This is a genomic window from Microbacterium sp. OR16, from assembly GCF_047306725.1.
GTDB lineage: Bacteria > Actinomycetota > Actinomycetes > Actinomycetales > Microbacteriaceae > Microbacterium.
Genome location: NZ_JAZEXK010000001.1, coordinates 1,134,888 through 1,586,952, shown reverse-complemented (window position 1 = coordinate 1,586,952; position 452,065 = coordinate 1,134,888). Strand labels below are relative to the sequence as shown.

The following is a 452,065-nucleotide window of genomic DNA, read 5'->3' as shown; positions in this document are numbered from 1 at the left end:
TGTGGCACGAGACGCGCATCCCCATGTTCGAGCAGGCCACCGACACGCGCTCGCAGGAGCTGAAGAACCAGGGCGTGCGTCCGCGCGTGTGGTTCGGGGAGCGCTGGATCACGTCGATCTTCGACCTCTTCGAGGAGAACTCGCGCTACTTCCCCGCGCTGCTGCCGGAGAGCAGCGACCAGGATCCGCTCGAGACGCTGAGATCGGGCACCGCCCCCGATCTCAGCGAGCTGCGGATGCACAACGGAACCGTCTACCGCTGGAACCGCCCGATCTACGACACGCAGGACGGCGGCTGCCACCTGCGGCTCGAGAACCGGGTGCTGCCCGCCTCGCCGTCGATGGCGGATGCCATGGCCGACACCGCGTTCTACTACGGGCTGCTGCATTCGCTCGCGCACAGCGAGCGTCCGCTGTGGAGCCAGATGACCTTCGACGCCGCCCACGAGAACCTGCACGCTGCGGCGCGGCACGGTATCGAGTCGCAGCTGTACTGGCCAGAGCTCGGCTGGGTCGGGCCGCGGGAGCTGGTGCTTCGCCGCCTGCTGCCGCTCGCCGCGGAGGGGCTGGAGGCCTACGACGTCTCGACGGAGGCGCGCGAGCGCTATCTGGGCATCATCGAGCAGCGCTGCGTCACCGGGCGCAACGGCGCCACCTGGCAGCGGGCGAACGTCGCCGCCAGGGAGGCGGCGGGCGAATCGCGACCACAGGCGCTGCACGGCATGCTCGACGACTACCTGCAGCGGATGCACTCCGGCGAGCCGGTACACACCTGGCGGCCCTGACTGGTCAGCCGAGGATCTCGGCTGTCGTCGCGAGCGTGATCTGCGGCGGATACAGGCTCATCACGTGCAGTGCTGCGGCGTGGTTCCCTGCCGTCGATCCGGCGCACGCGTCGGTCGCCACAGTGAGGCGCGCGCCGGCGTCCGCCCCTGCCAGAGCCGTCGAGAGCACACAGCAGTCGGTCGAGACGCCGGCGAGCACGACGTGCGCGCCGCGCCCGACGATCGTCTCGAGCTCGCCGCCCCACTTGCCGAAGGTCGGCAGGTCGAGCGTCGGCAGCGGTGAGAGACCGCGCGCCGTGGGGACGAGGTCGAACAGGGGGTCGGTGGGAGGCTGGTCGGCGAAGGGCCACGTCGCGAAGTAGTCGCCCCACGACGTGGAGCGATCGGCGGTCGGCATCCATCTGGTCACCAGCACCCGCTCGCCGAATCGATCGGCGAGCCGGGCGATGTTGTGCATCGCCTCCTCGAAGAACGGCGACCGCCACTCGGAGTCGGGCGAGGCGAAGATGTTCTGCGGATCGATGACGATCAGCCAGCCGTCCGTCATGCCTGCTCCTGCCGACGGATCCGCGCCGCGCGGGCGAACCACGTGATGGCGAACGAGAGAACCAGGGCGAAGAAGACCCCGAGGTTCGCGTAGGCCCAGTCGCCGTCCTTGCCGCCGATGAGGGGAAGGAGGTAGCCCTGCCAGTTGTTCCACGCCGCGTCGTCGGCGAACAGGTTGACCACGAAGCCCCAGCCGATGATCGAGGCGACGGCCATCGTGACGATCGAGGTCCAGTCCCAGGCACCGTATCGGCCGTTCGGATCGAACAGTGCCGCCTCGTCGTAGTCGCGACGGCGCCGCAGGATGTCCGCGATCAGGATGCCCGCCCACGAGGCCAGCGGCACGCCCAGCGTGATGAGGAACGACTGGAACGGACCCAGGAAGTCGGCGGCGAAGAACACCACGTAGATCGTGCCGAGGGTGAGGATGATGCCGTCGATCCCGGCGGCCGCCGGGCGGGGGATGCGGATGCCGAGGCTGATCAGCGTGAGGCCCGACGAGTAGATGCCGAGCACCGCCCCCGAGACGAGGGCGAGCACGGCGGTCAGCAGGAACGGCACGAGAACCCAGATCGGCAGGATGCCGGCGAGTGCGCCGATCGGATCGGCGCCGACGGCGTCCATCAGCTGCGGGTCGGAGCCGCCGAGCAGCAGCCCGAAGACGACCAGGATCACCGGGGCGATCGCGCCGCCGAAGGTGTTCCAGAAGACGATCGCGCCGTCTGAGGCGGTGCGCTTCTGGTACCGGGACCAGTCGGCGGCGATGTTGATCCAGCCCAGTCCGAACCCGGTCATGACCATCACCAGCGCGCCGATGACCGCACCGATGCTCCCATCGGGGATCGACAGGACCGCGCCCATGTCAATCCGGCTGCTCGCGAGGATCACGTAGAGGATCGTGACGGCGCCGGTGATCCAGGTGAGCACCGACTGCATCTTCATGATGGTGTGGTACCCGAGCACCGAGGCGGCGACGATGAGCGCCGCGACGACGACGGTGGCGATGATCTTCAGGGCGACGCTGTCACCCGGGCCGCCCAGCTGGGTGATGACGGTGGCCGTGGCGAGCACCGCCATGATCGCCAGGAACGTCTCCCAGCCGATCGAGGTGAGCCACGAGACGATGCCGGGCACCTTCTGCCCGTGCACCCCGAAGGCGGCGCGCGAGAGCACCATAGTGGGCGCCGAGCCCCGCTTGCCGGCGATCGCGATGAGCCCGCACAGCAGGAACGAGACCACGATGCCGACGATCGAAACGAGCGTCGCCTGCGAGAACGAGATGCCGAAGCCGAGCACGAACGACCCGTACGACATCCCGAACACCGAGACGTTGGCGGCGAACCAGGGCCAGAACAGATCGCGGGGCTTCGCGGTGCGCTGCGACTCGGGGATGATCTCGATGCCCGCTCGCTCGATCAGCGCGGGCGACGTGATGTCGGTCATGCCCTCATCCTGGCACCGCTGCCGCCGTCTCGGGGGGAAGCGCGGGGTTCAGCGGCCGAGCAGCTGCGTGACGGCGTCGATGGCTCCGTCGGCGAGCCGGAAGTACGCCCAGGTGCCCCGCTTCTCGCGCTCGAGGAATCCCGCCGAGACGAGCACCCGGAGATGGTGGGAGACCGTCGGCTGACTCAGGCCGAGAGGCTCGGTCAGATCGCACACGCACGCCTCGCCGTCGGCGTGGGCGGCGATCATCGAGATCAGGCGGAGGCGGGCGGGGTCGGCGAGAGCCTTGAGCGAGGAGGCCAGTGATTCTGCGTTCTCGACCGAGATCGGCACGCGGGTGAGCGGCGCGCAGCAGGAGCGGAGGTCGCGCAGCGGGATCAGCTCTGAGGTGGGCACGAATCGATTGTGATCTACATATTGACGAACGTCAATATCTGCGCGACCATCGTCACACACACATTGATGAGCATCGATGAATGGAGGTGCGAGATGGACGACTGCTGCGAGATCCTCGATGACGGAACCTGCGTCGCGGGGTGCTGCTGACGAGCTCTGTCGATGCGTCGCCGCGGGCCTGCCGTCCCGGTGGGTCTGCGGCGACGGTCACGTAGGCTGGCCCCGCAATCCGCAATCCGCAATCCGCAATCCGCAACCCGCAACCCGCGACCGCTCACAGGAGCTCCTATGCCAGACAGCTCGACCAAGCCCTCCGTCCTCTTCGTCTGCGTGCACAACGCGGGGCGGTCGCAGATGGCCGCGGGGTTCCTGCGCGACATCGCCGGCGATCGCATAGAGGTGCGCTCCGCCGGATCCATGCCGGCGGATCAGATCAATCCGATCGCCGTCGAGGCGATGGGAGAACTCGGGATCGACATCACGGGCGAGCAGCCCAAAGTGCTCACGACAGAGGCCGTGCAGGCGTCTGACGTCGTGATCACGATGGGCTGCGGCGACGCCTGCCCGTTCTTCCCCGGCAAGCGCTACGAGGACTGGAAGCTCGACGACCCGGCCGGTCAGGGTATCGACGCGGTGCGTCCGATCCGCGACGAGATCCGCTCGCGCATCGAGAAGCTGATCGGGGAGCTTCTCTGAACGCCGGCGGCGTTCTTCGGCCTCAGCCGGCGAAGAACGCGCGCGCCACGCGCGACAGGTCGTAGAGGTCGCTCACGCCGGCGAGCTCGCGGGCGGAGTGCATCGACAGGATCGGGATGCCCACATCGATCGTCCTGATGCCGAGCCGGGTCGCCGTGATCGGGCCGATCGTCGATCCGCAGGGAACGGCGTTGTTCGACACGAACTCCTGCGAGTGCACGCCGGCCGTCTCGCACCATGCCGCCCACGCGGCGGCGCCCACCGCGTCTGTGGCGTAGCGCTGGTTCGCGTTGATCTTCAGGATCGGGCCCGAGCCGAGCACCGGCTGCACGATCGGGTCATGCCGGTGCGCGTAGTTCGGGTGCACGGAATGGCCGACATCGCTCGACAGATGCCACGACGCGGCGAACGCGCGACGCTGCTCGGTGGCATCCGCCCCGAGCGAGGCGTACATGCGCATGAGCACGTCCTCGAGGAAGGGGCCCGCAGCGCCCGAGCGCGACTGCGAGCCGAGCTCCTCGTGGTCGAAGGCGGCGAGCACGGGGATCACACTCTGCGGCCAGGGGTCGGTCGACGCGGACGTCGCTTCGATCAGCGCGACCACTCCCGCGTGCACCGAGGCGAGGTCGTCCAGGCGGCCCGACGCGAAGAACGCGCCGTCCTTGCCGAAGACGGCACCCCGCGCGGCATCCGCGACGACGGCGTCGAACCCGCGGATGTCGGCCGCATCGACACCCGCGGAGGCCGCGAGCTCGGCGAGGATGTCGGCCGATTCGGCGTCGCCGAGGCCCCACACCGGCTGCGTGCCGGTCTGCTTGTCGAGCGCGAGACCGTCGTTCACGCCGCGGTCGAGGTGGATCGCGAGCTGCGGCAGGCGAAGCAGTGGGCCGGTCGCGGCCAGCACGACGCCACCGTCGGCGAGTGCGAGGCGCCCGGCGAGGCGCAGCTCGCGGTCGAGCCACGAGTTCAGCAGCGGTCCGCCGTACACCTCGACCGCGGCCTGCAGCCATCCGCGCGACCCGGTGGTCGGCTTCGGCTTGAGCTTGAAGCCGGGGGAGTCGGTGTGCGCGCCGAGCACGTTCACGGGCGTCGTGGGCACGGCATCCGCTGGCACGGCCCACGCGATCGCTGCGCCGTCGCGAACGACGACGAAGCGTCCGCCGGCCTGAGTCGGCCATTCCGCGGTCTCGTCGAGTCGCGTGAATCCGGCCTCCTCTAGTCGTCGGGCGACCTCTTCGGCGGCGTGGTAGCTCGACGGCGAGGCGGCGACGAAGTCGGCGAGATCGGCGGCATGCGTGTGGGCGGCGGAGACAGCGGGCATGGGGACGAGCCTAACCGGCCGCGCCGACGAGAGGCGCGGGCTGTCCGTCACGCGACGGGCAGCGGGTATCTTCGTCGCAGCAGCCACCGCTGTGCGAGCGTCCAGGTCACGGTGACGACGAGGTACAGGGCCGCGGCGAGCGGCACGAAGACCGCGAAGACCGCGGTGAGGTAGTGCATCGCGTTCATCATGCCGAGCATGGCTGGACTTGCCAGCGGCCCCTCGGTCGGCACCTGCGGCCGGAAGACCCGGCGGGTGATGTCGGCCACGATCACGATCACCGTCAGCACCACCGCCCACACGATGGCCGTCCGCGCATCCAGGCCCGCTCCGGCCGCCGCGACCAGCGAGCTGCCGAGAGGGGCTCCGAGCAGGTCGTGCGCGAGCAGATCGTTCGGTTGCCCGGCGATCTCGGGGCGCAGGAACAGGGTGTACAGCACCCCGACGACCGCCGCCTGCACGACCAGCGGCAGGCATCCGGCCAGCGGCGACGCCTGCTCGTCGCGGTACAGAGCCATCGTCTCGCGCTGCAGTCGGTCGCGGTCGCGGCCGTGACGTTGATGCAGAGAGCGCAGACGGGGAGCGAGGCGAGCGCGCATCTGCTCGGCTCTGGCCTGGGAGACGCCGACGGGGATGAGGGCGGCGCGCACCCCGACGGTGACCAGGATCACCGCCAGCGCGGCCGAGGCGGAACCACCGACGGGTTCCAGAGCGGTCGAGAGCGAGAGCAGCGCGGAGTATGCGGCGTCGAGAAGAAGGGTCAGCGGAGGAAGGGCGAAGATGTCCATGAACGTCCGTTCGCAGAGGGGGTGGATGTCGGCCGGAGGCCACGCGATCCACTCCTCGAAGGCGAGGACGGATCAGGTGGCGGGCACGACCCCCGGCGCTCGCGGACGCGGATGACCGTCGGCATCCGGATCGCTCTGCGCGAGCAGCACGGACGCGGCGATGGCGCGTCGCGGGTGCGATGTCGGTCGGACGCCGAACCTCGGCGTGAGCAGCGCGAGCGCGACCGCGAGCACGGTGGCGGCCACGAGGATCGCGGCGATGCCGAGCATCCCGCCGGCCGTCAGCCCTTCGGGGAGGGGAACAGCGCCGAGTGCTGCGAGCAGCGTTCGCAGCAGCATCCCGATCGCGTCGATCATCGCCCCTCCTTCCCGGCCGACGCTACCACTCGCCCCGGACGCGCACATGAGAAGGGCGAGGGGATCGTCGTCCCCTCGCCCTTCGCACCCTCCGGGGCTTCAGCCGTCCTTGACCTCGAGATCGCCGTGCTGTCCGTCGTCCTCGGCGCCGGCGTAGTCGGGACGGGCCGGCTGCGGCGGCTGGTCGTCGAGTTCGCCGCCCTCGCGGCCGCCGAACGGACGACCGTGGTCGGCGAACTCCTCGCGGCCGAAGACGAGGATCCAGTCCGCGACGGTGAATCGCGCACCCGTGCGGAGGATCTCGCTGCGGTCTCCAGCCACACCGTCGGCTGGATTGGCGTTCATCAGCCCGTCGCCGTGCAGGGTCAGCACGTACTCGTCGCGCTCGTCGTGAATGATCGTCGCGTGAACCGGGTCGGCGCCGGCGATGACGAGCGCGCATTCCGCGCCCGACCCGATCGTGGTGCGCTCTTCGGTCAGCTCCAGACGACTGCGATCGCCGTCCGGACTCGTGATGCGCAGGTGCGGTTCGCCGGCACCCCACTCGGCATGGGTGGTGGTGGGCTGCTCACCGTCCGCCGTCGCGAGCTGCTCGAGCTGGTCGTCGACATCGGGTGCGCTGTGCGCGGGCGTCGAACCGGTGGTCTGATCGGTCATGGGGGCCTCCTCTGTGGGGGTGGTCGTTGAGTTCGAGCGGTGCGGATGCCGGCGCGCAGCGTCAGCGCGAGATGACTCCCACCGTCTCGCCGGTGGTCGACGGCGTGAGATGGCGGGCGACGTCGGCTTGGCTGATCATGCCGACCAGACGGTGGTCCTCCAGCACCGGGATGCGGCGGATCCGATGCTCGCGCATCAGCGCGAGCGCACGATCGATGTCATCGTCGGGCGAGACCATGACGGGCACCCCGGTCGCAAGGCGTCCGGCGTTCGTCGTCTCCGGATCCAGTCCCGTCGCTATCGCCTTCACGACGATGTCCCGGTCGGTGAGCATGCCCTTCAGCCGCCCGTCCTCTCCGCAGATCGGAAGGGCGCCGACGTCCAGCTCGAGCATCCGCTCTGCCGCGATCGAGAGTGCATCGTTCTCGCCGATGCACTGTGCGTTCGGTGTCATGATGTCTCGCGTGCGGGTCATCGTCCCGTCCTCTCCGCTTCGCATTCACCTGTCTCGATCACGTGCATCCGACGCTAGACAGCCGGACCTGCGGGGGTAATGGGGTTGACAGCCCGCCGCCTGCTCGTCAACCCCGTCAGATGACAGGGCTGGAGCACACCATCGCGGCGCAGGAGTCGGAGTGACGATCCGAGCAGGCTCCTCAGTCCTCGAGATCCTCGGGCAGCAGACACAGCCCGCCGCTGGTGCTGGCGGAGTTGGCCAGTGCTGCTATCCACTCCGCGCTGAGCTGAGGAGTCACCGGCTCGTCGAAGACGAACCGCAGCGGGATCGACGGGTGCAGCCAGATGGTCGAACGGCCGGTCGGGTTCACGTGCGGGTGCTGCCAGGACAGGGTGAAGGACTCGTTGCGTCGCAGCTTCGTGGCGATCACGACTTTGAGGTGAGCGAGCGCACGATCCTCTATCTCGATGGGATCCGGACTGGCGCCGTAGAAGAGCATGCCCATCTGACTAAGCTATCCCCAGGCGTTCGGCGGACGCCAGAGCAGTTCGGAACGGTTGAGAGGTGCACTTCCTTGGGAAAGTTCGTTTATGAAGGCTCGGTCAAGACCGAGATCGAGGACCGTGCCCTGACCCACCTGCAGCTCGTGATCACGGCGAAGCTGCGCCGCGGCGAGCCGTTCCCGTTCAGCTGGCGCGAAGACGCCAGCGTCGGCGGCGGGCGCACGACCGTGTGGGTGCAGCCCAGCAGCTCGCTGGTGTTCAAGTACTTCGGCAGCCGCCAGCCCGCGATCAACAGGGCGTGGATCGAGGCGCTCGCCTACACGGCCAACACCCCGACCGGCCTGCACATGGTGCCCGAGCCGCCGGACGACCCGAACGCCGGCCTCGAGGGCTGACACGAGGCATTCGCACGGCGCCGGTGGCGGGGTCAACCCCGTGCCCGAGCATCCGCGACCTGCCTAGTCTGCTGTCCTCCGACGAGAGGACCGCAGACCATGACGCGCATCGGGTTCCACGCCTCCCACGAGCAGCACGCCCCGAGCAGCCTCCTCGAAGACATCGCGCATGCCGAGCGGGTCGGGTTCGACGAGGCGATGTGCTCCGACCATCTCGCCCCATGGCTGACGGCACAGGGGCAGTCCGGTCATGCCTGGTCGTGGTTGGGGGCGGCCCTGGCGCTCACGCGCTTCCCGATCGGCGTGGTCACCGCTCCGGGGCAGCGTTACCATCCGGTCATCATCGCTCAGGCGCTTGCGACGCTTGCCGACATGTTCCCGGGGCGCGCCTGGGCGGCGCTCGGCAGCGGAGAAGCGCTCAACGAGCACATCACCGGCGATGAATGGCCGCCGAAAGAGCAGCGCGACGAGCGGCTGCTCGCCGTCGCCGACGTGATGCGGCGCCTGCTGGCCGGCGAGCGAGTCGACGAGCACGGCCCCGTGCGAGTGCATGAGGCGAAGCTCTGGTCGCTGCCCGAGACGCCGCCGCCTTTGCTGGCTGCGGGCATCAGCGTCCGAACGGCGGCCATGGTCGCGCCATGGGCGGACGGACTGATCACCGTCGGTGCCGATCCGCGGGCGACGGCGCAGACGCGAACGGCGTATCGGGATGCCGGCGGCCGGGGCGACGCGCTGCTGCAGATCCACATCAGCCTCGAGGAGACCGACGATCGGGCATTGTCCGCTGCGCGGGAGCAATGGGCGCAGGCGACGGTGGCGCCTCAGCTGATGTGGGAGCTGAGCAGCCCCGACGAGTTCGAGGCGCACGCCGATCCCACCGACGAGAAGCTGCGGGCAGCCGTGGTGGTCGGATCGGACGCCGCAGACGTCGCCGACCGGATCGCTGCCGCCGCGGTCGGGTACGACCGGGTGTTCCTGCATCAGGTCGGGCGCGATCAGCGCAGATTCCTCGACCGCTGCGAACGCGAGCTGCTGCCGCTGCTGAGGGAGCGGCTGTGATCGCGCCTGCCGTCCGCACACCCTCATCGTGTCGGTGACCGCGAACCTCGAGCCTGTCGGCGCGAGGCCCGCGGCCACCGAGCCGCTCCGCTGACGATGGTTGCCGCCTGAGGCGGTTCTCGTCAGTGCGTCGTGCCCTCGTGCACATCGCCGGAGGGGGCTTCTGTGCGCAGGTCGGTCGGCGCGTCGCCCGAGTGGAGCTGTTCGTCGCCCTCCGCCAGGTCACCCTGGCCGTCCTCACCCAGTTCGGCGTCGAGAGGGTCGTCGCCCTGGGAGTCGGGCTGCAGATCCGGCCGCCCCGCGACCGCGGCGTCTGCGGCCGGGACCTCGGTGGTGGAGTCGTCTTCCGGGTTCAGGGAGTCGCTGCTCATCATGCAGTCCTTTCGTCGTGGACGTTCAGCCTGCGTGATGCAGATGCTCGAGGCACGCCCCTTGACAGCATCCCGGCAGTCCGGCCTCGCGCGTGCGCCGGGCTTCTCGAACTGTCAACCCCCTGGCCGGACCACGCCCGCTGAGGGAGGGTGAGCAGACTGGCACAGGTGCCGGCACTCCCCATCCAACTTCAGAGAGGCGCACGATGAGCGACAACACCCCAGATCCTCGCCACCAGCACCACGATGAGAAGTTCCCCCCTCAGCAGCAGACCCAGCCGGGCCTGACGGAGGAGACCGGGCCAAAGCCCGATCACGGCGAGTCGTCGTACCAGGGTCACGATCGGCTCGCCGGGCGTCGCGCGCTCATCACCGGGGGCGACTCCGGCATCGGCAGGGCGGTCGCCATCGCGTTCGCCCGCGAGGGCGCGGACGTCGCGATCGTGCATCTGCCGGAGGAGCAGAAGGATGCCGATGACACGGTCGCGCTGATCACCGAGGCCGGACGCCAGGGTGTGAGCATCGCCGGTGACCTGCGCGAAGAGTCGTTCGCCGAGGAGGCCGTCGCCCGCGCTCGCGAGACGCTGGGCGGACTCGACATCGTGGTGCTCAACGCGGCGTACCAGCACGACATCGACGACTTCGGATCGCTGAAGACCGATGAGATGCGTCGCGTGTTCGACACGAACATCCTCGGCACGCTGTTCACCGCGCGGGCGGCGTATCCGCACCTCGAGGACGGTGCGAGCATCATCGTGACCTCCTCGATCCAGGCGTACGACCCGTCGCCTGGACTCATCGACTACGCCATGACGAAGGCCGCGCAGGTGGCTTTCGTGAAGGCGCTCGCAGCAGAGGCGGGGGAGCGCGGGATCCGCGTGAACGCCGTCGCACCGGGGCCCATCTGGACCCCGCTCATTCCGGCCACCGGCTGGGACGACACGAAGGTCGAGCAGTTCGGCAGCGACACCCCGCTGGGCAGGGCCGGCCAGCCGGCCGAGCTCGCCGGTGCGTACGTGTACCTCGCCGCAGCCGAGTCTTCGTACACCTCGGGCACGGTGCTCGCGGTGACAGGAGGTAAGGCGCTGTGACTGTCATGCTCGACGACCCCATACCAGGCACCCCGCACGGGGACTGGGAGCTCACGCCGCTCGGCCGCAACAGCTGGCGAATCTGCGACCCGGCACGACGTCACGCCGACGCGGACTGCCTGATCGCCTACGTCGACCGCTCGCCGACGGGCGTTCTCGACGTGCTGTGGCTGCGCACGCCGTGCCCGCGCACCACGCGGTTCCGCGGCTTCAAGCAGCTGTTCGAGGCGCTCGATCTGGCGGTCGCGAACGCGTCGAACCGGGCGCAGAAGCCGTCGCCGATCCCCGGACGCCCGCCGCTGTGAACCGTGCCGAAGCGCGCTGAAACACGGGACCGACGGAAGCGTAGCCTCGAAACATGAGCGATCTGCGTGAACTCCTGGGCATCCGTCATCCCGTCGTCCTCGCGCCGTTCGGGGGACTGTCATCGGTGGCGCTGACCGCCGCGGTGAGCGACGCGGGCGGTCTCGGCTCGTACGGTCTCTACGGGTACGACGGCGCCCGCATCACCGAGACCGCCGCAGCGCTGCGCGCCGCCACCTCGGCGCCGTTCGCGCTGAACATCTGGCTTCCGACGGGCGACGAGGTCGTGCCCGGCGCCGAGCACGACGGATATGCCGCCGCCCTGAGCGACTTCTTCGATGAGGTCGGCATCGCGCCGCCCGCGCGCCCCGAGCGATACCTCCCCAGCCTCGACGAGCAGCTTGACGCGATCTGGCAGGCGTGCCCGGCCGCGCTGAGCGTCGTCTTCGGCGCACCGTCGAGCGTGCTCATCGACGAGGCGCACAGCCGCGGCATCCGCGTCATCGGCACCGCCACGACGGTCGCCGAAGCCCGCGCCCTCGAGGCCGCAGGCGTCGACGCCATCGTCGCCACCGGCGCCGAGGCGGCCGGACACCGGGTGTCGTTCCTGAAGTCCGCGGAGGAGTCGCTGGTCGGACTGGTCTCACTCGTGCCGCAGGTGGCGGATGCCGTGCGCGTGCCCGTCATCGCCGCCGGCGGCATCGCCGACCGTCGCGGCGTCGCGGCGGCATTCGCGCTCGGAGCGTCGGGCGTGCAGGTCGGCACCGCCTTCCTCGCCACCGCCGAGTCCGCGGCGAACGACGCGCACCGCGCGGCGATCCGCTCGACCGCTGCTGACGAGAGCGTGCTCACCCGCGCGATGAGCGGACGGCTGTCGCGCGGGGCCACCAATCGCGTGGTGCGCGAGATCGAGGCATCCGGAGCCGTCGCTCCCTTTCCGGCCCAGAACTGGCTGACCGGGCGCTTCCGGGCGATCGCCGGTCAGCGCGGGATGGGCGAGCTGCAGTCGCTGTGGCTCGGGCAATCGGCGCCCCTGTCGCGCGGACGCACGGCGGCCGCGGTCTTCGACGAGCTGGTCGCCGGCCTGCCCGGCTGACGAACGGCGCCTCGTCCGCGCGATCGTCAGAGGATGACGGTCGAGCGCCCGTGCACGATCACGCGGTCCTCGGCATGCCACTTCACGGCGCGGGCGAGCACGAACCGCTCCACATCGGCTCCGCGCCGCTGCAGCTCCGCCGCAGACTCCGCGTGCGTGACGCGGGTGACGTCCTGCTCGATGATCGGGCCCTCGTCGAGATCGGCGGTCGCGTAGTGGGCGGTCGCGCCGATAAGCTTCACGCCGCGCTCCTTGGCGCGGGCGTAGGGATTCGCGCCGATGAACGCGGGAAGGAACGAGTGGTGGATGTTGATCACCGGCGCTCCGAGCCGCTCGATGAATCCGTCGGTGAGGATCTGCATGTAGCGGGCGAGCACGACCAGGTCGACGTTGCCCTGCAGCAGCTCGAGCTGGCGGGCCTCCATCGCGGCCTTGTCCCCGGACGGGATGTGCATGAACGGCACCCCGAAGGAGCGCACCGATTCGGCGAGGTCGGGATGGTTGGAGATCACCATGGTCACATCGATGTCGAGCTCGCCGCGCTGTGTGCGCCAGAGCAGCTCCATCAGGCAGTGGTCGTACTTCGACACGAAGATCGCCACGCGCTTGCGCTTAGCGGTGTCGTGCAGCGACCACTCCATCCCGAACCGGTCGGCGACCTCGGCGATCGACGCCTCGAGCTCCGGGCGCTTGGCAGAGAGCCCGTCGAGGTGGATGACGGTGCGCTGGAAGAACCGTCCGCCTTCCTCGTCGGTCGAGTGCTGGTCGAGCGAGATGATGTTCGCCCCGTGCGCGGCCAGCACTCCCGCGACGGCCGCGACGATCCCGGGCTTGTCGTCGCAGGCGATGAGAAGGCGTGCGGTGTCGGTGTGCGGCATGGATGCTCCTGAACTGGGGTGTCTGTCGATTCTGCCCGCATCCGGAGGGCGGCGCCGAATCGTTACCCTTGACCCATGGGGCCGACCGAGGAGCTGCTGCGCGATGCCCGCGCGCGCCTCGCCGCGGCACCGCGCGAGTCGCTGGGCCGCGAGCGCACCTCGCGGTGGCGTGCCGATCGGATCGTCCCCGCGGGTGCCGCCTGGCACCTCGGCGTGCTGCTGCTCACAGATGAAGGCGTGCTGTCGACCGCCGAGATCCTGCGCGCCGCCGAGCCCGTGCGGCGCGGCTACACGGCCGAGTCGGCGCGGGCGAGAGCAGAGCGGAGGGCGCAGGCGCGTCGAGGGGGTTTCGCCGAGGGCGAGGTCGTGCACGTCGGATGGCAGGTGCTCGACGCAGCTGCGGTCGACGCGGGCGGAGTGTCGGGCCCTCTGGCCCTGGTCGAGGGGGTGCCGAGCGTGCGGTGGTCGCCGGGTGGCCTGCTCGTGCCGCTGCAGGGCTATCTCGACGAGCGCATCGCGCTCGCCCTCGGAGCCTGACCCCCAGGCCCCACCCTGGCTCCCTGGGCCTGTCGAAGGGCGACCTCAGCCGCGCAGAAGCTCAGGGAAGCGCGCCAGCAGGTCGTGGCCGTCGACGGACGCATCGAGGATCGCGCGCTCGGTGCGCTCGTAGTCGCGCGGGTCGAAATAGCCGGATGCCCGGTACACCGCCATCCGATCGGCGAAGTCCTGGGGCGACGCCTCAGGGTGGAACTGCGTGGCGTACAGCCGCTCGCCGACCCGATACGCCTGCACGGTGCAGGCGTCGTTGGTGGCGAGCAGCACGGCTCCCGGCGGCGTCTCGCGCGCTGACTCCTTGTGCGCGGTGAAGACCGACATCGTGGGCGCGCCGGGGCCGAACAGCGGATCGCCGATGCCCGCATCGGTCAGCTGCACACTGGTCGCGCTGGCCTGCTCGGGCTGACCGGTGTGCACCTCGCCACCCAGCATCCGTGTCACGACGCCGATGCCGTAGCAAGTGAACAGCGCGGTCGCGTCGCCGTCGAGCGCACGCCGGGCGATCCGCTCGAGGTCGTGCTCCACCGCCCGCTGATACTCGTCCTTCTCGGCATCCGTCACGTTGAACGGCGATCCGCCGATGACGAAGCCCTCGTACTGCTGCCACTCCACCGTCTCGAGCGAGGCGTGCAGCAGGTCAAGGCGGTCCAGGGAGCCGAGGCCCAGTCCGCGCCGGAACGAGCGGTGCTCGGCGTCGGCCGCGCTCCGCTCCGGTCGGACGCACACGTACAGCACCGAGGACATGCGCCGAGTCTATTGGGCGATTCGGCCTGAGCCGGGAATACGGGCCGCGGGCCGATGTTGAAGTTGACAGCACTACGCTCAACTTTGAGAGGAAAGGTAATGCCCAACGACTTCAACGAAGCGGGTTCAGGATCTTTCGACGAGTTCCTGGCCCGTTATCTCGCGGGGGAGCGCAACCGGCAGGCTCGCTCGATCGACCTCGCTCGGTTCCTCACCGCGCGCACCCAGCAGGTCCTGCAGCGCGCCGGCCGTTTCGCGCTCGAGCGCGGGCAGACGGATCTCGACTCGCTGCACGTGCTGCGGGTGATCGTCGAGGACGACGCGGTGTCGCAGGCGATCCGGCACATCGGCGTCGACCCGCAGGCGATCGTGGCGGCCGTCGACGCGGGTCTGCCCGTTCCTGCCGAACGCGCGGCCCTGAGCGCCGCGACGATCACGCCGGGCGCCAGCCGTGCGCTGTTCCACTCGTACCAGGTGGCTCGTTCGTCCGGCGCGACCTACATCGACCCCGAGCACCTGTTCTTCGCGCTCGTTCTGGCGCAGGACGTGCCGGCCGGTCAGATCCTCGCCCGCGTCGGCGTCACGCCGGAGGCCCTCACGCAGGGTCTTCGCGAGTCGGTCACCGCGGGAGCCGCCACCGATGAGGGCACGGCGGAGCAGCCATCCGCCACTCCCATGCTCGACCAGTACGGGCTCGACCTCACCGCTCGCGCTCGCGCAGGCGAGCTGGACCCCGTCATCGGGCGCGCCGAAGAGATCGAGCAGGCCATCGAGATCCTCAGCCGCCGTACGAAGAACAACCCCGTGCTGATCGGCGAAGCGGGCGTCGGCAAGACGGCGATCGTCGAAGGGCTCGCTCGTGCGATCGTCGAGAACGCCGTGCCCGCCCAGCTCGCAGACCGCCGTGTCATCGCTCTCGATCTGCCGACGATGCTCTCGGGCACCCGCTACCGCGGTGACTTCGAGGAGCGCCTGACGAAGACGATGGATGAGATCGCCGCGCACAAGGGCGAGATCATCGTGTTCATCGATGAGGTGCACACCGTCGTCGGCGCCGGCGGATCGGGCGACGGCGGCATGGACGCCGGGAACATCCTCAAGCCCCGCCTCGCCCGTGGTGATCTGCACCTCGTGGGTGCAACCACGCTGAGCGAGTACCGACGCATCGAGAAGGATCCGGCGCTCGAGCGTCGTTTCCAGCCTGTGAAAGTCTCGGAGCCGTCGACCGACGACGCCGTGCTGATCCTCGAGGGCCTGCTGCCCGCCTACCAGCAGCACCACTCCGTGACGTACACCGCCGACGCCGTGCGTGCCGCCGTCGAGCTGAGTGCGCGCTATCTGCCCGACAGGGTGCTGCCCGATAAGGCCATCGACCTGATCGATCAGGCCGGCGCGCGGCTGAGGCTGCGCCTCGGCGTGGTGCCCGACGTCGAGAAGATGGTGGCCCGGCTCGACGAGCTCGAGTCGCGGAAGGACGCCGCGGTGAACGCGGAGCACTACGAGGAGGCCTCGCGCATCCGTGACGAGATCGCGGAGCTTCAGGGCCGGATCGATGCCGCGGGCGCGCCTGCGACGACTGCGCCGGCTGCCGAGGCCGTCGTCGACGAGTCGCAGATCGCCGCCGTGGTGTCGCGGGCGACGGGCATCCCCGTGAGCCGTCTCACCGAGACTGAGCGCGAGCGGCTCGGCGAGCTCGAAGCAGACCTGCACGCGCGCGTGATCGGGCAGGACGACGCGGTGGCCGCGGTGGCTCGGGCCGTGCGGCGCAGCCGCACCGGCATGGGCGACGCTCGTCGTCCCGTCGGATCGTTCCTGTTCCTCGGTCCGACCGGTGTGGGCAAGACCGAGCTGGCGAAGGCTCTCGCCGACCGCCTGTTCCCCTCGACAGGCTCAGGGCAGGCGGACACGGCGAACGTGATCCGCTTCGACATGAGCGAGTTCGGCGAGCGGCACACCGTGTCTCGCCTGGTCGGGGCCCCTCCCGGCTACGTGGGGTACGACGAGGCCGGTCAGCTCACCGAGCGGGTGCGGCGCAACCCCTACTCGATCGTGCTGTTCGATGAGATCGAGAAGGCGCACCCCGACGTGTTCAACCTGCTGCTGCAGGTGCTCGACGACGGACGCCTCACCGACGGGCAGGGCCGCACGGTCGACTTCCGCAACACGGTGATCGTGATGACCTCGAACATCGGCTCGGAGTTCCTGGCCTCGCGCTCTGGGGCCCTCGGTTTCGTGGCGTCGCAGGATGCCTCGGCGAACGGCTTCGCGTCGGCGGAGGACCTGCGGGCTCGAGTGATGGGCAGGCTGCGCGAGGCGATGCGGCCGGAGTTCCTGAATCGCATCGACGAGATCGTGCTGTTCCAGAAGCTCGGTCGCCAGGAGCTGGGCCGGATCGTCCGGCTCATGCTGCAGGCGACCTCGCAGCGCCTGTCCGCTCGCGGCGTCTCACTCGAGGTGTCGGATGCCGCTGTCGAGTGGCTGGGCGAGCACGGCTACGAGCCGGAGTACGGCGCGCGTCCGCTGCGCCGCCTCATCCAGCGTGAGGTCGACGACCGCATCGCAGACCTGTTCGTGACCGGTGAGCTCGCTGACGGCGGCGACGTGCGGGTCGAATCCGCAGGAGGCGGGCTGTCGGTCACCGCGGGCGCGGTCCACCGCGCGGCTGCCTGACGGCCGGCGGCGCTGACCTCTGCCCTCATCTGCGGGGCAGAGGTCAGCGTGACGAGTTCGCGGTGCGTCCGCGCACGATGCCGACGAACGTCTCGACGTCCGGCGTGGTCGCGTCACGCAGCCACGCCAGTGCGACGGTCGAGGCCCGCCCGCCGAGGAGCGGACGGTAGTCGACGTCTCGGCGGTGGTGCAGCCGGGCGAGCGACATCGGCACGATGAGGATGCCGACGCCGGAGGCCACGGTCGCGACGGAGTCTTTCGTGGTCTCTATCGTCGGGAACGACGGTGTCTGCGTGGGCAGATCGAGCGGCCCGAGCACGTCATCGCCGGGGGTGATCAGCACCTGTCCGGTGAGATCGTCGGCCGTGAGGCTGTCCGTCGCCATCAGGAACGAGTCGATGGGCGCCACGACGACGGGAACCTCGTCGTACAGCGGGATCACGTGCAGGGCGTCGCGGTCGTCGAGGGGCAGACGCACCAGTGCGGCATCGAGATCGTCGAGGGCTGCACGCTGACCGGCGACCGTGATGGGCACGACGTCCATGCCGACGTGCGGCATGCGCTCCTTCCAGGCGTCCACCCACTTGCCCGGGGTGGCGCCCGGGATGACGCCGAGCCGGAACCGGCGCGGCGTCTGGTCTGCCGGGGGCGCAGGCTGCGCCGCAGGGCGAGGCGTGCGCTTCTGCGCCGGTTTCTGTGCCGGCTTCTGTGTCTTCGCCGGGCGCGGACGCCCACCCTTCGGAGCGCGGCGCCGGTCGTTCTTCACCGGTTCAGCGTACCGGCCGTGGATGCAGAAGAGCCCGCCGGCCGAATCGACCAGGCGGGCTCCGGTGGACGGGATCAGGCGGCGAGCCAGAGTCCCTTGCGGTCGGTGATGACGGTGAGACCGGGGGCGACGCTCTCGTCGTGGCCGATGCGCGTTCCCCGTGCGACCCGCGCTCCCGCGCCGATCTCGGTGCGGACGCCGATCCACGCGCCGTCGCCGACGGCCGCTCCGACGCCGATGTGCGCGTGCGCGTCGATTCGCGCGTTCTCGCCGATCACGGCATCCGGCTCCACCCAGGCGCCGCGCGCGACCCGCGCACCGGCGCCGACACGAGCGCCCGGTTCGACATAGGCGCCGGCTTCGATGAGGGCCTTCGGATGCACCTTCGCGCCGTGTGCGACGAGTCCGCGGCCATTGACGTGCTTGCGGTAGCGCAGCGTGGCGCCCTGGTCGTCCTCGATATCGATGTAGTTCTTGCCCACGTTTCCTCCCGTGTTCCGGAGTCTTCCGGATATATGTACAACCGGGAGGGGGCTTGATTCATTCCCCGTTTGGGATTAGCTCACCGCTGACAGTTCGGACACCAGAATGTGATGCGCTCGCGGGTCGGATCGGCGCCCAGCTCGCCCTTGCGGATGCGGGTGCCGCAGCGTCGGCACGAGCGGCCCGCGCGCCCGTAGACCCAGTCGGTGAAGCCCCGCCTGGCGTCTCCCGTGAAAGTGCGATCCATTCGGTCGCGGTTCGCCCTGATGGTGCGCACGCCGAGGTCGAGCAGGGCGGGAACATCCACGTCCGGCGTCGGCGTCTCGGGCCGGACACCGCGCAGGAACAGCAGTTCCGCCGCGTACTCGTTGCCGAAGCCTGCGACGTTGCGCTGGTCGAGCAGGGCGACGTGGATGGGACGAGTGTCTGCGCTGAGGCGCCGGATCGCCTCGTCCAGATCCCAGTTCTCGGAGAGCGGGTCGGGTCCGAGGTAGTCGACCAGCTGGCCCTCGTCGCGGGTGGGCACCAGCTTCACCTCGGCGATGTCGACGCCGACTGCTTCGTGTTCGGCGGTGCCCACGATCGCGCGCACCTTGAATGCGGGATGACGCCACTTCTCGCCCGGGCGATAGGTGAACCATGCTCCGTCCATGCGCAGATGGGAATGCAGGGTGAACTCGCCGATCCGCATCAGCAGGTGCTTGCCGCGAGGAACGACGTCGTGCACCGTCCGCCCTCTGAGGTCGGCGGTGGCCAGACGCGGCACGCGCAGGTCGAAGCGGGTCACCTCCTGCTCGCGCAGCGCGGCGTCGAGGCGCTTCGCGGCGCGGTAGATCGTGTCGCCCTCAGGCACGGTGCGCCGCTGTCGACGAGCGCTGGTGCAGCAGGTCGCGCGCCAGCACGGTGGCTCCGGCGACCGCGGTCGGCATGGTGAACACCGCGCCGAGGGGCACCATGAAGCACAGCTGGGTGGCCGCGCCGAATCCGAGCAGGCGGGCCCGCCGCCCCGAGAAGAGCCGCGAACGCTCGACGGTCGGGATGTCGCGCGCGTTCAGCGCACGGCCGGTCAGCTCGCGCGCGAGCAGGCGGCCGGTCAGCAGCACGCTCATGACGGCGGCGAGCGGAGCACCGATGAGCGGCACGAACCCCGATGCCAGCGCCAGCAGGGCGACGAGCGCACCGAGCGCGATAAGCCGGATGCTCTCGCCGAGCGCCACGAGGAATCCGCCGTCTCCCTCGGGCACATCGCCGCCGAGGTCGGTCTCGACAGCACGCCAGATCCGCTGGTAGAACGGGTCGCCGATCAGCAGCGTGAGCGCGGTGAACGTCACGCTCGCCAGCGCCAGGATCGCGATCACCGCGACCACGCCGACGGCGGCACGCAGGGCGTTGCGCCAGAACGGATCCCACCCGTCGGCGAACGGTGTCGCCCAAGCCGTGATGCCACCGAGGTTCAGCAGCAGCGGAATGATCGCGGCGGCAAGCAGCGCGAGGGCGATGAGGCCGGGCACGAGACCGAGCGCCATCAGCCCGGGGCGCCGCCGCCAGTACCCGAAGCCGCGCCCGAGGTAGCGGACGCCGGTGAAGAACTCGCTGAGCATGTGTGCAGTCAATCAGACGGTCTTGCGCAGGGCGTAGCCGCGCGGGGTCGCCACGAAGCCCGCCTCCTGCAGGGCGAATGCGAACGGGGTGCCGTACACGCCCTCGCCGTTGATCTTCTCGACGGTGAGGGTCTCGAGCCGGCGCGCCCTGGACGTGGCGACCAGGTCGGCGGCGGCGGCCTTCAGCACCTCGGGGTCGTCATCGAAGGCGAGCACCGTGCGGCCGCCGCGTTCGAGATAGAGCACGAGCTCGCCGTCGACGAGCACGACCAGCCCGCCGGCCTTCCGGCCGGGACGATGCGACACCGCCTCCAGCCGCGGCCAGCCGAGAGCGGCGCCATAGGGGTTGGCGGGGTCGGTCGCCGCGAGCGTCACGGCGTTCAGTGGAGGCGGATCGGCGAGTCCGGCGAAGGTGCGCAGTCGGTCGACCGTCGTGGACGCCGCGAACTGGGCGGCTCCGAGCTTCTCGATCACATAGCCGCGCCGGCAGTGCCCGGCCTCTTCGAAGCCGGCGAGCACGCGGTACACCTGTGCGAAGCCGCCCGGCACGCCCTCCGCCTGCACGGCGCCCCGGGTGACGACGCCGTAGCGGTCGAGCAGCAGCCCTGCGGTCACCGTGGCGCGGCGCGCGGCATCCGGATCGGTCTCGGGCAGCACCGCCCACCGGCCACCCGCGCCCGCGGCGGACGGCTGTGCGGTCGGTCGTGCGAGCGAGATGCCGCGGTAGGTGCGCGTGCGGGGCGCCCGGCGCGCGGTCTTGTGCGCCTGCGACCCTCCGGCGATGAGCGCGCGGACGGGCGCGAAGGTGTCGTTGGTGATGTGCCCCTGCCAGGCCAGCGACCAGAGGGCCTCGAGCACGGACTGCTGGTTATCGGCGCCGGTCATGGTCTTCAGCGCGCCGGCGAACGAGGCGCCGCTGAGTTGCAGCGCATCGAGCACCTTCTCTTCGAGGGAGCCTGCCGCCGGTGCCTCCTCGGGTACGGGAAGGGTGAAGGGCGCGAGATCGGCGGGATGCAGCGACACCCACCCATCGCGACCCGGCAGCGACCCGTGGCCCGCCCAGACCACCTCGCCGGCGGCGGTGAGCTCGTCGAGGAGGGCAGGGGAGTAGTCGCGCACCCGGCCGGGCAGAACGAGCGACTCCCAGGCGCTGGCGGGGATCGGCACGCCGGCGAACTGCTCGATCACGCTGAGCACGCCATCGACGCCTTCGGTCGGCCGCGTCAGGTGCTGCCAGTCGGGCAGGAAACGCGCGTACGCCTGCGGGCTGACCGGCTCCACACTGCCGCGGATCGCGGCGAGCGAGCGCATCCGCAGACGGCGCAGCACCTCGGCGTCGCACCATTCCTTCGATCCGTCGGCGGCGGCGGATGCGGCGGGCAGGAAGAACCCGCTGGTGAGCCGGCCCGCCGACTCCAGCCGCTGGAGCGTGTGCCTGGCGACAGCCGCGCCGATGCCGAACCGGGCTGCGACGTCTTCGGTCGTGAACGGGCTGTGTGTGCGCGCGTGTCGCGACACGAGATCGCCGAGTGGATCAGCGACAGGCTCGAGGAAGGCCACCGGGATGCCCGTGGGCAGCGCGACGCCGAGCGCATCGCGCAGCCGGCCCGCGTCTTCGATCACCGTGAACCGGGAGCGGCCCGCGATCGTGACCGCGATGGCGCGGCGAGCGGTGACGAGCTCGGCGAGCAGTGCGGCGGCTTGGTCCGCGGTCGCCGCACCGGGTTCCCTGGTCGCTTCAACCGCGGCATCCGCCCCCGGGACAGCCGCGGGATCCGCACCCGTGGCGGTCCGGGCTGCCTCGTCGGCGGCAGAGCTCGTCGACGTGCTGTCGAGCCGCAGAGCCACCTCTTCCGCGTCCAGCGGGCCGAGCATCCGCAGCAGGTCCGCGACGCCTTCCACCCCCCGCACCCGGCGCTGCGGATCGAGTCGCTGCGCCTCGCGCTCGAACTGCGCGATCACGTCGGGGTCGAGCAGCTCGCGCATCTCGACCGTGCCGAGCAGTTCCCCGAGCAGGGCAGGGTCGACGGCGAGGGCCGCGGCCCGCCGCTCGGCGAGCGGCGAGTCGCCCTCATACATGAACGCGCCGACGTAGCCGAACAGCAGGTCGCGCGCGTAGGGGGAGGGCTGGCCGGGCTCGGTCTCGACGAGACGGATGCGGCGCTCGGCGATGTCGGTGATGAGCCGGCGCAGCGACGGCAGGTCGTAGACGTCCTGCAGCACCTCGCGCAGGGTCTCGAGGATCACCGGGAAAGTCGGATGGCGCCTCGCGACCTCAAGCAGCTGCGCCGAGCGCTGCCGCTGCTGCCACAGCGGCGTGCGCTTGTTGGGGTTCATCCGCGGCATCAGCAGGGCACGGGCCGCGCACTCGCGGAATCGCGAGGCGAACAGCGCCGATCCGCCCACCTCGGCGGTGACGATCTGCTCGAGCTCGTCGGCGTCGAAGACGAACAGGTCAGCTCCGGGCGGCTGCGCGTCGGCATCCGGGATGCGGACGATGATGCCGTCGTCGCTCGCCACCGCCGAGCCTTCGACACCGAGCCGCTCGCGGATCCGAGCGTTCAGTGCGAGAGCCCACGGAGCATGCACCTTCATGCCATAGGGGGAATGCAGGATGAGCCGCCAGTCGCCGACCTCGTCGCGACCTCGCTCGACGGTCAGCGTGCGGTCGGTCGGCAGGGTTCCCGTGGCCTCGCGCTGCTCGGTCAGGTACCCCATGAGATTGTCGCGCGCGCGCTCGTCGAGGCCCGCGTCGATCAGTCGCTGCTGGGCTTTGGCGGGAGTCGCCGTCGACACCTCGCGCGAGAACCGCCCGAGGGCCTCACCGAGCTCGAACGGACGGCCGATGCCGTCGCCGTGCCAGAACGGCACCTTGCCGGGCTGCCCGTACGCCGGCAGCACGTTGACCCGGTCGTGGGTGATCTCGGCGATGCGCCAGCTGGTGGTGCCGAGGGTGAAGACGTCGCCTACCCGTGATTCGTAGACCATCTCCTCGTCGAGCTCGCCGACGCGCGCACCGCTGGTCTCGCCCGCGACGAACACGCCGAACAGCCCGCGGTCGGGGATGGTGCCGCCGCTAGTGACCGCGATGCGCTGCGCTCCCGGCCGGCCGGTCAGGGTTCCGGCATCCCGATCCCACACCACGCGCGGGCGCAGCTCGGCGAACTCGTCCGACGGGTACTTGCCGGCGAGCAGATCGAGTGTCGCCTCGTATGCCGAACGCGGCAGCGTCTGGAACGGCGCGCTGCGCCGCACGGTCTCGAACCATTCCTCGACCGAGATCGAATCGAGCGCGCATGCGGCGACGGTCTGCTGCGCGAGGATGTCGAGCGGGTTGCGCGGCACGGCGATCGCCTCGATCTGTCCCGCCAGCATCCGCTCGGTGACGATCGCGGTGTGCAGCACGTCGCCGCGGTGCTTGGGGAACAGGGACGCCCGGCTGATCTCGCCCACCTGGTGGCCCGCGCGGCCGACGCGCTGCAGACCGGATGCCGCCGACGGCGGCGCCTCGACCTGGATGACCATGTCGACCGCGCCCATGTCGATGCCGAGCTCGAGACTGCTCGTCGCCACCACACAGCGCAGCACGCCCGACTTCAGCTCGTCTTCGACGATCGCCCGCTGCTCCTTCGACACCGACCCGTGGTGGGCCTTGGCGAGCACCGGATCGGCGCCGGCGGTGGCGCCCGCCTGCGCCGCCCCGTCCGCCCCTCCAGCCGGCGCATGCGCGCCGCCCGGAGCCTCTGCTCCGTGGGCCCTGGCGGCCGGCGGTCCCGCCGGTTCGGCAACGGCCACCCCGATGCGCTCGGCGTAGATCTCGTTCAGCCGACCGGTGAGCCGCTCGGCGAGTCGCCGGGAGTTGGCGAACACGATGGTCGAGCGGTTCTCGAGCACCTTGTCGACGATCGCCTCCTCGACGTGCGGCCACACCGATCCGGTGACCTCGGTGTACTCGGCCGGTTCACCAGCCGAAGCCGATGCCCCGGGCGGCGGAGGAGGGTTGCGCATGTCGTCGATGGGCACGACCACGCCGAGCTCGAATGTCTTCATCGCGCGCGGGGCGACGATGTCGACCGGCGCCGATCCGCCCAGGAATCGCGCCACCTCATCGATGGGGCGCACGGTCGCCGACAGACCGATCCGCTGAGCGGGCTTCTCCGCTCCCCGTGCAGTGCGCAGCGCGTCGAGCCGCTCGAGGCTGACCGCCAGATGTGCGCCGCGCTTGGTGGCGGCCACCGCGTGCACCTCGTCGATGATCACGGTGTGCACGTTCTGCAGCGTCTCGCCGGCTCGGCTGGTGAGCATGAGGTACAGCGATTCGGGCGTCGTGATGAGGATGTCGGGCGGGTCGCTGACGAGCTTTCGCCGGTCGCTCGAGGTGGTGTCACCCGAGCGCACGCCGACGGTGATATCCGGTGCCGCGACGCCGAGGCGCCGCGCCGACTGCCCGATCCCGATCAGGGGTGAGCGCAGGTTGCGCTCGACGTCGACGCCCAGAGCCTTCAGGGGAGAGATGTAGAGCACGCGCGTGCGCGCAGCGCGCTCCTCGGCATCCGCTGTCGCCGCCGAATCGGCCGTCCGCTCGCGGAACACGCTGTCGATCGCCCAGAGAAACGCCGACAACGTCTTGCCCGACCCGGTCGGCGCGACGACGAGGGCGTTGCGCCCGGCGGAGATCGCGTCCCACGCGCCCGCCTGGGCTGGCGTGGGCGCGTCGAACGCCCCACGGAACCAATCCTGGGTGGCGGGGGTGAACCTGTCGAGCACGTCCGGCACCCCTCCATCATGGGACAGACCACGGACATCGCCTCGGTGCTTGCTCTCGACAACGGAAGAGGGGTAGGGGATGCTGGCGACATGGCGCACACGACGAACCACACCGACACGTTCATCGAGGTCAGGGACTCCGAGGAGTACGCCGCGCTCGCCGCCGACCCGGCGCTCAAGCACCGCCGCGCCATGCGGTCGAGGGGTCTGCGCGAGAAGGACGGCGCCGACTTCGACGCGACCCTGCCCTTCCTCGATGAGCGGCGCCGTCGATGGCTCGCGGACGCGCTGCAGCGGACCCTCCCGCAGCATCCCTGGCTCTCCCGGCTCGGCTGAGACGGGCGGCCTGACATCACCCCGGCCGCCCGTCTGCGTCAGCCCAGCTCGACCAGCCGACCCTCGGCATCCAGCTCGAGGGTGAGATCCAGCTTCAGCCGGGCGAGGAACGCGTCGTCGTGGCTCACGACCAGCACGGCTCCGCGGTAGGCGCGCAGCGCCTCGACCAGCTGATCGACCGTGTCGAGATCGAGGTTGTTCGTCGGCTCATCGAGCACCACCAGGTGCGGCGCTGGATCGGCGAGCAGCAGCTTCGCCAGCGCGGCACGGAACCTCTCGCCGCCTGAGAGCGCGCCGACAGCCCGGTCCATGGTCGCCCCTCGGATCAGGAACCGCGCCAGCCGGTTCCGCAGCTCCCTGTCCGGCACGTGCGGTGCGACCGCCGCGATGTTCTGCACCACCGATGCCTGCTCGTCGAGCCCGTCGATCCGCTGGGAGAGATACCCGATGCGGTCGGTGTGCGCGTCAGAACTTCGGAGAATCGGCCGGATCTGCCCCGGAACAGCTGAGTCCTGGCCAGATCCGTCCCGATCTCCGGAGCCGTCAGCTGCGGATGCCACCAGCCGGCGCAGCAGCGTGGTCTTGCCGACCCCGTTGCGACCGACCAGGGCCACCCGCTCCGGCCCCTGCACGACCCACGACCGCTCCCCGTCGCCGATGGTGGCTATGCGCCGCGACGCCGACAGCTCGGGATCAGGCAGGTCGATCTTCATGGTGTCGTCGTCGCGCACGCGACGACCGGCCGCGTCGAGGGCCCGGTGAGCGGCGTCCTCCTTGCCGCGCACCTCGGTGCGCAGCCTGCCGGCCGACACCTGAGCGGCCATCTTGCGCCCGTTCGCGATGATCTTCGGCACGCGCTTCTCGTCGAACGCCTTGCGCCCCATCTGCGCACGGGTGGCGAGCTTCGCCTCGGCCTCGATGCGCTGCCGCTTCTCCTTCCGATACGCCTGCGCGGCGTCGCGCTCGGCCTGGCGTGCCGCGTCCTGCTCGGCATCCAGCCACGCTCGCCACTGCGAATACGGTCCGCCGAACACGCTCAGCTCGCTGCCGTAGATCTCCGCGGTGTCATCCATCAGCTCGAGCAGCGACACGTCGTGGCTGACCACGATCAGCGCACCGCGCCAGGTGCGCACCATCTGCGCGAGGCGGGCCCGCGCCTCGCGGTCGAGATTGTTCGTCGGTTCGTCGAGCAGCGTGATCGGCGCTCGTCGCAGCCGGATGCCTGCGACGGCGGCGAGCACGGCTTCCCCACCCGACAGCTCGCCGACCGTGCGGTCGAGGAACGACGGGTCGAGGCCGGCTTCTGCGAGGGACGCCTCGGCGCGCGCCTCGATGTCCCAGTCGTCGCCGACGGCGTCGAAGTGCACCGGATCGACGTCTCCCGCGGTGATCGCGCGCACCGCGTCGAGCGGAGCGGCGATGCCGAGCAGGTCGGCCACCCGTCGATCGGTCTCGAGGGTGAGACGCTGCGGCAGGTGGGCGACCTGGTCGGAGCGCAGGATCTGCCCGGATGTCGGCGTCAGCTCGCCCGCGATCAGGCGCAGCAGCGTCGACTTGCCGGCGCCGTTGCGCCCGACGAGCCCGGTGCGACCCGATCCGAACGAGCCGCTGACGGCATCGAGCGCGGTCGTGCCGTCGGGCCAGGCGAACGAGACCCGGTCGAGCGTGACGGCGGCGGAGGTGAAGATGTTCGGTGATGACATGAGCGACTCCCGGAAGTGGGGGTGCGCGGATGCCGACGAAGGGGGCTCGCAAGAGACGTCGGACGACGTCGGATCGAAGAGCCCGAAGAGGGGCTCGAATTCGGAGCGTGTCCTGCCGGAAGGCGGGTTCGTCGGATCAGCGCGCGGATGATTTGCGCGGAGAGGCGACGAATCAGATCAATGGACTTCCAGACACGGCGGACAGGACTCTGCGACTTTACTCCCGCCTCGCGAAGACGCGCAACCCGGGTGTGTCGTGCTCACGCGGTCTTCTTCTCGACCGAGTCCTTCCACTGCGACAGGAAGACGCGGACGTCGGCGAGCTCCTGCTCCGAGATGGAGTGCGTGAGTCCCTGGTAGACGCGTCCGGAGAGCTCGGAGTGCGCCGGCAGCCACTGGGCGGTGTGCTCGACGAGGCCGGCGGGGATCACATCGTCATGTGTTCCGCGGCCCCAGAACACCGGTGGACGCTGCTCCTGCAGCACGCCGTCGTTCGGCAGCTCGCCCGGGGCGGCGTACCCGCTCAACGCCACGACCGCGTCGATCCGCGACGGCTGCAGGCGCAGGGCCTGCAGCGAGACGGCCGCGCCCTGAGAGAACCCGAGCAGCGCCACCGAACTCACGTCGGCCGCAGCCTCGTCGAGCCATGCGAGCAGCGCCTCGGCCGCCGTGGTGATGCCCACGGCATCCCGAGTGGTCAGCGAATCGATCGCGTACCACGAGCGGCCAGGCATCGGCCAGGGCGGGGTGAGCGGAGCGCCGACGGCCGCGACCGCGAGGCCCTCGGGCAGATAGGGGATCAGCCCGAACAGGTCGCGTTCGTCGGCCCCGTAGCCGTGCAGCAGCACGAGAAGAGGCTTGCCCTCGCGCGGTTCGGGCGACCACAGGGTCACCGACGGATCGATCGAGACTGTCACGAGGCCATCCTGCCAGCCGCCTCGGACGCCGGGGGAATCGATCGCGTCGACGTGGGGTCAGCCGCCCCGACGCCGGCGGAATCGATCGCGTCGACGTGGGGCAAGCCGCCCCGACGCTGGTAGAAAAGAGCCATGGCGGTGCGCACTCCTGATCCCGGCCCCGAGCCCGACGACGACTTCGGCTTCGACGGCGCGCGTAACGTCGACGCGAACCCGGGCTGGCTCTCCGACATCGAGCTCGAGGAGGCGCGTCGGCGCCTGCCGATGCTGTACGTCGAGGCGATCCCCGTCATCACCGACGGGTCGGGACAGGTCACCTCGATCGGCGTGCTGCTGCGCTCCACGCCGCTCGGTGAGATCACTCGCACCATCGTCTCCGGTCGGGTGCGGTACGGGGAGACCATCCGCGACGCGCTGTTCCGGCACGTCGAGAACGATCTCGGCCCGATGGCGTTCCCGCTGCTGCCCGCATCGCCTGCGCCCTTCGCCGTGGCCGAGTACTTCCCGATCCCGGGCGTGAGCGCCTTCCACGACGACCGCCAGCACGCCGTCTCGCTCGCCTTCGTGGTGCCGGTCACCGGCACATGCGAACCGCGGCAGGATGCCCTCGAGGTGACCTGGTTCTCGCCTGAGGAAGCCGCCTCCGATGCGCTCGCGGCGGATCTGGAGGGCGGTCGCGGCACGCTGATCCGCCAGGCGCTCGCGCACCTCGGTCTGCTGCGCTGACGCGGCCGGGCGGTCAGGCAGAGGTCAGGCGCGACAGCTCGGCGACGAACGCGTCGACGTCGGACTCCTGGGTGTCGAACGAGCACATCCAGCGCACCTCGTTGCGCGCGGCATCCCAGTCGTAGAAGCGGAACTTCTCGCGCAGGCGGTCGGCGACGCCGTCGGGCAGCGTCGCGAACACGCCGTTCGACTGCGTGGGCTGCGTGAAGCCGACGCCGTCGATGCTGCCGTCGGCGATGCCCTGCTCGACCTCGGTGCGCAGGCGCTGAGCCATCGCGTTCGAGTGCCGGGCGTTGCGCAGCCACAGGTCGCCCTCGAGCAGGGCGATCAGCTGCGCTGACACGAAGCGCATCTTCGACGACAGCTGCATGTTGAACTTGCGGCTGTACAGCAGCCCCTCGGCGGCATCCGGGTTCAGCACGACGATCGCCTCGCCGAGCATCGCCCCGTTCTTCGTGCCGCCGAAGCTGAGCACGTCGACGCCGGCGTCGGTGGTGAAGGCGCCGAGCGGCACGTCCAGGGCCGCCGCCGCATTCGAGATGCGTGCGCCGTCGAGGTGCAGCTTCATGCCGCGATCGTGCGCGTGGTCGGCGAGCGCCGTGATCTCGTCGACCGAGTAAAGCGTGCCGAGCTCGGTCGACTGTGTGATCGAGACCACCAGCGGCTGCGCCCGATGCTCATCGCCCCAACCCCAGGCCTCGCGGTCGACGAGCTCGGGGGTGAGCTTGCCGTCGTCGGTGGGGACGGTGAGCAGCTTGAAACCGCCGATGCGCTCCGGGGCACCACCCTCGTCGACGTTGATGTGGGCCGTGGATGCCGCGATCACCGCGCCCCAGCGGGGGAGCATGGCCTGCAGGCCGGTGACGTTCGCTCCGGTGCCGTTGAAGACGGGGAACGCCTGCGCGCGCTCGCCGAAGTGCGAGCGGAACACCTCTTGCAGCCGCTCGGTGTACTGGTCTTCGCCGTAGGCGACCTGGTGGCCTTCGTTCGCGTCGGCGATCGCGGCCAGAACCTCGGGATGGATGCCGGAGTAGTTGTCGGATGCGAAGCCGCGCACAGCGGTGTCATGCAGAGTGCTCACCATCCGATTTTAGTGCGCGGCGTGTGCGCCGATCCTCGATCGGCCCTGTCGGATGTCGGTGGCCGGGATTACCCTCTACCCGTGACCTCAGCAACGAAGACGAGGGCTTTCGCGAACGTGCTCGTGAACACGCTGATCGCCAACGTGACGACCAGCTTCCTGTGGTTCGCGCTCACGTTCTGGGTGTACATCGAGACGCAGTCGGTTCTGGCGACGGGCGTCATCGGCGGCGCGTACATGCTGCTCATCGCGTTCTTCTCGATGGTGTTCGGCACGATCGTCGATCGCTACCGCAAGCACACCGTGATGCTCATCTCGAGCGTCGTCTCAGCCGTCGCTTTCGGCGCGGCGGGCGTGCTCTACCTCTGGCAGCCCGAATCGGCGCTGCTCGACATCGGCGGTCCGTGGTTCTGGGCGTTCGCGCTGATCATCCTCGTCGGCGGGGTCATCGAGCAGCTGCGCAACATCGCACTGTCGACGACCGTCACGCTGCTGATCCCGGAAGAGAGGCACGCGAACGCGAACGGCCTGATCGGTACCGTGCAGGGCATCGCCTTCCTCGTCACCAGCGTGTTCTCGGGGCTGTCGATCGGCTTCCTCGGCATGGGGTGGACGCTGATCATCGCGATCGTGGCGATGGTGCTCACCTTCGTGCACCTGCTGTTCGTCCGCATTCCCGAAGAGCAGCCGCAGCGTGACCCCGACGCTCCGAGCGCGCTGGACTTCCACGGCAGCGTGAAGGCGATTCGCGAGGCGCCGGGGCTGTTCGCTCTGATCGTCTTCTCGACGTTCAACAACCTCATCGGCGGCGTCTACATGGCGCTGATGGACCCGTACGGGTTGACGCTGTTCTCGGCTCAGATGTGGGGGATCGCCCTCGCGTTCGCCTCGACCGGATTCCTCATCGGCGGCGGACTCGTCGCGAAGTTCGGACTCGGCAAGCGCCCCGTGCGCACCATGCTGCTCGTCGTCGTCGCCATGGGCGTGCTCGGCGCCGTGTTCATGCTGCGCGAATGGTGGCCTCTGTTCGTCGTCGGCATGTGGCTGTACATGATGATGGTGCCGCCGGTCGAGGCGGCCGAGCAGACCGTGATCCAGAAGGTGGTGCCGTACGCCAGGCAGGGTCGTGTCTTCGGCATGGCGCAGGCCGTCGAGGCGGCGGCTGCTCCGGTGACCGCGTTCCTGATCGCGCCGCTCGCCGAGTTCCTGATCATCCCGTTCATGCGCAGTGATGCCGGTCGGATGCAGTGGGGCTGGCTGCTGGGTGAGGGCGAGGCGCGTGGTATCGCCCTGATCTGCCTGTTCGCCGGTCTGATCATGGTCGTCGCGGCCGGGCTCGCGTTCTTCACTCGTTCGTACCGGCTGCTCACCGACCTCTACGCCCGAGCGCCCGAGGCTGGGCCCGAGCCGGCGCCGGTCGATGCTGAAGAACCGGCGTGACCGGCAGGGCGCGCCGAGACCGCCCGTTCAGCTCAGCGCGATGACCGTGTCGTTCAGCTCCGCGGCATCCTCATCCCACAGCGCAACTACTGCCCGCGACAGGGCGTCGGCCTGCAGGGCGCCTTCAGCGCGGAACACGACGGATGCCGCGCGCAGATCGTCACCGGCATCCCGTGCCGCCTTGGCGTACCCCTGCGCGACCGCCCGCGCCCACGCCTCGCTCGCGGCCTTCATCGCCGCGTAGTTCGCCCCGCCCGCAAGGGGGCGGGTGACCACGGTCGATGACACGATCGCGAAGCGACCGGCATCCGACGCCTTGATCGTCGGATCGAAGGCGCGGCTCGTCGCGCGCACCGCCTGCAGAGCGGGCAGCAGCGCGTCGAAGTCGGCGTCGCTCTGACCGGCGAGCCCGCCTCCGCCGCGCCAGCCGCCGACGAGCGGGATCACCGCATCGACCGGGCCGAGCATCTCAGCCAGGGCGGTCATCTCGTCGAACGAGGTCGCATCGGCGATCTCGGTCTGCGCCCCGGCCTCCTGAAGCGCGGCGAGTCGCTCCTCCGAGCGGCCGGTGGCGATCACCCGGGCGCCCGCTGCGATCAGCGCCGTGGCGGCGGCGAGTCCCGCCTCGCTGGTGGCCCCGGCGAGGACGACGGTGCGGTGGATGCTCATGAGTCGCTCCTCGGTACGAGAGTTGGCGGGAGACGATGATCTCCCGCCCACTCCGATGAGTGTCAGTCGTCGGTGCCGCGGATGCCCACGGTCGACTCGATGACCGGCTTCATCTTCTTGTCGAGCGTCTCGAAGAACATCGACAGCGGGAACTCATCGTCCATCACGGCGTCGGTGTAGCCCTTGGGGGCACCGGCGAGGATCTCGTCCGACAGGCCGCGAGCCCACTGCGAGGCGGGGTGCGGGGTGAGCGTGCCGCGGACCAGCTCGTACGCGGCCAGCCAGTGCGCCACCTTCGGGCGGTCGATGGAGTGCCAGTACAGGTCGTCGATCGCGTCTCCGAGGGCGACGACCGCGTCAGGCACGTTGTCCCAGTCGAAGGCGAGAGCCGTGTCGGTCCAGTGCAGCACGCCGCGCTGGTGCAGCCAGGCGAACAGCAGCTGACCGCCGACCGCGTCGTAGTTGCGCACCCGGGTGCCGGTGATGGCGAAGCGGAAGATGCGGTCGAAGATCACCGCGTACTGCACGAGGTGCGCGTAGTCGTGCATCTCCTGCTCGGTCTCGGTGAGCGTCTCACCGGCGGCGATGCGGGCGTCGAACGCGCGCTCGATCTTCACCGACTCGCGGAACGCGGTCATGTCGCAGCGCATCTCCTCGAGCGAGTAGAGGAAGAACGGCATCCGCTGCTTGATCATGAACGGATCGAACGGCAGGTCACCGCGCATGTGGGTGCGGTCGTGGATGATGTCCCACATCACGAACGTCTTCTCGGTCATCTGCTGGTCGCCGAGCATCGCCTTCGCGCGCTCGGGCAGGTCGAGGTTGGTGATCTCGGATGCCGCGCGCACGACGCGGCGGTACCGCGCGGCCTCACGGTCCTGGAAGATCGCGCCCCAGGTGAATGAGGGGATTTCGCGCATCGCGACGGTCTCGGGGAACAGCACGGCCGAGTTGGTGTCGTAGCCGGGGGTGAAGTCGACCAGTCGCAACGAGACGAACAGCTTGTTGCCGTAGTCGCCGGCCTCGAGCTCGGCGATGAACTCCGGCCAGATCGTCTCGACGATGAGCGCCTCGACGAGGCGGTCGCTCGACCCGTTCTGCGTGTACATCGGGAAGACGACGAGGTGACGGATGCCGTCGATGCGGTGCTGCTGGGGCTGGAAGGCGACCAGGGAGTCGAGGAAGTCGGGCACGCCGAAGCCGTCGTCGGCCCAGCGCTGGAAGTCGACGACGAGGGCGTCGAGGTAGGCCGCGTCGTGCGGGAAGGCAGGGGCGAGGGCCCGGATGCCCGAGATGATCGTAGCCACGTGACCGGCCGCAGCCTCGCGGTCGTCGGCGTTCGGGATCGAGCCGTCCTTGATCTGCAGCGGGCGCATCGCGATCGCGGCGTCCTTCAGCAGCGTCCAGGCGGCGCTGCGCTCGGCGGTCGATGCGTCCTCCACGACCTCGGGCTCGCCGATGATGCTCTGGGTGGCGCTGGTGATGGTGGACATCGAACCCTCCGATCAGGGGACAGGCCGGAAATTTTCCGGCGACGGGCGTGCTTCACCTCTATTATTCCACCTATGGATGACACTGTCGATCACGCGATCCTCGCCGCCGTCTCCCGCGACGGGCGAGCCACTCTGGCCCAGCTCTCGGAGACGGTGGGGCTGTCGACGTCTGCGGTGCAGTCGAGGCTCAAGCGACTCGAGTCGCGCGGGGTGATCGCCGGCTACCAGGCGGTGCTCGACCCCGAGCAGGTGGGGGCGCCGCTGTCGGCCTTCATCGAGATCACCCCGCTCGATCCCGCGCAGCCCGACAACGCCCCCGAGCTGCTCGAGCACCTCAGCGCGATCGAGGCGTGCCATTCGATCGCGGGCGATGCGGCCTACATGCTGTTCGTGCGTGTGGCCTCTCCGCGCTCTCTCGAGCAGCTCGTCCGAGACATCCGCATCGCGGCCAACGTCCGCACCCGCACCACGGTCGTGCTGCAGACCTTCTACGAGCGCCGGCCGATCGTCAGCCCCGCCTGATCGCGGACGAGCGGCGGCGGGCAGAGACGCGGACAGTAGGATCTCTGCCGTGGCAGGATCCTCCAAGAAGACGAAGAAGCGCGCTCCGCAGCAGCGACGCCGCGCCGGCGGCAACCCGGCGAAGCGCCCGGCGCTCGCCCTCGAGCCGGTGACCGCCAAGGACTGGATCGGCGCCGCCCGTCTGCGCACCCTGCCGCTGGCCGTGGCCCCGGTCGTGCTCGGCACCGGTGCGGCGCAGACCGTCGACCACCTCTTCCACTGGGTCATCGCGCTCGCCTGCCTGGCCGTCGCGGTGCTGCTGCAGATCGGCGTGAACTTCGCCAACGACTACAGCGACGGCATCCGCGGCACCGACGCCGAGCGCGTCGGTCCCGCCCGCCTGACCGCCTCCGGACGCGTCCCGGCGAAGCGGGTGCTGCTGGTCGCGCTCGTCTTCTTCGCGCTCGCCGCCGTGGTCGGCCTCGCCATCGTCATCCGATCGCAGCAGTGGTGGATGCTCGTGGTCGGCGCGCTGTGCATCGTCGCCGCGTGGTTCTACACGGGAGGCAAGCGCCCCTACGGCTACAACGCGATGGGCGAGCTGTTCGTCTTCGTGTTCTTCGGGCTCGTCGCCACACTCGGCACCACGTGGGTGCAGGTGCAGTACCTGCCGACCGTCGCGTGGGTGGTCGCGGTCGCGGCCGGACTTTTCGCGTGCGCGGTGCTGCTCGCCAACAACCTGCGCGACATCGATCAGGATCGCGCCGTCGGCAAGCGCACCCTCTCTGTGCTGATCGGGCGACGCGCCACCCAGGTGCTGTTCACGCTGTTCGTGCTCATCCCGTTCGCGCTCGCCGCGTGGATCGCCCTGCTCTACCCGATCGCGTGGTTGGCCATGCTCGCCCTGCTGGCGGGGCTCGTGGCGATCGTCATCGTCTGGACGTACCGGCAGCCGCGCGAGCTGGTCACCGCGCTCGCGCTCACCTCGCTGACGGCGCTCGCGTACGCGGGCCTGGTGTACTGGGCTCTCGTCGGCTGAGGTCGGGACTCGACCTCGGCGGCGGAAGAGTGATGCGCACACACCCGACGTCGCAGAAGGAGCAGCATGTCGTTTCAGGCATACCTCGACAACATCGAGACGAAGACGGGCCTCACCCCGCGGCAGTTCATCGAACTGGCATCCGAGAAGGGCTTCGGGCCCGGCACCAAGGCCACTCCGATCCTCGAATGGCTGAACGCCGACTACGAGCTCTCGCGCGGCTACGGCATGGCACTCGTGCACGTGATCACGAAGGGCTCTCAGATCAGCGCGAAGCACGTCGGCACCGACAGCGCGCACGCGGACCCGTCGGACAGCCTCTGGCTCGACGGCAAGGCCACCAACCCCGCATCCGCGGGAACCTGAACGTGCTGCTCGCGCGGGAGAGACTCGACTGCGGTCACTCGCCCGCGAGGCGGTCCTCAGCATCCTCATCAGAGGGACGCCTGTCGCGGTTGCGCTTGGCGTAAATGTCGCGGGACGCCTGCGACAGCGGTGCACGCAGGAACAGCAGCGAGATGCTCATGCCGATCAGCGCGGCGAACAGGGCGGCGAGCCACCAGTACTCGCGGAACACGGGGAACAGCCACAGGATGCCCAGCGGCACGATGAACGCCAGCAACCGCAGCACGGTGTAGACGAGGAGGGGTGGCAGCTTCACCCCGACAGTCTACGAGCGGGGGTTAGGCAGCTGCTGTGCGTCGCCGCTCTCCGAGGCCGGGCACGAGTCGGCGAACTACACTGGAGGCATGGCTCGTGTCCTGATCGTCGGCGGTTTTCTGGCTGTCATCTTCTGGGTGTTCAGCATCGTCGACGTGGCCGTGCAGCCTGCCGACCGGCACCGCGGGGTGTCGAAGGGCACCTGGATCCTCATCGTCGTGCTGCTGCCGGTCATCGGCGGCATCCTGTGGTTCTGGATCGGGCGACGGCGCCGCGGCGAGCGGGTCAGTGACTTCGTGACGGGTCCGGACGACGATCCGGCCGCCCTGCGCCGCATGAGCACGGCCGAGCAGGATGCCCGGATCCGACAGCTGGAAGAGGAGCTCGCGCGCCTCGACGACGAGACCGACGGCACGGATCCGCGCTCGTGAGCAGCGCCCCCGCAAGCGACGCGGCGGCCGAGCTGCTCGTCGAGCTGGTCGCCCACGGCGTCCGCGATCTCGTCCTCTCGCCGGGCTCGCGCTCCCAGGCACTTGGGCTCGCTGCGACTTCGCTGGCGCGCACGGGCGCCATGCGAGTGCACGTGCGCATCGACGAGCGGGTGGCCGGATTCACCGCGCTGGGTATCGCTCGCGAGAGCCGGGTTCCCGTGGCAGTGCTCTGCACGTCGGGAACCGCAGCGGGCAACCTGCTTCCCGCGACCATGGAGGCCTTCCACTCCGGCATCCCGCTGCTGCTGCTGACCGCCGACCGTCCGCCAGAGCTGCGCGGGGTCGGGGCGAACCAGGCCACCATGCAGCCGGGGATCTTCGGACCGTTCGTGCGGTTGCACGTCGATGCCGAGGTGCCCGGCGCGTCGGACATCTCGGACGAGACGTGCTCGGAGCAGCGTGTCGCCCATGAACATGCCGGGCAAGAGCCGGATGGTCTGAGGATCCCGACCGGCTGCACGGCGTGGGCCGGCCTCGCGGAGCGCGCCGTGCGCGCCGCGCTGGGACTCGACGGCGACGGGCTGGCCGGTATCGCCGGCCCCGTGCACCTGAACCTGCCCACGCGCGAGCCGCTTTCTGCCGCGGCCGAGGTCGTCGCGACGCCCGGTGATGCGCCGACGGCACCGCCGGCCGAGCCCGTGCTGCTGCCCCGGGGTCCACGCACGATCGTGGTCGCGGGAGCGGACGCCGGACCGGATGCCGAGGAGCTGTCTCATGCGGGCAGCTGGCCGCTCATCGCCGAGGTCGTCAGCGGCGCGCGCTTCGGCCGGCTTCTCGTGCACGGCTACCGTGCCCTGCTGCGGGAGGAGCCGCTCGGCGGGCGCATCGAGCGGGCCGTGGTCTTCGGGCATCCCACCCTCAGCCGCGAGGTCGCGGCTCTGCTGGCCCGCCGCGACGTCGAGGTCATCGCGGTGCGTGCGGGCGGTGAAGCGCTGAACCTGAACGGTCGCACGCGAGCGGTCGCCGCCGTAGCCGTCGAGTCGGGCGCGGCCGACCGTCAGTGGCTGGGGGAGTGGATGACCGCCTCGCAGGAGAGCGCGATCGACCTCAGCGCCCCCGCGCCGGATCAGAAGGGGCTGTATTCCGACGACAGCGCCGAACGGCTGGGTGCGGTGCGCGCCGAGCTCGACGCCGTGCGCCGGCGGGTGGATCGTCAGATTCTGACGGATGCCGTGTGGCGCGCCACCTGGCCGCACGATCGGCTCGTGTTCGGGTCGTCGCGTCTGGTGCGAGTCGCCGACCAGGTGCTCGGCGGCAAGAAGGTGCCTGTTCACGCGAACCGAGGGCTCGCGGGCATCGACGGCACGGTGGCGACCGGCATCGGCATCGCCCTGGCCAGCCAGGGCGATGGCGCACCCGGCGTGACCCGCGTGCTGCTCGGCGACTTGGCCTTCCTGCACGACGTCGGCGCGCTGCTGCTGCCCGGCGACGAACCCGCCCCGCGCATCCAGGTGATCGTCGGCAATGACGGCGGAGGCACCATCTTCGACGGACTGGAGGTCGCCTCCTCCGCCCAGCAGGTCGACCTCGACCGAGCGTTCTACACTCCGCACGCCGCGCAGCTGGCCGACCTCGCCGCCGCCTACGGGTGGGACTTCCTGCAGGTGAGCACCCGCTCGGCGCTCGACCAGGCGCTGACCTCTGCGATCTCGGGCCCGCAGATCATCGAGGTTCCGCTCGAGCGCTGAGCCGCGCTCGCCCACAGCGCGCGGTCAGTCGAGGCGCTGGGCGATCTCGCCCAGATCTGCGCTCGCATAGCGGTCTTCGGAAGCCGTCGCGTCCGGACCGCCGGCCTCGAGTTCGTACAGGTCGCTCTTCTGCGGGGCGACGGCCTGCGCCTCCACGGGCTGCGTCTCGGTGAGCACGTCGTCGAGCCCCTGCAGCGCACTGAACCTGCGGGCCTGCGTGACGACGTTGCGGTCGAGTGACCCGGCGAACCTGTTGTAGGCGTCGACGGTCGAGTTGAGACTGCGCCCGAGCTTGGCCAGGTGCTGTCCGAGCGTGCCGAGGCGCTTGTGCAGCTCTTTGCCCACGGTGAAGATCTGCTGAGCCTCCTGAGCCAGCTGGTCCTGCCGCCACGCGTGTCCCACGGTGCGCAGCAGCGCGATGAGCGTCGAGGGCGTCGCGATCACGACGTTGCGCTCGAAGGCGTACTCGTAGAGCGTCGCGTCCTGATCGAGCGCCGCCGCGAGAAACGGCTCTGCGGGCACGAACATCACCACGAACTCGGGTGATCCCGCGACGACATCCCAGTACTCCTTGGCGCCGAGGTCGTCGATGTGCTTCCTCAGATGGCGCGCGTGCGCCGCCAGCCGCTGCGCGCGGACTGCCTCGTCGGTGGCCTCCATCGCCTCGAGATACCCGCTGAACGCGACCTTCGAGTCGACGACGACGCGCTTGTCGCCGGCGAGGTGCACGACCAGGTCGGGCCGCAGCGCGCCGTCGTCGGTGCTGTGATGCATCTGCTCGTCGAAGTCGACGTGATTGACCATGCCCGACGCCTCGACCACACGCCGCAGCTGCAGCTCGCCCCAGCGCCCGCGCACCTGGGGCGCCCGCAGGGCGTTGACGAGGTTGCGGGTCTCCGAACCGAGCGTCTCCGACGACTGGCGCATGATCTGCAGCTGCTCGGCGAGCGCCGCATGGGCCTCGAGACGCGCCTTCTCAGCGGTCGTCATCTCCGACTTCACGGTGTCGAGGGTCTTCTGGATCGGTTCGATGAGCTGCTGCACCGCATCCTGCCGCTTCTGCAGCTCGGCGGCCCCCTCGCTCTGGCTGCGCTTGAGCCGCTCCTCTGCCTGCTGCAGGAACGCCTTCGTGTTCGCCTCCAGCGCCCGCCGGCTCAGCGCATCGAACTCGTCGGCGAGGCGCTTCTGATCGGCCTTCAGCTCTTCCAGTCGCTCGGCCGCCCGCCGGCGCTCCGCCAGCACATCGGCATCGGCCTCCTCACGCACCTCGGCGAGCCGGCGCGCATGCTCCACGCGCTCGTGCTCCCGTCGCTCCTCGGCCTCGCGCCGGGCATCCGCCACCGCCCGCTCGCCCAGCTGCCGCACCTCGGCGACTCGCCGATCGGCCAGCGTCCGCTCCTCCTGTACTCGCGCGGAGTTCTCGGCGCGCAGCGCCTCGGCATCCCGTTCGAGTGCGGCGACGCGCAGCAGTGCCGCACCGGCCTCGGCCTGCCGGCCCGCATGGGCTGAGTGGACGCGCTGCGCGCCGAGCACGAAGCCGAGCGCTCCGGCGAGAGCGGCGGCGATCACCGCGATGACGACGAGAACGATGGTGTCCATGTCTCCGATTGTGGATGAGGCCACCGACACTTCGACTCGCGGGCTCGCTCAGTGCGGCGCATGGCCCGCTCAGGCTCGCAGGGGGCATGATGTCTGCATGGCGACGCACGCATGGACCACCGATCCGGCCGAGCTGCTCAGAGTCGGCGAGGGCTTCTCGCTCGACGCGGTCGATGCGGACGCGCACCCCGGCTTCGACGGCGACAAGGATGCCGGCACCGCCCTGCTCGAGCAGCGCGAGCGGCGTCTCGACGAGCTCCAGGAGCGGCTGTTCGCCGCCAGCCATGTGGGCGAAGGGCACGACGCGGTGCTGCTCGTGCTGCAGGCGATGGACACCGCAGGCAAGGGCGGAATCGTGCGGCACGTCGTCGGTGGCGTCGACCCGCAGGGCGTCGACTTCGCGGCGTTCAAGGCGCCAACCGAAGAAGAGCTCGCGCACGACTTCCTCTGGCGCGTCGAGAAGCGCCTGCCCCGCGCCGGCATGATCGGCGTCTTCGACCGCTCGCATTACGAGGACGTGCTGATCGGCCGGGTGCGCGGCCTGGCCGACGAGGCCGAGATCGAGCGCCGGTACGGCGCGATCGTCGACTTCGAACGCCGCATCGCGGCATCCGGAACCCGCATCGTCAAGGTCATGCTGCACATCTCACGCGACGAGCAGAAGGACCGGCTGATGGAGCGGCTGGACCGCCCCGACAAGCACTGGAAGTACAACCCCGGCGATGTCGACGAGCGGATGCTGTGGAGCGATTACATGGCCGCCTATCAGACCGTGTTCGAGCGCACCTCGACACCGGATGCACCCTGGTACGTCGTGCCCGCGAACCGCAAATGGTACGCGCGCCTCGCGGTGCAGGAGCTGCTCATCGACGCTCTGGAGGGCATCGATCCGCGATGGCCGGTCGCCGACTTCGACGTCGAGGCGGAGAAGAAGCGCCTCGCTGCCAGCTGAGCGGAAGGTCAGCCCAGCGGCTTGCGCGCGCGATGCAGTGCGACGATTCCGAACGAGAGGTTGCGGTACTCGACATCCGTCCAGCCCGCCTCGCGGATCCACGCGGCCAGCGTGCGCTGGTCGGGCCAGTCGCGGATCGACTCGTTCAGATAGTCGTACGCGTCGCCGTTGGTGCCGGCGAGGCGCGCGACCCGCGGCAGCACCTGTGCGTTGTAGAAGTCGTAGAACCCGCGGAAGAAGCGCCCTGGAGGCGTCGAGAACTCGTTGATCACCATGCGGCCACCGGGCTTGGTGACCCGCAGCAGCTCGCGCAGCGCCTTCTTCGGGTCCTGCACGTTGCGCAGGCCGTACGACATGGTGACCGCGTCGAACTCGGCGTCGCCGAAAGGCAGGTCCGTGGCATCCGCCTCGACGAAGGTGATGTTGTGCAGGTGGCCGTGCCTGCGCCGACCCTCTGCGAGCATCCCGGGGGAGAAGTCGGCGGCGACGATCTGTGCTCCGCTCGCGGCGAGGGAGGCGGAGGAGGATGCCGTGCCCGCAGCCAGATCGAGGATCCGCTCGCCGCGCTTCGGTGCGACCGCGCGCGTCGTGGCCGCGCGCCACAGCGCGTCGTTGCCGAGCGTCATGACGGTGTTCGTGCGGTCATAGCCTTTCGCGACCTGGTCGAACATGCCGCTGACGCGGGAGGGGTTCTTGCCGAGATCGGCGCGGTTCGGCTGCATGCTTCGATCCTAGAGCGACCGGATGCCGTGCGCTCCGCCCGGACGGACGCCCGGGGCGTGCCTAGCCGCGCACGACCGACTCCGAAGGGGCCGGTGCAGCCCGGGCATAGACTCGCCGGGTGAATGCGACGCGCCCCGAACCCGGCACACCGATGGCCATGACCTGGCGCAAATGGGACGGCTCGCCGCACTGGAACAACGACGTCGTCTACCTGGGCGCCGACGACTGGGGCGACTGGATCGGACAGCCGATCGGCTGGCGCAGCCACCGCCCCGGCGCGGACTTCGTCGCCGAGTCGCCGAACGTCACCCTGGTGCCCCGCGGCCACACGGACTTCGCGCTCACCGTGCACCGCGGGCACCCGCGCCACATGCGGGTGTACATCGATCTCGCGTGGGACGTGCGCTGGACCCGGGATCCGCGGCTGGCCACGGCGATCGACATGGACCTCGACGTGGTGCGGCGCCTCACCGAGCAGGGCACGTACGTCGACGACCGCGACGAGTGGGCCGAGCACAGCATCCGCTACGGCTACCCGGCCGAGGTCATGACCCACCTCGAGGCACGCGCGGTCGAACTCGAGCAGCAGGTGCGCGCCCAGCTCGCCCCGTTCGACGATGCCACCGCAGACCCGTGGCTCGACCGCCTCGTCGCGCTCGGTCTGCACCGCTGACGCCCGCCCGCGGGCATCCGACCGGGCGTCGCCGCTTACGAACCGGGGGCCGACACGCCAGATGTCGGACCGGACCCGCGAATCGGTCCGACATCTGGAGTGTCGGCCCCCGAAGTGTCACGCCGCCCGGCGCATCCGCCCCGCCCGGGGCATGCCGCCCCGCCCGGCGCCCGCCGAGCCCTGCCGGCGCATCCCCGGCCCCGCCCGGCGGATAGGCTGTACGGGTGAGCAGCATCCGCCTGGTCGCCGAGACCCGCGAGATCCCACCCGTCGGGGATCTGCTGGCACACACCTCCGCCGCCCGGCCTCTGGCCTGGCTGCGTCGCGGCGAGGGGATCGTGGCCGCCGGCGACGGCATGGCCGCGGTGGTCCGCGTGCCAGCGGGCTCCGGATGCCTGCGCAGCGCCGTCATCGCCGACGCATGGCGGGAGATCACGGCCGTCGCCGACATCGACGACGAGGTGGGACTCGCAGGCACCGGGCTCGTCGGCTTCGGCGCGCTGGCGTTCGACGAGGACTCGTCGTTCGACAGCGTGCTGCTCGTGCCGCAGACGGTCATCGGGCTGCGTGACGGTCGCAGCTGGATCACCCGCATCCGTCAGGCTTCCGATGCGGACTTCGCCCCGACTCCCGAACCGGCCGCCCTCGGGCCGCACTGGGCGGGCCGCGTCGGGCCCGGCGCACAGACCCCGCAGGGGTACCAGGATGCCGTCCGCCGCGCCCTCGACGAGATCGCGGAGGGCGCGTACAGCAAGGTCGTGCTCGCCAGGGACCTGACCGGCACGGTGCCGGGCGACGCCGACCTGCGCCGCCTCGTGCGCGCACTGGCAACGGGCTACCCCGACACGTGGACCTTCGCCGTCGACGGACTCGTCGGCGCGAGCCCCGAGACACTGGTCACCGCGCATGAGCGGGTGGTCACCGCCCGTGTGCTGGCGGGAACGGCCGGGCGGGGAGCAGACCCGTCCGAGGATCACGCGGCATCCGCAGCGCTCGCCGCGAGCGGCAAAGACCTCGACGAGCACCGCTACGCCGTGCAGAGCGTCCTGACGGCACTCGCACCGCACACCAGCGCTCTCGAGGCCGACGCCGCGCCCTTCGTGCTCGAGCTGCCCAATCTCTTCCACCTCGCCACCGACGTGGCTGGTCGACTCACCGACGGCGCGTCATCGCTCGACCTGGTCGGGGCGATGCACCCGACCGCGGCTGTCGCCGGCGCGCCCACAGATGCCGCGATCGCCGCGATCCGGCGCATCGAGCCCTTCGACAGGGGGCGCTACGCCGGGCCGGTCGGGTGGATCGACGCCGCCGGCGACGGCGAATGGGCCATCGCGCTGCGCTGTGCGCAGTTCGGCGACGCGCCGCGGGAGGCATCCGGTGCGAGACGCGTCACGGCATACGCCGGGGCGGGCATCGTCGCCGGCAGCGAGCCCGAGTCGGAGCTGCTCGAGACGCGCGTGAAATTCCGCCCTCTCGTCGACGCTCTCGCGTGAACGGTTCCCGCGTGCCCGTCGTGCCGTCACCCTCCGTCGCGAAGGTAGGGTTGAGTACGTGACTTCAGGCCCCGCGACCCCGGGCACGCGACTGGCGAGCCGACTCGGCTTCAGTGACCGCATCTTCCTCGGCCCGGCCGCGCGTCGCGTCGCCTCGCGCATCGAGGCCGGACTCGACCTGGTCGAGGCGGGCATCGCCGAAGAGGTCAAGGTCGCCGACTCGATCGCGGATGCCGCCGCCCGCTACCTGTACGAGGCCGGCGGCAAGCGCATCCGGCCCGTGCTCACCCTGCTCACCGCGCAGCTCGGCGACGGCGGCACCGCAGCGGTGATCGATGTGGCCAAGGCGCTCGAGCTCACCCACCTCGGCTCGCTGTACCACGACGATGTCATGGACGGCGCCGACACCCGTCGCGGAGTGCCTGCGGCACACGCGGTGTGGGGCAACAACGTCGCCATTCTCACCGGCGACATCCTGTTCTCGCGTGCGAGCCAGATCATGTCGCGCTACGGCGACCGCGCGATGCGCCTGCAGGCCGACACGTTCGAGCGACTCGTGCTCGGCCAGCTTCGCGAGACCGTCGGCGCGCAGCCCGGCGATGACCCGATCGACTTCTACATCCAGGTGCTCGCCGACAAGACCGGCTCTCTGATCGCCGCAGCGACCCAGGGCGGAGCGATCTTCTCGAATGCCCCCGCCGAGTTCGAAGAGCCGCTGCGCGTCTACGGCGAGAAGGTGGGCGTGGCCTTCCAGCTGCTCGACGATGTGATCGACCTCTCGGCCGACGCTGAAGAGACCGGCAAGGTTCCGGGCACCGATCTGCGCGCGGGAGTGCCGACGATGCCGTCGCTGCTGCTGAAGACGAGCGAGGCACCCGAAGACGTCGATCTCGCGCGGAGGATAGACGAGGGCGTCGCCCGCATCGCCGAAGGCGCCGATCCCTCGGTGCTCGACGGGCCGCTCGCCGAGCTGCGTGACAATGACGCCACCGCCCGCACCCTGACTCTCGCCCGCACCTGGACGGCCGACGCCGTCGCCGCGCTCGCACCGCTGCCCAAGGGCACCGTGCGCGATGCGCTGACCCGGTTCGCGGAGACTCTCGCTGATCGCAGCAGCTGACGGAAGGAACCCCATGACGAAGCTCAAGCTGGCCATCGTCGGGGCGGGACCGGCAGGCATCTACGCCGCCGACCTCCTGCTCAAGGCCGAGCGCAAGTTCGATGTCTCCATCGACCTCTTCGAGCAGCTGCCCGCGCCCTACGGTCTGGTCCGCTACGGCGTGGCTCCCGACCACCCGCGCATCAAGGGCATCATCTCGGCGCTGCGCGACGTGCTCGACCGCGGTGACATCCGCCTGTTCGGCAACGTGCGCTTCGGCACCGACATCACCATCGACGACCTCAAGCGCCACTACAACGCGGTGATCTTCGCCACCGGCGCGGTGCGCGACTCGTCGCTCGACATCCCCGGCATCGACGCCGACCACTCGTTCGGGGCGGCCGAATACGTGAGCTGGTTCGACGGGCATCCGGATGTGCCGCGCGAGTGGAGCCTGGACGCCGAGTCGGTCGGCGTGATCGGCAACGGCAACGTGGCGCTCGACGTCGCCCGCATGCTCGCCAAGCACGCCGATGACCTGCTGGTCACCGAGGTGCCCGAGAACGTCTATCAGGGCCTGAAGGCCAGCCGCATCACGGACGTGCACGTGTTCGGCCGCCGCGGCCCCGCGCAGGTGAAGTTCACCCCGCTCGAGCTGCGCGAGCTGGGCGAGCTGCGCGACGTCGACATGGTCGTGTACGACGAGGACTTCGACTACGACGAGGCGTCGCGCCAGGCCGTCACCAGCAACAAGCAGGTGATGGTGATGGACCGCATCATGCAGTCGTGGCGCAAGCTCGACTCGGTGAACAACGCCGGCGGCACGGCATCCCGACGCCTGCACCTGCACTTCTGGGCACGCCCGGTCGAGGTGAAGAAGGATGAGAACGGCCGCGTCGCGGCGCTCGTCTACGAGCGCACCACATCCGACGGCGCCGGGGGCGCTGTCGGCACCGGCGAGCTGCGCGAGGTGCCCATGCAGGCGCTGTACCGCGCGATCGGCTACTTCGGATCGCCGCTGCCCGGCGTGCCGTTCGACAAGAAGCACGGCGTGATCCCCAACCGCGAGGGGCAGGTGCTCGAGACGAAGTCGAACCAGCGCGTGCCCGGCATCTACGCCACCGGCTGGATCAAGCGCGGGCCGGTCGGCCTGATCGGTCACACCAAGTCGGATGCCATGGAGACCGTGCGGCACCTGATCAACGATCAGGGTTCGTGGTGGCAGCCCGAGGACCCGTCCGAGGATGCGATCCCGGCGCTCCTCGCCGAGCGCGGCGTCGCGTGGACGGATCTCGACGGCTGGCACCGTCTGGACGCGCACGAGATCGAGCTCGGCGCGCCGCATGAGCGCGCCCGGGTCAAGCTCGTGCCGCGCGAGGAGATGGTCCGCGTATCGCGCGGGGAGTGAGCTCTCGCGCCCGCTAGGTTGAGTGCATGGCCGAGTGGGTTCCCGATGTCCTCGGTGAGGGCTTCCAGCAGCTCACTCTGCCGTTGGGGGAGGACGTCGAGGGCGACATCGTCGCGACTCTCGTGCGCGCGCTGCCCGATCCCGTGCCGTGGTGGCGCCTCCGCGGCGATCGCCGCCCGCTGGCGGACGTCGACGTGCTCTACGTGCACGGCTGGTCGGACTACTTCTTCCAGAAGCGACTGGCCCGGTTCTGGACCGATCGAGGTGCGCGGTTCTTCGCCCTCGACCTGCGCAAGTACGGCCGCAGCCTGCGACCGGGCCAGACACCCGGGTACATCACCGATCTCGCCGAGTACGATGCCGACATCGCCGCTGCGCTGGAGGCCAGGGGCGATGCCGCGGGACGGCGTCTCGTGCTGCTCGGCCATTCCACCGGCGGGCTCATCCTCAGTCTCTGGGCGTCGCGGCATCCGCGTCAGGTAGACGCGGTGATCCTCAACGCGCCCTGGCTGGAGTTCCAGCTGGGAGCGGCGCGTGCGGCGATCACCCCGATGGTCGAGCTGCAGGCGAGGCTGCGCCCGATGGAGCCGGCGCCGCAGGTCGACCTCGGCTTCTACACCCGCGCGCAGCGCGAGGTCGCCGATCCCGACGATCCGGTCGAGGTGAACCCGCTGTGGCGGCCCGAGCAGGCGATGACCGTGCACGCCGCCTGGCTGCGAGCGGTTCTCGCCGGGCACGCCGCCGTCTCGCGCGGCCTCGACATCGAGGTGCCGGTCTGCGTGCTGCTGTCGGCGCGATCGGCGCTGCCCACTCGGTGGTCCGATGAGCTGACGTCGGCCGACAGCGTGCTGGTCGTCGACGACATCGCCCGCGCCGCGCTCAAGCTCGGTCGCTCGGTCACCGTCGAGCGGATCGACGGCGCGCTGCATGACGTCTTCCTGTCGCGCCGCGACGTGCGCACCGAGGCGTACGAGCGCCTCGACAACTGGGCGCGGGGGTGGGCGCACACCCACGCCTCCGTCAGATGATCCAGTACATCCGCCGGCAGGCCTGCTCGGCGGCGTCCGCATCGCGGCGCAGGAACGCGTCCTCCAGATCGGCGCACGCGCTCTCGACGTGCGGATGCCTGTCAGCGGGCACATCGTGCGTCTTCAACGCACGCGCGAGCGCGAGGCTCACGTCGTCGATCAACGCCACCTGCAGCGCGTTGCCCGAGCGCGGGGCGAGGTATTCGATCAGAGCGCGTCGGGCGCTCGCGGTCGCGGCGGTGTCGGAGATGTCTGCGCTGACGGCGCGGATGAGCCGGCACACCGCCTCCAGCTCGGCGGCCGTGAGCCGAGGGCACGCGAGGCGGACGACGATGCTCGCCTGCAGACCCGCGAAGACGTGCGCCGTCTCGACCTGATCGGGCGTGACCGACGAGACCTCGGTGTACCTGCTCGGATACATCGTGACCATGCCGATGCGCTCGAGCCGCTGCAGCGCCTCGCGCACCGGTGTGCGCGACACCGACAGCTCGACGGCGAGTTCGCTGTCGCGGATCCGTGCGCCCGGAGCGAGTTCGCCGCTCACGATCCGTTCGCCGATCAGGTGGAACAGCCCCTCGGCCAGCAGCTGCTTCCTCGCCCCGATATCCGCTCTCGGCGGTCGTTCGACGTCGACCATGTGTCTCTCCCCAATGCGCCTGACAGCGCCCCCCAGGTTGCCCCATACAACCCATACACCGGCATTCTACCCAGGGCGTGCGACACGGCGCCCTCGCCACCGCCCGCCGAGCGGCAGAAGGTCGTCGAAGGTCGGTTATCGGGCCGACGGATGCCGGGCAGCGCCCTCATCGGGCGAGCGCGGCGTAGGCAGAGACGGTGGCGCGTCAGCGGTAGTTGATGAACTGCAGGTCGATGTCGAGATCGCTGCCCTTGAGCAGCGCGATCACCGACTGCAGGTCGTCGCGGCTCTTCGACTGCACGCGCAGCTCGTCGCCCTGGATCTGGCTCTTCACGCCCTTGGGGCCCTCGTCGCGGATGATCTTGCCGATTTTCTTCGCGTTCTCGCTCGAGATCCCGTCCTTCAGGCTCAAGGTGAGGCGGTACTCCTTGCCGCTCGCGACCGGCTCACCCGACTCGAGGCTCTTCAGCGAGATGCCGCGCTTGATCAGCTTCGACTGGAACACGTCGAGCACGGCGTTCACGCGCTCCTCCGAGTTCGCCACGATCACGATCTGCTCGCCGCTCCACGAGATCGAGGCGCCGGTGCCCTTGAAGTCGTAGCGCTGCTCGATCTCCTTGCGCGCCTGGTTGAGAGCGTTGTCCGCCTCCTGGTGGTCAACCTTGGAGACGATGTCGAACGATGAGTCAGCCATGACTACCACCATAGAGCGTCAGCCCCGCCCACTGGAGGCGGTGCATCACTTGTCGTTCCTGCCGTTGCCGTTCCCCTTGCCCTGTGGGGAGCCGCTCTTGCCGGCGGCCTTCCCGGAGTTCGTCGCGGGCGAGCTTCCCGAGTTGCTGCCCGGCCCGGCGTTCGGGTTCCCGCTGGCCTTCTCCGCCGTCGAGGTGCCTGCGGTCTGCACGTCGGTCTGCACCTCGGTCTGCACCTCGGACTGGTCGGGCTGGGCGGGCTGCACCGGCTCGGCGGGTTCGACCGGTGTCTCGGCGATCGGAGTGGTGACCGGCTGGTCAGCATCCGGCGTCGTAGGAGTCTCTGCGACCTCCGCCGGCGTGACGGTCGGCGTCGGAGACGTACCGGCCGGCCACGCCATCCACCCACCGGCGAGAACGGCGGCCGCCGCTGCAGCGGCCGCGAATGCGCCCATCGTCCGACGACGCATGGGGCGGCGCTTCTGCACGTCGGGCGTCGTCGCCGACGCGATCTTCGGCGCCACGGGCGTGGCGATCGAGACCGCAGGCAGTGCTGCCGTCGTTCCGGTGGTGTCGTCCGGCACGCCGGTGGTGTCGTCACGGGCATCCGTCGACATGATCGACACCTCGTGCACGACCTCGGCCGCCGTCGGACGCTGGTCGGGCTCGCTGTGGGTCATCCGTCGCAGCAGGTGAACCCACTCGGCGCCGAGACCGTCGGGGATGCCCGGTTCGCTGACCAGCCGTGCGAGCGCGGTCTGCACGTCGCGGGTGCGCGGGAAGGCCGGCTCGCCGGTGAGGGATTCGAGCAGCACGAGGCCGAGAGAGTAGATGTCTGCGGCCGGGGTGATCGGATCGGCCCGCACCTGCTCGGGTGCCATGTATGCGGCCGTGCCGATCGCGATTCCCGGCGACGTGCGCCGAGCCTCGTCGGGATGGAAGGCGATGCCGAAGTCGGTGAGCTTGGCGTTCCAGCCGTCGTTCCCGTCGGTGCGGGCGAGCAGGACGTTCGACGGCTTCACGTCGCGGTGCACTATGCCGCGGGCGTGGACGACGCGCAGCGCGTCAGCCAGATCGCGACCGATAGCGGCAGCCTCGCCGCGAGTGAGGGTGCCCCGGGTGAGGTGCGTGGCGAGCGTGGGCCCGTCGACGAACTCCATCACCAGGTATCGCGGGTGCGGAAGATCGAGACTCGCGTCGTACAGGGCGACGAGAGAGGGGTGGGAAAGGGATGCCAGAAGCGCCGTCTCACTGTGGACGCGCTCGGATTCCAGAGGCGTCTCGTCGTCCGCGCGGAGCAGCTTGATGGCGACCGTACGGCGCAGCAGCGAGTCGTGTGCGCGGTAGACCATGGATGTCGCGCCTCGGCCGACACAGCCGTCGAGCCGGTACCGTCCGTCGAGAAGAGGGGCCGTCGCCTCGTCGTCGATCGTGTCCATCGGAACTCCGCAATCCGGCACGGCTCGGGCGCCGTGACCCTGCCCAAGCTAGGGGCGCCGGCCCGCATCGTCTTCCACCTTGACGTCGACGTCAGGACGTGCAATAGGCCGGGAGGGTGCAGGAGGATCTCGATTTGGAAACGCTTTCAGTCGACCCTACCGAAAAGCGCCCGACGGAGTGCATACTGTAAGCGCTTGCAGTTTCCTGCAGGCCATTCGCATCCAGAGAGGTAAGCACCAATGAAGGTGACCAAGAGAAGCATCCTCGCGTTCGGCGCACTCGCCGTCACGTCCGCAATCGCTCTGAGCGGCTGCGCATCATCCACCCCCTCCGCCGACGAGGACTCGTCAGGCAAGGGCGCGGCCAGCAAGCTCACCGTCTGGCTCGACGCGGAGCGCGTCGACGCGCTCAAGGGCGCGGCAGACGCCTATGAGGAGAAGACCGGCGTCACCGTCGACCTCGTCGGCAAGTCGGTCGACGACATCAAGGACGACTTCATCCAGCAGGCGCCGACCGGCAAGGGCCCCGACGTGGTCATGGGTGCTCACGACTGGCTCGGCGAGCTGTCGACCAACGGTGTCGTCGCCCCGATCGAGCTCGGCGACTCGGCCGACGGCTACCTGCCCGTCGCGACTCAGGCGGCCACCTACGAGGGCACCGTCTACATGCTCCCGTACGCGGTCGAGAACATCGCCATGCTGCGCAACACGAAGCTCGTCCCCGAGGCTCCGAAGAGCTTCGACGACATGGTCTCGAAGGGCACCTTCGTGGTCGAGTTGGGCGCCGAGGGCAACCCGTACAACATGTACCCGTTCCAGACTGCCTTCGGCGCCCCGGTGTTCGGCACCGACGCATCGGGCAGCTACGACCCGGCCGACCTGCAGCTGGGCAGCGAGGGCGGCTTCGCCTTCGCCGACTGGCTGGCCGCTCAGGGCCAGTCCGGCACGCTGAACACCGACATCGACGGTGAGATCGCCAAGCAGCAGTTCCTCGACGGCACCGCAGCCTTCTGGCTGACCGGGCCGTGGAACGTCGCCGCGGCCGTCGACGCCGGCATCGACGTCGCGATCGACCCGATCCCCAGCCCCACCGCAGAGGCGGCCTCGCCGTTCGCCGGTGTCAAGGGCTTCTTCGTCAGCTCGGAGTCGAAGAACAAGGTCGCCGCGAACGACTTCCTCGTCAATTACATCGGCACCGAAGACGTGCAGCTTGAACTGTTCAAGGCCGGCAACGTGCTGCCCGCACTGACCGCCGCCGCCGACACAGCGGCATCCGACCCGATCATCGCCGGGTTCCAGACCGTCGGCGCCGACGCGGTGCCGATGCCCGCGATCCCCGCGATGGGATCGGTCTGGCAGTACTGGGGCATCGCCGAGGCGGCCGTGATCAACGGCGCCGACCCTAAGGCGACCTGGCAGAAGCTCACGGACGACGTCTCCGCAGCGATCAAGTGATCGCCCGGGCGTGCTCGGGGCGGGGAATACCGTCCCGCCTCGAGCGCGCCTCCATCATCGAGCCTGCGAGACGACAACGGGAACAGAGATGACCGAGACCATGGAGCAGACCGCTCCTCCTACCAAGCGCCAGCGACAGGCCGCGCAGATCGCCGAGGCGGCCGCGACGCCGGTCGGCTGGATGCTGCTGAAGATCCTCCTGCTGGGGATCGTCGACGCGGTCGCCGTGTACGCGGCGTTCGTGCTCTTCGCCAACCAGGAGTGGTTGGTGCTCGCGGTGGTCATCGCCGTCACCGCCGTGGTGAACTACATCTACTTCTCGCGTCGACGCGTGCCCGCGAAGTACCTCACGCCCGGAATCATCTTCCTGGTCGTCTTCCAGGTCTTCGCGCTGGTCTACACGGGCTACATCGGCTTCACCAACTACGGCACCGGGCACAACGGCTCGAAGCCTCAGGCGGTCTCCGCGCTTCTCGCCTCTGCGCAGGAGCGCGTCGAGGACTCGCCCGTCTACCCGGTGCAGATCGTCGAGCAGGCAGGCGTCTACGGCCTGCTCGTGACCGATCCCGACACCGGCGACGCGCTGCTCGGAACCAATGACGAGCCGCTGCGCGAGGTCGACGCGCAGTTCGACGGCGGCAGCGCCACTGCGACCGACGGCTGGCGCACCCTCCCGCTCGCCGAGGTCTTCAGCCTGTCATCCGAGCTCGAAAAGCTCTCGGTGCCGTTCAGCGACGATCCCAACGACGGCAGCCTGCGCACTCCCGACGGGCAGAGCGGCTACCTCTACATCTCGCAGCTCGAGTACGACGCGGCCGCCGACACGATCACCGACACGCGCAACGGCGTCATCTACTCCGACACCGGCATCGGCGCCTTCACCGCCGACGACGGCGAGCAGCTGCTGCCCGGATGGCAGGTCAATGTCGGGTTCGACAACTTCGTCCGGGCCGTCACCGACGCCTCGATCCGCGGGCCGCTGATCTCGGTCACCGTATGGACGTTCGTCTTCGCGATCGTCTCGGTGGCATCCACCTTCTTCCTGGGGCTGCTGATGGCGCTGGTGTTCAACAACACCCGCATGCGGTTCCGCAACACCTACCGGATCATCATGATCCTGCCGTACGCCTTCCCCGCGTTCCTGTCGGCGCTGGTGTGGGCCGGGATGATGAACGAGAGCTTCGGCTTCATCAACCAGGTGCTCCTCGGCGGAGCCGAGATCCCATGGCTGACCGATCCGACGCTGGCGAAGGTGTCGATCCTCATCGTGAACCTGTGGCTCGGATTCCCTTACATGTTCCTGGTCTGCATGGGCGCGCTGCAGGGCATCCCGGAGGACGTCAACGAGGCGGCCGTGATGGACGGCGCCAACCCCTGGCAGATCTTCCGGCGCATCAAGCTGCCGCTTCTGCTGGTGACCGTGGCGCCGCTGCTGATCTCGTCGTTCGCGTTCAACTTCAACAACTTCAACCTGATCTACATGCTGACCAGGGGCGGGCCGCGGTTCACCGACGTCTCGATCCCGGTCGGGCACACCGACATCCTGATCTCGATGGTGTACAAGGTGGCGTTCACCGGGCAGACGCGCGACTACGGTCTCGCCTCGGCGTTCACGATCCTCATCTTCATCGTGGTGGCGACGATCTCGATCGTCAGCTTCCGCAAGACCAAGGCCCTCGAGGAGCTGAACTGATGAGCACCCAGACCCTCGCACCGTCCAAGCGCTCCTTCGGCGCATGGTTCGCCGACACCGGATGGCGCCACCTCGTCGCGATCGTGGTGAGCGTGTTCGCGCTCTTCCCACTGCTGTACGTGCTGTCGGCATCGCTCAACCCCAAGGGCACGCTGACCGGCTCGAACCAGCTCTTCTCGGCCATCGGCATCGACAGCTACGTGCGCATCCTCACCGATCCGCAGAACCCCTACGCGCTGTGGTTCCTGAACACCCTGATCATCGCCACGGTCACCGGGCTGCTCACGGTGTTCATCGGCGCCTGCGCCGCCTACGCGTTCTCGCGCATGCGGTTCGCCGGACGGCGGGTCGGACTGATCACCGTCGTCGTCGTGCAGATGTTCCCGCAGCTGCTCGCGGTCGTCGCGCTGTTCATGCTCATGTCGACTCTCGGAGACTGGTTCCCGGCGATCGGCCTGAACACGCACACCGGCCTGATCCTCGTCTACCTCGGCGGCGCGCTGGGCGTGAACACCTACCTCATGTACGGCTTCTTCAACACGATTCCTAAGGAGATCGACGAGGCGGCCCGCATCGACGGCGCAGGGCACGCCCGGATCTTCTTCACGATCATCCTGCGGCTGGTGGCGCCCATCCTCTCGGTGGTCGGGCTTCTCTCGTTCATCGGCATCGTCAACGAGTACGTGATCGCCAGCGTCATCCTCATCGACCCCGAGAAGCAGACGCTCGTCGTGGGCCTCACCAAGCTCGTCGCGAACCCGCGCTACGCCGACTGGTCGGCCTTCTCGGCGGGGGCCGTGATGGCCGCGATCCCGGTGATGATCCTGTTCCTCTGCCTGCAGAAGTACATCGTCGGCGGTCTCACCGCGGGCGCGGTCAAGTAGGCCGCGACCCGGGTCGCGCCGTCGGGCGAAGGGTGTCGGGGAGACACGACGTCCGGATGCTATGGCGCGGCGCTCGAGAGGCATACGGTGAGAGCATGGCCGCACGCGTGGGAGGTCGCAATCTGGCGACCAGCTGGATCGTCGGGCTGCTGTGCGCGGGCGTGGTCGGCGCGCTGCTCTGGATGTCGCTGCCGGCCGGGCCCGGATTGCTCTACATGATCGGTCAGCTGATCGACGGCACCGTGCCGCGATGATCGGCGCTCTGCCCAGCTGACAGCGGCATCCCCGCTGACGGGTCGGCGACCGCCGGGCGCCGCGCTGCGCGAGCCGACATCGCGGACACTTCGGCACGCCTTCGCGGCGCGAAACGTGCGGGGAGTTAGCCTCGGTGTGCATCTACGACGAGAGGCGATCCCATGAGTGACCCCGAGGTTCCGAAGAACGAGCAGCACCGCGACGTCGACGACGTCGTCGGCAGCGCCAACGAGGGACTCGACGCCGCCGCCGCTGCACGCGCGGATGTGCCGAGCAGGGATGCCGCGGCGAAGCCCGTCGATCCCGACATGGAGGCGTTCGCCGCAGCTGAGCGCGACCACCCGGGCACGTTCGGTGCCGCTGAGCCCGCGGATTCCCGTCCCGGCGTCGACCGCCCTTCCGAGGGGCGCCGCTACGACGCCGCCCGCCGTGAGGACGACTCCATCGCCTCTGGTGCTGGTGCTGGTGCTGGTGCCGGTGCTGGTGCCGCGGACCCCGGCCGTGTGGATGCTCCTGCCGTCGACGAGCACCGCATCGATGAGAGCCGTGTCGACGACAACCATGTCGACGCCAGCCGTGACGACAACCGCGGCGACGCCAGCCGTGGCGACGAGCGCGTGGTCGACGGGCACCGCATCGATGAGACCCGTGTCGACGAGCGTCATGCAGACGAGAACCGTGTCGACGAGCGCAGCGCCGCGGCCGCGCAGCACGACGAGCGCGACACCTCCGCATCCGCCTCGCCGACCGGCGCGTACGACGCCGATGCGACCCGCGTGATCGACCAGGACCGCCCGCACCACCACACTGTCGCCGACACCGCGTACGCCGCGCCCTCGGCATCGGCAGCCGAGACGCAGGTCGTCCCCGCCGAGCCCGTCGCGCCGCCCGCAGCGCCGCAGCCGATCTTCGTGCAGGCGCCTGAGCCGCCTCGCGAGCTCGGCAACCGCGGCACGGCAGGCGCCATCGGCCTGGTCGCCACAGTCGCGTTCGCGATCCTCTACCTCGCCGCGATCCTCGGCTTCGGCGCCGTGCGCGGCGACGTGACCGTCGAGAACATCGGCACCGCCGCCCTCGAGCCCCTCTCGACCTGGTCGTTCTGGGTGCCGGTCGTCGTGTTCTTCCTCTCGTTCTGGCTGCTCGGCGCGTTCATCAACCGCGCGCGCTGGGGCAAGTGGGTGATCTTCGGGGTGTTCGTGGCCATCGCGACCTACGGCGGTCACATCCTCGGGCAGCTCTTCCAGGAGCCGTTCTGGCGTGTGACGGCCACAGAGTCGATCGAGCTGGTGAACGAGCAGCTGCTCGCTCCGCTCGCCATCGCATCGTTCATCTTCGCCCGCGAGCTCACGATCTGGTTCGGCGCGTGGGTCGCCCGCAGCGGTGCCAGGAAGAAGGCGCTCAACGCCGAGGCGCAGGCCGAGTACGAGCGCACTCTCGAAGCCGGTCCCGCCGCACTGCGATGAGCGTAGTCTGACGGCATGACCATCAGAGACCCCCACGGTCCCGCGCCGGAGGGGGTCTCTGCGTCTCTCGCCGGTGTGGTCGGCGTGGTCTGCTTCGGCGCGTTCGCCATCCTCGGCCTCGGGATGCTGTCGTTCTTCGCCGACGTCGACATCATCTCCGTCGAGGGGCTGACCCTCTGGCCGGGAGTGACGGGGGTGGCCGTCGCGATCGCGGTGTTCGCGCTTCTGCTCGCGCCCGTGCTGCGCAGGCGGCTTCCCCCGTACGGCGCGACCGTGCTCGTGGCGGTGGCCACGGCGCTCGCGCATCTCGCCGCAGTGTGGCTCGCGAGCCTGATCGGAGGCGCCGGCCTCGCGCACGCGTCGGCGGCCGCCTCGCAGATCGTCGTCAGAGGATCCAGCGTCGTCATCATCGTCGTCGCCCTCATCGCGGGGTGGATCGCGGTGGCGCTGCGCCGTTCGCGGTCCGGCACACCGCGATGGCCATGGGAGCGCGACGACGCGGAGTGACGACGGACGCGCCGCCTCCCGCGGGAAAGCGCCCCTGCACGGCATCCCGGCCCTACTCTGTATTCGTGGAGAGGTCGCTGGAATCCCTCGTCGACCAGGCCGTCGAGGCCTGGTTGCGCTGGGTGCCGCGATGGGCGCCGGCCACGCACCGCGGTCGGGTGGCGCCGTGCCGTCGCTGCCTCGGCTCACCCGTGCTCTCTGCCGTCGGTATCGGCGGCAACGTTCCGCACGGGGTGCAGCACGGGCTCTCGACGCGGATCAAGTCGATCGTCGATCAGGCCGTCGCCGAGTACACCGCGCGCAACCTGCCGCTGCTGCAGTCCGAGCTCGACCACCAGGCGGCCCGCAACAGGTCGCGGGCATACCGGCCGGGCGAGGGCCTCGATCCCGAGTACGAGGGGATGCCGCTCGACCCCGACCCCGTACCTGGCGCTCCGTTCCTCTTCACCGTAGCGGGCATGGCCGACGAGGCGGCTGCTCAACTGCCGCCTCTGCCGCCGCTCTCCGAAGACGCCAAGGCGGCCCTGCGCCAGGAGGTCGCGCTCGCCGACGAGTACGCGAACATGATCGGGCGCGAGATCTGCGGGCTGCTGCTGCGGCACCGCCTGCACGTGCAGGCCGCGATCTCGCAGTACGTCGAGCCGCAGATAGAGGCGATGCTGGCCGAGCTGAGCGAAGCGCTCGACTCGCCGTTCGACCCGGATACGCCGTAGCACGGCATCCGGACCTCATTTGACCGCCATGGCACGTGGCGCTTACACTTGATCGGGTGTGTGCACGACTGTGCGCGCACGCAGGGCGCCGGCACCGTCGGTTCGCCCCCACGGCATACCCATCACACCAAAAGCCCGACTCCTCTGTCGAGCCGGTGGGTCATGATGTGAAACCCATCACGCTGTCACCGTGCAGCACTATGAGGAGAGAACGTGCCAACTATTCAGCAGTTGGTTCGCAAGGGACGCTCGCCCAAGGTCACCAAGACCAAGGCGCCCGCCCTGAAGGCGAACCCGCAGCAGGCCGGCGTGTGCACCCGCGTGTACACCACCACCCCGAAGAAGCCGAACTCGGCGATGCGCAAGGTCGCTCGTGTGAAGCTGCGCAACGGCACCGAGGTGACCGCCTACATCCCCGGTGAGGGCCACAACCTGCAGGAGCACTCGCTGGTGCTCGTCCGCGGTGGTCGTGTGAAGGACCTCCCCGGTGTCCGCTACAAGATCGTCCGTGGTGCGCTCGACACCCAGGCAGTGAAGAACCGTAAGCAGGCTCGTTCCCGCTACGGCGCGAAGAAGGGCTGAGTCAGATGCCTCGTAAGGGACCCGCACCCAAGCGCCCCGTCGTCAACGACCCGGTCTACGGCGCCCCGATCGTCACCTCGCTGGTGAACAAGATCCTCGTCGACGGCAAGAAGTCGCTCGCCGAGTCGATCGTCTACGGCGCCCTCCGCGGCGTCGAGGCGAAGAACGGCCAGGACGCCGTCGCCACCCTCAAGAAGGCGCTCGACAACGTGCGCCCCACCCTCGAGGTCCGCAGCCGCCGTGTCGGTGGCTCGACCTACCAGGTTCCCGTCGAGGTCAAGCCGCACCGCGCGAACACCCTCGCGCTGCGCTGGCTGGTCAGCTACGCGAAGGGCCGTCGTGAGAAGACGATGACCGAGCGTCTGCAGAACGAGATCCTCGACGCGTCGAACGGTCTGGGTGCCGCGGTCAAGCGCCGCGAGGACACCCACAAGATGGCCGAGTCGAACCGCGCCTTCGCCCACTACCGCTGGTAATGGGCTGAGCGGATGCCGCCACCGCGGCATCCGCTCCCACTCTCTGTTCGTTCCTGAACCATCCCGGAGGAACCCCCGTGGCACAAGAAGTGCTCACCGACCTGAGCAAGGTCCGCAACATCGGCATCATGGCGCACATCGATGCCGGCAAGACCACCACGACCGAGCGCATCCTGTTCTACACGGGTGTCAACCACAAGCTCGGCGAGACCCACGACGGCGCGTCGACGACGGACTGGATGGAGCAGGAGAAGGAGCGCGGCATCACGATCACGTCGGCCGCCGTGACCTGCTTCTGGAACAAGAACCAGATCAACATCATCGACACCCCCGGTCACGTGGACTTCACCGTCGAGGTCGAGCGCTCGCTTCGCGTGCTCGACGGCGCGGTCGCCGTCTTCGACGGCAAGGAGGGCGTCGAGCCCCAGTCCGAGACGGTCTGGCGTCAGGCCGACAAGTACGACGTCCCCCGCATCTGCTTCGTCAACAAGATGGACAAGCTGGGCGCCGACTTCTACTACACCGTCGACACCATCGTGAACCGCCTGGGCGCCAAGCCGCTCGTGCTGCAGCTCCCGATCGGTTCCGAGAGCGACTTCATCGGCGTCGTCGACCTCATCGAGATGCGCGCGCTGGTGTGGCCCGGTGACTCCAAGGGTGACGTGACCATGGGCGCCTCGTACGAGGTGCAGGAGATCCCCGCCGACCTTCAGGAGAAGGCCGAGGAGTACCGTCAGCAGCTGCTCGAGACCGTCGCCGAGTCCGACGACGCGCTGCTCGAGAAGTTCTTCGGCGGCGAAGAGCTCACGATCGCCGAGATCAAGGGCGCCATCCGCAAGATGGTCGTCGCGAACGAGATCTACCCGGTGCTCTGCGGCTCGGCGTTCAAGAACCGCGGTGTGCAGCCGATGCTCGACGCCGTCATCGACTACCTCCCCAACCCCCTCGACGTCGGCGCCATCGAGGCGCACGACCCGAAGGACGAGGAGAAGGTCATCGAGCGTCACCCCGACGCGAACGACCCGTTCTCGGCCCTGGCCTTCAAGGTCGCGGTGCACCCGTTCTTCGGTCGTCTGACCTACGTGCGCGTGTACTCGGGTCACCTCGACTCGGGATCCGCCGTGGTCAACTCGACCAAGGGCAAGAAGGAGCGCATCGGAAAGATCTTCCAGATGCACGCCAACAAGGAGAACCCGGTCGACTCGCTCACCGCGGGCAACATCTACGCCGTCATCGGCCTGAAGGACACCACCACCGGTGACACCCTCGCCGACCCGGCCGCTCCGGTCGTGCTCGAGTCGATGACGTTCCCGGAGCCGGTGATCGAGGTCGCCATCGAGCCGAAGACGAAGGCCGACCAGGAGAAGCTGGGTCTCGCGATCCAGAAGCTCGCTGAAGAGGACCCGACCTTCCGCACCGAGCTCAACCCCGAGACCGGTCAGACGACCATCAAGGGCATGGGCGAGCTGCACCTCGACATCCTCGTCGACCGCATGAAGCGCGAGTTCAAGGTCGAGGCGAACGTCGGCAAGCCGCAGGTGGCGTACCGCGAGACGCTGCGCAAGGCCGTCGAGAAGCACGACTACACGCACAAGAAGCAGACCGGTGGTTCGGGTCAGTTCGCGAAGATCCAGTTCAACCTCGAGCCGCTCGAGGTCGAGGGCGACAAGACGTACGAGTTCGTCAACGCCGTCACCGGCGGACGCATCCCGCGCGAGTACATCCCCTCGGTCGACGCGGGCTTCCAGGACGCGATGAACGTCGGTGTGCTGGCCGGCTACCCGATGGTGGGCGTCAAGGCGACCCTCGTCGACGGCGCCTCGCACGACGTCGACTCCTCGGAGATGGCGTTCAAGATCGCGGGCTCCATGGGATTCAAGGAGGCCGCTCGGCGCGCCAACCCCGTGCTGCTCGAGCCGCTGATGGCCGTCGAGGTCCGTACTCCTGAGGAGTACATGGGCGACGTCATCGGCGACCTGAACTCGCGTCGCGGGCAGATCCAGTCGATGGAGGATGCGCAGGGCGTCAAGGTGGTGCGTGCTTCGGTGCCGCTGTCCGAGATGTTCGGCTACATCGGCGACCTGCGCTCGAAGACCTCTGGCCGCGCTGTGTACTCGATGGAGTTCGACAGCTACTCTGAGGTTCCGCGCGCCGTCGCCGACGAGATCGTCCAGAAGGCCAAGGGCGAGTAAGCCCTTCCCCGGTTCCCCTGGGTCACTGAGCCTGTCGAAGGGCCCAGGGGCGCCGGCACCCCACAACTTCACATTCACTCTCTACTAAACTGAGAAACCGAAATCCGTAGGGAGCCGGTCACAATCCAGTGCCCGGCCATCTCTACACGAACGTCCTGAGGAGGACCCAGTGGCCAAGGCCAAGTTCGAGCGGACCAAGCCGCACGTCAACATCGGAACGATCGGTCACGTCGACCACGGCAAGACCACGCTGTCTGCCGCGATCTCGAAGGTGCTCGCCGACAAGTACCCGTCGGACACCAACGTCCAGCGTGACTTCGCCTCGATCGACTCGGCTCCCGAGGAGCGTCAGCGCGGTATCACCATCAACATCTCGCACATCGAGTACGAGACCCCGAAGCGCCACTACGCGCACGTCGACGCCCCCGGCCACGCCGACTACGTCAAGAACATGATCACCGGTGCTGCTCAGATGGACGGCGCGATCCTCGTGGTCGCCGCCACCGACGGCCCGATGGCTCAGACCCGCGAGCACGTGCTGCTCGCCAAGCAGGTCGGCGTGCCGTACCTGATGGTCGCACTGAACAAGTCCGACATGGTCGATGACGAGGAGATCCTGGAGCTCGTCGAGCTCGAGGTTCGCGAGCTGCTCTCTTCGCAGGGCTTCCCCGGCGACGACGCTCCGGTCATCAAGGTCTCGGCTCTCGGCGCGCTCAACGGCGAAGAGAAGTGGGTCGACTCGATCCTCGAGCTCATGCAGGCCGCTGACGACGCCATCCCGGACCCCGAGCGTGACCGCGACAAGCCGTTCCTCATGCCGATCGAGGACGTCTTCACGATCACCGGTCGTGGAACGGTCGTCACGGGCCGCGCCGAGCGTGGCACCCTGGCGATCAACTCCGAGGTCGAGATCGTCGGCATCCGCCCGACGCAGAAGACCACGGTCACCGGTATCGAGATGTTCCACAAGCAGCTCGACGAGGCATGGGCCGGCGAGAACTGTGGTCTGCTGCTCCGCGGCACCAAGCGCGAGGACGTCGAGCGCGGCCAGGTCGTCGTGAAGCCGGGCTCGATCACCCCGCACACGGAGTTCGAGGGCACCGCGTACATCCTGTCCAAGGACGAGGGTGGCCGCCACAACCCCTTCTACACGAACTACCGTCCGCAGTTCTACTTCCGCACCACCGACGTGACCGGCGTCATCACGCTGCCCGAGGGCACCGAGATGGTCATGCCCGGTGACACCACCGACATGAAGGTGGACCTCATCCAGCCCATCGCCATGGAAGAGGGCCTCGGCTTCGCGATCCGTGAGGGTGGCCGCACCGTCGGCGCCGGCACGGTGACCAAGGTCGTCGCGTAAGCATCTGCTTCTCGAAAGAGGGGTCGGGCCTTCGGGTCCGGCCTCTCTTTCTGTGTGCCGCGACTGTCGACACGACGCGCTCGATCGCGTAGAACAGTGACTGGGTGCAGGATGCTGCGCCGACACCGCACAGGGGAGGAGAACCATGGGCATCGATGACCTGGTGAACAAGGGCAAGGACGCGTTCGAGCAGAACAAGGACAGGATCGCCGAGGCGGTCCGCAGCGAGCAGGCGGAGGACATCAGCGACCGGGTGCTCGACGAGATCGCCGACTTCGCGAAGAAGGTCGCTCCCGGCGCGGCGGAACAGATCGACGACATCCGGGACAAGGCCGACGGAGCCGTCGGCGATCAGTGATCCTCACGGGTCGTCCCGTGTCGGAGAGGGGTGCTGCGCTCACAGCGCAGCACCCCTTCTCGAGTCCGGATGTGGCGTTCGGAAGCCGCGGAATCGCGCGCGACACGCCCGGGTTTGCAGTACGGGAATCGGCCGTGGCAGAATAGACAGGTTCCACATTTCTGCGCTCTTAGTGATGCGCGGAATCACTGCCACGACAGTGCATAGACGGCGGCCCCTGATCAGGGTGCAGCAGGGTTCTAGGCCGCGGGCAGCAGAACACGATCCCACTCGAAGACGCGAGCATCAGATGCTGGCGTCTTCATGGTGAAAAGAGAACAGCGGTGCGCAAGTGCCGAAGGCGCGAACAGCGCCATCGAGCGTCCAATGCCCCAGGGTCACCCGGCCCCGGTCGGTACGACGCCTATAGAGAGAGAGAGCAGACAATGGCGGGACAGAAGATCCGCATTCGCCTGAAGTCGTATGACCACGAGGTCATCGACACGTCGGCACGAAAGATCGTCGACACCGTGACCCGTGCGGGCGCGACCGTCGTCGGCCCCGTGCCGCTTCCGACCGAGAAGAACGTCGTGTGCGTCATCCGGTCGCCCCACAAGTACAAGGACAGCCGCGAGCACTTCGAGATGCGCACCCACAAGCGTCTGATCGACATCGTCGACCCGACGCCGAAGGCCGTCGACTCGCTGATGCGTCTCGACCTGCCCGCCGATGTCAACATCGAGATCAAGCTCTGAGGTCCGCCATGGTTGACATCAACGCAAAGATTTCCAAGGGCATGCTCGGCACGAAGCTCGGCATGACCCAGGTCTGGAACGAGAACGGGAAGCTCATCCCCGTGACCGTCATCGAGCTGGCTCCGAACGTGGTCACCCAGGTTCGCACTCCCGAGAAGGACGGCTACAACGCCGTTCAGATCGCCTACGGCCAGATCGACCCCCGCAAGGTCAACAAGCCGCTGACCGCCCACTTCGAGGCTGCCGGCGTGACCCCGCGTCGCCACGTCACCGAGATCCGCACCGCGGACGCCGCTGACTACTCGCTCGGCCAGGAGCTCACGCTCGACGGCGTGTTCGAGGCAGGCCAGCTGGTCGACGTCGTCGGCACCAGCAAGGGCAAGGGCACCGCCGGTGTCATGAAGCGTCACAACTTCGCCGGTGTCTCGGCCTCCCACGGTGCGCACCGCAACCACCGCAAGCCCGGCTCGATCGGCGCCTCGTCGACCCCCAGCCGCGTGTTCAAGGGCATGCGCATGGCCGGCCGCATGGGTGGCGAGCGCGTGACCGTCCTCAACCTCACGGTGCACGCCATCGACGCCGAGAAGGGACTCATGCTCGTCAAGGGCGCCGTCCCCGGCGCACGTGGTCGTATCGTGTACGTCCGCAACGCAGTGAAGGGTGCCTGATCCCATGGCTGACTCCACTCTGGCAATCGACGTCCTGTCGGTCGACGGCAAGAAGGCAGGCTCGGTCGAGCTGCCCGCCTCGATCTTCGACGTCGAGACCAATGTCCCGCTGATCCACCAGGTCGTCGTCGCGCAGCTCGCAGCCGCGCGTCAGGGCACCCACGCCACGAAGACTCGTGGCGACGTGTCCGGCTCGGGCAGCAAGCCCTTCAAGCAGAAGGGCACGGGTAACGCCCGTCAGGGCTCGATCCGCATGCCGCAGCACCGCGGTGGTGGCACGGTCCACGGCCCGCAGCCGCGCGACTACTCGCAGCGCACCCCCAAGAAGATGATCGCCGCCGCCCTCCGTGGCGCGCTGAGCGACCGTCTGCGCGGCGAGCGTCTGCACGCCGTCGAGGGCTTCGTCGCCGACAGCACCCCCTCGACCAAGGCTGCGGCCGGCCTGCTGGCATCCGTCGCCCCGTCGAAGAACGTGCTGGTCGTCATCGAGCGCTCCGACGAGCTGACCACGAAGAGCGTCCGCAACCTTGCGAACGTCCACCTGATCAGCTTCGACCAGCTGAACGCCTACGACGTCGTCGTCTCCGACGACATCGTCTTCACCAAGGCCGCACTCGAGGGCTTCATCGCCTCGAAGACGGGTGCGACCGCAGAGGAGGTCTCGGCATGACCGAGCAGAACGTTCTCGCCACGGCCCTGAACAAGGACCCGCGCGACATCATCCTCGGACCGGTCGTGTCCGAGAAGAGCTACGGCCTGATCGATGAGGGCAAGTACACCTTCCTCGTCGACCCGCGCGCCTCCAAGACCGAGATCAAGCTCGCCATCGAGAAGATCTTCGGCGTGAAGGTGGCCTCGGTCAACACGATCAACCGCGTCGGCAAGGCCCGCCGCACCCGCTTCGGCACCGGTAAGCGCAAGGACACCAAGCGCGCCATCGTGTCTCTCAAGTCGGGTTCCATCGACATCTTCACGGCAGTCGGCTGACCGGGGGATAAGGACAGATAATGGCTATTCGCAAGTACAAGCCCACGACCCCGGGTCGCCGCGGTTCGTCGGTGGCCGACTTCGCCGAGATCACCCGATCGACGCCTGAGAAGTCGCTGCTGCGCCCGCTCTCGAAGACCGGTGGTCGCAACAACCAGGGCCGCATCACGACCCGTCACATCGGTGGGGGCCACAAGCGCCAGTACCGCGTCATCGACTTCCGTCGCAATGACAAGGACGGCGTCAACGCCAAGGTCGCTCACATCGAGTACGACCCCAACCGCACCGCGCGCATCGCGCTGCTGCACTACTTCGACGGCGAGAAGCGCTACATCCTCGCCCCGAACAAGCTGAAGCAGGGCGACGTCGTCGAGTCGGGTGCCGGCGCTGACATCAAGCCGGGCAACAACCTGCCGCTGAAGAACATCCCCACCGGTACCGTGATCCACGCGATCGAGCTGCGTCCCGGCGGCGGAGCGAAGATGGCCCGTTCGGCCGGCGCCTCGGTGCGTCTGGTCGCGAAGGACGGCCCCTACGCACAGCTGCGTCTGCCCTCGGGCGAGATCCGCAACGTCGATGCGCGCTGCCGCGCGACCATCGGCGAGGTCGGCAACGCCGAGCAGTCGAACATCAACTGGGGCAAGGCCGGCCGCAAGCGCTGGAAGGGCGTCCGCCCGACCGTCCGCGGTGTCGCCATGAACCCGGTCGACCACCCGCACGGTGGTGGTGAGGGCAAGACGTCCGGTGGTCGTCACCCCGTCTCCCCGTGGGGTCAGGCTGAGGGTCGTACCCGTCACGCCAACAAGGAAAGTGACAAGTACATCGTCCGCCGCCGCAACGCCGGCAAGAAGCGCAAGTAGGAGTAGAGGAAGATGCCACGCAGTCTCAAGAAGGGCCCCTTCGTCGACGAGCACCTGCTTCGCAAGGTGGTCGGACAGAACGAGTCCGGTACGAAGAACGTCATCAAGACCTGGTCGCGTCGCTCGATGATCATCCCGGCAATGCTGGGACACACCATCGCCGTGCACGACGGTCGCAAGCACATCCCCGTGTTCGTGACCGAGACCATGGTCGGCCACAAGCTGGGCGAGTTCGCGCCCACCCGCACCTTCCGCGGCCACGAGAAGGACGACAAGAAGGGCCGTCGCCGCTGACGCGGTGACGCTCTGGACAGAAACAGAGGAGGAGAACAATGGTGGAATCCATCGCACGCGTCAAGCACATCCGCGTGACCCCTCAGAAGGCTCGTCGTGTCGTCGCGCTCATCAAGGGCAAGCAGGCGCAGGAAGCACTGGCCATTCTGAAGTTCGCACCGCAGGGTGCCAGCGAGCCGATCTACAAGCTCGTGCACTCCGCGATCGCCAACGCGTCGGTCAAGGCCGACCGTGACGGCGAGTTCCTGGACGAGCAGGACCTGTACGTGAAGAACGCGTACGTCGACGAGGGTACGACGCTCAAGCGTTTCCGCCCCCGTGCTCAGGGTCGTGCATCGCAGATCAAGAAGCGCACGAGCCACATCACGGTCGTGCTGGCCACCCCGGAGGTCGCTGACGCGGCCGCACCGGCGGCCAAGACGAAGAAGGCGAGCAAGTAATGGGCCAGAAGGTCAACCCGTACGGCTTCCGCCTCGGCATCACCACGGACCACGTGTCGCGTTGGTTCTCGGACTCGACCAAGCCGGGCCAGCGTTACGCCGACTACGTTGCCGAGGACATCAAGATCCGTCGTCTGCTGCAGACGCAGCTCGACCGCGCCGGCGTCTCGAACATCGAGATCGAGCGCACCCGCGACCGCGTGCGTGTGGACATCCACACCGCACGTCCGGGCATCGTCATCGGCCGCCGCGGCGCCGAGGCCGAGCGCATCCGCGGCGACCTCGAGAAGCTCACCGGCAAGCAGATCCAGCTGAACATCCTCGAGGTCAAGAACCCCGAGGCCGACGCTCAGCTCGTCGCGCAGGGCATCGCCGAGCAGCTCTCCGCTCGCGTGGCGTTCCGTCGCGCGATGCGCAAGGGTCTGCAGGGCGCGCAGCGCGCCGGCGCCAAGGGCATCCGCATCCAGGTCTCCGGCCGCCTCGGCGGCGCGGAGATGAGCCGGTCGGAGTTCTACCGCGAGGGTCGTGTGCCGCTGCACACGCTGCGCGCGAACATCGACTACGGCTTCTACGAGGCGAAGACCACCTTCGGCCGCATCGGCGTGAAGGTCTGGATCTACAAGGGCGACCTCACCAACAAGGAGCTTGCTCGCGAGCAGGCCAACCAGAAGCCTTCGCGCGAGCGTGGCGACCGTCGTGGCCCCCGTGGCGACCGCGGTGACCGTCGCAACGAGGCTCCCGTCGCAGAAGGAGCGTCTGCCTGATGCTTATCCCTCGCAAGGTCAAGTACCGCAAGCAGCATCACCCGAAGCGTTCGGGGCAGGCCACCGGTGGCACCAAGGTGTCGTTCGGTGAGTTCGGCATCCAGGCGCTGACCCCCGCCTACGTGACCAACCGTCAGATCGAGTCCGCTCGTATCGCGATGACCCGTCACATCAAGCGTGGTGGAAAGGTGTGGATCAACATCTACCCCGACCGCCCGCTCACCAAGAAGCCCGCTGAGACCCGCATGGGTTCGGGTAAGGGCTCGCCCGAGTGGTGGGTCGCCAACGTCAAGCCGGGCCGCGTCCTCTTCGAGGTCGCGGGCGTGAACGAGGAACTCGCTCGCGAGGCACTCACCCGGGCCATTCACAAGCTGCCGCTCAAGGCACGCATCATCAAGCGCGAGGAGGGCGACGCGTAATGGCGATCGGCACCAAGGAGCTCGCACCGAGCGAGCTCGACACGTTCGAAGACCAGCGCCTCGTCGAGGAGCTGCGCAAGGCCAAGGAGGAGCTGTTCAACCTCCGTTTCCAGTCGGCCACCGGTCAGCTGGAGAGCCACGGCCGCATCCGCGCCGTCAAGCGCGACATCGCGCGCCTTTACACCGTGATCCGCGAGCGCGAGCTGGGCATCCGTGCGACGCCCGCTCCGGTCGAGGCTCCGGCCAAGAAGGCGTCCAAGGCGAAGGCGAAGAAGGCCGATGAGGCTGAGGCGCCGAAGGAGGAGGCCGAGTAATGGCTGAGAAGAAGGCTGCTGACGCCGTCGAGCACGGCGAGCACGACGTCCGCGAGGCGGGCGCCCGCGGCTACCGCAAGTCGCGCCGCGGCTACGTCGTCAGCGACAAGATGGACAAGACCATCGTCGTCGAGGTCGAGGACCGCGTGAAGCACCCGCTGTACGGCAAGGTCATCCGCGTCACCTCGAAGGTCAAGGCGCACGACGAGAACAACACCGCCGGCATCGGCGACCTCGTTCTCATCAACGAGACCCGCCCGCTGAGCGCCACCAAGCGCTGGCGTCTGGTGGAGATCCTGGAGAAGGCAAAGTGATCCAGACCGAGTCCCGCGTCAAGGTCGCCGACAACACCGGCGCCAAGGAGCTGCTCACGATCCGCGTTCTCGGTGGTTCCAGCCGCCGTTACGCCGGTCTGGGCGACACCATCGTCGCGACCGTCAAGGACGCGATCCCCGGCGGCAACGTCAAGAAGGGCGATGTGGTCAAGGCCGTCATCGTCCGCACCGTCAAGTCGACGCGTCGTGCCGACGGTTCGTACATCAAGTTCGACGAGAACGCCGCCGTGATCCTGAAGAACGACGGGGAGCCCCGCGGCACCCGCATCTTCGGACCGGTCGGTCGTGAGCTTCGCGACAAGAAGTTCATGAAGATCGTCTCGCTCGCCCCGGAGGTCATCTGATCATGGCGAAAATCAAGAAGGGTGACCTGGTTCAGGTCATCAGCGGCCGCAAGCAGGACAAGGGCGGCGACCGCGGCAAGCAGGGCAAGGTCCTCGAGGTCCTCGTCGAGCAGAACCGCGTCGTCGTGGAGGGTGTCAACTTCGTCACCCGCCACACCCGTGTCGGCCAGACCCAGCGCGGCACCAAGACCGGTGGCATCGAGACCGTCGAGGCCCCGATCCACATCTCCAACGTCGCTCTCGTCGACCCCTCGACCAAGAAGCCGACCCGCGTCGGCCACCGCGTCGAGGAGCAGGTCAAGGACGGCGTGAAGCGCACGGTCCGCGTGCGCTACGCGAAGAAGTCAGGTAAGGACCTCTGATGGCAACGGCAACTGCTGCTGAGACTGGCAAGACCCAGCCTCGCCTGAAGCAGAAGTACAACACCGAGATCAAGAAGGCTCTGCAGGAGCAGTTCGGCTACGCGAACGTCATGCAGATCCCCGGCCTGGTCAAGGTCGTCGTCAACACCGGTGTCGGTGAGGCGGCTCGTGACTCCAAGGTGATCGAGGGCGCGATCGACGACCTCACCAAGATCACCGGTCAGAAGCCGATCGTCACCAAGGCCCGTAAGTCCATCGCGCAGTTCAAGCTGCGCGAGGGCCAGGCCATCGGTGCGCACGTCACCCTCCGTGGCGACCGTGCGTGGGAGTTCGTCGACCGCCTCGTCAACCTGGCGCTGCCGCGCATCCGCGACTTCCGCGGTCTGTCGGCCGACCAGTTCGACGGCAACGGCAACTACACCTTCGGTCTTCAGGAGCAGAGCGTGTTCCACGAGATCGACCAGGACAAGATCGACCGCGTCCGCGGCTTCGACATCACCGTGGTCACGACGGCCAAGACGGACGACGAGGGTCGCGCACTCCTGCGCGCGCTCGGCTTCCCGTTCAAGGCCGCCGACGCCCCGGCGTAAGCGAAGAGCGCCGCACATCGGGATCGGGGAGGGATGCCGCACAGCATCCCTCCCCGCATCCCGTACAATTGAAGATTGTGCGTCCGCTCGGGCGCGACTCTCATCGAAGGCCGTCTGTCGTGTAACGGCAGCCGGAACCTCATGATCGAAGGAAACCAGATATGACGATGACAGACCCGGTCGCAGACATGCTGACCCGTCTGCGCAACGCGAACTCGGCGCACCACGACTCCGTGACCATGCCGTCGAGCAAGCTCAAGACGAACATCGCCGAGATCCTCCAGCAGGAGGGCTACATCGCCGGCTTCGAGGTCACCGACGCCCGCGTCGGCAGCAACCTCACCCTCTCGCTCAAGTACGGTCCCAACCGTGAGCGCTCCATCGCCGGCATCAAGCGCGTGTCGAAGCCCGGTCTGCGCGTGTACGCGAAGTCGACCGAGCTGCCCAAGGTCCTCGGTGGCCTCGGCGTTGCCATCCTGTCCACCTCCTCCGGTCTCCTCACCGACCGTCAGGCTGAGCAGAAGGGCGTGGGCGGAGAAGTTCTCGCCTACGTGTGGTGATCTGACATGTCGCGAATCGGACGACTCCCCATCGACATCCCCTCCGGCGTCACCGTCTCGGTCGACGGCCGCGAGGTCGCAGTCAAGGGCCCCAAGGGCGAGCTGTCGCTCACCCTGGCCAGCCCCATCGAGGTCACGGTCGAGGAGAACCAGGTTCTCGTCACCCGCCCGGACGACGAGCGCGAGTCGCGCTCGCTGCACGGCCTGACCCGAACCCTCATCAACAACAACATCATCGGCGTCACCCAGGGCTACACCAAGGGCCTCGAGGTCGTCGGCACCGGTTACCGCGTGCAGCAGAAGGGCAACTCGATCGAGTTCGCGCTCGGCTTCTCGCACCCGGTCCTGGTCGACCCGCCCGCAGGCATCACCCTGACGGTCGAGGGCACCAACAAGGTGACCGTGAGTGGCATCGACAAGCAGGCTGTCGGCGAGGCCGCTGCCAACATCCGCAAGATCCGCAAGCCCGAGCCGTACAAGGGCAAGGGTGTGCGCTACGCCGGCGAGGTCGTGCGTCGCAAGGCCGGAAAGGCTGGTAAGTAACCATGGCTGTGAAGTCCAAGTCCGCCGCCCGCGCGCGTCGCCACGCACGTCTTCGCAAGAAGATCGTCGGCTCCGACGTCCGCCCGCGTCTCGTCGTCAACCGCTCCGCGCGCCACGTGTTCGTGCAGCTCGTCGACGATGCCAAGGGCCACACGGTGGCATCCGCTTCCACGCTCGAGACCGAACTGCGCTCCTTCGACGGTGACAAGACCGCCAAGGCCCGCAAGGTCGGCGAGCTCGTCGCTGAGCGCGCGAAGGCCGCCGGCGTTTCCGAGGCAGTGTTCGACCGTGGCGGCAACCGCTACGCCGGTCGTGTCGCCGCCATCGCCGAAGGCGCCCGTGAAGGGGGGCTGGCACTGTGAGTGACATCAAGGAGAACGAAGTGACCGAAACCGCTCCTGCCGAGGCTCAGGCCGAGCCGCAGCGCGAGCAGCGCGACAACCGCCGTGGCGGTCGCGACCGCGGCCAGAGCCGCGACCGCAACTCGCGCGACCGCGGGGACAACCAGTTCCTCGAGCGCGTCGTCACCATCAACCGCGTCTCGAAGGTCGTGAAGGGTGGTCGTCGCTTCAGCTTCACCGCTCTCGTGGTCGTCGGCGACGGCAACGGTCTGGTGGGCGTCGGCTACGGCAAGGCACGCGAGGTCCCCCTGGCGATCTCGAAGGGTGTCGAAGAGGCCAAGCGCAACTTCTTCCGCGTACCGCGCGTCGGCTCGACCATCCCGCACCCCGTGCAGGGTGAGGCCGCTGCAGGTGTCGTCCTGCTTCGTCCGGCCGCTGCCGGTACCGGTGTCATCGCCGGTGGTCCGGTTCGCGCCGTGCTGGAGTGCGCCGGCATCCACGACGTCCTGTCGAAGTCGCTCGGCTCGTCGAACACGATCAACATCGTGCACGCGACCGTCGAGGCGCTGCAGGGTCTCGAGGAGCCGCGCGCCGTCGCCGCTCGTCGTGGTCTCGACTACGACGCCGTCGTGCCGGAGATCATCATCCGCAACGAGGCGAAGGCCGCTGCCGCCGCCGCGCAGAAGGTAGGTGCCTGATGGCTGAGCGCCTCAAGGTCACGCAGATCAAGTCCAAGGTGAGCGAGAAGCAGAACCAGCGCGACACGCTGCGTTCGCTCGGTCTCAAGCGGATCGGCGACTCGGTCGTTCGTCCCGACGACGCTCAGACCCGCGGCTACGTCCGCGCCGTCGCGCACCTCGTCAAGGTTGAGGAGATCGACTAATGGCTGAGAAGAACGAAACCGTCGAGGCTGAGAAGGCCCCGAAGACCGCTGCCAAGCGTCCGGCTGCTGCCAAGGCTGCTCCGGCCAAGGCCGCTCCGGCCAAGGCCGCCGACAAGAAGGCTCCGGCCAAGAAGGACGCCGACGCTCCGGCTTCGCGTCCGTCGGTGCTGAAGGTGCACCACCTGCGTCCCGTCCCGGGCGCTCACACCGCGAAGACCCGTGTCGGTCGCGGTGAGGGCTCGAAGGGCAAGACCGCCGGTCGTGGAACCAAGGGCACGAAGGCGCGCAACACCGTGCGCGCCGGCTTCGAGGGTGGGCAGATGCCGCTGCACATGCGCACCCCGAAGCTGCGCGGCTTCAAGAACCCGTTCCGCGTCGAGTACCAGGTCGTGAACCTGGCCAAGCTGGCGGAGCTCTACCCCCAGGGTGGCGACGTCACCGTCAGCGACCTTGTCGCCAAGGGTGCCGTGCGCAAGAACGAGAAGGTCAAGGTCCTCGGCGACGGCGACATCTCGGTCAAGCTGACCGTGTCGGTCGACAAGGTCTCCGGCAGCGCCGAGCAGAAGATCGTCGCCGCCGGCGGTTCGGTCAACTGATCAGGCCGCGGTGAACGCTGGGAGGGGTCGGAGATTATCCGGCCCCTCCTTTGCGTTACCCTGGACTTTCGGCCGTCCTTCCACGTTCGGCAATCCCTTCAGGAGGAACGCCCTTGTTTAGCGCCATCGCGCGAATCTTCCGCACGCCCGACCTGCGGCAGAAGATCCTTTTCACCATCGGCATCATCGCTCTGTATCGCCTGGGCTCGAATGTGCCGGCTCCGTTCGTGAACTTCCCGAACGTCGAGCAGTGCCTCGCGGCCAACGCCGGCACCGATGGGCTGCTCGGACTGGTCAACCTCTTCTCGGGCGGCGCACTGCTGCAGCTGTCGATCTTCGCACTCGGCGTGATGCCGTACATCACCGCGACGATCATCACCCAGCTGCTCCGCGTCGTCATCCCGCACTTCGAGAGCCTCCACCAGGAGGGCCAGGCGGGCCAGAGCAAGCTGACCCAGTACACCCGCTACCTCACGATCGCACTCGCACTGCTGCAGTCCGCGACCGTGGTCACCGTGGCGCGCAGCGGTCAGCTGTTCGGTCAGACCGACGTCGCAGCCTGCAACAACCTGCTGACCAACGACGTGTGGTGGGCACAGGCGCTCATCATCATCGCGATGACCGCGGGCACGGGACTCATCATGTGGATGGCCGAGCTCGTCACCGAGCGCGGCATCGGCAACGGCATGTCGCTGCTCATCTTCACCTCGATCGCCGCCACCTTCCCGTCGTCGATGTGGGCGATCTGGGAGGCGAAGGGCTTCGAGACCTTCCTGCTGGTGATGATCATCGGCATCGTGGTGATGTCGCTGATCGTGTACGTCGAGCAGTCGCAGCGACGCGTGCCCGTGCAGTACGCCAAGCGCATGGTCGGCCGCCGCACCTATGGCGGCACGAACACGTACATCCCGATCAAGGTCAATATGGCGGGTGTGATCCCGATCATCTTCGCCTCGTCGCTGCTGTACGTGCCGATGCTCATCGCGCAGTTCAACACCCCTGCAGACGGCAGCGAGCCGCCGGCCTGGGTGGCCTGGATCCTGGCGAACATGGCATCCGGCGACCAGCCGCTGTACATGGCCGCGTACTTCCTGCTGATCATCGGCTTCACCTACTTCTATGTCGCGATCACGTTCAACCCTGTCGAGGTCGCCGACAACATGAAGAAGTACGGCGGGTTCATCCCGGGCATCCGCGCCGGCCGACCGACGGCGGAGTACCTCGACTACGTCATCACCCGCATCACCTTCCCCGGCTCGCTCTACCTGGGCCTCGTCGCGCTGATCCCGCTGATCGCGCTGGCGACGGTGCAGGCCAACCAGAACTTCCCGTTCGGTGGCGCCTCGATCCTGATCATCGTGGGTGTCGGTCTCGAGACGGTGAAGCAGATCGACGCGCAGCTGCAGCAGCGCCACTACGAAGGACTCCTCCGATGACCGCTTCCGCACGTCTTCTGATCGTCGGCCCGCAGGGCTCCGGCAAGGGCACCCAGGGCATCCGCGTCGCCGAGGCGCTGAACATCCCCGTCGTCTCGACGGGCGACATGTTCCGCGCCAACATCAAGGAGGGCACCGAGCTGGGCCAGAAGGTCACCGCGATCCTCGACGCCGGCGACCTGGTGCCCGACGAGCTGACCAGCGAGATCGTGCGCGACCGGCTCTCGCAGGACGACGCGCAGAGCGGCTTCCTGCTCGACGGCTACCCGCGCAACACCGCGCAGGTGCACCACCTCGACGCGTTCCTCGGTGAGCACGACGCGTCTCTCGACGCGGTCATCCTGCTCGACGTGCCGCGTGAGGAGAGCATCGCGCGCCTCAGCCTGCGCGCTGTGGAGCAGGGTCGCTCGGATGACACGGACGAGGCCATCGCGCACCGTCTCGACATCTACGAGCACGAGACCGCGCCGATCATCTCGGTCTACGAGGAGCGCGGCATCGTCGACCGCATCGACGGCGTCGGGTCACTCGACGAGATCACCGAGCGCATCTCGGCCGCCCTCGCCGCTCGCGGCATCGGGCAGCTGGTCTGATCCCTCGATGTTCCGCAAGTCGATCTACAAGACACCGGCTCAGCTGCGATCGATGATCGAGCCCGGCCTGATCACAGCCGCGGCTCTCGACGCGGTGCGACCGCTGGTGCGTGCCGGGGTCACGACCGCGGAACTGGATGCCGTCGCCGAGCGCACCATCGTGGATCGCGGCGCCGAGTCGAACTTCCAGCTCGTGCGCGGGTACCGGCACACGACGTGCATCTCGGTCAACGAACAGGTCGTGCACGGCATCCCGGGCGACCGAGTGCTCGAGCCGGGCGACATCGTCTCGATCGACTGCGGGGCGCAGTACAAGGGCTGGAACGGCGACAGCGCGGTGACCTTCGTGGTGCCGGACGACTCGCGCCCCGCGCTGGTGGCGCGGCGCGAGGAGCTCTCGCGCGTCACCGAGGGCTCGATGTGGGCGGGGATCGCGGCTATGGCATCCGCCACGCACATCGGCGAACTCGGGGCCGCGATCCAGGACTACATCGAGGAGCAGGGTGTTTCGGAGGTGTCCGGTGAGTCCTACGGCATCCTCCGTGAGTACGTCGGGCACGGCATCGGCCGAAAGATGCACGAGGCGCCGAGCGTGTTCAACTACCGCACGCCCGACGCGGGCGCCGAGATCCGCCCCGGGCTGGTGCTCGCCATCGAGCCGATGGTGACCGCCGGGGGAGAGGCGACCTTCATCGAGGACGACGACTGGACGGTGTCGACCGTCGACGGCTCTGACGGATCGCACTGGGAGCACAGCGTCGCACGTCACGAGGGCGGTATCTGGGTGCTCACCGCCCCCGACGGCGGTGCGGCAGGCCTCGCGCCGTTCGGCGTGACCCCCGTCCCGATCGCGTAGCGCGACTTCCGGTTCGCTCCCTCCCCCCCCGGCACCCCCCGCCCCCCCCCGCGCGCCCTGCGCCCCGCGAGACTTCTCTTCCAGCACGAGACGGCGTTCAATGAACTCCGTCTCGTGCCCGAACGGAAGTCTCGCGCGGTGAACTGGGGTGCGATGGGAGGCGGTCACGACGGCGGTCCGAGAGCGAGGCGAGCATCTCCGGCTGCACCGGATGCTGCGGGCGCAGCCCTGCTGCGCGCAGCGCGCCGACGAGCGGATCGACCTTCCAGGCGTCCGCCAGCTCCCACCGTGCGACCGGATGCCCGTGCCGCCGTAGCCTGTTCTCGCGGCGCTTCTCGGCTCTGAGCCGCTCAGCCGCCTCGTCGGCGTCGTCAAGGTGGTACTTGCCCCAGCCGTCGGCCTCTCCGACCACCCCGGTGGAAGGGAAGTGAAAGTCGACTCGGTCGTCGCTTCCGTCGTAGTGGAATTCACGCTGCAGCTCCGGCTCCTCGAATCCGCTCCACTCGATGATCGCCCGGCTCACACTCTCAGACGGGGATTCTGCTCGAGGCTCTGCTCGCTCGCATACCCAGCGGAGCATGGCTCGGCCCCGCGAACCGTTCTGGCTCCTGCTGCGAGCCATGATGTCGCTGACCGATAGCGATCCACCCTGCGCGGGTGAGATCGCACTGTCTACGACGGCGAGAGCTCGCGCCGGCTGCAGCGCCCGGGCGAGGTCGGCGGCGGTGTCGAGCAGCGACGTGACCCGCACGCCGGCGACCACGGCGATCTCGCGCGGATCGGCGCTGGTGTGCACGCACACGTCTCCGCTGCGCTGCGAGGTCTTGAGATCGGGGTCGAACACATGAATGTCGCGCGGATGCCCGAACACCGGCATCCCGTGCAGCACAGCTGCCGACTCGAGGCACAGTACGGCATCCGGCCTGCTGCGGGCGAAGGCATGCACCCGAGCCGCGTAGCGCTGCCACGCCTTCAACCTCAGGAACGCCTGCTTCGGCGCGTAGATGCCCCGCCGCAGTCGCACGTGGGTCGAGGCGCGCAGCGTGATCCCCAGCATCCGCGCCTCCGATCGCGTGATCAGCGGAACAGGGGAGGCGACGATGGCACGTTCGATCAACAGCAGCATCGGCCCATCCAACGCAGTGCCCGAGCCGAGCATCCGTCTCATTCCCGCTTTCGGTGGAAAACCAGCCGCGAACCTCCCCATGTGGAAAGCCGTGAGACTTCCGCTCCAGCATCAGACGGCGCTCATTGACACCTGTCTCATGCTGGAAGGTAAGTCTCGCGGGAAAGCCACGCCGCGGCGAGCTCACATGGCAGGCATAGCGTGCGCCGGGCAGAATGGGTGCGACAATTTTGTGCTGAAGATCGGACTGTCATGGCCCACGCCCAGAGCAAGCCCAACTGGTTCGCCATAGGAATCTCCGCCGCCGTCGTCGTCGTGCTGGTCGCGCTCGGTGCGGTCGTCGTCTGGCTCAACAACCAGGCCACCGATGCGGGCCCGGCGCCGAAGGGCGACATCGTCAACTCCGAGACGGGCGCCATCACGTTCGGCGAAGGCGAAGACGTCGTCTCGACCTACGTCGACTTCATGTGCCCGGCGTGCAACTCGTTCGAGCAGGCCTACGGCCAGCAGCTGCAGGAGGCGGCAGCCTCCGACGAGCTCACTCTCGAGATCCACCCCATCGCGATCCTCGACCACCTCTCGCAGGGCACGGACTACTCGTCGCGCTCGGCCGCGGCCATGTACTGCGTGGCCGAGAACAACTCCGACAAGGCGCTCGACTTCATGAACGCGCTGTTCGCGAATCAGCCCCAAGAGAACTCGACCGGGCTGACCGACGATCAGCTCAAGGAGATCGCCGACCAGGTGGGCGCCGACAAGGCCGCTGGCTGCATCGATGAGGGCACGTACCTGAAGTACGGTACTGCTCAGGCCAAGGCGCACGAGATCAAGGGCACCCCGACGATCGAGATCAACGGCAAGCGCCTCGACATCAACGAGATCAACACCGAGCTGCCGAAGGTGCTTTCCTGATCGGGCTGCGCTCCATTTGCCGCAGGGCCGCCAAGGGTATATCTTAGTTCCTTGGTGCCTTGTGCCTCGTTCCGGCGTGTCCGAACAGGCCGCACCACACTCATCACCCACCCACCGCAGATCGGCCGATCTGCAGAAGCGTCAGCGAGGCTATGGCTAAGAAAGACGGTGTCATCGAGATCGAGGGCGTCATTTCCGAGGCGCTGCCCAACGCGATGTTCCGCGTTGAGCTCAGCAACGGACACAAGGTGCTCGCCACGATCTCCGGAAAGATGCGGCAGAACTACATCCGCATCATCCCCGAGGACCGCGTGGTCGTGGAGCTCTCGCCCTACGACCTGACCCGCGGTCGGATCGTCTACCGCTACCGCTGATCGGTCGAGAAGTAACGGCCTGCCCCGCGGGGCGGTACGAAGACAGCGAACAGGAAACATCATGAAGGTCAACCCCAGCGTCAAGCCCATCTGCGACCACTGCCGCGTGATCCGTCGTCACGGTCGCGTCATGGTCATCTGCAAGTCGAACCCGCGTCACAAGCAGCGCCAGGGCTGAGCAGGGTCGCACCCCGCAGAATCCACAACTGAACACTCACCGTCGTATGCGAGACGTCTCGATTCGTCGCTTCGCTCAACGGCCGGGTGGGACCACATAAGGCGGCATCGGATGCTTCGGCAGGCTCAGCAACCCAACGGGTCGAGCCTGAAGAGGCGGACACCTCGGGGCGGAGGCCCGGGACCGGATGCTGCTCCACACCTCCACAACACTCCAGGAGAACCGCATGGCACGTCTTGCCGGCGTTGACATCCCGCGCGACAAGCGCGTGGTGATCGCCCTCACCTACATCTACGGCATCGGCCGCACCCGCTCCGTCGAGATCCTCAAGGCGACCGAGATCGACGAGTCGATCCGCGTCAAGGACCTGACCGACGAGCAGCTCGTCGCCCTGCGCGACCACATCGAAGGCAACTACAAGGTGGAGGGTGACCTGCGCCGCGAGGTCGCCGCCGACATCCGCCGCAAGGTCGAGATCGGCTCCTACGAGGGCCTGCGTCACCGCCGCGGCCTTCCGGTCCGCGGTCAGCGCACCAAGACCAACGCGCGTACCCGCAAGGGCCCGAAGCGCACCGTCGCCGGCAAGAAGAAGGCCCGCTAAGCGGCCAGGGAATAGGAGAACACTTTCATGGCTGCACCCAAGGCCGCCGCGCGCAAGCCGCGCCGCAAGGAGAAGAAGAACATCGCGCTGGGCCAGGCCCACATCAAGTCGACGTTCAACAACACCATCGTCTCGATCACCGACCCGTCCGGCGCTGTCATCAGCTGGGCCTCGTCGGGTGGCGTGGGCTTCAAGGGCTCGCGCAAGTCGACGCCGTACGCCGCCGGCATGGCAGCGGAGTCCGCTGCCCGCCAGGCAGCTGAGCACGGCGTCAAGAAGGTCGACGTCTTCGTGAAGGGTCCGGGCTCGGGCCGCGAGACCGCGATCCGGTCGCTGCAGGCCGCCGGCCTCGAGGTGGGATCCATTCAGGATGTCACCCCGCAGGCGCACAACGGCTGCCGCCCGCCGAAGCGCCGCCGCGTCTGATCTCGCGCATTCGCCTCACTGGGACCCTTCGACAAGCTCAGGGACCCGGTGAGGCGGACTCGCCCCCAGATTCCCCACAACTTCAGACCTCACCCCACACATGTCATATAGCGGGCATGTGATCGAAAGGAACACATAGTGCTCATTGCACAGCGTCCCACTCTCAACGAGGAAAAGATCTCCGAGAACCGCAGCCGGTTCATCATCGAGCCCCTGGAGCCCGGTTTCGGATACACGATCGGCAACGCTCTGCGTCGCAGCCTTCTCTCGTCGATCCCCGGCGCATCGGTCACCACCATTCGCATCGACGGCGTGCTGCACGAGTTCAGCACGATCCCCGGTGTGAAGGAGGACGTCACCGAGATCATCCTCAACATCAAGCAGCTGGTCGTCTCCAGCGAGCGCGACGAGCCCATCACCGCGTACCTGCGCAAGACGGGCGCCGGCGAGGTCACCGCAGCCGACATCTCCGCTCCGGCGGGCGTCGAGGTGCACAACCCCGACCTGGTCATCGCGACGCTCAACGACACCGCTCGCTTCGAGCTCGAGCTGACCATCGAGCGCGGCCGCGGCTACGTCTCGGCAGCACAGAACCGCAACGAGTACGCAGAGGCCGGTCAGATCCCGGTCGACTCGATCTACTCGCCGGTCCTCAAGGTCAGCTACCGCGTCGACGCCACCCGTGCCGGTGAGCGCACCGACTTCGACAAGCTCGTGCTGGACGTCGAGACCAAGTCGTCGATCCTCCCGCGCGACGCCGTCGCATCCGCAGCCAAGACCCTCACCGAGCTGTTCGGCCTCGCCCGCGAGCTGAACGTCGAGGCCGAGGGCATCGAGATCGGCCCGGCGCCGGTCGAGGCTGTGCTCTCCAGCGAGCTCTCCATGCCGATCGAGGACCTCGATCTGTCGGTGCGCTCGTACAACTGCCTCAAGCGCGAGGGCATCAACACCGTCTCGGAGCTGGTCGCCCTCTCGGAGACGCAGCTGATGAACATCCGCAATTTCGGACAGAAGTCGGTCGACGAGGTGCGCGACAAGCTCGTCTCGCTCGGTCTGTCGCTGAAGGATTCGGTGCCCGGTTTCGACGGCGCCCACTTCTACAGCGCAGGCGAAGACGAGTCCTTCTGAAACCCGACATCTTTCTGACCAGGAGCTAGACGATTATGCCCAAGCCCACCAAGGGTCCCCGCCTCGGAGGCGGCCCCGCACACGAGCGCCTTCTTCTCGCGAACCTCGCGGCAGCGCTGTTCACCCACAAGTCGATCAAGACGACCGAGACCAAGGCGAAGCGCCTGCGTCCGCTCGCCGAGCGCCTGATCACGCTCGGCAAGCGCGGCGACCTGCACGCGCGTCGTCGTGCGCTCACCGTGCTGCGCTCGAACAAGGACGCCGCGCACGTGCTGTTCAACGAGATCGCTCCGCTGGTCGCCGACCGTCAGGGTGGCTACACCCGCATCACGAAGGTCGGCAACCGCAAGGGTGACAACGCCCCCATGGCCGTGATCGAGCTCGTCCTCGAGCCCGTCACCCCGAAGCGCAAGGCTGCGAAGCCCGCCGCCAAGGCCGAGGCGCCCAAGGCCGAGAAGGTCGAGGAGGCTCCCGTCGAGGAGACCACCGAGGCTCCGGTCGAGACCGCCGAGGAGACCACCGAGGCTCCCGCCGAGGAGAAGGCCGAGTAAGTCCTTCCCTCCGCATGAAGAAGCCCGCCGCCCCTTCCGGGGTGGCGGGCTTCTTCATGCGGCACGCAGGTCAACCGGCCTGTCGTGCGCGCAGATCCTTCCGCAGGATCTTGCCGGATGCCGACTTCGGGATGCCGTCGATGAACTCCACCTGCCGCACCTTCTCGTGCGGTGCGACCTTCGACGCCACGAACGTCATGACATCCTCCGCAGTGAGCGTCGCATCCTGCTGCGCGACGACGAACGCCTTCGGCACCTCCTGGCCGTCCTCGTCCTGAGCGCCGATCACGGCCGCGTCCGCGACCAGCGGATGCTCGAGCAGCACCGCCTCGAGCACCGCCGGCGCCACCTGGTAGCCCTTGTACTTGATCAGCTCCTTGAGGCGGTCGACGATCCGGAACGTGCCGTCGGAAGCAGCGGTCGCGATGTCTCCGGTGTGCAGCCATCCATCGGCATCGAGCATCTCGGCCGTGGCATCCGGTCGGTTGAGGTAGCCGACCATGACCTGCGGCCCGCGCACCCACAGCTCGCCGGGGGCGCTGTGGCCGTCGGCGGGAACCTGCACGTCCGCACCCGTGTCGGGATCGACGAGTCGTGCCTCGGTGTTCGGCACGAGCGGCCCGATCGACGACTTGTCGATCTCAGGACGCCCTGCCGGGATCAGGTTGACGGCCGGGCTGGTCTCGGTCATTCCGTAGCCCTGCACCACCTCGCAGCCGAGGCGGGCCGCGACGGCGGCGGCGAGTCCGCCGTCGAGCGGAGCCGCGCCCGAGAAGATCACCTTGACCGCCGACAGATCGTACTGATCGACGACGGGATGCTTGGCCAGGGCGACGGCGATCGGCGGCGCGACGAACACCCATGTCGTGCGATGCTCGGAGATGATGCGCAGGAACTCGAGAAGGTCGAACTTCGGCATGGTGACGAGCCCCGCGCGCTGACGCAGCGCGAAGTTCAGCAGCACGGTCATGCCGTAGATGTGGAAGAACGGCAGCACGGCGAGCACGCGATCGGTGTCGTCGACGCTCAGCATCGCCCGGGCCTGGGCGACGTTGGCGATGAGGTTGCGGTGGGTGAGCATGACGCCCTTGGGTCGCCCCGTCGTGCCCGACGAGTAGGGCAGCACAGCGAGATGGGTCGCCGGGTCGAACGACACGTCGGGGGCGGCGTGTCCCTCGCCGAGCAGATCGCGCAGACCCGGATGCCCGGCCGCGCCGTCGAGCACGATCAGGTGGTCGTCGGCGATGCCGCGCTGCGTCGCCGCAGCCCTCGCGCCGGCGAGCAGGGGCGACACCGTCACCAGCCACTCCGCGCCGGCATCGGCCAGCTGGTTCGCGATCTCGTCTGCTGTGTAGAGGGAGTTGATCGTGGTGGCCGTGGCTCCGGCACGCAGGATGCCGTGGAACACCGTGGCGAATGCGGGGACGTTCGGGCAGAGCACCCCCACCCGGTCGCCGACGGCGATGCCACGGGCGGCCAGGGCGCCCGCGAACAGCCCGATCTGCGCGATCAGCTGGCGATAGGTGGTCTCGCCGCCGGTCGTGCCGTCGACGATCGCGACGGTGTCGAGCGTCGACTCGTCGAGGTCGGAGAACAGGTAATCGTAGATCGACACCGCCGGGATCTCGACGTCGGGCAGAGGGCTGCGAAGCATGTGATCTCCTTCGATCAGAGCGGGCGGCTTGCTGGGCGTCAGTCTCGCACGGTCTGAGACACCGTCTCAATGATCCGATAGCGGGTGCCGGGGCGCCCCTTGGTCGAATAGTCCAGCGTGCGCACGGCACGGCCGGTGCTCGCGAGGTGCTCGAGATAGCGCCGCGCGCTCACCCTCGACATCCCGAGCACCTCGCCGAGCTCGGCGGCTGACGTGTCGGGGTGCTCGTCCAGAGCGGTGACGACGCGGTCGAGGGTCTCGGCGCTGAGGCCCTTGGGAAGGCCGGCACGGCGTCGGAAGGCGATGATGGCGTCGGCCGCCTCGACCCGGCGCACGACATCGTGCAGCTCGGTGTGATCGCGAAGCAGCAGAGTGGCATCCACCGCCTCGCCGCCCTGCCGCGCACCGGTGCCGCGGGCGACCAGCACGTGACTGCCGACGATCACCGGACGACCCGCGTCCTCACCGTCACGGAGCACGGCGCGCAGCTCGTCGTCGAGCACATCGGCCGCACGAGCGCCGGTGAGCTCGCTCGCCTCCGCTCCCAGCAGCCGGGCCGCGGCATCGTTCGCCAGGGTGATGGTGCCTGAGGCGTCGACCGTGATGACACCCTCGCTGAGGCCGTGCAGCGTCGTCTCCTGATTGCGCACGAGCGCGGTGATCTCGTGTGGCTCGAGCAGGTGGATACGCCGTCTGATCACTGAGGTCACCCACGCCGAGCCGAAGAGCCCAAGCACGACTGCGGCCAGCATCGCGCCGATGATCCAGGTGAGATTCCCGACGAACTCGCCTGTGCCCTGCGACTCGAGGATGCCGACCGAGACCGTGCCGATCACATCGGAGCCGTCGAACACCGGCACCTTCACACGCCATGACGGGCCGAGCGTGCCGGTCTGCGTGCCCATGTAGATCTCGCCCGAGAGCGGCACCGAGGCATCGGTCGAGACCTTCTGCCCGATCCGCTCCGGATTCGGATGAGAGAAACGGATGCCGTTCGCGTCGGCGACGACGACATACGTGAGATCGGATGCCCGGCGGATGGTCTCGGCCAGCGGCTGCACGGTCGCCGACGGGTTCGCGTCGTCGAACGCATCGAGCACCACGGGCATCGACGCGATCGACTGCGCCACCGCGAGCATGCGGTCTTCGTATGCGTCGCGAACCGTGTGCGCCTGGATGATGCCGGCCGTCACGCCGGCGATGAGCGTCACGACCGAGACGATCAGCGCCTGCAGCAGGATCAGCTGCACCCGCAGCGTCATCCCGCTGTGCGTCATCTGCGACGCGCGCATCATCCTCGAGGCCACCAGACCATTCTCGCCGAGCCGGGGAGCGGGGCAACGGCCGGTCGCGGGGCATGCGAGACCAATAGTTTCGAAAGCCCGACCAATGATTTCAGAAGCAGATCCGGTGTCCCTCCGGTGCATACGGTTGCCAGCATCCCTACACCGCTCAAGGAGGAGCGCATGAAGAAGTCACGCTCAGCTCTGGTCGCCATCGCCGCAGTCGCGGCACTGGCTCTCGCCGGATGCTCGTCGCAGAATGCCGCACCCGCATCGGATTCCGACGCGAAGGGCGACGCATCGTCGTTCACGGACGTCTCGCTCATCGTCCCCGCAGATCCGGGTGGCGGATGGGATCAGACGGGTCGGGCGATGGCGAAGGTGCTCACCGACGGCGACATCGTCGGATCGGCTCCGGTCACGAACGTCGGCGGCGCCGGCGGCACCGTCGGCCTCGCGCAGCTCGCGAACCAGAAGGATCCGGCAACGCTCATGGTCATGGGGCTGGTGATGGTCGGCGCGATCGAGACGAATGCCTCGAAGGCGCGCCTCGAGGACACCACGCCCATCGCCCGCCTCACCGACGAACCTCTCGTGGTCGTCGTGCCCGAGAGCTCGAAGTACGACACCCTCGAGGATCTCGTCGACGACATCGTCGAAAAGGGCCAGGAGATCACGGTCACCGGCGGCTCCGCGGGTGGCGCCGACCACATCCTCGCCGGTCTGCTGCTCGAAGAGGCGGGGGTCGACGGGGCCGACATCCCGGCGAAGCTGAACTACACGCCGAACTCCGGCGGTGGCGAGGCCGTCTCGCTGCTCGTCGGCAACAAGGTGGCCGCAGGCATCTCGGGAGTGGGAGAGTTCCTGCAGTACATCGAGGACGGCTCGATGCGCGCGCTCGCCGTCTCGTCGGCGGAACCCGTCGAATCGCTGCCCGACGTGCCCACCATCACCGACGCCGGGTACGACCTCGTGCTGACGAACTGGCGAGGCGTGGTCGCCCCCGGCGACATCTCCGACGCCGACCGTGACGAACTCGAGCGCATCGTGACCGAGATGCACGAGTCGAAGGCGTGGACGTCGGAGCTCGAGACGAAGGGGTGGGCGGATGCCTTCCTCGCGGGCGACGAGTTCGACGCTTTCCTCGAAGAGAGCATCGCCGACGTCACCGGGACGCTCGAGAACATCGGATTGATCTGACATGAACGCCCCGCACCCCGGGGCGACCGAGCGGGCCGAGGAGACTCGGCCCGCTCAGCGGGTTCCCGTCGGAGAACTCGTCTTCGCCCTGCTCATGCTCGCCCTCGGCGCGTTCGCGCTCATCGGGGCCTTCTCGATCCACGTTCCCGTCGGCGTGAAAGTCGGTCCGACGATCTTCCCGATCTTCGTGTCGATCGTGCTGCTCGGCTCTGCGGTCGCTGTGCTCGTCTCGGTGCTGCGTGGAAACCGCGCCGAGCTCGAAGAGGGAGAGGACATCGACCCCGATGCGAAGACCGACTGGCTCACCCTCGCCAAGATCGTGGGGGCCGTCGTCGCGCATCTGCTGCTCATCGACCTCATCGGGTGGGCGCCGGCGGCGGCGCTGCTCTTCGGCATCGTCGCCTGGTCGCTGGGCGCCAGGCGCTGGTGGCTCGCCTTCATCATCGGCCTGGCGCTGAGCCTCGTCGTGCAGGTCGTCTTCGGCGGACTGATGGGGCTCTCGCTGCCCTGGGGACCGGCGCTCGGATGGCTCGGAGGGATGTTCTGATGGACAGCTGGACTCTTCTTCTCGAGGGCTTCGCGACCGCGCTGCAGCCGCAGTACCTCGTCTTCGCCTTCTTCGGTGTGCTGGTCGGCACGGCCGTCGGGGTGCTGCCCGGGATCGGACCGGCCATGACGGTGGCGCTGCTGCTGCCGCTGACCTACACCCTCGACCCGACGGCCGCTCTCATCACCTTCGCCGGCATCTACTACGGCGGGATGTACGGCGGCTCGACCACCAGCATCCTGCTCAACACCCCGGGAGAGTCCGCCTCGATCGTGACGGCGATCGAGGGCAACAGGATGGCCAAGCTCGGCCGCGGCGCGGCCGCGCTCGCGACAGCGGCGATCGGCTCGTTCATCGCCGGCACGATCGCGACGGTGGGGCTCACGCTGCTCGCACCGGTGCTCGCGCAGTTCGCCGTGAACCTCGGCCCCGCGGATTATGTGGCGCTCATCGTCATCGCCTTCGTCACCGTGGGTGCCCTGATCGGCAGCTCCGTGCCGCGCGGCATGACGTCGCTCGGCGTCGGCCTCTTCCTGGGCCTGGTCGGCACCGACACGCTGACCGCTCAGCAGCGCTACACGCTGGGGCTGCTGCCCCTGTCGGACGGCATCGACATCGTGCTCGTCGCCGTCGGCCTGTTCGCAGTGGGGGAGACGCTGTACATCGCCGCGCGTCTGCGGCACGGCGGGATCGACGTCATCCCGGTCACCGGCGGGTGGCGCAGCTGGATGAGCAGGGACGACTGGAAGCGCTCGTGGAAGCCGTGGCTGCGCGGCACCGCGATCGGCTTCCCGATCGGCACCATCCCGGCGGGCGGCGCCGACGTCGCGACCTTCCTCTCGTACGCCACCGAACGCAAGCTGTCGAAGCACAAGAAGGAGTTCGGACACGGCGCCATCGAGGGCGTCGCCGGACCCGAATCGGCCAACAACGCCGCAGCGGCCGGGGTCCTCGTGCCGCTGCTGACGCTGGGGCTGCCGACCACGGCGACCGCGGCGATCATCCTGGTCGCCTTCCAGGCGTACGGTCTGCAGCCCGGGCCGCAGCTGTTCCAGACCCAGCCCGCTCTCGTGTGGGCGCTGGTGGCGAGCCTGTACCTCGGCAACGTCATCCTCATCGTGCTGAACCTGCCGCTGGTGGGGATGTGGGTGAAGCTGCTGCAGATCCCGCGCCCCTATCTCTACGCGGGCATCCTGCTGTTCGCCGCCTTCGGCGCCTACGCGCTGAACTTCGCGGTCGTCGACATCCTCATCCTCGCGGTGATCGGCGTGCTCGGGTACTTCATGCGCCGCTTCGGGTACCCCGTGGCTCCGCTGGTCGTCGGCATGATCCTGGGCCCGATGGGGGAGGAGTATCTGCGCAAGGCGCTGCAGCTGAGCCAGGGCGACCTGTCGACGCTGGTCGCGCAGCCGTTCGCGGCCACCGCGTACGCGGTGCTCGCGGTGCTGGTCGCGGGCGGACTCTGGCTGCGGCGGCGACAGCGCCGCTACGAGCGGGCGCTGACCGAGTCGATCGCCGTTCCGATCAAGGCCGACCAGGAGGTCTGAGCCGAGAGGGCCGGATGCCGAGCGGGCTCGGCTCAGGAGCGCGGGGCCGCCGGCGATAGTCTGAACTGCGTGAACGCAGAGCACCAGGCCATCACCCGGGGGCCCCGCGCCTACCTCTCCTTCATCGGCATCGGGCTTGCAGCGGGCCTGCTCTCGGGGCTGTTCGGGGTGGGAGGCGGCACGGTGATCGTGCCGCTGCTGGTGCTGCTGCTCAGCTTCGGTCAGCGGATCTCAGCCGGCACGTCGCTGGCGGCGATCGTCCCGACCGCGAGCGTCGGCGTCATCTCGTACGCGATGTCGGGCTCGGTGGCATGGCTCCCCGCGCTGATCCTCGCCGCCGGCGCGGTGGTGGGTGCGCAGATCGGCTCGCGGCTGCTTCCCCGCGTCTCGCAGACAGCCCTGCGCTGGGGCTTCGTCGCCTTCCTGCTCGTCGTCATCGTGAGCCTCTTCATCGTGATCCCCTCACGGGCCGCCGAATTCGAGCTCGGCTGGCTCAACGGCATCGCGCTCGTGGCGGTCGGCGTGGTCACCGGCGTCATCGCGGGACTGATCGGCGTGGGCGGCGGGGTGGTCGTCGTCCCCGTTCTCATGCTCGGCTTCGGCACGAGCGACCTCGTCGCCAAGGGCACCTCCCTGCTGATGATGATCCCGACAGCCGTCTCTGGGACCATCGGCAATCTGCGTCACCACAACGTCGACCTGGTGGCGGCCGCCCTGATCGGCGTCTCCGCCTGCACGACGACCGCGCTCGGCGCCTGGCTCGCGACGATGATCGACCCGTTCGCCGGCAACATCCTCTTCGCGGCGTATCTCGTCGTGATCGCCGTGCAGATGGCGCTGAAGGCACTGCGGTCGCGCACCCGCTGAGGCATTCGCACGGCCCGCCAGGCAGAGCGCGTTCAGGGCTCCCCGGTAGGATCGTGGGGTGCCCGTGAACAGTGAACTGGTCGGCAGGGAGTTCCCGCCGACGGCCCCGTACCTCGTCGGCCGTGAGAAGGTGCGCGAGTTCGCCCGCGCCGTCTTCGCCGACGCCCCGCAGCACATCGATGTCGACGCGGCTCGTGCCGCAGGCTATTCCGATGTCGTGGCGCCGCCCACATTCCCGATGGTGATCCAGGACCTCACTCTGCAGCAGCTGCTCAGCGAGCCCGACTCGGGCATCGTCCTCGCGCGCACGATCCATGCCGAGCAGCGCTTCCGGTACACGCGACCGATCGTCGCCGGAGACGAGCTCACCGCGCAGCTGGCCGTCACGGGCATCCGATCGATGAGCGGCAACGCGATGATCACGAGCGAGGCGAGCATCACCGATGCCGCGGGCGCGCACGTCGTCACGGCCGTCAGCGTGCTGCTGGTCGGCTCCGACAGCGAAGGGGAGGCCGCGTGATGGCCGAGTTCACCGTCGGTGACGTCATCGCCGAGCGCATCGTGCACCTCACCCGCGAATCGCTCGTGCGCTACGCCGGCGCCTCCGGCGACTTCAACCCGATCCATTACCGCGATGACGTGGCCGCCGCGGTGGGCCTCCCCGGCGTACTCGCGCACGGGATGCTGACCATGGGCATCGCCTCGTCGGTCGTGCTCTCCGCTCTGCCCGCCGACACGCGCGTGGTCGACTACGGCGTCCGCTTCACCAAGCCGGTCGTGGTCGACGCCGAGGCGGGCGCCGACGTGCAGATCGTCGCGAAGGTCGGCGCCGTCGACGAGGTCGCTGCGCGCATCGATCTCACCGTGAAGGCGGCCGAGACGACCGTGCTCGTGAAGGCCCAGCTGCGGGTCGCGCTCTGACATGGCATCCGCCGACGTGATCGAGGTCACCCCCGTCGCCCTGCGCGAGCTCACCACGCTGCGCACCGGCGCGGCCCCGCAGCGGATGCTCGAGGCGCGCACCCGCGAACAGCTGCTTGCCGCGCTGCAGGATGTCTGGGCAGCCGGTGAGGACTGGTTCGTGCTGGGAGGCGGATCGAACCTGTTCGTCGGCGATGCGCCCTTCGAGGGCACGGTGATCCGTGTGCTCACCGAGGGCATCGAAGAGCTGCCGTCGCCGCACGAGGGCCGCGTCCGGCTGCGCGTGCAGGCCGGACACAACTGGGATGCCCTGGTCGCCTACACCGTCGAGCGCGGTTACGCCGGCATCGAGGCGATGAGCGGAATCCCCGGCACCGTCGGCGCCGCTCCGGTGCAGAACGTGGGGGCGTACGGGCAGGAGATCCAGGAGACGCTCGTCGAGGTCGAGCTGATCGACGAGCACGAAGACACCCCCGTCGTGCTGCCGGCGGCCGATCTCGGCCTGGGCTTTCGCACCTCCGTGCTCAAGCACCACTACGGCGAGGCCGAGGGCCGACGCGCCGTGATCGTCTCGGTGACCCTCGACCTCGCCGTCACGGGCGATGCGGGGCGCGTGGTGCGCGGCGAGCAGCTGCGCCGAGCCCTGGGACTGGAGGACTACGAGGCCGTTCCGCTCGCCTGGGTGCGCTCCCGGATCCTCGAGACGCGCGCCGCGAAGGGCATGCTGCTCGACGCCGACGACCCCGACACGTGGAGCGCCGGCTCGTTCTTCCAGAATGCGATCGTGCCCGAGCCCGTGGCGCGGACCCTCCCGCCGGAGTGCCCGCGGTGGCCTGTCGAGCCGGATCTCGACTCGGTGACCGTCATCCCGCTGGACTCGTACTACGGACTCGCACCGCGGGAGGAGAAGCCCGTCGCCTCGGTGAAGGTCAGCGCCGCATGGCTGATCGAGAACACCGGCATCCGCAAGGGATTCCGTCTGCCGCAGTCCCGCGCGGGGCTGTCGACCAAGCACGCGCTCGCGCTCAGCAACAGGGGCGGCGCGACCGCGGCCGAGCTGAGCGAGCTGGCCAGGTTCATCCAGAGCCGCGTGCACGCCGAGTTCGGCCTGCTGCTGCAGCCCGAGCCGGTGCTCGTCGGCGTCGACCTGTAGATCGAACGGGGCACCGCGCGTACACTCGCCGGATGGCCGGACTGATCCCGTATCTGCTCTTCCCCGGCAGCGCCGCAGAGGCGCTGTCGTTCTACGCATCGGTGTTCGGCGGTGAGACGCGGCTGTTCACCTATGCCGAGGCGGGGCGCGCCGACGGTCCCGGCGACGCGATCGCGCATGGCATGCTCGACGGCCCGATCGAGCTGGCGGCGGCGGATGCCGCGGCCGGCGAGAGCACGGTGTCGATGAACGGCATGTTCTTCTCGCTTCTGGGTGCCGCGGAGCCTGAGACGCCCGCGGCGTGGTTCGACGCGCTCGCCGAGGGCGGCAGCATCATCGACCCGCTGCAGAAGCGCCCGTGGGGCGACCACGACGGCACGCTCGTCGACCGCTTCGGCGTGCCCTGGCTCATCGGATACCAGGGCTGACGGCAGACCCCGGTATCGAGTGTCGAGCAGCCGGTGACCGACCTCAGGCCGAGAAGAGGCGCTGCAGGCGCTGCACGCCCTCGAGCAGCTGGTCATCTCCCAGTGCGTACGACAGGCGCAGGTAGCCCGAGGGGCCGAAGGCCTCGCCCGGCACGACGGCTACCTCGGCCTCGTCGAGGATGAAGTCGGCGAGCTCAAGCGAGGTGGTCGGCGTCACGGTGCTGCCGTCGCGCCGAGTCCAGGTGCGGCCGAGCAGACCCTGCACGTCGGGGTAGACGTAGAAGGCGCCGGTCGGGGTGGGCACGACCATCCCCTCGATCTTCGACAGCTCCGCCACGATCAGCTTGCGACGGCGATCGAACGCCTCGCGCATCTTCTCGGCTTCGTCCTGCGGGCCGTTCAGAGCCGCGATCGCGCCGCGCTGGGCGACGTTGTTGACGTTGCTCGACAGGTGCGACTGCAGATTGGCGGCGACCTTGATGGCATCCGCCGGCCCCACCATCCAGCCGACCCGCCAGCCGGTCATCGCGTACGTCTTCGCGACGCCGTTGACGAGGATGGTCTGGTTCGCGATCGCGGGCAGCGCCTCGACGATCGAGGTGGCCTTCGCACCCTCATACGTCAGGTTCTGGTAGATCTCGTCGCTGATGACCCAGATGCCGTGCTCGAGTGCCCACTCGGCGATCGCCTTCGTCTCGTCGGCGGTGTAGACCGAGCCCGTCGGGTTCGACGGCGAGACGAACACGAGCACGGTGGTGCGCTCGGTGCGCGCGGCCTCGAGCTGCTCGACGGTGACCTTGTACTCCTGGTCTGCGCCCGCGAACACCTCGACGGGCACGCCGTCGGCGAGCTGGATCGCCTCGGGATAGGTCGTCCAGTACGGTGCGGGCAGCAGCACCTCGTCGCCGGGGTTCACGACCGCCTGGAACGCCTGATACACCGACTGCTTGCCGCCGTTGGTGACGATGATCTGCGACGGCGAGACCTCCAGGCCCGAGTCGCGCAGCGTCTTCGCGGCGATCGCCTCGCGCAGCTCGGGAAGACCCGCGGCGGGGGTGTAGCGGTAGTTCGCCGGGTCGGCGAGGGCCTTCGCCGCCGCATCCACGATGAACTGCGGCGTCGCGAAGTCGGGCTCGCCGGCGGCATACGAGATGACGGGCTTGCCCTCGGCCTTGAGGGCCTTGGCCTTGGCATCCACCTTCAGAGTGGCGGATTCGGCGATGGCGGACAGTTTGCGGGAGAGAGGGGCGCGTTCGGTCACGACTCCGATCGTACTCGCGGCGGCGGGCGCCGCACCGGTCGGATTCGCAGGCGAGAAACCGCGAAACCGCGCGATCCGGAGAAATCGGGATTCTTGCTGGGTCGGGTGCGCGATGCCGGATGCCGTGCTCAGTGCTCGACGAGCACGCCGTCCTCGTCGGCGTACACTCGCGCACCCGGGCGGAAGGTGACGCCGCCGAACTCGACGGTGACGTCGGCCTCGCCGGTGCCCTGCTTGCCGCTCTTGCGCGGATTGGTGCCGAGCGCCTTCACGCCGAGTGGCATGGCCGATATCGCGACGCTGTCGCGGATGCAGCCGTGGATGACGACGCCGGCCCAGCCGTTGTCGATCGCGAGCTGCGCGATCATGTCGCCCATCAGCGCCGTGCCGTACGACCCGTCGCCGTCGACGACGAGCACCGCGCCCTCGCCGGGGGACGAGAGCAGCGACTTCAGCAGCGCGTTGTCCTGGAAGCACCGCACCGTGCGGATCGGGCCTTCGAATGAGCTGCGCCCGCCGAACGAGCGCAGCTGAAGGGACAGGGACTGCAGGTCGTCGCCGTGCACGTCGTAGAGGTCAGCGGTGGATGTCATGACTCACTCCTATCAGGGACCCTCGTCGGGCTCACATATGGGGCCCCTGAGCCTGCCGAAGGGCGGTTTCGACATTCTCAGAGGCCCAAGGCGTGCGCTTCGACAGGCTCAGCGTCCCAGGATGGGTCCCTGAGCCCGCCGAAGGGCGGGTCAGCTGAACTGGTTCATGGTGTTGTGCTGGCCGCCCGCCTTCAGCGCGGCCTCGCCGGCAAAGTACTCCTTGTGGTTGTCGCCGAGGTCGGAGCCCGCCATGTTCTGGTGCTTGACGGTGGCGATGCCCTCGCGGATCTCGCGGCGCTGCACGCCCTTCACGTACGCCAGCATGCCCTCGTCGCCGAAGTACCCCTTCGCGAGGTCATCGGTCGACAGTGCGGCCGTGTGGTACGTCGGCAGGGTGATGAGGTGGTGGAAGATGCCGGCCCTTGCCGACCCGTCGCTCTGGAACGTGCGGATCTTCTCGTCGGCCAGCGCCGCGAGCTCGGTGTCGTCGTACTCGACGCTCATGAGCTTGTCGCGGTCGTATGCCGAGACGTCGTCTCCGCGCTCGGCGAGCAGATCGTACGCCTGCTGCCGGAAGTTCAGCGTCCAGTTGAACGACGGGCTGTTGTTGTAGACCAGCTTCGCGTTCGGAACCACCTCGCGGATGCGATCGACCATGCCGGCGATCTGCTCGACGTGCGGCTTCTCGGTCTCGATCCACAGCAGATCGGCGCCGTGCTGCAGCGAGGTGATGCAGTCCAGCACCACGCGGTCCTCGCCGGTTCCGGGTCGGAACCGGTACAGGTTGCTCGGCAGGCGCTTCGGGCGCACCAGCCGGCCGTCGCGCTTGATCACCACATCGCCGTCGCCGAGGTCGTCGGCGGCGATGTCGTCGACGTCGAGGAACGAGTTGTACAGATCTCCCAGATCGCCCGGCTGGCGTGAGACGGCGATCTTCTGCGTGAGCCCGGCGCCGAGGGAGTCGGTGCGGGCGACGATGACACCGTTGTCGATGCCGAGCTCGAGGAAGGCGTAGCGCACCGCGTTGATCTTCGCGAGGAAGTCCTCGTGGGGGACGGTCACCTTGCCGTCCTGGTGACCGCACTGCTTCTCGTCCGACACCTGGTTCTCGATCTGGATGGCGCAGGCGCCTGCCTCGATCATCTTCTTCGCGAGCAGGTACGTCGCCTCCGGGTTCCCGAAGCCGGCGTCGATGTCGGCGATGATCGGCACGACGTGGGTCTCGAAGCCGTCGATCTGCGACTGGATGAACTCGGCAGCGGTCTCATCGCCGGCAGCCCGGGCGGCGTCGAGCTGAGTGAACAGGAGGTCGAGCTCACGGGCATCCGCCTGCCGGAGGAAGGTGTAGAGCTCTTCGATCAGCGCGGGAACCGCGGTCTTCTCGTGCATCGACTGATCGGGAAGGGGTCCGAACTCCGAGCGCAGGGCCGCGACCATCCAGCCTGACAGGTACAGGTAGCGCTTGTTCGTCGACTTCATGTGCTTCTTGATCGAGATCATCTTCTGCTGGCCGATGAAGCCGTGCCAGACGCCGAGCGACTGGGTGAAGACCGAGGAGTCGGCGTCGTACTCCTGCATGTCGCGGCGCATGATGTCGGCGGTGTACTGCGCGATCTCGAGTCCCGTGCGGAAGCGGTTCTGCGCGCGCATGCGCGCGGCCGATTCGGGGTCGATGGCACTCCAGCCGGCGCCCTGCGCGGCCTTCAGCTGCTGGATGGCGTCGATGTCGTCCTGGTAGCGGGTCATGGCGAATCCTTCGTGTTGGGTGGGGACGGGTCAGTCGTTGTCGGTCAGATAGCGCGAGTACGCCGGCAGGGTGAGGAAGGCCGGGAACTCGGGCTGAAGGGTGACCTCGCGGAAGATCTCGGCGGCGTCATCGAAGCGGTCGCCGGCGCTGCGGGGGGCTTCGGCGAGCACCTCGCGGATCAGGCCTTCGACGTGCTCGACCGTGATCGCCGTCCCCGCCTCGGTGCGGCGGTCCTGGTGGATCCACTGCCACACCTGCGAGCGGCTGATCTCCGCGGTGGCCGCGTCTTCCATGAGGCCGTCGATCGCCACGGCGCCCTGACCGCGCAGCCACGCCTCGAGGTAGCGGATGGCCACCGAGACGTTCTCGCGCACGCCGGCATCGGTCACCGGACGGCCGATGCGCAGGTCGAGCAGCTGCGATGCCGTCACCTCCACGTCATCGCGCCTGCGGTCGAGCTGGTTCGGGCGCTCGCCGAGCACGGCGTCGAACTCGGCCCTCGCGGTGGCGATGAGGTCGGGATGGGCGACCCAGGTGCCGTCGAAGCCGTCACCCGCCTCGCGACGCTTGTCGGCGGCCACCTTCTCGAGCGCACGGGCGGTGGCCTCGGCGTCGTGGCGGCTGGGGATGAACGCGCTCATGCCGCCGATCGCGTGCGCTCCGCGCCGGTGGCAGGTCTTCACCAGCAGCTCGGTGTACGCCCGCATGAACGGGACGGTCATCGTGACCTCGCTGCGGTCGGGCAGCACGAACCGCGCGCCGCGGCCACGGTAGTTCTTGATGATCGAGAAGATGTAGTCCCAGCGGCCGGCGTTGAGGCCGGCGCAGTGGTCGCGCAGCTCGTAGAGGATCTCGTCCATCTCGAAGGCGGCCGGGAGGGTCTCGATCAGCACCGTCGCGCGGATGGTGCCGTGTCGCAGGCCGAGGTACTCCTCGCTGAACGAGAAGATGTCGTTCCAGAGACGGGCCTCTTCGCTGGACTCGAGCTTGGCGAGGTAGAAGTACGGTCCGCGGCCCGCGTCGATGAGGGCCTGCGCGTTGTGGAAGAAGTACAGCCCGAAGTCGACCAGCGACCCGGATGCGGCGAGCCGGCGACCCGTGCGGTCGGTGAAGTCGATGTGCTTCTCGCTCAGGTGCCAGCCGCGCGGGCGCATCACGATGGTGGGCGTCCGCTCGGCGGTGACCCGGTACTCCCTGCCGTCGCCCGAGGTGTGGGTGAGCTCGCCGCGGATCGCGTCGCGCAGCGACAGCTGACCGCCGATGATGTTGCGCCAGGTCGGGCTGGTGGCGTCCTCGAGGTCGGCGAGCCACACGTTGGCTCCGGAGTTCAGGGCGTTGATGGTCATCTTCGGGTCGGTCGGGCCGGTGATCTCCACGCGACGGTCCTCGAGGCCGGGACCGGCTCCGGCGACCCGCCAGTCGGTGTCGTCGCGGATGTGCGCGGTGTCGTCGCGGAAGCGCGGGTCGTGCCCGTTGCCGATCTCGAAGCGGCGGCGCATCCGGTCGGCGAGCCGGTCGTGACGACGTCCGCCGAAGCGGTGATGCAGCTCGGTGAGATACGCGATCGCCGGCGCGGTGAGGATCTCGTCCTGGCGCTCGAGCACCGGTCCGGTGATGTGCAGCGTCGGGCCGAGTCCGGCGGAGACGGCTGCGTCGACGACGGTGCGAGTCGGTGCGGTCGCAGTGGGAATGCTCATGATCTGTCTCCTCCGTGAGATGTGCGGTCGGCCCGGGAAACCGGGCTTTGAGACCACTGTGGGTGAAGAACGCCGGAGCGCTTGACCATTCCGGGGGAGAAGTTCGGCCAGATTTCTGTTTCTGTGACAGACTGCTTCCCATGACCCCGGATCAGGATCACGACGGCTCCGATGCGCTGACCATCGGCCGGCGCATCCGCCAGCTGCGCACCGCGCAGGGCATGACGCTGGAAGAGCTCGCGACACGCATCGACCGTGCGCCCAGTCAGGTGTCGATGTTCGAGACCGGCAAGCGGGAACCGAAGCTCACCCTGCTGCAGACGATCGCGAAGGTGCTCGGCACCAGCCTCGATGGCCTGCTCGAGGGCGAGCCGCTCGACGAGAGGGCTACGAAGGAGATCGCCCTCGAGCGCGCCATGAAGGGGCAGACGTTCCGCGCCCTTGGCATCCCCGCATTCCGGATCGGGAAGTCCCTGTCGGATGACGCGATCGATGCGATGCTCGCGCTGCACGGCGAGATCGAGCGACTGCGCGACGAGCGCGCGGCGACCCCGGAGGAGGCGCGTCGCGCCAACCTCGAGCTGCGTCACCTGATGCGCACACAGGACAACTACTTCGCCGATCTCGAGGCGCAGGCCCGCGAGATCCTCGACGCCGTCGACCACCCAGGGGGGCCGCTCACGCAGCGCACCGCGTCTGAGATCGCCGCGCACCTCGGCTTCACCCTGCACTACGCGTCCGACCTGCCGCAGTCGACCCGCAGCGTCGCCGACCTCGCGCACGGCCGGCTGTATCTCTCGAGCAGCATTCCCGCCAAGGGCGACGCGCGCACGGCCGTGCTGCAGGCGCTGTCGAGCCGCATCCTCGGTCACTCGGAGCCGCGCAGCTACGCCGAGTTCCTGCGCCAGCGCGTCGAGACGAACTACCTCACCGGCGCCCTGCTCGTGCCCGAATCCCACGTCGTGCCGGTGCTGCAGGACGCCAAGGAGCGACGCGCCATCTCCATCGAAGACGTCCGCGACGCGTACTCGGTCTCGTACGAGACCGCCGCCCACCGCTTCACCAACCTGGCGACCCGGCACCTCGGCATCCCGGTTCATTTCCTCAAGGTGCACGAGTCGGGAACCATCACCAAGGCGTACGAGAACGACGACGTGAACTTCCCGACCGACCGCCTCGGCTCGATCGAGGGGCAGATGTGCTGCCGCCGGTGGACGAGCCGCGAGGTGTTCGACGTCGACGACCGGTTCAACCCGTACTACCAGTACACCGACACGGGCAACGGCACCTACTGGTGCACGGCGCGCGTCGAGCCGTCGAGCGAGGGCCTGCACTCGGTGAGCGTGGGTGTGCGCTTCGACGACACGAAATGGTTCGTCGGCCGCGACACGCCCAACCGCGGCGTGTCGAAGCACTCCGTCGAGACGTGCTGCCGGCGCGCGCCCGCCGAGCTCGAGCAGCGCTGGCGCGACCAGGCCTGGCCGAACGTGCGCACCCCGCGCACCCTGCTCGCGACGCTGCCGACCGGATCGTTCCCGGGCGTCGACACGACGGATGTGTACGAGTTCCTCGAGGCGCACGCACCGCGCTGAGTTCGCGCAGTCACCCGGCCGCACGCAGCGTCGCCCACAGCTCCGCGCGAGCGGGGAAGGACGACAGATCGCTGCCGAGCAGCGTCGCGGCCTGCGCGATGCGGCTGCGAAGAGTGTGCCGGTGGATGCCGAGAGCCGCCGCGGTCTGCTCGCCGCGGGCGTCGTGCTCGAGCCAGGTACGCAGGGTCCGCTCGAGCTCGGCGCCCGTAGTGGCGTCGTGCGCGCGCAGCGGTGCGAGCCTGGTGCGGGCCAGCGTGCGCATCTCGGCCGAGACGAGGGCGTCGAGCACCCCGCCGGATTCGACGTCGTGGTAGCCGATCACCCCTCCGCCGCCGGCACGCTGCAGAGCGGTCGTGGCCTGCGCATGCGCGTGCGAGAATGCGGCGTACTCTGCGGGCTCGGATACGCCGATCCGGATGCCGAAGCGCTCCGCCACCTGATCGAGCAGCCCTCGCGACGATGCGCCGAGGCATATCGTCAGTCCGTCGGCATCCTCCCCGACGAATGAGACGGTGCCGCCTACCGACCGCTGCCGCTCGAACCAGCCGACGATCGCATCGACCGGCGCGTCGGCGGCGGTCGCCACGACCATCGGCGCGGGAGGCAGCGCGCCGAGGGTGCGCCGGGCGAGGGTGGGATCATCCGCACGCAGCGAGGCGAGCAGCTGGGTGTGCATCCTGCGGCGGCCGCGGGCGAGCTGCTCGCTCTGCTCGAGCGCCAGGCCTGCCATGGCGATCGCCGTGGTGATGACGGCGCGCGCCTCGGCATCGATGGGGCTGAGGTCGACGGCGATCACCCCCTTCAGCTGCGAGCTGCGGCCGAGGGTGAAGAGCGTCACGGTGCCGTCGGCCACGTCGAGCGAGCGCGTCGCGGTCGTTCCCCTGCCCAGCAGGTCGGCGACGGCGTCCGCGACGGCTTCCGCACCGCGGACGAGAGCGGACGGATGCTCCTGAGCGATCGTCCCGCTCGAATCGAACAGCCCCACCCAGCAGCCGAGCCGCCGAGCGAGCTCCGCGAGCGTGGCCTCCAGCCCCCGCGGACGCAGGGCCGCCACGGCCAGAGCCCGTTGCACCTCCAGCGCCCAGGTGCGTCGCGCATACGCGTGCGAGGCCATCGCCTCCGCGTGCGCGCGGGCGACCGCGATGAAGGGGATGTCGTAGGGCACATCGAACAGGGCGAGTCCCGCCGTCGCACACGCGACGACGAGCTCGTCGGGCGGTCCCACCCGGTGCACACCCGAGCCGAAACCCAGCGCTCGCACGCCGCGGCGCACGAGACGGGCGACGTAGTCGGCGACCCCACGCTCGTCGTGCTCGGCGAACTGGCTGCCCGCGGTCATCAGCACCAGATCGTCGGCGAGGAACGGCGTGGGATCGACGAGGTCGGAGCTGTGCACACCGCGAACGGGCAGGTCGAGCGATCCGAGGGCGAGGGAGTCCTCGGCGGATACCAGGCTCAATCGCAGATCCGCGCGCCCGAGCAGTGTGCGCAGCGTGGGCGGGGCGGCGATCTCCACCGATGTCTCCTCGTTCTTGTACGGTACGGCGAAAGCGTATTCAGAAGTGTACGCTCCGGCGAGTGCATCCGGCCGAACCGAGTCGTAGCCTCGCCTCATGACCCTCATCGACGAGACCTCCACGATTCCCGCAGGCGGACCGACCCTCGAGCAGGTCCGTCGCATCGTCACAGAACTCCCCGGGCCGCGCTCGGCGGCGATCCTCGCCCGCAAGGCCGACGCGGTCGCGTCGGGGGTCGCGCACTCCATGCCCGTCTCGGTCGTCGCCGCGGGCGGCGGCGTCGTCGTCGACGCCGACGGCAACTCGCTCATCGACCTCGGCTCGGGAATCGCCGTGACCAGTGTCGGCAACGCGCACCCGAAGGTCGCGGCCGCCGTCGCGGCGCAGGCCGCGCAGTTCACCCACACCTGCTTCATGGTCTCGCCGTACGAGTCGTACGTCGACGTCGCCGAGGCGCTCAACCGCCTCACGCCGGGCGACTTCGCCAAGAAGACCGCCCTGTTCAACTCCGGCGCGGAGGCCGTCGAGAACGCCATCAAGATCGCCCGCAAGCACACCGGCCGCCAGGCGGTGGTCGCCTTCGACCACGGCTATCACGGCCGCACCAACCTCACCATGGCGCTCACCGCAAAGGCGATGCCGTACAAGGCCGGCTTCGGTCCGTTCGCGCCCGAGGTCTACCGCGTGCCCGGCTCGTACCCGTACCGTGACGGCCTGACCGGCGCCGAGGCGGCCGAGCGCGCCATCACCCTCATCGAGAAGCAGATCGGGGCAGACAGCCTGGCCGCCGTGATCATCGAGCCGATCCAGGGTGAGGGCGGGTTCATCGTCCCCGCCGACGGGTTCCTCGATGCCGTCGTCGCCTGGTGCCGCGACAACGGCGTGGTCTTCATCGCCGATGAGGTGCAGACGGGCTTCGCCCGCACCGGCGCGATGTTCGCCAGCGAGATCTTCGGCATCGAGCCCGACCTGGTCACCACCGCCAAGGGCATCGCCGCCGGTCTCCCGCTCGCCGGCGTCACCGGCCGCGCCGAGATCATGGACGCGGCGCATGCGGGCGGCCTCGGCGGCACCTACGGCGGCAACCCGATCGCCTGCGCCGCAGCGCTCGCCGCGATCGACGCCTTCGAGAACGACGGCCTCATCGAACGCGCCCGCCAGATCGGCGAGGTGCTCACCACGCGCCTGGGGGCGATGCGCGACAGCGACGCCCGACTGGGCGACATCCGCGGGCACGGCGCCATGATCGCCGTCGAGTTCGTCGACGCCGAGACGGGCGCTCCCGATGCCGCGCTGACCGCAGCGGTCGCCAAGGCCTGCGTCGCCGAGGGCGTCATCATCCTCACCTGCGGCACGTTCGGCAATGTCATCCGCTTCCTGCCGCCGCTGTCGATCGGCGACGACCTGCTGAACGAGGGCCTCGACGTCCTCGCCACCGCACTCGAGCGCGCCTGAGACGGTCGGCCGCGACCCTGGTCGGGGGATCAGGGGTCGCGGCCGACACATTCCCGACGAACATTCCGCATCAAAGGAGATCACCCATGGCAGAGCATGAGATCACGCGCGACGTCGTCATCGTCGGCGCGGGAGCCGCCGGCACCACCGCGGCGAACGAGCTGCGCAGGGCCGGCCTGTCGGTGGCCGTGCTCGAGGCGCGGGACCGCGTGGGCGGGCGCCTGTGGACCGACACGATCGAGGGCGCGATGCTCGAGATCGGCGGGCAGTGGGTCTCGCCCGATCAGGATGCCCTGAAGGAGACGATCGTCGAGCTCGGCCTCGAGACCTTCGACCGCTACCGCGAGGGCGACAGCGTCTACGTCGGCCCCGACGGCACGCTGCACCGCTTCACCGGTGAGATGTTCCCCGTCTCTGAAGAGACCGAGGCGACGATCGCGGAGATCACCGAGCGCCTCGACGCGATGGTCGCCGAGATCGATCCCGACCGTCCGTGGGAGCACCCGAACGCCGCCGAGTGGGACGCGATCACCTGGGATGCCTGGCTGCGCCAGCAGACCGACGACGACGAGGCCGTGCGCAACCTCGCGTTCGCCACCGGATCCGCCATGCTCACCAAGCCGACCCACGCGTTCTCCCTGCTGCAGTCGCTGCTGATGGCCGCCTCGGCCGGCTCGTACTCGAACCTCGTCGACGCCGATTTCATCCTCGACAAGCGGGTCGTGGGAGGCCTCCAGCAGGTTCCGCTGCTGCTCGCCGAGCGGCTCGGCGACGACGTGTTCCTGAACCAGCCGGTGCGCACCCTGGAGTGGTCGGAGGGGGGAGTCGTCGCGCACGCCGACGGCATGATCGTCCGCGCCAGGCACGCGATCCTCGCGCACGCACCCGTGCTGTACGACCGCATCTCGTTCGTGCCACCGCTGCCTCGCCGCCAGCACCAGCTGCACCAGCACCTCTCGATGGGCTTCGTGATCAAGGTGCACGCCGTCTACGACCGCCCGTTCTGGCGCGAGCAGGGCCTCAGCGGCACCGCGTTCAGCCCGTACGAGCTCTCTCACGAGGCGTACGACAACACCAACCACGGCGATGAGCGCGGCACGCTGGTCGGCTTCGTCAGCGACCAGAACGCCGACGACCTGTTCACCCTGAGCGCCGAGGAGCGCAAGGAGCGCATCCTCGAGTCGCTGTCGCACTACTACGGCCCCGAGGCGAAGAACCCGGTGGTGTACTACGAGAGCGACTGGGGCAGCGAGGAGTGGACACGCGGCGCCTACGCCGCGAGTTTCGACATGGGCGGTCTGCACCGCTACGGCGCCGATCTGCGCGCCGCCGTCGGTCCGATCCACTTCGCCTGCAGCGACATGGCGGGCGCCGGGTACCAGCACGTCGACGGCGCGATCCGGATGGGTCGGCTCGCCGCCGCGCAGATCCTCGAGAAGGCCGGCGCCGAGGTCGTTGAGGCATGACCGGGTCGATCGTCGTCGGCTACACGGCGACGGATGCCGGGGCCGACGCCCTCGCTCTCGGGGCGAGGCTGGCGCGCAGCATCGACGCGCACCTCGAACTCGTCATCGTTCTTCCGCCGGAAGGCACCCGCAGCTCGGGGGTGGTCCCGCCGGAGCGTGCCTTCGAGGCGCACGTGCGCGGCCAGGCCGAGGAATGGCTGCGAGCGGCCGTCGCCCAGGTGCCCGCCGACATCCGCTGCCTCGGACACGTGCGCTTCAACGAGTCCTTCGCCGAGGGCATCATCGCCGCCGGTGAGGAATTCGACGCGCGCCTCATCGTCGTGGGCGCCGGAAACGGCTCCACCCTCGGCCGACACCGGCTCGGTTCGGTGGCATCCGAGCTCGTGCACTCCTCGCCCATCCCCGTCGCCCTGGCACCTGCCGGCTCGCACCGCGACACCGACGCCGGAATGCCGATCCCTCGGGTGACCGCGGCGGTCGGCACCCGCGCCGGCGCCGATGCCCTGCTCGACGCCGCCGTCGAGCTCGCCACCGCAGCCCGCGGCACCCTGCGCCTCGTCTCGCTCGTGCCCTTCGACGTGCCCACCGGCCTCGACACCGGGGCGATCACCCTGGCGCAGGACGCGCACGGAGAGGACGTGCTCGCCCAGGTGCGGGCATCCCTTCCCGAGGGCGTCGCCGTCGAGGTCGAGCGCGCCGCAGGAGACAGCGTCGAAGATGCCGTTGCGCACCTGCGCTGGCATCCGGGAGAGGTCGTCATGGTCGGCTCCAGCCGTCTCGCCCAGCCCCGTCGTCTCTTCCTCGGCTCGACAGCGGCGAAGATGCTGCACGAGCTGCCCGTCCCCATGATCGTCGTCCCGCGCACCCGCGCCGAAGCAGGAGAACGTTGATGTCCAGCACCGATCGGGCGATGGCGCCCGACTCCGGAGTAACGACCGGAATCTCCCGCAAGGGCCTGAGCGTCGGCACCGTCGGCGTTCTCGGCGCCCTCGTGATGGGCATATCGTGCATCGCCCCGGCCTACACCTACACCGCCGGCATCGGCGGCGCGGTGGGCGCCGTCGGGTTCCAGGTGCCCGCGATCCTGCTGCTCGGATTCATCCCGATGCTGCTCGTCGCCTTCGGATACCGCGAGCTCAACAAGGCCATGCCCGATTCGGGCACGAGCTTCACCTGGGCCACCCGTGCGTTCGGTCCGTACGTCGGATGGATGGCAGGGTGGGGCCTGATCGTCGCGACGATCCTCGTGCTGTCGAATCTCGCCGGCATCGCCGTGGACTTCCTCTTCCTGCTGATCGCGCAGATCTCAGGCAACGACGAGATCGCGTCGATCACGCGCAACCCGTTCGTGAACGTCGCGGTGTGCCTGATCTTCGTCGCCCTCGCCACCTGGGTGTCGTATCGCGACGTGTCGACCTCGCAGAAGCTTCAGTACGGCCTCGTCGCGTTCCAGGTCGCGATCCTCGTGCTCTTCGCCGTGATGGCGATCGTCGAGACCGTGCAGGGCGGCGCGTTCGAGGCGAACCTGCCCGAGCTCGCGTGGTTCAACCCGTTCGAGATCCAGGGCGGGCTCTCGATGATCGTGATGGGTCTGTCGGCATCCGTCTTCATGTTCTGGGGCTGGGACGTCACCCTCACGATGAACGAGGAGGCGAAGGACCCCGAGCGCACGCCCGGCCGCGCCGCGATGCTCACGGTGGTCTCGATCATCGCCATCTACCTGATGCTCACCATCAGCAGCCTGATGTACTCGGGCATCGGCGACGAGGGCCTGGGCCTGACGAACGAGGACATCGGGGGCAACGTGTTCTTCGCGCTGTCGGGACCGGTGATGGGCGGCCTCGCCTTCCTGCTCTCCCTCGCCGTGCTCACCTCGTCGGCGTCGTCGCTGCAGTCGACGTTCATCTCGCCCGCACGCACCCTGCTCGCGATGGGCCACTATGGCGCGATGCCGAAGAAGTTCGCGCGCGTCAACCCGCGCTTCTTCACCCCGGGCTACGCCACGATAGCGTCGGCGTTCGTCGCGGGCGGGTTCTACGCCGTGATGCGCTTCCTCAGCGAGGACGCCCTGTGGGACACGATCCTCGCGCTCGGCATGATGATCTGCTTCTACTACGGCATCACGGCGCTGTCGTGCGTGTGGTACTTCCGTCGTCAGTGGTTCGACTCGGGCAAGGACTTCTTCTTCAAGTTCGCCAGTCCGCTCGTCGGCGGCATCATCCTGCTGGTCCTCTTCGTGATCACGGCGATCGACAGCCTCGCGCCCGACTACGGGTCGATCGCGATCGGCGTCGATGCGAACGGCGAGGGCGGCATCGGCATCGTGTTCTTCATCGGCGTCGGCCTGCTGGTCTTCGGCGCGGTGCTGATGCTCGTGCAGCGGATCTTCGCCCCCGCCTTCTTCCGCGGTGAGACGCTGGGTGTGGATGCCCCGCCCAGCGCCCGCCGGCGCTGACCATCCCTTCCTACAGAATCGAGATGAATATGACACTCGCATCGAACGAGCAGGAACTCCTCTCCCGCGTACCCGGCGGCCTCTTCATCGGCGGGCAGTGGACGGATGCCGAAGAGGGGCGCACCTTCGACGTGCGCGACCCCGCGACCAACGAGGTGATCGCCTCGATCGCCGACGCGACGCCGGCCGACGGCATCCGTGCCCTGGACGCGGCCGTCGGGGCTCAGGATGCCTGGGCCGCGACAGCGCCGCGCACCCGGAGCGACATCCTGCGTCGCGCCTTCGACCTCGTGCAGCAGCACAAGGAGGACCTCGCGCTGCTGATGACCCTCGAGATGGGCAAGCCGCTCGCCGAGGCGCGCGGCGAGGTGGTCTACGGCGGTGAGTTCCTGCGCTGGTTCAGCGAGGAGGCCGTGCGCATCTCCGGCCGCTACGGCAGCAATCCCGAGGGCACCGGACAGATGATCGTCTCGCAGCGCCCGGTGGGCCCGTCGTTCTTCGTCACGCCGTGGAACTTCCCGTTCGCGATGGCGACTCGCAAGATCGCGCCCGCGCTCGCCGCCGGCTGCACGGTCGTCATCAAGCCCCCGGCGCTGACCCCGCTGACCACCATCTTCTTCACGAAGCTGCTGGAAGAGGCGGGTCTGCCCGCCGGTGTCGTCAACGTCGTGCAGACCTCGCGCTCGGGCGCGCTGTCCGGTCCGATCATCGCCGACCCGCGCCTGCGCAAGCTGTCGTTCACCGGATCGACCGAGGTGGGTCGCAAGCTCATCGCGCAGGCTGCCGACGGCATCCTGCGCGTGTCGATGGAGCTGGGCGGCAACGCGCCGTTCGTCGTCTTCGAGGACGCGGATCTCGATAAGGCGGTCGACGGCGCGATGGCGGCGAAGTTCCGCAACATCGGCCAGGCGTGCACCGCAGCCAACCGCTTCATCGTGCACCAGGACGTCGCCGAGGAGTTCGGCCGCCGGGTCGCCGAGCGTGTGCAGGCGATGAAGATCGGTCGCGGCACCGAAGACGGCGTGGCCATCGGCCCGCTGATCGACGAGGACGCCGTCGCCAAGGCGGAGGAGCTGGTGGGCGACGCCGTCGATCGCGGCGCCCGCGTGCTGGCCGGCGGCAAGGCGCTGGAGGGCACCGGCACCTTCTACGAGCCCACCGTGCTCACCGAGGTGGTCGCGGGCAGCGCGATCCTGCGCGAGGAGATCTTCGGACCCGTGCTCGCCATCGCGACCTTCGCCGATGAGGCCGAGGCCGTGCGTCTGGCGAACGACACCGAGTACGGCCTGGTGTCGTACGTGTTCACCGAGGATCTCGCCCGCGGGCACCGGATGATCGATGCGCTGGAGACGGGCATGATGGGCTTGAACGTGGGCGTGGTCTCCAACGCCGCGGCTCCCTTCGGCGGCGTGAAGCAGTCCGGCGTCGGCCGTGAGGGCGGCGCCGAGGGCATCCACGAGTACCTGTCGACCAAGTACACACTGATTCCCAACAGCTGACCCGCGTGGTGGGCCCTCGGCATCGTCGAGGGCCCACCAGCGCATTACGAGAGGAACCGACATGACCGACTACGCCGTCGTCAATCCGGCCACCGGCGAGACCGTCGCCGGCTACGACACCGCCACCGACGAGCAGATCGAGCAGGCGATCGCCGCCGCGGCCTCGGCCGCGAAGGTGTGGGGCGCGACCGCTCCGGCCGACCGCGCCGCGGTGATCCGCCGCATCGCCGAGCTGCACCGTGAGCGCAAGGACGAGCTGGGCGCGATCATCGTCCGCGAGATGGGCAAGCCGATCGCCGCCGCCGTCGGCGAGGTCGAGTTCGCCGCCGACATCATCGAGTACTACGCCGACAACATCGACGTGATCACGGCCGATCAGCCGCTCGACATCGTCGGCGAGGGGACCGCCGTCGTGCGCCGCGCCCCGCTCGGTGCGCTGCTCGGCATCATGCCGTGGAACTTCCCGGCGTACCAGGTGGCCCGCTTCGCGGCTCCGAACCTGGCGATCGGCAACACGATCATCCTCAAGCACGCTCCGCAGTGCCCGGAGTCGGCTGCGGCGATCGAGGCCATCTATCGCGATGCGGGTCTTCCCGAAGGGGCGTACGTGAACGTGTACGCCACCAATGAGCAGGCGGCGAAGATCATCGCCGACCCGCGCGTGCACGGCGTCTCGGTCACCGGCTCCGAGCGCGCCGGCGCTGCCGTCGCCGAGGTCGCCGGTCGCAACCTCAAGAAGGTCGCGCTCGAGCTGGGAGGGTCTGACCCGTTCATCGTGCTCTCGACCGACGACCTCGACTCCGTCGTGCAGCTCGCCGTCGACGCCCGCCTCGACAACAACGGACAGTCCTGCAACGGCGCGAAGCGCTTCGTGATCGTCGACGAGCTGTACGACGAGTTCACCTCGAAGTTCGTGGCGTCGCTCGCCGCCGTCTCCGCCGAGGACCCGACGCAGGAGGACACGGTGCTCGGCCCGCTGTCGTCCCTCGCGGCCGCGGAGCGTCTGCAGGAGCAGATCGACACGGCGATCGCGCAGGGGGCGACCCTGCTGACCGGCGGCACCCGGGAGGGCGCCTTCTTCGCACCGACGGTGCTCGCCGATGTGACGCCCGAGATGGATGTCTACGGCGAAGAGCTCTTCGGCCCGGCCGCGGTCGTGTACCGCGTCGCCGACGAGGACGCCGCCGTCGAGCTCGCCAATGACACGACCTTCGGTCTCGGCTCGTACGTGTTCACGACCGATCCCGAGCAGGCGGATCGAGTCGCGAACCGCATCGAGGCCGGCATGGTCTACGTGAACATCGCGCTCGCCGACAGCCCCGAGCTGCCCTTCGGCGGTGTGAAGCGCAGCGGCACCTCGCGCGAGCTCGGGCTGCTCGCAGCCGACGAGTTCGTCAACAAGAAGCTCATCCGCACGGCCTGAGCGTCCCCTGCACTCCTTCCGACGCGGTACGGGCAGCATTCGCCCGTACCGCGTCGCCGTCTTCAGGGATACTCTCGAAACAGGCGGAAGGAGCGCGTCATGAGCACCGAGGATCCGGTCATCCGGCTGAGCGAAGAGGAATGCTGGCAGCGGCTCAGAGGCGCCGAGCTGGGTCGTCTGGTGACCCGGGTCGGCGACGTGATCGACATCTTCCCGATCAACTTCGTCACCGACGGCGCCTCGATCGTCTTCCGCACCGCCGAGGGCAGCAAGCTCGTCGAGCTGACCGTCAACGACGAGGTGCTCTTCGAGGTCGACGATCACACGGATGCCGACGCCTGGAGCGTCGTCGTGCGAGGCAGCGCGCACACGCTGGACACCCTGGATGAGCGCGAAGCGGCCGAGCAGCTCGGGCTGAAGCCGTGGGTGCCTACCCTCAAGTACATCTACGTGCGCATCCGGCCGACGTCGGTGAGCGGACGCGCCTTCTCGCGCACGGGAGAGCCGGAGCGCTACGGGGTCGCCGAGTACTAATCCGCGGGCGGGCGTAGGGTCGAGGCATGACGACCGTCGCTGAGAACATGGTCCGCACGCTTCGCGCCAACGGCATCGACCGGGTCTACGGCATCCCGGGCGACTCGCTCAACGGCTTCACCGACGCGCTCCGCAAGGACGGCGCCATCCGCTGGGTGCATGTGAGACACGAGGAGTCTGCGGCGTTCGCCGCGGCTGCCGATGCCGCGCTCACAGGTGACCTCGCCGTGGTCGCCGGATCCTGCGGCCCGGGCAACCTGCACCTCATCAACGGACTCTACGACGCGAACCGGTCTCGGGTGCCCGTGCTCGCGATCGCCGCCCACATCCCCACGGTCGAGATCGGCACCGGGTACTTCCAGGAGACCCACCCGCAGGAGCTGTTCCGCGAGTCGAGCGTGTACGTGGAGTACGTCGCCGACCCGACGCAGATGCCGCGCCTGATGGAGATCGCGATGCGCGCGGCGATCGAGCAGCGCGGCGTGGCGGTGCTGGTGATCCCGGGAGACGTCGCCCTCGCCGAGATCGCCGACGACCGCGCCGTCGTCATCCCGCGCACGAATCCCGTGATCACCCCGAGCCCGGCAGAGCTCGAGCAGGCGGCCACGCTGCTCAACGGCACGCGGAAGGTGACCATCCTCGCCGGAGCCGGAGTCGAGGGTGCGCACGACGAGGTCGTCGCTCTGGCAGACCGGCTCGCCGCGCCGATCGTGCACGCGCTGCGGGGCAAGGAGCACATCGAGTACGACAATCCGTTCGACGTCGGGATGACCGGCCTGCTCGGCTTCGCGTCCGGGTTCCGTGCGATGGAGGCGGCCGACGTCCTCCTCGTGCTCGGGTCGGACTTTCCGTACACGCAGTTCTACCCCGAGCGCGCGACGACGATCCAGGTCGACATCCGCGGCTCGCAGCTCGGGCGCAGGCATCCGCTCGATCTCGGCCTCGTCGGCGATGTGAAGGCCACCGTCGGTGCGCTGCTGCCGCGGCTGGCCGAGAAGAGCGATCGCTCGCACCTCGACGACGCCGTCGCGCACTACCGCAAGACGCGGGCGAAGCTGGATGAGCTGGCCGTGCCGGCTCGCGGCAAGGCGCCGATCCACCCGCAGTACCTCGCCCGGCTGATCGATGAGGCTGCGGCGTCGGATGCCATCTTCACGGCGGATGTCGGCTCGCCGACGGTCTGGGCGGCGCGCTACTTCTCGATGACGGAGCGTCGGCGGCTGATCGGCTCGTTCACCCACGGCTCGATGGCGAACGCGATCATGCACGCGATCGGTGCGCAGACCGCGAGGCCCGATCAGCAGGTGATCGCCCTCGCCGGAGACGGGGGACTCGCGATGATGCTCGGCGAGCTGATCACGATCACCCAGAACCGGCTGCCCGTGAAGGTGGTCGTGGTGAACAACTCGTCACTGAACTTCGTCGAGCTCGAGATGAAGGCAGCCGGGTTCGTCACCTACGGCACCGACCTGGACAACCCCGACTTCGCGGCGGTCGCGTCGGCGCTGGGCATCTTCGCGCGCCGGGTCGAGCGGTCGGAGGATCTGCTGGATGCGGTGGCCGAGGTGCTCGCACACGACGGGCCGGCCCTGCTGGACGTGGTCACCGAGCGGCAGGAGCTTTCGATGCCGCCGTCGGTCAGCGCCGAGCAGGTGAAGGGCTTCGCCCTGTACGCGATCCGGACAGTCATGTCGGGACGTGGCGATGAGCTGCTCGACCTCGCCAAGGCCAACTGGCGTCAGCTGTTCTGAGCCGCTCCGCCGTCTGGCGCACCTTGTCGTTCGCTGCGGGGCGTCGGCTGTGCGCCTGGTCCGGCTGTTCTTCCTGCCCGGTCCGCCTGTACGCCCGGATGCCGGATGCCGGTAGCCGGATGCCCCGCGACCTACTCGTCCAGCAGCGCGCGCACCTGCGCGGCGTCTCCGGTGCGGCCGAGCTTCTCGAGCACGTCGCCGAGCTCAAGGGCGGCGACCTGACGCATCGGAGGCATGTCCGAGGCACGGTCGAGCACGCTGCGGTAGAGCGGCACGGCGTCGTCGAGGCGATCAGCCTCGGCGAGCGTGCGGGCGGCGAACAGCTCCGAACCGCCGGCTGATGCGGGATCCCCTACAGCGGCGAAGCCGTCGGCCGCGGTCAGCAGCGCAGCGATCGCCTCGTCGATGCGGTCGAACTCGAGCAGCGCGCGCCCGCGCGAGTCGGTGACGTCGGCGATCAGCCAGTCCGCCTCGTGCTCGACCGCCAGGGCCCGCACCTCGTCGAACAGCGCGAACGCCCGCTCGTCCCGAGCACCGCCGTACGACTGCCCGAGGTTGTGCAGCACTTCGACGATCGCACCGATCGCGTCGGTGGGACGCACCAGCTCGGCCGCCTGCTCGAGAAGCTCGCGGGCGTCGGAGTGCTCGCCGAAGCGCGCGAGGATCTTGGCCTGCTCGGTGAGCACGAGCGCCTGCTCGGCGGGCTCCTCCGCCTCGGCGTGCAGCTCGGCCGCGTACCCGTACGCGCCCATCGCCTGGCCGTACTCCTCCGCGGCGGCGAGGGCGCGGCCCAGCACGCCCGCGGTCATCGCGCGCGACGCCGCGGACGCTCCACTGCTCTCCTCGCGCTGCAGCACATCGCCGAGCAGCTCGGCGGCCTCGGCGGCGAGACCGGCCCCGAGCATCGCCCGCCCGAGGCGGAACTCGGCACCGCTGACGTCGGCGCCGCGCCCGCTCATCAGACGGATCACCGCACGGTAGCGCGGCATGGCCCGATCGGGGTGCCCGGCGTCATCCCACAGCGCGCCGGCGAGCATCTGCGCCTCCGCCAAGGCGGAGGCCGCTCCCAGGGTGGTGAGGATGCCGGCCGCGGCGTCCGCGTCGGCGGCGCCCTCCTCGAGCCGCCCGGCACCGCCGTGCAGTCGCGCCCGCACCTCGAGCAGGCGCGCGCGCTGCCCGGGGTTCAGATCGTCATCGGCCAGCAGCGACTGCAGCAGCTCGTCCGCCTGCTCGATCTCGCCCTGACCCACGAACGCCATCGCGCGCAGCATCCGGCTCGCCGCGACCAGACGCCCGTCCCCGGCTTCGGCGAAGCAGACGGCGGCGTGCTCGGTGAGCTCGACGGCACCGTCGGGGTCGTCACCTCTCAACCGCAGCGCCGCCAGCGTCAGCGCGACGTCGCCGCGCGACCAGGAGGGCAGCCGTCCGGCATCCGCCCACTCCTGCTCGAGGCCGGCGTGGTCGCCGACCTCGGTGCGTCCGTACAGCGCGAGCCCGCGGCGTCCCTCCAACTCGGCCTGCTCAGAGTGCCCGGCTTCCCGCAGCGTCGCCGCACGCAGCGGCATCAGCGCCTCGGCCGCGTCCCACTCCGCCAGCGACACGTGCGCGCCGATCCGCAGCCCGAGCAGGCGCGCCCGCTGCTCGGCGTCCACGAGCTCGCCGACGCGATCGGCAGCGGCCAGCGCATCGCGCTCCGAGCCGTACGCGGCCAGCGCCAGCGCTCGTTCGTACCATCCCTCGGCATCCTGCGGTTCGGGCGACGGCGTCTCGACCGCGAACACGTCCGACCGGATCGGCACGTCCCAGCGCGCATCCGCCAGCATCCGCATCCGGGCACGGCGCTGCGCGTGCCAGTCCGAGCCGTCCCGCGCGTCGAACTCGGCGCCGATGCGGTCGGCGGCCGCGCCGGCGGCGCGCGCCAGGGCGGATGCCGTCCATGCACCCTCTCGCGCGCCGAAGAACGGCTCGAGCGCGGCGGCCTCGGCCGCGCGCACGGTCGCCGTGCCATGACCGACCGCCGTCACGCGGTCAAGGGCGAAGGCGATCGCCGACAGCATCGCGAAATGACCGTCGACGTTCAGCTGGTCGTGAGCGAGCCAGTGCAGGTGCCGTTCGACCAGCGACAGGGCGCGCGCCTCGTTGCCCGTGACCGCGGCGAACACGATGTGGTTCGCGACGATGCCGAGGTTGTCGGGATTGTCCTTCGCGAGCCGGTAACTGCGCAGATGCGCCGCCCTGGCCTCGTCGAGACGGCCGGTGCGCAGATACGGCAGCAGCACGCGCGACAGGGCGTGCTCGGGCTCCTCGCCGCACGAGAAGCCGCCCTCGATCATCTCCTCGACCAGACGGATCGCCTGCTCGTCGCGATCGGTGGCGGCGAAGAACCCGGCGTTCTGACTGCGTCCGCACGCATCGCAGTGGCTGTAGTCGTCGCGCGGAGTCGTCTCGAGCAGGCCGCGCAGTCGTTCGGCGTCTTCGATCCGGCCCGACGCCCAGGCATCCTCGAAGCGGGCGGTCAGCACCCCGCTCATGCCGATCCCGGCGCGACGGTAGTGCGCCTCCATGTCGTCGAGCACGGCAGCGATCTGCTCGCTCGAGAAGGCCGGCGAGGCGCGCAGCGTGGCGGCCATCCACTTGAACTGCCACATCAGGTCGGCGGCGCCGTTGTCGATGTCGAGGGGGAACCGCTGCGAATCAGCGTCATGGTGCGCGAGGCACCACGCGAACGAATTCAGCATCACGTCGGTCAGGCCGCCCATGTTCGCCGAGGCCGTCTGGCGCATGCGCGCCTGGTACTCGAGATGCTCGTCGCCGATCTCCTGCGCGAGGGCCACGGCCTCGGCGGTGAGGGCCTGCTCGTGCCTGCCCCAGGGCGTGCTGTCGATCTCGTCGAGCAGCTGCTGGAATCGCGTCGTCGGGTCGGTCATCAGGGCTCCTCGGTGAGAGGACCCGGCAGGTCGAGTCCGTCGAAGGGGAAGTCGTCGCGCACCCCGGCCGACAGCGCGACGAGGTCGGTCAGCGCCGTGGTCATCAAGGCTCGATCCGCGTCGGACAGCGGGTGGTGACCGGCGAGCAGCGCCTGGATGTACAGCAGCTGCACCGTGCGCGCGAACACCGCGTCGTCGTCGACCCCGACGAGGGTGCGCACCACCCGATTCGACCAGTTCAGGCACAGCCGCGCGCGCATGTCGTCGTCGCTCGCACCGCCGACCGTGTCGTCGACCCTCGACAGCACGCCGCCCCACAGTCCGCCGGCGATGCCCTTCGTGCGGCCGCGATCGATCGCGCGCAGCACGCGCGGATCGGCGACGTACAGTCCGGTGAGGTCTGCGCGGTCGATCGCGCGCACGGTCACCGCGCATCCGGATCCGGCGAGCACCGCTCCCGCTCGCGCCTCCAGCGTGATCGCCGCGTCCCGGTCGTCGAGCGGGGGCGGATCGAGTCGCTCGAGCTCACCTGTGACGTCGATCTGCTCGACCGTGACATCGGGGAACAGCGTGGGCAGGTCGGCGATGAGATCAGCGTCGTACAGATAGCCGCCGTTGACCAGCACCTCGGATGCCGGGATGATGCCCGCCACCTGGCGGAACTCGTCCACCGTGCGCGCATAGCGGATGTGGCGGTGCCGCTCGACGAGATCGCCGATGCGAACGCTGCCGTGGGCGGTCTCGACGGTCAGCCAGCGCGTGATGAAACGGGCGAGCTCCTCGTCATGGCGCACGAGCGACTTCAGCCCGAGCTCATGAACCGCGACGAACTGGGTGAGCAGGTGCGGGGCGGTGAGCCCCAGCTCGAGCACCCAGCGGCGGATGCCCGCACCCAGCTGCTCGCGGACGTGCTCGAGGGCGGCATCCTCGACCAGCGACTCGCGGCTGGCCGTGGGGGAGAGACCTGTCGAGTCCACGACGGCGCGCACGAAGAACGCCCAGTCGGGCAGAACCTCCGCAGAGCGCTCGGCGAGCAGCATCCGGCCGAGATAGGTCCGCGTCGCCTGGCGCAGATTGGGCGGCGGTGCGAACGGGAGCACGTAGGCGAGGCCGCGGGTGCCGGTGGCAGGCTCCGAGATCTCGATGACGTCCATCGGGGTCGCGCCGATCAGGTCGCGACCGTAGGCGAGAGCCTCGTCCGCGTCGCCCTCGCCGAGGAACGGCGCGGGGCGGGTCACGTCGACGTCGCCACCCGGCATCCCGATCGTGACCCGCACCGGCAGGAACTCGCCGAAGTCCCGCGCGAGCTGCGCGACCGCGGCGGGGCGCAGCAGATCGGCGTGCTCGAATCGCGGGGTCAGGTGCACGCTGGTGCCGATCGGCACCTCCTCCTCGAGTTCGACGACCTGGAACGTGCCGTCGGAGCTGCCCGTCCACTCCACGCCCGCGCCGCCGCGCGCACTGCGTGAGCGGATCACGATGCGATCCGAGACCATGAAGCAGCTCAGCAGCCCGATGCCGAACTGCCCGAGATAGTCGCTGCGGGGCATGTCGAAGATGTCGCGCTTGGAGCTGCGGCCCACGGTCGCGAGCAGATCGGCGACCTCGGTCGCGGTCAGGCCCACCCCGTCGTCACGCAGCACGAACTCGCCTCCGTCGTCGGTGAGCGGCGTGATCCGGATGCCGGTGCCGCCGCCGTCCACCTCGGAGCGGGCGGCGATGGCATCCCGCGCGTTCTGCAGCAGCTCGCGCAGGTACACGCGCGGGCCGGAGTAGATGTGCCGGCTCAGCAGATCGACGACTCCGCGAAGATCCACCTGGAACTGCTGCACATCCGCGCCCACTGCGCCCCTCTCGTCGCCTGCCTGCGCCGGTCGGGACCGGCTGCATCCAGTCTGCCCGACGCTCGCGACTCACGCGGGCGTCGAGGCCGGTTCGGCCGACGGTTCCGGATGCCGTACACTTGAGGGGCAGTTGTCTGCATCCTTCACCGTGCCCCAGGGTCGCGGCGGGGAGGCGGACCCAGAGGCCGACCGGTCTCTAGGGCGGTAGCTCAATTGGCAGAGCAGCGGTCTCCAAAACCGCAGGTTGCAGGTTCGATTCCTGTCCGCCCTGCGCGTCAGCGCATGCTGGCTCACGAAAGGTACGTGCATGGACCAGGACGACGTTCGCGGCGACATCGCCGCCTCGGGCACCTACGCCCTGCGCGACAGCAAGCTCGGCTTCTTCGGACGCATCGCCCTGTTCTTCCGCCAGGTCATCAGCGAACTTCGCAAGGTCGTCACGCCGACCCGCAAGGAACTCGCCAAGTTCACCACCGTGGTGTTCGTTTTCGTGCTGATCGTCATGGGACTGGTCTACGGACTCGACTGGGTCTTCGGAACGGGAGCGCACTACGTCTTCGGAGTTCCGCTGAGCTGATCAACCCACTTCGACGGCCCCGTCCACGGGCCATCGCAGCGATTGGAAAGAAGCAGAGTGTCTGACAAGTATTCCGACGACGCCGACTGGGCGACCGCCGCTGAGCAGTCCAGCGAAGAGGACGAGGCCCAGGAGGGCAACATCCTCGCCGAGCAGGAGCAGTCGTCCTCGGCAGCCGAGCACACCGCTCTGCACATCGAGGGTGAGAACGGCGCGGAGTACGACGACACCGACGACATCGAGATCCAAGACCCGGAGGCGGACGCGATCGTGAACGACGCTCTGAACCTGGACGAAGCGGCTGAGTCTGAAGCAGCCGCCGAGGTCCTCAACGACGCTGTGGCGGAGGAGTCCGCCGAGGCCGAGTCGGCTGCCGCCGAAGAGGTCACCCCGTACGACGGACCCGAGGTCGACGAGGCCGACAGCGCCGTCGAGGAGGACCCGTACGAGGCGTTCCGCATGGACCTGCGGATGCTGCCGGGCAAGTGGTACGTCATCCACTCCTATGCCGGCTTCGAGCGCAAGGTGAAGGCCAACATCGAGCAGCGCAAGTCGACGCTCGAGGTCGAGGACGACATCTACCAGATCGAGGTCCCCATGGAGGACGTCGTCGAGATCAAGAACGGCCAGCGCAAGATGGTCAACCGCGTGCGCATCCCCGGCTACGTGCTGGTGCGCATGGAGCTCAACGAGGACACCTGGTCGGTCGTGCGCCACACGCCGGGTGTGACCGGCTTCGTGGGCAACGCTCACAACCCCACCCCGCTGCGCTTCGAAGAGGCGTTCAACATGCTGAAGTCGCTGGTCGAGGTGAAGGACGTCCCCACCGCGAAGTCCATCGCAGCCAAGGGCGGCGTCGCCGTCGCCCGTCCGATGGCGGCCGAGGTCGACTTCGAGGTCGGCGAGACCATCACCATCAAGGAGGGCTCGTTCGCGGGTCTTCCCGGAACGATCAGCGAGATCAACGCCGCCAGCGGCAAGCTCACCGTCCTCGTGTCGCTCTTCGAGCGCGAGACCCCGGTGGAGCTGTCGTTCGAGCAGGTCACCAAGATGCTCTGACATCTTCGAATGGGCCGCTGAGCCCATCGAGCACAGCGCCCCGCCGGCTGGTCCGGCGGGGCGCTCTGCGTACGGTAGAATGTTGTGGTTTGTGCACTTCTTCGATGGGCTCCTGAGCCTGTCGAAGGACACCGCGCCCCGGAGATGCCGGGGAAGCGGGAGAGAGCGCTGGGTCCCTGAGCCCGTCGAAGGCAGCCAGCGCAGCTCGATGAAAGGAAAATCATGGCACCCAAGAAGAAGGTGACCGGCCTGATCAAGCTTCAGATCAACGCCGGTGCAGCCAACCCGGCGCCGCCGATCGGCCCCGCGCTCGGTCAGCACGGCGTGAACATCATGGAGTTCTGCAAGGCGTACAACGCCGCGACCGAGTCGCAGCGCGGCAACGTCATCCCCGTGGAGATCACCGTCTACGAGGACCGCAGCTTCACGTTCGTCCTGAAGACCCCGCCGGCAGCCGAGCTGATCAAGAAGGCCGCAGGCGTGGCGAAGGCCTCGGCCACCCCGCACACCGTCAAGGTCGGCAAGATCACCAAGGACCAGGTCCGTCAGATCGCCGAGCAGAAGCAGGCCGACCTGAACGCGAACGACATCGACGCCGCATCGAAGATCATCGAGGGCACTGCGCGCTCGATGGGCATCACGGTCGAGGGCTGAGGGAGATAACAATGGCTACCAAGTCCAAGGCATACCAGGCGGCACTCGCGAAGATCGAGGAAGACCGCTTCTACACCCCGACCGAGGCCGTCGCCCTCGCAAAGGAGACCGGGTCGGCGAAGTTCGACTCGACCGTCGAGGTCGCGCTGAAGCTCGCGGTCGACCCCCGCAAGGCAGACCAGATGGTGCGCGGCACCGTCATGCTCCCGCACGGCACCGGCAAGACCGCCCGCGTCATCGTGTTCGCGAACGGTGCAGCCGCTGAGGCCGCCATCGCCGCAGGCGCAGACGAGGTCGGCGGCGCCGAGCTCATCGAGAAGGTCGCCGGCGGCTGGACCGACTTCGACGCCGCGGTCTCGACCCCTGAGCTCATGGGCCAGGTCGGTCGTCTGGGTAAGGTGCTCGGCCCCCGCGGCCTGATGCCGAACCCCAAGACCGGCACCGTGACCCCCAACCCGGCCAAGGCCGTCGAGGAGATCAAGGGCGGAAAGATCGAGTTCCGCGTCGACAAGCACGCCAACGTGCACTTCATCGTCGGCAAGGCATCGTTCACCGCTGAGCAGCTGAACGAGAACATCGGCGCAGCGCTCGAGGAGATCGTCCGCCTCAAGCCGTCGAGCTCGAAGGGCCGCTACATCCAGAAGGGTGCCGTGTCGACCACGTTCGGCCCCGGCATCCCGCTGGACGTCAACGCCATCTGACGCTGATCGGGCGGGCCGCTGAGCCCGCCGACGCAAGACCCTCGCCGGTTCTCCGGCGGGGGTCTTCCTCGTCTCAGCCGGAGAAGACGGGCAGCACCAGCAGGATGCCCATGAGCACGAGCAGCGCGGCGATCACCGTGTCGAGCATCCGCCATGCGCGGGGCGTGCGCAGCCAGCGGCCCAGGTGCCTGGCGCCGAACCCGAGGGCGAAGAACCACGTGACGCTGCCCAGGATCGCCCCGGCGGCGAAGAGCCACCGCGCTTCGCCATGCGTCGCGGCGATCGACCCGATGAGCAGCACGGTGTCGAGGTAGACGTTCGGGTTGAGGAACGTGAAGGCGAGGGTCGCGATGAGCACCGGCGCCAGACGGGTGAGGGTCGCGGTCGGGGTGCCGCCGCCGGCCGCGGAGGGCGATCCGGATGCTGGTGGCGCGTCCGCCACCAGGGCCTCGCCCTCTGCTCGCCATGCGCGCCGCGCGGCGAGGACGCCGTACACGACGAGCGACAGCCCGCCCAGCCAGCGGGCGACGACGATGAGCCAGGGCAGCTCCGCGATCAGGAAGCCGAGTCCCGCGGTGCCCACCAACACCAGCGCCGCATCGGATGCCGCGCAGATGAGCACCACCGGGAGGACGTGCTCACGACGAAGCCCCTGGCGCAGGACGAACACGTTCTGCGCGCCGACGGCGATGATCAGGGAGTACATCAGGCCGAGGCCGGCGACGAAGGTGAGCACGAGTCAAAGCTAGGGCGCCGGAGTGGATCAGTGCCAGCGAAGATGGCTGCACGAGCATTAGCATCACTTATGTGAAGATCGATGCCCAGCTGGCAGCCACCGTCGCCATGGTGGTCGACGAGGGAAGTTTCGAGGCCGCCGCGCGGCGGATGAACCTCACGCAGTCTGCGATCAGCCAGCGCATCAAGTCGATCGAACAGCAGATCGGCAGAACCGTGGTGGTGCGCTCGCGCCCGGTCCGCGCGACCGAGGCGGGTGAGGCGCTCGTGCGGCTGGCCAGGCAGGTCGCGCTGCTCGAGCACGACGCCGTGACGGCGTTCGGCCTCGGTGACGCCGCGCCCGACTCGCCTCGGGTGCGCATCCCGCTGGCCGTGAACGCCGACTCCATGGCGACGTGGTTCCTCGCTCCGCTCGCACGCGTGGCGCGCCGGCATCCGATCGACGTCGATCTGCACCGCGACGACCAGGACTACACGGCCCGCATGCTCGAGTCAGGTGAGGTGATGGCGGCCGTCACGAGCGAAGCCGAGCCGGTGGGCGGCAGCGCAGTCACGCCGCTCGGCGTGCTCGAGTACCGTGCGATGGCGACCGCCGCCTACATCGAGGACTGGTTCGCGGATGGCGTCACCGCCGAGACGCTGGCCCGCGCGCCGTTCGTCGACTTCGACCGGCGCGACACCCTGCAGCAGGGGTGGCTGCGGGCGAGAGGGGTGGATCCGTGGCAGGTGCCGAGACACTACGTGCCGGCGTCGCACGACTTCTCCGAGGCGGTTCGGCTCGGACTCGGCTGGGGGCTGATCCCCGCGCCGCACGTGACCGACGGGCTTGTCGAGCTGGGCGAGCCGCGCATCCGGGTGCCACTGTACTGGCAGCAGTGGAACCTGCGCTCCCCGCTGCTCGACGCGATCGCCGCGGAGGTGGCGGCTGAGGCCGCCCTGGTGCTCGCTCCGCTCTGAGCGGCGCGGACAGCGTCAGCGCCGCGGTCACTCCGAGAGGGCCAGAGCGCGGAACATGTCGCGCTCGCGAAGCGCCGAGCGGCGGCTCGGAGCAAGCGGCGCGCGGGTCGGCGGCGCCTGACCCGTGGTGCGACGGTAGAGCTCGTCGATCAAGCGCGTCGCAAGGGCGATGAGCTGACCGATCTCCTTCTCGTCGCGGTCGATCCACACGGAGCGCGGTTCGTCGTGGATCGGATTGAAGTCGTCATGCTCCTCCCACACGAACAGCGTGCGCTCGGCGCCGAGCACGTGCTGCTGCCACCAGACCTGCCGCAGGTAGGTGCGGGGGATGGTGCGCCACGACTTGTTCGTGGTCTTGATCTCGGCGAGCAGCACGCGCCCGTCGCCGTCCACGCAGATGCCGTCCGGCGTCGCCAGGTGGCGCTTCTCGATCTCCGCGTGGAACAGGGCCGACGAGGGCAGGATGCCGTGGGTCGCCGCCACCCACGCCGCGATCTCCGGTTCCCGACGGCGTCCGTGATCGGTGTACGCGTTGCCGCCGAACCGAGGGCCGGCGCCGAGCTTGGCATCCGCAGCGCGCGCGATCGACGCCTCCCCGGAGAGACCGGCCACGTCGGTGGCGGTGATCCCGCGGGCCCGCGCGCGAAGCCATGCGACCCGGTCGCGAGAATCCGCGAGCATGCGCGCTTGGAGTTCGGGAGTCACCTTATGAGAGTACCCGCGGCGCGGTGGTCCGTCGGGCCCCACACGCCGTGCACGCCGGCGGGCCCGATCGCGAGGAGGACGCGGACGACACCGAATCGCAACGCGTCAGCGCAATGCGGTGTCGCGCACGGTGCGCCATACTCGGTCGGCCTCGGCGCGGCCGCTGATCAGCCGGATGCTGCCGGAGAACAGCACGACGGACGAGACGAACCCGATGATCGCCCAGAGTCCGTACATCACGAGGTTGGCTGAGGGCGCCGCGACGGTCTCGAAGAACGCGTAGGTCGCGTACGCCCCGAACAGTGCCGCGCACGAGGCGGCGGCGATGCGGACGAAGGCGCCAGGCCGGAACATGAGAAGTCGTGTGTGCAGCCAGCCGGCCCACGACGGCGCGAGCCGGCCGGAGCGGTAAGGGCCCGCCAGCCACGCCGCGAGCGATCGGACGAGCCGACGACCGGAGAGGCCCAGTGCGATCAGCATCCACAGGCTCAGGCCGAGCACGGCGAGAAGAGCGAGGCCGGTGACGCCGGCGAACGCGCTGACCACCGGCGACCGGTCGCCGCTAAAGGCGTCGATGACGGCACTCGAGCCCGACGCGCCGACGACAGAGCCGACGAACGCGAGCAGCCCGAACCCGATGCGGGACCAGCGCAGGTAGTCGGCTCCCAGCACCTCCACTGCGCGCTGGGCCCTGGATCGCTCTCCCGCAGCCTCTGGGTCGGGGCTCAGATAGGGGCGGGACTCTGCGCGGATGAGGTGGAACGCCATGGCCCTATTCTGTCGCCTCGGGTTCAGGCGGGGTCTGCCCAGGGGGCAGCAGCAGCGTGGTGTCGAGCGCGTACGCCACCCGGATCAGCAGATCCTGATGACGGTGAGGATCGGAGGTCATCCCGGTCACCAGAGCGATGCCGCGATCGCCGGGGAGCGACAGCTCTCCCACTGCGACGATGCCCTGCGTCGGCGTGCCGACGGTGCCGAAGGCGATCAGCCCGGTGCGCCCGTCGGATGCCGTGAACGAGGTGCTCGAGCCTGCTGCACCCAGCTTGGCCGCGGCCAGATAGGCGAGCGAGCGATCGGCGTCGCGCACGACGTCTTTCTCGGCCCGGACGACCTGAGTCGACAGGAACCATACGGCGGGACGGTCGCCCACGTCGAGGTGCATGCCTGCGAAGTCGAACGACGAACCGGAGAACATGGCCACGCCGCGGTGGAACCCGGCGGTGAGAGCGTCGCGTGCCTCCTCCGTCAGCCACCCTTCTCCGGATGCGAGGTAGCGCTGCCACCACTGCGCCGGCGTCTGATCGCCGAACGCCCGCAGCTCGATCCAACCCTGTGGGAGGCGCTGCCATACGACATCGCGCTCGGGGGCACTGGTGTGGGTCGTCACCATCGCTCCTCATCCGTGCGCGGTCCTTCGCCCGCAACCAGGTTCCTTCCGCGTTCGACGAGATTCGTCCATGGGCCGCTGATGCTCTCGAGGAAGTCCTTGCCACCCGAGTACATGTCGTTCGCGGTCGTCGCCGCCCAGTAGGTGTTGCCGGCGAGCGCGCCCGTGCTGATGGACAGCGACGCGACCGTCACCACGCCGCCGGTCATAGCCCCGCCGCCGGCGGTGGCGAGGCCAGGTCCGATCGTGGGGATGTTGATCCGCAGCACACTGGCGCCGTTCCCGAGCACACCGCTCAGGCCCGACGCGGCGAATCCCAGTGCCAGTCCGGCCACCCCGACGGCGAAATCGCCCCAGGTGCCGCGGCCCGTCAGGGCCTGCAGGCCGTCGATGACGACCAGGGCGACGGAGATGCCCAGCGCGATCGGTGCGAGCGCCGGGAACACGAACGACAGCAGGCTGATGATCGGCAGCGCAGCTCGGAGGATGTCCTCGAGAATCGGGACGACGTACTCCATGAACTTGTCGGCGAGATCCACCGCGTCGTCCCAGGTGTTGGAGAACCAGTTGCCCGCATACTGGCCGATCTCGTCGCGTGCGGATTCGAGCAGGCGCGCGATCTCTGCGGCGCGCTGCGACACAGCCTCCTGCAGGCGGCGGGCTTCCGCGAGGATCGACGCCAGATCGCCCTGGGCCAGCGAGAGGGCACGCTCGGCGTCGCGGACGGCGTCCGGATCCGGCGTGGCGCCGTCGGCGGTGGAGTCGGCGTCCTCACGGGCGCCTTCGCTCCGGTTCACCGCAGCGCGCGCCTCGGCGGCGTCGTCTTCCAGGACCCGCGCCCGGCGCTGGAACTCGGCCAGCTCGCTCACCCAGGTCGACAGCGTCGTGTGGGACGAGCGCAAGGCGCGTCCTGAGTCGACGAGCCGGGGACGGAACTCCTCGGACTGGTTCGCACGGAACGCGTCGGCGGCGAGACCGCTCCACGTCGTCTCATCCGCGCCATCCAGCACAGTGAGCGCATCGTCCACGCCATCGGCGCCGGAGCTGAGATTGTCGACGAAGCCTTCGAGCAGAGACAGATCCCCGGGGGCCGGGTCGAATCCGAGTGCGGGGAACGCGCTCATCACCGCTTCCCCTCATCCATGTTGGCCGCGACCTCCGCGTCGAAGCTGCGGAACGCCTCGAGAACCGAGCTGAGCCCCCCGTGCGCGTCTTCCGAGAAGCGGGCGAGTTTGTCGAGCCCGCCGCCCCACGCATCGTGCAGCTCGTGCAGTCGCTCGCGCAGCTCATCCTGCGGCACAGCGCCGCTCGACGCCGAGCCGAGTGCGCTCGTGGCTCCGTCGAGCATCGATCGCATGCTCTTGTAGGCGCGGATGCTGGCTTCCATGGCGGTGTAATCCAGGCTGACGTCTGCCACGATGTGTCCTCTCTCGGCCCGTGCCCCTCGCGGGTGCGTGTCGCCTGTTCACGCTAGCGAAGGCGATCGGACCCGTCGATGGGGAGAACTGCCCGCGTGCACCGATTTGGGGGAGATGCGCGGATGCCGTAGAGTGAGTGATAACCGAAGACCGCCGGTCATCGTCGTGTGCGAACGTGACGATCGAAGCACTGCTCAGCAGGGGCCCGCGCAGGTGTGCGAATACTTCTCGAAGCTCCGTGCGCTTGCGCCGGGGCTTTTCTCATGTCGTGGGGCGGTCGAGGTCGACGTCCCGCATCCGCGTGGCGTCCGTACACGTAAGGAGTGACCATGGCGCAGAAGGATGCAACGGTTGCCGAGCTCACGAAGTCTTTCGAGAACTCGAACGCCGTCCTGCTGACCGAGTACCGCGGTCTGACGGTTGCCCAGCTCAAGGAGCTGCGCGGCAACATCCGTCAGGACGCGGAGTACGCCGTGGTGAAGAACACGCTGACCAAGATCGCCGCGAACAACGCGGGGATCACGTCGCTCGACGAGGACCTCAAGGGTCCCTCGGCTGTGGCGTTCGTGCACGGTGACTTCGTCGCCACTGCCAAGGCTCTGCGGGACTTCGCCAAGGCCAACCCGCTTCTCGTGATCAAGGGTGGCGTCTTCGAGGGCAAGGCCCTCGACGCCGACGAGGTCAACAAGTACGCCTCGCTCGAGAGCCGTGAGGTTCTGCTGGCGAAGGCAGCGGGCATGATGAAGGCGACGATGGGCAAGGCTGCCGCCACCATCGACGCGCTTCGCGAAAAGCTGGAGACCGCAGAGGCCGCGTGAGCGTCCGGCGATCTCCCCACCCAAACCACACCTTTATCTAGGAGAAAACATCATGGCGAAGCTTTCCACTGAGGAGCTGCTGGAGCAGTTCGCAGGCCTCACCCTCGTCGAGCTCAGCGATTTCGTGAAGGCGTTCGAGGAGAAGTTCGACGTCACCGCGGCCGCTCCGGTCGCCGTTGCCGGCGCAGCCGGTGGCGCTGGCGCTGCTGAGGCCGAGGAGGAGAAGGACTCGTTCGACGTCATCCTCGAGGCTGCCGGCGACAAGAAGATCCAGGTCATCAAGACCGTCCGCGAGCTCACCTCGCTGGGCCTCGGCGAGGCCAAGGCCGTCGTCGACGGTGCTCCGAAGGCCGTCCTCGAGGGCGCCAACAAGGAGACCGCCGAGAAGGCGAAGGAGGCCCTGGAGGCCGCCGGCGCCACGGTCACCCTCAAGTAATCACGCCTCACCGCGTACAGAAGGCCCTCGGCTCGCGCCGGGGGCCTTCCTGCATGCCGGCGAGCAGCACCTGCCGCCGCCGGCCCGCGCCGACGCCGGGTCAGGGGCGCGGCACCGCGGTCGACGAGCGCACGACCAGCTCCGACGGCACGGCGAGCTGCTCGGCCGGCGCGTCGGGGGCATCCATCCTGCGCAGCAGCAGCTCGACCGCGGCGAGCCCCTGCATCCGGGGCTGCTGTCGCACAGTCGTCAGCGAGAACATCTCGGCGTGCGCGTGGTCGTCGATGCCTACCACGCTCAGTTCCGCCGGCACAGAGAGCCCGAGACGTCTGGCGGCGATGATGCCGCCGATCGCGGCTTCATCGCACACCGCGACGAACGCGGTCGGGCGGCTCTGGCGGTCGCCCAGCATGCGCACGCCCGCTTCGTAGCCGCCAGGCGTCGTCGAGTCGCCGGGCGCGTGCCGCACGGCCGACTGCAGCGATGCGGCGGTCATGGCCGCCCGGTAGCCGCGCAGGCGCTGCTCGTCGCCGTAGGCGTGGTCTGCGGCATCCACACGGCCGCCGAGGAAAGCGATGTCGCGGTGTCCGAGGTCGATGAGGTGCTCCGTCGCGATGCGCGCGGCGGCCTCGTCGTCGATCGAGACCGAGCTGTTCTCCTCGTGATAGGCCCCGACGCTCACCAGCGGCGACCCGACCCGCACCAGCCGCGACAGCTCGTGGGTGCTCGGCTGGATGCCCACGGCGATGATCCCGTCGAGTCGGCGGCGGGGGAGCACATCCGAGAAGAGGCGCGCGCGCTCGTCCGAGCCGTCCCGTGTTCCGTAGAGCACCAGGTCCTGCCCGGCTTCCAGCAGCCCCTCCTGGATGCCCGAGAGCAGCTCCGCGAAGAACCAGCGGTCCAGGGCAGGCATGATCACGCCGACCGACAGCGACCGCCCGGTGGCGAGAGTGGTCGCCGAGGAGTGGGCGACGTAGTGCAGCTCGCGCGCGGCATCCCGCACACGCTCACGCGTACCGGCCGAGACGTATCCGCCGCCGCTCAGCGCACGACTGGCCGTGGCCTTGGAGACGCCGGCTCGTGCGGCGACGTCGGCGATCGTGCTCATGGGGCTCCTCGAGTCGGCCACGTCAGAATACCGGCGGCCGGGCGTGGGAGGGAACCGGTTCCACGCGCTATGCTCTGGGAGCGCTCCCAAACGAGTGATCACGTCTGCACAACGGTTGTGCGATCAGCTCAGCGTGGCATTGTGCCGGGGCGCTCAGGGCAAGTAGGTTGTCCTGGAATCGGTTCCTCAACGCTGCGGGCTCTCCGCCGACCGAGGGCCGGAACACCCTGGAAGAGGAGAAAACACATGGCTCTGTCACAGCGATACCGCCTGCTTGCTCCCCTCGCCCTGGTCGGCGCGACCGCACTTGCGCTGACCGGATGCGCGGAGCCTTCATCGGGAGGCGGCGACGACGGCAACGTGGAAGGCAAGACAGTCCGCATCTCCGGTGGCATCACCGGAACCGAGGCCGACGACCTCAACGAGAGCTTCGCGGCCTTCGAGAAGGACACCGGGATCAAGGTCGAATACACCGGCGACAAGAGCTTCGAGGGCAACATCGTCACCAAGGTGGCCGGTGGCGATGCACCCGACATCGCCATCGTCCCGCAGCCGGGTCTGCTCAAGACCCTCGTCGAGACCGGCAAGGTCGCCGAGGCGCCCGAGAGCGTCTCGAAGGCCGTGGACGAGAACTGGTCGAAGGACTGGAAGGCCTACGGCACGTTCGACGACACGTTCTACGCGGCGCCGATGCTCGCGAATCTGAAGGGCTACATCTGGTACTCGCCCGCGAAGTTCAAGGAGTGGGGCGTCGAGATCCCCAAGACCTGGGACGAGCTGATCGCCCTTACCGACACCATCAAGGAGAAGTCGGGACAGGCGCCCTGGTGTGCCGGATTCGCCTCGGGTGAAGCCTCCGGCTGGCCTGGCACCGACTGGATCGAGGACCTCGTCCTTCGTCAGTCCGGTCCTGAGGTCTACGACGACTGGGTGGCGGGAGATGTGAAGTTCACCGACCCGGAGATCAAGGAGGCGTTCGACGCCGTCGGCTCGATCATCCTCAACCCCGACTACGTGAACGCTGGCTTCGGTGAGGTCAAGAGCATCAACTCGACCGCGTTCGCCGACGTCGCGGCCAAGGTCGCCGACGGCAGCTGCGCGCTGACGCACCAGGCCTCGTTCCTCTCGGCCAACTTCCTCGATGTGAAGAACGCCGCCGGTGAGACCCCCGAGGTCGGCCCGGAGGGCGACGTCTACGCCTTCATCACCCCCGGCATCACCGAGGGCGAGCTGCAGGTCGAGGGTGGCGGCGAGTTCGTCGCGGCCTTCAACGACGACGCCGCGACGGTGAAGGTGCTCGAGTTCATGGCATCGCCCGAGTTCGCTGACGCACGCGTCGAGCTGGGCGGCGTGATCTCGGCGAACAAGAACGCCGACGCGAGCCTCGCGAGCAGCGAGTTCCTTCAGGAGGCCATGGGCATCCTGCAGGATGACTCCACCGTCTTCCGCTTCGACGCGTCCGACCTCATGCCGTCGACGGTCGGCTCGGGCTCGTTCTGGAAGGGCATGGTCGACTGGGTGGACGGCAAGGACACCGAGCAGGTGCTGAGCGACATCCAGGCAGGTTACGAGAACTAGTCGCTCGCGCCGGTCTGAGCGCAAGTCCGCTGGTCAAAGCGGGGTCGGGCAGCGATGCCCGACCCCGCATCCTTACTCAGAAGGGGATCCCATGTCACTGCTGACAGTCGACGACAAAGACACGGCGGAGCTGCCGAAGACCACGCATGGGGTGGATGCCAAGGGGCGTCGACTCACGCGGATCGCGGTCGTCGCAGGTTTCGTCGCCATCGCCGCGGTGCTGTTCCTGCTCATCATTTCGGCACCGGTCGAAGACCCGGCCCGCATCGCCCTCGGCCCGGTCTCGCTGAACAACTTCTTCCTCTGGCTGGGCGGACTGCACCCGCTCGTCCAGATCCCCGCCGTGCTGCTCGTCTTCGGGCTCGTCGTGGGCATCGTGCTCGTGCTGATCGAGTTCGCGCCGCGTCCCGGCAAGGGGTACTTCATCATGCGGCTGGTGGCGTGCCTCGTCATCCCCGTGCTGGCGCTGCTGCTGCTGCGCCCCTACTCGAACGCGGTGCTCTACGTCGTCGCGATCGCGCTGCTCTCGGGCGCCCTGCTGTTCTTCGCCGACTACCGTTCGCGCCAGGGCGCGGGCTACCTCTTCCAGCTCGTCCTGTTCATGGCCCCCGCGGCGATCATGCTGCTGCTCGGCCTGATCTACCCCGCGATCGCGACCTTCGTGAAGTCGTTCTTCGACAAGAGGGGCGAGGAGTTCGTGGGGCTCGAGAACTACATCTGGGTGTTCACCAACCCGGTCGGAACGTGGTCGGTGATCAACACCCTGATCTGGGCGCTTCTGGCCCCCACGATCTCGGTGGCCTTCGGACTCGCCTACGCGGTCTTCATCGACCGCGCCCGCGGTGAGAAGGTGCTGAAGGTCCTGGTCTTCATGCCGGTCGCCATCTCGTTCGTCGGCGCGGGCATCATCTGGAAGTTCATGTACGACTACCGGCAGGGCGACCAGCTCGGCCTGCTGAACGCGATCGTCACGATGTTCGGCGGCGACCCGGTGAACTGGCTGGCCGTCGAGCCGCTGATCAACACGTTCATGCTGCTGATCGTGTTCATCTGGACGCAGACCGGCTTTGCGATGGTGATCCTCTCGGCCGCGATCAAGGCCGTCCCTGCCGAGCAGCTCGAGGCGGCCGAGCTCGACGGCACGAACGCCTGGCAGCGGTTCTGGAACGTCACCGTTCCCGGCATCCGCTCCTCGCTGATCGTCGTGCTCACGACGATCACGATCATGTCGCTGAAGGTCTACGACATCGTCGCCGTCATGACCGGCGGTCGTGACAACACCACCGTGCTCGGCTTCGAGATGGTCAACCAGCAGCAGCGCTTCCAGAGCTACGGGCACTCGTCGGCACTCGCCGTGGTGCTGTTCATCTTCGTGCTGCCCCTGATCATCTACAACGCCCGGTCGCTGACCAAGCAGAGGGAGATCCGCTGATGACCGTCACAGAAGCCGTCGTCCGCGACACGCGCACCAAGCGGCAGGTCGCCCGCGACACTCGCCGCAACGAGGCGATCGCCCACAAGAAGCTGACGTCGAAGGGCGCCACGATCGCCGCGGTGATCATCGCGGTGTTCTGGACCATCCCGACCTTCGGTCTCTTCGTCACCTCGTTCCGCCCTGGCGCCGACACCCAGTCCACCGGGTGGTGGACCGCCTTCACCAACCCCGAGTTCACGCTCGAGAACTACGCGGAGGCGCTCACGGCCGGCGGCACGTCGACCACGCTCGCCACGGCGTTCATCAACTCGCTGGCGATCACCATCCCCGCGACCGTGTTCCCGATCGTGATCGCCGCGCTCGCGGCCTATGCGTTCGCCTGGATCGACTTCAAGGGCCGCAACCTGCTGTTCGTGTTCGTCTTCGCGCTGCAGATCGTGCCGTTGCAGATGGCCCTCGTGCCGCTGCTGAGCCTGTTCTCGGAGGGGCTCACCATCAACGACGTGATGGTCTTCCCCGGGCTCACGCTCAACGACGTCGAGTTCAGCTTCGCTCGCGTGTGGATCGCGCACGCGATCTTCGCTCTGCCGCTCGCGACGTTCATGCTGCACAACTTCATCGCCGAGATCCCGGGTGACATCGTCGAGGCCGCACGCGTCGACGGGGCGGGTCACGGACAGGTGTTCTTCCGGATCATCCTGCCCCTGGCGATGCCCGCCATCGCCTCGTTCGGCATCTTCCAGTTCCTCTGGGTGTGGAACGACCTGCTGGTCGCGACGATCTTCGCGTCGCCCGGCGCGCTGCCGATCACCCAGGCGCTGAACTCGCTGTCCGGCACCTGGGGCAACCGCTGGTTCCTGCAGTCGGCCGGAACGTTCATCTCGATCATCGTGCCGCTGATCGTGTTCTTCGCCCTGCAGCGGTTCTTCGTGCGCGGCCTGCTGGCCGGCGCGACGAAGGGCTGATCGCCAGGCGGTCTCAGCCGAGCAGCACCAGCAGGACGTGCGACGGCTGCTCGGCCTCGAGCTCGTGCAGCACCCCGGCGGTGACGGTGATCGTACCGCCGGGGGAGAGCACGTGCTCCGTCTCCGCCACCCGGAATCGGATGGCACCCGCGACGACCTGCACGAGGATCGGTACGGGCGCGCGATGCTCGCGCATGGTCGTGCCGGCGTCCATCGTCAGCATCCGGATCTTGAACCCGTCGCCGTCGAGCACGCGGTGCGGGCGCACCCGGCCGGGTTCGACGGCATGCGCGTGGACGAGATCGGCGGCCGAACCGCCGAGAAGCATGAAGGGATCGGCGCTCATAGCCGAAGATTAGCGCGCTCTCGGGGCAGAATGGGCTGATGAGAAGACGAACGCTGCTGATCGCCGGAAGCGCGACACTCACCCTGGCCGCGCTTCTCGGAGTGCTCGTCGTTCTGCTTCCTCGAGGTGCGACCATCGGGCTCGACGTGTTCTGGAACGACCTCATGTCGCAGGTGCGTCAGGAGTGGATGCTGTCGGCCGCCTATCTGCTGAACTGGATCGGTGGGGGATGGGTGGCCATCATCCTCGTGCCGCTGCTGGTCGTGCTGCTGCTCGTGCTGCTGCGCCGATGGCGGGGAGCGGTCTTCGCGGCGATCGCGTTCGTGGTGAGTGCCGGGCTCACTCAGCTGCTCAAGGAGATCTTCGCCAGAGCGCGCCCGGACGACATGCTGGTCACTTCGGACTTCGGATCATTCCCCTCCGGGCATACCTCCAACGCCGCGACCATCGCCATGGTCCTCTGGCTCGTCTTCCCGCGCGTGTGGGTGGCGATCGTGGGAGCGGCGTGGGTCGTGGCGATGGCGCTCTCGCGCACGCTCCTGGCCGTGCACTGGATCACAGACACCCTCGGCGGAGCCCTGGTCGGTGCGTCCGCCGCGCTGCTCGTGGGGGCGTTCGTGCTGAGCTGGGCGTCGCTAGGCTGGGCGCCGACCACAGCGCCCATGACGAGGAGCCACCGTGACGAGGATCCGTCCGTACCGTGATGCCGATCGCGACGCGCTCTACGACATCTGCGTGAAGACGGCGGATGCCGGGGGCGACGCGACCGGCATCTTCGCCGACGACCGCCTGTGGGGCGATGTCTTCGCCGTGCCGTACGTGGTGCGGCATCCGGACCTCGCCTGGGTCGTCGAGTCGGCCGACGGCCGCACCGTCGGGTACATCGTCGCGACCGACGACACGGATGCGTTCGAGCGGTGGTTCCGTGAGGAGTGGTGGCCGTCGAGGCAGGGCTCGTACCCGCTCTCGGGTGCCGCCGAGCCCACCCGGGAGGACGGGATCATCGGCTACGCCAGCCGTCGCGCCCCCGGCAACGAGAAGCACGCAGCGGAATACCCCGCCCACCTCCACATCGACCTGCTGCCCGAGACGCAGGGTCAGGGGCTCGGACGCCGGCTGATCGAGACCCTCTTCGTCGAGCTGAAGAACCGGGGAGTGCCCGGGCTGCACCTCGGCATGAACCCCGCCAACACGGGGGCCGGCGCCTTCTATGAGCGTCTCGGCATGCACAGGCTGGAGTCGGCCGCCGACACCACCATGTACGGCGTGCGCTTCGACTGATCGGTTCCACGCTGGTCCGAGGCGGCGCGCGCGATCGGATAGGATGGACAAGTTGTTTCCTGGTGACGTGTCCGAGCGGCCGAAGGAGCACGCTTGGAAAGCGTGTGTTGTGCAAGCAACCGCGGGTTCGAATCCCGCCGTCACCGCCAGAGCCCCGAGGGTCCGCACGAAGTGCGGGCCGTCGGGGCTTTTCCGTAGAATCTCCTGGTGCCCACTCCGAAGATCGTGCTGTTCTACGCGTTCGCGCCCCTGGCGGACCCGCAGGCGATCCGCCTCTGGCAGCGCGACCTCTGCGAGTCGCTCGCGCTGCGCGGACGCATCATCATCTCCGAGCACGGCATAAACGGCACTCTGGGGGGCGATCTGCCCGCGGTGAAGAAATGGGTTCGCCGCTTCCGCGAGCATCCGGCGTTCGCCGACGCCGACGTCAAGTGGAGCGAGGGCACGGCGATCGACGCCGACGGCTTCAGCACCGACTTCCCCAAGCTGAGCGTGAAGGTGCGCGGCGAGATCGTCTCGTTCGGCGCACCCGACGAGCTGCGGGTCGATCAGCGCGGAGTGGTGGGCGGCGGTGCCAGACTCGACCCCGAGCAGCTGCACACGCTGGTCGCCGAGCGCGGCGACGAGGTCGTCTTCTTCGACGGTCGCAACGCGCTCGAGGCCGAGATCGGCAGGTTCAGGAACGCCGTCGTGCCCGACACCGACACCACTCGCGACTTCGTCCGCCTGCTCGACGAGGGAGCCTACGACGACCTCAAGGGCAGACCGGTCGTCACCTACTGCACCGGCGGGATCCGCTGCGAGGTGCTGTCGAGCCTGATGGTCTCGCGCGGTTTCGGCGAGGTGTATCAGCTCGACGGCGGCATCGTCCGCTACGGCGAGAGGTTCGGCGACGATGGCCTGTGGGAGGGGTCGCTCTACGTCTTCGACAAGCGCGGATCCGTCGACTTCAGCGACCACGCCGCCGTCATCGGCACGTGCGCCGGGTGCGGCGCGGCGACCAGCCGCACCGCGAACTGCCCGGACAGGTCGTGTCGTCGCCAGTTCGTCGTCTGCGCCGACTGCGACGCCGTGCCGTGTGCGGAGCACGCGCCGGCGTTCACCTCCTGAACCCGTTCACGTCTGCACCCGTTCACCGTCGCAGCAGAGATGCGGGCAGCAGCCGGGCGAGCAGTCGGCGCCGTCCGCCGACGCTGACCTCCAGGTCGCCGATCACCCGGCGCAGCGACGCATCGAGCTCCCCGCCCGCAGGGGCGCGCTCGGCGTAGCTGCGGCGCTCGACGGCAGCCACCAGGTCGCTGAGCGCGGCAGCGTCCACGCTGCGCGACGCGACGAGGGACTGCGCGCGGACGCGCGCGGTCTCGGCCGCATGCAGCGGCAGCCGCAGGTCGGCCATGGTGTCGGCGACCTCCCGCCACGCCGCGATGGCGTCGCCTGCCGCCGCCGCGCGCATCCGCCGCATCCGGCGCAGCGCGCGAGCGATGCCCGGCAGCAGCAGCACCATCAGGATGCCGGCGACGATCAGCAGCACCGGCGTCGGGTCGAGCTGCCGCAGCGCACCGTCGGCGCCGGACCCGGGGTCTTCGTCGCTCCGGTCGGGCCCGCCCGTGGGGGCGACCGACGGCGCCGCCGTCGGTGCGGCGGACGCGGTCGGCACCTCCGCGTCGCCGTCACCGCCCGCTGCGGCCCCGGGGACGAAGTCGGTCGGCGTCCCGAGCGTCGCGGTCGGCTCGAACGGCACCCAGCCGATGCCGCGGAAGTGCACCTCGGGCCACGAGTGCAGCTTGTCGCTCGTGACGGAGTACACGCGCTGCTCGCCCCGTTTCTCATCGGTCGCTGTTCCCGGCAGGTAGCCGACGACGATGCGCACGGGCATGTCGAGCGTCTGCGCCATCAGGGCGAAGGCGCCGGCGAAGTGGATGCAGTACCCGCTGCGCACGTCGAGGAAGGTCGCCACGGCATCGGCGCCCGTGCCGTCGAAGCCGTCTTCGACGGGGGCGTCGAGGGAGTACTCGAACTCCGAGCGGAACCAGCTCTGCAGAGCGAGCAGCCGGTCGTAATCGGTGTCGGCGCCGCTCGTGACCTCTCGTGCGAGCTCGCCGATGCTCTCGGGGAGATCGTCGGCGGGCATCGAGACGAGCTCTGCGCCGCCGGCGGAACTCGCCCGGATCTGCTCGAGGCTCGGTGCGGGGGTGGCCATCTGCACGGTGTAGTCGGCGCCTGCGGCATCCTGCGTCGCGCTGATCACGGTGCGGTTCAGCGGCATCGCCTGCCATCCGCGCGGCAGTCCGCTGACCTCTTCGGCGGCGTACGGCACGGGCAGCCGGGAGCTCGAGATCCCGACGACCCGGATCGAGACCTCATGCTCGACCGTCTCGATGTCATCGGTCCACGGGCGCGCGCCGAAACCGTCTTCCACGGGGTTCCGGTCGGAGCGGTCAGGACGCCACACCTCGCCGTCGAACCTCGACAGGGTCGCCAGTCGCAGGTACGGCGGCGCCGCGGCCGAGGTCACGACCGTCAGCGCCCTGGTCTCATTCGGGCGACGCAGGTCGTCGCCCAGGCGCAGATCGGCGTTCACCGTCGACACCTGCCCGTTCCCGCCGGCGGCGACGCTCAGCGGCAGAGCGGGGGAGACGAGAAGGGTGGCTGCGATCGCCGCTGCGCCGATGAGCCCGGCGGCGACGAACGGCGAGTGGCGGGTCGCGCCGCGATCGTGACGGGCGCCGAAGCGCAGCACCACCAGGATCATGACCGCCTGCACCACGAACCACACCGGATCGACCGAGCCGAAGGTCACCAGCGAGGGCACCGTGCCGACGATCGATGTGAACAGCGCGGTGAGCACGACCAGCCGGTGCGCCAGCAGGTGGTCGACGAACAGGGCGACCAGGGCGAACGCCAGGCCCATCGCCGTGGTCATCGAGACCGTCGAGTCGATCGGGGCGACGCCGTTCGCTATCTCGTCCACCGCGCGCTGCAGGCGCAGCCCGGTCAGTTCGACGCTCGCGGCGGTGGGCACGATCCCGAATTCGGCCGCCTCGCTCGCCAGCAGGCTGGTGAGCACCAGGGCGAGCGCGATCAGCTGCAGCAGCAGAGCAGCCAGAGACCGGATGCCCTCGCGCAGTCGTCGGAACAGGAGTCTTCCCGCCATCCCAGACGCGGCGGTCGCGGCGATGGTCATCACGACCGCGAACGTCCACGCTCCCGGGGCGATCACCCCGGTATACGGCCACATCGCGACGAGGGTGGACACCGCGGCGAGCACGCCGGGCCCGGCGATCCCCGGCCGGGCGATCGCGGGTGCGGGCGGGGTGTCGGTGGGCTCAGCCACGGGGCGCCTTCACTCGGGGCATGGCGGCCTCCCACGCATCCGCCGGGTCCGCCGACGCGTGCAGCGCGGCGACGTTCCAGCCCCGGTCGGCGGCGACGGTCAAGGCCTCGGGACGCGCGCCCGCGGCTATCAGCATCGGCGCCGAGGCGCCCGCCGTGCTCAGGTGCGCCGCGTCCTCCGCATCGATGATCCCGGTGATCAGCACCAGAGGGCCCGGTGGCGTGCCGCCCACGATGGCGCGCAGATCCCGTGCCTCGCCCCGCGGCGTCACGGTCGCCAGCGCCACCATCAGACCGTCGCGGTCGTCCTCGTGGCCGCGCAGAGCGCCCAGCAGCGACCCCGCGCTGTCGAACACGTCGACGCTGTAGCCGTCCTGCACGAAGCGCAGCGCGACCGATGCGCACAGCGATACCGCCGCCTCGAAGTCGGGATCGACCGCATCGCCGCGGTGCGCCCAGCGCGACGCCGCGCGGTCGAGCACCACGACGGCATCCGGACTCGCCTCTTCCTCCTCCTGGCGCACCATCAGCGTTCCGCGGTGCGCGGTGGCACGCCAGTGGATGCGCCGCCGGGAATCGCCCGAGAGGTACGCGCGCGGAATCAGGTTGTCGGCTCCCTGCCCCAGCCGCGTCGAGCGGGTCTGCGCGGCGCCGCCCGCGGCTCCGACCTTGGTCGGCAGCGGGGCGAGCGCGAGCACCTGCGGCACGACCGTGATCATCCGCGTGTCGCCGAAAGCCTGCACGCGCTGCGCGAGACCGAACGGATCGACGGTGCGCAGCAGCAGCGGGCCGAGGGTCGCCGTGCCCCGGCGCACCCCCTCGAGGTCGTAGTGCAGCAGCCGCGTCTCGTCGGGATACTCGCCGGATGCGTCGCCGCGCACGGCCTCGGGGAGCGTGTCGGCCCAGCGCCCGTGCGGGATGCCGGGAGAGTACAGCTCGAAGCGCACGGTGACCTTCGACGTCTCGCCCACGGCGAGCAGATCGGTGGAGATCTGCCGCCACACCTCGCCGCGCCGCCGCGGTGCGCGCACGGCGAGCAGCGCGATGAGAGGCAGCACGATGAGCAGCACCCCGACGTACAGCAGGGCGCGGGCGGCGAGCACGCTCGCGGCGATGCACAGCATCACCCCCAGCAGCAGGCACGCTGCTCCTCGCGCGGTGAGCGGACGGGTGCGCATGGGGTGCTCAGACGCGTGCGGCGAACGGCACCGGCACCCGCGAGACGATCTGGCGCAGAGCCGCCTCGACCGGCTGCGCACCCGCGCGGTGCACTCCGCGCGCGGCCAGCAGGCGGTGCGCGAAGACGGGGATCACCAGATCGGCCAGATCGTCGGGCACGACGTATTCGCGGCCGTCGAGTGCGGCCACGACCTTGGCGGCACGCACCAGCTGCAGGGTCGCCCTGGGGCTCGCCCCCAGATGCAGACTCGGATCCTGCCGCGTGGCCTGCGCCAGCGCGACGGCGTACTCCTCGAGCGACTCGGCGACGTGCACGCGGCGCGCCCAGGCGATCAGCCCGCGCACCGTCGCGGCGTCCGCGACGGGGGCGATCGCCGAGAGCGGGTTGGCGGTGTCGCGCTGGCGCAGCATGAGCGTCTCGGCCGCGGCATCCGGATACCCCATCGAGATGCGCATCATGAACCGGTCGCGCTGCGCCTCGGGCAGCGGGTAGGTGCCCTCCATCTCGAGCGGGTTCTGCGTGGCCACCACGAGGAAAGGGTTCGGCAGCGGATGAGTGGCACCGTCGACGGTGACCTGATGCTCCTCCATCGCCTCGAGCAGCGCCGACTGGGTCTTCGGTGAGGCGCGGTTGATCTCGTCGGCGATGACGATGTGCGCGAAGATCGCCCCGCGCTTGAACTCGAACTCCCGCTCCACCGGGTCGTACACCGCCACGCCGGTGACGTCGCCGGGCAGCAGGTCGGGGGTGAACTGGATGCGGCGCACGGTCGCGTCCACGCTGGCGGCCAGTGCGCGCGCGAGCATCGTCTTGCCCACGCCCGGCACGTCCTCGATGAGCAGATGCCCCTCGGCCAGCAGGCAGACGAGAGCGTTGCGCACGGCATCCGCCTTGCCGTCGATGACCGACGAGACCGAGGCGACGATGCGCGATGTGTGCTGGGTGAACTGCTCAGCAGTCAGCGATGCGTTCTCGTGCATGCGGGCCCTCTCGTGCGCGGCGGTGCGTGTGATGATCGTAACGCCGTCCGAGGGTGCGGACGCAGCCTCGGAGCGCGCATGCCCGGTCACGCGACGATCGTGCATCGATGCGAGCCTAGGCATGCGGCCGTGCTGTCCGAGCATCGGCCGACGTTCGGGTAGACTGATGGACGGCTCTCCGCGTGACGGCATCCAGGCCAATTCCCCCAGGACGGAAACGTAGCAAGGGCAACCGGGCTCTGTCGGGTGCGCGGAGAGTCTTCTCTTTCCTCGAGCGATGCCCTGGGGGCGTCGGCTTCGGCCGGATCCTCGGCTCTCTCACCGGATGCCCTGCGAGGATCGACCTGTGACCGCTCCCGCCGCTCCCGCCCCGCGCCCCTCTTCAGCTGGTCGCTTTCTCGCGCCGGCGGCGCTGCTCGCGGTGATGTGGGCGATCCAGCTGCTCGATGCCGTGCTGCCGGGGTCGTTCACCGGATGGGGACTGCGCTCCTGGGATCCCGCGAGTCTTCCCGGGCTCGTGCTCGGCCCGCTGCTGCACGCCGGCTGGGCGCATCTGACCAGCAATTCGCTGCCGCTGCTCGTTCTCGGCTGTCTGGTGGCGGTGGAGGGCGCGAGACGCTTCTGGGCCGTGACGGGGATCATCGCCGTGGTGGGCGGGGCGGGCACCTGGCTGCTCAACGCCCCGGGCACGCTCACCGTCGGCGCATCCGTGCTCGTGTTCGGATACTTCGGATACACCGTGCTGCGCGTATTCGCCCCCGGCCGTGTGTCGCACCGCATCGCCTACGCCGCGATAGCACTCATCGTCATCGTGCTGTACGGCACCACGGTGCTCACCGGCATCTTCGGCGCCGGTGCAGGGGTGTCGTGGCAGGCGCACCTGTTCGGGGCTGTCGGCGGCGGCATCGCCGCGCTGGCCGCGCGACGCCCCGCGCGCGCCCCGCGCCCGCGCGTGCGATCGTGAGCGCTCGCCGCGGCCGCCGGGCGGCCGGGTCGAGGGCGCGGGCACGGCGTCGGCAGCGGATCAGGGTCGCCGCGGTCACCGCCGCAGTCGCGCTCGTGGCATCCGGGGTGCTGGCCCTGATCGCCCTCATCACCGCACCCCGCGCCGAGGGCTACTGCCTCGATCAGCCGGAGGCGTACCCCGCCTTCGGAGTGAACGGGTGGCGCGGCGAGCAGCTCGAGAACGCGGCGACCGTCGTGCGCACCGCGCGCGAACTCGGATTCGCCCGCGACGGTCAGATCATCGGCGTCATGGCGGCGATGGGCGAGAGCTCGTTGCGCAACCTCGAGCACGGCGACTGGGAGACCTCGGGGGTCGTCAATCCCGACGGCAGCCGCACGACGAGCATCGGGCTGTTCCAGCAGCAGGAATGGTGGGGCAGCACCGCCGAGCGGATGGATCCGGTCACGGCCTCGTCGATGTTCTTCACGCGCCTGAGACGCGTGCCCGACTGGCAGAGCCTCGAGCCGTCGAGGGCCATCAACCGGGTGCAGATCAACTCCGACCCCGAGCACTACGCCCGGTTCGCCGACGACGCTGCGGCGGTGGTGGATGCCCTGTCCGGGCCGTGCCCTTCGACAGGCCGCTGAGCCGGCAGGCCGGCGGCCGGCCGTCGCGCCCCCGCCCGATCACTAGGCTGGTCACGTGGCACGCAGCATCTACATCACGTCTGCCGAAGGACACACGGGCAAGTCGACGATCGCGCTCGGCGTGCTCGACGCGGTGATGCGCGTCTCGCCGCGCGTCGGCGTCTTCCGCCCGATCATCCGCTCAGCCGAGGAGCGCGACGCCGTGCTCGAGCTGCTGCTGGCGCATGACGGCGTGCACCTCGAGCACGACGACTGCGTCGGCGTCACCTACGACGATGTGCGCCACGACCCCGACGCCGCTCTCGGCACGATCGTCGCCCGCTTCAAGGCCGTCGAAGCGCAGTGCGACGCGGTCATCGTCGTCGGCAGCGACTACACCGACGTGGCAGGACCGGCCGAACTCGGCTACAACGCCAGGATCGCCGCCAACCTCGGCGTCCCGGTGATGCTCGTGCTCTCGGGGCGCGACAGCCAGAACCAGGCCGAGCAGCTGGGCACCACCACCGCCCGCACACCCGCTCAGGTGCAGCAGCTCGCCGCTCTCGCGATCGCCGAGCTCACCGCCGAGCGCGCCGAGCTGTTCGCCCTCGTCGTCAACCGCGCCGAACCCGACCAGCTCGCCGAGATCATCGAGCTGGTCGGCGACGGGCGCACCCCGGTCTGGGCCATCCCCGAGGAGCGCTCCCTCGTCGCCCCCTCGATGCGGGGGATCATGCGCGCCGTCGACGGGCGGCTCGTGCGCGGTGGCGAGGAGCTGCTCGAGCGCGAGGCGTACAGCATCGTGATCGCGGGCATGTCCATGGTCAACGTGCTGCCGCGCCTGACCGAAGGTGCGGTCGTCGTGATCGCAGCCGACCGCAGCGAGACGCTGCTCGCCACGGTGCTCGCCGCGGCCTCCGGCACGTTCCCCGACCTCGCCGGCATCGTGCTGAACGGGCCGTTCGAGCTGCCCGAGCAGATCCTGCAGCTCATCGACGGATTCGAGCTGCTCGTGCCGATCATCGCAACCGACCTCGGCACCTTCGACACGGCGGTGCGCATCATGGGCTCACGCGGCCGGATGAGCCCCGAGTCCGCGCAGCGCTACCAGACCGCGCTCGAGCTGTTCCAGAAGCACGTCGACATCTCCGAGCTGACCGAGCAGATGGGGCTCGCGGAGTCGACCGTCGTCACGCCGCTGATGTTCCAGTACGGGCTGATCGAGCGCGCGCGCAGCGAGCGCAAGCGGATCGTCCTGCCCGAGGGCTCCGACGACCGGATCCTGCGGGCTGCATCCCTCCTCCTCGCGCGTGAGGTGGCCGATCTCACCATCCTCGGTGATGAGGCTGGCATCCGCGCCCGCGCCGGCGCGCTCGGACTCGACATCTCGGCCGCGCAGGTGCTCAGCCCGACCGACCCGACGCTCGTGCAGCGCTTCGCCGAAGAGTACGCGCGCCTGCGCGCGCACAAGGGCGTCACGCAGCAGCAGGCCGCAGACACCGTCACCGATGTGTCGTACTTCGGAACCATGATGGTGCACCTCGGACTCGCCGACGGGATGGTCTCAGGAGCGGCTCACACGACGGCGCACACCATCCGTCCCTCCTTCGAGATCATCAAGACCAAGCCCGGTGTCGAGGTCGTCTCGAGCGTCTTCCTGATGGCGCTCGCCGACCGGGTGCTCGTGTACGGCGACTGCGCGGTGATCCCGGATCCCACGAGCGCCCAGCTGGCGGACATCGCGATCTCGTCCGCGGCGACCGCACGGCGCTTCGGCATAGATCCGCGTGTCGCGATGCTGTCGTACTCGACGGGCGAGTCCGGCTCGGGCGCCGACGTCGAGAAGGTGCGCGCGGCGACCGCGCTGGTGCGCGAGCGCGAGCCCTCGCTGCCGGTCGAGGGGCCGATCCAGTACGACGCCGCCGCCGATGCGGCCGTGGCCAAGGCCAAGCTGCCGGGCTCGGAGGTCGCCGGACGCGCCACGGTGTTCATCTTCCCCGACCTCAACACCGGCAACAACACGTACAAGGCTGTGCAGCGCTCAGCCGGCGCCGTCGCGATCGGCCCGGTGCTGCAGGGCCTCAACAAGCCGATCAACGATTTGTCGCGCGGCGCGCTCGTCGACGACATCGTGAACACGGTCGCGATCACGGCGATCCAGGCGCAGGGAGATCGGGCATGAGCACTGCCGCCGCACGCGCAGCACGGGACGGGGCGTCCCGGGGATCCGTGCTCGTCATCAACAGCGGCTCCTCGTCGCTGAAGTACAGCCTCATCGATCCGTCTCGCGAGGTCGAGCTGGGCAGTGGACTCATCGAGCGCATCGGTCAGGACGCGGGCATCGTCAGCCATACGGCGCGCGTCGTCGCCGAACCAGGTGAGCCGGTCCCGACGATCCTCGACGTGCGCCACTCGGAGGAGCGGCCCATCGCGGATCACCACGAGGCGTTCGCCGTCATGCTCGCCCAGTTCGCCGAGCACGGGCCAGACCTCGCAGACCACCCGCCGATGGCGGTCGGCCATCGTGTCGTGCACGGGGGAGCGCGGTTCTTCGAGCCGACAGTGATCACCTCGCTCGTCGAGATCAACATCGAAGACCTCAGCGTCCTCGCGCCGCTGCACAACCAGGCGAACCTGGCCGGTATCAGGGCCGCGCGCGCGGCGTTCCGCGACGTGCCCCACGTGGCGGTGTTCGACACCGCGTTCCACCAGACCCTCTCTCCCGCCGCGTACACCTACGCGCTCGATGCAGCCGTCGCGCGCGAGCACCGCATCCGCCGGTACGGGTTCCACGGCACCAGCCACAAGTACGTCTCCGAGGCCGCCGCGTCGTTCCTCGGGCGCGACCTCGCGCGGCTGCGTCAGATCGTGCTCCACCTCGGCAACGGGGCATCCATGACGGCCGTCGACGGCGGCCGCTCGGTCGAGACCTCGATGGGCTTCACCCCGCTCGAGGGCCTGGTGATGGGCACCCGCACGGGCGACATCGACCCGGCAGCGCTGTTCCACCTGTCCCGCCGGGCCGGACTCGACACGGACGAGCTGGACGAGCTGCTCAACAAGCGCAGCGGCCTGCTGGGTCTCGCCGGACGCAGCGACATGCGCGACATCCTCGCCGGACGCGCGGCAGGCGAGGAAGCGGCGACGCTGGCCTACGACGTGTACGTGCACCGCCTGCGCGCCTACCTGGGCGCGTACGTCGCGCAGCTGGGTGGGGTCGATGTCATCGTCTTCACCGCCGGCGTCGGCGAGAACGCCGTCGACGTGCGTGCCGACGCGCTGGCCACGTTCGGATTCCTCGGCGTGAAGCTCGACGCGGAGCGCAACGGGACCCGCGGACGCGGTATCCGTCGCATCTCGTCGGACGACTCGGCCGTGGAGGTGCTCGTCATCCCCACCGACGAGGAACTCGAGATCGCCCGCCAGACCCTGGCCGTCATCTGAGGCCGTGCTCTCGGGATCCGCTCTCTCACTAGGCTGGACGAGCCCGTCCGACCAAGGAGGTTCCATGTCTGACGCTCTCCCCGATCTGCATCGCACCACCGGCGTGCTCTTCGACCTCGACGGTGTGCTCACGCCGACCGCCGAGGTGCACATGCGCGCCTGGCAGAAGGTCTTCGACGAGGTGTTCGCCCGTTGGGGAATCGAGCCGGCCTACACCGACGACGACTACTTCGCGTACGTCGACGGCAAGAAGCGCTACGACGGGGTCGCCAGCCTGCTGCGCAGCCGCAACGTCGAGCTGCCCTGGGGAGAGGTGACCGACCCGCCCGCGGCCGAGACGGTGTGCGGCGTCGGCAACCGCAAGAACGACGCGTTCATCGCCGTGCTGCGCAGCGAGGGGATCGCCCCGTATCCGGGTTCGCTCGCGCTGCTCGAGAGCCTGCGCGACGCCGGTGTGCCGATGGGGGTCGTGTCGAGCTCGAAGAACGCGGAGGAGGTGCTCGCGAGCGCCGGCATCCGCGATTTCTTCCGCGTCGTCGTCGACGGGCTCGTCGCCGAGCGCGACCACCTCGCATCCAAGCCCGCGCCCGACATGTTCCTCGACGGCGCCCGGATGCTCGGGGTCGACCCCGCCGCGGCCATCGCCGTCGAGGATGCCGTGTCCGGCGTCTCCTCGGCGGCCGCCGCAGGATATGGCGACGTGGTCGGCGTCGACCGCGGCGCGGGCGCCGCGGCTCTGCGCGCGGCGGGTGCGACCTGTATCGTCGATGATCTTGCCCGTCTGCTCGACGACGCGCAGAACTGACCCCCTCACACGCTTTCGGAGAGAGCATGATCGATCGCGACCGCTACCCCGTCGACCCCTGGCGTCTCATCGAGACCCGATACGACGAGGAGGGGGTGTCGGAGACCGTGTTCACCGTCGGAAACGGCTACCTGGGGCTGCGCGGCAACCACATCGAGGGGCGCGGGGCGCACGAGCACGGCACCTTCATCAACGGCCTGCACGAGACCTGGCCGATCCGCCACGCCGAGCAGGCGTACGGGTTCGCGGAGGTCGGGCAGACGATCGTCAACGCGCCCGACGCCAAGATCATGCGCGTCTACATCGACGACGAGCCGCTCTCATTCGACGAGATGGAGGTGCACGAGTACTCGCGAGCGCTCGACATGCGCACCGGGGTGCTGCAGCGCGACGTCGTCTGGGTGACGCCGTCGGGCAAGCGCGTGCGCATGCGCGACGAGCGGATGGTCAGCTTCGAAGAGCGCCACCTCGCCGTGCTCCGTCTCGAGCTGACGGTCGAGAACGCCGATGCGCCGGTCACGGTCAGCTGCCAGATGATCAACCGGCAGGATGGCGCGGGGATCTACGCCGGCGATCCGATGGCGCCGAAGGGCGACGGCGGGGCCGGCTTCGACCCGCGCAAGAGCAACAGGATCACCGAGCGCGTGCTGCAGCCGGTGGAGTACTGGCAGGACGGGCTGCGCTCGGCTCTGTCGTACCGGGTCTCGGACTCGGGGATGACGGTCGCCGTCGTCGCCGATCACCTCATCGAGACCGAGAACGAGTACAGCGCGCGCACGCTCGTCGAGCCCGATATCGCGAAGAACGTGTTCCGGATCCAGGCGAAGGCCGGGGTGCCGATCCGGATCGACAAGATCGTCAGCTACCACAGCTCGCGCGGCGTCCCGCCCCGCGAGCTCGTGGACCGCTGCCGCCGTTCCCTCGACCGTGTCGGGGTGGAGGGGGTGGATGCCCTGTTCGCCGCGCAGCGCGCATGGCTCGACGCGTTCTGGGAGCGCTCCGACGTGCGCATCGCCGGCCATGACGACCTGCAGCAGGCCACCCGCTGGTGCCTGTTCCAGCTCGCGCAGGCCGCCTCGAGGGCCGATGGCAACGGCGTGGCTGCGAAGGGCCTGACCGGCTCTGGCTACAGCGGACACTACTTCTGGGACACCGAGATCTACGTGCTGCCCTTCCTCACCTACACCTCGCCGCAGTGGGCCAAGAACGCGCTGCGCTCGCGGGTCATGATGCTTCCGGCCGCCCGCCGGCGCGCCGCTCAGCTGAACGAGGCGGGTGCGCTGTTCCCGTGGCGCACGATCAACGGCGAAGAGGCTTCGGCGTATTACGCTGCCGGCACGGCGCAGTACCACATCAACGCCGACGTCAGCTTCGCGCTGGGCAAGTACGTGCGCGCCACCGGCGACCTCGACTTCCTGCGCCGGGAGGGCGCCGACATCGCCGTCGAGACCGCGCGCCTGTGGGCGACGCTCGGCTTCTGGCGCGGCACGAACGGCGACTCGACGTTCCACATCCACGGGGTGACCGGGCCGGACGAGTACACCACGGTCGTCAACGACAACCTGTTCACGAACGTGATGGCCCGCTACAACCTGCGCTTCGCGGCGCGCATCGTCGGCGAGATGGCCGCGAACGCCCCTGCCGCGTACGCGGCGCTGGTCGAGCGCACCGGTCTCGACGACGGTGAGCGGGATGCCTGGATGCGCGCGGCCGAGGCGATCCACATCCCGTACAGCGAGGCGCTGGGCATCCACCCGCAGGACGCGTTCTTCCTGGAGCGCGAGGTATGGGACCTCGAGGGGACGCCGGCCGAGATGCGCCCGCTGCTGCTGCACTACCACCCACTGGTGATCTACCGCTTCCAGGTGCTCAAGCAGGCCGATGTGGTGCTGGCGCTGTTCCTTCAGGGCAACCACTTCACCCAAGAGGAGAAGCTGGCCGACTTCGACTACTACGACCCGCTGACCACGGGCGATTCGACCCTGTCGGCGGTCGTCCAGTCGATCATGGCGGCCGAGGTGGGCTATCAGGATCTCGCCCGCGAGTACTTCGAGCAGGCGCTGTACGTCGACCTGGCTGACCTGCACAACAATGCCTCCGACGGGGTGCACGTCGCGTCGGCGGGCGGGATCTGGACCGCGCTCGTCAGCGGCTTCGGCGGCATGCGCGATCACGACGGCGAGCTGAGCTTCGACCCCCGTCTGCCGGTCGACTGGCCCGAGCTGTCGTACCCGCTGCAATGGCGTGGCTCGCAGCTGCAGGTCACCATCACGCGCAACCAGCTCGACCTCGAGGTGCGCGACGGCGATGCCGTCGAGTTCACCGTGCGCGGCGCGGCGCATCGCGCGGCGGTGGGGGAGCCCGCGTCGGTGCTGCTCGCGGGCCAGGGCCCGGTGCGGCCGGGGCGGCCGACGCTGCGCGGCATCGAGGATGCCCGCCGCGACGACGGCACCCGTCTGTCGGTCTCGCTCCCGGTGACCACGACGACCATCCCCATCATCGACGCGTTCGAGGCCTGACCTCCGTTCGGCGCCTTCGCGCCCTCCCGCCTCCGCGCCGCCCAGGGGGGATCGGACCGGGAGGGCTGATGTCGGCGGCACGCCGTAGGCTGGTCGAGTGACGACAGCCCTGTACCGCCGCTACCGGCCCGAGACCTTCGGCGAGATGATCGGGCAGTCCCAGGTGACCGATCCGCTCATGACCGCCCTGCGCGGCGACCGTGTCGGTCACGCGTATCTGTTCTCGGGTCCGCGCGGCTGCGGCAAGACCACCTCGGCGCGCATCCTCGCACGGTGCCTGAACTGCGCCGAGGGCCCGACCGACACGCCCTGCGGCGTATGCCCGAGCTGCGTCGAGCTGTCGCGCGCGGGCGGCGGCTCGCTCGACGTGGTCGAGATCGACGCCGCGAGCCACAACGGCGTCGATGACGCGCGCGATCTGCGCGAGCGCGCGACCTTCGCTCCCAGTCGCGACCGGTTCAAGATCTTCATCCTCGATGAGGCGCACATGGTCACCCCGCAGGGCTTCAACGCCCTGCTGAAGCTGGTCGAGGAGCCGCCCGCTCACGTGAAGTTCATCTTCGCGACCACCGAGCCCGAGAAGGTGCTCGGCACGATCCGCTCGCGCACGCACCACTACCCGTTCCGGCTGGTGCCGCCGGCGGCGATGCTGGAGTACGTCGAGAAGCTCTGCGGCGAGGAGGGTGTGCAGGTCGAGCCTGGCGTGCTCACGCTCGTCGTGCGGGCGGGCGGCGGATCGCCGCGCGACACGCTCTCGCTGCTCGATCAGCTGATCGCAGGGTCGGATGAGGGGAACGTGACCTACGAGCGCGCCGTCGCGCTGCTCGGCTACACGCACGCCGCGCTGCTCGATGAGATCGTCGACGCGCTCGCCGCCGGCGACGCGGCGGCGGCGTTCCCCGCGGTCGATCGCGTCGTGCAGACGGGGCAGGACCCGCGCCGTTTCGTGGATGACCTGCTCGAGCGCCTCCGCGACCTCATCGTGATCGAGGCGGTGGGAGACGGTGCGTCGGCGGTGCTGCGCGGCATCCCCGCCGACGAGATGGAGCGCATGCAGGGGCAGGCGGCCTCTTTCGGCGCGGCGCGCCTGTCTCGCACCGCTGACCTGGTCAGCCAGGCGCTCGACGACATGAGCGGCGCGACGTCGCCGCGGCTGCACCTCGAGCTGATGGTCGCGCGTGTGCTCGCCGGTTCGTCGCAGGATGTCGGCACCGTGGCGCCGCAGAGTGCGTCTGCGCAGGCGGCGCCTGCGCAGGGCGCGCCTGCGCAGACTCCCGCCCCGCAGAGCATGCCGGCGCGGCAGGCGTCGGTGCAGAACCCTGCCGCGCAGACTCACGTTGCGCAGAGCGCGCCCGCGCAGAAGCCGGTGGCAGGGGAGGCCGCGTCGTCCGCCGATGCGCCCAGCGTGTCGCCGGTGATCGTCGAGAACCTCACCGGGTCGGTCCCCGTCGAGCCCGACTCGACGCACGCCGCCCCCTCCGGCTCGGCTCCCATGACAGATCGTGCGGTCGCCGCACCGCAGCCCGCCCATGCGGCGGGTGATCCGGCATCCGGCACCGCGACGCCGAGGATCGAGAACGCGTCCGAGGGTGCGGCTGACACCGCTGCGGAGACGGCTGCTCCCGCGCCGAGTGGACCGGTGACATTCGAGCGCATCGCCGCAGCCTGGCCGGCCGTGCTCACCCGCCTCGAGTCCATCAGTCGGCCCTCATGGCTGATCGTGACGGGCATACAGCCTCTCGCGTTCGACGCGCGCAGCGAGGTGCTCACGCTCGGGTTCTCGAGCCCGAGCGATGTGCCTCGGTTCAAGGGCACCACACCCGGCAGGAGCACGTCCGACCACCTTCGCGCGGCCATCGAGCAGGAGCTGGGTGTGACGGTCAAGTACCGTCCGGCCCCGCTGCCGCCCGGCGGCGGGGGAGCAGCCGCGCCCACCGCGCCCGCAGGATCAGGCCCCGCAGGGTCAGGGGCGGCGTCGACCGGACCCGCCTCTTCCGGATCGGGCTCGGTCGCCGCACCCGCGCGAGATGATGACGCCCCGGCCTCCGGCTGGGCGAATCCGATGAGCGGCCCGCAGAATCTCGGCGGGGCAGGCGGCGCCGCGGTGCCGCCGCGACCGGGCACCGGGGGGCCAGCGTCGAACGCCACCCGCCCCGCGTCGGCGGCGGTCACCGACTGGGCAGTCGCTCCGATCCCATCATCTGCTCCGGTGGCCGTGGCCCCCGCCGCGGTCGAGGAGGCGGAGCATCGCTCGCCGAGCCCGAGCCCGAGCGCACCGGCGACCGCGTCGAGCGCTCCGCAGCCGCAGTTCCCGGTCGACGACGAACCGGCCGAGGTCGAGGCGGCCGGTTCCGCGCCGCGGCCCCCGCACGACGGCGACATCGACGCACCTCCGCCGCAGGACGATTACCCGCCGTTCGACGACGAGCCGCCGTACGACCCCGAATACGACGAACCACGTCGCCAGGCTGCGACGCCCGCGAGCCCTGCGGCACGCGCGGCGGATCCTGCGCAGGCGCCCGCTCGCCCGTCTCTTCGTGAGGTGCCCCCGCCCGCGAATCGTCCCCAGGCCTCCGACGGCGTCGAGCGTCGCGGCGAGGCTGTGATCAGGCAGGTGCTCGGGGCGAAGTTCCTGCGTGAAGAGCCCTACCAGCCGCCCTCGAGGTTCAACTGATGTACGACGGAATCGTCCAGGAGCTGATCGACGAGTTCGGCCGCCTCCCCGGCATCGGGCCGAAATCCGCGCAGCGCATCGCGTTCCACATCCTGCAGACGCCGTCGTTCGACGTCGCGCGGCTCTCCGAGCTGCTCACCGAAGTGCGTGCACGAGTGCGCTTCTGCGAGGTGTGCGGCAACGTCTCCGAGCAGGATCGCTGCGCCATCTGCCGCGACCCCCGCCGCAACCCGGAGCTGATCTGCGTCGTGGAGGACGCCAAGGACGTCGCCGCCATCGAGCGCACCCGCGAGTTCCGCGGTCTGTACCACGTGCTCGGCGGCGCGATCAGCCCGATAGCCGGCATCGGTCCCGACGACCTGCGGATCGCGCAGCTGATCGCGCGGCTGGCCGACGGCACCGTGCAGGAGGTGATCCTCGCCACGAATCCCAATCTCGAGGGCGAGGCGACCGCCAGCTACCTGAGCCGCCTGCTGACCAGCATGTCGATCACCGTGTCACGACTGGCATCCGGCTTGCCCGTCGGCGGTGACCTCGAATACGCCGACGAGGTGACGCTGGGGCGGGCCTTCGAGGGTCGTCGCCGGCTATGAGCGCGCAGCACGCAGGATTCACTCGCCGCGGCTGGATCCTGTTCGCGATCATGGCGCTCGTCTGGGGCATCACCTACCTCTTCATCAAAGAGGCGGTGCACTCGTTCTCGCCGCCGGCGGTGGTCGCCGGTCGCACGCTGCTCGGCGGCATCATCCTGTTGCCCTTCGCGCTGCGTGCCGGCGCGCTCGCCGCGGCCTGGCGGCACTGGCCCTGGGTGCTCGCCTTCGGTCTGGTCGAGATGGCGGGGCCCTTCCTGCTGCTCAGCCATGCCGAGACGCAGCTGCCGTCCGGTCTGACCGGCCTGCTCGTTTCGACCGTTCCGCTGTTCGCCGTCATCATCGCGCTGCTGCGAGGAGACCGATCCGCTCTCGCGCCGGCCCGGCTCGGCGGCCTGCTGCTCGGCTTCGCCGGCGTCGCGGTGGTCGTCGCCGGCCCCGGCCTCTTCCCGCACGGCCCGAGCAGCACGTTCGCGATCGGGGAGATCCTGCTGACCGCGGTGCTCTACGCGATCGCGCCGTTCATCATCGCCCTCAAGCTGAAGGACGTGCCGTCGCTCGGCACCATCACACTCGCGCTGTTCGCCATCGGGATCGGATACCTTCCAGCCGCGCTGCTCACGCAGCACGAGGTGCCCACCGTCCGCGCCACGGTGTCGCTGCTGCTGCTCGGCATCGTCTGCACGGCGCTCGCCTTCGTCGCTTTCTTCGCACTGATCCGCGAGGTCGGTCCGGTGCGCGCCCCGCTGTTCACCTACGTCAATCCGATCGTCGCCATCGTGCTCGGTGCGATCGTGCTCGCCGAGCCGCTCACGCCCGGCCTGCTGATCGGCTTCCCGGTCGTGCTGATCGGATGCTGGCTCGCGGCGACCGGCGGACGCCTTCGGCCGCGGGCATCCGCTCCCGATCTGACCACGGGACCGATCACCACGACCGAGACCGCGGAGGTGATTGTCTCGGAACCGCGCCCCGACTCCGGCGACCGGCCCGACCTCGCTGAACGGCCGGGCGCCGGCGACGGATCCGATTCCGGCGACCGGCCCGACTCCGGCGGCCGCAGCTGACGCCGACGTCCCGTGCACGCGTCACATGTGTGAGGCGGCATGAGGGTGATTTGTAGAATGTGCCTGGGCGGATCCGCCCTTCGTCCCCGGGAGTGATCGTGGCCCTGATCGTGCAGAAGTACGGCGGTTCGTCCGTCGCCGACGCGGAGAGCATCAAGCGCGTCGCCAAGCGCATCGTCGACACCCGTCGTGCCGGTCACGACGTCGTCGTCGCCGTCAGCGCCATGGGCGACACGACTGACGAGATGCTCGACCTCGCGCATGAGGTGGCGCCCATCCCGGCACCGCGGGAACTCGACATGCTGCTGTCGAGCGGTGAGCGCATCTCGATGGCGCTGCTCGCCATGGCGATCCACTCGATGGGCTTCGAGGCGCGATCGTTCACGGGCAGCCAGGCCGGCATGATCACCGACTCGCACCACGGCAAGGCGCGCATCGTGGATGTCACCCCCGTTCGCCTCCGTGAGGCGCTCGACGAGGGCGCGATCGTCATCGTCGCCGGCTTCCAGGGATTCAACCGCGACACCCGCGACATCACCACGCTAGGGCGCGGCGGATCCGACACCACCGCCGTCGCCCTGGCCGCCGCGCTCAACGCCGACGTCTGCGAGATCTATAGCGACGTCGACGGCATCTTCACCGCGGACCCGCGAGTCATTCCGCGCGCTCGCAAGCTCGAGCAGGTCTCCAGCGAGGAGATGCTCGAGCTCGCCGCCAACGGCGCGAAGGTGCTCTACATCCGCGCCGTCGAGTACGCCCGCCGTCACGGCGTGCTCATCCACGCCCGCTCGACCTTCTCGTCGTCGGAGGGCACGTACGTTCTGGGCGAGGGCATGAAGAACCCGCGCGCCATCGAGGGAGAAGCCATGGAAGAACCGATCGTCGCCGGAGTCGCCACCGACCTCAGCCAGGCCAAGATCACCGTCGCCGGTGTGCCCGATGTGCCGGGTAAGGCAGCCGAGATCTTCAAGATCGTCTCGAAGGCCGGGGCGAACGTCGACATGATCGTGCAGAACGTCTCCGCGGCATCCACCGGTCGCACCGACATCTCCTTCACGCTGCCCAAGGCAGATGCGGCGACGACGCTCAAGGCGCTCGCCGCCGAGCAGCGCGAGGTGGGCTTCGAGAACCTGCTGCACGACGATCAGATCGGCAAGCTCTCGGTCGTGGGCGCCGGGATGCGCACCCACTCCGGCGTCTCGGCGATCCTCTTCGAGGCGCTCAGCGCCGGCGGCATCAACATCGAGATGATCTCCACGTCGGAGATCCGCATCTCGGTGGTGCTCCGCGGCGACGACGTCGCCGCGGCGGCGCGCACGGTGCACAGCGCATACGGTCTCGACAGCGAGATCGAAGCTGTCGTGCACGCGGGCACCGGCCGCTGACCCTCTGAAATCCCGGACCCGCACTCGACGGCGACGGGATAGACTCACCGCAACCCTGACATCGGTGCCAGGCGCAGCGTCCGCACCCCGGGGCTGAGCCTGGCGCATCGCCTGCACGCCAAGGATCCCCCATGACCCGTATCTCCGATTCCGGATTCTCGATCGCCATCGTCGGCGCGACCGGCCAGGTCGGCACCGTGATGCGCGACATCCTCATCGAGCGCTCCTTCCCGGTCCGCGAGCTGCGCCTGTTCGCCTCCGCCCGGTCGGCCGGCACCGCCATCGACTTCGGCGGCGTCGACGTGATCGTCGAGGACGTCGAGACGGCGGATGCCTCGGGCATCGACATCGCCCTGTTCTCCGCGGGCGCGACCGCGAGCCGCGCGTATGCCGCGAAGTTCGCCGCAGCGGGAGCGGTGGTCGTCGACAACTCCAGCGCCTGGCGGATGGATCCCGAGGTTCCGCTCGTGGTGAGCGAGGTGAACCCGGATGCCATCGACGAGCGTCCCAAGGGCATCATCGCCAACCCGAACTGCACCACCATGGCGGCCATGCCCGTGCTGAAGGCGCTGCACGCCGAGGCCGGTCTCGAGCGGCTGATCGTAAGCACCTACCAGGCTGTGTCCGGCTCGGGCATCGCCGGTGCGGAGGAGCTGCTCGGCCAGGTCGAGGGAGTCCTCGCGCAGGGCGACACCCTGCGGCTCGTGCACGACGGATCGGCGGTCGACTTCCCCGCGCCGCAGAAGTACGTCGCGCCGATCGCGTTCGATGTCATCCCGCTCGCGGGCTCGGTCGTCGACGACGGCGACAACGAGACCGATGAGGAGAAGAAGCTCCGCAACGAGAGCCGCAAGATCCTCGGCCTTCCGGACCTGCGCGTCGCCGGCACCTGCGTGCGCGTGCCCGTCTTCACCGGGCACTCGCTGTCGATCCATGCCGAGTTCGCGCACGACATCACGCCGGATCGTGCGCGTGAAGTGCTGGCATCCGCCCCCGGCGTGGTGCTCGACGAGGTGCCGACGCCGCTGCAGGCCGCCGGCAAGGACCCGAGCTTCGTCGGTCGCATCCGCGCCGACCAGTCCGCCCCCGAGGGGAAGGGCCTGGTGCTGTTCATCAGCAACGACAATCTGCGCAAGGGCGCCGCGCTCAACGCCGTGCAGATCGCCGAAGAGCTCACCAGGCGCCTCGAGCCCGCGGCGGTCTGACGCACGCTCCGAGGCGCCCTGGTCGGTCTTCCTGGTGTGCCGGAGGGGATCGACGGGGTCGCCGGCGGCCGCGTCGGTGGCGCTCCGCGGCCGGAAAGCCGCACCGCCACGGACGACTAGACTGTTCTGGTGACCGAAACCGTCGATGTCGTTCTGATCGGTGGGGGCATCATGTCCGCCACGCTGGGTACCCTGCTGCACGAGCTGCAGCCGGACTGGAAGATCGTCGCCTACGAGCGACTCGGTGGCGTCGCGCAGGAGAGCTCGAACCCGTGGAACAACGCCGGCACCGGTCACGCCGCTCTGTGCGAACTGAACTACATGCCGCAGGGCAAGGACGGCTCGCTCGATCCCGCCAAGGCGATCTCGATCAACGAGCAGTTCCAGCAGAGCCGTGAGTTCTGGTCGACGCTGGTCGAGCGCGGCACCCTCGATGGTCCGTCGACGTTCATCAACTCGGTGCCGCACATGACCTTCGTGCGCGGCGAGAAGGATGTCGCGTTCCTCAAGGCGCGCTACGAGGTGCTGAAGGATCAGCCCCTCTTCGAGGGCATCGAGTACAGCGAGGATTCGCGCGTCATCAACAAGTGGGCCCCGTTGCTCATGCAGAAGCGTCGCAAGGGTGAGCCGTTCGCGGCGACCAAAGTGCCCTCGGGCACCGACGTCGACTTCGGCTCGCTCACCCACCAGCTCTTCGATCACCTGGCCAAGTCGGGCGTGCAGGTGCGCACCGACCACGAGGTGCGCAGCCTCAAGCGCCAGAGCGACGGCAGCTGGCTCGTCAAGTACCGTCACGTCATCGGCCGCACTCCGGGTCAGGTCAAGGCGCGCTTCGTCTTCGTCGGCGCCGGCGGCTGGGCGCTCAAGCTGCTGCAGAAGAGCGGTATCCCTGAGATCAAGGGATACGGCGTCTTCCCGATCGGCGGTCAGTGGCTGAAGACGACCGATCCGGCGCTCGTCTCGCAGCACCAGGCGAAGGTCTACTCGCAGGCCGCGATCGGTGCCCCGCCGATGTCGGTGCCCCACCTCGACACCCGCGTCGTCGACGGGGAGAAGTCGCTGATGTTCGGGCCCTTCGCGACCTTCAGTCCGAAGTTCCTCAAGCACGGCTCGATGCTCGACATCATCACCCAGGTGCGCCCGCACAATCTGTGGCCGATGCTCCGCGTCGCGTTCGCCAACCCCGATCTCATCACGTATCTGATCAGTGAGCTGGTCAAGAGCCACGGCAAGAAGGTCGACAACCTGCGCACGTTCGTGCCGACCGCACGCGATGAGGACTGGGAACTGATCCAGGCAGGGCAGCGCGCCCAGGTGATGAAGAAGGACCCGCAGAAGGGCGGCATCCTGCAGTTCGGCACCGAGGTCGTAGCGGCCGAGGACGGCACCATCGCGGGGCTGCTCGGTGCCTCGCCCGGTGCATCGACCGCGGTGCCGATCATGCTCGGACTGCTCAAGCGCTGCTTCCCCGAGCAGTACGTCGGCTGGGAGCCGAAGCTGAAGGATCTCATCCCGACGATGGGCCGCCGGCTCAACGACGACGCGGACGCCGCGGAGAAGTCGATGAGCGCGACCGCATCCGTTCTGTCCCTCTCGGCCTGACGACCCGACCGTGGCGAAGCTGTACTTCCGCTACGGCGCGATGAACTCGGGCAAGTCCACCGCCCTGTTGCAAGCCGCCTTCAACTACGAGGAGCGTGGTCATCGAGTGCTGCTGGCCAAGCCCGCGATCGACACGAAGGGCGCGTCGCAGATCGAGAGCAGACTCGGCATGACGCGCGACGTCGACTTCCTCATCGGACCGCACGACGAGGCCCGTGCGCTGTTCACCAGCGTGCGCGAGCGCGTGCTCGAAGAGGGCATGCACTCGGCCGAGCCGCATGACGTGGCGTGCCTGCTGGTCGACGAGGCGCAGTTCCTGACGCCAGAGCAGATCGACGACCTCTTCCGCATCGCCGTGCTCGACGGCATCCCGGTGATGGCGTACGGCATCCGCAACGACTTCCGCACCCACGCCTTCCCGGGCTCGGCTCGTCTGCTCGCGATCGCCCACTCGCTCGAGGAACTCAAGACCATCTGCCGGTGCGGCCGCAAAGCGGTCTTCAACGGCCGCATGGTCGACGGCCGCTTCGTGTTCGCCGGCGACCAGGTCGCGATCGACGGCGCCGAGGTGGCGTACGAGTCGCTGTGCGGAAACTGCTACCTCGACGAATCCGGCGGCGTCCTCGACTGACGATCGGCCGGTCGCCGCTCAGCGGGCGACCGGATCGGGCAGGGTGGCGATCAGGGCGTCGAGTTTGTCAGCGGTGTCCTGCCAGCCCTCGACCGCGATGGAACGCACGCCGATCGCCCGCACCGGATAGTCGTTGCCGCCCTCGTCGAGGCGGTCGCCGTAGAAGAGCATCTCATCGAGGCGGAGGCCGGTGTGCTCGACGAGCTTCTGCATGCCGTACGCCTTGTCGATGCCGGCGCGAGTGATGTCGATCGACGTCGAACCTCCCGAGCGCACCTCGAGACCGGGCAGGCGCGGTGCCACCGCGTCACGAAGCGCCGCTCGCCGCTCGCCGCTCGGGTCCCACGCGTGCTTGGCGTCGCGCGGAGCGCGCTGACCGAGCGCCGAGAAGGTGATCTGCGAGCCACGGTCCTCGAGGATGTCACCCCACGGCTCCGCCTCCCACAGGCCGAGCCGCTCGGCCTCCTCGCGCAGGGCGGTGAGAGCGGCGGTCTTCTCGTCGTCGCTCAGATCGTGCGCGTACACGGCCGTGAAGGTCGAGCCGTCGTGACGGAGGTAGCGCGTACCGCAGGTCGGCAGCAGGTGCAGACGCGAGTACTCGTCGGGATGCAGTTCGCTGAGGCGGGCGATCACCTGGGTGCGGAACTGCTGCTCGTTGCCGCCGGAGATGATCGCGACATCCACACGCCGCAGCAGCTCGCGAAGCAGGTGGGCGATGCGGTCATCGATCTCGCCCTTCGAGGGCGCGAGGGTGTCATCGAGGTCGAAGGCGACCAGGCGGGGGTGCGTCATGATGAACCAGCTTATTCGAGTCCCCTGTGCAACGGCGGGGCGCGGAGCCTCCTGCGCCGTGGGGCCCCACTGACACTCTCGAGCATGCAGAAAGGGACCCACCTTCGGCGGGTCCCTTTCTGCATGCTGTCGGGGTGACAGGATTTGAACCTGCGGCCTCTTCGTCCCGAACGAAGCGCGCTACCAAGCTGCGCCACACCCCGTGATTGCAACCGTTCAAGTCTACATGTCCGACGGTGCAACCACGAATCCGACGGTGCGTCCGGGCGCGTCAGAGCCGGGCGGTCAGCGTCAGCAGGGTCGCCTCGGGGCGACAGGCGAACCGCACCGGGGCGTAGATCGAATGACCGCACCCTGCCGAGACGTTCAGCGGCACCGTGCGACCGCGGTGCGACCAACTGCTCAGACCCTTCGCCTGCTTCAGCGGGATGTCGCAGTTCGCCACCAGCGCGCCGAAGCCGGGCAGACACACCTGCCCGCCGTGGGTGTGACCGGCGAACAGCGCGTCGGCGCCCAGATCGACGAACCTGTCGAGCACACGCCGGTACGGCGCGTGGGCGACGGCGATGCGTGAGGTGGCCGTGGTGGGGGCGGTGTCGGTCGATGAGGTCGCGGCGGTGAGCGCGCCGAAATCGTCCCACCCGCGGTGGGGGTCGTCGACGCCGAAGAGATCGATGCTGTTGCCGGCGACGTCCATCCGCGCGGCCGTGTTGTTCAGATCGACCCAGCCGAGCTCGTCGATGAAGAACGCATCCATCGCTGCGGTGTCGAGCGGCTGCGGCTTGTGATGCACACGGGAAGGGCCCCGGAAGTAGTTCAGCGGATTGCGCGGCGCGGGCGCCTGCACATCGTTCGACCCGTGCACGAAGACACCGGGGATGCCGGCGAACGGGGCGAACGCGCGACGGATTCCGGTCAGCCCTTCCGTGTGCCCGAGGTTGTCGCCCGTGTTCACGATCAGGTCGGGAGCGAGCTCGGCCAGCGACGCGAGCCACTGCTGCTTGCGGCGTTGCCAGGGCGCCATGTGCGCGTCGGAGATGTGCAGCACGCGAACAGGTGCGCTGCCCGGTGCCAGAGCGGCTGCACTGGCTTCACGCACGGTGAACAGATAGCGCTCGATGCCGATTCCCCAGACCGCGGCGCCGACGCCGACGGCCCCCATCGCGCCGAGCGCGACGAGGGCCGGATGCGCGGCAGTGCGACGGCTCACCCGTCACCCGCGCACGTGAGCGTGATGACGGTGCCGGCGGGCGCGGCCGTGTCGGCGGGAGGATTCTGGCCGTTCACGGTCGACCCGTTCTTGCATCCGTCTGCCGAGACGCCGAAACCGGCGCCTTCGAGCGCGGTCTTGGCCTGGTTGAACTTCGCGCCCGTCACCTTCGGCACCGTCGCCTGCGCCGCGGGCTGATTGCCCGTGCTCGGTCGCAGCGTCACCGTGGTGCCACTGGCCACCCGGCCGGCGCCGGGAGTCTGCTCTGCGACGAGGCCGGCACCGATCTGACTGTCGACGGGCTCTCCGACCTGCACGCTGAATCCTGCCGCGTCCAGAATCTGAGTGGCCTCCTCGACAGACTTGCCGACAACGTCGGGCAGATCCTTCGGGACCGTGCGGGTCAGACTGCGGTCGGGCTCGGGGAACCGGTCGCCGCCGTACACGGCGTTCGCGGCCCGCTGGATGTCTCTCGCGAGGGGGTAGCGGATGTCGTTGAGACGTGTTCCGTGAGCACGGAAGTTTCTCAGATCTTCGCGGCCGTTTACGTTTCCGACCCATACGGCCGTCGTGACCTTGGTGCTTGATTCGACAAGCATGGTGTGCGACTTCTCCGCAGTACCGGTCTTGCCGATGACCTGGATCCCGTCGTTGGGCTTGGCGCCGGAGCCGGTGCCGCCCTCCATCACGCCCCGCAGCGCGTATGCGGCGGTCGCCGCCACCTCAGGGGAAATCACCTGCGTGCAGCTGGTCTTCGGGAGGGGGATCTCCTTACCGTCCTGGGCGACGATCTTGTCGATCACGCGAGGTTCGCAGAAGATGCCCTTGTTGGCGACGGTGGCGTAGGCGCCCGCCATCTGAATCGGGGCGACGGACTTCGAGCCGAGCACGGTGGGGAACGGGTCGTTGACCGCGGCGCCGTCAGTGGTGACATCTCCCATGTTGCCGTAGTGCACGCCGAGCCGCTTCGCCATCTTGTTGATGTCGCACAGGTCGAGCTTCTGAGCCATGGCCAAGAAGCCGGTGTTCAGCGAGGCCGCGGTGAAGCTCCGCACGCTGCTGACCGATCCCCGTCCTCCTCCGAAGTTCTCCGACGAATTCTCTCGCGTGAGGGTGTAGGTGCCCCCGCACTGCGCGAACTTGCCCACGACCGGATAGCGCCCGTCGAGCACCTCGTTGACCGAATGCCCGCGCTCAAGCCACTCCAGCAGGGTGAAGAGCTTCCATGTCGATCCGGTCTCGAAACCGTTCGTGGAGCCGTTGTGCTTCTTATCGGCGGCGAACACCTGCGAGGACTGTCCGTTGGCGAGGCTCGCATTCGACGACTCGCTGAACTCCGTGTTCTGCGCGATCGCGAGAATGCGGCCGGTCGACGCTTCGATCGAGACGCCGGCGCCGCCGACGAGAATGCCCGGCATCGCGGCAGGGACCCTCTCGCGCACGGCCTGCACCGCGGGACCCTGCACCCGCATGTCGAGCGAGGTGTAGATCTGCATGCCGCCGCGTCGCATGTTCTCGACGCGCTTCTCCGGCGTGGCGCCGAATGCCTCGTCCGACTCGACGACCGACTTCACATACTGACAGAAATACGCATTGGCGCCCGCAGCCGCACAGCCTTGCGTGGTCTGCGTGAGATTCGGCTCGATCGGCGCCTCGACTGCGGCAGCGTGCTGCTCCTCGGTGATCTGTCCGTTCTTCAGCATCTGACCGAGAACGTAGTCACGGCGGTCGCGCGTCGTCGCGTAGCCGTCCGCAGCATTGTTGTGCGCGACGCCGTCCTTATCGGTCCACGTGCCCTCCTCCGGGCGGTCGATGCGCAGCAGGTTGGGCTCCTGAACCATGCCCGCCAGCGTTGCCGCCTGCACGAGCGTCACGTTCGCCGCGCTCGTGCCGAAATAACGGTTGGCCGCAGCCTCGATACCGTAGGTGGTGCCGCCGAAATTGGACACGTTCAGGTATCCCAGCAGGATCTCGTTCTTCGAGTAGTCCTTCTCGATCTGCACCGCGTAGCGCATCTCCTGCAGTTTGCGCTCGATGCCCTCGGCGCCCTTCGACTGCGCGGCACCTTCGAAGCACTGCCGGATCTTGCCGTCGTAGTCCTCGTCGCCCGGGCTGACGCCCTGCTCGCACTCCTGGATCAGAGCGTTCTTCACATACTGCTGGGTGATCGTCGACGCGCCTCGGGAAGACGAGCCCGTGAAGTTCTCGACCGCGGCCTTCATGGTCTGAAGGAGGTTGACGCCGCCGTGCTCGTAGAAGTTCTTGTCCTCGCTCGAGAGGATCGCGTCGTACAGCAACGGCGACACCTGCTCGAACGTCACGGGCACCCGGTTCTGGTCGAAGAACTTCGCCAGCTGGAAGGGCTGACCGTCCTCGCCGGTTCCGTAGAACTCCGTCGGCTCCATGGGAGGGTTGGGTGTCAGGCTGTTCGGCAGGTTGTCGAAGATCGTCAGTGCCTGCGACCCCGTCACTCCGGCGACGGCGATGGCGGGGGTGACGGCTGCGGTGACCAGCACCCCGGCGACCGCGCTCAGACCCACCAGGCCGAGCAGACCGCCGAGCACACCAGACAGCGTGCGTTTCTTTTGAGGCATACGCTGATGTTAAGGGAATTCCCTGAATAAGAGCCTCGACGCTTCGGCATCCCGTGCCGTACGTCGCCGACGCACAGGAGTGCCATGATCACGTGGGAGTATCTGACCACGCCGCTGCTGATCCACAACACGGCGGCGATCCTCAACAACTGGGGCAAGCAGGGCTGGGAGCTCGTGCAGGTCGTCCAGGGTCCGGAGGGCGGCCTGGTCGCCTACCTGAAGCGCCCGATCACGCAGGACTCGACTGCCAACGCCGGCCTCGCCGCCGCGGCCGAGGCATCCCGTCAGTTCGACGGAGCTCAGCAGTGAGCGTCTCCGCGCGTCTGACAGAGCTCGGCATCGAGCTGCCCGCCGTCGCCGCCCCCGTCGCCGCGTACGTCCCGGCGGTGGTGCACGGTGGTCTCGTCTACACATCGGGGCAGCTGCCCTTCGTCGACGGCGCGCTGCCGGCGACCGGGAAGGTCGGCGCAGAGATCGATGCGGCGGATGCACAGCGCTACGCGCGCACGTGCGCGCTGAACGCGCTGGCGGCCGCCGCTCAGGCAGCGGGAGGCGTCGACCGGATCGCCGGCGTGCTGCGGGTGGGGGGCTTCGTGGCATCCGACCCCGCCTTCACCGGTCAGCCGGCCGTCGTCAACGGCGCCAGCGACGTGCTCGGCGAGATCTTCGGCGACGCAGGGCAGCACGCCCGCGCGGCCGTCGGGGTGGCGAGCCTGCCGCTCGACACCCCCGTCGAGGTCGAGGTCACCTTCACCCTCGCTTGAGCCGGGCATCGCATACGGAGGCCGCCGGCGCCCCTGGCGCCGGCGGCCTCCGTACTTGTCGCCGGATCAGACGCGCGCGCGGCGCCGCGCCCGGAGAGATGAGCTGAGCAGCGCCCCCGCTCCAAGCACGAGCAGCGCTGACCCGGCCCAGAGCGCCGCACTCGAGTCGCCGCCGGTCGCGGCCAGTTCGTTGCGCTGCACGGTCACCGCGGCGATCACGGTGAGGCCGATCTTGTCGAAGCTGATGATGAGGTGATGCTCGCCGTCGGCGACCCTGGCGAGGTCGAAGTCGCCGGTGATGGCTGTGCTGTCCCACTGGACAGTGCCGATCGATACCGGAGTCGATCGCATACTGCCGGTGATCGATGACCGCGAGTTCTGCATCTTCTGGAGGAACGAGGACATCACGCCGACCGCTTCATTGCGCTTGTCGGTCAGGCCGGCCAGCCGCAGCATGTTCATCTGCTGAGCGTTGGTGAGGGTGTCGAGTTCGAGACGCAGCGATGCGATGAGCGCAGCCGCGGCCGTTCTCGCCTCGGCGGAGTCCGAGGTGGCTGAAAGGAGAGTGTGCGACTCCACGGCGATGTCTGCGGCTGCGATCGCGGCCGCCAGCGATTCATCAGTCGGCGCGGCGACGTACGCATGCAAGGCCGAGACTGCCGCATTGAGCACGGCTATGCGGCCGTTGCGTCCTTGCACATCCGTGACCTGAGAGCCCAGCTCCTGGTCGAGCAGCTGGGCACGCTGATCCTGGACAGCGAGCAGAGCCCCTTCGAGATCGAACGCAGTGAGCGAGAGCTGGTTCACGGTCACGCCCGGCAGGCTGGAGATCACCGGCGACAGCAACCGGGATGCGGCGGCCGCTCTGTCCGGAGTCGGCTGCTGCGCAAGACCGAGCGCCTGCCCCGAGTCGTTGTAAAGAGGGAACGTGCTGTTCGGTGCGCCTGCTGCTGCGTCGAGCAGAGTGGCAAGTTCGGACTCGGATATGCCGCTGAGAACGTCGGCGAGATCAGTGTCGTCAGGGCGCTGATAGAACGCGATGTGGACTTGCTGAACCGGATCGAAAGAGGGTTCGGTCGGAGTCGGAGTCGGAGTCGGAGTCGGAGTCGTCGGGGATGGGGTCGGGGACGGGGCGTCCGTCGGCGTCGGTGTCGGTGTCGGTGTCGGGGTAGGCGTCGGCGTCGCGCTGTCTGAAATGAGCGCGAACGAGCGGGTCACATCGGTGAGGCTGGGGCTCTCGTTGCCCCGAGGAAGCGCGAAGGCGGGGTTGGTCGACGGCTGGGCATCCGCGAGCGTGAGGCCCGGTGCCGGCTCGAACGAGATGCGGTAATCGTCGGTGGATGTCGTCGGCAGCGAGCCGGATCGGAAGGTGCCGTCGGCGGCGACGGCGACGCGCTGCACTTCCGTGCCCCCGCTGAGGATGGTGACGCTCGAGCCCGAGAGATCGGCGAGAGGGTAGGCATCCGCGGTTGCGGTTACCGCACCGCGGATCGCACCGAACGAACCCTCCAGCGCAATGGTGACCCGATCGCTCAGAGTGGGATTGAACTCCGTCCTCACAGTCGAGTCGACGAGGTCGCCGACACTGCCGGGCCAGGATGCCTCGGCGATGAAGCTGGTGTCCGTTGCGGGCACGCGGAGGGACACGGTCCCGTCTGCCGAGGTGGTGCCGGTGGCGATCAACTGGTCGAGGCCGTCGGTCGAGAGCACGGTCACAGCAGCGCCGCCGAGCGGTGAGGATGCCGTCCCGTGGGAGAGCGTCGTCGTGATGAGTATGTGTTCTGCTCCGAGCTCCGCGGCGCTTGCGGTCACAGGCAGCCCCATGAGGATGACTCCGGTGACAGTGGACAGCACTCCTGCAACGCGTAGCGGTGAGATCAGATCTCGACGTCGTTCCTTGGTGGCGCGTGGCATATCGACCCCTTCTGATCGCTTCAACGCTAACTATGGACTGAATCCAATCTTGGATGCAACCCAGGAAATATGGCGTAGTCTCGGAGGGACATCGAGGAGGTGGAGTTGGCGGAAGGACTCCGAGAGAAGAAGATGCGCGTCGCGCGTCGGGCCATGGAGGACGCTGCGGTCGGGCTCGCCTACGACGAAGGCGTTCAAGCAGTGACGGTCGACCGCATATGCGAGACGGCGATGGTCTCGCGCAGCACGTTCTTCAACTACTTTCCCTCGCTCGAGCACGCAATCTTCGGGCCCGCCCTGGTCTACGACCCGGTACTCACCGAGCGCATCCTGAGGGCGAACCGAGACGACCTTGTGATCGCCGCCTCGCGGATTGTGATGGAGTCCGTGCGCGGGCAGGGGGACGACGAAATCCTGCGCAAGCGGTTCGCGCTGTTCGCCCGGGAGCCGGGCACGACGACGACGGTGTCGTGGGGAGCGGAGGCGAGCCGCGCAGGTCTGCAGGACGTGATCGAGAACTGGCTTGATGCGCATCCGGCATCGGCTCGCCTGGTGGATGCCGATCACGCCACCGAGGCGCGGATGATCGTGAACTTCTCCATCACGCTCGGTGACGAGGTCATGCGGCTGGTGGCTGAGGACGGCGAGGACTTCCCGTTCGACCCCGCAGTGTTCCGGACGGTACGCGAGCGGATGCAGGCGCTGAGCGCACCCGCACGGTGAAGGCCCGCACCGAGGATCGCGGGACGGTGCCTTCGAGACCGCCGCTACTTCACCTGACTGGTGATCGTGCTCATCACCATGGTGTCGGCGAGCGTCGTCGTGTCGCCGACCTCGCGGCCCTCGGCGACGTCGCGCAGCAGACGACGCATGATCTTGCCCGAGCGGGTCTTCGGCAGCTCGTTCACGATGTAGACGTCGCGGGGGCGCGCGATCGGGCCGATCTGCTCGCCGACCCAGCCGCGCAGCAGCGTCGCGAGGCCCTCGGGGGAGTGCGCCTCGAAGTAGCTCTGCTTGATGATCACGAAGGCGACCACCGCCTGACCGGTGGTCTCATCCGAGGCGCCGACCACGGCTGCCTCGGCAGTCGCCTCGTGCGCGACGAGCGACGACTCGATCTCTGTCGTGGACAGGCGGTGACCCGACACGTTCATCACGTCGTCGACGCGACCCAGCAGCCACAGATCGCCGTCCTCGTCGAGACGCGCACCGTCGCCCGCGAAGTAGTAGCCCTTGTCCTGGAACTTCTCCCAGTACGTCTCCTTGAACCGTTCCGGGTCGCCCCAGATGCCGCGCAGCATCGACGGCCACGGCTCGGTGATGACCAGCAGCCCGCCGTTGCCGTTCCCGACCTCGATGCCCTCGTCGTCGACCACGTCGATGGAGATGCCGGGGATCGGAACCTGCGCGGAGCCCGGCTTGGTCGCGGTGATGCCTGGCAGCGGGGAGACCATGATCGCGCCCGTCTCGGTCTGCCACCAGGTGTCGACGATCGGGGCCGCGCCGCCGCCGATCACCTCCCGGTACCACATCCAGGCCTCGGGGTTGATGGGCTCGCCCACCGAGCCGAGCAGGCGCAGGCTCGACAGGTCGAACTTCTGCGGGATCTGGCGGCCGAGCTTCATGAACGAGCGGATCGCGGTCGGCGCCGTGTAGAAGATGGTCACGCCGTACTTCTCGATCAGCTCCCACCAGCGGCCGGGGTGCGGCGAGTCCGGTGTGCCCTCGAAGAGCACCTGGGTCGCGCCGTTGGCGAGCGGACCATAGGTGACGTAGCTGTGTCCGGTCACCCAGCCGATGTCGGCCGTGCACCAGAAGACGTCGGTCTCGGGATGCAGGTCGAAGACGTACTTGTGCGTGTAGGCGGCCTGCACGAGGTATCCGCCCGAGGTGTGCAGGATGCCCTTCGGCTTACCGGTCGTGCCCGACGTGTACAGGATGAAGAGCGGGTTCTCGGCGGGGAATGGCTGTGCCTCGTGATCGCCGGATGCCTGCGGCACCACGTCGTGCCACCAGATGTCGCGCTCGTCGGTCCAGTCGACCTCGTTCTCGCCGCGCTTCACGACGAGCACGTGCTCGACGGTCTGCTGCTCGCCTTCGCCGTTGCGGTCGCTGAGCGCCTGGTCGACGGCGGGCTTGAGAGCCGACACCTTGCCCTTGCGGTAGCCGCCGTCCGCGGTGATCACGAGCTTCGCGCCGGCGTCGTCGATGCGCGAGCGCAGACTGTCGGCGCTGAACCCGCCGAAGACGACCGAGTGGATCGCGCCGACGCGCGCGACCGCGAGCATCGAGACTACGGCCTCGGGGATCATCGGGAGGTAGATCGCCACCCGGTCGCCGTGGCCGACGCCGAGATCCTGCAGCACGTTCGCCGCGCGCTTGACCTCATCGGTGAGCTCGGCGTACGTGATGCGGCGCTCATCGCCCGGCTCGCCCTCCCACAGGATGGCGACGCGGTCGCCGTTGCCGGCCTCCACGTGCCGGTCGAGGCAGTTGTAGGCGACGTTGAGCTCGCCGTCGTCGAACCACTTCGCGAACGGCGGGTTCGACCAGTCGAGCACCTGCGTGAACGGCTTGTGCCAGTGCACGCTCTCCCGCGCCTGCTCGCCCCAGAAAGCCTCCCGGTCGGCGGCAGCCCGCTCGTACAGGGCGGGGTCGTCGATCGACTGGGCCACGAACTCCTCCGACGGCGGGAATCTGCGGGCCTCGTCGAGGAGGTGGTCGATCTGGCTGCTCATGCACTCGCTCCTTTGCGCGGTCGGGCGATCGTGCAGGGACACGACCGTGACAGGGCGAATCTAGTCCCGCCGCCGGAAGAGGCCTACTGTCGAAAGTCGGTAGTGAGAGCGGTTTGCCGTGGCGCCGGCCCACGCATACACTGACCTCAGCCGATTCGTATACGGCTTCAGCGCGCCCGGGTGCCCCCCTCGTTCCGGGCCAGCGCGTGGGCGGCACCTCATTCCCCCCGTGAGGTGCCGCCCGTCCGTCTACGGGGCGGCGCTCCTACTGCACAGGGCTCTCGTCGCGGCGGTTGTGCACATCGCCTGGGAATCGGGCCTGGCCGCGCGGCGCGACGAGCCTAACGTCGTCGCATGCCCGAACCGTTCGTCTTCCGACCACGGCCGTCCGACACGCACGACGGTGCTCACCGCGCCGTCGATGCGGATCCGGACCTCGGCGCGCTCGCCGAGTACGCGCGTGACGCCGAGGTGACGGACATCTTCGTCAACGGCGCCGACGGCCTCTACGTCGATCGCGGTCGCGGCGCCGAGCGGGTGCCGGCGTGGCGCGCGTCGGAGCGCGAGGTGCGCGACATCGCAGTCACCCTCGTCGCGGCGGGCGGACGGCACCTCGACGACCAGTCGCCCTGCGTCGACGTGCGGCTCGCCTCGGGCATCCGCGTGCATGCCGTCCTCGCCCCCGTCTCGGTGAGCGGCACCGCGCTGTCGGTGCGGATCCCGCGGGTGCTCGGCGCCGACCTCGCGGCGCTCGCCGCGACCGGCACCTTCAGCGACGCCCAGCAGGCGTGGCTGGCGCAGCTCGTACGCGACCGGGCCAACGTGCTGATCACCGGGGGGACGGGCACGGGCAAGACGACGCTGCTCGCTGCGCTGCTGTCGGAGGTGGGGGCGGGCGAGCGCATCGTGACCATCGAGGACGTCGCCGAGCTGCGACCCCGGCACCCGCATCACGTCTCGCTCGAGGCGCGCCAGGCGAATCTCGAGGGCGCCGGATGCATCACCCTCGCGATGCTCGTGCGGGAGTCGCTGCGCATGCGCCCCGACAGACTCGTCGTGGGCGAATGCCGCGGCGAGGAGGTGCGGGAACTGCTGACCGCGCTCAACACCGGTCACGACGGGGGCGCGGGCACGTTGCACGCCTCTGGTCTGGCGGACGTTCCGGCGCGTATGGAGGCGCTCGGCGCCCTCGCGGGGATGGATGCCACGGCGTTGGCGCGCCAGGTGGTCAGCGCGTTCACGATCGTGCTGCATCTGGAGCGCAACGCGGATGGGCGTCGGCGCATCGCGCACGCCGGACGATTCGTGCTGCGGAACGACCGCCTGGCGATGGAGGAGGTGCAGCCGTGGTGAGGTGGCGGCAGCGGCATCCGGACTCGAATGACCCGCCGCGGGCCGCGGCCGCCGTGCGCACCCTCGCCGTGCTGCTGCAGGCCGGTGCCCGACCGCACACGGCCTGGCGGCACCTCGCCGACACCGGCGACATCGTCGCGGGGCGCGTCGTCGCCCGAGCGGACGCCGGGGCAGAGCTCGTGGGCGCCATCGACGCGGAGGGCGGTGCATGGTCGGACGTCGCCGCCGCCTGGGAGATCGCGACGACCGTCGGCGCACCGCTCGCGGACGTGCTGCGGGCGCTGTCGGAATCGCTGCAGGACGCCGCTGCCGCCGCGGACGACGTGCGAGTCGCCCTGGCCGAGCCCACCGGCACCGCCCGCCTGCTGCTCTGGCTGCCGTTCGCCGGCTGCTGCTGGGATTCGCGCTGGGCTTCGACACCATCGGCGTACTGGTCAGCAATCCGTTCGGTGTCGCCTGCGTCGTGCTCGGTGTGGCCCTCGTGCTCGTCGCGCGCTGGTGGACCGCACGCATGGTGCGGGCCGCGCAGCCGGCGGCCGGCACCCCCGGCATGCACGCCGAGCTGGTCGCAGTGGCGCTCGCCGGCGGCATCGGCATCCCGCGGGCGCTGCGGCTCGTCGAGCACAGCCCCGCCGCACTGTCGGGCGATCGCGGCGCCACAGACGCCGTACTGGAGCTGTCGCGCTCAGCCGGGGTGCCGGCCGGCGAGCTGCTGCGCGCGACGGCCGCACAGCAGCGGCACGAGTCGAGGGTGCGAGGGCGCGTGCGGGCCGCGCGGCTCTCGTCGAAGCTGCTGCTGCCGCTCGGCGCCTGCACGCTGCCCGCATTCCTGCTGCTCGGGGTCGCACCGCTCATGCTCAGCGTGCTCGCCTCCACGCCACTGCCCATCTGAGACGTCCGGGGCGAGAGCCGCCCCGCATGAGAGAGAAGGAACACCATGACCGCGCTCCACACCGATCCGCTGCCCCCGCTGACCCGAAGCCGCGCAGCCGAGCTGTTCTCCGACGAGACCGGAGCGGCCACCGCCGAATACGCGATCACGACGATGGCCGCCGTGGCATTCGCGGGCCTGCTCGTCGTGATCATGCGCTCCGACGAGGTGAGGGGCATCCTCACCGACCTCGTCCGACGGGCGTTGACGGTCGCCTGATGCCGGGCTCTTCTCGCGTGCTCGGCGACGACCGCGGGTCGGTCGCCGCTGAGCTCGCCGTCGCGCTGCCGGCGGCGATGATCGCGGTCGCGTTCGGCGTCGGAGCACTCGGCGCCGCCGCGATGCAGGTCTCGCTGCAGGATGCCGCCGCCGATGCCGCTCGCCTGCTGGGACGGGGGGAGACGTCCGCTCGCGCAGCGGCGGTGGTGCGCGATGCTGTGGACGGGGCGTCATCGGCATCCCGCACGGCAGGAGACCTGGTGTGCGTGACGGCGTCGCTGGACATGCGCATCGGACGGCTGATCTCGGTGCCGCTGAGCGCGTCGAGCTGTGCCCTCGCGGGAGGGCTGTGATGGTCTGCGCAGGGGCGGTGCCCGGGAGGGGCGACCGATGAGCGGAACAGCGCTCGCCGCAGGGGTCGTCGCGGTCGCGGCCAGCCTCTCGCTCGGACTCGCGGCCGTCGGGGGCGCGGCCGTCACCGCGCAGCGCGCGGCGGGGGCGGCCGACGCGGCTGCTCTCGCGGCGGCAGACGCCGCGTCGGGAGCCGTCGCCACGGGGGAGGACGCCTGCGCTCTCGCCGCGCGCGTAGCCGAGGCATCCGGATCGGAGCTCGCCTCGTGCACCGTCGACGCTCTCACGGCAACGGTCGAGGTCAGATCCGCGTACTCTGGACTGGTCGCCGTCGCCCGAGCCCGAGCGGGGCCCCCGAAAAGCTGAACGTGCGACGCCCCTCGCACCGCCCGCGTGTCAGCCGATTCGCCGGAGGATCTCTCGGCTCACGCCAGGATCGCGGTGTGTATGGTGTGCTTCGAAGAAAGGACGCCCCTTGGCAGAAGGCAAGAAGCTCGTCATCGTCGAGTCCCCGACGAAGATGCGGTCGATCCAGGGATACCTCGGCGACGGGTACGAGGTGCTCAGTTCGGTCGGTCACATCCGCGACCTCGCCGACAAGAAGGACATCCCCGCCGACGACAAGAAGGCGTATGGAAAGTACTCGATCGACGTCGAGAACGACTTCGATCCCTATTACGTGGTGTCCGATCGCAAGACCAAGACGGTCGCAGAGCTGCGCCGCGCGCTGAAGAGCGCCGACGAGGTCCTGCTCGCCACAGATGAGGACCGCGAGGGCGAGGCCATCGCCTGGCACCTGCTCGAGACGCTCAAGCCCAAGGTGCCCGTCAAGCGCATGGTGTTCCACGAGATCACCAAGGACGCCATCCAGGCAGCCGTGGGCAACACGCGCGAGCTCGACCTCGCCCTCGTCGACGCCCAGGAGACCCGTCGCATCCTCGACCGCCTCTACGGCTGGGACGTCTCGCCGGTGCTCTGGTACAAGGTCAAGTCGGGTCTGTCCGCCGGCCGCGTGCAGTCGGCCGCCACCCGCATGGTCGTCGAGCGCGAGCGCGAGCGGATGGCCTTCGTCTCGGCCGAGTACTGGGACGTCGAGGCTCAGGCATCCGCTTCGGCGGGTTCAGCGACCCAGGGCGCCGCGTTCGGCGTGCGCCTCGTGCGCGTCGACGGCGGGCAGCTCGCCCGCGGAACCGACTTCGACGACGCAGGAAAGCTCAAGAAGGCCGTCGTCGTGCTGTCCGAGGCCGACGCTGAGGCGCTCGCCGCCGCGGTCGACGCGGCCGGCACCGCCACGGTCACGAAGGTCGAGGCGAAGCCGGGAACCCGCAGCCCCTACGCCCCGTTCACCACCTCCACCCTGCAGCAGGAGGCCGGACGCAAGCTCTCGATGAGCGCCAAGCAGGCGATGAGCGTCGCCCAGCGGCTCTACGAGAAGGGATACATCACCTATATGCGCACCGACTCGGTCGCGCTGAGCACGCAGGCGATCCAGGCCGCGCGCAGCCAGGCCGTGGCCCTGTACGGCGACTCGGCCGTGCCGCTGAAGCCGCGGGTGTACAAGTCGAAGAGCAAGAACGCCCAGGAGGCCCACGAGGCGATCCGCCCCTCGGGCGAGACCTTCCGCACTCCCGCGTCTGTCGCCTCCGGCCTCGACCGCGACGAGCAGCGCCTGTACGACCTGATCTGGAAGCGCACCGTCGCCAGCCAGATGTCGGATGCGAAGTACGAGACCACCACGGTCACGCTCGAGACGCAGGCCGCCGACAAGCGGGTCGAGTTCACGGCATCCGGAACCGTCTACACGTTCAAGGGCTTCCTCGAGGCGTACGAGGAGGGCCGCGACGAGAAGCGCAACGCGCAGGACTCCTCGGCCGACCAGTCGCTGCCGGCGGTCGCGGTCGGCGACGAACTCGCCATCGGCGAGTCCGTCGCTAAGGGGCACCGCACCACCCCGAAGCCCCGCTACACCGAGGCTTCACTGGTGAAGGCACTGGAAGAGCACGGCATCGGCCGGCCGTCGACCTTCGCGAGCATCATCGGCACCGTGATCGACCGTGGGTATGCGACCAAGCGCGGGCAGGCCCTCGTGCCCACGTGGCTGGCGTTCAGCGTCGTGCGCCTGCTCGAGCAGCATTTCGCCGACCTCATCGACTACGACTTCACCGCCGCCCTCGAAGACGATCTCGACGCGATCGCCCGCGGCGAGCAGAACCGCGTGGAGTGGCTGAAGTCGTTCTACTACGGCTCCGAGAATCAGGTGGGCCTGCGACAGGTCGTCGACAATCTCGGCGAGATCGACGCGCGAGCGCTGAACTCGACGCGCATCACCGACGACGCCACGCTCCGCTTCGGCAAGTACGGCCCGTACCTCGAAGTCATCGACCCGGCGAACCCCGAGGCCAAGCCGCGCATCGTCAACGTGCCCGAGGATCTCGCGCCCGATGAGCTCACCGCCGACAAGGCGCGCGAGCTGATCGACGCGCCGGTCGCCGGTGACCGCGTGCTGGGCGAGAACCCCGAGAACGGCAAGATCGTCGTCGTGAAGGACGGCCGCTTCGGCCCGTACGTGCAGGAGAACGACCCGGTCTCCGATGACGACGCCGTGGACGAGGCGACCGGCGAGGTCGTCGACAAGCCCAAGAAGAAGACCAAGAAGGATGCTGCGCCCAAGCCGCGCACCGCCTCGCTGTTCCGGTCGATGTCGGTCGACACGATCGACCTCGACACCGCGCTGCAGCTGCTCAGCCTGCCGCGTGTGGTCGGCGCCGATCCTGCCACGGGCGAGGAGATCACCGCGCAGAACGGGCGCTTCGGGCCGTACCTGAAGAAGGGCGCCGACTCGCGCTCGCTGGAGAGCGAGTCGCAGATCTTCGATGTGACCCTCGAGCAGGCGCTCGAGCTGTACGCGCAGCCGAAGTACGGCGGGCGCAAGGCATCCAGCGCGCTCAAGGAGTTCGAGGCCGACCCCGTCAGCGGCAAGCCGATCCGCATCCGCGACGGCCGCTTCGGCGCCTACGTGACCGACGGCGAGACGAACGTGACCATCCCGCGCGGCCAGACACCCGACGACGTGACCTTCGAGATCGCCGTGCAGATGCTCGCCGACAAGCGCGCCAAGGGACCCGCGCCCAAGCGCGGCGCGAAGAAGACGGCGGCGAAGAAGGCGCCGGCAAAGAAGGCTCCGGCCAAGAAGACCGCGGCGAAGAAGACCGCGGCGAAGAAGGCGCCGGCATCGGACGCCGACAAGGCGGCTGCACGCTCCGAGGCGGCGAAGAAGGCGGCGGCCACGCGCAAGGCGAACGCCATCGCGAAGGCCGATGCGGCGCGCGCCGCAGCTCGTGCGCAGTGAGCGGGCTGACTGGAAGTGAAGGCGGGATCGTGACGTCGGCGCCCGGGCTGTGGATCACGCTCGAGGGCGGTGACGGCTCCGGCAAGACCACCCAAGCCGGGCTGCTCGCGCAGTGGATGCAGCAGCGCGGCCGCACCGTGCTGCACACGCGCGAGCCCGGCGGATCCGAGGTCGGCACCCTCATCCGCGACATCGTGCTGCACCATCGCGGCGACATCGCCCCCCGGGCGGAGGCTCTGCTGTACGCCGCCGATCGAGCACACCACGTCGCCACGGTCGTGCGGCCCGCGCTGGCTCGCGGGGAGGTCGTCATCCAGGATCGCTACCTCGACTCGTCCGTCGCCTACCAGGGCGCCGGACGCGTGCTCGACGCCACCGAGGTGCGCGACCTCTCGCTGTGGGCAGCCGAGGGAGCGCTGCCCGACCTGACCGTGCTGCTCGATCTCGACCCGTCGACGGCGCGTCGCCGGCTCGACGCGGATGACAAGCCGTTCGATCGTCTCGAAGCCGAGAAGGAGGACTTCCACGCCCGCGTCCGATCGGCGTACCTCGCGCTCGCCGCCGACGAGCCGCAGCGGTTCCTCGTGGTCGACGCTTCGCTCGACCCCGACGACATCGCCGCGCTGATCCGAGCACGCCTGTCGGTACTCCTCTGAGCCGGATGGGGCGGAGCAGCCGATGTCGACCCCGCGGATAGGCTGGAGCGCATGACAGCCCTCGCCACCGCGCCGTTCCCCTGGACGGACGTGTGGGGACAAGACGCCGCGGTGCAGACCCTTCGCCAGGCCGCTGACGACCCGGCATCGCTCTCGCACGCCTGGCTGATCACCGGCCCACCCGGCTCGGGACGATCGACGCTCGCCTACGCGTTCGCAGCCGCGCTGATCGCTGACGGTCCGCACGACGAGGCCACGATGCGTCAGGTGCTCGCCCGCACGCATCCGGATGTGACGGCGCTGCGCACCGACAAGGTGATCATCACGATCGCCGAGGCGCGAGCCCTGGTCGAGCGATCGTACTTCGCCCCTTCCGCCGGACGCTACCGCGTGATCGTCGTCGAAGACGCCGACCGCATGGTCGAGCGCACGTCGAACGTGCTGCTGAAAGCGCTCGAAGAGCCACCCGAGAAGACCGTCTGGGTGCTGTGCGCGCCGAGCGAGGCCGATCTGCTGCCGACCATCCGTTCACGGGTGCGCCCGCTGCGGCTGCGCGAGCCCGACGTCGACGACGTGGCGCGACTCATCGCCGCGCGCACCGGCGTCGACGCCACCGTCGCCGAGCAGGCCGCCCGCCACGCGCAGCGGCACATCGGCATGGCGCAGCGGCTGGCCACCGATGACGACGCCCGTCGCCGGCGCGACGAGACGCTCCGCGCGGTGCTCGGGGTGCGCGGTGTCAGCACGGCGGTCGAGGTCGCGGGAAAGATCATCCAGGCCGCCACCGACGACGCGAAGGCGCTCACCGCCGCGCGGGACGCCGCCGAGCGAGCCGCCCTGCTGCGCACCGTCGGAATCGCTGAGGGACAGGCGGTGCCGCCCGCGCTGCGCGCGCAGATCAACGCGCTCGAAGACGATCAGCGCAAGCGCGCGACGCGCAGCCTGCGTGACGGCATCGACCGGGTGCTCACCGACCTGCAGTCGCTGTACCGCGACGTGGTCATGCTGCAGTTCGGCCGGGGCGACGAGCTGATCAACCGCGAACTGCGCGATGAGCTCGACCGCGTCGCCGCCGCATGGCCCGTCGAGCGCACCATCCTCGTGCTCGACGCCGTGGCCGCCACCCGCGAGTCGCTGGAGCGCAATGTCGCACCGCTGCTCGCCGTCGAGAGTCTTCTCGTGACCGTCTCCAGCGGAAGGACCCCGTGAACCGTCGAACCTCCGGGCCTCGATCCCTGCGCCCGCTGCGTCGAGCCGCCGCCGTGCTGGCCGGGCTCGTCGCGGCATCACTCGCGCTCTCCGGATGCCTGTACGCGCAGATCCCCGAGACTCCCACCTCGATCTCCCGAGATCCGGACGGATCCGGCGTCTCGGCGGAGCTGAAGCCGTACTACTCGCAGAAGCTCGAGTGGGAGGCGTGCGGTGCCCGGTTCGACTGCACGGAGGTCACGGCTCCGCGCGACTGGGAGGACCCGCCCGCGGGCGATCTGACCCTCGCGCTCATCCGGCACCAGGCGACCGGGCAGTTCCAGGGATCGCTGCTGATCAACCCGGGCGGCCCGGGATCGAGCGGCTACGACTTCGTCGCGCAGAGCCTGGAGTACGCGGTCGGGGCCGAACTCATCGAGCGCTTCGACGTGATCGGCTTCGACCCGCGCGGGGTCGGCCGATCGAGCGCAGTCGCCTGCCTCGACGCCGAGCAGATGGACGAGTACAACTACGGCGTGCTCGACGCCCCGCGCGACACCCCCGAGTGGGAGGCCGAGATCACCGCGCGCAACCAGCAGTACGCAGATGCGTGCGAGGCGAACAGCGACGGGCTGCTTCCGCACATCACCACCGTCAACTCGGCGCGCGACATGGATCTGATCCGGGCCGTGCTGGGCGACAAGACGCTGAACTACCTCGGCTACTCGTACGGGACGTTCCTCGGCGCCACGTATGCGAAGCTGTTCCCGCAGCGCGCGCAGCGGCTGGTGCTCGACGGGGCGATCGACCCGGCCGTCCCCGGGCTCGAGGTCGGCACGACGCAGGCGATCGGCTTCGAGTCGGCGCTGCGCGCGTATCTCTCCGGCTGCCTCTCCGGTGGTGACTGCCCGTTCAACGGCTCGACCGACGACGCCGTAGCCGACGTCCAAGCGCTGCTCGCCACTGTCGCCCGCACCCCGATCGAGAACGGCGACGGGCGGATGCTGACCGTCGACACCATGATCACGGGCATCATCACCGCGATGTACAGCGAGCAGAGCTGGCCGTATCTCACCCAGGGTTTCACGGCCGTGCTGCAGGGTGACCCGTCGGTGCTCTTCGCGCTCGCCGACAGCTACAACGGACGCGAGCCCGACGGCACCTACGCCGACAACTCCTCCGAGGCGTTCCGGGCGTACAACTGCATGGACTATCCCGTCGAGGACGACCCGGCCGCGGAAGCTGCGGCGATCGCGAAGATCGAGAAGCTCGCGCCCACGTTCGCCCCGTACTGGCAGGGGCCCGACCCGTGCGAGGTATGGCCCTACCCGCCGGTCGGCGTGCGCGAGCCGATCACCGCCTCGGGCTCTGGCCCGATCGTCGTCGTCGGCACGACCAACGACCCTGCCACGCCGTACGAGTGGTCGGAGTCCCTCGCGCAGCAGCTCGAGAACGGCGTGCTCGTGACCCGGGTGGGCGAGGGGCACACCGGCTACAACAAGGGCAGCGGCTGCGTCGACGATGCTGTCGAGAGCTTCCTCATCGACGGCACGGTTCCCGACGACGGGCTGCGATGCGAGTGATCCGAGGACGGGGCCGGCTCGGTTTCGCGCCCGCCCGATCGTCGTAGTAGGATCATTGCTTGTGCCGCAGTCCGCTGCGCACGCCACCTTAGCTCAGTGGTAGAGCATCCCACTCGTAATGGGAAGGCCGTCAGTTCGATCCTGACAGGTGGCTCAGCTCGGGCCCGGGATGCACAGCATCCCGGGCCCGAAGTGGTCTCAGCGGCCGCGGCGATCAGATGATCGAGCGGTCCTCGGCCTTGGCCTGCTTCGCCTCCTCGACGAAGGCGCGCACGATGACCGTGAGCGTTCCCGCCACGATCACGGGCCACACCAGTACATAGGCGGTCAGGGCGATGGTCGACATGTCCATCATTTCCTCTCGTTCTCAGCCGACAGCGGCTTTTCGGTCTCGGTGAGCTGGGCGAACTCGGTGTTCAGCTCATCGGTGTCGACGGAGTCGAAGTCGCCCGTGCGCTGCTTGATCAGATCGAAGTCGAAGTCCGCCTTCCTGCTCGGCAGCGTGAGGGCGACGCACACGATCGTCGACACGGCATACGCGATCAGCGATCCCGACAGCACCGGGTAGGTGTGCAGGAAGCCGATCGTGAACGGAGCCGATGCCAGCGTCGCCACCGTCGCGACGATCAGGGCGACGCGCTTGCCGAAGAAGCCGAAGGCCATCAGGCCCAGCACGACGCCGATGCCGATCGTCGAGAGCACGTCCGACACGATCCCGATCGGACCGTCGAGCTTGACCCATTCGAAGCGCACCGGCAGGAACGCCGCGAGGGCGACGATCACCGAGACGGAGAAGGCCAGGTTGGTGACGCGGTTCCAGTAGAAGCTGGCGATCACGGGGAACACGAGGGCGCCCCAGAGCGCGCCGACGAACACCAGCAGATCGAGGATGTTGAACTGGCTTCCCGCGAAGAACAGCCCGGCGACCATCGCCACGATCATCGTGATGCGTCCGATCAGCACCATGGTGCGGGGGTTCGCCTTCTTCTTGCCTGCGACGTTCTGGCCGTAGACGTCGGCCATCACGATCGACGAGAGCGCGGTCAGATCCGCGTCGGCCGTCGATGAGAGCGAGCCGATGATCATGACGAAGAACACGCACAGCAGCAGCGGCGACAGATAGGTGGCCGCCATCTGCGGGATGAGGTTGTTCACGTCGCCGTCCACCGGGGCGACCCCGGCGTACAGCGCGATGACGCCGAGCATGCCGATGCCGATGATCGTGGCACCGTATCCGAAGGTCGCCGTCACGAAGGTCTTCTTGATGAGATCCTCGCGCACCGCGAACAGACGCTGCGCGATGGTCTGGTTGCCGATGGCGTATGCGAGCACCGCCGCGATGTAGGGAGCGCCCTGGTTGAAGAATGCGTCGGACGAGAAGAAGTCCGCCTGCTGCGGGGTGAGATTCGACGCCCCCGTCTCGAACAGACTCGGGCCGCCGGCGGCGAAGAACACCACGGGGATGATGACGATCACGGCGCCCAGCATCGCGCAGACCTGCGCGAAATCGGTGAGCACCGACGCACGGAACCCCGACCACAGCGTGTACAGCAGCACTCCCGCGCCGATCGCGAGGATGCCCTGCGAGAACGTGAACGGCGAGAGCATGTCGATCAGCGCGCCGCCCGCGATGAGGTTCGAGGTGAGGCTGATGAGGCTGCCCAGCACGTTGGACCCGGCCAGCATGAGCTGGCTGGAGCGGCCGTGTCGGGCGAACATCACCTCGGCGATCGTGTGCGCGCGCGGTGCGACCTGACGGATGCGCCGCCCGAACGGGTAGATGAGCAGGATCATCAGCGCGCCCCACAGCCCGTAGTGGATGGGCCCGGAGATGCCGTAGGTGTAGCCGGAAGTGGCGGAGGCGTACATCGACGCCGCCCAGATCCAGGTGGCGGTCATGGACGCGGCTGAGATGCCGAATCCGATCTTCCCCCCGCCGGTCATGTACCCGTCGGCGTTCTCGGTGCGCTTGCGGATGCGCAGCGACATGTACAGGCTGCCGCCGAAGAACAGCAGCATGAGCAGGACCACGACGGGTCCGGCGAGTGTTTGCAGGTTTTCCACGTTTCTCTCTCTTGTCGAAGGGCCGGCGGCACTGCCGGTGGACGGGACGAGAGAGCGCTAACGCGAGGGGAGGGTGGCTTTGAGAGGGCCGGTGCGCAGAACGGCGGGGCTGGGGACGAAACGGGCACTGGCCGGCATACGGTTCCTTCTCTCGGCGAGCACGCGCGCGGATGTCGCCTCCGCCGAGAAGCGACGCGCACGTGCGCGGAGGCCGGAAGCCTCCGTGCGAGCCGGAGAGAACGGGCGCTGCTCACGACGCAGGCGGTTCGTCGTGGCGCACCCAGGGCCGGACCTCAGGTCCTCATCGGGGCGGGCGCTCGTGACCGGGCGGCAGCGCTGCGAGCATGTCCGGCCCGCCTCTCCACGGTAGCAACCGGCCGGGGCAAGTCAAATGCGGGGGGCGATCGCCCGGCGGGCGCACACCGCCTGCTCCTCTGCGCGTACGCTCAGTGGATGACCAGGGCTCTTCTCATCGTCGACGTGCAGAACGACTTCACCGAGGGCGGTGCGCTCGCCGTCGCAGGGGGTGACGCTGTGGCGTCCGCGGTGTCTGAGCTGCTGGCCGAGCATGCGGCCGACTACGACGTGATCGTCGCGTCGCGTGACTGGCATGATCCCGAGAGCGACAACGGCGGTCACATCGCGGCAGAGCCCGACTACGTCGACACTTGGCCTTCGCACTGCATCGCCGGGACGGAGGGTGCTGAGTACGACCCGCTGCTCGAGACGGCGGCGATCACCCACCATGTGCGCAAGGGGCAGGGTGTGCCGGCGTACTCGATGTTCGAGGGCGTGACCGAGAGCGGCGAGCGCACCGCTGAGATCCTCACGGCGCACGGGGTGACCGATGCCGATGTGGTCGGCATCGCCACCGACCACTGCGTGCGCGCGTCGGCGCTGGACGCCATCGCGCACGGCATCCGGGTGCGCGTGCTGACCGATCTCGTCGCAGGCGTGGCCGAGAAGCCGAGCGAGGCGGCACTCGCCGAGCTCGCGCATGCCGGCGCCGAGCTCGCTGTGGCACGCCCGTGACCGGGCGCTGCGCGCTGCTGCTGCGGGCGGTGAACGTGTCGGGCGCGAACCGGGTGCCGATGGCCGAGCTGAGGGCGCTGCTGTCGGACTGCGGCGGCCTGCAGAACGTGTCGACCTACATCGCGAGCGGCAACATCATCTGCGACACGCCCAAGGACCTCGCGCGCGCCCGCGCCGATGTGAGAGCGCTCGTCGCGGAGGAGTTCGGGGTCGACACCCCGGTCATCGCCAGGACGCACGCCGAGCTCGCGCGGGCCGAGCGCGAGGATCCGTTCCCGGATGCGGAGCTCGACAAGATGGTGCATGCGATGTTCCTCGAGGGTGAGGCCGCTGCGGGCGCGATGGAGCAGCTCACGGCGCGGCTGCAGCCGGGTGAGCGCGTCGCGCTCGTCGGCCGCGAGCTGTGGATCGACTACGGCCGGGGCGGGGTCGCCTCGACCAAGCTCACCCGAGCTGTGCTCGACCGCGCGCTGGGCACGGCGGGGACGGGCCGCAACCGAAACACCGTGCGCACGCTGGTGAGGCTGACCGCGCCTGCCTGACCGCGCCCGTCGTCGCAGAGCACGGCATGCCAGAGCCGGGGACGGCCCTGCCGTCCCCGGCTCTCGGATGTGCGGGGCTCAGCTGTCCATGTCGACCCGGACCACGCCGAGATCGGCATCGAGCTCGACCTCGACCTCGCTGCGGTCGCCGCCTCGCAACTCGATCTCGTAGACCGCGCCCGAGCCGCTCGTCGACAGGGCGTGGAACGCGCTCTCGGCCGCGCCTGCGTCGTCGGCTGCGGACTGGGCCGCCGCGAGGATGTCGCCCAGCCGGCCGAGGTCGATCAGCGGATCGGCCGCGTCGTCGTCATCCGCATCGTCGTCTCCGCGCTCGCGCACCTCGCCCTCCGCGGTGACGAACAGGTCGACCTCGGTGCCGTCGGCCAGGCGGGCGTCGATCTCGTAGCCTCCGCGCTCGACCTCGATCGAGGTGATGCCCTCGGCCGACGCGCTCTCGATCGCAGCCTCGGCGGCGGAGCGCAGCGAGGCTTCATCGACCGGCGCGGATGCCGCAGCGCCGTCACCGTCGCGGTCGTCCCGGTCATCGTCGCCGCGGCCCTGTCCCGGCTGGCCGTCATGGTCGCCGTCGTGAGAGCCGACCATGTGGATGCCCGGCCGCTCGTCTTCGTCGTCATCGGCCACGGCAGCGCCGATGGCGAATGCGCCGCCGCCGAAGGCGAGCAGCGCCGCGGCGGCACCGGCGCCGACCAGGATCCTGCGTTTGCGGCTCCGGCCACGGGCAGGGTTCTCCGTGTCGGCGACCGGGGCGCCGGAAGCGGGCGTCGAGGGCCCGTCGAAACGCTCGGTCGGGGCGTCGGAGTCGGTGCGGTCGTGGGGCGCCGCATCCCGACCGGCGCGGTCATCGGAGGATGCGGGGGTCTTCTCGTCGTTGTCCATGATTCCACTGTGCTCCGCAGGCGGTGAAGCGCTCCTGAAGATGCCTGAAGACCTCTTCAGGCATCGGCGGAGCGCCGCAGCGAGAGGGTCATCAGCGCCCCTCCCGAAGCTCCTTCGGATGCCGTGACGCTTCCGCCGTGGGCGATCGCGATCTCCCGCACGATGGCGAGTCCGAGGCCGCTGCCTCCGGCATCCCGAGCCCTCGCCTCGTCGAGCCGTACGAACCGGTCGAAGATGCGCTCGCGCTCCGCGATCGGGACGCCCGTGCCGTCGTCCTCCACCTGCACCAGCACTCTGTCTCCCTGCTCCATGACGCGGAGGATGACTCGTGCATGCGCATGGCGCGCGGCGTTGTCGGCGAGGTTGCGCACCGCCCGAGCGAGCAGCGCCGCGTTGCCCAGGACGCGGCCGGGGCCGATCCCGCTCGCATCGACGGCGATCCCCAGACCGCGCAGCCGGTGCGCCTCGGCGAGGGCGATGTCGTCGAGGTCCGTCGGCGCCATCGGCGCTTCGCGACCCTCGTCGAGCCGGGCCAGCAGCAGCAGACCCTCGACGAGCTCCTGCATCCGCTCGCCCTCATCGAGCACGACGCGGCTCAGAGCGGCCAGCGAACTCGCCTCGGGATGCGCTGTCGCCAGCTCGGCATGCTGCCGGATGGTGGCCAGGGGCGAGCGCAGCTCGTGCGACGCGTCGCTGACGAACCGGCGCTGCGTGATCTGCGACTGCTCGAGGCGGTCCAGCATCCGGTTCATCGTGCGCGCGAGCGCACCCAGCTCGTCATCGCCGGCGGAGTCCACCCGTCGATCGAGGCCCGTCGCGTCGATGGCATCCACCTGTCGGCGCAGCCGCTCGACAGGCGCGAGGGCGCGGGTCGCCACCACCCACATCACCAGCCCCACGAGGCCCAGCACGAGCGGCACGGCGACCGCCAGCAGGGTGGCCGATGCCGACACCGCCTCGTCGACTCCGGACAGGGATCGCGCCACGGTCAGCGTGCCCCGATCGGTCTCCTCGCTCGCGGCGAGGTAGGGATCGCCGTCGACCTCGATGCGCTGCGCCTGGTCGTCCGGTACGACGGGAAGAGCTCGGGCATCGTCGTCGTTCACCTGGTCGGAGTCAGCTGCAGCCCCGTCGTCATCGCGCTCGCCGTCGTGATCGTGTCCAGGGCCGTGCAGACGCACGAGGACGTCGTCGTCGATGGCATCCACCCGCCCCGGGCCGCGATCCAGCTGCGCCGAGATCGTGTCGACGTCCTGCTGCACGGCCGCGGCGACACCCTCGGTCAGCGTGGCCCGCAGCACCTGCACGGCGGCGAACGATCCGGCTATCAGGGCCGCGGCGACGATAAGCAGCGCACCGATCGTCAGACGCGAGCGGATGGAGCGCAGCGGGGTGGTCATGCCCTGCCATCCCGCCCCGCCAGGCGATAGCCGGCGCCGCGCACGGTCTGGATGCTCTCCCTGCCGAAGGGGCGGTCGACCTTCGCGCGCAGGTGCCCGATGTACACCTCGACGATGTTCGCGTCGCCGTCGAAGTCGGCGCCCCACACGTTCGCGATGATCTCGGACCTGGTGACCACCTCGTCACGGCGACGCATCAGGAAGTCGAGCACCGCCAGTTCCCGGGCGGTGAGCGAGACCTCGCTGTCGCCGCGGAAGACGCGTCGTGCTGCCGGGTCGAGACGCAGGTCGCCGGCCTCGAGCACAGCCGGGCGCTCGCGCGCACCGCGGCGCACCAGTGCCCGGAGCCGCGCGACGAGAACGGGGTACGAGAACGGCTTCGTGAGCCAGTCGTCGCCGCCGGTGTCGAGCCCCTCGACCTCGTCCCACTCGCCGTCCTTCGCGGTGAGGAAGAGCACGGGCGTCCAGTCGCCTTCGGCGCGCAGCGCCTGGCACACCCGGTATCCGCTCATGCCCGGCATCATGACGTCGAGCACGATCGCGTCGTAGTCGTCGTCGCGAGCCCGGGCGAGGCCGTCGACGCCGTTGTGCACGACGTCGACGACCATGCCCTCGGCCTCGAGCCCACGACGGATGCCGTCGGCGAGGCGCACTTCGTCATCGACGAGCAGGATCCGCATGCTCACAGTCTGGCGGCTGGACCCTGAAGCGCAGCTGAAGCTCGAAACAGCGGATCAGGCGTGCTGTTCGCGGTGCTTGCCCTCGCCGATCTCCTCGACCACCTTCGCGCAGAAGGCCGGCAGGTCATCGGGTGTGCGGCTGGAGACCAGGCCCGCGTCGACGACGACCTCCTCGTCGACCCAGTTCGCGCCCGCGTTGCGCAGATCGGTCGTGAGGCTGGGGTAGCTGGTGAGGGTGCGGCCGTCGACGACTCCCGCTTCGATCAGGATCCACGCGCCGTGGCAGATCACGCCGACAGGCTTGTGCTGCTCGAAGAATGCGCGGGCGAGATCGATGGAGTCGCGGTCCATGCGCAGGTGGTCGGAGTTGACGACGCCGCCGGGCAGCACCAGGGCGTCGAAGTCGTCGGCTGACGCGGAGGAGGCGGCGAGGTCCACGGCCTGGGCGTGTCCGTTCTTGCCCGTGATCTCGCCTGACTCCGGCGACACCATGGTCGCGGCGGCGCCTGCCTCGGTCACCGCCCGCCACGGCTCGGTCAGCTCGCTGTCTTCGAAGCCGTTCGTCGCGAGGAAGGCGACCTTCGCGTCGGAGATGCTCGTCATGTTGCGTCCTTTCGATCGGGATGGGTGATGCCACTCTGCGACGCTCGAGCGCATCCGGGCAGGGGATGGCGAGGTGCCGCGACGCGTGGTACGGCGGCGCGTGCCTACGCTGGAGGGATGTCCGTGTCGTCGCATCCGCTGCCCGCGACCATCGCCGGCCCCGTCGAGCACGAGCTGGTGATCCGCAAGTCGCGATTTCTGACGCTGGTGGCCCCGGTGGACGGGCCGGACGCGGCGGATGTCGTGCTCGCCGGCGTCAGGAAGCGGTACTGGGATGCCAGGCACAACTGCAGCGCGCAGGTGACCGGGCTGCACGGTGATCGCGCGCGGTCGTCCGACGACGGCGAGCCGTCGGGAACGGCGGGCATCCCGATGCTGGAGGTGCTGCGACGCCGGGAGCTGACCGACGTCGTCGCCGTGGTGACCCGCTACTTCGGCGGCATCAAGCTGGGCGCCGGCGGGCTCGTGCGCGCGTACTCGTCGGCCGTCTCCGAGACTCTGGACCTCGCCGCCCTGGTCGATCGGCGGGTGCTGGATCAGGTGCGCCTGGCTGCTGCGCACGCGGATGCCGGACGCTTCGACAACCTGCTGCGCGACTGGGCGACACGCAGCGGGGCGGTGCTCGGCGAGACCACGTACGCGGCCACGGCGGAGTTCGAGGTGTGGGCGCCGGCCGAGGCCGTGCCGGGTCTGCAGGCCGAGATCGCCGCGCTGTCGGCCGGAGCGGTGGCAGCCGTCGGCACGGGCGTGCAGCGGGTCATCGACGTGCCGCGCTGACTGGACGGCTCTGCGCGCTCGGTGGCAGGTCGGGCGCGCCGCGCACGTCGACGCGCCGCGCGCCACAGGTGGCGCAGCGTACGTACACCACCTCGCCCTGCGAGGTGGGATGCGCGGATTCTGTGGTCCAGCCGTGCTCGTGCACGGCGGCGAGGGTGGGGAGCGGAAGAGTGCGGGAAGCGGTCATGCCTTCACGATGATGTAATGCTGTTATGCATCTCAACCCTTACGGTGATTACGCGGTACTGCTGGCTGCGTCACTCGCTGACGACTGGCCCGCCGACCGCGCCGGCATCGAGCAGCGCACCCGGGACTTCGGCATGACCATGGCTTTCGAGAAGACGGCCGACGACCACCCGCGCGTGCGCGAGGTGGTCGACGCGTGGTTGAAGGTGGTGGATGCCGAGACACACGAGCATCGCGCGATGATCCTGAACGCGCAGATGGCGGCCGCGGCGGCGTTCCCGCAGCTGACCGATCACGACGGGGAGGGATGGCACCTGCACTATCGTGACGCCGGTCAGAGCCTCCCGGCCGTGCTCGAGGCCGTGATCAGCGTTGGGACAGCGCTGCATCTCGCTGGCCGCGGGATGCACCGGCTCGGTCGCTGCGCGGCATCCCCGTGCCGACGAGTGGTCGTCGACGTCACCCGCAACGGTCGGCAGCGGTACTGCTCGGTGCGCTGCGCCAACCGGGATGCCGTCCGGCGACACCGTGCCCGCAGCGCGTCGCCGTGACAGTGACTCAACCGCGGAGGGCCGCGAGCACGGTATCCGACAGTGGCGGCCACGCCTCCACCGCCCACGGGCCGAAGTCCCGGTCGGCGAGCGCGACGCAGGCCGCCTGCGCCTGCGGATCGACCCAGAGGAACGTGCCGCTCTGCCCGAAGTGGCCGAACGTCGCGGGGGAGTTGGCCGTCGACGTCCAGTGCGGCGACTTGCCGTCGCGCAGCTCGAAACCCAGCCCCCAATCATTCGGCCGCTGCGCGCCGTAGCCGGGCAGCACCCCGTCGAGGCCGGGGAACGCGACGGTCGTCGCGAGCGCCAAGGTCTGCGGCGCGAGCAGCGCGGGGCGCTGCAGCTCTGCGGCGAAGCGCGCGAGGTCGCCGGCGGTGGACTCTGCCCCGGCACCGGCCGATCCGATCAGCCTCGTCGACGCCATGCCGAGCGGCGCGAACACGGCCTCGTCGATGTACGTGGCGAAAGGGATCTCGGCGCGCTCCTCGAGCGTCTGCGCGAGCACGTCGAAGCCGCGGTTGGAGTAGATCCGGCGGGTGCCGGGCTCGGCGCCCACCTTGTCTTCCGAGAAGTCGAGCCCGGAGGTGTGGGCGAGCAGGTGCCGCACGGTGGAACCGGGAGGGCCGGCCGGGTCATCGAGGTCGAAGACGCCCTCCTCGACGGCGATGAGCACGGCGTAGGCGGTGAGGGGTTTGGTGACGGAAGCCAGGCGGTAGACCCGATCGAGCTCGCCGTGCGATCCGAGGACGGAGCCGTCGGCGCCGACGACCACGGCCGCGGCGTTGTCGACCGGCCAGCCGTCGATCAGATTCAGGGCGTCGTCGATGGCGGTCATGCGTCCTCCCGGATGTCGTGCACTGCGCGCGTCCCTCGCACGGAGAGCGCGATGGCATCCTCCCACACCGCTCCCGTTCGCCGCCGATGTGCGCATGCGATGATCTGCATATGAATGCGCGAGTGTCAGCGACGGCCGCGGTGCTCGCCGGCCTCGCCCTCATCTTCTTCCCGCTTCTCGCGCTGGCGGCGAAACTCGTCTTCCCCGGGTGGATGCTGGTGCTGGCTATCTGGAGCAGCTGGATGCTGCTGCCCGGCTACATCGTGCAGATCGTGGTGGCGGCGAACGGCCTGCTTCGCCGGAACGGCGTGCTGCGCAGGGCGGCCGGCGGGTGGCGGGCGATCATCGCCGCGTGGGTCACCTCGATCGGCATCCTCGGCGTCGGCTTCTTCCTCATCGACGGCGGCGACGACGGCCGTGCCGAATCGGCGATGACGGTCGTGCTCGGTCTGACCGGATCGGTGCAGGCGGGGGACGTGTCGATGATGCTCGCCCTGATCTCGGGCTTCCTCTGGCTCGCAGGCTGGGTCTGGCTCGTCGTCGAGTGGATCATTCAGCTGGTGCTCGCTCGTCAGGTGCGCACGCTCGCCTGACCGCGTCGCCTCGCCACGTGCGCGGCATCCGGTCATATGTGGCGATGGCGTGACAGTTCCGACAGCGCACGTCGCACTTCGCGATCTCCGCGGCGATAGTGGGGATGCTGAAACCGTTGCGCACGAGTTGCATCACACCGTCCCGCTTGGCCGAATCAGGTCGGTGATCGAAATCGAGCACGCGCAGATCAGCAACGCCGCAGTCGATGCACGGATGCTCCCGAAGGTAGTCGGCGACGAACGCCTGAGACGCGAGGCGGCGAGCATCAGTGCGCTGTCGAATCACGCGGATGTGACGTTCCCGGTTGTCTCGGTAGTATTTTCTGGACGACGCGCGGTTGCACTCTCGACAGACCTCCTGCAAGCCATCCGCCCGTGCCGACTTCCGGTTGAAATCGGTGAGTGGTTTAGACTCCTGGCAGGTGCCGCATCGTTTCACGGGCGGCATCTGCCCCCGTAGCTCAGAGGCAGAGCAACCGGCTTTTAACCGGTGGGTCGGGATGTCGGAATTCCCCGGGGGCACTTCTCGAGTCGTCATGCAGCAACCTTCCCTGCGAGTGAAGGTAGCCCTGGCATCCGACATCAGCGCGCTCATCGCGGCGAACGCCGCGCGCACGAAGAGGCGCCCGTCGATTCCTCGTCGACGGGCGCCCCTGATCAGCCTGCGGATCCCCACCGGGCTGATCTCACCGCGTCACTCCCGCGCGGTGTTCACTTGGTCACTGAGCCGGGGGCATCAGGACCGAGTCGATGAGGTACACGGTGGCGTTGGCGGTCTGGACGCCACCGCAGATGACGTTCGCGTCGTTGACCATCCACTCGTCGCCCGAGCCGGTCACCTCGAGGTCGGCGCCCTGGACGGTGGTGTGCATGCCCTCGATGTCGGCCGGCGCGATCTGACCGGGGACGACGTGGTACGTCAGGATCGACGTCAGAGTGTCGGCGTCGGTCTTCAGGCTCTCGATCGTCGCCGGGTCGATCTTCGCGAAGGCGTCATCGACCGGCGCGAAGACGGTGAACTCGTCGCCGTTCAGCGTGTCGACGAGGTTCACGTCGGGGTTCAGCTGCCCGCTGACCGCCGAGACGAGCGTGGTGAGCAGCGGGTTGTTCGATGCGGCCGTGGCCACCGGGTCCTGCGACATGCCCTCGACCGAGCCCGCGCCGTCCGGCACCTGCTCGGCGTAGGCCTCGCAGCCGGGGCCGACGAGGTTCGCAGCCGGGTCCATGGTCTCGGGAGCATCGGACATCTCCGACGTCTCGGCCGGCTTCGGCTCCGACGACTCCATGTCCGACTCGCCTCCCATCGTGCAGCCCGACAGGACGAGGGCGCCGACGAAACCGAGCGAGAGAGCGGCGGTGATCTTCTTCTTGGTGCTGAGCATTTCAACCTCCGGGGTTCCGTGCCGCGGACCTCCCGCGGCGTCGACGGTTGTTCGGAACCCCTCCGGGATCGGATGGGAAACAATCCGAATCGGTTTCTCGGCCCGAAGAGCGCGAAGAACGGTGGGTCGAATCCGCGCGCGAGAGGAGGGATGAGGCATGCTTGTCGAGATGGTTATCGATGGCGTCGAGGTGCTCGAGGACGGGTCGTCCGGCGATCTCGCCGCCGACCTTCTCATTCGCGTCGCCGACGGCGACCAGCGCGCCTTCGCCGAGCTCTACGACCTGCTCTCGTCTCGCGTGTTCGCCCTCATCCTCAAAGTCGTCGTGAATCGCTCGCAGAGCGAGGAAGTGCTGCAGGAGGTCTTCCTCGAGATATGGCAATCCGCTTCGAAGTTCGCTCCGAACAGAGGTCAGGGACGCTCGTGGATCTTCACGATCGCACATCGCCGGGCCGTCGACCGGGTGCGATCGTCGCAGTCCAGCACCGACCGCGACATGCGCGTCGGCGTTCGCGACCTCGGCGGTGAACGAGACGTGGTGCAGGAGGCGGTCGAATCGAAGCTGGAAGGCGAGCGCGTGGTCACCGCTCTCGCGGCCTTGCCAGAGGCCCAGCAGGAAGCGCTCATCCTGGCCTACTACGGCGGGTACAGCCAGAGCGAGATCGCGGCACTCACCGGAGTGGCGCTCGGAACGATCAAGACGAGAATGCGGGACGGATTGACGCGGTTGCGCGGGGAGATGGGGGTGTCAGCAGCATGAACGAGCAGGAGTTCGCAGAGCTTGCGGCCGCTCACGCCCTCGGCGCCCTCGCGGAAGCCGACGCGCGGCGGTTCGCCGCGGCGCTCGCCGAGCATCCCGAATGGCAGGCCATCGCCGACGACGACCACGACACGGTGGCCTTCCTCGCTGACGGACTCTCCCCGGTCGCGCCTCCGCCGGCGCTGCGATCGAGCCTGCTGCAGCAGATCGCGAGCCTGCCGCAGGATGGCGCAGCAGCACCCGAGGAACTGATCCCCTCGACAGTCGCAGACGACCGCGGGACCGATGCGCCGGCGCGCGCGGGAGCACCGTGGCGCCGCAGGTTCTTCGCGCTCGCCGCCGGCCTCGCGCTGATCGTCGGCGCCGGCGTGGCGACGACGACGGTGGTCTCGCAGCTGCAGCGGCCGGCATCCGTCGTGGCGCTCGACGAGATCCGCTCCGCCCCGGATGCCGAGCAGGCGGAGGTGCGGCTCGACTCCGGCGCCACGGCGACGGCGTACTGGTCGGGGGAGGTCGGCAAGGCCGTGCTTGTGGCATCCGGACTCGACGACCTCGGAGCTGACAAGAGCTACGAGCTGTGGTTCGTCCGTGGTGACGAGCCGATCGCCGCAGGTGTCTTCGACGCCGCCGACGGCACGACGACGGCGCTGCTCGACCAGCCCATGCGTGCGGGCGACGTGATCGCAGTGACGATCGAGCAGGCCGGCGGATCGCCGTCCGGCCTGCCGACGACCGACCCGATCATCGTCATCCCGACCGCCTGAACGGTCTCGACTCGGCGTACCCTTGACGGATGCCCGAGCAGTTCCATCGCCCTGTCCGCAGGCCGCCCACGGCATTCGACAACATCGTCGGCGAGGCCGATCCGGCCGAGCAGTCGCGCGTCGCCCACGCGACTGCATCCGCACTGCTCGAGCGAGCCCGCAGCGACGAGTCCGGCGTCATCACCGAGCGCCTTCTCGCCTTCGCCGCAGAGAACGGCATAGACGAGATCGCCGAGCTCTGGTCGCACGCGCCCGCGCGCTCACTGCCCGGTGCCCTGTGGCGGCTCTACCTGCTGCAGATCGCGATCCGCTCCGATGCGCCGCTGACCGCCCTGCTCTACGAGCGCGGACGCCTGGAGCTGCAGACCGCAGACGCGGCGATCGCGGGTGCCCCGGCCCCGGCCGACCCGGGCGAGCTGGTCGATCTCGTCGACGCGATCCTGCGGGGAGTGTTCCGAGGCGACTTCTCGGTGGCGCTCGAGCGGGCAGCCGCGTACTGCCGGGTGCAGGCATCCGGTGCCACCCACACGGCGGACGACTACGAGCCGATCGAGCCGCAGCGCGGAAGCGACCTGACCCGACGGGCGCTGCGGTTGACGACCTACGCCGAGGATCTCGCGGCCGCAGCGGCGGCGTGGCGCCGCGGCACTCTCACCTGACCGGCCCGCGCACCGTCGGGAATCTCGGGCGGTTCGGCCGCGGGGCGGCGCGGCGAGGGTCGACACGACGTCGCTGACGCGGATCGTCTGATGTCTCCAACGGCGGATGCCCGTGCCCGGAGGGCAGAAGAAAAGCCGGACCGCAAGAACGCCTCTCGGCGGAAGGCCGCTCGCAGCGGCGAATATTGGAGCCCGGGGTTATGCGGCCCGGCCAGTCAAGTGTAACGCGTCATCGACAGGGGTATTCCCGTCGCGTCTAGGCTGTGCATATGTCTCAGCGCTTCGCCCTGATGATCGCCCCCGCCGATGCTGCTGACGAGCGTGCGGACTTCCGCGACACGTTCACACCGATGGATGTCGCGGCACCGGCGCTCAGCGTGGGAGAGCTCAGCACGCAGCGAGGCGACGGCGTGTTCGAGTCGATCGGAGTCGTCGACGGGCACGCGAACGAGGTCGAGGCGCACGTGCAGCGACTCGCGCACTCGGCGCACCTGTGCGATCTGCCCGCTCCGAACCTCGCCCAGTGGCGTCAGGCGATCCAGGTCGTGGCCTCCCGGGCTCCCGCGGGCGAGGCTGTGATCAAGCTCATCCTCAGCCGCGGCGTCGAGCACGGGCCGGCTCCGACGGCGTGGGCGACTGTGGCGGCGGCCCCTGACTTCAGTGCCGTGCGGCGCGACGGGGTCAAGGTCGTCACGCTCGACCGCGGTTACGACCTCGGCGCGGGGGAGCGGTCACCATGGCTGCTGCTCGGCGCGAAGACCCTGTCGTACGCGGTGAACATGGCGGCGCTGCGCGAGGCCAAGCGGCGCGGCGCCGACGACGCGATCTTCGTCACCCGCGACGGGTACGTGCTCGAAGCGCCCACCGCGTCGCTGATCATCCGCGCGGGCGGCGAGTTCCTCACACCGGCGCCCGCTGGGGGCATCCTGCACGGCACCACTCAGCTCAGTGCGTTCGAGCACCTGGAGTCCCGCGGATTCAGGACCCGCTACGAGACCCTCTGCGCTTCCGCTCTGACCAAGGCCGATGCGGCCTGGCTGGTCTCCAGCATCCGCCTGGCTGCGCCGATCACAGCTGTCGACGGCGCGCCTCTGCCGTCCGACCCCGAGCTGACCGCCGAGCTGAACGCGTTCCTGCTCTCGCCGCGCTGATCCGGCGGCGGAAGTCTTAGGCCGTCCGGCGCTTCCGATCCGGGCTCTACCCGAAGCGACCCGACACGTAGTCCTCGGTGGCCTGCATCGCCGGGGTGGTGAAGATCGTGGCCGTGTCGTCGAACTCGATCAGCTTGCCGGGCTTGCCCGTGCCGGCGATGTTGAAGAACGCGGTCTTGTCCGACACGCGGCTCGCCTGCTGCATGTTGTGCGTGACGATGACGATCGTGTACTCGTTCTTGAGGTCCTGGATGAGCTCTTCGATCGCGAAGGTCGAGATGGGGTCCAAGGCCGAGCACGGCTCGTCCATCAGCAGCACCTCGGGCGACACGGCGATCGCACGGGCGATGCACAGTCGCTGCTGCTGACCGCCCGAGAGCCCCGAGCCGGGCTTGTCGAGGCGATCCTTGACCTCGTTCCAGAGGTTCGCGCCCATCAGCGACTTCTCGACCAGGGCATCCTGATCGCTCTTCGACATCTTGCCGTTGTTGAGCTTCACACCCGCGAGCACGTTCTCCTTGATCGACATCGTCGGGAACGGGTTCGGACGCTGGAACACCATGCCCACCTGCCGGCGCACGAGCACCGGGTCGACTCCCGCGCCGTACAGGTCTTTGCCGTCGAGCAGCACCTCGCCCTCCACGCGAGCGCCGGGGATCACCTCGTGCATGCGGTTCAGTGTGCGCAGGAACGTGGACTTGCCGCATCCCGACGGGCCGATGAACGCGGTCACGCTGCGCGGCTGGATCTCGAGGGAGACGCCCTCGACGGCGAGGAAGTCGCCGTAGTAGACGTTGAGGTCGTTGACTTCGATGCTCTTGGACATTTCGGGTTCCTTGGGGTTCGGGTGCGAATCGTTCGGGTGCGACTCAGCGGCCGGCGGTCTTCGGGGCGAACCATTTGGCGATCAGACGCGCGAGCAGGTTCAGCAGCATGACGATGAGGATCAGGGTGAGCGCGCCGGCCCAGGCGCGGGCGACCGAGGCGTCGGCCGCGGTGCCCTGGTTCATGTACGAGTTGTAGACGAACACCGGCAGGGTCATCATCTGGCCGCTCACCATGTTGGTGTTGAGGCTGGCGGTGAACCCCGCCGTGAGCAGCAGGGGAGCCGTCTCTCCGATGACGCGGGAGATGGCGAGCATCACCGAGGTCGTGATCCCGGCGATAGAGGTGGGCAGCACGATCTTCAGGATCGTCAGCCACTTGGGAACGCCGAGCGCGTACGCCGCCTCACGCAGCTCGTTCGGCACGATGCGCAGCAGCTCCTCGCTGCCGCGCACGACGACCGGCACCATGAGCACGGCCAGAGCCAGCGCGCCCATAAGGCCCATCGAGATGCCCGGGCGCACCAGCAGCGCGAAGACGGAGTAGATGAACAGTCCGGCGACGATCGACGGGATGCCCGTCATGACGTCGACGAGGAAAGTGATGCCCTTCGCGATGCGGCCGCGCCCGTACTCCACGAGGTAGATCGAGGTCATCAGGCCCACCGGCACGGCGATCAGTGTCGCAGTGAGCGTGACGAGCACGGTGCCCCAGATCGCGTGCACGATGCCGCCGCCCTCGCCGACGATGTTGCGCATCGAGTAGCTGAAGAACTCGGCGTCGAATCTGCTGACGCCGTTGGCGACGACTGTCCACAGCAGCGAGATCAGCGGCAGCAGGGCGACGACGAACGCGGCACTCACCAGTGCCGTCATCAGTCGGTCGATGGCCTTGCGGCGGCTCTCGGCGATCGACGAGACGACCGTGATGAGCACCATGTAGATCAGCACGCCGACGATGGTGGCGCCGGCGATGTTGAAGTCGGCCGGATCGGCACCGATGGCGCCGAGCGCGAAGACGGTGAACGACGTGGCCAGGGATGCCCCGAGCAGCGCCCACGGGGCCCATGGGGCCAGCCGGCCGGCCGTAAGGGAGGACGAGGCGCGTGCGGCGCCGAGCGTGGTCATGTCGGTTCGCTCCAGAGACGTCGTCATGTCAGTTCGCTCCGGAGAACTCGGCCCGGCGAGCCACGATCCAGCGTGCCAGCGCGTTGACCGCGAAGGTCACGACGAACAGCACCAGACCCGTGGCGATGAGCGTGTTCACACCCGTGTCGTGTGCCTCGGGGAAGGCGAGGGCGATGTTCGCGGGGATCGGCGTCGGGTTCGTGGCGGTGAGCACGAGGAAGCTGTACACCGCCGCGGGGGAGAGCACCATGGTCACGGCCATCGTCTCGCCGAGCGCGCGCCCCAGTGCGAGCATGATCGCCGAGACCATGCCGCCGCGGGCGAAGGGCAGCACGGCCATGCGCACCATCTCCCACCGCGTCGCGCCGAGGGCGAGGGCGGCCTCCTCGTGCAGCTTCGGAGTCTGCAGGAACACCTCGCGGCAGATGGCGGTCATGATCGGGATGACCATGACGGCCAGCACGACGGCCGCGGTCATGATCGTCTTGCCGGTCGATGAGACCTGGCCGCCGAAGATCGGGATCCATCCGGCGTTCTCGTTGAGCCAGGCGTACACGGGCTGCAGCAGCGGGGCGAGCACCAGCCCGCCCCAGAGGCCGAAGACGACCGAGGGCACGGCGGCGAGCAGATCGATGACGTACCCCAGCACACCGGCGAGACGGCGGGGGGCGTAGTGCGAGATGAACAGGGCGATGCCGATGGCGATCGGCGTCGCCATGAGCAGAGCGAGGAACGACGCCCACACCGTGCCGAAGGCGAGCGGCCCGACGTACTCCCAGAACGAGCGGCCTTCGAGGATGTGATTGTCGCTGGTGTCCGGTGCGAACGCCGGCAGGCTCTGGATGATGAGGAACGCGGCCACCGCGGCGAGTACGACGAGGATGATGATGCCGGCGCCGAGGGCGCTGCCCGAGAACACCCGGTCGCCGAGGCGCTGCTTGGCTCTGATCGGGGCAGGCCGCGCCTGCCTGGTCGTCGTGCTCATGGTCTCCGTTTCGGGTCGAAGTTCATCTGCGGGCTGACTCTCCGATGCCCCCGCGCCGGATCGGACGCGGGGGCATCGGTGTCAGCTGAGGGTGATGGGTCAGCCGACCTTGATCGTGTCGATGGCGGCCATGACCTTCTCACGCAGGCCGTCCGAGATCGGTGCGCTGCCGGCGTTGTCCGCCGCAGCCTTCTGGCCGTCCTCGCTCGCCACGTACTCGAAGTACGCCTTCACGAGCGCGGCGGTGTTCTCGTCCTCGTACTGCTCGCATGCGATCAGGTAGCTGACCAGGGCGATCGGGTAGGAGCCTGCGGGGGCGGCAGCCGGGTCGACGTCGAAGACGAGGTCGGCGTCTCCGCGACCCTCCTCGAGCGGCGAGGCCTCGACCAGCGCGGCGGCGGCCTCGGCCGAGTACGCGACGTACTCGCCCTCCACGCCGACCTTGACCTGGCCGAGGCCCTTGGTCTGCGAGGCGTCGGCGTAGCCGATCGCGCCGTTGCCGGCCTTGATCGCCTGGACGACACCCGAGGTGCCCTGAGCCGCTTCGCCGCCCTGGATCGGCCAGACTCCATCGGCCTCGTTGGTCCAGACGTCAGGAGCGGTCGCGTTCAGGTATGCGGTGAACGTCTCGGTGGTGCCCGAGTCGTCGGAGCGGTGCACCGGCGAGATGGCCAGGTCGGGCAGCTCGACGCCCTCGTTCTGCGAGGCGATGGCCTCGTCGTTCCAGTTGGTGATGGTGCCGGCGAAGATTCCCGCGATGGTCTTCGCATCGAGGTTGAGCTCGTCGACGCCCTCAAGGTTGAACGCGACGGCGACGGGCGAGATGTACAGCGGCACCTCGACGATGTTCTCCGACGAGCAGGTCTTGAAGCCGTCGGCGAACTCGTCGAGCTTGAATGCCCGGTCGGAGCCGATGAAATCGCTCGCCCCGGCGATGAAGTTCTCGCGTCCTGTGCCCGATCCGGTCGGCTCGTAGTTGATGGTGACACCGCTGTTCGCGGTCTGGAAGGCGGCGACCCAGGCCTCCTGCGCCGAGCCCTGCGACGACGCGCCGGTGGCCTTCAGCGTGCCCTCGAGGTCGGAGGCCGCGGCCGAGTCGCCGGCGGGGGCTTCGTTCGCGGCGCAGCCGGCGAGTGCGAGGGCGGCGACAGCGCCGACGGCGCTGATACGAGCGATGCGGGTGATCTTCACTGTGGGTCCGTTCGATCGGGGATTGTGTATGGCCCGGTGCAGGGCACACAGTGACGTTAGGAGCGCCGGTTAACGAGACTCTCCCCGAGAGGTGAACGGAAGGTGAACGAGGAGCGGCCAGTCCGACCGCTCCGAGCGGACGGCGTCAGATCTTGGGCTCGTGGGTCTCGATCGAGATGATCCCCGAGCCGGGATTGGTGGCTGACAGATGCACCACCGAGAACGCTGCGACGTTGAGCGCGCTGGCGCTGTCGATGTACGAGCCCGGCACGGTTCCGGTCGCGAGGGCGAGCTCGGACAGGATGCCGGGAAGCACCGGTCCGTGGCTGCACAGCACCGTCGCCTTGCGTGAGCGAACCCGCCGCCCGACCACGGAACGCACATCGGCCTCGCCCGCGTCCCACGCGTCCTGGCTGAGCTTCGGGGTCAGGCGGGCCAGCCGGCCCAGCTTGTGCTCGAGGGGAGCGACCGTCTGCGTGCAGCGCACCGCATCGCTGGTGACGATGCGGCGAACGCCGAATGCGCGCAGCGGGCCGACGATCGCCTTCGCCTGCAGCAGGCCCTTGTCGGTCAGCGGGCGAGCCGCGTCCGCCTCGTGCCAGTCCGATCGCGCGACCGCCTTGGCGTGCCGCAGGGCGATGATGGGGAAGGTGTGCAGCACGCCGTCGTCGACGAGCCGGATGAAGTTGTCGAGGATCTCGACATCGACCGGGTAGCTGAGGTGCTTGCGCGCCTTCTTCACGCTCACCCATTCGACGCCGGAGATCTCGCCGTTCGGCACGAACGACGATGCGCGGATCGCGTCGTCGGTCGCCTCGGCCGCCCAGTAGTGCACGACCTTCTGCCGCTTCGGGCGCATCCAGTACCTGCTGACCCCGACGGGCACTCCGAGCGACACCTGGATGCCGGTCTCCTCGCGCACCTCGCGCACGGCGGTCTCGGCGAGCATCTCGCCGGGATCGACCTTGCCCTTCGGCAGCGTGACGTCGCGGTACTTCGTGCGATGGATCAGCAGCACCTTCAGCTTGTCGTCGACCATCCGCCAGACGATCGCGCCGGCCGCGTAGACCGCCGAATCGCTCATCGGATCGCGCGCTTGCTGCGTCGCCGACGGCCCTGCACGCTCGCCATCGTCAGATCCTGCAGATCGACCAGGGGCTTGCCGTCGGCCTCGGCGACGCGCTTCCATTCACCGCCCGCGCCCAGATGCCAGGAGTTGGTCTGCGGATCCATCGCCAGGTCGAACAGGTCGTGCAGCTCCTGCAGGTGAGCGGGGTCGCGCAGTCGCACCAGCGCCTCGACACGGCGGTCGAGGTTGCGGTGCATCATGTCGGCGCTGCCGATGTAGACGATCGGGTCGCCGTCGTTCTCGAACATGAACAGCCGCGAGTGCTCCAGGTAGCGCCCGAGGATGCTGCGGACGGTGATGTTGTCGCTGACGCCCGGCAGGTCGACTCTCAGGCTGCAGATGCCGCGCACCCAGACCTCGACCTCCACGCCGGCCATGCTGGCGCGGTAGAGACCGTCGATGATCTCCTCGTCGACCATCGAGTTGACCTTGATCCGGATGCGGGCGGGCTTGCCGGCCTCGGCGTTCGCCCGCTCCGCATCGATGTGCCGCAGCAGTCCCTTGCGCAGATGGCGGGGTGCGACGAGCAGGTGCTTGAACTTCTTCTCGATCGCATAGCCGCTGAGCTCGTTGAACAGCCGGGTGAGGTCCTTGCCGACCTGGGGGTCTGCGGTGAACAGGCCGAAGTCCTCGTAGATCCGGCTGGTCTTCGGGTTGTAGTTTCCCGTGCCGATGTGGGAGTAGTGGCGCAGCACGCCCTCCTCCTCGCGAATGATCAGCGCGAGCTTGCAGTGCGTCTTCAGTCCGACCAGGCCGTACACGACGTGCACGCCGGCCTTCTCGAGCTTGCGCGCCCAGACGATGTTGTTCGCCTCGTCGAAGCGCGCCTTCACCTCGACGAGGGCGAGCACCTGCTTGCCGGATTCCGCCGCGTCGATCAGCGCCTGCACGATCGGGCTGTCGCCGGAGGTGCGGTACAGCGTCTGCTTGATGGCGAGCACATGCGGGTCGCGGGCCGCCTGCTCGAGGAACGCCTGCACGCTCGTCGCGAAGGATTCGTAGGGGTGGTGCACGAGCACGTCGGCCTTGCGGATGGCGCGGAAGATGTCGGAGCGCTCGTTGCTGTCACCCGGCTGGAAAGCCACGGCGGTGGTGGGCAGGTGCGGCGGATAGCGCAGATCAGGGCGATCCAGACGGCCCAGATCGAACAGCCCGCGAAGATCGAGCGGGCCGGGCAGCCGGTAGACCTCCTGGTCGGTGATGTCGAGCTCTCTGATCAGCAGCTCGAGGGTCACCTCGTCCATGTCGTCGGTGATCTCGAGGCGGATCGGGGGGCCGAACCGACGCCGCAGCAGCTCGGCCTCGAGCGCCTGGATGAGGTTCTCGCTCTCATCCTCCTCGATCTCGACGTCCTCGTTGCGGGTGAGTCGGAACGCGTGGTGGTCGAGCACCTCCATACCGGGGAAGAGATCGCCGAGGTGGTTCGCGATGAGCTCTTCGAGACGGATGAAGCGGGTGATCGGGCTGGTGCCGGGCACCTCCACGAAACGCGGGAGCATGGTCGGCACCTTGAGGCGGGCGAAGTCCTGCCGGCCCGTGCGGGCGTTGCGGATGCGGATCGCGAGGTTCAGCGACAGACCCGAGATGTAGGGGAACGGGTGCGCGGGATCGACGGCGAGAGGCATGAGCACCGGGAAGACCTGAGCCTGGAAGTACTCCCCGAGCGCACCGCGCTCGGCGTCGGTGAGGTCGTCCCACTCGGTGATCTCGATCCCGGCGTCCGCGAGAGCCGGGCGCACGAGATCGTTCCATGCGGCGGCGTGACGCAGCTGAAGAGCGTGCGCATCGTGCGAGATGTCGGCGAGCACGTCGCTCGGCGAACGGCCGACGTTGGTCGGCACGGCGAGGCCGGTGAGGATGCGGCGCTTGAGGCCGGCCACCCTGACCATGAAGAACTCGTCGAGATTGCTGGCGAAGATCGCGAGGAAGTTCGCCCGCTCGAGCTCCGGCAGCGACGGATCCTCGGCCAGTTCGAGCACGCGCTGGTTGAAGGCCAGCCAGCTCAGCTCGCGGTCGTGGTAGCGGTGGTCGGGCAGCACTGCGTCCGGAGCCTCGTGCGCATCGAAGTCGTCGTCTTCGGCATCCCCGAGACCGGTGTCGACAAGGGCGGGTTCCATCATGGGGTACATCCTTGCATCCACCGGTGACGGATGCGTGAACTCAGTCCGCCACCGCCGCAGGCTCGTCATGCAGATTGAACCGGTAGCCGACGTTGCGCACGGTCCCGATGACCTGCTCGGCGTCGCCGAGCTTGGCGCGCAGACGCCGCACGTGCACGTCGACGGTGCGCGTGCCGCCGAAGTAGTCGTATCCCCACACGTCGCTCAGCAGCTGCTCGCGCGTGAACACCCGAGACGGATGAGTCGCGAGGAAGTGCAGCAGCTGGAACTCCTTGTACGTCAGATCCAACGGCCTGCCGTGCAGCTTGGCGGAGTAGGACTGCTCGTCGATCGTGATGCCCGAGGCCTGAACGTGGGCGGGGGCCACGGCATCCGCCCGCGCCAGCGCGAGCCGCAGCCTGGCGTCGATCTCGGCAGGTCCCGCCGTGCACAGCAGCACGTCGTCGAATCCCCAGTCGGACGCGATAGCGCTGAGACCACCCTCGGTGACCACGAGCAGCACCGGCGTCTCACCTCCCGCGGTGCGCAGCAGCCGGCACGCCGCCCGGGCCGCGACGAGATCGCCTCGCGCGTCGACGACGACGACGTCGCTCTCGGGCAGGTCGAGAAGACGGGTGGTGTCGAGAGGGTGGCGGCGGATGCCGTGCGACAGCAGCTCGAGCGCGGGCAGTGCCGGATCCCCTTCGGGAGCGGAGGTGAGTGCCAGCACGAGGACCACGCGTCAATGCTAGTGGCGGGCGCAACCCGCATGACGGGAAGCCGCAGGCGGCATGCCGGCTGCCCGCAGGTGCGGCCGTTACGATGTCACCATGTCTGAACCGGCCTCCGCTCCGCGCAGCGACTTCCGTGGCATGGTCGCGGTCTGGATCGCCTCCCTGATGGTCGCGGTCACCCTCGGCATCGTGCTGCCCGAGGAGGACAGGGTCGGCTGGCTGCTGATCGCCTTCGGCGGGATCGTGCTCGTGTCGTTCGCGGTTCAGCTCGCCTCCGGTCGCGCACAGGGATTCATCGTGCGGGTGGCGGGAAGCGTGGTCGGCGCGTTGATGATCATGGGCGCGGTGTCGGCGGTCTTCGGCATCGCCGCGCTCGCCACTGCGCTCTGACGTCGACTCGGCCCGCGCCGGGGAGAGGGCCCGCTCCGCGGGCGAGGGGTAGAGTGGGTGCATGGACCTCGTCGCGCTCGAATTCTTCTTCCTCGGCCTGCTGGGGCTGGCGAGCCTCGCGATCGCCTTCGTCTCCGGCGTCGTGCTCGTCAACCTGTTCCGCGGCCAGCGCTGATCCGACGCCGTCGTGATCGAGCTGCCCACCGACCTGCCGGCTGATCTCGCGCCCCTGTCGTGGCTGCTCGGTGTCTGGGAGGGCACCGGAGTCATCGAGTACACCGCGGGCGAGCAGCGCTACCAGGGCGAGTTCTCGCACCGGGTGAGCTTCAGTCACGACGGCGGTCCGTTCCTGAACTACGCCGCATCCGCTTCCTTCCTCGGAGCCGAGGGTGCCGATGAGCCGATCGCCCTGCTCGCCGAGACGGGCTTCTGGCGCCTCGCGCAGCCGCGCACGGATGCCGATCCGGGGCCCGCTCTGCTTCCGCCCACCGCACAGTCGCAGCCGCGAACCGTCGACGACGTCGAGGCGCTGCGCACCGACGACGGCTTCCCGCTCGAGGTCTCGGTGACCCACTCCGACGGAACGCTCGAGCTCTACCTGGGCCGCATCGCCGGCCCGCGCATCGACATCGCCACGGATGCGGTGGTTCGTCCGGCCGGGTCGAAGCCGTACTCCGCCGCCACCCGCATGTACGGGCTGGTCGACGGTCACCTGCTCTGGGCCTGGGACATCACCGCCCTCGGCGAGAAGCTGAAGTCGCACGCGTCGGCTCGCCTGGCGAAGGTTTGACATGGCCGCGTTCGACGACCTCCCCGGCGCGGTGCGCGAGGGTGAGCTGATCGCGCACTTCGGCAACCCGCTCGTCGAGCAGCGGCGGCTGGCATCCGGTGAGGCGCTCGCACCTCTCACCGACCGGGTGCTCATCGAGGTCGCAGGCGTCGACCGGTTGACCTGGCTCGACTCGATCACCTCGCAGTCGGTGGCGCGGCTGCACGCGGGCGACAGCACCGAGCTGCTCGTGCTCGATCCGCAGGGCCGGGTCGAGCACGCCGCGGGCGTGCTCGACGACGGCTCGTCCGTCTGGCTGATCGCCGACGACGGGGATGCCGAGAAGCTGACCGCGTGGCTGAGCCGCATGGTCTTCCGCTCGCGTGTCGCCGTCACGCCACGACCGGACGCGCTGCTGGTCGGGTTCTTCGCCGGCGGCGCGGCCGAGGCTCGCGTCACAGCATCCGCTCCGCATGGCGTCCCGCTGATCTGGCGCGACCCGTGGGCGCGCGTGCAACCCGGCGGGCACCAGTACGCCGCCGAAGCCGGGCATCCCGCCGCGGACTACGCCTGGGGCATCGCGGTCGTCGATGACGCTCGCTCCCTCACCGGTCCGTTCGCGGGCGCGCTCGCCGCAGAGGCGCTGCGCGTCGCCGCCTGGCGGCCGCGCTGGGCGCGTGAGGTGGACGATCGCAGCATCCCGCACGAGGCCGACTGGATCCGCAGTGCCGTCCACCTGAACAAGGGCTGCTACCGCGGGCAGGAGACGGTCGCGAAGGTGCACAACCTGGGGCATCCGCCTCGCCGGCTGGCGGCGCTGCTGCTGGACGGCAGCGACGTCGTGATGCCCTCGCCGGGTGACACGGTGCTGGCAGGGGATGCCGAGGTCGGCCACATCACATCGGTCGCCATGCATCACGAGGACGGCCCGATCGCCCTGGCCATGCTGTCGCGCCGTGCGCCGGTGGGCGAGCTGGTCGTGCGCACGGGGGAGACGCTGATCGCGGCCGCTCAGCAGGTGATCGTCCCCGCCGACGCAGGTGCCACCGCCGATGTTCCGCGCCTGACGCGCCTGTCACGCCGCCCTGCCGGCGAGGATCCGCGCCACTCCCGCTGACGCGCCCCGACTCGCGCCCTCGCCACGAGACAGGCCCGATCAGGGGCGTGGGGCGACCGCGTGCCACGGCAGGGTGAGCTCACCCAGTCGCCAGCGTGACTTCGTGCCGTGAACCGGGACGCCTTGCGCTCTGAGCGCCGAGACGGCGGCGAGCCACCGCTGCACCGGACCGAACGTCGACAGCGGTGCTGCCCGCTCCCATTCGCGCTCCAGGGCGGTCAGCAGTGCGTGGATGCGCTCTCCCGGCACGTTGCGGTGGATGAGCGCCTTCGGCAGGCGCTCAGCGATGATGCCCGGACGCTCGAGCCCGGTCAGTCGCAGCGAGATCGTGAACGTCATCGGCTCTCCGTCGCTCGTCACATCCACCCAGCTGGCTACGCGACCGATCTCGTCGCACGTGCCCTCGAACAGCATCCCTCCCGGAGCGAGCCTGGCGGCCACGCGCCGCCACGCGTCCGCGACGTCCGCCTCGTCGTACTGGCGCAGCACGTTCATCGCCCTGATCACTGCGGGGCGTCGGCCGTCCGGCACGGGCACCTCGAAACCGCCGCGCGCGAACGAGACGGGCAGGTCGGCGGCGAACGGCGTGCGGCCCGCCCGCACCTCGTCGAGCTGGGCGCGGGCCGTTGCGACCCGGTCGGGATCCAGCTCGAGGCCCAGCACCTCGGCATCCGCCCTCTCCCGCCGCAGCCTGGTCGCGAGCTCGAACGCGGTGACACCGCTGGCCCCGTACCCGAGATCGATCACGAGCGGGTCGGATGCCCTGCGGAACGCCTCGGACGCGACGATCCACCGGTCGTTCCGCCGCAGCCGATTCGTTCCCGTCGTCCCCCTCGTCGGATTGCCCAGAGGTGCGCTCATCCTTCCATTCTCCCCACTTGTTCCACATCGCTCGCGTCCCACACGTGCAGTCGAGGGCGAAGGGAACGTCACGCAGCCCGCCACCCAAAGCCGGAAAAGATAGGCTGGGCCCATGACCCGCACTCTGATTCTTCTGCGTCACGGCCAGAGCGAATGGAACCAGCTCAACCTCTTCACGGGATGGGTGGACGTCCGCCTGACCGATCAGGGCAAGTCCGAGGCACGCCGCGGTGGCGAGCTGCTGGCCGAGTCGGGTCTGCTGCCCGACGTGCTGCACACCTCGCTGCTGAGCCGTGCGATCCAGACCGCGAACATCGCGCTCGACGCGGCCGACCGCCTGTGGATCCCGGTGAAGCGCTCGTGGCGCCTGAACGAGCGTCACTACGGTGCGCTTCAGGGCAAGGACAAGGCGCAGACGCTCGAGGAGTTCGGGCCCGAGCAGTTCCAGCTGTGGCGCCGCTCGTTCGACGTGCCGCCGCCCCCGCTCGACGACGACAGCGAGTTCAGCCAGGTGGGCGACGCGCGCTACGCGGGCATCGACGGCGAGGTGCCCCGCACCGAGTCGCTCAAGCTGGTCATCGACCGCCTGCTGCCGTACTGGAACGACGCGATCGTCCCCGACCTCGATGCGGGCAAGACGGTTCTCGTCACCGCGCACGGCAACTCGCTGCGCGGCCTGGTCAAGCACCTCGAGGGCATCAGTGACGATGACATCGCCGAGCTGAACATCCCCACGGGCATCCCGCTGGTGTACGAGCTCGACGATGACAACGTGCCCACCGGGGCGAGCCGCTACCTCGACCCCGAAGCTGCCGCAGCGGGTGCAGCCGCGGTCGCCGCGCAGGGCAAGAAGTGACGCCGTAGACACCCCCGCACGCCGTCGAGGCCCCCTCTGATCCGAGTGGATCGGAGGGGGCCTCGACCGTCACGGGCGCCGGTGACGGTCGAGCGTCAGGGCGCAGAGGCTCCGGGCGCGGAGGGAGCCGCGCTGGACTGCGCCTCGGCAGCCAGGGCGATGTCCTCCTCCTGCACGGCCCAATCGCCGGTCGCGAGGTACACGACCTTCTTCGCGACGGCGACCGCGTGGTCGGCGAAGCGCTCGTGGTAGCGGCTGGCGAGTGTGGCGTCGACCGTCGCGGTCGCCTCGCCCTTCCAGTTGTCGCTGAGCACCTTCTCGAAAACGCTCGCGTGCAGCTCGTCGACGTCGTCGTCGGCGTTGCGGATGTCGTCCGCGAACCGAAGGTCCTGCGTGCGCAGCAGGTCGGCGAGGGTCCCGGCGATCTGCACGTCGAGCTCTCCCATGCGGCGGAAGGTGCCCTTCAGCCCCTTCGGCACTGCGCGCTCGGGGAAGCGCAGCCGCGCCAGCTGCGCGATGTGCTCGGCCATGTCGCCCATCCGCTCCAGCGATGCGCTCACCCGCAGCGCGGTGATCACGATGCGCAGGTCGCGGGCGACCGGCTGCTGGCGCGCGAGGATCTCGATCGCCTGCTCGTCGAGCGCGACGGCCAGATCATCGATCTTCGCGTCGTCGGCGATGACCTCCTCGGCCAGCGCGACGTCGCTCTCGGCGAATGCAGTGGTCGCCTTCTGGATCGCGACCGTGACCAGATCGGCGATCTCGGCGAGCTGGGACTGCAGCTCTTCGAGGGACTGATGGAACACTTCGCGCATGTCGGCGCAACCTTTCGTCGGGGGTTCGGCTGGGCTCGCCGGGGCACGCGCTCGCGCGGCCGGAACGATTGTCCGGGTCGAAGGTTAACGAACGGTGCCGGGAACGTGAATACTAGTCGTTCCGCCGTGTGACGACGCGGTGCACGTCGGGTGAACGACATGCCGACCTCTACTGTGGAAGGCATGGATTCCGCTCAGCTGGCGCTGTTCGCCCTCGCCGTCGGCGCGCTGATCGGGGCTGGCGCCGTGCTGCTGGTGAGCTGGGCGTATCGCGTGCGAGCCCTCGCGCTGCAGGAGACCTCGTCGGCCGTGCCCGCAGGCGTCGCCGACGTGCTGGCGAGCATGGACGACGCCGCGTGCGTGCTGGACGCCTCAGGGCTGGTGGTCGCCACTTCGAACGCCGCCGCGCGCTTCGGGATCCGGGAGGGTGCGGTGCTCGAGAACGGCGAGCTGCGCCGGCTCGTGCGCGGCGTGCGCGACAGCGGCACCGGCGCGACCGAGACGCTGCGGCTCACCGGCGGTGCGTCGCTCGACCCGCGCCTGGTATCGGCGCGGGCCAGCTCGGTGGGTCCGCAGCTCACCCTGTTGATCATTCGCGATGTCACCGAGCGCGAGCGCCTCGATCAGATGCGCACCGACTTCGTGTCGAACACCAGCCACGAGCTGAAGACGCCGGTCGCGTCGGTCAGCCTGCTCGCCGAGGCGATCGAATCGGCCGCCGACGACGCCGAGCAGGTGCGCATCTTCGCCGCTCGCATCTCGGCTGAGGCGGCCCGCCTCGGTCAGCTCACCGGGCGCATCCTGAGCCTGTCGCGTCTGCAGGCGGCCGAGAGCCTGTCCCAGGTCGAGCCGGTCGCGATCGACGAGGTCGTGGCAGCGTCCATCGAGGCGCATTCCGTGCAGGCCGACTCGGCCGGTGTCGAGCTGAGCCGCGGCGGTGAGCGAGGAGCGTGGGTGCGCGGCGACGCGCAGGTGCTGATCGAGGCGGTCGGCAACCTCATCGCCAACGCGATCGTCTACTCGCCGCGCGGTTCGCGCGTCGGCGTCGGGGTGAAGGTCGACGGTGATGTCGTCGAGATCGCGGTGACGGACCAGGGCATCGGGATCTCGGATGCCGATCGCGAGCGCATCTTCGAGCGCTTCTACCGTGCCGATGAGGCCCGTTCCCGTCGCACCGGCGGCACGGGGCTGGGGCTGTCGATCGTCAAGCACGCCACCCAGCGGCACGGCGGTGACGTGCGCGTGTGGTCGCGTCCCGGCCGGGGATCGACGTTCACCGTGCGTCTGCCGGCCGCGAGCGCACCCGAGAGCGCCGACAAGAAGACCAAGAGGAAGACCAAGAAGAAGCGCGTGAGCGGGGATGCCCGTGCGCGCGACGCCCGGAACGGAGAGCTCGCATGACCCGCATCCTTCTCGTCGAGGATGAGCCCGACCTGGCCGACCCGCTCGCGTATCTGCTTCGACGCGAGGGGTACGAGGTCGAGATCGCCGAAGACGGACCCGGCGCGCTCGCGGCGTTCCGCGAGCGAGGCGCCGACATCATCCTGCTGGATCTCATGCTTCCCGGTATGGCGGGCACCGAGGTGTGCCGTCAGGTGCGGCAGACATCCGGCGTGCCGATCATCATGCTGACCGCGAAGGACTCCGAAGTCGACATCGTGGTGGGACTCGAGCTGGGCGCCGATGACTACATCACGAAGCCGTACTCCTCACGCGAGCTGCTGGCGCGCATGCGTGCCGTGCTGCGTCGTGTCGTGCAGGCCGATGCCGAGCTCGACGAGCGCGTGCTGGAGGGCGGCAGGGTGACGCTCGACATCGACAGGCACACGGTCGCCGTGGACGGTGCCGAGATCAACATGCCGCTGAAGGAGTTCGAGCTGCTCGAGGTGCTCATGCGCAACGCGGGCCGCGTGCTCACGCGCGGACAGCTGATCGATCGCGTGTGGGGCAGCGACTACTTCGGCGACACGAAGACGCTGGATGTGCACATCAAGCGCATCCGATCGCGCATCGAGCAGAATCCGGGCGACCCGGTGATGCTCGTCACCGTGCGCGGCCTCGGCTACCGCTTCGAAGGCTGATCCGTCGCCGGACGCAGAAGGAGGCCGGCTCCGAACGGAGCCGGCCTCCTTCTGCGTCGCGGCTGACGCCGCGGAAGTCAGGATGTCGCGTCGATGGGCTCTGCCGCGGGGACGAGGTCGGCGTACTGCGGAAGCGAGCCGTCGAGCACGGGCACCTGGGCGGGAGTGGCCTCTCCGTCGCCCGAGACGATGAGCACTTCGACGGTCGCTCCGGGCTTGACATCGAGGTTCTCGATGCGCAGCGGCATCTTGTCGGCGCCGAGGCTGACACGATCCTCGCCGGGCACACGCAGCGAGAGCTGCTCGCCCGCGACGTCGATGTCGACCGAGGCGGTCTTCGCGCCCTCGTTGATGAACGCGCCCACCAGGTTGCCCACTTCGCCGTCCTCGGTGGTGACGACGAAGACGTTGCGCGCGACGACGTCGCCGCCCGTCTCGTCGAAGGGCACGCCATCGGAAGCGGGGTAGGGGTTCGTGGTCGCCTGGTGCGTGATGAACGTGCACCCGGTCGTGCCGAGAGCGAGCGCAGAGCCCAGGGCGATGGCGGCGATGAGACGCGGAGCGATGGACGCAGCAGAGCGCGAGTTCACGGATCCTCCTGAGGTGCGACGGGTGTCCTGGATCAGTCTAGTGGGTCGGGCGCCCGCGGCGACGACGGATGCCGCTGCGGGCCCGACCGGCGCGAACCTTACTGCATAACGGCTGTGGTATGCTGGAGATTGCCGAAAGGACACGTTTTTATGCTTTTTGAGGTTGGCGAAACCGTCGTCTATCCGCACCACGGAGCCGCGACGATCATCGAGGTCAAGGACCGCGTGATCAAGGGGGAGACCAAGAAGTACCTGAAGCTCAACGTCACGCAGGGCGATCTCATCATCGAGGTTCCCGCCGAGAATGTCGACCTGGTCGGCGTCCGCGACGTGATCGGCAAGGAGGGTCTCGAGAACGTCTTCGAGGTGCTGCGCGCCCCGTTCACGGAAGAGCCCACCAACTGGTCGCGCCGCTACAAGGCGAACCTGGAGAAGCTCGCCTCTGGTGACGTGATCAAGGTGAGCGAGGTCGTGCGCGACCTGTGGCGCCGCGATCAGGACCGCGGTCTCTCCGCGGGCGAGAAGCGCATGCTCGCCAAGGCCCGCCAGATCCTCGTGTCGGAGCTCGCTCTGGCCGAGAAGATCGACGAGGACAAGGCCGGCGCTTTGCTCGACGAGGTGCTCGCCTCCTGACGAGCGCGTCGGCGACGGGAATTGCGAAGAGGGCGGATGCTGCGGCATCCGCCCTCTTCGCATTCCGCGACGCGCGATAGCGTGAGAAGGTGACTGCGCACCCGACTCCCACCACAGCGATCATCGTCGTCGCCGCCGGCTCCGGAACGAGGCTCGGCGCCGGAGCGCCGAAGGCGCTCGTCGACGTCGACGGCCGCACCGTGCTGCGTCACGCGCTGGATGGCGTGTTCGCCGCCGCGCCGATGCAGGTCGTCGTGGTGGCGCCCCCCGGGCGGGAAGAGCAGGTGGACGCCGAGGTCGCGGCGTCAGCAGGGGAACGCCGCCACCTGGCGAGCGTCGTGACCGGGGGAACGACCCGTCAGCAGTCGGTCGCTGCGGGGCTGGATGCCCTGCACGACGACGTGCGCATCGTGCTCGTGCACGACGCGGCGCGCGCTCTCACCCCGGCCTCGCAGATCGACGCGGTGGCGGATTCGGTGACCGATGCGGGCGTGATCCCCGCGCTCGCCGTCGTCGACACGCTCAAGAGGGTCGAAGGCGACGATATCGCCGGGCCGGTCGACCGCTCGGTGCTCGCGGCCGCGCAGACGCCCCAGGGATTCCCGCGAGCAGCCCTGCAGGACGCATACGCCGCGGCACAGGCCGCGGGCGATGAGCACACCGACGATGCGGCGCTGTTCGCCGCCGCCGGGGGCGCCGTGCGTCGCATCCCCGGATCCGAACGCGCCTTCAAGATCACGACCCCCGATGATCTCGAGCGGGCGCAGCTGCTGCTCGGTGCCCGTCCTGGCGGCTCATGCGCGCCGCGCATCGGCGTCGGCACGGACGTGCACGCGTTCGGCGGAGAGGGCAGCCTGTGGCTGGCCGGGCTCGAATGGCCGGGTGAGCCTGCGCTGTCGGGCCATTCGGACGGTGACGCCGTGGCGCATGCGATGGTCGACGCCCTGCTCGGCGCCGCGGGGCTCGGCGACATCGGGCAGCACTTCGGCACCGCGCACCCCGAGTACGCGGGAGCGCACGCAGATGTCTTCCTCGCGCGCACCGCTGCCATGCTCGCCGAAGCGGGCTTCGCCATCGGCAACGTGTCGGTGCAGTTCCAGGGCAACCGGCCGCGCTTCAGCGCACGCCGCGCCGAGGCCGAGGAGGTGCTCTCGACCGCGCTCGGCGGCGCCGTCGTCACCGTCTCGGCGACCACCACCGACGGGCTGGGGTTCCCCGGTCGCGGCGAGGGGATCGCCGTCACCGCGGTGGCGCTCATCCACCGGAGCTGACCGGAAGACCACGCCCAGGCAGTCCGTGCCCCGCCCCGGTAGTCTTGTGCAGTGACGATCCGCCTGTACGACACTCGCGCGCAGCAGCTGCGCGACTTCGCCCCGCTCGATGCCTCGAACGTGACGATGTACGTCTGCGGACCCACCGTGCAGTCCGGTCCGCACATCGGGCACGTGCGCGCCGCGCTGAGCTTCGACCTGCTGCGTCGCTGGCTCGCACGCCGCTACGGGCGGGTGACCTTCGTGCGCAACGTGACCGACATCGAAGACAAGGTGCTCGCCAACGCGACCGGGACCGAGCCGTGGTGGGCGCTCGCATACCGCATGGAGCAGGAGTTCTCGCAGGCGTACGCCGCTGTCGGCATCCTGGCACCGACCTACGAGCCGCGGGCGACCGGGTTCATCCCGCAGATGCACGACCTGATCGCGACCCTCATCGATCGCGGCCACGCCTATGCCGCCGCCGACGGCTCGGGCGACGTGTACTTCGACGTGCGCTCGTGGCCGCAATACGGCTCGCTCACGCATCAGTCGGTGGACGCGATGGAGGCGGCCGCGGACGCCGACCCTCGAGGCAAGCGGAACCCGCAGGACTTCGCGCTCTGGAAGGGCGCGAAGAGCGACGAGCAGCCGGATGCCGTATGGGATTCGCCGTGGGGCCCAGGCCGGCCCGGCTGGCACATCGAGTGCTCGGCGATGTCGAGGCGCTACCTCGGCGCGGAGTTCGACATCCATGGCGGGGGACTGGACCTGCGCTTCCCGCATCACGAGAACGAGCTCGCGCAGTCGACCGCCGCCGGCGACGCGTTCGCGCGGTACTGGGTGCACAACGGCCTCGTCACCGTGGGCGGGCAGAAGATGTCGAAGTCACTGGGCAACTTCACCCTCGCGGCCGACGTGCTCGCAGCTCATCACCCGCTCGTGGTGCGCTACGCGCTCGCCGCCGCGCACTATCGTTCGAGCCTGGATCTGACCGAGTCGTCGTTCGCTGAAGCCGAGGCCGCCCTCGGGCGCATCCGATCGTTCCTCGAGCGCGCCGGGCGCCTTCCGGCCGAGTTCTCGTCGGCGGCGGATCTGCCGGCCGCGTTCGCGGCTGCGATGGACGACGACCTCGGCGTTCCGCAGGCGCTCGCGGTGCTGCACGAGACGGTGCGGGCAGGAAACAGCATGCTCGACGCCGGGCGCAGCGCCGACGCGCAGCTCGCGGCGCTGCAGGTGCGCGACATGGCGGGCATCCTCGGGATCGATCCGCTCGCGCCGGAGTGGCGCGGCGACGTGACCGACGCGGCCGAGGCATCCGCCCTCGACGCGCTCGTGCAGACGATGATCACACAGCGTGCGCAGGCGCGCGCAGACAAGGACTGGGCCGCGGCCGATCGAATCCGAGACGCGATCGGCGCGGCAGGAATCACTCTGGAGGACACTCCGGACGGAACGCATTGGAGTATCGATGGCTAAGCCTGGCCGCCCCGGAGCGGGCAACAGCAAGAAGAAGGGTGCTTCCAAGGGCACCGGCGGCCTCGGCCGCAAGGCGCTCGAAGGTCGCGGCCCCACGCCGAAGGCCGAGGACCGCAGCTGGCACGTCGCCGGCAAGCGCAAGGCAGCACAGGAGCGGTTCGCGGCGGCCGGCGGCAAGGGACGCGTCGGTCAGAAGCCGCAGGGTCGCGACATGAACCGTCAGGCCCGCAGCAAGGCATCCGACGACACCGAGACCGTCACCGGGCGCAACTCGGTGCTCGAGGCGCTGCGCACCAAGATCCCCGCGACGACCTTCTACATCGCACAGCGCGTCGAGATGGACGACCGCGTCAAGGAGATGCTCGCGATCGCGCGGCACCGGGAGATCCCCGTGCTCGAGGTGACCCGTCAGGAGCTCGACCGCATGGCCGGCTTCGACGGCGTGCACCAGGGCGTCGCGCTGAAGGTGCCGCCGTACGAGTACGCGCACCCGCAGGACCTGCTCGAGCAGGTCATCGACCGTGGCGAGACGCCTCTGTTCGTCGCCCTCGACGGCATCACAGACCCGCGCAACCTCGGCGCCATCATCCGATCGACGGCAGCCTTCGGCGGGCACGGCATCATTCTTCCGCAGCGCCGCTCCGCGAGCGTGAACTCCGCCGCGTGGAAGACCAGCGCGGGCGCCGCGGCCCGCCTGCCCGTCGCGCTCGCGGCCAACCTCACCACGCTGCTGAAGGAGTTCAAGAAGCAGGGCGTGTTCGTGCTCGGCCTCGACGGCGGGGGAGACGTGGCGCTGCCTGCACTCGAGCTGGCCGACCGTCCCGTCGTCATCGTCGTCGGATCCGAGGGCAAGGGCCTCTCGCGCCTGGTCACCGAGACGTGCGACCAGATCGTGTCGATTCCGATCTCGTCGGCCACCGAGTCGCTGAACGCCGGCATCGCGGCATCCGTCGCGCTGTACCAGGTGTCGACCGTCCGAGCCGCCGGGGAATAGGACGCGCACCCGCGCGACTTGTAGTCGGTGAACCCGTTCGAGCATCGGAAGGAACACGGATGTCCCGCATCGTCGTCATCGGAGGAACCGGCTACGCCGGATCGCACATCGCCCGCGAGGCGGTGAGCCGAGGGCACGAGGTGACGGTGATCTCCCGTCAGGCGCCGGACGCCCCGCTCGACGGCGCGCAGTACGTGCAGGGCTCGGTGCTCGACCTCGACGCCCTCGGCGATGTCTTCGACGGGGCTGACGCCGTCATCTCTGCGCTCTCACCGCGCGGCGATATGGAGAACGAGGTCATCGGGGCGCTGCGGGGCCTGATCAAGAGGCTCGCCGGCACCCCGAGCCGCCTCGGCGTCGTCGGCGGAGCAGGCGGCAGCCTGGTCGCCCCGGGCGGACCGCGCCTGTTCGACCAGGGCTTCCCCGAGGAGTACAAGCACGAGGCGCAGGTGGGCATCGACTCGCTCGAGCTGCTTCAGGATGCCGACGGCCTCGAATGGTTCTTCATCCACCCGGCCGAGGTCTTCGGGCCCTGGGCCGAGGGCGAGCGCACCGGCCGGTACCACGACGGCGGCGACGTGCTGGTTCGGGATGCCGACGGGAACTCCACCATCTCCGGCGCGGACTTCGCGATCGCCGTCATCGACGAGATCGAGCAGCCGAAGCACCGCAACGGTCGCTTCACCGTCGGCTACCGCGACTAGACGAGGTCGCGCCAGTCGATCGCGGCGGTGTCGTCTGACACCTCGACCGAACCGGTCTCGACCGGAACGCCCAACGATTCGGTGGGCGGTCCCATGATGGTCGCCTCGTCGCGACGGTGCCGCAGCACGTCGTTGATGTAGCTCGTGAGCACCTCGGCGAGCGGCACCGACCGCGACTGCGCCTGCGACAGGTACCAGCGGTGCTCGAGCACCTGGTGATACACCTCGGCGGGCTCGAGCTTGGCGCGCAGGTCGTAGGGGATGGCGCGCACGACCGGCTCGAACACGCGGGTCAGCCATTCGTGCGCGTACATCTCCTCTTCGGTCCATGCCTTGGTCGAGCGCACCCGGAACTCGTCGAGGTCGTTGAGCAGTCGACGGGCCTGGTTCTCCTCCACGTCGAGACCGGTGAGGCGGATCAGCCGCCGCTGGTGGTGGCCGGCGTCGACAACCTTCGGCTGGATGCGCACGGTCGTGCCGTCGGCGGTGGTCTCCATCGACATCTCGTCGATGTCGAAACCGAGTGCATTGAGCTTCTCGACGCGCTCGGTGATGCGCCAGGTCTCCCCGGTAGAGAACGTCTCCTCGTCGGTGAGCGCCGCCCACAGCGACCGATACGACGAGACGATGCCGTCGGCGATCTCGAGAGCATCCACACCGCGCTCCAGACGGCCGCCGGCGGCGAGGTCCATGATCTCTCCGGCGATGTTCGTGCGCGCGAGGTCGAGGTCGTATGCGCGCTGACCGTCGGTCAGTCCCTCCTCGTGCAGTTCACCTGTCTCGGCATCCACCAGATATGCGGCGAACGCGCCGGCGTCGCGCCGGAACAGGGTGTTCGACAGCGACACATCGCCCCAGTAGAACCCGACGTTGTGCAGTCGCACAAGCAGCAGGGCGAGGGCGTCGACCAGACGAGTCGCCGTGTCGGGGCGCAGCACCCGCGTGAACAGCGCGCGATAGGGCATCGAGAAGCGCAGATGCGAAGTCACCAGCGCTGCCTGCAGCGCTTTGCCGTCGGCGTCCGTGCGTCCGGCGATCACCGCGACCCGGCTGACGCAGGGCACGTCCAGGCGGCCCAGGTTTCCGAGCATCTCGTACTCGCGCTGGGCCATCTCGGCCGTGGTCTCCTTGACCGCGACCACCCGCCCCGACAGGTCGGCGAAGCGCACGAGGTGGCGCGACAGGCCCTTCGGCAGCGACACGATGTGCTCCGAGGGCCACTTGCCGAGCGGGGTCGACCAGGGCAGGCTCAGCAGACCCGGGTCGATGGAGCTGGCGGTGATGCGCAGAGACTCCTGCATGGTTCCTCCGGAAACACCGCGGCGCGGGAGACCATGAGGTCCGCCCGCGCCGAGTGCTCGATTCGTCAGGCCGAGACGACCGGCTTGTCGTTGAGGCGCTCGCCCGACTCGAGGTCGAAGGCGTGCACGTGTCCGGGGTTGGCGGCCAGGGTGACCGTCTCGCCGGCGTTGGGGTGGCTGCGGCCGTCGACGCGGGCGACGATGTCGGTGCGCTTGCCGTTGATGTCGGTGTGACCGTAGAGGTAGCCGTCGGCGCCGAGCTCCTCGACCAGGTCGACGACGACCGCGAGACCCTTGCCGTCGGCGGGGCCGACCGTGATGTCCTCCGGGCGCACGCCCACGGTGACCTGGCTGCCGCTGGCGCGACCGACCGTGTCGCGGTCGAGGGGGACGATCTCGCTGCCGAAGCGCACGCCGCCCTCGGCGAGGTCTGCCGAGAACAGGTTCATCGCCGGCGAACCGATGAAGCCGGCCACGAAGACGTTGTTGGGTCGCTCGTACAGATCGCGCGGGGTGCCGACCTGCTGCAGGATGCCGTCCTTGAGCACCGCGATGCGGTCGCCCATCGTCAGCGCCTCGGTCTGGTCGTGGGTGACGTAGACGGTGGTGACGCCGAGGCGGCGCTGCAGCGAGGCGATCTGCGTGCGGGTCTGCACGCGCAGCTTGGCGTCGAGGTTCGACAGCGGCTCGTCCATGAGGAAGACCTGGGGCTGACGCACGATGGCGCGGCCCATGGCGACGCGCTGGCGCTGACCGCCCGAGAGGGCCTTCGGCTTGCGGTTGAGGTACTCCTCGAGGTCGAGCAGCTTGGCGGCCTCGAGCACGCGGCTCGCGCGCTCCTCCTTGCCGACGCCGGCGATCTTGAGGGCGAAGCCCATGTTCTCGGCGACCGTCATGTGCGGGTAGAGCGCGTAGTTCTGGAAGACCATCGCGATGTCGCGGTCCTTCGGCGGCACGTCGGTGACGTCGCGGTCGCCGATGAGGATGCGGCCGCTGTTGACCTCTTCGAGGCCGGCCAGCATGCGCAGCGAGGTGGACTTTCCGCAGCCGGACGGGCCGACGAGAACGAGGAACTCGCCATCGGCGATCTCGATGTTCAGCTTGTCGACAGCCGGACGCGTGCCGCCGGGGTACAGGCGGGTGGCGTCGTCGAACGTAACGGTGGCCATGGTTTCTCCTTCACCGGCAGGTACGTGCCGGACGATCCTTCGTGATGGAAGCGGCGGGCCCCGCCCGCCGTGACCCGCCATCGGGTCGGGATCAGTATGGCACGGCCGGGCGCGTCTGGGTATTTCCCAGACTGCCTCGTTAGCATCGAACCCGGCGCCGCGCTCTCTGCGGCCGCGGGATCACCCGGTCCCACCCGATGCCTCAGGGCCCACCCGATCTTCAAGAGGAACGATGTCGAGCGACGAAACGCCGAACGTCCCCGCCGCTCGCCATTCGCGTGAAGCGGTGCGGGAGAAGGCACAGTTGGTGCACGCCCAGCAGTCCCGGGCGCGGCTGGTGCGACGGCTCGTCATCGGTCTCGTAGCCATCCTCGCCGTCGGCTCGATCGGCGCTGCCGTGGCCTACGCGGTGGGCTCGTCGATCTCGAAGCCGCAGCTCAGCCCGAGCGGCATGTCGGGCGATGGCGTCACGGTGAGCCAGGTCACCGCCGCCCCGTCGGCGACGGCGGCCACCCCGGCGCCGTCGGAGGGTGCCTCCGAGGCGGGCGAGGCTGCGACCCCGACACCGGAGCCTTCGGCCTCGACGAGTGCGAAGCCCACCGAGATCCACATCTACGTCGACTACCTCTCGGCAGGAGCGGCGGAGTTCGAGCGCGCTAACGCGCGCCAGCTCGCCGGCTGGATCTCCGAGGGGGCCGTGACCGTGACGTATCACCCTGTCGCGCTGCTCACCGCCAGCTCCAACGGCACGAAGTACTCGCTGCGCGCCGCTGCCGCCGCCGCGTGCGTCGCCACGTACGCGCCGAACAGCTTCTACGACTACAACCACGAGCTGCTGGCCGGGCAGCCCCAACCCGACAGCGACGGGCGCAGCGACGCGGAGCTCGCCGACCTCGCGGTCGCCGTCGGGGTGTCGGATGCCAAGAAGGTGCGCTCGTGCATCGAGAAGCAGGACTTCGTGGCGTGGGCCAAGGACGCCACGGACCGCGCGCTCGAGGGTCCGCTGCCGGGTACCGACGGTCTCAAGCTGAACAACGAGGCGCTGATCCTCGTCGGCGGCAAGTCGTACGTCGGCGCCCTGAACGACCCCGCGGAGTTCTCGCAGTTCGTGCTCACCATCGCGAGCGACGAGTACTTCGGCGCGACGAAGCCCACCCCGACGCCCACGCCCTCGTCGACACCCGCATCCTGACCGGGCGGTCGGTGCGAGGGATCCGATGTCCGTCGCTATGCTGGATGACGGTCCGCCGACTTGGCGCAATTGGTAGCGCACCGTACTTGTAATACGGGGGTTACGGGTTCGAGTCCCGTAGTCGGCTCCACAGACGAGGCACGTGCTCCCGAGAAGGGCGCGTGCCTCGTTCATCTGTCAGAAGAGGGCCTGAGCGCCCTTGTCGTCGTCGCGCGGCACCGCGGCGACCCGCTCGTCGAGGCCGGCGGCGGCGAGCAGCGCCTCGTCGATGAGCTCACGGCCGGGATCGCCGTGCAGCCAGTCGTGCGCGAACGCGGTGGGTATCAGCACGGGCATCCGGTCGTGGATGTTCGCCAGGTGCGGGGGAGCGGGGCGCATCACGATCGAGTAGCACGTGACCCACTCGCCGTCGGGAGTGCGGCCGCGCTGGGTGACCGCGGCCATGCCGAACAGCACCCCTCGCGCGAGGCCGAACTCGTGCCACACACGGTCGGGCTTCTGCATCTCGTACCAGCCTGTCGCTGGCACCAGGCCGCGCGTGCGCAGCGCGCCAGGGCGGTCCTGCAGGCGCTCTGATCGGGTGTTGATCGACGGGAACTTCGCCGGCTGACCGTCGACGAGGAAACCCCACCAGGCGGGCTCGAGCGCGGCGGCATCGCCGTCTGCCGTCACCAGCGGGTTCAGGTTGCGCAGGTTCTTCCCGGTCGGACGCAGGGTCTCACCCGCATTGCGCTCGGCCCACGAGCGCAGCCCGTCGAGCACGGCGTCGTCGGCCTCGGCCAGCAGCTCGGCATCGGTGAAGCGGGGATCCAGTCCGTAGCTCGCGCACATGCCGACAGGCTATCCGCGGGGGCCGACATGGCGGTGACGACTTGGAGAAGCCCCGACGCGAGCAGGGTGGATGCCCGGCGCCGGCGCGGGGCGGAGCGCCGCGCGGGTACCCTGGAGCGAGTGACCTCCCCTCGCCCTCTGCCCGCCTGGATCGCCCTGGGTGGTGCTGTGTCGATCGGTGCGATGACGGCCGTGCAGGCCCGGATCAACGGCGTCCTCGGAGTCCGCATCGACGACGGCATCGTCGCCGGTCTGATCTCGTTCGCCGTCGGGCTCGTGCTCCTGGTCGTCGTGGTCCTCGCCCTGCCCTCCGGTCGGGCAGGTCTCGGGCGGCTGCTCACGGGCATCCGCTCCCGCACCATCCCGTTCTGGATGCTTCTCGGCGGCACCTGCGGCGCCCTCACCGTCACCACGCAGGGGCTCGTCGCCGGCGTCCTCGGGGTGTCGCTGTTCACCGTCGGCGTGGTCGCGGGCCAGACGCTGCACGGCCTGCTGCTGGACCGCATGGGCGTCGGGCCGTCCGGCATCGTCGCCGTCACTCCGGGGCGGGTGATCGGCGGTGCCCTCGCCCTCGCCGCCGTCGGCATCTCGCTGGGCGGCGACGTGCTCGCGACCGCGCCCCTGTGGCTGCTGCTGCTTCCGTTCGCGGCCGGCGCAGGCATCGCGTGGCAGGCGGCGGCGAACGGTCGCCTCGCGCGCCGGGTCGCATCGCCGCTCACGGCGACCCTGATGAGCTTCATCGCCGGCACCGTCGTGCTGCTCGCGGGCGCCGCGGTCAGCGTCGCGACCAGAGGGATGCCCGGCGCACTCCCTGCCGAGCCCTGGCTGTACCTGGGCGGCCTCCTCGGCTTCGCCTACATCCTGCTCGGAGCCTGGCTCGTGCCCTACACGGGTGTGCTGCTGCTCGGCCTCGGAAGCGTGCTCGGACAGCTCGCGACGTCGGTGACGATCGATCTCATCTGGCCAGTCGACAGCGGTCCTGCCCTGTGGCAGCTCGCCGCGATGATCTTCGTCGCGGCGGCCTCGGTGATCGTCGCCCTGCCGCGGCAGCGCTGACTCAGCGCTCGTCGCGCTTCTTCTTCTCGCGCTTCTTCTTCTCGCGCTTCTTCTTCTCGCGCTTCTTCGAGGTCTTGTCCTTCTTCGAGGTCTTGTCCTTCTTCGAGGTCTTGTCCCTCTTCGAGGTCTTGTCCTTCTTTCGGGACTCGTCCTTCTTCCGGGACTCGTCCTTCTTCGAGGGCTCGCCCTTCTTCGACGCCTCGCCACGCCGACCCAGTTCCTCGCCGGTCGCCGACGCTGCGGGCATCGCGGTGAGCAGCGCATCGGCAGCCACCGGCTTGCGACGGCCGGCGTCCTTGCCCTCGGGCTTCCCGCCGACGTAGAGCCAGCCCAGCAGCTCCTCGTCGTCGCGCAGGCCGTGCGCCTCGGCGACGGCCGTCGCGCGGGTGAGCCCGCCGGTGCGCCAGATGACGCCCCAGCCCGCCTCATCGAGCAGCAGGCTCAGGGTGTGCGCGACGCCGGAGACGACCGCCTCCTGCTCCCAGCGCGGCACCTTGTCGCTCCTGCGGTAGCAGGCGACGATGGCGATCAGCAGCGGGGCGCGCAGCGGTTTGGTCGAGGGTGCGTCGTCCCCGGCTGCCGCAGCCAGCGCGGCTCCCAGCGTCAGACGGTCATCGCCGCGCAGCTCGATCAGTCGCCACGGTCGCAGCGCCGAGTGATCCGCGACGCGCCCGGCCGCCTCCACCAGCGGCAGCAGCTGCTCGCGCGTCGGCGCGTCGTCGGTCACGCGCGACCAGGATGCTCGGCGCCGGACGGCGTCGAGCGCACTCACGACTCGTCGGGCGTGAACGACAGCGCCACCGAGTTCATGCAGTAGCGGTCGCCGGTCGGGGTGCCGAAGCCGTCGGGGAAGACGTGGCCGAGGTGCGAGCCGCACGCCGCGCAGCGCACCTCCGTGCGGACCATGCCGAGCGAGGTGTCCTCGATGAGCTCGACGGCCTCGGGGCGCACCGACTCGTAGAAGCTCGGCCAGCCGCATCCCGAATCGAACTTCGTGCCGCTGCGGAAGAGCTCCGCACCGCACGCGCCGCAGGTGTAGAGCCCGGCGCGCTCCTCATCGAGCAGCTCGCCCGTCCAGGGGCGCTCCGTCGCCGCGGTGCGCAGCACCGCGTACTGGTCGGCGCCCAGCTCGGCGCGCCACTCTGCATCCGTCTTGTTCACGCTGTAACCCATGCATCCATTCTCTCGCCTCCACGCCCCGCTCGGGTCGCTCGAGGGGCGTCCGCATCGTGCCCGACCCGCCGGCTGGGACAATGGCGGGATGACGGATGGTGTCGCCGAGCGCTACGAACGCTTCGCGCTCGACGAGGCGCCAGGGCGCAGCGAGGTGTACACCGAGTGGGCGACGGGTGTCGCGACGGATGCCGGCGTGCAGGCCGTGCTCGAGCGGCTCATGCCGCAGCACCGGCAGCCCCCGCTGGTGTTCGCGGTGTCCCGCCTGCTCGGCGCGCCGGTGGCCGGATACCGGTCGTGGCGGCAGTTCGTGATCGACCATGCCGATGATCTCGTCACGGAATGCGCGCGGCGCGGGGTGCAGATCAACGAACCCCTCCGCCTGGCGGCGCTGCTGCCCGCGCTGAGCCTGGTCGAGGGTCCGATCGCCCTTCTCGAGCTCGGAGCCGCCGCGGGTCTGTGCCTGTACCCCGATCGCTACTCGTTCCGCATCGACGGCGACGACGGCATCCTGCGGCGACGCATCGATCCCGACGACGGGCCCTCGACGGTGCTGCTGACCAGTGCGGTCACGGGCGAGCTGCCCGAGCTGCACGTGCCGGAGGTGATCTGGCGCGCCGGTGTCGATCTCGATCCGATCGACGTGCGGGTGCCAGCCGACCGGGCCTGGCTCGAGTCGCTCATCTGGCCCGGCGAGCACGAGCGCGCCGAGCGGATCGCCGCCGCGATCGCGGTCGCCTCCGCCGACCCGCCGCTGCTGCGCGCCGGAGACGCCATCGAGCAGCTGGAGGGCATGGCCGCGGCCGCCCCGGACGGGGCGACCCTCGTCGTCACCACCCCCGGCATGCTCGTCTACCTGCCCCGACCGAGACGCGCCGAGCTCATCGACCGCATCCGCGCTCTGGACGCGCGCTGGATCACGATCGACCCGCCGGCGCTGCACGACGCCTGGCGCCCGCGCATCGATCCGAGCGCGTTCCGCGGCTTCGCGGTCGCTGTCGACGGCCGGGTCGTGGCGGATGCCGACCCGCTCGGGCGCTGGTGGGAGTGGCGCGCGGGGATCGGGCCGGATGCCGCGTAGCCTGAGCGCATGCTCGGTGAACTCTCCGATCGCGATCGCGCGATCCTGACGCTCGAGGCGGCCTGGCCGCGTCACGGCGGCATGAAGGAGGAGACCATCCGTGCGCAGCTGGGCATGAGTCCGGCCCGCTACTACCAGCTGCTCGGCCGCCTGATCGAGACGGAGGCGGCGCTCGAGTTCGATCCGCTGCTGGTGCGCCGTCTGCGCCGTCTGCGCGACAGCAGGGCGGTGCAGCGCACCGCCCGCATGCGCGGATTCGTGGGCTGAGCGCGCCTCACCGCGAGCATCCGCCCGGCTCCGCTCCGTGCGGACTCACGGCGGCCGCCCGCTAGCATCGAGGGGTGCAGAAGCTCTCCCGTGATCGATTCGACGACGTTCCGCACGCCACCGGCCGCGTCGGTGCGCACCGCGCCGAGCAGCCCGGGATGAACGGTCTCGTCGTGCTGCTGTGGTCGGCGGCGGTGGCTCTCGTGCTCATCGTCGGCGGGATCTTCGTGTCGCTGGTCATGATGGATCGCATCTCGCTGTTCGGTGGGGAGGAGCCCGGCCCGGTGCCGACGCAGCCCGGCGTCGTGGCGCAGATCGATACGTCGTATCGCGTGCTGATCCTCAATGCGACGACCGAGAAGGGGCGCGTCGCCGAGGTGCGTGAGAAGCTGCTGGCCGAGGGATGGTCGACCGACGACGTGTTCGGCAGCGACGGCGCGTCGCAGGAGTTCTCGAAGACGACGGTGTTCTACGTCGCGGATGCCGACGAGGGCGCCGCCCTCGGGCTCGCCGACGTCCTCGGGGGCGTCGACGTGCAGCAGAGCGATTTCTACGCCGCGATGAACGACTCCGACAGGCCGCAGCTGACGGTCGTGATCGGCGTCGACAAGGCGACGTCGTCAGCCCCGGCCAGCGAGGCACCGGCCCCCTGACGGCCCGCGGTCCTTCCGGACGCGCGGCTTGCACTCCCATGGGTCGAGTGCCAGACTGTTATTAGCACTCGAACAGTCGGAGTGCTAATACCCCATCGCCTACGTCCGGGAGGGACGAAAGACTCATGGCAAAGATCATCGCTTTCGATGAGGAGGCCCGTCGTGGCCTCGAGCGCGGCCTGAACATCCTGGCCGACGCCGTCAAGGTGACCCTCGGCCCGCGCGGTCGCAACGTCGTGCTCGAGAAGAAGTGGGGCGCCCCCACGATCACGAACGACGGTGTGTCGATCGCCAAGGAGATCGAGCTCGACGACCCGTACGAGAAGATCGGTGCGGAGCTCGTCAAGGAGGTCGCCAAGAAGACCGACGACGTCGCCGGTGACGGAACCACCACTGCGACCGTCCTCGCTCAAGCACTGGTTCGCGAAGGCCTGCGCAACGTCGCAGCCGGCGCCGACCCCATCTCGCTCAAGCGCGGCATCGAGAAGGCCGTCGCGGCCATCACCGAGGACCTGCTGAGCAGCGCCAAGGAGATCGAGTCCAAGGAGCAGATCGCCGCCACCGCATCGATCTCGGCCGCCGACCCCGCCATCGGCGAGCTCATCGCCGAGGCCATTGACAAGGTCGGCAAGGAGGGCGTCGTCACCGTCGAGGAGTCGCAGACCTTCGGCACCGAGCTCGAGCTCACCGAGGGCATGCGCTTCGACAAGGGCTACCTGAACCCCTACTTCGTCACGGACCCGGAGCGCCAGGAGGCTGTCTTCGAGGACCCGTACATCCTCATCGCCAACCAGAAGATCGGCAACATCAAGGACCTGCTGCCGGTCGTCGACAAGGTGATCCAGGACGGCAAGGAGCTCGTCATCATCGCCGAGGACGTCGAGGGCGAGGCTCTCGCGACGCTCGTGCTCAACAAGATCCGCGGCATCTTCAAGTCGGTCGCCGTCAAGGCTCCCGGCTTCGGCGACCGTCGCAAGGCGCAGCTGCAGGACATCGCGATCCTGACCGGCGGCCAGGTCATCACCGAAGAGGTCGGCCTCAAGCTCGAGAACACCACGCTCGACCTGCTCGGCCGTGCACGCAAGGTCATCGTCACCAAGGACGAGACCACGATCGTCGAGGGCGCGGGCGAGCAGTCCGCCATCGAGGGTCGCGTCACTCAGATCCGTCGCGAGATCGAGAACACCGACAGCGACTACGACCGTGAGAAGCTGCAGGAGCGGCTCGCGAAGCTGGCCGGCGGCGTGGCCGTCATCAAGGCCGGGGCTGCGACCGAGGTCGAGCTCAAGGAGCGCAAGCACCGCATCGAAGACGCCGTCCGCAACGCGAAGGCAGCCGTCGAGGAGGGCATCGTCCCCGGTGGTGGCGTCGCGCTCATCCAGTCCGCGAAGGTGCTCGACACGCTCGCTCTCGAGGGTGACGAGGCGACCGGTGCGAACATCGTGCGCGTCGCGATCGAGGCTCCGCTGAAGCAGATCGCCATCAATGCGGGCCTCGAGGCCGGCGTCGTGGCGCACAAGGTCGCCGAGCTCCCCGCGGGCCAGGGCCTGAACGCCGCCACGGGCGAGTACGGCGACATGTTCGCACAGGGCATCATCGACCCGGCCAAGGTCACCCGCTCGGCGCTGCAGAACGCCGCGTCGATCGCCGGTCTGTTCCTGACCACCGAGGCCGTCGTCGCCGACAAGCCCGAGAAGGCTCCGGCCATGCCGGCCGACCCGTCGGGCGGCATGGACTTCTGATCCTGATGATCTGAAGTACCACGTCGAATGCCCCCTGCCGCATGGCAGGGGGCATTCTGCGTGTTCCGGCTCGTTCGGGTCAGCGGAACAGGCTCGCCGAGTACTGGTCGGCCTCGGCGTACTGCGACGCGGCTGAACCGAGCGCGCCGCTGATCGATCCCAGCACCTGTTCGACGTGCATCTGCGCTCCGCGCCACTGCTCGCTGCACTGCTGGAAGGCGACGGCCGCGGCGCCGGTCCACGAGGACTGCAGCTGATTCAGCTGGGCCATGAGCGCGGCCGACTCGCTCTGCAGCCGCTCCATGGTGGCGTAGGCGGCGCCGTTGGCGGCCTGGACGGCGTCGGTGTCGACGGTGAAGACGGACATGGGGTCTCCTCTCGGTGGACTTCCGAGGCTAGGAGGAGACACACGACGCCGGCTCCCGGATCCGCGGCGTCGGTGGATGGATCGCCGGACGCCGCCGTTGTGCAGGACAGATCGGGATCAGCGGTCGACGCGCTCGATCGGCTGCGTCTCCTCCAGCAGGTGCGCGGGAGTGGACTGCGCCGGTGCCAGCGGCAGCGCGACGGTGAAAGTGGCTCCTCCGCCGGGGGTCTCTGCGACCGAGACCTCGCCGCGCAGCGACTCGATGATCGACGCGACGATCGCGAGCCCCAGACCCGACCCGCCCGTCTCCCTCGCCCGCGACGTGTCGGCGCGCCAGAACCGCTCGAAGATCTGCTCCCGGATCTGCGGGGGGATGCCTTCGCCGTGGTCGACGATCGAGATGGTGCCCACGCCCCGCCGGCGATCCGCTCCCACGACCAGTTCGATAGGACTGTCGTCGGGCGAGAACCGGCGCGCGTTGCCGAGCAGGTTCGTGATGATCTGGCGCACCTTGTTGTCCTCGCCGAGGACGATCGGGGGCGTGCGCACCGGGGCATCCGTCGCCTCGGTGAAGTCGATCGCCGGGACGGGAGTCGCCGGCCTCGGCCGGCGCCGCAGACGCGCGAGCGGGTTCGAACCGCGAGCGACCGGAGAGCGCGGCGGTTCGGGTGTCGGCGCGCTGCTCGGCGCTCTGCCGTGCAGCAGAGGGGTGGTGGCCTCGTCGGCGGTGGTGTCGACGACGGTGATCGTGCGTCCCGGGGCGGCGACGCGCAGGTCCAGCGCGGCGTCCCGCGCGATGGGGCGCAGGTCGAGCGGCTCGATCTGCAGCTCGCGAGATCGCTCCTCGTCGAGGCGGGCGAGCGCGAGCAGGTCCTCGACGAGCACGCCCATGCGGATCGCCTCCTTCTCGATGCGCTCCATGGCGCGGGCGGTGTCCTCCTCGCCCGTGATCGCACCCATCCGGTACAGCTCGGCGTAGCCGCGCACACTCACCAGCGGTGTGCGCAGCTCGTGACTGGCGTCGCCGATGAAGCGCCGCATGTTCTGCACGGTGCGATCGCGCTGCGCGAGCGAGCGGTCGACGCGGTCGAGCATGGTGTTGATGGCCGAGTTGAGCCTGCCCACCTCGGTGGTCGGCTCGAGGTCGGTGAGGCGCTGGCTGAAATCGCCGGCCGCGATGGCCATGGCGGTGGACTCGACCTGGCCCAGCCGGCGGAACGTGAGCGTCACGAGCCCTCGGGTGAGCAGCGCCGCGAGCAGGATGGTGACCAGCGCCACCGTCGTGTACACCGCGACATAGGTGGCTACGATGCGGTCGGCCTCGTCAAGCGGCAGTGCGACGATCTGCACGTAGGTGAGACCCTGAGGATCCTGCGCCGACTGCGCCGATGCGACGGCGCTGTATGTCTCGCCGTCGTCGCCGTCGAGGGTCATCACCCGATCGCCCTGGCTGACGGTGTCCTGAAGGGTGAACTGCACGGGGAAGTCAGGGCGCGGACCGGATGCCTGCCCGCCCGCTTCGGCGATGAACTCGCCGTTCGCGGTGTAGAACGCGACCATGAACTCGGTGGGGCGAGGTGCGATCTCGGCCGGTTCGAAGTCGAGCCGGCCGCCCTCGGCCGAGACATCGAAGAAGCGCTCGGCCTGCCCCGTGGTGGCGAGGGCCGGCAGCTGGGCGTCGATGTTGTTGATCATCGCCCCGCGCAGGATCGGCACCGTGCCGATGCCGGCGATCATGAGGCCCAGGGCGAGCACGGCGACGGTGACGCCGGTGACCTTGGCGCGCAGGCTGATGCGCCGCCACCACCGGGTGACGGGATCGGGCTCGCCTGCCATGACCGCCTCGGACCGCGTCTCGCTATGCCGACTTGCCGACCTTCAGCATGTAGCCGAAGCCGCGCTTGGTCTGGATCACCGACTCCTCGGTGTGCGGATCGATCTTGCGGCGCAGGTACGAGATGTAGCTCTCGACGATCCCGGCGTCTCCGTTGAAGTCGTACTCCCACACGTGGTCGAGGATCTGCGCCTTCGACAGCACCCGGTTCGGGTTGAGCATCAGGTACTTCAGCAGCTTGAACTCGGTGGGGCTGAGCTCGATCGGCACCTTGCCGACGAAGACGTCGTGGGTGTCCTGATCCATCGACAGCTCGCCCGCCCGGATCAGCGACTCCTCATCGGTCTGCATCGTGCGTCGCAGGATCGCCTGGGCGCGGGCGACGATCTCGTCGAGGGCGAACGGCTTGGTCACGTAGTCGTCGCCGCCCGAGTTCAGGCCCTCGATCTTGTCCTGAGTGTCATCCTTCGCGGTGAGGAAGAGGATGGGGGCCGTGAAGCCCGCGCCGCGCAGACGCTTGGTGACGCTGAACCCGTTCATATCGGGGAGCATCACGTCGAGGATGATGAGGTCGGGCTCCTCCTCGAGCACGGCCGAGATCGTGGCCGCTCCGTTCGCCACGGTCCGCACCGTGAATCCCGCGAAGCTGAGACCCCGGGAGAGCAGGTCGCGGATGTTCGGCTCGTCGTCGACGACCAGGATTCGCGCATCAGTCATGACCCCATTATGGTGACTGCGGCCTTGCGCGCGCTGATTGCCTTCGGCGCGCGGGTCTCAGGGCGCCAGTGCCGCGTCGACCGCGCGAACGACGACGTCGGTGATGGGCGCCTCGGGGTCGACCGTGATCCGGTGCAGCAGCAGACCGTCGGCGGCGGCCATCAGGAAGGGTGCGCGAGCGGCCGCCTCGGCGCCGCCGAGTTCGAGCAGGATGCCACGGATCCACGCCTCCATGCCGTGCCGCTGCTCCCGCAGGGGCCTCGCGGCATCGGCATCCGCTTCGAGGAACAGCGCGTACCTCGCCCTGGTGCGACCGGCGAGGCTCCCCGACTGCAGCTGGATCATCCGGTTGAGGGCGGCCACGAGCTCGTCGCGGGAGTGGATCGCCGAAGCCCCCGCATCCTCCCGCTCGGCGGCGGCCATCCATTCGATGACGCCGGAAAGGAGGGCGGCCCTGGTGCGGAAGTGATTCGATGTCGAGCCCGGGGGCAGGGACGCCGCCGCATCGACCCTTCCGTGCGTGAGAGCGCGGATGCCCTCGGCGCCGATGAGGTCGACGGCCGCATCCAGCGCGCGTCGACGTGTGCTGCTCACGTGCCGAGCCTAATCGTTACTACTTCCATAGTGACAAACTACTATGAAAGTAGTAGCCTATGTGCAGGGCCGATGCTGACCCGCTGAAGCGACTGGGAGGCTCATCATGGACGAACCGGCATCGACGAAGACACCGCTCGAGCACGACTGGTCTCCTCCGCTTCCGGCCGCGCCGGGCTTCGAGCACATCGTCGTTGAGACCCCGGGTGCGCGCAGCCACGTCGCCGTCATGGGGGCGGGTGAGCCGGTGGTGATGCTGCACGGCTTCCCGCAGCACTGGTGGGAATGGCGGCCCGTCGCGCCGCGGCTCGTCGCGCACGGCTTCCGCGTGATCTGCCCTGATCTGCGCGGTTCGGGATGGACCGAGGTCGATGATCCCGTGATCCGCCGCACGTCGATGCTCGCCGACCTCGTGGCGATGATGGATGCCCTGGGCGTCGACAGCGCGCACATCGTGAGCCACGACCTCGGCGCCGTGGTCGCCGGTCAGCTCGCCTATGAGCATCCGGAACGGGTGCGCACGGCCGTGCAGCTCGCCGTCCCGCCCGGGTTCATGACCTTCAGCCCGAAGCTTCTCCCGGCCTTCAAGCACATGCCCCCGCTGCTGCTGCATCGGCCTGGGCAGTCGCTCGACTGGCTGTTCGGCCCCGACTACGCAGCTCAGCCGATGACGGACGACGTCATCGATGGATATCTGCGTGTGCAGCGGCGGCCCGGATTCGACGCCGCCGTCCGTGCGCTCTACCGCGGCATGATCATCCCCGAGGTGATCCGGCTGTCGACGGGGCACTACAAGCGGCGGCGGCTGCATCCGCCCACGTTGGCGGTGTTCGGTCGCCGAGACGGGCCGTTCGCCGAGCGGACGGTTCGCCGGATCTGCCGGGGACAGGATCGGTACGCCGATCGGTTCGATCTCGCCTTCGTCGACGGCGCCGCGCACTTCGTCGTCGACGACGCGCCCGAGGCGGTCGCCGACCTCTGCCTCGACTGGTTCGCTCGCCACGATGAGGATTCCGGGGCGGGGGAGTAGCGTCGACCGCATGAGCGACTCGGAGCATGGTGGCGACAGCGCATGCTGGCTGTCGCAGGTCTGCCCCGAGTGCGGAGCGCTGCTCGACGACCTCGCCGCTCCCTGCTGGCGGTGCGGCCTGAAGCCGGACGAGGAGGCGAGCTGAACAAGGCCCCCGATCTCAGGCGGCGCTGAGCTCGTCGGCATCCATGATCGTGTAGCTGTACCCCTGCTCGGCGAGGAAGCGCTGTCGGTTCTGGGCGTAGTCCTGGTCGACCGTGTCGCGGGCGATGAGGGTGTAGAAGCTCGCCGTGTGGTTCGACTGCTTGGGTCGCAGCAGGCGGCCCAGGCGCTGCGCCTCTTCCTGACGCGAGCCGAACGAGCCCGACACCTGAATGGCCACCGACGCCTCGGGCAGGTCGATCGAGAAGTTGGCGACCTTCGACACCACGAGGAGAGAGATCTCGCCCTCCCGGAACTGCCGGTAGAGCTCCTCGCGCTCGTCGACCGGCGTCGCACCGGTGATCTGCGGCGCGTTCAGCGCCTGAGACAGACTCTCGAGCTGGTCGAGGTACTGGCCGATGACGAGGATGCGCTCGCCGGGATGCTTCGCGATCAGCTCGCGCACCGCCGTGATCTTCGCGGGGGCGGATGCGGCCAGCCGGTAGCGCTCGTCGTCGGTCGCTGCGGCGTACTCGAGCCGGTCGCTCGGCGGCAGGTCGACGCGCACCTCGTAGCACGCGGCAGGGGAGATGAAGCCCTGCGCCTCGATCTGCTTCCACGGGGCGTCGAAGCGCTTGGGGCCGATCAGGCTGAACACATCGCCCTCGCGGCCGTCTTCGCGCACGAGCGTAGCGGTGAGGCCGATGCGTCGACGTGCCTGCAGGTCGGCGGTCAGCTTGAACACCGGCGCCGGCAGCAGGTGCACCTCGTCGTAGACGATCAGGCCCCAGTCCATCTCGTCGAGCAGCGAGAGATGCGCGTACTGTCCCTTCCGCTTGGCTGTGAGGATCTGGTACGTCGCGATCGTGACCGGCTTGACCTCCTTGGCCTGGCCGGAGTACTCGCCGATCTCTTCGGGGGTGAGCGAGGTGCGCTTGAGCAGTTCGTCTCGCCACTGCCGCGCCGAGACGGTGTTCGTCACCAGGATCAGGGTGGTCGTCCCGGTCGCGGCCATCGCGCCCGCGCCGACGATGGTCTTGCCCGCGCCGCACGGCAGCACGACCACTCCGGAGCCGTCCTTCGCGAAGGCGTCAACCGCCTGACGCTGATACGGCCGCATGCTCCAGCCGTCCTCGGCGAGGTCGATCTCGTGCGGTGTGCCCGGTGTGTACCCGGCGAGATCCTCCGCCGGCCAGCCGATCTTCAGCAGCTCCTGCTTGATCTGACCGCGTGCCCACGCGTCGACCACGTAGCTGTCGGGGGACGGATGCCCGATGAGCAGCGGCTGGATGCGCTTGTTGTTCGCGACCTGCGCGAGCACCGCGGGGTCGGTCGAGCGCAGCACGAGCGAGCCCTCCTCGTCGCGCTCGATCACGAGCCGCCCGTAGCGGCCCACCGTCTCGCGCAGGTCGACGGACACCGACGGGGGCACGGGGAAGCGTGACCAGCGGTCGAGGGTCTCGAGCATGTCCTCGGCGGTGTGCCCGGCCGCGCGTGCGTTCCACAGCCCCAGCCGCGTGATGCGATAGGTGTGGATGTGCTCGGGGGCGCGCTCCAGCTCGGCGAAGATCGCCAGCTCGTGCCGAGCGGATTCGGCGTCGGCATGCGCGACCTCGAGCAGCACGGTGCGGTCGCTCTGGACGATCAGGGGGCCATCAGACATAGCAGACCAGTCTACCGGGCACGGCGCCTGCGGGCTTGACCGGGGTCAGGTCGACGGTGACCGCACCGACACGATGCTCCGGACGGGAAGAGTGCGCTCGACGTCCGCCGCCCGGTCCCGTCCGCGCAGGCGCCCGCCGCCGAGGCCGGACGCCTCCAGAGTGAGCTCGCGTCGCGAGCCGTCTGGCATCGCGACCTCGACGATCACGACAGCCTTCGCCCGCACTGCGGCCTCGAGCTCGCGGTCGAGCCAGGCGGCGTCCGCGTCGGGGCCCTGGTGCGAGCGCAGCCTCTCGATCAGGGGCGCGTATCCGGTGTCTTCGTGGTCGTGCGCGCCGGCGATCCGGGCGCGTCCGGCCGCGACGCTGCGCCCCGTGCCGTCGACGAGGGTGGCTGGATAGCGGGCATCCGTCAGCGCCCAGGCGACCGCCTCCGGCCCGACCCGTGAGACGAGCCCGTCATCCTCCCGGATCAGGCCGAGCGGACGCAGGTTCCGATCGATCTCCATCGCCTCGAGAAGGTGCGCGTCGGCGCTCGTCACGACGGTGCCTCCGTCGGCATCCGGGCGCACCCGCACGAGACCGTGTCTGACAGCGGTCTGCCGGACGAGATACTCGAGCGGCTGCGGAACCCCGGTCAGCGAGATCTCCTGCAGGAAGGTCAGGATGCCCTCGGCGGTGCCCCCCTCGACGAACGCTCGCGACACGGACTCGGTGGTGAAGCGGTACGACGAGGCCTGCGCGGGATCGTGCTCTGTCATCGTGCGCAGGCGATTGTCGAGCGAGGGCTGCAGTGGACCGGGCGCGATGGCGCTGAGATCGTTCTGCAGGAAGATGCGGTCGACCTCGGTGGGCAGCAGCGCCTGCAGGGCCGCGCTGTCGAACGGCCTGTCGGCGTGCAGCGCCGTGGCCCACTCCGGTACCGTCCACGCGCCGGCGGGCGCGCCGGCCAGCAGCCCGATGCGCCATGCGAGAGCCCGCAGGTGCGCGGCGCGCGCGGGCCAGTGCGGATCCCAGGGGTGCAGTCGCGGCCAGTCGGCCGCCGCCGAGGTCCGGATGCCCGAGGGCAGCGTCTCCGCGAAGCGCGAGGCCACGTGCACCCACCGCTCGGGGAACGACGAGTCCAGCCATCGCTCGGCAGCCGGTGTCAGCCGGAGCTCGCGATCGATCTGTCGGGCGAGTCCGGCACGCTCGGCCAGATCGCGCAGCTCGTCGAGATCGCCGTCATCCATCAGCCGGCGCTTCTCGGTCGCGCTCAGCGCTCCGGTCGCCACCAGCGCCAGCGGTGCCGTGCGAGCGGCGAGCAGCAGCTCGGCCAGTCCGCCGACCGTCGCGAAGGCGCGCTCGGCCGCTCCGGCGGCGTCGGCGTCGGATGCCGGCGCGGGGCTCGCGCCCGGCGCATCCGGGACCTCGGGCATCCGCTGCACGAGCGCTCGCACCGGCGGCAGCATCCGACCCTCCGCGTCGAGGAGTCCGAGCGCGGCGTCTTCGAGAGCGATCGGCTCGTCCGGCCCAGCGGCGCGCACGGCGCCCGCCTCGGCCCTCGTCAGTCGCGCCAGCGCGCGCTCGATCGATGCCGGCTCGAGCAGCGCCTCGGCCGCGTCGAAGAAATCGGTCCAGCCGACGTCGGGCCGCACCGCGCGCTCGCGCAGCATCCGCTCGAGCTGCGCATCGCTCGCGGAAGCGAGCTGGTCAGCCAGCGGACGGGCGTGCGTGCTCATGGTCAGGATCCGGAGCCCGCGCGTCCCCTGCGAGCCCAGCTGAGCACGAGCAGCGTGATGATCATCAGGAAGGCGATCGGCAGGCCGAACAGCGGCAGCGCGGCGATGACGGGCCAGATCCCGTGCCCGAACGCCGACTGATCCATCCCGACGGCGGTGCCGATGATGATCGAGAAGAAGCAGATCACGGACACCGCGGCCAGGGCGAGCGCGGTGAAGGCCAGGAATCGCTCGAGTCGCCCGGTCTGCGGCGCGCTGAGGTCGTCGTGCTTGCTCATCGCTCTCAGCGTATCCCCTGGGGACATGAGGGGGCGGGTAGGCTGAGGGAGTCGCGCCGCCGCGCGACGTCTCCGTTCCGTGTTTCAGTGAGGTTCGCCCATGCCCACCGGCAAGGTCAGGTTCTACGACGACGAGAAGGGGTTCGGCTTCATCGCATCCGATGACGGCCAGGACGTCTTCCTGCACGCCTCTGCCCTTCCTGCAGGCGTCTCCGTGAAGAAGAACGCGCGCGTCGAGTTCGGCCTCGCCGACGGCCGCCGCGGCCCGCAGGCGCTCTCCGTCCGGGTGCTGGATGCCCCGCCCAGCCTGGCGAAGGCGGCTCGCAAGCCCGCCGACGACATGGCCGTCATCGTCGAGGATCTCGTGCGCATGCTCGACGAGATGGGCGGCGACCTGCGCCGCGGCCGTTATCCCTCGGCGACCAGGAGCCGCACCGTCGCCGCCGTCCTCCGCAAGGTCGCTGATGACCTCGACGCCTGACGAACTGGCCGAGACCACCCGCGACCTCGCGCTCGCCGCGCTGCACGAGATCACGCCTCTTGCGACCGTGGGGCCCGCAGCCGGGCACACAGTGGAGGAGAGCGGCGCTGTCTCGCTGCGCTTCGAGAACCGGCTGCCCGGTTACCCGGGGTGGTTCTGGACCGTCACGGTCGCGCAGGTCGACGACTCCGAGCCGACCGTGCTCGAGGTCGAGCTGATGCCAGGCGACGGCGCGCTGCTCGCGCCCGACTGGGTGCCGTGGGCCGAGCGCCTCGCGGAGTATCGCGCGCACCAGGCGGAGCTCGCCGCACAGGCTGCGGGAGCCCCCGCGGACGACCCGGCCGACTTCGGGGACGATGATTCCGATGACGACGACGACCCCGAAGTCCACGACTCCGAGGACGATGAGCCCGACGACGACGACTCCGACGAGGACGTATCGCCCCGTCTGCACGCCGGCGATGTCGACGGCGTCGACATCGACGAGCTCGATGAATCGGGCGATGACTCGGTGGACGACGACGACGACGACTCCGACGACTCCGACGACGGAGACGACTCCGCTGACGAAGAGGACTCCGAGGACGACGAAGGTTCTGACGACGATGAGGACTCCGATGACGACGAGTGACCGACGGGGACCCGTCCGCAGCGAACGCCGGCGCCCCTTCTGACAGATGACGCCCCCTCGGATCCTGACGGATCAGAGGGGGCGCCGTCGCGCCGGCGGGGCGAGCCTGCCGGGAGTGTCAGCCCTGGTGCGCGAGCACGTACTCGATCGAGCGGATGAGTTGGCGCACATCATCCGGGTCGATCGACACGAACGTCGCCACCCGCAGCTGATTGCGTCCGAGCTTGCGATACGGCTCCGTGTCGACGATGCCGTTCCCGCGCAGCGTCTTCGCCACGGCCGCTGCGTCGACGCTCTCGTCGAAGTCGATCGTGGCGACGACGGGAGACCGGTGTGCCGGATCCGCGACGAACGGGGTGGCCACGGCGGACGCGGCAGCCCAGTCGTAGAGCAGCCCGGATGATTCGGTCGTGCGGGCGGCCGCCCAGCTGAGCCCGCCGCCGTCGAGGATCCACTCGAGCTGGCTGTCGAGCAGGTGCAGCGTCGCGAGAGCCGGGGTGTTCAGGGTCTGGTTCAGACGCGAGTTGTCGACCGCGTTCTTCAGGCTGAGGAATTCCGGGATGTACCGTCCGGAGGCGGCGATGCGCTCGATCCGGTCGATCGCGGCAGGCGAGACCGCTGCGAACCACAGCCCGCCGTCCGAGCCGAGGTTCTTCTGCGGAGCGAAGTAGTAGACGTCGGCCTGGGCGACGTCGAAATCGATGCCGCCGGCCGCGCTGGTCGCATCGATGACGGTGAGCGCCCCTTCGGCGGCGACACGCTGCACCGGAGCCGCGACACCCGTCGAGGTCTCGTTGTGCGGCCAGGCGTACACGTCGACGCCGTCGACCATCTCGGGGACGGTGAGAGAGCCTGCGTCGGCCGTGCGCACGTCCGGCGCGTCAAGCCAGGGCGCGGCTGCGGCCTTGGCGAACTTCCCGCCGAATTCGCCGAAGACGAGATTCTGGCTGCGGCGCTCGATGAGACCGAACGCGGCGGCGTCCCAGAACGCCGTCGACCCGCCGTTGCCGAGGATGATCTCGTAGCCCTCCGGAAGGCGGAACAGTGCGGAGAGTCGCTCGCGCACGCTGCCGACGAGGTTCTTCACCGGCGCCTGGCGGTGCGATGTGCCGAGCAGGCTGACACCCGCAGCGGCGAGGGCGTCCACCTGGGCGGTGCGCACTTTCGAGGGGCCGCAGCCGAAACGTCCGTCGGCGGGCAGGAGTTCGCGGGGGATCTCGATCGACATGGCTCGATTGTAGAGGCGCGGACGGCTCGACCCATGCCCTGTGACGGGTCGGTCGCCGGCCGGGAAGGTAGGCTTGCCTAAGAGCTTCGGAGGGCATGAATGACCGACCTGATCGACACGACCGAGATGTACCTGCGCACCATCCTCGAACTCGAGGAGGAGAACATCGTGCCCCTTCGTGCGCGGATCTCCGAGCGCCTGGGCCACTCCGGTCCCACGGTGTCGCAGACCGTCGGACGCATGGAGCGCGACGGACTGGTCGTGGTGTCGGAGGACCGCCGTCTCGAGCTCACGGATGACGGCCGCCGGAAGGCCGTCGACGTGATGCGCAAGCACCGGCTGGCGGAGCGGCTGCTCTCGGACGTGATCGGCCTGGACTGGGCGTACGTGCACGAAGAGGCCTGCCGCTGGGAGCACGTCATGAGCGAGCAGGTCGAGCGTCGGCTCGTCGAACTGCTGGGGCATCCGACCGAGTCGCCCTACGGAAACCCCATCCCCGGACTCGATCAGCTCGGCGACATCGAGACGCCGGCTTTCGAATCCGGCGTGGTCGGGCTGGTGAAGAAGCTGGATGCCGCAGGCGGCCCCATCACGGGCACCGTACGCCGGCTCGCGGAGCCCGCGCAGGTCAGCCCCGAGCTGCTCGAGCAGCTGCGCGACGCGGGTGTCGTCCCCGGTGCCAGCGGCGACTACCGGTACAGCGAGGGATACGTGCTCATCCAGATGGAGGGCAGTGATGCGGGCCTGGAGCTGCCCGTCGAACTGGCGTCGCACATCTTCCTCGTCGCAGAGAATGCCTGATCTGAGCTCATTTCGCACCTGGTCGGGTCGATTGCCAGGTTCGCAGGGTGACAGAATCGTTATCTTCCGGTAGCCTCGGTGAAGTCGTCGGAGAAGAAGCCCGCCGATGACGAATCGCGAAGATCGCCTCCCTGGCTCGTCGTCTTCGCGAAGAGTTCGCACAACGTGCCGTGTGACATACGTGCCCGATAAACGACATTGCTGACGAGCCTGCGCTGCCCGAAGCGCGGAGGCGCAGGAGGAATCCCTTTTGGCCCAAGAAATCGTCCCGACCGAGCCTGCGGGCACCCCGAAGCTCTCACGCCGGCGAGCACCTCGCTCCGCCCGATCCAGCGTCAAGCCCATGCGCACCGTCGCCATCCTGGGCGCTGTGGGCGCACTGGTCGCCGGTGTCGCGCTTCCCGCCCTGGCATCCACCAAGCCCGCCCCGAGCGCAGCCACGACTCTGCAGCAGATGGCCTTCGACGATGCGCAGTCCCTCGTGGTCGCATCTGAGGCCACGAGCGCACCTCTTCAGCGCGGAACGTACTCCGCCACGACTCCCGATGAGATCGAGAAGAAGAAGGCGGAGGAGGCCGCGAAGGCACGTGCCGCCGCAGCGGCCCGCGTCGCCGCCAGCTCCGGCACTCGCGGCGGCACCATCAGCGATGCCGACCTTCAGCTGATCTCGGCCGGCTCCGGCGCGGTGCGATACCCGCTGCCGCAGGGCTCGTACTCGGTGAGCCGCACCCTGGGCGGCGCCCACAACGGCGCCGACATGGTCGCACCCGCCGGCACCCCGATCTTCGCCGCCACGGGCGGTGTGGTGCGTGTGTCGTCCGAGAGCCACTTCGGTTACGGCGTCGCCGTCGTCATCGACTCGGTCGTCGGCGGCCAGCGCGTGTCGACCCTCTACGCTCACATGACCAACGGCACCCGCGCAGTGCAGGCCGGCCAGACGGTCGAGCCCGGTCAGTTCATCGGCAAGGTCGGCAACACCGGCCGCTCGTACGGTGCTCATCTGCACTTCGAGGTGCAGGTCAACGGGTCGCTGGTCGAACCCATCGGCTGGCTGCGCGTCAACGCCGGCTGATACCGCGAGGACGCTCCCGGCTGTCGATCGGCACGCCGTTCAGATGCGCTGCATCCGCTGTTCATGCGGATGGGTTACCCTGAACCCGTCGTCGACGCACGGGAGGAAGCCGATGAGCTCGATACCGGGCATCCGCACCATGGATGCGCTCGGTCGTCCGGCACTTCGGCAATGCCCGCAGATCCACCTCGGTCCGACCGAGCGAGAGAGGCGCTGTCTGTAGACAGCGCCTCTTGCTGTATCCGCGTCCCTTCCGCTCGCCGGCGTCGTGTGAGTCGAGAGCGCCGGGAAGCCATCCCGGCGGATCGAGAGGATGACGATGATGCGCACACTGGTCCTGAACGCGGGGTACGAACCGCTGACGGTGGTCTCGTTCAAGAGAGCCATGGTGCTCGTGATGAACGACAAGGCCAGCGTGATAGAACGCGTCGAGAACGATCCCGTCATCGCCGGGCGGCGGCGTTTCGATCGCCCCGTGGTCATCCTGCTCACGCGGTACGTGCGCGTCCCGGCCGCGCGGCGGCAGCCGGTCACCCGTCGCGGGGTGCTGCGGCGAGACGACCACCGCTGCGGCTACTGCGGGAAGGCGGCATCGACGATCGACCACGTGATGCCGCGCTCTCGAGGGGGTGCCGACAGCTGGGAGAACCTCGTCGCGTGCTGCCTGCGCTGCAACAACGCCAAGAGCGATCGCACGCCCCAGGAGATGGGATGGGAACTGCATCGCCCGCCGCGTGCCCCACATGGCGGCACGTGGGTCGTGCGCGGCGCAGAGCGCGCGGATCCGGTGTGGGAACCGTACCTGGCGCTGGCGGCGTAGCCTCGGGCCGCCGACTAGACTTGTCTGGCGCCTTCGTAGCTCAGTCGGATAGAGCGGCCCTCTCCTAAAGGGCAGGTCGCAGGTTCGAATCCTGTCGAGGGCACATATGCGAAGAGCGGGCCACTCAAGCGTGGCCCGCTCTTCGCCTCGTCGTTCAGTGCGCGGCGTGGTACGCCTCGAGCACGTCGGCGGCGATCCGTCCGCGCTCCGAGACCTTCATGCCCTGCTTCTTCGCCCACTCGCGGATCTCGACCGTGTCGGAGTTTCCCGTCGAGCGGCGGCGTGGGGCCGACGAGCGCGTCGCGGTGGAACCTGCTGCGCGCCGGCCCGCCTCGATGTACGGGGCGAGTGCGTCGCGCAGCGCCTCCGCATGGGAATTCGTCAGATCGATCTCGTAGGCGACACCATTCAGTGCGAAATGAACAGTCTCTCCTTCGCCGACCTCGAGAAGCGTTCCGTCGATATCGTCGACCAGCTGGTGCACAATTCTTCGAGCCATGAGAATAAGGTATTTGAATTCATTGCGCCCGCGCAATCGGCGCGGGCATTCGTATCGCGAATGCGGCGCGTGAATTGTTTTCCTTATCAGGGAAGAAGGCCCGCGCGGCGCGCACGGGCGACTGCGGCGTGGCGCGTCGACGCGTCGAGTTTCGACATGGCGGCGCTCAGATACGCCTTCACGGTGCCTTCACGCAGTCCGAGCTGCGCGGCGATCTCCGCGTTGGTGGCCCCGAGCGCGGCGCATGCGAGCACGTCCGTCTCGCGGGGCGAGAGTCGGACGGTCGCGAGGGATTCCGTCGTCGCGGGCGGTTCGGATCCCGACGCACCGACCAGGCGCCGTTCGACGGCGGCGATGCGCCCCCTGATCTCCTCGTCGCCGACCGAGGCTGCGATGCTGCGCAGCTCGGCGAAGCTCTCCCTGAGTTCTTCGAGGTGCGAGCCGTGCACCGCGGCATCCCTGCGCATCGCGCGCATGCGGCGCTCCACCTCGTCCCGGATGCGCAGCTCGTCGGCGACACTCTGCGCCACACTCATGGCCGGTGCCGTCGTGAAGCCGCCCACGTGCGACTCCTCCCATGCGCCGGCGTAGAGGACGCCCCGGGGTCGGCCTTCGACGACGATCGGCAGCGCGAGCAGTGTGCGAAGTCCTTCGCCCAGCACGAACACGTCGTAGTCGTGTGTGATGTGCTGCGAGGTGCGGTAGTCGCTCGTCATCCGGGGGCGCAGCTCGATCATGGCGCGGCCGCCGAGCCCCCGCTCGGGGCGCACGGTGAGTCCGTCGAGGCTGTGCGTCCGGTTTCCGACGATGCTGGTCACCCGCACGACGCCGTCTTCGATGAGTCCGCCGAACGCGACCGGAAAGCGAGTGCGGCGAGCGAGTTCTCGCACGCCGACGGCGACGGGGTCGTCTGCGGCCCCGTGGTGCTTCTCCGATACCACTGCTACCAACTTTCGGGGGTGACGACAGGACCCGCCCGTTTCGTAGCGTCGACGATACCACCGCGTGATTGTCATCACGCGGCTTACGGACATGTGGCAAGGAGGCCCCATGACTCAACCGACGACGCCCGATTCCGCTGCGGGAATCGACTATCTCGCTGTCGAGGAATCAGACAGATTTCAGGGATTGAGACGACTGCAGCGCTCATTCATCTTCCCGATGGCCGGGTTCTTCCTGATCTGGTATTTCGCATACGTCCTGCTGGCCGCGTTCGCGACCGACTTCATGAGTCAGCGCGTCTGGGGTGACATCACCGTCGGACTGCTCATGGGACTCGGGCAGTTCGTCACGACTTTCGTCATCACGATGGCCTATGTGTCGTTCGCGAACCGTCGCCTCGATCCCATCGCGACCGAGATCCGTGAAGAGCTCGAGAAGGCGGAGACGAAGGCATGATGACGACACACCTGGCCGCCGAGGCGGTTCAGAACGACCCCGTGCTGAACATCGCGATCTTCGGGGCATTCGTCGCGGTGACGCTCTTCATCGTGATCCGCGCGAGCCGGAACAACAAGACGGCCGCCGACTATTACGCCGCGGGGCGGTCGTTCAGCGGCACGCAGAACGGCTTCGCCATCGCGGGGGACTACCTGTCGGCGGCCTCGTTCCTCGGCATCTGCGGGGCGATCGCGATCAACGGCTACGACGGATTCCTCTACTCGATCGGATTCCTGGTGGCCTGGCTCGTCGCCCTCCTGCTCGTCGCGGAGATGATGCGCAACACCGGCAAGTTCACCATGGCGGATGTGCTCTCGTTCCGTCTCAAGCAGCGGCCCGTGCGCATGGCAGCCGCCCTGACGACGCTGGCCGTCTGCTTCTTCTACCTGCTGGCGCAGATGTCGGGAGCGGGCGGGCTCGTCTCGCTGCTGCTCGGCATCGACGACAGGATCGGCCAGTCGCTGGTGATCGCGATCGTCGGCGTCCTCATGATCGTGTACGTGCTGATCGGCGGCATGAAGGGCACCACGTGGGTGCAGATCGTCAAGGCGGTGCTGCTCATCGCCGGCGCTCTCGCGATGACGATCTGGGTTCTCGCGCTGCACGGCTTCAGTCTGAACACGCTGCTCGAGAGCGCTGTCGACAACTCGCCCAACGGTCAGAAGGTCCTCGGTCCCGGCCTGCAGTACGGCGCGAACCCGCTCGACTTCCTCTCGCTGGGCATGGCGCTCGTGCTCGGCACCGCGGGCCTGCCGCACGTGCTGATGCGCTTCTACACCGTGCCCACGGCGAAGGAGGCGCGCCGCTCGGTCGTCTGGGCGATCTGGCTCATCGGCGGGTTCTACCTGCTCACCCTCGTGCTCGGCTACGGGGCCGGCGCGCTCGTCGGGCCCGAGCGCATCGCGGCCGCACCGGGCGGAGTGAACTCGGCGGCGCCGCTGCTCGCTCAGGCGCTTGGCGGTCCGCTGCTGATGGGGTTCATCTCGGCCGTCGCGTTCGCGACGATCCTCGCTGTGGTCGCGGGTCTGACGATCACCGCCGCGGCGTCGTTCGCGCACGACATCTATTCGAACGTGATCAAGCGCGGCAAGGACGGCACGGGCACGGTCGACCCCAACGGCGAAGTCAAGGTGGCTCGCCGCACGGTGATCGTGATCGGAGTGCTCGCGATCGTGGGCGGCATCGGAGCGCAGGGGCAGAACATCGCGTTCCTCGTGGCCCTCGCCTTCGCCATCGCCGCCTCTGCGAACCTGCCGACCATCCTCTATTCGCTGTTCTGGAAGCGCTTCAACACTCGTGGAGCGGTGTGGAGCATGTACGGCGGTCTGATCGCCGCCATCGGCCTGATCGTGATCTCGCGGGTGTTCTCGGGCAACGAGAAGGCGATGATCCCCGGCATCGACATCGCGATCTTCCCGCTGAACAACCCGGGCATCGTCTCGATCCCGCTGGGATTCCTGCTCGGCTGGATCGGCACGATCACGGCCAGAACGGCCGAATCGCGCGCGCTCGCCGCCGAGATGGAGGTGCGCTCGCTCACCGGCTTCGGGGCCGAGAAGGCGGTGGATCACTAGGTCTCTCCCCAGAGATACCCGAATGCCGCGTCCCCAGCGCGGCGGGAGCGGAGCCCGGCGGCCTACACGCCGGGCTCCGGTTCGTTCGGCGTCCCGTTCCCAGCAGGTCACCGCCGCGCCGGCCCCAGCAGGTCACCGCCGCGCCGGCCTCAGAAGGTCACGGCCACCTGTCCCCAGAAGGCCACCGCCGCCCCGTCCCCAGCAGGTCACCGGCGGCCCGTCCCCAACGCGCCCCGCCGGCGCTCACCGCGCCCCGGTCGACCTTCACGCCCGCGCCGCAGAGGCGTCACGCTCGAGATCGAGCAGAAACCGCTTGCGGTCGGGATGTGCTCCGTAGTGGCCGGGTGTGCCGTCGGAGCGGATCACCCGGTGCACGGGGACGATCACCGACAGGGGCGTGAGTCGGCACGCCGTGCCGACGGCGCGAGCCGCGCCGGGGCTTCCGGCGATGACCGCCACCTCGCCGTAGCTCATGGTCTAACCCCACGGGATGCCGCACACGGCCTGCAGCGCCGACCGGGTGAAGCCGTCGACGAGACGCCAGTCGAAGGTGAAGCGCTCGTCGAAGCGCACCGGCTCGCCCTCGAAGTACTCGCCGAGCGCCGCCGACAGCTCGTCGGCCACGCCGGGGGCCGGTTCCGGCGTCTCTCCGATCCGTCGGCTGACGCTCTCCAGAAGCCACGGCACCCGAGGATCCGCGGACTCCGAGAGGTCGAAGCTGACGATCCCGGCATCCGAGAAGACCGCCAGGGCGTCGCCGAACGGCGTAGGCGCGAAGTCGTAGCGATAGCTCATGCCACCATCCTGCTCCCGGCTGTCGCTGCGATCGGGCCGCGATCGCGGAGACTGTGGACGATCCACGTCGAGAGCCCACCTGTGCAGGAAGACGCGCGCAGGCACGCGGAATCGTCGCGAAACGGCCGGGAATACCGCCCGTCGCGCCGGTCGCGCCTAGGCTTGCCGTGTGTGGCGACGAGAGGCGAAGGATGCTGAGCGCGCGACCCAGCCGGTCGCGGTGACGCTCGGTGATCTCAGCGACGCCTCGAGCGGCGTCGCCATCGCACACGCGGCGGAGGAGCGTCGCACCAGTCTGCGTGCCCAGGCCGCCGATCTGGGCGGCGCCTCGCCGCTGATCAGCTTCGTCGATGCTCCGGAATCCGTCATCGACATCTCCCGTGCCCACCCCGGCAGCCTGCCGCAGTTCATCACCGGCCGCTCCACCCTCCTGTCGAACCTGTTCCGCGACGAGGTGGGGCTGCGCACGGCGCGGATGGCGGCCGAGCGCATCACCGCGCGCAACACCGAGCTGCGCACGGTGCGCGGCATCGACGCCGTGCGCCTCGCGGTCGGAATCGCCCGGTGGCGCATCGGCGGTGCGCAGTTCGCCGCCCCCGTGCTGCTGCGCCCCCTCGCGATCCGGCGCCACCACGCCGATTTCGAGCTGAAGCTGCACGGACGATTCGAGGTGAACCCGGAACTCGTGCGCATCGCACGCGAGCACTTCGGGCTCGACCTGGACCCGGTCGGCCTGGCATCTCTCGCCTACGACGGGGGGATCTTCAAGCCGCAGCCGGTGATCGATCAGCTGCGTGCTCTGACCCGCTCGATCGACACGTTCGCCGTGAACCCGCGTCTGGTCGTGTCGACATTCGCCGATGTCGCCGATGCGATGGTGCGCGACATGGTCGATCTCGACCATCCCGTGCTCAATGCGCTCGCCGGGCACGTGGGCGACCGTGAGCAGGTCACCGCGCCGCGCGAACTGCCCGCCGCGGCGGGACCGGACGATCGCGCCCCAGCTTCGGAGAGCCTGCTGCTCGACGCCGACTCCGAGCAGGAGGAGGTGCTCGCGCGCATCGCCGCGGGGCATTCCCTCGTCGTCTCGACGCTGCCTGGCACGGGAGGCACGCAGACCGTCATCAACGCGCTGGGCGGATTCGTGCGCTCGGGCCGACGCGTCCTCGTCGTGTCCGCCCGCCGATCGACGCTCGACGGCGTCCGCCATCGCCTCGCCGGCGTGGGCCTCGACGCGCTCGCCGTCTCACCCGCCCGCGCGCGTCGCGACCTCATCACCGCGATCGCCCGCAGCGAGAAGGCCACCCAGCCCAAGGCGGCCGAGCTCGACGAGGCGCTGGTGCGCCTGCGCACCGTGCTCCGCGACTACCGGGGAGCGCTCGGCGAGCCGGTCGGGCGCACCGGCGCATCCGTCCTCGACGCGACCAGAGAGCTCGCTCGGCTCGCAGCCCTCCCCGTCCCACCGTCGACCGGAGCCCGCCTCTCGATCGACACGCTCGAGAAGCTCGCCGGAGACCGCAGCGACGCCGCGCAGGCGCTCACTCGCGCGGCCAAGCTCGGCGAGTTCCGCTTCGGGCCCGACGACTCACCCTGGTACGGCGTCAGCTTCGACAGCGCTGAAGCCGCTCAGCAGGCTCACGAGCTCGCGGGACGGCTGCACGGCTCGGCCGTGCCGTCGCTCCTCGAGCGCGGATACGAGCTGATCGCGCAGACGAGCATGCGCCCGTTCGGCACGATCGACGAGCTCGGCGAGTACGTGCGGCTGCTGCAGGGCATCCGGGACTCACTCGATCGCTTCAGCCCGACCGTCTTCGAACGACCCCTCGGCGAGCTGATCCAGGCGCACGGCTCGCGCCGTGACGCGCCTGGCATGTCGTCCGCCAACCGGCGCCGGCTCAAGAAGCTCGCTCGCGAGTACGTCCGCCCCGGTGCGCACGTCTCGGAGATGCACGAGGCGCTGCTGCGCATCCAGCAGCAGCGCACGCAGTGGCAGCGCTATGTCGAGGCGGGCGTGGCGCCGCAGGTGCCGCTGGGGCTCTCGGACGTGCACGTCGCGTGGCAGCGGGTCTCCGCCGAGCTGGCCGACCTCGATCGCGCCCTGGGCCGTCGCGAGCCGCTCAGCTCGCTCCCGGTCGCCCGTCTCGTGCGCACGCTCTCGGGCCTCGCCGCGCGCTCGGCCGTGTTCGACAATCTCGTCGAGCGCACGCAGATCCGCGACGCGCTCGCGGGCCTCGGCCTGCGTCCGCTGCTCTCCGACCTGTCCGTGCGGCACGTGCCGGAGGAGCGGGTCTCCGCCGAGCTCGAATTCGCCTGGTGGCAGTCGCTTCTCGAGCGCGCTCTGCAGGACGACCGGTCGCTTCTCGGCGCCAACACCGCGGTGGTCGATCGTCTCGAGCGCGACTTCCGGCTCGTCGACGAGGCGCACACGGCGATGGCCGGCCCCCTGCTGGCGTGGAACCTGGCCAGCCAGTGGCGCATCGCGATCGTCGATGAGCCCGACCAGGCCGCCCATCTGCGCCGGGCGCTGAAGACGGGCGAGGCGACGACCGCCGAGATCGTCTCGGCTGCCCCCGATCTCACACGCGTGCTGGCGCCGGTGTGGATCGCTTCACCGTACGAGGTGCCGCTGATCCCCGAGTCGGTCGAGTTCGACGCCGTGCTGCTCGTGGATGCCGCAGCCGTGAACCTCGCCGAGACCGCGCCGGCGATCCGCCGTGCACGTCAGATCGTCGCCTTCGGCGACCCGGTGACCCAGCGACCCACGCCGTTCACCGTCGCCACCCTGCCCGACGCGGAGTGGGAGCCCGAGGTCGACTTCGACGACGTGTCGGTCTTCGAGCGTCTCGCCGAGCTCTTCCCCGTGATGACGCTCACCCGCAGTTATCGAGCCGGGGGAGAGGATCTCGCCGAACTCATCAACGACGCCTTCTACGGCGGAGAGATCGTGTCGCTTCCCTGGGCCGGGTCGTACCTCGGCCGCGGCAGCCTCACCGTCGACTACGTCGAGGGCGGAGTGGGCACGCCCGATCCCGATTCGGGCGCGGTCGAGAGTCCGGATGCCGAGGTGGCCCGCGTCGTGACCCTCGCCGTCGAGCACGCCATCCACCGCCCGACCGAATCGCTCATGGTGATCACGGCCAGCCGCAGGCACGCGGAACGGGTGCGCGCAGCCGTCGCATCCGCCTTCGCCGGCCGGTCCGATGTGGCCGACTTCGTCAGCCGCGACACCGCCGAGCCGTTCGCGGTGCTCACGCTCGAGGAGTCGGTGGCGGAGAGTCGCGACCGCGTCATCTTCTCGCTCGGCTTCGGCCTGACCAAGCACGGCCGTGTGCTGAGCGACTTCGGGGATCTCTCGCAGCAGGACGGCGAGCGACTGCTCACCGTCGGGATGACCAGGGCGCGCCGCTCGATGGTCATCGTGTCGTGCATCCGGCCGTCGGCCTTCGATGAAGGACGACTGGAGCACGGCGCCTCGACCCTGATGTCGATCCTCGGCGGCCTCGCCGCTCGGGGCCGCGATGCGCGTCTCGAAGACCTCGCCGATCCGCTGACCCTCGCCCTGGCCCGTGAGCTGAGGCGGCTCGGTGCCTCGGTCGATGTCGACTACCGGGGCCTGCTTCCGCTGGTCGCGCAGCACGATGGGCGCGCTGTCGTCATCGAATCCGACGCGGAGATGCGCGGGGAGTCGCTGCGCGAGAGCGTACGGCTGCGCCCGCAGGTGCTGCGCCGCCTGGGCTGGCACTACGTGCGAGTGCACGCGTTCGATCTCTACAGCGATCCCGCCACCGTCGCCCGGCGCATCGCCACCGTGCTCGGGATCGACGAGCACGCCGTGCGGGCCGAGAACGACACCCAGCCCTTCGACATCGATGGATGACGAGCGTCAGCGGATCGTGCGCGTCGCCGGATCGCGCCGCGCGAAGCTGACCCGCGTGGAGGGCACGACCTCAGAACCGCATGAGAGGGCCGAGCGCTCCGCACCCGCTGAGGGCGAGCGCGGACCGAACGATGAGCGGATGCTGCGCGAGGTCCCGCCGCATTACTGAGCGCTGCCGCGCCGCAGCGCACCCGCTGCCGCACCGAGCATCTGCTGCGGCATGCGAGAACGGCCCGCCTCCGAGGAGGCGGGCCGTTCTCGCGTGCCGGACGATCAGCGGGTGCCGGCGTCGCGACGCAGCAGGTCGCGGATCTCGATGAGCAGCTCCTGCTCGGTCGGCAGGGTCTCCTCGTCGACGGCCGGGTTCTTCGCGGCCTTGCGCTCCTTGTACGTGTTCATCGGGACGACGAACACGAAGTACACCACCACGGCCACGGCGAAGAAGGTGATCACGGCGGAGATCAGCTCTCCGACCGGGAAGGTCACCGGGTCGTTGTAGATGTTGCGGACGGTGAAGCCGAACTTGCCGGCCTCGTCCGCCTTGAAGACCATCGCGACGAGCGGATTGATGATGCTCGACACGACCGCGTTCACGATGGCGGTGAACGCCGTGCCGATCACGACCGCCACGGCGAGGTCGATGACGTTGCCCTTGGTGATGAATTCCTTGAATCCCTGGATCATCGGCTTCCCTCTCATAATGGGGACCTCAGCTCGAGGCCGGCGTCGCCGCGGGCGCCGGGGCGGCGGCCGTCGACTTCTCCGCCTTCGATGATGCCGATCCGGATGCCGGAGCACCCGCATTTGCGCGCGAGTCGGTGCGATAGAAGCCGGAGCCGTTGAAAGTCACTCCGACCGACCCGTACTGCTTGCGAAGCGCTCCGCCGCACTCCGGGCAGAGGGTGAGCGAGTCCTCCGAGAAGGACTGCACGGCGTCGAAGCGGTGGTCGCAGGCCGTGCACGCGTAGGCGTAGGTGGGCATGGGATGCTCCTGTCAGTTCCGCGCGGGCGACAGGGTGATGGTCTGCGTCGGGGTGACGATGCCATCGACCGGCTGGTCGTGCACTTCGCGCGGCAGCGAATCGAGTACCTCGGAATCATAGATCACCGCGTACACGGGCGGGCGGCGCTCCATCGAGCCGAGGGTCTTGTCGAAGTACCCGCGTCCCCACCCCAGTCGCGTGCCGTCGCGATCGACGGCGGCGGCGGGGATCAGCATCAGGTCCACATCGTTCACGGCGATCGGCCCCAGCACCTCGCCGGTCGGCTCGGGCAGGCCGAACAGCCCCTCGGCGACCGCGTCGGAGTCGTCGGCGACGGCCCAGTCGAGCAGCCCGTCGGCACGGCTGATCGGAAGCAGCACCCGGATGCCTCGTCGCACCGCCGCCTGGACGAAAGGCAGGGTCCCCGGCTCCGTGGTGGTGGAGAGGAAGCACGACACCGATCGCGCGCCCTGCGCGGTGAGCAGCGCGTCCAGCTGGGCGGCGAGACCGACGGCCGCCTCGTCGCGCTGCGCCTGCGACAGGATCTGACGGCGTTCACGCAGTTCGGCGCGCAGCGCACGTTTCTGCTGTTCTGCTTCGCTCCGCATGCCCCGATCATACGGGGGTCGATCGGCCATCCACGGTCGACCGAGGATACCCGCCACTATGCTGAACCGCATGCGCACCATGAAGGCGGTGATTCCCGCCGCGGGCCTGGGAACCCGGTTCCTGCCGGCTACCAAGGCGATGCCCAAGGAGATGCTCCCGGTCGTCGACAAGCCGGCCATTCAGTACGTGGTGGAGGAGGCGGTCGCCGCCGGCATCCACGACATCCTCGTGATCATCGGTCGCAACAAGAACGCGATCTCCGACCACTTCGACTCGGTGCCCGAACTGGAGGTCCGCCTGCAGGAGAAGGGCGACCACGGCCGCCTCGAGCGGGTGATGAAGTCGAGCGATCTGGCAGACATCCATTTCGTGCGCCAGGGCGAGCCGAAGGGGCTCGGGCACGCGGTGCTGCGTGCGCGGACCCACATCGGCGACAGCTCGTTCGCCGTGCTGCTGGGCGACGATCTGATCGACGAGCGCGACTCGCTGCTGACGCAGATGATCGCGACTCATGAGCGCACCGGTGCAGCGGTCATCGCGCTGATGGAGGTCGACCCCGCCCAGATCCATCTGTACGGTGCGGCCGACGCCGCCTCGACGGAGAGCGACGGGGTCGTGCGGGTGGATGCCCTCGTCGAGAAGCCCTCTGCCGAGGACGCCCCCTCGAACCTTGCGGTGATCGGTCGATACGTGCTGCCGCCGGCCATCTTCGACATCCTCGAGCGCACCGAGCCGGGCAAGGGCGGCGAGATCCAGCTGACCGATGCGCTGCAGGAGCTGGCCGCCGATGCGGACGGCCCCGGTGTCGTCGGTGTCGTCTTCGGCGGACGCCGCTACGACACGGGCGATCGCGCCGACTACATCAAGGCGATCGTGCAGCTCGCCGCGGATCGTGACGACCTCGGCGAGGAGCTGCGGCCGTGGCTCAAGCAGTTCGCGGCCGGTCTCTGACCGGAGGACGACGATGTCGAACGACATCCTGCCCGTGATGCGCTACGGGACCGTGACCCTGCGTCTGGTGAAGCCCCGCGATGCGAGGGTGCTGCAGCGCGAACTGCTCGAGAACCGCTCCTGGCTGCAGCCCTGGGAGGCGACGATCCCGGGTGGCACCGCCGGCTTCGACATGCGGGCGACCATCCGCAGGCTGCTGCAGCAGCACCGCGACGGCGCCGGCTACCCGTTCGTGATGGAGTACGAAGGCCAGGTGGCCGGGCAGCTCAACATCTGGGGTGTCGCCCGCGGTTCGCTCGCCTCGGCGACCATCGGGTACTGGGTCAGCGAGCGCTTCGCCGGCAAGGGCATCACCCCGACAGCGGTCGCGATGGCCACGGATGCCGCGTTCGACCAGCTCGGCCTGCACCGGGTGGAGATCTGCATCCGTCCCGAGAACCGGGCGAGTCTGAGAGTCGTGCAGAAGCTCGGCTTCCGCTACGAGGGGCTGCGTCGGCGCTACATCCACATCGGCGGGGACTGGCGCGACCACCACGCCTTCGCCCTCACGCAGGAGGAGGTGCCCCGCGGAGTGCTGTCCCGCTGGGTGAACGGCGACGTGCCCGTGGCTGCGGCGCTGCCCCCGCACGACGAGGTGCAGAGCTGACGGGCGCGACACACGCGCGGGATTGATCGGGTCTTGGCTCGGCCGGGCGCTACCGTGGTGAGCATGGATGGGCCGGTGCTGAGTGGAGGCGTGATCGTCGTCGTCGCCGTGCTGCTCTGGGTGCTCTACTTCGTGCCCAGCTGGCGCGGTCGACACCAGTACTACGCCGCCGAGCGCAACGCGGTGCGCCTCAACCAGGCGCTGCGTGTTCTGGCCGAGACCAGCGAGACTCCCGATGAGGTGCGCCTCGAGCTGACGGCGCGCACGGCTCTCGCCCAGCAGCGGCTGGCCAAGCGCCTGCAGGCCGAGAAGGAGAACGCCGAGCTCGAGCGACTTCGCGCCGAACTCGCCGCGACGCGCCGTGATCCCGCGGTGCGTCGGGCGCGGGCTCGCCGCCGCACGCGGCTGGCCGCAACGGCATCCGTCGTCACCGCGCTGGTGATGCTCGGACTCGGCGTCTGGCAGATCTTCGCGACCGGAGGGTGGATGCTCGCCGCCGGGGGAGCGGCCCTCGCCGCCCTCGGAACCGCAGCACTGGTTCGCATGGCGAATGGCGCCGCGCGCGGTGCGCGGCGCCTCGAGCGGCCCTCGGTCGCACCCGTCGCCGAGCGGGTGTCGCCGCCGCTGCACGATCAGGGGCCCGCCGTGTGGACGCCGCGTCCGCTGCCGCAGCAGATGGTGACGGTCGCCGGATCCCGCGCGCAGACCGCACAGGCCGAGATCGACGCTCGCGCCGAGCGCGAGCGCGCCGCCCGCCGTGCCGAGCTCCGCCGCCGCGCTGAGGAACTCGCCCCGCCCGCACCCACCGCACTGCCCGTCGCGCCGGCCGCAGTCGAGGCATCGCCGTATGCGCGGATGGGTGTCGTGGACGACGCGGAGATCGAGGCTCACGTGCGTCAGCTGCTCGCACGTCGAGCAGCCGGCTGAGCGCGTGATAACCTGAACTGTGTTCACGGGCCTATGGCGCAGTTGGTAGCGCGCCTCGTTCGCATCGAGGAGGTCAGGGGTTCGAATCCCCTTAGGTCCACACCGTGACAGAACCCCCGCACTGAGGTGCGGGGGTTCTGTCGTTTCTCCAGCCGCTCAGGTGGCGACATGCCCCTGTCGCAACCGCCGCCATCGGCTGGACGGATGCCTGCACTGTCGGGGTGTTGTCCTGGTGGTGGGGGTTTTCGGGTGGTGGGTGTGGGGGTGCGACACGCCCGGGGTGTGGTGGTGATTTGCGGGGTGTGGGGGATGGGCGTAACTTATTACTTGTTCGCCCCAAGCGGTTGAGCGGAAGGCCTGAAGGGCCTGGCTCCCCTCCAAGTAGCGAACCACCCACCTTCACTGCTGGAAGCTTCGGTTTCTGGTGCGGGTCTTTGGCCCGGGGAGTGTGGTCATCCCTGTCGGGGTTGTCGATTTGACAGTCTGGTCGGATGGGTTAGGCTGGAGAAGTTGCCTCGGAAGCGAGGCGCGGATCTGGTCCTGGTTCTCTCGGCGTGTCGGTTTGACAGTCGGGCCGGGATGGATAAGATTGTGAAGTTGCCCTGCGCTTCTCGCCCTGTTGGGGTGGGTGTGCGGGTGCGTCCGATCCTTGAGAACTCAACAGCGTGCACTTGTCAAATGCCAAATTATCCTCGTCCAACCCTTGTGGGGGTTGGTTGAGAATTCCTTTGGATCAATTTATATGAATGTCAGCAATGATGTTCGTCTCTTTTGGTCAGTTTCAAACTCGCTGCATGGTCGTTTTCCCGATTGTGTATGCATTTCTTTTTTACGGAGAGTTTGATCCTGGCTCAGGATGAACGCTGGCGGCGTGCTTAACACATGCAAGTCGAACGATGAAGCCCAGCTTGCTGGGTGGATTAGTGGCGAACGGGTGAGTAACACGTGAGCAACCTGCCCCTGACTCTGGGATAAGCGCTGGAAACGGCGTCTAATACTGGATATGTCCCGTCACCGCATGGTGTGCGGGTGGAAAGATTTTTCGGTTGGGGATGGGCTCGCGGCCTATCAGCTTGTTGGTGAGGTAATGGCTCACCAAGGCGTCGACGGGTAGCCGGCCTGAGAGGGTGACCGGCCACACTGGGACTGAGACACGGCCCAGACTCCTACGGGAGGCAGCAGTGGGGAATATTGCACAATGGGCGGAAGCCTGATGCAGCAACGCCGCGTGAGGGATGACGGCCTTCGGGTTGTAAACCTCTTTTAGCAGGGAAGAAGCGAGAGTGACGGTACCTGCAGAAAAAGCACCGGCTAACTACGTGCCAGCAGCCGCGGTAATACGTAGGGTGCAAGCGTTATCCGGAATTATTGGGCGTAAAGAGCTCGTAGGCGGTCTGTCGCGTCTGCTGTGAAATCCCGAGGCTCAACCTCGGGCTTGCAGTGGGTACGGGCAGACTAGAGTGCGGTAGGGGAGATTGGAATTCCTGGTGTAGCGGTGGAATGCGCAGATATCAGGAGGAACACCGATGGCGAAGGCAGATCTCTGGGCCGTAACTGACGCTGAGGAGCGAAAGGGTGGGGAGCAAACAGGCTTAGATACCCTGGTAGTCCACCCCGTAAACGTTGGGAACTAGTTGTGGGGTCCTTTCCACGGATTCCGTGACGCAGCTAACGCATTAAGTTCCCCGCCTGGGGAGTACGGCCGCAAGGCTAAAACTCAAAGGAATTGACGGGGACCCGCACAAGCGGCGGAGCATGCGGATTAATTCGATGCAACGCGAAGAACCTTACCAAGGCTTGACATACACGAGAACGGGCCAGAAATGGTCAACTCTTTGGACACTCGTGAACAGGTGGTGCATGGTTGTCGTCAGCTCGTGTCGTGAGATGTTGGGTTAAGTCCCGCAACGAGCGCAACCCTCGTTCTATGTTGCCAGCACGTAATGGTGGGAACTCATGGGATACTGCCGGGGTCAACTCGGAGGAAGGTGGGGATGACGTCAAATCATCATGCCCCTTATGTCTTGGGCTTCACGCATGCTACAATGGCCGGTACAATGGGCTGCGATACCGTAAGGTGGAGCGAATCCCAAAAAGCCGGTCCCAGTTCGGATTGAGGTCTGCAACTCGACCTCATGAAGTCGGAGTCGCTAGTAATCGCAGATCAGCAACGCTGCGGTGAATACGTTCCCGGGTCTTGTACACACCGCCCGTCAAGTCATGAAAGTCGGTAACACCTGAAGCCGGTGGCCTAACCCCTTGTGGGAGGGAGCTGTCGAAGGTGGGATCGGTAATTAGGACTAAGTCGTAACAAGGTAGCCGTACCGGAAGGTGCGGCTGGATCACCTCCTTTCTAAGGAGCACTGCAGGACTTCGGTTCTGACAGAGCCGGATTCACACCGAATGTGTGTGACCGGAGCTCATGGGTGGAACATTTGACATGCCGTCAGCGCAGCTGGCTTTGCTTAGTACGGTCTTTCGGGATCTGGAACGGTGGGGTCGGGGAGCGGGGCGGCTGCACGCTGTTGGGTCCTGAGGGACCGGGCCGGCCGTTTGGTCGAACCGACTCCTCGTGGCCCTTCTCGTCGTCTCTTTTGTGGAGATGCGAGGGGGGACCGCCCGTACTTTGAGAACTACACAGTGGACGCGAGCATCTTAAAGAAAACCGGGTCAGGCCTTTTCCTGGGTCTGACCTATCTCATGTGATTTCAAGTCTTTAAGAGCAAACGGTGGATGCCTTGGCATCTGGAGCCGAAGAAGGACGTAGCAATCTGCGATAAGCCTCGGGGAACTGATAAGCGAGTTTTGATCCGAGGGTGTCCGAATGGGGAAACCCCGCCAGGCGTTTGTGCGACCTGGTGACTCCCGCCTGAATATATAGGGCGGGTAGAGGGAACGTGGGGAAGTGAAACATCTCAGTACCCACAGGAAGAGAAAACAACAGTGATTCCGTGAGTAGTGGCGAGCGAAAGCGGATGAGGCTAAACCGGGTGTGTGTGATAGCCGGCAGGCGTTGCATGCCCGGGGTTGCGGGACTCTTTTGAACATTCTGCCGAGTGTTCGGCGTGATGTGACGATATAGACGAACCGTCTTGAAAGGCGGGCCATAGTGGGTGCCAGCCCCGTAGTCGAAATGTTGTGCGCAGCGTGAAGAGTATCCCAAGTAGCACGGGGCCCGAGAAATCCCGTGTGAATCTGTCAGGACCACCTGATAAGCCTAAATACTCCCAGATGACCGATAGCGGACAAGTACCGTGAGGGAAAGGTGAAAAGTACCCCGGGAGGGGAGTGAAATAGTACCTGAAACCGTTTGCTTACAAACCGTTGGAGCCTCCTTAGCAGGGGTGACAGCGTGCCTTTTGAAGAATGAGCCTGCGAGTTAGTGATATGTGGCGAGGTTAACCCGTGTGGGGTAGCCGTAGCGAAAGCGAGTCTGAATAGGGCGTTTTTAGTCGCATGTTCTAGACCCGAAGCGAAGTGATCTATCCATGGCCAGGTTGAAGCACGTGTAAGAGCGTGTGGAGGACCGAACCCACTTAGGTTGAAAACTGAGGGGATGAGCTGTGGATAGGGGTGAAAGGCCAATCAAACTTCGTGATAGCTGGTTCTCTCCGAAATGCATTTAGGTGCAGCGTTGCGTGTTTCTTGCCGGAGGTAGAGCTACTGGATGGCCGATGGGCCTCACCAGGTTACTGACGTCAGCCAAACTCCGAATGCCGGTAAGTGAGAGCGCAGCAGTGAGACTGTGGGGGATAAGCTTCATAGTCGAGAGGGAAACAACCCAGACCACCATCTAAGGTCCCAAAGCGCGTGCTAAGTGGAAAAGGATGTGGAGTTGCTTAGACAACCAGGAGGTTGGCTTAGAAGCAGCCACCCTTGAAAGAGTGCGTAATAGCTCACTGGTCAAGTGATTCCGCGCCGACAATGTAACGGGGCTCAAGCACGCCACCGAAGTTGTGGCATTGACATTTTTGGTAGGCCTTCGTGGTCCAGCCGTGTTGATGGGTAGGAGAGCGTCGTGTGGCGAGTGAAGCGGCGGTGGAAACCAGCCGTGGACGCCACACGAGTGAGAATGCAGGCATGAGTAGCGAAAGACGTGTGAGAAACACGTCCTCCGGAAGACCAAGGGTTCCAGGGTCAAGCTAATCTTCCCTGGGTAAGTCGGGACCTAAGGCGAGGCCGACAGGCGTAGTCGATGGACAACGGGTTGATATTCCCGTACCGGCGAAGAACCGCCCCAGTCAATCCAGTAATGCTAAGTGTCCAAAGCCGGACATCGAACCCTTCGGGGTTCACCGTCCGGTGGAGCACACGACCCTATGCTGGTGCGGCTAGCGTATTAACAGGTGTGACGCAGGAAGGTAGCCCAAGCCAGGCGATGGTTGTCCTGGTGCAAGTGCGTAGGCCGAGTCATAGGCAAATCCGTGACTCATACAGGCTGAGACACGATGCGGATAAAAAGTGGGTGATCCTATGCTGCCGAGAAAAGCATCGACGCGAGGTTCAAGCCGCCCGTACCCCAAACCGACTCAGGTGGTCAGGTAGAGAATACCAAGGAGATCGAGAGAATCGTGGTTAAGGAACTCGGCAAAATGCCCCCGTAACTTCGGGAGAAGGGGGGCCACCCGCTTATACGGATTCACTCCGAAAAGGGCGTGGTGGCCGCAGAGACTAGTGGGTAGCGACTGTTTACTAAAAACACAGGTCCGTGCGAAGACGCAAGTCGATGTATACGGACTGACGCCTGCCCGGTGCTGGAAGGTTAAGAGGACCGGTTAGCCGCAAGGCGAAGCTGAGAATTTAAGCCCCAGTAAACGGCGGTGGTAACTATAACCATCCTAAGGTAGCGAAATTCCTTGTCGGGTAAGTTCCGACCTGCACGAATGGCGTAACGACTTCCCAACTGTCTCAACCGCGAACTCGGCGAAATTGCACTACGAGTAAAGATGCTCGTTACGCGCAGCAGGACGGAAAGACCCCGTGACCTTTACTACAGCTTGGTATTGGTGTTCGGTGTGGCTTGTGTAGGATAGGTGGGAGACTGTGAAGCCGTGACGCCAGTTACGGTGGAGTCATTGTTGAAATACCACTCTGGTCATATTGGATATCTAACTTCGAACCGTGATCCGGTTCAGGGACAGTGCCTGGTGGGTAGTTTAACTGGGGCGGTTGCCTCCCAAAAAGTAACGGAGGCGCCCAAAGGTTCCCTCAACCTGGTTGGCAATCAGGTGGCGAGTGTAAGTGCACAAGGGAGCTTGACTGTGAGACTGACAGGTCGAGCAGGGACGAAAGTCGGGACTAGTGATCCGGCAGTGGCTTGTGGAAGCGCTGTCGCTCAACGGATAAAAGGTACCTCGGGGATAACAGGCTGATCTTGCCCAAGAGTCCATATCGACGGCATGGTTTGGCACCTCGATGTCGGCTCGTCGCATCCTGGGGCTGGAGTAGGTCCCAAGGGTTGGGCTGTTCGCCCATTAAAGCGGTACGCGAGCTGGGTTTAGAACGTCGTGAGACAGTTCGGTCCCTATCCGCTGCGCGCGTAGGAAGTTTGAGAGGATCTGACCCTAGTACGAGAGGACCGGGTTGGACGAACCTCTGGTGTGCCAGTTGTTCCGCCAGGAGCACCGCTGGTTAGCTACGTTCGGGATGGATAACCGCTGAAAGCATCTAAGCGGGAAGCCGGCCTCAAGATGAGACTTCCATACCCCTCGGGGTGAGAGGCTCCCAGCCAGACGACTGGGTTGATAGGCCAGATGTGGAAGCACGGCAACGTGTGCAGCTGACTGGTACTAATAAGCCGATGACTTGATAACACCTCTTTCTGCGAGATGAACGCGTCCACTTTGTGGTTCTCGACGTACGGTCGGAACCAAACAACACACTCCACGCGAGTGATGTTGCCGATGAACATGTCAATAGTGTTACGGCGGCCATAGCGTGAGGGAAACGCCCGGTCACATTCCGAACCCGGAAGCTAAGCCTCACAGCGCCGATGGTACTGCAGGGGGGACCCTGTGGGAGAGTAGGACACCGCCGGACTTCTTCTGTGAAAGAGCCACCCATAGTCGGGTGGCTCTTTTGCGTTAACGGTGCATGATTTGACTTCCCCTGGGGACGGGCTATGGTCGGTGGTTACCGAACCCGCCAGCCGAAAGAGGGGAAGCGAGTCCATGTCTGGAAAGACACCGCAATCACGAGCCGGGAAGAAGGCACCCCAGCTCTCACTCAAGGAGAAAAGAGCCGAGAAGCGCGCCAAGCGCGAACCGGAGTCCTTCATCAAACCGCGCAAGGGCGCGTCGGGCTGAGTCCCGCTCGTCGAGGGCGTCGTGGATGCTGCATCTGGCAGCCCACGGCGCCCTTCGTCGTTCATCGACGGTCGTAGCCGAGCCTGGTCTGCAGCGTGCCGGCGGCGTGCAGCACCTCGGCGGCCTCGGGTGCCTCCTGCCGGTCCTCCCACGTCACGGCTACCGCCGCGATCGGCCAGTCGGCGTGGTCGTGCACGGCCGCGGCCACAGATCGGAAACCCGGGGTCACCTCTCCGTCTTCCGTGGCCACTCGTGCTTGCCGTACCTGGCGCAGCACCTCGCGCAGCTCGGAGGGCCGGACGGGGCCGCGGCCCGTCCGATCGGTGAATGCCGCGGCATCCGGATACAGCGCCCGCACCTGAGCGGCGGGCAGCGCCGCCAGCATCGCGCGGCCGGTGGCCGTCAGATGCGCAGGCAGCCGCACCCCGACGTCGGTCACCAGGGCGGGACGCCGAGCGGCGCGCTCCTCGACGATGTAGAGCACGTCGCGCCCGCTCATCACCGCCAGATGTGCGCTCTCGCCCACGCGGTCTGCGAGGGCGGCGAGGATCGGCCTGCCGAGCCGTGCCAGCGGCTCCTGCCTGGCATAGCCTCCGGCGAGCTCGAACGCACTGGTGCCCAGCCCCCAGCGGCGCTCCTGCGGGAGGTGCACCACGAAGCCGTGCTGCTCGAGGGTCGCAAGGAGGTGATAGATCGTGGAGCGCGGGATCGCCAGCTCACGCGCCAGCGCTGTCGCCGCGATCGGCGCGGGGCGCCGGGCGAGGTGCTGCAGAATGCGCAGCGTCTGGTCTGCGGCCGGCACCTGCGGGCGGCGGATGCGGGCATCCGGACTGTCTGGGATCACAGACACAGTCTGGCACTGCGGCACCCGCCTGGAGCGGCGACGGTGTGGAATCGAGACATGCAGCATTCCTCTCCCGCGGTCGTCGGCGCGGCCACCCTGTCTCCCGCCGATGTCGTCGCCGTCGCCCGCCACCTCGCCCCCGTCGCGATCGCCGACTCTGCGCGGGCCCGCGTCGCAGCAGCCCGCGCCGTCGTCGACGGCATGGCTGCAGACCCCGAGCCGCACTACGGCGTCTCGACCGGCTTCGGCGCTCTCGCGACGACCTTCATCGCTCCTGAGCGCCGCCGGCAGCTCCAGGTCAGCCTGATCCGCTCGCATGCCGCCGGCACCGGGGCGGAGGTCGAGACCGAGGTCGTGCGCGCGCTTCAGCTGCTGCGGCTGCAGACCCTGGCATCCGGTCACACGGGTGTGCGACCCGTCGTCATCGACACGTACGCGGCCATGCTCAACGCACGCATCACGCCCGTCGTGCGCGAGTACGGATCCCTCGGCTGCTCGGGCGACCTCGCCCCGCTCGCCCACGTGGCACTGGCATCGATGGGGGAAGGCGACGTCCGCGACTCCGAAGGTACACTCATGCCCGCGGCCGACGCTCTCGCGGCCGCCGGAATCGAGCCGCTCGTGCTCGTCGAGAAGGAGGGGCTCGCGCTGATCAACGGCACCGACGGGATGCTCGGGATGCTGCTGCTCGCGCTCGACGACCTCGAGACCCTCGTCACGACCGCCGACCTCGCGGCCGCGATGTCGATCGAGTCGCAGCTGGGCACAGACGCCGTGTTCGCCGCCGACCTGATGGCGCTGCGCCCGCAGGCGGGTCAGCGCGCCTCTGCGGCGAACCTGCGGGCGTTCCTCGGCGAGTCGCCCATGGTGCACAGCCACAAGGGTCCGGAGGACGGGCGCGTGCAGGACGCGTATTCGCTGCGCTGCTCGCCGCAGGTACACGGTGCTGCGCGCGACACGATGGCGCACGCCGCTGTCATCGCGGAACGCGAGCTGGCATCCGTGGTCGACAACCCGGTCGTCACCGCCGACGGGCGCATCGAATCCAACGGCAACTTCCACGGGGCGCCCATCGCCGCGGTGCTCGACTTCCTCGCGATCTCTGTCGCGGACGTGGCATCCGTCTCCGAGCGGCGCACCGATCGCGCGCTCGATCCCGCGCGCAGTCACGGCCTCCCTCCCTTCCTCGCACACGAGGTGGGCGTCGACTCCGGCCTGATGATCGCGCAGTACGCCGCCGCCGGGATCGTCTCCGAGCTCAAGCGCCTGGCCGTGCCGTCGTCGGTCGACTCGATCCCCTCGTCCGCCATGCAGGAGGACCATGTGTCGATGGGCTGGTCGGGGGCGCGCAAGCTGCGTCGCGCCATCGACGGCCTCACGAGAGTGCTCGCGATCGAGATCCTCACCGGAGCCCGCGCGCTCGACCTGCGCGCCCCGCTTCAGGCCGGGCCCGCGACGGGCGCCGTCCGGGACCTGATCCGCACCGTGGCCGCCGGCCCCGGACCCGACCACTTCCTCTCACCCGACATGGAGGCCGTGACCGAGCTCGTCCGCTCGGGCGCGGTACTGCGCACCGCGAAGGAGCACGCGAATGTCTGACACCACCCGAACCGTCCGCGCCCCGCGCGGCAACACGCGCACGGCCAAGAGCTGGGGCGCGGAAGCCGCCAAGCGGATGCTGATGAACAACCTCGATCCCGAGGTCGCCGAGCACCCCGAAGACCTCGTCGTCTACGGCGGCACGGGGCGAGCAGCGCGCAGCTGGGAGGCATACGACGCGATCGTCCGCACCCTCGACGAACTCGAGCCCGACGAGACCCTGCTCGTGCAGTCCGGAAAGCCCGTCGGCGTGTTCCGCACGCATGAGTGGGCACCGCGCGTGCTCATCGCCAACTCCAACCTCGTCGGCGACTGGGCGACCTGGCCCGAGTTCCGCCGGCTCGAGTCGCTCGGCCTGATGATGTACGGCCAGATGACCGCCGGGTCGTGGATCTACATCGGCACCCAGGGCATCCTGCAGGGCACCTACGAGACCTTCGCCGCGGTGGCCCGCTCGCTGGGCAGGGACTCGCTCAAGGGCACTCTCACCCTCACCGGCGGCGCCGGCGGCATGGGCGGCGCCCAGCCGCTCGCGGTCACCCTCAACGAGGGCGTCGTGCTGATCGTCGACGTCGACGAGTCGCGCCTGTCGCGCCGCGTCGATCACGGCTACCTCGACGAGTACACCACCGATCTCGATGCCGCGGTCGCCCGGGTCGTCGCGGCGAAGCAGGCCGGTGAGGCGCTGTCGGTGGGCGTCGTCGGCAACGCGGCCGAGGTGTTCCCCGAGCTGAAGCGCCGTCAGGATGCCGGTGAGCTGGCGATCGACGTCGTCACCGACCAGACCAGCGCCCACGACCCGCTCGCCTACCTGCCGGTCGGTGTCCCGATCGAGACCTGGAAAGCCGAGGCGGCGCGCGACCCCGAGGAGTTCACCCGGCGCTCACGCGAGTCGATGGCCGCACACGTCGCCGCCATGGTCGCATTCCAGGACGCGGGGGCGGCCGTCTTCGACTACGGCAACTCGATCCGCGCTGAGGCGCAGCTGGGCGGGTTCGACCGCGCGTTCGACTTTCCCGGCTTCGTGCCGGCGTACATCCGCCCGCAGTTCGAAGAGGGCCGGGGGCCCTTCCGCTGGGCCGCTCTGTCGGGCGATCCCGAAGACATCTACAAGACCGACCGCGCGATCGCCGAGCTGTTCCCCGAAGACAGGGCCCTGCACCGCTGGCTCGACAAGGCGGGCGACACGGTGCACTTCGAAGGCCTCCCTGCGCGCATCTGCTGGCTCGGCTACAAGGAGCGCCACCTCGCCGGACTGAAGTTCAACGAGATGGTCGCGTCGGGCGAGCTCTCGGCGCCGATCGTGATCGGGCGCGACCACCTCGACTCGGGCTCGGTCGCATCGCCCTACCGGGAGACCGAGGCCATGAAGGACGGCTCCGACGCGATCGCCGACTGGCCACTGCTCAATGCGCTGCTGAACACGGCATCCGGCGCCAGCTGGGTGTCGCTGCACCACGGGGGCGGCGTCGGCATCGGTCGCTCGATCCACGCCGGCCAGGTATGCGTCGCCGACGGCTCGGAGCTCGCCGCGCAGAAGCTCGAGCGGGTGCTGACCAACGATCCCGGCACCGGTGTCATGCGCCATGTCGACGCCGGCTACGAGCACGCGCGAGACATAGCCCGGGAACGCGGACTCAAGGTGCCGATGCTGTGACCACCACGCTCATCACCGACATCGGGGAGCTCACGACGAATGTCGGTGCTTCGACAGGCTCAGCGGCCCAGGCAGGCACCGGCGCGCAGCCGATCGGGCCTCTGAACCTGTCGAAGGGGATGCGCGGCGCGGCCGTCCTCGTCGAGGACGACTCGATCTCGTGGGTCGGCCCCTCGTCCGAGGCGCCGTCAGCCGACGCGATCGTCGACGCCGGCGGCCGCGCCGTCATCCCCGGCTTCGTCGACAGCCACAGCCATCTCGTGTTCGGCGGCGATCGGGCGGCCGAGTTCGAGGCGCGCATGGCGGGGCAGAGGTACGCCGCAGGCGGCATCCGCTCCACGGTCGCCGCTACCCGCGACGCGAGCGACGGCGAGCTGCGGGCGCGAGTTCGCGGGTTCGTCGACGAGATGCTGGCCCAGGGCACCACGACCGTCGAGATAAAGAGCGGTTACGGTCTGGACGTCGAGACCGAGGAGCGTCTGGTGCGTCTCGCCGCCGAGGTCACCGACGAGGTCACGTACCTCGGCGCGCACGTCGTGCCGGCCGAGTACGCCGATCGTGGCGACGACTACGTCGACTTGGTGATCGGCGAGATGCTGGATGCCTGCGCCCCGCACGCGAAGTGGATCGACGTGTTCTGCGAGACGGGCGCGTTCACCGTCGCGCAGTCGCGGCGGGTGCTCGAGGCGGGCCTCGCCCGCGGGCTGAGGCCGCGGATGCACGCCGGCCAGCTCGGCCCCGGCGACGGTGTGCGGCTGGCGGTCGAGCTCGGAGCGGCGTCCGTGGACCACGGCACGTACCTGACCGACGACGACGTCGCCGCCCTCGCCGCATCCGACACCGTGCTCACCCTGCTGCCGGGAGTGGAGTTCTCGACCCGGCAGCCGTACCCCGACGCGCGTCGCCTGATCGATGCGGGTGTCACGGTCGCCATCGCCTGCGACACGAATCCCGGCTCGAGCTTCACCTCGTCGATGCCCTTCTGCATCGCGCTCGCCGTGCGCGAGATGGGGATGACGCCGGCCGAAGCAGTCTGGGCGGCGACCGCCGGGGGAGCAGCCGCGCTGCGGCGCTCGGACGTCGGCGTGATCACCCCCGGCGCACGCGCCGATCTCGTGCTGCTGGACGCACCGACCAGCGTGCACCTCGCGTACCGACCGGGGGTGCCGCTCGTGCGGCAGGTGTGGAAGGACGGCGTGTCCGTCTGGCGGAAGGGATGAGCATGGCACTCTCGCACGACGAGCTCTGGCCCCGCGCCGGGTCGTGGCCCGCGGCGAAGCCTGGGGAGAGGGCGGATGCCGCGCTGATCGGCATCCCGACCTGGCGCACCTCGCTGTCGCCGACCGGAGCCCACGCGACGCCCGCGGCGATCCGCGATGCGCTGCCACGCTACAGCGCGGCGGTGATGGGGCCGCCGGTGGTGGATCTGAATCAGGCGCTGCGAATCGTCGACGCCGGCGACGTGCGCGAGCCCGACGGCGACGATGGCGTGCAGCGCGCCGTCGAACGGGTGCACGAGCTCGCCGGGCAGGCGCGGCTGGTCATCGCGCTCGGCGGTGACAACTCGCTCACCTACCCGGTCGCCAGGGGCGCCGGAGCCGACGCCCTGATCACGCTGGACGCGCACTTCGACCTGCGCGAGGGCGTCTCGAACGGCTCCCCGGTGCGCCGCCTGATCGAGGACGCCCCGGTCGGCGAGCGCATCGACCCGGCCCGCATCGTGCAGATCGGCATCGCCGACTTCGCGAACTCGGCCGCATACGCGCATCGCGCGGCCGAGCTCGGCATCCGGGTGATCACGCTCGACGAGGTGCGCGCGAAGGGCATCCCCTCGGTGGTGGCCGACGCGCTCGCGACCGCGGGGGCGGGATCGCGCATCCATCTCGACATCGACGTCGACGTCGCCGACCGGGCCGTCGCACCGGGTTGCCCGGCCAGCGTGCCCGGCGGCCTCGCCGCATGGGAGCTGCGCGCTCTGGTGCGCGCGATCGCCTCGGACGCGAAGGTGGTCAGCGCCGACATCGCCGAGGTCGACGCCACAGCCGATGCCGACGACGCCCGCACTGTGCGGCTCGCCGCGCTGTGCGTGCTCGAACTGCTCGCGGGCCTCGCCGCGCGCTAGCCGGGCCCGTCGCGAGACTTCTCTTCCAGCACGAGGCTTGACGTCTGAGTGTCAGTCTCATACCGCAGCGGAAGTGTCGCTGAGCGGACCCCGCCCTCGCCGAAGCGGCGTACGGTGGAGGCATGGCTCGAATCGTGATCTTCGGCGGCCACGGAAAGGTCGCCCTGCTGCTCGCCCCTCTTCTCTCTGCCCGCGGTGACGAGGTGACCGCTGTGATCCGCAACCCCGACCACGTCGACGACGTGCGTGCGGCCGGTGCGGAGCCGGTCGTGTTCGACATCGAGCAGCAGGACCAGGCGGCGATCGCCGAGCTTCTCTCCGGTCACGACGCCGTGGTGTGGTCAGCGGGCGCCGGTGGCGGAGACGCCGCTCGCACCCGCGCGGTCGATCGCGACGCCGCGGTGCGGTCGATGGACGCAGCGGCGGATGCCGGTGTGCGCCGCTACGTGATGGTGTCGTACTTCGGCGCCTCGCGGGAGCACGGGGTTCCGGCCGACAACCCCTTCCACGCCTATGCCGAGGCGAAGGCCGCCGCAGACGAGCACCTGCGCTCGTCCGAGCTCGACTGGACGGTGCTGGGACCGAGCGCGCTCACCCTCGAAGAGGGCACCGGGCGCATCGATGTCACCTCGAGCGAATCCGATCAGGTCTCGCGCGCGAACGTGGCGGAGGTCATCGCACAGGTGCTCGTCGACGACTCGACGGTCGGCCGCACCATTCTCTTCAACGACGGCGAGACGCCGATCGCCGAGGCAGTCGCGGCCTGATCCGACGACGGCGAGACGCCGATCGCCGAGGCGGTCGCGGCCTGACGCTGCCCGGCGACGCGGGGCCATCGCCGCGGGAGCGGCTCAGCCGATCCCCCCGGGGATGAGGGCGTGCGCCACGGCGTAGATCGTCAGACCCGCGAGCGCCCCCACGACGGTGCCGTTCAGGCGGATGTACTGCAGGTCGCGCCCGACCATGAGCTCGATCTTCTCCGTGGTCTCGGCCGGATCCCACTTCTCGACGGTGTCGGTGATGATCGACGCGATGTCGTGGCGGTACCGGTCGACGAGGAACACGGCCGCGTCCGTCACCCAGCCGTCGACCCGCGCCTGCAGCGTCGGGTCGGTGGCCAGCCGCTGCCCGATCTCGGCGATCGTGGCGGCCGCCCTGCGGCGCAGCCCGCTCTCGGGGTCGGCGAGCGCGTCGAGCAGGCCCGCCTTGGCGGTGTTCCATGCCTGCGCGGCGAGCTCGCCCACCCGCGGGCTGTCGAACAGCGTCGTCTTCGCGCTCTCGAGCCGGTCGCGCATGGCTTCGTCGTGCTGCAGGCCGTCGGCGAGGCGGGCGAGGTAGCCGTCGAGGGCGAGGCGGGCCGGATGCCGGGGATCGGCGTGCACGGCGCGGACGAACTTGAGCGCCTCGCTGTAGGCGGTCTCGTCGACGAAGCGGTGGGCGAGACGGGGCACCCAGGACGGCAGTCGTCGTGAGATGAGCCCCTGGAAGGCCGCTGCGTTGTTCTCCAGCCACGCGCCGAGGCTGTCGACCGCGAGGTCGACGGCTCCGCGATGCGCGTCTGCCTCGACGATGCGCTGCAGCCAGGTGCCGGCCGACGGCGCCCAGTCCGGCTCGATGAGGTGCTCGCGCGCGAGGTCGGCGATCAGGCTCTGAACGTCGTCGTCGCTCAGAGCGCGCAGCACCGCCGACGCGGCCGTCGCCGCCTCCGAGCCCACACGCTCGGCGTGCGCCTCGTGCGTGAGCCATTCGCCCAGTCGCTGCGAAAGTGCGGTCGTCGACAGCTTGTCGCGCACGACGTCGCTCGCCAGGAAGTTGGTCTCGACGAACTCGCCGAGCGTGCGGCCGATCTCGTCCTTGCGGTTGGGAATGATCGCGGTGTGCGGGATCGGCAGCCCGAGCGGGCGCCGGAACAGGGCGGTCACCGCGAACCAGTCGGCCAGAGCGCCCACCATGCCGCCTTCCGCGGCCGCGCGGACGTATCCGAGCCAGGGATGCCGTGCTTCGAGCCAGAACGAGAGCACGAACACGACGGCCATGAAGATGAGCGCACCGAGGGCCACAGCCTTCATACGGCGCAGGCCGCGCAGTCGCTCCTGATCGGCGGGCGACAGCAGCGCCATCGGTGTTCGCGACATGTCGACATCCTTTCACGGTGACTACGCTTGAAGGGTGATCGACGACATCAAGAAGCGCGCGCTGCACCGCACCAGCATCCTCGAGGGTCAGCTGCGCGGGATCGCGCGGATGATCGAGAACGAGGAGTACTGCATGGACATCATCACGCAGTCGCGTGCCGTGCAGCGCTCGCTGGAGTCGCTCAACCGCCTGCTGCTCGAGAACCATCTGCGCACGCATGTCACGCACATGTTCGAGGAGGGCGGCGAACAGCGCGAGACGGCGGTCGGCGAGCTGCTCAAGGCCTTCGACTTCGACCGCAAGTAGACCATATCGGCAGGATGGCGCAGCTCTGACAACGGACTCGTTCTCGGAGCAGACACAGCAGCGTGCCGAGGATGCCGACCCACAGCGTGTTCTGGATAGCACCGCCCTGCAGGCGTACACCGCCGGGTCGGCGCGGGTGAACAGCCTGCCCGAGACGGGAATGATCCGGGTGGGCATGCTGGCCGATCTCGCGCTGCTCGACCGCGACCCCTTCGAGGGGCGAACCGGAGCAGATCGGCGAGACGCGCGTTCTCGGCACCTGGGTCGAGGGAGCGCGCGTCTTCGCAGCCTGATCAGGGCGGAGCCTCAGCCCTCGAGTGGGCCCAGCCAGGCCGAGGCGGCCGTCGAGTGCGCCGACTCCGGGTCGGACGGGTGGAACATGCCGGCGAGCACGTCACGGTACAGGCGCGACAGCTCGTTCGCGGAGAAGTACGAGCCGCCGCCGGCGACGAGCATCGCCTCGTCGACGACCTGCTTCGCCATCACGACGGCGCGGTGCTTCAGCCCCGACAGCAGCGTGAACCAGCGCGCACCGTGGCCGGCGCTGTCGTCGACGTCGCGCGCGAGCGCGGCGATCTGCGGCGGCAGGGCGTCGTACGCCAGCGCCATCTCGGCGATCCGCCACCGGATGTCGGGATCCTGGCTGTACGTCGTCCCGGTCTTCTTCGAGCGGCGCGCCTTCGCGGCGCCGACAGCGAGGTCGAGTCCGCGCCGGGCGATGCCGGTGTACACCGATGCCAGCAGGATCTCGAAGACGCTGAAGATGCCGAACACGATCGGGTCGGGGTTCGGGCCGGGATCGATGCGGCGCACCACGTGCTCGGGCGCCGCGACCGCACCGTTCAGGCGCGTGGTGCGACTCTGCGTGCCGCGCATGCCGAGGGTGTCCCAGTCGTCGCTCGTGGTCACGGCGTCGGTGCGGTCGATGAAGGCGAACACGAGCTTCGGGGCATCCGGACTCGTGGTGTCGAGGCCGTGCAGGCCGAGCTTGGTCCACACCGGGGCGAGGGAGGTGAAGATCTTCGTGCCCGTGAAGGCGTAGCCGCCGTCGCTCTGCGGCACGGCATCCGTGTCGCTGCCGAACAGCACCAGATCGTTGCCGCCCTCGCTGATGCCGAACGCGAAGACGTCACCGGCGACGGCGCCGTCCTGCACGAACTCCAGCCCCGGCACACCGCGGTCGCTGAACACCTTCGCCACACCCGTCCACACCAGGTGCATGTTGATCGCCAGTGCCGTGGCGGGTGCCGCGGAGGCGAGGCGCTGCTGCAGCACCGCCGCCTCGGCGAGACCGAGACCCGCGCCGCCGCGCTCGCGCGGCACGAGGATCGACAGGTAGCCGGGCTCGCGCAGCTCGTCGAGATCGTGCTGAGGGAAGGTGTTCTCGCGGTCGTGCACGGCTGCCCGCTCGCGGATGCGCTCGAGCACGTCGTCGGGCAGATGATCTGCGGGGTCGAATGCGCTCACGAGAGGGCCTCCAGGATCTGCCGGATCGTCTCTTCGGGACGATCGCGGTGGGGTGAGTGTCCGGCGCCGGCGACGACCGACATGGTGATGTGCGGGTTCTCGAGCACCGAATCGGCCAGCTCGCCGGTGAACAGGCTGTACACCTCGGGGTCGGCTCCCACGATGTGGGTCGGGATGTCGAGCTGCGCTGCCTGCGCGCGCACGTCCCAGGGCTGGTTCTGCACGCTGGTCTGCTCGACGGCCCATCGGCTGGCCCGAAGCACGGCATCCACCTTCAGCTCCACGTCCTGCGGATGCCAATCGGGATGCTCTGTGCGCACCGACTCGACATCGGGCGCCGCGAACGCGCGCTTCTGGCTGCGGCGGATGATCCCCTCGTCGCGCCCGGCGACGTGGATCGCCGGATCGATCAGCACCAGGCGCCTCGTCCATCCGGATGCCATGGTCGCGGCGACCACGGTCGAGGCGCCGCCCAGCGAGTGCCCGATCACGGCATCCCATTCGTCGTCGCCCTCCGGGCGAACGGCTGCGACGTCGGCGCCGTAGGCGGCGACCGAGTAATCGAGCGCGCGGGGCGCGTCGCCATGACCGCGCAGGTCGACCGCGGTGGCCTGCCACCCGGCATCCGCCAGTGCGGCGCCGATGCGCCACATCAGCGCTGCCGACGAACCCAGGCCGTGGACGAGCAGGGCGCGGCGGGGACCGTCGCCCCACACCAGACGAGGGAGAGTGATCGGTGCGGGCACGCGACCAGCCTAGATGCGGGCGGTCTGGATCGGCTCGGTGTCGGGATAAGGAGAGGGGTCGCGGTGGCGCAGGTCGGGGAAGGCGCGGACGAAAACGATCGAGACGACCAGGCCGACCAGGGCGAACAGGGCGGCCGCCAGATACGCGCCCGTCGGCCCGGACTGATCGATGAGGATGCCCGCCACCGCCGACCCCGCGGCGGCGCCGATCAGCTGCCCGGTGCCCGCCCAGCCGAACGCCTCGGCCGTCTCGCTGAACTTCACGCTGGCGGTGGTGATCGCGAAGAGCACGGCCAGAGCGGGTGCGATGCCGACACCGGCGAGCACCAGGGTGCCGCCGAGCCAGAAGATGTTCAGCGACACCATCGTCAGGCCGAGACCGATCGTCACGATGAGCAGGCGGCGGGCCATCGCCCACGGGCCGATGGGGATGTGCCCGAACGCCAGGCCGCCCACGAGGCTGCCGACCGAGAAGACCGCGAGCACGAGTCCGGCCTCGAGCCCGCCGTGCCCGAAGGTCGCGACGACGCCCACCTCGACCGCCGAGCAGGCGCCGATGAGCAGAAAGCCGATGACCGTCGCGAGCATCACCGGGGGCTTGAGCACCACGCGGCCGAACGCGCGACGGCTGCGCGGGATGCGGACGCGACCGACCTCAGGGGAGAGGATGAACCACGCCCCGCCCAGCACGAGGATCGCCGCGACCAGCAGCAGGCCCTGCACCGTGCCGACCTGGGTGGACACGACGGTGATGACCACCGGTGCGACGATCCAGATGATCTCCTGCAGCGACGCGTCGAGCGAGAACAGAGGAGTGAGCTGACCGGCGTTGACGAGCTTGGGGTAGATGGTGCGCACGGCCGCCTGCACGGGCGGGGTCGACAGCCCCGCGAGCAGGGCGAAGGCCATGTAGCCGGGCAGGCCGAGCGGAAGCAGCGCGAGACCGAGCACGGCGAGTACGCAGACGATGAGGGTGAGGGTGAGCACGCGGCGCATGCCCCAGGCGCCCATCCAGCGGCTCGTGACGGGACCGGCGACGGCCTGCCCGACCGAGGCCGCGGCGAGCACGATGCCGGCCGCGCCGTACGATCCGGTCTGCTGCTCGACGTGCAGCAGGATCGCCAGGCTCGTCATCCCGTTGGGGAAGCGCGCCACCAGCTGTGCGGCGATCATCCGCGCCACACCGGGCGTGCGAAGGAGGTCCCGATATCCCGCCATCAGAGCAGATTATCCGGCGCGCGCTCGGCGGCGCGAGACGGCTCGGTGGCGACGCGCCGCGACACGCCGGGGAAGCTTCTCCACAGGAAATCGGATGTCGGTGGCCGGGCGTACCGTCCTGCCTGTGGATGGATTCACCAGCCGGCCTTGCAAGCCGCGTGAATCCGCGGTCCGAGCGACCTCTCGGGTGCGCGAGGGCTGTGGAAGAAAGCGTGGACAAGCTGTGTTGTATCTGGGGAGAGCAGTGGAAAACTACACGGATGTAACTACTACCCCTTGTGGTCGCTTCCAATGTCCGTCCCCATATGTAGTATTGAAGTCCCGGCGGAGGTCTGCCGGAGAAACCACCTGGATCAGAGGGGAATCAGACATCACCATGTCGATCACGGTCTACACCAAGCCTTCCTGCGTGCAGTGCAACGCGACCTACCGCGCCCTCGACGCCAAGGGCATCGAGTACCAGATCACCGACCTCTCGGAAGACGCCTCGGCGCTCGAGCAGGTCAAAGCGCTCGGGTACATGCAGGCACCCGTCGTCGTCACCGATGACGGCCACTGGTCGGGCTTCCGTCCCGACAAGATCGACGAGCTCGCAGCCCGTCTCGCGTGATCCTTCGACGGCGCTCAGGAATCGTCCTTCGACGACGCTCAGGAACCGAGGTGAACTGTGAGCATGGTCGCGACTGCGGTGCCGCTCCTGGTCTACTTCTCGAGCGCGTCGGGTAACACCGCACGATTCATCGAGAAGCTCGGCCTTCCCGCCCGCCGCATCCCCCTGCTCCGCACCGAGGAGCCGCTCGTCGTAGACGAGCCGTTCGTCCTCGTCACCCCGACCTACGGGGGCGGGCAGGGGCGCGGTGAGGAGAAGGGCGCCGTGCCCAAGCAGGTCATCCGGTTCCTCAACGACGAGCGCAACCGGCGCCACATCCGCGGGGTCATCTCCGCGGGCAACACGAATTTCGGCGAGGCGTTCTGCCTCGCCGGAGAGATCATCAGCCGCAAGTGCGACGTGCCCCACTTGTATCGCTTCGAGGTATTCGGCACACAGGACGACGTCGATCGCGTGAGCGACGGATTGGAACGATGGTGGAAGCGACAGTGACAGACGCAGTCGAGTTCAAGGTGAACCCCGCGTACGAAGGGCTCGACTATCACGCCCTCAACGCGATGCTCAACCTGTACGACGCGAACGGCAAGATCCAGTTCGACGCCGACAAGCGCGCCGCGCGGGAGTACTTCCTGCAGCACGTCAACCAGAACACCGTGTTCTTCCACTCCCTCAAGGAGCGCCTCGACTACCTCGTCGAGAAGCAGTACTACGAGGGCGCCGTGATCGAGCAGTACTCGTTCGACTTCGTGCAGAAGCTCAACGACCTGGCGTACTCGAAGAAGTTCCGCTTCGAGACCTTCCTCGGCGCGTTCAAGTACTACACGAGCTACACGCTGAAGACCTTCGACGGCAAGCGCTACCTCGAGCGCTTCGAAGACCGCGTCGTGATGACCGCGCTCGCGCTCGCCGAGGGCGACGAGCAGGTCGCGATCGACCTCGTCGAGGAGATCATCTCCGGCCGCTTCCAGCCAGCCACCCCGACCTTCCTCAACGCCGGCAAGGCGCAGCGCGGTGAGCTCGTCAGCTGCTTCCTGCTGCGGATCGAAGACAACATGGAGTCGATCGCCCGCGGCATCAACTCGTCGCTGCAGCTGTCCAAGCGCGGCGGCGGCGTCGCGCTGCTGCTGTCGAACATCCGCGAGTCGGGTGCGCCGATCAAGCAGATCGAGAACCAGTCATCCGGCATCATCCCGGTGATGAAGCTGCTCGAAGACAGCTTCAGCTACGCCAACCAGCTCGGCGCCCGGCAGGGTGCGGGCGCGGTGTACCTCAACGCGCACCACCCCGACATCATGCGCTTCCTCGACACGAAGCGTGAGAACGCCGACGAGAAGATCCGCATCAAGACGCTTTCGCTGGGCGTCGTCGTGCCCGACATCACGTTCGAGCTCGCAAAGAAGGGCGAGGACATGTACCTGTTCTCGCCGTACGACGTCGAGCGCGTCTACGGCGTGCCCTTCGGCGACATCTCGGTGACCGAGAAGTACCACGAGATGGTCGACGACTCGCGCATCAAGAAGACGAAGATCAACGCACGCGAGTTCTTCCAGACTCTCGCCGAGATCCAGTTCGAGTCGGGTTACCCGTACATCATGTTCGAAGACACGGTGAACAAGGCGAACCCGATCAAGGGCCGCATCAACATGTCGAACCTGTGCAGCGAGATCCTGCAGGTGAACACGCCGACCACGTACAACGACGACCTGTCGTACGACCAGATCGGCAAGGACATCTCGTGCAACCTCGGCTCGATGAACATCGCCCTGGCGATGGATGCCGATGACCTGGGCAAGACCGTCGAGACCGCCATCCGCGCGCTGACCGCCGTCAGCACCCAGAGCCACATCAACTCGGTGCGCTCGATCGAGGACGGCAACGATCGCTCGCACGCCATCGGCCTCGGCCAGATGAACCTGCACGGCTATCTCGCCCGCGAGCGCGTCTTCTACGGTTCGGAAGAGGGCATCGACTTCACGAACATCTACTTTTACACCGTGCTGTTCCACGCGCTGAAGGCGTCGAACAAGCTCGCCATCGAGCGCGGCGAGACCTTCGATGGCTTCGCCGACTCCACCTACGCGTCGGGCGAGTTCTTCGACAAGTACATCGAACAGGCCTGGGTGCCCGCGACGGAGAAGGTCAAGGAGCTCTTCGCCGGCAAGTTCATCCCCGCGCAGCAGGACTGGATCGAGCTGCGCGAGAGCATCCAGCAGCACGGTCTGTTCAACCAGAACCTGCAGGCGGTGCCGCCGACCGGCTCGATCTCGTACATCAACAACTCGACGTCGTCGATCCACCCGATCGCGTCGAAGGTCGAGATCCGCAAGGAGGGCAAGCTCGGTCGCGTGTACTACCCGGCGCCGTTCATGACGAACGACAACCTGGAGTACTACCAGGACGCGTACGAGATCGGCTACGAGAAGGTCATCGACACGTACGCCGCCGCCACCCAGCACGTCGACCAGGGCCTGTCGCTGACGCTGTTCTTCAAGGACACCGCCACCACCCGCGATATCAACAAGGCGCAGATCTATGCATGGCGCAAGGGCATCAAGACGATCTACTACATCCGTCTTCGCCAGCTCGCCCTCGAGGGGACCGACATGTCCGAGTGCGTCAGCTGCATGTTGTAATTGCCTTCTGATCAGGCTTTTTTCTAGAACAGGATTGGTGGAATGACTCCGTCTCCCAAGCTCACGCTGATCGACCACGTGCAGGCGATCAACTGGAACCGCATCGAGGACGAGAAGGACCTCGAGGTGTGGAACCGCCTCGTGAACAACTTCTGGCTTCCCGAGAAGGTGCCGCTGTCGAACGACGTGCAGTCGTGGAACACACTGACCCACGACGAGCAGCTGCTCACCATGCGGGTGTTCACGGGGCTCACCCTGCTCGACACGATCCAGGGCACCGTGGGCGCGGTCTCGCTGATCCCCGACGCGATCACCCCGCACGAGGAGGCGGTGTACACCAACATCGCGTTCATGGAGTCGGTGCACGCGAAGAGCTACTCGTCGATCTTCTCGACCCTGTGCTCGACGAAGGAGATCGACGAGGCCTTCCGCTGGTCCGTCGAGAACCAGAACCTGCAGAAGAAGGCGCAGATCATCGTCGACTACTACCGTGGTGACGACCCGCTCAAGCGCAAGGTGGCCTCGACGCTGCTCGAGTCGTTCCTGTTCTACTCGGGCTTCTACCTGCCGATCTATTGGTCGTCGAAGGCGAAGCTGACGAACACGGCCGACCTCATCCGCCTCATCATCCGTGACGAGGCCGTGCACGGGTACTACATCGGCTATAAGTTCCAGAAGGGCCTCGAGAACGAGACCGAGGAGCGCCGTCAGGAGCTGAAGGACTACACCTTCAACCTGCTGTTCGAGCTCTACGAGAACGAGGTGCAGTACACCCAGGACCTCTACGACGGTGTCGGCCTGACCGAGGACGTCAAGAAGTTCCTGCACTACAACGCCAACAAGGCGCTGATGAACCTCGGCTACGAGCCGATGTTCCCCTCCACGGTCACCAACGTGAACCCGGCGATCCTGTCGGCACTGTCGCCCAACGCCGACGAGAACCACGACTTCTTCTCGGGGTCGGGCTCGTCGTACGTGATCGGCAAGGCCGAGGCCACGGAAGACGACGACTGGGACTTCTGATCTCATCCGTCCTCGCCTATGGAAGAAGGCGGATGCTGCTCAGCATCCGCCTTCTTCGTCGCTCAACGCTCCGGCGACGCCACTGATCCACGTTCCACCAGCTTCTGAGGCAGCACCGTCGTCTCGACGGGTCGCCCATCGCCCCTGATCCGGTGCAGCAGGATGCGTGTCGCCTGAGCGCCGATCTCGTGGATGGGCTGCTCGACCACGGTGACACCAGGGGTGGTCACGCTCATCCACGGAGCGTCATCGAAGCCCGCGAGCGAGAGCTGCTGGGGGATCAGCACGCCTCGCTCCTGTGCGGCCCTGAACACCGCCAGTGCGATGAGGCTGTCGGAGGCGATGATCGCGGTCACCGCGTCGTCGCCGTCGAGCAGCCGGGCAGCGAGCGCATCGACGCCGTCACGACGGGCGTTGAGGTGGACGAAGGTGGCCGGATGCGCCACTCCTGCGGCGGCCAGCGTCTCCATGAATCCGATGACGCGGTCGGCCACTGCCGATGACGAGAGCTCTTCTCCCGTGCGGAAGGCGCCGTCGTGAGCCAGCGTCGATATGAACGCGATCCGGCGGTGGCCGGCGTCGAGCATCAGCTCCGTGAGCTGCCGCGCACCCGCGCGGTTGTCGGTGATGACCGCGTCGACCTCGACGCCGGGCACCGTGCGGTCGAAGAGCACGAGGGGCCGACCCGCATCGAGCACGGGCTGCAGATTGCCGGGCTCGAGCGACGACGCCGGCGCGATGAGCAGGCCGTCGACCTGTTTCGCGAGCTGCACGGCGACCGCCTTCGCCTCGACGGCGGGCTCCTCGTCGGAGTTCGACAGGATGAGGTCATAGCCGGCCTCGGCGGCGACGTCCGCTGCCCCGCGAGTCGCCTTCGCGAAGAACGGGTTCTCAATGTCTCCGATGATGATGCCGAGGGTGTGCGATCGGCCCGTGCTCATGGTGCGCGCGAGAGCGTTCGGGCGGTAGCCGAGCTCGTCCGCCGCCTTCTGCACCCGGTCGCGCACCGCGTCGCTCACGGCACCGTAGTCGCCGAGCGCCCGCGCTGCCGTCGCTTTCGACACGCATGCAAGGCGAGCGACATCGCTGACGGTGGCCTCTCGGCGCCCGGTTCCCGTTTCGCTCATGTCGCCCCTTCGTCTCTCCGCGCCAGCGGCGGATCGCAGATCTCGAACCTATCGGTTGACGTCGCGCTCGAAGCCGTGTAGCGTCCACCGAAACGAATTGAGACCGGTCTCAATGTAACAGGTTGAGACCGGTCTCATCACAAGCCCCTCCACCCCATGGATCTGCAGTTCAGAGAGGAACACCCATGAGCATCCGCTCCACACTCCGCCGAACGGCCCTGGCCGCCGTCGCCGCGACCGCCGCGCTCGCGCTCGCCGCATGCTCGCCCTCCGCCTCGACCGGCGGCGGGGGAGACGCCGCCGAAGACAACCCCTACGGTCTGATCACGCCCGGCGAGATCCGAGTGGCAAGCCTCGGTGACTCCAAGCCCTACACGTTCACCGACGAGTCCGGCGAGTTCACCGGCTTCGACGTCGAGCTGTTCACCGACGTGGCGAACCGCATCGGCATCGAGAAGGTCGTCTTCACCGGTCAGGACTTCTCCGGTCTGCTCGCCGCCGTCGCGAACGGCCAGTTCGATGTCGGAGTGGCCGCGATCGGCATCACCGATGAGCGCAAGCAGACGGTCGACTTCTCCGACGGATACCTCGCCGGCTACCTCACGGTGATGGCGAGCCCCGACAGCGACATCACAGACGAGGAGAGTCTTGCCGGCAAGCGTCTCGGCGTGGTGCAGGGCACCCTGCAGGAGGCCTATGCGGTGAAGAACTTCACCGACACCGAGCTCGTCCGCTTCCCGGACAACAACTCGGCGATCTCCGCGGTCAACAGCGGCTCCATCGATGCGCACTTCCTCGACTACGAGGCCGCCAAGGAGTACGCCGAGCAGTACGGCCTCGAGAACGCGATCGACATCCCGTCGTTCGATGCGCCGGCCGGCTTCGCGATCGCGAAGGGCAAGGACGAGTTCAAGGAGGCGCTGAACGACGCTCTGCACGATGCGATGGAGGACGGCACCTGGAAGGAGCTCTACGAGAAGTGGTTCCCGGGCTCCCCGATGCCCGACCAGTACCTGCCCAGCGACGAGCAGGGCGAGGGCGACGGCGAGTAATCGCCTCGTCGGTGCGGGGCCTCGGCCGACGCGGCCCCGCACCTCGAACAGGAGATCCACATGGACTGGCTCGACAAGCTCATCAAGACGTTCCTCGATTTCGAGGCGATGTGGAAGGTTCTTCCGCAGCTGCTCGGCACGGGACTGGTGAACACCCTGATCATCTCGGTGGCCGCCACTGTGCTCGGCATCGTCATCGGCATGATCCTCGCGGTCATGGGCGTCGCCCGTACCGCGTGGCTGCGCGTTCCCGCGCGCATCTACACAGACATCTTCCGCGGGCTGCCCGCGATTCTGACGATTCTGCTGATCGGGCAGGGCTTCGCCTCGATCAGCCGGCAGATGTTCGGTCCTTCGCCGTACCCGCTCGGCATCCTGGCGCTGAGCCTGATCGCGGGCGCGTACATCGGCGAGATCTTCCGCGCCGGCATCCAGTCCGTCGAGCGGGGTCAGCTCGAGGCCTGCCGCGCACTGGGCATGAGCTACGGGTCGGCCATGCGCCTGGTCGTGGTCCCGCAAGGCATCCGCCGGGTCCTGCCCGCACTGGTGAACCAGTTCATCGCCATCGTGAAGGACTCCTCCCTGGTGTACTTCCTCGGGCTGCTGGTGTCGGAGCGAGAGCTGTTCCGCGTCGGCCAGGATGCCGCGGTGCTGACCGGCAACCTGTCGCCACTGGTGATGGCCGGCATCTTCTACCTCGTGATCACCGTGCCGCTGACCCACCTGGTCAACTACTTCGACAACAGATTCCGCACCGGTCGCCGCAAGCCCACGCCGCCCAAGAGCGGTCTGGAAGAGGTGGCCGAGCAGTCGCTCAGCCCGGTGTACACCCGAGGAGAGAACACATGACCTACACGTCACCCCAGCCCATCACCGAGGGCCGCTTCTTCGAGGGCTCGCGGCTGCAGATCGAGAACCTCCGCATGGCCTACGGCGACATCGACGTCATCAACGACGTCTCGCTCACCGTCGAGCCCGGCACCACGACGTGCATCATCGGGCCGTCGGGGTCCGGCAAGTCGACCCTCGTGCGCGGAGTGAACCGCCTCCACGAGCCCAAGGCCGGGCGAGTTCAGCTCGCAGACGACGACGCCCTCTCTCTCAAGCCCGACGTGCTCCGCCGCCGGGTCGGCCTCGTCTTCCAGCATTTCAACCTGTTCCCCGATCACACCGCGCAGCAGAATGTCGCTCTCGCGCTGCGCAATGTGAAGCGCATGGCGAAGGGTGAGGCTGAGCGCATCGCGCTGGCCAGGCTCACCGAGGTCGGACTGGCCGAGCGCGCCGATCATCGCCCTCGCGATCTGTCCGGGGGACAGCAGCAACGCGTCGCGATCGCGCGTGCCCTCGCCATGGAGCCTGAGGTCATGCTCTTCGACGAGGCGACCAGCGCCCTCGACCCCGAGCTGGTCAAGGGCGTGCTGAACCTCATGGCTGAGCTCGCGCAACGCGGCATGACGATGCTCGTCGTGACGCATGAGATGGGATTCGCGCGCAAGGTCGCCGATCAGGTCGTCTTCATGGATGAGGGCCGGGTCGTCGAGGCGGGCACACCCGAGCAGATCTTCGACGATCCGCAGAGCGATCGCCTGCGCCTCTTCCTCTCGGAGGTGCTGTGATGGCGACGACATCAGCCGAGCCGATCCGCACCGCCGTCATCGGATACGGGGTCTCTGGCCGCGTGTTCCATGCGCCGTTCCTCGACGCGGATCCGGCGTTCTCGCTGGATGTGATCGTGACCGGCGACGCAGGTCGCGCGGCGGACGCCGCGGCGCGGCATCCGGATGCCCGGGTGCTCGCGACGGTCGACGAGATGCTCGAGGCCGCGCATGACCTCGACCTCGTCGTGATCGGAACGCCACCGGCCACGCACGCCCGCATCGCGACGGCCGCGCTCGATGCAGGGCTGGACGTCGTCGTCGACAAGCCGTTCACGGCGACCTCGGATGAGGGCCGGGCGCTCATCGAGCATGCGCAGAGGCTCGGCCGGCGGATCACGGTGTTCCAGAACAGGCGCTGGGATGGCGACTTCCAGACCGTCCGGGCTCTCGTCGAGACCGGCCGTCTCGGTGCCGTGCGTCGTTTCGAGTCGCGGTTCGAGTGGTTCAAGCCCGAGATGCGAGCGAGCTGGAAGGCCGAGGCATCAGCGTCACAGGGCGGCGGCATCCTGTTCGATCTCGGCACGCACCTGATCGACCAGGCCGTGCAGCTGTTCGGCCCGGTCGCGGAGGCGAGGGCCGAGCTGGCGGTGAACCGGCCAGGCGGCCTCGCCGACGACGACGCCTTCGTCGCGCTGCGACACGAGTCGGGCACCATCTCGCACCTGTGGATGAACTCTCTCGCTCCGCAGTTCGGGCCTCGATTCCACGTGCTCGGCTCTCTGAGCGGGTACACGAGCCACGGCCTGGACGGGCAGGAGTCGGCACTGGATGCCGGTGCCTCGCCCGCCGACGAGGACTACGGCGTCACCCCGGCGTCGCGCTGGGGGCTCTTCGGCGTGGAAGGCGACCTGAAGCCGTTGCCGACGCACCGCGGCGACTACGGCGCGTTCTACCGCGCCCTCGCTGACGCACTTCGCGAAGACGCGGATCTCCCGGTCGATCCGAGAGACGCGGTCTCGGTGATCGAGATCATCGAGCGACTGCACGCCGAGACGCCACTGCGTCGCCCCGACCTCTCCGAACAGAACGAAGGATGAAGATGACCGAATCGCAGCCTCTGCACGTCGTCGTGATCGGCGCCGGGATCCTCGGCGCCTCGACCGCGGCCCACCTCGCGCGCTCCGGAACCCGGGTGACACTCGTCACCGCGGGCAAACCGGCCGATGGCGCATCTGGGCGTTCGATCGCATGGCTGAACTCATCGGGCGCACGGTCGACCGAGTACCGCTACCTGCGTCTGATCGGCCTCGACCGCTACCGCACCTGGCGCGAACGGCACCCTGACAGCGCGTCGTACCTGCGCTTCGACGGTGCGCTGAAGTGGGGTGGCGAGGACGAGAGCTTCCGTGGCACCTTCGACTACGAGCGCGCTGGCGGATACGACTCGCTGTGGCTCGACCGGGAGCAGGTCGCGGCGCTCACACCGGATGTGGATCCCGACGCGGTCTCGTCCGAAGGCGCGATCTTCAACCGGGGCGAGGGCTGGGTCAACCTCCCCGATCTCATCACCGCACTTCTTGACGAGGCGAGGGCGGACGGGGCGGAGCTGCTGGAGGACGCCGGGGACGTGCGGGTCGACGTGCGCGACGGTGCAGCCGCCGGCGTCCTCCTCGCCGACGGAACCGCACTCCCGGCCGATCGAGTGGTGCTGGCCACGGGCGGGGACGTGCCTGCTCACCTCGCTGCCCTCGGCGTGACGGTGCCGGACGCCACCCCCGCGGCCTTCGTCGTCGTCACCGAACCGGTCGAGCCCCGGGTGAGAACCGTGCTGAACACCCCGCGGGTGGCCGTGCGCCCCATGCCGGACGGTCGCCTCGTGCTCGACGCGGACTGGGCTGAGAAGTCCATCATCGTCGAGCCCGACGGGTCGCTCACCGTGCCGGATGAGTCGGTGCGCGGGCTGCTCGAGGAGGGATCGCGTGTGCTCGCGGGCCACCCGACGCTGGTGGCAGAGCGGGTGGCATCCGGCCTCAAGCCGATCCCGGGCGACGGCGAGCCCGTGGTCGGGGCGGTGCCGGGGATCGACGGCCTCTACACGCTGTTCACGCACTCGGGCGCCACTCTCGGGCTGATCCTGGGCGAGCTGGTCGCCGAGGAGATCACCACCGGCAAGCCGTCGCCGGTGCTCGATGCCTTCCGGCTGGGCCGATTCGCTGACGGCGTCGAGCTGGACGAGGTGGGGATCGGCGCCTGGTCGCCGGTCACGAGCACCTGATCGGGTGAGACGGGAGGGGCGGATGCCGTTCGGCATCCGCCCCTCCCGCGCCTCGACACATGCCTTCCCCTGCATATCGACCCGCGTAGCGTGGGCACCAGCGATCGGCATCCGCCCTTGGCTTCCACAGCTCAAGGGCATCTGATCGGCAGGAGAGCATCATCAGTTCCACTCACATCGACACCGGCGTCGAGACCAGCGCAGCCACCCTCGGACCGATCCGCCAGACCTACTCCGGCACGGCCGAGTTCCCTCCCATGGCGCACGCTTACAAGCAGGTGTCTCAGGTGGTGCGCGAGACCGGCCTGCTGCAGCGCACCTCGTGGTTCTACATCGCCGTCGCGGCCGGCATTGTGCTCGCCCTCGGGGGAGCGGTCACCGGATTCATCCTGCTCGGCGACAGCTGGTTCCAGCTTCTGATCGCGGCAGCGCTGGGCATCATCTTCACGCAGATCGCCTTCCTCTCGCATGAGGCGGCGCACCGGCAGATCCTGAGCTCAGGGCCGGCGAACTTCACGCTCGCCCGCATCCTCGCGGGCAGCATCGGCATGAGCTACTCGTGGTGGGACTCCAAGCACACCAGGCACCACGGCAACCCGAATCAGGTCGGCAAGGACCCCGACATCGAGGTCGACACGATCTCCTTCCTCGACGAGGACGCCGCGAAGTCGCGGGGCCTGATCCGCCTGATCACCCGCAAGCACGGCTGGCTGTTCTTCCCCCTGCTCACCCTCGAGGGCCTGAACCTGCACTACATCGGGCTGAAGCATCTCTTCACGAAGAAGAAGGTCAAGGGGCGCTGGACCGAGCTCGGCATCATCGCGCTCCGCTTCGCGATTCTCCTCATCCCCGTGTTCCTGATGCTGCCGCTGGGCATCGCGTTCGCGTTCCTGGGCGTGCAGCTGGCCGTGTTCGGCGTCTACATGGGAGCGTCGTTCGCACCCAACCACAAGGGGATGCCGATCATCGACCCGAACGCGCGTCTCGACTTCTTCTCGAAGCAGGTGCGCACCTCGCGCAACATCCGCGGCGGCTGGTGGGCGACGGCGCTCATGGGCGGTCTCAATTACCAGGTCGAGCACCACCTGTTCCCGAACATGCCGCGCCCGCACCTGTCCAAAGCACGCGAGATCGTGCGCGACTACTGTGCCTCGAACAACGTGCCGTACACCGAGACGAGCCTCGGCCGCTCCTACGCGATCGTGATCGAGTACCTGAACCGGGTCGGCCTCGCCGCCGGCGCCGACCCGTTCGACTGCCCGGCTGCCACGAGCTTCCGTCGCGCCTGACCGGCGACCGCGCCTGACCGGCGACCGCGCCTTGCGGCGGCAGCGCCTCGGGAGACCGCGCGTCGCGGCGCTCGCTTCGCGAACGGGCGCGTGACGAAACGGGGGCCGACACTCCAGATGTCGGACGCATCGTGACGAAGCGTCCGACATCTGGCGTGTCGGCCCCCGGAATGTACCGCCCGAGCATGCCGACGGAGCCGCGGCTCAGACCGCCGGGTACGCCGATGCCTTGAGCGCGCGAGCGAGGTGAGCGGCGTTCGCCGCGGCCGTCTTGATCGTCTGGGCGACCTTCTCGGGTGTCTCGGGCAGATCCTTGTAGTCGGTCGACCCCATGGCCTCGCCGTTCCAGTAGATCGAGCCCTGCGCCGGGATCGTGTAGCCCACGTCGCCGAGCGACTGGAACACGATGGCGGCGATGTGGTGTGCGCCGTCCTCATTGCCGACGACGACCGCGAGCGCGACCTTGTCGAACAGGATCGGCCGGCCCTGCTCGTCGGTCTCGCTCAGCTCGGCATCCAGCCGCTCGAGCACGCGCTGCGCGACGCTGGAGTGCTGGCCCATCCAGGTCGGCGTGGCGAACACGAGGATGTCGGCGGCGAGAACCTGCTCGCGCAGCGGGGGCCACTGGTCGCCGTCTCCCATGTCGGTCTGCACGCCGGGCCGGATGTCGTGATCGACGGCGCGGATGCTGTCGCCCGAGACTCCGTGTTCGGCGAGGGCGTCGAGCACCTGTCCGCCGAGCACGTCCGTGCTCGACTCGGCAGGAGAAGGCTTGAGGGTGCAGTTGATGAGAAGAGCGCTGAGCTGTTGATCCATGCGCGGCACGAAACCACGCATCCGCGCGGCGCGGGAGGGCCTTCCGTGCCGGACGGCTATGGGCTAGACGTCTCGCGCCTCGGCGAGGTCGGCCTCAGCGTCCGAACCGTCGTCCTCGCGCCGCGAGCCGGACCCCAGGCGAAGAGTCGCGAGGAGTCCCAGCGCGAGGAACCCGGCCGCGGCGAACGCCGACGCTCGGGTGCCGTCGCTGAACGCCTCGCGGGCGGCGTCGCCGACCGCCGGATCGCGGTCGGCGAGCGCGGGGATCGCACTTCCCGCGCTCACGACGACCGTGTCGACGATCTGCGTCCGGGCGGCGTCCGGCACGGCCGGCATGTCGGCGAGGCGTGTGTCGAGCGCCGCTCCGGTCGCCGTGAACAGCACGGTGCCGAGCACCGCGATGCCGAGCGCCGATCCGATCTGACGCGCCGTGCTCTGCGTACCCGAACCCTGCCCGCTGAGGCGCACCGGGACGTCCTTCAGCACCACCCCGGTGAGCTGGGCGGTCGCGAGGCCCAGACCGACGCCGTAGAGGAAGAGCCAGGGAACCACCTGCAGCCACGACGCCGTGGCGCTGATCGCCCAGCCGAGTCCGGCCGCCCCGATGATCTCTGCGGCGATGCCGACCCGCACGAGGGCGATCGGAGTCACCCTCGAGCCGACGGCGCCGGAGAAGCCGCTCGCCGCGAACGACCCGAGGGCGAGCGCGAGCAGCACGAAGCCGGTCTGCAGGGCGTCGTAGCCCAGCACGTTCTGCAGCCAGAGCGGCAGCGACAGCACGATGCCGAACTCCCCGAGCGAGATGATGAGCGCGGCGATGTTGCCGTTGCGGAACGACGGGATGGCGAACAGCGACAGGGCGAGCAGCGTCGACTGCCCTCGACGCGTGCGGCGGATGCCCCACCAGACGAACAGCGCGGTCGAGATCGCGGCCACGGCGAACGACACCGGCACGGGGGAGAGGTCGAACGGCCAGGTCCAGTCGCCGATCGTCAGCCGGCGGGTGCCGTCGCTGAGCCACCATCCGTACGTGCGGCCCTCGATGAGACCGAACACGAGCCCTGCGCTGGCGATGACCGAGAGCACGGCGCCCAGCACGTCGATGCGCCGGCCGTCGGGAGCATCCCGCGACTCGGAGACGGTGACGAGCACGCCGATCGCGACGATCAGACCGAGCGGGATGTTGATCCCGAACGCCCAGCGCCACGAGAAGTAGGTGGTGAGCCAGCCGCCCAGCAGCGGGCCGAGGGCGACCATGCCGCCGATCGTCGAACCCCACACGGCGAACGCGATGCCGCGTTCGCGCCCGCGGAAGCCCGCGTTGATGAGCGACAGCGTCGTCGGCAGCACCATCGCCCCGCCGACGCCCTGGATCACTCGCGCGCCGATGAGCAGATCGCCCGTGGGTGCCAGGGCGACGAGCACCGACGCGGCCATGAACACGGCGATGCCGACGAGCAGCATGAGGCGGCGGCCGTAACGGTCGGACAGGGTGCCGAAGACGAGCAGCAGCGCGGCGAACACGAGGGTGTAGCTCTCCTGCACCCACTGCACCTGCGTCGAGCTGATCCCGAGGTCGTCGACGATCGACGGGATGGCCACGTTGACGATCGTAGAGTCCACGATGATGAGCGACACGGCGACGCTGATGAAGACGAGACTGAGCCATCTTCTTCTGGCTGATGCGGCATTCACCGAACCAGCGTTTCACAAACTATCTCGCCTGGCAAGTAAATAGCCTGGCGTGCAGCCAACGCGGGGATATGCTGTGCGCATGCATACGCGCAGGAAGAGCGCTGCCGCGCGCGGACCGGCCATGATGGATCCGCGCGTGATCGACCCGGGACAGCAGCTCGTCACGTTCGACGGCATGGGCGACGCCGAGATCGAGCAGGTCGTGCGCGTGCTGATGGCCATGCGCGCGTGGCGCGAATCCGAGCAGCGCATCAGCCGGCGCTCGCGCACCGAGATGGAGCTCAACGAGACCGACATGGAGGCGCTGCGCTTCCTGGTGGCATCGCTGAACAACGGCGTCGTCGTCACCGCCGGCATGCTCGCCGATCATCTGCGCATCTCGACGAGCTCGACCACGAAGATGCTCGATCGGCTCGCCAAGGCCGGCCACATCGCGCGCACACCGCATCCGACCGATCGGCGGGCGGTGATGGTGAGCATCACCCCCGACACGCACCAGCGCGTGCGCGACAGTGTGGGCCGGGTGCACGCCGATCGGTTCACCGCGGTCGCCGAGCTGACCCCTGACGAGCGCGAGGTCGTGGTGCGCTTCCTCGAGCGACTCACGCGCGGCGCCGAGGAGACCTGCTGACGCTCGACGCCGGCGAACAGCCGCCGGTCAGCGCCGGTTGGCCTGGTAGTACGCCAGCAGTGCCTTCGTCGACGGGTCCTGGCTCGCCAGGGCATCCGCATCGCCCTCCAGCGCAGGGGCGATCTGCAGCGCGAGCTGCTTGCCCAGCTCGACGCCCCACTGATCGAAGGAGTTGATGCCCCAGATCACGCCCTGCGTGAAGGTGATGTGCTCGTACAGCGCGATGAGCTGACCGAGCACCGACGGCGTCAGCGACGGCGCGAAGATCGACGTGGTCGGGCGGTTGCCGGGGAAGGTGCGGGCGGCGACGAGCGCGCCGGTCGTGCCCTCCTCCTCGACCTCCTCCGCCGTCTTGCCGAAGGCGAGCGCCTTGGTCTGCGCGAGGAAGTTCGCGAGGAACAGCCCGTGCACATCACGTCCGTCGTCGGCGAGCGGGTAGGCGGGGTTCACGAAGGCGATGAAGTCGGCGGGGATCAGCCGAGTGCCCTGGTGGATCAGCTGGTAGAACGCGTGCTGGCCGTTGGTGCCGGGCTCGCCCCAGAACACCTCGCCGGTGTCGGTCGTGACCGGCGTGCCGTCCCATCGCACGGACTTGCCGTTGGACTCCATGGTCAGCTGTTGCAGATACGCCGGGAAGCGGTTCAGCTGCTGGGCGTAGGGCAGCACCGCGTGCGTCTGCGCGTCGAGGAAGTTCGTGTACCAGACGTTGAGCAGGCCCATCAGCACGGGCACGTTCTGTGCGAGCGGCGTGCTGCGCACGTGCTCGTCGACCGCGTGGAAGCCCGCGAGAAGCTCACGGAACACGGGCGGGCCGAACACGACGGCGAGCGAGAGTCCGATGGCGGAGTCGACCGAGTAGCGACCGCCCACCCAGTCCCAGAATCCGAAGGCGTTCTTCGGGTCGATGCCGAACGCCTCGACCTTGTCGAGTGCGGTCGAGACGGCGACGAAGTGGTGCGCGACGGCGTTCTTGCGGCTCGCGTCGTCGTCTTCCATCACGCCGGATGCCTGCAGGCCCGACCACAGCCAGTCGCGCGCGAGGCGCGCGTTCGTGAGCGTCTCGAGTGTGGTGAACGTCTTCGAGGCGACGATGAACAGCGTCGTCTCGGGGTCGAGATCCGCGGTCTTCTGCGCGATGTCGGTCGGGTCGATGTTCGACACGAAGCGCGCCTCGATCCCGGCATCCGCATACGGTTTGAGCGCCTCGTAGACCATCACCGGGCCCAGGTCGGACCCGCCGATGCCGATGTTCACGACGTGCGTCACCTTCTTGCCGGTGATGCCGAGCCAGTCGCCCGAGCGCACCCGGTCGGCGAACGCCGAGAGTGACGACAGCACCTCCTGCACATCGGCATCAACGTCCTGCCCGTCGACGACCAGCGCCGGCGACGCACCCTCCGGACGACGCAGAGCCGTGTGCAGCACCGCGCGGTCCTCGGTGGTGTTGATGTGCTGACCCTCGAGCATCGCGGCGTAGCGCTCGGCGACGCCGGTCTGCTCGGCCAGGCGCACCAGGGCGCCGACGATCTCATCGGTCACCAGGTTCTTCGACAGATCGACGTGCAGGTCGGCGAGGGGCAGCGACAGGCGCTCGACACGCGTCGCATCGTCGGCGAACCAGCCGCGCAGGTCGGGCGAGAACGAGTCCCGGATGGCCGACAGCTCAGCCCAGGCAGACGTGGAGGTGGGGTCGATCGGTGCGCTCATGAAAGCAACGTTAGCGCCGCGACCGCATCCGGGCGCCGCCGATGACGCTGCGCCCCCGGGCCGGTAGCGTGGTCACGGAACCCAGGAGGAACGATGAAGACGATCCCGTTCGGAACCGGCACCGCCCCGGCGGTGATCGCCGGCATGATGCGCATCCCCGACAAGACGGATGCCGAGGTGCGCGAGCTCTACGACACCGCGCGCTCATCGGGAATCGACTTCTTCGACCACGCCGACATCTACGGCGGCGCCATGCACGTCTGCGAAGACCGCTTCGCCGCGGCCCTGCAGCTCAGCTCAGCAGAGCGGGAGGAGATCGTGCTGCAGACCAAGTGCGGCATCGTGCCGTCGCAGCAGATGTTCGACTTCTCGTACGAGCACATCATGAACCAGGTCGACGGGTCGCTGAAGGCGCTGCGAACCTCCTACATCGATGTGCTGCTGCTGCACCGCCCGGACGCCCTGGTCGAACCCGATGAGGTCGCCCGTGCGTTCGACGAGCTGCAAACCGCAGGGAAGGTGCGTGCGTTCGGCGTCTCGAACCACACGCCGCGCCAGATCGACCTGCTGCGCACCGCGGTCACCCAGCCGCTCGTGGCGAACCAGCTGCAGCTGTCGATCACGCACTCGCCGATCATCGCCCAGGGCCTCGCGGCGAACATGGCGGGGGAGGAGCAGAGCGTCGTGCGCGACGGAGGCGGCATCGTCGAGTACTGCCGTATCAACGGCATCACCGTGCAGGCCTGGTCGCCGTATCAGGCCGGGTTCTTCGACGGCGTCTTCCTCGGCAACCCCGACTACGCCGAGCTCAACGCAGTGATCGACCGGCTCGCGGCGAAGTACGGTGCGACGCCGACAGCGATCGCCACCGCCTGGATCACCCGTCACCCTGCGCACATGCAGGTCGTGCTCGGCACGACCACGCCGCAGCGGGTCGCGGATGCCGCCGCCGGGGCCGACATCGAGCTGACCCGCGCCGAGTGGTACGAGCTGTTCCGCATCGGCGGACACATCGTCCCCTGACGAAGAAGGCCGCCATGCATCCGCTCATCTCCGCCGTCGAGCTGCGCGACCGGCTCGACGCCACTCACGTGCTCGATGTCCGCTGGTCGCTCGGGCGCACCGACGGTCACGAGCAGTACCGGGCCGGGCACATCCCCCGAGCCGTGTTCGTCGATGTCGAGCGCGACCTGACGCGACACGGTGACCCGCACGAGGGGCGCCACCCGCTGCCCGACGACGCGGCGCTCGCCGCGGCCGCCCGCCGCTGGGGAGTGCGGCGGGGCGTGCCCGTCGTCGTCTACGACGACGACCGGATGCTTCCGGCCTCACGCGCCTGGTGGGCGCTGCGGCGCGCGGGGCTCGACGTTCGGGTGCTCGACGGCGGCTGGCGGGCGTGGCTCGCCGCCGGCGGTGAGGCGGAGACCGGCGATGTGTCCCCTCTTGAGGGCGATGTCGAGCTGGGCTCGCCCGGGGATGCGGGCATCATCGACACCCGCTCCGCGGCGACCTGGCCCGATGCGGGGGTGCTGCTCGACGCACGCGCCGCCGAGCGCTATCGCGGCGAGACCGAGCCCATCGACCCCGTCGCAGGCCACATCCCCGGGGCGAAGAGCCTGCCGATATCGACCGTGCTCACCGAGGACGGCAGGTTCCGGCCCGCAGCCGACATCGCTGCCGCGTTCGAGGCCGTCGGCGCCGAGGAGGGCACGCCGATCGCCGCCTACTGCGGATCGGGTATCACGGCCGCGCAGCTCGCTCTCGCGGGCAGTCTCGTCGGCCGCGAGGTGAGCGTGTATCCCGGCTCGTGGAGTGCATGGTCGAACACCCCGGGCCGCCCGGTCGCCACTGGCGCGGAGTGACGGCGCCCGAGCTCGCCGGTCGTCTACTCTGAGACCATGCCGTTCCTGTTCACCCTGATCACCATCGCGCTGATGGTGTTCGCGCTCGTCGACATCATCCGTCGCGACGACAGCCAGGTGCGGTTCATGCCGAAGTTCGTCTGGCTGCTGCTGGTCGTGCTGCTGCCGCTGCTGGGGAGTGTGCTCTGGTTCGCGCTGGGGCGCGAGTACCCCGAGGGCGGCATCCGGCTCGGGCGGCCCGCGCGCCGTGATGCGGCGCCTGCGGCCCCGGTCGCCACGGCGCCACCTGCCGACATGCGCTCCACCGAGCAGCAGATCGCAGACCTCGATCGGGAGATCGAGGAATGGCGGCTGCGGCAGGAGATCGAGAAGCGCAAGAAGGATCGCGGCGACAGCGTCAGCGAGGACTGACCCAGGCGCTGCCGCCCGTGCAGGGCTGATTCGATTGCGTCGTTCCTCATGCAAAGGAAGTGTGCAAAGAACTCGTGCATTGCACGCGTCGGTGTGAAGCTGGTCGCATGAGCGACGATCACCTGCGCGGCGTCCGCCTCGACGAGCAGCAGATCCGCGTGCTCGCCCACCCGCTGCGAGCCCGCATCCCCGGTCTGCTGCGCATGCACGGCCCGGCGACGGCGACGGACCTCGCCCGGCTGCTCGACACGAATTCCGGGGCGACGAGCTACCACCTGCGGCAGCTGGCCGCCGTGGGGCTCGTGCGCGACACGGGGGAGGGCGTGGGGCGCCGTCGAGAGTGGCAGGCCACGAGCGATTTCCACTCCTGGGCTCCGTCCGACTTCGACGACCGACCGGATGCCGCAGCGGCGGCGAACTGGCTGCAGCGCGCGTATCTGCGCGACTTCGTAGAGCGCGCCGAGCGATGGGAGGAGGATGCCGCGGGATGGTCGCCCGAGTGGCGCGATCACCTCGGCCTCAGCGACACCGTCGTCGAGGTGACTCCGCCGCAGGCCGATGCGATGCTGACCGAGCTGGCCGAGGTGTTCGACCGCTACCGCGCCGCCGGCGCCGGCGATCCCGACGCGGTGCGTCTGCACGTCACCACGCACGCCGCGCCCCTCGGCCGCGCGGCGCCGCGCGCTCCGAGCGACGGGGCGGCGCGGACGTGAGCGGGTTGACCCGCAGGCAAGCCGAGCGGCGGTACGTGCTGCTGACCGCCCTGCGCTGGCTGCCCGCTGGCATCACCTTCGGGATGATCGTGCTGCTGCCGCTCGAGAGAGGGCTCGGCCTCGCCGAGATCGGCGTGCTGATGTCGCTGCAGGGCTTCGTCGTGCTCGGACTCGAACTGCCGACCGGCGGCCTGGCCGACGCGATAGGGCGCCGCCCGCTGCTGCTCGCCGCCGCGGCTCTCGCGGTCGCATCGACGTGGGTCTTCCTGATGTCCGAGACGTTCGCCGTCTTCGCGATCGCTCTCGTGCTGCAGGGCGTGTTCCGTGCTCTGGATTCCGGCCCGCTCGAGGCCTGGTTCGTCGACGCGGCGCTCGCCGACGATCCGCACGCCGAGCTCGACGCGCCCCTCGGTCGCGCAGCGGCCGCGCTCGGCACGACGATCGCCCTGGGCGCGGCCCTCGGCGGGGCGCTCGTCGCCTGGCATCCCGTGCCGGGACAGTCGGCCCTCGTGCTGCCCTACATCGTCTCGACGGCCGTCTACGCGATCTTCGGCGTGCTCGTCGGGATCCTCGTGCGCGAACCGCATCGCGAACGCGTCTCGCTCGTCTTCGCCGTACGCGAGACGCCGCTGGCCATGCGCGGCGGGCTGCGGCTGCTGCGCGGCTCGGGCGTGCTGCGTGGCCTGGTGCTCGTCGAGGTGTTCTGGAGCATGGCGATGATCGGGTTCGAGTCGCTGGCGCCGGTGCGGCTCACCGAGCAGCTGGGCTCCGAGAGCGCCGCGGCCGCGGTCTTCGGGCCGGCATCGGCAGTGGCCTGGGGCCTGTTCGCGATCGGCTCGTCATCGGTCGCCCTCGTGCGCCGCCGGCTGGGACCGGCGGGCGCGGCCATGGTGATGCGCATCCTCAACGGAGCCGTCGTCGTGCTGATGGGCATCGCCGTCGGGCCGGTGGGCCTGCTCATCGGATACGGCTTCGCCTACCTCACGCACGGCGCGGCGGGGCCCCTGCACAACGCGCTGCTGCACAGGCAGAGCGGTGCCGACACGCGCGCGATGGTGCTCTCTATCAACTCGATGATCGCGGGAGGCGCGTACAGCCTGGGACTGCTCGTTCTCATGCCGCTCGCTCAGACGACGAGCACGCTCATCGCGGTGGTCGTCGCGGGCGCGTTCAGCATGCTCGGCGCGATCGGGTACCTGCCGGCTCTGCGCGAGCAGCGCCGCGCCTCCGGCTGAAGGGCCCGGGCGGACAGGCCGGATCCGCCTGTGTCGTCATGCGGTGAGTGATGCGCGCAGAGCCTCGTCGAGGTCCGGATGCCGGAACCGATACCTCGCTGGTCATCCCCGCTCAGATCCGCGCCCGGGGGTCGTCGGCTCGCCGATTCATCAGCTCTCCCGCAGACGGACCAGACGCTCGTGGCCGCTCTCCTCGAGTGCGGCCACGTCATCCCGCGAGCGCAGGAAGTCGTTGAACGACCGGTAGCCGAGCGCCTTCTCGCTGAACGAGGGGTCCATTCTGCGCATCTGCGTCTTCACCGCGGACGCGTGCAGCCATTCGTCGGCGTCGGCCTTGTCATGCCCGAGCCGCAGTGCTCGTACGAGCAGCGCGGTCGCCTCGGCCTGGTCGTCCTGCTTGGGCCCCGCGGTGCGCGTGCGGCGCGTCTTGGCGGTGCTCTTCGGTTCGGCCTTGCCCTTCGCGGTCGTCGCGGCCGCGGCCTCGGCAGCCGGGCGCACGACGCCGGGAAGCGAGTCGTACGACTCGAACTCGTCGCATGCGGCGGCGAGCGACTTCGCCGTCGATCCCGCCACTCCCACGCCGATCACGTATCGGCCCAGGCGCTTGCAGCGCTGCGCCAGCGGCACGTAGTCGCTGTCTCCGGCGACGATCACCACGTGCGTGAGGTCGGGCAGGCGGAACATGTCTTCGACGGCGTCGACCGCCAGTCGGATGTCGGCGCCGTTCTTCGCGTAGGCCGCAGCGGGAAACAGCTGCACGAGGTCGACCGCGCGGGCGACCAGCTGCGAACGGTACTCGGCATTCACCGGAGACGACCAGTCGGCGTACGCCCTGGTGAGCACGAGGGTGCCGAAAGACGAGGCGTAGTCGATGATCGCGCCGACTTCGATCGTCGCCTGCTTGAGGCGCTCGGCGACCTCGGCGTCGTTCGGGTCGTCGGTGATGCGCTGGCGGTCCTTGCCGTAGGCGTTGCGGCCGTGAACCCGGTCGTACCAGGAGATGACGATGTTGTCGAAGTCGAGGTAGACCGCCACGCGGCCGGTGGTCTCTGCCATGTCAGCTCTCGCTCGGGTAGACGACGCCGATCTGGCGGCGGATCTCGTCGAGAGTGCCCATGATGGCCACCGACTCGGCGACGGGGAGGGCGAGCACGGAGCCGGCCGGATCACCGTGGGCGACGGCGCCCTCGGCGGCGAACGCCTGGTACTGCATGCCTCGGCCGTCGACCCGCGACTCGTACGTCTCGATCACCGTTCCGTCGGCAGCGATCACGCGGAACGAGGTGGGCGTGTACCAGACCCGGTCGATCTCGATCCGCGCGTCGGTGCCCAGCACGACGGCCGTGTTGGGCCCCACCGTGCGCGCGGAGGAGAGCGAGGTCGATATCGCGCCGCCCGCGTGGGTCATGATCGTCGCGACCTCGGCATCCGCCCCCGTCTCGCCCAGGCGGGCCCTCGCAGTGATGTCGGTGGGAGCACCCAGTACGTCCCAGATGAACGAGATCGGATAGATCCCGAGGTCGAGCAGCGCCCCGCCGCCGAGCGAGAGGGCGTTGATGCGGTGCTCGGGGGTCGTGGGCAGGCTCTGCGTGTGGTCGACCGACACCGAGCGGATCTCGCCGAGGGTCCCCTCGGCGACGATCTCGCGCAGCCGCACCATGTGCGGCAGGTACCTGGTCCACATCGCCTCCATCGCGAGCAGGCCCTTCTCGGCAGCGAGCTTCTGCAGGTCTTCCGCCTCGGCCCGGTTGAGAGTGAACGCCTTCTCGACGAGCACGTGCTTGCCGTTCTGGAGCGCGAGCCGGGCGTCTTCATGGTGCATCGGGTGCGGGGTGGCGACGTAGATGATGTCGACCTCGGGGTCTTCGGCGAGGTCGACGTACGATCCGTGTGCGCGCGGGATCTCGAAGCGCGCGGCGAACTCATCGGCTGACTCCTGCGTGCGCGAGCCCACCGCCACCACGTCGAGTCCTGAGGTTCTCAGGTCGGATGCGAAGGCGGTCGCGATGCCGCCGGTGGCGAGGATGCCCCATCGAAGTCCGGTCATGGCTTCAGCGTATCGGGGCGTCCGACATCGACGACCAGGAGATGCTCAGCTCAGCGGGCGCCGACCAGGGCGTCCTTCCGCAGGGGCGCGAGCACGCGGTCGAGGTCGGCGATGAGGTCGGCCGGGTCCTCCAGCCCGGCCGAGACCCGCACGGTGTTCAGCGAGATCCCCGCTGCGGCGCGCTGCTCGGCGGTGAGGTGCGAGTGGGTCATCGATGCCGGGTGCGCGACCATGCTGCGGGCATCACCGATGTTGGCGACGAGCCGGAACACCCGAAGCTCGTCGACGACGGCGGCGACACGCTCGAACGCCCCGTCGTCCTCGGCTCCGACGATGTCGAACGAGAACACCGAGGGGGCGCCGTTCGGAAGATAGCGCACGGCGGCGTCGCGCCAGGGATTGTCGTCGAGCGAAGGATGGTGCACGCGCGCGACTGCCGGATGCCCGGCCAGATGCTCGGCCACGAGACGCGCCGTGGTCGATTGGCGCGACACCCGCAGATCGAGCGTCTCGATTCCCTGCAGGATCTGCCACGCGTTGAACGGAGACAGCGACGGGCCGAGATCGTGCACGTACTTCGACTTCACCAGTGCGGCGAAGGCCTGCCCCCTCCCGAACCGCTCCCACAGCACGAGATCCCCGAATCGCGTGTAGGGCGCGGTGAACTGCGGCCACCGCGCGGGCTCGGCACCGAAATCGAAGCTGCCCTGATCGACCACCACGCCGCCCAGCGAGCTGCCGTGACCGGAGAGGAACTTCGTGGCGGAGTGCACGACGAAGTCCGCGCCGTGCTCGCCAGGGCGCACCAGGTACGGGGTGCCGACGGTGTTGTCGATGACGAGGGGCACGCCCGCCGCGTGCGCGACGTCGGCGACCGCATGGATGTCGAGCACCTGGGCGATGGGGTTCGCGACCGATTCCGCGAACAGCAGCCGTGTGCGCGGCGTGATGGCGTCGCGCCACGCGGCGATGTCGTCCTGGTCGACGAAGGTGACCGAGATGCCGAAGTCGTCGAGCGTCTCCTGCAGCAGGTCGATGGTGCCGCCGTAGAGCTGGTCGGCGGCGACGACGTGACCTCCGCGGTGCACGAGTGCGAGGACCGTGACAGCGACGGCGGCCTGACCGGAGGCGACGGCCACCGCGCTCACCCCGCCCTCGAGCAGTGCGACGCGCTCTTCGAGGATCTGCTGGGTGGGGTTCGCGTTCCGGCCGTAGATGATGCCCGGCCGCCGCAGCGCGAACAGGTCTGCCGCCTCTGCGAGCGATGCGAACTCGTACGCCGCGGTCTGGTGTATCGGCGGCACGGCGCTGATAACGCCGGTGGGCTGGTACCCGGCCTGCACCTGGGCGGTCGCGAAGCCCTGCCGAATCGCGCTACACGGGGAAGTCATGTGCTCATGATGCTCTGGTGCAGCGCATCGACGCCCCTCGTATGTCGTACTGTTGCGCGCGCAGGCACGCCCGCGCCGCGACAGTCGCGGTCAGGGGACGAGGATGATCTTGCCGTTCGCCGCGTGCCGCTCGATCAGCTCATGCGCCCTCGCCGCATCGGCGAGGGGGAGCTCGGGCCCGAGCTCGACCTGGAAATCGCCCGCCTCGATGAGGTTGATCGTCAGCGGGATGGCCTCCTGTCGCCACCCCTGCTCCTCCTCGGTGAGCGGGACGGGACTGCCGCCCGAGAAGGCGCGGATGCCGAAGTCGGCCGCATCCGGACCGCGGACGATCGTCGCGATGCGCTCGCGGTCCTCGACCAGCGCGAGGGAGGTCTGGATCGCCTCGTCGGTGCCGGCGCAGTCGAGCGCGACCGTGACACCCTCGGGAGCGAGATCGCGCACCCGCTCGGTGAGCCCGTCGCCGTACGCGACCGGCTCCGCGCCGAGAGAGCGCAGCTGATCGAAGCGCTCGGGGCTGGCCGTGGCGATCACCCGCGCACCCCAGATCACCGCGAACTGCACGGCGGCCTGGCCGACCGCGCCCGATCCCGCGTGCACGAGCAGCGTGTCGCCCTTCGCCACGCCGAGCGAGCGCAGGCACTGGTAAGCGGTGCCGACCGGGATGCCCAGGCTCGCGCCCTCCGCCATCGTGACGCCGTCGGAGAGGCGGAACAGCTTCGACACCGGCACGGCGAGTGCGCTCGCGTAGGTGCCGAGCACGTTGTCGATGACGACCCGGTCTCCGATCGCGAATCCGGTGACGCCCTCGCCGAGACTCGCCACCACCCCTGCGCCGTCGAAGCCCACGCGACGCGGCTCGACGATGGGCGCGGAGGGGCGCGCGCCGCGGCGCAGCTTGGCATCCAGCGGGTTCACCCCGGCGGCCTCGATGCGCACCACGACCTCGCCGGGGCCGGCGACCGGATCCGGGATCTCGGTCAGCCGCAGGACGTCAGGGGTGCCGATCTCGGTATAGACGATTGCGTGAGCCATGCGGCCCACGCTACCTGGACTCGTCAGGAGACGCTCGAGCCTGCGAGAGCCTTCATAATGCGCTGGGGCGAGACCGGCTGCGCGGTGCCCAGGCGCTGCGCGAAGACGCTGATCCGGTACTCCTCGAGCAGCCAGCGCACCTCGACGAGGTGCGTCGGGGCGTCGGGGGCGAGCGGGATGGCGCCGCCCGCGTCGTCGAATGCCTTCGCGACGCGCTCATACTCGGTCATGCGCGTGCGATCCCTGCCCGGCTCGTTCGCGAGGGTCTTCAACCGCTCGAGCATCCCGTCGAGGTAGCGGGGGAGGTGCGCGAGCCGATCGACGCCGGTGGCGGAGATGAAGCCGGGGTGGATCAGCGCGCTGAGCTGCGAACGTATGTCGTTCAGCGGCCCGAGCAGTGCGAGCGAGTTCTGCGACTTGATGCCGCGTTCGACGTCGCGGCTCTTCGTCAGGATCTTGGCCACCAACGAGACGCACGCGAACAGACGGTCGACGAGCTGCCCGTTCACCTCGTCGCGCACGCGCCGGAACTCCGCCTCGGTGCGGATCACCCCGCCCGGCACGCGCTCATCGATGAGGCCGCGCACGACCGCCGTGCGGGCATCTTCGATGAGGTTCGCGACATTCGGGTACGGCGAGGCCGCGAGCGCGAGCTTCTCGGGCGCCGTCAGGTGGTTCTGCACGTACGACGCGGGGGAGGGCACGTTCAGCAGCACGAGGCGCAGCACGCCGTCGCGGGTCGCCGCGGCCGCGGCATCCGCCGTCGCCTCGACCCGGATCGAGACTGACTTGCCGCGGTCGACGATCGCCGGATACCCGCGCACGGTGCCGCCGGCGACCTTCGTGTCGAGCAGCTCGGGCAGATCGCCGAAGGCCCAGTCGGTCAGGTCGTCGCGCTCGATCGGGCCGCGGGCGGATGCCTCGGCTACGCGCTCCGCGCTCCGACGGGACGGGCGCGGCTGCTCGGTGCGGCTGAGCGAGCGGGTCACACTCTGTCGCGACCGGTCGGACAGCCGCTGCTGCAGGGCGGTGAGGTGACGGTCGGATCCGACGACGCGGCCCCTCTCATCGACGGCCCTGAAGTTCATCAGCAGGTGCCCGGGCACGCGGGCATCGTCGAAGTCTGCGGCGGAGACCGGCTGATTGGCGAGCGGCTGGATGAGCCTCGCCAACGACTCCTTGAGCGATCGCTCCGGCACCCCGGAGTGATGCTCAGGCCCACCGCCGCTCACCTGCTCGCCGAACTTCTCGGCCCAGTCGGCAGCGGGCACGACGTGCCGGCGGATCGCCTTCGGCAGGGCGCGCAGCAGTGCCGTGATCAGCTCGGCACGCAGCCCGGGCACCTGCCAGTCGAAACCCGTGTCACGGATCTGCTGCAGCAGGGCGAGCGGCACGACGACGCTCACGCCGTCGTCGTCGGCGCCGGGCTCGAAGCGGTACGCGAGGCCGAGCACCTGGTCGTCCTGCTGCCAGCGGCTGGGGAACTCGCTCTGATCGGATCTGCTGTCGTCGTCGACGAGGTCGCTCTCGCGCATGACGAGCAGCTTCGGCGAGGTCTGCAGCGCGTCGCGCCACCACGTCTCGAACGAGCGCACGTCGAAGACCTCGCGGGGGATGCGCTCGTCGTAGAACGCGAACACGGCTTCGTCGCCCGCGAGGATGTCGCGGCGGCGCTCGCGCTCTTCGAGCTTCTGGAGGCGGCGACGCAGCTCGGCGTTCGCGCGCCAGAACGCGCTCACCCGCTTGTCGAGGCGCGACGGATCCCACTCGCCCTCGACGAGCGCATGCCGCAGGAACAGCTCGCGCGCGCCGGCGCGGTCGATGCGCGCGAACTGCACCCGCCGCTTCGGGATGATCTCGACGCCGAAGAGGGTCACCTTCTCGTAGGCGACAGCGGCGCCGGCATCCTTCGACCAGTGCGGCTCGGTGACCTGTCGCTTGGCGAGGTCTCCCGCGAGAGCCTCGGCCCACGCCGGGTCGATCGCCGCCACCGTGCGGGCGAAGGTGCGCGAGGTCTCCACGACCTCGGCGGCCATCACCGCCTGCGGAGCCTTCTTGCGCAGACCGGATCCGGGGAAGATCGAGAATCGGATGCCGCGGGCGCCGCGGTACTCCGCGATGCGGCGGCCCTTCTTCTCGGAACCGGTCGTCGAGCGAGCGGAGCGAGGCGAAACGGCGGCGGTGCGCTCGTCGAGGATGCCGATCTGCGAGAGCAGGCCGGCGAGGATCGCGCGGTGCACGGCATCCGGGTCCGACGCGACCTCGGTCCCTGCGGCCTGTCCTGAGCGTGTCGAAGAGCCCTTCGGCGTCTTCGCAAGCGATCGCAGCTGCCGGTGCACGTCGAACCACTCCCGCACGCGCACGTAGTTCAAGTGCTCGCTGCGGCACATCCGCCGGAACGCGCTGGAGCCGAGCTCCTTCTGCTGCTCACGCAGGTGGTTCCACAGGTTCAGCAGCGTGAGGAAGTCGCTGGTCGGATCGACGAAACGCGCGTGCATGCGTTCGGCCTCGTCGCGCACGGACTGCGGCGCGTCGGCGCTGGGACGCTCGCGCACATCTTGGATCGAGAGCCCGGCGACGATCGCCATGACATCGGCCAGCACGCCCCCGTCGGACGACGATGCGGCGACGAGCATCCGCGCGAACCGCGGATCCATGGGCATCCGCGAGATCTCACGCCCGATCCGCGTCAGCCTCGGCTGCTGACCTCTGACGGCATCGACTGCGCCGATCTCGGTGAGCAGATCGACGGCCGCTTTCACCCCGCGAGAGTCGGGAGGTGTGAGAAAGGGGAACTCGCTGATGTCTCCGAAGCCCAGAGACAGCATCTGCAGCACCACGGACGCGAGCGAGGTGCGCAGGATCTCCGGCTCGGTGAACTCGGGTCGCCGGTCGAAGTCGTCCTCGCCGTAGAGGCGGATGGCGATGCCGTCGCTGGTTCGGCCTGCGCGTCCGGAGCGCTGATTCGCGGATGCCTGAGACACCGCCTCGATGGGCAGGCGCTGCACCTTCGACCGCGCGCTGTAGCGCGAGATGCGGGCGGTGCCGGTGTCGATCACGTACTTGATGCCGGGAACGGTGAGGCTCGTCTCGGCCACGTTCGTGGCGAGCACGACGCGGCGGCGGACACCTGCGACCTTCGACGGCTCGAACACTCGGTGCTGCTCGGCGGCCGACAGTCGACCGTACAGCGGCAGCACCTCGACCGGGGAGGTCGCCGATCGGTACGCACCGCGCACGGCGTCGGCCGCATCGCGGATCTCGGCCTCGCCGGGGAGGAAGACGAGCACGTCGCCCGGCGCCTCGCGCTCGAGCTCGCGCAGGGCGGCGACGATCGCGGTCACCTCGTCCTCGGGCTCCGCGCCGGCGCGGTCAGAGCTCCCGAGACCCTTCGGCGAACCGCCCCGGTCGGGCCGTTTCGCGCTCGGTCCGCCGGATTCCTCGGCAGCCGGCGCGTCGTCCACGAGCGGCCGGTAGCGGATCTCGACCGGATAGGTGCGCCCGGACACCTCGATGATGGGCGCCGGCACCGCCTCGCCGTCAGGGTCTGCGGCAGGGGAGGCGAAGTGCGCCGCGAAGCTCTCGGGATCGATGGTGGCCGAGGTGATGATGACCTTCAGGTCGGGGCGCTCGGGCAGGATCCGCCGCAGATAGCCGAGCAGGAAGTCCACGTTGAGCGAGCGCTCGTGCGCCTCGTCGATGATGATCGTGTCGTAGCGGGTGAGCAGCCGGTCGCGGTGGATCTCATTCAGCAGGATGCCGTCGGTCATCAGTGCGATGCGGGTGGCATCCGACACCTGGTCGGTGAAGCGCACCTTGTAGCCGACCAGGCCGCCGAGCTCGACCCGAAGCTCTTCGGCCACGCGCTCGGCGATGGTGCGCGCGGCCAGTCGACGCGGCTGCGTGTGCGCGATGCGCTCGCGACCGAGCTCGAGGCAGATCTTCGGCAGCTGGGTGGTCTTGCCCGATCCGGTGGCGCCCGCGACGATCACCACCTGGTGGTCGCGGATCGCCGCGGCGATCTCATCGCGCGCGGCGCTGACCGGCAGCTCGGGCGGGTAGGAGATCACGGGCGAAGACATAGCCCTCCATCGTATCGCCGCGGGTGCACGCGCGTCGCGCGCGCGTGCATAGACTCAGCGGGTGACGACGATCCAGGGCGACATCGCCCCGCCGCGCCCGGTCTCGACGCTGCGCGCCTGGTGCACCGGCTTCGGGCGACCTCCGCGTCTGATGGGGCTCGACGTCGCGCGTGCGGTGGCTGTGCTGGGCATGATGGCTGCTCATCTGCTCACCACGCCCGAGCTGTCGCTCCTGGATCCGTCGACGTGGGGTGATCTCGTGCACGGCCGCTCGGCGATCCTCTTCGCCGTGCTGGCGGGCATATCGGTCGCGCTGATGACCGGACGCACCCGTCTGCCCGACGTGTCGGAGCTGCCCGCGATCAGACTCGCCCTCGTCGTCCGCGGCGCGGTGATCTTCGCCATAGGACTCGCGCTCGAACTGCTCGGCACGCCCATCGCGGTCATCCTCACCTTCTACGGAGCGCTCTACATCATCGCCGCCGCGTTCGTGCGCTGGCGCGTCTCGCGCCTGCTCGTGGCAGCCGTCGTGCTCGCGATCGCGGGGCCGCCCCTGCTCGCTCTGCTGCAGGCCCTGACCTTCCACTCCGACGGTCCCGGCGCGGCGCTCGTGCTGTTCGGCACCTATCCGCTGACCGTCTGGCTGGCGCTGCTGCTGGTGGGGATGGCGATCGGGCGCACACGACTCGACCGCACCGCTGATCGCCTGCGGCTGCTCGCGATCGGGGTGCTGCTCGCGGTCGTGGGATACGGCGTCGGCGCCCTGGGTGGTGTCGCCGGTACGGCCGCCGGATCGACATATCCGGATTCGGCGTCGTCGCTGAGCGACGACTCGGTGTGGCTCAGCGCGAGCGGGAGCGACACCGGCTCCGAGCCGCTGCTGGGCGTCGCCCCTGACGAGATCGACTTCGCGGGCACGGTCTGCGACGACTACGGCGACGCCTACATCAGCTGCTATCCGCTCGATGCCGGCCTGCAGAACGCTGAGCCGGACGCCCAGGTCGACACCTCCGGGTGGGAGTCGTACTTCGCCGAACTCGCCGATCAGGATCCGCTGGGCAGCGCGCTGCTCGCGCTGATCGCCGTAGAACCGCACTCCGGGGGCACGGCTGAGATCATCGGATCGGGCGGATTCGCTGTCGCCGTGATCGCCCTGTGCCTTCTGCTCAGCACACCGCTGCGCTGGGTGCTGCTGCCGCTCGCCGCGCTCGGATCGATGCCGCTCTCGGCCTACAGCGCGCACGTGCTGTCGTACGCGCTGATCGCCGGACCCGGCGTCTTCCTCGATTCGTTCGATGTCTGGCTGTGGTCGGCGGTGGTGCTGCTCATCGCCTCGACCCTGTGGTCGATCCTGCGCGGCCGCGGACCCCTCGAGACGCTCCTGTCGCGCCTCTCGGCGACCGTCTCGCGTCCGTCGGTCCCGCCCTCGCCCCGCTGAGCGGCCCTACGCTGGGACGATGACGATCCCCACTCTCGAACTGAACGACGGAAACAGCATTCCCCAGCTCGGCTACGGTGTCTTCCTCGTGCCTGCCGACGACGCCGAGCGTGCGGTCACCGAGGCGCTCGAGGCCGGTTACCGGCACATCGACACGGCGGCGATCTACAAGAACGAGGAGGGCGTCGGCGCAGCCATCGCCAAGAGCGGCATCCCGCGCGACGAGCTCTTCATCACGACGAAGCTGTGGAACGACCGCCACGACGGCGACGAGCCGGACCGGGCGATCGACGAGAGCCTCGAGAAGCTCGGACTCGACGCGGTGGACCTGTACCTCGTGCACTGGCCGACGCCCGCCAACGACAACTACGTCCACGCGTGGGAGAAGATGATCGGCATCCGCGAGCGCGGCCTCGCCCGTTCGATCGGCGTCTCGAATCATCTCGTGCCGCACCTCGAGCGCCTCGTCGCCGAGACGGGCGTCACCCCGGCGGTCGATCAGATCGAGCTGCACCCGGCGTACCAGCAGCGCGAGATCACCGGCTGGGCCGCCGAGCACGGCGTGCGCATCGAGTCGTGGGGTCCGCTGGGGCAGGGCAAGTACGACCTGTTCGGCACCCCTGCCGTCGCGGACGCGGCGTCGGCGACCGGCCGCACCCCGGCTCAGGTCGTGCTGCGCTGGCACCTGCAGAAGGGCTTCATCGTGTTCCCGAAGTCGGTGCGGCCCGAGCGGATGCGCGAGAACCTCGACGTGTTCGACTTCGAGCTCGACGACGCGCAGATGACCGTGATCGACGGGCTCGACCCGCTCGACGGCTCAGGCCGGGTCGGCACCCACCCGAACGACCTGAACTGACGCACCCCTGAGACCCCCTGCCGCCGGCGCACCGGCCCGCGGCAGGGGGTCTCGTCGTACCGTGGAGGCATGACCAACCGGCTCGCCGACACGCTCAGCCCCTACCTGCGGGCACACGCCGACAATCCCGTCGACTGGCACCCATGGGGCGAGGACGCGTTCACCGAGGCGCGCCGCCGCGACGTGCCGCTGCTCATCTCCATCGGCTACTCGACCTGCCACTGGTGCCACGTCATGGCGCGGGAATCGTTTGCCGACGACGTGACTGCGGCTCAGATCAACGCGCATTTCGTGCCGGTGAAGATCGACCGGGAAGAGCATCCCGACGTCGACACGGCCTTCATGGCCGCGGCCTCGGCCTTCACCAGGAGTCTCGGCTGGCCGCTGACCGTGTTCACCACGCCCGCGGGGCGCACCTTCTACGCGGGCACGTACTTCCCACCCGAGGCACGCGCCGGGATGCCGTCGTTCCGTGACGTGCTCACCGCGGTCAACGAGGCGTGGACGGACCGACGAGCCGAGGTGCTCCAGTCGGCGGATGCCGTTGCGGACGCTCTGCGTGAGGCGGCTGCCGCCGACGCCGGAGGGATGCCCGATGCCGGCGCGATCGCCGCAGCCTCCGCCGCGATCCTGCAGCGGGAGGATCACCGGCACGGGGGCTTCGGCGGGGCGCCGAAGTTCTCGATGGCGACGACGCTGCGCTTCCTGCAGCATCCGATCGCAGGCGGCGCGGATGCTGCCCGCCGCGCACTCGACGCCATGGCGGCGTCGCAGCTGCGCGATGCCGTCGACGGCGGCTTCTTCCGCTACGCGACCCAGGCCGACTGGACGGTGCCGCATTACGAGCGGATGCTCATCGACAACGCGCAGCTGATGGACGTCGCGCTCGCCGCGGGGCGCGACGACGTCGTCCGCGGCATCGCTGGGTTCCTGCTCGGCGTGCTGCGCCGCGAGGGCGGGGCGTTCGGCGCGGCCCAGGACTCCGAGTCGTGGATCGACGGGCGGCGCAACGAGGGCGGCTACTACCGCGCGGACGCCGAGGCGCGGGCATCCCTCGAGCCACCCGCGGTCGACGGCAAGGTGCTCACCGGCTGGAACGGTCTCGCGATCGGGGCGCTCGCCAGGGCCGGGGCGCGGCTGGGCGAGCGGGCGTGGGTGGAAGCGGCGGCCGCGGCGGCCGAGCATGTGCTGCACGTCAACCGGGGTGCGACCGGCGAGCTGGTGCGGTCGTCTCTCGACGGGACACCCGCGAGCGCCGTCGCGACTGCCGCCGACATCGGTCTGCTCGCCGATGGACTGCTCGCGCTGGCACTCGCCACCGGAGAGTCGGAATGGGCGACGCGAGCGCTGGCCGTGCTCGCTCAGCCGCTCGCCGACGACCCGGTGATGGCCGCACGCGGTCTCACGGCCGTGGGCGACGACAATGACGGCGACCTGCCATCGGGGCCGGCTGCCCGGGCATCCGCGCACCTCACCGCCTGGCTGCTGGGCGCGGGTGAGGAGCACCGCGAGCAGGCGGTCGCGCTGTGCGCACCGCTCGTCGAGCGGGCGCTGCAGCATCCGCTCGCGTACGGCGCCCTGCTGCGTCTGGCCGCCGTACTCGCCGGACCGTCGCGTCAGGTCGTCGTGGTCGCCGACAGCGGCGGGGCGCTCACGGACGCCGCCCGCAGAGCCGACGCCGACGTCGTCGCCGTCGTCACGCCATCCCAGGCTCGCGCCCTCGCGGATGCCGGCTTCTCGCTCTTCGCGGGCAAGGACGCAGCCGAGGGCGTGGCGTACGACTGCCGAGACTTCGTGTGCCGGCTGCCGACGAGGGACCCGTCCGCGCTGTCCGTATGATGGCACGGGCCGTACCCGGCCTGGACGAGGAGGTCTCACGATGACCGAGGTGCCGCTGACGACGACGACCACGAAGGGTCTGCATCCCGGGCTCACGCGCCGGCAGATCTCGATGATGGGCCTGGGCGGCGCCATCGGCGCAGGGCTCTTCGTCGGATCGGGGCAGGCCATCGGCATCGCCGGTCCCGCAGTGCTGATCTCATACCTCATCGCCGGCACGGTCGTCATCCTCGTCATGGCGATGCTCGCCGAGATGGTCGCCGCGCGCCCCAGCTCGGGAGCCTTCAGCTCGTTCGCGCAGCGCGCGATGGGTCGCAGCGCCGGAAGCGCGGTCGGCTGGCTGTACTGGATCCAGCTCGTCGTCGTGATCGCCGCCGAGGCCACCGGCGCCGCCGGGATCATCGAGGGGTGGGTGCCCGGCCTTCCGGCGTGGCTGTGGGTGCTGATCTTCGTCGCCACGCTCACCGCCGTGAACCTCTTCGGAGTGCGCAACTACGGACGCTTCGAGTTCTGGTTCGCCGCGATTAAGGTGTTCGCGATCATCGCGTTCCTCGTGGTGGGCGCCGGGGCGATCCTCGGCTTCATCCCCGGTGTACCGGCGACGGGCGTCGGCAATCTCGTCGCGCACGGCGGGTTCGCGCCACACGGCATCGGCGGGGTCGCCGCCGCGCTGCTGGTCGTCGTGTTCGCGTTCGGCGGCACCGAGGTCGTGGCGATCGCCGCCGCCGAGTCCGACGACCCCGCGCACAACATCAGGCGCATCGTGCGCGAGGTGATGGTGCGGATCCTCGTGTTCTATCTCGGTTCGATCTTCGTGATCGTCGCGGTGCTGCCGTGGAATTCGCCCGAGGTGCTCGAGGGCCCGTTCTCGGCCGTGCTCGCCACGCTGCGCGTGCCCGGAGTCGACCTGGTGATGTCGCTCATCGTGGTGCTGGCTCTGCTGTCGGCGATGAACGCGAACATCTACGGCGCGTCCCGCATGGCGTACTCCCTCGGTGAGCGCCGGCTCGCGCCGATCGCGGTCACGCGCACGAGCGGGCGCGGCGTGCCGTACGTCGCGGTGCTGGCCTCGGTCGCGTTCGGATTCGTCACGGTCGTGCTCAACTGGGCGTTCCCTGAGACCGTGCTCGGACTGCTGCTGAACATCGTGGGCTCGACCGTGCTCGTCATCTGGACGGCGACCGTGATCTCGCAGATCATCCTGCGTCGCCGGGCCGACCGCGACGGCGATCCGATGCCGATGCGGATGTGGGGATTCCCCTGGCTGTCGTGGGCGGCGCTTGTGCTGCTCGCAGTGATCATCGCCCTGGCGATGATCGATCCGACGGCGCGCGTCCAGCTGCTGCTGACCCTGGCGCTCACCGCGGCGCTGCTCGGCCTCGCTCGCCTGACCCGCGGCCGTGCCGCGCAGGGCGTGGTCTCGGGCGCTCGAGACGGGTCGTGACCGGCGCAGTCTCACCACGCCCGCTCGACGGGCACAGTAGTGTTGCAGGCCGGAGCGCGCACATCGCGTGCAAGGGAGGACTTCCATGTCGGTTGGTCTGCTGGCGGTCGTCGACGACATCCTGAGCGCCGCGATGAAGGCATCCGCGAAAGCTGCAGGCGTCGTGATCGATGACGCTGCCGTCACCCCGCAGTACGTCCAGGGGCTCACCCCCGCCCGCGAGCTGCCCGTGGTCGGCAAGATCGCGCTCGGCTCGATCGCGAACAAGTTCCTCATAATCATCCCCATCGCGATGCTGCTCACCGCGTTCGCGCCCTGGGTTCTGCCGTACCTGCTCATCATCGGCGGCACCTACCTGTGCTTCGAGGGGGCCGAGAAGATGCTCGAGTGGTTCGGCTTCGCGCACGGGCACGCCGACGAGGGGGCGCGAGACGAGAAGCGGCTGGTCTTGGGCGCGGTGCGCACCGACCTGATCCTGTCGACTGAGATCATGCTCATCTCGCTGGCGAGTCTCGACCCCAACCTCGGGATCTGGCAGACGCTCGGGGTGCTCGCCGTCATCGCGCTCGTCATGACCGGCGTCGTCTACGGTGCGGTGGCGCTGCTGGTCAAGATCGACGACATCGGTCTGAAGATGGCCAAGAACCCGGTGCGCAGGGTGCGTCACACCGGCACACGCATCGTGCGGTCGATGCCGCACGTGTTCCGCGTGATCAGCGTGGTCGGCACCGTGGCGATGCTGTGGGTGGGCGGTCACCTGGTCGTCGTCAACCTCGGCGAGGTCGGCCTGCACGCGCCCGCCGACCTGCTGCACGGCGTCGACGAGCTGCTCGCCTCATTCGGCGGTTTCGTCGTCTGGCTGGGCAACACGCTCATGTCCGCCGTCGCGGGCGTGCTGATCGGTCTGGTCGTGGTGGGCGTGGTTCTGCTGGTCGGACGGATGCTGGGCAAGCGCCCGACGTTCGACGAAGCGCACCGTGTTCACGGCGACGCACACGCGGCACCGGAGTCGGTCGGCTGATTCAGCCCGCGTCGAGCGGATACCGGCGAAGGCATGCCGGCGACGGAACACCGGCGACGACGGGTCAGCTCGTCTCGATCTCGCAGAGGATCATGCCGGTTCTCGTGGAGACGCGATCGTAGAGAGCGCGCGCCCGGCTGTTCGTCTCCGCCGTCAACCAGCAGACCTTGGCCGCGGGAATGGCTGCGGGCAGGGCGACGATGCGCTCGGGTCAGATCCAGCCCGGGAGCCAGTTGTGGATGAGCCAGAACGGATAGGGCACGCTCATGCCGGTCCACACCGGGTAGAAGAACGCCGAGACGAGAACGACCATCACGAGGTACACGGCCACCGTGCGCTGACCGGCAGTCCGGCGGTGCGTCGGAGCGCAGGGCCTGCCAGCGAGTTCTCGCAGCGCCACGACGAGCGCGAGGATGAGGAACGGCATCATGACGATCGTGTAGAACTGGAAGATCGTGCGGCTCGGCACGAGCAGCCACGGCACGTAGGTGGCGACGAGCCCGACCAGCGCGATCGTGTGCATCCGGCCGACGGGGCGGCGCTCGATGAGACCGCGCACGAAGCGATAGAGCAGGTAGAGCGCGGCCGCCACCCCGCCGTACCAGATCAAGGGGTTCGGCACCGACGAGATCACGGCGATGCAGTGGTCGGTGCCGCAGCCCGTCGGATCCGAGCCCACCCAGATCGCCGTCGGCCGCAGCAGCAGCGGCCACTGCCACGCCGGGCTGGCGTAGGCGTGCGCGCTGGACAGCCCGATGTGGAACCCGTACATCGACTCGTGGTACTTCCACAGCGCGACCAGCGGGTTGGCGTCCGCTGCGCGGTCGTAGCCGCCTGTCGTGATCAGCCACCCCGTCCACGAGACGAGATACGTGAACATGGCCGGCCCTACCATCAGCGCGAACGAGACGGGCCCCTGCCGCAGGACGGCATCGCTCGGCCACAGGGGGATGCCCGCCCGGCGGCGGGCGAGTGCGTCGGTGACGACCGCGTACAGACCGAAGATGGCCAGGGCGTACAGTCCCGACCACTTCACGGCAGACGCCGCTCCGAGGGTCGCTCCCGCTGCGATCAACCAGGGGCGGGACCACAGCACGGGTCCGATCAGTCGCAGCGGGCGGTCGTCCGGAGCGGATCGGCGCGCCGCGACGATCCGCGCGTCGAGCAGAGGCAGTGACCTGTCCCGGTCGAGCAGCACGAAAAAGAAGCCGAGCACGATGAAGAAGGTGAGGGCGCCGTCGAGCAGGGCGATCCGGCTCATCACGATGCCCAGACCGTCGATGGCGAGCAGGCCTGCCGCGATCGTCGCGAACACCCGCGAGCGGGTCAGGTGCAGCGCCAACAGGTACAGCACGAGCACCGTCAGAGATCCGAGGATGGCCGTCGTCAGTCGCCAGCCGGCGCTGGAGCCGGGACCCATCAGGGCCATGCCGAGGGCGATGATCCACTTCCCGAGCGGCGGGTGCACGACATACGACCCGGCGGTCTGCATGGCGGAGTCATCGCCGCGGGGCAGCTGCTCATCTGCGCCGTCGCCCCACTTGCCCTCGTAGCCGAGGTTCCACAGCGACCATGCGTCTTTGACGTAATAGGTCTCGTCGAACATGATCTCGTGCGGATGCCCGAGGTTCGTCAGCCTGAGTGCGGCAGCGAGCAGGGTGACGAAGAGCGGGGCGAGCCAGCCCAGCGCTCGGGTGCGAGCAATGCTCGAGACGCCCCATTCCGCGACGCGCTCCCAGCGCGTCGCGGACCGCGGCGGCGGCGTCGGGGGCGCGGACAGGGTCACCAGCTCAGCCTAGGCAATCGACCTCGGATCGGCCCGCGCGGGGCACCTAAGCTGGTGACCCTGTCCGCGACGCGCTCCCAGCGCGTCGCGGACCGCGGCGGCGGCGTCGGGGGCGCGGACAGGGTCACCAGCTCAGCCTAGGCAATCGACCTCGGATCGGCCCGCGCGGGGCACCTAAGCTGGTCGGATGATCATTCTCGCCGCGACCCCGATCGGCAATCTCGGCGACGCGTCCCGCCGTCTGATCGAGGTGCTCGAGAACGCCGAAGTCGTCGCCGCGGAGGACACGCGCACGACGCAGCGGCTGCTGCAGGCACTGAAGATCGAGAACCGTCCGCGCCTGATCGCGCTGCACGACCACAACGAGAAGCACAAGGCCGTCGAGCTCGCCGAGCTCGCCGAACAGCACGACCTCGTGGTCGTCAGCGATGCGGGAATGCCGGCCGTGAGCGACCCCGGCTACGGGGTGGTTGCGGCCGCCGTCGAGCGCGGAGTCACCGTCACGGCGATCCCCGGCCCGAGCGCCGTGCTCATGGCACTCGCCATATCGGGCCTGCCCACCGACCGGTTCACCTTCGAGGGCTTCCTGCCGCGCAAGCCGGGGGAGCGGCGCCAGGCACTCGCAGCCCTGGCATCCGAGCCGCGCACCATGGTGTTCTTCGAGTCGCCGTCCCGGCTCGCGTCGTCGCTCGCCGACATGGGCTCCGCCTTCGGCGCCCAGCGCCGGATCGCCGTGTGTCGCGAGCTCACCAAGCTGTACGAAGAGGTGCGTCGCGGCACCGCCATCGAGCTCATCGCGTGGGCCGAGCACGGCGTGAAGGGCGAGATCGTCGTGGTCGTCGAGGGCGCATCCCCGGTCTCCGTCTCGGCCGACGATGCGCTTGCTCAGGTGCAGGCGCTGGTGGCATCCGGAACCCGCCTGAAGGACGCCTGCGCCGAGGTCTCGGCCGCGACAGGGCTGAGTTCTCGCGACCTCTACCAGTCCGCGCTCGCCGCTCGATGAGTGTCGGCGCCGCGTACGACGCTCGAGCCTCGGAGTACATCGCGCTGCTCGGCGACATCGCGCAGACGGATGCCCGGGACCGGGCGCTCATCGCCGCCTGGCGCGACGCGACGCCGGGGCGCCTGCTGGATGCCGGGTGCGGGCCGGGCCTATGGACGCGCTTGCTGCACGACGGCGAGCCCAGCATCCGCCCCCACGCCTCCCTCACCGCCACCCGCCCCTGAGACCACCAAGCGCACCCACTGTGCGCGCGAAGGGAACGTCCTCCCGCCCGCCGCCCATCACAAGAACGAGAACCAGGTCACGAATCAGAACGCCGCACGGTTCCCGCCTAGAATCGTGAGCATGCCCGCAGGCGAGTCCTTCTACATCACCACGCCCATCTACTACCCCTCCGACGTGCCGCACATCGGTCACGGGTACACGACGGTGGCCGTCGACACGCTGTCGCGCTGGCACCGGCAGGCGGGTGACGACACCTGGATGCTCACGGGCACCGACGAGCACGGCCAGAAGATGCTGCGCGCCGCGGCCGCGAACAACGTCACCCCGCAGGAGTGGGTCGACAAGCTCGTCGGCGAGAGCTGGTTCCCGCTTCTGGAGACCCTCGACGTCGCGAACGACGACTTCATCCGCACCACGCAGCAGCGGCACGAGAAGAACGTGCAGGTCTTCTTCCAGAAGCTGTACGACGCGGGCTACATCTACGCGGGCGAGTACGAGGCGCTGTACTGCGTGGGCTGCGAGGAGTTCAAGCCCGAGTCCGAGATCGTCGACGGCACCGGCCCCTTCGAGGGGCTCAAGGTCTGCGCGATCCACTCCAAGCCGCTCGAGCTGCTGCAGGAGAAGAACTACTTCTTCAAGCTCAGCGAGTTCCAGGACCGGCTGCTCGAGCTGTACAAGACCGAGCCCGACTTCGTGCGCCCCGACTCCGCGCGAAACGAGGTCGTCTCGTTCGTGAGCCAGGGTCTGAAGGACCTGTCGATCTCACGGTCGACGTTCGACTGGGGCATCCCGCTGCCGTGGGACGAGTCGCACGTCATCTACGTGTGGGTCGACGCGCTGCTGAACTACGTCACGGCCGTCGGCTACGGCGAGGACGACTCTTCGGCAGGCGCAGAGACCCAGTTCGAGCGTCGGTGGCCCGGCTATCACGTGGTGGGCAAAGACATTCTGCGCTTCCACGCCGTGATCTGGCCGGCTCTGCTGATGGCCGCCGGGCTCGAGGTGCCCAAGGGGGTCTTCGCGCACGGCTGGCTGCTCGTCGGCGGCGAGAAGATGTCGAAGTCGAAGCTCACCGGCATCGCGCCGACCGAGATCACCGACGTGTTCGGCTCGGACGCGTACCGCTTCTACTTCCTCTCTGCGATCGCGTTCGGTCAGGACGGCTCGTTCTCGTGGGAGGACCTGTCCGCCCGCTATCAGGCCGAGCTCGCGAACGGCTTCGGCAACCTCGCCTCGCGAACGGTCGCGATGATCCAGAAGTACTTCGACGGCGTCGTGCCGGCGCCGGCCGATCACAGCGAGCGCGATCTCGTGGTGCAGAAGAAGGTGGCGGATGCCACGGCCGCCGCCGACGCGGCCATCGAGAGCTTCCGCATCGACGAGGCCATCGACGCGATCTGGACGATCGTCGACGACCTGAACCTGTACATCACCGAGAACGAGCCGTGGGCTCTCGCCAAGCAGGCGGACCCAGGAGACGAGAAGCAGCGCGAGCGTCTCGGCACCGTGCTGTACACCTGCGCGGAGGGCCTGCGCGCTCTGGCCGTGCTGCTGTCGCCGGTGATGCCGCAGTCGACCGCGAAGCTGTGGGATGCCCTCGGCGCCCAGGGCTCGCTCGGTGAGCTCACCGCGCAGCCGATCCGCGAGGCGGGTGCGTGGGGCGTGCTGCAGCCCGGCACGACCGTGTCGCCGCTCGCGCCGCTGTTCCCGCGCGTGGAGCAGACCGCCTAGTCGCCATGGCTGACACCTACGTGCGCGAGCGCTCGACAGAGGGCCGCAAGGATCTGCGCTACCCGGCGGCTCCCGAGCCGCTGACGGCGCCGGTGTACGACAACCACGCGCACCTCGAGATCACCGACGGCATCGAACCGCTGAGCCTGAAGGAGCAGCTCGATCGTGCGGCCGAGGTCGGCATCGCCGGCGTCGTGCAGGCGTCGGGCGACATCGAGTCGTCGCGCTGGGCGGTGGATGCCGCGGCATCGGACCCCCGCGTGCTCGCGGCCGTCGCCATCCATCCGAACGACGCGCCCGTCTACGCCGCCGGCGGGCGCCTCGACGAGGCGATCGCGGTGATCGACGAGCTCGCCGCCCACCCGCGCACCAGGGCGATCGGCGAGACCGGTCTCGACTACTTCCGCACCCCTGACGCCGCCGTCGCCGGCTCGCCCGACCGTGCCGCCCAGCACGAGTCGTTCGAGGCGCACATCGCGCTGGCCAAGAAGCACGGCATCGCCATGCAGATCCATGATCGCGACGCGCACGACGACGTCCTCGAGACCCTGACCCGCGTCGGCGCCCCCGAGAAGACGGTGTTCCACTGCTTCTCTGGCGACGAGGCGATGGCGCGCATCGCTGCGGATGCCGGGTACTGGCTGTCGTTCGCGGGCAACCTCACGTTCAAGAACGCGCAGAACCTGCGCGAGGCGCTCGCCGTCACCCCGCTGGACCGCATCCTCGTCGAGACCGATGCGCCGTTCCTCACCCCGGTGCCTCTGCGCGGACGCCCCAACGCGCCCTACCTCGTGCCGATCACCGTGCGGTTCATGGCCGCCGAGCTGGGCCTCGAGGTCGACGAGCTGTGCGCGCAGCTCGCGGCGAACACGCTCGCGGTGTACGGCGCGTTCCACTGACCGGCTAGCCTGCACTCGTGCGCTTTCTCGACGAGATCACCCTGCAGGACGAGTTCGTGCGGCTGGAGCCGCTCGGCCGGCAGCACGCCGACGATCTGCGTCGCGCCGCGGCGACACTGAGCCATGCGTGGTACACCTCCGTGCCCAGCGGCGACGAGGTGCCGGCCGAGATCGAGCGGCGCCTCGCTCTGCGCGACGCGGGCGGGATGAACCCGTTCGCCGTTCGCCGGCTGCAGACGGGTGAGGTCGTCGGCATGACGACGTTCTGCAACATCGATCAGCCGATGCGCCGGGTCGAGATCGGCCACACCTGGATCGGCACGGCGGCGCAGCGCACCGAGGTGAACGCCGCGATGAAGCGACTGATGCTCGCGCACGCGTTCGACACCTGCGACGCGATAGCGGTGTCGCTGCTCACGCACTTCCACAACCGGCAGTCACGCGCGGCGATCGAGAGGCTCGGAGCGAAGCTCGACGGCATCCTGCGCAACCACCGCATCATGTCGGACGGGTCGCTGCGCGACACGGTCGTCTACTCGATCCTGCCGCACGAGTGGCCGGCGGTGCGCAACGGGCTCGACGCGCGGCTCGCGCGGGCGTAGGCCGCGCGACTAGGCCGCGGTCTCGGGTGCGTCCTCGAGGGCCGGCTTCGCGGCGGCGATGTGCGAGATCTGCCGCCACATCAGCAGCAGCGTGAGCGCCGAGCCGGCGAACGCGAACCACCATGGCGCCGTCAGCCCCCACGTCTGGGCGATCAAGCCGCCGAGCGCCTGGCCGAGGACCATGCCGCCGAAGACGCCGACCATGTTGACCGAGCCGACGCGGCCCTGCAGGTCGTGCGGCACGAGGCGCTGGCGCACCGTCGTCGAGATCGTGCCCCAGACGAACGCGTACGCGCCGAAGCCGAACATGATCACGAGCGCGACGACACCGTTCGTGGTCAGAGCGAAAGCGAGGTGCATGAGCACCTCGAGCGTCAGACACACCTTCATGATCGTGGCGAACGAGACGTGCCGCTCCAGCCATCCGAAGCTCAGGGTGCCCAGCAGGCCGCCCACCGCCGATGCGGTGGTCAGCGCGCCGAAGCCGACCGGGCCCATCCCGAGGTGCTCGGTCGCGTACAGCACGAGGATGCCCCAGGGTGCTGCCCACGTGACGTTGAAGGCGAGGATGATCACGATCAGGGTGCGCACCGGCTTGTTGTGCCACGCCCAGCGCAGTCCCTGCCCGATGTCGTGCCGAACCCGGGTCGGCTCCGCACGCGCCGGCACCGGCTGACGGGCGATCCGCGAGACGAGGATCAACCCGAGAGTCACGGCGAGCACCTGAGCCAGAAACGGCCAGAACGCCCCCACCGCGAACAGGAAGGCGCCCAGAGGAGGGCCGGCCAGCTGATTGGCCACGAGGAAGCCGGCCTGCAGCCGCGCGTTGCCGACGCCGAGATCGGCCGGCTTCACCATCATCGGCAGCAGCGTGCTCGTGCTCGTGTCGGCGAACACCTCCGCCGTGCCGTACAGGAACGACACGACCAGCACGATCGCGATGTTCGCGGTGCCGGTCACGAGCAGCACCACGAGAGCGGCGACGATGACGGCCCGGATGCCATGGGCGAGCATCACGAGCATCCGCCGCTCGACGCGATCCGCGATCGCACCGGCATGCAGCCCGAACAGCAGCCACGGCAGGAACTGCAGCATGGCGCCCGACGCGACCAGCACGGGCGATGACGTCATCGAGGCGATCAGCAGCGGGGCCGCGGCCAGGGCGATGCCGTCGCCGATGTTGCTCGTCCAGGCTGCCGACATCAACCAGCGGAAGTCGCGGCCGAGCCGGCGCGGTGCGATGAGCTCTCCGAGTGCGGTCACCCGCTTGATCTTAGGGGTGGGGCGGGATGCGTGAGAATGGATCCATGACCGTCTCCCTGCTCGGCGCCACCGAGATCCGCCGTCTTGCCGCCGAGCTCGACGTCACCCCCACGAAGAAGCTGGGGCAGAACTTCGTCGTCGACGCCAACACCGTGCGCAAGATCGTGCACGCGGCAGGAGTGCAGGCAGGGGAGCGGGTCGTCGAGATCGGCCCGGGCCTGGGGTCGCTGACCCTCGCGATCCTCGAGGCGGGTGCCTCGGTCACCGCGGTGGAGATCGACCACCGTCTCGCCGAGCGACTGCCGCAGACGGCGCATGAGCGGGGCGTGGCGGACGGCGCTCTGACGGTGGTGGATGCCGATGCGATGCGCGTCACCGAGCTGCCGGGCGAGCCCACCGTGCTCGTCGCGAATCTGCCGTACAACGTCTCGGTGCCCGTGCTGCTGCACTTCCTCGAGACGTTCACGTACCTGCAGCGCGGCGTCGTCATGGTGCAGGCTGAGGTCGCCGAGCGGCTCGCGGCGAAGCCGGGATCGAAGATCTACGGCGCGCCGAGTGTGAAGGCCGCCTGGTACGGCCCATGGCGGCTGTGCGGCACGGTGTCACGACAGGTGTTCTGGCCCGTGCCGAACGTCGACAGCCTGCTGGTCGGCTTCGAGCGCGATCAGACCCCGCGGGGCGACGACGACGAGCGCCGGCGCACGTTCGAGATCGTCGACGCCGCGTTCAACCAGCGCCGCAAGATGCTGCGCCAGGCGCTGTCCGGCCTCTACGGCGGGTCTGCTGCGGCATCGGCCGTCCTGGAGGCCGCGGGCGTCGCGCCCACCGCGCGCGGCGAGGACCTCACCGTCGACGACTACCATCGCATCGCTCTGGTGCATCCCGAAGCGACATCGGTGCCGATAGCCTGACAGCGTGACCGAGAAGCGCTTCAACCCCGACGTCCCCGAGATCCACCGGCCGTATGTCGCGGCCGCCGAGCGCTATCAGCGCTTCACCTACCGTCAGGTCGGGGCGAGCGGCCTCTACCTTCCGCCGATCTCACTCGGCCTGTGGTGGAACTTCGGCGACAACATCCCCCTCGACGATCAGCGTGCGCTGCTGCGCCACGCGTTCGACAGCGGCATCACGCACTTCGACCTGGCGAACAACTACGGCCCTCCCTACGGCTCGGCCGAGAAGAACTTCGGCCGCATCCTGACTGAGGACCTCGCGCCGTACCGCGACGAGCTGATCATCTCGTCGAAGGCGGGGTGGGACATGTGGCCGGGACCTTACGGCGACCTCGGCAGCCGCAAGTACATCCTCGCCAGCGCCGAGCGGTCGCTCGCGAGCATGCGCGTCGACTACGTCGACATCTTCTACTCGCACCGTGTCGATCCCGTGACGCCGGTCGAGGAGACCATCGGGGCGCTCGACACGCTGGTGCGACAGGGCAAGGCGCTCTACGTCGGCATCTCGTCGTACAGCGCCGAGCGCACCGAGGCGGCTCTCGCCGTGGCGCACGATCTGGGCACCCCGCTGGTGATCCACCAGCCGTCGTACTCGATCCTCAACCGGTGGGTCGAGGACGGCCTGACCGACACCCTGCGGGCAGCGGGCATGGGCGCGATCGCCTTCACGCCGCTGGCGCAGGGGCTGCTCACCGGCAAGTACCTCGGCGACGGCACCGCGGATCGCGCGCAGAAGCGCCGGTCGCTGCCCGACCGCCCCGTCTCCGACGAGGGCCTGGCCGTGCTGCGCGGGCTGAACGACATCGCCGCCGACCGCGGGCAGACGCTCGCGCAGATGGCGCTGCAGTGGACTCTGCGCGATCCTGTCGTCGTCTCGGCGCTGATCGGCGCCTCGCGGCCCGAGCAGATCGACGAGAACATCGCGGCGGTCGACGGGCCGGCGTTCACCGACGAAGAGCTCACGGCGATCGATGCGATCGCGCACGGCATCGACGTCGATCTCTGGTCCGTGTCATCGGAGCTGTGATGGCGCCCCGACCGGATGCCGTGCACGTCAGGGCCCCCGGGAAGATCAACGTCTACCTGGGCGTCGGTCCACGGCACGACGACGGGTATCACTCCCTGGCCACCGTCTTCCAGGCCGTGTCGCTGTACGAGGACGTCTACGCGTCCCCCTCCGACGGGTTCACGCTGGACGTCGAGGGAGAGGTCGACGTCTCGGGCGTCCCGCTCGACGACCGTAATCTGGCGATGCGGGCCGCCAAGCTGCTCGCGCAGGCCGCGGGGGTGGACACCGGGGTGCACCTGCGCATTCGCAAGGGCGTGCCCGTCGCAGGCGGCATGGGGGGCGGCTCCGCGGATGCGGCCGCCGCGCTCGTCGCATGCGACGCCCTGTGGGGCACCGAGCTGGGCCCGCACCGCCTGCACGCCCTCGCGGCTCGTCTCGGCGCCGACGTGCCGTTCGCGCTGCACGGCGGCACGGCCATAGGTGCGGGGCGGGGCGACGAGCTCACTCCTGCGCTCGCGCGCGGACGGTTCGACTGGGTGCTCGTGCTGAGCGACGAGGGGCTCTCCACCCCGGAGGTGTACGGCCGCCTCGATGAGCTGCGCGCCCAGCAGGGGGCGGTCGCCGATGACCCGCCGATGTCGCTGGACGTGCCGCTTCCCGTGCTGCACGCACTGCGCTCCGGTGATGCCCGCGATCTCGCGCCTGCGCTGCTGAACGACCTCGAGGCCGCCGCGGTGATCGATCGCCCCGATCTCGGCGCCACGCTCATCGACGGGATCCGCTTCGGGGCGCTCGGCGGACTCGTCTCCGGCTCGGGGCCGACGACCGCGCTGCTGTGCGAAGACCCGGAGCATGCCCGGTCGGTGCAGGAGCAGCTGGTCGGCACCGGCAGGCACGCCCTGCACGTGCACGGGCCGGTGCCCGGCGCCCGGATCGTGGGGTGAGACACACAGAGGGATCCGACCGGGCGGTCGGATCCCTCTGAGCTGGGTGACGCTGGATCAGCGAGCGGTGCCCGCGCGACGCTTGTTGTAGATGTCGAAGGCGACGGCCAGCAGCAGCACGAGACCCTTGACGATCTGCTGAGCGGCCTGCGGCACACCCATCAGCTGCATTCCGTTCGACATGACGGCCATGACCAGGCCACCCACGAGCGCGCCGCCCACACGGCCGACGCCGCCCATGGTCGACGCGCCGCCGATGAAGCAGGCCGCGATGACGTCGAGCTCGAACATGTTCCCCATGCCCGGCTGTGCGCCGTTGGAGCGCGACGAGAACACCGCGGCGGCGATACCGGTGAGGAAGCCCATGTTCACGAAGATCCAGAAGTTCACGCTCTTGACGTTCACTCCCGACAGTCGGGCGGCAGAGAGGTTGCCGCCGACGGCGTAGACGTGACGACCGAACACCGTGCGGTTGGTGACGACCTGGTACACGAGGATCAGCACCGCGACGATGATGAGCACGATCGGGAATCCGCGGTTGTACGCGAGCGCCCAGGCGAAGGCGAGCAGCACCGCCGAGACGACGACGAGCTTCAGCACGAACAGGAACGTGGACTCGACCGGCTGGTTGTACCCCTGCCGTGCACGACGCGTGCGCAGCGAGCTGACGACGAGCCCGACCACGGCGATCACGCCGATGACGAGGGTGAAGATGTCGACGGTCTGCGGCAGCGCCTTCAGGCCCTGGCCCTGGCCGACGGTGATCGATCCGAAGAGACTGTCGAGGAAGCCGCTGGCGACGTTGCGGTAGTCCTGCGGGAACGGCGACAGCGAGACGTTGTTCAGCACCAGCCAGGTGAGACCTCGGAACAGCAGCATGCCCGCCAGGGTGACGATGAACGCGGGGATGCCGACGATCGCCACCCAGAACCCTTGCCAGACGCCCACGATGAGGCCGACGACGATGGCGGCGATGATGCCGACCCACCAGGGCATGCCGTTCTTGATGACCAGGACGGCGGAGACCGCGGATGCGAAGGCGAGCACGGAGCCGACCGACAGATCGATGTGGCCGCCGACGATCACGAGGATCATGCCGAGGGCCATGATCAGGATGTGCGCGTTCTGCAGGACGATGTTCGTCACGTTCTCGGGCGAGAGCAGCTTGCCGCCGGTGGTGATCGTGAAGATCGCGATGATCGCGATGAAGGCGATGTAGATGCCGGACGTGCGCAGATTCTGGGTCAGCAGGTCCTTCACCTCGGTGAAGACGTTGTTCACGCTGCTGCCTCCTTCGTGGAGTTCGGTTCGATGGTCATGAGAGACATGAGCTTCTCCTGGGTCGCCTCAGCGACAGGCAGCTCACCGGTGATGCGCCCGTAGGCGAGGGTGTACACGCGGTCCGAGAGGCCGAGCAGCTCGGGAAGCTCGCTCGAGACGACGATCACCGCCTTGCCGGCGGCGGCGAGCGCGTTGATGATCTCGTAGATCTCGTACTTCGCGCCCACGTCGATCCCGCGGGTGGGTTCGTCGAGGATCAGCACGTCCGGGTCGGTGTACAGCCACTTGGCGAGCACGACCTTCTGCTGATTGCCTCCGGACAGGTTGCCGACGATCTGGGCCACCGTCGGAGACTTGATGTTCAGGTCGCGGCGGTACTGCTCGGCGACCTTCGTCTCCTCGTTGCCGTCGACGAAGACGCCGCCGGTGACGAGCTTGCCCAGGGCAGAGGACGAGATGTTCGTCTTGATGTCGGTGATCAGGTTGAGGCCGTACTGCTTGCGGTCCTCCGACACGTAGGCGAGTCCGTTGTCGATCGCCTCGCGCACCGTGCGGGTGGAGATCTCCTTGCCTCGCAGGAACACCGTGCCCTTTGCGTCCCGGCCGTAGCTGCGACCGAAGACGCTCATCATGAACTCGGTGCGGCCTGCGCCCATGAGTCCGGCTATGCCGACGATCTCGCCGGCGCGCACCGAGAGGGATGCATCGTCGACGATGACGCGACCGGCCTGCGTGGGATGCATGACCGACCAGTTCTCGACGCGGAAGATCTCCTCGTGGATGTCGGGGGTGCGCTCCGGGAAGCGGCTGTCGAGCGACCGCCCGACCATGCCGCGGATGATGCGGTCCTGGGTGGCATCCGGTCCGTGCATGTCGATCGTCTCGATCGTCTCGCCGTCGCGGATGATGGTCGTCGAGTCCGCGATGTCGACGATCTCGCCCAGCTTGTGGCTGATGATGATGCTGGTGATCCCCTGTTCGCGCAGGTCGCGCAGCAGGCTCAGCAGGTGCTCGGAGTCGGTGTCGTTCAGCGCGGCCGTCGGCTCGTCGAGAATGAGCAGTCTGACGTCCTTGGTCAGCGCCTTGGCGATCTCGATGAGCTGCTGCTTGCCCACTCCCAGCTGTCCGACGATCGTCGTCGGATTCTCGTTCAGCCCGACGCGGGACAGCAGGGCGGCGGCGCGGGCGTTGACCTCGTGCCAGTCGATCAGGCCGCCGCGACCGAGGATCTCGTTGCCGAGGAAGATGTTCTCGGCCACCGAGAGATAGGGCACGAGGGCCAGCTCCTGGTGGATGATGACGATGCCGGCGCGCTCGGAGTCCTTGATGGCGCCGAATTCCTGCGTGGTCCCGTCGAAGATGATGTCGCCCTCGTACGTGCCGTGCGGGTACACACCCGACAGCACCTTCATGAGGGTGGACTTGCCGGCGCCGTTCTCGCCGCAGATGGCGTGGATGCGGCCCCGCTCGACGCTGAGGTTCACGTTCTTGAGAACCTTGACGCCCGGGAAGTTCTTGGTGATGTTGCGCATCTCGAGGATGACGTCTGACATCGGTGCTCCTGTCTGTCGAATCGCGGACCCACGGGATCCGCCGAGCCGCTCGTGGCGCGGCGGATCCCGTGGTGCTCGTGCGAGCGATCGATCAGTCGGCGACGCCGGCTGCGACCTCGGACTCGGTCCAGTAGCCCGAATCGATGAGCAGCGACTTGATGTTGTCGGAGACGACGATGTCGGATTCGAGCAGGAACGAAGGGACGACCTTCTCGCCGTTGTCGTAGGTCTCGGTGTCGTTCGCTTCGGGCTTGTCGCCGTCGGCGAAGGACTCCGCGGCCTTCACGGCCTGAGCGGCCAGCTTGCGGGTGTCCTTGAAGATCGTGGCGTACTGCACGCCGTCGGCGATCATCTTCACCGAGGCGATCTCGGCGTCCTGGCCGGAGACGACGGGCAGGCCCTCCTCGATGGTCGAGCCGTAGCCCGCGTTCTCGAGGGCGGTGATGATGCCGCGCGACAGTCCGTCGTAGGGGGAGAGCACGCCATCCAGCTGCTTCGAGCCGCCGTCGTAGTTGCTGGTCAGCAGGTCCTCCATGCGCTTCTGGGCCACGGCCGGGTCCCAGCGCAGCGTCGAGACGGTGTCGAAGTCCTTCTGGCCGGAGCCGATGGTCAGGCGGCCGTCCTCGAGGTACGGCTTCAGGGTGTCCATCGCCCCGTTGAAGAAGAACCCGGCGTTGTTGTCGTCGGGGGACCCGGCGAACACCTCGATGATCTTCTTGTCGGCGAGGTCGGTCTCCTTGCCGTCGGCGTCGAGGTAGCCGAGTCCCTGCAGGAGGCTCTGCGCCTGCTGCACGCCGACGTTGTAGTTGTCGAACGTGACGTAGAAGTCGACGTTCTTCGTGCCGTTGATCAGTCGGTCGTACGCGATCACCGGGATGCCCTTGCTGGCGGCGTTGTCGAGCTGGGTGGCCAGCGCCGTGCCGTCGATCGACGCGACGATGAGGATGTCGGCGCCGTTCGTGATCATCTGGTCGAGCTGCTGCTGCTGGCGGGGGATGTCGTCGTTGGCGAACTGGAGGTCGACCTCGTAGCCGAGTTCCTCGAGCTGGGACTTGACGGCGTCGCCGTCAGCGATCCAGCGCTCGGAGGTCTCGGTCGGCATGGCGACGCCGACGAGGATGTCGTCTCCGGCGCCGCCCTCGGAGCCGGAGCCCGATTCGGTGCTGCTCGAGCATGCGGCCAGGCCCAGGGCCAGGGCGAAGGCGCCGGTGGCCGCGAAGGCGCGCAGGACGGTCTTTCTCATTGCTATCTCTCTTCCTCGAAAGGTGGCTTGCTGCGGCGGACTCCAGTGTCGTCTCGGTGAGGCGCTGATGCGCGTCCGCTCTGGGAGCATTGCATATTGAGGTGCCTGCGGACAAATAAAACTGTTGCGCCTGCGGACAAATTAACCGATTCGATATCATTCCGGAAGCCCAGCAACGCAAGGTGATCTCGATGGCTGAACCGCTTCTGCGGATGACTGACGTGACGAAGCGGTTCCGCGATGTCGTCGCGCTCTCCGGCGTGTCCATCGACATCCACCGCGGTGAGGTGCATGCCATCTGCGGCGAGAACGGTGCGGGCAAGTCCACGCTGATGGAGATTCTCAGCGGCATCCATCCGCACGGCAGCTTCGAGGGGACGATCGCGCTCGACGGTCGTCAGGTCGCGTTCCGCTCGCTCTCGGACAGCGAGGCCGAGGGGATCGTGATCGTGCACCAGGAGCTGGCGGTCGTGCCGCAGCTGACGGTCGCCGAGAACATCTTCCTCGGCAACGAGATCACCCGCCGCGGGCTGCTCGACCAGGACGCCGCGAATCGGCGCGCCGCTGCGCTGATGGCGCGCGTGGGCCTGGATGAGAGCCCCATGGCGCGCGCCGGGGATCTGGGCATCGGCAAGCAGCAGCTCGTCGAGATAGCGAAGGCGCTCGCCAAGGACGTGCGCCTGCTGATCCTCGACGAGCCCACCGCGGCTCTCGGCCGTGACGACTCCGACCGGCTGCTGGCGCTCGTGCAGCAGCTTCGCACCCAGGGGATCACCTGCGTGCTGATCTCGCATCGGCTCGGCGAGGTGATGCGCGTCGCCGATCGGATCACCGTGATCCGCGACGGCGCGACCATCGAGACGATGCGCACCGACGATCCCGAGACGGACGAGCGGCGGATCATCCGCGCGATGGTGGGTCGGCCGCTGGACGACCTGTTCCCGCCTCGGGAACCCGACATCGGCGAAGAGCTTCTGCGGCTCGAGAACTGGACGGTTCGACATCCGACCGATCCCACCCGTCTCGTCATCGACGACGTGGGGCTGACCGTGCGGTCCGGAGAGATCGTCGGCATCGCCGGGCTCATGGGAGCGGGTCGCACGGAGCTGGCCATGAGCGTGTTCGGCGGGTCGTACGGCTCGGTCATAACCGGAGCGGCATACAAGCGCGGCGAGCGGATCGAGCTGCGCTCGGTGGGCGAGGCGATCCGCAACGGAATCGTCTACGCGCCCGAGGATCGTCGCCGCGACGGACTGAATCTGCTCGCCAGCGTGCAGTCGAACGTGTCGGCGGCAGCGCTGGGCAGACTCTCCGAGCACGGTCTCGTCGACGACGTGCGCGAGCGCAAGGTCGCCGAGGCGTACCGGTACAAGCTCAACATCAAGACACCGAGCGTCGCCTCGCGGACAGGGGTGCTCTCCGGCGGGAACCAGCAGAAGATCGTGCTGTCGAAGTGGATCTTCACCAACCCGGACGTCCTCATCCTCGACGAGCCGACCAGGGGGATCGATGTCGGAGCGAAGTACGAGATCTACGGGTTCATCAACGAGCTGGCGGCGCAGGGGAAGGCCATCATCGTCATCTCGTCCGAGCTGCCCGAGGTGATCGGGCTCTCCGACCGCATCTACACCCTCGCGCACGGGCGGATCACCGCCGAGATCCCGCGGCGTGACGCCACTCAGGAGCTGCTCATGTCTCACATGACGGTCGAGCGCGCATGAGCTCCGATCACCCCGCGGCCGGCCGCGGAGCGCCGCCGCCCGTCGCGATCACGCGCACGACGAACGAGGATGTGCGTGCCCAGAACCTCTCGGCCGTGCTGCGGCTCGTGCACGCGTCGGGCGCCCAGTCGCGATCCGAGATCGGCGCAGTCACGGGTCTGAACCGCTCGACGGTGACCGCTCTCGTGCAGGAGCTGCTCGACCTGCGCCTGGTGCGTGAGGAATCGGTCAAGCCCACCGGCCGCGTGGGGCGGCCCTCTCTGGGCGTGGCGGCGGACGATGACGTCGTGGCGCTGAGCATCGTGGCCGATCCGCGCGCAGTCTCCGTGGCGCTGGTCGGGTTGGGATCGGCTGTGCACTCCCGTGTGCGACACGATCTGGCGTCACCGCCGAGTCCGCGCCGGTTCGCGCAGGTCGTGTCATCTCTGGTCGACGGGATGCGAGCCGACATCGATCGTCATTACCGGCTCGTCGGCGCGGGCGTCGCGGTGCCGGGGCTGGTCGACTCGCGCGGCACCGTGCTGCTGTCGCCGCCCCTGGGCTGGCGGCGCGAGCAGCTCGCGCACCGCCTCGCCGACGTGCTGCGCATGCCGGTGGCGGTGGGCAACGACGCCAGCGTCGGCGCCATGGCCGAAACGCGCTTCGGCGTGGCCCGCGGTGTGTGCAACGTGCTGTATCTCAGCGGTTCGATGACCGGCATCGGCGGTGGTCTCGTCTTCGACGGGTCGCTGCTGCGCGGCACCTCCGGATTCGCCGGCGAGTTCGGCCACACCGTGGTCAACCCCTCCGGCGCCCTGTGCAGCTGCGGGCGCCGCGGGTGCCTGCAGATGGAGGTGAACCCCGCGACCGTTCTCGCCCTTCTCGGTCGTCGTGGACTCGACGAGGACGAGCTCGACATCGAGCTGGGTGTCGCGCGCGACCCGGTCGTGCTCGCCGAGGTGGCCAGGCAGGTCGACGTGCTGTCGGTCGCGCTGACGAACTTCGTCAACGCGTTCGCCCCCGAGATGGTCGTGCTCTCGGGGTACCTGGGCGTGCTGCTGGCGACCAGCCGCGAGCGGCTCTCCGCAGCGGTCCGGCTGCACCCCGTGGGGTCGGAGGGGCGCACCGTGCGACTGGAGCGTGCCCGCATGCGCTCGCACCTCATGCAGATCGCGCCGGCCGAGCTCGCGTTCGAGGCTGTGCTGAACGATCCGTCGGCCGCGATGTCGCAGCGCTGACCGCGGAACGCTGCGCGCATCGACGCGTGTGAGGATGGGGTGATGGCTGCACAGAAGAACTGGCGTGTGCGTCTGGTCGAGGCGATCCGCGTCGACGCCGCATCGCGACCGGAGACACAGGCGATCCTCTCGGTCGACGAGATGTATGCCCGACGCGTGATCGAGCTCGCGATGCGCATCGCCGAAGCCCTCATCGCCGTCGGTGCAGCGGCGAACGAGGTCGTGCTCTCGGCGACGCGCGTGGCTGCTGCGCTGGGCATCCGCCCGGTGCACGTCGACATCACGTTCAACTCCATCGCCGTGTCGTATCAGGGCGGCGAGTCCGATGCTCCGTTCACCGCGATCCGCGTCGTGCGGGCACCCGTTCCCGATCACGCGAAGCTGCAGCAGCTGCAGGCGCTCGTGGTCGACATCGAGGCGGGGCTCGCGCTGCCCGAGGCCAGGGTGCGCTTCCATGCCATCCGGCGCATGCCCTTCCGGTACCGGCCGACGGTGATCGTGCTCGCTCAGGCGCTGCTGGCCGTCGGCGTCTGCCTGCTCTACGGCGCCTCGTGGATCACGACGTTCATCGCGTTCCTCGCCGCGTGCGGCGCGGCGCTGACACAGCGCTTGATGGCGCGGATGCACGTGCCGTTCTTCTTCTCGCAGGCCGCGGGTGCGCTCGTGGTCACCGCGTTCGCCGCCGTCGCGAACGCGCTGCGCAGTCAGGGCGTGGCGCCCTTCGACCAGGCCGGCATCGCCGCGATCGTCGCCGCCGGGATCGTCCTGATGCTCGCCGGGATGTCTGTGGTGGGAGCCGCGCAGGACGCGATCGACGGCTTCGCACTCACCGCGGGCGGGCGCATCCTCGACCTCGCCCTGCTCACCCTCGGCGTCGTCGTCGGCATCGTGGGCGGAGTCGCCCTCGCGCAGCGTCTCGGGATCGGCTTCACGCTCTCGACCGAGCCGCCGACCCTCGGCCCCGGCCCGATGCAGGTCGCCGGCGTCGTGCTCATTGCGGTCACCGTGGCGGTGTGGAACGGGGCGACCTCGCGCACGATCCTCGTGTCGGCCGTGCTGGGTGCGATCGCGTGGGGCGGATTCAGCGCGGGCGCCGCAGGCGGCTTCGGCGTGCCGATCGCCAGTGCAGCGGGCGCGCTGATCGCGAGCTTCGTCGGCACGCTCATCGCGCACCGACTCCACGTCCCATCGATCGCCGTGACCACTGCGGCGATCGTGCCGATGGTGCCCGGATCGGTGGTGTACCGCGGTCTGCTGGGAATCGTCGAGGCCCAGGACGATCCGATATCGCTCATCCTCGGATTCGCCGACCTGCTGCAGGCTGGCGCGGTCGGACTCGCGCTGGCATCCGGGGCCTCCCTCGGCCTGGTGCTCGGCGCGCCGGTTCGCGACACGCTGCAGAGCGTCGTGCGCCGCCGTGGGCGCATCCGCTGATCGGCACGTCGCGGCGCCGATATGCTGGGCCGCAAGCAGTGCGGGGCGCGAGGAGGAACCAGTGAGCGAGGCAACCGAGCCCGTCGACGCCGTGGATTCCTTCGATTGCATCGCCGCCGATCTCCTCGCCCTCAAAGAGACGCACACGATCTCGTACGCCGAGCTCGGACGGCGCATCGGCGAGCAGCGCATCGGCCGCGGCGTCCCCGCCGCGGCTGCCTACCCGCCGCGCAGCACGGTCTACGACGCTTTCCGGGCCGGCCGCACTCGGATCGACCCCGTACTGCTGCGAGACATCGTGAACGCGCTCGGAGTCGAGGGCGACGCGGCGCAGAGCTGGGTGGAACGCGCGCAGCGGCTGCGGCGCACCGCAGAGCCGTCCGCTCGGCAGCGAGTCGCAGCGCCCCCGTCGTCGGTCGACGTGCCGGCGCCCTCGCCCGTCGTCATGCCGGCGCCAGCCGGGGCGGGCCGCTTCCCCCTCGCGCAGGCTCCGCGCTGGTGGAGCCCCTACCTCCTCGTGCTCGGCTGCATCGCCCTGAACCTCGCCGGGCTGGTGGTCGTGCAGGCGCTGCACCTGCCGATCTATCTCGACATGACCGGCACGGCCGCAGCCTCGATCATCCTCGGTCCGTGGCACGGTGCTTTCGTCGCCACGGCCGGCAACCTCCTCGGCTTCACCGTCGGCGCCCCCGGTGCGGCACCGTACGCGCTGGTGAACATCGCCGGCGCCCTCGTCTGGGGATTCGGCGTGCGGCGCTGGGGGATGGGCGACGACATCGGTCGCTTCTTCGTGCTGAACCTCCTCGCCGCTCTCGCGTGCTCCATCGTCGGCTCGTTCCTCAACGTGATCCTCTTCGGCGGCCTCAGCGGGCACGGCTCGGATTCCGTGACGACATCCATCGTGACGCTGGGGCTGCCGCTGATCGCCGCAGCGCTCTCGGCCAACATCCTCACCTCCGTCATCGACAAGGTGCTGACCGGCTTCATCGCCCTCACGCTCTTCGTCTGGCTGCACCGCGCCGCGCGCTTCCCGGCATCTCACATGCCCCTCGTCGAGCGACTGAGTGCGCCCGCGGGGCAGGCGCCGGCGTCTGCGCCGGTCTAGTCGGCGATGCGCCCGATGGTGGGCGCAGGCGCAGCAGGCAGCGCATAGCCTTGAGGTGATGGCACATCTACTGGGGGCCGAGGCCCTGCACCTGGAGTACCCGACCAAGATCGTCTTCGATTCGGTCACGATCGGGGTCGACGAGGGCGACCGCATCGGCATCGTCGGTCGCAACGGCGACGGCAAGTCGAGTCTGCTCGGAATGCTCGCCGGCCGCCGTGAACCGGATGCCGGGCGCGTGACCGTGCGAGGCGGAACGACCATCGGCGTGCTCGATCAGGCCGACACCCTCGACGACGACCTCACGGTCGGCCGCGCCGTGGTGGGCGACACCCCCGAGCACGAGTGGGCGGGGGATGCGAGGGTGCGCGACGTCATCGCCGGTCTCGTCGCCGACCTCGACTGGGACGCATCGGTCGCCTCGCTCAGCGGCGGGCAGCGTCGACGCGTGTCGTTGGCGAGGCTGCTGGTCGGCGACTGGGACATCATCGCGCTCGACGAGCCGACCAACCACCTCGACGTCGAGGCGATCACCTGGCTCGCCGCCCACCTCAAGGGCCGCTGGCAGAAGAATGCAGGCGCGCTCCTGGTCGTCACGCACGACCGCTGGTTCCTCGATGAGATCTGCACGGCGACCTGGGAGGTGCACGACCGCATCGTCGAGCCTTTCGAGGGCGGCTACGCCGCGTACATCCTGCAGCGCGTCGAGCGCGACCGGATGGCCGCCGCGTCCGAGGCGAAGCGGCAGAACCTCGCCCGCAAGGAACTCGCCTGGCTGCGCCGCGGAGCCCCCGCGCGCACCAGCAAGCCGAAGTTCCGCATCGACGCCGCGAACGCGCTGATCGCCGACGTGCCTCCGATCCGCGACACCGTCTCGCTGCAGTCCCTGGCCGTGTCGCGCCTGGGCAAGGACGTGGTCGACCTGCTCGACGCGGGGGTGACCTACGGCGAGAAGACCGTGCTGCACGATGTCGAATGGCGCATCGCGCCCGGCGAGCGCACGGGCATCCTCGGGGTGAACGGCGCGGGCAAGTCGACCCTGCTCGGGCTGGTCTCGGGCGACGTCGAACCCACCAGCGGGCGGGTCAAGCGCGGCAAGACCGTGCAGGTGCGCACCCTCACGCAGCGCACCTCCGAGCTCGAGCAGCACTGGAACGATCCGGTGCGCACGGTCATCGACGGTCTGCGCACCTCGTACACGTTCGGCGCCGGCTCGAAGGCCGCGGAGCTCACCCCCGGGCAGCTGCTCGAGCGGCTCGGCTTCACCTCGGCGCAGCTATCGACCCCGGTGAAGGATCTCTCCGGCGGTCAGCAGCGTCGGCTGCAGCTGCTGCTCGTGCTTCTCGACCAGCCGAACGTGCTCATCCTCGACGAGCCGACCAACGACATGGACACCGACATGCTCGCCGCCATCGAGGACCTCCTCGACTCATGGCCGGGCACCCTGCTCGTGGTCAGCCACGACCGGTACTTCCTCGAGCGGGTCACCGACCAGCAGTACGCCGTGCTGCGCGGGCGGCTGCGGCACCTGCCCGGCGGCATCGACGAGTACCTGCGGCTGCGCGATCTCGAGTCTCGCGAGCAGGCGGGAGTCGCCTCGGGGGCAGCCGCCGCTCCGGCTGCGTCGTCCAAGGCCTCGGCTCTGGATGGAGCCGCGCGGCGAGCGGCCGAGAAGGAGCTCGCCGCGCTCGAGCGGCGCATGCAGAAGCTGGGCGATCAGATCGACCGAGCCAAGCACGCTCTCGCCGATCACGACCAGTCCGATTACACCGGCCTGGGGGAGCGGATGCAGCAGATCCAGGCGCAGCAGGATGAGGTCGACGAGCTCGAGCTGCGCTGGTTCGAGCTCACCGAAGAGCTCGGCTGAGCGGGCGCCCCCTTGCGCGCGGTCAGCGCCCGAGCGCGTAGACGATCAGCAGCATCGTGACGACGAAGCCGCACGCGTAGTTGATCCACAGGAAGTGCCGCCAGCCGCGATTCGCCCTGCCCGACTCCGCGTCCGAGACCGAGCGGAAAGGCGCTGCCGCCCACAGGTAGGGCAACGCGAGTACAGCGGCCAGGGCACCGGGGAAGCCGGTGAAAAGCATGAGCAGCCCCGCCGCCGCCCAGCACGCCAGGGCAAGCCGCACCGTTCGAGCGGCGCCCAGGGCGGTCGCGATCGACGAGATGCCGCCTTCGCGGTCGGGCACGACATCCTGCACCGCGCCGAACGCGTGGCTGGCGACGCCCCAGAGGAAGAAGGCGCTCAGCAGCGCGACGAGTCCGGGGGTCACCGTGCCGCCCGCGAGCGCGAAGCCGTACACGGCGGGGCTCACGAAGTGGATGCTCGAGGTGACCGAATCGAGCCCCGGCACCTCTTTGAAGCGGAACGGCGGGGCCGAGTAGGCGACGACCGCGAACAGGCTGATCGCCATGATCAGCCACGACAGCGGCGAGCCGAGCACGACCAGCGCGACGACGAAGGGCGCGCTCAGCGCGATCGACGTCACGAGCACCGTGCGATGCCGCTGCGGCGACAGCAGCGCTCCTTCGACGCCGCCCTTGCGAGGATTCGCGAGATCGGACGCGTAGTCGAACACGTCGTTGATGCCGTACATCGCCAGGTTGTACGGCACGAGAAAGAACAGCGTGCCGATCACCCAGCGCGCGTCGACGCCGCCCGCGACGAGCAGATAGGCGGCTGCGAACGGGTAGGCCGTGTTGATCCAGCTGAGTGGTCGGGACGCCGTCACGAGGTCCCGGATCATCGCCGACCCCTTTCACCGCGTGCGTCGCGACGCAGTCGCGACCACAGGGCGGGCAGCAGGATCACCGCGACGAGCGGGTAGGTGAAGTCCTCGATCGGGGCCGCCCCGATCCGGATGCCGGAGATGTGCGCGTCGGCGTAGTCGATGAGTCCGACCGAGATCATCAGGGTGTCGAACACCGCGGTGAGCACGAGCAGGCACGCCGCGGCGATAGCCAGGGACGCGAAGGACGGCATCCGGTCGCGCCGCCGCGCGAACAGCGCGATCACGACGGCGGCGGCGACGAAGCCGGCGCACAACAGCAGGTAGGTCATCGAGCTCCGCCCTTCCGACGTTCGAGGAGTCGCTGCGATCCGCAGACGAGCACCATGGTGAGCTCGCACAGGAACAGCAGGAACACCGGCTCCTCGATCGGCAGCTCCGGTGCCAGCAGGATGCCGACGGCCAGCGCGTTGTCGCCTTCGAAGAAGACCCCCAGCGCGATTCCGGCGAGATCCCAGAGCAGGAAGAACGTCACACCGACGACCAGCACGATGACGGCGCGCACCGGGTCGTGTCCGAGGAACAGGCGGTGTCGCACATCCAGCAGCACCATTCCGCCGAGCGAGACGAGCAGCGCGATCAGGTAGGCCCCGGTCACAGCGCCGCCACGGAGGACGGCGCCGTCGGCGGCTCTGCAAGGGGACCGGGCGATACATCGCCGCGGAGGCGCTTGACGACCAGCTCCGCGCTGATCAGGCACATCGGCAGCCCGATGCCCGGGATGGTCGTCGCGCCGGCGTACAGCAGTCCGTCGACCTTCGACGACGTGTTCGCGCCGCGCAGGAACGCACTCTGCCGCAGGGTGTGCGCGGGGCCCAGCGCGCCGCCGCGCCAGGCGCCGAAATCGCGTTCGAAGTCTGCGGGGCCGATGGTCCGGCGCACGACGATGCGCTCACGCAGGTCGGGGACACCGCACCAGGCCGCGATCTGATCGATCGCGGCGTCTGCTGCGCGCTCCACCCGCTCGTCGCCTGCGCCGTCGACGCCGCCGGCGCCGATGGCCGTGTCGGCGGGCACCGGGATGAGCACGAACAGGTTCTCGTGACCCTCGGGGGCGACGTCGTCGGTCGCGCTGGGACGGCAGACGTAGATGGATGCCGGATCGGGGATGCGCTTGCCCGCGCCGCGGCGCCCTCTGCCGTAGATGGCGTCGAACCCCTCCTCCCACTGCTTCGTGAACAGCAGCGTGTGGTGCGCGAGCTGCGGCAGCTCGCCGCGCACGCCGAGCAGGGCGAGCACGGCACCGGGCCCGGGGTCGCGCTTGTCCCACCATCCGTCCGACCTCGTGCGGTGCTCGTCATCGAGCAGCTGCTGCTCGGTGACGTGCAGATCGGCGGTCGACACGACGACGTCGGCGGGCAGATGCTCGCGTGTGCCGTCGGCGAGCTCGACTTCGACGCCGGTGGCGGCGCCGCCCTCGACCGTGATGCGCGTGGCGCGGCATCCGGTGCGGATGTCGACGCCCTCCGCGCGCGCGACGCGCGCGATGGCCGCGATGACGGCGGTGAACCCGCCGCGCGGGTACAGCACGCCCTGGCCGATGTCGAGGTGGCTCATCAGGTGGTACATGCCGGGTGCCTTCGCAGGCGAGGTGCCGAGGAACACCGCCGGATACCCGAGGATCTGCTGCACCCGCGGTTCGCGGCTGTGCCGGCGGATGCGCCGGTCGAGCGGCTCGGCGAGCAGGCGGGTGAGAGTCGGCAGTCCCCGCAGCGTGCGCGGGGTCAGCAGCGGCCGCAGCGACTGGTATGTGCTGTACAGGAAGGTCGAGGTGGCGAGATCGTAGGTCTCGGCGGCGGATGCGAGGTAGCGGTCCAGAGCCTCCCCGGCGTCCGGATCGAGGGCCACCAGGGCATCCCTCGCCCCCTCGGCCGGCAGGTCGAACGGCTCCTCATCGTCTTCGAAGTAGACCCGGTAGGCGGGATCGAGTCGCACGAGGTCGAGCTGCTCGGCCGACGAGGTGCCCAGCAGCCGGAAGAAGTGATCGAACACCTCGGGCATCAGGTACCACGACGGGCCGGTGTCGAAGCGGAACCCGCCCGACTCCCAGTTGCCGGCACGGCCGCCGAGCTCGTCTCGCGCCTCGACGAGGGTCACGGACGCGCCCTCCCTGGCGAGCAGAGCAGCGGTGGCGAGGCCCGAGATGCCTCCGCCGATGACGACGGCGCGCCTCATACTGTTGTCCTTCCTGCTGCGGCGTTGGCCAGGATGCCGAGCTTGCGACTCAGCGGCACCGACACGCGGGTGGTGCGCAGCTGGGCCGCCGGAGTCGCGCGCAGCTGCTCGTTGAGTCGACCGAAGAGTGCCGCGGCCGCGGTCGTCGCCCGACGCGATCCGCGCGGCAGGCGTGCGATGGCCCCGCGCGCGACGGCGAGATCCTCGGCGATCTCATCGACGACAGCCTCCTTCTCTCGGTCAGTGAAGGTCTGCGGGTCGAGGCCAGGGATGTACGAGCGGCCCAGCCGCCCTGCGTCGTCGGCCAGGTCGCGCAAGAAGTTCACCTTCTGGAAGGCGGCGCCGAGGCGACGGGCGCCCTCCTCGAGCTGGTCGTCGAGCGCGAACCCCGGCTGCTCGAGCGCGAACACCCGCAGGCACATCGAGCCGACGACCTCGGCGGAGCCGTGGATGTAGCGGCGGTACTGCTCGCGATCGAAGTGCGGGTGCGCGGTGGCATCCATCCGCATCGATTCGAAGAACGGCTGCACGAGCTCGGCGCCGATGCCCGTGCGGCGCGCCGTGGCGGCGAAGGCGTGCACCACGAGGTTCGCGCTGAAACCGCAGCCGATCGCGCGGAGGGTGTCCTGCTCGAGCGCATCGAGGATGGCGAGCACCTCGGGTCGATCCAACCCCGCCTCCGCGGCCGGCCCGTCGACGATCTCGTCGGCGACGCGCACCAGCGCGTACACGTCGGCGATCCCGCCGCGCACGTCGTGTGGCAGCAGCCGACTCGCGTAGCCGAACGACGTCGAGTAACCGCTGATCACATGCGCGGAGGCGGCGTGGGCCGTCCGCGTGTAGAGGTCGAGTGCGCGCTCCGCCCTCACGACTGCCGCTCCGCGCAGCGCTCGGCGATCTGCGCGAGCTCTGCGCGCAGCCCGGTGGGCAGGGGAGCGATGGCGATCGCATGCAGTACGTCGTGAAGCACGCCGTCGATGACCCGCTGCATCCGCTCGACCGCGCCGGAGGACACCAGCGCGGCGCGCAGCCGATCGGCATCGGACGTCTCGAGTGGCGCCTGCCCGAAGAGGGGCCGCACCGCGTCCCACTCCGGGGTGCCCTCTGCGAAGGCGACGAGCAGCGTGCGCTTCCCCTCGCGCAGGTCGCCGATGACGCTCTTGCCCGTGCTGCTCTCCGCCCCGAAGACGCCAAGGGCGTCGTCGCGCAGCTGGTACAGCAGGCCCAGACGCGATCCGATCCACTCCAGCGCCTCGACGACCTGGTCGGTGGCGCCGGCGAGCAGCGCGCCCACCCGCAGCGGCGCAGCGAACGAGTACGCGGCGGTCTTCTGCTCGATCATCCGCAGGATGTCCTCCTGCTCGGCGTGCATCACCCCTTTCGCGTAGCCCACGTCGGCGTGCTCACCCGCCGCAGTCAGGATCAGGGCGTCGTCGATCACACGGTGCAGCGTGGCTGCGGCCGGATGCGCCACATCGGCGACGAGCACGTGCGCCCCGCTGATCAGCAGGTCGCCGGCGAGGAGCGCCGACGCCTCTCCCCACGCGGTCGCGGTGTGCGGGGCGTGGCCGTCGTCGAGGGCGGCGGCCGCGAAGCGGCCGGCGAGGTTGGGATTCCCGCGACGCACCAGATCCCGGTCGAGCACGTCGTCGTGCATGAGAAGAGCGGTGTGCAGCACTTCGAAGGCCGCCGCGGCGCACAGCGCCGAGTCGTCCTCGACGCCGCCCAGGCTCTCGTGAGCGAGCAGCAGCAGACGCGGCCGCAGGCGCTTGCCGCCCTGAGTGGCGTCTGCCGCGCGGCGCCACAGGTCGCCGTAGCGCCCGCCCATCGCGTCGGCTCGTTCGATGCGGTCGGCGAAGAACCGGTCGATGATCTCGTCCAGCCGCGGGTCCACCGCGGTTTCCAGCCTCATGCGACGCTCCGCCATGCGGTGGCGTGGATGGCGCCCGCGGTCGCAGAGAGCTGCTGGGCCTGCAGCACGAGCCAGGGGCTGAACGCCCACGGCGCGGCGGTGAGTGCGGCGGCGAGGTCTTCGGGGCTGACCCAGCGGGCATCCATCGCCTCGGCCGGGTTCAGCTGCGGCTCGCCCACCGCGCGAGCGGTGTAGACGGGGCAGATCTCGTTCTCCACGATCCCGGAGGCATCCACCGCGCGGTAGCGGAAGTCCGGCAGCTCGAGCTCGAGATCCGCGATCTCGAGACCGAGTTCCTCCCGAGCCCGGCGTCGCACCGCGTCCGGAATCGCCTCGAACGGGCCGGGGTGACCGCAGAACGCATTGGTCCACGTGCCCGGCCAGGCGCGCTTGGTCAGCGCCCGTCTGGTCAGCAGCAGCCGGCCTTCGCCGTCCCGCACGTGACAGGAGAACGCGAGGTGCAGGGGGGTCTCCTGATGGTGCACCTCGTCTTTGCGGGCGACACCGCGGGGGTTGCCTTCGTCGTCGAGAAGGATCACGCGCTCGGGGGAGTGGGTCACTTCGGCCTCCTGTGTATTCCCTCGACAGGCTAGCTTTCAACTGTTGAGATATCCACATCTGACGTAAAATCAACCGCATGCGGAAAATTGATCCGTCTTCCTCGGCGACCGTGGTCATGCACGATCCGCGCCTGAACGACCCCGAGCAGGAGCTCGTGCGCACCGGCGATCTCGCGCCGGCCGAGCTGGAGAGCGTCCTCGAAGTGCTGGAGGCGATGCGCCGCTGGCGCGAGGCGGAGCGGGAGCACAGCGAGGCGTCCCAGCGCTACATGCGCCTGGGAGCGAGTGACATGAGGGCGCTGCGGATGCTCATCGCCGCAGGGAACCAGAGCCTGGCGATCACGCCGAGCGCGATGGCCGGCCATCTCGGCATCTCGACCGCATCCACCACGAAGCTGCTCGACCGCCTGGAGCGCGGCGGTCACATCGTGCGCCGCGCGCATCCGGAGGACCGTCGCAGTCTGGTCATCGAGGTGACCGAGGAGACCCGTCACGCGGCGCGCGCAACGGTCGGTCGCGAGCACGCTCGGCGCTTCAACGTCGTCGCCGAACTCAGCAACGAGCAGCGCCGCACCGTCGCCGACTTCTTCGATGCGATGGCGGCCACCGCCGAGCGTGACGCTGTGTGACGGGCCGATTCTGAGCGAGTGCTCGACGCCGCGTACGTTTTCGGAGTCCCCACGAGAGGAAGAACCCGAAAATGTCCCGCCGCTTCACCACCCTCGCCGCTGCAGCCGCAGCGGTCGCCCTCGCCACCGGTCTCGCCGGCTGCGCCTCCGCCGACGCCGGAGCGACCGGATCCGACGGCGCCGATGACGTCGTCAAGATCGGGGTCGTGGGCAAGAGCGACCCGCAGTGGGCCGCTTTCGAGAAGGCCGCGAAGGACGAGGGCATCGAGATCGAACTCGTCGACTTCGGGTCGTACGAGCTGCCGAACCCCGCGCTGACCGAGGGCGAGATCGACCTCAACCAGTTCCAGCACGTGATCTACCTCGCCCAGTACAACGAGGCGGCCGGCGAAGACCTGGTGGCCATCGGATCCACGCAGACCTACCCGCTCGGCCTGTACTCGTCGAAGTACGACGACGTGAAGGACATAGCCGAGGGCGACACCGTCGCCGTCCCCGACGACGCATCCAACCAGGCCCGCGGACTGCTCGTGCTGCAGTCGGCCGGGCTCATCGAGCTCAAGGACGGCGGCTCGCCGTTCTCCGACCTCTCCGACATCGACGAGGCGAAGTCCAAGGTCAAGGTGACCGCTCTCGAGGCGGCGCTGACTCCCGAGGCGCTGCCCGATGTCGCGGCGGCCATCATCAACAACGACTTCGTCGAGGAGGCCGGTCTGAAGTTCGACGACGCGCTGTTCACCGACGACGCGTCCGACCCGGCCGCCGCGCCCTACGTGAACATCTTCGCCTCTCGCGCGGATGATGCCGACAACGAGACCTACCTGAAGCTCATCGAGATCTTCCAGACCGACGAGGCCGTGCAGAAGGGCCTCGCGGAGTCGTCCGGCGGAACAGGCGTGACCGTGCAGCTCTCCCAGGAAGACCTGGCGAACACGCTCAAGACCGTCCAGAAGGCCGTCGCTGACAACAGCTGACCTTCGCGGATCTGAGAGAATCGGGCGGCGCGATGTGCCTCGCCCGATTCTCCGTGTCAGGCGGCCGACGCCCGAGATCACCCCACCCACCCGAAGTCGGAGTGCACCCATGCCCATCGTCTCGCTCGAGAGCGTGTCCAAGCGATACCCGTCCCCGCAGCGTGCAGGCGAGCAGGTCACCGCGGTCGATGACGTCACCCTGCACATCGAGAAGGGTGATGTGTACGGCATCATCGGCTACTCGGGAGCCGGCAAGTCCACGCTTGTGCGCCTCATCAACGCCCTGGAGCCCGCCACCGAGGGCCGGATCACCGTCGACGACACCGAGGTCACCGCGCTCTCCGAGCGCGAGCTGCGCGCCGTGCGCACCGGCATCGGCATGATCTTCCAGCAGTTCAACCTGTTCTCGGCCAAGACCGTGCGTGCCAACATCGCCTACCCGCTGAAGCTCGCCGGCTGGTCGAAGGCCGACATCGATGCCCGCGTCACCGAGCTGCTGTCATTCGTCGGGCTCAGCGACAAGGCGCGCTCGTATCCCGAGCAGCTCTCGGGCGGGCAGAAGCAGCGAGTCGGGATCGCCCGCGCACTCGCGACCCGCCCCGCCATCCTGCTCGCCGACGAGGCCACCAGCGCACTCGACCCCGAGACCACCCACGAGGTCCTCGCGCTGCTCAAGCGGGTCAACGAGGAGCAGGGGGTGACCATCGTGGTCATCACCCACGAGATGGACGTGATCCAGACGATCGCGACGAAGGTCGCCGTCATGGACCGGGGACGGGTGATCGAGCAGGGCGACGTGTTCGAGGTCTTCTCCGCGCCCCGGCATCCGGCCTCCCAGCGCTTCGTCGGGACGGTGGTGAAGGGCATCCCCTCGCCCTCCGAGCGGGCGGTGCTGCGCGAGAGGCACAGCGGCCGACTCGTCACGTTCTCGTTCCGCGACGGCGGGCCCTCGCAGGCGCAGCTTTTCGTCGACCTGGGCGAGGCGGGCCTCGAGTTCGAGCTGGTGTTCGGCGGCATCAACGACATCCGCGGGCGCGCCTTCGGCCACCTGACCCTCGCGATCCGCGGCGACGAGAAGCGCATCGACGACGCGCTCGCCCGCATCGACCGCCAGGTCGAGGTGACCGACATCGATCGGGAGGAGGAGCGCTGATGGATCGTCTCATCGAACTCGCTCCGGAGTTCTGGCAGGCAGCCGTCGAGACGCTGTACATGGTCTCGCTGACCCTGCTGTTCGGCGGGATCCTCGGCGGCCTGATCGGCGTGGGCCTGTACCTGACCCGCCCCGGCGGGATGCTGCAGAACCGTGCGGTGTCGTTCGTGCTGAACCTGTTCATCAACTTCTTCCGGCCGATCCCGTTCGTGATCCTCATCACGGTGCTCATCCCGTTCTCGCGCTTCGTGGTGGGCAGCGGCATCGGCACCAACGCCGCGATCGTCGCCCTGGTGGTCGCGTCGATGTTCGCGATCGGCCGCATCGTCGAACAGCACCTGGTCGGCGTCTCGCCTGGGGTCATCGAGGCCGCGCGCGCGATGGGAGCCGGGCCCTGGCGCACGCTGTTCACCGTCGTGATCCCAGAGGCGCTGGGCCCGCTCGTGCTGGGTTACACCTTCGTGATCGTGGCGCTCATCGACATGACCGCGATGGCCGGGTACATCGGCGCTGGCGGTCTCGGCAACTTCGCCCTCACATACGGGCGTCGTCAGTTCGAGCCGGTCGTGATGTGGGCGGCGGTGCTGCTGATCGTCGTGTTCGTGCACTTCGCGCAGACACTGGGCACGTGGCTCGCGCGCCGGATCATGCGTCGCTGATTCGGCGGATCGGCTCGACCGGCCGCATGACTGAATGCGGCTGGGGCGTTCAGCCGCGCGGCGCGTCCTGCAGGGTGCGCCGGGTGCTGAACTCGCGAGGTGCGCCGCTGAGCGGGTCGTCGAAGCGCAGCTCGCGGGCGAGCAGCTGCAGCGGCCGGGTGAAGTCGTCGGGCGCCTCGGGCAGCAGGTCGGGGTAGAAGCCGTCGTGCAGGATGCCCGCGCCGAGCGACGCGAGGTGCACGCGCAGCTGGTGCATGCGTCCCGAATGCGGGCGAAGCAGCGTGTGCACGACGCGCTCGTCGAAGTCCAGCAGCTCGATGAGCGTCTCGGAGTTCGGCTCCCGCTCGTGATCGACCTTCACGCACACGTGGGCGCGCAGCTTCTCGATGTGGTTGCGGTACACGATCGGGAACGGCAGACCGGCCAGGGCGGGGGATGCGGGATCCCAGTCGGCTGGCAGCGCCGACACGGCCTCGTACACCTTCTCGACCTGCCGTCGCTCGAAGAGCAGCTGATACGCGCCGCGCGTCTCGGGTCGGGTCGAGAACATCAGCAGCCCCGCCGTCGCCCTGTCGAGGCGGTGGATGGGGGTGAGCTCGGGGATGCCGAGCAGGTTGCGCAGCCGCACCAGCGCGGAGTTCTGCAGGTACTTGCCGCCGGGGGTGGTGGGCAGGAAGTGCGGCTTGTCGGCCACGACGAGGTCGCGGTCCTGGTGCAGCACCTCGATCTCGAACGGGATGTCGCGCTCGACGGGCGGCTCACGGTAATACCAGACGAACTCGTGCGCGCCCAGGGGGGTCTTGCGGGTGAGGGGCGTGCCGTCCCGAGCGACGATCTCGCCGCGGTCGAAGCGCGACAGCAGGCGCTCGGGATCGAGGTGGAAGAAGCGCTCGGCCATGTACTCGCCGATCGTCGGCCACGGGCCGATCAGCGGCAGGTGCAGCCGCGTCGCCCCGACGCCGTCGCGCACGGGGAGCGGAGAGAGCATGCCCATCAGCGCCCTCGCTCCGAACCGCGGATGCTCACGAGTCGAAGCTCAGACTGAGTTTGCGCAGCAGCCCCGCCAGCCGATCGCGGTCGGTGCGGGGGAGCGCCTGCAGCAGCACGGCCTCGGCGTCGACGAGGCGGGTGATCGCGGCATCCACCCGCACCCGTCCCTCGTCGGTGAGGGTGACCAGCACGCTGCGCCCGTCCTGCGGATCCGACTCGCGGCGCACGAACCGGCGCCCCACCAGACGGTCGATGCGGTTCGTCATCGTGCCGCTCGAGACGAGCGTCTGCTGCAGCAGCTGCTTGGGTGAGAGCTGGAACGGCGCACCGGCGCGGCGAAGCGCCGAGAGCACGTCCCACTCCCACGGTTCGATGTCGCTGCGTCGGAACACCTCGCGTCGTGCTCGGTCGAGGTGGCGCGAGAGACGGTCCATGCGCGAGAGCACCTCGAGCGGCGAGAAGTCCAGATCGGGACGTTGGGTGTTCCAGGCGCCGACGATCCGGTCGACCTCATCCGCCTCGCTCATCCGTTCATTATCCCGTGCCGGTCGGGTCCTGCGGACGGGCGGGCGGGCGGCGCCGTGGCGGAGCCGGTCGGGTCCTGCGGACGGGCGGGCGGGCGGCGCCGTGGCAGAATTGACCCGCGGTCGCCGCCTCGCGAGGAAGACGGCCGTGGTCCGCCGTGGTGTAACGGCAGCACGACAGCCTTTGGAGCTGTGAGGTTCAGGTTCGAATCCTGGCGGCGGAGCATGACGCAGAACAATCTCGCCATCATCGTGCTCGCCGCAGGCCAGGGCACCCGCATGAAGTCCCGCCGACCCAAGGTGCTGCACGAGATCGCCGGTCGCCCACTCGTGGGTCACGTGCTCACGACGGCGCGTTCGCTGGGCGCCTCGCACATCGAGGTGGTCGTGCGGCACGAGCGCGAGCAGGTGGTCAGCGCGCTCGCCGGCGACTACCCCGATGCAGTCTTCGTCGACCAGGACGACGTTCCGGGCACCGGCCGCGCCGTGCAGGTCGCCATCGACGCACTGCCCGACGACTTCGACGGCGACGTGCTCGTGCTCTCCGGCGACTGCCCGCTCGCCGACGCCGACACCCTGTCGTCCTTCCTCGACGAGCACCGCGCATCCGGTGCGCCCGCGACGCTGATGACTGCCGTCGTCGACGATCCGACCGGCTACGGGCGCGTCATCCGCGACGCCGACGGCGGGGTCGATCGCATCGTCGAGCAGAAGGATGCCAGCGACGACGAGGCGTCGGTCCGTGAGATCAATGCCGGGATGTACGCGTTCCGCTCCGAGACGCTGCGCCGCTACCTGCCCGAGATCGGCGTCGACAATGCGCAGGGCGAGATGTACCTCACCGACGTGCCCGGCCTGCTGCGCCGCGACGGCGACCGCGTGGCGGCATCCGTCGTCTCCGACGTCACGGTGACCTTTGGCGTCAACGACCGTGCGCAGCTCGCGCTCGTGGGCCGCCTGCTCAACCAGCGCATCGTGCGCCGCTGGCAGCGTGAGGGCGTCACGATCGTCGACCCCGAGACCACGTGGATCGACGACGACGCGAAGCTCGCACCCGACGTCACCATCCTGCCCAACACGCAGATCCTCGGTGCCACGGTCATAGCCGAGGGCGCCACCGTCGGGCCCGACACCACGCTGGTGGACTGCGAGGTCGGCGAGGATGCCGTGATCAAGCGCACCGACGCGAACCTCGCGGTCATCGGCGCACGTGCCACCGTCGGCCCGTTCTCGTTCCTGCGGCCGGGCACTGTGCTGGGCGCGGGCGGCAAGATCGGCGCCTACGTCGAGACGAAGAACGCCGAGATCGGCGAGAACAGCAAGGTGCCGCACCTGTCGTACGTGGGAGACGCGACGATCGGCCGCGGCGTCAACCTCGGCGCCAGCACGATCACCGCGAACTACGACGACGTCAACAAGCACCGCACGGTGGTCGGCGATGAGGTGCACACCGGGTCGCACACCGTGCTCGTCGCGCCCGTTAGGCTGGGAGCCGGTGCGAAGACCGGTGCCGGTGCTGTCGTCCGCAAGGACGTGCCCGCGGGCGCCCTGGCCATGAGCGTCGCCCCCCAGCGCAACATCGACGGGTGGGTCGAGAAGAACAGAGCAGGCACGGGTGCAGCCGACGCGGCGGCCCGCGAACGATCGGCGGAATAGGTCGCATGGGCAACAAGAAGAAGAAGGTCGCACTCGAGCGCGAGAACGGGGTCGCACCCGGTCTGATCGCGAAGACGAAGAAGCGCCTCGTCGTCGCCGGCGGGCGCTCGCACCCCGAGCTGACGGCGGCGGTCGCTGCGGCCCTCGGCCAGGAGGCGGCCCCCGTCGAGCACCGCACCTTCGCCTCCGGTGAGATCTACGCCCGCTTCGAGGTCTCGATCCGCGGCTGCGACCTGTTCATCGTGCAGTCCTTCGGCGAGCCGGTGAACGAGTGGCTCATGGAGACCCTGATCATGCTCGACGCCGCCAAGCGCGCTTCGGCCAAGCGCATCACGGTCGTCGCCCCGTACTACCCGTACTCCCGGCAGGACAAGAAGGGTCGCGGGCGCGAGCCGATCTCGGCGCGGCTCGTGGCCGACATGCTCAAGACCGCCGGCGCCGACCGCGTGATGAGCGTCGACCTGCACGCCGCGCAGATCCAGGGCTTCTTCGACGGCCCGGTCGACCACCTGTTCGCCAAGCCCGTGCTGCTCGAGCACTTCGAGGGCACGCTGACCGCCGAGGACCGCGAGACTCTCACGATCGTCTCTCCCGACATGGGCCGCGTGCGCGTGGCCGACACCTGGTCGGACAGCCTCGGCGCACCACTCGCGATCATCCACAAGCGCCGCGACCCCAAGGTCGCAAACCAGGTCTCGGTGCACGAGATCGTCGGCGCGGTCGAGGGCCGCACCTGCCTGCTCGTCGACGACATGATCGACACCGGCGGCACGATCGTCAAGGCGGCGCAGGCGCTGAAGGCGAACGGCGCCCGCAAGGTGATCGTCGCGGCCACGCACGCCGTCTTCAGCGACCCGGCATCCGAGCGACTGCAGGACGCGTCGATCGATCAGGTGGTCATCACCGACACGATCCCGCTCACCGAGTCGCGACGGTGGGACGGGCTCACCATCCTTCCGATCGCGCCTCTGCTCGCCACCGCGATCAAGCAGGTCTTCGAAGACGGCTCGGTCACGAGCATGTTCGGCGGAGACGCCTGACCGCCGCCCGCCGAGATGACGAGGGCATGCGGAGATCTCATAGCCGGATGCCCGAAGCTGGAGGCATGAACGTGCATCCCGCCGCCCGCACCGGAACCGCTCTGCTCGGCGTCGCCGGCGCGCTCGTGCTCGCCGGATGCTCGGGTGCGGCGGACGCGGACACGACGAAGCCCGATCCGTCCCCTTTGAGCACCGACGCGACCGCACCCTATGCCGACGGCACCTATACGGCAGCGGGCTCGTACCGCACGCCCGAGACGGTCGAGACGATCGAGGTGACCCTGACCATCGCCGACGACACGGTCACCGGCGTCGAGGTGTCCGGCGATCCGCTGGCACCGGAGTCGAAGAACTACCAGGGGCAGTTCATCGCCGGTATATCGGACGTCGTGGTGGGCAAGAAGCTCGACGACCTGCAGGTCGACCGGGTGGCCGGATCCTCCCTCACCAGCGGCGGATTCGACCAGGCCGTGGTCAGGATCAAGGACGAGGCCGCCGCAGCGGCCGAGTGATCCGGCATGCACTCCTGGCGCTTCGACGCCATCGGCACGCGCTGGGAGATCGAGACGGCCCTGCCGCTGGAGGGCGCGACTCGAGAGTCCGTCGGCGGCATCGTCGCGGCGTTCGATGCGACCTGGTCGCGCTTCCGTGACGACTCCGTCGTCTCCTCGCTGCGCGCCGAAGGGGGCAGGGCGACGCTGACCCCGGCCGCAGCGGATGACGCCGCGGCGCTGTTCCGGGTGTATCGCGACCTCGGTCGAGCGACCGACGGCGGCGTGAACCCGCTGATCGGATCGGCGCTCGATGCGCTCGGCTACGACGCCGCCCTGTCCCTGCGCCCCGGGGCACCGCAGTCGGCTCTGCACGAGTGGGAGGGGGTGCTGCGCTGGGATGACACGTCTCTGGAGCTCGATGAGCCGGCCGTCATCGACGTCGGCGCGGCGGGGAAGGGAAGACTGGTCGACCTCGTCAGCGCGGCCCTGGCGCACCTGCCGGGACGCGTGACGGTCGACGGCAGCGGCGACCTGCGCGTGCGCGGGGGAACAGCCAGGGTCGCGCTCGAGCACCCGTACGATCCGACCTTCGCGATCGGAGTGGTCGAGGTGACGGATGCCGCGCTGTGCGCCTCTGCCGTCACGCGCCGCGCGTGGGGTGACGGGCTGCACCACGTGCTGGACGGGCGCACGGGTCTGCCGGTGCGCACCTGGGTGGCGACCTGGGCACTCGCCGACGATGCCCTGCACGCCGACGCGGCGGCGACGGGGCTGTTCTTCGACGGCGGCCCCGGCCTCGCCGACCGCTGGGGCGTGCAGTGGGTGCGGATGTCGAGCGAGGGGCGCGTCGAGCGCTCACCCGGCTTTCCGGGTGAGCTGTTCACCGCGCCCGGCCCCTGAGGATGCGGAAGAGTAGAACGGTGATCTCTGCGTTCCTCGCCCTGCGGCAGCGTGTGCTGGCCGTCCTCGGCGGCATCTCGATGTATCGGCTCGTGCTCTTCGCCCTCGCGGGACTGGCGGTGATCGCGCTCGGGCTCTCGCTGGCGGGACTGGTGGGACCGACGGCGGGCGAGATCCTGGTGTCCTTCGCCGCACTCGCCGTGTCGATCTCGGCGGTCGACGCGGTCGCGCAGCGCGTCCTGCGGCTGCCGTGGCGCATCGAGTCGTCACTGGTCACCGCGCTCATCCTGCTGTTCGTGCTGCAGCCCTCCCTCACCCCGGCGGGCCTGGCGGGAACGGCGCTCGCCGGCGTGCTTGCGAGCCTGTCGAAGTATCTGATCGCCTGGCGCGGGCGCCACATCCTCAACCCCGCGGCGTTCGGCGCCGCTGTCGTGACCATCCTCGGCGTCGGCACGTTCTCGGCCTGGTGGGTGGGCACGCCGTGGCTCGCGCCGTTCGTCGCTCTGAGCGGTCTGCTCGTGCTGTGGCGCACCGAGAAGGTGCGGCTGGTGGTGCTCTTCCTCGTCGCAGCGATCGTCGTCTCGGTGCTGCGCCAGGCGGTGCAGGCGCAGCTGTTCGGCTTCGGGCTCGATCTCGATCTGGGGGGTGCCCTCGTCTTCGCCCTCACACAGACGCCCTACCTCTTCCTCGGCGCGTTCATGCTCTCCGAGCCCCTCACCCTGCCGCCGCGGCGCTGGCAGCAGTACAGCGTCGCGGCTCTGGTGGGCGTGCTCGCCGGCTGGCCGATCCCGGTCGGCTCGCTGTTCACACTCGGTCAGGAGCGCGCCCTGCTGATCGGCAACCTTCTCGCGTTCGCCTTCGCGCTGCGCAGCTCGGTGCGGCTCGTGCTGACCGGGCGGACCTTCGTCACCCCGACCGCCCAGGAGCTCACGTTCCGCACCAAGGGGCGACTGCGCTTCATCGCCGGGCAGTACCTCGAGCTCGAGGTGCCGCATCGAAATCCGGATGCCAGGGGCACCCGTCGCGAGTTCAGCATCGTGTCGGCGCCCGCCGACCTGCCCACCCTTCGCATCGCGTACAAGGACGGCGATCAGAAGCATCCTTCGAGCTACAAGCGTGCGCTGAAGGCCGCCGAGCCCGGTGCGGTGCTGGCCGTGACCGGCACCTGGGGCGACTTCGTGCTGCCCCGCGGGCGCACGCCGGTGCTCATGGTTGCCGCGGGCATCGGGGTGACCCCATTCGTCTCGCAGCTGCGCCAGCTGCGGGCCACGGGGGCCGAGCGTGACGTCGTGCTCGTCTACGTGGCCTCGGAGTCCGCCGAGCTCGCCTTCCGCGACGAGCTCGCCGCGACCGGGGTCCGCACGATCGTCTTCACCCGCGACGAGCCGACCGATCTGCCGCCGCACTGGACGTGGGCGCAGGGCATCCGACTCGACGCCCCTGGCCTGCAGCGCGTGGTTCCCGACCTCGCCGCCCGGCACGCGTACATCTCCGGACCGCCGCGCCTCATCGCCGATCTTGCACCGGCGCTGCAGAAGGCGCGCGCCGTCACGACCGACGCGTTCGCCGGCTACTGATCCGGATGCCTGTGCGGTGGCGCCGTCTGCGCCGGGGCCGACGGCTCCGGTGCGGACTGCCCGGTTGCCGACGGCGCGGATGGCGACGTCTGCTCACCGCGCGGCAGCCGGACGGTGAACGACGTGTCGCCCGGCGTGCTCTCGACAGTGATGGTGCCGCCATGGCCTTCCACGATCGCCTTCGCGATCGCGAGTCCGAGGCCTGTGCCGCCGGTCTGCCGCGCCCTGGAGACATCGCCCCGTGCGAAGCGCGCGAACAGCTCCTCGCGCACCGCCGGATCGATGCCTGGCCCGTCGTCGTGCACCCGCAGCTCGGCGCCGGCGGGGGTGGCCGCCACCGAGAGCGTGATGGTCGTGCCCTCGGGCGTGTGCGTTCGGGCGTTGGCGAGCAGATTGCCGACCACCTGATGCAGGCGGCCGACATCGCCGGCCACGATCACGGGCTCGCCGGGGGTCTCCAGCTGCCAGTGGTGGCCAGGCCCCGTGGGCTGCGCGTCGGCGAGGGCCTCCACGGCGAGCTGCGACAGGTCGACCTCGCCGTGCACGAGCTCGGCGCCCTCATCGAGTCTGGCGAGCAGAAGCAGATCCTCGACGAGCCGCGTCATCCGCAGCGACTGCGCCTGGATGCGCTCGAGCGCAGACGTGGTGTCCTCGACGGTCGGTGCATCCTGCGACTGCCGCAGCGCCCGCAGCGACAGCTCGGAGTACCCGCGGATCGACGCGAGCGGCGTGCGCAGCTCGTGACTGGCATCCGCCACGAACCGCCGCATGCGCTCCTCGTTGCGCTGGCGCGCCGAGAGCGACGAGTCGACGTGGTCGAGCAGGGTGTTCAGCGCCTCTCCCACCCGGCCCACCTCCGTGCGCGGATCGGCTTCGTAGTCGGGCACGCGCTCGGTGATGCGCACCTCTCCGCGATCGAGCGGCTGTCCGGCGACGCGCGATGCGGTCGCTGCGACTGCGCGCAGCGGGCGCAGCCCCATGCTGATGGTGAGCGCGGTCGTGATGGCGAGCAGGATCAGCCCGCCCAGGGTCGCCAGGGCGATGACCGTGAACAGCGATGTCATGGTGTGCTGCACCTCGGCGCGGGGAAGGCCGGTGATCACCACCACATCGTTGTCGGTGCGGTCGGCCGTCACCCGGAACGAGCCGACGTCGTGCAGCGTCACCGTCGCGGACTTGGCGCTCTGCAGTGCGGCGGTGATCGTGAGCAGGTCGCGGGCCGGCAGCGTGCGGCGGGACTCGGGGGTGACGATCACTCCCGACGCGGGAGCGCTCGGGGGCAGCACGGCCAGCATCAGGCTTCCGGTCTGCACGATGCCGCCGCTGACGGCATCTTCGGCGGTGAGCGGCTCGCCGCGCCGCTCCGCCGCGTCGGCCCGGCTGGTGACCAGCGCCGTCGTCACGTTCGAGGTCGCGTCGAGCTTTCTCTGCAGGTCGTCCTCGAGGGTCTTGCCCAGAGTCGCGCTGGTGATGATCGCGACGATGACGAGGATGAGCGAGACGAACCCGATCACCGCGGCCATCAGCCGCGCCTGCAGGCTGAGCGGGTGGGGGAGCATGGGCTACTGCGGTGACTTGATCATGTAGCCGACGCCGCGCACGGTGTGCAGCAGCGGGGTGCGGCCGGCGTCGATCTTCTTGCGCAGGTACGAGATGTACAGCTCGACCACCGACGACTTGCCGCCGAAGTCGTAGCTCCACACCCGATCGAGGATCTGCGCCTTCGACAGCACGCGGCGCTCGTTACGCATCAGAAAGCGCAGCAGCTCGAACTCGGTGGCGGTGAGCTCGATCTCGTCGCCTGCGCGGAGGACCTCGTGGCTGTCCTCGTTGAGCGACAGGTCGGCGACACGCAGGATCGACTGCTCGTCGTCGGTCTGACCTTGGCCCGAGCGGCGGATCACCGCCCGCAGGCGGGCGATCACCTCCTCGAGGCTGAACGGCTTGGTGACGTAGTCGTCGCCGCCCGCCGTGAGCCCGGCGATGCGGTCGGCGACGGCGTCCTTCGCGGTGAGGAAGACCACGGGCACGAGGTTGCCCGATTCCCTCAGCCGGCGCAGCACGCTCATGCCGTCGAGATCGGGCATCATCACATCGAGCACCAGGGCATCCGGTTCGAAATCGCGGGCGACCTGCAGAGCCTCCAGGCCCGAGGCGGCGGTGCGCACCTCCCAGCCCTCCATGCGCAGCGCCATCGAGAGCAGATCGGTGAGCATCGGCTCGTCGTCGACGGCGAGGATGCGCAGCGGTGTTCCGTCAGGACGGCGGAGGTCTGGGTGCTCGGTGCTCATGGCTTCTATTGTGCGCCCGGCGTCACCGAGATTCTTTTGAATTCCCTATGCGCAACCTGTAGGGGCGCGGCTGGGCAAGGGGCACCCGCCCCGAACGCTGAGGGCGGCGCATCAGCGCCGCCCTCAGCGGAGGAATCCGATCAGTGGGTGTCGACCGCGGGGACCTCGGTGCGGTCACCCGACCACAGGGTGTGGAAGGTGCCGTCCTTGTCGATGCGGCGGTAGGTGTGCGCGCCGAAGAAGTCGCGCTGACCCTGGATGAGGGCGGCGGGCAGGCGTTCGGCGCGGATGCCGTCGTAGTACGACAGCGACGACGAGAACGCCGGAGCCGGGATGCCCGACTGGGCGGCGGCGATGACGACGCGGCGCCACGCGGCCTGGCCGCGGGAGAGCGCCTCGGCGAAGTAAGGCGCGGTGAGCAGGGCCGGCAGGTCGGGTTCACCGGCATACGCCTCGGCGATGCGGTTCAGGAACTGCGCGCGGATGATGCAGCCGGCCCGCCAGATCTTCGCCACGGCGCCCAGGTCGATGCTCCAGCCGTACTCGGCGGCACCGGCGCGGATCTCGTCGAAGCCCTGCGAGTACGCGACGATCTTCGATGCGTACAGCGCCAGGCGCACGTCCTCGATGAAGGCCTCGGCGTCGTCGACGGTGAACTCGCCCTCGGGGCCGGGCAGGTGAGCGGCCACGGCGCGCTGCTCGGGGTGCGATGAGAGCGAGCGGGCGAAGGTCGCCTCGGCGATGCCGGAGACGGGCACGCCGAGCGCGAGCGCGGTCTGCACCGTCCATGCGCCGGTGCCCTTGGCGCCCGCCTGGTCGACGATCACGTCGACGAGGGGCTTGCCGGTCTCGGCGTCGATCTGGCGCAGCACCTCGGCGGTGATCTCGATGAGGTACGACTCCAGCTCGCCGGTGTTCCACTCGGCGAAGATGTCGGCGATCTCGGCGGGGGTCTTGCCGGTGCCGCGACGGATCAGGTCGTACGCCTCGGCGATGAGCTGCATGTCGGCGTACTCGATGCCGTTGTGCACCATCTTCACGAAGTGCCCGGCGCCGCCGTGGCCGACGTGCGTCACGCACGGCTCGCCCTCGGCGACCGCCGCGATCGACTCCAGGATCGGGCCGAGGGTCACCCACGACTCGTCCGAGCCTCCCGGCATGATCGACGGACCGTTCAGAGCGCCCTCCTCGCCACCCGAGATGCCCGCGCCGACGAAGTTGATGCCCGTCTCGCGCACCGCCTTCTCGCGGCGGATGGTGTCGGGGAAGTATGCGTTGCCGCCGTCGACGATGATGTCGCCCGGCTCGAACACCCGCACCAGCTCGTCGATCACCGCGTCGGTGCCCAGGCCCGCCTTGACCATGATGATCGCCGTACGCGGCTTCTGCAGCGACGCGGCGAACTCCTCGTACGAGAAGGTGGGCACGAACCCGGCTTCGGCATGCAGCGCGACCAGCTCGTCGGTCTTCGCCCGCGAGCGGTTCAGCACCGCGACCGTGTTGCCCTCGCGGCTGGCGAGGTTGCGGGCCAGGTTCGAACCCATGACGGCGAGTCCGACGACTCCGATATTGGCTGCGGCTGTGGGCACGGGGATCTCCTCGGTGATGAAGGGCGTGATCTCAGGGTATCGGTGCGCGACGGTCGCCCGTCCCTTCGTTTCACCCCGGCGGATGCCCGAGCGGAGCCCCCGGGGTGTCCCCAGCGGGAGGCCGTCTGTTAGCGTGTGGCCACCGATCGGTCGCGCGCGGTGGCCGACGAAGCATCAGGGGAGATGTCACATGGACGACTGGACCCAGACCCTCACCGCAGGGCCCCTGCTGCTCATCGCCGGCGGCGCGATCGCCCTGATCCTCGTGCTGATCATCGGCTTCAAGCTGCACGCATTCCTCACTCTCGTGATCGTCTCGCTGCTCACCGCCATCGTGGCGGGCATCCCGATCGATCAGGTGGTGCCGGTCGCGCTCGGCGGGTTCGGCAGCACCCTTGCGAGTGTGGCGCTGCTCGTCGGACTCGGGGCCATGCTCGGCAGACTGATCGAGCACTCCGGTGGCGCGCACGCGCTCGCCGACAGGTTCGTGCGGGTCTTCGGCGAGAAGCGCGCGCCGTTCGCCCTCGGTGTGACGTCGCTGATCCTCGGGTTCCCGATGTTCTTCGATGCCGGTCTGATCATGATGCTGCCGATCATCTTCGCCGTGGCGCGACGCGTGTCGGGAAACAACGTGCTGCTCTACGGCTTCCCCGCCGCCGCCGCCTTCTCGGTGATGCACGTCTTCCTGCCTCCGCACCCGGGCCCGGTCACCGCGTCGGCGGCCTACGAGGCGAACATCGGCCTGGTGCTGCTGGTCGGCCTCGTCGTGGCGCTTCCGGTCTGGTACCTCTCGGGCTACCTGTGGGGCAAGTTCGTCGGCAGTCGGTGGATCCTGCCGGTGCCGTCGCTGTTCGGCAACGAGGACAGGGATCAGCCCTCGACCCCGCCGAAGGTGTCGATGATCATCATGCTGCTGCTGCTGCCGATGCTTCTCATCTTCCTCAACACGGGGCTCACCACGCTCGGCAGCGCGGGCGTGATCGACTCCACCGAGCTCTGGGCGCAGTCATTGATCTTCATCGGTCAGTCGCCCGTCGCGCTGACCATCACCGTGCTCGTCGCGCTCGTGGCGCTCGGCTGGCGACGCGGCGAACACGGCACCGCCCTGGAGAAGATCGTCGACTCGTCGCTCGGGCCCATCTGCTCCGTGGTGCTGATCACCGGAGCCGGCGGGATGTTCGGCGGGGTGCTGCGCTCATCAGGCATCGGCGAGGCGCTCTCCGACACGCTGAGCGGCGTGGGCCTGCCCGTCATCGTCGCGGCGTACCTCATCGCCGTCGTGCTGCGCGTCGCGCAGGGCTCGGCAACCGTCGCCCTGGTCACCGCGGCGGGCCTCATCGCTCCCGCCGTGCTCGGCGGTGACTTCAACCCTCTCGAGGTGGTCGCCATCACCCTGGCCACGGCTGCCGGCTCGGTGTTCGCCAGCCACGTGAACGACTCCGGGTTCTGGCTGGTGGGACGCCTGATGGGGATGGACGTCAAGACGACGCTGAAGACGTGGACGGTGCAGCAGACCATCCAGTCGGTTCTCGGGTTCGCAGTCGTGCTGGTGGTCTACCTGCTCGCGTCGCTCTTCTGAGCGATTCTCGGGTCAGTCCTCGCGGTAGCCCGAGCGTCCCATCGAGAACATCGCGGCGAACGACGACACGACGCCGCAGACGGCGATCGCGCCGATGACCCAGAGGACGACGTGCGAGAAGAAGGCGGCATCGAGCATGCCCACAGCCTATCGAGCTTTCGGGTAGCATGGAGGAGTTCCTCGGCGAGGGAGCGCGTGCATGCGCGCATCCGTGATCGACGCGGTGACGTGAGCCCGGTGGTCGTCTGAATTCTCAGCGGCACATCGTCTCGCCTCTTCGTGTCCGCACTGAGGCTTCCGAGACCATGACCATCGCGCGGCCCCGTCCCGCGTGCCTGAAGGAGAACAACATGTCTGACGAGAACAAGGTCGTCGCCGAGACGCGCACCAACTTCGGCAAGGGCTTCGCCCGCCGCCTGCGCGCCGCCGGCAAGATCCCCGCCGTGATCTACGGTCACGGCACCGACCCCGTGCACGTCGCGCTGCCTGGCCACCAGGTGTCGCTCATCATTCGCCGTGCCAACGCCCTGCTCGATCTCGACATCGACGGCACCTCGCAGCTCGCCCTGGTCAAGGACGTGCAGAAGGACCCGGTGCACCAGATCATCGAGCACATCGACCTGCTCGTCGTGAAGAAGGGTGAGAAGGTCGCCATCGACCTCCCCGTCGTCCTGACCGGCGAGTCGTTCTCGGGCACCATCGCCACCCTCGACGCCGCGACCCTGGCGGTTGAGGCCGAGGCGACGCACATCCCCGAGAACGTCGAGGTCTCGATCGAGGGCCTCGAGGAGGGCGCGCACATCACCGCCGCCGACGTGAAGCTGCCCAAGGGCGTCACGCTGGTCGCCGACCCCGAGACCCTCGTGGTCGCCATCTCCGTCCCGGCCGCTCCGGTCGAGGACGAGGCGTCCGAGGCTCCTGCCGAGGGCGACGCCGAGGCTCCGGCCGAGGAGGCCGCCGCGGAGTGATCCGCTGACGATCCGGATGGAGGGGGCGCGAGCTGATCGCGTCCCCTCCGTCATATCCGCGCGAGAGGGACACGAATGACCACCACCTGGCTGATCGTCGGCCTCGGCAACCCCGGACCCCGCTATGCCGCGACGCGCCACAACATCGGGCAGATGGTCGTCGACGAGCTCGCCGACCGCCGCGGCGAACGATTCCGCGAGCACAAGGCCGGCGCGCGAGTGGTCGAGACCCGCGTGCGCCCCGGCGGCGATCGCATGGTCTTGGCGAAGCCCAATTCGTTCATGAACACCTCCGGGACGCCGGTCGCCGCTCTGGCTCGGTTCTACTCGGTGGCGCCGGAGAACGTCATCGTCGTGCACGACGAACTCGACATCCCCTTCGACAGCATCCGCATGAAGATCGGCGGCGGCCACGGGGGGCACAACGGGGTCCGCGACATCGCTCGCACCCTCACGACGCCCGACTTCCTGCGCGTTCGAGCCGGCATCGGTCGTCCGCCGGGACGGCAGGACCCCGCGGACTGGGTGCTCGCGCCGTTCGGCGCGGTCGAGCAGAAGACGCTGTCGATCTTCATCTCCGACGCGGCGGATGCCGTGGAGCAGCTCGTTGACGAGGGTCTGCTGGCCGCGCAGCAGCGCCATCACTCGCGCTGATCCGCGTGGTCACATCAGCGGGTCGAAGGCGATGCCGTTGCCGATGCCGTACATGAGCGTGACGGCGAGGAAGAAGATCCCCGGTCCCAGGGCCGCGATCACGATCGCGGCGATGCCCATCCCTCGTCCGCGTCTGCGGGCGACGGCGATGATCCCGGCGATCAACCCGAACAGCCCGAGCGCGGTGCCCAGCCAGAACATGATCTCCGCCCAGAGCGTCTGGATCCGCGCGGGGGAGAGCGCGGCGATGACGAACTCACCGCTGCCGCTCACCAGGTCGTCCACCGACACGGCGAGCCCGATCTGGAGCGCGAGCACGCCGGCCACGACGGGCGTGACCAAGGCGGCGATCAGAGCGGCGGCGAGCGAGACCGCACCCGTCGCCCGAGAGGGTGCCGGAGCGGTGGGCGCGACATACCCGCCGACAGCCGCCTGATACCCGCCCACCGGCACGCGATACGCGCCGGGCGGTGGCACCTGCCAGGGCGCAGAGCCCTGCGGAACAGGTGAGCCCTGCGGCAAGGGTGAGCCCTGCGGAACAGCGGAGCCCTGGGGAGGCAGCCCCGGGGGAACGAACGGGTCTGTCATCTCGCTCCTCAGACTCGCCGCAGCAGGCCGACGCGGTCGTACACGTCGGTGAGAGTGGCATCCGCGACCTCATCGGCCTTCGCGGCGTTCACAGCCAGCAGACGGTCGAGCTCGGCCGGGTCGTCGAGCAGGGCGTTCGCCCGCTCTCGCACAGGACCGAACTCGTCGACGACGACCTCGGCCAGTCCCTTCTTGAAGTCGCCGTAGCCACGACCGGCGTACTCGTCCTCGATCGAGCCCACCTGGCGGCCGGTGAGCGCGGCGTAGATGGTGAGCAGGTTCGAGACGCCCGGCTTGTTCTCGCGGTCGAAGCGCACCGAGCCCTCGTTGTCGGTCACGGCGCGCATGATCTTCTTCGCCGATTTCGACGGGTCGTCGAGCAGCCACAGCACACCCGCGTCGCTCTCGGCCGACTTCGACATCTTCGACGTCGGGTTCTGCAGGTCGTAGATGCGCGCGGTCTCCTTCTGGATCACCGGGGTGGGCACGGTGAACGTCGTGCCGAAGCGGCTGTTGAACCGCTCGGCCAGGTCGCGCGTCAGCTCGACGTGCTGCTTCTGGTCGTCGCCGACCGGCACCAGCTCGCTCTGGTAGAGCAGGATGTCAGCGGCCATCAGCACGGGGTAGGTGAACAGCCCGACAGAGGTGGAATCCTGGCCGTACCGCTGCGACTTGTCCTTGAACTGGGTCATCCGGCCCGCCTCACCGAAGCCGGTGATGGTGCTGAGGATCCAGGCGAGCTCAGCGTGGGCTCGCACGTGAGACTGCACGTACAGAGTCGACTTCGACGGCTCGATGCCGGCGGCGATGTACTGCGCCGCGGTGCGACGGGTCTTCTCGCGCAGCTCGTCGGGGTTCTGCGGCACGGTGATCGCGTGCAGATCGACCACCGAGAAGAACGCGTCGTACGAGCTCTGCATGTCACGCCACTGCAGAAGCGCCCCGATGTAGTTGCCGGCCTGGAGGGAGTCGGCGGAGGGCTGCATTCCGGAGTAGAGGCGCTGTCGAGTCACCGTTCAATCCTATGCGGCTCACGCGGGACGCCTCACCCTGAGCCTGCCGCGTGGGCCCTGAGCCTGCCGTCTGGGGCCCTGAGCCTGTCGTCTGGGGCCCTGAGCCTTCCGTCTGGGGCCCTGAGCCTGTCGAAGGGTCAGCAGGTGTAGTCGACGACCACGGGCGCGTGATCGCTCCAGCGCTCCGCGTAGGTCGCGGCCCTGGCGACGGCGTACCCGGTCGCTCGCGCCGCCAGGGGCGGCGTGGCGAGGTGGTAGTCGATGCGCCATCCGCTGTCGTTGTCGAAAGCCTTGCCGCGCATCGACCACCAGGTGTACGGCCCCGGAACCTCGCCGTGATGCGCGCGGCCCACGTCGACCCAGCCGAGCCCGAGCCCGCCGGCCTCCGACGCGAACGAGCGGGTGTCGCTGAGCTGCCCCACCATGCCGCGACCGACGCCCTCCTGGCCCACGACGGTCTCGCCGGCGGCGCCGAGAAAGCGATCGAAGTAGGCGCGCTCGCGCGCGAGGAAGCCCGACTTCTTCACGTTGCCCTTCCAGTTCAGGATGTCGAGTGGCCGGTGGCCGACGTTGAGATCGCCCGTGACGAGCGCGTGGGCCTCGTCGGCGCCCAGCTGCGCCATGCGCACGCTCATCGCGTCGAGGAACTTCCACTTCTCGTCCTGCTTCGGGCTGTCGGCCTCGCCGGAATGCACATACGCGCTGACGACCGTGAGCGGCACGCCGCCGATCTGGAAGTCGGCCTCGATCCAGCGACCGGCCGAATCGAAGTCGTCGGCGCCGAGCGCCGTGCGGGACGCGAGCGCGGGAGTGCGGCTGAGGACGGCCACGCCTGCCCGACCCTTCGCCGTCGCCTTATCATGCACGATCTGCCAATCGGGGAAGGCCGCCGCCAGGTGCTCGTCGTCGGCACGCACCTCTTGCAGGGTCAGGATGTCGACCTCGGCCTGGTCGAGCCACGCGCGCATGCCGTTGCGGACGGCGGCGCGGACACCGTTGACATTGACAGAGGCGATACGCAGGTGGGGCATGACATCCAGCCTAACGACGGGGTCGGACACCCCGCCGCCGCTCCGCTGCGGCCGTCGCCCGCAGCGGGCGCAGCGGTCCACTGTCGCGCAGCGGCTCGTTGCGGTCGTGCGCGCTCAGCGCGATCCAGGACGCGGCGAGCAGGATCACCGCGGCGATCACGCGGCACCACAGCAGAAGCCCGACCATCACCGCGAACGTCGCCAGCAGCGGGTTGCCGGGCGTGTGCGCGGCCAGCAGGCCCGCACCGAGCTGCAGCACCGCCACAGCGACGCCGCCGAGCACGGAGCCGGGAAGGATCCGCCGCCACCGGATGACCGTGCCGGTGAGGAAGCGCACCAGCGCGGCAATCGCCGCGATGTCGATCACGATCACGACGAGCACAGACGAGATCGACACCAGGGCGCGGCCCATGGCGCTGGGGATCTCCTGCCCGAGCATCTCGAGAAGCGTGCGCAGCGCCCAGACCCCGCCGATGCTGATCGCGGCGCCGAGCAGCAGGCTCATTCCGAAGACGAGAGCCGCTGCCGCGTCGCGAAGCTTCAGCAGCACGTAGCTGCGGGTGTCGAAGGGCAGCCCGAAGATGCCGCGCACCGCGCGACGGGTGAATGTGACCGCACCGATCCCGGTCCACACGACGACGATCGCGGCGATCACCCCGGTCAGGGTGAACGCTCCGGTGGCGGAGTTGGCGACCTCGCGCACAGCTTCGGGGGCGACGATGCCGTCGGCGCCGATGAAGCCGGGGATGTAGCTGTTCACGATGCGGATCATCGCGTCGACCGCCGCGTCGCTGCCGCCCACCCAGACCCCGGCGCCGGCGAAGGCGACGTACAGCAGCGCGAACAGCGCGAACAGGGCCTGGTACGCCATGCCCGCCGACAGCAGGAACCCGTTGCGGCGCAGGAAGTGCCGCCACACGCGCACGGGGAACACTGCGGCGATCCGCCGACCCCACACAGCAGCGCGCCCGGCTGAACGAGTCAGTCGGGCGCGCATGGCTCTGGGTGCGTTCAGCGAGCGCCGCCGCGCAGGACGGCCTGCTTGACCTCGGCGATCGCCTTGGTGACCTCAATGCCACGGGGGCACGCCTCGGTGCAGTTGAAGGTCGTGCGGCAGCGCCACACGCCCTCCTTGTCGTTGAGGATGTCGAGGCGCACGTCGCTTGCGTCATCACGCGAGTCGAAGATGAAACGGTGCGCGTTCACGATCGCGGCCGGGCCGAAGTACTGCCCGTCGGTCCAGAAGATCGGGCACGACGAGGTGCACGCCGCGCACAGGATGCACTTGGTGGTGTCGTCGAAGATCGCCCGGTCGGTGATCGACTGCACGCGCTCCTTGCCCTTCTCGGGAGTGGAGTTCGCGATGAGGAAGGGCTGCACCTCGCGGTAGGACGCGAAGAACGGCTCCATGTCGACGATGAGGTCCTTCTCGAGCGGCAGACCCTTGATGGCCTCGACGTAGATCGGCTTCGAGATGTCGAGGTCCTTGATCAGCGTCTTGCAGGCGAGTCGGTTGCGCCCGTTGATGCGCATGGCATCCGAGCCGCAGATGCCATGGGCGCACGAACGGCGGAACGACAGCGAGCCGTCGACCTCCCACTTGATCTTGTGCAGCGCGTCGAGCACGCGGTCGGTCGCGTACAGCTCGACGTCGTAATCGACCCAGCGCGGCTCCTCGTCGACCTCGGGATCGAAGCGGCGGATGTTGAAGGTGACCAGGAAGGACTGCACTCCCGAGTCGTTCGCGGCGTCAGCGGGTGCCTCTACGACATCGGTCATGATCAGTACTTCCTCTCCATGGGCTGGTAGTTCGTGACGACCACGGGCTTCCAGTCCAGTCTGATGTGGTCGGAGGCGTCGGACGAGTGCGCATCGCCGACCAGGTAGGCCATCGTGTGCTTCATGAAGTTCTCGTCATCGCGCTTCGGGAAGTCGTCGCGCATGTGACCGCCACGGCTCTCCTTGCGGTTGCGTGCGGCGTAGACGACGACCTCGGCGATGTCGAGCAGGAAGCCCAGCTCGACGGCCTCGAGCAGATCGGTGTTGAACCTCTTGCCCTTGTCGTCGACGTGGATGTTCTTGTAGCGCTCGCGCAGCTCCTCGATCACGCCGAGCACGTGGGTCAGCGACTCCTCGGTGCGGAACACCTGGGCGCCCTTGTCCATCTCGTCCTGCAGCTTCTTGCGCAGCACGGCGATGCGCTCGGTGCCCTGGTTGTTGCGCAGACCCTCGACCATGTCCTTCACGAACCCGGCCGGGTTCTCGGGCAGCGGCACGAAGTCGGCCGTCTTGACGTACTCGACGGCGTTGCGTCCGGCGCGCTTGCCGAACACGTTGATGTCGAGCAGCGAGTTCGTGCCAAGACGGTTCGAGCCGTGCACCGAGACGCACGCGCACTCGCCGGCGGCGTAGAGCCCCGGCACGACGGTCGAGTTGTCGGCGAGCACCTCGGCGTCGTTGTTGGTCGGGATGCCGCCCATCGCGTAGTGCGCGGTCGGCATCACGGGCACCGGCTCGACGACGGGGTCGACACCCAGGTAGGTGCGCGCGAACTCGGTGATGTCGGGCAGCTTGGTCTCGAGCACCTCGGCACCCAGGTGCGTGCAGTCCAGCAGCACGTAGTCCTTGTGCGGACCGGCACCGCGGCCGTCGAGAACCTCCTGCACCATGCTGCGTGCGACGATGTCGCGGGGAGCGAGGTCCTTGATGGTGGGGGCGTAGCGCTCCATGAAGCGCTCACCCGAGGCGTTGCGCAGGATGGCGCCCTCGCCGCGGGCGCCCTCGGTGAGGAGGATGCCGAGACCGGCCAGACCCGTCGGGTGGAACTGGAAGAACTCGAGGTCCTCCAGAGGCAGCCCCTTGCGCCAGACGATGCCGACGCCGTCGCCGGTCAGGGTGTGCGCGTTCGAGGTGGTCTTGAAGATCTTTCCGAAGCCGCCGGTAGCGAAGATGACGGCCTTGGACTGGAAGACGTGCAGGTCGCCGGTGGCGAGGTCGTACGCGACGACGCCCGCGACCTGCGTGGCGCCGGCCGCGTCCTTCACGGTGATCAGGTCGAGCACGTAGAACTCGTTGAAGAAGTCGATGCCGAGCTTGACGCAGTTCTGGAACAGCGTCTGCAGGATCATGTGACCGGTGCGGTCGGCCGCGTAGCAAGCGCGGCGGACGGGGGTCTTCCCATGCTCGGCGGTGTGGCCGCCGAAGCGCCGCTGATCGATCTTGCCGTCCGGCGTGCGGTTGAACGGCAGACCCATGTTCTCGAGGTCGATGACCGCGTCGATGGCCTCCTTGGCGAGGATCTCCGCCGCATCCTGATCGACGAGGTAGTCACCGCCCTTGACCGTGTCGTAGGTGTGCCACTCCCAGTTGTCGTCCTCGACGTTCGCGAGGGCCGCTGCCATGCCGCCCTGCGCCGCACCGGTGTGCGATCGCGTGGGGTACAGCTTCGTTATCACCGCGGTCTTCGCACCGGGCCCGGCCTCGATGGCCGCGCGCATCCCGGCGCCGCCGGCGCCCACGATGACGATGTCGAACTGGTGGTAGTGCACGCCGTCGCGCACGACGGAGTCAGAGGTCTGCGTAGTCAATGATCTGCCTTCTTCGCTTACTTGCCCAGTGCCTGGCAGGTCTCCCACATCGCGCCGTCTTCGAAGACGCCCGCGCAGGGGTCGAACGTGAACACCACGAGGGTGCCGAGGATGATGAGGAGCGCCGCCGCCAGGCCCAGCGCCCAGACGAGAGCCTTGCGGACCTTCTCGTGGGTGACGTAGTCGTTGACGATCGTGCGCATGCCGTTGGAGCCGTGGATCAGTGCGAGCCACAGCATCAGCACGTCCCACCACTGCCAGAACGGGGTGGCGTACTTGCCGGCGACGAAGCCGAAGTCCACCGCGTGGATGCCGTCGCCGACCATCAGGTTCACGAACAGGTGGCCGAAGATCAGCACGATGAGCACCACGCCCGAGCCGCGCATGAACAGCCAGCCCCACTTCTCGAGGTTGACGCCCCGCTGGCGGCGGGCAGGTGCGATGGTCTGCGCGGACATCAGTTGCCCCCTCCGAATCCGGCGAACGCGAGGGCGAGGTGACGGGGCACGAAGCCCGCCATGACCACGGCCCACAGCCCGATGACGATCCAGAACAGCTGGCGCTGGTACTTCGCGCCCTTCGACCAGAAGTCGACGACGATGATGCGCAGGCCGTTGAACGCGTGGAATGCGATGCCGGCGACCAGCACCACCTCGCCGAAAGCCATGATCGGGTTCTTGTACGTGCCGATGACCGCGTCGTACGCCTCGGGCGAGACGCGGATGAGCGACGTGTCGAGGACGTGCACCAGAAGGAAGAAGAAGATCGCGACGCCGGTGATGCGGTGCAGCACCCACGACCACATGCCTTCGCGGCCCCGATACAGTGTGCCGCGCGGAGACCTCGACGTGGTCTCCGAAACCGACGGTGTCAAGCGTGTGCTCGTGGACACGTCGTCCTCCCTGATCGATGAGACGTCGTGCATGCATCCGGGCACGCCCGACCGTATCCATCCTATTCCCGTCCGGACGGGCGGGGCGACGAAGGCGACCCTTATCCGCTCGGCGCGTCCGCGCTTGCGGATAGGTTTGTGCCATGGCGCGAATCGACGACTTCTACGCTGTGATCCCGGCCGGCGGCATCGGCAGCAGGCTGTGGCCGCTGTCGCGGGCGGACGCCCCGAAGTTCCTGCACGATCTCACCGGCTCCGGGCACTCGCTGCTGCGCGACACCTGGGATCGTCTCGAGCCGCTCGCCGGAGCCGACCGCATCGCCGTGGTCACCGGGCGCGCGCACCGCGCCGCCGTGGAGGCGCAGCTGCCCGGCATCCCCGACGCCAACGTCTTCCTCGAATCCGAGCCCCGCGAGTCGGCGGCGGCGATCGGACTCGCCGCCGCGATCCTGCACCGTCGCGACCCCGACGTGATCATCGGATCGTTCAGCGCCGATCACGTGATCCGCGGCACGCGGGTCTTCGAGTTCGCCGTGCGCGATGCCGTCGAGGTCGCGCGCGAGGGCTACATCTGCACGATCGGGATCAGCCCCACCGAGCCCGCCATCGGCTTCGGATACATCAGGAAGGGCGAGGAGCTCGTCGTCGAGGGCGCCCGCGAGGCGGCCCTCGTCGAGCGCTTCGTCGAGAAGCCCGACCTCGAGACGGCGAAGGCCTACGTCGCCGACCGCGAGCACCTCTGGAACGCCGGAATGTTCATCGCCAAGGCGAGCGTGCTGCTCGACGAGCTGCGCCTCAACGAACCCGAGCTGCACGCCGGGCTGATGGAGCTCGCCGAGGCATGGGACGACCGCGATCGCCGTGGTCCCGCGGTCGACCGCATCTGGCCGAAGCTGAAGAAGATCGCCATCGACTACGCCGTGGCGGAGCCCGCCGCCGAGCGCGGACGCCTCGCGGTCGTGCCCGGTCACTTCGACTGGGACGACGTGGGCGACTTCGCATCCTTGACGAAGCTCATCACCAACGGCCGCAAGAACGATCTCGCCGTGCTCGGCCCGAAGGCCCGCGTGCTCTCGGATGCCGCCAGTGGCATCCTCGTGTCGCAGACCTCGAGGGTGATCAGCCTGGTCGGAGTGCAGGACATCGTGGTCGTCGACACCGACGATGCGCTGCTGGTGACCACGGTCGAGCACGCCCAGCGGGTCAAGGGCGTCGTCGAGTCGCTGAAGCTCACCGGCCGCGGCGACGTGCTCTGAGGCCAGCTGTCGGGCATGTCCAACCCCGCATGGCGGCCATCATTGCGGATTTGTAACCTTTCGCCGGCACGTCCGGGGCGCGCGTGCGGGAAGCACGTAACACTGGGTAACCTCGATCGATCCGCGATGTCCGCGGAGATCACCCGGGAGGCATGAGTGTCCATCTCCATCACCAAGAAGCTGCTCGGCGCCACCGTCGCCGCCGGCGTCGTCCTGAGCCTCGCCGCGTGCGGCCAGGCTCCCGCAGACAAGCCGGGAGCGAGCGGCGGCAACGGCGACAAGTCCGACTTCTCCGCGTGCATCGTCTCGGATGCCGGCGGGTTCGACGACAAGTCCTTCAACCAGCTGTCCTACGAGGGCACCAAGAAGGCCGCCGACGAGCTCGGCGCCACGTTCCGCGAGGCCGAGTCGAACGCCGAGACCGAGTACGCGCCGAACATCGACAACATGGTCTCCGAGGGCTGCAACGCCATCGTCGCCGTGGGCTTCGCGCTGTCGCAGGCCACGGTCGACGCCGCCGAGGCGAACGCCGAGACGGACTTCATCCTCGTCGACGACGCCGGCGGCGACAACAAGCCCGACAACGTCAAGCCGCTGCTGTACAACACGGCCGAGGCGGCCTTCCTCGCCGGCTACATGTCGGCCGGCTACTCCAAGACCGGCAAGGTGGGCACGTTCGGCGGCATGGAGTTCCCGACCGTGACGATCTTCATGGACGGCTTCAAGCAGGGCGTCGACCACTACAACGAGCAGAACGGCGCATCGGTCGCCGTGGTCGGCTGGGACGGCAAGACCGGATCGTTCACCGGTGGCTTCGAGGCCAACCAGAGCGCCAAGACGGTCGCGAAGAACATCATCGACCAGGGCGTCGACGTGCTCTTCCCGGTCGGCGGTCCGATCTACCAGTCGGGCCTGCAGGCGATCAAGGACTCGGGCAAGGACATCGCGCTGATCGGCGCGGACGCCGACCTGTTCGAGACCGACCCGACCACCGCCGACTTCGTGCTCACCTCGGTGCTCAAGGCGATGGACCTGTCGACCTACGAGGCCGTGATGTCCAGCGCAGAGGGCGACTTCGACGGCGAGGCGTACATCGGCACCCTCGAGAACGAGGGCGTCGGCATCGCGCCGCTGCACGAGTTCGAGAGCAAGGTCGACGCCGAGCTGGTGAAGAAGGTCGACGAGATCAAGCAGGAGATCATCGACGGCTCCATCACCGTCACCTCCTACCTCGACAACTAAGAGGAATCGAATCGGGGAGGCCGGTCGTGCCGGCCTCCCCGATGTCGTCTGCCCGGGCGATCCCCGGCGCGATGACACGTCACGAATAGGATCGACACATGAAGCTCGAGCTGCGCGGCATAACGAAGAGGTTCGGCGCACTGACGGCCAACGACCACATCGATCTCGAGGTGCAGGCGGGCGAGATCCACTGCCTCCTCGGCGAGAACGGCGCCGGCAAGTCCACTCTGATGAACGTGCTGTACGGCCTGTACCAGGCCGACGAGGGGCAGATCCTCCTCGACGGGCGCGTGCAGCGGTTCTCCGGGCCCGGAGACGCGATGGCCGCGGGGATCGGCATGGTGCACCAGCACTTCATGCTCATCCCCGTCTTCACCGTCGCCGAGAATGTCATGCTCGGTCATGAGCAGACGACGTTCGGCGGCCGTCTCGATCTCGCGGCCGCCCGCGCGAGGGTGCGTGAGATCTCCGACCGCTTCGGCTTCGACGTCGACCCCGACGCGCTCGTCGACGACCTGCCGGTCGGCGTCCAGCAGCGCGTGGAGATCATCAAGGCGCTCTCGCGCGAGGCCCGCGTGCTCGTCTTCGACGAGCCGACCGCCGTGCTCACTCCGCAGGAGACCGACGAGCTGATGGCCACCATGCGCCAGCTCAAGGAGCGCGGCACGTCTATCGTCTTCATCACCCACAAGCTCCGCGAGGTGCGCGAGGTCGCCGACCGCATCACCGTCATCCGCCTCGGCAAGGTGGTCGGCGAGGCGTCGCCGACCGCGTCCAACGCGGAGCTCGCCTCGCTGATGGTCGGCCGTGCGGTCGAGCTCACCGTGCACAAGGACGCCCCGAAGCACACCGATCACGCACTGGTCGTCGAGAACCTCACCGTCAACGATGCCCTGGGCGCCGTGCTCGTCGACGACGTCTCCTTCACGGTCCGCGGCGGCGAGGTGCTCGCCATCGCCGGCGTGCAGGGCAACGGCCAGACCGAGCTCACCGAGGCTCTGCTCGGTCTGCAGGAGCGCGTGCAGGGCAGCATCCGTCTGAACGGCGAGCAGCTGCGCGGGCGCAGTGTGCGGCACATCCTGGATGCCGGCGTCGGGTTCGTTCCCGAGGACCGGGGCGTCGACGGGCTCGTGAAGGAGTTCTCGATCGCGGAGAACCTCATGCTCGACCGATCCAACGGCGCACCCTTCGTCAGGAACGGCGCACTCCAGCTGCGCCGTCTGACGGAATTCGCCAAGGAGAAGATCGCGGAGTTCGACATCCGCACGCAGGGCCCCGCGCAGGCGGCCGGCCGGCTCTCCGGCGGCAACCAGCAGAAGGTGGTGCTCGCGCGCGAGCTCAGCCGCGACCTGTCGCTGTTCGTCGCAGCCCAGCCCACCCGAGGCGTCGACGTGGGCTCGATCGAGTTCATCCACAAGCGCATCATCGAGACGCGCGACTCCGGCGTTCCGGTGATCGTCATCTCCACGGAGCTCGACGAGGTCGCGGCCCTCGCCGATCGCATCCTCGTCATGTACCGGGGGCGCGTGGTCGGCATCGTCCCCGGTGACACCCCCCGCGACCAGCTGGGACTGATGATGGCCGGCGCCAGCGCGGAGGACGCCGCTCGCGAGGTCACCGTCGGCGCCACCCCGAGCGAAGGAGCGCAGGCATGACCGCCGCGCAGACGCAGATCCCCGACTCCGACAAGGCGATCCAGCCGCAGAAGCCGCAACGTCCGCAGCGCTGGCGCGCCGCGCTCATGCAGATCGCGACCGGCAGCGCCCTGACGACGGTGTTCGCGGTGGTCGCGGCCGTCATCGTCGGCTCGCTGATGATCGCCCTGACCGACCCTGACGTGCAGGCCGCGGCAGGCTATTTCTTCGCTGCGCCCGGCGACACGCTGACGGCGATCGGCCAGGCGGTCGGTGGCGCGTACTCGGCGCTGTTCCGCGGCTCCATCTACAACTTCAACGCCGATTCCTTCGCGATCGGCATCCGCCCGCTCACCGAGACGCTGAAGTTCGCCACGCCGCTGATCGCCGCAGGCCTCGGCGTGGGACTGGCGTTCCGCGCAGGTCTGTTCAACATCGGCGGTCAGGGCCAGATGCTGATGGCGGCCGCGGCCGCCGGGTACGTGGCGACCGCGTGGGACCTGCCCTTCCCACTGCACCTGATCGTGGCTCTCGTGGCCGGCATCGTCGCCGGCGCGCTGTGGGCCGGAATCGCCGGGATCCTCAAGGCGCGCACAGGCGCGCACGAGGTGATCACGACGATCATGCTGAACAACATCGCCGTCTACCTGCTCGCGTGGATGCTCGCCACCCAGGGGGTGCTGCAGGCTCCGGGCTCGAGCAACCCGAAGACCGCGCCGATGGCGGAGACCGCGGTCATGCCGTTGCTGCTCGGGCCCACGTACAAGCTGCACATCGGATTCCTGCTGGCGCTCGCGGCGGTCGCGGTCACCTGGTGGCTGCTGGAGCGCTCCGGCCTCGGGTTCCGGTTCCGTGCGGTGGGGGAGAACCCGGATGCCGCGCGCACGGCCGGCATCTCCGTCGGTCGCACCTACCTCAGCGTCATGCTCATCGCGGGCGCGCTGGTCGGCCTCGCCGGGGTCAGCCAGGTGCTCGGAACCGAGCCGAAGGGCTTCAGCGGCGGCATCGACGCGGGCATCGGCTTCGACGCGATCACGGTCGCCCTGCTGGGGCGCTCGCGTCCGCTCGGCATCCTGTTCGCCGGCCTGCTGTTCGGCGCCTTCAAGACAGGCGGCTTCACCATGCAGGCGTCGCAGGGCGTGCCGATCGAGATCGTGCTCGTCGTGCAGTCGCTGATCGTGCTGTTCATCGCGGCGCCGCCGCTGGTTCGCGCCATGTTCGGCCTGCCGCAGCCGGGCCGCCCGAGTCGGCGTGAGCGGCGCGCCGCAGAGCGACGAGCGAAGCGCTCCGAGGGCAAGGAGGTGGCGGGATGAGTACTCAGACCGCACAGGCAGGACAGAGCCCGCAGAGCGTGCAGGCCGAACTGCGTCACGTGACCGTGGTGTCGTGGAAGACCCCGATCATCCTGAGCGTGCTGACGGTTCTCGTGGCGCTGCTGCCGCTGCTGATCCCGCGGCCGGGCGACGCGACGTTCCGCTTCACCGCCGGCAGCGAGATCATCGAGCTCCCGTCGCTGGTCGTGCCCGGGACGGCCACCGCGTGGGTGTGCGTCGTCATCGGCGCGGCGATCAGCGTCGCGGCGGTGCTGCTCACCCGCGCGCATCGCCGCGTGCCGATGTGGCTGATCGCCCTGTACGTCGTCGTGCTGATCTTCGGCTTCCTCGCCTGGGCGGCCGCGGGCAGCTCGGGCACCCTGCCCATGATCGGACTGCTCAGCGGCGGTCTCGCGCTGGCCACCCCACTGATCTTCGGCGCCCTCGGCGGTGTGATCGGCGAGCGGGCCGGCGTGGTCAACATCGCGATCGAGGCGCAGCTGCTGGCAGGTGCGTTCACGGCAGCCATCGTCGCCTCGGCCGTGGGCACTCCCTGGGCCGGACTCATCGCCGCCATGCTGGCGGGTGTGCTGGTCGCGGTGATCCTCGGCGTGTTCGCCATCACGTACTACGTCGATCAGGTGATCGTCGGTGTGGTGCTCAACGTCCTGGTGATCGGCGTGACGACCTTCCTGTTCCGTCAGGTGCTCGCGCCCAATCAGGCTGCGCTGAACACCGTCGAGCCATTCCGTGATCTGCCGATCCCGCTGCTCAGCGACATCCCCGTGCTCGGGCCGATCCTGTTCCGCCAGACGATCGTGGTGTACCTGATGTACATCATCGTGTTCGTCGTCTGGTACGGGATGTACCGCACCCGCTGGGGTCTGCGGCTGCGGGCGGTAGGCGAGCACCCGCAGGCCGCCGACACGGTCGGCATCAACGTCGCGCGCACGCGGTACATGAACGTGCTCATCGCGGGCGCGGTCGCCGGCATGGGCGGCGCGTTCTTCACGCTGGTCTCGGTGCCGCGCTTCAACCCCGAGATGACCGCCGGTGCCGGATTCATCGCCCTGGCCGCGGTGATCTTCGGCAAGTGGGACCCCATCCGCGCGACGCTGGCGGCGCTGCTGTTCGGCTTCGCCAGCAACCTGCAGAGCGTGCTCAGCGTCATCGGCTCGCCGGTGCCGAGCCAGTTCATGCTCATGCTGCCGTACATCGTGACGATCTTCGCCGTGGCCGGTCTCGTCGGGCGCTCGCGCCCGCCGGCAGCCGACGGCGAGCCGTACATCAAGTCTTAGGAGGCCACGTGACCGACATCGATTGGGACGAGCTGAGACAGGTCGCCACCGACGCGATGCAGAAGGCGTACGCGCCTTACTCGCGCTACCGCGTGGGGGCCGCGGCCCTCGTCGACGACGGACGCATCGTCGCGGGATGCAACGTCGAGAACGCGTCGTACGGCGTCGGCCTGTGCGCCGAGTGCGCTCTGGTCGGCGACCTGCACATGTCGGGAGGCGGGAGGCTCGTCGCGTTCGTCTGCGTGAACAACGACGGGCAGACGATCATGCCGTGCGGCCGCTGCCGTCAGCTGCTGTTCGAGCACTCCAGCCCGGAGATGCTGCTCGAGACCGTCTCGGGCATCCGCACCATCGACGAGGTGCTGCCCGATGCGTTCGGTCCGCGAGATCTGGAGGACGCCCGATGACCCCTCGACAAGCTCAGGGAGCCAGGGAGGCGTTCGATGCGATCGACGTCATCCGCGCCAAGCGCGACGGCGGAGCCGTGCCGGAGGCGCAGCTGCGCTGGATGGTGGACGCGTACACGCGCGGCTACGTGTCGGATGCGCAGATGGCCTCGTTCGCCATGGCCATCTTCCAGCGGGGCATGCAGCGCGACGAGATCCGCGTGCTCACCGACGCGATGATCGCCTCGGGTGAGCGAATGAGCTTCGCCAGCCTCGGCAAGCGCACGGTCGACAAGCACTCCACGGGCGGCGTGGGAGACAAGATCACCCTGCCTCTGGCTCCGCTGGTGGCCGTGTTCGGCGTCGCGGTGCCGCAGCTCAGCGGACGCGGGCTCGGTCACACCGGGGGCACGCTCGACAAGCTCGAGTCGATCCCCGGGTGGAGAGCGGCGCTCAGCAACGACGAGATGTTCTCCCAGATGCAGTCGGACGTCGGTGCGGTGATCTGCGCCGCGGGCTCCGGCCTCGCTCCCGCCGACAAGAAGCTCTACGCCCTCCGCGACGTGACGGGTACGGTCGAGGCGATCCCGCTGATCGCGTCGAGCATCATGTCGAAGAAGATCGCCGAGGGCACCGACGCCCTCGTGCTGGACGTGAAGTTCGGCAACGGTGCCTTCATGCAGGACATCGATCGCGCCCGTGAGCTGGCGCGCACGATGGTCGAGCTCGGCACCGACTCGGGTGTGGCGACCACGGCCCTGCTGACCGACATGAACGTTCCGCTCGGACGCGCGATCGGCAACGCCAACGAAGTGCGCGAGTCGGTCGAGATCCTCGCCGGCGGCGGCCCCGCCGACGTGCGCGAGCTGACCCTCGCCCTCGCCAGGGAGATGCTCGCGTTGGCAGGCCAGCCCGACGCCGATGTCGAGGCCGCCCTCGATGACGGCCGCGCCATGGACGGCTGGAAGGCGATGATCCGCGCCCAGGACGGCGACCCGGATGCCCCGCTGCCGACCGCCCGGGAGACGCACGTCGTCACCGCCGAACGCGACGGCGTCGTGACCCGCATGGACGCGCTCCCGTTCGGCATCGCGGCTTGGCGTCTCGGCGCCGGGCGCGCGCGCGCCGAGGACCCGGTGATCTTCGCCGCCGGCATCGACCTCGCCGTCAAGCCCGGCGATCCGATCACCGCCGGGCAGCCGCTGTTCACGCTTTCGGCCGACGACGACGCCCGCTTCTCCCGCGCCCTCGAGGCGCTGGACGACGCCTACGAGATCGGCGACAGTGCGGACGCCCCCGCCGCGCGGCCCATAGTGCGCGAGCGCATCACCGCCTGAGTACCGGAGGATCATCCATGAAGATCGACGAGCTGCGCGCTCTGCCCAAGATCTCGCTGCACGACCACCTCGACGGCGGAGTGCGCCCCGCGACGATCCTCGAGCTCGCCGATGCGAGCGGCATCGCGACGCCGGCGCAGGACGCCAAGGGCCTGAGCCGCTGGATCGCTCGGCAGAGCGACGCGGGTTCGCTGGTGGAGTACCTGAAGACGTTCGACCTGGTCACCTCGGTGATGCAGTCCGAACACGCGCTCACCCGCATCGCCCGCGAGTTCGTCGCCGATCTGGCCGCCGACGGCGTGATCTACGGCGAGGTGCGCTGGGCACCGGAGCAGCACCTCGCAGGCGGTCTGAGCCTCGACGACGCCGTGCGCGCCGTGCAGCGCGGCATCGAAGAGGGCGAGGACGAGGCGGATGCCGCCGGTCGCAGCATCCGCGTCGGACAGGTCGTCTCGGCCATGCGTCAGGGATCGCGAGTGCGGGAGATCGCCGAGCTCGCCGTGCGGCATCGCGAGAGCGGCGTCGTCGGCTTCGACATCGCCGGCCCTGAGGACGGATTCCCCGCGTCGCAGCACCGCGCCGCCTTCGACTACCTCGCCACCGAGTTCATGCCCGTGACGGTGCATGCCGGAGAGGCCGCCGGCCCCGCATCCATCCGCTCCGCGCTGATCGACGGACGCGCGCTGCGACTCGGTCACGGCGTGCGCATCGCCGAGGACCTGCAGATCATCGAGCGCGAGGGGGACGAGGTGCAGGTTCAGTTCGGCGACCTGTCGCGCTGGGTGCGCGACCGCGAGATCCCGCTCGAGCTCTCGCCGTCTTCGAACCTGCAGACCGGCGCGATCGCGCAGTGGGGCGACGAGCTCTCCGACCACCCGTTCGACCTTCTCTACCAGCTCGGCTTCTCGGTGACCGTGAACGTCGACAACCGCACCATGAGCGGGACGTCGCTGACGCGCGAGCTCTCGCTGCTGGTCAGCGCGTTCGACTACGACCTCGACGATCTCGAGGCATTCCAGTTCAACGCGGCGTCCGCGGCGTTCCTGCCGGTGGAGGAGCGCGAAGAGCTGGTCGAGATGATCGCCGAGGGCTTCGAGCGCTGAAGCCCCCGGCGCCGGGCGGGGGAGACCGCAGGCGCGGCTGGGCTCAGGCCGCTTCCGGGTTCTGAGCCCACAGGTCGGGGCCGAACACCTCGTAATGGATGCGGTCGGCGGGCACTCCGCGCCCGATCAGGGTGCGGCGCATGGCCTGCATGAACGGCAGCGGACCGCACATGAACACCGAGGCGCGCTCTGGCAGGTCGACCTCGCTGAGGTCCATGAAGCCCTCGCGTGCTGGGTGCAGAGTGGGAGCGCCGACGGCGTCCTGCTCGTACCAGTTCTGCGCCCTGGCATCCGTCATCGCGAGCACCTGACGGCGCAGCGACGAATACAGCGCGTGCGTGTCGTGGGCGCGATCGGCGTGGAAGAGCCGTACCGTGCGTTCCGGCTGGCGGCGGGAGAGATCCTCCATGATCGCCGCCACCGGGGTGATGCCGATGCCGGCCGAGACGAGCACGAGCGGGTGCTCCTCGTCATCGAGCACGACGTCGCCGGCCGGCTGCGACACGTCGAGCACGGTGCCGGGCTGCGCGTGCTGCCACAGCCAGGTGGAGACCTGACCGTCGGGCGCCCCTCCGACGCCGCGCACGCGTTTGATCGTCACCCGGATCGAGTCGCCCCGCGGACCCGACGAGATCGTGTACTGGCGCGGCTGCCGGCTGCCGTCAGGCAGGTCGACCGCGATGGCGACGTACTGTCCGGTGCTGTGCGCGGGGATGAGACCGACGAGAGGTGCGAGCAGCAGCGAGAAGATGTCCTCCGATTCCTCGAACCGCTCCACGACGCGGTAAGCACGCCACGGGTTCTCCGGGTCGGTGCCAGACAGGGCGTACAGCCGCGCCTCCTCGGCGATCAGCGCGGTGGCGAACAGCCAGTACACCTCGTCCCACGCCGCCCGCACCTCGGCGGTGACAGCCTCGCCCAGCACGGTGCCCACCGCGTCGAGCAGGTGCCGGCCGACGATGGTGTACTCGCCGGCCCTGATGCCCAGCGAGACGTGCTTGTGAGCGATCCGGCGCATGACGGGAGTGAAGTCGGGGGCGGCGGGATCGATGAGCTGCACGGCGAAGGCGACCACCGACGCGGCGAGCGCCTTCGGCTGCTCGCCGATGGCCTGGTTGGCGCGGTTGAAGACGCGCAGCAGTTCGGGGTGCGCGGCGAACATAGCGGGGTAGAACACCTTCGTGATCTGCTCAGCGTGCTCAGCGACGACGCCAGCCGTGGCTGCGACGATTGCTTCGGACTCGGGCGAGAGCTTCATGACGTTCCTTTCGTGGGGTCTGCGTCACCTCGAGTCTGCGCGCGGGCTTCGCGGGAGCGGCGGGGTTTTCACCGGTTCTATCCGCTGCGCAGCGGACCGGACCGGCGTAGCGTGAGGGTGTGCCACGCCGGGTCGATGATTATCGCGGTCTGACTCAGCCGAGTCGGCTGCGGCTGCTGCGTGCCGTGCAGAGCGATCCGGGACTGCGCGTCGCCGAACTCGCGGAACGGTGCGGGATGCCGCTCAACACGGCGCGGGATCACCTGCGCGTGCTCGTGCAGGAGGGCCTGGTCCGCGAAGAGAGACTGCAGGTGGGCAGCAGGGGCCGTCCGCCCATCGCCTACCACCCGGTGCGCGAGGCCGACTCGAACCCCGCGGCGCGGCGCCGTGTCGACGGCGCGCGTCGGCGCGGCGCCCTGTTGCGCGCGGTGACATCCCCGACAGCCGGCGACGCCGTGCGGCCCGCGGATTCGGAAGCCGAGGCGCAGCTGGACGTGCTGTACGAGCACCTCGACGACGCCGGCCTCAGTCCCGTCCTCGATGAGCCGGCGCTGCGTTTCGAGATGGTCCCGTGCCGCTACCAGGGCATGATCGCGCAGGATCAGGCCATGGTCTGCGGCACGCACGCTCGTCTGGTGCGCGACACGCTCGCGCAGGTCGACGGTCCGCTCGAGGTCGAGCGGCTCGAGCCGTTCCTCACCGAGGACTCCTGCGCCCTGCTGCTGCGTCACGCCCGGCACGACGGCCGAATCGCATCCGACCCGGTCAGCCCACCTCCGCCGCCAGAGTCCCCATCAGCTCCGTGATCCGAGCGCGCACCGCATCGTCGGTGGTGGTGGGCGTGCCGTCGCCGGCCTGCGGTCCGTGCCAGCGCCACCAGCCACGAATCCACGTCGGGCGCGGCCGAGGTGAACGCGTCGAGGCCTCGCGGATCAGCATGATCAGCGCCACAAGCGTCCACAGGACGCGGACGTCGATCCGCCTGCGCCGAGCGCGTGGCATCGCTGTGCTCCCGTGCTCTGCCCGGGCTCAGCGACGCTCGGCGAGAAGATCCCGCACGGCTGCTTCGAGCTCGGTGACAGCGCTCGCCGCGTCGGCCGGGCTGTCACCTCGCGCATCGATGTACACCTTCAGCTTCGGCTCCGTGCCGCTCGGGCGCACGATCACGCGCGAGCCGTCGTCGAGGCGGTAGCGCAGCACGTCTCCGGCGGGCACGCCCGCATCACCCGCGGCCAGATCCTCCGCCGATGCGACCGCTCTGGTGCCGAACCCCGTCGGCGGCTGGGCGCGCAGAGACGCCATCGTGGCGCCGATCAGCGTCAGGTCGTCGACGCGTACCGACACCTGGCCGCTCGCGAAGTGGCCGATCTCCGACCCGAGCTCGTCGAGCAGACCGGCGATGCTCGTCTCGCGCACCCGCGCCTCGGCGGCGAGGCCGAGCAGCGCGACGGCGGCGGAGATGCCGTCCTTGTCGCGCACCGTGTCGGGGTTCACCAGGTAGCCGAGAGCCTCCTCGAAGCCGAAGACCATACCCGGTGCGCGGGAGATCCACTTGAAGCCGGTCAGCGTCTCGTGGAAGTCGAGTCCGTATCGCGCGGCGACCGCGCCGAGGCCGGGGGAGGAGACCAGCGAACAGGCGAGGGATGCCCCCGGCGTGCCCTGCGCGGCGCGCGCGGCGCGCCAGCCCAGAAGCAGACCGACCTCGTTGCCGGTCAGGCGGCGCCATCCGCCCTCGGCCGTGGCATCCGGGATGGCGACCGCGAGGCGATCCGCGTCGGGGTCGTTCGCGATGATGAACTCGGCATCCGCCTCGCGCGCCCGTGCGAATGCGAGATCCATGGCACCCGGCTCTTCGGGGTTGGGGAACGAGACGGTGCGGAACGTCGGATCCGGGTCGCGCTGGGCGTCGACGATGCGCGGTGCCGGGTAGCCGGCGGCCTTCACGACGCGCGAGAACGTCTCCCAGCCCACGCCGTGCATGGCCGTGTACACCCAGCGCATCTCCTGCACACCGAACGGCGCAGGTGCGACAGCCGCGGTCGCGGCGATGTAGGCGTCGACGACGTCTTCGCCGGCGATCTCGTAGGCATTCGAACGCGGCAGCAGGCTCACATCGCCCGCATCGGCGACGCGCTGGATGTGCCTGGCGATCTGCCCATCCGCCGGTGCGACGATCTGCGAACCGCCGTCCTCGCCGCCGAGGTACACCTTGTAGCCGTTGTCGTTCGGCGGGTTGTGGCTGGCGGTGACCATGATCCCGGCATCCGCATGCAGGTGACGCACGGCGAAGGCGAGCACAGGCGTCGGCAGCAGGCGCGGCAGCAGGATCGCGTGCAGGCCGGCCCCGGCGAGGATCTCGGCCGAGTCGAGCGCGAAGCGGCGGGAGTTGCGTCGGCCGTCGAAGCCGATGACCACCGTCGGGCGGGTCGTGCCGCGCTGCAGCAGGTAGCCCGCGAAGCCGGCCGCCGCCTGGGTGACGAGCACGCGGTTCATCCTGTTGCTGCCCGCTCCGAGCTCGCCGCGCAGCCCCGCCGTGCCGAAGGCGAGCCGCTGCCCGAAGCGGTCCTCGAGGTCGGCGAGAGCGGCGGGGTCGCCGCCGGCGGCGCGGGTGATGATGCCCGCGAGCTCGTCGCGGGTCTCGGCATCCGGATCCTGTCGCAGCCAGGCGCGCGCCTGGGACAGCCGCTCGCTCACAGCGCCTCGATCACTCGGGCCAGCAGCGCCGAGATCACCGGCTCGGCCTCGCGGCCGGCCTCGATGACCTCCTCGTGGCTGAGCGGGGTCTTCTGGATGCCTGCGGCGAGGTTCGTGATGAGCGAGAAGCCGAGGATCTCCATGCCCGCCTGGCGGGCCGCGATGGCCTCGAGGGCGGTCGACATGCCCACGATGTGGCCGCCGATCGCCTTAGCCATCTGCACCTCTGCGGGGGTCTCGTAGTGCGGGCCGCGGAACTGGGTGTACACGCCCTCGTCGAGGGTGGGATCGACCGTGCGGGCGATGTCGCGCAGCCTGGTCGAGTACAGATCGGTGAGGTCGACGAAGGTCGCGCCCTCGAGCGGCGAGTCGGCCGTGAGGTTGATGTGGTCGCTGATCAGCACCGGCTGACCCGGCCTCCAGGTCTCGCGGATCCCGCCGGCGCCGTTGGTGAGCACCATGATCTTCGCCCCCGTGGCTGCTGCGGTGCGCACCGAGTGCACCACCCGGCGCACGCCGTGGGCCTCGTAGTAGTGGGTGCGCGCGCCGATCACCAGCACGTTCCGGCCGCCGGGGGTGCGGATGCTGCGCAGCGTGCCGACATGGCCCTCGAGTGCGGGCTTGGAGAAGCCGGTCACCTCGGTGGCGGGGACGGTGGCAACGGTCTCGCCGATCAGCTCGGCGGCCTTGCCCCAGCCGGAGCCGAGCGTCAGAGCGATGTCGTGGTGGTCGACCCCTGTGAGACGAGCGATGTCGGCGGCCGCGTCGGCGGCGACGGCGAACGGATCGGCCGTCGGGTCGTCCAGGGGGTTCAGGGAGTTGTCACGCATGCCTCCACTCTAGGAAGGTGGCGGGGCCGCTGCCAGGATTGCGGAAGAATGGAGTTCATGTCTCAGACTTCCTTCGCGAACAGGCAGAGCGTCGCCGTCCTCGGCGGCGGCCCCGGTGGGTACGAGGCGGCACTCGCCGCCGCGCAGCTGGGGGCGGACGTGACGCTCGTCGAGCGGGTGGGCGTGGGCGGGTCGGCCGTGCTCACCGATGTGGTGCCGTCGAAGAGCCTGATCGCCACCGCCGACGCGGCGGTCGCCATCGCCGGGGCGACCGACCTCGGCGTGCAGTTCTACGCGCGCGGAGCGGATGACCGGCCGCTCAAGCCGGAGATCGCCATCAACCTGGCCGCGGTCAACAAGCGGCTGCTCGCGCTCGCCGGTCAGCAGTCCGAGGACATGCGAGCGACGCTGCTCGAGGCCGGCGTGCGCATCCTCTCGGGCCACGGCCGTCTCGAGGGCCCCAACGCGATCGTCGTCGCCACCGGCCCCGGCGGCACGGACTTCGACCGCATCGAGGCCGATACGGTCGTCGTGTCGGTCGGCGCCTCGCCGCGCGAGCTGCCCTCGGCGAAGCCCGACGGCGAGCGCATCCTCACCTGGACCCAGCTGTACGACATGAAGTCGCTCCCCGAGCACCTGATCGTCGTGGGGTCGGGTGTGACCGGCGCGGAGTTCGCGTCGGCGTACATGAACCTCGGGGCGAAGGTCACGCTCATCTCCAGCCGCGACCAGGTGCTGCCCGGTGAAGACGAGGACGCCGCGAAGGTGCTCGAGAAGGTGTTCACGCGCGGCGGGATGCAGGTGCTGTCCAAGTCCCGCGCCGACAGCGTGACGCGCACCGACGACGGCGTGCTGGTGACCCTCTCCGACGGTCGCACCGTGGAGGGCAGCCACTGTCTGATGGCAGTCGGCTCGATCCCGAACACGGCCGGCATCGGCCTCGAGGAGGCGGGCGTCGAGCTCACCGAGTCCGGTCACGTGCGCGTCAACCGCGTGGCGCGCACGTCGGTGCCCAACGTCTATGCGGTCGGCGACTGCACGAACTTCTTCCCGCTGGCATCGGTCGCGTCCATGCAGGGGCGCACGGCCGTGTTCCATGCGCTCGGCGACATCGTCATCCCGCTCGAGGTGCGCAAGATCACCGCGAACATCTTCACGGCGCCCGAGATCGCGACGGTCGGCTACTCCGAGCAGGACATCGCGAACGGCCAGGCCGACGGCATCGCGCACAAGCTGCCGCTGGCGGCCAACCCGCGCGCGAAGATGCTGGGCATCAAGGACGGATTCGTGAAGATCATCGCGCTGCGCGGCTCGGGAACGGTGGTGGGGGGCGTGATCGTCGCGCCGCGGGCATCCGAGCTGATCTACCCGATCGCGATGGCGATCGAGCGGCGTCTCACCGTCGATCAGGTCGCACGCGTGTTCGCCGCCTACCCGTCGCTGACCACCAGCATCACCGATGCGACCCGTGCGATGCACGCGGTCGGCGTCGTCTGACTCCACACTCCGCAGACGCGGAAGGCGCGCCCCGGGCTCGGGGCGCGCCTTCCGCGTCTGCGTGGCCGATGCCGGTCAGCTGATGGTGAGCAGCTGATGACCGGCCGACACCGTGGTTCCGGGAGTGGCGTCGATGCTGCCGACCACGCCGTCCTTGTGCGCCTGCAGCGGCTGCTCCATCTTCATCGCCTCGAGCACGACCACCAGGTCGCCCTTGACGACCTGCTGGCCCTCTTCGACTGCCAGCTTGACGACGGTGGCCTGCATGGGCGACTTGACGGCGTCGCCCGACGCGCCGGCGTTCGCGGTGGCGGTGTGGCTGCGGCGCGACGGCGGGACCGCCGCAGGGCGCCCTGCCGTGCCGGCGACGGGTGCGACCACGCGGTCGGGCAGGCTCACCTCGAGGCGCTTGCCGGCGACCTCGACGACGACCGTGTGCCGGCCGGGCGCCGGGGTCGGCTCATCGAGCTCGCCGTCCCACGCGGGGATGTCGTTGTCGAACTCGGTCTCGATCCAGCGCGTGTACACGCCGAACTCGCCGTCGGCGGCGACGAATGCCGGGTCTCGCACGACCTTGCGGTGGAACGGGAGCACGGTCGGCATGCCGGCCACCTCGAACTCGTCGAGCGCCCTGCGCGAGCGCTCGAGCGCCTCGGCGCGGTCGCGACCGGTGACGATGATCTTCGCCAGCAGCGAGTCGAAGGCCCCCGAGACGGTGTCACCGGCGGTGACGCCGGAGTCGAGGCGGATGCCGGGGCCGCCGAAGGTCTTGAAGACGTTGATCGGCCCGGGCTGGGGGAGGAATCCGCGGCCGGGATCCTCGCCGTTGATGCGGAACTCGATCGAGTGGCCCTGCGGCGCGGGGTCGTCGTAGTCGATGGTGCCGCCCGCGGCGATGCGGAACTGCTCGCGCACGAGGTCGATGCCGGTGACCTCCTCGGACACCGGATGCTCGACCTGAAGGCGCGTGTTGACCTCGAGGAACGACACGGTGCCGTCGGCGCCGATGAGGAACTCGCAGGTGCCGGCGCCGACGTAGCCGACCTCCTTGAGGATGGCCTTCGACGCCGAGTACAGCAGCTCGTTCTGCTCGTCGGTGAGGAACGGTGCGGGCGCCTCCTCGACCAGCTTCTGGTGCCGGCGCTGCAGCGAGCAGTCGCGCGTGGAGATGACGACGACGTTGCCCTCGGCATCCGCCAGGCACTGCGTCTCGACGTGACGGGGCCTGTCGAGGTACTTCTCGACGAAGCACTCGCCGCGCCCGAAGGCCGCGACGGCCTCGCGGGTGGCGGACTCGAACAGCTCGGCGACCTCGTCGAGCTCGCGTGCGACCTTGAGTCCGCGTCCACCGCCGCCGTACGCCGCCTTGATGGCGATCGGCAGTCCGTGCTCCTTCGCGAAGGCGATGACCTCGTCGGCGCCGTCGACCGGGCCCGGCGTGCCGGGCGCGAGCGGGGCGCCGACCTTCTCGGCGACGTGACGGGCGGTCACCTTGTCGCCGAGCGCCTCGATGGCCTCGGGGGAGGGGCCGATCCAGGTCATGCCCGCGCCGATGACGGCGCGCGCGAACTCGGCATTCTCTGCGAGGAATCCGTAACCCGGGTGCACGGCGTCGGCGCCGGCGCGGCGCGCCACAGACAAGATCTTGTCGATCTGCAGGTAGGTCGCGGCGCTGGTCTCCCCGTCGAGGCTGTAGGCCTCGTCGGCGAGACGCGCGTGCATGGCGTCGCGGTCCTGGTCGGCGTACACGGCGACGGAGGAGATTCCGGAGTCACGGGCGGCGCGGATGATGCGAACGGCGATCTCGCCGCGGTTCGCGATGAGCACCTTGGCGATATCAGGCATGGGCTTCAGCCTAGCGAGGTCGGCGCCGATCGTTTTGACGACTCTCCACAAGAAATACGGCGATCCGTTAGGACTGCGACCACAAATCGGTCCAGACGACGCCGAGTTCCGCCGCGAGCCTGCGCAACGTCGACAGCGACATCCCCACCACTGTCGAGGGATCGCCCTCGACCCGGGTGATGAACGGCCCGCCGAGACTGTCGACCGTGAACGCGCCGGCGACGTGCAGCGGCTCGCCGCTGTCGATGTACGCCTCGAGCTCGGCATCCGTCACATCCGCCGCGAACGTGACAGCGGCCTCGGCGACCGCCGTCGCCTCGACCGGCTCGAGGTCGGGTCCGACGCGGAAGACGGAGTGCCCGGAGTGCAGGATGCCGGTGGCGCCGCGCATCTGCTGCCAGCGCTCGCGCACCGCCTCCGGCGTGTACGGCTTGCCGTGCACCTGCCCGCCGATGGCGAACATCGAGTCGCCGCCGATCACGATCCCGTCGAAGCGCGGATGCTCGCTGTGGATGCGATGCGCGACATCAGCGGCCTTCGCGCGGGCGAGCAGGAGCACCAGCTCGTCCGGCGCGAGCGGGGCGCCGCGATGCGCGGTCGCGTCGTCGGCTACTGCGTCCTCGTCGACCGCGGGCGCGACGATGAGCGGCTCGATGCCCGCCTGCCGCAGCAGCATCAGACGGGCGGGGGAGGTGGATGCCAGGCACACGCGCATGCCTCCACGCTAACCCGTGGACTCTCAGCGCGGTGTGGGATCCTGAAGGGATGACCTCTTCTGCCCGCACGCTCGACCTCGACATCACCGGTATCGCGCACGGCGGCACCTTCATCGCCCGCCACGAGGGGCGTGTCGTGTTCGTGCCCGACGCGATCCCCGGGGAGCGCGTGCGCGCCGAGGTGACCGAGGCAGGCGACGGCAAGCGGTTCTGGCGCGCCGAGGCCCGAGAGGTGCTCGACGCGTCGCCGCATCGACGCGAGCATGTCTGGACCGAGGCCGACATCTCCCGCGTGCCGGCGGACCGGGTGGGCGGCGCCGACCTCGGGCACATCGACCTGGAGCATCAGCGCGTGCTGAAGCGGCGGGTGCTGCAGGAGGCCCTCGACAAGTTCGCGGGCGGCGGGATCGACGCGCCCGCCGTGGAGCCCGTCGATCAGGGCGACGGCACGGGATGGCGCACCCGGGTATCGCTGCACGTCGACGCAGACGGCCGGGTCGGTCCGTACGCGGCGCGCAGTCACCGGGTGATCGATGTCGCCACCCTGCCCCTGGCGCGACCCGCCGTCGAGGCGGCGGCCTTCGGCCTGCGCTCCCAGAAGCCGGGCCGGGTCGATCTGGTGGAGGCCGGCGACGGACGCGTGCGCGTGCTGCCGCGACCGGAGGGCGCACGTCGCGGACGCTCCGAGGTGGTGTTCGAGCAGGTGGGCGGCCGTCGCTTCCAGTTGGATGCCGGCGGGTTCTGGCAGGTGCACCCGCGCGCCGCCGAGACGCTGCACGACGCGGTCGGTCAGGCGCTGGCCGGGCTGGTCGACCCGGATGCCACGCACTTCGACCTCTACGGAGGCGTCGGGCTGTTCGCCGCGACCCTCGCCGGGCAGGGCGCGAGCGACATCGTCACGGTCGAGTCCGACCGCCGCGCGACCGAGCATGCGGCCGCGAACCTCGCCGACGTCGACGTGCACGCGGTCACCGCCCGGGTCGACCGCTTCCTGACCGGCATCCCGGACGGCACCCGGGCGGGGGCCGTCGTGCTCGACCCGCCGCGCGCGGGAGCGGGGCGTGGTGTCGTCGAGGCGATCAGCGCACTCCATCCCGAGGCCGTGGTGTACGTCGCCTGCGACCCTGTCGCGCTCGCCCGCGATCTCGGCACGTTCCGAGAGCTGGGGTGGGACACGTCGTCGCTGCGCGCCTTCGACCTGTTCCCGCATTCGCACCACTTCGAGGCGGTCGCGCTGCTCACCCGGTGACCGGCCGGCTCGGGCACGGCGCGCCCCCGGGCACTCGCTAGGCTGGCGGCATGAGCACCGTCGCCCTCATCGACGACCACGAGTCCGTTCGCCTCGGCCTGGAGGCGGCGTGCCTGCGTGAGGGCGACCAGCGCGTCGTGTTCTCCGGCGGGACGGTCAAGGAGTACCTGACATGGCGGTCGACGTCCGCCGAGCCGCCCGTCGACGTGGTCGTGCTGGACCTCACCCTCGGCGACGGCACGACCGTGACCGAGAACGTCGCGACCCTGGTCGCCGACGGGGCCAGCGTGGTCATCCACAGCGTCGCCGATCGGCCCGCCTCGGTCCGCGAGGCGCTCGCGGCAGGAGCCGCAGGAGTGGTCAGCAAGTCGTCGGCGCTCGGCGACGTGCTCGACGCCATCCGCACGGTCGCGCGCGGCGAGGCGCTGAACAACGTCGAATGGGCCAGCGCCGTCGACGGCGACCGTGAGTTCGCCGACGCGCAGCTGTCGACCCGCGAGCGCGAGGTGCTGCGGCTGTACGCCGCCGGGCTGCCGCTGAAGGCCGTCGCCGAGCGCCTCGGGGTGGCGTACTCGACGGCGAAGGAGAACATCACTCGCATCCGGGTGAAGTACGTCGAGGTCGGCCGCCCCGCTCCGACGAAGGTCGATCTGCTGCGCCGCGCCATGGAGGACGGGATCGTCGAATCGGACGGTGCACCCGAGTGACGACTGAGAAGATCGCCGACAGCGACGCGATCAGCGAAGCGTGGACGAGCCTGCCCTCTCCCGGCGAAGTCGGCGTGGGCCTGGAGCGCTTCACCGGGCGCAGGATGGAGCGCATCCTCGCGATCGTCGGTGGAATCGGGTCGACCGCTCTCGGCGCGCAGGCGCTCCTGGGCGCCCTGAGCCGCATCGATCTGCTGGACGGACCCCATCTGGCTGTCATGGTCATGGTGTTCGGTCCGCTGCTGTGGATGATCGTCGCCTGTTTCTCGGGTCGGTGGATCAGCCAGGCATCCGGCTCGTTCGCAGTTCTGTACCCGGTCGCTCTGGCGATCTGGCCGGTCGTCGTGGATCCCGAGCTGATCGAAGCCGACAGCCAGCCCTGGATCTTCTTCCTCGTCAACATCGGCGTGGTGGCGGCGCTGCTGGCCTTCTCGCCCCGCCTGCAGTTCGTGTGGGCGATCGGTCTGCCGTTCGTGTACGGATACGTCCGTCTCGTGCAGGGCGGCTTCGAGCAGAGCTACTGGATCACGACAGCGTTCGATGTGTCGTTCACGCTCATCCTGGGGTCGGTGATCGTCTCGCTGGGGTGGATGTTCCGGCAGGTCGCCGCCGGGGTGGACGATGCGCGGGCTCGAGCGGTCGAGACCTATGCGGAGGCCGCGGCCTCGTCAGCCGCCGAGGAGGAGCGGATGGCCATGTCGGCTCTCATGCACGACAGCGTGCTCGCCGCGCTGATCAGTGCGGAGCGCGCAGAGAGCCCGCGGGAACGAGCGCTCGCCGTCGCCATGGCCCGGGAAGCGCTCACTCGACTCGCCAACACCGAGGCCGCCATCGCGCAGGAGGGCAGCGACGCACCGGTCGCCCGGTCGCGGATCGTCGCCGAACTGCGCCGGGCTCTGTCGGAGCAGGGCGCGGACGCGGTGGTCGAGGAACGCGGTATCCCGGTGACGGCCCCCGGCCGAGTCGCCCGCGCCATGGTTCTCGCCGCCCGACAGGCGATCAACAATGCCGTACTGCACGCGAAAGGGCGGGGCCTGCACGTGATCGTGGAGTCACCGCACGAAGGGCGGCTGACCATCACCGTCTCCGACACCGGTCCGGGATTCGATCCTGCCGCGATCGGTGAGGATCGTCTCGGCATCCGCGCGTCGATCGTCGCGCGCATGGCGGCTGTCGCGGGCACCTCCGACATCATCACGGACAGCACGGGCACGACCGTCGAGCTGGGTTGGCAGGAGTCATGACTCGCACAGTCCGGAGTATGACGACGGCTCTCGCGCTCGGGTTCGCGATCTATTTCGCAGCCCGCGGCATCTGGTGGCTCGTTCAGCCCGAGAATCCGTGGCTGATGATCGGTGGGATTCTGCTCTTCGTCGCGGCGATGCTCGTCGCAGTGCTCTCGGGCGCTTCCCAGACGGTGCGCATGCCCCTGTGGGCGGCGCTGTTCACCGTGGGCGCTGCTGCCGCCGTGCCGACGCTGGTCAGCCTGTCGCTGGAGCCGTCGATGCGCGGTGCTCCGTTCGCCACCTGGTACATCGGTGCGACCGGCCTGCTCGGTGTGGTGTGCGTGGTGCGGCGACGCTCCGTCTACGGATGGACGGCCCTCGCGATACTGGTGCTCTCCGCCGGTCTGTACATGGGGTTCGAGAAGGCGCTGTCGCTGGGGCTGGTGGGGTCGATCACCTGGGTGGTCATCGCGCAGGTGCTCGTGCTGTTCTGGGGTAGGGCGGTTCGCGACACCGAGCGGCTCACAGATGTTCAGCGGGGAGTGTCCGCATGGCACGCATCGCAGCTGGTCCGTCAGCGCGAACGGAGAGTGCGCACTCAGCGGGCCCTCGTCATCGCCGGCCCGGTGCTGTCGCGTACCGTGGCCGCTCGGGGCGAGCTCACCGAACAGGAGAGGCTGGAAGCCCGTCTCGCCGAGGGCACCCTTCGGGACGAGCTTCGCGGTGCGATCCTGATAAACGACGCCGTCAGGACGATGATCAAGGATGCGCGACGGCGCGGCTCCATCGTCACCGTCTTCGATGAGGGCGGCCTGGACGGGATCGACGACGAACGGGTCGGCGAGATCCGAGACGAACTGGCATCCGTGCTCGCCAACGCTCGCTCCGACCGGGTCATCATCCGGGCAGGCAGGGACGACACGAACGCGGTGACCGTGGTGGGGCGCAGCGCGAACGGCGAGAGCGAAGAAGCCGTCGACCTCTGGCATGAGATCCGCCGCGTGGCGGAATGAGAGAGGCGAGGGGCGGCATGTGTGCCGGCCCCTCGCCAGGTGCGGAACAGCTACCCGAAAACTGTCCGCTGGTGGGCGGTGCTGCGCCTGTCTACCCTGGGGACAGAGCAGCCGCCTAACGCGAAGCGTCCCTATCAGTGTCTCGAGACGCAAGCGGCCTGTCTGTAGGTATTTCGGGGGACAAACTATACGGAATTCCGAGGTGCCGGTCAGACCGATCGCGTCTCAGCCGGAGAAGCGCCCCCACGGGATGTCGCGCCGCAGCGGACGGCGGATCCCGCGCTGCGTGCGCTGCCACACCGAGACGCTCGGCACATCGGCGACCGCCTCAGCGGACTCGTGGGTGTACGCCTCGGCGACGACCGCGATGAGCGCCGCCAGCTCCTCCTCGGTCGGGTCGCCGCGCACGATCTCCATGCGGGGGGTGTCGTCCGGCTCGGTCACAGCGGAATGTTCCCGTGCTTCTTGGGCGGCAGGTCGGCGCGCTTGCCGCGCAGCGCGCGCAGCGACTTCGCGATGGCGACGCGTGTGGCGGACGGCTCGATGATCCCGTCGATCTCGCCGCGCTCCGCAGCCAGGAAGGGACTGGTCACGCTGTAGGTGTACTCGTTGGCGAGGCGGGTGCGCACGGCGGCGACGTCTTCGCCTGCCTCCTCCGCCTTGCGGATCTCACCGCGGTAGAGGATGTTGACGGCGCCCTGGCCGCCCATCACCGCGATCTCCGCGGTCGGCCACGCGAGGTTCACATCGGCGCCGAGCTGCTTCGAGCCCATCACGATGTAGGCGCCGCCGTATGCCTTGCGCAGGATGACGGTCACCATCGGCACCGTCGCCTCGGCGTACGCGTAGATGAGCTTCGCGCCGCGGCGGATGACGCCGGTCCACTCCTGGTCGGTGCCGGGCAGGTAGCCCGGCACGTCTACGAGGGTGACGATCGGGATGGAGAACGAGTCGCAGAAGCGCACGAAACGGCTGGCCTTCTCGCCGGCCTCGATGTTCAGGGTGCCTGCCATCTGCGAGGGCTGATTGGCGATGATGCCCACCGAGCGACCCTCGACTCGGCCGAAGCCGATCACGATGTTCGGCGCGAACAGCGGCTGCACCTCGAGGAACTCGCCCGCGTCGACCACGTGCTGGATGACGGTGTGGATGTCGTAGGGCTGATTCGGGGAGTCGGGGATGATCCTGTTCAGCGCCTGATCGGCATCCGTCGTCTCCCACTCGAAGAGCGAGTCGTACGCAGGGATCTCGGCCATGTTGTTGTCGGGCAGGTAGCTGAGCAGGGTGCGCGCGTAGTCGAGCGCGTCGTCCTCGTCCTCGGCGAGGTAGTGCGCCACGCCGGAGCGGGTGTTGTGCGTGAGCGCACCGCCGAGCTCCTCCATGCCGACGTCCTCACCGGTGACGGTCTTGATGACGTCGGGGCCGGTGACGAACATCTGGCTGGTCTTGTCGACCATGATGACGAAGTCGGTGAGGGCAGGACCGTACACCGCTCCGCCGGCGGCCGGGCCCATGATGATCGAGATCTGCGGGATGACTCCGGACGAGCGGGTGTTGTGCCGGAAGATCTCGCCGTACTTGCTGAGCGCGAGCACGCCCTCCTGGATGCGGGCTCCGCCCGAGTCGAGGATGCCGATGATCGGCATCCCGCCCTTCAGGGCGAACTCCATGATCTTGATGATCTTGTCGCCGGCGACCTCGCCCAGCGAGCCGCCGAAGGTGGTGAAGTCCTGCGAGTACACCGCGACGGTGCGGCCGTGGATGGTGGCGACGCCGGTGACGACGGAGTCGCCGTACGGGCGGTTGCGGTCCATCCCGAATGACGTCGTGCGGTGACGCACGTACTCGTCGAACTCGACGAAGCTGCCGGTGTCGACCAACAGCTCGATGCGCTCACGGGCTGTCATCTTGCCCTTGGCGTGCTGCTTCTGCTGGGCGATCTTCTCGGGCTCGAGAACCGCGTCGGTGAAGCGCGAGCGGAGGTCCGCGATCTTGGCGGCCGTGGTCGAGAGGTCTGGCGTGTCCGTCACGGACTCCACACTAGCGCTGGCGCCGATGCCGCTGTTGGATGCTCGGCACAACGGAACCGGGATTCCTTTGGCCTCTCCATGCGTATGCTCGTGGGCATGCCCGTTCCCGTGATCATGGATGTCGACACCGGCATCGACGACGCGCTGGCCTTGCTCTTCGCTGTGGCGCATCCCGAGATCGACGTGCTCGGCGTGACCTGCGTGGCGGGCAACGCAGGGCTCGAGCAGGTGATCGACAACACACTGCGCGTGCTCGACCTCGCCGGCGCTCGCGACGTGCCCGTCGCGGGCGGTGCGTCGCGCCCGCTGCTCGCACCGGCGCGAGCGGCCTCGCATGTGCACGGTGCGGACGGCCTGGGCGGCGTCGCGCTTCCCGCGAGCGATCGCGACGCAGTCGAGGAGTCGGCCGTCGCGCTGATGCGCCGGCTGGTCATGCAGCACCCGACGCCCGTGACGCTCGTCGCCCTGGCGCCCCAGACGAACCTGGCACTGCTGCTGCGGACGCACCCGGAGGTCGCGGAGCGGATCGAGCGGATCGTGTTCATGGGTGGCTCGGCGAGCGCCGGCAACGCGACCGCGGTCGCCGAGTTCAACGTCTGGCACGATCCTGAGGCAGCGGCGATCGTGCTGGATGCCGGGGTGCCGACAGTCATGTACGGACTGGACGTGTTCAACCGCGTTGCGGTGCCGCAGGTGCGCGCCGATCAGCTCGCGAGCGGTTCGCACCACATCGGGCAGGTCGTCGGGCAGCTGCTCGGTCATCGGGTGGCGCTGAGCGAAGACGAGTCGCTGATGTACACCGGGCTGATCGGCGACGCGGGCGCGGTGTGCGCGATCGTTGCGCCCGAGCTGGTGCGCTTCGAAGCGCTGCCGGTGCGCGTCGAGCTCAGCGGTTACAGCCGTGGGCAGACCGTGGTCGACCGGCGGGCGTTCGCCGGCGAGGACAGACTGCACGGCCTCGACGACGAGTGGTCGCACTCGCAGGTGGCTCTGGACATCGACTCGGATGCCGTCGCCGACTTCTTCGTGCGCACCGTGCTGACCCTGCCGGGGGAGTGAGCCGGAGCGGCGTCGATCCGGTCGCCGCCGGCGGCGTCAGTTTATGAATCGCCAAACGTACTCCAGCCCGTCCAGCTGCCGGAACCACGCGATCGACACGACCGCCTCGTCGGGGTCGGACGCGCACAGGCACAGCTCGACCGTCTCGCCCGGCAGCACCTGGCCCCAGTTCAGACCTCGTCAGACGGCCGCCGACGGCGAATCCCGGTCAGTAGATGACTCGAGCTCATTCGCTGTCTGTGGAGGATGACCCGGTGAGGATCCGACCTCCCGCGGCGTGCGGCGGAACCTCGAGCCGATGAGCCGTGCGCCGTTGAGCATCCGCATCTCGAGTCGCTCGCTGCCCGGCGAAGGCTCCAGCTCGTCCGGAAGGTTCGCGGGAGCGGCGCCGAACGCCCGTCGTGACGTGGTGAGCACGCGACGTCCGAGAAGGTGGTTGCCCGCGCCGCCGACGACCGCGCCGACGCCGAACGGCAGTGCCTTGCCGAGGACGGATGCCCCGCCGCGCTTGGCGAACTGCCGGATGAACGCTGACTTGAGCCGGTCGACGACAGGCCCCATCGCCGCCCGGGGCAGCGACTTGGTGACCATCTCGCCCCAGTACGACGAGCGCGTGCCGCCGGTGCCCGTCGCCTGCCGCGCGAGCTGGGAGACGAGGTCGACGCCCTCCTTGCCGAGCATCAGCGTCATGACCAGCGCGCGGGCGCGTTCGGGGTTGTCGACGGTGATGCCGTGCACCTCCGCGACCGACTGCGCGAACAGCGCCGTCGACTCCATGAATCCGATGGTCTCGACGCCTGACAGCGCGAGCGTGACGCCGGTGCCGATGCCGGGCACGACGGCGGTGGCGCCGACCGCGGCGCCGCCGGCCGTGACGGCGGCGAGGTAGCGCGCCTCGAGGGCCCGGACGATCTGGTCAGGGTTCGCATCGGGATGCCGTCGGCGGATGCTGCGGATGTGCGCTACGACGAGCGGTCGCTGCACGGCCATTACCCGGTCGAGACTGCGCACGCTGAGCGGATGCTCGGTCGAGCCCACCGGGGGGACGGGCCTGTCCCAGGGGGAGTCCTCCGGGAGCGAGTGGATCTTGTGGACCTTCTCACGCATGTCGCGATCCTATGCACCGCTTCCGCGAGAAAGCCGAAAGCCCCGACCCCCTTGACAGGGCGGGGCTTTCGGCATGCGCGACTCGGCTCACACGAAGAGGTTCGCGCGCTCCAGGTCCTCCGCGAAGTCGACCTCGACCGCGTACAGGTCGGAGACGTCCATCGGCTCGAGCAGCAGCCCGTCCTCGACGATGGCGAGCTCGAGACCGCGCTCGAAATAGTCCTGATCCTCGACACGCTGCAGCTGACGCATGAACGCCTTCTTGTCGCGCGAGGAGATGTAGTTGATGCCGACCGCCTCACCGAGGCCGCCCTTGACCGTCTTCGACAGCTCGTTGATGTAGCCCTCGGCGGTGACGGTGTACTTCACCTCTTCGTCGCTCACCTTGGAGGTGTTGACGGTGACGAACGACTGGTCGCGCTCGATGAACTCGATGGCGCGGCCGAGGATGCGCGGGTCGAACACCACGTCGCCGTTCATCCAGAGCACGCCGCCCTTGCCGGTGGCGTTCAGCGCGCGCAGCAGGCTCTTGGAGGTGTTGGTCACGTCGTAGCGCTCGTTGTGAACGTAGTTCGCGGTGGGGAAGGCCTCGACGATCGTCTCGGCGCGGTAACCCACGACGGTGGTGATGCGGGCGCTCTTGCCGAAGGCCGCACGGATGTTGTCGTGCTGCTGGCCCATGATCGTGCGGCCGTCGCTCAGCTCGGTGAGCGGCTTCGGCAGGGCGCGGCCGAGGCGCGAGCCCATGCCGGCTGCGAGGATGACGGTCTGAAGAGTCACGGAATCTCCTAAGAAAGAACGGTGTTCACTGTCGGTTCACCGACGGGACACCTCTTCGTGCCTCCGCAATGCTACCGATAGCTGCTGGGAGACGCCGGGGGGAGGCCGTCCCGTTGTCCTTTCGTGACCGATTGCACACTCTTCTCCCAGAGTCGCACAAGGGGGTTGCGTTGCGGATGTCGCGGGGTGTCGGCGCCCAGGGCGTCGTCGGCGGTCGTTGGTACCGTAGACGAGTGACTGCTCCGCTTGATCCTGAGGATGCCCGCATCGACGAGACGAGTTCGAGCGAGCCCGCCTCCGTGCCATCGGCCGAGCAGGGTGCGCCGACGCCGCGGAAGGCGGGGTCCGGCGCAGCGAAGACATCCACAGCCAAGAGCACTGCCGCGAAGACGACCGCGACCAAGGCTGCAGCGACGAAGACTGCCGCGACCAAGCCCGCTGCGTCGAAGACTGCTGCGACCAAGACCGCTGCGTCGAAGACTGCTGCGACCAAGGCGGCCTCTGCGAAGACAGCGGCGGCCAAGACGGCTGCCGTGAAGAAGGCGGCGACCACGTCGGCCGCGTCGAAGGCGGCGGCGGCGAAGAGAGCGGCAGAGGCGGATGCCGGGCGCGCGGCGGCTGTGAAGAAGGCGTCCACCGCAGGCGCCGCCGCGAAGACCGCGAGCCGCACCACCGCTGCGAACACCACGGCGGCGAAGACGACGGCGGCAAAACGGGCCGAGACGGTCAAGAGGGCTCAGACCGCCGCGGCGAAGAAGGCGGCATCGGAGGAGCAGCAGGGGACGTCGCCCGCTGATCCGGCGAGGGAACCAACTGTGGCGCTCGAAGGCGGCAGCGCGACCTCGGCGCAGGAGCCCGCTGCGGACTCGATCCCTGCTGCCTCGAAGCAGTCGGCGGCATCCGCCGCTGCGAAGAAGAGCTCCGCCGGGTCGACCGCGCGGAAGACGACCGCAGCGAAGCCCCCCGCAACGAGCACCGCGGCGGCGAAGACACCTGCCAGGAAGACCGCTGCCACGAAGACCACTGGCGCGAGCGCCGCTGCGAAGACGGCTGCTGCGAAGTCGGCCGGTGCGAGCACCGCTGAGGCGAAGACAGCCGCTGCGAAGACCAGCACGGCCAAGACCAGCACGGCGAAGTCGAGCACGGCGAAGTCGAGCACGGCCAAGACCAGCGCGGCGAAGGCGAGCACGGCCAAGACCAGCACGGCGAAGTCGAGCACGGCCAAGACCAGCGCGGCGAAGGCGAGCACGGCCAAGACCAGCACGGCGAAGTCGAGCACGGCGAACACGAACACGAGCACGACGAAGGCGGCATCTGCGAAGTCCCCGGCTGTGGAGGCCGCGAACGCCGCCTCCACCGCGCCGTCTGACGCGTCGACCGCCGAGAGCCGGGCGTCCGCACCCGCAGCCGAGGCCGAGGCCCGTTCATCGAAGCCGGCGGCGAAGTCGGCAGCGTCCGCTTCCGATCGCACGGTCGCAGACGTGACCTCGCTCATGCCCGAGGTCACCACCGACGCAGTCATCGCGATCGACTCGGAGCCGGTGCGTCGCATGGTCGCCGCGTCGAACAGCGCGGATCTGGCGGAGGCGCGTCCGCCGCGCCGGGACGCCGCGGGCTCAGCCGTCGTGGTCGAGCCCGGCGTGGTCGAGCCCGGCGTGGCGGCATCCGGCACTCCGGTGCCCGATGCCGCGTCACCCGATGCTGCGACGACGAGCGCGCCGGCATCCGACGCCGCCGCGTCGGCTGCTGCAGTGCCCGACGCGTCGCCGGCGCGCGAGGCGGACGCCGCAGCGCCGGCACTCGACCTGCTCGAGCCGGCTGAGCAGATCGACGAGAGCGTGACCGACAGCATCGACCCGGACGAGCCGGCGCCGGCCCGGGACGCCATCCGCATCCGGGGTCTGGTCAAGCGCTTCGGCGACACCAACGCCGTCGACGACGTCGACATCACCGTTCCCGCCGGTTCGTTCTACGGCCTGGTGGGACCGAACGGTGCCGGCAAGACCACGACCCTGTCGATCATCGCGGGCCTTCTGCGGCCGGACGCGGGCACCGTGCACATCAGCGGGATAGATCAGCGCGAGAAGCCGCTCGAGGCGAAGCGGGTCATGGGCGTGCTGCCCGACAGGCTGCGCACTTTCGACCGCCTCACCGGACGCCAGCTGCTGCACTATTACGGGCAGCTGCGCGGACTCGATCGCTCCGTCATCGAGAAGCGCACCGCCGACCTCGCGCGCGCGTTCGACCTCAACGAGGCGCTGAGCCGAGTCGTGTCGGACTACTCGGCGGGAATGACCAAGAAGGTGATGCTCGCGGGGGCGCTGATCCACTCGCCGCGCGTCCTCGTGCTCGACGAGCCGTTCGAGGCGGTCGACCCGGTCTCATCGGGTGTGATCCTCGACATCCTGCGCTCGTATGTCGCCCACGGGGGAACGGTGATCCTCTCCAGCCACGGCATGGATCTGGTGGAGCGGGTGTGCTCGCGCGTGGCCGTGATCGTGGGCGGCGAGGTGCTCGCCGAGGGGACGATCGACGAGGTCCGCGCAGGGCAGACGCTGACCCAGCGGTTCATCGAGCTCTCCGGCACTGGCGGCGAAGTGGAGGGACTGGAGTGGCTGCACACGTTCTCCGACTGAGGGTCGCGCTGCTCGTCGGTGCGCTGCGCGGGGAACGTGCGGTTCGCGCGGCGATCGCGTTGGCTGCATCCGTCGTCGCGACCGTCGCCGTCTGCGTCGCCATTCTCGGTCTCGGCGAGGCGCCGTTGGCCACCGCGCAGACGGTCATCGTGCTGGGCGCTGCCGCGCTGATGCTCGCGTTCTTCGTCGGTCCCATGCTCACGGGCACGCCCGATCAGCTCGACCCGCGGCGCTTCTGGCCCTTCGGCGTCGACGAGGGCCGGCTCGCGTGGACGCTCGTGCTCGCGTCGCTGGTCAGCGCGCCCAGTCTCGCGCTGATTGCGGTCACAGCCTGCGTCGTGACCGTCGTCATCCAGGCCGGGGTGCCGTGGGCGGCCGCGGTGCTCTTCGGCGTCATCGGCGTGCTGTCGGTCTCCCTCGCCGCCCGGATCGGGATGGCGATCAGCGCGATCCTGCTGCCGGAGCGGCGCTCGCGCGAGCTGACGATCCTGTTCGCGCTGCCGGTCATCGTCATCGCGTTCCCGGTAGCGGCCTACTTCGCCTCGCTGCGCTGGGACGGGCAGGTTCCTCCGGCGGTGCACACCGCCACCACGATCGTCGGGTTCTCGCCGCTGGCGGCGCCGCAGGCGTTCCTCTTCCACATCGCGTCCGGCGAGACGGGCGCGGCGTGGGCGAGCGGGCTGGTGGCGGCGGGGACGATCGGCGGGATGCTGCTGCTGTGGCACCTGCTGGTCAGGCGGCTTCTCACCGCATCCGAGCGCCCTTACGCGACCCGCGAGCGGTCGGGACTGGGCTGGTTCGGCTCGCTGCCGGCCAACGCATTCGGCGCCATCGCCGCGCGCAGCCTGGTGTACTGGCTGCGCGACCGGCGCTACATCGTGAACCTGCTCGTCGTGCCGATCGCCGGCGTGCTGACGGTCTTCCCGCTGCTCGTGGCGGGAGTGCCGCTGTGGCTGGCCGCGCTGGTTCCCGTCCCGCTCATGGCTCTGTTCTTCGGATGGCTGCCGCACAACGATGCCGCCTACGATTCGACGGCACTGTGGATGCACATCGCCAGCGGCGTGCGCGGGCTGCCCGATCGGCTCGGTCGCCTCATGCCGGTCATGCTCGTCTCGCTGCCGGTGCTTGCGATCGGCATCTCGGTCACCCTCGCCGTCATCTCGGACTGGCACCTCATGCTGCCGCTGATCGGCGTGACGGCGGCGCTGCTGCTCACCGGGCTGGGCATGTCGAGCATCGCATCGGTCGTCGCGCCGTACGCCGTCTCGCGGCCGGGTGACAGTCCGTTCCAGCAGCCGCAGCGTTCGGCGGCGCACGGCTCGTACGGCGCCGCGCTGACGTTCGTGGGCGCGCTGCTGGCGAGCACGCCCACGATCTGGCTGTTCGCGCTGACTCTCATCGAGGGCGATCAGCATGCCCCGACGACGTTCTGGGTCGGCGTGATCAGCGGCGTCGTCGTGCTGTTCGGCGGGGCGGCGGTGGGCGCGGTGATCTTCGAGCGCAGCGGGGAGCGGCTGATGGAGTTCGTCGAGACCACCTGACCCCGGCGCCGCCGACGCGGATAGAATCTCGACATGAGTACTCCGCTGGACAGCCCCGATCAGGGTGGCGTGGCAACGCTCGATCGCGAACTCGAAGAGCTGCTGCAGGAAGAGCATCTCGAGCCGGGTGACCACGAGCGCTTCTCGCACTACGTCAAGAAGGACAAGATCCTCGAGTCGGCGATCACCGGCAAGCCGGTGCGCGCGCTGTGCGGCAAGAAGTGGACGCCGGGCCGCGACCCGGAGAAGTTCCCGATCTGCCCCACCTGCAAGGAGATCTACGAGAGCATGGTCTCCTGACGCGACGTCGCGTCAGAGCGTGTCAGTCAGCGTCGACGACCCTTCGGCGCGTCGCTGCGCTCCTTGCTCAGGGACCGGATGGCCGCTAGAGCGCGTCGACGAAAAGGGTCGGGATCGCAGGATCCGACTTGCTGAGCGCCAGTGCCCGCACCGGCAGCTCCTCGCGGACTCGCAGGTGGTGCTCCCGAGCGGATGCCGTTCCCGCGGCGCCCTCGTGCGCGGCATCGATCTCACCGGCGTCGACCAGCACGACCTGCAGCGCGCGGGCCTCGGGGTGCGCGGCGGCGGTGTCGACCTGCTCGAAGCCGTCGGCGACCGACACGGTCTCGGCGACCGCGACGCCGTTGTCGAGAGTGCGGAAGGCGGCTTTGCGCCCGCCCTTGGAGCCTTTGTCGGTGGATGCCTTCGCCACGGCGACCCAGCTGCCCGCAGAGTCCTGACGAGCGACGAGCTTGTAGACCATGCTCGCGGTCGGATAGCCCGAACCGGTGACCACAGAGGTGCCGACCCCGTAGAAGTCGACGGGGGACGCCGCGAGAGCGGCGATCGCGTACTCGTCGAGGTCGCTCGTCACAGTGATCTTCGTCTCGGTCGCCCCGAGCTCGTCGAGCTGCTGGCGGACGGCCGCCGCGACCAGCGGCAGGTCGCCCGAGTCGAGGCGCACACCGCCGAGACCGGTGCCGGCGACGCGGATCGCGGTCTCGACGCCCTTCCGGATGTCGTAGGTGTCGACGAGGAGAGTGGTGCCCGTGCCCAGGCTCGCGATCTGCGAGCGGAACGCGTCCTCCTCCGAGTCGTGCAGCAGCGTCCACGAGTGCGCCGCCGTGCCCATGGTGGGAATGCCCCACTGCCGGCCGGCCTCGAGGTTGCTCGTCGACGCGAATCCGGCGATGTACGCGGCGCGCGCCGCCGCGACGGCCGACTGCTCGGCGGCGCGACGCGAGCCCATCTCCGCGAGTGGACGCTCGCCGGCGGCGATGCTCATGCGGGATGCGGCCGTGGCGACCGCGGAGTCATGGTTGAGCACGCTCAGCGCGAGCGTCTCGAGCACGACGGCGTCGGCGAAGGTGCCCTCGACGCTGAGGATCGGGGAGCCGGGGAAGTAGAGCTCGCCCTCGCGGTAGCCGCGGATCGTCCCCGTGAAGCGGTAGTTCTCGAGGTAGGTCAGCGCATCGGCATCCACCACGTCGTTGTCTCGCAGGTACCGCAGCTCGTCGTCGCCGAACCGGAAGTCGCGCAGCAGCGTCAGCAGGCGTCCGGTGCCGGCGACGACGCCGAAGCGGCGGCCGCCGGAGAGGCGCCGCGAGAACAGCTCGAACACGCTGGGCCTGGTCGCGGTGCCATCGCGCAGAGACGCGGCGAGCATGGTCAGTTCATAGCGGTCGGTGAGGAACGCGGAGCTCATCCGGCCAGTGTATCCAGGCGCCGGGTCGGGAATACTGAGCAGCGGATCCCGCCCCCACGACCGATGACGGAGCACCCGCGCATGGCAGACGAGCTGACCCGACTCGTGAATGGAGTGCTGTGGCCCGGATTCCTCGGATCCGAGATGCCCGCATGGCTCGGCACGGCGCTCGATGAGGGTCTGGCCGGAGTGGTCTACTTCGCGCAGAACCTCGTCGGCGAGACCGCTGCGCTGAGCGCCGACATCCATCGTCGCGCCCCGCGCGCGCTGATCGGGATCGACGAGGAGGGCGGCAGCGTCACGCGCCTGGAGGCCGGAACCGGGTCGACGGTTCCCGGGGCAGCGCAGCTGGGCGTCGTGGATGACGTGGTCGCCACCGAGGCGACCGGCTACGAGATCGGCCGCCGTGTCGACGCGGTCGGAGGCGACGTCGTCATCGGGCCCGTGGCGGATGTGAACACCGACCCGCGCAACCCCGTGATCGGCGTGCGCTCCTTCGGCGCGAGCACCGATCTCGTCTCCAGGCACACGGCCGCGGCGGTGCGCGGCATCCAGCGCACCGGACTCGCCGCATGTGCCAAGCACTACCCCGGGCACGGAGACACGCACATCGACTCGCACCACGACCTTCCGACGCTGACCCTCTCTCAGCACGAGATCGACGCGCAGCACATCCCTCCGTTCATCGCGGCCGTTCGCGCAGGCGTGTTCTCGATCATGACGGCGCACATCAGCGCCCCGCACTGGGGCGACGCTCCTGCCACGCTCAATCCGAACGTGCTCGGCCGGCTGCGTCGCGCTGGGTTCGACGGAGTGATCATCACCGACGCGCTCGACATGGCCGCGATCCGCGAACAGGTCGGCATCGGCGGGGGAGCCGTGCGCGCGCTCGCCGCTGGCGCCGACCTGCTGTGCATCGGCAATCCGACCAACCCCGGCGCGGCCATGCTGCCCGACCAGGACGAACGGGACTACCTGGCCGCCCGCGACGCGATCATCGCGGCGGTCCGCAGCGGCGAGCTCTCCCGTGCGCGAATCGAGGACGCGGCGCATCGCGTGGCGGCGATGGCGGATGCCGTGCGGCAGCGGTCCGCAGTACCTGCGGTGTCCTTCGATGGGGACGGCATCGCTGATCGCGCGGTGCGCGTGCAGGGCGAGCTTCCCTCGTTCGCCGACGCGCCGACCACCGTGATCGACCTGCGACGGGCATCGAGTCTGGCGGTCGACAGCGCAGCTTCGCACGTCGCACTCGCGCTCGCGGCCGGAGGGGAAATCGTCCGGATCGACGCGATATCCGCCAGCCGAGAGCAGATCACCGACGCCGCCGGCCGCGCGAGCGCCGGGCAGAGCATCGTGCTCGTCGACAGCATCGAAGCCGACTCCCCGCAGAGGACCGTGCTCGACAGCATCCGCTCCCTGTCGCCGGCCATCGCCGCGGTGAACGTCGGTCTGCCCGCCGAGGCGGAAGGCGCCGTGATCTCGTCACCGGCCGCAAGCATGCTCGCCGCCCGAGCCGCCCGCCGCGCCATGCTGAGCCGCTGACCGCACGAGACTAGGCTTGAGCACCATGAACGACGCACCGATCGGCATCTTCGACTCCGGCGTCGGCGGGCTCACGGTGGCCAGGGCGATCCGCGCGCAGCTGCCGCAGGAATCGCTCGTGTACATCGGCGACACGGCCCACTCGCCCTACGGGCCGAAGCCGATCGCGGACGTCAGGCGCTACAGCATCGAGGTGCTCGACGCGCTCGTCGAGCAGGGTGTGAAGATGCTCGTGATCGCGTGCAACACGGCATCCGCCGCGGTGCTGCGCGACGCCCGCGAACGGTACGACGTTCCCGTGGTCGAGGTGATCGGCCCGGCGGTGCGCCGCGCGGTCTCAACGACGCGCAACGGCCGCGTCGGCGTGATCGGCACGGTCGGCACGATCGGCTCGCGCGCCTACCAGGACATGCTCGAGGTGAACGAGCGCCTGGAAGTGTTCACCGCCGCCTGCCCTCGCTTCGTCGAATTCGTCGAAGCCGGCATCACCGGCTCGCCGGAGGTGCTGGCCGTGGCCGAGGAGTATCTCGCGCCGCTGCGGGATGCCCAGGTCGACACCCTCGTGCTGGGATGCACGCACTACCCTTTCCTGCGCGGCGCGATCAGCTATGTGATGGGCCAGGGGGTCTCGCTCGTGTCCAGCGACGACGAGACCGCCGCCGATGTCTATCGTCAGCTCGTGAAGCGCGACCAACTCGCCTCGCAGGGCGCCGTCGCCAGCTACGTGTACGAGGCGACCGGGGACTCGGCGGAGGACTTCACCGCGCTCGCCAACCGCCTGATGGGTCACGAGGTGCGCGACGTGCAGCTCGTGCAGACCGGCGTGATCGACCTGCCCTACCTGCTCGACGCCGATACCCGGCCCTGAACCCGAATGCTCCGAGAGGACACCATGACCGACATCGTCCGCGCCGACGGGCGCAGCACCGACCAGCTCCGCGAGATCACGATCGAGCGCGGCTGGTCTGCGCACGCCGAGGGCTCGGCACTGATCAGCTTCGGCGGCACGAAGGTGCTGTGCACCGCATCGTTCACCAACGGCGTGCCCCGATGGCTGACGGGCAAGGGCAAGGGGTGGGTGACCGCCGAATACGCGATGCTGCCCCGCGCCACCAACAGCCGTAATGACCGAGAGAGCGTGAAGGGTCGCATCGGCGGTCGCACGCACGAGATCTCTCGGCTCATCGGCCGTGCGCTGCGCGCCGTGGTCGACACGAAGGCGCTCGGCGAGAACACCATCGTCATCGACTGCGACGTGCTGCAGGCCGACGGCGGCACCCGCACCGCCGCTATCACCGGCGCCTACGTCGCGCTCGCCGACGCCATCGAATGGGGCCGCGAGAAGAAGTTCATCGGCAGGAACGCCAAGCCGCTGCTCGACACGGTCGCCGCCGTGTCGGTGGGCATCGTCGACGGCGAGCCGATGCTCGATCTCGCCTACGTCGAGGACGTGCGCGCCGAGACCGACATGAACGTCGTCGTCACCGGCCGCGGTCTCTTCGTCGAGGTGCAGGGCACCGCAGAGGGAGCGCCGTTCGACAAGCGCGAGCTCGACGCGCTGCTCGACCTCGGTGTGAACGGATGCGCTTCTCTGAAGGAGCATCAGCTCGCGGCGCTGGGCGAGGGGGGCGCCGAGTGAAGGTCGTTCTCGCCACCCACAACCCGCACAAGGTCACCGAGTTTCAGCAGATCACCGCCTCGACCCGCCCCGACCTCGAGGTGATCGGCTATGACGGCCCCGAGCCGGTCGAAGACGGGGTGACCTTCGCGCAGAACGCCCTGATCAAGGCGCGTGCGGCGTTCGCGCACACCGGTCTGCCGTCGCTCGCCGATGACTCCGGTATCTGCGTCGACGTGCTCGGCGGATCCCCGGGAGTGTTCTCGGCGTACTGGGCAGGGCAGAAGAAGGATGCCGCCGCGAACCTGGAGCTGCTGCTCGATCAGCTCCGCGACGTCGCCGACCCGCACCGCAGCGCGCAGTTCCACTCGACCATAGCGCTGGTGACGGCAGACGGGCAGGAGCGCGTCGTGGAGGGAATCTGGCCGGGCCGGCTGGCGCACCGGGCATCCGGTACCGGCGGATTCGGCTACGACCCGATCTTCATCCCCGACGGTCAGGACCCGGCATCCGAGCGCTCGGTCGGCGAGTTCACCGACGCCGAGAAGCAGGCGCAGTCGCATCGGGCCCGCGCGTTCCAGGCCCTCATCCCGCTGCTCGCCGCGCTGTAGCGTCGCCTCGCGCGGTTGTTGAGAAGCGTTACCGTTCCCGACTAGGCGGAACGGGCCTTCGGCGGTGACGACCCGGCCTAGCCTGGAGTCATGCACGACCACGCACCCGCCGCCGGGGGGATCCGCGACGCCGGTCACCGGCGCCTGCTGGCGATCTCGCTGACGCTGACCGCCACCGTGATGGTGGTGCAGGTGGTCGGCGCCATCCTGTCGGGTTCGCTGGCGCTGCTCGCCGATGCCGCGCACATGTTCACCGACTCATCGGCGCTGGTGGTCGCCCTGGTCGCGACCGCGGTCGCCGCGCGGCCTGCCGACGACCGACGCACGTTCGGCTATCAGCGCGCCGAGGTGTTCGGTGCGCTGATCAACGCGATCATCCTCATCGCGCTCATGGTCGTGGTAGCCGTGCAGGGCATCCAGCGGCTGCTCGTCCCGGGTGAGACAGAGGTGGCGGGCCCGCTGATGCTCACCGTCGCGGTCATCGGCATGGTCGCCAACGCCATCGCGATGTGGGTGCTCGGTCGCGCGCAGAAGACGAGCATCAACGTGCGCGGCGCGTACCTCGAGGTGATGGGCGACCTGATCGGCTCGGCGCTGGTCATCGTCGCTGCGGTCGTGATCGTGACCACCGGGTGGATGCCCGCCGACGCGATCGCGTCGCTGCTGATCGCGGTGCTCATCCTGCCGCGCGCCGTCTCGCTGCTGCGGGAGGTGTTCTCTGTGCTCGCCGAGTCGGCGCCACAGGGCATGGCGATCAGCGAGATCCGCGAGCATCTCAAGGTGTATCCGGGTGTGGTCGACGTGCACGATGTGCACGTGTGGCAGCTCACGCGCGGCGCGCCCGTGTTCACCGCGCACGTGAAGGTCGAGCCTGCCGTGCTCGCATCGGGTGAGGCGTCGCGGCTGCTGCAGGATCTGCAGGGCTGCCTGGCTCACCACTTCGACGTCGCGCACTCGACCTTCCAGCTCGAGCCCGCCGATCACGACGACTGCGAGGCCGCGCACGCCTGAGCGCCGGCGATCCCCGCTGCAGAGGCCGCGAGGGCGTCGACTGGATCGGTGCAGCGTTCAGCCCTCGACGCGCACCTCGTCGGGCGACTTGTCGGGCCGGAGCCCCCGCCAGCGGGAGTGACGAAGGATGCCGCCCGGCGACCAGTTCGCGAACTCGACCTCGCCGACCAGCTCGGGCCGCACCCACAGGGCGTCGGACGCATCCGCGGCGGGGACCCGCAGCGGCGCCGTCTTCATGCGCAGCGGTTCGAGCTGCGCGGAGAGATCGCGCAGCATCCGGTCGGTGAATCCGGTGCCCACCCGGCCGACGTAGCGCAGCCCGCCCTGCGATTCGGAGGAGGGGACGGCGAGCAGCAGCGAGCCGATGCCGCTGCGGCGGCTGCCCTGTCCTGGCCGGATGCCGACGATGACGACCTCCTGCGCGTGCGTCTGCTTGAGTTTCAGCCACGATCCCGACCGCCGGCCGGGCCGGTACCGAGAGTCGGGGTCTTTCGCGACGACACCCTCGAGACCGAACTCGCGGCTCGCGTCGAGCGCCGCCTCGAGATCGTCGAAGACCGGTGGCACCTGCACGGGGGCGTCCAGGTCGGCGGCGAGCTGCTCGAGCAGCTCACGCCGCCGGCGCAGCGGCATGCCGGTGAGGTCGTGCCCGTCGAGGCGCAGCAGATCGAAGAGCATGTAGACGACCGGCGTGCGCACGACCTCGCGCTCGATCTCGCGGCCCTTGGTGAGGTGCATCCGGTTCTGCAGGCGGGCGAAGCTGGGGCGTCCGTCGCGGTCGAAGGCGACGATCTCGCCGTCGACCACAGCGTCGTCGGCCGGCAGATGCGGGGCTCCGTCGGCAGTGAGCTCGGGGTAGCGTGCCGTGATGTCGGTGCCGCTGCGGGCGCGCAGACTGAACCGGCCTGGCCCGTCGTCGCCGCGCCGCCAGGTGCCGACCGCGCGGATGCCGTCCCACTTGATCTCGGCCCACGACGGGTCGCTGAGCGAACGGGCGAGCCCCGGCGTGCCGGACTCGGACAGCATCGGCGGGATGAACGAGGGGAGCGGGGCCGCTTCGGCGCTGCTCTCCGGCGCGGGGCGAGTGGGCTCCTCGGGGCGGGGCGGCTTTGCGGGGCGGGACGGCTTCGCGGTGCGGGACGGCTTCGCGGGGCGGGACGGCTTCTCGGGGCGGGCGGGCTTCTCCGTGCGACGCACGGAGCGGGGCTCGGAATCCGGATGCGAGTGCGCATCCTTCATACGGTGCAGCAGCCACTGCGACTTCTCGCCCTCGCCGCTCGTGCGGATCAGGGCGAGGCGAGCTGAGCCGAGCCGGCCGCCGGTCTGGCCGGTGAAGGTTCCGATCACCTCATCGTCGCGCCATTTCTCCAGCGAGACCGTGCCCGTGTCCCATACCGTCATCGACCCCGCGCCGTACTCGCCGGTCGGTATCTCGCCCTCGAAGGTGAGGTACTCGAGCGGATGCGGCTCGGTCATCACCGCCAGGTGGTTGCGGTCCGCGGTCTCGGGCACGCCTTTCGGCACCGCCCAGCTGATCAGCACGCCGTCGCGTTCGATGCGCAGGTCGTAGTGCAGCCGGCTGGCGTGGTGCTCCTGGATCACGAACCGCGGCGCGCCGCTCGAGCTCGCATATGCCGTCTTCGGCATGGGTTCGGGCGTCTTCGCGGCGTCGCGCTTGGCGAGATACGAGGTGAGCGCCGTGCTGGCCGGGGCCAGAGCGGCGAGCGGGTCGACGCCGGCCTCCATCCGCTCGAGGACCTCGTGCAGTTCGAGGTGCCGCAGGTCGGGGTCGTCGAGTTCGCCCCAGGTGCGCGGTGCGGCGACCCAGGGACGCGCGCGTCCGCGCAGCGAGTAGGGGGCGATGGTCGTCTTCGAGGCGCTGTTCTGGCTCCAGTCGATGAACACCCGTCCGCCGCGCTGCGATTTGGCCATGACGTGGGTGGCGAGGTCGGGATGGTCGGCTTCGATCAGCCGCGCGAGCTCCTTCGCCACGGCCGAGACGTCGTCGCTCGACTGCAGCCCGGTGCCGTCCTCGGTGGTGGGCAGGCGCGCGTAGAGGTGGATGCCCTTGCTGCCGCTGGTGACCGGCATGGGCTCGAGCCCCATCCCGCTCAGGATGCCCCGGGCGATCCGCGCGATCTCCGCGCATTGTGCGAGCCCCACACCGGGACCCGGGTCGAGGTCGAGCACGAGCCGGTCGGGCATGCCGCGCCCGCCGGAGTGCGTGAAGCGCCACTGCGGCACGTGCAGCTCGAGCGCGGCGATCTGCGCGAACCACACCATCGATGCGACGTCGTCGGCGAGCGGATACTCCTTCGGCCCGTCGGAGTGCTCGATGGGCATCCGCCTGATCCAGTCCGGAGCGCCGCGCTCGAGCTGCTTGGTGAAGAAGCTCTCGCCCGGGGCATCCGCCGTGCCGACGCCGTCGACCCATCTCTTGCGGGTGACCGGACGCCCGCGCATGTGCGGCAGCATGAGCGGGGCGATCTGCGAGTAATAGGCGATCACCTCGCCCTTGGTCGTGCCCGTCTCGGGATAGACGACCTTGTCGAGATTGGTGATGCGCAGGCGGCGGCCGTCGATCTGAACGACCTGCTCGCCGGATGCCATGGGGCCAGGTTAGTGGGCATCCGCAACCCCCTCGCCCCGGACGGCCGGCCTGGTGTTCACTGTCAGCATGAGAAGCATCTGGAAGGGCGCCCTGACGTTCGGTCTCGTGAACGTCCCGGTGAAGGTGTACTCCGCGACCGAGGATCACGACGTGCCGCTGCATCAGGTGCACCACGAGGACGGCGGGCGCATCCGCTACCAGCGCGTGTGCGAGATCGACGGGCAGCCGGTCGAGTACGCCGACATCGACCGCGCCTACGTCGACGACGGGCAGACCATCGTGCTCACCAAGGACGACCTGGCCTCCCTTCCCGCCGAGAAGAGCCGTGAGATCGACGTGGTCGAGTTCGTGCCCAGCGAGCAGGTCGACCTGCTGACGCTCGATCGGGCCTACTACCTCGAACCGGACTCGAAGTCGCCGAAGGCGTACGTGCTGCTGCGCAAGACCCTCGAGCAGACCGACCGCACGGCGATCGTGCGCTTCACCCTGCGGCAGAAGACCCGCCTCGCGGCTCTGCGTGTGCGCGGTGACGTGCTCGTGCTGCAGACGCTGCTGTGGTCGGACGAGGTGCGCGAGGCCGCTTTCCCGGCACTCGATGAGGACGTGAGGATCAGCAAGAAGGAGCTCGAGATGTCGGCAGCTCTCGTCGAGAGCTATTCGAGCGATTTCGACCCTGAGGAGTTCGTCGACGAATACCAGAAGGAGCTGCGCACCCTCATCGACGCGAAGATCGAAGCGGGCGAGGGCTTCGACGTCGCAGAGACCTTCGGCGACGAGGACAAGGCCGAGAAGGGCGGCGAGGTCATCGACCTCATGGAGGCGCTGCGCGCCAGCGTCGAGCGCACCAAAGCGGCCAGGAAGGGTGGCGGCGCGGCGGCAAAGGACGCCGATGAAGAGGACGCCGATGATGAGGACGCCGACGAGGTCGGTGACGACGAGAAGCCCTCGTCGACGAAGGGCAAGAAGGCAACGTCGAAGCAGGCCGCGCCCAAGAAGTCAGCGCCCAAGAAGTCGACGCCTAAGAAGTCGACGCCCAAGAAGAAGGCCGGCTGACGGGCGGAACCTCGCCGGTCGCCGCGGTTCAGTGCTTGCCGTCTCCGTCGAGGTCGGGCGCGCGATCGAAGACCTCGGGCTCGAGTCGCAGTGCTGCGGCTTCGTCGGCGTCTGTGACGACGTCGGCGCCCGCCGACGCGGCCTTCTTCGCCTTATAGCGTTCGCTGAGGTAGTGCCAGAGGGTGATGACGGCCGTACCGCCGACGACGGCCAGCAGGATCAGGTCGATGTAGCTCTGCACGAAGTCCGCGACGGGCGGGATGAACCCGATCAGGTATCCGAACATGGTCAAGCCGAAGCCCCATAGCACGGCGCCGATCAGGTTGTAGAGCGAATAGCGCTTCCACGGCATGTGCCCGACGCCCGCGGCCACCGGCGCGAACGTGCGCACGATCGGCACGAACCGGGCGAGGATCACCGTGATCCCGCCGAAGCGCTCGAAGAACGCGTTGGTGCGCTCGACGTTCTTCACGCTGAACAGGCCGGACTCCTTGCGCTCGAAGACGGCGGGCCCGCCCTTATGGCCGATCATGTAGCCGACCTCGCCTCCGACGAAGGCGGCGAGCCCGATCAGCAGAGCGACCACCCACACATTGAGCCCGAACACGCCGTTCTCGGATGCGCCGATCGGGTGCGACAGCAGTCCCGCGATCACGAGCAGCGTGTCGCCGGGCAGGAGGAACCCGACGAGCAGGCCGGTCTCGGCGAAGACGATGAAGCAGACGACGGCGAGCGCCCACGGGCCGGCCGCGCTGATGATGGTCTCCGGATCGAGCCACGGGATCAGCGCAGTCGGAGCCTGGAGCATGGTGTGGAGCAAAGGAGTTCCCGTCGTTCGATTTCGGCGGAGGCTGTGCGGAAGATGGGACTTGAACCCACACGCCCGGGGGCACAGGAACCTAAATCCTGCGTGTCTACCGATTCCACCACTTCCGCGCGGTCTCGAGTCTAGCGATCGAGTCGGTCGGGTTTTCCGTAGATCTGCCGACAGCCGCAGCGGGCGCTGTGGATAACTTCCGCGCCGCCGGGACGATCTCTGTCAGGATGCCGGGCGTGAGTCATCCGTCCGTCGCCGTCGCCGAGAGAGTGCGCCGGCGTCTGCGCTTGGAGAACACCGACCCGGCGGCGCATCCTGACGAGGCGCGGCGGATCGCGCAGCTCGAGGTGCGGCGGCACAACGACCTCGCCCTGCAGCGCGGCGGGGCGATGATCGACGACGAGGCGGCTCTCGTGCGCGACGTGCTGGCATCCGTCTCGGGATTCGGCGCGTTGCAGCCGCTTCTCGACGACCCCGAGATCGAGGAGATCTGGCTCAACGGCCCCGATCGGGTCTTCATCGCCAAGGACGGCGCGACGCACCGCGTCGATCTGCCGCTGACGGATGCCCTGATCCGCGATCTCGTCGAGCGGATGCTGCAGACCACGGGGCGCCGGGTCGACGTCAGCCAGCCGTTCGTCGATGCCTCCCTGCCCGACGGGTCGCGGCTGCACGTCGCCATCGCCGATGTGGTGCGCGGCTCATGGGCGGTGAACATCCGCAAGTTCCTGAAGCGGCACCGCACCCTCGACGCGCTGATCGCGCAGGGCTCGGTGCCCGAGCACGTCGCCTCCGTGCTGCTCGCCGGCCTGCGCGAGGGGCGCAGCATCATCGTCTCGGGCGCCACGCACGCGGGCAAGACCACGCTGCTCGGCGCCCTGCTCGCGGCCTGCGCGGCGGAGCAGCGCATCATCACCGTCGAGGAGACCTTCGAGCTCGCCGTCGACGGACCCGATGTCGTGGCGCTGCAGGGGCGACAGGCGAGCCTGGAGGGCACGGGCGAGATCACGCTGCGGCGGCTGGTGAAAGAGGCTCTGCGCATGCGTCCCGACCGGCTCGTCGTCGGCGAGGTCCGCGACGCCGAGGCGCTCGATCTCGTGCTCGCGCTCAACACCGGCGTTCCCGGCGCGGGCACGGTGCACGCCAACTCCGCGGCCGAAGCCCTCGAGAAGCTCGCGCTGCTGCCCCTGCTCGCCGGGCGCAACATCGACCGCGCGTTCATCGCGCCGGCGCTGGCGTCCTCGATCTCATTCGTCGTGCACTGCCGGCGCGAGGCCGACGGATCCCGTCGCGTGGCCGAACTGATCGCGCCGACGGGCGAGGTCGTCGACGGACGCATCATGAGCACACCGGTCTACCGGGCGGAGGGAGGGGGATGACTCTGCTCGTCGGCGCACTGCTCGGCGCCGGTCTGCTGCTGTGCGCGTCGCCCTGGCTGTGGCCGGCGCGGGATCGCCCCCCGCGCGAACCGCGCAGTTCGCGCCTGCGGCGGCTTCTCGACGAGGCTGGGCATTCGCGCACGCCGGTGCGCACGATCGCGGCCGTCATGATCGTGCTCGCCGCGGTGGCCGCCGCCTTCGCCTGGCTGCTCACGGGCATACCCGTGCTGGCTGCTCTCGCGGCGCTCGCCGGAGTCGCGGCACCGGTCATGTTCCTGCGCGGACGGCGCCTCCGGCTGCGCAAAGCGCGGCGACAGATGTGGCCGGACGTCTGCGACCTGCTGGTCGCGGCGATCCGGGTAGGGCTCTCGCTGCCCGATGCGGTGGCGAGTCTCGCCGAGTCAGCGCCCCCGGCCGTGCGCCCGGCGTTCGGCGTCTTCGCCCGCGACCTGCAGTCCACCGGGCGCTTCGAGTCGAGTCTCGACCGGCTCAAGGCGACGCTGGCCGATCCGATCGCCGACCGCATCGTCGAGACCCTGCGGATGGCCCGCCAGGTCGGCGGGACCGAGCTCACCGGCGTGCTGCGGGCGCTGTCGTCGTCGGTGCGCGCCGATGCGGCGCTGCGCGGCGAGGTCGAGGCGCGACAGTCGTGGATCCGGGGCGCGGCCGTGCTCGGCGCCGTCGCGCCCTGGGTGGTCCTGGCGCTGCTGGCGATGCGCCCGGAAGGCCGTGATGCGTACGGCAGCACCGAGGGCGTCGTGGTGATCCTCGTCGGGGCGGTCGTGTCAGTGGTGGCATTCCGGATCATGCTGCGCATCGGGCGGCTGCCCGAGCCGGAGCGGTGGTTCGGATGAGCGCGGTGACGGATGCCGCGGTCTCGGTGCTGCTGGGCGGGGCGCTCGCGCTCGGGCTGCTCGGCGTGCTCTCCGCACTGCCTCGCTGGGGTGCGCCGCGTCTCGAGCAGCGGATCGCACCCTACGTGCGCGACGTGGTCGACGACCAGGCGCTGCCGGCGGGCATCCTGCCCACGGTCGGCGTCATGCCCGTGCACGGCCGGCGGCTCTGGGACAGCTGTCGCGGCATGTTCGAGCGAGTGATCGGAGGTGGCGACGCGCTGCGACTGCGCCTCGCGCAGGCCGGGCTGGCGCGGACTCCCGCGACGTTCCGGGGGCGTCAGCTGGCGTGGGGCGTAGCCGGGCTCGTGGCGGGTGCGGTCGTGGTGGTCGGCATCGCCGTGTCGGGTCGGATGACTGCGCCGGCGGCTCTGCTGCCGATCATCGCCGCAGCCGGCGCCGCGATCGCTTACGACATGCAGCTCACGGGTCGTGCCCGCGCCCGTCGGGCCCGCCTCGCAGACGAACTGCCCACCACGCTCGAGTTCCTCGCCCTGTGCCTCTCGGCGGGCGAGTCGCTGCTCGACGCGCTGCGGCGGGTGTCGTCGATCGGCACGGGGGAGCTGACCGGTGAGCTGCGGCAGACCGTGATCGCCGTGCACACCGGCTCGCCGCTCGCCGACGCGCTCGGCGAGACCGCCACGAGGCTGCAGCTGTCCGGTCTGTCGCGCGCGACCGATCAGATCATCGCCGCACTCGAGCACGGCGCGCCGCTCGCCGCGGTGCTGCACTCCCAGGCCGCCGACGCGCGCGACGAGGCGAAGCGGGTGCTCATCGAGCAGGCGGGGCAGAAGGAGATCCTCATGCTGCTGCCGCTCGTATTCCTGATCCTGCCGCTGAGTGTGCTCTTCGCGGTGTACCCGGGCCTGTTCATCCTGCGACTGGGGCTCGGCTGAGACGAGATCGACGATCCGGAGGGAAGAGAGAATGAAGAAGCTGCAGAGATGGTTCGCGGCCGGCCGTGAGCTGGCCGAGGACGACCGGGGCGATGTGCCCGGATGGGTGCTGGTGACGCTGATGACTGCGGCGCTGGTCGTGGTGATATGGGCGGTCGCCGGTCCCGCGCTGGTCGATCTGTTCGAGCAGGCGATCTCGCGCGTCTCGGGCATCTGATGGTCGCCTGTGATGCGTGCGCGGTCGCTGCTCGTCAATGAGCGCGGGTCGAGTCCCGTCGAGTTCGTGCTCGTCGGCGCGCTGCTGACCGCGCTCACTCTCGCTGTGCTGCAGATCGCCTTCTCCGTGTATGTCCGCAACGTCGTGCACGACGCCGCTGTCGAGGGCGCGCACCACGCCGCCCTGGCCGACACGACACTCGACGAGGGTGCCGCGCGCACCGAGGCTGTGATCACCCGGGCCGTCGGAGCCGAGTACGCAGGGGACGTGGCGATCGGCGAGGACATGGCCCTGGGGCATCCGAGCGTGGTCGTGCGCGTCCGCACCACCTTGCCCGTGCTGGGCCTGCTCGGCGTTCCGTTCGGACTGGAGGTGGATGCTCGTGCGCCCGTCGAATCGTTCGGCGACGAGTGAGTCGCTCATCGGCGACGAGTCCGGCTCCGCAGCCCTGGAGTTCATCGTCGCCGGAGTGCTGCTGCTCGTCCCGCTCGTGTACCTGGTGCTCGTGCTGGGCGCGGTGCAGGAGCAGACGCTCGGCGCCGAGGCCGCCGCGCGCCACACCGCGCGGGTGATCGGTCAGGCGCCGGATGCCCGCACCGCCGCCGAACGGGGCGAGGCCGTGCTCGCCGGTGTGATCCGCGAGTACGGCATGGACGAGGGCGCGGTCGATGTGGGGATCGCCTGCCGCCCGGCGGGCGCCGAGTGCCCCGGCGCGGGGGCGACGGTGATCGTCACCGTGCGGTCACGAGTCACGCTGCCGCTGATGCCGTCGATCTTCGGTCTGGATGCTCTGGCGGCGATCCCGATCGAGGCGCAGGCCGCGCAGAAGGTGTCGAGACTGTGGGGGAGCGGATGAGGGTGCGAGCCCGCCTCCGCGCCGCGCTCGCCGATGACGACGGCAGCGTGCTGCCGCTCGTGCTCGGGTACGTGCTGCTCGCGATCGCGGTGATCTTCGTCTGCGTGTGCGCGACCGATCTCTACATCGCGCAGAAGCGCCTCGACTCGCTCGCCGATGCCGCGGCGCTCGCCGGGTCGGACGGGTTCACCCTGCAGACCGAGGGCGACGCGGTGCGCGCCGAACTCTCCGACGGGGGCGTCCGTGAGCAGGCATCCGCTGTCGTCGACGCCGTGGACTCCGACGCGGAGCTCGTCTCGGCGGGAACGCCGGACGGGGTGTCGGCGCGGGTCACGGTGGCCGCGGCCTGGCATCCGCCGCTCTTCTCGCCCTTCGTGCCCGATGGCGTGCCCCTCGAGGCCACGGCGACCAGCCGCACTGCCTTGCGCTGAGCCGGCCTTCAGCGCTCGCGTCGCGGCAGGAACTTCGGCGTCCACACGGCGAACCCCGCAGCCCCCAGCAGCGCCACCCCGCCCATTAGCCCGGCCGCGACGGGCAGCGATGCCAGTGCGACGACGGACGCGATCACGACTGGAGCGGCCGCGCCACCGGCATCCGTCAGCGTCCGCCACGCACCCAGGAAGGTCGCCGGATCCGTCTCGGGGGCGAGGTCGGCCCCGTAGGTGAGCAGGATGCCGCTCGAGAGACCGTTTCCGAGGCCGAGCACGGCGGCCATCAGCACGAACCACATCGTCGCCTGATCGAAGTCGTGCGTGACGGAGAGGATGATGAGCCCCGTGCCCATGAGCAGCATGGCCGGCAGCGCCGCCCAGATCCGCCCGAACCGGTCCATCACCTGGCCGCTCGCGTAGAACAGGGTGAAGTCGATGGCGCCCGAGACGCCGACGACGATCGCGATCGTGCTGGCATCGAGGCCGAGCGAGACACCCCACAGCGGCAGGATCACCTGCCGGGCCGAGCGCACCGCCGACAGCGCAGCGGCCGACAGGCCCAGGCGCATCAGCACGGCCCGGTGATACGAGATCGTCTCGAGCACCCCGTACCGGTCGCGGGTCGGGATCGATCCGGTCACGACCTCGCCCGAGTCCTCGGCGACCGCGGCGCCGGTGGGCTTCAGCAGCACCGGGCTGGTCTTCTCGGGGTCGGGTCCGAACAGCACGAGCGGCACGATCGCCGCACAGCACACGATCAGCGCCCAGATCGTCGACTGCTCCGACCCGGTCAGCTGGATCAGGGCGGCCGCGACGAAGGGGCCGATGAAGACGCCGAAGCGGAAGCTGCCGCCCAGCAGCGACAGCGCCCTGGCGCGGAACCTCGGCGGCACGCGGGTCGTCATGAACGCGTGTCTTGCGAGCCCGAACGCCGCCGCGCAGAAGCCGAGCACGAACACCGAGACGGCGAACAGCGTGAGGTCGTCGGCGAGCAGCATCCCCACCCCGGCGGCGATCGAGAGCACGCCCGCGACGACCATCGTGAACCGCTCGCCGACCTTCGCGACCAGCGCTCCCGCCGGCAGATTGCCGCACAGCTGTCCGATCACCAGAGCCGCGGCCACGAGCGCGGCCAGCGACACGTCGGCGCCGAGCCGGGTGGCGATGACGGGTATCAGGGGGATGACGGCACCCTCGCCCAGCGAGAAGAGCACGGTCGGCGCGTAGACCATCGGCCCGAACCGCCTGAGGACACCCGCCGCGCTGTCGACCACACCGCCACGCTAGTCCTGCCTGCCTCGCAGTCGGAGCAGGGACATACCGCGGTCAGGGAAGCGGGCCCCCGGCGCGATAAGGTGGACTGCCATGTTCGAACTCGATCTCTCCGCCGACATACAGGCCCTGCGACACACCTTCGGCGACATCCGCGAGGTCGTCGACGTCACCGCCCTGCGCGAGGACATCGCGCGACTCAGCGAGGAGGCGGGCGCACCCGATCTCTGGGACGATCCGGAGAAGGCGCAGAAGGTGACCAGCGCGCTCAGCCACAAGCAGGCCGACCTCAAGCGCGTCACCGAGGTCGAGCGCCGGCTCGACGACCTCGACGTGCTCATCGAGCTGGCCAACGAGATGCAGGACGAGGACTCCGCCGCCGAGGCGCGCGCCGAGCTCGAATCGCTCACGCAGACCATCAACCAGCTCGAGGTGCAGACGCTCCTCGACGGCGAGTACGACGACCGCAATGCGATCATCACCATCCGGTCGGGCGCCGGCGGTGACGATGCCACCGACTTCGCCGAGATGCTCATGCGAATGTACCTGCGCTGGGCCGAGCAGCACGGCTACCCGGTGAAGGTGATGGACACCTCGTACGCCGAGGGTGCGGGCATCAAGTCGGCCACGTTCGAGATCACCGCCCCCTACGCGTTCGGCACGCTGTCGGTCGAGGCGGGCACCCACCGCCTGGCCCGCATCAGCCCGTTCGGCTCGGCCGACAAGCGTCAGACCTCGTTCGCCGCGGTCGAGGTCATCCCGCTGATGGAGGAGGCCACCGAGGTCGAGATCCCCGAGAACGACCTGCGCGTCGACGTGTTCCGCTCGTCGGGCCCCGGTGGGCAGTCGGTGAACACCACCGACTCGGCTGTGCGCCTGACCCACCTTCCCACCGGCATCGTCATCTCGATGCAGAACGAGAAGTCGCAGATCCAGAACCGCGCCGCCGCCATGCGTCTGCTGCAGACGCGCCTGCTGCTGCTGCAGAAGGAGCAGGAGGCGGCGAAGAAGAAGGAGCTCGCGGGCAACATCACCGCCAGCTGGGGCGACCAGATGCGCTCCTACTTCCTCTACGGCCAGCAGCTCGTCAAGGACCTGCGCACCGGCCACGAGTCGGGCAACCCGGCCAGCGTCTTCGACGGCGACCTGGACGACTTCATCTCGGCGGGCATCCGCTGGCGAAAGCGCAAGGAAGAGGACTGATCCTCACCGCACACGAAGAACGGCCCCGAGCTCGAGCTCGGGGCCGTTCTTCGTCCGTGCCGATCTCAGCGGCGTCGGGTCACTGCGTCGCGCAGGTGGAGGCCGCGTCGGTGAGCGTCGAGCCGAACTCCATCGCGTCGTCGGGGTCGGTCAGCGCGATGTCGCCGTCGGCGATCTGCTGCAGCGAGGCATCGCTCATGTCGGAGGCGACGAGCTCCTCGCCGAGGCACAGCAGCATGCCCTCCGGATACTCCATCTCCTGCTCCTGGAGCATGATCTGCTCCAGGCCGACCGCGACCTCATCGGCGGTGGGCCGCTCGCCTGTCGCGTCTGGCGCGGTCGACTCCTCGGTGTACGGCTCCTCCGACGAATACGGCTCATCCGAGGGGTACGGGTCGTACGACGAATCCCAGGATTCGCTGGCGATCGACGCGAAGAGGGTGACGCTGAGCACGACCGTGGCGACGACGCCCATCACGATCGACAGGATCAGGCCGACGATGCCCGGCCACTTCGCGGTGTTCTTGATGAACAGCGCGATGATCGACACGACGAACGCACCGAAGAGCAGGAACGAGCCGATCAAGAAGGTGACCAGGTTCGGGATGCACGCGACGATGCCGCCGACCACGGCGAGTCCGAGTCCGATGTATCCGAGCACCGGGGTCTTGCGGGGGCCGGCGTCCGGTGCCGCATGAGCGCTGCCATAGGGTGCCGGCGCGGCGTAGGAATTCTGCGGATCGCCGGCGGCTCCGGGATACCCCTGCTGACCATACGCCGCCTGACCGTAGGGGGCCTGCCCGTAGGGCGCCTCGCCGTATGCGCTCTGCGGGTAGCCCTCCGGGGTGACCGACGGGTACGCCTCGGTCGGCTGGGTGGACTCCGCTGCCCCCGGTGCGACGGGAGGGGCGTACTCGCCATGCGCGTCCGCGGATGCTCCGGCATCCGGCGTCGACGCGGATCCCGCAGCCGACTCCGTGCCCGGCTGCGCGTGCTCGGCGGAGGGGCTCTCGGGCGCGTAGTGCTCGGTCCACTGCTCACCGTCCCACCAGCGCTGGCGTCCCGATCCGTCGTCGTACCATCCTGCGGGAACGCTCATGGCCTTCTCCTCGTCTCCGTCTGCGCCGTCGGCTCGTGCCGCACGACCTGCCATAGCGGCGCATGCGCGCCCCTATGTGTATATCAGTCACGGTCAACGGGTACGCCCCGGGTGAGTGTCGCTGGCGGCCCTGAGCCGGCTCACGCTTAGGCTCGTATGGCCATGATCCGGTTCGAGAACGTCACCAAGCGCTATCGCGGCACGAAACGCCCCGCACTGTCAGAAGTCGACTTCAACGTCGAGGCGGGGGAGTTCGTCTTCCTCGTCGGAGCCTCGGGTTCCGGCAAATCGACGTGCCTGCGTCTCATCCTCCGCGAGGATGTCCCCACCACCGGCCGCGTCGCCGTGCTCGGCCGCGATCTGCGCTCGCTGGCGAACCGCAAGGTGCCCTACTTCCGGCGCCACATCGGCTCGGTGTTCCAGGACTTCCGCCTGCTGCCGTCGAAGACCGTCGCGCAGAACGTGGCCTTCTCGCTGCAGGTCATCGGGTCGTCGCGCGGCTTCATCCAGCAGGCGGTGCCCGAGGCGCTCGCGCTGGTCGGCCTCGACGGTAAGGCGAAGCGGATGCCGCACGAGCTCTCGGGCGGTGAGCAGCAGCGCGTCGCGATCGCGCGCGCCATCGTCAACCGGCCGAAGGTGCTGCTCGCCGACGAGCCCACCGGAAACCTCGACCCGGCGACGTCGGTGGGCATCATGCAGCTGCTGACGCGCATCAACGCGGGCGGTACGACGGTCGTCATGGCCACGCACGAAGCGGCTTTCGTCGACCAGATGCAGCGCCGTGTCATCGAGCTCAAGGGCGGCGAGATGGTGCGCGACGAGGTCGGCGGCGGCTACGGAGACACCTCCAGCATCCCGCGCCTCCTGCCCGAGACCGTGCCGGGGGCGGCCGCCGCCGCGGCACTCACCGCCGTGCAGGAGATCCAGCGCGAGACGATCACCGGCGTCGTGCCGACGCCGCCCATCGAGCAGCCCGCCGTGCCGCAGGCGGCATCCCGGCCGACGTCGGATCCGCACGCCCATCCGCCGACCGACCCGCGCCCGCCCGCCGTGGCCACCCCGCCCGAGGAGCGTCCGGCGGCCGTCGGTCCGCGAACCAACCCGATCGTGATCCCGGAGGTGGAGGTCGCCGAGCTGGGCATGGCCGACAGACTCGGCCTCTCGCGTGACGACGACGAGGAAGTGGGCCCGACCTCATGAACTTCGGACTCATCGTCGGCGAGGCGCTGATCGGCCTTCGCCGCAACATCTCGATGGTCATCTCGGTGGTGCTGGTCACCTTCGTCTCGCTGACTTTCGTCGGCGCCGCGATCCTCATGCAGACGCAGATCCAGACTATGCGCGGCTACTGGGGCGAGAAGGCCGAGGTCACCATCTACATGTGCTCGCCGCTGTCGACGTCGCAGAACTGCACGTCAGACGAGGCGACCGAAGAGCAGATCACGACGGTCGAGGACGAGCTGGCCGGTCCCGCGCTCAAGCCCCTGATCAGCGACGTCGCCTTCGATGACAAGGAGACGACCTACCAGAACTGGATCGAGCGCTTCGGCGAGGAGCAGGCGAACGCCTTCGGCGTCGAGAACATGGGCGTCGCATTCCGCGTCACCATGAAGGATCCGCAGCAGTCGCGCGTGCTCACCGAGGCGTTCTCGGGAGTGGCGGGCGTCGACGAGGTGCAGGACCAGCGCCGCCTGCTCGATCCGCTGTTCTCCGCGCTCACCGTCGCGACCTACGTCGCGGTCGGCGTCGCAGCGCTCATGCTCATCGCCGCCGTGCTGCTGATCGCCACGACCATCCGACTGTCGGCCTACGCGCGTCGCAAGGAGATCGGCATCATGCGCCTGGTGGGGGCGTCGAACCGGTCGATCCAGACTCCGTTCGTGCTGGAAGGCGTCTTCGCCGCCTTCCTCGGATCGGTGTTCGCCAGCGCGGCCGTGCTGACCGGCGTGAAGTTCGGCGTCGAGGGGTATCTGGCCGAGCGCGTGCCGTTCATGCGGCCGCTCGTCGACATGCGGGATGCGGCGTTCGTGGTGCCCGTGCTGATCGGCATCGGCGTGCTGCTCGCGGCTCTGTCTGCCGGATTCGCGATCCGGCGCTGGCTGCGCACCTGATCCTTAGAGAGGCTCAGGAACCCCTCGTCAGGCTCAGCAACCCTTCGACAGGCTCAGGAACCGATAGGGTGGAGGGCTGTCTGTCGTCAGGAGAAGAACATGCCCAGGGAACGCGGGGAGAAGGTCGTCGCGACCAACCGTCGCGCGCGTCACGACTACAACCTCGAGAAGTCGTACGAGGCGGGTCTCGTGCTCACCGGCACCGAGGTCAAGTCGCTGCGTCAAGGGCGCGCCAACCTCAGCGACGGCTATGCGTACGTCAAGGGCGGCGAGGCGTACCTCGACGCCGTGCATATCCCGGAGTACTCCCAGGGGCACTGGACCAATCACTCCGCCAAGCGCATCCGCAAGCTGCTGCTGCACAAGGATGAGATCCGCAAGCTCGAGCACGCCGTCTCGGCCGGCGGCTACACGCTCATCCCGTTGAAGCTGTACTTCTCCGACGGTCGAGCCAAGGTCGAGATCGCCCTGGCGAAGGGCAAGAAGGAGTACGACAAGCGTCAGACGCTGCGCGAGCGTCAGGACACCCGCGAAGCCGAGCGGGCGATGCGCCTGCGCAATCGCGTGGGCGAATAGCCCACAGACACGCTCGCGCCGGCCCCTTCGACGGGCTCAGGGACCCAGCCGGGGCTCAGGCACCCAGCCGGGGCTCGAATCCGAAGGTGCGGCCAAGGAAACGCAGCTCCGCCTCGAGCGAGGCGACGATCGTCTCCGCGGCGCGGAAGCCGTGCCCCTCGCCCTCGAAGAGCAGGTACTCGTGCGGCACGCCGCGCGCGGCCAGCGCGTCGCGGATCGCTTCCGACTGCGACGGGGGCACGACTCGGTCGTCCGAACCCTGCTGCAGCAGCACCGGCACGTCGATCCGGTCGGCGTGCGAGAGCGGCGACCGCTCGATGTACACGCTCTCGGCCTCGGGCAGGGGACCCACCAGGCCGTCGAGGTAATGCGCCTCGAAGTCGTGGGTCTCGGCGGCCAGCATCCGCAGATCTGCTACTCCGTAGCGGGAGATGCCCGCTGCGAAGGTGCCGCCTCGCACCAGGGCGCACAGCACCGTCCACCCGCCGGCTGATCCGCCGCGGATGGCGATGCGGGCAGGGTCGGCGAGCCCGGCATCGGCCATGCCCTGCGCGGCGGCGATGACGTCGTCGACATCGACGACGCCCCACTGCCCGTCCAGACGCTCGCGGTAGGCGCGGCCGTAGCCGGTCGATCCGCCGTAGTTCACGTCGAGCACGCCGATGCCGCGGCTGGTCCAGTACGCGTACGCGGTGGATGCCGCCCCCGAGACGTGCGCGGTGGGGCCGCCGTGCACCATGACGATGTACGGCGGCAGCTCGCCGTCGGGCGTGGAGGCGTCGGGGCTGGTGGGCCGGTAGTCGAACGCGTGCACCGGTCCGTGCGGGCCGTCGAAGGTCACCGGGCGGGCACGGGGAACCCAGACGGGATCCGCCTCGGCACCGCCGGTCACCGTCGTGATCGTGCCGTCGTCGAGGTCGACGCACCACAGCCCCGCCCCGACCGTCCGGCCCGCGCCCGAGATGAGCACCCGCGATCCCTGCGCGTCGTCGATGCTCGCGCCGGCCGTGATCGGCAGGGTGAGCAGCTCGACGACCTCGCCGTCGGGCGAGATGAGCACGATTTCGTCGGATCCGTTCGTGCGCACGGCGACGACGCGGCCGTCGTCGAGAGGCTGGTACCAGCGGTTGCCGAGCACCCACAGCCCGCCGCCGGTGTCGGCGTCGGCCAGGCAGAACGGCTCGGTCGTCGCCGGCGGGGTGGGCGCGGGCGGCGGCGCGACGTCCACGACGTGTGCGAGGTGCAGGTTCCAGCGTCCGGTGGCGTCGTCGGCGTACAGCAGCCGGTCGTCCGAGAGCCATTCCGGCTGCACGGGCGCCCGGCTCGGGACTCCGGCATCCCAGCCCGACTCGAGATGCATGACCGAGACGATCGCCCGCTCCCACGGCATGTGCTCGGCGTTCCACTGCACGTACGCCAGCTGCTTCCCGTCGGGCGAGAGCGCCGGATGTGCGACGAAGCCGTTCACCGAGACGAGCGTCCGCACGGCGGACTCGTCGTCGGCCGCCGTGCCGTCGAGCGGGATCTCGACGATCGCGCGCACATGCGGATCGGGTCGCAGGTCCTCGCGCACCGCGAGCAGCCGGCCGTGCTGCAGCCGCAGGCCGCCGTACGCGGGGCCGGCCGCGGTCAGCGGCTCGGGGGCGCCGCCGCGCGGCATCCGGTGGATGCGCTGGTCGCCGCCGTGCACGAAGTACAGCGTGCCCTCGGCGTCGGCCGTCCACGCTCCGCCGCCGTACTCGTGCACGCGCGAACGCGCGTTCCACGGCGCGGGCAGGATCTCGTCGCCGCTCGAACTGCGCACCGTCACCCTGCCGCCCTCGGCGGGAACGGATTCGCCCCACCACACCTCGTCGCCGACGAAGCGGGCTCCGTCGATGCGGGGGGATGCCTGCGCGATCATCTGCGCGGTGAACGGTGAGGGCCACGAGCCGTACGGTGCGGTCATGGATCCGAGCCTAGCCAGACTCGCAGGTGACACACGGCGTCACACAGTGTGCGCCGCGCCGAGCCGCTGTCCTACCGTCTGAGGACGCCCCGCCGCACCGGTCCCGAAGGAGAATCGCCATGACCAGCGTCCCGTTCTCCTTCGAGCTGTACCCGCCGCGCACCGCCGAGAGCACGCGCGCCCTGCACGACACGATCGACCGCCTCGCCGAGGCGGGGCCTGACTTCATCTCGGTCACCTACGGCGCAGGAGGGTCGACCGGCGGCCGCTCGCTCGACGTGCTGCGATACATCCGCACGCACACCGACACCGAACCGCTCGCGCATCTCACCTGTGTGGGCAACACCTATGCGGGCGCCACCCGTCTGATCCGCGAGTTCCTCGATGCCGGCGTGCTGAGCTTCCTCGCGCTGCGCGGCGACCCGCCGGCTGGCCAGAGCGAAGACGACGTGTTCCTCGGCGACCTCGAGAGCTCGGCGCAGCTCGTGCAGCTGATCGACCGCGTACAGGCCGAGCGCGCGCCGTACGAGGAGTCGCCGGTGCGCGGCAACCCCGGAGCCGTACGGGTCGCACCGCGCCGCAAGGTGAACATCGCCGTCGCCGCCTTCCCCAACGGCCACCCGCGCTCGGCCTACAGCAGCCAGCACGTCGACGCGCTGCTGGCCAAGCAGGCCGCCGGGGCGACCGTCGCGATCACGCAGCTGTTCTTCCACCCCGACCATTACCTCGCGTTCGTCGAGCGTGCGCGCCGCGCCGGCGTGACGATCCCGATCCTCCCGGGCATCATGCCGATCACCTCGCCCGCGCGCCTGGCGCGCGTGCTCGAACTGACCGGCGAGGAGCTTCCGAGCGAGCTCGCAATCGAGCTCGAGATCGAGCCGACCACCGAGGGACGCCGCCGGGTCGGCATCCGCTGGGCGGCCGACCTCATCCGCGCCGTCGTCGACGGCGGCGCACCCGGTGTGCACCTGTACGCGTTCAACCAGCACGAGACCGTGCTCGACGTCCTCCACTCCGCCGGGGTCATCCCCGCGCTCTCCGCAGCATCGAAAGGAACCTCATGACCGCTTTCCCCGCAGGGACGATCCTCGGCTACCCGCGCATCGGGCGTCGTCGCGAGCTGAAGAAGGCCGTCGAGTCCTTCTGGGCCGGCCGCTCCGATCAGGCGGAACTCGAGCGCACCGCCGCCGAGCTGCGCGCGACGACGCGTGCCCGCCTCGCGGAGCTGGGCCTCGGCCGCGATGACTCGTCGATCCCCGAGTCGTTCTCGTTCTACGACCAGGTGCTCGATACCGCCGTCACGGTCGGCGCCATCCCCACGCGCTTCGACGACCTCCGCGACGAGGACGGCACGATCGGACTCTCCGCCTACTTCACCGTCGCACGCGGCGAGGGCGAGCGCGCACCGCTCGAGATGACCAAGTGGTTCGACTCGAACTACCACTACCTCGTCCCCGAGATCGGCCCCGAGACGACCTTCTCGCTCGCCAGCGAGCACCTCGTCCAGCAGGTCGCCGAAGCCGCCGCCGCCGGATACGTCACCCGCCCGGTGATCGTCGGTCCGGTCACCCTCCTCGCGCTGGCGAAGGCGTCGGACGACGCGCCGGAGGGCTTCGAGCCGCTCAGCCGACTCGCCGACGTGCTGCCGGTCTACACCGAGCTTCTGGCGAAGCTCAAGGCCGCCGGCGCCCAATGGGTGCAGCTCGACGAGCCGGCGCTGGTCAGCGAATCGCTGCCGGTCGACACCGCGACCCTCGCTGACGCGGCAGCCCGCGCGCTCGCGGTGCTGGGCGGTGCGAGCGAGCGCCCGCAGATCTTCGTCGCCGCCCCGTACGCGGCGCTCGGCGCGACACTCGACGTGCTGGCCGCCGCACCTGTCGAGGCGATCGGCATCGACCTGGTGCGTGGCGAGGTGCCGGCAGCGCTCCCCGCGCTCGAGGGCAAGACGCTCGTCGGCGGAGTGATCGACGGGCACAACATCTGGCGCGGCGACCTCGATGCCGCGTTCGCGAAGCTGGAGGCGCTGCGCGACCTCGGAGCGGCTGCGCTGTCGGCATCCACCTCGACCTCGCTGCTGCACGTCCCCCACGACGTCGACGACGAGACGGCCCTGGACGCCCGTCTGGTCTCCTGGCTCGCCTTCGCCGACCAGAAGGTCGGACAGGTCGTCACCCTCGCGCAGGGTCTCGAGCGCGGGCGGGATGCCATCGCTGCCGCGCTCGAGGCGGCGTCGGCCGCCCTCGCCGACCGGCGCGACGCCCCCGGCGTGCGCGACGGCGCTGTGCGCGGGCATGAGGTCGCCGAGACCGAGTTCTCACGCGTGTCGTACGCCGAGCGCGAGAGCGCGCAGCAGGCGCTGAACCTGCCCGCCCTTCCACTCACCACGATCGGGTCGTTCCCGCAGACCGGCGACATCCGCCGCGCTCGCGCCCAGTTCCTGCGGGGGGAGCTTCCCGCAGAGGACTACGACGACTTCCTGCGTCGCGAGATCGATCAGGTCGTCGCGCTGCAGGAGGAGCTGGGCCTCGACGTGCTCGTGCACGGTGAGCCCGAGCGCAACGACATGGTGCAGTACTTCGCAGAGCACCTCGACGGATTCGCCGTGACCGAGCACGGCTGGGTGCAGTCGTACGGTTCGCGCGCCACCAGGCCCTCGATCCTGTGGGGCGATGTGTCGCGCCCCGCGCCGATCACGGTGTCGTGGGCGTCGTACGCGCAGTCCCTGAGCGTCAAGCCGGTCAAGGGCATGCTGACCGGCCCGGTCACGATCCTCGCGTGGTCGTTCGTGCGCGACGACCAGCCGCTCGGCCAGACCGCCAACCAGGTCGCGCTCGCACTGCGTGACGAGATCACCGATCTCGAGGCCGCTGGGATCGCCATCATCCAGGTCGACGAGCCGGCGCTGCGCGAGCTGCTTCCGCTGAAGGCGGCGGACCAGGCGGACTACCTCGACTGGTCGGTGCGCTCGTTCCGGCTGGCGACCGGCGGCGCCGCAGCGGGTACGCAGATCCACACCCACCTCTGCTACTCGGAGTTCGGCGTCGTGATCGACGCGATTCGCGCGCTCGATGCCGACGTGACCTCGATCGAGGCGGCCCGCAGCCGCATGGAGGTCGTCGCCGACATCGCCCGCTTCGGATTCGACCATGGGGTGGGCCCTGGGGTCTACGACATCCACTCGCCGCGCGTGCCCAGCGTCGAGGAGATCGAGGCGCTGCTGCGCCGCGCCGTCGACGAGCTGCCGCTGCGGCAGCTGTGGGTCAACCCCGACTGCGGTTTGAAGACCCGCGCGTACGAGGAGACCGTGCAGTCTCTGCGCAACATCGTCGAGGCCACCCGACGCGTCCGGGAGGACGTTTCGGCCGCCGTCTGAGACGCGTTCACGACGAAGAGGCGCCCCTTCCCATCGGAAGGGGCGCCTCTTCGTCGTGTGCGCGATCAGACCGCGCGAAGCACCGCGACGACCTTGCCGAGCACGACGGCCTCGTCGCCGAGGATGGGTTCGAACGCCGAGTTGCGGGGGAGGAGCCAGGTGTGACCGTCGCGGCGGCGGAACGTCTTCACCGTCGCCTCACCATCGATCATGGCCGCGACGATCTCGCCGTTCTCGGCGTTGTTCTGCGTGCGCACGACGACCCAGTCCCCGTCGCAGATCGCCGCGTCGATCATCGACTCGCCGTTGACCTTGAGCATGAACAGGTCGCCCTTGCCGACCAGCTGCCTGGGAAGCGGGAAGATCTCCTCCACCTGCTGGTCGGCGGTGATCGGCACTCCGGCGGCGATCTGCCCGACGAGCGGCACGAGTGCCGCGTCGCCCACCGCGGGAGCGGTGTCGGCCGGGTTCTCGGCACCGCTGCCGGGGAGATCGATCAGAACCTCCATGGCGCGGGTCTTGCCGGGATCACGGCGCAGGTAGCCGCTGAGCTCGAGCTGCCCGAGCTGGTGCGTCACGCTGGAGAGCGACTTGAGACCGACGGCGTCGCCGATCTCGCGCATGCTCGGCGGGTAGCCGTGGCGCGCGATCGAGCTCTGGATCACCTCGAGGATGGCCATCTGCTTCGGGCTGAGGCTCTTGCGCCGACGCGTGCGGGGAGCCTCGGCTGCGGTCTCAGGGGTGTCGCTCATGGGTGCTCCTTCATGCCCTCACACGGTGCGGATCCGCGTCATCGCGGGGATCCGATTCGAATGTCGGTGGCCCATGGTGGGCTGACTTCATCGAAACCGTATCCGAGTTCTCTCGCGAAACGGAAGATCTGTTCGAGCGTGTCGCGCATCCAGCGGCCTTCGATTCGAAGAATCCTTGACAGATGTTCGATATCGAAGATAGATTCGGAACGTAGCTTCGCATCCGGCGTCCCCGGCCGGATGCCGGATGCGAAAGCTGCACCACCTCCGCCTGACGGCGGTGAGAGTGAAGAGGAGCATCACATGAGCACGATCAGCATCCAGGCCCCCCTGACCGTCCCGGTCGCGGCCGCTGCGCGGCGTTCTGTCCCGACCCGGCTGCGTCTCACCGCGCGCGGTCGCCGTCTGCTCGCCACCCTCGCCGCAGCGCCCGTCATCGCCGGCATCACCGTCTCGCTGCTGGCGGGCGGCTCGGCCCTCGCCTCCGGTGAGAGCGACCCCGTCGCCTTCGAGACCGTGACGGTGCTGCCCGGCGACACGCTGTGGTCGATCGCGGCTGAGGCCGCCCCCGCCTCCGACCCCCGCGAGGTCATCGACGACATCAGGCGTCTCAACAACCTGAGCTCGGGCATGATCCAGGTCGGCGCGTCGATCGCGATCCCGACCGAGTACGCCGACTGATCGCGCCGACTGAGGGCGCACTTCGCCCGAGGCCACTCGGCCTGGGCGGACGGGCGAGGGTGCACCGTCATCCGCGGCGGCGTCCGTCGTGCGCGGCCTACGATGGAGCATGTGACATCCCTCGATGAGCTGCCCCTCCGCGCCGACCTGCGCGGGCTCACGCCGTACGGTGCCCCGCAGGTGCCGCTTCCTGTCGCTCTGAACGTCAACGAGAACACGCATCCGGTTCCCGACGAGGTCGCCAGCGACATCCTCGACGACATCGCGCTTGCACTGCGAGACGTCAATCGCTACCCCGACCGTGAGTTCACCTCGCTGCGCGAGGCGTTCGCGGAGTACCTCGGCCACGGGCTCGCCGCCGAGCAGATCTGGGCGGGCAACGGCTCGAACGAGGTGCTGCAGCACATCATGCAGGCGTTCGCCGGCCCAGGCCGGACGGCGTTCGGATTCGCGCCCACCTACTCGATGTACCCGCTGATCACGCAGGGCACCGGTGCGCACTGGATCGCCGGCACGCGGCACGACGACTTCACCATCGACCCGGATGACGCCGCACGGCAGGTCGCCGACGTCGACCCCGACGTCGTCATCCTCTGCACGCCGAACAACCCGACGGGAACGCCGCTCGGGCTCGAGGTCATCGAGGCGGTGTACGAGGCGGCACGCGGCGTCGTCATCGTCGATGAGGCCTACCAGGAGTTCGCCCCGCACGACGCGCCGTCCGCGCTCACGCTGCTCGACGGGCGTCCTCGGCTCGCGGTATCGCGCACGATGAGCAAAGCCTTCGCGTTCGCCGGTGCGAGGGTCGGCTATCTCGCCGCCGACCCTGCATTCATCGACGCGCTGCGTCTGGTGCGTCTGCCCTACCACCTCAGCGCCCTCACGCAGGCTGCCGCCGTCGCGGCACTGCGCAACGCGTCGACCATGCTGCGCATGGTCGACGAGATCGTCGAGCAGCGCGAGCGGATCTCCGCCACCCTGGAGGCGCTGGGCTACACGCCGCACGTCTCCTGGTCGAACTTCGTGCTGTTCGGCGGGGTCGACGACCCGAAGGCGACCTGGCGCGCGCTGTACGAGCGCGGGGTGCTGATTCGCGACGTCGGCATCCCGCATCACCTGCGCGTCTCGGCGGGCACCGAAGCCGAGACCACTGCATTCCTGGAAGCCCTCGCGTCGATTGGATCGTCGTCATGACCGACCGCACCGCCCGCCGAACCCGCAGCACGTCCGAGTCGACCGTCGAGGTCGTCGTCGATCTCGACGGCACCGGCCGCAGCGAGATCGACACCACCGTGCCGTTCTTCGACCACATGCTCACCGCGTTCGCGAAGCACTCCCTCACCGACCTCACCGTGCGCGCGACGGGCGACACCCATATCGACGCGCACCACACGGTCGAGGACATCTCGATCGTGCTCGGCCAGGCGATCCGCGAGGCGCTCGGCGACAAGGCGGGCATCTCCCGCTACGGCGACGCCCTCGTCCCCCTCGACGAAGCGCTCGCCCAGGCCGTCGTCGACATCTCGGGTCGCCCGTTCCTCGTGCACGACGGCGAGCCGGCGGGATTCGAGTTCCACCTCATCGGCGGCCACTTCACCGGCTCGCTGGTGCGCCACGTGTTCGAGGCCATCACCTTCAACGCCGGACTGACCGTGCACGTGCGCGTCATCGGCGGGCGCGACCCGCACCACATCGCAGAGGCGGAGTTCAAGGCGTTCGCCCGCGCGTTCCGTCAGGCCAAGGCGCTCGACCCGCTGGTCGAGGGCATCCCGTCCACGAAGGGTGCGCTGTGACCGCGCGACGCGTCGTCGTCTTCGACTACGAGTCGGGCAACGTGCACTCGGCGGTGAAGGCTCTGGCCGCGGCGGGAGCCGAGGTCGAGCTCACCCGCGACCGCAGTCGCGCACTCGAGGCCGACGGTCTGCTCGTCCCCGGGGTGGGGGCGTTCGCCGCTGTTCGCGATGCGCTGCTCGCGCACGGCGGTGACGAGATCATCGATCGTCGCCTCGCCGGCGGGCGCCCGGTGCTCGGCATCTGCGTCGGCATGCAGGTGATGTTCGCGCGAGGCGTCGAGCGGGGTCAGCCCGCCGACGGGTTGGGGGAGTGGCCGGGCACCGTCACCGAGCTGGATGCCCCGGTGCTGCCCCACATGGGCTGGAACACGGTGGAACCCGGTGAGGGCAGCGTGCTGTTCCGCGGCATCGAGAACGAGCGCTTCTATTTCGTGCACTCGTACGCCGCCACGACGTGGGATCTCGATGTCATCCCGCCGTTCCCGCAGCCAGCGGTGACGTGGGCGACGCACGGTGAGCGCTTCATCGCGGCAGTCGAGAACGGACCGCTCGCAGCGACGCAGTTCCACCCCGAGAAGTCGGGCGATGCGGGCATCCGGCTGCTGCGCAACTGGATCGGCTCGCTCTGAACGCCGCACGGGCGCGCTGAGCGCGGTTCCCGGCCGGCTGAGGGCCGAGAACCGCGCCAGAGCGGGTCGTCGGAGTCAGAGACCGCGTGCGACGGCGGCTCCCGCGGCCAGCCAGGCGGTCTGCGTCGTGGGCGCGAGAGCGCCGAGTCGCAGGTGGCCGTCGACCATCTCGTGATCGAACGGGATGGCGACCACCTCTCGCGCCAGATCGCGGTATCCGTCGACCACCTGCGCGACATCGGCGGGAGTCGCCTTGGGGTCGGCCTGAGTGACGACGACCACCGAACGTCGCGCGAGCCGCGCCGATCGCTCGTCGCGGTCCTCGAGCGCCTCGAGCAGCAGCGCGCCGGCCTCCGCGTGGTCGTCGCGCGTCGTGGTCGCCACGACGATCTGATCGGCGTGGTCGATCATGCGCAGCCACATGGGATCGGACTCGTCGTTTCCGGAGTCGATGAGGATCAGACGGTAGTACTTCGCCGCCACGGCATGGATCGCGTCGATGTCTGCAGAGCGCAGCCGGTTCTCCTGCGCGAGTCGCATCGGCTTCGAGCGCAGCACGTCGTACTTCTCCCGCGCCTGGTGGTGCACGAAATGGGCGAGGTCGGCCGACTGCGCTCCCGCGCCCAGCAGCCGGTCTGCCTCGGGGAGCAGCTCGAACAGGGTCCTGTCGTGCGGGCCCGTATCGGTGCGCCAGCCCAGCGTCCCGCGGGTCTGGTTGTTGTCCCACGCGAGCACACCTGCGCCGCCGAAGCGGGCGAAGACAGCGGAGAGCAGGACGGTGGTCGGGGTCTTGCCCGCCCCGCCCTTGCCGTTCACGACGGCGATGGTGCGCGGGCCCGGCCAGTGCTGGCTGACGAGCAGCTCGTTGTCGCGCACGGCCCGCTCGGCGGCGCCCGGGGCGAGCGAGAACCCGATGCGGTTCAGCATCCCGCGCGCGCCGGTCCGTGCCGGCTCCTCCCGCGGCTCGTGCTGCAGGAACGACGGCCGCTCACGCTGTTCGCGTCGTGACGCCGGCGCGGCCGGCCGAGTGGACGTCGCGGGCGCGGATGGCGCGATGGACACCGGGGCGGATTCGGACGCGGCCTGCGCCCCAGGCGCAGATGCCGGTGCAGTGGAGATCGAGCGCGCGGCGGGCGCGGCAGCCGAAGCGACAGGCGCGGCGACCCGAGCTGTAGGCGCGGCAGCCGGAGCGGTCGGCGCGGCAGCGGCTGCCGGAGCTGCCGGAGCTGCCGGAGCGGTCGGCGCGGCAGCGGCAGCCGGCGCGGGGGTGATCGGCGAGGCGGCGGGCCGGGCATTCGTCCCACGGTGATAGCGCGGCGCCTCCACGGGGCCGTCGGACGAGGTCAGAGGCACCTCCGAGACCAGCGACTCCGACTCGGCCGATGACCGGCGTGCAGCGCTCGTCCGTCGGCGCAGCGGACCTGCATCGCTGCCGTTGTGCGCGTCGGCCATGCCTCACGTCCCTTCGTGTGATGAGCGCACAGGCGAGCATCCCCCGCTCGTGCGCATCCGATCGTACCGCCGGGGCCTGCGAGAACCCCAGCCGCCTGCCGCCTCGAGCGTCATCTCATTTGAGACGGCCCCCCTGCCCGGCTACTCTGATCTCTCGTGCCCGCTCGGGCCGCACCCACCCCCTTCGAAGGACGACATGAACGACTTCGCACAGTCCCCCTCGCTGATCCTGCTGCCCGCGGTCGATGTCGCCGGCGGCAAGGCGGTGCGCCTGACGCAGGGCGAGGCCGGCACCGAGACGAACTACGGCGATCCCGTCGACGCGGCCGGTGAATTCGTCGACGCAGGCGCCCAGTGGATCCACCTGGTCGACCTCGACGCGGCCTTCGGGCGCGGCAGCAACACGGCGATCCTGCGCAAGGTCATCAAGCAGTACCGCGGCGTGAGCATCGAGCTCTCCGGGGGCATCCGCGACGATGCGAGCCTCGACGCCGCGCTCGAGGCCGGCGCGACGCGCATCAACCTCGGCACCGCCGCGCTCGAGAACCCGGAGTGGTCGGCCGACGTCATCAGCCGCTACGGCGACGCGATCGCGGTCGGACTCGACGTGCGCGGCACCACGCTCGCCGCCCGAGGCTGGACGAAGGAGGGCGGCGACATCTGGGACGTCCTCGAGCGCCTGGAAGAAGCGGGCTGCAGCCGCTACGTCGTCACCGACGTCACCAAGGACGGCACGCTGCGCGGACCGAACCTCGAGCTGCTGCGCGAGATCACCTCTCGCACCCCCAAGCCCGTGATCGCCTCCGGCGGCGTCGCGACGCTCGACGACATCGCCGCGCTGCGCGAGCTCGTTCCGCTCGGCGTCGAAGGCGCCATCGTCGGCAAGGCGCTCTACGCCGGCCAGTTCACCCTCGCCGAGGCGCTGGATGTCGCCGGCGACTGACCACGCCTGCGACCACGGGCACGGTGCCGCGAACAGCGGCGACTCCGCCGGCGTCCCCTGGGAGGGGCGCAGCTTCGAGGCGAACCCGCACGCCGCCGACGACGGCTCCGCCGATCCCGCGCTGCTGACGGCCCTGCTGCGCTTCCGCTCGGGTGAGGGGTCCCAGGCGGAGGTCGTCGACGCCTTCCGGGCAGCCCGCGTGCTCGTGCCGCTCATCGCCGAGAAGGGCGAGGAGGGCACCGGCCCGACGGGGCTGAAGGTCGACAAGACGCAGGAGCTGTCGATCGTCACCGTCGCCGCCCCCGACGGCCGTCGCGTGCAGCCCGTCTTCTCCTCCGTCGACGCGATGCGGCGGTGGGATGCCTCGGCCCGCCCGATCCCCGTCGAGGCGATCCGCGTGGCGCTGTCCGCCTCCAGCGAGCAGACCGACCTGATCGTGCTCGATCCGGCATCCGAGACCGAGTTCGTCTTCCGCCGCCCGGCCGTCTGGGCGATCGCCCAGCAGCAGCGCTGGGAGCCGAGCCACCTCTCTCCGGAGGTGTTCACGGCCCTGCGCGAGAGCATCGCCCACGAGCTCGCGGTCATCGACGTGTCGGTCGCCGCAGGGGATCCGGATGCGCGGATGCGCGGACCGGAGCTCATCGTCACGCTCGAGCTGGTCGACGGTCTCGAGCGCGACACGCTGGACGCCGTGCTGGCCAGGCTCGCGCAGCGCTGGGCTGCCGATGATCGGATGGCCGTGCTCGTCGACTCGCTGACCGTGAAGCTCACCCGCTCGGGCGGCTGACGATCCGACCGGGCTGCGCCGGGTTTCACGGACCGTCAGCCTGATGCTTCCCCGGCTCCCGGCGGACGGGGAAGGATCACCTCGCTGCGGTGGCCGCCTGACGATCCGCAGCCGACGGGGAAGGTCGTCGCCACCACCAGTACGCCGAGATCGCCGCACCGATCAGCAGCCACACCGCGCCCAGGATCTGCGCATGCGGGTTGGCGTTCGCCAGCGCGTAAGCGAGCACGGCCGTTCCGACGACGGGCGAGATCCAGTGCAGGAAGAACCGTCTGCTCCGACCACGAACGCCGAAGTGCACGATGACGGCGACGTTGAGCAGGATGTACGCGGTCAGTGCGCCGAACGTGACGAGCGTCGTCAACAGCTCCTGCTGCGCCGTGCCGGTGATGCCGACGACCAGGGAGAGCGCGGCGATCAGCGCCGCTGCTGCGGCGGAACGTCATACCGCGACCGACGCCCGAATCCTCTCGGAGCGTCTGGAGGAGTATCGCACCGCTGCATCCGGCGCGCCAGCGCGGTATGCCGACGGACGGCTGCACCTCGCCATCGCGGCGGCCGCGCACACATCCACCCTCTCCGACGTGCTGCTGTCGCTCGAACGGAAGATGCACATCACGGCGCCGGCGCACCCCTGGGGCCACTCCGCTGGGTGGGCGGACCTCGAGTCGAGGTCTCTGCAGGACCACGAACGACTCATCGGTGCGATCCTCGCCCGCGACGTCGCCGAGGCGCACGAGGTCGGTCGCCGACACGCGCGGATCAATTTGGAGCTGCTGGAGAACGCGCGGCGGAGAGCGCGGGATGAACCTCAGCGCTGACCCCGCGCCTGCCGGTTCGTGCGACCCGTACGAGCCGGCCCGGCTTCAGTTGACCGGGCCGGTCCACTTCTCGCCTGGGCCCTTGCCGATCGGGTCGGGGATGACGGATGCCTCGCGGAACGCCAGCTGAAGCGAGCGCAGTCCGTCGCGCAGCGATCGGGCATGCATGTCGCTGATCTCGGGTGCTCCCGCGGTGATGAGGCCTGCGAGGGCGTTGATGAGCTTGCGGGCCTCGTCGAGGTCGGTCTGCTCCTCGGGGGAGTCGGCCAGCCCCACCTTCACGGCGGCGGCGCTCATCAGATGCACGGCGGTCGTCGTGATCACCTCGACGGCGGGAACGTCCGCGATGTCGCGCGTCGCGGAGCTCGCCGCCTGCTCCTGCTGCTCCCAGCGATCGTGGCGGTCATCGTGGTGCTCGGCAGGAATCGTCACTTCGGGATGCTTTCTGGTAGACTTCTGCGGGCTTCGGAGTGTCATGCTCCGATACGAAAGAGGATTCTCATCCCACCCGCGCTTGCCGTTCCAGGCTACCGGGTTCAGCACCCCGCCGGTCACGGTGGAAAGGGTGTCACAAGCCGGTGCGTCTGATCGCGCCGGCGGGTGGGGAGAACTCCGATTTCGCCCGAGATGCGGCCCGCATCCCGGTGGCCGAGAACCCACGTCTTAGGAGCTCCGCATCAGCGATCCCCGTACCAATGAGCGCATCCGCGTCCCCGAGGTCCGCCTCGTCGGTCCCGCGGGTGAGCAGATCGGTGTCGTCCGCATCGAGGCCGCACTGCGTCTGGCCCAGGAGGCCGACCTCGATCTCGTCGAGGTGGCCCCCAACTCCAAGCCGCCCGTGGTCAAGATCATGGACTACGGCAAGTTCAAGTACGAGGCCGCGCAGAAGGCCAAGGAAGCGCGTCGCAATCAGGCGAACACGATCCTCAAGGAGGTTCGCTTCCGTCTGAAGATCGAGGCTCACGACTACACGACCAAGCTCAAGCGCGCCGAGGGCTTCCTCAAGGCCGGTGACAAGGTCAAGGCGATGATCCTGTTCCGTGGCCGTGAGCAGTCGCGTCCCGAGCAGGGCGTGCGTCTGCTGCGGAAGTTCGCCGAGGATGTCGCCGAGTTCGGCACCGTCGAGTCGAACCCGACGATCGACGGTCGCAACATGGTCATGGTCGTGGCTCCGCTGAAGAACAAGTCCGAGGCGAAGGCAGAGCAGAACGCGGTCCGCACCGCGAACAAGCAGGCCGCGCGCGAGGCGAAGAACGGCACGGACGCAGGTCCCACCGACGAGTCCGCGGCGTAAGCCGCCCCACCGACTCCCGCTTCCGAGCGGGTACCCACCGTCGCCCGCCAGGGCGCCACACGAAGGAAGAGAAGATGCCGAAGCAGAAGACCCACTCGGGTGCGAAGAAGCGCTTCAAGATCACCGGCAGCGGAAAGCTGAAGAAGCAGCAGGCCGGCATGCGCCACAACCTCGAGGTCAAGTCGAGCCGGCGCACCCGTCGCCTGAACCAGGACCAGGTCCTCTCCAAGGCCGACACCAAGGTCGCGAAGAAGCTTCTCGGTCGCTGAGCGCCGAACGTACGAATAGGAACACACGAAAATGGCAAGAGTCAAGCGCGCAGTCAACGCGCAGAAGAAGCGTCGCGTCATCCTCGAGCGCGCGTCCGGTTACCGTGGCCAGCGTTCGCGCCTGTACCGCAAGGCGAAGGAGCAGGTCACCCACTCGCTCGTCTACGCGTACCGTGACCGTCGCAAGCGCAAGGGCGACTTCCGTCGTCTGTGGATCCAGCGCATCAACGCCGCTGCCCGCCAGAACGGCATCACCTACAACCGCTTCATCCAGGGCCTCGGCCTCGCGGGTGTGCAGGTCGACCGCCGCATGCTGGCCGACCTGGCCGTGACCGACGCCGGCGCGTTCACCGCCCTGGTCGAGGTCGCCAAGAACGCTCTGCCCTCGGACGTCAACGCGCCGAAGGCCGCTGCCTGATCCTCGCGATCTGACGGGCGTCTCCCCTCGGGGAGGCGCCCGTTTCGCGTTCGCTCGCCCGGATAGACTGGGCCCGTGCTCGAGAACCCCCGCTCTCCCCGCGTCCGTGCCGTCGCCAAGCTGACCAAGCGCAGCGCCAGGGTCGAGACGGGACTGTTCCTGCTCGAGGGCCCCCAGTCGGTGCGAGAGGCGTTGCAGTATCTGCCCGACGCGATCGTCGAGCTGTTCGCGACCCCCACTGCGTGGGAGAAGCACGCCGACGTGCGCGCTCTCGCCGACGAGCACGGCGTCGAGGTCGAGTACGTCACCGAGGCGGTGCTGGCCGCCATGGCCGACACCGTGACGCCGCAGGGGCTCGTTGCGGTCACGCGCCAGACCCCGACTTCGGTGAAGGACATCTTCGCCGCCGAGCCCAAGCTGATCGCGATCTGCGAAGAGGTGCGCGACCCGGGCAACCTCGGCACCATCATCCGCGCCGCGGATGCGGCAGGAGCGGATGCCGTGGTGCTCACCGGACGCACGGTCGACCCCTACAACCCCAAGGTCGTGCGATCGACGACCGGCTCCCTCTTCCATCTGCCGGTCTCCGTCGGCGGCGACCTCGACGATGTGATCCGCCGGGCGCACGCCGCCGGCATGAACGTCGTGGCCGCGGACGTGAAGGGCGACGACCTGCTCGTCGCTCGCGCCGATGGCGTGCTCGCCCAGCCCACCGCCTGGCTGTTCGGCAATGAGGCGCGCGGGCTCGACGAGGATGCGCTCTCCCAGGCCGACCGGGCTCTGCGCCTGCCGATCTTCGGGCGCGCCGAGTCCCTCAACCTCGCGACGGCGGCGAGCGTCTGCCTCTACGAGTCGGCCTTCGCGCAGCGCGCGACGCACTGAGACCGCGCCCAGGCATCCGGAACCGCGCCGAGGCACCGGTCACGAATCGGTAAACCCGCGTGGGGTCGCGGCGGCGCGTCGCGGCTCTGTTCTAGTCTGTAGCTCATGGCAGCGCGCAATGACGCCCTCGTGGTGGTCGAGAACGTCCAGAAGCACTACGGCGAGTTCCAAGCCCTCAAGGACATCGATCTGACGGTCGACCGGGGCGAGGTGGTCGTCGTCATCGGTCCGTCCGGCTCGGGGAAGTCGACGCTGTGCCGCACGATCAACCGTCTCGAGACCATCACGAGCGGCGAGATCCGGATCGACGGCAAGACCCTCCCCGCCGAGGGGAAGGGGCTCGCGAAGCTGCGTGCCGAGGTCGGCATGGTCTTCCAGTCGTTCAACCTCTTCGCGCACCTGACGATCCTCGAGAACGTGACCCTCGGCCCCATCAAGGTGCTCGGCAAGAGCAAGGCCGAGGCCGAGAAGGAGGCCATGGCGCTGCTGGAGCGCGTCGGCGTCGCGCAGCAGGCGTCCAAGCTGCCGGCGCAGCTCTCCGGCGGCCAGCAGCAGCGCGTCGCGATCGCACGCGCGCTCGCGATGCACCCCAAGGTGATGCTCTTCGACGAGCCGACCAGCGCGCTCGACCCCGAGATGATCAACGAGGTCCTCGACGTGATGGTCGAGCTCGCCAAGGAGGGCATGACGATGATCGTCGTCACCCACGAGATGGGCTTCGCGCGCAAGGCGGCCAACCGAGTCGTCTTCATGGCCGACGGCCAGATCGTCGAGGAGGCGGCTCCCGAGGAGTTCTTCACCAACCCGAAGAGCCCCCGTGCGAAGGACTTCCTCTCCAAGCTCCTCACCCACTGACCCCGCATCGAAACGCACCACAGCACAGAAGGAGAAGCACATGCGACGCACACGAGCTCTCGCAGGCATCGGAATCGCGACGGCGGCGCTGCTCGCCCTCACCGGCTGCAACAGCGGCAGCCCGAGCAACCCGGGCGGCGGAGACGCCGGAGACGGTGGCGACAAGCCGCTGTTCGAGGTGGCGAAGGACGTCACGCTCGACGGCAGCCCGACGTTCGACAAGATCGAGAAGGCCGGCAAGGTCACCATCGGCGTCAAGGAGGACCAGCCTGGTCTGGGCTACCTCGACGCGACGACCGGTGAGCGCACCGGTTTCGACGTCGACATCGCCCGCTGGATCGCAGCCTCGCTCGGCTACGGCGAGGACAAGATCGAGTTCAAGCCGATCGCCTCGGCCAACCGCGAGCAGGCGATCGTGAACGGCGACATCGACTACTACGTCGGCACCTACTCGATCAACGACAAGCGCAAGGAGCAGATCGACTTCGCCGGCCCGTACTTCATCACCGGCCAGGGTCTGCTCGTCGCGAAGGACGCCCCGGAAGCCGACAAGCTCGAGGACTTCAACGGCAAGACCGTGTGCTCGGCGACCGGTTCGACCCCGATCCAGAACATCAAGGCGAACTTCCCCGAGATCAAGACGCAGGAGTACGACCTGTACTCCGCGTGCGTCCAGGACCTCATCGACGGCAAGGTCGACGCGGTGACCACCGACCAGGCCATCCTGATCGGCTACGCGGCCCAGTACCCGGACGAAGTCAAGGTGACCGGCGGTCTTTTCACCGAAGAGCGCTACGGCGTCGGTCTGACCAAGGGCGATGACGTGCTGCGCACGCACATCAACGACCTGTTCACCGAGAACAACGACATCTGGCAGGCCATCTTCGACAAGAACCTCGGCGACTCGGGGATCAAGGTCGAGCAGCCCGAGGTCGACGCGTACTGATCACCATCGGGGCGGCCCTGACGGGGCCGCCCCGATCCCATCCTGAGAAGGGAAGACGGCGTGGACGTCATCTTCGGAAACCTCGACCTGTGGGGTGAGGCGATCGCGAACACGCTGCTGGTGTTCTTCGTGGGCGGACTGATCGCCCTCGTGCTCGGCATCGTCGTCGGCGCGATGCGCGTCTCGCCCGTGCCGATCGCCCGCGGCGTGGGCACCGCGTACGTGAACATCATCCGCAACACCCCGCTGACGCTCGTCTTCTTCTTCTTCGTGTTCGGCTATCCGCAGCTCGGGCTCCCCGACCTGTCGAACACCGTGCTCGGCATCCTCGCCATCGGCATCTACACCGCCACCTACGTCGCCGAGGTGCTGCGCGCGGGCATCAACACCGTGCCGGTCGGCCAGGCGGAGGCCGCGCGTGCGATCGGCCTGCCGTTCGGCCAGGTCATGACCCTGGTCGTGCTTCCGCAGGCGTTCCGCTCGGTGGTCCCGCCCATGATGAGCGTCTTCATCGCTCTGCTGAAGAACACCACCGTCGCCGCCGGCTTCTCGATCGCCGAGCTCGCGGCGCTGCGGGCCACCATCAACGACGCGCCGGGGCGCCCCGGCAACCCGATGGAGGTCCTGCTCTGGGTCGCCGTGGTGTTCGTGGTGCTGGTGCTCGCGATGAGCGCGGTGCAGCGCCACCTCGAGAACAAGTGGAGGATCGCACGATGACCTCAGTGCTCTACGACGTCCCCGGCCCCCGGGCGATCGTCCGCAACCGCATCCTCGCGGTCGTCACCATCCTCGTCGTGCTGGCCGCGATCGGCTTCGTCCTCTACCGGATGTACGTCACCGGCCAGTTCGAGCCGCAGAAGTGGTATGTCTTCACCTTCGCGAACGTCTGGAAGGGCATCTTCGGCGCGCTCGGCAAGACCCTCGGCGCCTTCGCCCTCGCCGCTGTGCTGAGCCTCGTGCTCGGCTTCGTGCTCGCCATCGGCCGCCTCTCCGATCACGCCTGGGTGCGCATCCCGGTCGGCGTGATCATCGAGCTGTTCCGCGCCGTTCCCGTTCTCGTCTTCATGATGCTGCTGTACTACGGCCTCCCCGTCGTCGGCGTCGACATGGACCCGTACTGGGCCGTGGTCATCGGACTGATGGTCTACAACGGCTCGGTGCTCGCCGAGGCACTGCGCGCCGGCATCGAGTCGCTGCCGAAGGGCCAGAAGGAGGCCGGGTACGCGATCGGCCTGCGCAAGAGCGGCGTGATGCGCCTCATCCTGCTGCCGCAGGCGGTGCGGGCCATGCTGCCCGTGATCGTCGCGCAGCTGGTGGTGACCCTCAAGGACACCGCGCTGGGGTTCATCATCACCTACCCCGAGCTGCTCTACTACGCGAAGCTGCTCAGCTCGCAGCAGGGCCGTCCCATCCTGCAGTCGGCGTTCGTCATCGGCGGCATCTACATCCTGCTCTGCCTGATCCTCGCCGGCGTGGCGAAGTGGATCGAGGTGCGCACGCGTCACTCCGCGAAGCTCAAGGGCTACACCCCGGATGCCGACGGCGACCCACGCATCCACGGCGAGTCCACGGTGACCGAGGTCATCGCCATGCAGCGCGGGGCCGGGAAATTCGATCCCGGTTCGGGCATTCCGCCCGCCCAGTTCTGACGCGGCCGAGAAGGCGCTCCCAGATCCCGGGAGCGCCTTCTTCCGTTCCGCCGCTCAGCCGGCGATGATCGCCGCGTACGCCTCGTCGAAGCGCCGCCGCAGATCGTCGTAGTACGTCCGCTGCCCGGCATCCGGTCGGGTGAGAGCGGTCTGCGGGATGATGGCGAGGGGATGATCGGGCTGCAGCACCGACAGCGCGATCGCCGCGGCGCCGCGCATCGTGACGCGCTTGACCTCGACCACCTGCACGGGGAACCCGAGCGCCTGGGCGACCACAGCCATCATCGACGGGAACGCGCCGGTGACCCCTCCCGAGGCGATCACCCGCTCGATTCGGGGGTTCACGTCGCGCAGCTGCTCGAACACTCGCTGGTACGAGATGGCGATGCCCTCGGCGGCCGCGCGCCACAGCTCGCGCGGCCCCGAGGCCGACGACACCCCGGTCAGCGCGGCGCGGGCGCTGCCGGCCCATCCTGTCGCACGCTCACCGGTGAGGAACGGCAGCATGAGCGGGGTGCCGTCTACGGGCCCCGCACGCAGCAGCTCGTCGATCTCGGCGTACGAGAGGGGAGCGAGCGTCGCCTGCAGCCACAGCGTCACGCGTCCGACGTCGTTGAGCGCTCCGCCGACGATCGACTGCGTGCGCGAGATACGGTACGCCCACAGGCCCGACGGCAGAACATCGGGAGTTCCGTCGACGATCACCCGGATCGCGCCGGAGGTCGCCGCTGACATCGCGGCCGTGTCCGGCGACGAGGCGCCCACACCGACGTTCGAGGCGTACCCGTCGGGGACGGCGGGGAACCATGCGGCCCCCTCGAGGGCCGGCCACCGCCGTGCGACGTCGGGGGAGACCGCGGTGATCGGCTCGTCGGGGTCGACGATCGGGGCGAAGCGCGACCGGTCGACGCCGACCACGGCGAGCAGCTCCTCGTCGAGCTCGCAGGTGTGCCGGTTCAGGATGCCCGCCCATGCCATCGTCGAGGTCGCCGCACCCTCGATGCCGGCGAGCCTGGCGTAGACGTACTCGCCGAGTGAGAGGAACTTCGCGGTGCGCGCGAAGACATCGGGAAGCTCGTCCTTGAGCCACAGCAGTCGCGGCGGGTGGTAGCTGGTGTGCAGGCGCGCCCCGACGCGCTGGTGCACCTCGGTCTCGTCCAGACGGGAGCGCAGCTCGGCCAGACGCCGGGCCGAGCGCGAATCCGCGTACGTGTAGCAGGGGGTCAGCGCCTCGCCCTGCGCATCGACGCACACCAGGGACGACGCGAAGGTGTCCATCACCACCGCGCGGATGAGCCCGGGCTCGATGCCCTCGACCACGCGACCGATCACCTCGGCGACCTCGGCGACGATCAGATCGGCGTCGATCTCGGCGGTGCCGTCGGCCTCTTCGATGAACAGATGCTCCGCCTTGGCGATGCGCTTCTTGATCGGCCTGGCGTACGCGTCGTACAGGCTGCAGCGCGTGGACCCCGAGCCGATGTCTATCGCCAGCACATACGGTGCGGGCGCCGAGACCAGGGTGATCGCCTGCGTGGTGGGCAGCTCTTTCGCGGTCATCGTCCATCCCGTCGCACTCGTCGGTCGTCGTCGCTGGCGATCCTATCGGCGGGCGGGTCGGCAGTCGGGGCGCCGTTAGACTCTTCTCTCGTGTCAGACTCGCCCGAAACACCCCAGATCACACCCGAGGCGGTGCAGACCGCCGTCGACGCCGCGCTCGCCGCGATCGACGCCGCAGCCGACACGGCGGAGCTGAAGACGGCCCGCGCGTCGCACGTCGCCGAGGGCTCTCCGCTCGCCGTGCTGAACGCCTCGATGCGTCAGGTCGCCCCCGAGCACAAGGCCGCCTTCGGCAAGCTGATCGGGCAGGGCAGGGGTCGTGTGACGCAGGCGCTCGCCGCGAAGGAGGCAGAGCTCGCCGAGGCCGAGACGGCGGCGCGTCTGGAAGCGGAGCGCGTCGACATCACCGCGATCGCGTCGCGCTCGCGCGTCGGTGCCCGGCACCCGCTGCCGCTCATGCAGGAGCAGATCAGTGACATCTTCGTCGGCATGGGGTGGGAGGTCGCCGAGGGGCCCGAGCTCGAGCACGAATGGTTCAACTTCGACGCGCTCAACTTCGACGAGGACCACCCGGCTCGCCAGGAGCAGGACACGTTCTACGTCGACCCGACCTCGCGGCACCTGGTGATGCGCACGCACACCAGTCCCGTGCAGGTGCGCTCGATGCTCGAGCGCGATCTGCCGATCTACGTGCTCTGCCCCGGACGCGTGTACCGCACTGACGAGTTCGACGCGACCCACCTGCCGGTGTTCACTCAGGTGGAGGGGCTCGTCGTCGACAAGGGCATCACGATGGCGCACCTGAAGGGCACCCTCGACCATCTCGCCCGGCAGCTGTTCGGAGCCGAGGCGAAGACGCGGCTGCGCACCAACTACTTCCCCTTCACCGAGCCGTCCGCCGAGTTCGACCTGTGGCACCCGACGTTCGCCGGCGGTGCGCGCTGGATCGAATGGGGCGGCTGCGGCATGGTCAACCCGAACGTGCTGCGCGCGGCGGGCATCGACCCTGAGGTGTACAGCGGGTTCGCGTTCGGAATCGGCGTCGAGCGCGCCCTGATGTTCCGCAGCGATGTGAAGGACATGCGCGACATGGCAGAGGGCGATGTGCGCTTCAGCGAGCAGTTCGGGATGGTGGTGTGATGCGCGTTCCGATCTCGTGGCTGCGCGAGTACGTCGACGTGGCGCCGGATGCCACTGCGGAGGACGTTCTGGCCTCGTTCGTGTCGGTCGGCTTCGAAGAGGAGGACATCCACCGCTTCGAGATCTCAGGCCCCGTCGTCGTGGGGCAGGTGCTGTCGATCGAGCCCGAGCCGCAGAAGAACGGCAAGACGATCAACTGGTGCCAGGTCGATGTCGGCCCCGAGAACGGCGGCGTGCGCGGCATCGTGTGCGGCGCACATAACTTCGTCGTCGGCGACAAGGTCGTGGTGAGCCTGCCGGGCGCCGTGCTGCCAGGGCCCTTCCCGATCTCGGCGCGCAAGACCTACGGTCACGTCTCCGACGGCATGATCGCGTCGGCTCGCGAGCTGGGTCTCGGCGACGAGCACGACGGCATCATCGTGCTCTCGACCCTCGGCCTCGACCCCGAGGTCGGCGCGGATGCCATCGCTCTGCTGCATCTCGACGACTTCGCCGTCGATGTGAACGTCACGCCCGACCGCGGCTACGCGTTCTCGCTGCGGGGACTCGCTCGTGAGTACTCCCACGCCACCGGGGGGGCGTTCCGCGACCCGGCCGAGCGCGACTTCTCGCAGGTGCAGCCCGGATCCGGATTCGAGGTCCGTGTCGACGATCAGGCGCCCATCCGCGGGGCGGTCGGCGCGAGCGAGTTCGTCGTGCGCGTCGTGCGCGACGTCGACCCTTCGCGGCCCACTCCGCCGTGGATGATCGCACGGCTGAGCCTGGCGGGAATGCGCCCGCTCGGCGTGCTGATCGACATCACGAACTACGTGATGCTCGAGCTCGGCAATCCGATCCACGGCTACGATCTCGACCGGCTGCAGGGCGGCATCGTCGTGCGTCGCGCGGCCGAGGGGGAGCGGATGACGACGCTCGACGGCCAGGAGCGCGCTCTGCACGTCGAGGATCTGCTGATCACCGACGGCTCGGGACCGATCGGCCTCGCCGGCGTCATGGGCGGCGGCACCACCGAGATGAGCGACTCGACCCGCAACGTGCTCATCGAAGCGGCGACCTTCGACCCGGTCACCATCGCCCGCACGGCTCGCCGGCACAAGCTGCCCAGCGAGGCATCGAAGCGCTTCGAGCGAGGCGTCGACCCGCTCATCCCGTTCGTCGCGGCCCGCCGCGTGGCCGACCTCATGGTCGAACTCGCCGGGGGAAGGCTGACCGATGAGGGCGGCGCCCTCTACACCGAGGTCGAGATCCCCGGCATCGATCTGCCCCGCGGCTTCACGCAGGGCGTCGTCGGGGTCGACTACACCGACGCCGAGATCGTCAGCGCGCTCGAGATGATCGGCGCGGAGCTGGCCGAATCCGACGGCGGCTGGTTCGTCATCCCGCCGAGCTGGCGACGCGATCTGACCGACAAGTGGACGCTGGTCGAGGAGGTCGCGCGGATCCACGGGCTCGACCGCATCCCGTCGATCCTGCCGACACCGCCCTCCGGCCGCGGATACACCGCGCTGCAGGTCGGGCGCACACGCGTGGCGGATGCGCTCGCCGCGGCCGGCTTCGTCGAGACGCCGTCGTTCCCGTTCACCACGGAGGAGCAGAACGATCTGCACGGCTCGGCGAGCGGGTCGCACCTGCCGAGCATCCGTCTCGCCAACGCCCTCGATGGTCAGGCGCCGTTCCTTCGCCGCTCGCTCGTGCCCGGCCTCCTGCAGACCGCGCACCGCAACATCTCGCGCGGACTCGTCGACCTGGCGCTGTTCGAGGTCGGATCGGTGTTCACCCCTGCGGAGGGCGTCGCATACGGCACGGATGCCGTGCCGCCGCTGGGCCGGCGTCCGTCGGACGAGACGCTCGCCGAGCTCGACGCGTCGATCCCACCGCAGCCGCGCCTCGTCTCGGCGCTGCTCACCGGGAATATCACTCCTCGGCAGCCGGGTCGCGCCGCCGAGCACGTCGACCTCTCCGATGCTCTGGACGCCGTCCGGGTGATCGGCGTCGCCGCCGGCGTCGAGATCGACGTCGAGCAGACGCAGCGTGCGGCGCTGCACCCGGGCCGCGCGGGCGCGCTGAGCGTGCACGGCGAACAGGTCGGGTACGTCGGCGAGCTGCACCCGCGGGTGTCGGCCGACGCCGATCTTCCCGGGCGCGCATACGTGCTCGAGCTGGATCTCGATCGCGTGCTGACCCTCGCCGGTCACCGGGTCGTGGCCGAGTCGCTGTCGACGTTCCCCGCCGCGACGCAGGACGTCTCGCTGGTGGTGAGCGTCGCCGTGCCGGCATCCGAGGTACGCGCCGCGCTCGTCGAGGGCGCCGGAGAACTGCTCGAGTCGGCGCGGCTCGTCGACGACTACCGCGGTGAGGGGTTGGGCGAGGGGCTGAAGAGCCTCAGTTTCGCGCTGCGTTTCCGGGCATCCGACCGCACGCTCACCGCGGCCGAGGCGACCGAGGCGAAGCTCGCCGGAGTCGCCGTCGCCGCCGAGCGCTTCGACGCGACCATCCGCGACTGACCGCACGCGGTGCAGCCCTCCTGAGCCGACGGGATCAGGAGGGCTGCGCCGCGTTCCGCTCTGCTCTGAGCGGAATCGCTTCCGCTCGGAGCACGCCGGTGATGTCATGGCCGCATGACTCAGGTGCTCGTGCTCGGCGGAACAGGATGGCTTTCCGGACGGATCGCCCGGCGGTGGCGGGATGCCGGCGCCGAAGTGATCTGTCTGGCACGGGGTGAGCGCCCCGCGCCGGACGGCACGGTGCTGCTCCGCGGTGATCGGGACGACCCCCGGGTATACGAGCAGCTCGCCGAGCAGAGCTGGGACGAGGTCGTCGACGTGTCATCGCGCGCCGACCACGTCGCTGCGGCCGTCGAGGCGCTCGGCGACCGCGCCCATCACTGGACGTATGTGTCGTCGATGTCGGTCTACTCCGATGACGTCGCCGACGGCCTCGACGAGTCGGGGGTCAGGCTCGCGCCGGCGCAGCCCGGCGACGAGTACGACTACGGGGCGCAGAAGGTCGCGGCCGAGGACGCCGTGGTGACGCTCGGAGACCGGGCGCTGATCGTGCGCCCCGGCCTCATCGTGGGTGCAGGCGACCCGAGCGACCGCTTCGGATACTGGGCGGCGGCTTTCGCGCGGGCGGGGATCGGACCCGTGCTGGTGCCAGAGCTGGCCGGACGCGTCGCCCAGGTGATCGACGTCGACGACCTCGCCGACTTCCTCGCCGCTGCGCGGCGGAGCGGGATCATGAACGCCATCGGAGAGGTGCATCCGCTCGCCGAGCTGCTCAGCCGCGTTCGCGCGGCAGCCGGGCACAGCGGAGAGCTGCTCGAGGCTGGCGATGAGTGGCTCGAGGCGCACGACGTGCAGTACTGGATGGGGGAGAGGTCGCTGCCGCTCTGGCTGCCGGCCGACATGCCCGGTTTCATGCGTCGCGACAATTCCGCGTACCGCGCGGCCGGCGGGTCGTTCCGCCCGCTCGACGAGACGATCCGCGTCGTCCTCGACGACGAGCGCGCCCGCGGTCTGGATCGCGAGCGCCGAGCAGGAATCAGCCGCGACGACGAAGTCGCGCTCATCGACCAGCTGACATCGCCCTGACACGAGGCGTCATACCGGCGGCACGCGACGATGGCCTCGCTAGACTCGTGTGCAGTGACACGGGGTGCCGCATCCGCGGCTGAGATCACACCCGTCGAACCTGATCTAGTTCGTACTAGCGAAGGGATGTCGTCCATGAGCGATCTTCTGCGTCCATCCATCCGTATTCCGGCGGTCTGCGCCGAGCTCCTCACCCACGTGAGGCAGGCGCCGCCCCTCACGCACTGCATCACCAACGCGGTCGTCACCGGCTTCACCGCTAACGTCCTCCTCGCCGTCGGCGCCTCGCCCGCGATGGTCGACATTGTCGGGGAGGCCGGGGTGTTCGCGCGCATCGCGTCCGGACTGCTGATCAACCTCGGCACGCCCTCGCCCGAGCAGCGCGCGGCGAGCCTCGAAGCAGCCGCCGGAGCGAACGCGGCGGCAACGCCGTGGGTTCTCGATCCGGTCGCCGTGGGCGCCCTCCCGGTGCGCACCGCTCTGGCAGCCGACCTGGTGGGCATGCGGCCGACGGCAGTGCGCGGCAACGCCAGTGAGATCCTTGCGCTTGCCGGGTCAGGCGCGGGCGGACGGGGGGTCGATGCCCTGGACGACTCCGACGCCGCGCTCGGCGCGGCGCGGTCGCTCGCCACTCGCTTCGGCGCCGTGGTCGCCGTCTCCGGAGCGGTCGACCTGATCACCGACGGAACGCGTGTGATCCGCATTGCGAACGGAGACCCCCTGCTCACCCGCGTCACCGGCGGCGGCTGCGCCCTCGGGGCGCTCATGGCCGCCTTCCTCGGCGCTGCACGCGATCACGACGCGGATGCCTTGGAGGCGGTGTCCGCAGCGACGCTCGTGTACACCCTGGCGGCCGAGCACGCGGCCCGTGTCGCCGACGGGCCGGGCAGCTTCGCGGTGGGCCTGCTCGACGCGCTCGCCGGCATAGACCCCGCCGATGTGACCGCCGAGGCGCGAGTCGACGAGAATCTCGGGCACGTCGAGGAGGAGGCGAAGTGATCGGCGACCTGTCGGTGCACCTGGTCACCGATCCCGAGCTGTGCGGCGACCGCGGGGTCGTCGACACGGTGCGCGATGCCGTCGCGGGCGGCGTGAGCGTGGTCCAGCTGCGTGACAAGAGCGCGTCCGACCGATCGGTCGTCGAGCAGCTCGTCGCCCTCAGCGAGGTGATCGCCGGTCGGGCGCTGCTCGTCGTCGATGACCGCGTCGACGCGGCCCTCGAGGCCCGACGGCGTGGAGCGCGGGTCGACGGTGTGCACGTCGGGCAGTCGGACATGCCTGTCGCCGAGGCGCGGCGTCTGCTCGGACCGGATGCGCTGATCGGGCTCACCGCGAACACGTCGGCGCACCTCGACGCCGTCCGCACCCTGCCCGCCGGGACCGTCGACTACGTCGGCATCGGAGTGATCCGCCCCACGAGCACCAAGGCGAATCATCCGCCCGCCCTCGGCGTGGACGGATTCCGTGCGCTCGCCGCGGAGAGCCCCGTACCGGCAGTGGCGATCGGCGGCATTGGAATCGACGACGCCGCGGCGCTGCGCGAGGCGGGTGCGGCGGGGATCGCCGTCGTCTCCGCCATCTGCGCGGCACCGGATGCCCGCCAAGCCGCAGGCGAGTTCCGGCGTCGCTGGACAGGACGCACCGCTGCCCGCGTGCTGAGCATCGCCGGCAGCGACCCGTCCGGCGGTGCCGGCATCCAGGCCGACCTCAAGGCGATCGCCGCGCACGGCGGATACGGGATGGCGGCGATCACCGCGCTCACGGCGCAGAACACCTGCGGCGTCCGCGGCGTGCACGTGCCGCCGGCGACGTTCCTGCGTGCGCAGCTGGATGCCCTGTCTGACGACATCGCGATCGACGCGGTGAAGATCGGGATGCTGGCCGACGCCGAGATCATCGGCACCGTCGCCGACTGGCTGCGCACGCACCGTCCGGCGACGGTCGTGCTCGACCCGGTGATGGTCGCCACCAGCGGCGACCGCCTGCTCGATGCGCAGGCGGAGGAGGCACTGCGCGCGCTCGCCGCCCTCGCAGACGTGATCACGCCCAATCTCGACGAGCTGGCCGTGCTGACGGGGCGCGCGATCGGCGGATGGGACGATGCGCTGGGCGCCGCGCAGCAGCTGGCGAGGGACACGGGGGCTCTCGTGCTCGCGAAAGGCGGCCACCTCGGCGGTCCTTCAGCACCGGATGCCCTGGTCGGACCGGACGGGGCGCTCGCCTCATTCGACGGCCCCCGCATCGACACGACCAGCACGCACGGCACAGGATGCTCGCTCTCGTCGGGGCTCGCCGCCCTGCGCGCGGCGGGACGGGACTGGCCGGATGCCGTGCGCGAGGCGCGTGCCTGGCTGCGGGAGTCGCTGCGGGCGGCCGGCACCCTGGACGTCGGGCGCGGGCACGGACCGGTGAGCCACTTCGCCGGGCTGTGGCAGCGCGGCGGTCTGGGCACACGTCCGACGGCTGACGAGATCCGGGACGAGTGGTGGCGCAGCGTCACCGCGATCCGGCGCGACATCGACGAGCTGTCCTTCATCCGCGGACTCGCCGACGGGTCCCTCGATCGACGGGACTTTCTGTTCTACCTCGCGCAGGACGCGCTGTATCTGCGCGAGTACGCCCGAGTGCTCGCAGAGGCGGCGCGGCTCGCGCCGACGGCAGCCGAACAGGCGTTCTGGGCGGACTCTGCGAAGGGCTGCATAGCCGGAGAGCTCGAGCTGCACGCCTCGTGGTTGACGCCCGAGACGGGAATCACCGCAGAGACCTTCGACGCCGAGCCCAGCGCGGTCACCACCGCGTACCTCGACCATCTGCGCGCGGCCGCGTTCTCGGGTGAGTACGCGACGCTGATCGCCGCCGTGCTTCCGTGCTTCTGGCTGTACGCCGATCTCGGCGAGCGGCTGCATGCCGGGGAGTTCGGCGCGCGAGCGCTCGATCCGCGCCACCCCTACGCGTCCTGGCTGCAGACCTACGCCGACCCCGAGTTCGCCGAGGCGAACGAGCGCGCCATCGGCTTCGTCACCGCCGTGGCGGCCGCGTCCGACGAGCAGCTCCGCAGGCGCATGCACCGCGCGTTCATCGGCGCAGCGGAGCACGAGCGGGCGTTCTTCGACATCCGCTGATGGCACGGCGCCGAGGCCGCGGATTTGCGGATGCCGCGGCCTCGGCGCTACTGTCGCCGCATGCCCTCGGCCGCACAGCCCTCTCAGACGCTCATCCTCAGCGTCACTGCTGTGCGCCGACGCCGCGGCGGCCGCCGACTCTAGGCGACGCCGCGCCCCTCGACGAGCTCAGCCCATAGACGGCTCAGGGATCCGAATCGAAGGGAACCGGTGTCGCCGCCCCGGCCCCGCTCATCGCTCGCATCCCGCGTCATCCTCGGGGTCGATCGAGCCCCGACCGTTAAGGTAGAAGAATGACGTACTCCGTCGCCGTCTCCGGCGCATCCGGCTATGCGGGAGGCGAGATCCTGCGGCTTCTCGCCGCCCATCCCGACATCGAGATCCGTACCGTGACCGCGCACTCCAACGCCGGTCAGCCCCTCGTCGAGCACCAGCCGCACCTGCGCTCCCTCGCGCATCTGACGCTGCGGGACACCACCGCCGAGACCCTGTCGGGGCACGACATCGTCTTCCTCGCCCTGCCGCACGGCCAGTCGGGTCAGTACACGGATGCGCTGGGCGACGCGCCTCTGATCATCGATGCCGGCGCCGACCACCGGCTCACCTCCCCGGATGCATGGGAGGCCTTCTACGGCGGCGCGTTCCACGAACCGTGGGCGTACGGGGTTCCCGAGCTGCTCACCGCGGCCGGCAAGCAGCGCGAGAACCTGCGCGGCGCCTCGCGAATCGCCGCTCCCGGCTGCAACGCCTCCACCGTCAGCCTGAGTCTCGCCCCCGGAGTCGCCGCCGGAGTGATAGACCCGTCCGACATCGTCAGCGTGCTCGCCGTCGGCCCCTCGGGCGCAGGCAAGAGCCTGAAGACCAACCTGCTCGGCAGCGAGATCCTCGGCACGGCCAACCCGTATGCGGTCGGCGGCACGCACCGCCACATCCCCGAGATCCGCCAGGCGCTGGCCGCGGCATCAGCCCACGCGCCCGACGACATCCGCATCTCGTTCACGCCCGTCATCGTCCCGATGGCCAGGGGCATCCTCGCCACCTCGACTGCGCCGATCGTCCCCGGCACGACCGACGCCCAGATCCGAGACGCGTGGCAGAGCGCCTACGGCGACGAGACCTTCGTGCAGCTGCTCCCCGCGGGGCACTTCCCCCGTACCGCCGACGTGCTCGGCGCGAACACCGCGCTGATGGGTCTCGCCATCGACCGGGCCGCGAACCGGGTGGTCGTCGTGACCACCGTCGACAACCTCGTCAAGGGCACGGCCGGCGCCGCCGTGCAGTCCATGAACATCGCGCTCGGTCTGCCCGAAGGCCGCGCCCTCACCGTGAACGGAGTCGCGCCGTGAGTGTCACCGCACCCCAGGGATTCGAAGCATCCGGAGTCGCCGCAGGGCTCAAGAGCACGGGCAAGCCCGACGTCGCCGTGGTCGTCAACCGCGGCCCGCGCCGGATCGGCGCCGCCGTATTCACGACCAATCGTGCCAAGGCCAACCCGATCATCTGGTCGCAGCAGGTCATCGCCGATCGAGTGGTCGAGGCCGTCGTGCTCAACTCCGGCGGAGCCAACTGCTTCACCGGCGCCTTCGGCTTTCAGACCACACACCTCACCGCCGAGAAGGCAGCCGAGCTGCTCGGTGTGAGCGCGGGTGACGTGCTGGTGTGCTCGACCGGCCTCATCGGCACCGGCGACGAGGTGTTCCGCGGCAAGGTGCTCGACGGTGTCGAGCGCGGCATCGCCGCGCTCAGCCCCGGCGGCGGCGACGACGCGGCCCTCGCGATCATGACGACCGACAGCGTGGCGAAGACCTCCGTCGTCAGCCGGGAGGGCTGGACGATCGGCGGAATGGCGAAGGGTGCCGGCATGCTCGCGCCGGGACTCGCGACCATGCTCGTGGTGATCACCACCGATGCCGACCTCGAGGCGTCCGAGGCCGATGCGGCGCTGCGCAGGGCGACCGCCGTCAGCTTCGACCGGCTCGACTCCGACGGATGCATGTCGACCAACGATCAGGTCACTCTGCTCGCGAACGCCGCAAGCGGCATCCGTCCCGATCTCGACGACTTCGCCGCCGCGCTCACCCAGCTGTGCCGTGATCTCGCCGAGCAGCTGCAGGCCGATGCCGAGGGCGCCAGCCACAGCATCGCGGTCGAGGTGAAGAATGCGGTCACCGAGACCGAGGCCGTCGAGGTCGGCCGGTCGGTCGCCCGCAACAACCTCTTCAAAGCGGCCATCTTCGGAAACGACCCGAACTGGGGTCGTGTGCTCGCCGCCATCGGCACGACCTCGGCCCAGTTCGACCCCTACGACGTCGACGTGTCGATGAACGGCGTGCGCGTGTGCACCGCGGGAGGGCCGGACCGGCCGCGCGAGGAGGTCGACCTCACACCGCGTGCGGTGCACATCGAGATCGACCTGAAGATGGGTGACGCCACCGCGACCATCCTCACCAACGACCTGACACACGACTACGTGCACGAGAACAGCGCCTACGCCTCATGACCGACATCCAGGACACCGCGCCCGAAGAGGCCGCCGTCAAGGCCGCGACCCTCATCGAATCCCTGCCGTGGCTGAAGAGGTTCCGCGATCAGATCGTGGTCGTGAAGTACGGCGGCAATGCGATGGTCTCGGATGAGCTGCAGGAGGCGTTCGCGCAGGACATCGCCTATCTGCGCTACGTCGGCGTGCAGCCGGTCGTCGTGCACGGCGGAGGGCCGCAGATCTCGGACATGCTCGACCGACTCGCCATCCCGAGCGAGTTCAAGGGCGGTTACCGCGTCACGAACACCGAGGCGATCAGCGTGGTGCGCATGGTGCTGACCGGTCAGGTGAACCCGCAGCTGGTCGCGAAGATCAACTCGCACGGGCCCATCGCCACCGGGCTCAGCGGTGAGGACGCCGGGTTGTTCGGCGGGCGTCGTCGAGGCGTCGTGATCGATGGCGAAGAGGTCGACCTCGGTCGCGTCGGCGACGTCGTGCAGGTCGATCCCACGCCTGTGCTCGACCACCTGGCCGCCGGGCGCATCCCGGTCGTCTCGTCGATCGCCCCCGACCTCGATCACCCGGGTCAGTCGCTCAACGTGAACGCGGATGCCGCGGCATCCGCCCTCGCCGTCGCACTCGACGCACGCAAGCTGGTGATCCTCACCGACGTGCCGGGACTGTACGCCGACTGGCCGAACCGCGACTCGCTCGTCTCGCACATCACCTCGAGCGCTCTCGTCGAGATGCTCCCGACCCTCGAGTCGGGGATGATCCCGAAGATGCGGGCCTGCCTCGACGCCGTCGAGGGAGGCGTCGACGCCGCCGCGATCATCGACGGACGCGTGCCGCACTCGGTGCTGGTCGAGCTGTTCACGAGCAAGGGGATCGGCACGGAGGTGGTCAAGGATGTCTGACTGGAACGACGATGTGGCACGCGATCTGATGAGCCTGGGCGGGCGGCTGGCGCTGCTCACCCGTGGTGAGGGGTCGTGGGTGTGGGACGCCGACGAGAACCGCTACCTCGACTTCCTCGGGGGCATCGCGGTGAATTGCCTCGGGCACGCCCACCCCGTCTTCGTCGACGCCGTCTCGCGACAGGCCGCGACGCTGTCGCACGTGTCGAACTACTTCGCCTCGCCCGCACAGCTCGAGATCGCCGCGCGGCTGAAGCGCCTCGCCGGCACGGGCGAGCAGGGCCGCGTGTACCTGGCGAACTCCGGTGCCGAGGCGAACGAGAGCGCCATCAAGCTGTCGCGTCTGCACGGCGCGCGCTTCACCGAGACCGAGGGCAGGGCCCGCACGACGATCCTCGTGGTCGAGGGCGCCTTCCACGGGCGCACGATGGGCACGCTGTCGCTGACGCCGAAGGCCGCGTACCGCGACCCGTTCGAGCCCGCCATTCCGGACGTGGTGACCGTCGAGCGCTCGGTCGAGAGCCTCGAGGCGGCCTTCGCGTCGCACGCCGTCACGGCGATGATCGTCGAGCCCATCCAGGGCGAGGCGGGCGTCGTCGAGCTGCCGGCCGGCTTCCTCTCCCGTGCTCGCGAGCTCGCCACCGAGAACGACGCACTGCTCATCCTCGACGAGGTGCAGACCGGCTCGGGGCGCACGGGGGAGTGGTTCGCCTTCCAGCGCGAAGGCATCACGCCGGATGCCGTGACCGTGGCCAAGAGCATCGGGGCCGGCTTCCCGCTCGGCGCGCTGATCACCTTCGGCGCGGCCAGCGACCTGTTCTACCCCGGCACTCACAACTCGACCTTCGGTGGCAATCCGCTCGCGAGCGCCGTGGCCAACGCCGTGCTCGGGCACATCGAGAGCGAGAACCTGCTCGAGAACGTCACCGCGCGCGGCGCCCAGCTGCGCGGCGCCGTGACCTCCCTGCCCCTGGTGGACGGCACGTCCGGGGCGGGGCTGCTGATCGGCATCCACCTCAGCGCGCCGGTCGCCGCGGAGGTCCGCGCGGCGGCGCACGAGCGCGGCCTCATCGTCAACGCGCCCACGGCCGACACCATCCGCATCGCCCCCGCCTACACGATCGGCGACGACGAGGTCGAGGAGTTCGTCGTCCGCTTCGGCGCCGCGCTCGCGGCCATCGCCGAGACCGTCCAGGCACCCACCGCAACCACCCTCACGGAGGCTTCCGCATGACCCGCCACCTGCTGCGCGATGACGACCTCACCCCTGCCGAGCAGGCCGAGATCCTCGACCTCGCGCTCGAGCTGAAGAAGGATCGCTGGGCGAGCAAGGCTCTCTCAGGTCCTCAGACCGTCGCCGTGATCTTCGACAAGTCCTCGACCCGCACCCGAGTCTCGTTCGCGGTGGGCATCGCGGATCTGGGCGGATCGCCGCTGATCATCTCGACGGCGAACAGCCAGCTCGGTGGCAAGGAGACCCCCTCCGACACCGCGCGAGTGCTCGAGCGTCAGGTGGCTGCCATCGTGTGGCGCACCTACGCGCAGTCGGGTCTCGAGGAGATGGCACGGGGTACCCGGGTTCCCGTCGTCAATGCGCTCTCCGACGACTTCCACCCCTGCCAGCTGCTGGCCGACCTGCTCACGATCCGTGAGCACAAGGGCGACCTGAAGGGGCTGACCCTGTCGTTCTTCGGCGACGGGCGCAGCAACATGGCGCACTCCTACGTGCTCGCCGGAGTGACCGCGGGGATGCACGTGCGCATCGCCTCGCCCGAGGCCTACGCCCCGCGCGCCGACGTGGTCGCCGCCGCCGAGGCCAGGGCCGCGGAGACAGGCGGCTCGCTCACCCTGACGACCGATGCCCACGAGGCTGTCGTCGGCGCCGACGTGGTCGTCACCGACACCTGGGTGTCGATGGGCAAGGAGGAGGAGAAGATCGAGCGGCTGCGCGACCTCGGCGGGTACAAGGTCACCACCGGGATCATGTCGCAGGCGGCTGCGGACGCCATCTTCATCCACTGCCTCCCGGCCGATCGCGGCTACGAGGTCGACTCCGAGGTCATCGACGGCCCGCAGAGCGTCGTCTGGGACGAAGCCGAGAACCGTCTGCACGCGCAGAAGGCACTGCTGGTGTGGCTGCTCGGCAAGCAGGAGACGACGGCGTGAGCGGCAACGGCACGAATGACGGGGCGCTCTGGGGTGCGCGCTTCGCAGGGGGACCCTCGCCCGAGCTCGCCGAGCTGAGCCGGTCGACGCACTTCGACTGGATCCTCGCCCCGTACGACATCGCCGGCTCGCACGCCCACGCCACCGCTCTGGAGGCCGCGGGATACCTCGAGGCCGACGAGGCGCGAATCATGCACGAGGGACTGGATGCCCTCGCCGCCCGCATCGCAGACGGCACGCTGCTGCCCGATCCGGGCGACGAGGACGTGCACGGCGCCCTCGAGAAGGCGCTCATCGCTGAGGTCGGCGCCGAGGTCGGCGGCCGGCTGCGCGCCGGTCGCAGCCGCAACGATCAGATCGCCACCCTCGTGCGCATGTATCTCATCGACCACGCCGGGATCATCGCGAAGCACCTGCTTCGTGTGATCGACGCCCTGGTCGCGCAGGCCGAAGCGCATCCCGGTGCCATCCTGCCTGGCCGCACACACCTGCAGCACGCGCAGCCGGTGCTGCTCGCCCATCACCTGCAGGCGCACGCCTGGCCCCTCGTGCGCGAACTCGAGCGTCTCGTCGACTGGCGGCGCCGCGCCGGCGCCTCGCCCTACGGCGGGGGAGCGCTCGCCGGGTCGACCCTGGGCCTGGATCCCGCTCTCGTGGCTCGCGAGCTGGGGCTCGACCGTCCGGCCGAGAACTCGCTCGACGGCACCTCCGCACGCGACGTGGTGGCGGAGTTCGCCTTCATCGCCGCGATGACCGGCATCGACCTGTCTCGTCTGAGCGAGGAGATCATCCTCTGGAACACCCGCGAGTTCGGCTTCGTCACGCTGGATGACGCGTACTCGACCGGGTCGAGCATCATGCCGCAGAAGAAGAACCCCGACATCGCCGAGCTCGCGCGCGGGAAATCCGGTCGACTGATCGGCAACCTGTCCGGACTGCTCGCGACGCTCAAAGGTCTTCCGCTGGCCTACAACCGCGATCTGCAGGAGGACAAGGAGCCCGTCTTCGACTCTGTGCAGACGCTCGAAGTGGTGCTTCCGGCGTTCGCCGGCATGATCGCGACTCTGCGGTTCGACACCGAGCGGATGGCGGCGCTCGCACCGCAGGGCTTCTCGCTCGCGACGGATGTCGCCGAGTGGCTGGTCAAGCGCCGCGTGCCGTTCCGTGATGCCCACGAGATCTCGGGCGCGCTGGTGCGCGCCTGCGAGGAGCGGGGCATCGGTCTGGAGGATGCGGATGAGGCGCTGCTGCGTTCGGTGTCGGAGCATCTGACGCCCGAGGTGCGCGATGTGCTGTCGATCGAGGGCTCGGTGGCGTCGCGCTCGGGTGCCGGCGGCACGGCGCCGGAGCGGGTGGCGGAGCAGCGGGCCGAGCTCGTGGCCCGGGCACAGGCCGCCGCGCATTCGCTGGGCCTCTGACCGAGGGCATCCCTTCGGGCTGCAGTGAACATGAGTGAATCACTTATTTCTTGAGAATATCAGTGATACCCTGATGTCATGGTCATCGCAGTCACAGCCGACATCATCGGGTCCCGGCAGCTCGATGATCGCGTCGCGGCGCAGCGGCACTTCGATACGGCGATCGTGCGGGCAGAGCAGGATCTCCCCCTCGCCACGCAACCTCTCCGGCCGACAGTCGGCGATGAGCAGCAGGGTGTCTATCCCACGCTCGACGCTGCACTTGCCTCTGTGCTGCTGATCCGTCTCGCACTGCCGGACGGAGTGGAGTTCCGCTTCGGCGTCGGGGTCGGAGATGTGGGGGTCATCCCCTCGGCCGCGTCGCGGGAGGGCATACCCGAGGGGCCGGGCTGGTGGGCCGCGCGCAGCGCCATCGAGCATGTCCAGACGCTGCAGAGGCGCGCCGCGCCCGAGGCTCGAAGCTGGATCGCCGTGGATGAGAGCGCGCAGATGCCTGCGGAGCAGGTGCGATGGGCGAATGCCTACCTGCTGGCACGGGACGAACTCGTCGGCGGGATGCGGGAGCGCCTGCGGCGTCTGACCTACGGTCGCTGCCTCGGCCGTACCCAGCGGGAGCTCGCGGAGCAGGAGGGGATCACGCAGTCGGCGGTGTCGCAGGCGCTGACGGCCGCGGGCTCGGCGGCAGTGGTCGAGGGATTCCGGCTGCTCGACATCTGACGAGGAACAGTCTCAGCCCAGGATGAGGCGCAGGATCAGGCCGATCACCCCTGCCCACAGCAGGCTGGCGAGGGTGCCGATGATGAAGCGCTCCCTGGCCTCGGCCTCGGCGAGCTCCGGAAAGCGTCCGATGCCCTTCACGGCGATGATCGCCGCGATCACCTCGGGGAACCCCACTGCGATCGCCAGCACGGTGCAGATCCGCTCGAGATATCCGATCACCGTGCCCCCGCGCATGAGGGTGCGGGCGTGAGAGGGGTCGGCGTGCTGCGCCGCGACGATGAGGATGCCGCCGTCCTCGGTCTCCCGCACTCGCCTGCCCGTGGCGATGTCCAGCGTCCGCCGGGTGAACGGGTTGCCCCCGATCGTCGCGGCGCCGATGCCGATCACGGTCAACGGAATGGCGATCGCCGGGATCGCGATCGGTCGGACGACGATGACGATCGTCACCGCCGCGACGAGGAGGACGGCGCATATCGCCATGGTCGTCGTCGAAGGTCTGCGCACCCCCAGCAGCGAGAACACGAGCACGACGACCAGCGCGATCAGGATGATCGCGGAGAGAACGGCGGAGGTGAGCGGATCGACCGGCTGCATGCCGTCAGCATCCCACGGGGATCAGACGCCGGCCGGGGACGGGACGCGTGTCACGCGCTGATAGCCTGGAAAGCGTGTCGAATTCCGCTCTGACGACCGCCCCGGTGGCGCTCGATCCCACGTTCGAGAACGTGTGGGACGAGCTGCTGTGGCGCGGACTCGTCCACGTGTCCACCGATCAGGAGGCGCTGCGCGCCCTTCTCGCCGGGGACCCGATCACCTATTACTGCGGATTCGACCCGACCGCGCCGAGCCTGCACCTCGGAAACCTCGTTCAGCTGCTCACCCTGCGCCGCATCCAGCTCGCCGGCCACAAGCCGCTCGGCCTCGTCGGCGGCTCCACGGGCCTGATCGGCGACCCGCGGCCCACGGCCGAGCGCACGCTCAACACGCGCGAGACGGTCGAGGAGTGGGTGCAGCGGCTGCGCGCGCAGGTCGAGCGCTTCCTCAGCTTCGAGGGCGAGAACGCCGCGCGCATCGTGAACAACCTCGACTGGACGGCGCCGATGAGCGCCATCGACTTCCTGCGCGAGATCGGCAAGCACTACCGCGTGGGCACGATGCTGAAGAAGGATGCCGTCGCGGCGCGCCTGAACTCGGACGCAGGCATCAGCTACACCGAGTTCAGCTACCAGATCCTGCAGGGCATGGACTTCCTCGAGCTGTTCCGCTCGTACGACTGCGTGCTGCAGACGGGCGGCAGCGATCAGTGGGGGAACCTCACCAGCGGCACCGACCTCATCCACCGTGTGGAGGGCGTCTCGGCGCACGCCATCGGCACCCCGCTGATCACCAACAGCGACGGCACGAAGTTCGGCAAGAGCGAGGGCAACGCCATCTGGCTCGACGCCGAGATGTGCAGCCCGTACCGCATGTACCAGTTCTGGTTGAGCACCGCCGACGCCGATGTGATCGACCGGCTGAAGGTCTTCACCTTCCTCACCCGTGCCGAGATCGAGGAGTACGCGACGCTCGTCGAGAGCGAGCCCTTCCGTCGTGCGGCGCAGAAGCGCCTCGCGCTCGAGGTGTGCACGACCGTGCACGGCGTCGAAGCGACCGCCGCGGTGATCGCCGCATCGGAGGCGCTCTTCGGTCAGGGCGACCTGGGCGAGCTCGACGCGGCGACCCTGCGCACCGCGCTGGACGAGCTGCCGAACGCGACGCTTCCGGCGGGATCATCCGTGGTCGAGGCACTGGTGGCGACCGGACTGGTCGCCAGCGCTTCCGAGGCGCGCCGAGCCATCTCGCAGGGCGGCGTCACCCTCGACGGGGCGAAGGTGAGCGACCCGGATGCCGTGGTTCGTGGCACGCTGCCCGGCGGGGTCTCGGTGCTGCGCCGCGGCAAGAAGACGCTCGCGGGAGTGCTCCCGCAGTGAGGCCGCTCGGCGTGGCTACCCGGCTTCCCCTCCGGGGACTGCAGTAGCATCGGACAGCTGACGCTGTCCGCAAGCACTCGAGGAGCTGGTCCCCTTGCCCAAGGAAGCACATGTCCGCCGTACCGCCCCGCGCCGCGTCACACGCCGGCTGCAGGTCGATGACGTTCTGGTCGTCCGCAAGAGCCGTCTGAGGACGGCGATCTCGGGCACCGTCGTCGGCAACTTCATGGAGTGGTTCGACTTCGGGGTCTACGGCTACCTCGCCGTGACACTCGCCGTCGTCTTCACCGGCGACCTGCCGGGTGCGTGGGGTCTGCTGATCACCCTGCTCGGCTTCGCCATCTCGTTTCTCGTGCGCCCGCTGGGCGGGCTCGTGCTCGGGCCGCTGGGCGATCGCATCGGGCGGCAGCGCGTGCTGTTCCTCACGATGGCGATGATGGCGGCGGCGACCGGCCTGATCGGCGTGCTGCCCACCTCGGCGCAGATCGGCCTGTGGGCCATCATCCCGCTGTACCTGCTGAAGATGGTGCAGGGCTTCTCGACCGGCGGCGAGTACGCCGGCGCGACGACGTACGTCTCGGAATTCTCGCCCGACCGCAGCCGCGGCTACTGGTCGTCGTTCCTCGACGTCGGCTCCTACGTCGGCTTCGCCGCCGGCGCCAGCGTCGTGGCACTGACCACCTGGATCACCGAGAACCTGTCCGGCCCCGACGCCATGACCGAGTACGGCTGGCGCATCCCGTTCCTCATCGCCATCCCGCTCGGCGCGGTCGCGATCTGGTTCCGCCTGCGCATCCCCGAGACCCCCGCCTACGAGGCCGAGGAGAGCGCGGGACTCAACCGCGCCGACGCCGCCGATCCCATGGCGCGCCAGGGAGTCGCCGGGATCTTCCGCCACTACTGGCGGCAGATCCTCATCGGCGTCGCCCTCGTCTCGGCGACGAACACCGCCGGGTACGCCCTCACCAGCTACATGCCGACCTATCTCGAGACCGAGGTCGGGGTGTCGAACCTCATGGCGGCGCTGGCCACCGTCCCGGTGCTCATCGTGATGAGCGCGTGCCTGCCCCTGATCGGGAAGCTGTCGGACCGCATCGGCCGGCGACCGGTGTACGGCATCGCCGTCGGATCGACGATCGTGCTCATGCTGCCCGCCTTCGCGGTGATGCAGATCGGCGAGGAGTGGGCGGTCATGATCGCGCTGGCCATGGTCGCCATCCCGGTGGCGTTCTACGTGGCGATCTCGGCTTCGGCCCTGCCCGCGCTGTTTCCCACGGCGTCGCGGTTCGGCGCGATGGCCATCGCCTACAACCTCGCCGTGTCGCTGTTCGGCGGCACCACGCCGCTGTTCAGCCAGGCGTTGATCGAGCTGACCGGGAACATCTACATGCCCGCGTTCTACATCATGTTCTTCGCCGCGCTGGGCGGTGTCGCTCTGCTGAGCATGCGCGAGACCGCGCAGCGTCCGCTGCTGGGCTCGGTGCCGACGGTCGAGAGCGAGGCCGAGGCCGAGGAGCTCGTGGCGGGGCAGGACGAGAACCCGTTCATCGACACCAGCACGATGCCGCTCACCGTGGTCGGCGCGGAGACGGACGGCTCGGGCGGTACCGCGCGCGAAGAGCCGGCCGGCGCCTGAGCCGACCGCTGAACTCACCGACAGCTGAGACCGCATGCCGTTCACGCCCAGTCACGCCGTCGTCGCGCTGCCGTTCGTGCGCACCCCGCTGGTGCCGGCGGCGCTCGCGATCGGGGCGATGACGCCCGACCTGCCGTTGTTCATGCGAGGCCTCGGCCTCGACTACCTGTTCACCCACGCGCCGGCGAACGTCGTGTACACGGCGCTCGTCGCGTTCGTGCTGCTGCTGGTGTGGAGAGTCGTGCTGCGACCGGGCCTCGTCGCCCTCGCGCCGGACGCCCTCGCGCGGCGTCTTCCCTCGGAGTGGTCGGTCTCCGGGTGGTCGGCAGCACGGGATGCCGTGCGCGGGCGCGGTGGGCGCCGCGGACCGTGGCTGCTCGCGCTGTCACTCGTCCTCGGTGTGCTCTCGCACATCGGCTGGGATCTGTTCACCCACGAGGGGCGCTGGGGCGTCGAGACGTTGACCGCGTTGCAGCAGATGTGGGGCCCGATGCCCGGATACAAGTGGCTGCAGCACGGCTCGAGCATCGTCGGCCTGCTGGCGCTCGCCTGGTTCGCGCTGCGGTGGGTGCGGCAGCGCCCGGCGCAACCGCGCTCGCAGGGCATCCCCGGGTGGCTGCGGTGGCTGTGGATGCTGTCGCTGCCCGCACTGCTCGGCGTCTCGTGGCTGCTCGGTCTGGCCTCTTCCGCCCCCGGCATCACTGTGCAGCAGCTCGCCTACCGCACGCTGCCGGCGGCATCCGGCCTGTGGGGAGCGCTGACACTCGCCCTGTGCCTGCTCATCGTCACCATTCGGCGCGATCCTCGCCCCATGGCCGAGGCGGCGGGAACCACTCCGGCGAACCGGGCCAGCGCACCGCCGGAGCGACAGTGGTGACGACGTGGCCGGCCACATCGAACTGCTGCGTGCGAACCGCATAGGGTGCGGTCACCGCGGGGCGCTCGCCCCGTGGCATCCCGAGCAGTTCAGCGGCCACGCGACGCAGTGAGGTGCGCACCAGGCGGCTGCCGCCGCTGCGCGCACGTCGACGCAGGGCGTCGATGATCGCCGCGGCGAGCAGATAACCGGCGGAATGATCCAGAGCCTGAGCGGGCAGGGCGCCGGGAGCGGATCCGTCGGTGGATTCGAGCCATGAGATGCCGGACTCCGCCTGCACCAGGCTGTCGAAGCCGCGGGGGGAATCCTCGCCCGGCCACGCGCTGAGCTGCGCGACGACCAGGTGCGGATGCCGTTCGGCGAGCACCTCGGGTGAGAGCCCGAGCCGGCGCAGCGCAGCCGGACGATAGCCGAGGACGACGACGTCCGCGTCGGTCAGGAGCCGGTGCAGACGAGGAGCTTCGGTCGCTGCGTCGAGCAGCGCGGAACGCTTGCCGTGTCCGGTGTCGAGGTGCTGCCATGGCGGCTCGGGGAGCTCGGGCGGATCGAGTCGCAGCACATCGGCGCCCGCGAGGGCGAGCGTCCGTGTCGCGACGGGCCCGGCGATCACGCGGGTGAGGTCGAGCACGCGAACCCCCGCGAGGGGAGCGGCCCGGGAATCCGACGGCATTGACCGTGCGGGGGAGTCGGCGAGGCGGCGCGTCTCGACGAGAGGGCGGCGCCGGAGCGCCGCGTCGTATCGCGGATCCTCCCGACGCACTGCTGCGCAGAGTCCTCCTGCGGCAGTGATGTCGCGGCAGGCGGCGGCAGCCGTCATTGTCGCCAACCGACCGGAGACCTGCTCGACAGAGGCGTCTGACGGCAGGGCGAGACCTCTCTTGAGCGCCGCCGCATGATGCGGATAGTTGCCGTGCGTGCGCACGCACCCATCGGCTGTCTGCCAGAACCGCGATAGGGGTGACCACACGTCGGGCGGTACGGCGTCGATGAGCAGGTGGCGGTCGCTGCGGTAGGCGGCGGCGATCTGATCCGGGTCCGGTGGCTGTAGTTCGTCGGGGCGCACTGCGGCGCCCACGGCGCAGACACTTGCCCAGGCGAGTTCACCCACCGCCAGGGATGATGCAAGAGGTACGGGCTCTGCGGCCGCGGTCTGTCGCATGAGCAGACACTACGCCCGCAGAGCCGCGCGCTCACCCCTGCCGGCGGCTCTGGGTGTTGTCCTGGTGGTGGGGGGTTTTCGGGTGGTGGGTGTGGGGGTGCGACACGCCCGGGGTGTGGTGGTGATTTGCGGGGTGTGGGGGATGGGCGTAACTTATTACTTGTTCGCCCCAAGCGGTTGAGCGGAAGGCCTGAAGGGCCTGGCTCCCCTCCAAGTAGCGAACCACCCACCTCTACTTCGGATCACTTGCTGGTCTGGAGGGGCTGTTAGGCCCGGGGAGTGTGGTCATCCCAGTCGGGGTTGTCGATTTGACAGTCTGGTCGGATGGGTTAGGCTGGAGAAGTTGCCTCGGAGACGGGGTGCGGATCTGGTCCTGGTCCTCTCGGCGTGTCGGTTTGACAGTCGGGCCGGGATGGATAAGATTGTGAAGTTGCCCTGCGCTTCTCGCCCTGTTGGGGTGGGTGTGCGGGTGCGTCCGATCCTTGAGAACTCAACAGCGTGCACTTGTCAAATGCCAAATTATCCTCGTCCAACCCTTGTGGGGGTTGGTTGAGAATTCCTTTGGATCAATTTATATGAATGTCAGCAATGATGTTCGTCTCTTTTGGTCAGTTTCAAACTCGCTGCATGGTCGTTTTCCCGATTGTGTATGCATTTCTTTTTTACGGAGAGTTTGATCCTGGCTCAGGATGAACGCTGGCGGCGTGCTTAACACATGCAAGTCGAACGATGAAGCCCAGCTTGCTGGGTGGATTAGTGGCGAACGGGTGAGTAACACGTGAGCAACCTGCCCCTGACTCTGGGATAAGCGCTGGAAACGGCGTCTAATACTGGATATGTCCCGTCACCGCATGGTGTGCGGGTGGAAAGATTTTTCGGTTGGGGATGGGCTCGCGGCCTATCAGCTTGTTGGTGAGGTAATGGCTCACCAAGGCGTCGACGGGTAGCCGGCCTGAGAGGGTGACCGGCCACACTGGGACTGAGACACGGCCCAGACTCCTACGGGAGGCAGCAGTGGGGAATATTGCACAATGGGCGGAAGCCTGATGCAGCAACGCCGCGTGAGGGATGACGGCCTTCGGGTTGTAAACCTCTTTTAGCAGGGAAGAAGCGAGAGTGACGGTACCTGCAGAAAAAGCACCGGCTAACTACGTGCCAGCAGCCGCGGTAATACGTAGGGTGCAAGCGTTATCCGGAATTATTGGGCGTAAAGAGCTCGTAGGCGGTCTGTCGCGTCTGCTGTGAAATCCCGAGGCTCAACCTCGGGCTTGCAGTGGGTACGGGCAGACTAGAGTGCGGTAGGGGAGATTGGAATTCCTGGTGTAGCGGTGGAATGCGCAGATATCAGGAGGAACACCGATGGCGAAGGCAGATCTCTGGGCCGTAACTGACGCTGAGGAGCGAAAGGGTGGGGAGCAAACAGGCTTAGATACCCTGGTAGTCCACCCCGTAAACGTTGGGAACTAGTTGTGGGGTCCTTTCCACGGATTCCGTGACGCAGCTAACGCATTAAGTTCCCCGCCTGGGGAGTACGGCCGCAAGGCTAAAACTCAAAGGAATTGACGGGGACCCGCACAAGCGGCGGAGCATGCGGATTAATTCGATGCAACGCGAAGAACCTTACCAAGGCTTGACATACACGAGAACGGGCCAGAAATGGTCAACTCTTTGGACACTCGTGAACAGGTGGTGCATGGTTGTCGTCAGCTCGTGTCGTGAGATGTTGGGTTAAGTCCCGCAACGAGCGCAACCCTCGTTCTATGTTGCCAGCACGTAATGGTGGGAACTCATGGGATACTGCCGGGGTCAACTCGGAGGAAGGTGGGGATGACGTCAAATCATCATGCCCCTTATGTCTTGGGCTTCACGCATGCTACAATGGCCGGTACAATGGGCTGCGATACCGTAAGGTGGAGCGAATCCCAAAAAGCCGGTCCCAGTTCGGATTGAGGTCTGCAACTCGACCTCATGAAGTCGGAGTCGCTAGTAATCGCAGATCAGCAACGCTGCGGTGAATACGTTCCCGGGTCTTGTACACACCGCCCGTCAAGTCATGAAAGTCGGTAACACCTGAAGCCGGTGGCCTAACCCCTTGTGGGAGGGAGCTGTCGAAGGTGGGATCGGTAATTAGGACTAAGTCGTAACAAGGTAGCCGTACCGGAAGGTGCGGCTGGATCACCTCCTTTCTAAGGAGCACTGCAGGACTTCGGTTCTGACAGAGCCGGATTCACACCGAATGTGTGTGACCGGAGCTCATGGGTGGAACATTTGACATGCCGTCAGCGCAGCTGGCTTTGCTTAGTACGGTCTTTCGGGATCTGGAACGGTGGGGTCGGGGAGCGGGGCGGCTGCACGCTGTTGGGTCCTGAGGGACCGGGCCGGCCGTTTGGTCGAACCGACTCCTCGTGGCCCTTCTCGTCGTCTCTTTTGTGGAGATGCGAGGGGGGACCGCCCGTACTTTGAGAACTACACAGTGGACGCGAGCATCTTAAAGAAAACCGGGTCAGGCCTTTTCCTGGGTCTGACCTATCTCATGTGATTTCAAGTCTTTAAGAGCAAACGGTGGATGCCTTGGCATCTGGAGCCGAAGAAGGACGTAGCAATCTGCGATAAGCCTCGGGGAACTGATAAGCGAGTTTTGATCCGAGGGTGTCCGAATGGGGAAACCCCGCCAGGCGTTTGTGCGACCTGGTGACTCCCGCCTGAATATATAGGGCGGGTAGAGGGAACGTGGGGAAGTGAAACATCTCAGTACCCACAGGAAGAGAAAACAACAGTGATTCCGTGAGTAGTGGCGAGCGAAAGCGGATGAGGCTAAACCGGGTGTGTGTGATAGCCGGCAGGCGTTGCATGCCCGGGGTTGCGGGACTCTTTTGAACATTCTGCCGAGTGTTCGGCGTGATGTGACGATATAGACGAACCGTCTTGAAAGGCGGGCCATAGTGGGTGCCAGCCCCGTAGTCGAAATGTTGTGCGCAGCGTGAAGAGTATCCCAAGTAGCACGGGGCCCGAGAAATCCCGTGTGAATCTGTCAGGACCACCTGATAAGCCTAAATACTCCCAGATGACCGATAGCGGACAAGTACCGTGAGGGAAAGGTGAAAAGTACCCCGGGAGGGGAGTGAAATAGTACCTGAAACCGTTTGCTTACAAACCGTTGGAGCCTCCTTAGCAGGGGTGACAGCGTGCCTTTTGAAGAATGAGCCTGCGAGTTAGTGATATGTGGCGAGGTTAACCCGTGTGGGGTAGCCGTAGCGAAAGCGAGTCTGAATAGGGCGTTTTTAGTCGCATGTTCTAGACCCGAAGCGAAGTGATCTATCCATGGCCAGGTTGAAGCACGTGTAAGAGCGTGTGGAGGACCGAACCCACTTAGGTTGAAAACTGAGGGGATGAGCTGTGGATAGGGGTGAAAGGCCAATCAAACTTCGTGATAGCTGGTTCTCTCCGAAATGCATTTAGGTGCAGCGTTGCGTGTTTCTTGCCGGAGGTAGAGCTACTGGATGGCCGATGGGCCTCACCAGGTTACTGACGTCAGCCAAACTCCGAATGCCGGTAAGTGAGAGCGCAGCAGTGAGACTGTGGGGGATAAGCTTCATAGTCGAGAGGGAAACAACCCAGACCACCATCTAAGGTCCCAAAGCGCGTGCTAAGTGGAAAAGGATGTGGAGTTGCTTAGACAACCAGGAGGTTGGCTTAGAAGCAGCCACCCTTGAAAGAGTGCGTAATAGCTCACTGGTCAAGTGATTCCGCGCCGACAATGTAACGGGGCTCAAGCACGCCACCGAAGTTGTGGCATTGACATTTTTGGTAGGCCTTCGTGGTCCAGCCGTGTTGATGGGTAGGAGAGCGTCGTGTGGCGAGTGAAGCGGCGGTGGAAACCAGCCGTGGACGCCACACGAGTGAGAATGCAGGCATGAGTAGCGAAAGACGTGTGAGAAACACGTCCTCCGGAAGACCAAGGGTTCCAGGGTCAAGCTAATCTTCCCTGGGTAAGTCGGGACCTAAGGCGAGGCCGACAGGCGTAGTCGATGGACAACGGGTTGATATTCCCGTACCGGCGAAGAACCGCCCCAGTCAATCCAGTAATGCTAAGTGTCCAAAGCCGGACATCGAACCCTTCGGGGTTCACCGTCCGGTGGAGCACACGACCCTATGCTGGTGCGGCTAGCGTATTAACAGGTGTGACGCAGGAAGGTAGCCCAAGCCAGGCGATGGTTGTCCTGGTGCAAGTGCGTAGGCCGAGTCATAGGCAAATCCGTGACTCATACAGGCTGAGACACGATGCGGATAAAAAGTGGGTGATCCTATGCTGCCGAGAAAAGCATCGACGCGAGGTTCAAGCCGCCCGTACCCCAAACCGACTCAGGTGGTCAGGTAGAGAATACCAAGGAGATCGAGAGAATCGTGGTTAAGGAACTCGGCAAAATGCCCCCGTAACTTCGGGAGAAGGGGGGCCACCCGCTTATACGGATTCACTCCGAAAAGGGCGTGGTGGCCGCAGAGACTAGTGGGTAGCGACTGTTTACTAAAAACACAGGTCCGTGCGAAGACGCAAGTCGATGTATACGGACTGACGCCTGCCCGGTGCTGGAAGGTTAAGAGGACCGGTTAGCCGCAAGGCGAAGCTGAGAATTTAAGCCCCAGTAAACGGCGGTGGTAACTATAACCATCCTAAGGTAGCGAAATTCCTTGTCGGGTAAGTTCCGACCTGCACGAATGGCGTAACGACTTCCCAACTGTCTCAACCGCGAACTCGGCGAAATTGCACTACGAGTAAAGATGCTCGTTACGCGCAGCAGGACGGAAAGACCCCGTGACCTTTACTACAGCTTGGTATTGGTGTTCGGTGTGGCTTGTGTAGGATAGGTGGGAGACTGTGAAGCCGTGACGCCAGTTACGGTGGAGTCATTGTTGAAATACCACTCTGGTCATATTGGATATCTAACTTCGAACCGTGATCCGGTTCAGGGACAGTGCCTGGTGGGTAGTTTAACTGGGGCGGTTGCCTCCCAAAAAGTAACGGAGGCGCCCAAAGGTTCCCTCAACCTGGTTGGCAATCAGGTGGCGAGTGTAAGTGCACAAGGGAGCTTGACTGTGAGACTGACAGGTCGAGCAGGGACGAAAGTCGGGACTAGTGATCCGGCAGTGGCTTGTGGAAGCGCTGTCGCTCAACGGATAAAAGGTACCTCGGGGATAACAGGCTGATCTTGCCCAAGAGTCCATATCGACGGCATGGTTTGGCACCTCGATGTCGGCTCGTCGCATCCTGGGGCTGGAGTAGGTCCCAAGGGTTGGGCTGTTCGCCCATTAAAGCGGTACGCGAGCTGGGTTTAGAACGTCGTGAGACAGTTCGGTCCCTATCCGCTGCGCGCGTAGGAAGTTTGAGAGGATCTGACCCTAGTACGAGAGGACCGGGTTGGACGAACCTCTGGTGTGCCAGTTGTTCCGCCAGGAGCACCGCTGGTTAGCTACGTTCGGGATGGATAACCGCTGAAAGCATCTAAGCGGGAAGCCGGCCTCAAGATGAGACTTCCATACCCCTCGGGGTGAGAGGCTCCCAGCCAGACGACTGGGTTGATAGGCCAGATGTGGAAGCACGGCAACGTGTGCAGCTGACTGGTACTAATAAGCCGATGACTTGATAACACCTCTTTCTGCGAGATGAACGCGTCCACTTTGTGGTTCTCGACGTACGGTCGGAACCAAACAACACACTCCACGCGAGTGATGTTGCCGATGAACATGTCAATAGTGTTACGGCGGCCATAGCGTGAGGGAAACGCCCGGTCACATTCCGAACCCGGAAGCTAAGCCTCACAGCGCCGATGGTACTGCAGGGGGGACCCTGTGGGAGAGTAGGACACCGCCGGACTTCTCTTAAGTAAAATGGCCACCCAGAGCTGGGTGGCCATTTTGCGTTTTGCAGCAGAACAGGGAGTCAGAATGTCAGATGAGCAGCGGGATCGCCGTAACGAGGGCGAAGACGCGCAGAACAGACGTTCCGGCTCCGACCGCAAGCCTCGCTACAGCGACTCCTCGTCTCGAGGACCGCGCCGCGATGGTGAGCGCCGTCTGTACGGCGACCGCAGCCAGTCGAGTGAGCGTCGCCCGTATCGTGACCGTGACCAGGGTGAGCGTCGTCCCTATGGTGACCGGAACCAGTCCGGCGAGCGTCGCCCGTATGGTGACCGGAACCAGCCCGGCGAACGTCGCCCGTACGGTGACCGGAACCAGGGTGAGCGCCGTCCGTACGGTGACCGCAACCAGTCGGGCGAGCGCCGTCCGTCGGGTGAGAGTCGCCCGTACGGCGACCGGAACGAGTCGGGTGAGCGTCGCCCGTATGGTGACCGGAACCAGTCCGGTGAGCGTCGCCCGTATGGTGACCGGAACCAGGGTGAGCGTCGCCCGTACGGTGACCGCAATCGGTCCGGTGAGCGTCGCCAGTATGGTGACCGGAACCAGTCGGGTGAGCGTCGTCCGTATGGTGACCGGAACCAGGGTGAGCGTCGCCCGTATGGTGACCGGAACCAGTCGGGTGAGCGTCGTCCGTATGGTGACCGGAACCAGGGT

437 protein-coding genes, 10 tRNA genes, 6 rRNA genes, 1 other RNA gene, 2 pseudogenes and 1 riboswitch (2 of these 457 only partly in view) are annotated in these 452,065 nt (G+C 69.0%); of the genes and pseudogenes, 296 read left to right on the top strand and 160 right to left on the bottom strand.

The window, feature by feature from the left end:
* On the top strand, nt 1–785 hold the 3' portion of the coding sequence (locus V2S05_RS07785; RefSeq protein ID WP_413634620.1) for a glutamate-cysteine ligase family protein. 715 nt of this gene lie to the left of the window's left edge; the window shows 785 of its 1,500 coding nt (coding positions 716–1,500); the start codon falls outside the window, past its left edge; it ends in the stop codon at nt 783–785.
* A gap of 4 nt (nt 786–789) precedes the next feature.
* Here V2S05_RS07785 and V2S05_RS07780 read toward each other — a convergent pair whose 3' ends face one another.
* From V2S05_RS07780 to V2S05_RS07770, 3 genes are read right to left on the bottom strand one after another with little or no spacing between them, the layout of a single operon-like run.
* Nucleotides 790–1,332 (bottom strand): cysteine hydrolase family protein, encoded by a 543-nt coding sequence (locus V2S05_RS07780; protein WP_413634619.1) that lies wholly within the window; start codon nt 1,330–1,332, stop codon nt 790–792.
* A complete protein-coding gene (locus V2S05_RS07775; RefSeq protein WP_413634618.1) occupies nt 1,329–2,774 on the bottom strand; it encodes a purine-cytosine permease family protein in 1,446 nt (481 codons plus the stop codon). The genes V2S05_RS07780 and V2S05_RS07775 overlap by 4 nt, the downstream gene beginning before the upstream one ends.
* A 48-nt stretch (nt 2,775–2,822) precedes the next feature.
* The gene (locus V2S05_RS07770) at nt 2,823–3,170 is read right to left on the bottom strand and encodes an ArsR/SmtB family transcription factor (RefSeq protein ID WP_099195296.1); all 348 of its coding nucleotides are present in this window, start codon (nt 3,168–3,170) and stop codon (nt 2,823–2,825) included.
* A gap of 288 nt (nt 3,171–3,458) precedes the next feature.
* Here V2S05_RS07770 and V2S05_RS07765 point away from each other — a divergent pair, with 288 nt between their 5' ends.
* Complete coding sequence (locus tag V2S05_RS07765; protein WP_271639450.1) at nt 3,459–3,866, top strand: arsenate reductase ArsC; 408 nt, start codon at nt 3,459–3,461, stop codon at nt 3,864–3,866.
* A 22-nt stretch (nt 3,867–3,888) separates the two neighbouring features.
* Here the strand turns inward: V2S05_RS07765 and V2S05_RS07760 are convergent, their stop codons facing one another.
* The 6 genes from V2S05_RS07760 to V2S05_RS07735 form a co-directional block, all read right to left on the bottom strand.
* Entirely contained in the window at nt 3,889–5,187 is a 1,299-nt protein-coding gene (locus V2S05_RS07760; protein WP_413634617.1) for a M18 family aminopeptidase, read from the bottom strand.
* A 47-nt stretch (nt 5,188–5,234) separates the two neighbouring features.
* The gene (locus V2S05_RS07755) at nt 5,235–5,975 is read right to left on the bottom strand and encodes a YidC/Oxa1 family membrane protein insertase (RefSeq protein WP_413634616.1); all 741 of its coding nucleotides are present in this window, start codon (nt 5,973–5,975) and stop codon (nt 5,235–5,237) included.
* Between the two features lie 72 nt (nt 5,976–6,047).
* Complete coding sequence (locus tag V2S05_RS07750) at nt 6,048–6,332, bottom strand: DUF6412 domain-containing protein (RefSeq protein WP_413634615.1); 285 nt, start codon at nt 6,330–6,332, stop codon at nt 6,048–6,050.
* Nucleotides 6,333–6,431: 99 nt separating this feature from the next.
* Entirely contained in the window at nt 6,432–6,989 is a 558-nt protein-coding gene (locus tag V2S05_RS07745; protein WP_413634614.1) for an FHA domain-containing protein, read from the bottom strand.
* 61 nt (nt 6,990–7,050) lie between these two features.
* Nucleotides 7,051–7,464 carry a CBS domain-containing protein gene (locus tag V2S05_RS07740; RefSeq protein ID WP_271639455.1) on the bottom strand — a complete coding sequence of 138 codons (414 nt, stop codon included), beginning with the start codon at nt 7,462–7,464 and terminating at the stop codon, nt 7,051–7,053.
* A gap of 181 nt (nt 7,465–7,645) precedes the next feature.
* Complete coding sequence (locus V2S05_RS07735) at nt 7,646–7,951, bottom strand: hypothetical protein (RefSeq protein WP_413634613.1); 306 nt, start codon at nt 7,949–7,951, stop codon at nt 7,646–7,648.
* Between the two features lie 69 nt (nt 7,952–8,020).
* On the opposite strand from V2S05_RS07735, the gene V2S05_RS07730 reads away from it, so the two are divergent.
* Nucleotides 8,021–8,344 carry an ATP-dependent DNA ligase gene (locus V2S05_RS07730; RefSeq protein WP_101188419.1) on the top strand — a complete coding sequence of 108 codons (324 nt, stop codon included), beginning with the start codon at nt 8,021–8,023 and terminating at the stop codon, nt 8,342–8,344.
* A gap of 99 nt (nt 8,345–8,443) precedes the next feature.
* Nucleotides 8,444–9,403 (top strand): TIGR03885 family FMN-dependent LLM class oxidoreductase, encoded by a 960-nt coding sequence (locus V2S05_RS07725; protein ID WP_413634612.1) that lies wholly within the window; start codon nt 8,444–8,446, stop codon nt 9,401–9,403.
* Nucleotides 9,404–9,525: 122 nt separating this feature from the next.
* Here V2S05_RS07725 and V2S05_RS07720 read toward each other — a convergent pair whose 3' ends face one another.
* On the bottom strand, nt 9,526–9,774 hold the full coding sequence (locus tag V2S05_RS07720; protein ID WP_413634611.1) for a hypothetical protein: 249 nt from the start codon (nt 9,772–9,774) through the stop codon (nt 9,526–9,528).
* Nucleotides 9,775–9,980: 206 nt separating this feature from the next.
* On the opposite strand from V2S05_RS07720, the gene V2S05_RS07715 reads away from it, so the two are divergent.
* Genes V2S05_RS07715 through V2S05_RS07705 form a run of 3 tightly spaced genes read left to right on the top strand, consistent with a single transcriptional unit; the run spans nt 9,981 to nt 12,264 of the window.
* On the top strand, nt 9,981–10,865 hold the full coding sequence (locus V2S05_RS07715; protein ID WP_413634610.1) for an SDR family oxidoreductase: 885 nt from the start codon (nt 9,981–9,983) through the stop codon (nt 10,863–10,865).
* Nucleotides 10,862–11,170 (top strand): hypothetical protein, encoded by a 309-nt coding sequence (locus tag V2S05_RS07710; RefSeq protein ID WP_271639459.1) that lies wholly within the window; start codon nt 10,862–10,864, stop codon nt 11,168–11,170. Before V2S05_RS07715 ends, V2S05_RS07710 begins: the two co-directional genes overlap by 4 nt.
* A gap of 53 nt (nt 11,171–11,223) precedes the next feature.
* Nucleotides 11,224–12,264: an NAD(P)H-dependent flavin oxidoreductase gene (locus V2S05_RS07705; RefSeq protein ID WP_413634609.1), complete on the top strand. Its 1,041-nt coding sequence runs from the start codon at nt 11,224–11,226 to the stop codon at nt 12,262–12,264.
* A 26-nt stretch (nt 12,265–12,290) separates the two neighbouring features.
* On the opposite strand, the gene purU is transcribed toward V2S05_RS07705, so the two are convergent.
* Complete coding sequence (gene purU, locus V2S05_RS07700) at nt 12,291–13,142, bottom strand: formyltetrahydrofolate deformylase (RefSeq protein ID WP_413634608.1); 852 nt, start codon at nt 13,140–13,142, stop codon at nt 12,291–12,293.
* A 75-nt stretch (nt 13,143–13,217) separates the two neighbouring features.
* Between purU and V2S05_RS07695 the strand changes: the two genes are divergently transcribed.
* Nucleotides 13,218–13,679 carry a glutaminase gene (locus tag V2S05_RS07695; protein ID WP_413634607.1) on the top strand — a complete coding sequence of 154 codons (462 nt, stop codon included), beginning with the start codon at nt 13,218–13,220 and terminating at the stop codon, nt 13,677–13,679.
* Nucleotides 13,680–13,724: 45 nt separating this feature from the next.
* Here the strand turns inward: V2S05_RS07695 and V2S05_RS07690 are convergent, their stop codons facing one another.
* Nucleotides 13,725–14,441, bottom strand: a complete 717-nt coding sequence (locus V2S05_RS07690) for a glutamine amidotransferase-related protein (protein WP_413634606.1) — start codon at nt 14,439–14,441, stop codon at nt 13,725–13,727.
* 99 nt (nt 14,442–14,540) lie between these two features.
* Between V2S05_RS07690 and V2S05_RS07685 the strand changes: the two genes are divergently transcribed.
* Nucleotides 14,541–17,111: an ATP-dependent Clp protease ATP-binding subunit gene (locus V2S05_RS07685; RefSeq protein WP_413634605.1), complete on the top strand. Its 2,571-nt coding sequence runs from the start codon at nt 14,541–14,543 to the stop codon at nt 17,109–17,111.
* 43 nt (nt 17,112–17,154) lie between these two features.
* Here the strand turns inward: V2S05_RS07685 and V2S05_RS07680 are convergent, their stop codons facing one another.
* The 5 genes from V2S05_RS07680 to V2S05_RS07660 all read right to left on the bottom strand — a co-directional run bounded on the left by V2S05_RS07680 (nt 17,155) and on the right by V2S05_RS07660 (nt 24,737).
* Nucleotides 17,155–17,877, bottom strand: a complete 723-nt coding sequence (locus V2S05_RS07680; RefSeq protein WP_413634604.1) for a LysR substrate-binding domain-containing protein — start codon at nt 17,875–17,877, stop codon at nt 17,155–17,157.
* Nucleotides 17,878–17,951: 74 nt separating this feature from the next.
* A complete protein-coding gene (locus V2S05_RS07675; protein ID WP_271639466.1) occupies nt 17,952–18,359 on the bottom strand; it encodes a transferase in 408 nt (135 codons plus the stop codon).
* Nucleotides 18,360–18,439: 80 nt separating this feature from the next.
* Nucleotides 18,440–19,213, bottom strand: a complete 774-nt coding sequence (locus V2S05_RS07670; RefSeq protein ID WP_271639467.1) for a DNA-formamidopyrimidine glycosylase family protein — start codon at nt 19,211–19,213, stop codon at nt 18,440–18,442.
* Complete coding sequence (locus tag V2S05_RS07665) at nt 19,206–19,961, bottom strand: EI24 domain-containing protein (RefSeq protein WP_413634603.1); 756 nt, start codon at nt 19,959–19,961, stop codon at nt 19,206–19,208. The genes V2S05_RS07670 and V2S05_RS07665 overlap by 8 nt, the downstream gene beginning before the upstream one ends.
* Nucleotides 19,962–19,973: 12 nt before the next feature.
* A complete protein-coding gene (locus tag V2S05_RS07660) occupies nt 19,974–24,737 on the bottom strand; it encodes a DEAD/DEAH box helicase (protein ID WP_413634602.1) in 4,764 nt (1,587 codons plus the stop codon).
* 81 nt (nt 24,738–24,818) lie between these two features.
* Between V2S05_RS07660 and V2S05_RS07655 the strand changes: the two genes are divergently transcribed.
* Nucleotides 24,819–25,064 carry a hypothetical protein gene (locus tag V2S05_RS07655; protein ID WP_413634601.1) on the top strand — a complete coding sequence of 82 codons (246 nt, stop codon included), beginning with the start codon at nt 24,819–24,821 and terminating at the stop codon, nt 25,062–25,064.
* Nucleotides 25,065–25,102: 38 nt separating this feature from the next.
* Here the strand turns inward: V2S05_RS07655 and V2S05_RS07650 are convergent, their stop codons facing one another.
* Nucleotides 25,103–26,767, bottom strand: coding sequence for an ABC-F family ATP-binding cassette domain-containing protein (locus V2S05_RS07650; protein ID WP_413634600.1), 1,665 nt, complete (start codon nt 26,765–26,767; stop codon nt 25,103–25,105).
* Nucleotides 26,768–27,027: 260 nt separating this feature from the next.
* Nucleotides 27,028–27,684, bottom strand: a complete 657-nt coding sequence (locus tag V2S05_RS07645; RefSeq protein WP_413634599.1) for an alpha/beta hydrolase — start codon at nt 27,682–27,684, stop codon at nt 27,028–27,030.
* 132 nt (nt 27,685–27,816) lie between these two features.
* Between V2S05_RS07645 and V2S05_RS07640 the strand changes: the two genes are divergently transcribed.
* A complete protein-coding gene (locus tag V2S05_RS07640; RefSeq protein WP_271639473.1) occupies nt 27,817–28,410 on the top strand; it encodes an NUDIX hydrolase family protein in 594 nt (197 codons plus the stop codon).
* A 13-nt stretch (nt 28,411–28,423) separates the two neighbouring features.
* Here the strand turns inward: V2S05_RS07640 and V2S05_RS07635 are convergent, their stop codons facing one another.
* Entirely contained in the window at nt 28,424–29,491 is a 1,068-nt protein-coding gene (locus V2S05_RS07635) for a threonine aldolase family protein (RefSeq protein ID WP_413634598.1), read from the bottom strand.
* Nucleotides 29,492–29,572: 81 nt separating this feature from the next.
* Here V2S05_RS07635 and V2S05_RS07630 point away from each other — a divergent pair, with 81 nt between their 5' ends.
* Nucleotides 29,573–30,931, top strand: coding sequence for an MFS transporter (locus tag V2S05_RS07630; RefSeq protein ID WP_413634597.1), 1,359 nt, complete (start codon nt 29,573–29,575; stop codon nt 30,929–30,931).
* 27 nt (nt 30,932–30,958) lie between these two features.
* On the opposite strand, the gene V2S05_RS07625 is transcribed toward V2S05_RS07630, so the two are convergent.
* Together V2S05_RS07625 and V2S05_RS07620 are read right to left on the bottom strand one after the other, a co-directional pair.
* Nucleotides 30,959–31,600 carry an SDR family NAD(P)-dependent oxidoreductase gene (locus V2S05_RS07625; RefSeq protein ID WP_413634596.1) on the bottom strand — a complete coding sequence of 214 codons (642 nt, stop codon included), beginning with the start codon at nt 31,598–31,600 and terminating at the stop codon, nt 30,959–30,961.
* Nucleotides 31,601–31,662: 62 nt separating this feature from the next.
* Nucleotides 31,663–33,093, bottom strand: coding sequence for a DUF6421 family protein (locus V2S05_RS07620; protein WP_413634595.1), 1,431 nt, complete (start codon nt 33,091–33,093; stop codon nt 31,663–31,665).
* Between the two features lie 72 nt (nt 33,094–33,165).
* On the opposite strand from V2S05_RS07620, the gene V2S05_RS07615 reads away from it, so the two are divergent.
* The 3 genes from V2S05_RS07615 (at nt 33,166) to V2S05_RS07605 (ending at nt 34,999) form a co-directional block, all read left to right on the top strand.
* Nucleotides 33,166–33,615 carry an Lrp/AsnC family transcriptional regulator gene (locus tag V2S05_RS07615; protein ID WP_271639478.1) on the top strand — a complete coding sequence of 150 codons (450 nt, stop codon included), beginning with the start codon at nt 33,166–33,168 and terminating at the stop codon, nt 33,613–33,615.
* 49 nt (nt 33,616–33,664) lie between these two features.
* Nucleotides 33,665–34,633, top strand: a complete 969-nt coding sequence (locus V2S05_RS07610) for a 1,4-dihydroxy-2-naphthoate polyprenyltransferase (protein ID WP_413634594.1) — start codon at nt 33,665–33,667, stop codon at nt 34,631–34,633.
* A 66-nt stretch (nt 34,634–34,699) separates the two neighbouring features.
* Nucleotides 34,700–34,999 (top strand): DUF4287 domain-containing protein, encoded by a 300-nt coding sequence (locus V2S05_RS07605; RefSeq protein WP_413634593.1) that lies wholly within the window; start codon nt 34,700–34,702, stop codon nt 34,997–34,999.
* Between the two features lie 34 nt (nt 35,000–35,033).
* On the opposite strand, the gene V2S05_RS07600 is transcribed toward V2S05_RS07605, so the two are convergent.
* Complete coding sequence (locus V2S05_RS07600; RefSeq protein ID WP_271639481.1) at nt 35,034–35,294, bottom strand: DUF4229 domain-containing protein; 261 nt, start codon at nt 35,292–35,294, stop codon at nt 35,034–35,036.
* Nucleotides 35,295–35,382: 88 nt separating this feature from the next.
* On the opposite strand from V2S05_RS07600, the gene V2S05_RS07595 reads away from it, so the two are divergent.
* Entirely contained in the window at nt 35,383–35,724 is a 342-nt protein-coding gene (locus V2S05_RS07595; RefSeq protein ID WP_271639482.1) for a PLDc N-terminal domain-containing protein, read from the top strand.
* Nucleotides 35,721–37,472 (top strand): 2-succinyl-5-enolpyruvyl-6-hydroxy-3-cyclohexene-1-carboxylate synthase, encoded by a 1,752-nt coding sequence (gene menD, locus V2S05_RS07590; RefSeq protein WP_413634592.1) that lies wholly within the window; start codon nt 35,721–35,723, stop codon nt 37,470–37,472. Before V2S05_RS07595 ends, menD begins: the two co-directional genes overlap by 4 nt.
* Before the next feature lie 24 nt (nt 37,473–37,496).
* Here menD and rmuC read toward each other — a convergent pair whose 3' ends face one another.
* A complete protein-coding gene (gene rmuC / locus V2S05_RS07585; RefSeq protein WP_413634591.1) occupies nt 37,497–39,071 on the bottom strand; it encodes a DNA recombination protein RmuC in 1,575 nt (524 codons plus the stop codon).
* A 97-nt stretch (nt 39,072–39,168) separates the two neighbouring features.
* Here rmuC and V2S05_RS07580 point away from each other — a divergent pair, with 97 nt between their 5' ends.
* A complete protein-coding gene (locus tag V2S05_RS07580; RefSeq protein ID WP_413634590.1) occupies nt 39,169–40,023 on the top strand; it encodes a polyphosphate kinase 2 family protein in 855 nt (284 codons plus the stop codon).
* 8 nt (nt 40,024–40,031) lie between these two features.
* On the opposite strand, the gene ubiE is transcribed toward V2S05_RS07580, so the two are convergent.
* Entirely contained in the window at nt 40,032–40,745 is a 714-nt protein-coding gene (gene ubiE / locus V2S05_RS07575) for a bifunctional demethylmenaquinone methyltransferase/2-methoxy-6-polyprenyl-1,4-benzoquinol methylase UbiE (RefSeq protein WP_413634589.1), read from the bottom strand.
* A 119-nt stretch (nt 40,746–40,864) separates the two neighbouring features.
* Here ubiE and V2S05_RS07570 point away from each other — a divergent pair, with 119 nt between their 5' ends.
* The 5 genes from V2S05_RS07570 (at nt 40,865) to V2S05_RS07550 (ending at nt 46,447) form a co-directional block, all read left to right on the top strand.
* Nucleotides 40,865–41,419 carry a DUF402 domain-containing protein gene (locus V2S05_RS07570; RefSeq protein WP_413634588.1) on the top strand — a complete coding sequence of 185 codons (555 nt, stop codon included), beginning with the start codon at nt 40,865–40,867 and terminating at the stop codon, nt 41,417–41,419.
* A 224-nt stretch (nt 41,420–41,643) separates the two neighbouring features.
* Complete coding sequence (locus V2S05_RS07565) at nt 41,644–42,912, top strand: isochorismate synthase (protein WP_413634587.1); 1,269 nt, start codon at nt 41,644–41,646, stop codon at nt 42,910–42,912.
* Between the two features lie 58 nt (nt 42,913–42,970).
* Complete coding sequence (locus tag V2S05_RS07560) at nt 42,971–44,032, top strand: polyprenyl synthetase family protein (RefSeq protein WP_271639489.1); 1,062 nt, start codon at nt 42,971–42,973, stop codon at nt 44,030–44,032.
* A 13-nt stretch (nt 44,033–44,045) separates the two neighbouring features.
* Nucleotides 44,046–45,419, top strand: coding sequence for an FAD-dependent oxidoreductase (locus V2S05_RS07555; protein ID WP_413634586.1), 1,374 nt, complete (start codon nt 44,046–44,048; stop codon nt 45,417–45,419).
* 26 nt (nt 45,420–45,445) lie between these two features.
* Complete coding sequence (locus V2S05_RS07550; protein ID WP_413634585.1) at nt 45,446–46,447, top strand: alpha/beta hydrolase; 1,002 nt, start codon at nt 45,446–45,448, stop codon at nt 46,445–46,447.
* On the opposite strand, the gene V2S05_RS07545 is transcribed toward V2S05_RS07550, so the two are convergent.
* The 3 genes from V2S05_RS07545 to V2S05_RS07535 all read right to left on the bottom strand — a co-directional run bounded on the left by V2S05_RS07545 (nt 46,440) and on the right by V2S05_RS07535 (nt 49,215).
* Nucleotides 46,440–47,084, bottom strand: a complete 645-nt coding sequence (locus tag V2S05_RS07545) for a GntR family transcriptional regulator (RefSeq protein WP_413634584.1) — start codon at nt 47,082–47,084, stop codon at nt 46,440–46,442. The two genes, V2S05_RS07550 and V2S05_RS07545, sit on opposite strands and share 8 nt — an antisense overlap.
* Before the next feature lie 205 nt (nt 47,085–47,289).
* Nucleotides 47,290–47,778, bottom strand: a complete 489-nt coding sequence (locus V2S05_RS07540) for a YajQ family cyclic di-GMP-binding protein (RefSeq protein ID WP_413634583.1) — start codon at nt 47,776–47,778, stop codon at nt 47,290–47,292.
* Between the two features lie 45 nt (nt 47,779–47,823).
* A complete protein-coding gene (locus V2S05_RS07535; RefSeq protein WP_413634582.1) occupies nt 47,824–49,215 on the bottom strand; it encodes a protein kinase domain-containing protein in 1,392 nt (463 codons plus the stop codon).
* A gap of 240 nt (nt 49,216–49,455) precedes the next feature.
* On the opposite strand from V2S05_RS07535, the gene V2S05_RS07530 reads away from it, so the two are divergent.
* From V2S05_RS07530 to map, 35 genes are all read left to right on the top strand, one after another.
* Entirely contained in the window at nt 49,456–50,670 is a 1,215-nt protein-coding gene (locus V2S05_RS07530) for a maltose ABC transporter substrate-binding protein (RefSeq protein ID WP_271639495.1), read from the top strand.
* Nucleotides 50,671–50,758: 88 nt separating this feature from the next.
* The gene (malF, locus tag V2S05_RS07525) at nt 50,759–52,363 is read left to right on the top strand and encodes a maltose ABC transporter permease MalF (RefSeq protein ID WP_271639496.1); all 1,605 of its coding nucleotides are present in this window, start codon (nt 50,759–50,761) and stop codon (nt 52,361–52,363) included.
* Nucleotides 52,363–53,247, top strand: coding sequence for a sugar ABC transporter permease (locus tag V2S05_RS07520; RefSeq protein WP_271639497.1), 885 nt, complete (start codon nt 52,363–52,365; stop codon nt 53,245–53,247). Before malF ends, V2S05_RS07520 begins: the two co-directional genes overlap by 1 nt.
* Nucleotides 53,248–53,342: 95 nt before the next feature.
* Nucleotides 53,343–53,501, top strand: a complete 159-nt coding sequence (locus V2S05_RS07515; RefSeq protein ID WP_413634581.1) for a hypothetical protein — start codon at nt 53,343–53,345, stop codon at nt 53,499–53,501.
* A gap of 162 nt (nt 53,502–53,663) precedes the next feature.
* Nucleotides 53,664–54,965 (top strand): hypothetical protein, encoded by a 1,302-nt coding sequence (locus tag V2S05_RS07510; protein ID WP_271639499.1) that lies wholly within the window; start codon nt 53,664–53,666, stop codon nt 54,963–54,965.
* 15 nt (nt 54,966–54,980) lie between these two features.
* Entirely contained in the window at nt 54,981–55,472 is a 492-nt protein-coding gene (locus tag V2S05_RS07505) for a hypothetical protein (RefSeq protein ID WP_271639500.1), read from the top strand.
* Between the two features lie 65 nt (nt 55,473–55,537).
* Complete coding sequence (locus tag V2S05_RS07500) at nt 55,538–56,185, top strand: spermidine/putrescine ABC transporter substrate-binding protein (protein ID WP_271639501.1); 648 nt, start codon at nt 55,538–55,540, stop codon at nt 56,183–56,185.
* Between the two features lie 213 nt (nt 56,186–56,398).
* Nucleotides 56,399–56,767 carry a 30S ribosomal protein S12 gene (rpsL, locus tag V2S05_RS07495; protein WP_018187369.1) on the top strand — a complete coding sequence of 123 codons (369 nt, stop codon included), beginning with the start codon at nt 56,399–56,401 and terminating at the stop codon, nt 56,765–56,767.
* Nucleotides 56,768–56,772: 5 nt separating this feature from the next.
* Nucleotides 56,773–57,243: a 30S ribosomal protein S7 gene (rpsG, locus tag V2S05_RS07490; RefSeq protein WP_017201608.1), complete on the top strand. Its 471-nt coding sequence runs from the start codon at nt 56,773–56,775 to the stop codon at nt 57,241–57,243.
* 77 nt (nt 57,244–57,320) lie between these two features.
* Complete coding sequence (gene fusA, locus V2S05_RS07485) at nt 57,321–59,435, top strand: elongation factor G (RefSeq protein ID WP_271639502.1); 2,115 nt, start codon at nt 57,321–57,323, stop codon at nt 59,433–59,435.
* 169 nt (nt 59,436–59,604) lie between these two features.
* Nucleotides 59,605–60,798 carry an elongation factor Tu gene (gene tuf / locus V2S05_RS07480; protein WP_271639503.1) on the top strand — a complete coding sequence of 398 codons (1,194 nt, stop codon included), beginning with the start codon at nt 59,605–59,607 and terminating at the stop codon, nt 60,796–60,798.
* A gap of 145 nt (nt 60,799–60,943) precedes the next feature.
* A complete protein-coding gene (locus V2S05_RS07475) occupies nt 60,944–61,156 on the top strand; it encodes a hypothetical protein (protein WP_271639504.1) in 213 nt (70 codons plus the stop codon).
* A 425-nt stretch (nt 61,157–61,581) separates the two neighbouring features.
* The gene (rpsJ, locus tag V2S05_RS07470) at nt 61,582–61,890 is read left to right on the top strand and encodes a 30S ribosomal protein S10 (protein WP_017201594.1); all 309 of its coding nucleotides are present in this window, start codon (nt 61,582–61,584) and stop codon (nt 61,888–61,890) included.
* 8 nt (nt 61,891–61,898) lie between these two features.
* On the top strand, nt 61,899–62,558 hold the full coding sequence (gene rplC / locus V2S05_RS07465; protein ID WP_099194596.1) for a 50S ribosomal protein L3: 660 nt from the start codon (nt 61,899–61,901) through the stop codon (nt 62,556–62,558).
* A 4-nt stretch (nt 62,559–62,562) separates the two neighbouring features.
* Nucleotides 62,563–63,228, top strand: coding sequence for a 50S ribosomal protein L4 (gene rplD / locus V2S05_RS07460; RefSeq protein ID WP_271639513.1), 666 nt, complete (start codon nt 62,563–62,565; stop codon nt 63,226–63,228).
* A complete protein-coding gene (gene rplW / locus V2S05_RS07455) occupies nt 63,225–63,545 on the top strand; it encodes a 50S ribosomal protein L23 (RefSeq protein WP_099194598.1) in 321 nt (106 codons plus the stop codon). The genes rplD and rplW overlap by 4 nt, the downstream gene beginning before the upstream one ends.
* A 20-nt stretch (nt 63,546–63,565) precedes the next feature.
* Nucleotides 63,566–64,405: a 50S ribosomal protein L2 gene (rplB, locus tag V2S05_RS07450; RefSeq protein WP_271639514.1), complete on the top strand. Its 840-nt coding sequence runs from the start codon at nt 63,566–63,568 to the stop codon at nt 64,403–64,405.
* A 12-nt stretch (nt 64,406–64,417) separates the two neighbouring features.
* Complete coding sequence (rpsS, locus tag V2S05_RS07445) at nt 64,418–64,699, top strand: 30S ribosomal protein S19 (RefSeq protein WP_071640280.1); 282 nt, start codon at nt 64,418–64,420, stop codon at nt 64,697–64,699.
* 38 nt (nt 64,700–64,737) lie between these two features.
* Nucleotides 64,738–65,139 (top strand): 50S ribosomal protein L22, encoded by a 402-nt coding sequence (gene rplV / locus V2S05_RS07440; RefSeq protein ID WP_101188487.1) that lies wholly within the window; start codon nt 64,738–64,740, stop codon nt 65,137–65,139.
* A complete protein-coding gene (gene rpsC / locus V2S05_RS07435; protein WP_071640276.1) occupies nt 65,139–65,903 on the top strand; it encodes a 30S ribosomal protein S3 in 765 nt (254 codons plus the stop codon). The genes rplV and rpsC overlap by 1 nt, the downstream gene beginning before the upstream one ends.
* Complete coding sequence (gene rplP / locus V2S05_RS07430) at nt 65,903–66,322, top strand: 50S ribosomal protein L16 (RefSeq protein ID WP_179410064.1); 420 nt, start codon at nt 65,903–65,905, stop codon at nt 66,320–66,322. The genes rpsC and rplP overlap by 1 nt, the downstream gene beginning before the upstream one ends.
* Nucleotides 66,322–66,636, top strand: coding sequence for a 50S ribosomal protein L29 (gene rpmC, locus V2S05_RS07425; RefSeq protein ID WP_071640272.1), 315 nt, complete (start codon nt 66,322–66,324; stop codon nt 66,634–66,636). The genes rplP and rpmC overlap by 1 nt, the downstream gene beginning before the upstream one ends.
* Nucleotides 66,636–66,950 carry a 30S ribosomal protein S17 gene (rpsQ, locus tag V2S05_RS07420; RefSeq protein ID WP_271639517.1) on the top strand — a complete coding sequence of 105 codons (315 nt, stop codon included), beginning with the start codon at nt 66,636–66,638 and terminating at the stop codon, nt 66,948–66,950. Before rpmC ends, rpsQ begins: the two co-directional genes overlap by 1 nt.
* Nucleotides 66,947–67,315, top strand: a complete 369-nt coding sequence (gene rplN / locus V2S05_RS07415) for a 50S ribosomal protein L14 (protein WP_099194602.1) — start codon at nt 66,947–66,949, stop codon at nt 67,313–67,315. The genes rpsQ and rplN overlap by 4 nt, the downstream gene beginning before the upstream one ends.
* Nucleotides 67,316–67,317: 2 nt before the next feature.
* Complete coding sequence (gene rplX, locus V2S05_RS07410) at nt 67,318–67,677, top strand: 50S ribosomal protein L24 (RefSeq protein WP_101188491.1); 360 nt, start codon at nt 67,318–67,320, stop codon at nt 67,675–67,677.
* The gene (gene rplE / locus V2S05_RS07405) at nt 67,677–68,267 is read left to right on the top strand and encodes a 50S ribosomal protein L5 (RefSeq protein WP_071640263.1); all 591 of its coding nucleotides are present in this window, start codon (nt 67,677–67,679) and stop codon (nt 68,265–68,267) included. The genes rplX and rplE overlap by 1 nt, the downstream gene beginning before the upstream one ends.
* Nucleotides 68,268–68,428: 161 nt before the next feature.
* On the top strand, nt 68,429–68,827 hold the full coding sequence (gene rpsH / locus V2S05_RS07400) for a 30S ribosomal protein S8 (RefSeq protein ID WP_071640261.1): 399 nt from the start codon (nt 68,429–68,431) through the stop codon (nt 68,825–68,827).
* A 6-nt stretch (nt 68,828–68,833) separates the two neighbouring features.
* Nucleotides 68,834–69,370 (top strand): 50S ribosomal protein L6, encoded by a 537-nt coding sequence (rplF, locus tag V2S05_RS07395; protein ID WP_271639518.1) that lies wholly within the window; start codon nt 68,834–68,836, stop codon nt 69,368–69,370.
* Nucleotides 69,371–69,372: 2 nt separating this feature from the next.
* Complete coding sequence (rplR, locus tag V2S05_RS07390; RefSeq protein WP_071640257.1) at nt 69,373–69,732, top strand: 50S ribosomal protein L18; 360 nt, start codon at nt 69,373–69,375, stop codon at nt 69,730–69,732.
* On the top strand, nt 69,729–70,409 hold the full coding sequence (gene rpsE / locus V2S05_RS07385; RefSeq protein ID WP_271639519.1) for a 30S ribosomal protein S5: 681 nt from the start codon (nt 69,729–69,731) through the stop codon (nt 70,407–70,409). The genes rplR and rpsE overlap by 4 nt, the downstream gene beginning before the upstream one ends.
* Complete coding sequence (gene rpmD, locus V2S05_RS07380) at nt 70,409–70,594, top strand: 50S ribosomal protein L30 (protein WP_071640253.1); 186 nt, start codon at nt 70,409–70,411, stop codon at nt 70,592–70,594. Before rpsE ends, rpmD begins: the two co-directional genes overlap by 1 nt.
* The gene (gene rplO / locus V2S05_RS07375; protein WP_413634580.1) at nt 70,594–71,190 is read left to right on the top strand and encodes a 50S ribosomal protein L15; all 597 of its coding nucleotides are present in this window, start codon (nt 70,594–70,596) and stop codon (nt 71,188–71,190) included. The genes rpmD and rplO overlap by 1 nt, the downstream gene beginning before the upstream one ends.
* Before the next feature lie 113 nt (nt 71,191–71,303).
* Nucleotides 71,304–72,626, top strand: a complete 1,323-nt coding sequence (gene secY / locus V2S05_RS07370) for a preprotein translocase subunit SecY (RefSeq protein WP_271639521.1) — start codon at nt 71,304–71,306, stop codon at nt 72,624–72,626.
* Nucleotides 72,623–73,219, top strand: a complete 597-nt coding sequence (locus tag V2S05_RS07365) for an adenylate kinase (protein ID WP_271639522.1) — start codon at nt 72,623–72,625, stop codon at nt 73,217–73,219. The genes secY and V2S05_RS07365 overlap by 4 nt, the downstream gene beginning before the upstream one ends.
* Before the next feature lie 7 nt (nt 73,220–73,226).
* The gene (map, locus tag V2S05_RS07360; RefSeq protein ID WP_413634579.1) at nt 73,227–74,075 is read left to right on the top strand and encodes a type I methionyl aminopeptidase; all 849 of its coding nucleotides are present in this window, start codon (nt 73,227–73,229) and stop codon (nt 74,073–74,075) included.
* A 97-nt stretch (nt 74,076–74,172) separates the two neighbouring features.
* On the opposite strand, the gene V2S05_RS07355 is transcribed toward map, so the two are convergent.
* Nucleotides 74,173–75,201 (bottom strand): hypothetical protein, encoded by a 1,029-nt coding sequence (locus tag V2S05_RS07355; protein WP_413634578.1) that lies wholly within the window; start codon nt 75,199–75,201, stop codon nt 74,173–74,175.
* Between the two features lie 252 nt (nt 75,202–75,453).
* Between V2S05_RS07355 and V2S05_RS07350 the strand changes: the two genes are divergently transcribed.
* The 7 genes from V2S05_RS07350 to rplQ all read left to right on the top strand — a co-directional run bounded on the left by V2S05_RS07350 (nt 75,454) and on the right by rplQ (nt 79,371).
* On the top strand, nt 75,454–76,113 hold the full coding sequence (locus V2S05_RS07350) for a DsbA family protein (protein ID WP_413634577.1): 660 nt from the start codon (nt 75,454–75,456) through the stop codon (nt 76,111–76,113).
* Nucleotides 76,114–76,265: 152 nt separating this feature from the next.
* Complete coding sequence (infA, locus tag V2S05_RS07345) at nt 76,266–76,487, top strand: translation initiation factor IF-1 (protein WP_017201569.1); 222 nt, start codon at nt 76,266–76,268, stop codon at nt 76,485–76,487.
* A gap of 61 nt (nt 76,488–76,548) precedes the next feature.
* Nucleotides 76,549–76,665, top strand: coding sequence for a 50S ribosomal protein L36 (gene rpmJ / locus V2S05_RS07340; protein WP_071644008.1), 117 nt, complete (start codon nt 76,549–76,551; stop codon nt 76,663–76,665).
* A 226-nt stretch (nt 76,666–76,891) separates the two neighbouring features.
* The gene (gene rpsM / locus V2S05_RS07335; protein WP_099196937.1) at nt 76,892–77,266 is read left to right on the top strand and encodes a 30S ribosomal protein S13; all 375 of its coding nucleotides are present in this window, start codon (nt 76,892–76,894) and stop codon (nt 77,264–77,266) included.
* 27 nt (nt 77,267–77,293) lie between these two features.
* Nucleotides 77,294–77,692 (top strand): 30S ribosomal protein S11, encoded by a 399-nt coding sequence (gene rpsK / locus V2S05_RS07330; RefSeq protein WP_071644012.1) that lies wholly within the window; start codon nt 77,294–77,296, stop codon nt 77,690–77,692.
* A 138-nt stretch (nt 77,693–77,830) separates the two neighbouring features.
* Nucleotides 77,831–78,820: a DNA-directed RNA polymerase subunit alpha gene (locus V2S05_RS07325; protein WP_271639530.1), complete on the top strand. Its 990-nt coding sequence runs from the start codon at nt 77,831–77,833 to the stop codon at nt 78,818–78,820.
* Between the two features lie 35 nt (nt 78,821–78,855).
* The gene (rplQ, locus tag V2S05_RS07320) at nt 78,856–79,371 is read left to right on the top strand and encodes a 50S ribosomal protein L17 (protein ID WP_271639531.1); all 516 of its coding nucleotides are present in this window, start codon (nt 78,856–78,858) and stop codon (nt 79,369–79,371) included.
* Between the two features lie 70 nt (nt 79,372–79,441).
* Here rplQ and V2S05_RS07315 read toward each other — a convergent pair whose 3' ends face one another.
* Together V2S05_RS07315 and V2S05_RS07310 are read right to left on the bottom strand one after the other, a co-directional pair.
* Complete coding sequence (locus V2S05_RS07315; protein WP_413634576.1) at nt 79,442–81,025, bottom strand: AMP-binding protein; 1,584 nt, start codon at nt 81,023–81,025, stop codon at nt 79,442–79,444.
* A gap of 38 nt (nt 81,026–81,063) precedes the next feature.
* Nucleotides 81,064–82,332 carry a PAS domain-containing protein gene (locus V2S05_RS07310; protein WP_363385284.1) on the bottom strand — a complete coding sequence of 423 codons (1,269 nt, stop codon included), beginning with the start codon at nt 82,330–82,332 and terminating at the stop codon, nt 81,064–81,066.
* 159 nt (nt 82,333–82,491) lie between these two features.
* On the opposite strand from V2S05_RS07310, the gene V2S05_RS07305 reads away from it, so the two are divergent.
* The 8 genes from V2S05_RS07305 (at nt 82,492) to V2S05_RS07270 (ending at nt 88,971) form a co-directional block, all read left to right on the top strand.
* A complete protein-coding gene (locus V2S05_RS07305; RefSeq protein ID WP_363385287.1) occupies nt 82,492–83,508 on the top strand; it encodes a Bug family tripartite tricarboxylate transporter substrate binding protein in 1,017 nt (338 codons plus the stop codon).
* Nucleotide 83,509: 1 nt separating this feature from the next.
* Nucleotides 83,510–84,055, top strand: a complete 546-nt coding sequence (locus V2S05_RS07300; RefSeq protein ID WP_413634575.1) for a tripartite tricarboxylate transporter TctB family protein — start codon at nt 83,510–83,512, stop codon at nt 84,053–84,055.
* A complete protein-coding gene (locus V2S05_RS07295; protein WP_413634574.1) occupies nt 84,055–85,602 on the top strand; it encodes a tripartite tricarboxylate transporter permease in 1,548 nt (515 codons plus the stop codon). Before V2S05_RS07300 ends, V2S05_RS07295 begins: the two co-directional genes overlap by 1 nt.
* Nucleotides 85,603–85,671: 69 nt before the next feature.
* Entirely contained in the window at nt 85,672–86,469 is a 798-nt protein-coding gene (locus V2S05_RS07290) for a sulfite exporter TauE/SafE family protein (RefSeq protein WP_271639537.1), read from the top strand.
* 58 nt (nt 86,470–86,527) lie between these two features.
* Nucleotides 86,528–86,989 carry a MaoC family dehydratase N-terminal domain-containing protein gene (locus tag V2S05_RS07285; protein WP_413634573.1) on the top strand — a complete coding sequence of 154 codons (462 nt, stop codon included), beginning with the start codon at nt 86,528–86,530 and terminating at the stop codon, nt 86,987–86,989.
* Nucleotides 86,989–87,390, top strand: coding sequence for a MaoC/PaaZ C-terminal domain-containing protein (locus tag V2S05_RS07280; RefSeq protein WP_271639539.1), 402 nt, complete (start codon nt 86,989–86,991; stop codon nt 87,388–87,390). The genes V2S05_RS07285 and V2S05_RS07280 overlap by 1 nt, the downstream gene beginning before the upstream one ends.
* Nucleotides 87,391–87,406: 16 nt before the next feature.
* Nucleotides 87,407–88,543 carry a UDP-N-acetylmuramate dehydrogenase gene (locus V2S05_RS07275; protein ID WP_271639611.1) on the top strand — a complete coding sequence of 379 codons (1,137 nt, stop codon included), beginning with the start codon at nt 87,407–87,409 and terminating at the stop codon, nt 88,541–88,543.
* A 32-nt stretch (nt 88,544–88,575) separates the two neighbouring features.
* Entirely contained in the window at nt 88,576–88,971 is a 396-nt protein-coding gene (locus V2S05_RS07270) for a VOC family protein (RefSeq protein WP_413634572.1), read from the top strand.
* A gap of 43 nt (nt 88,972–89,014) precedes the next feature.
* Here V2S05_RS07270 and V2S05_RS07265 read toward each other — a convergent pair whose 3' ends face one another.
* The 4 genes from V2S05_RS07265 to aceB all read right to left on the bottom strand — a co-directional run bounded on the left by V2S05_RS07265 (nt 89,015) and on the right by aceB (nt 94,269).
* Nucleotides 89,015–90,232: a pyridoxal phosphate-dependent aminotransferase gene (locus tag V2S05_RS07265; protein ID WP_413634571.1), complete on the bottom strand. Its 1,218-nt coding sequence runs from the start codon at nt 90,230–90,232 to the stop codon at nt 89,015–89,017.
* A gap of 128 nt (nt 90,233–90,360) precedes the next feature.
* Nucleotides 90,361–90,825, bottom strand: a complete 465-nt coding sequence (rraA, locus tag V2S05_RS07260; protein WP_413634570.1) for a ribonuclease E activity regulator RraA — start codon at nt 90,823–90,825, stop codon at nt 90,361–90,363.
* 150 nt (nt 90,826–90,975) lie between these two features.
* Nucleotides 90,976–92,571: an isocitrate lyase gene (locus V2S05_RS07255; protein WP_271639543.1), complete on the bottom strand. Its 1,596-nt coding sequence runs from the start codon at nt 92,569–92,571 to the stop codon at nt 90,976–90,978.
* A 30-nt stretch (nt 92,572–92,601) separates the two neighbouring features.
* The gene (gene aceB / locus V2S05_RS07250; RefSeq protein WP_413634569.1) at nt 92,602–94,269 is read right to left on the bottom strand and encodes a malate synthase A; all 1,668 of its coding nucleotides are present in this window, start codon (nt 94,267–94,269) and stop codon (nt 92,602–92,604) included.
* 140 nt (nt 94,270–94,409) lie between these two features.
* Here aceB and V2S05_RS07245 point away from each other — a divergent pair, with 140 nt between their 5' ends.
* A complete protein-coding gene (locus V2S05_RS07245) occupies nt 94,410–95,861 on the top strand; it encodes a helix-turn-helix domain-containing protein (RefSeq protein WP_413634568.1) in 1,452 nt (483 codons plus the stop codon).
* Nucleotides 95,862–95,871: 10 nt separating this feature from the next.
* On the opposite strand, the gene V2S05_RS07240 is transcribed toward V2S05_RS07245, so the two are convergent.
* Complete coding sequence (locus V2S05_RS07240; RefSeq protein WP_413634567.1) at nt 95,872–97,377, bottom strand: helix-turn-helix domain-containing protein; 1,506 nt, start codon at nt 97,375–97,377, stop codon at nt 95,872–95,874.
* 97 nt (nt 97,378–97,474) lie between these two features.
* On the opposite strand from V2S05_RS07240, the gene gabT reads away from it, so the two are divergent.
* The 8 genes from gabT to poxB all read left to right on the top strand — a co-directional run bounded on the left by gabT (nt 97,475) and on the right by poxB (nt 107,961).
* Nucleotides 97,475–98,833, top strand: coding sequence for a 4-aminobutyrate--2-oxoglutarate transaminase (gene gabT / locus V2S05_RS07235; RefSeq protein WP_413634566.1), 1,359 nt, complete (start codon nt 97,475–97,477; stop codon nt 98,831–98,833).
* 86 nt (nt 98,834–98,919) lie between these two features.
* Complete coding sequence (locus V2S05_RS07230) at nt 98,920–100,299, top strand: flavin monoamine oxidase family protein (protein ID WP_413634565.1); 1,380 nt, start codon at nt 98,920–98,922, stop codon at nt 100,297–100,299.
* Entirely contained in the window at nt 100,296–101,189 is an 894-nt protein-coding gene (locus V2S05_RS07225) for a universal stress protein (protein WP_413634564.1), read from the top strand. Before V2S05_RS07230 ends, V2S05_RS07225 begins: the two co-directional genes overlap by 4 nt.
* Entirely contained in the window at nt 101,189–102,754 is a 1,566-nt protein-coding gene (locus V2S05_RS07220; RefSeq protein WP_413634563.1) for an APC family permease, read from the top strand. Before V2S05_RS07225 ends, V2S05_RS07220 begins: the two co-directional genes overlap by 1 nt.
* A 23-nt stretch (nt 102,755–102,777) precedes the next feature.
* Nucleotides 102,778–104,253: an NAD-dependent succinate-semialdehyde dehydrogenase gene (locus V2S05_RS07215; RefSeq protein WP_413634562.1), complete on the top strand. Its 1,476-nt coding sequence runs from the start codon at nt 102,778–102,780 to the stop codon at nt 104,251–104,253.
* Nucleotides 104,254–104,314: 61 nt separating this feature from the next.
* Nucleotides 104,315–105,676: an NAD-dependent succinate-semialdehyde dehydrogenase gene (locus V2S05_RS07210; RefSeq protein ID WP_271639552.1), complete on the top strand. Its 1,362-nt coding sequence runs from the start codon at nt 104,315–104,317 to the stop codon at nt 105,674–105,676.
* 99 nt (nt 105,677–105,775) lie between these two features.
* Nucleotides 105,776–106,210, top strand: a complete 435-nt coding sequence (locus tag V2S05_RS07205; RefSeq protein WP_413634561.1) for a pyridoxamine 5'-phosphate oxidase family protein — start codon at nt 105,776–105,778, stop codon at nt 106,208–106,210.
* A 26-nt stretch (nt 106,211–106,236) separates the two neighbouring features.
* Entirely contained in the window at nt 106,237–107,961 is a 1,725-nt protein-coding gene (gene poxB, locus V2S05_RS07200; RefSeq protein ID WP_071643838.1) for a ubiquinone-dependent pyruvate dehydrogenase, read from the top strand.
* Nucleotides 107,962–108,092: 131 nt separating this feature from the next.
* On the opposite strand, the gene V2S05_RS07195 is transcribed toward poxB, so the two are convergent.
* Together V2S05_RS07195 and V2S05_RS07190 are read right to left on the bottom strand one after the other, a co-directional pair.
* Nucleotides 108,093–110,888, bottom strand: coding sequence for a hypothetical protein (locus V2S05_RS07195; protein ID WP_413634560.1), 2,796 nt, complete (start codon nt 110,886–110,888; stop codon nt 108,093–108,095).
* Nucleotides 110,888–112,732 carry an HSP90 family protein gene (locus V2S05_RS07190; RefSeq protein ID WP_413634559.1) on the bottom strand — a complete coding sequence of 615 codons (1,845 nt, stop codon included), beginning with the start codon at nt 112,730–112,732 and terminating at the stop codon, nt 110,888–110,890. The genes V2S05_RS07195 and V2S05_RS07190 overlap by 1 nt, the downstream gene beginning before the upstream one ends.
* A gap of 198 nt (nt 112,733–112,930) precedes the next feature.
* Between V2S05_RS07190 and V2S05_RS07185 the strand changes: the two genes are divergently transcribed.
* From V2S05_RS07185 to rplA, 5 genes are all read left to right on the top strand, one after another.
* A tRNA-Trp gene (locus V2S05_RS07185) sits at nt 112,931–113,003 on the top strand.
* A 36-nt stretch (nt 113,004–113,039) separates the two neighbouring features.
* A complete protein-coding gene (gene secE, locus V2S05_RS07180; RefSeq protein WP_271639558.1) occupies nt 113,040–113,309 on the top strand; it encodes a preprotein translocase subunit SecE in 270 nt (89 codons plus the stop codon).
* 57 nt (nt 113,310–113,366) lie between these two features.
* The gene (gene nusG, locus V2S05_RS07175; RefSeq protein ID WP_413634558.1) at nt 113,367–114,368 is read left to right on the top strand and encodes a transcription termination/antitermination protein NusG; all 1,002 of its coding nucleotides are present in this window, start codon (nt 113,367–113,369) and stop codon (nt 114,366–114,368) included.
* Between the two features lie 222 nt (nt 114,369–114,590).
* Complete coding sequence (gene rplK / locus V2S05_RS07170; RefSeq protein ID WP_071643823.1) at nt 114,591–115,022, top strand: 50S ribosomal protein L11; 432 nt, start codon at nt 114,591–114,593, stop codon at nt 115,020–115,022.
* Between the two features lie 11 nt (nt 115,023–115,033).
* Nucleotides 115,034–115,723, top strand: coding sequence for a 50S ribosomal protein L1 (rplA, locus tag V2S05_RS07165; RefSeq protein WP_271639560.1), 690 nt, complete (start codon nt 115,034–115,036; stop codon nt 115,721–115,723).
* Nucleotides 115,724–115,796: 73 nt separating this feature from the next.
* On the opposite strand, the gene V2S05_RS07160 is transcribed toward rplA, so the two are convergent.
* Nucleotides 115,797–116,459, bottom strand: a complete 663-nt coding sequence (locus tag V2S05_RS07160) for a LysE/ArgO family amino acid transporter (RefSeq protein ID WP_413634557.1) — start codon at nt 116,457–116,459, stop codon at nt 115,797–115,799.
* Between the two features lie 71 nt (nt 116,460–116,530).
* Here V2S05_RS07160 and V2S05_RS07155 point away from each other — a divergent pair, with 71 nt between their 5' ends.
* Nucleotides 116,531–117,415 carry a LysR family transcriptional regulator ArgP gene (locus V2S05_RS07155; protein WP_413634556.1) on the top strand — a complete coding sequence of 295 codons (885 nt, stop codon included), beginning with the start codon at nt 116,531–116,533 and terminating at the stop codon, nt 117,413–117,415.
* A gap of 27 nt (nt 117,416–117,442) precedes the next feature.
* Here V2S05_RS07155 and V2S05_RS07150 read toward each other — a convergent pair whose 3' ends face one another.
* The 5 genes from V2S05_RS07150 to V2S05_RS07130 all read right to left on the bottom strand — a co-directional run bounded on the left by V2S05_RS07150 (nt 117,443) and on the right by V2S05_RS07130 (nt 120,924).
* Nucleotides 117,443–118,120, bottom strand: a complete 678-nt coding sequence (locus tag V2S05_RS07150) for a YqaJ viral recombinase family protein (protein ID WP_271639563.1) — start codon at nt 118,118–118,120, stop codon at nt 117,443–117,445.
* A 105-nt stretch (nt 118,121–118,225) separates the two neighbouring features.
* Nucleotides 118,226–118,888 (bottom strand): hypothetical protein, encoded by a 663-nt coding sequence (locus V2S05_RS07145; protein WP_413634555.1) that lies wholly within the window; start codon nt 118,886–118,888, stop codon nt 118,226–118,228.
* A 4-nt stretch (nt 118,889–118,892) separates the two neighbouring features.
* Nucleotides 118,893–119,507, bottom strand: a complete 615-nt coding sequence (locus V2S05_RS07140; protein ID WP_413634554.1) for a hypothetical protein — start codon at nt 119,505–119,507, stop codon at nt 118,893–118,895.
* Nucleotides 119,504–120,631 carry a hypothetical protein gene (locus V2S05_RS07135; RefSeq protein WP_413634553.1) on the bottom strand — a complete coding sequence of 376 codons (1,128 nt, stop codon included), beginning with the start codon at nt 120,629–120,631 and terminating at the stop codon, nt 119,504–119,506. Before V2S05_RS07135 ends, V2S05_RS07140 begins: the two co-directional genes overlap by 4 nt.
* On the bottom strand, nt 120,631–120,924 hold the full coding sequence (locus V2S05_RS07130; protein WP_271639567.1) for a hypothetical protein: 294 nt from the start codon (nt 120,922–120,924) through the stop codon (nt 120,631–120,633). Before V2S05_RS07130 ends, V2S05_RS07135 begins: the two co-directional genes overlap by 1 nt.
* Before the next feature lie 330 nt (nt 120,925–121,254).
* Between V2S05_RS07130 and rplJ the strand changes: the two genes are divergently transcribed.
* Both rplJ and rplL read left to right on the top strand, forming a co-directional pair.
* The gene (gene rplJ, locus V2S05_RS07125) at nt 121,255–121,743 is read left to right on the top strand and encodes a 50S ribosomal protein L10 (RefSeq protein WP_204974405.1); all 489 of its coding nucleotides are present in this window, start codon (nt 121,255–121,257) and stop codon (nt 121,741–121,743) included.
* A 52-nt stretch (nt 121,744–121,795) separates the two neighbouring features.
* Nucleotides 121,796–122,179: a 50S ribosomal protein L7/L12 gene (gene rplL / locus V2S05_RS07120; RefSeq protein ID WP_204974404.1), complete on the top strand. Its 384-nt coding sequence runs from the start codon at nt 121,796–121,798 to the stop codon at nt 122,177–122,179.
* 100 nt (nt 122,180–122,279) lie between these two features.
* On the opposite strand, the gene V2S05_RS07115 is transcribed toward rplL, so the two are convergent.
* A complete protein-coding gene (locus tag V2S05_RS07115) occupies nt 122,280–123,287 on the bottom strand; it encodes a LacI family DNA-binding transcriptional regulator (protein WP_413634552.1) in 1,008 nt (335 codons plus the stop codon).
* Nucleotides 123,288–123,533: 246 nt separating this feature from the next.
* On the opposite strand from V2S05_RS07115, the gene V2S05_RS07110 reads away from it, so the two are divergent.
* The 3 genes from V2S05_RS07110 (at nt 123,534) to V2S05_RS07100 (ending at nt 127,265) form a co-directional block, all read left to right on the top strand.
* Nucleotides 123,534–124,865: an ABC transporter substrate-binding protein gene (locus V2S05_RS07110; protein WP_413634551.1), complete on the top strand. Its 1,332-nt coding sequence runs from the start codon at nt 123,534–123,536 to the stop codon at nt 124,863–124,865.
* A 91-nt stretch (nt 124,866–124,956) separates the two neighbouring features.
* Entirely contained in the window at nt 124,957–126,297 is a 1,341-nt protein-coding gene (locus V2S05_RS07105) for a carbohydrate ABC transporter permease (protein WP_271639572.1), read from the top strand.
* Nucleotides 126,297–127,265, top strand: coding sequence for a carbohydrate ABC transporter permease (locus V2S05_RS07100; protein WP_413634550.1), 969 nt, complete (start codon nt 126,297–126,299; stop codon nt 127,263–127,265). The genes V2S05_RS07105 and V2S05_RS07100 overlap by 1 nt, the downstream gene beginning before the upstream one ends.
* A gap of 13 nt (nt 127,266–127,278) precedes the next feature.
* Here V2S05_RS07100 and V2S05_RS07095 read toward each other — a convergent pair whose 3' ends face one another.
* Nucleotides 127,279–127,611 carry a cupin domain-containing protein gene (locus V2S05_RS07095; RefSeq protein ID WP_271639574.1) on the bottom strand — a complete coding sequence of 111 codons (333 nt, stop codon included), beginning with the start codon at nt 127,609–127,611 and terminating at the stop codon, nt 127,279–127,281.
* A 38-nt stretch (nt 127,612–127,649) separates the two neighbouring features.
* Between V2S05_RS07095 and V2S05_RS07090 the strand changes: the two genes are divergently transcribed.
* From V2S05_RS07090 to V2S05_RS07075, 4 genes are all read left to right on the top strand, one after another.
* Nucleotides 127,650–128,315 carry a phosphatase PAP2 family protein gene (locus V2S05_RS07090; RefSeq protein ID WP_413634549.1) on the top strand — a complete coding sequence of 222 codons (666 nt, stop codon included), beginning with the start codon at nt 127,650–127,652 and terminating at the stop codon, nt 128,313–128,315.
* Nucleotides 128,290–128,892 (top strand): GNAT family N-acetyltransferase, encoded by a 603-nt coding sequence (locus V2S05_RS07085; RefSeq protein ID WP_413634548.1) that lies wholly within the window; start codon nt 128,290–128,292, stop codon nt 128,890–128,892. Before V2S05_RS07090 ends, V2S05_RS07085 begins: the two co-directional genes overlap by 26 nt.
* A 61-nt stretch (nt 128,893–128,953) precedes the next feature.
* Nucleotides 128,954–129,041: transfer RNA gene (locus tag V2S05_RS07080), tRNA-Ser, on the top strand.
* Between the two features lie 58 nt (nt 129,042–129,099).
* The gene (locus V2S05_RS07075; protein ID WP_413634547.1) at nt 129,100–130,002 is read left to right on the top strand and encodes a rhodanese-related sulfurtransferase; all 903 of its coding nucleotides are present in this window, start codon (nt 129,100–129,102) and stop codon (nt 130,000–130,002) included.
* Nucleotides 130,003–130,024: 22 nt separating this feature from the next.
* Here the strand turns inward: V2S05_RS07075 and V2S05_RS07070 are convergent, their stop codons facing one another.
* The 3 genes from V2S05_RS07070 to V2S05_RS07060 are packed head-to-tail and all read right to left on the bottom strand — an operon-like array spanning nt 130,025 to nt 134,385.
* A complete protein-coding gene (locus V2S05_RS07070) occupies nt 130,025–132,226 on the bottom strand; it encodes a DUF3488 and DUF4129 domain-containing transglutaminase family protein (protein WP_413634546.1) in 2,202 nt (733 codons plus the stop codon).
* The gene (locus V2S05_RS07065; protein WP_413634545.1) at nt 132,219–133,403 is read right to left on the bottom strand and encodes a DUF58 domain-containing protein; all 1,185 of its coding nucleotides are present in this window, start codon (nt 133,401–133,403) and stop codon (nt 132,219–132,221) included. The genes V2S05_RS07070 and V2S05_RS07065 overlap by 8 nt, the downstream gene beginning before the upstream one ends.
* A gap of 7 nt (nt 133,404–133,410) precedes the next feature.
* Nucleotides 133,411–134,385: an AAA family ATPase gene (locus V2S05_RS07060; protein ID WP_271639580.1), complete on the bottom strand. Its 975-nt coding sequence runs from the start codon at nt 134,383–134,385 to the stop codon at nt 133,411–133,413.
* Between the two features lie 169 nt (nt 134,386–134,554).
* Between V2S05_RS07060 and ffs the strand changes: the two genes are divergently transcribed.
* From ffs to V2S05_RS06990, 14 genes are all read left to right on the top strand, one after another.
* Nucleotides 134,555–134,651, top strand: an RNA gene (ffs, locus tag V2S05_RS07055) — signal recognition particle sRNA small type.
* Between the two features lie 80 nt (nt 134,652–134,731).
* Nucleotides 134,732–135,349 carry a rhomboid family intramembrane serine protease gene (locus tag V2S05_RS07050; RefSeq protein WP_413634544.1) on the top strand — a complete coding sequence of 206 codons (618 nt, stop codon included), beginning with the start codon at nt 134,732–134,734 and terminating at the stop codon, nt 135,347–135,349.
* A complete protein-coding gene (locus V2S05_RS07045; protein WP_413634543.1) occupies nt 135,346–135,978 on the top strand; it encodes a hypothetical protein in 633 nt (210 codons plus the stop codon). Before V2S05_RS07050 ends, V2S05_RS07045 begins: the two co-directional genes overlap by 4 nt.
* Nucleotides 135,979–136,033: 55 nt before the next feature.
* Nucleotides 136,034–138,139 (top strand): phosphate acetyltransferase, encoded by a 2,106-nt coding sequence (pta, locus tag V2S05_RS07040; protein WP_413634542.1) that lies wholly within the window; start codon nt 136,034–136,036, stop codon nt 138,137–138,139.
* Nucleotides 138,136–139,401: an acetate/propionate family kinase gene (locus tag V2S05_RS07035; RefSeq protein WP_413634541.1), complete on the top strand. Its 1,266-nt coding sequence runs from the start codon at nt 138,136–138,138 to the stop codon at nt 139,399–139,401. Before pta ends, V2S05_RS07035 begins: the two co-directional genes overlap by 4 nt.
* A 64-nt stretch (nt 139,402–139,465) precedes the next feature.
* On the top strand, nt 139,466–140,206 hold the full coding sequence (locus V2S05_RS07030) for an HAD family hydrolase (protein WP_271639585.1): 741 nt from the start codon (nt 139,466–139,468) through the stop codon (nt 140,204–140,206).
* A 26-nt stretch (nt 140,207–140,232) separates the two neighbouring features.
* Nucleotides 140,233–142,725: a glycoside hydrolase family 65 protein gene (locus V2S05_RS07025; protein ID WP_413634540.1), complete on the top strand. Its 2,493-nt coding sequence runs from the start codon at nt 140,233–140,235 to the stop codon at nt 142,723–142,725.
* Between the two features lie 97 nt (nt 142,726–142,822).
* Nucleotides 142,823–145,399, top strand: coding sequence for a DNA polymerase III subunit gamma and tau (locus V2S05_RS07020; RefSeq protein ID WP_413634539.1), 2,577 nt, complete (start codon nt 142,823–142,825; stop codon nt 145,397–145,399).
* Entirely contained in the window at nt 145,399–145,992 is a 594-nt protein-coding gene (recR, locus tag V2S05_RS07015; protein WP_413634538.1) for a recombination mediator RecR, read from the top strand. Before V2S05_RS07020 ends, recR begins: the two co-directional genes overlap by 1 nt.
* Nucleotides 145,989–147,053, top strand: a complete 1,065-nt coding sequence (locus V2S05_RS07010; protein ID WP_413634537.1) for a DMT family transporter — start codon at nt 145,989–145,991, stop codon at nt 147,051–147,053. Before recR ends, V2S05_RS07010 begins: the two co-directional genes overlap by 4 nt.
* Nucleotides 147,054–147,151: 98 nt before the next feature.
* A complete protein-coding gene (locus V2S05_RS07005) occupies nt 147,152–148,438 on the top strand; it encodes an aspartate kinase (RefSeq protein WP_413634536.1) in 1,287 nt (428 codons plus the stop codon).
* A gap of 131 nt (nt 148,439–148,569) precedes the next feature.
* Nucleotides 148,570–149,643: an aspartate-semialdehyde dehydrogenase gene (locus tag V2S05_RS07000; RefSeq protein WP_271636939.1), complete on the top strand. Its 1,074-nt coding sequence runs from the start codon at nt 148,570–148,572 to the stop codon at nt 149,641–149,643.
* 129 nt (nt 149,644–149,772) lie between these two features.
* Nucleotides 149,773–151,245 carry a malate:quinone oxidoreductase gene (locus V2S05_RS06995; RefSeq protein ID WP_413634535.1) on the top strand — a complete coding sequence of 491 codons (1,473 nt, stop codon included), beginning with the start codon at nt 149,773–149,775 and terminating at the stop codon, nt 151,243–151,245.
* Between the two features lie 10 nt (nt 151,246–151,255).
* On the top strand, nt 151,256–151,876 hold the full coding sequence (locus tag V2S05_RS06990) for a thymidine kinase (protein ID WP_413634534.1): 621 nt from the start codon (nt 151,256–151,258) through the stop codon (nt 151,874–151,876).
* Nucleotides 151,877–151,894: 18 nt separating this feature from the next.
* Here the strand turns inward: V2S05_RS06990 and V2S05_RS06985 are convergent, their stop codons facing one another.
* From V2S05_RS06985 to V2S05_RS06970, 4 genes are all read right to left on the bottom strand, one after another.
* Complete coding sequence (locus V2S05_RS06985; protein ID WP_271636941.1) at nt 151,895–152,668, bottom strand: HAD-IIB family hydrolase; 774 nt, start codon at nt 152,666–152,668, stop codon at nt 151,895–151,897.
* 129 nt (nt 152,669–152,797) lie between these two features.
* Nucleotides 152,798–152,871: transfer RNA gene (locus tag V2S05_RS06980), tRNA-Pro, on the bottom strand.
* Nucleotides 152,872–152,939: 68 nt separating this feature from the next.
* Nucleotides 152,940–153,830, bottom strand: coding sequence for a metallophosphoesterase (locus V2S05_RS06975; protein ID WP_413635254.1), 891 nt, complete (start codon nt 153,828–153,830; stop codon nt 152,940–152,942).
* Between the two features lie 44 nt (nt 153,831–153,874).
* The gene (locus V2S05_RS06970; RefSeq protein WP_413634533.1) at nt 153,875–156,472 is read right to left on the bottom strand and encodes a transglycosylase domain-containing protein; all 2,598 of its coding nucleotides are present in this window, start codon (nt 156,470–156,472) and stop codon (nt 153,875–153,877) included.
* An 84-nt stretch (nt 156,473–156,556) separates the two neighbouring features.
* Between V2S05_RS06970 and V2S05_RS06965 the strand changes: the two genes are divergently transcribed.
* Both V2S05_RS06965 and V2S05_RS06960 read left to right on the top strand, forming a co-directional pair.
* Complete coding sequence (locus tag V2S05_RS06965) at nt 156,557–156,781, top strand: hypothetical protein (protein WP_071643745.1); 225 nt, start codon at nt 156,557–156,559, stop codon at nt 156,779–156,781.
* Entirely contained in the window at nt 156,778–157,236 is a 459-nt protein-coding gene (locus tag V2S05_RS06960) for a RidA family protein (protein ID WP_413634532.1), read from the top strand. The genes V2S05_RS06965 and V2S05_RS06960 overlap by 4 nt, the downstream gene beginning before the upstream one ends.
* Before the next feature lie 66 nt (nt 157,237–157,302).
* Here V2S05_RS06960 and V2S05_RS06955 read toward each other — a convergent pair whose 3' ends face one another.
* Nucleotides 157,303–159,090: a hypothetical protein gene (locus V2S05_RS06955; protein ID WP_413634531.1), complete on the bottom strand. Its 1,788-nt coding sequence runs from the start codon at nt 159,088–159,090 to the stop codon at nt 157,303–157,305.
* A 165-nt stretch (nt 159,091–159,255) separates the two neighbouring features.
* On the opposite strand from V2S05_RS06955, the gene V2S05_RS06950 reads away from it, so the two are divergent.
* Nucleotides 159,256–159,873, top strand: a complete 618-nt coding sequence (locus V2S05_RS06950) for a TetR family transcriptional regulator (protein WP_413634530.1) — start codon at nt 159,256–159,258, stop codon at nt 159,871–159,873.
* Nucleotides 159,874–159,917: 44 nt separating this feature from the next.
* On the opposite strand, the gene acs is transcribed toward V2S05_RS06950, so the two are convergent.
* Complete coding sequence (acs, locus tag V2S05_RS06945; RefSeq protein WP_413634529.1) at nt 159,918–161,888, bottom strand: acetate--CoA ligase; 1,971 nt, start codon at nt 161,886–161,888, stop codon at nt 159,918–159,920.
* Between the two features lie 354 nt (nt 161,889–162,242).
* On the opposite strand from acs, the gene V2S05_RS06940 reads away from it, so the two are divergent.
* From V2S05_RS06940 to V2S05_RS06895, 10 genes are all read left to right on the top strand, one after another.
* The gene (locus V2S05_RS06940) at nt 162,243–163,241 is read left to right on the top strand and encodes a TadA family conjugal transfer-associated ATPase (RefSeq protein ID WP_413634528.1); all 999 of its coding nucleotides are present in this window, start codon (nt 162,243–162,245) and stop codon (nt 163,239–163,241) included.
* On the top strand, nt 163,235–164,182 hold the full coding sequence (locus V2S05_RS06935; protein ID WP_413634527.1) for a type II secretion system F family protein: 948 nt from the start codon (nt 163,235–163,237) through the stop codon (nt 164,180–164,182). Before V2S05_RS06940 ends, V2S05_RS06935 begins: the two co-directional genes overlap by 7 nt.
* Entirely contained in the window at nt 164,179–164,391 is a 213-nt protein-coding gene (locus tag V2S05_RS06930; protein ID WP_413634526.1) for a DUF4244 domain-containing protein, read from the top strand. The genes V2S05_RS06935 and V2S05_RS06930 overlap by 4 nt, the downstream gene beginning before the upstream one ends.
* Nucleotides 164,391–164,744, top strand: coding sequence for a TadE family type IV pilus minor pilin (locus tag V2S05_RS06925; RefSeq protein ID WP_413634525.1), 354 nt, complete (start codon nt 164,391–164,393; stop codon nt 164,742–164,744). The genes V2S05_RS06930 and V2S05_RS06925 overlap by 1 nt, the downstream gene beginning before the upstream one ends.
* Nucleotides 164,745–164,781: 37 nt before the next feature.
* Nucleotides 164,782–165,108 carry an Rv3654c family TadE-like protein gene (locus V2S05_RS06920; protein ID WP_271637005.1) on the top strand — a complete coding sequence of 109 codons (327 nt, stop codon included), beginning with the start codon at nt 164,782–164,784 and terminating at the stop codon, nt 165,106–165,108.
* Between the two features lie 109 nt (nt 165,109–165,217).
* On the top strand, nt 165,218–168,091 hold the full coding sequence (gene topA, locus V2S05_RS06915) for a type I DNA topoisomerase (protein WP_413634524.1): 2,874 nt from the start codon (nt 165,218–165,220) through the stop codon (nt 168,089–168,091).
* A 29-nt stretch (nt 168,092–168,120) separates the two neighbouring features.
* The gene (gene tmk / locus V2S05_RS06910) at nt 168,121–168,747 is read left to right on the top strand and encodes a dTMP kinase (RefSeq protein ID WP_271637007.1); all 627 of its coding nucleotides are present in this window, start codon (nt 168,121–168,123) and stop codon (nt 168,745–168,747) included.
* A 51-nt stretch (nt 168,748–168,798) separates the two neighbouring features.
* Nucleotides 168,799–169,956, top strand: coding sequence for a DNA polymerase III subunit delta' (locus V2S05_RS06905; RefSeq protein WP_413634523.1), 1,158 nt, complete (start codon nt 168,799–168,801; stop codon nt 169,954–169,956).
* Nucleotides 169,953–171,518, top strand: a complete 1,566-nt coding sequence (locus V2S05_RS06900) for an alpha/beta hydrolase (protein WP_413634522.1) — start codon at nt 169,953–169,955, stop codon at nt 171,516–171,518. The genes V2S05_RS06905 and V2S05_RS06900 overlap by 4 nt, the downstream gene beginning before the upstream one ends.
* A gap of 82 nt (nt 171,519–171,600) precedes the next feature.
* A tRNA-Thr gene (locus V2S05_RS06895) sits at nt 171,601–171,672 on the top strand.
* Nucleotides 171,673–171,732: 60 nt separating this feature from the next.
* Here the strand turns inward: V2S05_RS06895 and V2S05_RS06890 are convergent.
* Nucleotides 171,733–171,864: a putative transporter small subunit gene (locus tag V2S05_RS06890; protein ID WP_271637011.1), complete on the bottom strand. Its 132-nt coding sequence runs from the start codon at nt 171,862–171,864 to the stop codon at nt 171,733–171,735.
* Between the two features lie 5 nt (nt 171,865–171,869).
* Nucleotides 171,870–173,537 (bottom strand): sodium:solute symporter family protein, encoded by a 1,668-nt coding sequence (locus tag V2S05_RS06885; protein WP_413635253.1) that lies wholly within the window; start codon nt 173,535–173,537, stop codon nt 171,870–171,872.
* A gap of 498 nt (nt 173,538–174,035) precedes the next feature.
* On the opposite strand from V2S05_RS06885, the gene V2S05_RS06880 reads away from it, so the two are divergent.
* Together V2S05_RS06880 and V2S05_RS06875 are read left to right on the top strand one after the other, a co-directional pair.
* Nucleotides 174,036–174,614 (top strand): isochorismatase family protein, encoded by a 579-nt coding sequence (locus V2S05_RS06880; RefSeq protein ID WP_413634521.1) that lies wholly within the window; start codon nt 174,036–174,038, stop codon nt 174,612–174,614.
* A complete protein-coding gene (locus tag V2S05_RS06875; RefSeq protein WP_413634520.1) occupies nt 174,611–175,156 on the top strand; it encodes a DUF1697 domain-containing protein in 546 nt (181 codons plus the stop codon). Before V2S05_RS06880 ends, V2S05_RS06875 begins: the two co-directional genes overlap by 4 nt.
* Before the next feature lie 78 nt (nt 175,157–175,234).
* Here V2S05_RS06875 and V2S05_RS06870 read toward each other — a convergent pair whose 3' ends face one another.
* The 4 genes from V2S05_RS06870 to V2S05_RS06855 are packed head-to-tail and all read right to left on the bottom strand — an operon-like array spanning nt 175,235 to nt 178,736.
* Nucleotides 175,235–176,053: a PepSY domain-containing protein gene (locus tag V2S05_RS06870; RefSeq protein ID WP_413634519.1), complete on the bottom strand. Its 819-nt coding sequence runs from the start codon at nt 176,051–176,053 to the stop codon at nt 175,235–175,237.
* Nucleotides 176,054–176,109: 56 nt separating this feature from the next.
* Nucleotides 176,110–177,453 carry a sensor histidine kinase gene (locus V2S05_RS06865; protein ID WP_413634518.1) on the bottom strand — a complete coding sequence of 448 codons (1,344 nt, stop codon included), beginning with the start codon at nt 177,451–177,453 and terminating at the stop codon, nt 176,110–176,112.
* The gene (locus tag V2S05_RS06860; protein WP_413634517.1) at nt 177,450–178,133 is read right to left on the bottom strand and encodes a response regulator transcription factor; all 684 of its coding nucleotides are present in this window, start codon (nt 178,131–178,133) and stop codon (nt 177,450–177,452) included. The genes V2S05_RS06865 and V2S05_RS06860 overlap by 4 nt, the downstream gene beginning before the upstream one ends.
* A 54-nt stretch (nt 178,134–178,187) precedes the next feature.
* Nucleotides 178,188–178,736 carry a type 1 glutamine amidotransferase domain-containing protein gene (locus tag V2S05_RS06855; RefSeq protein WP_271637017.1) on the bottom strand — a complete coding sequence of 183 codons (549 nt, stop codon included), beginning with the start codon at nt 178,734–178,736 and terminating at the stop codon, nt 178,188–178,190.
* 117 nt (nt 178,737–178,853) lie between these two features.
* Between V2S05_RS06855 and V2S05_RS06850 the strand changes: the two genes are divergently transcribed.
* Nucleotides 178,854–179,513, top strand: a complete 660-nt coding sequence (locus V2S05_RS06850) for an IMPACT family protein (RefSeq protein WP_413634516.1) — start codon at nt 178,854–178,856, stop codon at nt 179,511–179,513.
* On the opposite strand, the gene V2S05_RS06845 is transcribed toward V2S05_RS06850, so the two are convergent.
* Nucleotides 179,494–179,700 carry a hypothetical protein gene (locus tag V2S05_RS06845; RefSeq protein WP_413634515.1) on the bottom strand — a complete coding sequence of 69 codons (207 nt, stop codon included), beginning with the start codon at nt 179,698–179,700 and terminating at the stop codon, nt 179,494–179,496. The two genes, V2S05_RS06850 and V2S05_RS06845, sit on opposite strands and share 20 nt — an antisense overlap.
* A 25-nt stretch (nt 179,701–179,725) precedes the next feature.
* Between V2S05_RS06845 and V2S05_RS06840 the strand changes: the two genes are divergently transcribed.
* Complete coding sequence (locus V2S05_RS06840) at nt 179,726–180,250, top strand: CGNR zinc finger domain-containing protein (RefSeq protein WP_413634514.1); 525 nt, start codon at nt 179,726–179,728, stop codon at nt 180,248–180,250.
* A 7-nt stretch (nt 180,251–180,257) separates the two neighbouring features.
* Here the strand turns inward: V2S05_RS06840 and V2S05_RS06835 are convergent, their stop codons facing one another.
* On the bottom strand, nt 180,258–181,085 hold the full coding sequence (locus V2S05_RS06835) for a serine hydrolase domain-containing protein (RefSeq protein ID WP_413634513.1): 828 nt from the start codon (nt 181,083–181,085) through the stop codon (nt 180,258–180,260).
* A gap of 110 nt (nt 181,086–181,195) precedes the next feature.
* Between V2S05_RS06835 and V2S05_RS06830 the strand changes: the two genes are divergently transcribed.
* Complete coding sequence (locus tag V2S05_RS06830) at nt 181,196–181,678, top strand: hypothetical protein (protein WP_413634512.1); 483 nt, start codon at nt 181,196–181,198, stop codon at nt 181,676–181,678.
* A 450-nt stretch (nt 181,679–182,128) separates the two neighbouring features.
* Nucleotides 182,129–182,200 (top strand) — tRNA-Lys (locus V2S05_RS06825).
* Nucleotides 182,201–182,397: 197 nt separating this feature from the next.
* Here the strand turns inward: V2S05_RS06825 and V2S05_RS06820 are convergent.
* On the bottom strand, nt 182,398–183,060 hold the full coding sequence (locus tag V2S05_RS06820; protein ID WP_271637021.1) for a fasciclin domain-containing protein: 663 nt from the start codon (nt 183,058–183,060) through the stop codon (nt 182,398–182,400).
* 169 nt (nt 183,061–183,229) lie between these two features.
* On the opposite strand from V2S05_RS06820, the gene sigK reads away from it, so the two are divergent.
* The 4 genes from sigK to V2S05_RS06800 all read left to right on the top strand — a co-directional run bounded on the left by sigK (nt 183,230) and on the right by V2S05_RS06800 (nt 186,394).
* The gene (sigK, locus tag V2S05_RS06815) at nt 183,230–183,820 is read left to right on the top strand and encodes an ECF RNA polymerase sigma factor SigK (protein WP_413634511.1); all 591 of its coding nucleotides are present in this window, start codon (nt 183,230–183,232) and stop codon (nt 183,818–183,820) included.
* Nucleotides 183,817–184,584 carry an anti-sigma factor domain-containing protein gene (locus V2S05_RS06810; protein WP_413634510.1) on the top strand — a complete coding sequence of 256 codons (768 nt, stop codon included), beginning with the start codon at nt 183,817–183,819 and terminating at the stop codon, nt 184,582–184,584. The genes sigK and V2S05_RS06810 overlap by 4 nt, the downstream gene beginning before the upstream one ends.
* A gap of 29 nt (nt 184,585–184,613) precedes the next feature.
* The gene (locus V2S05_RS06805) at nt 184,614–185,243 is read left to right on the top strand and encodes a DNA-directed RNA polymerase subunit beta (RefSeq protein ID WP_413634509.1); all 630 of its coding nucleotides are present in this window, start codon (nt 184,614–184,616) and stop codon (nt 185,241–185,243) included.
* A gap of 269 nt (nt 185,244–185,512) precedes the next feature.
* Nucleotides 185,513–186,394, top strand: a complete 882-nt coding sequence (locus V2S05_RS06800; RefSeq protein ID WP_413634508.1) for an aminodeoxychorismate lyase — start codon at nt 185,513–185,515, stop codon at nt 186,392–186,394.
* Nucleotides 186,395–186,440: 46 nt separating this feature from the next.
* On the opposite strand, the gene pstB is transcribed toward V2S05_RS06800, so the two are convergent.
* From pstB to V2S05_RS06765, 7 genes are all read right to left on the bottom strand, one after another.
* Nucleotides 186,441–187,220 carry a phosphate ABC transporter ATP-binding protein PstB gene (gene pstB / locus V2S05_RS06795; RefSeq protein WP_413634507.1) on the bottom strand — a complete coding sequence of 260 codons (780 nt, stop codon included), beginning with the start codon at nt 187,218–187,220 and terminating at the stop codon, nt 186,441–186,443.
* A gap of 43 nt (nt 187,221–187,263) precedes the next feature.
* The gene (gene pstA, locus V2S05_RS06790) at nt 187,264–188,346 is read right to left on the bottom strand and encodes a phosphate ABC transporter permease PstA (protein WP_413635252.1); all 1,083 of its coding nucleotides are present in this window, start codon (nt 188,344–188,346) and stop codon (nt 187,264–187,266) included.
* A gap of 28 nt (nt 188,347–188,374) precedes the next feature.
* A complete protein-coding gene (pstC, locus tag V2S05_RS06785) occupies nt 188,375–189,331 on the bottom strand; it encodes a phosphate ABC transporter permease subunit PstC (RefSeq protein WP_413634506.1) in 957 nt (318 codons plus the stop codon).
* Between the two features lie 99 nt (nt 189,332–189,430).
* Nucleotides 189,431–190,522: a phosphate ABC transporter substrate-binding protein PstS gene (gene pstS / locus V2S05_RS06780; RefSeq protein ID WP_271637030.1), complete on the bottom strand. Its 1,092-nt coding sequence runs from the start codon at nt 190,520–190,522 to the stop codon at nt 189,431–189,433.
* 145 nt (nt 190,523–190,667) lie between these two features.
* Nucleotides 190,668–191,606, bottom strand: coding sequence for an NUDIX hydrolase (locus tag V2S05_RS06775; protein WP_413634505.1), 939 nt, complete (start codon nt 191,604–191,606; stop codon nt 190,668–190,670).
* Nucleotides 191,603–193,771 carry an RNA degradosome polyphosphate kinase gene (locus V2S05_RS06770; protein ID WP_413634504.1) on the bottom strand — a complete coding sequence of 723 codons (2,169 nt, stop codon included), beginning with the start codon at nt 193,769–193,771 and terminating at the stop codon, nt 191,603–191,605. The genes V2S05_RS06775 and V2S05_RS06770 overlap by 4 nt, the downstream gene beginning before the upstream one ends.
* A 40-nt stretch (nt 193,772–193,811) precedes the next feature.
* Nucleotides 193,812–194,489, bottom strand: a complete 678-nt coding sequence (locus V2S05_RS06765) for a winged-helix domain-containing protein (protein WP_271637033.1) — start codon at nt 194,487–194,489, stop codon at nt 193,812–193,814.
* Nucleotides 194,490–194,580: 91 nt separating this feature from the next.
* Here V2S05_RS06765 and V2S05_RS06760 point away from each other — a divergent pair, with 91 nt between their 5' ends.
* From V2S05_RS06760 to V2S05_RS06750, 3 genes are all read left to right on the top strand, one after another.
* Nucleotides 194,581–194,874, top strand: coding sequence for a hypothetical protein (locus V2S05_RS06760; protein WP_413634503.1), 294 nt, complete (start codon nt 194,581–194,583; stop codon nt 194,872–194,874).
* Nucleotides 194,875–195,061: 187 nt separating this feature from the next.
* Nucleotides 195,062–195,664, top strand: a complete 603-nt coding sequence (locus V2S05_RS06755) for an FABP family protein (RefSeq protein WP_413634502.1) — start codon at nt 195,062–195,064, stop codon at nt 195,662–195,664.
* A 1-nt stretch (nt 195,665) separates the two neighbouring features.
* Nucleotides 195,666–196,760 (top strand): YgfZ/GcvT domain-containing protein, encoded by a 1,095-nt coding sequence (locus tag V2S05_RS06750; RefSeq protein ID WP_413634501.1) that lies wholly within the window; start codon nt 195,666–195,668, stop codon nt 196,758–196,760.
* 39 nt (nt 196,761–196,799) lie between these two features.
* On the opposite strand, the gene V2S05_RS06745 is transcribed toward V2S05_RS06750, so the two are convergent.
* Entirely contained in the window at nt 196,800–197,621 is an 822-nt protein-coding gene (locus tag V2S05_RS06745) for a class I SAM-dependent methyltransferase (RefSeq protein WP_413634500.1), read from the bottom strand.
* A 112-nt stretch (nt 197,622–197,733) separates the two neighbouring features.
* Between V2S05_RS06745 and V2S05_RS06740 the strand changes: the two genes are divergently transcribed.
* Entirely contained in the window at nt 197,734–198,477 is a 744-nt protein-coding gene (locus V2S05_RS06740; RefSeq protein ID WP_271637038.1) for a phosphoglyceromutase, read from the top strand.
* A gap of 95 nt (nt 198,478–198,572) precedes the next feature.
* On the opposite strand, the gene phoU is transcribed toward V2S05_RS06740, so the two are convergent.
* Nucleotides 198,573–199,292: a phosphate signaling complex protein PhoU gene (gene phoU, locus V2S05_RS06735; protein ID WP_271637039.1), complete on the bottom strand. Its 720-nt coding sequence runs from the start codon at nt 199,290–199,292 to the stop codon at nt 198,573–198,575.
* Nucleotides 199,293–199,475: 183 nt separating this feature from the next.
* Here phoU and V2S05_RS06730 point away from each other — a divergent pair, with 183 nt between their 5' ends.
* Together V2S05_RS06730 and V2S05_RS06725 are read left to right on the top strand one after the other, a co-directional pair.
* Complete coding sequence (locus tag V2S05_RS06730) at nt 199,476–200,693, top strand: sensor histidine kinase (protein ID WP_271637040.1); 1,218 nt, start codon at nt 199,476–199,478, stop codon at nt 200,691–200,693.
* Nucleotides 200,690–201,373, top strand: coding sequence for a response regulator (locus V2S05_RS06725; protein WP_413634499.1), 684 nt, complete (start codon nt 200,690–200,692; stop codon nt 201,371–201,373). The genes V2S05_RS06730 and V2S05_RS06725 overlap by 4 nt, the downstream gene beginning before the upstream one ends.
* A 77-nt stretch (nt 201,374–201,450) precedes the next feature.
* Here V2S05_RS06725 and V2S05_RS06720 read toward each other — a convergent pair whose 3' ends face one another.
* Nucleotides 201,451–201,963: a DNA modification methylase gene (locus V2S05_RS06720; protein WP_413634498.1), complete on the bottom strand. Its 513-nt coding sequence runs from the start codon at nt 201,961–201,963 to the stop codon at nt 201,451–201,453.
* Nucleotides 201,964–202,113: 150 nt separating this feature from the next.
* Between V2S05_RS06720 and V2S05_RS06715 the strand changes: the two genes are divergently transcribed.
* From V2S05_RS06715 to V2S05_RS06695, 5 genes are all read left to right on the top strand, one after another.
* Entirely contained in the window at nt 202,114–202,596 is a 483-nt protein-coding gene (locus V2S05_RS06715) for a CarD family transcriptional regulator (RefSeq protein WP_071640539.1), read from the top strand.
* Nucleotides 202,597–202,685: 89 nt separating this feature from the next.
* Nucleotides 202,686–203,867 (top strand): 2-C-methyl-D-erythritol 4-phosphate cytidylyltransferase, encoded by a 1,182-nt coding sequence (gene ispD / locus V2S05_RS06710; RefSeq protein ID WP_413634497.1) that lies wholly within the window; start codon nt 202,686–202,688, stop codon nt 203,865–203,867.
* 51 nt (nt 203,868–203,918) lie between these two features.
* Nucleotides 203,919–205,325, top strand: a complete 1,407-nt coding sequence (cysS, locus tag V2S05_RS06705; protein WP_413634496.1) for a cysteine--tRNA ligase — start codon at nt 203,919–203,921, stop codon at nt 205,323–205,325.
* Nucleotides 205,318–206,319 carry a 23S rRNA (guanosine(2251)-2'-O)-methyltransferase RlmB gene (gene rlmB / locus V2S05_RS06700; protein ID WP_413634495.1) on the top strand — a complete coding sequence of 334 codons (1,002 nt, stop codon included), beginning with the start codon at nt 205,318–205,320 and terminating at the stop codon, nt 206,317–206,319. Before cysS ends, rlmB begins: the two co-directional genes overlap by 8 nt.
* 59 nt (nt 206,320–206,378) lie before the next feature.
* Nucleotides 206,379–207,023, top strand: a complete 645-nt coding sequence (locus V2S05_RS06695) for an NAD(P)-dependent oxidoreductase (RefSeq protein WP_413634494.1) — start codon at nt 206,379–206,381, stop codon at nt 207,021–207,023.
* On the opposite strand, the gene V2S05_RS06690 is transcribed toward V2S05_RS06695, so the two are convergent.
* Both V2S05_RS06690 and V2S05_RS06685 read right to left on the bottom strand, forming a co-directional pair.
* Complete coding sequence (locus V2S05_RS06690; protein WP_413634493.1) at nt 207,020–208,324, bottom strand: DUF4032 domain-containing protein; 1,305 nt, start codon at nt 208,322–208,324, stop codon at nt 207,020–207,022. The genes V2S05_RS06695 and V2S05_RS06690 overlap by 4 nt on opposite strands.
* A gap of 65 nt (nt 208,325–208,389) precedes the next feature.
* Complete coding sequence (locus V2S05_RS06685) at nt 208,390–209,493, bottom strand: ABC transporter ATP-binding protein (RefSeq protein ID WP_413634492.1); 1,104 nt, start codon at nt 209,491–209,493, stop codon at nt 208,390–208,392.
* Nucleotides 209,494–209,725: 232 nt separating this feature from the next.
* Between V2S05_RS06685 and V2S05_RS06680 the strand changes: the two genes are divergently transcribed.
* Nucleotides 209,726–210,685: a DsbA family protein gene (locus V2S05_RS06680; protein ID WP_413634491.1), complete on the top strand. Its 960-nt coding sequence runs from the start codon at nt 209,726–209,728 to the stop codon at nt 210,683–210,685.
* 54 nt (nt 210,686–210,739) lie between these two features.
* A tRNA-Thr gene (locus V2S05_RS06675) sits at nt 210,740–210,815 on the top strand.
* A gap of 47 nt (nt 210,816–210,862) precedes the next feature.
* On the opposite strand, the gene V2S05_RS06670 is transcribed toward V2S05_RS06675, so the two are convergent.
* A complete protein-coding gene (locus V2S05_RS06670; RefSeq protein ID WP_413634490.1) occupies nt 210,863–211,516 on the bottom strand; it encodes an SOS response-associated peptidase family protein in 654 nt (217 codons plus the stop codon).
* A gap of 111 nt (nt 211,517–211,627) precedes the next feature.
* On the opposite strand from V2S05_RS06670, the gene V2S05_RS06665 reads away from it, so the two are divergent.
* Nucleotides 211,628–212,572: a DMT family transporter gene (locus V2S05_RS06665; protein WP_413635251.1), complete on the top strand. Its 945-nt coding sequence runs from the start codon at nt 211,628–211,630 to the stop codon at nt 212,570–212,572.
* Nucleotides 212,573–212,813: 241 nt separating this feature from the next.
* On the opposite strand, the pseudogene V2S05_RS06660 reads toward V2S05_RS06665, so the two are convergent.
* Both V2S05_RS06660 and msrB read right to left on the bottom strand, forming a co-directional pair.
* A pseudogene (locus tag V2S05_RS06660) lies at nt 212,814–213,344 on the bottom strand (nitroreductase family protein); the annotation flags it as partial.
* Nucleotides 213,341–213,745, bottom strand: a complete 405-nt coding sequence (msrB, locus tag V2S05_RS06655) for a peptide-methionine (R)-S-oxide reductase MsrB (protein WP_271637052.1) — start codon at nt 213,743–213,745, stop codon at nt 213,341–213,343. The gene msrB and the pseudogene V2S05_RS06660, both read right to left, overlap by 4 nt.
* Before the next feature lie 88 nt (nt 213,746–213,833).
* Here msrB and V2S05_RS06650 point away from each other — a divergent pair, with 88 nt between their 5' ends.
* From V2S05_RS06650 to groL, 4 genes are all read left to right on the top strand, one after another.
* Nucleotides 213,834–214,826, top strand: a complete 993-nt coding sequence (locus tag V2S05_RS06650; protein ID WP_413634489.1) for a DUF2332 family protein — start codon at nt 213,834–213,836, stop codon at nt 214,824–214,826.
* Nucleotides 214,827–214,835: 9 nt separating this feature from the next.
* Nucleotides 214,836–215,093: a DUF3263 domain-containing protein gene (locus V2S05_RS06645; protein ID WP_271637054.1), complete on the top strand. Its 258-nt coding sequence runs from the start codon at nt 214,836–214,838 to the stop codon at nt 215,091–215,093.
* A 74-nt stretch (nt 215,094–215,167) separates the two neighbouring features.
* Entirely contained in the window at nt 215,168–215,746 is a 579-nt protein-coding gene (locus tag V2S05_RS06640; RefSeq protein ID WP_413634488.1) for a LytR C-terminal domain-containing protein, read from the top strand.
* 125 nt (nt 215,747–215,871) lie between these two features.
* Nucleotides 215,872–217,488, top strand: coding sequence for a chaperonin GroEL (gene groL / locus V2S05_RS06635; protein WP_413634487.1), 1,617 nt, complete (start codon nt 215,872–215,874; stop codon nt 217,486–217,488).
* A 79-nt stretch (nt 217,489–217,567) separates the two neighbouring features.
* Here the strand turns inward: groL and V2S05_RS06630 are convergent, their stop codons facing one another.
* The 4 genes from V2S05_RS06630 to V2S05_RS06615 form a co-directional block, all read right to left on the bottom strand.
* Nucleotides 217,568–217,855, bottom strand: coding sequence for a WXG100 family type VII secretion target (locus tag V2S05_RS06630; RefSeq protein WP_271637057.1), 288 nt, complete (start codon nt 217,853–217,855; stop codon nt 217,568–217,570).
* Nucleotides 217,856–217,972: 117 nt separating this feature from the next.
* Nucleotides 217,973–219,691, bottom strand: a complete 1,719-nt coding sequence (locus V2S05_RS06625) for a sensor histidine kinase (protein WP_413634486.1) — start codon at nt 219,689–219,691, stop codon at nt 217,973–217,975.
* A gap of 22 nt (nt 219,692–219,713) precedes the next feature.
* The gene (locus tag V2S05_RS06620) at nt 219,714–220,406 is read right to left on the bottom strand and encodes a response regulator transcription factor (RefSeq protein WP_071640566.1); all 693 of its coding nucleotides are present in this window, start codon (nt 220,404–220,406) and stop codon (nt 219,714–219,716) included.
* A 57-nt stretch (nt 220,407–220,463) separates the two neighbouring features.
* Nucleotides 220,464–221,000, bottom strand: a complete 537-nt coding sequence (locus tag V2S05_RS06615; protein WP_413634485.1) for a TetR/AcrR family transcriptional regulator — start codon at nt 220,998–221,000, stop codon at nt 220,464–220,466.
* A 106-nt stretch (nt 221,001–221,106) separates the two neighbouring features.
* On the opposite strand from V2S05_RS06615, the gene V2S05_RS06610 reads away from it, so the two are divergent.
* Complete coding sequence (locus tag V2S05_RS06610; RefSeq protein ID WP_413634484.1) at nt 221,107–222,030, top strand: alpha/beta fold hydrolase; 924 nt, start codon at nt 221,107–221,109, stop codon at nt 222,028–222,030.
* Nucleotides 222,031–222,040: 10 nt separating this feature from the next.
* On the top strand, nt 222,041–222,175 hold the full coding sequence (locus V2S05_RS06605) for a hypothetical protein (protein ID WP_271637061.1): 135 nt from the start codon (nt 222,041–222,043) through the stop codon (nt 222,173–222,175).
* A gap of 15 nt (nt 222,176–222,190) precedes the next feature.
* On the opposite strand, the gene V2S05_RS06600 is transcribed toward V2S05_RS06605, so the two are convergent.
* From V2S05_RS06600 to V2S05_RS06590, 3 genes are read right to left on the bottom strand one after another with little or no spacing between them, the layout of a single operon-like run.
* Nucleotides 222,191–223,834 (bottom strand): DNA repair helicase XPB, encoded by a 1,644-nt coding sequence (locus tag V2S05_RS06600; protein ID WP_413634483.1) that lies wholly within the window; start codon nt 223,832–223,834, stop codon nt 222,191–222,193.
* A 45-nt stretch (nt 223,835–223,879) separates the two neighbouring features.
* Nucleotides 223,880–225,553 carry a helicase-associated domain-containing protein gene (locus V2S05_RS06595; protein ID WP_413634482.1) on the bottom strand — a complete coding sequence of 558 codons (1,674 nt, stop codon included), beginning with the start codon at nt 225,551–225,553 and terminating at the stop codon, nt 223,880–223,882.
* A gap of 2 nt (nt 225,554–225,555) precedes the next feature.
* Nucleotides 225,556–225,831, bottom strand: a complete 276-nt coding sequence (locus V2S05_RS06590; RefSeq protein ID WP_413634481.1) for a multidrug ABC transporter ATPase — start codon at nt 225,829–225,831, stop codon at nt 225,556–225,558.
* 100 nt (nt 225,832–225,931) lie between these two features.
* Here V2S05_RS06590 and V2S05_RS06585 point away from each other — a divergent pair, with 100 nt between their 5' ends.
* Complete coding sequence (locus V2S05_RS06585; RefSeq protein WP_071640579.1) at nt 225,932–226,312, top strand: cold-shock protein; 381 nt, start codon at nt 225,932–225,934, stop codon at nt 226,310–226,312.
* Nucleotides 226,296–226,943, top strand: a complete 648-nt coding sequence (locus tag V2S05_RS06580) for a DUF3027 domain-containing protein (protein ID WP_413634480.1) — start codon at nt 226,296–226,298, stop codon at nt 226,941–226,943. The genes V2S05_RS06585 and V2S05_RS06580 overlap by 17 nt, the downstream gene beginning before the upstream one ends.
* A 118-nt stretch (nt 226,944–227,061) precedes the next feature.
* Here V2S05_RS06580 and serC read toward each other — a convergent pair whose 3' ends face one another.
* A complete protein-coding gene (gene serC, locus V2S05_RS06575; protein WP_413634479.1) occupies nt 227,062–228,171 on the bottom strand; it encodes a phosphoserine transaminase in 1,110 nt (369 codons plus the stop codon).
* Between the two features lie 99 nt (nt 228,172–228,270).
* Here serC and V2S05_RS06570 point away from each other — a divergent pair, with 99 nt between their 5' ends.
* The 4 genes from V2S05_RS06570 to V2S05_RS06555 all read left to right on the top strand — a co-directional run bounded on the left by V2S05_RS06570 (nt 228,271) and on the right by V2S05_RS06555 (nt 230,967).
* The gene (locus V2S05_RS06570; RefSeq protein ID WP_271637067.1) at nt 228,271–228,972 is read left to right on the top strand and encodes a metal-dependent transcriptional regulator; all 702 of its coding nucleotides are present in this window, start codon (nt 228,271–228,273) and stop codon (nt 228,970–228,972) included.
* A gap of 343 nt (nt 228,973–229,315) precedes the next feature.
* On the top strand, nt 229,316–230,044 hold the full coding sequence (locus V2S05_RS06565) for a M23 family metallopeptidase (RefSeq protein WP_413634478.1): 729 nt from the start codon (nt 229,316–229,318) through the stop codon (nt 230,042–230,044).
* Between the two features lie 322 nt (nt 230,045–230,366).
* Nucleotides 230,367–230,864, top strand: coding sequence for an HNH endonuclease (locus V2S05_RS06560; RefSeq protein WP_271639616.1), 498 nt, complete (start codon nt 230,367–230,369; stop codon nt 230,862–230,864).
* A gap of 29 nt (nt 230,865–230,893) precedes the next feature.
* Nucleotides 230,894–230,967, top strand: a tRNA-Arg gene (locus V2S05_RS06555).
* 51 nt (nt 230,968–231,018) lie between these two features.
* Here the strand turns inward: V2S05_RS06555 and V2S05_RS06550 are convergent.
* Together V2S05_RS06550 and V2S05_RS06545 are read right to left on the bottom strand one after the other, a co-directional pair.
* Nucleotides 231,019–231,363 (bottom strand): histone-like nucleoid-structuring protein Lsr2, encoded by a 345-nt coding sequence (locus tag V2S05_RS06550; RefSeq protein ID WP_271637069.1) that lies wholly within the window; start codon nt 231,361–231,363, stop codon nt 231,019–231,021.
* Between the two features lie 86 nt (nt 231,364–231,449).
* Entirely contained in the window at nt 231,450–232,304 is an 855-nt protein-coding gene (locus V2S05_RS06545; protein WP_413634477.1) for a LuxR C-terminal-related transcriptional regulator, read from the bottom strand.
* A 109-nt stretch (nt 232,305–232,413) separates the two neighbouring features.
* Between V2S05_RS06545 and V2S05_RS06540 the strand changes: the two genes are divergently transcribed.
* Both V2S05_RS06540 and V2S05_RS06535 read left to right on the top strand, forming a co-directional pair.
* A complete protein-coding gene (locus tag V2S05_RS06540; RefSeq protein ID WP_413634476.1) occupies nt 232,414–232,761 on the top strand; it encodes a DUF485 domain-containing protein in 348 nt (115 codons plus the stop codon).
* A complete protein-coding gene (locus V2S05_RS06535) occupies nt 232,758–234,377 on the top strand; it encodes a cation acetate symporter (RefSeq protein WP_413634475.1) in 1,620 nt (539 codons plus the stop codon). The genes V2S05_RS06540 and V2S05_RS06535 overlap by 4 nt, the downstream gene beginning before the upstream one ends.
* Before the next feature lie 264 nt (nt 234,378–234,641).
* Here V2S05_RS06535 and V2S05_RS06530 read toward each other — a convergent pair whose 3' ends face one another.
* The gene (locus V2S05_RS06530) at nt 234,642–234,851 is read right to left on the bottom strand and encodes an MGMT family protein (protein ID WP_413634474.1); all 210 of its coding nucleotides are present in this window, start codon (nt 234,849–234,851) and stop codon (nt 234,642–234,644) included.
* Nucleotides 234,852–234,854: 3 nt separating this feature from the next.
* Complete coding sequence (locus tag V2S05_RS06525; RefSeq protein WP_413634473.1) at nt 234,855–235,172, bottom strand: hypothetical protein; 318 nt, start codon at nt 235,170–235,172, stop codon at nt 234,855–234,857.
* Nucleotides 235,173–235,341: 169 nt separating this feature from the next.
* Here V2S05_RS06525 and V2S05_RS06520 point away from each other — a divergent pair, with 169 nt between their 5' ends.
* Nucleotides 235,342–239,049 (top strand): AAA family ATPase, encoded by a 3,708-nt coding sequence (locus V2S05_RS06520; protein ID WP_413634472.1) that lies wholly within the window; start codon nt 235,342–235,344, stop codon nt 239,047–239,049.
* Complete coding sequence (locus V2S05_RS06515; RefSeq protein WP_271637074.1) at nt 239,042–239,218, top strand: hypothetical protein; 177 nt, start codon at nt 239,042–239,044, stop codon at nt 239,216–239,218. Before V2S05_RS06520 ends, V2S05_RS06515 begins: the two co-directional genes overlap by 8 nt.
* A gap of 104 nt (nt 239,219–239,322) precedes the next feature.
* On the opposite strand, the gene mscL is transcribed toward V2S05_RS06515, so the two are convergent.
* The 3 genes from mscL to V2S05_RS06500 are packed head-to-tail and all read right to left on the bottom strand — an operon-like array spanning nt 239,323 to nt 240,640.
* Nucleotides 239,323–239,733 (bottom strand): large conductance mechanosensitive channel protein MscL, encoded by a 411-nt coding sequence (gene mscL / locus V2S05_RS06510; protein ID WP_271637075.1) that lies wholly within the window; start codon nt 239,731–239,733, stop codon nt 239,323–239,325.
* Nucleotides 239,734–239,758: 25 nt separating this feature from the next.
* On the bottom strand, nt 239,759–240,031 hold the full coding sequence (locus V2S05_RS06505; RefSeq protein WP_413634471.1) for an FmdB family zinc ribbon protein: 273 nt from the start codon (nt 240,029–240,031) through the stop codon (nt 239,759–239,761).
* A 12-nt stretch (nt 240,032–240,043) separates the two neighbouring features.
* A complete protein-coding gene (locus V2S05_RS06500; protein WP_271637077.1) occupies nt 240,044–240,640 on the bottom strand; it encodes a 5-formyltetrahydrofolate cyclo-ligase in 597 nt (198 codons plus the stop codon).
* A gap of 79 nt (nt 240,641–240,719) precedes the next feature.
* On the opposite strand from V2S05_RS06500, the gene galU reads away from it, so the two are divergent.
* The 7 genes from galU (at nt 240,720) to rrf (V2S05_RS06465) (ending at nt 249,204) form a co-directional block, all read left to right on the top strand.
* Nucleotides 240,720–241,592, top strand: coding sequence for a UTP--glucose-1-phosphate uridylyltransferase GalU (galU, locus tag V2S05_RS06495; RefSeq protein ID WP_413635250.1), 873 nt, complete (start codon nt 240,720–240,722; stop codon nt 241,590–241,592).
* A 37-nt stretch (nt 241,593–241,629) separates the two neighbouring features.
* Nucleotides 241,630–242,238, top strand: coding sequence for a GNAT family N-acetyltransferase (locus tag V2S05_RS06490; protein ID WP_413635248.1), 609 nt, complete (start codon nt 241,630–241,632; stop codon nt 242,236–242,238).
* A gap of 63 nt (nt 242,239–242,301) precedes the next feature.
* Nucleotides 242,302–243,165, top strand: a complete 864-nt coding sequence (locus V2S05_RS06485) for a hypothetical protein (RefSeq protein ID WP_413634470.1) — start codon at nt 242,302–242,304, stop codon at nt 243,163–243,165.
* Between the two features lie 27 nt (nt 243,166–243,192).
* Nucleotides 243,193–243,265: transfer RNA gene (locus V2S05_RS06480), tRNA-Ala, on the top strand.
* 728 nt (nt 243,266–243,993) lie between these two features.
* Nucleotides 243,994–245,518 (top strand): 16S ribosomal RNA (locus V2S05_RS06475).
* 353 nt (nt 245,519–245,871) lie between these two features.
* Nucleotides 245,872–248,978: ribosomal RNA gene (locus V2S05_RS06470) — 23S ribosomal RNA — on the top strand.
* 109 nt (nt 248,979–249,087) lie between these two features.
* Nucleotides 249,088–249,204 (top strand): 5S ribosomal RNA (rrf, locus tag V2S05_RS06465).
* Together the 16S, 23S and 5S rRNA genes form the textbook arrangement of a ribosomal RNA operon.
* Before the next feature lie 327 nt (nt 249,205–249,531).
* Here rrf (V2S05_RS06465) and V2S05_RS06460 read toward each other — a convergent pair.
* Nucleotides 249,532–250,320 (bottom strand): IclR family transcriptional regulator, encoded by a 789-nt coding sequence (locus V2S05_RS06460; RefSeq protein WP_413634469.1) that lies wholly within the window; start codon nt 250,318–250,320, stop codon nt 249,532–249,534.
* A 51-nt stretch (nt 250,321–250,371) separates the two neighbouring features.
* On the opposite strand from V2S05_RS06460, the gene hutH reads away from it, so the two are divergent.
* From hutH to V2S05_RS06435, 5 genes are all read left to right on the top strand, one after another.
* A complete protein-coding gene (hutH, locus tag V2S05_RS06455; RefSeq protein ID WP_413634468.1) occupies nt 250,372–251,913 on the top strand; it encodes a histidine ammonia-lyase in 1,542 nt (513 codons plus the stop codon).
* Nucleotides 251,906–253,570, top strand: coding sequence for a urocanate hydratase (gene hutU / locus V2S05_RS06450; protein ID WP_413634467.1), 1,665 nt, complete (start codon nt 251,906–251,908; stop codon nt 253,568–253,570). The genes hutH and hutU overlap by 8 nt, the downstream gene beginning before the upstream one ends.
* Nucleotides 253,567–254,790 (top strand): imidazolonepropionase, encoded by a 1,224-nt coding sequence (gene hutI, locus V2S05_RS06445; RefSeq protein WP_413634466.1) that lies wholly within the window; start codon nt 253,567–253,569, stop codon nt 254,788–254,790. The genes hutU and hutI overlap by 4 nt, the downstream gene beginning before the upstream one ends.
* Nucleotides 254,787–255,692 (top strand): arginase family protein, encoded by a 906-nt coding sequence (locus V2S05_RS06440; RefSeq protein ID WP_413634465.1) that lies wholly within the window; start codon nt 254,787–254,789, stop codon nt 255,690–255,692. Before hutI ends, V2S05_RS06440 begins: the two co-directional genes overlap by 4 nt.
* A 122-nt stretch (nt 255,693–255,814) precedes the next feature.
* The gene (locus V2S05_RS06435; protein WP_413634464.1) at nt 255,815–256,459 is read left to right on the top strand and encodes an NAD(P)H-binding protein; all 645 of its coding nucleotides are present in this window, start codon (nt 255,815–255,817) and stop codon (nt 256,457–256,459) included.
* An 84-nt stretch (nt 256,460–256,543) separates the two neighbouring features.
* On the opposite strand, the gene V2S05_RS06430 is transcribed toward V2S05_RS06435, so the two are convergent.
* Nucleotides 256,544–257,827: a DUF445 domain-containing protein gene (locus V2S05_RS06430; RefSeq protein WP_413634463.1), complete on the bottom strand. Its 1,284-nt coding sequence runs from the start codon at nt 257,825–257,827 to the stop codon at nt 256,544–256,546.
* Between the two features lie 34 nt (nt 257,828–257,861).
* On the opposite strand from V2S05_RS06430, the gene V2S05_RS06425 reads away from it, so the two are divergent.
* Nucleotides 257,862–258,134, top strand: a complete 273-nt coding sequence (locus V2S05_RS06425) for a metal-sensitive transcriptional regulator (RefSeq protein WP_271637088.1) — start codon at nt 257,862–257,864, stop codon at nt 258,132–258,134.
* Nucleotides 258,046–258,291 (top strand): annotated as a pseudogene (locus V2S05_RS06420) (hypothetical protein); the annotation flags it as partial. The gene V2S05_RS06425 and the pseudogene V2S05_RS06420, both read left to right, overlap by 89 nt.
* A gap of 149 nt (nt 258,292–258,440) precedes the next feature.
* Here the strand turns inward: V2S05_RS06420 and V2S05_RS06415 are convergent.
* The 3 genes from V2S05_RS06415 to V2S05_RS06405 are packed head-to-tail and all read right to left on the bottom strand — an operon-like array spanning nt 258,441 to nt 261,565.
* Complete coding sequence (locus tag V2S05_RS06415; protein WP_413634462.1) at nt 258,441–259,601, bottom strand: acyl-CoA dehydrogenase family protein; 1,161 nt, start codon at nt 259,599–259,601, stop codon at nt 258,441–258,443.
* A complete protein-coding gene (locus V2S05_RS06410) occupies nt 259,598–260,347 on the bottom strand; it encodes an alpha/beta fold hydrolase (RefSeq protein ID WP_413634461.1) in 750 nt (249 codons plus the stop codon). The genes V2S05_RS06415 and V2S05_RS06410 overlap by 4 nt, the downstream gene beginning before the upstream one ends.
* Nucleotides 260,348–260,356: 9 nt before the next feature.
* Nucleotides 260,357–261,565 (bottom strand): MFS transporter, encoded by a 1,209-nt coding sequence (locus tag V2S05_RS06405; protein WP_413634460.1) that lies wholly within the window; start codon nt 261,563–261,565, stop codon nt 260,357–260,359.
* A 376-nt stretch (nt 261,566–261,941) separates the two neighbouring features.
* Between V2S05_RS06405 and nrdH the strand changes: the two genes are divergently transcribed.
* From nrdH to nrdF, 4 genes are all read left to right on the top strand, one after another.
* Nucleotides 261,942–262,175: a glutaredoxin-like protein NrdH gene (gene nrdH / locus V2S05_RS06400; protein WP_071644641.1), complete on the top strand. Its 234-nt coding sequence runs from the start codon at nt 261,942–261,944 to the stop codon at nt 262,173–262,175.
* A gap of 63 nt (nt 262,176–262,238) precedes the next feature.
* Entirely contained in the window at nt 262,239–262,667 is a 429-nt protein-coding gene (gene nrdI, locus V2S05_RS06395; protein WP_271637093.1) for a class Ib ribonucleoside-diphosphate reductase assembly flavoprotein NrdI, read from the top strand.
* Complete coding sequence (gene nrdE, locus V2S05_RS06390) at nt 262,649–264,808, top strand: class 1b ribonucleoside-diphosphate reductase subunit alpha (protein ID WP_413634459.1); 2,160 nt, start codon at nt 262,649–262,651, stop codon at nt 264,806–264,808. Before nrdI ends, nrdE begins: the two co-directional genes overlap by 19 nt.
* Nucleotides 264,809–264,850: 42 nt before the next feature.
* Nucleotides 264,851–265,831, top strand: a complete 981-nt coding sequence (gene nrdF / locus V2S05_RS06385; protein WP_413634458.1) for a class 1b ribonucleoside-diphosphate reductase subunit beta — start codon at nt 264,851–264,853, stop codon at nt 265,829–265,831.
* A gap of 62 nt (nt 265,832–265,893) precedes the next feature.
* Here the strand turns inward: nrdF and V2S05_RS06380 are convergent, their stop codons facing one another.
* The gene (locus tag V2S05_RS06380; RefSeq protein WP_413634457.1) at nt 265,894–266,958 is read right to left on the bottom strand and encodes a LacI family DNA-binding transcriptional regulator; all 1,065 of its coding nucleotides are present in this window, start codon (nt 266,956–266,958) and stop codon (nt 265,894–265,896) included.
* Between the two features lie 185 nt (nt 266,959–267,143).
* On the opposite strand from V2S05_RS06380, the gene V2S05_RS06375 reads away from it, so the two are divergent.
* From V2S05_RS06375 to V2S05_RS06350, 6 genes are all read left to right on the top strand, one after another.
* Nucleotides 267,144–268,010, top strand: a complete 867-nt coding sequence (locus V2S05_RS06375; RefSeq protein ID WP_271637112.1) for an ABC transporter substrate-binding protein — start codon at nt 267,144–267,146, stop codon at nt 268,008–268,010.
* Between the two features lie 60 nt (nt 268,011–268,070).
* Complete coding sequence (locus tag V2S05_RS06370; protein WP_271637113.1) at nt 268,071–268,859, top strand: amino acid ABC transporter permease; 789 nt, start codon at nt 268,071–268,073, stop codon at nt 268,857–268,859.
* Nucleotides 268,856–269,626 carry an amino acid ABC transporter ATP-binding protein gene (locus tag V2S05_RS06365; protein WP_413634456.1) on the top strand — a complete coding sequence of 257 codons (771 nt, stop codon included), beginning with the start codon at nt 268,856–268,858 and terminating at the stop codon, nt 269,624–269,626. Before V2S05_RS06370 ends, V2S05_RS06365 begins: the two co-directional genes overlap by 4 nt.
* Complete coding sequence (locus tag V2S05_RS06360) at nt 269,626–270,705, top strand: Gfo/Idh/MocA family oxidoreductase (protein ID WP_413634455.1); 1,080 nt, start codon at nt 269,626–269,628, stop codon at nt 270,703–270,705. Before V2S05_RS06365 ends, V2S05_RS06360 begins: the two co-directional genes overlap by 1 nt.
* Before the next feature lie 2 nt (nt 270,706–270,707).
* Nucleotides 270,708–271,883, top strand: coding sequence for an NAD(P)/FAD-dependent oxidoreductase (locus V2S05_RS06355; RefSeq protein ID WP_413634454.1), 1,176 nt, complete (start codon nt 270,708–270,710; stop codon nt 271,881–271,883).
* Between the two features lie 257 nt (nt 271,884–272,140).
* Complete coding sequence (locus V2S05_RS06350) at nt 272,141–273,172, top strand: fatty acid desaturase family protein (RefSeq protein WP_413634453.1); 1,032 nt, start codon at nt 272,141–272,143, stop codon at nt 273,170–273,172.
* Nucleotides 273,173–273,376: 204 nt separating this feature from the next.
* Here V2S05_RS06350 and V2S05_RS06345 read toward each other — a convergent pair whose 3' ends face one another.
* Both V2S05_RS06345 and V2S05_RS06340 read right to left on the bottom strand, forming a co-directional pair.
* Nucleotides 273,377–273,988 carry a flavodoxin family protein gene (locus tag V2S05_RS06345; protein WP_413634452.1) on the bottom strand — a complete coding sequence of 204 codons (612 nt, stop codon included), beginning with the start codon at nt 273,986–273,988 and terminating at the stop codon, nt 273,377–273,379.
* A gap of 63 nt (nt 273,989–274,051) precedes the next feature.
* Nucleotides 274,052–275,683: an MFS transporter gene (locus tag V2S05_RS06340; RefSeq protein WP_413634451.1), complete on the bottom strand. Its 1,632-nt coding sequence runs from the start codon at nt 275,681–275,683 to the stop codon at nt 274,052–274,054.
* Nucleotides 275,684–275,762: 79 nt separating this feature from the next.
* On the opposite strand from V2S05_RS06340, the gene V2S05_RS06335 reads away from it, so the two are divergent.
* Complete coding sequence (locus V2S05_RS06335; RefSeq protein ID WP_413634450.1) at nt 275,763–276,314, top strand: MarR family winged helix-turn-helix transcriptional regulator; 552 nt, start codon at nt 275,763–275,765, stop codon at nt 276,312–276,314.
* A 27-nt stretch (nt 276,315–276,341) separates the two neighbouring features.
* On the opposite strand, the gene pgi is transcribed toward V2S05_RS06335, so the two are convergent.
* Nucleotides 276,342–278,021, bottom strand: a complete 1,680-nt coding sequence (pgi, locus tag V2S05_RS06330; protein WP_413634449.1) for a glucose-6-phosphate isomerase — start codon at nt 278,019–278,021, stop codon at nt 276,342–276,344.
* 93 nt (nt 278,022–278,114) lie between these two features.
* Between pgi and V2S05_RS06325 the strand changes: the two genes are divergently transcribed.
* From V2S05_RS06325 to V2S05_RS06305, 5 genes are all read left to right on the top strand, one after another.
* Nucleotides 278,115–279,044, top strand: coding sequence for an aldo/keto reductase (locus V2S05_RS06325; RefSeq protein ID WP_413634448.1), 930 nt, complete (start codon nt 278,115–278,117; stop codon nt 279,042–279,044).
* Nucleotides 279,045–279,058: 14 nt separating this feature from the next.
* Nucleotides 279,059–279,883, top strand: coding sequence for a sulfurtransferase (locus V2S05_RS06320; RefSeq protein ID WP_413634447.1), 825 nt, complete (start codon nt 279,059–279,061; stop codon nt 279,881–279,883).
* A gap of 36 nt (nt 279,884–279,919) precedes the next feature.
* Entirely contained in the window at nt 279,920–280,294 is a 375-nt protein-coding gene (locus tag V2S05_RS06315) for a PLDc N-terminal domain-containing protein (protein ID WP_271637122.1), read from the top strand.
* A 107-nt stretch (nt 280,295–280,401) separates the two neighbouring features.
* Nucleotides 280,402–281,007, top strand: coding sequence for a winged helix-turn-helix domain-containing protein (locus tag V2S05_RS06310; protein ID WP_413634446.1), 606 nt, complete (start codon nt 280,402–280,404; stop codon nt 281,005–281,007).
* A 5-nt stretch (nt 281,008–281,012) separates the two neighbouring features.
* Nucleotides 281,013–282,242, top strand: coding sequence for an MFS transporter (locus V2S05_RS06305; protein WP_413634445.1), 1,230 nt, complete (start codon nt 281,013–281,015; stop codon nt 282,240–282,242).
* Nucleotides 282,243–282,392: 150 nt separating this feature from the next.
* On the opposite strand, the gene V2S05_RS06300 is transcribed toward V2S05_RS06305, so the two are convergent.
* From V2S05_RS06300 to hrpA, 5 genes are all read right to left on the bottom strand, one after another.
* On the bottom strand, nt 282,393–283,298 hold the full coding sequence (locus V2S05_RS06300) for an NYN domain-containing protein (RefSeq protein ID WP_413634444.1): 906 nt from the start codon (nt 283,296–283,298) through the stop codon (nt 282,393–282,395).
* A 1-nt stretch (nt 283,299) separates the two neighbouring features.
* Entirely contained in the window at nt 283,300–284,289 is a 990-nt protein-coding gene (locus V2S05_RS06295; RefSeq protein WP_413634443.1) for a Gfo/Idh/MocA family protein, read from the bottom strand.
* 50 nt (nt 284,290–284,339) lie between these two features.
* Nucleotides 284,340–285,680 carry an O-acetylhomoserine aminocarboxypropyltransferase/cysteine synthase family protein gene (locus V2S05_RS06290; protein WP_413634442.1) on the bottom strand — a complete coding sequence of 447 codons (1,341 nt, stop codon included), beginning with the start codon at nt 285,678–285,680 and terminating at the stop codon, nt 284,340–284,342.
* A 90-nt stretch (nt 285,681–285,770) separates the two neighbouring features.
* A complete protein-coding gene (locus V2S05_RS06285; protein WP_413634441.1) occupies nt 285,771–286,715 on the bottom strand; it encodes a quinone oxidoreductase family protein in 945 nt (314 codons plus the stop codon).
* A 23-nt stretch (nt 286,716–286,738) separates the two neighbouring features.
* Nucleotides 286,739–290,797, bottom strand: coding sequence for an ATP-dependent RNA helicase HrpA (gene hrpA / locus V2S05_RS06280; RefSeq protein WP_413634440.1), 4,059 nt, complete (start codon nt 290,795–290,797; stop codon nt 286,739–286,741).
* A gap of 61 nt (nt 290,798–290,858) precedes the next feature.
* On the opposite strand from hrpA, the gene V2S05_RS06275 reads away from it, so the two are divergent.
* From V2S05_RS06275 to V2S05_RS06255, 5 genes are all read left to right on the top strand, one after another.
* Nucleotides 290,859–292,235, top strand: a complete 1,377-nt coding sequence (locus V2S05_RS06275) for a heparan-alpha-glucosaminide N-acetyltransferase domain-containing protein (protein WP_413634439.1) — start codon at nt 290,859–290,861, stop codon at nt 292,233–292,235.
* A 19-nt stretch (nt 292,236–292,254) separates the two neighbouring features.
* Complete coding sequence (locus tag V2S05_RS06270) at nt 292,255–293,091, top strand: aldo/keto reductase (RefSeq protein ID WP_413634438.1); 837 nt, start codon at nt 292,255–292,257, stop codon at nt 293,089–293,091.
* Between the two features lie 69 nt (nt 293,092–293,160).
* Nucleotides 293,161–294,930 carry a thioredoxin domain-containing protein gene (locus tag V2S05_RS06265; protein WP_413634437.1) on the top strand — a complete coding sequence of 590 codons (1,770 nt, stop codon included), beginning with the start codon at nt 293,161–293,163 and terminating at the stop codon, nt 294,928–294,930.
* Between the two features lie 40 nt (nt 294,931–294,970).
* On the top strand, nt 294,971–296,374 hold the full coding sequence (locus V2S05_RS06260; protein WP_413634436.1) for an amino acid permease: 1,404 nt from the start codon (nt 294,971–294,973) through the stop codon (nt 296,372–296,374).
* A gap of 85 nt (nt 296,375–296,459) precedes the next feature.
* Nucleotides 296,460–297,395 carry a DUF808 family protein gene (locus V2S05_RS06255; protein WP_413634435.1) on the top strand — a complete coding sequence of 312 codons (936 nt, stop codon included), beginning with the start codon at nt 296,460–296,462 and terminating at the stop codon, nt 297,393–297,395.
* A 211-nt stretch (nt 297,396–297,606) separates the two neighbouring features.
* On the opposite strand, the gene V2S05_RS06250 is transcribed toward V2S05_RS06255, so the two are convergent.
* Nucleotides 297,607–299,181, bottom strand: a complete 1,575-nt coding sequence (locus V2S05_RS06250) for a dolichyl-phosphate-mannose--protein mannosyltransferase (RefSeq protein ID WP_413634434.1) — start codon at nt 299,179–299,181, stop codon at nt 297,607–297,609.
* Nucleotides 299,182–299,368: 187 nt separating this feature from the next.
* On the opposite strand from V2S05_RS06250, the gene rsmI reads away from it, so the two are divergent.
* The 5 genes from rsmI (at nt 299,369) to V2S05_RS06225 (ending at nt 303,641) form a co-directional block, all read left to right on the top strand.
* On the top strand, nt 299,369–300,184 hold the full coding sequence (gene rsmI / locus V2S05_RS06245; protein ID WP_413634433.1) for a 16S rRNA (cytidine(1402)-2'-O)-methyltransferase: 816 nt from the start codon (nt 299,369–299,371) through the stop codon (nt 300,182–300,184).
* Nucleotides 300,181–300,408, top strand: coding sequence for a hypothetical protein (locus V2S05_RS06240; protein ID WP_413634432.1), 228 nt, complete (start codon nt 300,181–300,183; stop codon nt 300,406–300,408). Before rsmI ends, V2S05_RS06240 begins: the two co-directional genes overlap by 4 nt.
* Before the next feature lie 121 nt (nt 300,409–300,529).
* Nucleotides 300,530–302,140, top strand: a complete 1,611-nt coding sequence (metG, locus tag V2S05_RS06235) for a methionine--tRNA ligase (protein ID WP_413634431.1) — start codon at nt 300,530–300,532, stop codon at nt 302,138–302,140.
* Nucleotides 302,141–302,145: 5 nt separating this feature from the next.
* The gene (locus V2S05_RS06230) at nt 302,146–303,039 is read left to right on the top strand and encodes a TatD family hydrolase (protein ID WP_413634430.1); all 894 of its coding nucleotides are present in this window, start codon (nt 302,146–302,148) and stop codon (nt 303,037–303,039) included.
* 17 nt (nt 303,040–303,056) lie between these two features.
* A complete protein-coding gene (locus V2S05_RS06225) occupies nt 303,057–303,641 on the top strand; it encodes a GNAT family N-acetyltransferase (protein WP_413634429.1) in 585 nt (194 codons plus the stop codon).
* A gap of 9 nt (nt 303,642–303,650) precedes the next feature.
* On the opposite strand, the gene V2S05_RS06220 is transcribed toward V2S05_RS06225, so the two are convergent.
* Nucleotides 303,651–304,904: an MFS transporter gene (locus tag V2S05_RS06220; protein WP_271637141.1), complete on the bottom strand. Its 1,254-nt coding sequence runs from the start codon at nt 304,902–304,904 to the stop codon at nt 303,651–303,653.
* Between the two features lie 44 nt (nt 304,905–304,948).
* On the opposite strand from V2S05_RS06220, the gene rsmA reads away from it, so the two are divergent.
* Genes rsmA through V2S05_RS06205 form a run of 3 tightly spaced genes read left to right on the top strand, consistent with a single transcriptional unit; the run spans nt 304,949 to nt 307,810 of the window.
* Nucleotides 304,949–305,815, top strand: coding sequence for a 16S rRNA (adenine(1518)-N(6)/adenine(1519)-N(6))-dimethyltransferase RsmA (gene rsmA / locus V2S05_RS06215; RefSeq protein ID WP_413634428.1), 867 nt, complete (start codon nt 304,949–304,951; stop codon nt 305,813–305,815).
* 4 nt (nt 305,816–305,819) lie between these two features.
* The gene (locus V2S05_RS06210) at nt 305,820–306,884 is read left to right on the top strand and encodes an aldo/keto reductase (RefSeq protein ID WP_271637143.1); all 1,065 of its coding nucleotides are present in this window, start codon (nt 305,820–305,822) and stop codon (nt 306,882–306,884) included.
* Nucleotides 306,884–307,810: a 4-(cytidine 5'-diphospho)-2-C-methyl-D-erythritol kinase gene (locus V2S05_RS06205; RefSeq protein ID WP_271637144.1), complete on the top strand. Its 927-nt coding sequence runs from the start codon at nt 306,884–306,886 to the stop codon at nt 307,808–307,810. Before V2S05_RS06210 ends, V2S05_RS06205 begins: the two co-directional genes overlap by 1 nt.
* Before the next feature lie 57 nt (nt 307,811–307,867).
* Here V2S05_RS06205 and mmsB read toward each other — a convergent pair whose 3' ends face one another.
* The 3 genes from mmsB to chvE form a co-directional block, all read right to left on the bottom strand.
* Entirely contained in the window at nt 307,868–309,091 is a 1,224-nt protein-coding gene (gene mmsB, locus V2S05_RS06200) for a multiple monosaccharide ABC transporter permease (RefSeq protein ID WP_271637145.1), read from the bottom strand.
* On the bottom strand, nt 309,088–310,644 hold the full coding sequence (gene mmsA, locus V2S05_RS06195) for a multiple monosaccharide ABC transporter ATP-binding protein (protein WP_413634427.1): 1,557 nt from the start codon (nt 310,642–310,644) through the stop codon (nt 309,088–309,090). Before mmsA ends, mmsB begins: the two co-directional genes overlap by 4 nt.
* Before the next feature lie 91 nt (nt 310,645–310,735).
* Complete coding sequence (chvE, locus tag V2S05_RS06190) at nt 310,736–311,887, bottom strand: multiple monosaccharide ABC transporter substrate-binding protein (RefSeq protein ID WP_413634426.1); 1,152 nt, start codon at nt 311,885–311,887, stop codon at nt 310,736–310,738.
* Nucleotides 311,888–312,078: 191 nt separating this feature from the next.
* On the opposite strand from chvE, the gene V2S05_RS06185 reads away from it, so the two are divergent.
* The 5 genes from V2S05_RS06185 (at nt 312,079) to V2S05_RS06165 (ending at nt 319,231) form a co-directional block, all read left to right on the top strand.
* Nucleotides 312,079–313,608 (top strand): ATP-binding cassette domain-containing protein, encoded by a 1,530-nt coding sequence (locus V2S05_RS06185; protein WP_413634425.1) that lies wholly within the window; start codon nt 312,079–312,081, stop codon nt 313,606–313,608.
* On the top strand, nt 313,605–314,825 hold the full coding sequence (locus V2S05_RS06180; protein ID WP_271637149.1) for an ROK family transcriptional regulator: 1,221 nt from the start codon (nt 313,605–313,607) through the stop codon (nt 314,823–314,825). Before V2S05_RS06185 ends, V2S05_RS06180 begins: the two co-directional genes overlap by 4 nt.
* Nucleotides 314,826–314,867: 42 nt before the next feature.
* Complete coding sequence (locus tag V2S05_RS06175) at nt 314,868–316,259, top strand: threonine/serine ThrE exporter family protein (protein WP_413634424.1); 1,392 nt, start codon at nt 314,868–314,870, stop codon at nt 316,257–316,259.
* A 61-nt stretch (nt 316,260–316,320) separates the two neighbouring features.
* Nucleotides 316,321–317,364: a hypothetical protein gene (locus V2S05_RS06170; RefSeq protein ID WP_413634423.1), complete on the top strand. Its 1,044-nt coding sequence runs from the start codon at nt 316,321–316,323 to the stop codon at nt 317,362–317,364.
* Nucleotides 317,365–317,422: 58 nt separating this feature from the next.
* Entirely contained in the window at nt 317,423–319,231 is a 1,809-nt protein-coding gene (locus V2S05_RS06165; protein WP_413634422.1) for an ABC-F family ATP-binding cassette domain-containing protein, read from the top strand.
* 22 nt (nt 319,232–319,253) lie between these two features.
* Here V2S05_RS06165 and V2S05_RS06160 read toward each other — a convergent pair whose 3' ends face one another.
* From V2S05_RS06160 to idi, 7 genes are read right to left on the bottom strand one after another with little or no spacing between them, the layout of a single operon-like run.
* A complete protein-coding gene (locus V2S05_RS06160) occupies nt 319,254–320,111 on the bottom strand; it encodes a prenyltransferase (RefSeq protein WP_413634421.1) in 858 nt (285 codons plus the stop codon).
* On the bottom strand, nt 320,108–320,425 hold the full coding sequence (locus tag V2S05_RS06155; RefSeq protein ID WP_413634420.1) for a lycopene cyclase domain-containing protein: 318 nt from the start codon (nt 320,423–320,425) through the stop codon (nt 320,108–320,110). Before V2S05_RS06155 ends, V2S05_RS06160 begins: the two co-directional genes overlap by 4 nt.
* A complete protein-coding gene (locus V2S05_RS06150; protein WP_413634419.1) occupies nt 320,422–320,751 on the bottom strand; it encodes a lycopene cyclase domain-containing protein in 330 nt (109 codons plus the stop codon). Before V2S05_RS06150 ends, V2S05_RS06155 begins: the two co-directional genes overlap by 4 nt.
* On the bottom strand, nt 320,748–322,328 hold the full coding sequence (crtI, locus tag V2S05_RS06145; protein ID WP_413634418.1) for a phytoene desaturase family protein: 1,581 nt from the start codon (nt 322,326–322,328) through the stop codon (nt 320,748–320,750). The genes V2S05_RS06150 and crtI overlap by 4 nt, the downstream gene beginning before the upstream one ends.
* A complete protein-coding gene (locus tag V2S05_RS06140) occupies nt 322,325–323,197 on the bottom strand; it encodes a phytoene/squalene synthase family protein (RefSeq protein ID WP_413634417.1) in 873 nt (290 codons plus the stop codon). Before V2S05_RS06140 ends, crtI begins: the two co-directional genes overlap by 4 nt.
* Nucleotides 323,194–324,240, bottom strand: coding sequence for a polyprenyl synthetase family protein (locus V2S05_RS06135; protein ID WP_413634416.1), 1,047 nt, complete (start codon nt 324,238–324,240; stop codon nt 323,194–323,196). The genes V2S05_RS06140 and V2S05_RS06135 overlap by 4 nt, the downstream gene beginning before the upstream one ends.
* Nucleotides 324,237–324,800 carry an isopentenyl-diphosphate Delta-isomerase gene (gene idi, locus V2S05_RS06130; protein ID WP_413634415.1) on the bottom strand — a complete coding sequence of 188 codons (564 nt, stop codon included), beginning with the start codon at nt 324,798–324,800 and terminating at the stop codon, nt 324,237–324,239. The genes V2S05_RS06135 and idi overlap by 4 nt, the downstream gene beginning before the upstream one ends.
* 77 nt (nt 324,801–324,877) lie before the next feature.
* Here idi and V2S05_RS06125 point away from each other — a divergent pair, with 77 nt between their 5' ends.
* From V2S05_RS06125 to V2S05_RS06110, 4 genes are all read left to right on the top strand, one after another.
* Nucleotides 324,878–325,429 (top strand): MarR family winged helix-turn-helix transcriptional regulator, encoded by a 552-nt coding sequence (locus V2S05_RS06125; RefSeq protein ID WP_413634414.1) that lies wholly within the window; start codon nt 324,878–324,880, stop codon nt 325,427–325,429.
* A 71-nt stretch (nt 325,430–325,500) separates the two neighbouring features.
* On the top strand, nt 325,501–326,403 hold the full coding sequence (locus tag V2S05_RS06120; protein WP_413634413.1) for a MetQ/NlpA family ABC transporter substrate-binding protein: 903 nt from the start codon (nt 325,501–325,503) through the stop codon (nt 326,401–326,403).
* Nucleotides 326,404–326,512: 109 nt separating this feature from the next.
* Nucleotides 326,513–327,556 (top strand): methionine ABC transporter ATP-binding protein, encoded by a 1,044-nt coding sequence (locus V2S05_RS06115; RefSeq protein ID WP_413634412.1) that lies wholly within the window; start codon nt 326,513–326,515, stop codon nt 327,554–327,556.
* On the top strand, nt 327,556–328,215 hold the full coding sequence (locus V2S05_RS06110; protein ID WP_271637163.1) for a methionine ABC transporter permease: 660 nt from the start codon (nt 327,556–327,558) through the stop codon (nt 328,213–328,215). Before V2S05_RS06115 ends, V2S05_RS06110 begins: the two co-directional genes overlap by 1 nt.
* Nucleotides 328,216–328,264: 49 nt before the next feature.
* Here V2S05_RS06110 and V2S05_RS06105 read toward each other — a convergent pair whose 3' ends face one another.
* Entirely contained in the window at nt 328,265–329,203 is a 939-nt protein-coding gene (locus V2S05_RS06105) for a pseudouridine synthase (RefSeq protein WP_413634411.1), read from the bottom strand.
* A 34-nt stretch (nt 329,204–329,237) separates the two neighbouring features.
* Nucleotides 329,238–329,732: a MarR family winged helix-turn-helix transcriptional regulator gene (locus tag V2S05_RS06100; RefSeq protein WP_271637165.1), complete on the bottom strand. Its 495-nt coding sequence runs from the start codon at nt 329,730–329,732 to the stop codon at nt 329,238–329,240.
* A gap of 149 nt (nt 329,733–329,881) precedes the next feature.
* On the opposite strand from V2S05_RS06100, the gene V2S05_RS06095 reads away from it, so the two are divergent.
* The 6 genes from V2S05_RS06095 to V2S05_RS06070 all read left to right on the top strand — a co-directional run bounded on the left by V2S05_RS06095 (nt 329,882) and on the right by V2S05_RS06070 (nt 335,396).
* Nucleotides 329,882–329,953 (top strand) — tRNA-Gln (locus V2S05_RS06095).
* Between the two features lies 1 nt (nt 329,954).
* Nucleotides 329,955–331,385 (top strand): bifunctional UDP-N-acetylglucosamine diphosphorylase/glucosamine-1-phosphate N-acetyltransferase GlmU, encoded by a 1,431-nt coding sequence (gene glmU / locus V2S05_RS06090; protein WP_413634410.1) that lies wholly within the window; start codon nt 329,955–329,957, stop codon nt 331,383–331,385.
* Between the two features lie 5 nt (nt 331,386–331,390).
* Nucleotides 331,391–332,425 (top strand): ribose-phosphate diphosphokinase, encoded by a 1,035-nt coding sequence (locus tag V2S05_RS06085; protein ID WP_413634409.1) that lies wholly within the window; start codon nt 331,391–331,393, stop codon nt 332,423–332,425.
* Nucleotides 332,426–332,472: 47 nt separating this feature from the next.
* On the top strand, nt 332,473–332,937 hold the full coding sequence (locus tag V2S05_RS06080; protein ID WP_413634408.1) for an FMN-binding protein: 465 nt from the start codon (nt 332,473–332,475) through the stop codon (nt 332,935–332,937).
* Between the two features lie 6 nt (nt 332,938–332,943).
* The gene (locus tag V2S05_RS06075) at nt 332,944–333,819 is read left to right on the top strand and encodes an FAD:protein FMN transferase (RefSeq protein WP_413634407.1); all 876 of its coding nucleotides are present in this window, start codon (nt 332,944–332,946) and stop codon (nt 333,817–333,819) included.
* A gap of 2 nt (nt 333,820–333,821) precedes the next feature.
* On the top strand, nt 333,822–335,396 hold the full coding sequence (locus tag V2S05_RS06070) for an FAD-dependent oxidoreductase (protein WP_413634406.1): 1,575 nt from the start codon (nt 333,822–333,824) through the stop codon (nt 335,394–335,396).
* On the opposite strand, the gene V2S05_RS06065 is transcribed toward V2S05_RS06070, so the two are convergent.
* The 3 genes from V2S05_RS06065 to gndA form a co-directional block, all read right to left on the bottom strand.
* The gene (locus tag V2S05_RS06065) at nt 335,390–336,955 is read right to left on the bottom strand and encodes a sensor histidine kinase (RefSeq protein WP_413634405.1); all 1,566 of its coding nucleotides are present in this window, start codon (nt 336,953–336,955) and stop codon (nt 335,390–335,392) included. The genes V2S05_RS06070 and V2S05_RS06065 overlap by 7 nt on opposite strands.
* Nucleotides 336,956–336,958: 3 nt before the next feature.
* A complete protein-coding gene (locus V2S05_RS06060; protein WP_271637173.1) occupies nt 336,959–337,687 on the bottom strand; it encodes a response regulator transcription factor in 729 nt (242 codons plus the stop codon).
* Nucleotides 337,688–337,827: 140 nt separating this feature from the next.
* Nucleotides 337,828–339,276, bottom strand: coding sequence for an NADP-dependent phosphogluconate dehydrogenase (gndA, locus tag V2S05_RS06055; protein WP_413634404.1), 1,449 nt, complete (start codon nt 339,274–339,276; stop codon nt 337,828–337,830).
* 190 nt (nt 339,277–339,466) lie between these two features.
* Between gndA and V2S05_RS06050 the strand changes: the two genes are divergently transcribed.
* Complete coding sequence (locus V2S05_RS06050; RefSeq protein ID WP_413634403.1) at nt 339,467–340,855, top strand: GntP family permease; 1,389 nt, start codon at nt 339,467–339,469, stop codon at nt 340,853–340,855.
* A gap of 12 nt (nt 340,856–340,867) precedes the next feature.
* Here the strand turns inward: V2S05_RS06050 and V2S05_RS06045 are convergent, their stop codons facing one another.
* Entirely contained in the window at nt 340,868–340,993 is a 126-nt protein-coding gene (locus tag V2S05_RS06045) for a hypothetical protein (protein ID WP_413634402.1), read from the bottom strand.
* A 212-nt stretch (nt 340,994–341,205) separates the two neighbouring features.
* On the opposite strand from V2S05_RS06045, the gene V2S05_RS06040 reads away from it, so the two are divergent.
* Together V2S05_RS06040 and pth are read left to right on the top strand one after the other, a co-directional pair.
* The gene (locus tag V2S05_RS06040) at nt 341,206–341,823 is read left to right on the top strand and encodes a 50S ribosomal protein L25/general stress protein Ctc (protein ID WP_413634401.1); all 618 of its coding nucleotides are present in this window, start codon (nt 341,206–341,208) and stop codon (nt 341,821–341,823) included.
* 75 nt (nt 341,824–341,898) lie between these two features.
* Nucleotides 341,899–342,477: an aminoacyl-tRNA hydrolase gene (gene pth / locus V2S05_RS06035; protein WP_413634400.1), complete on the top strand. Its 579-nt coding sequence runs from the start codon at nt 341,899–341,901 to the stop codon at nt 342,475–342,477.
* 9 nt (nt 342,478–342,486) lie between these two features.
* Here pth and V2S05_RS06030 read toward each other — a convergent pair whose 3' ends face one another.
* From V2S05_RS06030 to sdhC, 8 genes are all read right to left on the bottom strand, one after another.
* Entirely contained in the window at nt 342,487–343,065 is a 579-nt protein-coding gene (locus V2S05_RS06030) for a hypothetical protein (protein ID WP_413634399.1), read from the bottom strand.
* An 8-nt stretch (nt 343,066–343,073) separates the two neighbouring features.
* Nucleotides 343,074–344,078 (bottom strand): tryptophan--tRNA ligase, encoded by a 1,005-nt coding sequence (trpS, locus tag V2S05_RS06025; RefSeq protein WP_413634398.1) that lies wholly within the window; start codon nt 344,076–344,078, stop codon nt 343,074–343,076.
* Between the two features lie 137 nt (nt 344,079–344,215).
* A complete protein-coding gene (locus V2S05_RS06020; RefSeq protein WP_413634397.1) occupies nt 344,216–345,109 on the bottom strand; it encodes an exodeoxyribonuclease III in 894 nt (297 codons plus the stop codon).
* Nucleotides 345,110–345,119: 10 nt separating this feature from the next.
* Nucleotides 345,120–346,043, bottom strand: coding sequence for a YihY/virulence factor BrkB family protein (locus tag V2S05_RS06015; RefSeq protein WP_413634396.1), 924 nt, complete (start codon nt 346,041–346,043; stop codon nt 345,120–345,122).
* A gap of 77 nt (nt 346,044–346,120) precedes the next feature.
* The gene (locus tag V2S05_RS06010; protein WP_413634395.1) at nt 346,121–346,888 is read right to left on the bottom strand and encodes a succinate dehydrogenase iron-sulfur subunit; all 768 of its coding nucleotides are present in this window, start codon (nt 346,886–346,888) and stop codon (nt 346,121–346,123) included.
* Nucleotides 346,889–346,890: 2 nt separating this feature from the next.
* Nucleotides 346,891–348,696: a succinate dehydrogenase flavoprotein subunit gene (sdhA, locus tag V2S05_RS06005; RefSeq protein ID WP_413634394.1), complete on the bottom strand. Its 1,806-nt coding sequence runs from the start codon at nt 348,694–348,696 to the stop codon at nt 346,891–346,893.
* Between the two features lie 17 nt (nt 348,697–348,713).
* Nucleotides 348,714–349,154, bottom strand: coding sequence for a succinate dehydrogenase hydrophobic membrane anchor subunit (locus tag V2S05_RS06000; protein WP_271637184.1), 441 nt, complete (start codon nt 349,152–349,154; stop codon nt 348,714–348,716).
* A complete protein-coding gene (sdhC, locus tag V2S05_RS05995; RefSeq protein WP_413634393.1) occupies nt 349,154–349,588 on the bottom strand; it encodes a succinate dehydrogenase, cytochrome b556 subunit in 435 nt (144 codons plus the stop codon). The genes V2S05_RS06000 and sdhC overlap by 1 nt, the downstream gene beginning before the upstream one ends.
* 143 nt (nt 349,589–349,731) lie before the next feature.
* Between sdhC and V2S05_RS05990 the strand changes: the two genes are divergently transcribed.
* From V2S05_RS05990 to V2S05_RS05955, 8 genes are all read left to right on the top strand, one after another.
* Nucleotides 349,732–350,844 carry a mannose-1-phosphate guanylyltransferase gene (locus V2S05_RS05990; protein WP_413634392.1) on the top strand — a complete coding sequence of 371 codons (1,113 nt, stop codon included), beginning with the start codon at nt 349,732–349,734 and terminating at the stop codon, nt 350,842–350,844.
* Nucleotides 350,845–351,000: 156 nt separating this feature from the next.
* Nucleotides 351,001–352,086 carry a BMP family lipoprotein gene (locus tag V2S05_RS05985; RefSeq protein WP_271637187.1) on the top strand — a complete coding sequence of 362 codons (1,086 nt, stop codon included), beginning with the start codon at nt 351,001–351,003 and terminating at the stop codon, nt 352,084–352,086.
* A gap of 98 nt (nt 352,087–352,184) precedes the next feature.
* Entirely contained in the window at nt 352,185–353,741 is a 1,557-nt protein-coding gene (locus tag V2S05_RS05980) for an ABC transporter ATP-binding protein (protein ID WP_413634391.1), read from the top strand.
* Nucleotides 353,738–355,033: an ABC transporter permease gene (locus V2S05_RS05975; RefSeq protein WP_271637190.1), complete on the top strand. Its 1,296-nt coding sequence runs from the start codon at nt 353,738–353,740 to the stop codon at nt 355,031–355,033. Before V2S05_RS05980 ends, V2S05_RS05975 begins: the two co-directional genes overlap by 4 nt.
* Nucleotides 355,030–356,331, top strand: a complete 1,302-nt coding sequence (locus V2S05_RS05970) for an ABC transporter permease (protein ID WP_413634390.1) — start codon at nt 355,030–355,032, stop codon at nt 356,329–356,331. The genes V2S05_RS05975 and V2S05_RS05970 overlap by 4 nt, the downstream gene beginning before the upstream one ends.
* An 8-nt stretch (nt 356,332–356,339) precedes the next feature.
* Entirely contained in the window at nt 356,340–356,738 is a 399-nt protein-coding gene (locus V2S05_RS05965; RefSeq protein ID WP_413634389.1) for a cytidine deaminase, read from the top strand.
* A complete protein-coding gene (locus V2S05_RS05960; protein WP_413634388.1) occupies nt 356,735–358,054 on the top strand; it encodes a thymidine phosphorylase in 1,320 nt (439 codons plus the stop codon). The genes V2S05_RS05965 and V2S05_RS05960 overlap by 4 nt, the downstream gene beginning before the upstream one ends.
* Nucleotides 358,055–358,071: 17 nt before the next feature.
* A complete protein-coding gene (locus tag V2S05_RS05955) occupies nt 358,072–359,157 on the top strand; it encodes an adenosine deaminase (RefSeq protein ID WP_413634387.1) in 1,086 nt (361 codons plus the stop codon).
* 43 nt (nt 359,158–359,200) lie between these two features.
* Here the strand turns inward: V2S05_RS05955 and V2S05_RS05950 are convergent, their stop codons facing one another.
* Nucleotides 359,201–360,415, bottom strand: a complete 1,215-nt coding sequence (locus V2S05_RS05950; RefSeq protein ID WP_413634386.1) for a globin domain-containing protein — start codon at nt 360,413–360,415, stop codon at nt 359,201–359,203.
* Between the two features lie 119 nt (nt 360,416–360,534).
* Between V2S05_RS05950 and V2S05_RS05945 the strand changes: the two genes are divergently transcribed.
* Entirely contained in the window at nt 360,535–361,221 is a 687-nt protein-coding gene (locus V2S05_RS05945) for a helix-turn-helix domain-containing protein (protein WP_413634385.1), read from the top strand.
* Nucleotides 361,222–361,444: 223 nt separating this feature from the next.
* Here the strand turns inward: V2S05_RS05945 and V2S05_RS05940 are convergent, their stop codons facing one another.
* Both V2S05_RS05940 and V2S05_RS05935 read right to left on the bottom strand, forming a co-directional pair.
* Nucleotides 361,445–363,109, bottom strand: coding sequence for a phospho-sugar mutase (locus tag V2S05_RS05940; protein WP_413634384.1), 1,665 nt, complete (start codon nt 363,107–363,109; stop codon nt 361,445–361,447).
* On the bottom strand, nt 363,106–363,939 hold the full coding sequence (locus tag V2S05_RS05935; protein ID WP_271637199.1) for a purine-nucleoside phosphorylase: 834 nt from the start codon (nt 363,937–363,939) through the stop codon (nt 363,106–363,108). Before V2S05_RS05935 ends, V2S05_RS05940 begins: the two co-directional genes overlap by 4 nt.
* A 48-nt stretch (nt 363,940–363,987) precedes the next feature.
* Between V2S05_RS05935 and V2S05_RS05930 the strand changes: the two genes are divergently transcribed.
* On the top strand, nt 363,988–365,436 hold the full coding sequence (locus V2S05_RS05930; protein WP_271637200.1) for an NAD(P)H-quinone dehydrogenase: 1,449 nt from the start codon (nt 363,988–363,990) through the stop codon (nt 365,434–365,436).
* Between the two features lie 75 nt (nt 365,437–365,511).
* Here the strand turns inward: V2S05_RS05930 and V2S05_RS05925 are convergent, their stop codons facing one another.
* On the bottom strand, nt 365,512–367,281 hold the full coding sequence (locus V2S05_RS05925; protein WP_413634383.1) for a biotin carboxylase N-terminal domain-containing protein: 1,770 nt from the start codon (nt 367,279–367,281) through the stop codon (nt 365,512–365,514).
* Nucleotides 367,282–367,348: 67 nt separating this feature from the next.
* On the bottom strand, nt 367,349–367,996 hold the full coding sequence (locus V2S05_RS05920; protein WP_413634382.1) for a Maf family protein: 648 nt from the start codon (nt 367,994–367,996) through the stop codon (nt 367,349–367,351).
* Between the two features lie 50 nt (nt 367,997–368,046).
* Here V2S05_RS05920 and V2S05_RS05915 point away from each other — a divergent pair, with 50 nt between their 5' ends.
* The 4 genes from V2S05_RS05915 to V2S05_RS05900 are packed head-to-tail and all read left to right on the top strand — an operon-like array spanning nt 368,047 to nt 372,192.
* Nucleotides 368,047–369,246: a class I SAM-dependent RNA methyltransferase gene (locus V2S05_RS05915; RefSeq protein ID WP_413634381.1), complete on the top strand. Its 1,200-nt coding sequence runs from the start codon at nt 368,047–368,049 to the stop codon at nt 369,244–369,246.
* Nucleotides 369,247–369,296: 50 nt separating this feature from the next.
* A complete protein-coding gene (locus V2S05_RS05910; RefSeq protein WP_413634380.1) occupies nt 369,297–369,953 on the top strand; it encodes a response regulator in 657 nt (218 codons plus the stop codon).
* Entirely contained in the window at nt 369,950–371,197 is a 1,248-nt protein-coding gene (locus V2S05_RS05905; RefSeq protein ID WP_413634379.1) for a sensor histidine kinase, read from the top strand. The genes V2S05_RS05910 and V2S05_RS05905 overlap by 4 nt, the downstream gene beginning before the upstream one ends.
* Nucleotides 371,198–371,214: 17 nt before the next feature.
* Nucleotides 371,215–372,192 carry a hypothetical protein gene (locus tag V2S05_RS05900; protein WP_413634378.1) on the top strand — a complete coding sequence of 326 codons (978 nt, stop codon included), beginning with the start codon at nt 371,215–371,217 and terminating at the stop codon, nt 372,190–372,192.
* 225 nt (nt 372,193–372,417) lie between these two features.
* Here V2S05_RS05900 and V2S05_RS05895 read toward each other — a convergent pair whose 3' ends face one another.
* On the bottom strand, nt 372,418–372,636 hold the full coding sequence (locus V2S05_RS05895) for an acyl-CoA carboxylase subunit epsilon (RefSeq protein ID WP_271637207.1): 219 nt from the start codon (nt 372,634–372,636) through the stop codon (nt 372,418–372,420).
* The gene (locus V2S05_RS05890) at nt 372,633–374,231 is read right to left on the bottom strand and encodes an acyl-CoA carboxylase subunit beta (RefSeq protein ID WP_413634377.1); all 1,599 of its coding nucleotides are present in this window, start codon (nt 374,229–374,231) and stop codon (nt 372,633–372,635) included. The genes V2S05_RS05895 and V2S05_RS05890 overlap by 4 nt, the downstream gene beginning before the upstream one ends.
* A gap of 87 nt (nt 374,232–374,318) precedes the next feature.
* On the opposite strand from V2S05_RS05890, the gene V2S05_RS05885 reads away from it, so the two are divergent.
* Entirely contained in the window at nt 374,319–375,281 is a 963-nt protein-coding gene (locus V2S05_RS05885; protein ID WP_413634376.1) for a nucleoside hydrolase, read from the top strand.
* A gap of 180 nt (nt 375,282–375,461) precedes the next feature.
* Here the strand turns inward: V2S05_RS05885 and V2S05_RS05880 are convergent, their stop codons facing one another.
* The 4 genes from V2S05_RS05880 to V2S05_RS05865 all read right to left on the bottom strand — a co-directional run bounded on the left by V2S05_RS05880 (nt 375,462) and on the right by V2S05_RS05865 (nt 378,690).
* Complete coding sequence (locus V2S05_RS05880) at nt 375,462–376,388, bottom strand: hypothetical protein (protein ID WP_413634375.1); 927 nt, start codon at nt 376,386–376,388, stop codon at nt 375,462–375,464.
* Nucleotides 376,389–376,475: 87 nt separating this feature from the next.
* Nucleotides 376,476–377,168: an NTP transferase domain-containing protein gene (locus V2S05_RS05875; RefSeq protein WP_271637212.1), complete on the bottom strand. Its 693-nt coding sequence runs from the start codon at nt 377,166–377,168 to the stop codon at nt 376,476–376,478.
* Nucleotides 377,169–377,193: 25 nt separating this feature from the next.
* A complete protein-coding gene (locus tag V2S05_RS05870; RefSeq protein WP_413634374.1) occupies nt 377,194–377,898 on the bottom strand; it encodes a hypothetical protein in 705 nt (234 codons plus the stop codon).
* Between the two features lie 6 nt (nt 377,899–377,904).
* Nucleotides 377,905–378,690 (bottom strand): hypothetical protein, encoded by a 786-nt coding sequence (locus tag V2S05_RS05865; protein WP_413634373.1) that lies wholly within the window; start codon nt 378,688–378,690, stop codon nt 377,905–377,907.
* Here V2S05_RS05865 and V2S05_RS05860 point away from each other — a divergent pair.
* The 3 genes from V2S05_RS05860 to V2S05_RS05850 are packed head-to-tail and all read left to right on the top strand — an operon-like array spanning nt 378,650 to nt 381,645.
* Nucleotides 378,650–379,804, top strand: coding sequence for an ABC transporter ATP-binding protein (locus V2S05_RS05860; protein WP_413634372.1), 1,155 nt, complete (start codon nt 378,650–378,652; stop codon nt 379,802–379,804). The two genes, V2S05_RS05865 and V2S05_RS05860, sit on opposite strands and share 41 nt — an antisense overlap.
* A complete protein-coding gene (locus V2S05_RS05855) occupies nt 379,780–381,345 on the top strand; it encodes a hypothetical protein (protein ID WP_413634371.1) in 1,566 nt (521 codons plus the stop codon). The genes V2S05_RS05860 and V2S05_RS05855 overlap by 25 nt, the downstream gene beginning before the upstream one ends.
* Before the next feature lie 33 nt (nt 381,346–381,378).
* Nucleotides 381,379–381,645 (top strand): DUF3039 domain-containing protein, encoded by a 267-nt coding sequence (locus tag V2S05_RS05850; protein WP_071640714.1) that lies wholly within the window; start codon nt 381,379–381,381, stop codon nt 381,643–381,645.
* A gap of 85 nt (nt 381,646–381,730) precedes the next feature.
* Here V2S05_RS05850 and V2S05_RS05845 read toward each other — a convergent pair whose 3' ends face one another.
* Nucleotides 381,731–383,050, bottom strand: coding sequence for a nicotinate phosphoribosyltransferase (locus V2S05_RS05845; protein WP_413634370.1), 1,320 nt, complete (start codon nt 383,048–383,050; stop codon nt 381,731–381,733).
* 81 nt (nt 383,051–383,131) lie between these two features.
* Here V2S05_RS05845 and V2S05_RS05840 point away from each other — a divergent pair, with 81 nt between their 5' ends.
* The 5 genes from V2S05_RS05840 (at nt 383,132) to V2S05_RS05820 (ending at nt 387,832) form a co-directional block, all read left to right on the top strand.
* Nucleotides 383,132–384,592, top strand: a complete 1,461-nt coding sequence (locus tag V2S05_RS05840; protein WP_413634369.1) for a glycoside hydrolase family 3 protein — start codon at nt 383,132–383,134, stop codon at nt 384,590–384,592.
* Between the two features lie 25 nt (nt 384,593–384,617).
* Nucleotides 384,618–385,460 carry a glutamate racemase gene (gene murI, locus V2S05_RS05835; protein WP_271637219.1) on the top strand — a complete coding sequence of 281 codons (843 nt, stop codon included), beginning with the start codon at nt 384,618–384,620 and terminating at the stop codon, nt 385,458–385,460.
* A gap of 24 nt (nt 385,461–385,484) precedes the next feature.
* Nucleotides 385,485–386,231, top strand: coding sequence for a ribonuclease PH (rph, locus tag V2S05_RS05830; RefSeq protein WP_413634368.1), 747 nt, complete (start codon nt 385,485–385,487; stop codon nt 386,229–386,231).
* The gene (rdgB, locus tag V2S05_RS05825; RefSeq protein ID WP_413634367.1) at nt 386,174–386,821 is read left to right on the top strand and encodes an RdgB/HAM1 family non-canonical purine NTP pyrophosphatase; all 648 of its coding nucleotides are present in this window, start codon (nt 386,174–386,176) and stop codon (nt 386,819–386,821) included. The genes rph and rdgB overlap by 58 nt, the downstream gene beginning before the upstream one ends.
* Before the next feature lie 90 nt (nt 386,822–386,911).
* On the top strand, nt 386,912–387,832 hold the full coding sequence (locus V2S05_RS05820) for a cation diffusion facilitator family transporter (protein ID WP_413634366.1): 921 nt from the start codon (nt 386,912–386,914) through the stop codon (nt 387,830–387,832).
* 57 nt (nt 387,833–387,889) lie between these two features.
* Here the strand turns inward: V2S05_RS05820 and V2S05_RS05815 are convergent, their stop codons facing one another.
* Nucleotides 387,890–390,442 carry an ATP-dependent DNA ligase gene (locus V2S05_RS05815; protein WP_413634365.1) on the bottom strand — a complete coding sequence of 851 codons (2,553 nt, stop codon included), beginning with the start codon at nt 390,440–390,442 and terminating at the stop codon, nt 387,890–387,892.
* Between the two features lie 67 nt (nt 390,443–390,509).
* Between V2S05_RS05815 and V2S05_RS05810 the strand changes: the two genes are divergently transcribed.
* Nucleotides 390,510–391,496: a Ku protein gene (locus tag V2S05_RS05810; RefSeq protein ID WP_413634364.1), complete on the top strand. Its 987-nt coding sequence runs from the start codon at nt 390,510–390,512 to the stop codon at nt 391,494–391,496.
* 28 nt (nt 391,497–391,524) lie between these two features.
* Here the strand turns inward: V2S05_RS05810 and V2S05_RS05805 are convergent, their stop codons facing one another.
* Both V2S05_RS05805 and V2S05_RS05800 read right to left on the bottom strand, forming a co-directional pair.
* A complete protein-coding gene (locus V2S05_RS05805; RefSeq protein WP_413634363.1) occupies nt 391,525–392,304 on the bottom strand; it encodes a DedA family protein in 780 nt (259 codons plus the stop codon).
* Between the two features lie 46 nt (nt 392,305–392,350).
* Nucleotides 392,351–392,432 (bottom strand) — tRNA-Leu (locus V2S05_RS05800).
* A gap of 117 nt (nt 392,433–392,549) precedes the next feature.
* Here V2S05_RS05800 and V2S05_RS05795 point away from each other — a divergent pair.
* From V2S05_RS05795 to V2S05_RS05765, 7 genes are read left to right on the top strand one after another with little or no spacing between them, the layout of a single operon-like run.
* A complete protein-coding gene (locus tag V2S05_RS05795; protein ID WP_413634362.1) occupies nt 392,550–393,692 on the top strand; it encodes a CpaF family protein in 1,143 nt (380 codons plus the stop codon).
* Nucleotides 393,689–394,546: a type II secretion system F family protein gene (locus V2S05_RS05790; RefSeq protein ID WP_271637227.1), complete on the top strand. Its 858-nt coding sequence runs from the start codon at nt 393,689–393,691 to the stop codon at nt 394,544–394,546. The genes V2S05_RS05795 and V2S05_RS05790 overlap by 4 nt, the downstream gene beginning before the upstream one ends.
* A complete protein-coding gene (locus V2S05_RS05785) occupies nt 394,543–395,481 on the top strand; it encodes a type II secretion system F family protein (protein ID WP_413634361.1) in 939 nt (312 codons plus the stop codon). The genes V2S05_RS05790 and V2S05_RS05785 overlap by 4 nt, the downstream gene beginning before the upstream one ends.
* 31 nt (nt 395,482–395,512) lie before the next feature.
* On the top strand, nt 395,513–395,698 hold the full coding sequence (locus V2S05_RS05780; protein ID WP_271637229.1) for a hypothetical protein: 186 nt from the start codon (nt 395,513–395,515) through the stop codon (nt 395,696–395,698).
* A 12-nt stretch (nt 395,699–395,710) separates the two neighbouring features.
* The gene (locus V2S05_RS05775) at nt 395,711–396,112 is read left to right on the top strand and encodes a TadE/TadG family type IV pilus assembly protein (protein WP_413634360.1); all 402 of its coding nucleotides are present in this window, start codon (nt 395,711–395,713) and stop codon (nt 396,110–396,112) included.
* Nucleotides 396,081–396,554, top strand: coding sequence for a TadE family protein (locus tag V2S05_RS05770; RefSeq protein WP_413634359.1), 474 nt, complete (start codon nt 396,081–396,083; stop codon nt 396,552–396,554). The genes V2S05_RS05775 and V2S05_RS05770 overlap by 32 nt, the downstream gene beginning before the upstream one ends.
* On the top strand, nt 396,551–396,985 hold the full coding sequence (locus tag V2S05_RS05765; protein WP_413634358.1) for a pilus assembly protein TadG-related protein: 435 nt from the start codon (nt 396,551–396,553) through the stop codon (nt 396,983–396,985). Before V2S05_RS05770 ends, V2S05_RS05765 begins: the two co-directional genes overlap by 4 nt.
* A gap of 8 nt (nt 396,986–396,993) precedes the next feature.
* On the opposite strand, the gene V2S05_RS05760 is transcribed toward V2S05_RS05765, so the two are convergent.
* A complete protein-coding gene (locus V2S05_RS05760) occupies nt 396,994–398,217 on the bottom strand; it encodes an MFS transporter (protein WP_413635246.1) in 1,224 nt (407 codons plus the stop codon).
* Between the two features lie 133 nt (nt 398,218–398,350).
* On the opposite strand from V2S05_RS05760, the gene prfB reads away from it, so the two are divergent.
* Nucleotides 398,351–399,460: a peptide chain release factor 2 gene (prfB, locus tag V2S05_RS05755; RefSeq protein ID WP_099196825.1), complete on the top strand. Its 1,110-nt coding sequence runs from the start codon at nt 398,351–398,353 to the stop codon at nt 399,458–399,460.
* A gap of 79 nt (nt 399,461–399,539) precedes the next feature.
* Here the strand turns inward: prfB and V2S05_RS05750 are convergent, their stop codons facing one another.
* Nucleotides 399,540–400,559: a DUF2510 domain-containing protein gene (locus tag V2S05_RS05750; RefSeq protein WP_413634357.1), complete on the bottom strand. Its 1,020-nt coding sequence runs from the start codon at nt 400,557–400,559 to the stop codon at nt 399,540–399,542.
* Between the two features lie 162 nt (nt 400,560–400,721).
* On the opposite strand from V2S05_RS05750, the gene ftsE reads away from it, so the two are divergent.
* The 3 genes from ftsE to smpB all read left to right on the top strand — a co-directional run bounded on the left by ftsE (nt 400,722) and on the right by smpB (nt 403,246).
* Complete coding sequence (ftsE, locus tag V2S05_RS05745; protein WP_413634356.1) at nt 400,722–401,759, top strand: cell division ATP-binding protein FtsE; 1,038 nt, start codon at nt 400,722–400,724, stop codon at nt 401,757–401,759.
* On the top strand, nt 401,756–402,670 hold the full coding sequence (ftsX, locus tag V2S05_RS05740) for a permease-like cell division protein FtsX (RefSeq protein ID WP_271637235.1): 915 nt from the start codon (nt 401,756–401,758) through the stop codon (nt 402,668–402,670). The genes ftsE and ftsX overlap by 4 nt, the downstream gene beginning before the upstream one ends.
* A gap of 99 nt (nt 402,671–402,769) precedes the next feature.
* A complete protein-coding gene (gene smpB / locus V2S05_RS05735; RefSeq protein ID WP_099196789.1) occupies nt 402,770–403,246 on the top strand; it encodes an SsrA-binding protein SmpB in 477 nt (158 codons plus the stop codon).
* 55 nt (nt 403,247–403,301) lie between these two features.
* Here the strand turns inward: smpB and V2S05_RS05730 are convergent, their stop codons facing one another.
* On the bottom strand, nt 403,302–405,194 hold the full coding sequence (locus V2S05_RS05730; RefSeq protein WP_413634355.1) for a prolyl oligopeptidase family serine peptidase: 1,893 nt from the start codon (nt 405,192–405,194) through the stop codon (nt 403,302–403,304).
* A gap of 119 nt (nt 405,195–405,313) precedes the next feature.
* Between V2S05_RS05730 and V2S05_RS05725 the strand changes: the two genes are divergently transcribed.
* Both V2S05_RS05725 and metE read left to right on the top strand, forming a co-directional pair.
* Nucleotides 405,314–406,258 carry a methylenetetrahydrofolate reductase gene (locus tag V2S05_RS05725; protein ID WP_413634354.1) on the top strand — a complete coding sequence of 315 codons (945 nt, stop codon included), beginning with the start codon at nt 405,314–405,316 and terminating at the stop codon, nt 406,256–406,258.
* The gene (gene metE, locus V2S05_RS05720; RefSeq protein WP_413634352.1) at nt 406,255–408,567 is read left to right on the top strand and encodes a 5-methyltetrahydropteroyltriglutamate--homocysteine S-methyltransferase; all 2,313 of its coding nucleotides are present in this window, start codon (nt 406,255–406,257) and stop codon (nt 408,565–408,567) included. The genes V2S05_RS05725 and metE overlap by 4 nt, the downstream gene beginning before the upstream one ends.
* Nucleotides 408,568–408,632: 65 nt before the next feature.
* On the opposite strand, the gene lexA is transcribed toward metE, so the two are convergent.
* Nucleotides 408,633–409,319 (bottom strand): transcriptional repressor LexA, encoded by a 687-nt coding sequence (lexA, locus tag V2S05_RS05715; protein ID WP_271637239.1) that lies wholly within the window; start codon nt 409,317–409,319, stop codon nt 408,633–408,635.
* A 303-nt stretch (nt 409,320–409,622) separates the two neighbouring features.
* Here lexA and V2S05_RS05710 point away from each other — a divergent pair, with 303 nt between their 5' ends.
* The 4 genes from V2S05_RS05710 to hisH all read left to right on the top strand — a co-directional run bounded on the left by V2S05_RS05710 (nt 409,623) and on the right by hisH (nt 412,422).
* A complete protein-coding gene (locus V2S05_RS05710; RefSeq protein WP_333909420.1) occupies nt 409,623–410,000 on the top strand; it encodes a LysM peptidoglycan-binding domain-containing protein in 378 nt (125 codons plus the stop codon).
* A gap of 102 nt (nt 410,001–410,102) precedes the next feature.
* Nucleotides 410,103–411,194 carry a histidinol-phosphate transaminase gene (locus V2S05_RS05705; RefSeq protein WP_413634350.1) on the top strand — a complete coding sequence of 364 codons (1,092 nt, stop codon included), beginning with the start codon at nt 410,103–410,105 and terminating at the stop codon, nt 411,192–411,194.
* Entirely contained in the window at nt 411,191–411,793 is a 603-nt protein-coding gene (hisB, locus tag V2S05_RS05700) for an imidazoleglycerol-phosphate dehydratase HisB (protein ID WP_271637241.1), read from the top strand. The genes V2S05_RS05705 and hisB overlap by 4 nt, the downstream gene beginning before the upstream one ends.
* The gene (hisH, locus tag V2S05_RS05695) at nt 411,790–412,422 is read left to right on the top strand and encodes an imidazole glycerol phosphate synthase subunit HisH (protein WP_413634348.1); all 633 of its coding nucleotides are present in this window, start codon (nt 411,790–411,792) and stop codon (nt 412,420–412,422) included. Before hisB ends, hisH begins: the two co-directional genes overlap by 4 nt.
* A 75-nt stretch (nt 412,423–412,497) precedes the next feature.
* Here the strand turns inward: hisH and V2S05_RS05690 are convergent, their stop codons facing one another.
* Nucleotides 412,498–413,349, bottom strand: a complete 852-nt coding sequence (locus tag V2S05_RS05690; RefSeq protein WP_413634346.1) for an AAA family ATPase — start codon at nt 413,347–413,349, stop codon at nt 412,498–412,500.
* Between the two features lie 127 nt (nt 413,350–413,476).
* Here V2S05_RS05690 and V2S05_RS05685 point away from each other — a divergent pair, with 127 nt between their 5' ends.
* From V2S05_RS05685 to V2S05_RS05675, 3 genes are all read left to right on the top strand, one after another.
* Nucleotides 413,477–413,731: a hypothetical protein gene (locus V2S05_RS05685; RefSeq protein ID WP_413634344.1), complete on the top strand. Its 255-nt coding sequence runs from the start codon at nt 413,477–413,479 to the stop codon at nt 413,729–413,731.
* Nucleotides 413,732–414,070: 339 nt separating this feature from the next.
* Nucleotides 414,071–414,817 (top strand): bifunctional 1-(5-phosphoribosyl)-5-((5-phosphoribosylamino)methylideneamino)imidazole-4-carboxamide isomerase/phosphoribosylanthranilate isomerase PriA, encoded by a 747-nt coding sequence (gene priA / locus V2S05_RS05680; RefSeq protein WP_271637245.1) that lies wholly within the window; start codon nt 414,071–414,073, stop codon nt 414,815–414,817.
* Nucleotides 414,801–415,604 (top strand): SseB family protein, encoded by an 804-nt coding sequence (locus tag V2S05_RS05675; RefSeq protein WP_413634342.1) that lies wholly within the window; start codon nt 414,801–414,803, stop codon nt 415,602–415,604. The genes priA and V2S05_RS05675 overlap by 17 nt, the downstream gene beginning before the upstream one ends.
* A gap of 76 nt (nt 415,605–415,680) precedes the next feature.
* On the opposite strand, the gene V2S05_RS05670 is transcribed toward V2S05_RS05675, so the two are convergent.
* Complete coding sequence (locus V2S05_RS05670; protein WP_413634341.1) at nt 415,681–415,968, bottom strand: hypothetical protein; 288 nt, start codon at nt 415,966–415,968, stop codon at nt 415,681–415,683.
* Between V2S05_RS05670 and V2S05_RS05665 the strand changes: the two genes are divergently transcribed.
* Nucleotides 415,952–416,425 carry an FCD domain-containing protein gene (locus V2S05_RS05665; protein ID WP_413634340.1) on the top strand — a complete coding sequence of 158 codons (474 nt, stop codon included), beginning with the start codon at nt 415,952–415,954 and terminating at the stop codon, nt 416,423–416,425. The two genes, V2S05_RS05670 and V2S05_RS05665, sit on opposite strands and share 17 nt — an antisense overlap.
* Nucleotides 416,426–416,470: 45 nt before the next feature.
* On the opposite strand, the gene V2S05_RS05660 is transcribed toward V2S05_RS05665, so the two are convergent.
* Nucleotides 416,471–416,851, bottom strand: coding sequence for a DUF1844 domain-containing protein (locus V2S05_RS05660; RefSeq protein ID WP_413635245.1), 381 nt, complete (start codon nt 416,849–416,851; stop codon nt 416,471–416,473).
* Nucleotides 416,852–417,101: 250 nt separating this feature from the next.
* Between V2S05_RS05660 and infC the strand changes: the two genes are divergently transcribed.
* From infC to V2S05_RS05620, 8 genes are all read left to right on the top strand, one after another.
* Nucleotides 417,102–417,719, top strand: a complete 618-nt coding sequence (gene infC, locus V2S05_RS05655; RefSeq protein ID WP_271639625.1) for a translation initiation factor IF-3 — start codon at nt 417,102–417,104, stop codon at nt 417,717–417,719.
* Between the two features lie 74 nt (nt 417,720–417,793).
* Nucleotides 417,794–417,988, top strand: coding sequence for a 50S ribosomal protein L35 (rpmI, locus tag V2S05_RS05650; RefSeq protein ID WP_071643619.1), 195 nt, complete (start codon nt 417,794–417,796; stop codon nt 417,986–417,988).
* Between the two features lie 31 nt (nt 417,989–418,019).
* Nucleotides 418,020–418,406, top strand: coding sequence for a 50S ribosomal protein L20 (rplT, locus tag V2S05_RS05645; RefSeq protein WP_099196063.1), 387 nt, complete (start codon nt 418,020–418,022; stop codon nt 418,404–418,406).
* A gap of 75 nt (nt 418,407–418,481) precedes the next feature.
* A complete protein-coding gene (locus V2S05_RS05640; RefSeq protein ID WP_413634339.1) occupies nt 418,482–419,288 on the top strand; it encodes a TrmH family RNA methyltransferase in 807 nt (268 codons plus the stop codon).
* A 105-nt stretch (nt 419,289–419,393) separates the two neighbouring features.
* The gene (locus V2S05_RS05635) at nt 419,394–420,143 is read left to right on the top strand and encodes an amino acid ABC transporter ATP-binding protein (RefSeq protein ID WP_413634338.1); all 750 of its coding nucleotides are present in this window, start codon (nt 419,394–419,396) and stop codon (nt 420,141–420,143) included.
* A 40-nt stretch (nt 420,144–420,183) separates the two neighbouring features.
* Nucleotides 420,184–421,089, top strand: a complete 906-nt coding sequence (locus V2S05_RS05630; RefSeq protein WP_271637254.1) for a glutamate ABC transporter substrate-binding protein — start codon at nt 420,184–420,186, stop codon at nt 421,087–421,089.
* A 60-nt stretch (nt 421,090–421,149) separates the two neighbouring features.
* Complete coding sequence (locus tag V2S05_RS05625; protein ID WP_271637255.1) at nt 421,150–421,806, top strand: amino acid ABC transporter permease; 657 nt, start codon at nt 421,150–421,152, stop codon at nt 421,804–421,806.
* A complete protein-coding gene (locus tag V2S05_RS05620; protein ID WP_413634337.1) occupies nt 421,803–422,738 on the top strand; it encodes an amino acid ABC transporter permease in 936 nt (311 codons plus the stop codon). The genes V2S05_RS05625 and V2S05_RS05620 overlap by 4 nt, the downstream gene beginning before the upstream one ends.
* Nucleotides 422,739–422,792: 54 nt before the next feature.
* On the opposite strand, the gene V2S05_RS05615 is transcribed toward V2S05_RS05620, so the two are convergent.
* Nucleotides 422,793–424,298 carry a gluconokinase gene (locus V2S05_RS05615; protein WP_413634336.1) on the bottom strand — a complete coding sequence of 502 codons (1,506 nt, stop codon included), beginning with the start codon at nt 424,296–424,298 and terminating at the stop codon, nt 422,793–422,795.
* Nucleotides 424,299–424,388: 90 nt separating this feature from the next.
* Between V2S05_RS05615 and pheS the strand changes: the two genes are divergently transcribed.
* From pheS to V2S05_RS05555, 12 genes are all read left to right on the top strand, one after another.
* A complete protein-coding gene (pheS, locus tag V2S05_RS05610; protein WP_271637258.1) occupies nt 424,389–425,438 on the top strand; it encodes a phenylalanine--tRNA ligase subunit alpha in 1,050 nt (349 codons plus the stop codon).
* Nucleotides 425,438–427,942 (top strand): phenylalanine--tRNA ligase subunit beta, encoded by a 2,505-nt coding sequence (gene pheT / locus V2S05_RS05605; RefSeq protein WP_413634335.1) that lies wholly within the window; start codon nt 425,438–425,440, stop codon nt 427,940–427,942. The genes pheS and pheT overlap by 1 nt, the downstream gene beginning before the upstream one ends.
* 114 nt (nt 427,943–428,056) lie before the next feature.
* The gene (locus V2S05_RS05600) at nt 428,057–429,028 is read left to right on the top strand and encodes an NAD-dependent epimerase/dehydratase family protein (protein ID WP_413634334.1); all 972 of its coding nucleotides are present in this window, start codon (nt 428,057–428,059) and stop codon (nt 429,026–429,028) included.
* A gap of 50 nt (nt 429,029–429,078) precedes the next feature.
* A riboswitch (TPP riboswitch) is annotated at nt 429,079–429,172 on the top strand.
* A complete protein-coding gene (gene thiM, locus V2S05_RS05595; protein WP_413634333.1) occupies nt 429,164–430,027 on the top strand; it encodes a hydroxyethylthiazole kinase in 864 nt (287 codons plus the stop codon). (Overlaps the previous riboswitch by 9 nt.)
* Nucleotides 430,024–432,150 carry a bifunctional hydroxymethylpyrimidine kinase/phosphomethylpyrimidine kinase gene (locus V2S05_RS05590; RefSeq protein WP_413634331.1) on the top strand — a complete coding sequence of 709 codons (2,127 nt, stop codon included), beginning with the start codon at nt 430,024–430,026 and terminating at the stop codon, nt 432,148–432,150. Before thiM ends, V2S05_RS05590 begins: the two co-directional genes overlap by 4 nt.
* A 293-nt stretch (nt 432,151–432,443) precedes the next feature.
* Entirely contained in the window at nt 432,444–433,496 is a 1,053-nt protein-coding gene (gene argC, locus V2S05_RS05585) for an N-acetyl-gamma-glutamyl-phosphate reductase (RefSeq protein ID WP_413634330.1), read from the top strand.
* Nucleotides 433,493–434,650 (top strand): bifunctional glutamate N-acetyltransferase/amino-acid acetyltransferase ArgJ, encoded by a 1,158-nt coding sequence (gene argJ / locus V2S05_RS05580; protein ID WP_271637262.1) that lies wholly within the window; start codon nt 433,493–433,495, stop codon nt 434,648–434,650. The genes argC and argJ overlap by 4 nt, the downstream gene beginning before the upstream one ends.
* On the top strand, nt 434,647–435,549 hold the full coding sequence (argB, locus tag V2S05_RS05575; protein ID WP_413634329.1) for an acetylglutamate kinase: 903 nt from the start codon (nt 434,647–434,649) through the stop codon (nt 435,547–435,549). Before argJ ends, argB begins: the two co-directional genes overlap by 4 nt.
* Nucleotides 435,542–436,783, top strand: a complete 1,242-nt coding sequence (locus tag V2S05_RS05570; protein WP_413634328.1) for an acetylornithine transaminase — start codon at nt 435,542–435,544, stop codon at nt 436,781–436,783. Before argB ends, V2S05_RS05570 begins: the two co-directional genes overlap by 8 nt.
* Entirely contained in the window at nt 436,780–437,715 is a 936-nt protein-coding gene (gene argF, locus V2S05_RS05565; RefSeq protein ID WP_413634327.1) for an ornithine carbamoyltransferase, read from the top strand. Before V2S05_RS05570 ends, argF begins: the two co-directional genes overlap by 4 nt.
* Nucleotides 437,712–439,133, top strand: a complete 1,422-nt coding sequence (gene argH / locus V2S05_RS05560) for an argininosuccinate lyase (protein WP_271637266.1) — start codon at nt 437,712–437,714, stop codon at nt 439,131–439,133. Before argF ends, argH begins: the two co-directional genes overlap by 4 nt.
* A gap of 78 nt (nt 439,134–439,211) precedes the next feature.
* The gene (locus tag V2S05_RS05555; RefSeq protein WP_271637267.1) at nt 439,212–439,850 is read left to right on the top strand and encodes a SatD family protein; all 639 of its coding nucleotides are present in this window, start codon (nt 439,212–439,214) and stop codon (nt 439,848–439,850) included.
* Nucleotides 439,851–439,862: 12 nt separating this feature from the next.
* Here V2S05_RS05555 and V2S05_RS05550 read toward each other — a convergent pair whose 3' ends face one another.
* A complete protein-coding gene (locus tag V2S05_RS05550) occupies nt 439,863–440,447 on the bottom strand; it encodes a hypothetical protein (RefSeq protein ID WP_413634325.1) in 585 nt (194 codons plus the stop codon).
* A gap of 47 nt (nt 440,448–440,494) precedes the next feature.
* Here V2S05_RS05550 and tyrS point away from each other — a divergent pair, with 47 nt between their 5' ends.
* The 3 genes from tyrS to V2S05_RS05535 all read left to right on the top strand — a co-directional run bounded on the left by tyrS (nt 440,495) and on the right by V2S05_RS05535 (nt 444,336).
* Complete coding sequence (gene tyrS, locus V2S05_RS05545; protein WP_413634323.1) at nt 440,495–441,823, top strand: tyrosine--tRNA ligase; 1,329 nt, start codon at nt 440,495–440,497, stop codon at nt 441,821–441,823.
* Between the two features lie 94 nt (nt 441,824–441,917).
* On the top strand, nt 441,918–443,459 hold the full coding sequence (locus V2S05_RS05540; RefSeq protein ID WP_413634322.1) for an MFS transporter: 1,542 nt from the start codon (nt 441,918–441,920) through the stop codon (nt 443,457–443,459).
* A gap of 34 nt (nt 443,460–443,493) precedes the next feature.
* Nucleotides 443,494–444,336: a DUF4184 family protein gene (locus V2S05_RS05535; RefSeq protein ID WP_271637271.1), complete on the top strand. Its 843-nt coding sequence runs from the start codon at nt 443,494–443,496 to the stop codon at nt 444,334–444,336.
* Here V2S05_RS05535 and V2S05_RS05530 read toward each other — a convergent pair.
* Nucleotides 444,245–445,495 carry a CoA transferase gene (locus V2S05_RS05530; protein ID WP_413634320.1) on the bottom strand — a complete coding sequence of 417 codons (1,251 nt, stop codon included), beginning with the start codon at nt 445,493–445,495 and terminating at the stop codon, nt 444,245–444,247. The genes V2S05_RS05535 and V2S05_RS05530 overlap by 92 nt on opposite strands.
* 661 nt (nt 445,496–446,156) lie before the next feature.
* Between V2S05_RS05530 and V2S05_RS05525 the strand changes: the two genes are divergently transcribed.
* The 3 genes from V2S05_RS05525 (at nt 446,157) to rrf (V2S05_RS05515) (ending at nt 451,367) form a co-directional block, all read left to right on the top strand.
* Nucleotides 446,157–447,681: ribosomal RNA gene (locus tag V2S05_RS05525) — 16S ribosomal RNA — on the top strand.
* Nucleotides 447,682–448,034: 353 nt separating this feature from the next.
* A 23S ribosomal RNA gene (locus V2S05_RS05520) occupies nt 448,035–451,141 on the top strand.
* Between the two features lie 109 nt (nt 451,142–451,250).
* Nucleotides 451,251–451,367: ribosomal RNA gene (gene rrf / locus V2S05_RS05515) — 5S ribosomal RNA — on the top strand.
* Between the two features lie 74 nt (nt 451,368–451,441).
* Here rrf (V2S05_RS05515) and V2S05_RS05510 read toward each other — a convergent pair.
* Nucleotides 451,442–452,065, bottom strand: the 3' portion of a protein-coding gene (locus V2S05_RS05510) for a hypothetical protein (protein WP_413634319.1). 501 nt of this gene lie beyond the right edge of the window; the window shows 624 of its 1,125 coding nt (coding positions 502–1,125); its start codon lies off the right edge, out of view; its stop codon occupies nt 451,442–451,444.

Bases quoted from the DNA above. Each gene is read 5' to 3' on its own strand.
- V2S05_RS07605 (WP_413634593.1), top strand. From the start codon at position 34,700: ATGTCGTTTCAGGCATACCTCGACAACATCGAGACGAAGACGGGCCTC.
- smpB (WP_099196789.1), top strand. From the start codon at position 402,770: ATGCCCAGGGAACGCGGGGAGAAGGTCGTCGCGACCAACCGTCGCGCG.
- V2S05_RS06680 (WP_413634491.1), top strand. From the start codon at position 209,726: ATGTCGAGCGACGAAACGCCGAACGTCCCCGCCGCTCGCCATTCGCGT.
- V2S05_RS07715 (WP_413634610.1), top strand. From the start codon at position 9,981: ATGAGCGACAACACCCCAGATCCTCGCCACCAGCACCACGATGAGAAG.
- V2S05_RS07355 (WP_413634578.1), bottom strand. From the start codon at position 75,201: ATGCTGCTGTTGATCGAACGTGCCATCGTCGCCTCCCCTGTTCCGCTG.
- V2S05_RS07615 (WP_271639478.1), top strand. From the start codon at position 33,166: ATGGATGACACTGTCGATCACGCGATCCTCGCCGCCGTCTCCCGCGAC.
- V2S05_RS06840 (WP_413634514.1), top strand. From the start codon at position 179,726: ATGCATCTCAACCCTTACGGTGATTACGCGGTACTGCTGGCTGCGTCA.
- V2S05_RS05820 (WP_413634366.1), top strand. From the start codon at position 386,912: ATGCACGACCACGCACCCGCCGCCGGGGGGATCCGCGACGCCGGTCAC.
- serC (WP_413634479.1), bottom strand. From the start codon at position 228,171: ATGTCGATCGAGATCCCCCGCGAACTCCTGCCCGCCGACGGACGTTTC.
- V2S05_RS07555 (WP_413634586.1), top strand. From the start codon at position 44,046: ATGACGAAGCTCAAGCTGGCCATCGTCGGGGCGGGACCGGCAGGCATC.
- rplA (WP_271639560.1), top strand. From the start codon at position 115,034: ATGGCTACCAAGTCCAAGGCATACCAGGCGGCACTCGCGAAGATCGAG.
- aceB (WP_413634569.1), bottom strand. From the start codon at position 94,269: ATGAGCATTCCCACTGCGACCGCACCGACTCGCACCGTCGTCGACGCA.
- V2S05_RS07740 (WP_271639455.1), bottom strand. From the start codon at position 7,464: ATGACCCGCACGCGAGACATCATGACACCGAACGCACAGTGCATCGGC.
- V2S05_RS06620 (WP_071640566.1), bottom strand. From the start codon at position 220,406: ATGACTGATGCGCGAATCCTGGTCGTCGACGACGAGCCGAACATCCGC.
- rpsQ (WP_271639517.1), top strand. From the start codon at position 66,636: ATGGCTGAGAAGAAGGCTGCTGACGCCGTCGAGCACGGCGAGCACGAC.
- V2S05_RS05630 (WP_271637254.1), top strand. From the start codon at position 420,184: ATGCGACGCACACGAGCTCTCGCAGGCATCGGAATCGCGACGGCGGCG.
- V2S05_RS05810 (WP_413634364.1), top strand. From the start codon at position 390,510: ATGAGAAGCATCTGGAAGGGCGCCCTGACGTTCGGTCTCGTGAACGTC.
- V2S05_RS06105 (WP_413634411.1), bottom strand. From the start codon at position 329,203: ATGCTCTCTCCGCTCCCCGTGCGCGACGGCGTCGGGGCGACGCGGCTG.
- rplT (WP_099196063.1), top strand. From the start codon at position 418,020: ATGGCAAGAGTCAAGCGCGCAGTCAACGCGCAGAAGAAGCGTCGCGTC.
- rplK (WP_071643823.1), top strand. From the start codon at position 114,591: ATGGCACCCAAGAAGAAGGTGACCGGCCTGATCAAGCTTCAGATCAAC.
- V2S05_RS07210 (WP_271639552.1), top strand. From the start codon at position 104,315: ATGACCGACTACGCCGTCGTCAATCCGGCCACCGGCGAGACCGTCGCC.
- V2S05_RS06265 (WP_413634437.1), top strand. From the start codon at position 293,161: ATGACCAACCGGCTCGCCGACACGCTCAGCCCCTACCTGCGGGCACAC.
- V2S05_RS06985 (WP_271636941.1), bottom strand. From the start codon at position 152,668: ATGACGCACCCCCGCCTGGTCGCCTTCGACCTCGATGACACCCTCGCG.
- V2S05_RS07025 (WP_413634540.1), top strand. From the start codon at position 140,233: ATGATCGATCGCGACCGCTACCCCGTCGACCCCTGGCGTCTCATCGAG.
- rpsJ (WP_017201594.1), top strand. From the start codon at position 61,582: ATGGCGGGACAGAAGATCCGCATTCGCCTGAAGTCGTATGACCACGAG.
- V2S05_RS06030 (WP_413634399.1), bottom strand. From the start codon at position 343,065: ATGACAGACCCGTTCGTTCCCCCGGGGCTGCCTCCCCAGGGCTCCGCT.
- V2S05_RS06920 (WP_271637005.1), top strand. From the start codon at position 164,782: ATGAGCGGAACAGCGCTCGCCGCAGGGGTCGTCGCGGTCGCGGCCAGC.
- V2S05_RS06595 (WP_413634482.1), bottom strand. From the start codon at position 225,553: ATGAGCACGCACGCCCGTCCGCTGGCTGACCAGCTCGCTTCCGCGAGC.
- V2S05_RS06890 (WP_271637011.1), bottom strand. From the start codon at position 171,864: ATGTCGACCATCGCCCTGACCGCCTATGTACTGGTGTGGCCCGTGATC.
- V2S05_RS06880 (WP_413634521.1), top strand. From the start codon at position 174,036: ATGACCAGGGCTCTTCTCATCGTCGACGTGCAGAACGACTTCACCGAG.
- V2S05_RS06490 (WP_413635248.1), top strand. From the start codon at position 241,630: ATGCGCTACGGGACCGTGACCCTGCGTCTGGTGAAGCCCCGCGATGCG.
- V2S05_RS07350 (WP_413634577.1), top strand. From the start codon at position 75,454: ATGGCCCACGCCCAGAGCAAGCCCAACTGGTTCGCCATAGGAATCTCC.
- V2S05_RS06060 (WP_271637173.1), bottom strand. From the start codon at position 337,687: ATGAGCACCGAGCACCCAGACCTCCGCCGTCCTGACGGAACACCGCTG.
- rplR (WP_071640257.1), top strand. From the start codon at position 69,373: ATGGCTGTGAAGTCCAAGTCCGCCGCCCGCGCGCGTCGCCACGCACGT.
- rplL (WP_204974404.1), top strand. From the start codon at position 121,796: ATGGCGAAGCTTTCCACTGAGGAGCTGCTGGAGCAGTTCGCAGGCCTC.
- V2S05_RS06255 (WP_413634435.1), top strand. From the start codon at position 296,460: ATGTCGGTTGGTCTGCTGGCGGTCGTCGACGACATCCTGAGCGCCGCG.
- V2S05_RS05950 (WP_413634386.1), bottom strand. From the start codon at position 360,415: ATGAAGCTCTCGCCCGAGTCCGAAGCAATCGTCGCAGCCACGGCTGGC.
- V2S05_RS06745 (WP_413634500.1), bottom strand. From the start codon at position 197,621: ATGAGCGCACCTCTGGGCAATCCGACGAGGGGGACGACGGGAACGAAT.
- V2S05_RS05760 (WP_413635246.1), bottom strand. From the start codon at position 398,217: ATGGTCTACGCGCCGACCGTGCTCTTCTCGCTGGGCGAGGGTGCCGTC.
- V2S05_RS06115 (WP_413634412.1), top strand. From the start codon at position 326,513: ATGCCCATCGTCTCGCTCGAGAGCGTGTCCAAGCGATACCCGTCCCCG.
- V2S05_RS07300 (WP_413634575.1), top strand. From the start codon at position 83,510: ATGAACGCCCCGCACCCCGGGGCGACCGAGCGGGCCGAGGAGACTCGG.
- V2S05_RS06540 (WP_413634476.1), top strand. From the start codon at position 232,414: ATGACTCAACCGACGACGCCCGATTCCGCTGCGGGAATCGACTATCTC.
- V2S05_RS06370 (WP_271637113.1), top strand. From the start codon at position 268,071: ATGGACTGGCTCGACAAGCTCATCAAGACGTTCCTCGATTTCGAGGCG.
- V2S05_RS05765 (WP_413634358.1), top strand. From the start codon at position 396,551: ATGAGGGTGCGAGCCCGCCTCCGCGCCGCGCTCGCCGATGACGACGGC.
- V2S05_RS07625 (WP_413634596.1), bottom strand. From the start codon at position 31,600: ATGAGCATCCACCGCACCGTCGTCCTCGCCGGGGCCACCAGCGAGGCG.
- V2S05_RS07100 (WP_413634550.1), top strand. From the start codon at position 126,297: ATGACCGTCACAGAAGCCGTCGTCCGCGACACGCGCACCAAGCGGCAG.
- V2S05_RS07520 (WP_271639497.1), top strand. From the start codon at position 52,363: ATGAGCACCCAGACCCTCGCACCGTCCAAGCGCTCCTTCGGCGCATGG.
- V2S05_RS06650 (WP_413634489.1), top strand. From the start codon at position 213,834: ATGACGGATGGTGTCGCCGAGCGCTACGAACGCTTCGCGCTCGACGAG.
- V2S05_RS07095 (WP_271639574.1), bottom strand. From the start codon at position 127,611: ATGAGCGCCGATCCCTTCATGCTTCTCGGCGGTTCGGCCGCCGATCTC.
- V2S05_RS07365 (WP_271639522.1), top strand. From the start codon at position 72,623: ATGACCGCTTCCGCACGTCTTCTGATCGTCGGCCCGCAGGGCTCCGGC.
- purU (WP_413634608.1), bottom strand. From the start codon at position 13,142: ATGCCGCACACCGACACCGCACGCCTTCTCATCGCCTGCGACGACAAG.
- V2S05_RS07735 (WP_413634613.1), bottom strand. From the start codon at position 7,951: ATGGGCATGCTCTTCTACGGCGCCAGTCCGGATCCCATCGAGATAGAG.
- V2S05_RS05780 (WP_271637229.1), top strand. From the start codon at position 395,513: ATGAAGAAGCTGCAGAGATGGTTCGCGGCCGGCCGTGAGCTGGCCGAG.
- rplE (WP_071640263.1), top strand. From the start codon at position 67,677: ATGGCAACGGCAACTGCTGCTGAGACTGGCAAGACCCAGCCTCGCCTG.
- mmsA (WP_413634427.1), bottom strand. From the start codon at position 310,644: ATGTCAGACGTCATCCTCGAGATGCGCAACATCACCAAGAACTTCCCG.
- V2S05_RS06515 (WP_271637074.1), top strand. From the start codon at position 239,042: ATGGATGACGAGCGTCAGCGGATCGTGCGCGTCGCCGGATCGCGCCGC.
- V2S05_RS06020 (WP_413634397.1), bottom strand. From the start codon at position 345,109: ATGCCCCACCTGCGTATCGCCTCTGTCAATGTCAACGGTGTCCGCGCC.
- V2S05_RS07705 (WP_413634609.1), top strand. From the start codon at position 11,224: ATGAGCGATCTGCGTGAACTCCTGGGCATCCGTCATCCCGTCGTCCTC.
- V2S05_RS06155 (WP_413634420.1), bottom strand. From the start codon at position 320,425: ATGACCTACCTGCTGTTGTGCGCCGGCTTCGTCGCCGCCGCCGTCGTG.
- V2S05_RS05960 (WP_413634388.1), top strand. From the start codon at position 356,735: ATGACCCCTCGACAAGCTCAGGGAGCCAGGGAGGCGTTCGATGCGATC.
- V2S05_RS07145 (WP_413634555.1), bottom strand. From the start codon at position 118,888: ATGGCGTTCCACCTCATCCGCGCAGAGTCCCGCCCCTATCTGAGCCCC.
- rplD (WP_271639513.1), top strand. From the start codon at position 62,563: ATGGCTGACTCCACTCTGGCAATCGACGTCCTGTCGGTCGACGGCAAG.
- rmuC (WP_413634591.1), bottom strand. From the start codon at position 39,071: ATGGACACCATCGTTCTCGTCGTCATCGCGGTGATCGCCGCCGCTCTC.
- V2S05_RS06970 (WP_413634533.1), bottom strand. From the start codon at position 156,472: ATGCCTCAAAAGAAACGCACGCTGTCTGGTGTGCTCGGCGGTCTGCTC.
- V2S05_RS06185 (WP_413634425.1), top strand. From the start codon at position 312,079: ATGGCTGAACCGCTTCTGCGGATGACTGACGTGACGAAGCGGTTCCGC.
- V2S05_RS06485 (WP_413634470.1), top strand. From the start codon at position 242,302: ATGGATGGGCCGGTGCTGAGTGGAGGCGTGATCGTCGTCGTCGCCGTG.
- V2S05_RS05900 (WP_413634378.1), top strand. From the start codon at position 371,215: ATGACGACGGCTCTCGCGCTCGGGTTCGCGATCTATTTCGCAGCCCGC.
- V2S05_RS07510 (WP_271639499.1), top strand. From the start codon at position 53,664: ATGAGTGACCCCGAGGTTCCGAAGAACGAGCAGCACCGCGACGTCGAC.
- V2S05_RS07220 (WP_413634563.1), top strand. From the start codon at position 101,189: ATGTCCAGCACCGATCGGGCGATGGCGCCCGACTCCGGAGTAACGACC.
- V2S05_RS06500 (WP_271637077.1), bottom strand. From the start codon at position 240,640: ATGCGGAGCGAAGCAGAACAGCAGAAACGTGCGCTGCGCGCCGAACTG.
- V2S05_RS06335 (WP_413634450.1), top strand. From the start codon at position 275,763: ATGCATACGCGCAGGAAGAGCGCTGCCGCGCGCGGACCGGCCATGATG.
- V2S05_RS05930 (WP_271637200.1), top strand. From the start codon at position 363,988: ATGGAGTTCATGTCTCAGACTTCCTTCGCGAACAGGCAGAGCGTCGCC.
- V2S05_RS07195 (WP_413634560.1), bottom strand. From the start codon at position 110,888: ATGACCGACCCGACGACGCGATTCCAGCAGCTGCTCGACGAGATCGAC.
- malF (WP_271639496.1), top strand. From the start codon at position 50,759: ATGACCGAGACCATGGAGCAGACCGCTCCTCCTACCAAGCGCCAGCGA.
- V2S05_RS06690 (WP_413634493.1), bottom strand. From the start codon at position 208,324: ATGCAGGAGTCTCTGCGCATCACCGCCAGCTCCATCGACCCGGGTCTG.
- murI (WP_271637219.1), top strand. From the start codon at position 384,618: ATGAACGACGCACCGATCGGCATCTTCGACTCCGGCGTCGGCGGGCTC.
- map (WP_413634579.1), top strand. From the start codon at position 73,227: ATGTTCCGCAAGTCGATCTACAAGACACCGGCTCAGCTGCGATCGATG.
- V2S05_RS07280 (WP_271639539.1), top strand. From the start codon at position 86,989: ATGGCCGAGTTCACCGTCGGTGACGTCATCGCCGAGCGCATCGTGCAC.
- V2S05_RS05675 (WP_413634342.1), top strand. From the start codon at position 414,801: ATGTCGCCGGCGACTGACCACGCCTGCGACCACGGGCACGGTGCCGCG.
- V2S05_RS06865 (WP_413634518.1), bottom strand. From the start codon at position 177,453: ATGACCACCCCGCTGCGCTCCATCCGCTCGCGTCTGACGATCGGTGCG.
- nrdI (WP_271637093.1), top strand. From the start codon at position 262,239: ATGGTCGCGACTGCGGTGCCGCTCCTGGTCTACTTCTCGAGCGCGTCG.
- crtI (WP_413634418.1), bottom strand. From the start codon at position 322,328: ATGAGGCGCGCCGTCGTCATCGGCGGAGGCATCTCGGGCCTCGCCACC.
- V2S05_RS05730 (WP_413634355.1), bottom strand. From the start codon at position 405,194: ATGACCGCACCGTACGGCTCGTGGCCCTCACCGTTCACCGCGCAGATG.
- V2S05_RS07535 (WP_413634582.1), bottom strand. From the start codon at position 49,215: ATGGACACGATCGACGACGAGGCGACGGCCCCTCTTCTCGACGGACGG.
- V2S05_RS07205 (WP_413634561.1), top strand. From the start codon at position 105,776: ATGAGCACCGAGGATCCGGTCATCCGGCTGAGCGAAGAGGAATGCTGG.
- V2S05_RS06740 (WP_271637038.1), top strand. From the start codon at position 197,734: ATGACCCGCACTCTGATTCTTCTGCGTCACGGCCAGAGCGAATGGAAC.
- V2S05_RS06860 (WP_413634517.1), bottom strand. From the start codon at position 178,133: ATGCGGATCCTGCTCGTCGATGACGAAGTGCGCCTCGCCGACGGCATC.
- metE (WP_413634352.1), top strand. From the start codon at position 406,255: ATGACCGCTTTCCCCGCAGGGACGATCCTCGGCTACCCGCGCATCGGG.
- V2S05_RS06630 (WP_271637057.1), bottom strand. From the start codon at position 217,855: ATGTCCGTCTTCACCGTCGACACCGACGCCGTCCAGGCCGCCAACGGC.
- pstA (WP_413635252.1), bottom strand. From the start codon at position 188,346: ATGACCACGCTCGGCGCCGCACGCGCCTCGTCCTCCCTTACGGCCGGC.
- argF (WP_413634327.1), top strand. From the start codon at position 436,780: ATGACCCGCCACCTGCTGCGCGATGACGACCTCACCCCTGCCGAGCAG.
- V2S05_RS07215 (WP_413634562.1), top strand. From the start codon at position 102,778: ATGAATATGACACTCGCATCGAACGAGCAGGAACTCCTCTCCCGCGTA.
- V2S05_RS05920 (WP_413634382.1), bottom strand. From the start codon at position 367,996: ATGCGCGTGTGCCTGGCATCCACCTCCCCCGCCCGTCTGATGCTGCTG.
- V2S05_RS05555 (WP_271637267.1), top strand. From the start codon at position 439,212: ATGGTCATCGCAGTCACAGCCGACATCATCGGGTCCCGGCAGCTCGAT.
- V2S05_RS06610 (WP_413634484.1), top strand. From the start codon at position 221,107: ATGGACGAACCGGCATCGACGAAGACACCGCTCGAGCACGACTGGTCT.
- V2S05_RS06260 (WP_413634436.1), top strand. From the start codon at position 294,971: ATGACCGAGGTGCCGCTGACGACGACGACCACGAAGGGTCTGCATCCC.
- V2S05_RS07245 (WP_413634568.1), top strand. From the start codon at position 94,410: ATGACCCCGGATCAGGATCACGACGGCTCCGATGCGCTGACCATCGGC.
- rplB (WP_271639514.1), top strand. From the start codon at position 63,566: ATGGCTATTCGCAAGTACAAGCCCACGACCCCGGGTCGCCGCGGTTCG.
- ftsX (WP_271637235.1), top strand. From the start codon at position 401,756: ATGAACTTCGGACTCATCGTCGGCGAGGCGCTGATCGGCCTTCGCCGC.
- V2S05_RS06770 (WP_413634504.1), bottom strand. From the start codon at position 193,771: ATGATGGAACCCGCCCTTGTCGACACCGGTCTCGGGGATGCCGAAGAC.
- V2S05_RS07665 (WP_413634603.1), bottom strand. From the start codon at position 19,961: ATGCTCAGCGAGTTCTTCACCGGCGTCCGCTACCTCGGGCGCGGCTTC.
- V2S05_RS05570 (WP_413634328.1), top strand. From the start codon at position 435,542: ATGTCTGACTGGAACGACGATGTGGCACGCGATCTGATGAGCCTGGGC.
- V2S05_RS07620 (WP_413634595.1), bottom strand. From the start codon at position 33,093: ATGTCCACCATCACCAGCGCCACCCAGAGCATCATCGGCGAGCCCGAG.
- V2S05_RS06435 (WP_413634464.1), top strand. From the start codon at position 255,815: ATGGCTCGAATCGTGATCTTCGGCGGCCACGGAAAGGTCGCCCTGCTG.
- rplC (WP_099194596.1), top strand. From the start codon at position 61,899: ATGGTTGACATCAACGCAAAGATTTCCAAGGGCATGCTCGGCACGAAG.
- V2S05_RS06730 (WP_271637040.1), top strand. From the start codon at position 199,476: ATGGATTCCGCTCAGCTGGCGCTGTTCGCCCTCGCCGTCGGCGCGCTG.
- V2S05_RS07060 (WP_271639580.1), bottom strand. From the start codon at position 134,385: ATGCACGAGAACGCATCGCTGACTGCTGAGCAGTTCACCCAGCACACA.
- V2S05_RS05910 (WP_413634380.1), top strand. From the start codon at position 369,297: ATGAGCACCGTCGCCCTCATCGACGACCACGAGTCCGTTCGCCTCGGC.
- V2S05_RS06535 (WP_413634475.1), top strand. From the start codon at position 232,758: ATGATGACGACACACCTGGCCGCCGAGGCGGTTCAGAACGACCCCGTG.
- V2S05_RS05925 (WP_413634383.1), bottom strand. From the start codon at position 367,281: ATGCCTGATATCGCCAAGGTGCTCATCGCGAACCGCGGCGAGATCGCC.
- ftsE (WP_413634356.1), top strand. From the start codon at position 400,722: ATGATCCGGTTCGAGAACGTCACCAAGCGCTATCGCGGCACGAAACGC.
- V2S05_RS05785 (WP_413634361.1), top strand. From the start codon at position 394,543: ATGAGCGCGGTGACGGATGCCGCGGTCTCGGTGCTGCTGGGCGGGGCG.
- infA (WP_017201569.1), top strand. From the start codon at position 76,266: ATGGCTAAGAAAGACGGTGTCATCGAGATCGAGGGCGTCATTTCCGAG.
- V2S05_RS07090 (WP_413634549.1), top strand. From the start codon at position 127,650: ATGAGAAGACGAACGCTGCTGATCGCCGGAAGCGCGACACTCACCCTG.
- V2S05_RS05600 (WP_413634334.1), top strand. From the start codon at position 428,057: ATGACTCAGGTGCTCGTGCTCGGCGGAACAGGATGGCTTTCCGGACGG.
- V2S05_RS07550 (WP_413634585.1), top strand. From the start codon at position 45,446: ATGGCCGAGTGGGTTCCCGATGTCCTCGGTGAGGGCTTCCAGCAGCTC.
- V2S05_RS06320 (WP_413634447.1), top strand. From the start codon at position 279,059: ATGCATCCGCTCATCTCCGCCGTCGAGCTGCGCGACCGGCTCGACGCC.
- V2S05_RS06725 (WP_413634499.1), top strand. From the start codon at position 200,690: ATGACCCGCATCCTTCTCGTCGAGGATGAGCCCGACCTGGCCGACCCG.
- rph (WP_413634368.1), top strand. From the start codon at position 385,485: ATGACCGACATCGTCCGCGCCGACGGGCGCAGCACCGACCAGCTCCGC.
- V2S05_RS06205 (WP_271637144.1), top strand. From the start codon at position 306,884: ATGGCGCCCCGACCGGATGCCGTGCACGTCAGGGCCCCCGGGAAGATC.
- V2S05_RS07065 (WP_413634545.1), bottom strand. From the start codon at position 133,403: ATGCGCACCCGTCCGCTCACCGCGCGAGGAGCAGCGTGCCTGCTGCTG.
- V2S05_RS07750 (WP_413634615.1), bottom strand. From the start codon at position 6,332: ATGATCGACGCGATCGGGATGCTGCTGCGAACGCTGCTCGCAGCACTC.
- V2S05_RS07225 (WP_413634564.1), top strand. From the start codon at position 100,296: ATGACCGGGTCGATCGTCGTCGGCTACACGGCGACGGATGCCGGGGCC.
- V2S05_RS05750 (WP_413634357.1), bottom strand. From the start codon at position 400,559: ATGAGCGTTCCCGCAGGATGGTACGACGACGGATCGGGACGCCAGCGC.
- V2S05_RS05840 (WP_413634369.1), top strand. From the start codon at position 383,132: ATGGCAGACGAGCTGACCCGACTCGTGAATGGAGTGCTGTGGCCCGGA.
- V2S05_RS06110 (WP_271637163.1), top strand. From the start codon at position 327,556: ATGGATCGTCTCATCGAACTCGCTCCGGAGTTCTGGCAGGCAGCCGTC.
- rpmD (WP_071640253.1), top strand. From the start codon at position 70,409: ATGGCTGAGCGCCTCAAGGTCACGCAGATCAAGTCCAAGGTGAGCGAG.
- V2S05_RS06075 (WP_413634407.1), top strand. From the start codon at position 332,944: ATGCACTCCTGGCGCTTCGACGCCATCGGCACGCGCTGGGAGATCGAG.
- V2S05_RS05915 (WP_413634381.1), top strand. From the start codon at position 368,047: ATGACCTCTTCTGCCCGCACGCTCGACCTCGACATCACCGGTATCGCG.
- lexA (WP_271637239.1), bottom strand. From the start codon at position 409,319: ATGAGCGACACCCCTGAGACCGCAGCCGAGGCTCCCCGCACGCGTCGG.
- V2S05_RS07305 (WP_363385287.1), top strand. From the start codon at position 82,492: ATGAAGAAGTCACGCTCAGCTCTGGTCGCCATCGCCGCAGTCGCGGCA.
- V2S05_RS06800 (WP_413634508.1), top strand. From the start codon at position 185,513: ATGTCTCAGCGCTTCGCCCTGATGATCGCCCCCGCCGATGCTGCTGAC.
- V2S05_RS06180 (WP_271637149.1), top strand. From the start codon at position 313,605: ATGAGCTCCGATCACCCCGCGGCCGGCCGCGGAGCGCCGCCGCCCGTC.
- V2S05_RS06715 (WP_071640539.1), top strand. From the start codon at position 202,114: ATGCTTTTTGAGGTTGGCGAAACCGTCGTCTATCCGCACCACGGAGCC.
- V2S05_RS05635 (WP_413634338.1), top strand. From the start codon at position 419,394: ATGGCAGCGCGCAATGACGCCCTCGTGGTGGTCGAGAACGTCCAGAAG.
- thiM (WP_413634333.1), top strand. From the start codon at position 429,164: ATGAGCGATCTTCTGCGTCCATCCATCCGTATTCCGGCGGTCTGCGCC.
- V2S05_RS07530 (WP_271639495.1), top strand. From the start codon at position 49,456: ATGAAGGTGACCAAGAGAAGCATCCTCGCGTTCGGCGCACTCGCCGTC.
- V2S05_RS06080 (WP_413634408.1), top strand. From the start codon at position 332,473: ATGCCCGAAGCTGGAGGCATGAACGTGCATCCCGCCGCCCGCACCGGA.
- V2S05_RS06805 (WP_413634509.1), top strand. From the start codon at position 184,614: ATGCCCGAGCAGTTCCATCGCCCTGTCCGCAGGCCGCCCACGGCATTC.
- V2S05_RS06625 (WP_413634486.1), bottom strand. From the start codon at position 219,691: ATGGCAGGCGAGCCCGATCCCGTCACCCGGTGGTGGCGGCGCATCAGC.
- V2S05_RS07270 (WP_413634572.1), top strand. From the start codon at position 88,576: ATGGCCGGACTGATCCCGTATCTGCTCTTCCCCGGCAGCGCCGCAGAG.
- V2S05_RS06670 (WP_413634490.1), bottom strand. From the start codon at position 211,516: ATGTGCGCGAGCTACGGACTGGATCCCCGCTTCACCGATGCCGAGCTG.
- msrB (WP_271637052.1), bottom strand. From the start codon at position 213,745: ATGGGTTACAGCGTGAACAAGACGGATGCAGAGTGGCGCGCCGAGCTG.
- rdgB (WP_413634367.1), top strand. From the start codon at position 386,174: ATGCGCTTCTCTGAAGGAGCATCAGCTCGCGGCGCTGGGCGAGGGGGG.
- ubiE (WP_413634589.1), bottom strand. From the start codon at position 40,745: ATGCAGCCGAACCGCGCCGATCTCGGCAAGAACCCCTCCCGCGTCAGC.
- pgi (WP_413634449.1), bottom strand. From the start codon at position 278,021: ATGAGCGCACCGATCGACCCCACCTCCACGTCTGCCTGGGCTGAGCTG.
- nrdE (WP_413634459.1), top strand. From the start codon at position 262,649: ATGGTGGAAGCGACAGTGACAGACGCAGTCGAGTTCAAGGTGAACCCC.
- V2S05_RS06855 (WP_271637017.1), bottom strand. From the start codon at position 178,736: ATGACGAGCATCTCCGACGCGAAGGTCGCCTTCCTCGCGACGAACGGC.
- V2S05_RS06375 (WP_271637112.1), top strand. From the start codon at position 267,144: ATGAGCATCCGCTCCACACTCCGCCGAACGGCCCTGGCCGCCGTCGCC.
- V2S05_RS07035 (WP_413634541.1), top strand. From the start codon at position 138,136: ATGAGCACTGCCGCCGCACGCGCAGCACGGGACGGGGCGTCCCGGGGA.
- groL (WP_413634487.1), top strand. From the start codon at position 215,872: ATGGCAAAGATCATCGCTTTCGATGAGGAGGCCCGTCGTGGCCTCGAG.
- rpsM (WP_099196937.1), top strand. From the start codon at position 76,892: ATGGCACGTCTTGCCGGCGTTGACATCCCGCGCGACAAGCGCGTGGTG.
- V2S05_RS06530 (WP_413634474.1), bottom strand. From the start codon at position 234,851: ATGAGCTACGGCGAGGTGGCGGTCATCGCCGGAAGCCCCGGCGCGGCT.
- V2S05_RS07775 (WP_413634618.1), bottom strand. From the start codon at position 2,774: ATGACCGACATCACGTCGCCCGCGCTGATCGAGCGAGCGGGCATCGAG.
- V2S05_RS07580 (WP_413634590.1), top strand. From the start codon at position 39,169: ATGGCGACGCACGCATGGACCACCGATCCGGCCGAGCTGCTCAGAGTC.
- secE (WP_271639558.1), top strand. From the start codon at position 113,040: ATGGACCAGGACGACGTTCGCGGCGACATCGCCGCCTCGGGCACCTAC.
- recR (WP_413634538.1), top strand. From the start codon at position 145,399: ATGTACGACGGAATCGTCCAGGAGCTGATCGACGAGTTCGGCCGCCTC.
- acs (WP_413634529.1), bottom strand. From the start codon at position 161,888: ATGAGCAGCCAGATCGACCACCTCCTCGACGAGGCCCGCAGATTCCCG.
- V2S05_RS06100 (WP_271637165.1), bottom strand. From the start codon at position 329,732: ATGAGCGAGGCGGATGAGGTCGACCGGATCGTCGGCGCCTGGAACACC.
- rpsS (WP_071640280.1), top strand. From the start codon at position 64,418: ATGCCACGCAGTCTCAAGAAGGGCCCCTTCGTCGACGAGCACCTGCTT.
- V2S05_RS06350 (WP_413634453.1), top strand. From the start codon at position 272,141: ATGGCGCACGCTTACAAGCAGGTGTCTCAGGTGGTGCGCGAGACCGGC.
- V2S05_RS05935 (WP_271637199.1), bottom strand. From the start codon at position 363,939: ATGCGTGACAACTCCCTGAACCCCCTGGACGACCCGACGGCCGATCCG.
- rpmI (WP_071643619.1), top strand. From the start codon at position 417,794: ATGCCGAAGCAGAAGACCCACTCGGGTGCGAAGAAGCGCTTCAAGATC.
- V2S05_RS06125 (WP_413634414.1), top strand. From the start codon at position 324,878: ATGCGGAAAATTGATCCGTCTTCCTCGGCGACCGTGGTCATGCACGAT.
- V2S05_RS06065 (WP_413634405.1), bottom strand. From the start codon at position 336,955: ATGCTCCCCCACCCGCTCAGCCTGCAGGCGCGGCTGATGGCCGCGGTG.
- rplO (WP_413634580.1), top strand. From the start codon at position 70,594: ATGGCTGAGAAGAACGAAACCGTCGAGGCTGAGAAGGCCCCGAAGACC.
- V2S05_RS05885 (WP_413634376.1), top strand. From the start codon at position 374,319: ATGCCCGTTCCCGTGATCATGGATGTCGACACCGGCATCGACGACGCG.
- V2S05_RS07010 (WP_413634537.1), top strand. From the start codon at position 145,989: ATGAGCGCGCAGCACGCAGGATTCACTCGCCGCGGCTGGATCCTGTTC.
- V2S05_RS06845 (WP_413634515.1), bottom strand. From the start codon at position 179,700: ATGACCGCTTCCCGCACTCTTCCGCTCCCCACCCTCGCCGCCGTGCAC.
- V2S05_RS06830 (WP_413634512.1), top strand. From the start codon at position 181,196: ATGAATGCGCGAGTGTCAGCGACGGCCGCGGTGCTCGCCGGCCTCGCC.
- prfB (WP_099196825.1), top strand. From the start codon at position 398,351: ATGTTCGAACTCGATCTCTCCGCCGACATACAGGCCCTGCGACACACC.
- V2S05_RS06355 (WP_413634454.1), top strand. From the start codon at position 270,708: ATGACCGAATCGCAGCCTCTGCACGTCGTCGTGATCGGCGCCGGGATC.
- V2S05_RS07725 (WP_413634612.1), top strand. From the start codon at position 8,444: ATGACGCGCATCGGGTTCCACGCCTCCCACGAGCAGCACGCCCCGAGC.
- poxB (WP_071643838.1), top strand. From the start codon at position 106,237: ATGACGACCGTCGCTGAGAACATGGTCCGCACGCTTCGCGCCAACGGC.
- V2S05_RS06285 (WP_413634441.1), bottom strand. From the start codon at position 286,715: ATGGCTCACGCAATCGTCTATACCGAGATCGGCACCCCTGACGTCCTG.
- V2S05_RS06905 (WP_413634523.1), top strand. From the start codon at position 168,799: ATGACAGCCCTCGCCACCGCGCCGTTCCCCTGGACGGACGTGTGGGGA.
- V2S05_RS06300 (WP_413634444.1), bottom strand. From the start codon at position 283,298: ATGGCAGAGACCACCGGCCGCGTGGCGGTCTACCTCGACTTCGACAAC.
- V2S05_RS06560 (WP_271639616.1), top strand. From the start codon at position 230,367: ATGCGCACACTGGTCCTGAACGCGGGGTACGAACCGCTGACGGTGGTC.
- rplX (WP_101188491.1), top strand. From the start codon at position 67,318: ATGGCGAAAATCAAGAAGGGTGACCTGGTTCAGGTCATCAGCGGCCGC.
- V2S05_RS07000 (WP_271636939.1), top strand. From the start codon at position 148,570: ATGACCCGTATCTCCGATTCCGGATTCTCGATCGCCATCGTCGGCGCG.
- V2S05_RS06380 (WP_413634457.1), bottom strand. From the start codon at position 266,958: ATGAGCGAAACGGGAACCGGGCGCCGAGAGGCCACCGTCAGCGATGTC.
- V2S05_RS05970 (WP_413634390.1), top strand. From the start codon at position 355,030: ATGAGTACTCAGACCGCACAGGCAGGACAGAGCCCGCAGAGCGTGCAG.
- pstC (WP_413634506.1), bottom strand. From the start codon at position 189,331: ATGAGCACGACGACCAGGCAGGCGCGGCCTGCCCCGATCAGAGCCAAG.
- V2S05_RS06315 (WP_271637122.1), top strand. From the start codon at position 279,920: ATGCCGTTCCTGTTCACCCTGATCACCATCGCGCTGATGGTGTTCGCG.
- V2S05_RS06230 (WP_413634430.1), top strand. From the start codon at position 302,146: ATGGCTGACACCTACGTGCGCGAGCGCTCGACAGAGGGCCGCAAGGAT.
- metG (WP_413634431.1), top strand. From the start codon at position 300,530: ATGCCCGCAGGCGAGTCCTTCTACATCACCACGCCCATCTACTACCCC.
- V2S05_RS07505 (WP_271639500.1), top strand. From the start codon at position 54,981: ATGACCATCAGAGACCCCCACGGTCCCGCGCCGGAGGGGGTCTCTGCG.
- galU (WP_413635250.1), top strand. From the start codon at position 240,720: ATGAAGGCGGTGATTCCCGCCGCGGGCCTGGGAACCCGGTTCCTGCCG.
- rraA (WP_413634570.1), bottom strand. From the start codon at position 90,825: ATGACATCCACCGCTGACCTCTACGACGTGCACGGCGACGACCTGCAG.
- V2S05_RS06525 (WP_413634473.1), bottom strand. From the start codon at position 235,172: ATGAGCTATCGCTACGACTTCGCGCCTACGCCGTTCGGCGACGCCCTG.
- V2S05_RS05845 (WP_413634370.1), bottom strand. From the start codon at position 383,050: ATGAGCTCCGCGTTCCTCACCGACCGCTATGAACTGACCATGCTCGCC.
- glmU (WP_413634410.1), top strand. From the start codon at position 329,955: ATGACGCAGAACAATCTCGCCATCATCGTGCTCGCCGCAGGCCAGGGC.
- rplF (WP_271639518.1), top strand. From the start codon at position 68,834: ATGTCGCGAATCGGACGACTCCCCATCGACATCCCCTCCGGCGTCACC.
- hrpA (WP_413634440.1), bottom strand. From the start codon at position 290,797: ATGTCTTCGCCCGTGATCTCCTACCCGCCCGAGCTGCCGGTCAGCGCC.
- V2S05_RS07110 (WP_413634551.1), top strand. From the start codon at position 123,534: ATGGCTCTGTCACAGCGATACCGCCTGCTTGCTCCCCTCGCCCTGGTC.
- V2S05_RS06965 (WP_071643745.1), top strand. From the start codon at position 156,557: ATGATCACGTGGGAGTATCTGACCACGCCGCTGCTGATCCACAACACG.
- V2S05_RS07745 (WP_413634614.1), bottom strand. From the start codon at position 6,989: ATGACCGATCAGACCACCGGTTCGACGCCCGCGCACAGCGCACCCGAT.
- V2S05_RS06550 (WP_271637069.1), bottom strand. From the start codon at position 231,363: ATGGCTCGAAGAATTGTGCACCAGCTGGTCGACGATATCGACGGAACG.
- V2S05_RS06870 (WP_413634519.1), bottom strand. From the start codon at position 176,053: ATGGACAACGACGAGAAGACCCCCGCATCCTCCGATGACCGCGCCGGT.
- V2S05_RS06580 (WP_413634480.1), top strand. From the start codon at position 226,296: ATGACCTCGACGCCTGACGAACTGGCCGAGACCACCCGCGACCTCGCG.
- V2S05_RS06570 (WP_271637067.1), top strand. From the start codon at position 228,271: ATGACCGACCTGATCGACACGACCGAGATGTACCTGCGCACCATCCTC.
- V2S05_RS07780 (WP_413634619.1), bottom strand. From the start codon at position 1,332: ATGACGGACGGCTGGCTGATCGTCATCGATCCGCAGAACATCTTCGCC.
- V2S05_RS06000 (WP_271637184.1), bottom strand. From the start codon at position 349,154: ATGTCCGCGCAGACCATCGCACCTGCCCGCCGCCAGCGGGGCGTCAAC.
- V2S05_RS07135 (WP_413634553.1), bottom strand. From the start codon at position 120,631: ATGAGCGCGTTCCCCGCACTCGGATTCGACCCGGCCCCCGGGGATCTG.
- V2S05_RS06750 (WP_413634501.1), top strand. From the start codon at position 195,666: ATGGCCGCGTTCGACGACCTCCCCGGCGCGGTGCGCGAGGGTGAGCTG.
- V2S05_RS06290 (WP_413634442.1), bottom strand. From the start codon at position 285,680: ATGACTTCCCCGTGTAGCGCGATTCGGCAGGGCTTCGCGACCGCCCAG.
- rpsC (WP_071640276.1), top strand. From the start codon at position 65,139: ATGGGCCAGAAGGTCAACCCGTACGGCTTCCGCCTCGGCATCACCACG.
- V2S05_RS05975 (WP_271637190.1), top strand. From the start codon at position 353,738: ATGACCGCCGCGCAGACGCAGATCCCCGACTCCGACAAGGCGATCCAG.
- V2S05_RS06160 (WP_413634421.1), bottom strand. From the start codon at position 320,111: ATGATCCGGGACCTCGTGACGGCGTCCCGACCACTCAGCTGGATCAAC.
- V2S05_RS06405 (WP_413634460.1), bottom strand. From the start codon at position 261,565: ATGGCGGGATATCGGGACCTCCTTCGCACGCCCGGTGTGGCGCGGATG.
- V2S05_RS06505 (WP_413634471.1), bottom strand. From the start codon at position 240,031: ATGCCCACCTACGCCTACGCGTGCACGGCCTGCGACCACCGCTTCGAC.
- argC (WP_413634330.1), top strand. From the start codon at position 432,444: ATGACGTACTCCGTCGCCGTCTCCGGCGCATCCGGCTATGCGGGAGGC.
- V2S05_RS06820 (WP_271637021.1), bottom strand. From the start codon at position 183,060: ATGCTCAGCACCAAGAAGAAGATCACCGCCGCTCTCTCGCTCGGTTTC.
- V2S05_RS06885 (WP_413635253.1), bottom strand. From the start codon at position 173,537: ATGCTGCTGTTCTTCGGCGGCAGCCTGTACATGTCGCTGCGCATCCGC.
- V2S05_RS06835 (WP_413634513.1), bottom strand. From the start codon at position 181,085: ATGACCGCCATCGACGACGCCCTGAATCTGATCGACGGCTGGCCGGTC.
- rpmJ (WP_071644008.1), top strand. From the start codon at position 76,549: ATGAAGGTCAACCCCAGCGTCAAGCCCATCTGCGACCACTGCCGCGTG.
- V2S05_RS05805 (WP_413634363.1), bottom strand. From the start codon at position 392,304: ATGCTCCAGGCTCCGACTGCGCTGATCCCGTGGCTCGATCCGGAGACC.
- V2S05_RS06760 (WP_413634503.1), top strand. From the start codon at position 194,581: ATGTCTGAACCGGCCTCCGCTCCGCGCAGCGACTTCCGTGGCATGGTC.
- V2S05_RS07760 (WP_413634617.1), bottom strand. From the start codon at position 5,187: ATGCCCGCTGTCTCCGCCGCCCACACGCATGCCGCCGATCTCGCCGAC.
- V2S05_RS06930 (WP_413634526.1), top strand. From the start codon at position 164,179: ATGACCGCGCTCCACACCGATCCGCTGCCCCCGCTGACCCGAAGCCGC.
- V2S05_RS07255 (WP_271639543.1), bottom strand. From the start codon at position 92,571: ATGACCCGCTACCAGGACGACATCGACGCCATCCAGCAGCTGAAGGCC.
- V2S05_RS06605 (WP_271637061.1), top strand. From the start codon at position 222,041: ATGAGCGACTCGGAGCATGGTGGCGACAGCGCATGCTGGCTGTCGCAG.
- V2S05_RS06590 (WP_413634481.1), bottom strand. From the start codon at position 225,831: ATGAGCAAGCACGACGACCTCAGCGCGCCGCAGACCGGGCGACTCGAG.
- V2S05_RS05535 (WP_271637271.1), top strand. From the start codon at position 443,494: ATGCCGTTCACGCCCAGTCACGCCGTCGTCGCGCTGCCGTTCGTGCGC.
- V2S05_RS06430 (WP_413634463.1), bottom strand. From the start codon at position 257,827: ATGTCGCGAACACCGATGGCGCTGCTGTCGCCCGCCGATCAGGAGCGA.
- rplP (WP_179410064.1), top strand. From the start codon at position 65,903: ATGCTTATCCCTCGCAAGGTCAAGTACCGCAAGCAGCATCACCCGAAG.
- V2S05_RS07315 (WP_413634576.1), bottom strand. From the start codon at position 81,025: ATGCTTCGCAGCCCTCTGCCCGACGTCGAGATCCCGGCGGTGTCGATC.
- V2S05_RS06325 (WP_413634448.1), top strand. From the start codon at position 278,115: ATGAAGACGATCCCGTTCGGAACCGGCACCGCCCCGGCGGTGATCGCC.
- V2S05_RS07655 (WP_413634601.1), top strand. From the start codon at position 24,819: ATGGCGCACACGACGAACCACACCGACACGTTCATCGAGGTCAGGGAC.
- hisB (WP_271637241.1), top strand. From the start codon at position 411,191: ATGACCGACCGCACCGCCCGCCGAACCCGCAGCACGTCCGAGTCGACC.
- pheT (WP_413634335.1), top strand. From the start codon at position 425,438: ATGCGCGTTCCGATCTCGTGGCTGCGCGAGTACGTCGACGTGGCGCCG.
- V2S05_RS06310 (WP_413634446.1), top strand. From the start codon at position 280,402: ATGAGCGACGATCACCTGCGCGGCGTCCGCCTCGACGAGCAGCAGATC.
- V2S05_RS05705 (WP_413634350.1), top strand. From the start codon at position 410,103: ATGGAGCATGTGACATCCCTCGATGAGCTGCCCCTCCGCGCCGACCTG.
- V2S05_RS06940 (WP_413634528.1), top strand. From the start codon at position 162,243: ATGCCCGAACCGTTCGTCTTCCGACCACGGCCGTCCGACACGCACGAC.
- V2S05_RS06010 (WP_413634395.1), bottom strand. From the start codon at position 346,888: ATGACCGATGTCGTAGAGGCACCCGCTGACGCCGCGAACGACTCGGGA.
- V2S05_RS07685 (WP_413634605.1), top strand. From the start codon at position 14,541: ATGCCCAACGACTTCAACGAAGCGGGTTCAGGATCTTTCGACGAGTTC.
- V2S05_RS05990 (WP_413634392.1), top strand. From the start codon at position 349,732: ATGGCGCGAATCGACGACTTCTACGCTGTGATCCCGGCCGGCGGCATC.
- V2S05_RS05690 (WP_413634346.1), bottom strand. From the start codon at position 413,349: ATGCTGAACCGCATCGGGTTCTCGCTCGCCCCGGGCGCCGCCGAGCGG.
- V2S05_RS05710 (WP_333909420.1), top strand. From the start codon at position 409,623: ATGAGCACGATCAGCATCCAGGCCCCCCTGACCGTCCCGGTCGCGGCC.
- hutU (WP_413634467.1), top strand. From the start codon at position 251,906: ATGTCTGACACCACCCGAACCGTCCGCGCCCCGCGCGGCAACACGCGC.
- V2S05_RS07540 (WP_413634583.1), bottom strand. From the start codon at position 47,778: ATGGCTGACTCATCGTTCGACATCGTCTCCAAGGTTGACCACCAGGAG.
- V2S05_RS05980 (WP_413634391.1), top strand. From the start codon at position 352,185: ATGAAGCTCGAGCTGCGCGGCATAACGAAGAGGTTCGGCGCACTGACG.
- V2S05_RS06165 (WP_413634422.1), top strand. From the start codon at position 317,423: ATGGCACATCTACTGGGGGCCGAGGCCCTGCACCTGGAGTACCCGACC.
- sigK (WP_413634511.1), top strand. From the start codon at position 183,230: ATGGTTATCGATGGCGTCGAGGTGCTCGAGGACGGGTCGTCCGGCGAT.
- rlmB (WP_413634495.1), top strand. From the start codon at position 205,318: ATGGCTAAGCCTGGCCGCCCCGGAGCGGGCAACAGCAAGAAGAAGGGT.
- pth (WP_413634400.1), top strand. From the start codon at position 341,899: ATGACCACCACCTGGCTGATCGTCGGCCTCGGCAACCCCGGACCCCGC.
- gabT (WP_413634566.1), top strand. From the start codon at position 97,475: ATGACCCTCATCGACGAGACCTCCACGATTCCCGCAGGCGGACCGACC.
- V2S05_RS06600 (WP_413634483.1), bottom strand. From the start codon at position 223,834: ATGTCTGATGGCCCCCTGATCGTCCAGAGCGACCGCACCGTGCTGCTC.
- V2S05_RS06975 (WP_413635254.1), bottom strand. From the start codon at position 153,830: ATGGGGGCCGTCGGCGTCGGCGCCGCGGTCTGGGGAATCGGCATCGAG.
- hutH (WP_413634468.1), top strand. From the start codon at position 250,372: ATGCAGCATTCCTCTCCCGCGGTCGTCGGCGCGGCCACCCTGTCTCCC.
- V2S05_RS07765 (WP_271639450.1), top strand. From the start codon at position 3,459: ATGCCAGACAGCTCGACCAAGCCCTCCGTCCTCTTCGTCTGCGTGCAC.
- rsmI (WP_413634433.1), top strand. From the start codon at position 299,369: ATGATCATTCTCGCCGCGACCCCGATCGGCAATCTCGGCGACGCGTCC.
- V2S05_RS05775 (WP_413634360.1), top strand. From the start codon at position 395,711: ATGCGTGCGCGGTCGCTGCTCGTCAATGAGCGCGGGTCGAGTCCCGTC.
- V2S05_RS06175 (WP_413634424.1), top strand. From the start codon at position 314,868: ATGGCTGCACAGAAGAACTGGCGTGTGCGTCTGGTCGAGGCGATCCGC.
- V2S05_RS06565 (WP_413634478.1), top strand. From the start codon at position 229,316: ATGCGCACCGTCGCCATCCTGGGCGCTGTGGGCGCACTGGTCGCCGGT.
- rpmC (WP_071640272.1), top strand. From the start codon at position 66,322: ATGGCGATCGGCACCAAGGAGCTCGCACCGAGCGAGCTCGACACGTTC.
- V2S05_RS06270 (WP_413634438.1), top strand. From the start codon at position 292,255: ATGACGATCCCCACTCTCGAACTGAACGACGGAAACAGCATTCCCCAG.
- nrdF (WP_413634458.1), top strand. From the start codon at position 264,851: ATGACTCCGTCTCCCAAGCTCACGCTGATCGACCACGTGCAGGCGATC.
- V2S05_RS06775 (WP_413634505.1), bottom strand. From the start codon at position 191,606: ATGAGCGATTCGGCGGTCTACGCGGCCGGCGCGATCGTCTGGCGGATG.
- V2S05_RS07650 (WP_413634600.1), bottom strand. From the start codon at position 26,767: ATGTCATCACCGAACATCTTCACCTCCGCCGCCGTCACGCTCGACCGG.
- V2S05_RS07105 (WP_271639572.1), top strand. From the start codon at position 124,957: ATGTCACTGCTGACAGTCGACGACAAAGACACGGCGGAGCTGCCGAAG.
- V2S05_RS05790 (WP_271637227.1), top strand. From the start codon at position 393,689: ATGACTCTGCTCGTCGGCGCACTGCTCGGCGCCGGTCTGCTGCTGTGC.
- V2S05_RS06050 (WP_413634403.1), top strand. From the start codon at position 339,467: ATGGACGACTGGACCCAGACCCTCACCGCAGGGCCCCTGCTGCTCATC.
- V2S05_RS05685 (WP_413634344.1), top strand. From the start codon at position 413,477: ATGGACACCGGGGCGGATTCGGACGCGGCCTGCGCCCCAGGCGCAGAT.
- V2S05_RS05725 (WP_413634354.1), top strand. From the start codon at position 405,314: ATGACCAGCGTCCCGTTCTCCTTCGAGCTGTACCCGCCGCGCACCGCC.
- V2S05_RS07640 (WP_271639473.1), top strand. From the start codon at position 27,817: ATGGCGGTGCGCACTCCTGATCCCGGCCCCGAGCCCGACGACGACTTC.
- V2S05_RS06295 (WP_413634443.1), bottom strand. From the start codon at position 284,289: ATGACCGGACTTCGATGGGGCATCCTCGCCACCGGCGGCATCGCGACC.
- V2S05_RS06040 (WP_413634401.1), top strand. From the start codon at position 341,206: ATGTCTGACGAGAACAAGGTCGTCGCCGAGACGCGCACCAACTTCGGC.
- rplV (WP_101188487.1), top strand. From the start codon at position 64,738: ATGGTGGAATCCATCGCACGCGTCAAGCACATCCGCGTGACCCCTCAG.
- V2S05_RS06365 (WP_413634456.1), top strand. From the start codon at position 268,856: ATGACCTACACGTCACCCCAGCCCATCACCGAGGGCCGCTTCTTCGAG.
- argB (WP_413634329.1), top strand. From the start codon at position 434,647: ATGACCGACATCCAGGACACCGCGCCCGAAGAGGCCGCCGTCAAGGCC.
- V2S05_RS07230 (WP_413634565.1), top strand. From the start codon at position 98,920: ATGGCAGAGCATGAGATCACGCGCGACGTCGTCATCGTCGGCGCGGGA.
- rpsG (WP_017201608.1), top strand. From the start codon at position 56,773: ATGCCTCGTAAGGGACCCGCACCCAAGCGCCCCGTCGTCAACGACCCG.
- V2S05_RS07720 (WP_413634611.1), bottom strand. From the start codon at position 9,774: ATGAGCAGCGACTCCCTGAACCCGGAAGACGACTCCACCACCGAGGTC.
- V2S05_RS06135 (WP_413634416.1), bottom strand. From the start codon at position 324,240: ATGAGGCTGGAAACCGCGGTGGACCCGCGGCTGGACGAGATCATCGAC.
- V2S05_RS06120 (WP_413634413.1), top strand. From the start codon at position 325,501: ATGTCCCGCCGCTTCACCACCCTCGCCGCTGCAGCCGCAGCGGTCGCC.
- V2S05_RS06685 (WP_413634492.1), bottom strand. From the start codon at position 209,493: ATGGCCACCGTTACGTTCGACGACGCCACCCGCCTGTACCCCGGCGGC.
- V2S05_RS06440 (WP_413634465.1), top strand. From the start codon at position 254,787: ATGAGCATGGCACTCTCGCACGACGAGCTCTGGCCCCGCGCCGGGTCG.
- V2S05_RS07475 (WP_271639504.1), top strand. From the start codon at position 60,944: ATGGGCATCGATGACCTGGTGAACAAGGGCAAGGACGCGTTCGAGCAG.
- pstB (WP_413634507.1), bottom strand. From the start codon at position 187,220: ATGTCCAAGAGCATCGAAGTCAACGACCTCAACGTCTACTACGGCGAC.
- V2S05_RS06045 (WP_413634402.1), bottom strand. From the start codon at position 340,993: ATGCTCGATGCCGCCTTCTTCTCGCACGTCGTCCTCTGGGTCATCGGC.
- V2S05_RS07545 (WP_413634584.1), bottom strand. From the start codon at position 47,084: ATGGTCGACGTCGAACGACCGCCGAGAGCGGATATCGGGGCGAGGAAG.
- V2S05_RS05850 (WP_071640714.1), top strand. From the start codon at position 381,379: ATGAGTACTCCGCTGGACAGCCCCGATCAGGGTGGCGTGGCAACGCTC.
- V2S05_RS05620 (WP_413634337.1), top strand. From the start codon at position 421,803: ATGACCTCAGTGCTCTACGACGTCCCCGGCCCCCGGGCGATCGTCCGC.
- V2S05_RS07695 (WP_413634607.1), top strand. From the start codon at position 13,218: ATGGGGCCGACCGAGGAGCTGCTGCGCGATGCCCGCGCGCGCCTCGCC.
- V2S05_RS05880 (WP_413634375.1), bottom strand. From the start codon at position 376,388: ATGCGTGAGAAGGTCCACAAGATCCACTCGCTCCCGGAGGACTCCCCC.
- priA (WP_271637245.1), top strand. From the start codon at position 414,071: ATGAACGACTTCGCACAGTCCCCCTCGCTGATCCTGCTGCCCGCGGTC.
- chvE (WP_413634426.1), bottom strand. From the start codon at position 311,887: ATGAGAAAGACCGTCCTGCGCGCCTTCGCGGCCACCGGCGCCTTCGCC.
- nrdH (WP_071644641.1), top strand. From the start codon at position 261,942: ATGTCGATCACGGTCTACACCAAGCCTTCCTGCGTGCAGTGCAACGCG.
- V2S05_RS07515 (WP_413634581.1), top strand. From the start codon at position 53,343: ATGGCCGCACGCGTGGGAGGTCGCAATCTGGCGACCAGCTGGATCGTC.
- rplQ (WP_271639531.1), top strand. From the start codon at position 78,856: ATGCCCAAGCCCACCAAGGGTCCCCGCCTCGGAGGCGGCCCCGCACAC.
- V2S05_RS07690 (WP_413634606.1), bottom strand. From the start codon at position 14,441: ATGTCCTCGGTGCTGTACGTGTGCGTCCGACCGGAGCGGAGCGCGGCC.
- V2S05_RS06070 (WP_413634406.1), top strand. From the start codon at position 333,822: ATGCGGAAGAGTAGAACGGTGATCTCTGCGTTCCTCGCCCTGCGGCAG.
- V2S05_RS05530 (WP_413634320.1), bottom strand. From the start codon at position 445,495: ATGCGACAGACCGCGGCCGCAGAGCCCGTACCTCTTGCATCATCCCTG.
- V2S05_RS07115 (WP_413634552.1), bottom strand. From the start codon at position 123,287: ATGAGCACGATCGCCGACGTCGCCGCACGAGCCGGCGTCTCCAAGGCC.
- mscL (WP_271637075.1), bottom strand. From the start codon at position 239,733: ATGATCCAGGGATTCAAGGAATTCATCACCAAGGGCAACGTCATCGAC.
- rpsH (WP_071640261.1), top strand. From the start codon at position 68,429: ATGACGATGACAGACCCGGTCGCAGACATGCTGACCCGTCTGCGCAAC.
- V2S05_RS06695 (WP_413634494.1), top strand. From the start codon at position 206,379: ATGTCCCGCATCGTCGTCATCGGAGGAACCGGCTACGCCGGATCGCAC.
- V2S05_RS06585 (WP_071640579.1), top strand. From the start codon at position 225,932: ATGCCCACCGGCAAGGTCAGGTTCTACGACGACGAGAAGGGGTTCGGC.
- V2S05_RS05955 (WP_413634387.1), top strand. From the start codon at position 358,072: ATGAAGATCGACGAGCTGCGCGCTCTGCCCAAGATCTCGCTGCACGAC.
- V2S05_RS06850 (WP_413634516.1), top strand. From the start codon at position 178,854: ATGTCCGTGTCGTCGCATCCGCTGCCCGCGACCATCGCCGGCCCCGTC.
- rsmA (WP_413634428.1), top strand. From the start codon at position 304,949: ATGACCGTCTCCCTGCTCGGCGCCACCGAGATCCGCCGTCTTGCCGCC.
- V2S05_RS07755 (WP_413634616.1), bottom strand. From the start codon at position 5,975: ATGGACATCTTCGCCCTTCCTCCGCTGACCCTTCTTCTCGACGCCGCA.
- V2S05_RS07595 (WP_271639482.1), top strand. From the start codon at position 35,383: ATGGCTCGTGTCCTGATCGTCGGCGGTTTTCTGGCTGTCATCTTCTGG.
- V2S05_RS05550 (WP_413634325.1), bottom strand. From the start codon at position 440,447: ATGCAGCCGGTCGATCCGCTCACCTCCGCCGTTCTCTCCGCGATCATC.
- V2S05_RS06645 (WP_271637054.1), top strand. From the start codon at position 214,836: ATGCTCGGTGAACTCTCCGATCGCGATCGCGCGATCCTGACGCTCGAG.
- V2S05_RS07030 (WP_271639585.1), top strand. From the start codon at position 139,466: ATGTCTGACGCTCTCCCCGATCTGCATCGCACCACCGGCGTGCTCTTC.
- phoU (WP_271637039.1), bottom strand. From the start codon at position 199,292: ATGCGCGAAGTGTTCCATCAGTCCCTCGAAGAGCTGCAGTCCCAGCTC.
- V2S05_RS06085 (WP_413634409.1), top strand. From the start codon at position 331,391: ATGGGCAACAAGAAGAAGAAGGTCGCACTCGAGCGCGAGAACGGGGTC.
- rplW (WP_099194598.1), top strand. From the start codon at position 63,225: ATGACCGAGCAGAACGTTCTCGCCACGGCCCTGAACAAGGACCCGCGC.
- V2S05_RS06360 (WP_413634455.1), top strand. From the start codon at position 269,626: ATGGCGACGACATCAGCCGAGCCGATCCGCACCGCCGTCATCGGATAC.
- V2S05_RS06925 (WP_413634525.1), top strand. From the start codon at position 164,391: ATGCCGGGCTCTTCTCGCGTGCTCGGCGACGACCGCGGGTCGGTCGCC.
- V2S05_RS07295 (WP_413634574.1), top strand. From the start codon at position 84,055: ATGGACAGCTGGACTCTTCTTCTCGAGGGCTTCGCGACCGCGCTGCAG.
- V2S05_RS05865 (WP_413634373.1), bottom strand. From the start codon at position 378,690: ATGACTGCGTCGGTGGTGACCTCGGGCATGAGCGAGGTCACGTCTGCG.
- V2S05_RS06240 (WP_413634432.1), top strand. From the start codon at position 300,181: ATGAGTGTCGGCGCCGCGTACGACGCTCGAGCCTCGGAGTACATCGCG.
- V2S05_RS06345 (WP_413634452.1), bottom strand. From the start codon at position 273,988: ATGGATCAACAGCTCAGCGCTCTTCTCATCAACTGCACCCTCAAGCCT.
- V2S05_RS05615 (WP_413634336.1), bottom strand. From the start codon at position 424,298: ATGACCGCGAAAGAGCTGCCCACCACGCAGGCGATCACCCTGGTCTCG.
- V2S05_RS06810 (WP_413634510.1), top strand. From the start codon at position 183,817: ATGAACGAGCAGGAGTTCGCAGAGCTTGCGGCCGCTCACGCCCTCGGC.
- V2S05_RS05815 (WP_413634365.1), bottom strand. From the start codon at position 390,442: ATGGCATCCGGCGAGCAGGTCGTTCAGATCGACGGCCGCCGCCTGCGC.
- rplJ (WP_204974405.1), top strand. From the start codon at position 121,255: ATGGCGCAGAAGGATGCAACGGTTGCCGAGCTCACGAAGTCTTTCGAG.
- rpsK (WP_071644012.1), top strand. From the start codon at position 77,294: ATGGCTGCACCCAAGGCCGCCGCGCGCAAGCCGCGCCGCAAGGAGAAG.